Origin of the sequence: Streptomyces sp. GB4-14, from assembly GCF_022696125.1 — a bacterium.
Taxonomy (GTDB): Bacteria; Actinomycetota; Actinomycetes; order Streptomycetales; family Streptomycetaceae; genus Streptomyces; species Streptomyces werraensis.
In genome coordinates this window covers 5,776,776-6,217,504 of the sequence record NZ_RZHO01000002.1, presented here as the reverse complement: position 1 = coordinate 6,217,504, position 440,729 = coordinate 5,776,776, and the positions used below count along the sequence as shown (strand labels likewise).

Here is a 440,729-nt window from a genome sequence, read left to right as displayed (position 1 = left end):
CGGGGACCGGGAGAAGAGCCTCGCTTCGGGCGCCAGCGACTACGTCACCAAGCCGGTCGACAGCCATGAGCTGATCGCCTGCGTGCGCCGCTGGCTGCCGGCATGAGCATCCAGGGGCACGTCGGCGAGCCGGCGCCCGACGAGATGGAGCTGCGGCATCCGTCGGCCGGTCCGGCCGGGGTCGCCGCCGACTCCCCCGTCGGCCGGCTCGCGGCGACGGTGGACCGGCTGAGCCGTGAGGTGCGGGCCGCGCAGGCGGAGGCCGAGGGGCGGGCGCTGATCGAGCTCGCCAAGGGCATCCTCGTGGAGCGCCTCGGCTGCGGTCCTGCGCAGGCGGCGCGGCAGCTCGCCGAGCTGACCGAGCAGGCCGGGACGACTCAGCTGGAGTTCGCCGTCGAGGTGATCAACCAGGCCGCCCGGGACCGGATGTCCGAGGTGACGCACGCCTTCCTGGCCGCCACCCGGGCGACCGGCGAGGCGGAGGCGGACCCGGCGGCCGTACGGCTGCGGGCGGCCGAGAGCGGGGCGCTCGCAGCCGACGACACCCAGGCCGTGGCCGAGTCGCTGCTGGAGCAGGCGCTGCGCCCGCTGGGCGCGGTGGCCGTGGCGATCTGGGCGGCGGGCGCCGACGGGTCGCTGACGCTGGCCGGCAGTGCCGGCTTCTCCCCCGCCGAGGCGGCGCGCTGGCACTACGTCCCGCCGGACGTGGCGACGGTCGCGCGGTGCGGTCTGGCCGAGCGCGAGGGACTGTGGATCGAGTCGCTGGCCGAGCGGGGGCTGCCCAGTGTGGGCAGGCACCACCACCCGGACGGCGGCCGGGCGGCCGTGCCCGCCGGCACCGGCGGGCGGGTGTACGGCGTGCTGGAGATCGTCTGGCCCTTTCCGCTGCCCCCGCAGCGGCCGCAGATCGTGCGGCAGGTGGAGGCCCTGGCGGAGCTGTGCGCGCACACGCTGGAGACGTACACGGCGCCCGACGGGCCCACCCGTCCGCAGCGGGTGCCGCCGGACGCGGCCGAGCTGATGGACCTGGCCGACGGGCTGTACGACCCGGCCCTGGTGCTGGTACCGCACCTGGACGAGTCGGGGAATCTGCTCGACTTCCGCATCCAGCACGTCAACAGCCGCTTCCTGGACCCGGCGGGCCGGCCGCGCGGCATGGTCAGCGGGGCCCTGCTGCTGGAGGCGTACCCGATGGCCGCCGGGGAGAGCGAGCTGTTCCAGCGGATCGAGCGGGTGTACGCCACGGGTGAGCCGTTCCGCGCCCGGCGCATGCATCTGACCGCGCTGGTGGACCAGGTGCCGCTGTCGGCGGTCGCGGACATCAGCGTCAGCCGGCACGGCGCGGGGATCCTGTTCATCTGGCGGATCGAGGACGAGACGGCGCGGCTGGCGAGCCTGCTGCAGCACGCGCAGCGCCTCGGCCGGATCGGCGGGTTCGAGGAGAACCTGCTGACCGGCGAGATCACCTGGAACGACCAGCTGTTCGACCTGTACGGGCGTCCGGAGACCAGTCCCCCGGTGCCGCTGGAGGACCTCCCGGCGCACGCGCACCCGGACGACGCGGTCGCCATCGGCCGTTTCCTGCGCACGCTGCTGCACCACCGGCGCCCGGCCTCGGCCGCGTTCCGGCTGCAGCGGCCCGACGGGGTGACCCGGCACATCCGGGTGGTCGCCGAGCCGGTGCTGGACACCGACGGGCGGCTGCTCACCGTGCGAGGCGCCTACCAGGACATCTCGTCGCAGCACTGGACCGAGGTGGCGCTGGCGGCGACCCGTGACCAGCTCGCGCACACCGAGCAGCAGGCGAGCGAGCGGGACCGGCTGGCCCTGCAGCTGCAGCGCGCGATCATGCCGCCGACGCAGGCGCCGCTGCAGATGCCCGACCTGGACGTGGCCGTGCGCTACCGGCCCGCCGAGGCGGAGCAGCTGGTGGGCGGCGACTGGTACGACGCGGTGGTGCTGCCGTCGCGTCTGGTGCTGCTGTGCGTGGGCGACGTCGCCGGTCACGGCATCGAGGCGGCGACCAGCATGGTCGTGCTGCGCAACGCGCTGCGCGGGCTGGCCGTCACCGGCGCGGGTCCCGGGCAGCTGCTGTCGTGGCTGAACATGGTGACGCACCATCTGACCGGCGGGGTCACGGCCACGGCGGTCTGCGGCCTGTACGACCCGGCCACCCGCACCCTGCGGTGGGCGCGGGCGGGTCATCTGCCGCCGGTGCTGGTGCGCGGCTCCGAGGCGTCCCCGCTGCCCCCGGTGAGCGGTCTGCTGCTGGGCGCCGTCCCCGAGGCGCGCTACGAGGAGGGCGAGGTGCAGCTCGCCGCGGACGACAACCTGCTGATGTACACGGACGGGCTGATCGAGCGCCGGGACCGCTCGGTGGAGGAGTCGCTGACGCACCTCCTCACCACCGCGGCCACGGTCCCGGGCACGCTCGACCAGCGGCTCGACCGCCTGCTCACGTACAGCAGGTCGGACACCGACGACGACACCTGCATCGTGGGGATCAGAGTGGGTTAGATCACCCCGACGGCCGATCGGGCGGGGGCAGGCATGAGGAGGCGATTCGGGGGTACGCGCGGCTGCGCGACGAAGAGCTTGATCACCTTGGAAGAGTTTGATCACCTTGTTGGAGGTACTCGTGCCCATTGCCCAGGACCCGTTGTCCGTCGAGGTGACACTTCCTCGTGAGGACGTGGCCCTCGTCACCGTCGAGGGCTACTTGGACGTCGACACGGCGACCGAGTTCCAGCACCATCTGGCGAACCAGCTGCACCACGGCCGCCGGCACTTCCTGCTGGACCTGTCGGCGGTCCCGTTCATGGACTCCTCAGGCATGAACATCATCCTGCGCGTCTACCAGGAGGCGCGGGAGCTGCCGGGGAGCGTGCACATCATCTCGCCCACCCCCGCGGTGCGCCGGATTCTCGACCTGACGGGCGTCAGCATCACCGTGCCCGTGTCGGAGAGCGTCGACGAGGCGCTGGAGCGTGTCGACCGGTCCCGGCCGGCCCCGGCCGAGCCCGAGGTCTGAGCGGGACCACCCCGCCCGCCCGGCCCCGTCGCGGGTCCGGGCGCTTTGTACGACGAGGAGGAGAGCAGACAGGTGCCGGAGCACGAAGCGGACGCGACCCACTCGACCCCTGCCCGGGAGGTCGGGGAGTTCCTGCGGCGGCGACGGGAGCAGGTGGCCCAGCGATGGGCCGACGAGCCCCTGTTCCGTACGGTGTTCACCGTCTCCCGCGACGAGGCGGTGGACGCGGGCCGGACGATCGTGGACGCGCTGGCCCAGGTGGCCGACGCGCAGCGGATCGAGGACCCGGACGCCGCGGGGTTCACCGGGGTCCGCGAGCAGCTCGCCCGGATGGGGGCGGCCCGCTCCCGCGCGGGGCTGTCCACCACCCAGGTCTCCAGCGAGCTGGCCGCGCTGCTGCCGCCGGTGGAGAACCTCCTGGTGGCCGACCTGGAGCAGGAGGACCCCGAGCGGCGGCGGGAGTGCGCCACCGCGCTGAGCGTGCTGATGGGCACGCTGCGGCTGGTCACCATGCAGACCGCACTCAGCGAGAACCAGGCCCTGATCGACCGGCAGCGGCTACAGCTGCTGGAGGTGGCGACACCCGTGATCAAGCTCTGGGACGGGATCGTGGCGGTCCCGCTGATCGGAACGCTGGACAGCGCCCGCAGCCAGGTGGTGATGGAGACGCTGCTGGACGCGGTCGTCGACCAGCACGCCCGGTTCGCGATCCTCGACATCACCGGCGTGCCGACGGTCGACTCGCTGGTCGCGCAGCACCTGATGAAGACGGTCGCCGCCGCCCGGCTGATGGGCGCCGAGTGCGTCGTCTCCGGCATCCGCCCGGCGATCGCGCAGACCATAGTCCACCTCGGCCTCGACCTCGGCACGGTCAAGACCCGCGCGAGCCTCGCCGACGCGCTCGGGTACTGCCTGAACGAGCTCGGCGCGAACATCGTGAACGCCCCGGCCGAGGGCGCGGTCCGGCGGTGAGCGAGCACTTCGCCCGCCCGGTCGCGGGCCATGTGCCGGTGCTGCGGCTCGGGGACGTGCTGCTCGTCACCCTGCAGGGCGACCTGCACGACGGCATGGCGTCCCAGCTCCAGCAGGACCTGGCCGAGACGATCGTCGCCAGCCGGGTCACGGGGGTGGTGATCGACATCTCCGGGGTGGAGATCGTCGACTCCTTCCTCGGCCGGGTGCTGGCCGAGACGGCGGCGCAGACGGAGCTGCTGGCCGCGCGGACCGTGGTCGCGGGCATGCGGCCCGCGGTCGCCATCACGCTGGTGGAGCTGGGCCTGACGTTCCCGGAACTGCGTACGGCTCTGAACACGGAGGCGGCTCTGGCGATGCTGGCGCAGCCCGTCGTGGCGAACCGGCCCGGTGGCGAGGGGAGACCGTGATGGACACCGCCGCGGACGTGGAGGCGCGGCTGCCCATCCGGTCGGACATGGACCTCGCGTGGGTGCGTCAGCACGTGCGGCAGGCCGCCACCCGGGTCGGGTTCGGTCTGGTGGACCAGACGAAGCTGGTGACGGCCGCCAGCGAGCTGGCCCGCAACACGCTGGTGCACGGCGGGGGCGGCGTGCTGGAGACGACGCGGGTCACCGCCGCCGACGGCACGGCCGGGCTCCGGCTGACCTTCTCCGACAAGGGCCCCGGGATCCCGGATCTCGAGCGGGCCCTCAGCGACGGCTACACCTCCGGCGACGGACTGGGCATGGGGCTGGGCGGGTCGCGGCGTCTGGTGCACGACTTCGAGGTGGACAGCACCCCGGGGGCGGGCACCACCGTGCGGGTGACCTCCTGGGTGTCCCGGCCGGTCCGGCCGCGCGGGGGTGCGTGATGCCGCGCGTGTGGCACGTGCCGGTGCACGACGCGACCCGGGTGCGCGACGTCCGGGTGGCGGCGGAGGAGGCCGCGGCCCATGCCGGGCTGGACGAGCAGCGTCGGGCGGCGTGCGCGCTGGTGGCCACCGAGCTGGCGACCAACCTGCTGAAGCACGCGCAGGCGGGCGAGGTGGTCGTCGACGTCGTCGACCCTGCCGTGCTGCCGGAGGGGCGGCCGGGACGGGCCGTGCAGATCACCGCCCTCGACCACGGGCCGGGCATCGCCGACGTGGCCGGCGCGTTCGAGGACGGGTTCACCACCGGCGGCTCGCTCGGGGCGGGTCTGGGGACGTGCCGGCGGATCGCCGACGCGTTCGGCCTGCACAGCGAGGTGGGCCGGGGCACGGTCGCGGTGGCCCGGGTCGGTCCCGCCACCGCCGGGCCCGTCCCCGGGGAGGACCCTGTGCGCTCTCTCGGCGTGCACGCGGGCGGCGTCAACGTGCCGTTCGCGGGCGCGGAGCTGTCCGGGGACGCCTGGTCCTGGGTGCGGTCGGGCGACCGGGTGACGCTGATGCTGGCGGACGGTCTCGGCCACGGCGCCGAGGCCGCCCGCGCCTCGGACGCCGCCGTCGAGGAGCTGCGCCACTGCGCCCGGCTGCCGCCCGCCGAGGTGCTTCAGCGGCTGCACACCGCGCTGTCCGGGACCCGCGGCGCGGCCGTCGCCGCGGCCCAGCTCGACACCTGGACCGGGCGGCTGCGCTTCGCGGGCATCGGCAACGTGACCGCGCGGCTGCGGGACGGCGGGCGCTGGCGGACGCTGCTGTCCCGTCCCGGGATCGTCGGCGCGCACCGGCCGCGCACGGTGCGCGAGGACGAGGCGGACTGGACCCCCGAGAGCCTGCTGATCCTCCACACGGACGGGCTGTCGTCGCGCTGGACGCCGCCCGCCGGCACCGGCGTTCCCCCGGCCGACCCGGCCGTGACGGCGGCCGTGGCGGTCCGCGACGCGGGCAGCGCGGCACGTCCGGTGCGGGACGACACCGCCGTGGCCGTGCTCGCCAACGTCCCGGAGGCTTCCTCATGACGCGTGCCTGGCGCATCGCGACCGTCACCGACGCGGCCCGCGCCCGGATCGCCGTGGCGCGGCTGGCCGCCGCGTGCGGGGTGCCCACCGTGGAGCGGACCCGGCTGGCCGTGTCCCTCAGCGGGCAGCTGCGGCAGTGCCTCACCAAGGGCGGCACATGGCTGCTCACCCTGGAAGGCACCGGGGGCGCCGACGGCGGTCCCGGGGAGCTGCACGTGGTGGTCGTCCCCGCCCCGGACGGCGCCGCCGGGGAGCGCACCCCGTGGACGACGGGCGTGCCCTGCCCCGAGCCCGGCCGGCTGTCCGATCCGTGCCCGGTGCCGGAGGAGGCGGACGCGCTGTCCGAAGGGCTGCTCGGGGCCGACGAGGACACGTCGGTGGTGCTGGAGGAGCTGGCCGAGCAGGAGGGTCTGGTCGCCTTCCACCGGGAGGAGCTGCACCAGACCAACCAGGGCGTCCTGGCGCTGCACGCCGAGCTGGACGCGGCGGGCAGGGCACAGCGGGAGGCGTTCGCCGCGGAGCGCCGGGCGCGCACCGAGGCGGAGAACGCGCGGCGGCGGCTCACGTTCCTCGCGGACGCCAGCGCGGTGCTGACCGCGTCGCTGAACCACGACGAGATCCTGCGCCGCCTGCCGGAGCTGCTGGTGCCGCGGTACGCCGACGGCGTCGACGTCTGGCTGTTCGACGACGAGGACGGCCGGCCGCTGCCCGCCGACCACCCGGCCGCGGCGGTGCAGGCGGCCCGCACCGGCCGCCCGCAGTACGCCGCCGACCACCCGGGCCACCTGCCGGGCGTGGAGGACCGGCCGCCGTCGGCGCTGGCCCCCGACCGGCCGCTGCTGTGCGTGCCGCTGCTGACGCCGCGCCGGGCGCCGCTGGGCGTGCTGACGCTGTCGCCCCAGGGCGAGCGGTGGGACCCGGACGACGCCGTGATGCTGATCGAGCTGGCCAGGCGGGCCGGTATCGCCCTGGACAACGCCCGCCGCTTCGAGCACAACCGGGACATCGCGGAGACGCTGCAGCGCGCCCTGCTGACGGAGCTGCCGTCGGCCCCGGGCGTGGGGCTGGCCGCGCGCTATCTGCCGGCCACGCACGGTCTGAACATCGGCGGCGACTGGTACGACGCGTTCCGGCAGCGGGACGGCAGCCTGGTCACCGTCATCGGCGACGTGACCGGGCACGGGCTGCACGCGGCGGTGATGATGAGCCAGCTCCGCACCGCGCTGCGCGCCTACGCCGTGGACGGCGACAGCCCCGGACGGTTGCTCACCCGGCTGCACGGCTATCTGCGCCAGCTCCAGCCGGACCTGTTCGCGACGGCCGTCATCGCCCGCTTCCACCCGGACGACCACACGCTCACCTGGGCCGCGGCGGGCCATCCGCCGCCGGTGCTGCGGATGCCGGACGGCGAGGTGCGCACGCTGGACGCCAAGCCGGGCGCGATGCTGGGCATCCCGCTGAGCCAGGACATCCCCGACCACACCGAGCGGCTGGCGCCCGGCTCGACGCTGGCCCTCTACACCGACGGTCTGGTGGAGCGGCGCTCCCGGGGCATCGACCCGGGCATCGAGCGCCTCGGCGCGGCTCTCGCCTCCTTCGACCGCGAAGAGCTGGACAGCGATCTGGAGGACGCGGCGGACCGCGTTCTGCAGCCCCTCCTCAGCGACTCCGAGCGCGACGACGACGTCTGTCTGCTGCTCTGCCACCTGCGCGGCTGAGGCCGCGCCGGGTCCCCCGCCCCGACGGTTCCCGGTGCGCTCCGGGACCGGGGCGGGCATCGTGGAGCTGAACAGGGGCACGCGTCAGGCATCGACGTTCCAGGCGGACCGCCTGAAGCCGCACGAAGGGATGGACATCGTGACACGACCCAGGATCCTCGTGGTGGGCGCCGGCTTCGCCGGTGTGGAGTGCGTGCGACGGCTGGAGCGCAGGCTCACTCCCGGCGAGGCGGAGCTGACGCTGGTGACGCCGATGTCCTACCAGCTGTATCTGCCCCTGCTCCCCCAGGTCGCCTCCGGGGTGCTCACCCCCCAGTCGATCGCGATCTCCCTGCGGCGCAGCGAGAAGTACCGGACCCGGATCATCCCGGGCGGCGCGATCGGCGTGGACCTGCGGGCCAAGGTGTGCGTCATCCGGACGATCGCCGGGGACATCGTCGACGAGCCGTACGACTACATCGTGCTGGCGCCCGGCAGCGTCACCCGTACCTTCGACATCCCGGGCCTCACCGACCACGCCTTCGGGCTGAAGTCGCTGGCCGAGGCCGCCTACCTGCGCGACCACGTGATCTCCCAGCTCGACCTGGCGGACGCCTGCACCGACCCGGCGGAGCGCGCCTCGCGGCTGCAGTTCGTGGTGGTCGGCGGCGGCTACGCGGGCACCGAGACCGCGGCCTGCCTGCAGCGGCTGACACACGCCGCCGTCAAGCGCTACCCGCGCCTCGACCCGGGCCTGATCAAGTGGCATCTGATCGACATCGCGCCCAAGCTGATGCCCGAACTGGGCGAGAAGCTGGGCCGCAGCGCGCAGGAGATCCTCACCCGGCGCGGCATCGAGATCTCGCTGGGCGTGTCCATCGCCAAGGCGGGCGCCGAGGAGGTCACCTTCACCGACGGCCGGGTGGTGCCGACGCGCACGCTGATCTGGACCGCCGGGGTGGTGGCCAGCCCGCTGATCGGCACGCTCGACGCGGAGACGGTGCGGGGCCGGCTCGCGGTGAACGCGGACATGCGGCTGCCGGGGCACGACGGAGTGTTCGCGCTCGGCGACTCGGCCGCGGTTCCGGACCTGGCCAAGGGCGACGACGCGGTGTGCCCGCCGACCGCGCAGCACGCGCTGCGGCAGGGCCGGCACGTCGCGGAGAACGTCATCGCCGCCCTGCGGGGCCGGCCGACCCGGCCGTACGTGCACCAGGACCTGGGTCTCGTGGTGGACCTCGGCGGCACCGACGCGGTGTCCAAGCCGCTCGGCTACGAGCTGCACGGCCTGCCCGCCCAGGCGGTGGCCCGCGGCTACCACTGGTCGGCGCTGCGCACCGGGGTGGCCAAGACCCGCGTGATGACCAACTGGCTGCTGAACGCGGTCGCCGGTGACGACTTCGTGCGCACCGGTTTCCAGGCGCACCGGCCGGGCAACCTGCGCGACTTCGAGTATCTGGACGCCTACCTGACACCGGAGCAGGTGCGGGCGCACGTCGAGGAAGCGGGCCGGGCGGCTCGGTGACCCGGCGCACGGAGGCCGGAACGACGGACGAAGCGGTGACCACGGGGGAGCGTGCGCGGGCGTGAAGGCGGCGGGACGCCGGTCGGGCACACGGCTGCGCGATCACCTGGCGGCGTCCGACCCCGGGCTGCTGCGGCTGACCGCGGGGCTGCGCACGGTGGGGGCCATCGCCCTCACCCTGGCCGTGCTGGCCCCGGCCGGCGCGGACATCACCCATCTGGTGGCGGGTGCGATGGCGTCGATGGCCGCCACCTTCTCGATCCGGGAGCGGCGGCGCGGGGCGCAGGCGGTGACGCTGGCGCTGGGGCTGCCGGTGGCGCTGGTGTCGGTGTCGCTGGGCGCGCTGCTCAGCGAGCGGGTGGTGGTGGGCGACGTCTTCTCCGTCGCCTTGGTCTTCTGCGCGGTGTACGGCCGCCGGTTCGGCGACCGCGGGACGACGCTGGGGCTGATCGGCTTCCAGATGTACTTCGTGTCCCTGTTCGTGGGCGCGACGCCCGATCGGCTTCCGGCGTGGTGGGCGGTCGTGGCGGTCGGGTTCGCGTGCAGCGCCCTGGTGCGGTTCGCCGTCGTGCCGGTGACGCCGGCCGGGCTGCTGGTGCGGCTGCGGGAGGCGTTCCGGGTGCGGCTGGCGCGGCTGGTGTCCGCGCAGATCGCGCTGCTGGACGCGGGGCCCGACGAGGCCGACAAGGCGCTGGAGGAGCTGCGCGAGCGGACCGCCCGGCTGCACGAGACGGCGCTGATGATCCAGAGCCGGCTGGAGGAGGGCACCCCCGACGAGCCGACCGCGCGCCTGGTGCAGCGGCGCGTCGCCGACGCGGAGATCGCCGCCGAGCGGCTGGGACTGCTGTTGCTGTCCGCCCGCAGCGCGGAGCGGGCGGACACCCTGACGCTGCATCTGCCGGGCGCCCCCGCGCCGGAGGTGGGGCGGCTGCCCGGCCCGGAGGAGGCGACCGCGCTGCTCCGCCGCGACCTGCGGGCGCTGCGCGCGCTGGTGCTGCGGACCGGGACGGCGGGGGCGGGCGTGGCCCAGGTGCGGAACCGGCTGCTCGGCTACCGGGACGAGGAGAACCTCCCGGCCGCCTCCGCGCCGGTACGGGACGTGTTCCGCGGCATCGGCGAGGCGGCCCGCGCGGTGATGGGCCTGCGGATCGCCCTGGACGGCCCGCAGGACGAGTCGGACGACAGTCCCGCGACGGCCAGGTCCCGGGAGGAGCTGGACGCCGAGGACGCCGCCATCGACGCCGAGGAGGCGGAGGAGTCCGAGGAGCCGAAAGGGCTGCGGCGGCCCACCACGCGCGCCGCCGTGCAGGTGTCCGTCGGCTCGACGCTGGCCATCGTCGGCGGGGAGCTGCTGTCCACGGACCGCTGGTACTGGGCGGTGCTGACCTGCTGGATCGTCTTCATCAACACCGCGTCCACCGGGGAGATCCTGGTCAAGGGCTACCGGCGGCTGCTCGGCACCGTCTTCGGCGTGGTCGCCGGGATCCTGCTGGCCGGCCTGGTCGGCGGGAACACCGTGGCGGCGTTCGTGCTGGTGCTGCTGCTGATCTTCGCCATGTTCTACACGGCGCCGTTGTCGTACACCCTGATGTCGTTCTTCGTCACGGCGATGCTGGGGCTGCTGTACACCCTGCTGCACACCTACAGCTGGGAGGTGCTGGTGCTGCGGGTGGAGGAGACGGCGCTGGGCGCGGTGTGCGGGGTGGTGGCGGCGGCGCTGGTGCTGCCGGTGCGGACGGACCGGCGCACCAACGAGCTGCTGGTGACGGTGCTCGAACGGCTGTCGGACGTGACGGACGCGGCCGTGACGCAGCTCAGCGGCGGGCCCGCGGACGAGCTGCTGGACAAGGCGCGGGAGCTGGACCAGGCGCTGGGCGACCTGCGGTCGGCCACCAAGCCGCTGACGCACCCGGTCACCCCGCTGCGCACCCGGCGCACCACCGCGCGGTACGTGGTGGCCCTGCTGGAGACCTGCGCCTACCACGCGCGCTCGCTGGCGGCGACGGCGGAACTGCTGCCCACCCACCCGTCCATCGCGGCGGACCCCCGCCTCCGGGGCGCGGCGGGCCGCACGGTCCGCAACATCGGCACGATCGCCGCCCGTGTGGCCGACGGCGAGGTCACGGCCCCCGTCGAGACGGGCGCGAGCATCGCATCGCTGCTGGCAGGCGACGACGCGTCGCGCTACGGCCGCATCACCGGCCGGGTCCTCCGCCACCTGGAGCGCCTGGACGAGGCGGTGGTGGGTCTGGCGCGGCCCTTGGACGTCCCGGTGAGGGCACCGGAGCGCTGAGCCTGCGCGCGCCGTACCGGCCCGAAGAGACGGTGGTGCGGCCGCGGAGGTATCGGGAGGGCGGACAGCCGGCTCGGGTGGCGGCTTCGGCACGACCATGGCTGCGGCCTGACCCGCGGCGTGCTCGGCCGGGGTGCCTTGTGCCGTGACGGCGGTGTCGGCCCACCGCGTGCCTGGCCGCAGCGGTCCGGTGCCGTGACGGAGACGTCCTGGGGCGGGCGGAGCCCGCCACCGCCTGGCTGAGCCGCTCCGGGCCGGAGCGCCGGAGTCTGTCGGGAGGCGACGCGCACGCCGGTGCCGCCTCCGGTTGGCGGTCGCGCCCGAGCCCCGTGCCCGCCGACGGCCGGGCACCGTGAGCTGCGAGCACCGTGCCGAAGCGGACCGCCCCGCCGGCCGGGGCGTCGGGCCGGTCGACGGGAGCGCGCCGGGCGGGCGCACTGCGCGGACGGGCTCACCCCCCGCACGCAGCCGCGCTCCCGCGGGCGCCGGGCCGCGGGTCCGTGGCACCGGGCCCCGGCGCCGGGGCACGGGGCCGGCCGCGAGGCGGTGCGCGTACGGCGCCGGGGCCCCGGATCCGAAGATCCGGGGCCCCGGCGGTGAGGGGGAGGGAGGTGGTTCAGAAGTCCGTGGGGAGGCCGCTGGCCTCGGCGATGCCTCGCAGCTCCTCGTTCTGGCGGTGGCGGTCGCGGATGATGCCGGCGATCTCGCCCAGCCGGGAGGGATCCGCCGCGGTCTCCGCGTCGGTGACCACCCGCACCGGCCCGGTGTCGTCGTCGACGTCGAGCTCGACCACCTCGTTGTCCAGGCGGCCGGTGACCGCCGTGGCGATGACCAGGGCGGCCTCGTCGCGGACCTCCTGGGGGAGTTCCTCGTCCCCGCCGTCCAGCGCGAGGTCGAGGCCCGACAGACGGTGCTCGTCGATGGCCTCGAGGACCGGCTCCACCACACGGAGCAGAAGCCGGTAGTCCTCCGTGTCCATCCGCACCCGCAGCAGGTCGAGATACACGTCCACGGGGCGGTTCTCCGGGGTGAACTCGGATTCGCTCATGGGCCTCGGGTTCCCTTCCTGCGTCGGGTCACACGGCGGCCGGTGCGGCCGCCGCGGCGGTGTCGCGTCCGTCCTGCGCCAGCCAGGCGCGGGCCGTGGCGAGCGCCCTGCCCACGTCCCGGGTACCGGTCGACACGCACAGGGTGTAGGCCAGGTCGGCGATCCGCGACTCGGGAGCGGCCGCCGGGGCCGCTGTCAGGGTCTCGTACTCGTCGACGAGACGGCGCAGCACGGTGGGGTCGGGCTTGAGCATGGGACTCGCTTTCCTGGCGGACGGTGCGGGCGGTGCGGGGCGGAGAGGGTTCAGGCGGTGGGCCGGCCGCCGCCGCGGGCGGAGCGCTGCCCGAGCACGTCGGCGCGCACACGGGCACAGCTGCGGCTGATCAGGCGGGAGACGTGCATCTGGGAGATGCCCAGCCGGTCGGCGATACGGCTCTGGGTCATGTCCTCGAAGAAGCGCATGTAGAGGATGGCGCGCTCCCGCTCCGGCAGGCGCCGCAGCCCCTCCTTGGCCGATTCGCGGTCGACCACCACGTCGTAGGAGGAGTCGGAGGCGCCGAGGGTGTCGGCGAGGCTGTAGCCGTCGTCGTCGGTGGAGAGTTCGGCGTCCAGGGACAGGGTGCTGAAGCTCTCCAGCGCCTCCATGCCCGCGGACACCTCCTCCTCGGTCAGCCCGGTGTGGGCGGCGATGTCCGCCACGGACGGCTCGGGGCTGCCGGGGTTCTGGGTGAGCTCGCGGCGGGCGACGCGCACCTTGTTGCGCAGTTCCTGGATCCGGCGGGGCACGCGCAGCGCCCACATCCGGTCCCGGAAGTGGCGCTTGACCTCGCCGGTGATGGTGGGGACGGCGTAGCTCTCGAAGGCCCCTCGGCTCGGGTCGAACCGGTCGATGGCCTTGACCAGGCCGAGGGCCGCGACCTGGCGCAGGTCCTCGATGGACTCGCCGCGGTCGCGGAAGCGGCCGGCGATCCGGTGGGCCATGGGCAGCCAGGCGGTGACGAGCTCGTCCCGGACGGCGTCCCGCTCGGGCCCGTCCTCGAGGGCCGCCAGCCGTGAGAAGAGCGTCGTGGTGTCGGGGGCGTCGTCGTGCCGCCGGCGGGTCGCGGCGGGGGTCGTTCCGGAGGAGCCGGGACGTGGTGCGGACGTGTCAATGAGCATGCGGTTCAGCTCCCGAACGGTGGTTTCAGGGATCTACCGCGGGGTGGTCGTCACGGGGACGCACGGAGGGGTCCCGGTGCGGTCGTACCACTCCCGCCGGTGCGCCTCCGGTCCGAAGCACGAACCTCCGATTGCCCCCGGCCCGGTAGAACAAACTCCACTTCTTCGCGGAAATTGCCGCGGACCTCCGCCGGGGGCCCGGAAGGGCGCCCGGGCCGCCTCAGACCAGGGAGACGAGGGCGGTGATCCGCTTGCCGCCGGCGGGCAGGTCGGACACCCGGACGTCGCGGGCCAGCCGGCACACGATGGGCCAGCCATGGCCGCCGGGGCGGCGCCGGCCCTCCCCGTCGACGGCCGGCACGGCGACGGGGAGGGCGTCGCTGCGGTCGCTGACGGACAACGTGACGCCGGGGCCGTCGACGTCGACCTCGAAGCCGGTGACTCCCCCGCCGTGCAGGATGGCGTTGGTGGTGAGCTCGGAGGCGACGAGCAGGGCGTCTGCCAGCGCCTCGGCGTCACACGGGGTACGGGTGGCCAGACAGCGTTCGGCCACCGCCCGCAGCACGGCCTCGCGCACCTCGGCGGGCCGGGACGGGCACGGCTGCCCGGCGGGCCGGTCGCCGGGCGTGTGGACAACGGGTTCGGTGAGGTGCTCCTCGCTCATGTGGCGACTCCTCGGGTCGGTGACAGCGCCAGGCGGTTTCGCCTCGGATCTCCCTTTTCGGCTCACCTGTCACGGTTCGGGCAAACCTCCCGGGCCGTTTCCCGCCCGCCCCGTGACCGCACGCCCACAGCGGGTACCCGGGCCGCATGACGGATGTGGTGGACTCGGACGAACTGCTGCGGCGGATCCAGCGGGCGCGGGCCTGTGCGGCCCAGGAGGAACGGGCCTGGCGAGCCCGGGGCGAACGGCTGGGCCGGGAGGGCCCGAAGGACCCCGCCGAGGCGCGGGACGCCGAGATCCGCACGGTGGCCTACGGCGTGGTGCTGCGGGTGCTGGACGAGATCCTGACGCCGGGCAAGCACGCGACGCCCGGCGACACGGCCGTGAAGGGCTCGGCGGATTGACGCCGGAGGAGCCGGGAACCCGACGGCGCATGACTGCCGATCACCACCGGGCACCGGTTCTGGAAGCGCTGGAGGAGTACCACCGCAACGGACGGCTGGGGTTCACGCCCCCGGGCCACAAGCAGGCGCGGGGAGCGGATCCGGCGGTGCGCGAGTTGCTCGGGGACGCGGTCTTCCTGGGTGACGTGCTGGCGACGGGCGGGCTGGACGACCGGCTCACCCGTGGCCGGGTGCTGCAGTCGGCGCAGGAGCTGATGGCCGACGCGGTGCACGCCGATCACACCTTCTTCAGCACGTGCGGCAGCTCGCTGTCGGTGAAGGCGGCGATGCTGTCGGTCGCGGGACCGCACGAGAAGCTGCTGATCGGCCGGGACGCCCACAAGTCGGTGGTCTCCGGACTGATCCTGTCCGGCATCGAGCCGGTGTGGGTGGAGCCGCGGTGGGACGCCGAACGGCATCTGGCGCATCCCCCGTCGGCCGCGGAGTTCGAGGACGCCTTCGAGGCGCATCCGGACGCGCGCGGCGCCCTGGTGACCAGTCCGACGCCGTACGGTGCGGCGGCGGCGCTGCGGGACATCGTCGAGGTGTGCCACCGGCGCGGGCGCCCGCTGATCGTGGACGAGGCGTGGGGCGCGCATCTGCCCTTCCACCCGGATCTGCCGTCGTGGGCGATGGACGCGGGCGCGGACATCTGTGTGACCAGCATCCACAAGATGGGCAGCGGGCTGGAGCAGGGCTCGGTGTTCCACCTCCAGGGGGACCTGGTGCCGCCGGCGCTGCTCGGCATGCGCGCCGACCTGCTGGGCACCACCAGCCCCTCGGTGCTGATCTACGCGGGCCTGGACGGCTGGCGGCGGCAGATGGCGCTGCGCGGCGAGGAGCTGATGGGGTCGGCCCTGGCGCTGGCGGGCGAGGTACGGGCGGCCGTCGAGGAGATCGACGGCATGCGGGTGGACGGCCGGGACGACTACTGCGGGCCGGGTCTCGCGGACGACTTCGACCCGCTGCCGTGCGTGATCGATCTGAGCGGACTGGGCGTCACGGGCTACCGGGCGGCGGACTGGCTGCGCGAGCACCGGGCGGTGGACGCGCATCTGGTCGACCACCGGCGCATCGGCGCGCAGATCACCCACGCCGACGACCGCGGGACCGCCGGCGCGCTGCTGTCGGCGCTGCGGGACCTGGGGCGGGCGGCGCCCGGGCTGCGCGGCGGCCCTCAGGTCGCGGTGCCGGAGCCGGACGAGCTGCGGATGGAGCAGGCGGTGCTGCCGAGGGACGCGTTCTTCGGCCCGGCCGAGGACGTGCCGGCGGAGAAGGCCGCCGGGCGGATCGCGGCGGAGATGATCACGCCGTACCCGCCGGGGATCCCCGCGGTGCTGCCGGGCGAGCGGCTGACCGAGCCGGTGCTGCGCTATCTGCGGACGGGCCTGGAGGCGGGAATGTATCTGCCGGATCCGTCGGACCCGGAGCTGGAGACGGTGCGGGTCGTCGCGTAGACCCCCGATTACGCGAACCCCAGGGGAATGGTTTATCGTTCACTCATACGTGGTGACGGAGTCGACAGGACTCCTCCGGACACCACCGCTTACGGCCCTGGCTGGCTTCCCCCGTCCAGCCAGGGCTTTTTCATGCCCTGCCACGGGCCGGCCGCAGCTTTCCGGCCCCGTTCCCTCCGCCGAGGTGCCCCGAACGGCGGCAGCGGCTGAAATGAGTAGGGAGGGGAAGCACCCGGACCGCATCCCGGCGAGGAGCACCGTCCCATGACCAAAGCGATCAAACTCCTGACCGCCCTCCCCCACCACCAGCGCGACCGCCTGATGACGCTGGCCCGTGAGGTGTACTTCCCGGAGGACACCCGCATCTTCGAGTCCGGAGGGCACGCCGACCGCTTCTGGGTCATACGCTCCGGCGCCGTCTCCCTGGACCAGCGCCTGAACGAGGTGCAGCGGACCAGCGTCGCCGGGCTGGGCGCGGGCGACCTGCTGGGCTGGTCCTGGCTGTTCCCCCCGTACGAATGGGACTTCGGGGCGCTGGCGTTCACCCCGGTGCGGGCCTACGAGTTCGACGCGGCGACCGTGCTGAAGCTGTGCGAGGCGGACACCGCCCTCGGGCTGTCGCTGGTCCGCTGTGTCGCCGAGGTCCTCGCGCACCGGCTGGAGATGACCCGCGGCCAGCTGATGGAGCAGTACGCGATGCGACGCGGCTTCGTGCTGTAGGGCGCTGTCAGACCCGGTAGCGGCGCAGTGCCGGCATGGCCGCGGCGAGCGCCAGCATCACCACCACGACCAGGATCCCGCCGCCCGTGACGGCGGTGCGGGGGCCGAAGGCGGATCCGGCGGTGCCGTGCAGGACGTCCGCGAGGCGGGGGCCTCCGGCCACGACGACGGTGAAGACGCCCTGCATGCGGCCGCGCATCTCGTCGGTCGCGGCGGACAGCAGGATCGCCCCGCGGAACACCATCGACACCATGTCGGCGACCCCGGCGAGAGCGAGGAAGGCGACCGCGAGCCACAGGCTGCCGCTGAGCCCGGCCCCGGCGACGGCCAGGCCCCACACCACGACCGAACCGATCACCATCCAGCCGTGCCGCCGCGCCCGGGAGAAGGTGCCGGAGAACAGCCCGCCCAGCACCGCGCCGATCGGGATCGCGGCGAACAGCAGGCCCAGCGCGAAGCCCTGCCCGTAGGAGGCGTAGGTCTCGGAGGCGAGCTGCGGGAACAGGGCGCGGGGCATGCCGAGGACCATGGCGACGATGTCGGCGAGGAACGACAGCAGCAGGACGGCGTGCCCCGAGATGTAGCGGAAGCCCTCCAGGACGCCGCGCAGGCCGGCGCTCCCGGCCTTGGCGGCGGTGAGCGGCGGCAGGGCGGGCAGCCGGTACACCGCCCACACGGTGACGCACAGCGCGAGGGCGTCGATCAGATACAGCTCGGCCAGCCCGATCACGGGGATGAGGGCGCCGGCGAGCAGCGGCCCGGCGATCTGCCCGGTCTGCATCACGGTGGAGCCGAGCGCGTTGGCGGCGGGCAGTTCGTCCGCGGGGACCAGGCGGGCGATGGAGGCGCTGCGGGCGGGCGCGTTCAGCCCCCAGAAGGCCTGCTGCAGGGCGAGCAGCAGCATCAGCGTCCAGACGGACTCCAGGCCGACGAAGGCCTGGACCCAGAACAGCAGCGAGGTGATGGCGATACCGGTGTTGGTGAGCAGCAGCAGCTTGCGGCGGTCCATGCTGTCGGCGATCGCGCCGCCCCACAGGGCGAACACGATCAGCGGCAGCAGCCCGGCGAGGCTCGCGGTGCCGACCCAGGCGGAGGAGCCGGTGATGTCGTAGATCTGCTTGGGCACCGCGACGGCGGTGAGCTGGCTGCCGACCGCGGTGACCACGGTGGAGGCCCACAGGCGGCGGTAGGCGGGGCGGCGCAGCGGACGGGTGTCCATGGCGAAGCGGCGCCATCCGCGCGGCCCGCCGCCCTCCCGCTCCACGTCGGGTGTCCGGGGCTCGGTACTGCTCTCGCTCGTGTCCACGACCGTCCTGGTTGGTGCGTACATCCACTTGGTCGGGACTCACTATGGCAGGCCGCCGGGACGGCGCGTCCTCAGGCTCCCGCGATGAGCGCCACACCGAGGACGATCATGGTGGCGGCCACCAGGGCGTCCAGCACCCGCCAGGCGGCCGGGCGGGCCAGGTAGCGGCCCAGCAGCCGCGCTCCGAAGCCGAGCGCGGCGAACCAGCAGAGGCTGGCCAGTGCGGCCCCGGCACCGAAGGCCCAGCGCGCCGGCCCGTGGTCGGCGGCGACCGAGCCGACGAGGAACACCGTGTCCAGGTAGACGTGCGGGTTGAGCCAGGTCAGGGCCAGGCACGTGAGCACGGCCCGGCGCCGCGATCCGGCCCCCGCCCCGCCTTCCACCTCAAGACCCGTGGAGGCCGGGCGCGCCACTCTGCGCGCCGCCAGGGCGCCGTAGCAGAGGAGGAAGACGCCCCCGATCCAGCCCACCACTGTCAGCGCCGCGGGCCACGCCACCACGACCGCGCCGACGCCGCCGACGCCCAGGGCGATGAGGACCGCGTCGGACAGGGCGCAGATGCCGACGACGGCGAGCACGGCGTCCTTGCGGATCCCCTGGCGCAGCACGAAGGCGTTCTGCGCGCCGATGGCGACGATCAGGGACAGTCCGGTGCCGAAACCGGCGAAGGCGGGGGCGAAAGCGCTGGTCATGGCGTTGACGTTAGGCCGGACCCCCTGTTCAGTACAGCTAATGATTCTTACGTACCCTTAGCCAGCGTGATGGAGGACCTTCCGCTGGACCAGGTACGGACGCTGCTCGCGGTGGTCGACGAGGGGACGTTCGACGCGGCGGCCGCCGCGCTGCACGTGACGCCCTCGGCGGTCAGCCAGCGGGTCAAGGCGCTGGAGCAGCGCACCGGGAGGGTGCTGCTGCTGCGCACCCGCCCGGTGCGGCCCACCGAGTCCGGCGAGGTGCTGGTGCGCCTGGCCAGGCAGGTGGCCCGGCTGGAGCGGGACGCGTACGCGGAGCTGGGGCTGAGCGGCGCCGGTGAACCCACGCGGGTGTCGATCGCGGTCAACGCGGACTCGCTCGCCACCTGGTTCCTGGACGCCCTGGTCCGGCTGCCCGCCCGGTCCCGGCTCTGCTTCGAGCTGCGCCGGGAGGACGAGTCGCACACGGCGACGCTGCTCCGCGAGGGCACGGTGATGGCCGCAGTGACCTCCTCCCCCGACCCGGTGCCGGGCTGCTCGGTACGCCGCCTGGGGACGATGCGCTATCTGCCGGTGGCGCGCCCGGAGTTCGCCGCGGAGCTGCTGACGGAGCCGCTGGAGGAGTCGGTGGCGGCGGCCCCGGTGGTGGTCTTCGACCGGCGGGACGACTTCCAGGACGGCTTCGTGCGCCGGCTCACCGGGGACCGCACGGGGGCGAGCGCCTTGCGTCACTACGTGCCGACGTCGGAGGGGTTCGCCGAGGCGGTGGCGGCGGGGCTCGGCTGGGGCATGGTGCCGGAGGCACAGGCGGTGCCGCTGCTGCGGGCGGGACGGGTCGTGGTGTTCGCACTGGGAAGGGAGGCCGACGCGCCCCTGTACTGGCAGCAGTGGAAGCTGGACTCCCCCGCCCTCGCGGCGGTCGCCGACGCGGTCACCGAGACGGCGGCCCGGGCTCTGCACCCCTGACCGCGAGGTCCGCCAGTTCCCGCTCCGCGCTCGACAGCAGCATGTCCAGCACCGTCGGATAGGCGCTCTCGACCATGCGGGCGGCGAGCAGGGGGGCGGTCTCGGCGATGCGCGGATGGGTGGCGGCGGGCAGCCGGGCGTAGGTCGAGCGCCACATGTCCTCGTCGGCCCGCCGCGCCGCGTCGGGCAGCGCCAGGGAGGCGGCGTCGAGCGCGGCGAACGCCAGCGTGGTGTCGATGAACGCCTGGTAGACGCGGACCGTGTCGGCGGGCGGGAAGCCTGCGGTGCGCAGCACGTCCAGCACCGCCTCGTCGGCGGCCAGTTCGGCGGCCCGGCCGGAGACCCGGCTCGCGGTGAGGACGGCCGCCTGAGGGTGGGAGACGTAGGCGGCGTGGATGCGCAGACCGAGGGTGCGCAGGTCGTCGCGCCAGCGGCCGGTGCGGAGCCAGCCCTCCAGCGCCTGGCCGATCAGCGCGTCGCCGATGGCGAGGGTCAGGTCGTCCATGCCGCGGAAGTACCGGTAGAGCGTGCTCGGGTCGCAGTCGAGGGCGAGCCCGAGGCGGCGGGCGGTGAGGCCCGCGCTGCCGTGCTCCCGGAGCAGCCGCAGCGCGGTCTCCACGATCAGCCGCTCCGACAGCACGACCCCGCCCCTGGTAGGCCTGCGGCGCCTCCGCCGCTCCTCGGGCACCACACGCTTGGCCATGTCCCCGCTCCTCCTGCCCTTCGCCCTTATGCCAACGCCATTGACCTTACGTCCCGGTCCGGCGTTTCATCACGTCAGGGGCCCCGCAGAACATTCCGGATCCTGACGGATCCATGAGGACGAAAGGGAGTGCTCCGTCATGCGTGTACTGCTGGTGGGAGCGGGCGGTGTGGGGACCGCCGTCACCCGGATCGCGGCCCGGCGGCCGTTCTTCGAGCTGATGGTGGTGGCCGACTACGACCCCGTCCGGGCCGAGGCGGCGGTGGCGGCGCTCGGCGCGGACGGCGACCGGTTCCGTGCCGAGCGGGTCGACGCCGGCGACGAGGCACAGGTGACGGCGCTGCTGCGGCGGCACGGCTGCGACGTGCTGCTGAACGCCACCGACCCGCGTTTCGTCATGCCGCTGTTCCGCGCGGCGCGGGCGGGCGGCGCCGCCTATCTCGACATGGCGATGTCCCTGTCCCGCCCGCACGGCGAGCGGCCGTACGAGGAGTGCGGGGTGAAGCTGGGCGACGAGCAGTTCGCGCAGGCCGCCGAATGGGAGGAGGCCGGACTGCTGGCGCTGGTCGGCATGGGCGTGGAGCCGGGTCTGTCGGACGTGTTCGCCCGGTACGCGGCCGACGAACTCTTCGACGAGATCGAGGAGATCGGCGTCCGCGACGGCGCGAACCTCACGGTGGACGGCTACGACTTCGCGCCGTCGTTCAGCATCTGGACCACCATCGAGGAGTGCCTCAACCCGCCCGTGGTGTACGAGAAGGACCGCGGCTGGTTCACCACCGAACCCTTCAGCGAGCCCGAGGTGTTCGACTTCCCCGAGGGCATCGGCCCGGTGGAGTGCGTGAACGTGGAGCACGAGGAGGTGCTGCTGGTGCCCCGCTGGGTGGACGCCCGCCGGGTCACCTTCAAGTACGGCCTGGGCCGCGAGTTCACCGACACCCTCCGCACGCTGCACCTGCTGGGCCTGGACCGCACCGAGCCGGTCACCGTGCCGGGCCCCGACGGGCCCGTGGAGGTGTCCCCGCGGGACGTCGTCGCGGCCTGCCTGCCCGACCCGGCGACCCTCGGTGACCGGATGCGCGGCAAGACCTGCGCGGGCACCTGGGTGCGCGGCACCAAGGACGGGGCGCCTCGCGAGGTGTACCTGTACCACGTGGTCGACAACCGGTGGTCTATGGGCGAGTACGGCTGCCAGGCGGTGGTGTGGCAGACGGCTGTCAACCCGGTCGTCGCGCTGGAGCTGCTGGCGGCAGGCGTCTGGTCCGGGACGGGCGTACTGGGGCCGGAGGCGTTCCCGGCCGGTCCGTTCCTGGACCTGCTCACCGAGTACGGCTCGCCGTGGGGGCTGCGCGAGCAGTGACCGTCTCCACGCGGATCGCGCTGTTTCACCATGACTTGACAGGTCACCCGAAAGGAAGCAAGGCACCCGAAAGGGTGCGCACCGACTTCGGACGCAGGTGACTTTCGATGGACAACTGGCGGCACAGCGCGGCCTGCCGGACCGAGGACCCCGAGCTGTTCTTCCCGATCGGCACCTCCGGGCCGGCCCTGCTGCAGACCGAGCAGGCCAAGGCGGTCTGCCGACGCTGCCCCGTGCGGGAGCAGTGCCTGGAGTGGGCCCTGGAGACCGGGCAGTCCATCGGCGTGTGGGGCGGCACGAGCGAGACGGAACGCCGCGCGCTCAAGCGGCGCATCGCGGCCCGCCGTTCGTCGGGCAGGGCCTGACGTCCCGGCGGGCGGTGCGGGCGTGACGGCAGGGGCGTGACCCCGCGGATCGCGAGCGACCCGCCCGGCGGTCAGCGGGTGGTACGGCGCAGTGGCCCCCAGGGATTCTCCTGGCGGGCCACTTCCCTGTGCGCCTCCTCGATGACCTGGTCGGCGAGCCGGCAGAGCGGGCGCACCTCGGTGACCAGCGGCTCGTTGTCCGGGCCGCGCCCCGCCTCACGCCCCTTGAGCACCCAGGGCCGGATGTCCGCGCCCTTCTCGCGCGGCAGGTGCTCGTAGTCGTACAGCCGGCGCGCCACCCACAGGGCCGGGGAGCGGTCCTGCCACCACTCCTCCACTTCGAGCGGGTTCGCGGACAGGCCGGGCATGGCCACGCCGGTGAGGTCGTCGATGCTGGACACCGCGTGCAGGTCGATCGCCGGTCCCCTGGACCAGCGGACGTACAGTCCCCGCTCGCGCTCCACCAGCGCGGTGAGCTCGGCGAGCGAGCCGACGACCGGCAGGTCGTCCGTGGCCTCCATCCGTCACCTCCGACATCACGTTCCCAGGCGGACGGAGTACCCGGTCCCCGGGGGACGATTCAGCCGTCCCGCTCGTCGTGCCCGGTCCCGGGCGTCGCAGTAGGCTCGCACCGATTCCGGCGGAAGGGGCCTCACCATGAGCGTGCGCGTGCGGCGCGTGTACGAACCGCCCGAGCCCGACGACGGGGTGCGCGTCCTCGTCGACCGGCTGTGGCCGCGCGGTCTGGCGAAGGACGCGGCGCACATCGACGAGTGGCCGAAGGGGCTGACCCCGTCCACGGAGCTGCGCCGCTGGTACCACGCGGACGAGGGCGCCTTCGAGGAGTTCCGCGAGCGCTACGAGGCGGAACTGACCGCCCCGGAGGCGGCGGAACTGCTGGAGCGGGTGCGGGAGCTGGCCGGCAGGGGCACGGTGACCCTGCTGACCGCCTCCAGGCAGCCGGAACTCAGTCACGCGGAGGTGCTGGCCCGGCTGCTCTCAGAGTGACGGGACGGACCGGCCGCCTCTACGCCGTCTGCGCGGCCGCCGCCCGGCCCGCCGCGCGGCCCGAGAAGAGGCAGCCGCCGAGGAAGGTTCCCTCGAGCGCGTTGTAGCCGTGGACGCCTCCGCCGCCGAAGCCCGCGACCTCGCCGGCCGCGTACAGCCCCTCCACAGGGCTGCCGTCGGCGCCCAGCGCGCGGGAGTCCAGGTCGGTCTGGATGCCGCCGAGCGTCTTGCGGGTGAGGATGTGCAGCTTGACGCCGATCAGCGGGCCCGCCGCCGGGTCGAGGATGCGGTGCGGGGCGGCGACCCGGCCGAGACGGTCGCCGATGTAACGGCGGGCGTTGCGGATGCCCTGCACCTGGGCGTCCTTGCTGTAGCTGTTGGCCATCTGCAGGTCGCGCGCCTCGATCTGGCGCCGGACGAGTGCCGCGTCGAGCAGCGGCTCGTCGGTGAGGGCGTTCATCTTCCCGACGAGTTCCTCGACGGTGCCGGCGGTGACGAAGTCCGCGCCGTTGCGCAGGAAGGCGTCCACCGGACCGGGCGCGCCCTTGCCGAGGACACGTTCGCGCAGGAATCCGGCCCGGTCCTTGGCGGTGATGTCGGGGTTCTGCTCGGAGCCGGAGAGCGCGAACTCCTTCTCGACGATCTTCTGGGTCAGGACGAACCAGGAGTGGTCGTACGGGGCGATGTCCTCGGTGGTGCGCAGGTGCTTGAGCGTGCCCAGGGTGTCGTAGCCGGGCAGGCACGGCTCGGGCAGCCGGCGGCCGAGCGCGTCGAACCACATCGAGGACGGTCCGGGCAGGATGCGGATGCCGTGGCCCGGCCAGACCGGGTCCCAGTTCTGGATGCCCTCGGTGTAGTGCCACATGCGGTCCCGGTTGACCAGGCGCACGCCCGCGCGGGCGCTGATGTCGAGCATCCGTCCGTCGACGTAGGCGGGGACGCCGGTGACCATCTCGCGCGGCGGGGTGCCCAGCCGCTCCGGCCAGTACTTCCGGACGATGTCGTGGTCGGCGCCGATGCCGCCGCTGGTGACGATCACGGCCTGGGCGGTGAGTTCGAACGCCCCGATCACCTCGCGGCTGGAGGCGACCCCGCGCGGCGCGTCGTCCTCGGCCAGCACCGTGCCGCGCACCCCGCGCGCGCCGCCGTCCTCGACGACCAGCTCGTCGACCCGGTGGCGGTGGTGGAAGGTGAGCAGTCCGTCACGCGCCGCCTCACGGGCGTACCGCACGAAGGGGGCGACGACGCCGGTGCCGGTGCCCCAGGCGATGTGGAAGCGGGGCACGGAGTTGCCGTGGCCGCCGGCGCGCAGGTCGCCGCGCTCGGCCCAGCCGACGGTGGGCAGGAAGGTGATGCCGTGGCCGTCCAGCCAGGAGCGCTTCTCCCCCGCCGCCCACTCGACGTAGGCGCGCGCCCAGCGCTGCGCCCAGGAGTCCTCGTCGTCGGTCCGGTCGAAGGCGGCGCTGCCCTGCCAGTCGTGCCAGGCCAGCTCGAAGGAGTCCTTGATGCCGAGGCGGCGCTGCTCGGGCGACCCCACCAGGAACAGCCCGCCGAACGACCAGTAGGCCTGGCCGCCGAGGCTGGCGGCGTTCTCCTGGTCGACGAGGGCGACCCTGCGCCCCTTGCGGGTCAGTTCATGGGCCGCGACGAGGCCCGCGAGGCCCGCTCCGACGACGATGACGTCGGCATCCATGGCGACCGTCCCTTCCTTCTGGCGTCCGGAGGCTGTCATCGGGGGCTTCGCCCGGTGAGCAGCGCGGTGAGCAGTTGTCTCAGCCAGGCCCGGGCGCGTTCGACGTCCCGGTCCAGCAGCAGTTGGGCGGTCACGCCGTCGTAGGCGGCGACCACGGCGTGCGCGGCGCCCTCGGCGTCGCCGAGCACGGCGGGCAGCGCGGTGTGGCCGCGCGCCCGCTCCAGACGGTCGGCGACGGCCCGCCGCAGCCGGGCCCGGTGGTCGAGGAGCGTGTGCGCCACGCGGGGGTCGCGGGCGGCGTGCACCAGGAAGTCGGTCTTCACCAGGAGCCAGTCGCGGTCCAGCAGCAGCACCTCGGAGACCCGGTCGACGGCGGCGGCCACGTCGAGGTCGGGCCCGTCGGACGCGAGGGCGCCGGTCACCTGCTCGGCGATCAGGTCGGCGCGCTGGGCGTAGAGCGCGAAGAACAGCTCGTCCAGGCCGGCGAAGTTGGAGTAGAAGGCGCCTCGGGTGTACCCGGCGGCCTCGCAGATCTCCTCGATGGAGGCGTGCCCGAAGCCCTTGGCGGCGAAGACGGTGAAGGCGGCGTCCAGCAGGTGGGCGCGGGTGCGCAGCCGGCGCGCGGTGATGCGCCCGGTCCCGGTGTCCGCCATGCGGTGTCCCCTCCCCGCCGTCCGATACGGGAACGTATCCGATACACCGGTGTATCGAACAGCCCCCGGAGCAGGGCGGTCTCCGGACGGAGATCGTTCTAGAACGTATTTTCGATTAGGAGTACGCTGGTCGCCATGAGCACGCACCACCTCCCGGCACTCCAGGGCTCGCTCTTCGACCAGGACGACGAGCTGCGGCTCGGTCCCCTCGGCGGCGTGCGCCGCACCGAACTCGGCCGCGGCGCCTGGATCGACCTGCTCCCCGGCTGGCTGCACGGCTCCGACGCGCTCTTCGACCACCTGGCCGCCGAGGCCCCCTGGCGGGCCGAGCGGCGTCAGATGTACGACCAGGTCGTCTCCGTGCCGCGGCTCCTGGCGTACTACGGCGTCGGCGCCCCGCTCCCCCATCCGGTCCTCACCGAGGCCCGCGACGCGCTCAGCGCCCACTACGCCGAGGAGCTCGGCGAGCCGTTCGCCACGGCCGGGCTCTGCTACTACCGGGACGGCCGGGACAGCGTCGCCTGGCACGGCGACCGGATCGGCCGGGGCGCCCGCGAGGACACCATGGTCGCCATCCTGTCCGTGGGCGCGCCCCGCGACCTGCTGCTGCGGCCCGTCGGCGGCGGCGAGACCGTGCGCCGGCCGCTGGGCCACGGCGACCTGGTGGTGATGGGCGGATCCTGCCAGCGCACCTGGGAGCACTGCGTGCCCAAGAGCACCAGGGCCGCAGGGCCGCGCATCAGCGTCCAGTTCCGTCCGCGCGGGGTGAACTGACCCGCCCCTCTTCGGGAACCGCGGCGGAAGCCTGTCCTCCCCCGCCGGGCCTCCCCCACACTGGGTCCACCCGGGCGGGGAGGGGCGATGGGCGCGGACACGGGACCGCCGGGCGCGGGGTCCGGCCGGCGCGGCGAACTGGACGTGCTGCGCGCCCTCGTCGTGGTCGGGCTGGTCTTCTTCCACAGCGCCCTGGTGTTCTCGCCCGACGACGACTTCTATGTGAAGAACGCGACGACGACGGACGCCGTCACCGTGCTCGCCGGGTTCGGCGTGGTGTGGGCGATGCCCATGCTGTTCCTCGTCGCCGGGCTCGGCGCCCGGCACTCGGTCCGCCGCCGGGGTCCCGCCCGGTTCGCCCGGGAGCGGCTGCTGCGCCTGGGCGTCCCCCTGGTGTTCGGCACGGTCGTGCTGTGCCCGCTCCCCCAGTGGCTGCGGCTGCGCGCCGCCGACCCCGCGTACGACGAGCCGTACCCGGCCTTCTGGGGCGGTTCCTGACCGTGCGGCCGGACCCGGCGGATTCCCGTTCGTCCTGGAGGGCGAGCACTTCGAGACCGGCCATCTGTGGTTCGTCGTGCTGCTGCTCACCTTCTGTTTGATCCTCGCGCCTTTCGCCGCCTTCCCGACGGACCGGGCCGGCCGTGTGGCCGGGGCGGTGGGGCGCCGGCCCGTGCTGCTCCTGCTGCCCGCGCTGCCGCTCGCCGCCGTGAACGCGCTGCTCGGCATGGAGGAGGACTACGCGGGCTGGAACCGCTGGGCCTACCTGCTGTTCTTCGCGTACGGCTTCCTCCTCGCGGACGACGAGCGGGTGCGCGTGCCGACGCGCCGCGCGGCCGTGCGGGTGGGCGTGCTCGGGGTGGTGCTGTTCGCCGCGACCGCGCCCGGCTTCGTCGCGGGCGAGGACCCGTTCACCGCGGGGACCCCCGCCGCGCTGGCCACACGCGCGCTGTTCGGCGTGGCCGGGTGGTGCTGGGTGCTGGCGATCCTCGGTCTGCTGGACCGTCCGGCAGGCGTCCCGCGCCCCGCCCGCCCGGGGCGGACGTCGCCGTTCCTGGCGTACCTGGCCGTGGCCGCCCTGCCGTTGTACGTCCTGCACCAGCCGGTGGTGGTCGCCTACGCCTACGGCGTCGTCGGCCGGTCCGCCCCGGCCGGTGCGAAGTACGCGGTGATCGTGGCGGCCTCGCTGGTGACGGTGGTGCTGCTGTACGAACTCGGGGTGCGGCGGTGGGCGGTGACGCGGTGGCTGTTCGGGATGCGTCCGGCAGCGCGTCCGAAGGGCGGACCACCGTCCGCGCCCGCACCCTGATCTGCTTTCCTGTGCTCGTTCGACGGACATGGGGCGAAACACACGAGGCGGCCATGAGGGCAACGGTGCGGCAGGTGGCGGACGGCACCTTTCTGGTGCACGGCACGAACACGAACTGGGTGATCCTCACCGAGGGGGACGCCGTCACCCTGATCGACACCGGCTACCCCGGCGACCGCGAGGGTCTGCTCGGCTCGCTCGCGGAGGTGGGCGCCGCGCCGGAGGCGGTGGCGGCCGTGCTGATCACGCACGCGCACAACGACCACCTGGGCTCCGCCGAGTTCCTGAGCGCGGCCTACGGCACTTCCGTGTACACGCACAAGGAGGAGGTGCCGCACGCCCGGCGGGACTTCCTGCACCAGGTGACCGTGGCGCGGGTGCTGCGCAACGGCTGGCGACCCGGCGTGCTGCCGTGGGCCGCGCACGCCCTGCGCGCCGGAGGCACGGCGAACGTGGCGGTCACCTCGCCCCAGCCGTTCCCGGTGTCCGGCGGGGGTGAGGCGCTCGACCTGCCGGGCCGGCCGGTGCCCGTCCACACCCCCGGCCACACCGCCGGGCACTGCGCCTTCCACCTGCCGCACGTCGGGGCGGTGGTGTCCGGCGACGCCCTGGTCAGCGGGCACCCCGTCTCCCGCGTCCAGGGCCCGCAGATGCTGACCGACATGTTCCACCGTGAACGCGCCACCGCCGTGCGGTCGCTGGACTCGCTGGCGGAGCTGGACGGCGACCTGCTGCTGCCCGGACACGGCCCGCTCCACCGGGGCCCTGTGCGGGACGCCGCCCTGCTCGCCAGGGAGCGCGCGCAATAGGCTGAGGTGACGATCACCGTCGGGACGATCACCTTCGAGACGAGGACACCGCCGCCATGGCACTGCAGATCAACGCCACCAACCCGGAGCATCCCGCGCTCCTGTTGGAACTGCCGTGGCACCTGCCGCTGGAGGAGTGGCCCGACAAGTACCTGGTGCCGCTGCCGCGCGGCATCTCCCGGCACGTCGTGCGTTACGCCCGCGCCGGCGACGAGGTGATCGCGGTGAAGGAGCTCGCCCGGCGTCCCGCGCTGCGCGAGTACGAGCTGCTGCGCGACCTGGACCGGCTCGGCATCCCCGCGGTGGACCCGCTCGCCGTGGTGACCGGCCGCACCGGCCCGGACGGGGAGCCACTGGAGTGCGTGCTGATCACCCGGCACCTCGGCGGCTCCATGCCGTACCGGTCGATGTTCGAGACGACGATGCGGCCTGCCACCATGCACCGGCTGATGGACGCGCTCGCCGTGCTGCTGGTACGGCTGCACCTGGCCGGCTTCGCCTGGGGCGACTGCTCGCTGTCCAACACGCTGTTCCGGCGCGACGCCGGCGCCTTCGCCGCCTATCTGGTGGACGCCGAGACCGGCGATCTGCACCCCGAACTGACGCGCGGCCAGCGGGAGTACGACCTGGACCTGGCGCGGGTCAACATCAGCGGCGAGCTGCTCGACCTGGAGGCGTCCGGCGCGCTGCACCCCTCCGTCGACCCGATCGACTTCGGCACCGAGATCTGCGCCCGCTACCAGGAACTGTGGAAGGAGCTGACCCGCACCTCGGTGTACCCGGCCGGCAAGCACCACTACATCGAGCGCCGCATCCGCCGTCTGAACGAACTCGGCTTCGACGTGGCCGAGATGCAGATCGAGCACGCCTCCAACGGCGACTCGGTGACCTTCGTGCCGAAGGTCGTGGACGCCGGGCACCACCAGCGCCAGCTGCTGCGGCTGACCGGTCTGGACACCGAGGAGAACCAGGCCAGGCGGCTGCTGAACGACCTGGAGAGCTGGATGGCCACCCAGGACGACTACGCCCCGGGGGATCCCCTCGGCGCCCGTCCGGAGGTGCTCGCCCACCGCTGGGTGCGCGAGGTGTTCCGGCCCACGGTGCGGTCCGTGCCGCCCGAGCTGCGCGGGCAGATGGACCCCGCGCAGATCTACCACGAGCTGCTGGAGCACCGCTGGTACCTGTCCGAGCGGGCCCAGCACGACATCGGTCTGGAGACCGCCGTCGAGGACTACATCCAGCGTGTGCTGCCGAAGCGGCGGGAGCCGCTGCGGTCCGCGGAGGAGTAGCCGGGCCCGCCCCGGGTCAGGCGGGCGGGACGACCGCCACCGGGCAGTCCGCGTGGTGCAGCACGCCGCCCGCCACCGAGCCGATCCGGGCGCCCACTGCGGAGCGGCGGGCGCGGCGGCCGACGACCATCAGCTGGGCCGTGCCCGACACCGACAGCAGCACCTGTCCGGCGCTGCCCATCTCCACGTGCTCCACGACGTGCACGTCCGGGTAGCGCTCCCGCCACGGCGCGAGCGCCGCCGCCAGCTTCTTCCGCTCGAACGGCTCGAGACCGCCGGCCTCGTCGAGGAGCTGGAGGGAGGAGGGGCTGTAGGAGAACACCGGCGGCAGGGTCCAGGCGCGCACGGCCCGCACGGTCGCGCCGCGCCGGGCGGCGGTCGCGAAGGCGAAACCGAGCGCGGCGGCGCCGTCCTCAGGGTCTCCCTCCTGGCCGACCACGATCTCGTGGCCGGCCACCTCGTCGGAGGCCTTGTCGCCGGCCCGGACGAACACCACAGGGCGCCGGGCGTCCACGATCACCTGCTGGCCGACCGAGCCCACCAGGAAGCCCATGAGCCGCCCGTGACCGCGCGAGCCCAGCACCAGCATCTCGGCGCCGGCCGCGGCGGCGGTCAGGGTCTCCACCGCGTCGCCCTCCAGCACGTCCGTGGTGACGTCCAGGCCGCCGTGGCGTTCCCGGACGGCGCGCACCGCCTCCTCGGCGGCCTCCCGCGCCCACTGTTCCTGGGCGGCCCTGTCCTCGGTCTCCAGCGCGTCGTGCGCCTCGAACCGCCAGGCGTGCACCACCCTGAGCGGCAGGTCCCGGCGGACCGCCTCCCTGGCCGCCCAGGCCAGCGCCGCGAGGCTCTCCTCGCTGCCGTCGATCCCTGCCGTGATCGGCCGCGTCATGCCGTTCCTCCCGGAGTCGTGTTCCTGCGCGGACCAGTCTTCCCTACCGGGCCACCGTCCCCGCACCGCGGTCGCCTCGTACGAGCACCGCACGCCCGCCTTCCCGCGCCCGCCCCGCGTACGCCCGCGCGCCCGGCGGCGACCGCACATACGATGGGCTCGGGCCGGTGCGGAGGCCGCGACGATCTCGGCCCGCCGCGCCGGGGAATCGACCACGCTGTGGGGGACGCATGGCACAGCCCGCCGACACCGCCCGGACCGTCATCATGACCGTGGACGACGACCCGGGCGTCTCCCGTGCCGTGGCCCGGGACCTCAGGCGGCGCTACGGGGCGTCGTACCGGATCGTGCGCGCCGAGTCCGGCGAGTCCGCGCTGGAGGCGCTGCGCGAGCTGAAGCTGCGCGGCGACCTGGTGGCGGTGATCCTCGCCGACTACCGGATGCCGCGGATGAACGGCATCGAGTTCCTGGAGCGCGCCATGGACGTGCATCCGGGGGCCCGCCGGGTGCTGCTCACCGCGTACGCGGACACCGGCGCGGCCATCGACGCGATCAACGTGGTGGACCTCGACCACTATCTCCTCAAGCCGTGGGACCCGCCGGAGGAGAAGCTGTACCCGGTGGTGGACGACCTGCTGGAGGCGTGGAAGCGCAGCGACCACCGGCCGGTGCCGAGCACCAAGGTGGTCGGGCACCGCTGGTCGGCGCGCTCCTCCGACGTTAGGGAGTTCCTGGCCCGCAACCAGGTGCCCTACCGCTGGTACTCCTCCGACGAGCCCGAGGGACGGCGGCTGCTGGCCGCGGCGGACGAGGACGGGATGCGGCTGCCGCTGGTGGTCACCCCGGACGGGACGCCGCTGGTCGAGCCGGAACCCGCCGACCTCGCCGCCCACGTGGGTCTCGCCACCACGCCGACGGCCGACTTCTACGACCTGGTGGTGATCGGCGGCGGCCCGGCGGGGCTCGGCGCGGCCGTGTACGGGGCGTCGGAGGGTCTGCGCACGGTGCTGGTGGAGCGGTCGGCGACCGGCGGGCAGGCCGGGCAGAGCTCGCGGATCGAGAACTACCTGGGCTTCCCCGACGGGGTGTCCGGGGCGCAGCTCACCGACCGGGCGCGACGGCAGGCCACCCGCTTCGGCGCGGAGATCCTCACCGCGCGGGAGGTGACCGGCCTCGACGTGGGCGGCGCGGCCCGGGTGGTGCGGTTCTCCGACGGGTCGCAGGTCGCCGCGCACAGCGTGATCCTGGCGACCGGTGTGTCCTACCGGCGGCTCGCGGCGCCGGGCTGCGAGGAACTGGGCGGCTGCGGCGTCTACTACGGCTCCTCGCTGACCGAGGCGCCCGCCTGCCAGGGCCAGGACGTGTACATCGTGGGCGGCGCCAACTCGGCCGGGCAGGCGGCGATGTACCTGTCCCGGTTCGCCAAGCAGGTGACGCTGCTGGTGCGCGGCCCGGACCTGTCCGCGTCCATGTCGTACTACCTGATCGAGCAGATCGGCCAGGTGCCGAACATCGCGGTGCGGTGCGGCACCGTCGTCGAGGAGGCCCACGGCGACGGCCATCTGGAGCGGATGACGCTGCGCGAGACGGTCAGCGGGCAGACCGACGTGGTGGACGCGCAGTGGCTGTTCGTGTTCATCGGGGCCGCCCCGCTGACCGACTGGCTGGACGGCACCGTGCTGCGCGACGAGCGTGGCTTCATCCTGGCCGGGCCCGACCTGACCGCCGACGGACGCCCGCCGGCCGGCTGGGAGCTGGACCGGCCTCCGTACCACCTGGAGACCAGCGTCCCCGGCGTGTTCGTCGCGGGCGACGCGCGCGCGGAGTCGGCCAAGCGGGTCGCCTCCGCCGTCGGAGAGGGAGCCATGGCCGTGATGCTCGTCCACCGTTACCTGGAGCAGTCGTGAGCGCGCAGCGAGTGGAGTGCCTGCCGGACGAGATCGGCTCGCTGTTCCTGTTCGAGAAGCTCACCCCCGAGCAGCTCGGGCGGCTGTGCGAGGCCGGCCGGGTGGAGCGGTACGAACCCGGCACCGTCTACGCCGAGGGCGACCCGGCCACCTGCTTCTACGTGATGGTGGAGGGCACGGTCGTGCTGTCCCGGCGGGTCGGCGGGGACGACGTGGAGGTCACCCGCACCTCGCAGCGCGGGGTGTACGCGGGGGCGATGCAGGCGTACCTCGGGGACCGGGTGCCGCAGGTCTACAACAACTCGCTGCGGGTGACGGAGCCGACGCGGTTCTTCGTGCTGCCGGCGGACACGTTCGCGGACATCATGCACGACTGGTTCCCGATGGCGGTGCATCTGCTGGAGGGGCTGTTCTTCGGGGCGAAGAGCGCGCAGCAGGCGATCGGCCAGCGGGAGCGGCTGCTGGCCCTGGGCTCGCTGTCCGCGGGGCTCACGCACGAGCTCAACAACCCCGCCGCGGCGGCCGTGCGGGCGACGGCGTCGCTGCGGGAGCGGGTGGGCAAGATGCGCCGCAAGCTGCGCGTGATCTCCGAGGGCGCCTACGACCGGGAGACGCTGGCGGGGCTGATCGAGATCCAGGAGCGCACGGCCGAGCGGGTCGCCAAGGCTCCGGTGCTCAGCCCGCTGGAGGCGTCCGACCGGGAGGACCTCCTGTCCGACTGGCTGGACGACCACGGCGTGACCGACGGCTGGCGGATCGCCCCCACGTTCGTGCAGGCCGGACTGGACACGGACTGGCTGGAGCAGGTGGCCGCGGCCGTGGACGAGGAGACGCTGCCCAGCGCGGTCGGCTGGCTCAACTACACCGTGGAGACCGAGCTGCTCATGGACGAGATCCAGGACAGCGCGGCCCGCATCTCCCACCTGGTCGACGCCGCCAAGCAGTACTCGCAGCTCGACCGCGCCCCGTTCCAGGTCGCCGACGTGCATGAACTCCTCGACAGCACCCTGCTGATGCTGTCCGGGAAACTGGGCAGGGGCATCCGCGTGGTCAAGGAGTACGACCGCACCCTGCCCCGCGTCCCGGCGTACCCGGCGGAGCTGAACCAGGTGTGGACCAACCTCGTGGACAACGCGGTCGCGGCGATGCGCGAGGCGGACGGGGAGGGCACGCTGACCGTGCGCACGGCGCGGGAGAACGACCGGCTGCTGGTGGAGTTCGGCGACACCGGCCCCGGCATCCCGGCGGAGATCCGCGACCGCGTGTTCGACCCGTTCTTCACCACCAAACCCGTGGGCGAGGGCACCGGACTGGGCCTGGACATCTCCTGGCGGATCGTGGTCAACAAGCACCACGGCAGCCTCCGGTTCGAGTCCGAGCCGGGCGACACCCGCTTCCAGGTGCTCCTGCCCCTCACCGCCCCCGCCCCCGACGACCCCCCACAGGAGGAGTCCGCATGACCACCGAACACGCCATCGACCCCAGTGTGCCTCCCTCGGGCGCGGGCTGCGCCGAGTGCGACGCCGCCGGCGGCTGGTGGTTCCATCTGCGCCGGTGCGCGCAGTGCGGCCACGTCGGCTGCTGCGACAGCTCGCCGGGACAGCACGCCACCGCCCACTTCCGGGCCACCGGGCACCCGGTGGTGAGCAGTTACGAACCGGGCGAGGACTGGTTCTGGAACTACGCCACCAACGAGTTGTACGAGTCGGGGCCGTCGCTGGCGCCGCCGGTGAGCCACCCGGCCGAGCAGCCCGCCCCCGGGCCCGCGGAGCGGGTGCCCGCCGACTGGACGCGGGCCCTGCACCGCTGAGCCGCGACGCCCCGCCGCCCCGGGAACCCGCGGGCGCCGCCCGTCGTTGTCCGGACACCCCCATACATGTCGGACGACGGCGAACAGGGCGGTGCCATGAGCGAGTTGGTCCCCGGCGGCAACATCCCGCTACCGGGCGGTGCGGTGACCGTCCGGGTGCCCGGGCCGTTCGACGTGTCCGCGCTGATCACGGACGACGCCCGGAAGGTGTCCGGGGACGCCGACTTCGTCTTCTACAACCAGCCCTCCGCCCCCGGCGCGCGGCTCGGCGGCGACACGCTCGTCGTCGACCCGGCGGCGCTGCGCGCGGGCGCCACCCGGGTGACGGTCGCCGTCAGTCCCGAGGAGCCCGGCACCCCGCTCAGCGCGCTGCCCGCCCCCGTCCTGGAGGTCACCGGCCCCGGAAGTCGCGCCCTGGCCCGTTTCCGCCCGCCGCGCCCCGACCGGGAGACGGTGCTGCTGCTCGCGGAGATCTACCGGCGCGGCGACGGCTGGAAGCTGCGCGCGCTCGGACAGGGGTACGCGGACGGACTGGCCGGTCTCGCCCGGGACTTCGGCGTCGACGTGGAGGACGACGAAGGCGCGGTGTCCACCCGTACCGCCCCGGTCGTCACCGGCAGGGCGCCGGTGAGCCCCGCCACGGTGGCCCGGGCCGCCCCGCGCGCACACCCGTCCGTCCCGCCCCGCCCCGCGGCCCCGCCGTCCGCCGGGGACGGCTTTCTGGCCCTGGTCAACTCCGCGCGACGGGCCGCCGGTTCGCCGCCGGTGTCGCACGACGGGCGGCTGGCCGAGGCGGCCCGGCAGCACGCGCGGGCGATGGCGCGCGGCGGGCGTCTCGGCGTGGAGGGGCCGGACGGCGTGCCGGTGTACCGGCGCGTGGTGGCCGCCGGGTACCCGTACCTCACCGTCGGCGAGCACCTGGTGTCCGGGCCGCTGTCCGTGGACCGGTTCGTGGGCCACTGCCTGCGGCACGAGGCGGCCCGCCGCACGGTGTGCGACCCGGCGTTCACGCACGCCGCGGTCGCCTCCTGCGAGGGCGCCGGGGACACGTACTGGACGGCGCTGTGGGCGTGTCCGCTCACCCCGGAGGGCCTGGACCGCACGGCGGCGGAGGTCGTCGAGCTGACCAACCGGGAGCGCGCGCGGGCCGGTCTTCCGCCGCTGTCCCGCGATCCGCTGCTCACCACGGCCGCGCAGGCGCACAGCGCCGACATGGTGGCGCGGGACTTCTACGCCCACACGGCGCCCGACGGCAGCCGGCCCTGGGACCGGGCCGCCGCCGCGGGCTCCCGGTGCCGCACGGTCGGCGAGAACATCGCGTGCGGGCAGCGGTCGGCCGCGGAGGTGGTGCGCGGCTGGATGAACAGCCCGGGGCACCGGGCGAACATCCTCAAGCCGGAGTTCACGCGGATCGGCGTCGGCTTCGCGGGCGGCGGCCGGGCGGGCACGTACTGGACGCAGTTGTTCGGCGGTTGAGCGCGCGGCCGGATCCGTGCCGTGTCGGACGCGCCGGGTTCTGGCCGGGGCGCCGGGGGCCGGGCGAGGATGGCCCGCATGAAGGGTGACCTGTTTTCCAGTGAGCACATGGTGCAGCCGGCCACGGCCCCGGGCATGACGGTGGAGAACGCCAAGTGCCTGCGCTACACCGTCGACGGCGAGATGCTCGCCCGCCAGGGCGCGATGGTCGCCTACCGCGGCAACCTCCGGTTCGAGCGCAAGGGTCAGGGCGTGGGCGGCATGCTCAAGCGCGCGGTGACCGGCGAGGGGCTGCCGCTGATGGCCGTGCTCGGGCAGGGCGAGGCCTGGTTCGCGCAGGAGGCGCAGAACTGCTTCGTGGTCGAGATCGGCCCCGGTGACGAGTTCACCGTCAACGGCCGCAACGTGCTGTGCTTCGACGCCACGCTGTCCTACCGCATCTCCACCGTGAAGGGCGCCGGCATCACCGGCGGCGGCCTGTTCAACAGCGTCTTCACCGGGCACGGCAAGCTGGGCCTGGTCTGCGAGGGCAGCCCGCTGGTGATCCCGGTGACGCCGCAGAGCCCGGTGTACGTGGACACCGACGCGATCGTCGGCTGGACGGCGGGCCTGTCCACCTCGCTGCACCGCTCGCAGTCTCTGGGTTCGATGCTGCGCGGCGGCTCGGGCGAGGCCGTGCAGCTGGTGCTCCAGGGGCAGGGGCATGTCGTGGTGCGGCCCAGCGAGGCGCCGCAGCACAAGGCGCAGCAGCGCTGATTGAACGACGTTGACCACGGCGGGCCGCCGGGTGAGGCTGTGCACGGCGCGGATCACGCCCCCGCGCCGGAAAGGTGACAGTCGTGATCGAGATCGCCGACATCGAGACCGCCGCGGAGCGGATCGCCGGACACGTGGTGCGCACCCCGACCGTGCCGAGCCCCGGCCTTTCTGCACTTCTCGGGGTGCCGGTGACGGCCAAGCTGGAGCTGCTCCAGCACACCGGGTCGTTCAAGGTGCGCGGTGCGGCGGCGAAGCTGCTGGCGCTGAGCGAGGCGGAACGGGCCGCCGGGGTGGTCGCGGTGAGCGGCGGCAACCACGGCATCGCGCTGGCGGTGACGGCCGCCTCGCTGGATGTGAAGGCAACCGTCGTGATGCCGCGTTCGGCGCCCGTGCGGGCCGTGGAGATCGCGCAGGCGTCGGGCGCCACGGTGCGGGTCACGGACGACATGGCCGGGGCGTTCGCCCTCACCGCCGAGCTGCGGCAGGAGGGCCTGACCCTGGTGCACCCCTTCGACGACCCGGTGGTGGTCGCCGGTCAGGGCACCGTGGGGCTGGAGTTCGCCGAGGACGCCGGTGAGCTGACCGACGTGCTGGTGAGCATCGGCGGCGGGGGCCTGATCGCCGGGGTCGCGGCGGCGCTGCGCGCCCGGCGGCCGGGGGTGCGGGTGTGGGGCGTGGAGACCGAGGGGGCGCAGGCGATGTCCGAGGCGCTGGCGGCGGGCGGCCCGGTGCCGGTCACCCTCTCCTCGATCGTCTCCACACTCAGCGCGCCCGCCGTGTCGCAGCTGACGTACGACCATGTCGTGGAGCTGGTCACGGAGGTGCTGGTGGTGCCGGACCGGGAGGCGGTGCAGGGCTCGCTGGACCTGGCGGACCACGCCAAGGTCTGGGCGGAGCCGGCCGCGGGCTGTCTGCTGCCGGCCGCCCGCCGGGTGCTGGAGCGGGTCGGCGACGACGCCCGCCTGGGTCTTGTGGTGTGCGGCGGGAACGCCACCACCACCGACATGATGGCGTGGACGGATCACTTCTCCCTGCGCTGAACCCGGCGGACCGCGCAAGGCGTCGCGCCCGGCCGTTGAACGCTCCGGCCCCTCTCCTCCGTATCAGGGGGGACGGAAGTCAGCGGTTCGACGAGGGATCACCGGACGAGGGATCACCAATGGGCTGGGCGCACGCCTCCACCGACCGGCCGGTCGCCGGCCGCTACCGGCTGGTCGAGATCACGCACCGTGAGGCCAACCGGGTCAGCTGGTACGCCGACGACCTGCGAACCGGCCGGCCCTGTCTGGCCACCCGCATCGAGCTGCCGGCGGACGCCGCGGAGGGCGTCCGCCGCGCGCCCTCCCGGATCCTGCGGGCCACCGAGAACGTGGCCCGGCTCTGCCCCGACCGCATCGCGGACGTCGTCGACGCGGTCGCCGAGGGCGGCTGCCTGTGGACGGTCACCACCTGGATCGACGGCACCCCGCTGGACGAAGTCCTGCTCCAGCAGGGCAGGTTCGCGCCCGCGCGGGCGGCGCGCGTCGCCCTGGACCTGCTCGACGTGCTGGACGCGGCACACCCGGAGGCCGTCACCCACGGCGAGCTCAGCCCCGGACAGCTCCACCTGCGCGAGACCGGCCCGGTGATCGTCACCGGCTACGGGGTGGCCGGGACGACGTCGGCGCCCCGGCTCACCGCGCCGTCGTACGCGGCGCCGGAGCAGGCGCGGAACGAGCAGGTCGGCCCGGCCGCCGACCTGTGGGCGCTGGGGGCGATCCTCTACACGATGCTGGAGGGACGCCCGCCGTTCCGTGACCGGGGCAGGCCGGCGGCCACACTGCGCGGGGTGGACCGGCTGCCGCTGCGCCCGCCTGTGCGCTGCGGGCCGCTCACCGAGGTCGTCACGGGGCTGCTGCGCAAGGAGCCCCGTGAGCGCCCGGGCCGCCAGGTGGTGCGGGACGTGCTCACCCAGGTGCTGCGGGAGGCCCCCGGCGTCGGCCCCGGGCCGGCGGAGGCGTACACGACGGCGGGGCGGGAGCGGAAGCGGAAGGGGGTGCTCGTCGGTGCGCCCCTCGCGGTGGTCACGGTGGCGGCGGCCGTGATCGCGGCGGCGACAGGGCTGCCCGGCGGCGACGACCGGGCCGACGGCGGCCCCGCCGCCTCGGTGTCCGCGCCGGCCGGAGGGACCGGGGCGCGGGACACCGCCCCGCGGGTCCCGCCGTCGGCCGGCGCCGCTTCCCCGTCGTCCACCGCTCCCTCCCCGCCGCCCTCCCCGTCCGGGTCCGCCTCGCCGTCCCCGCCGGACCGCGACGCCCTGCCCGCGGGCTTCCGCACCTACCGCGCCCCGGAGGGGTTCTCCGTCGCGCTGCCCCAGGGCTGGGAACGGCAGCGGACGTCCCGCGCCGGGGAGCTGTCCTACCGCGTCACCTTCGGCGCCGACGACGACCCGCGCACCCTCGCCGTCACCTACAGCGAGCGCGTCGGCCCGGACCCGGTCGCCGTGTGGCGGGACACCGTGGAGCCGGGCCTCGCGAGCGCCGGCGTCTATCAGCGGATCGGCGCCATCGAGCCCACGACGTACCAGGGCCGTGAGGCCGCCGACATGCAGTGGATCACCAAGGACGACGGCGCCCGGGTACGCACCTTCGGCCGCGGCCTCCTGCTGGGCGACGGCCGTGGCTTCTCCCTGCGCTGGACCACCCCGGCCGCCGACTGGGCGAGCGCCGGCAGCCAGGAGGCCCTGCGCACGGTCCTGCGGACCTTCCGGCCCGGTACGGCGAGCTAGCCCCGCGGGGCCCGCAGCGCGCGCAGCGGCCAGGGGACCAGCGGTGTGGTGAGCCAGTGGGCGCGGAAGACGCGGTCGGTCAGGGAGCAGGTGACGCGCAGCCGGTGCGGGGTCTCCAGGAAGGCGATGTCGACGGTGAGCGTGTCGGGGCCGTGCCAGCCGCCGGTGACCGCGACGGGCACCGCGCCCTCGGTGACGGTCCAGTCCGTGCCGGACCAGCGGGCCGCCAGCCGGTGGCCGTCCTCGTCGAGGCTCAGCGTCCAGCCGCCGTCGTCCGCCGTGAGCTCGGCGGCGGTCAGTTTCGGCTGCTCGGCGCAGAGCCCGCCCTCCGGGGTGAAGGCCGCCCCGGCCCAGCCGTCGGTCGCCGGCGCGGGGGTGCCGTCCGTCGCGGGCAGGGCCAGGCGCTCCAGACGCTCGCGCCGGGCCGTGTCCTCCGCGTCGCGCCCGGACGGCGGGGCGTCGCCGAAGGCCGGCAGCAGGTGCCGCCACACCAGTTCGAGGTAGCGCTGCATCTCCACGGTGGCGGACGTCGCGGCGATCACCGCGTCGTGCTCGGGCAGCACCAGGCAGAACTGTCCGTAGGCGCCGTCGCCGCGGTAGCCGTGCCGGCCCCGCCAGAACTGGTAGCCGTAGCCCTGGTCCCAGTCGGGGCGGTCGTCTCCGCCCATGGCCCCGGCGGTGCCGATGTGGGCGCGGGTGGCGCGCTCGACCCATCCCTCCGGCAGCAGCCGCTCGCCCTGCCAGACGCCGTCGTTCAGATACAGCAGACCGAACTTCGCTATCGCGTCGGTGGTGGTGTGCAGCCCGGCGAAGCCGATCTCGCGTCCGGCGCGGTCGCGGGACCACAGCGTCTCGCCGATGCCCAGCGGGTCGAACAGCCGCGGCCGCAGATACTCCACGAGCGTCTGCCCGGTGACCCGCTGCACGATCGCGGCGAGGGTGTACGTGCAGGGCTGGTTGTAGGTGAACAGGGTGCCCGGGTCGCGCTGCGGCGGCTGGAGCAGGAAGCCGCGCACCGGTTCGGCCGGGTCGGCGCCGAACGCCTCGTCGACGGTCTCGTGGTCGTGTCCGCTGGCCATGGACGCCACGTGGCGCACCAGCATCGCCCGGCTGCGCGGGTCGGTGATGTCGGCGTCGATCTCCGGGAAGTACGACAGCACGGGGGCGTCGAAGTCGATCAGCCCCTCCGCCTCGGCGAGCCCGGCCGCGGTCGAGGTGAAGCTCTTGCTGAGCGAGTACAGCAGATGAGGGCGTTCGGCGGTCCAGGGAGCCCACGAGCCGGAGGCGACGACCCTGCCGTGGCGCACGATCGTCACTCCGTGCGGTTCGATGTCCGGGTCGGCCTCGAGCGCGTCGAGGAAGGCGTGGACGCCGGACGCGTCGACGCCCTGGGTCGCGGGGGCTGCGGTCGGGAGGGCTCGGTGGGTCATGGGGGCATCCTGCCCGGGGCACCGGCGGGTGATCCACCGTTTTCGCCGGTCGCCGCGGGGGACCCGGACGCCATGGTGCAAATCGGGTACACGATGATGACCGAGCAGGCGGGCCCGCGTGAGCTGGTGGAGCACGTGGTGCGCGCCGAGAAGGCGGGCTTCGACTTCTCGGTGACCTCGGACCACTACTTCCCCTGGCTGGCCGAGCAGGGTCACTCGCCGTACGCGTGGAGCGTGCTGGGCGCGGCCGCGCAGGCCACCTCACGGATCCCGCTGATGACGTACGTGACGTGTCCGACGAAGCGGTACCACCCGGCGGTGGTGGCGCAGAAGGCGGCGACGATGCAGCTGCTGTCGGGCGGCCGGTTCCGGCTGGGGCTGGGGTCCGGCGAGAACCTCAACGAGCACGTGGTGGGCGGCGGCTGGCCGCCGGTGGACGTACGCCACGAGATGCTCGAGGAGGCGGTGGAGATCATCCGCGCGCTGTTCGAGGGCGGGCATGTGAACTACCGGGGCGAGCACTTCGACGTGGAGTCGGCCAAGCTGTGGGACCTGCCGGACCAGCCGCCGCCGATCGGGATCGCGGTCTCGGGCAAGCGGTCGTGCGCCCTCGCCGGGCACCACGCCGACCTGATGATCGCCACCGAGCCGAAGCCGCAGTTGCTGGAGATGTTCGACGAGCACGGCGGCGAGGGAAAGCCGCGCGTGGGCCAGCTGCCGGTGAGCTACGACCCGGACCGGGACACCGCCGTGGAGCGGGCGCACGCCCAGTTCCGCTGGTTCGGCAACGGCTGGAAGGTGAACGCCGAGCTGCCGCACCCGGACTCCTTCGCGTCGGCGTCCCAGTTCGTGCGGCCCGACGACGTCGCCTCCTCGATCCCCTGCGGCAGCGACCCGGACGACTTCGTCGAGGCGGTCCGCCCGTACGCCGAGGCGGGATTCACGGAGATCGCCCTGGTGCAGATCGGCGGGGAGTCGCAGCCGGCGTACCTGGACTGGGCGGAGCGGACGCTGCTGCCGGCGCTGCGGAAGGCCTTCGGCTGACGGTCCGTGCGTGAGGTGTGACGGATTCACCCGGAGAGCTGAGCATCTTGCCGGGATCCGGGGTACTAGAGGGCTCTACGTCGGTACGTCCCGGAGGCGCCTGGTGAACTCGTTCGTGCACAAGACCCTGGTGGTGGAGCTCCAGGCGGGCGACACGGAGCGTTTTCCCGTGCTCGCCCACCTGAGCTACGACCCGTCGGACCCGTTCGCCGTCACGGCCGTCTTCACCCTCGACGGCCGGGTGCTGGCGCGCTGGCAGCTGGACCGGGAGATGGTCACCGCCGGTCTGAGCCGTCCGGTCGGCACAGGCGACGTGCGGCTGAGTCCGCAGGCCCGAGGTGTGGGACGGGAGCTGCGGATGGAGTTCCTGGGCGAGGCGCGCGCCGACGGCGGCAGGCACCACGCGGTGGTGTTCGCCTGGGCGGAGGCCGTCGGGGAATTCCTGACCGAGACCCACCGGCTGGTGCCGCCGGGGTGCGAGGAGGTCCGCGTGGACGACTTCCTCGCTGACGTCCTCGCCAACAGCTGAACCCTCGTGAGCCCTCGCGGTCAGCGCGTGGTGTGGCGGTAGCGCGCCCACATCGGCAGCCCGAACCAGCACAGCAGGTACCAGCACACCACCCCGGCCACCAGGTACGGCACGAAGTCGTCGTGGCTGGCCACCCGCAGGATGAGCAGCAGCGAGGAGCTGGTGGTGACCAGCAGCAGCGCCAGTCCCAGCAGGGTGAGCCGTGATGCCCACCGCACCGCCTGCGGTTTGATGCGCCGTCCGCTGACGAGCCGGTGCAGCGACACCGGGCCGATCAGCGCGCCGGTCGCGCAGGCGCCCATCACCACCGTGACGATGTAGATGGTCTTGTCGGTGCCGGACAGGTCCTCGTAGGTCGGGGTGAACACGACCGTCAGCAGAAAACCGAACAGGATCTGCACGCCCATCTGGGCCACACGGACCTCCTGGATGAGCTCGGTCCACATCCGGTCCGCTCTCTCCTCCTCGGTCTCGTTGCGCCCCCGGCGCCTGCTCCCGCCCTGCTCCGTGTCCGGCACGGTGCCTCCTTCGATCGGGTCTCCCCCTCCGGTTTCCCCGAAAGGGAGCCTCCTCCCACCGCCGGTTTGGCGGGGCGGGGCACGGTTACACGGTCGGCGACACGACCAGGCCGGACGAAAGTGGGACACATGTCGGACACCCAGCTCACCGTGACACTCAGCGGCGGGGACGCCGACGACGCCCGGGCGGTCGTCGGCGCGCTGGAAGGCACGTTCGGACCGCCGCAGGAGCGGCCCTCGGACACGGACGCGACCGTCCGCATGGCGACGTTCGGCGGCGAGGGCGAAGGCACGGGCACGGCGGAGGACGGTCACCGGCCCTTGTCGGAGCCGGTGACCGTCACCGTGCAGGGCACCCCGGAGGCGGTGCGCCGGGCGAGCGACGCGCTGTCGCGGGTTTTCACCGCCCGCGACGAGGGCGCCGCCGCCGGCGACCAGGAGCAGGAGCGTCAGCTCGTGCTGGAGTCCTGACGCTCCTCCGTCACCAGCGGCTCTCCACCTGCTCGCGGATCCGCCGGTCGTAGAGGTCGGTGATCGCGGCGAGGGTGGAGTCGGACAGCTCGGGCAGCCGGGCCGCGGCCGCGTTGGCGCGGGCCTGCTCGGGCGAGCGGGCGCCGGGAATGACGGTGGTGACGCCGGGCTGCCGGACGATCCAGCGCAGCGCGAGCTGGGCCGGGGTGTATCCCTCGGGGGCCAGCGCCGCGAACTCGGCGGCGGCCTCGACGCCGGTCGCCCAGTCCACGCCGGAGAAGGTCTCGCCCTGGTCGAAGGCCTCGCCGTGCCGGTTGAAGGTGCGGTGGTCGTTCTCCGGGAAGACGGTGTCCTTGGTGTACTTGCCGGACAGCAGGCCGGAGGCGAGCGGGACACGGGCGATGACGCCGACGCCGGCCTCGCGCGCGGCGGGGAGCACCTCGCGCAGCGGCTTCATGCGGAACGGGTTGAGGATGATCTGCACGCTGGCCACATTCGGGCGGGCGATGGCGGTCAGGGCCTCGGCACAGGTCTCCACGCTCACGCCGTAGGCGGCGATCCGCTCCTCCTCGACAAGGGTGTCGAGGGCGTCGAAGACCTCGTCGGTGGAGTAGACGGGGGTGGGCGGGCAGTGCAGCTGCACCAGATCGATGCGGTCGACGCCCAGGTTGCGCCGGGAGCGGTCGTTCCAGGCGCGGAAGTTGTCCAGGACGTAGTTCTCGGGGATCTGGTCGACACGGCGGCCCATCTTGGTGGCGACCAGCACGTGCAGGTCGGGCCGTCCGCTGAGGAACGACGCGATGGTCTGCTCGCTGCGTCCGTCGCCGTAGACGTCGGCGGTGTCGAAGAAGGTGACGCCCGACTCGGCGGCGGCCTCCAGCACCGCGAGGGCTTCCTTGTCGTCGACGTCGCCCCAGTCGGCGCCGAGCTGCCATGTGCCGAGACCGATCACGGATGCGTGCTGTCCCGACCTGTCGAAAGTGCGCTCTTCCATGCCGGTCAGTCTGTCATCCGTCCCGGCCGGGCGGCCGGTGGCTCCCCCGCGCGGACGACCCGCTCAGGCGCCGACGGCCGTCCGGCACTCGGGGTGGCCCCACCCCTTGTCGTTCTTGGCGATGGGCTCACCCGCCGCGTACGGCCGTCCGCACGGGCAGCGGCCGGGGAACTTCGCCTTGATGGTGCGGGAGGAACCTCCCGGCTTGCGGGCGGGCCTGGCGCCGCCCGAGGCGCGGCGGGAGGAGCCGCCGGAGGACGGGCGCGGCACGGACGGCGGCGGCTCGGGCGAGCCCTGTGCGCTGCCCGCGTCCTGCTGGGCGGAGGCCGCCTGGCTGGCGGCACGGTCGGCGAAGTCGTTGAGCCGGTCGCCGTCGACCTGGTGGGCGGGCACGTAGCGGAACTCGACGGAGCGGTCCTGGAGCAGGCCGTCGATGCGGACGACGAGCTCCTGGTTGGCGACGGGCTTCCCGGCGGCGGTGCGCCAGCCGTTGCGCTTCCAGCCGGGCAGCCAGGTGGTGACGGCCTTCATGGCGTACTGCGAGTCCATCCGCACCTCGAGCGGCACACCGGGGTCGGTGGCGGCGAGGAGCCGCTCCAGGGCGGTGAGTTCGGCGACGTTGTTGGTGGCGGTGCCGAGGGCGCCGGCCTCCCAGCGGTCCGGGGTCCCGGAGCCGTCCGCGATCACCCAGGCCCAGCCGGCCGGTCCGGGGTTTCCCTTCGAGGCCCCGTCGCAGGCGGCCACCACACGTTCACGCATGCGACCGATCATGCCATGGCCGGGCAGGTGCCCCGGTTCCGCTCAGCCGACGGGTCGGGTGCCCGGCATCTCGCCCTTGGTGGTGGTGAGGTCGATGACCGAGAAGTCGGCGCCCTGCGGGTCGCTGACAGCCGCGAAGCGTCCGAACGGCGAGTCCGTCGGCCCGAACCGCAGCACCCCGCCGCGTTCGGTCGCCCGGGCCACGGCCGCGTCGCAGTCGTCCACGGCGAAGTACACGTTGATGTAGGGGGGCGTCTCGGGCGGGAAGTCGTCGGTCATCCGCATCCGGCCGAGGACGGGGCGCTCCTCAAGGACGTGGACGCGGAAGTCCGTCTCGCCCTCGAGCTGCTCGGACCGGTAGGGGAAGACGGCCGGGAAGAACGCGTCGGACTTCTCCGGTTCGCGGGTGCAGACCTCCGCCCAGCAGTACGCGCCCGGTGTCCCCGTCGCCTGGAAGCCCTCGTGGGTGCCGGCCTGCCACACCCCGAAGACTGCCCCGCCGGGGTCGCGGGCGAGGCACATCGTGCCGTAGTCGGCGACCTGCACGGGCTCCATCAGCAGTTCGCCGCCGTGCTCGCGGATGCGGGCGGCGGTGGCGGAGGCGTCCCGGGCGGCGAGGTAGAGGCACCACTGGGAGGTGCCCTCCTGGCCCGGCATGGGCGGCACGACGGCGGCCACCGCCTTGCCGTCGGCGTACGCCTGTGTGTAGCCGCCCTGCTCGGGCGACGTCTCGCCGAAGGTCCAGCCGAGGACGTGGCCGTAGAAGTCCTTGGCCACGTCCAGGTCGTCGAACACGGCGTCGGCCCAGCAGGGGGTTCCTTCGGGTGGTGCGGCCATGGCTGCGGCCCTCCGCGTCACGGGTGGTCTTCGGTCTTCCGACTCACGCTAGCCACGCCCGGGCGGGCACGCGCGCCGGAGGAGCGCCCCCAGGGGCGGGGGGAACTGCGGTGAACGGGGGTCCGGGGGCGGAGCCCCCGAGACCGGGGGCCCGCAGGCCGGGGCGTCAGGCCCCGCCCGCGTACGCCTTCTCCAGCTCCGCGAGGTCCAGCTTGCCCATCGTCATCATGGACTTCAGCGCGCGGTCGGCCTTCTCCCGGTCCGGGTCGCCGATCATCTGCGTGAGCCGCTTGGCGTTGACCTGCCAGGAGACTCCGTAGCGGTCCTTGAGCCAGCCGCAGGGGCCGTGCTCGCCGCCGCCCTCGACCAGCTTCTCCCAGTAGTGGTCGATCTCCGCCTGGTCGTCGCAGTCGAGCTGGAAGGAGATCGCCTCGTTGAAGGTGAACTCCGGTCCGCCGTTGAGGGCGACGAACTTCTGGCCGTTGGCCGTGAACTCCACGGTGAGCACGGAGCCCGCCTCGCCGGGGGTGGCGCCGGTGTTGCGGACGACCTCGCCGAGCTCGGAGTTGCCGAAGACGGAGACGTAGAACCGCGCCGCCTCCTCGGCCTGGCCGTCGAACCACAGGCAGGTGGTGAATCCGTCGGTGTCCATGAGTACCTCCCAGGTGTGGCGCCCCTCGTCGGAACGCGGTCACCGGTGCAGACCGGCCGCGGCGGCGGAACTCATCGGTGGGCCGGCACATCCGCCGTTCAGGGCCCGTCCGAGGCCGCTCTGCCCTGGGCGAATCTGCCGCGGGCAGAGATTTCCACGGCGGCGGCCCCGGCACGCCGACAGTGGACGCACACGGCCGTCCGGCCGTGCTCCGACCAGTGATCCACGGGAGCGTCCATGTCACCACTCACCGCCGGCCCGCGGCCGGTCCCGCCCCGGGCGGAGGACGGCGACACGCCGCCGAGCCGCTTCGACGACCACCTCGCCGCCCAGTTGCTCGCCCAGCGGATCGTGGTGCTCGGCACCCAGGTCGACGAGGTGTCCGCGAACCGGGTGTGCGCCCAGCTGCTGCTCCTGTCCGCCGAGGACCCGCGCACCGACATCAGCCTGTACATCAACAGCCCGGGCGGCTCGGTGCACGCCGGACTCGCCATCTACGACACGATGCGGCTGATCCCCAACGACGTCGCCACCCTGGCCATGGGCTTCGCGGCCAGCATGGGACAGTTCCTGCTCTGCGTCGGCACGCCCGGCAAGCGCTTCGCCCTGCCGAACGCGCGGATCATGATGCACCAGCCGTCGGGCGGCATCGGCGGGAGTGCCGCCGACATCGAGATCCAGGCGGAGAACCTGGAGTTCACCAAGCGGACCATCGAGCGGATCACCGCCGAGCACACGGGCCAGACCCCGGAGACCATCTCCCGGGACGGCGACCGGGACCGCTGGTTCACGGCCGAACAGGCCCGCGCGTACGGAATGGTCGACCGGGTGCTGGACTCGCTGGACGACGTCCGTCCGGCGGCCGCACGACCGAGGATGGGGCTGCACTGATGGGGACGTACACGATTCCGAACGTCGTCGAGCGCACCGCGCGCGGCGAGCGGTCCTACGACGTGTTCAGCCGGCTGCTGGCCGAGCGGATCGTCTTCCTGGGCACGGAGATCGACGACGGCGTGGCCAACGTGGTCGTCGCGCAGCTGCTGCACCTGGAGTCGGAGGCCCCGGAGAGGGAGATCGCGGTGTACCTCAACTCCCCCGGCGGCTCGTACACCTCACTCATGGCGATCTACGACACCATGACGTTCGTACAGGCCCCGATCTCCACGTTCTGCGTCGGGCAGGCGGCGTCCACGGCGGCCGTGCTGCTGGCCGGCGGGGATCCCGGGAGGCGGTTCGTGCTGGAGCACGCGCGGGTGCTGCTCGGCCAGCCGGCCTCCGGCGGGATGCAGGGCACGGCGTCGGACCTGGCGCTGCGTGCGAAGGAGATGACCCGGATCCGGGCGCAGGTCGAGGAGGTGCTGGCCCGGCACACGCACCACGACGTGGCGACCCTGCGCGCGGACATGGACCGCGACAAGGTGTTCACCGCGCAGGAGGCCGTGGCGTACGGCCTGGCCGACGAGGTGCTGACCCGGCGGCCCGCTCCGGTCTGAGCGGCCGCCGGGCCGTGGGGTGCCTGCCGCTCAGGCTGCCAGGCAGAGCCCGTCGTGCGCGGAGCCGTTCCGCACGGAGCCGTTCCGCACGGAGCGGGCGGGGACGGCGGACCGGCGCGACGTGACCCGGACCAGCTCGGCGTGCGTACGGGCGAGCAGATCGCCGAGGCCCAGGCCGAGCGCGCCGGCGGCGGCCGCGAGGACCTCCGAGGAGGCCTCCTTGCGGCCGCGCTCGACCTCCGACAGGTAGGGCATGGAGATCCGCGCCGCGTCGGCGACGTCCTTGAGGGTCCGCTCCTGGGCCTGCCGCTCCCTGCGCAGCACGTCGCCGACGAGGTGCCGCCACAGCGGCTCTCTGGGCGCGGCGGCGGGCGGGGCCGGCGGGCCCGGGGCGGCAGGGCCGGGTCGCAGGGGAATGACGCGGGCTTCGTTCGGCGCGTGATCGGTCACGTCCTCAGCCTAGGAATCCCGCTCCCTCGGGCAAGGGAGCGGGATTCCGCCCTGAGTGAAGCCGGAAAGCGGACGAATTCCCTCCGCCCCGATGGTGCCGCGCCGCACCGGCGGCCGTACCATCGGACGACAGGCGTGACGGCCGGTGCGGACCGCGTCTCCCCCGAGCGGTCCGGCGCTTTCCGCCACGGAGGAAATGGACGGGCATAGGTCCGCGGAACCGGGGTAGTCGGGTGCTCCAGTCCCGTGGCAGCCATGACGTTGGTGGGGAGAGGGCAATGAGGACCGCCGTGATCCGGTCGCAGGAGCGGACCGTCGACGGGCGCATCAGGGCCGGCGCCGGCAGCGAGGACCTTCGCGATCCCGCCGACCCCTGCGCGGTCGCGCCCCGCGACGCCCGCGAGCTCTCCCGGCAGTTCTTCCGCCGCCTCGCGGAACTGGAGGAAGGCAGCCGCGAGTACCAGTACGCGCGGAACACCCTCATCGAGATGAACATGTCCCTCGTGCGCTTCGCGGCCGGGCGGTTCCGCGGCCGGGGCGACGACATGGACGACGTCGTGCAGACCGGCATGATCGGCCTGATCAAGGCCATCGACCGCTTCGAGCTGTCCCGCGAGGTCGAGTTCACCTCCTTCGCGCTGCCGTACATCGTCGGCGAGATCAAGCGCTTCTTCCGTGACACCACCTGGGCCGTGCACGTGCCGCGGCGGCTCCAGGAGCTGCGCGTGGAGCTGGCCAAGGCGCGGGAGGAACTGTCGAGCCGGCTGGACCGCGAGCCCACCGTCGCGGAGCTGGCGACCCTGATGAACATCAGCGAGCAGCAGGTCGTCGAGGGCCAGATCGCCGCGAACGGCTACAACTCGTCCTCCCTGGACGCCGCGCTCACCGGTGACGGCCCGGAGCACGGCGAGGCCGTCCTCGCCGACTTCATCGGCGTCGAGGAGGAGCGGCTGGCCCTGGTGGAGGACTTCCACGCGCTGGCCCCGCTGATGGCGGAGCTGAGCGACCGGGACCGCGAGATCCTGCACATGCGGTTCGTCGAGGAGGCCACGCAGGCGGAGATCGGCGAGCGGCTGGGCTGCTCGCAGATGCACGTGTCCCGGCTGATCAAGCGGATCATCACCCGGCTGCGGACGGGCATGCTCGGCGAGCTGGGCTGCGCCTGAGGACCGCCCTGACAACACACGGAAGGCGCCCCTGACGGTTCCGGCCGGTCCAGGGGCGCTGCTGTGGACAGCGGGCGCGTGGTGTCCGTCGTTCAGCCGCCGGTGAGGTCGATCACCGCGCGGACGCGTTTGCCGACCGGTACGCGCTCCACGCCGACGTCCCGCGCCAGCGCGCGCACGATCTCCAAGCCGTGGCGTCCGACCCGCTGCGGGTCGCGCGGGAACACGCGGGGCAGGGTGCCGTTGCTGTCGTAGACGGCCACCGTGACGGTGGTGTCCGTGCCCTCCAGCTCCAGGATGTACGGCCCGTCGCTGTGCCGGTCGGCGTTGGTGACCAGCTCGCTCACCACCAGCAGCACGGCTCCTTCCGCCTTGGCGTCGATCGTGGCGCACCACTCGGTCCTCAGCTGCTCGAGGAACTGCGCCGCGAAATGCCGCGACTCGGCGATGCAGCCCGGCTCGCCGGTGAAGTGTGCCGCCCGCCGCAGCGGTTCCACGGGCACGTCGAAACCAGTCGGTATCACTACCCCGTCCAAGCGATAGGTCATGCGTTTCCCTCTGCGACGCCGGGTCGGCCGGACGATCCGCACCGGTCCTGGTACCCCGAGTCGGCCGGGGCAGTCCCACTGATCGGTGTTCGGCTTCCCCGAAGGGCGTCTCGGTATGCCTGAGCAGGTGAAATGGGCGTTGGAACCCTGCGACGGGCACCGGACTCCGCGCCCGGCGAGGTGCCGCCGCGCCCGCGCGGACGGACCTCGTCGGCGGGCGGGCGCGACAGACGCTGCTTAGCGTGCAACCGTGAGCGCACACTCCCCTTCTCCTCCGCGGTCCCCTCTCCACGGCTGGGTTCCGGCGCTGGTCGCGGTGGTCGGCTCGCTGACCGCGATGGCCGTGGTGGCGGCGCTGGGGGTCTGGGCGGCCGGGGCCGCCGACCTTCCGGAGGGCGCCTTCGGGCCGGTGCTCGCCGCCGTCCTGGTGCTCGCCGTCGGCGGCACGGTACGGCTCTCCGGGGACGCCGGCGGCCTGGCCGGGAGCGAGGGCGGCCTGACGGTGATCCCGCTGACCGTCACCCTCACCGGGGCGCTGCTGCTCGGCTGGTGCTTCCTGCGTCCGCTGCACCGCCGCACGGTGGTGGGGGCGCCCGGGCTGGCGGGGTGGGCGGCGCGGATCGCCGTGCTGTGGCTGCTCGCCGTCCTCGGTCTGGCCCTGGCCGCCCGGCGCACGTTCGAGGTGTCCCTCGGGGACGACCTGCTCGGCGACCTGGGCGAGCTGTTCGGGGTGACGCCGACGGTCGGGTTCGCGGCGGACGTGCTGCCGACCGTGCTGATCGGCCTGGTGTGGCTGGCGGGCGTGCTGGTGGTGGCGATCCTGGTGTCGCGCGGTGCGCCGCTGCCTCCGGAGCTGATGCGGTTCCAGGCGGGGGCGCGGCCCGCGGCGCGTGCGACGCTGGGGCTGCTGCTCGCCGCCGTGGCCGTGGCCCTGATCGTCGGGCTGGTGGTGGCCGCCACGAGGGGTCACGCGGCCGAGACGTTCGCCGTGATCCTGCTGGGGCTGCCGAACGTGGCCTGGCTGGGGCTGACCGTGGGGCTGGGGGCGACCTGGGAGGGCAGGGTGGAGGGGCCGTTCGGGCTGCCCATGCCGCGGGTGCTGGACGAGGTGCTGCGCACCCCGGACGTCTCGGAGCTGAACCTGGGCTCGCTCGTCGACCGGGACGGCGGCCGCTGGTGGTGGCTGCTGGTGGGAGCGGCGGTGCTGGTGGCGGGCGCGGCCTGCGTCATGGCGGCCTCCTCTCCCGCACGGGTGCCGCCCTGGCAGCACGCCCTGCGGCTGGCGGTGGCGCTTGCGCTGGCGGTGCTGACGGTCGGACCGACGGCCCGGGTCTCCGCGCGGATCGGCCTGTCGGTGCTCGGCATCGGCGATCTGGGCGAGGGGCTGACGGGGCAGGTGCTGCTGGAGCCCCGGTTGTGGGGCGCGCTGGGGCTGGCCCTGCTGTGGGGCCTGGTGGCGGGGTTCACGGGCGCGTGGGCCGTACGGGGTCTGCGGCGGCGGAGACGCTGAGGGGCGGTCCGTTCTCAGGCGACCGGGACGCCGAGGACCCGGGCGGCCCGCTGCATCCGCAGGGCGTCGACGGACTCGGCGAGGAGTTCGTACTCCGTGGTGTCGTCGCCGGTGGCGACCCGCACCATCCGTCCGGCGGCGAGCGCCTCGGCCACTTGCTCCTGCCTGTCGACGTCACGGCACCAGGTGCGCAGCACGGTGGGCACGTCGGTCACGTCGTCGGCGACGGGGACGAGCGCGCCCGGGGGTAAGTGCTCGGATCCGGGCTGCGGGTCGAGGCGCTCGGCGATCCACAGGGCGCGGTCGCGCAGCCACCACAGGGCGAGCGCGAGGGTCGGGGCCCGGTAGGTGCCCAGCGGCACCCCGATGCGCCGGCCGTCGCAGATCCCGTACGCCGTGACGTGGCACAGGAATTCGTCGTGCACGTTCCCTCCCCCGCTGCGTGCTCGCCCGCCGGTTCCGGGCCGGCTGCCCGCTCCGTGGCTCGCGTGCTGTGCGTGAGGGCGCCGTTGCTCGGTGTGAAGCGCTCTCGTTGTCGAGTATGTTCACCTCTGAATCACTGTCACCATGTGTTTCCGGCCAGTCTCCTGGCATATGCAGGTCCCGTCCTGGCCGAAACGGCACGGGTGGGCGCATCGGCCGAGGTGACCGGCCCTCCCGGAGACGAACGCACCGGCCGCCGCCCCCGGGGCGGGGGTGACGGCCGGTGACGGATGCCGCCTACTGCTTGACGATCGCGTCGATCCGCGCCAGCTCCTCCTCGGAGAAGTCGAGGTTGCGGGTGGCCGCGACACTGTCCTCCAGTTGCCGCGGGCTGCTGGCGCCGACCAGGGCGGAGGTGAGGCGGCCGCCGCGCAGGACCCAGGACAGGGCCATCTGCGCCAGGCTCTGCCCTCGGGCGGAGGCGATGTCGGCCAGCGCGCGCAGCCGGCCCACCAGTTCCTCGGTGAGGGCGTCCGTGTCGAGGAACGGGCTGTCGCTCGCGGCGCGGGAGTCCTCGGGGATGCCGTCCAGGTAGCGGGAGGTGAGCAGGCCCTGCTCCAGCGGGGAGTAGGCGATGGAGCCGACCTGGAGCTCGTCGAGGGCGTCCATGAGACCCTCGTCCTCCGGGCGGCGGTCGAGCATCGAGTAGCGCGGCTGGTTGATCAGCAGCGGGGTGCCCAGCTCGCCCAGGATGCGGGCGGCCTCACGGGTCTGCTCGGCGTTGTAGTTGGAGACGCCGACGTAGAGCGCCTTGCCCTGCTGCACCGCGGTGTGCAGGGCGCCCATCGTCTCCTCGAGCGGGGTGTCCGGGTCGAAGCGGTGCGAGTAGAAGATGTCGACGTGGTCGAGGCCCATCCGGCTCAGACTCTGGTCCAGCGAGGACAGCAGGTACTTGCGCGAGCCCCATTCGCCGTACGGGCCCGGCCACATCAGGTAGCCGGCCTTGGTGGAGATCACCAGCTCGTCCCGGTACCGCGCGAAGTCGGCCTTCAGCGCCTCGCCGAGGACGGACTCGGCGGCGCCGGGCGGCGGGCCGTAGTTGTTGGCGAGGTCGAAGTGGGTGACACCCAGGTCGAAGGCGCGGCGAAGGATGGCCCGCTGGGTCTCGGCCGGTCGGTCGGGACCGAAGTTGTGCCACAGGCCGAGCGAGAGCGCGGGGAGCTTCAGGCCGCTGCGTCCGGTGCGCCGGTAGGGCATGTCCGCGTAACGGTCGGGGTGTGCGGTGTACAACGCGACTCCAGGGGGTTGGCACACGTCTTGACGTTCGTCGTGGCGGTTCGTCGGACCGCCCGTCCACTCTGTCGTGACCTGCGGGGAGTGGTCCAACAGAAGAATCCGATGAGATTCAGCGGCTACGCTTCTCAATCATGGAACTGCGCCATCTCCAGCACTTCGTGGCCGTCGCCGAGGACCAGCACTTCACCCGTGCGGCGGAACGGCTGATGGTTTCCCAGTCGGGCCTGTCGGCGTCCATCCGGGCGCTGGAGCGCGAGCTGCAGACGCCGCTGTTCGTGCGGACCACCCGCAGGGTGACGCTCACCGAGGCGGGGCGGGCGCTGCTCGCGGAGGCCGAACGCATCCTGGCACAGGTGCGGGCCGCGCACGAGGCGGTGGCCGCGGTGCAGGGGGTGCTGCGCGGCACCCTCGCGGTGGGGACGGAGCAGTGCATCGCCGGGGTGCATGTGGCGGAGCTGCTCGCCGCGTTCCGGCGGCGCCACCCGGCCGTGGAGATACGGCTGCGGCAGTGGGGCTCGGCCGCGCTCGCCGAGGAGGTCGCGGCCGGGCGGCTGGACCTCGCCTTCGCCTACCGCGTCGACGCCGACCCGGACCAGCTGCGCGCCGTGCCGCTGACCTGCGAGCCGATGACGGTGCTGTGCCACTCCGACCACCGGCTCGCCCGCGCCGGGGCTCCCGTCACCCCGCGGGACCTGGCCGACGAGGTGTTCGTCGACTTCCACCCCGACTGGGGGCCGCGCCGCGCCACCGACGCGGCGTTCGCGGTCGCGGGCGTCCGGCGCACGGTGGCGCTGGAGGTGAACGACGTGCACAGCCTGCTCGACCTGGTCGACGAGAACCTCGGCGTGGCGGTGGTGCCGAGCCACTTCCGCCACAAGCGCCCCTCGCTCACCGCGCTGCCGCTGAAGGACACCGGCGAGGCGGTGTACGAGACGGTGGCGCTGGTGCCGTCGCCGCGTGCCACGAGTCCGGCGGCGCGCGCGCTGATGGAGCTGCTGGACACCGGGGCGCGTGACGCCGGAAGCTGAGCGAGTCTGGAGGCATGCATGCCAAGGACATCCTCATCGACGGCTACGGCCGCGTCCGGGAAGAGGTGCACGCCGCCGTCGGGGGACTCGGCCCCGACGAGCTCGCCGCCCGGCCCACGCCGGAGGCCAACAGCATCGCGTGGCTGGTGTGGCACCTCACCCGGGTCCAGGACGACCACATCGCGGACGCCTTCGGCCTGGAGCAGGTGTGGCTCGCCGACGGCTGGGAGAAGCGGTTCGGGCTCGGCCTGCCGCGCGGTGCGACCGGGTTCGGGCACACCCCGGCGCAGGTGGCCAAGGTGCGCGTGGACTCCCCCGACCTGCTGACCGGCTATCACGACGCCGTCCACGCGCAGACCCTCGCCGCCCTGCGGACGCTCACCGCGAAAGACCTGGAACGGGTCGTCGACGAGAACTGGGACCCGCCGGTCACCCTGGGAGTGCGGCTGGTCAGCGTCCTGTCCGACGACCTCCAGCACGTCGGACAGGCCGCCTACGCCCGCGGGCTGCTTCAGAGCACCGCGTCGTAACCCGGCAGGACGACGTCCCGGATCAGCGCGACCCGCTCGTCGTACGGCAGGAACGCGCTCTTCACGGCGTTCAGGGTGACCGCGCGCAGGTCCGCGGCGGTCCAGCCGGCCTCCTCCACCAGCAGGGACATCTCGCGGGTCATGGTGGTGCCGGAGACCAGACGGTTGTCGGTGTTGACGGTGACGCGGAAACCGAGTTCCTTCAGCGGGGTGATCGGGTGCTCGGCGATCGAGGTCGCGGCGCCGGTCTGCAGGTTGGAGGTGGGACACATCTCCAGGGCGATGCGGCGGTCGCGGACCCAGGAGGCCAGCCGGCCGAGCTTGCCGCCCGCGAGGTCGGGGATGTCCTCGGTGAGGCGCACGCCGTGCCCGATGCGCTGGGCGCCGCACACCTGGACGGCCTGGTGGATGCTGGGCAGCCCGTGGGCCTCGCCCGCGTGGATGGTGAACGGCACGTTCTCGCGGCGCAGGTGCTCGAAGGCGGCGAGGTGGTCGGCGGGCGGGAAGCCGTCCTCGGCGCCGGCGATGTCGAAGCCGACGACGCCCGCGTCGCGGAAGGCGACGGCCAGGTCGGCGGCCTCGCGGACCCGGTCGAACATCCGCATGCCGCACAGCAGGGTGCCGACCCGGACGGGCGTCCCGGCGGCTGCGGCCTTGGCCATGCCGGCGGCCAGACCTTCCTGGACGGTCTCCACGACCTCGGCCATGGTGAGCCCGCCACGGGTGTTCAGCTCGGGGGCGTAGCGCACCTCGCCGTAGACGACGCCGTCGGCGGCGAGGTCGAGGACGTACTCCTCGGCGGTGCGCAGCAGGCCCTCGCGGGTCTGCATCACGGCGAGGGTGTGCTCGAAGGTGGCGATGTAGCGCACCAGGTCGCCGGAGTTGGCGGCCTCCACGTACCAGGCGGCGAGCTCGTCCGGGTCGGTGGTGGGCAGGGTGTGGCCGACGGCCTCGGCCAGCTCCACGACCGTGGCCGGGCGCAGGCCGCCGTCGAGGTGGTCGTGCAGGACCGCCTTGGGGAGGCGGCGGATCGTGGCGGCGTCTATGCGCGTAGATGACATGGCTGGAGGTTCCTCGGCAGGTCGTTCGGCGATGGTGCGGCTGGATCAGGAGGCGGCGGGCTGGAGCAGGTCCCAGCGGTTGCCGTAGAGGTCCTGGAAGACGGCGACCGAGCCGTACGGCTCGTGGCGCGGCTCCTCCAGGAAGGTCACCCCGGCGGCGGTCATGCGGGCGTGGTCGCGGGCGAAGTCGTCGGTGTGCAGGAAGAAGCCCACGCGTCCGCCGGTCTGGTCACCCACCCGGGCCCGCTGCTCGACCCCGGCGGCGCGGGCCAGCAGCAGGGCGGCGCCGGAGTGCCCGGCGCCTGGCTCGACGACGACCCATCGGCCGCCGTCCGGCCGGGGCTCGTCCTCGGCGAGCCGGAAGCCGAGGGCCTCGGTGTAGAAGCGGATCGCCTCGTCGTAGTCGTGGACGACGAGGGTGACCAGGGCAATGCGTCTCATCGTCACCTCTCGCAGGGGTTGACCGGAGAGGTTATACGTAAAACTGCCGGGAACGCCAGTCCCGCCCCGGCGGCCGGTCCGGGGCGGGACCGTGTGATCCCCTACGGGTAGGTGTAGCTGTTCAACGCGTCGACGGCGGACGTGGGATTGCCCAGGTCGTAGCGGTCGACGGCGAGGTAGGTGGGCTTCTTGCGGGCGGCCGGCTGGCAGAACCGGCGGGCACGGTCGGCGAGCTTGGCGTTGTCGGTGGTGGCGGTGGAGGCGACGGCGGCGTCCCGGAAGTGGTTCATGACGAAGAGGGGCCGGAAGCCCGGCTCGGTGCGGGTGAGCGGGATGGTGGTGTTCGCGTCGTACCAGCGGCTGTAGCAGGACCAGTCGGAGGAGCCGATGCCCGGCCCCATGGACCAGTGGTTCTCGACGGTCCACTCGCGCTGGTACATCACGCCGAAGGTGTCCCGGGTCAGCCCGGCCGAGCGGTCCGCGTCCTTGCTGTGGTCGGTGAAGATCAGCAACTGGTGTCCGGCGGCCGCCAGTTCGCCCATCGCGGGCCAGCCGTTCTCCCGCACCCCGGTGCGGTCGGGGCGGTAGAGCACGTCCGACAGCCCCTGCACGCGGTCCAGTTCCGCGCGCAGCACGCCCGGGTCGACGTAGTCCTCCAGGAAGACGGTGACGAACTCGCCGGGGTGGGCGCGCAGGAAGTCGGTGATCCGCTGGAGGTCGACCCACAGGGCGACGGGTCTGCGCACCAGCGTGCAGCTGTTGTGGCAGAGGATGGCCCCGTCGGGCGTCTGGTGGATGTCCAGCATGAACCCGCGGACACCGTCACGGAGTTGTTGTTCGATGCCCCGGCTCTGGTTGGGGAAGAGGTCGACGAAGGGCGGGGCGAAACCGCCGTCGACGCCGTTCGCGTAGGCGTTGTGTGCGGTGAGGAACGTGACCTGGTCGAGGGTGCGTCGATCCGGGGGCGGCATCGGGCCGCCGGGCGCTTCGACCGGGGTGAGGTACCAGGCGGCGAGGTCGCCGCCGCTGCCGACGGCCAGCGATGCGGGGTGGGTGGCGCCGGCGGGCTTGGGCGCGACGGCGAGGCGCCGGTCGGTGCCGGGGGCGGCGAGCGCGTACCGGTCGGCTCCGAGCGGGGTGATCTGCCAGCGCGCCTCGGCGGACGCGCAGGAGACGGTGTGGGCCTGGTCGCCCGCCCGTCCGAGGCAGACGCCGGGGCTGTCGGTGTTCTCCAGCAGGTGCCCGTCGCCGTCGGGGCGCAGGGTCCACTGCTGGCGGTCCTCGTCGCCGCGCGGGCGGTGCTGTTCGACCGTCCCTGAGGCGTCGGCGGCGTTGAGGCCGGTGACGGCGGACTGGACGTAGTACGTGCCGGACGGCGGCACGGCGCCGGCGCCCGCGGCGGGCGCGGGTGTCACGGCCGCCGCGGCGAGCGCGGCGGCCGTGACGGCGGTGGCGAGCAGGGCGTGGGGGGTGCGCATGCGTTTCCCTTCGTCCGTCAGGGGCGGCCGTGACTCCGGGGCGGCCCGGAGTCACGGTCAGGTGCATGACACCACGCCACGCCGTCCGCGTCAGCAGTACAGGTTGCCGCCGGGGGTGGTCCCGAGGATCTGGGTGAACTGCTGGTACTTCGTCACCCGGCTCTGGACCTGCGCCGGGTTCCTGCCGTCGCACTCCAGGGAGCCGTTGATGCTGCGGATCGTCTGGCCGAAGCCGGCCCCGTTCACCATGGCGGCGTGCGGGGTCATGCTGCCCGGGCCGGACTGGGTGTTCCAGTACCAGAGGGCGGTCTTCCAGGCCACGGCCGCGTCGTTCTGCACCAGCCAGGGGTTGTTGAGCAGGTCGATGCCCAACGCGTCACCGGCGGCCTTGTAGTTGAAGTTCCAGCTCAGCTGGATGGGGCCGCGCCCGTAGTAGGCGGCCTGACCGGCCGGGCAGCCGTACGGCTGGCTCCAGTCGCAGTAGTGCGGGTAGTTGGCCTGGTTCTGCTCCACCACGTGCACCAGGCCGCCGGTCTCGTGGCTGACGTTGGCGAGGAAGGCGGCGGCCTCCTGCTTCTTCACCGTGTCGCTGCCGGTGTTGGCGAAGCCGGGGTAGGCGCTGAGCGCGGCGGTGAGGCCGCTGTACGTGTAGAACGGGTTCCGGTTCGGGAACATCTGGTTGAACTGCGCCTCGGTCACGACGAAGTTCCCGACGGGCGTCCCGGGCCCGTTGTCACAGGCATAGGGCTCCCAGTACCAGGTGCTGATGGTCGGGTCGTAGCCCGGGTTGGCATGCTCGGCGATGTACGCCTTGCCGTCGGTGTAGCGGACGATCGCGCCGGCCTCGTACCACTGTCCGGCGACCCAAGCGGGGTAGCCGGCACACGCGGCCGCGGTGGCGGCCGAGGCGGTCGTGGCCGCGGCGGGGAGCAGCATGGGCGCGCTCCCGGCGAGGACGAGGGCGGCGGTCACGGCGGCGATACGGCGTCTCGACAAGGGATCAACTCCTTCGCGGAACACGGCCGCTCCCCCGACGAGGACATGCCGGGGCGAGACCTCGCCCGCACGCGCCGGCGGGGCCGGTCACGGCGTGGGGGCGGCCGTGGTGGGGGGTGTGGAGCACACTCAAGCGCTTTGGTCTGTACCAGTCAAGGGTCTGGACCAGTCACAGTGGCGCGTACATGTCGTTGCACCCGAGGACCTCGCCTCCACGGACAATCTCGCGGGCCGTCCCCGACTACACATAAGGAGTGAATAAGCGCACAATGGTGCTTACGCGGCGCTTACCGCATACCGCACCCAGACGCGGTCAGGCCTGCTAGTCAAAGGAGACGACCATGGCCAACGTCTCACACCAACGTGGAGATCTTTCCAGCCATCCGGACGCACCGGAGATGCGGGCACGCTACGAACGCGTCCTCGGCAGCCGTGACGTTGCCTTCGTGGACGGTCCGGTGTTCCTGCTCGGCCTCTACTGCGCGGTGTCACCGTGGATCCTCCACTACACGTCGAGTCAGCCGCCGCTCGTGACGCACAACCTGATCGTCGGCATCGCGATCGGTCTGCTGGCCCTCGGGTTCACGGCGGCCCCCTCGCGCATGTACGGCCTCAGCGGAGCCATGTGCGCGCTGGGCATCTGGATGATCATCTCTCCATGGGTCGTGGGCACCGACCCCGACGCCGGGGTGATCTGGAACAACGTCGTCATCGGCGCTCTCACCGTGATCCTGGGCACCGCCTGCGCCGCAACGGCGGCCAGGGCAGCATCCAAATCGTCGTAGGAGCCCACGACGGCTCCCCCTCCCCCGACCGGTCCGCGTAGCCTCGCGGGCCGGCCCCTTCTCTGCGACTGCCGCCTCGTCATCGGCATCGTCATCGGCGTCCTGGGCCGCCTGGTCGTCCCGGGCCGTCAGCGCATCGGCATCCTGTGGACGATCCTCGTCGGCATCGCCGCCGCCCTCATCGGTTCGGCCCTCGCGTCCGCCTTCGGCGTGGCGGACACCAAGGGCGTGGACTGGGTGGAGTGGCTGATTCAGATCGCCCTCGCGGCGGTGGGCGTGGCGGCCCTGGACCGGGCCAAGCTGAACCGCTGAGACGCGGGTCCTCCGCGTGGGAGCGGTGGCCGTCCCACGGGTGGTGACATCTCACGCCCGGTGGGACGGCCACCGTTCCCGTGCGTCCTGCCCTACGACGCCGCGGTCCACCGGGCCGGCTCGTACACGTACGGTGTCGTCACCGTCAGGGGTGTGAAGCCCATGCGTCGCAGGATCGGGCGGCTGAGGGAGGACGCGTCCACGTGGAGGATGCGGTAGCCGCGGGCCGCCGCGATGCGGGCCCTGTGGGTGATCAGGGCGCGGTAGATGCCGCGGCCCCGCCACTCCGGTACCGTGCCGCCGCCCCACAGGCCCGCGAAGCCCGTGCCGGGGGTCAGTTCCATACGCGCCGCGCTGACCGGGACGTCCCCGGCGAGGGCGAGGACGGCGACCACCGTGTCCGGGGTGGTCGTCAGCGCGTCGAGGAGCTGGCGCCGGAGGCGGGACGCGTCGTCCCCGAAGGCGCGTTCGTGCACCTCGGCGACCTGGCCGGCGCCGGCCCCGTCCGTCACCGGGACGACGCGTATGCCGTCCGGGACGGTCGTGGTCAGGGCGAGCGCGCCGGTCTCCGCCGCCATCAGCGTCTCGTCCGGCCCGGGGGTGAAGCCGGCCGCGAGGAGACGGCTGCCCAGGTCCGCCGGCTCGTCATGGGCGTACAGCTTCCACTCGAAGGGCAGGTGCCGGGACGTGTAGTGCGCGATCTGGTCCGCGATCGCCGCATCCGCCTCCTCCGCCGAGGCGAAGCCGGACCAGACGACTCCGTTCCAGCCGTGGGCGGGGGCCGTACGGCGTACCACCTTGCCTACGCGTTCGACCGCGTCGTCGGGGCCCTCGGGGCGGGCGTCGCGGCGCATCTCGCGGTCGTAGAGGGTGAGCAGGGCTGCCGGTGCGGTGGTGGAGGGCATGACGGGAGTGCATCATCCGCCGTCGGCGGGAGCAACGGGATTAGGGTGTCCGGCGATCATGCCGGCGGAGAGACGGGACGACGACCATGGCTGTGCGGGACGACGAACTGCCCCACCTGCGGCGCTGCGTGGAGCTTGCCGCCGAGGCGCTGGAGGCGGGCGACGAGCCGTTCGGGTCGGTGCTGGTGTCCGGGGACGGCACCGTGCTCGCCGAGGACCACAACCGGGTGGCCTCCGGCGACCGCACCAGGCATCCCGAGTTCGAGCTGGCGCGCTGGGCGGCCGCGCACATGACGCCCGAGGAGCGGGCCGCCGCCACCGTCCACACCTCGGGCGAGCACTGCCCGATGTGCGCCGCCGCCCACGCCTGGGTGGGCCTGGGACGCATCGTGTACGTGGCCTCGTCCGAGCAGCTGACGTCCTGGCTGGCGGAGCTGGGCGTGCCCGAGCCGCCCGTGCGGCCGCTGCCGGTCTCCGCGATCGCCCCGGGCGTGACCGTGGACGGGCCTGTGCCCGAACTGACCGAGGACATCGCCGCCTTGCACCGGCGGTTCCACCGGCAGAGCCACTGACGCGGCGTGCCCCCGGGTCCGGCCGGCGCGGCGGGCCCGGGGGCGGCGGAGCGTTTCCGCGAGGGCGGTCAGAGGCCCGTGCGGAGCCGGGCGCGGCGGTACAGGGCGACTCCGCCCAGGAACATCGCGGCGCCGGTGGCGAGCACCGGGACCGTGTGGTCGGCGCCGGTCTCGGCGAGCGCGACCTGTTCGGCGGGGGCCGCCTCCTGCGGCGCCGGGGCGGGCAGGGTACGGGCCGGCACGGTCCGCTCGGGCGCGGGCTCCGGGCGCTCACCGGAATCGTTGACGGAGCTGTTGTCCGTCGACGGGTTGCCGATGCCGACCACGTTCACGCTGTTCCCCGTCACGTTGACCGGCGCGTGCACCGGGAGCTGCACGCCGTTGCCGGACAGCAGCCCCGGCGAGCCGTACGCGTCGCTCTCGGCGGACGCGGCGGACGCGCCGGACGCGCCCTTCGAGGTGCCGGACGCCGCCTCGTGCCGCACGTCCTCGTTGACGCAGGTGTTGCCCGCGGCGGGGTTGAGGAGGCCCACCACGTTCACCGTGTTCCCGCACACGTTCACCGGGACGTGCACCGGGAGTTGAACGCTGTTCCCGGACGCCGCTCCGGGCGACCCGGCCGCGACGCCCTCCGCCCCGGAATCGGCGTACGCCGGCATCGCCACGGCCATCGCGCCGGACGCGGCGGCGACGGCGATCACACCGTTTCGGGTAACCCTTCGCATAGGTTCCCTGCCCTTCCAGACTTGGTCGCGAGCGTTCGCCCGCCACCGGATAGAACGCGGACGTGGCATCCGGGTTATGGCTCCTCCGTATGCCGCAGCCGGTTCACCCCATAGGGGGTCCCGGGGTTCGAACCCCCGGCAAAGTACGTCGAACTCCCGGCGCCCGAACGCGCGGACGCGGCCCGCCGCCTGCGTCGCACGGCCGACGGGCGGGGGCGGCGGAGCCCGCTTATGGTGGGCGGGGGCGCCGGCCGGGCGCCTTGGGAGGCTGCGATGCTGGGCGAGCTGTCCGAGCGACTCAGGGGCGGTCACCACGCGAACGCGCTGCCGTCCTCCTTCCGGCGCGGCGCCGCGGCCGGAGCGGTCGGGCTGGTCCTGCTGGCGACGGGCCTGACGGCCACCGCGCGCGACGAACCCGATCTGGGGCGGTTCTACGACCAGAGGATCGAGTGGGCGGCCTGCGAGGGCACGGAGCTGCCGGAGGACCTCCAGTGCGGGACGGTCACCGTGCCGCTCGACTACGCCGACCCCGGCAGGGGCACCCTGGAGCTCGCGCTCGCCCGCTACCGCGCGTCCTCCGACGACCCGCGCGGCTCGGTGGTGCTGAACTTCGGCGGTCCCGGCGGCTCCGGGGTGCAGGGTCTGGCGTACGGCCGCAAGGACTTCCTCGGTCTGACCGACGACTACGACGTGGTGTCGTTCGACCCGCGGGGCGTGGGCCGCTCCTCCCCCGTGAGCTGCGGGGCCGACGCCACGAGCCGTGCGCTGGAGGCCACCGGCGGCGAGGAGACGGGCGATCCGCGTGACGCGCTGCGGCAGTTGCGCGAGGTGGCGGCCGAGTGCGAGAAGCACTCCGGTCCGGTCCTCGCCCACATGGGCACCGTGGACGTGGCCCGCGACCTGGACGTGATGCGTCAGGCGCTGGGCGACAGGAAGCTCAACTACCTCGGCTTCTCCTACGGGACCCGGCTCGGCGCGGTGTACGCGGCCCGGTTTCCCGACAAGGTGGGCCGGATGGCGCTGGACGGCGTGGACACGCTGACCGAGCCGCTGGCCGAGCAGGGCCTCGCCGGCGCGCGGGGGCAGCAGACGGCGCTGGAGAACTTCCTCACCTGGTGCACCGAGGAGCTCGCCTGCCCGTTCGGGCAGGACGCGCGCACCGCCCGCGAGCAGGTCGTGGACCTGGTGCGCTCCCTGGACGACACCCCGGTGCCGACCGACTTCGGCTACGAGTTCACCGGCCAGGACCTGGCCGCCGCCATCGCGCAGGGCCTCTACACCAAGGAGATGTGGCCCGTGCTGCAGCGGGCGCTCGCCCAGCTGATGGAGGACGGCGACACCAGCGGCGTGGAGGCCCTCGCGTCGGGCGGGATGGCCCCCGCGTCCGCACCGTCCCCGGCCTCCGCCCCGGCGCGCGGCGACGAGCCTCTCGCGGACGAGGAGGACGTGCCGCTGGACAACCTCCCCGCGGCGCTGATGGCGGTGAACTGCGCCGACGACCCCGACCGTCCGGACGAGGACCAACTCGCCGAACAGCTCGCCCGCTTGCGCGCCGCCTACGAGAAGGCCTCGCCGGTGTTCGGGCCGTACCGGCTGGCGCAGGTGGTGCTGTGCCACGGCCGTCCGAAGGGGACCGACTACATCCGGGAAAAGGTCAAGGACCTGGACACCCCGCGGATCCTGCTGGTCGGCACCCGCGGCGACCCCGCCACCCCGTACCGGTGGACGGAGCAGACGGCGAAGCGGCTGGGCCCGTCGGCCGTGGTGCTGGACAACCGCAACGAGGGCCACACGGGCTACGGTTCGTCCGAGTGCGTCCACCGCAAGGTCGACGACTTCCTGCTCTACGGCTCCCTCCCGCCGAGCGGCAGTTCCTGCGGCGCGGAGGACGAGGACCGGATCTGACGCGGGCCCGTCCCGTCAGCCGGAGGCGTCCTCGGGACCGTCCTCCCCGTCCGCGTCCCCGCCGGGCCGCAGCGACCGGGCGGCCTCCCCCGCGTCCGGCACGGACACCGCGAGCCGCACGAACGGCGCCGGGGGCCGAAGGTCCAGGACCACCACCGGGACGCCCGCCCGTACGGCGACGAAGTCGCGGCCCAGCACGTGCTCACGCTCCCCCACGCAGAACCGCCCCGGCCGGCAGCGCCCGGCCACCGGCGTGCCGCGCATCGCGCGCCACCAGTCCGGTTCCACCCCGGTCGCCGCGACCCACGCCTTAGGCACCCGTACCGCGCGGCGGCGGGCGAGCAGCGCCTCCCACCACGCCAGCCGGACGACGACGGTCCCCCCGTCCGCGTCCCGCTCCACGACCAAGCGCGCCATCGGCGGTCACCTCCCCCACCAGCGTGCACCCGCGGCCCGCCGGACCGCCGCGCAGGCGGCGGGCGCTTTGCCCCGAATGCCCTACCGCGGATTCCGCCCTATGGTGCTGTCATGGAGCACGATCTGAGTCCCTCCGCCCTCGCCGAACTCCGTCGGCCGCGCCCCTACCCGGCGGTGTCGGTGCTGACGCCGACCAACCGCCGCGACCCGCTGAGCACCGAGGACGCGGTGCGGCTGCGCACCATGGTGGCCGAGGCGAAGAAGAAGCTGGAGTCCGATCCCGCGGTCTCCCGGGACCGGCGCGCCGACGTGGCCGCCCAGCTGGACCGGGCCCTGGCCGAGGTCGATCTCGCGCACGCCGAGGACGGCCTGGCCATCTTCGCCGCCCCGGGTGAGCACCAGGTGTGGTCGCTGGCGCGCAGCGTCCCGGAGCGCGTGGTGCTCTCGGACACCTTCCTGACCCGCAACCTGGTCTCCGCGCAGACGGCGGAGCGCCCGTTCTGGGTGCTGTCCGCCGCCGCCGACCGGGTCACGCTGTGGAGCGGCGGTCCGGACCGGGTCGTCGAGGAGCGCACGGGCGGGTTCCCCCTGATCCGCGAGGAGCCGAACTTCGACCCCGAGCGGCAGATGCGGGCCGGCGACCCGCCCAGCAACTACCGGGACGAGGACACCCGCCGCTTCCTGAAGGAGGCGGCCACCACGCTGAACTCCCTGATGCGCGCCCACCCCAGGCCCCTGTACATCACCGGCGAGCCGGCGGCGCTGTCGCTGCTGTGCGAGTTCGGCGGCGCGTGCAAGGACGCCGTGCAGGTGCCGCGCGGGGGACTGGCGCACGGGACGCCGGAGACGGTGTGGCAGGCGGTGCGGCCGGTGCTCGAGGAGGAGGACCGCAAGCGGGCCGAGGAGGTGGCGCGGGAGCTGGACTCCGCCCGCAGCCGCAAGGAGTTCGCGGCGGGCGTCGACGAGCTGTGGCAGAGCGCCCGCGAGGGGAGGATCCGGCTGCTGGCCGTCGAGGAGAACTACCGGATCACGGTCCGCGACGACGGCGAGCATCTGATCGTCGCCGAGGACGGCGACCTCGACGCCCGCGAGGACATCGTGGACGAGATCGTCGAGCAGTGCCTGGAGACCGGCGCCGAGGTGCGGTTCGTGCCGGACGGCGCGCTCGAGGACGCACAGGGCATGGCGGCGGTGCTGCGCTACTGACGGACGGTGGCGGGACGCGGAGCGGTCGGTGCGTCCCGCTGTCGAACTCACACCCGAACATCGAACGCGTGAGTGGGTCGCCCAGGAATGCCTGACACCCCGTCAGTTCACTTGCGTACCATGGAAGTTGGAGCGTCCGGCGAACACCACGTGACTACCTCGCGGTAACTCCGTGAAGACGGTGGCATATGCCAGCGGCACCACCTTATCGTGTGTTGCCGAATCACTTACAGGCAGTGGCGGGCTGTGCAACAGTCGTAACGGTCCCTCCGCCCGTCCGAAGGCCGTACCGTCCCGCATCGGAGTGCGTCATGCCGTCCCCTCTCTCCGCGGACCGCCCCGCCGCCCGGCCGCCGGGAGGCGGCCCGGTTGACGCGCTCATCTCGCAGACCCGGCGGCTCAAGGGCGAGGTGGACGCCGTCCGCCGCGACACTCCGACCGATGCGGGGGACCCCCGGGAGCGCTGGCGTCGCGCGCTGTACGACCTGGCGATGCACCAGCTCGACGACCTCGACGAGCACCTGGCGCAGCTGCGGGACGACCCGCCGCCCGCGCCCGGCGCGTCCGCGGCGTCCGCCGAGGAGTCACCCGCGCCGCCGGCCCCGCCCCGCGCCTCCCTGCTCAGCCGGGTCGGCAGCGCCGAGTGGGACCTCCTCACGGACGAGGTGAGCTGGTCCGGCGAGCTGTACCGCATTCTCGGCCGCGACCCCGCCGCTCCCCCGCTCACCCTCGACGAGCTGCCCTCCCTCGTGTGCGACGAGGACCGGCCCCGGCTGACCGAGATGGTCACCGGATGCCTGGTCGACGGCCGCCCCATCGACGGGGAGTTCCGCGTGGTGCACGCGGCCGACGACATACGGACCGTGCACATGATGGGCGAACCGGTGCTCGGCGCCGACGGCAGCACCGTCTCCATGTGGGCGGTCCTGCGCGACGTCAGCGAACTGCGCCGCTGCCGACGGGCGGTGAGCGAGACCCGTGACTCGCTGCACCGGCACCGGCACGCCGCCGCGCGCAGCGAGCACCGGCTCGCGGTCGAACTGCAGGAGGCCGTGCTTCCGGCGTGGCACGGCTCCCTGCGGTTCCCGCGGCGCGGCCCGCGCGCCCTGGACGTGGCCGCCGCCCAACTGCCGCCCTCCGCACATGCGTCGGTCGGCGGTGACTGGTACGACGCCCTGGAACTGCCCGACGACGCCACCCTGCTCGGCGTCGGCGAGCTCACCGGACACGGCGTGGGCGCCGCGTCCGGCGTGGCCATGATGCTCGGCGCGTTACGGGGCATGGCGCTGGCCGGCACCGCGCCAGGCCTTCTGCTGGACTGTCTCGACCGGCTGCTGGACACGACCGCCCAGCCGGCCCTGGCCGGCGCCGTCTGCCTGCGCTACCGGCACGACACCCGCACCGCGGTGTGGGCACAGGCCGGCCACCCCGCCCCGCTGCTCTACCGCGGCCGGGCGGGGCGTGCCCTCGACGCGCCGCAAGGGGCGCTGCTGGGCGCCGCCCCGGGCTCCGCGCACGGGCAGGCCGAGGAGACCCTCGAGGTCGGCGACCTGCTCCTGCTGCACACCGACGGCCTCGTGCCAGGGCACACCGGGACGGCCGCCGTCCACCGGCTCCTCGCCCTGGCGCCCCGCTTCGCCGGGGGCCGTTCCGCCCAGGACTGCGTCCAGGAGGTCGTACGGGAGTTCGGTGAAGGGGAGCGTGCGGAGCGCGCGTGCGTGCTGGTGGCGCGCGTCGCCTCCTGACGGGGGCGCACGCGTGACAAGTGACCCGTGACCAGGGTTGCGTGGCCCCTCAGGCCTTCGCGGTCCCGCCCTTGCTCCGCGGCTTGGGCAGCGCCAGCTCGATCTCCTCCCGCAGCTCCTGGATCCTCGGGTACGAGGAGTACTCGGCGGTCAGCCGGTACATCTGGCGCAGCCGGTCCCAGGTGCGGCGCGAGGAGTTCTGGCCCATCGACACCAGGGCGAGCCGCGCGAAGCGGTCGGCCTGTTCGGGGTCGTCGGCGATGAAGCACGCGGAAGCCATCGACAGGAAGTCGAAGATCTTCGACCGCTGCTGGGCGTCCACCCGCAGCGCCAGCGCCTTGTCCGCGTAGTGCTGGGCGTGGACGGCCGCGCCCGGCTCGAACTCGGCGAGCGTGCGGTAGGCGAGGGCCTGCATGCCGTACAGGTCCGCCTCGTTGAACAGCTGCATCCAGTTCGGCGGCGGCACGTCCCCCTTGTCGGAGACGAACAGGTCCTCGGCCCGGCCCAGGGTGCGGCGCATCGCCTGGCCCTTGCCCATGGACGCCTGCGCCCACGCCTCGATGGTGTGGAACATGGCGCGGGTGCGCGGCAGCACCTGCTCTCCCGAACCGGACTGGGCGAGCTTCATCAGGTCCAGCGCCTCGTCGGGGCGGCCCAGGTGCACCATCTGGCGGGCCGCGCGGGACAGCGCCTCGCCGGCGCGCGGGCGGTCGCCGCCCTCCCGTGCCGCGTGGGCGGCGATGACGAAGTACTTCTGCGCCGTCGGTTCCATGCCGACGTCGTGCGACATCCAGCCGGCGAGGACGGCCAGGTTGGCGGCGACGCCCCACAGGCGCCGCTGGAGATGGGGCGGGTGGTGGTAGGCGAGCATGCCGCCCACCTCGTTGAGCTGCCCCACGACCGCCTTGCGCTGGAGTCCGCCGCCGCGGGCGGCGTCCCAGGCGCGGAACACCTCCACGGAGCGTTCCAGTTCCTCGATCTCCTGCGACCCGATGGGGGCCGCCTCGTAGCGGTCGAACCCGGCGGGTTCGGCGTGCAGGGGATCGTGCAGGCGGGGGGCGTCTGCGGTCAGGGCCGGATCGGTGTGCAGCCAGTCGTGCATGGCGCTGCTGAGTGCGGAGCCCGCGGTGAGGGCGGCGCCCGCACCCACCAGGCCGCGTCGGTTGAGCATGAGGTCCATTCCCGTGAATTCGGTGAGGACCTCGGCCGTCCGCTCGGGCGCCCACGGCATTCCGTCGGGATGTTCCGCACTCCCGGCGCGTGGCCGTTTCCCCGTACGCCCGTGCCGTACCAGACCGAGATCCTCGATGGTCACGACACGGCCGAGACGCTCGGTGAACAGAGCCGCCAGCACCCGCGGCACCGGATCGCGCGGGATCTCTCCCATGTCGATCCACCGCCGCACCCGGGAGGTGTCCGTCGCCAGCTGCGGATGGCCCATGGCCGCCGCCTGCCGGTTCACCAGCCTCGCGAGTTCGCCCTTGGACCAGCCGGCCAGGCCGAACAGGTCCGAGAGCCGGGTGTTGGGTTGTCCGCTCACGTCAAGCCCCCAGGTTCTCGGCTGAGTTGACAGTAGCCCGGTGGGCAGTGCCGGGCGACTATTCGCCAGGGTTCGCCAGGGTCCGCCAGATGGTGTGCCAGGGGCCCTCGGGTGTCGAGTAGGAACGCGCCACCACGACCCCGTCGCCGCAGGGGCATTCCCCCAGGGTGCGGCCGGGCGGAGGGGTTGGGTGGTGCGCTGACGTCGCAGGCACACGAAGGGATCTGTATCACCCATGTACGCAGCATCGTCCTCCGTGTCCGCCCCGCCCCGGCCGCTGCGTCCGCGTCCGTCGGACAGCGGCCCCTACCTCGCCCCCGCGCGCCCGGCGAACCCCGTGCTCGGCGCGGGCAACGCACGGCGCCTCGCGGGACCGGGCACCCAGCCGCTCAGCGGAAGGCTCGACCTGTCGGGCGCACAGGGCGCGCAACTGCGCACGGCGCTCGCGTCGGTGCACCGCATCTGTCCGGAGTTCGCGCCGGTCCAGGTGCTGCGCCGCACCGGCCGGTCGGTCCTCCTGGTCGGCACGACGGGCCGCAGCACGGCGGTCGCCAAGTGCTTACTGGACCACTCCCCCGCGTGGAGCGAGCGGATCCGGCACGAAATAGCGGCATACCGCTCGTTCGTCCGGCAGCGTCCGCCCGTACGGGCGCCCCGGCTGATCGCAGCGGACCCGGACAACTGCACGCTGGTCATCGAGCGTCTGCCCGGACGGGTGGCGGCGCTCCAGCGGCACCCGGTGGAGGCGCCGCCCCGGGCGGACATCAGGGCGGCACTCGGCGCGATCTGCCGGCTCAACTCCTGGCGGCCGCCCGCCGGGACGTTCGACGCACCGCTGGACTACGCGGCCCGCATCAACCGGTACCACGAGCTGGGTCTGCTCACCGACCGGGACCTCGGGGACCTGCAGAAGCTGCTGCACGGCATCGCCCTGGCGACGGGGCGGCAGGGCATGGGTCAGTTCTGCCACGGCGACGCGCTGCTGTCCAACATCCTCATCTCACCGGCCGGTCCGGTGCTGGTGGACTGGGAGCACGCGGGCTGGTACCTGCCGGGCTACGACCTGGCGACCCTGTGGTCCGTGCTCGGGGACGCTCCGGCGGCCCGGCGTCAGATCAGCCAGATCGCCCAGTCGGCGGGCCCCGCCTCGCGCGACGCGTTCCTGGTGAACCTGATGCTCGTGCTGACCCGGGAGATCCGCACCTACGAGACGGCCGTGCAGCGTTCGATGCAGGAGTCGGCGCCGGCGTCCGCGGGGGGCCAGCCGGGTGGCACGCCGTCCGGTGAGGAGCAGCGGCTGCTGCTGCGCCGGCTGCACGACGACTGCCAGATGGCCCGGAAGGCCGTGCGCGCCGCGGTCGGCACCCGCTGAGCCGCGTGGCGCGACCGTCCCGCCGACACTCCCGTACGACTGCCCGCGGGCGACGACCGCCGCGGGCAGTCGGGTGTCTTCGGCTGTTCGGCCGTCCCGGGGCGGTCGGACCGTCCGCGGCCAGGGACGGTATACGGCCATCGCGGGAGGCCCGGCGGGAGGCGCCACCGGTGTAGACCTCTGACGCGCCGCAGGTCCGCCGGGGCCCGCCGCGAAATCGCGCCACACCCCGATTGACAAGGGAATTCACCCCCTCCTGGGCATGATTGACGGATCATCGGCCTGCCGGTACCACTGACGGGTCGCACGACCGTCCCCAGGAGGCTGCATTGCGAGATCTCGCCACCGAGCCCGGCCGTGCGGCCGGGCCGTCCCGACGCGCCGTCCGGGGCGCCCTCGGCGCCCTGGCCGCTGCCGCGTTGACGCTGCCCCTGCTGGGCGCGGCGCCCGCCCCGGCCCCGCAGGCCTCCGCCCGGCTGCAACAGGCGTTCGCCTCCGCGGCGGCCGCGTACGACGTCCCGCAGAGCGTGCTGCTGGGCGTCTCCTACCTCCAGTCCCGCTGGGACGCGCACGGCGGCGCGCCGAGCGTCACCGGCGGCTACGGGCCCATGCACCTGACCGACGCCCGGACCGCGCTCGCCTCCGCCGGGCATCACGCGAGCGGCAGCGAGGACCCGCGCGGCGACGACGCCCGTCCCGCGCTGCGCCCCTCGGAGCCGGCCCCGGACACCGCCGGACTGCCGGACCGGCTCACCACCCTGCCGAGAGCCGCCCGGCTGACCGGCCTGGACGCCCGGACGCTGCGCGAGGACCCCGCGGCGAACGTGGCGGGCGGCGCCGCCCTGCTGGCCGAGGCGCAGCGCCGGCTGGGCGCGCCGGCCAGCGACGACCCGGCCGACTGGTACGGGGCGGTGGCGCTGTTCTCCGGCGCCGACGACCGCGCCTCGGCGACGGCGTACGCGAACGAGGTGTTCGCGGTGATCCGGGACGGCGAGGAGCGGGTCACGGACGCCGGGCAGCGGGTCGCCCTGGACGCGAGCCCGGATCTGGCGCCCGACCCCTCGGCGCTGGAGCGCGCCGGGCTCCGCAAGGGGTCCGCGGCCGGCACGGAGTGTCCGCGGACGGTGTCCTGCGAGTGGATCCCGGCGCCGTACGAGGAGTTCGGCGACGGCGACTACGGCAACCACGACCTGGGGAACCGGCCGGCCTCGCAGCGGATCCGGTACATCGTCGTGCACGACACGGAGGGCGCCTGGGAGGGCGTCCTCGACATGGTCCAGGACCCGACGTACGTGTCGTGGCAGTACAGCCTGCGCTCCACCGACGGGCACATCGCCCAGCACGTGAAGGCGAAGGACGTCGCCTGGCACGCGGGCAACTGGTACGTCAACGCGGCGTCGATCGGCCTGGAGCACGAGGGCTTCCTCACCGACCCGGACGCCTGGTACACGGAGGCCATGTACCGGTCCTCGGCCCGGCTGGTGAAATACCTGGCCGACAAGCACGGCATCCCGCTGGACCGGCAGCACATCCTCGGCCACGACACGGTGCCGGGCACCACCACGGCCACCATTCCGGGCATGCACACCGACCCCGGCCCGTACTGGGACTGGCGGCACTACTTCGAGCTGCTCGGCGCCCCGCTCAAGGCCACGGGAGCGAAGAACTCCGGCACCGTCACGATCCGGCCCGACTACGACACCCACCGGCCGGTGTTCACCGGCTGCGAGACCGCCGGGGAGCCCTGCGCCCCGCACGGGTCGAGCGCGGTGCGGCTGTACTCGGACCACGACGTGAACTCCCCGCTGATCAAGGACATCGGCCTCGGCTCCACGCCCACCACCGGGGTGAACGACCTGTCCTCACGGGTCTCCACGGGCCAGCAGTACGCGGTGGCGGACCGCTGGGGCGACTGGACGGCGATCTGGTACCTCGGCCAGAAGGCCTGGTTCCACAACCCGGCGGAGAAGCCCACCGCCGTGCCCGCCAAGGCCAAGGTGATCACCCCGCGCGAGGGCCTGGACTCCGTCCCGGTGTACGGGCGCGCGTACCCGGAGGCGGCGGCCTACCCGGAGGGGGTGCCGGCGCAGACGGTCTCCCCGCTGCCGTACAAGGTGCTCGCCGGGCAGCGGTACGTGACCGGCGGCAAGGTGCCGGGCGAGTACTACTACGCGGTGACCTTCGACCCGGCCTCGCACCGGGTGGTGCGCGGCGAGGACCAGTACTACGAGATCCAGTTCGGCCACCGGGTCGGCTTCGTGCGGGCGGCGGACGTGACGGTGGCGCCGTCGTGACGCGGTAGCGCGCACCACACGCCGGGCGCCCCCGGACCTGCGCGGTCCGGGGGCGCCCGTCGTCGTCCGTGAGCGAGGGTCAGCCCTGCTGGAACAGCTCCGCCGGCAGCGGCTTGAGGAGGGCGTACAGGTCGTCGGTGATCGGGCGGTCCCAGGCGGCGATGGTCACCAGGACGTTGTCGCTGCGGTCGAACTGCACGCAGGAGATCCGGCTCTCGGAGAGTTTGACGCGGCGCACGATCAGCAGGTTGTCGCCCTGCATCACGGGCACGTCCTCCGTGCTGACGACCGTGACCTCCTCGTCGTTCTCCAGCGCCAGCAGCAGCTGACCGACCTCGAAGGGCACCTCGCCCTCGGGGACGTCGCGCGCCGGGGAGCCCTCGGGGAGGTTGCCGATGATCATCGCGGGACCGCGGCCGCCGAACAGGTCGTAGCGCAGGAAGACGCCCTGGCAGCTTCCGTCGGGGGCGGGCAGCAGACCCGCGCCCAGGTTGCCGGGCCAGTCGCCCGGGTCCATGGCCAGTACGTCGAAATCGGGCCCGGCGGGTGTGGCACTACGGCGGCGGAGGAACGACATGCCGCCATGGTACGTGGCCGAAGCGCGGTTCGGACGGTCGGGCGGGAGCCCCGTGACCCCCTCCGGAGACCCGGCCGGGCGGCTGGCCGTTCACTCCTCCGTGGGTGCGGGCGGGACGACCGCGACCGGGCTGTGCGCGTGGAGCAGGACCGCCTGGGTGACCGAGCCCATCATGCGGGCGGGCGCGAACAGCCGGCGGCGGTGGCGGCCCACCACGACCAGTGAGGCGTCCCGGGACTCGCCGACAAGGTGACCGGCCGCGTCCCCGGGCGACACGACGACCTCGGCGGCGACCGACGGGTGCCGCTCCCGGCAGGGGGCGAGCAGGCCCTCGGCGAGGACACGCGTCTCGTGCTCCACGGCCTCCTGGTCGACCTGCGCGGGCGCCACCTCGCCGGGCAGCAGCATCGCCTGCAGCGGCCACGGGTAGGCGGTGACGACCCGCAGTCCGGTGCGGCGCAGGGCTGCCTCCGTGAAGGCGAACTCCAGCGTCGCCGTGTCGGGGCTGTCGGCGCTCGTCCCGACGACCACGGGGCCGTCCCGGTGCACCGGCGCCTCCTCCCGCTCCTCGCCGCCGCGTCCCGGCCGGGGCACCACGACCACCGGGCACCCGGCGTCCCGGGCGGCGGCCAGGGAGTTCGAGCCGAGCAGCAGGCTGGTGAAGCCTCCACGGCCCCGCGAGCCCAGTACCAGCAGCCGGGCCTCCGTGCCGGTCTCGGGCAGCAGTGCGCCCGGCACGCCCTCGGTGACGACGTACTCGACCGACGGCGTGCCGCCCAGTTCGTCCACCCGGGCGCGGGCCTGCGCGAGCACCGGGTCCTGGTCCGCGCCGACCGGCGCGGTCTCCTGCGCGTCCTGCCGGGTGCGGGGCGGGTCCGCGCGGACGTGCAGGACGCGCAGGGTGGCCCTGTGCCGCCGGGCGGCGTCCAGGGCCCACTCCAGGGCGCGCAGTCCGTCCGTGGATCCGTCCACCGCGGCGACCACCGGCTGGTCGTCCATGTGCCTCGCCTCCGGATACGGCATCGGGTCCACGCCGTTCCCTCGCGGTCCGGCGCGGCTCTCTGCTGATCACGTGTCCGGAAAAGCGCGCGGCACACATCGCCGGGGCGGGTCAGGTCAGGTCGAAGTCGCCCTCCCGCGCGCCGGACACGAAGGCGCCCCACTCCGCGGGGGTGAAGATCAGGGAGGGGCTCTCCGGCCGGCCGCTGTTGCGCATGGCGATGAAGCCCTCCACGAAGGCGATCTGGACATCGCCCAGACCCTTGCTGCCGGACTGCCACTGTGCGTTGCTGAGGTCCAGCTCGGGCTTGTCCCAGCCCGTGAGCGGGCGCCGCTGGGTGGTGCTCTCGGCCACGTCCGTGCTCCTCCCTGTTGCCGTCGGCGGCCAGCCTAGCGACGGGTTTGTCCTGCGGACAGGTCGCGGGAGGGGGATGTGGCCCGGGGGTCCTCGGCCGCATCGCCGGGTGCGGGCCGGTGGGGGCTTGTCGTGCGATTTCCCGCGCCCCTGAGAGGGTCGCGGCCGCCGCGCGCCTGACACCGTCCCGTCGGGAAAAGTGCAGGCCCGGCTCTTGCACCGGACGGCGGTCGGCTGCGTTACTGGGGCCGACGCACACGACCGAATGATCGGTCGTCCGGAATGGGATGGTGAAGGGAAGGTCCTGATGACTCAGGCGGCGGACCTGCTGGACCCGGCGGAGCGGCTCGATCTCGACGGGCTGCGGGCCCTCCAGCTGGAGCGGCTGCGGAACTCCTTGCGGCACGCGTACGAGCACGTGCCGTTCTACCGGGAGTCCTTCGACAAGGCGGGCGTCCACCCGGACGACTGCCGCTCGCTGTCCGACCTGTCCCGCTTCCCCTTCACCACCAAGGCGGACCTGCGGGCGAACTACCCGTACGGGATGTTCGCCGTCCCGCAGGAGCGGATCCGCCGGCTGCACGCCTCCAGCGGCACCACCGGGCGCCCCACGGTCGTGGGCTACACGGAGAACGACCTGTCCATGTGGGCCGACATGGTCGCGCGGTCGCTGCGCGCGGCGGGCGGCAGGCCAGGCGACATCGCGCACGTCGCGTACGGGTACGGCCTGTTCACGGGCGGGCTGGGCGCGCACTACGGTGCCGAGCGGCTCGGCTGCACGGTGATCCCCGCCTCCGGCGGAATGACGTCTCGCCAGGTCACGCTGATCCAGGACCTCAAGCCGTCGATCATCATGGTGACCCCGTCCTACATGCTCACCCTGCTCGACGAGTTCGAGCGGCAGGGCGTCGACCCGCGCTCCACGTCTCTGCGGGTGGGCGTCTTCGGGGCCGAGCCGTGGACCCAGGACATGCGACGGGAGATCGAGGAGCGGTTCGCGATCGACGCGGTGGACATATACGGGCTGTCCGAGGTGATCGGCCCGGGCGTCGCTCAGGAGTGCGTGGAGACCAAGGACGGGCTGCACATCTGGGAGGACCACTTCTTCCCCGAGGTCGTCGACCCGGTCACCGGTGAGGCGCTGCCCGAGGGCGAGCAGGGCGAGCTGGTGTTCACCTCGCTCACCAAGGAGGCCATGCCGGTCGTCCGTTACCGGACGCGGGACCTGACCCGGCTGCTGCCGGGCACGGCGCGGGTGTTCCGGCGCATGGAGAAGGTGACCGGGCGCAGCGACGACATGGTGATCCTGCGCGGGGTGAACCTCTTCCCCACGCAGATCGAGGAGATCGTGCTGCGCACCCCGGGTGTGGCGCCGCACTTCCAGCTGCGGCTGACGACGAGCGGTCGTATGGACGCGCTGACGGTGCGCGCGGAGGCCCGTCCGGATGCGGACGCGGCGACCCGTGAGGCGGCGGCCCGGTCGATCGTGCAGGCGGTGAAGGACGGCATCGGCGTCTCGGTCGAGGCGGAGATCGTCGACCCCGAGTCGCTGGAGCGGTCGGTGGGGAAGATCCGGCGCATCGTGGACCTGCGCGAGCGGCGCGGCTGAGGCCTCACCCGGAGGCCGGGGGTGAACCCGTCCGGCAGGGCGAGCTGTTCGACGATCGGCCGGTTCAGGGCCGGCTGGAGCAGCGTGACGGCCGTGGCGTCGCCGGGGAGGGTGTCGTGCCTCTGTCCACAGCCATTGACATCCGGCACCCCTGACAGGAAAGTTTCATCCGGCGCGGTGGTCCCCGGAAGTTACTTTCAGAGGGCTCGGGGACGGGACCTGGACTCGGGAGGGCGGGCGGATGGCGGACGCGAGAGGGATCAGCAGGCGTCGAATGGGCCTGGGGGCCGTCGCTTTGGGGGGCGGGCTGGCGTTCGCGTCTCTGCCCGCGGATCCGGCCGCCGCGGCGGCCCCGACCCGCGGGGACGGCCGTCCCGCGCTGCGGCACGGGTCCGCGCCGGAGGCCGGGCTGCTGCCCGGGCCGCTGAAGCAACTCGTCGCCGACGCAGAGGCGTTCCTCCAGCCGTCACCGCGACACCCCTGGTACGCGGGAGCCGTCCTGCTCGCCGGACGGGGTCGCACGGTGGCGCTGCACAAGCCCATCGGCATGGCCGTGCGCTACCAGGCGTACGACGAGGAGACCGACACCGGCGTCGAGTTCCCGCCGGACCGGCAGATCCCGATGGCCGAGGACACCGTCTTCGACCTGGCGTCGGTGTCGAAGCTGTTCACCTCGATCCTCGCGGTGCAGCAGATCGAGCGGGGCCGCATCGAGCTGGAGGCGCCGGTCGCCTCGTACCTGCCGGACTTCGGCCGGGCGGGCAAACAGGACGTGACGATACGCCACCTCCTCACGCACACGTCCGGGTTCCGCGCGTGGATCCCGCTGTACACGGCGCCGACGTACGAGGAGAAGGTGCAGCGTGTCTACGACGAGGCGCTCGCCGGCCCGCCGGGCACCGCGTACCTGTACTCCGACCTGAACCTGATCTCGCTCCAGCTGGTGCTGGAGCACGTCACCGGGCGGCGGCTGGACGTGCTGCTCCGCGAGGAGATCACCGAGCCGCTCGGCATGCGCCGTACCCGCTACAACCCTCCGGCGTCATGGAAGCCGAAGATCGCGGCCACCGAGGACGCCCGCCGGCCGTGGTCCGGGCTGGACCGGGGGCTGGTGTGGGGCGAGGTGCACGACGAGAACGCGTACAGCCTCGGCGGGGTCGCGGGCCACGCGGGTGTGTTCTCCGACGCGTGGGACCTGGCGGTCCTCGCGCGGACGCTGCTCGACGGCGGTGTGTGCGGGCGGAAGCGGATCCTGCGGCCGGAGTCGGTGGAGCTTATGTTCACCGACTTCAACACCGCGTTCCCGGGCGACGAGCACGGACTGGGCTTCGAGCTCTACCAGCACTGGTACATGGGCGCGATGGCCACGCCGCGCACGGCCGGGCACACCGGGTTCACCGGCACCGCGCTGGTGCTCGACCCGACCACCGACTCGTTCCTCGTCGTCCTCGGCAACTCGGTGCATCCGGTGCGCAGCTGGCGGTCCGGCTCGGCGCCCCGGGTGGCCGCCGCCAACCAGCTGGCCCGCGCGGTGCCGGTCCGCCCGGCCCGGGGACGCACGGCGTGGTTCTCCGGGATGGCGAGCGCGGCCACGGCGACCCTCGCGCTGCCGGCGCTGGACACCTCGTCCGGCGTGGCCCGGCTGAGCTGCGCGCTGTGGTGGGACACCGAGCCGAAGGCAGACGTCCTGGTGCTCGAGTCCTCGGCGGACGGCGGGACGACCTGGGAGCCGGTGCCGTTCACCACGCGGCGGCCCGGCGGCACTGCTGAAGCGCACCCGACGGGCACGGCCACCGGCTGGTCGGGCCGCGTCTGGCACGACCTGACCGCCGAGCTGCCGGCCGCTCCCGGCCTGGTCGTGCGCTGGCGGTACACCACGGACCGGCTGTACGTCGGGCGCGGCGCCTATGTCGACGGGCTGCGTGTCGAGAAGGGCCGCCGGCGGCTCTTCGACGAGGCCCGCCCCGCCGACGCGGCCCGGCTCCGGGCGGAGGGCTGGAGCCGGGAGACCGGCTGAGCTTGCCCCTGCCCGGCCGGGGCGTCCCCCGCGGAACTGTCCCGTCCGCCCCGGCCTGATCGTCCCGTGGCGGACGCGGCACCCTGCCGGCACCCGGCTCGGAGCCCGGACGCCGGAGCCCGCCCGGGTCCGGCACCCCCGCCGTGACCGCCGCCCGGCTCGCGGGAAGACGGTGGAGACCGGCCGGGCCGTCAGGCCCGGCCGGTCTCCAGGACGGCCATCGCCGCGTTGTGTCCCGGCACCCCGCTGACCCCGCCGCCGCGCACCGCTCCCGCGCCGCAGAGCAGCACGTTGGCGTGGGACGTCTCCACGCCCCAGCGGCCGGTGCCGTCCTGGGCGTGGGGCCAGGACAGGTCACGGTGGAAGATGTTGCCGCCGGGCAGCCCCAGATCGCGTTCCAGGTCGAGCGGCGACTTGGCCTCGATGCACGGGCGGCCGTCGGCGTCCGTGGCGAGGCAGTCGGCGATCGGCTCGGCCAGATGGGCGTCGAGCTGGGCGATCGTCGCCTTCAGCAGCTCCTCACGCACCGCGTCGTTGTCCCGTTCGAACAGCCGCGCGGGCGTGTGCAGTCCGAACAGGGTGAGGGTCTGGTAGCCCTGTGCCGCGAGCTCGGGCCCGAGGATGGACGGGTCGGTGAGTGAATGGCAGTAGATCTCCGAGGGCGGGGCGTCGGGCAGCCGGCCCGCGTCGGCCTGGGCGTGCGCGGTGGCGAGCTGCTGGTACCCCTCGGCGATGTGGAAGGTGCCGGCGAAGGCCTCGCGCGGGTCGACGGAGCTGTCGCGCAGCCTGGGAAGCCGCTTGAGCAGCATGTTCACCTTGAGCTGGGCGCCCTCGGCGTGCGGCGGAGGCGTGTCGCCGGTGAGCCGCGCCAGCTCCTCCGGTGAGGCGTTGACCAGGACGTGTCCCGCGGTGACGACGCCCTCGCCGTCGGCCGTGCGGTGGGTGACCTCGGCGGTGTGCCCGTCGGTCTCGATGCGGACGGCCTCGTGGCCCGTGGCGATGACGGCGCCGGCCTTCCGGGCGGCGTCCGCGAGGGCGTCGGTGACCGCGCCCATACCGCCGACGGGGACGTCCCAGGCGCCGGTGCCGCCGCCGATGACGTGATACAGGAAGCAGCGGTTCTGCTTCAGGGACGGGTCGTGGGCGTCGGCGAAGGTGCCGATGAGGGCGTCGGTGAGGACGACGCCGCGCACCAGGTCGTCGGAGAAGCGGTCCTCGACGGCGATGCCCAGGGGCTCCTCGAAGAGGATCCGCCAGGCCTCCTCGTCGTCCACCGTGCGGCGCAGCTCCTCGCGGGTGGGCAGCGGCTCGGTGAGGGTCGGGAAGACCCGGCGGGCGACCCGGCCGGTCAGGTCGTAGAAGCTCTGCCAGGCCCGGTACTCGCGGTCGGAGCCGGTGAGCCGGACGAACGCCTCGCGGGTGCGCTCCTCGCCGCCGCCGACGAGGAGACCGGTGGGCCGGCCGTCGCGCTCGGTGGGCGTGTAGGAGGAGATGGTGCGGGTGCCGAGCCGGACGTCGAGCCCCAGGTCGGTGAGGATCTTCCGGGGCAGCAGGCTGACCAGGTACGAGTAGCGGGACAGGCGGGCGTCGACACCGGCGAAGGGCCGGGTGGAGATCGCCGCGCCGCCGGTGTGGTCCAGCCTCTCCAGCACCAGCACGGAGCGCCCGGCACGGGCGAGATAGGCGGCGGCGGTGAGACCGTTGTGGCCTCCGCCGACGATGACGACGTCGTACGTCCGGGACTCCTGGGCTGCGGTCATGCCTCTTCGTAACACGTGGTGATCGTGCGCGGCCAGAGGGGACAGGAGGTGGGAACGGGAGGACCGGCAGGGAAACGGACTACGCGCCTCCGACCAGGCCGTGTCCGCGCAGCGACGCCACCCGCCCGTACAGGTCCGCCGCCTCCTTCAGATGCCCGAGACGCTCCAGGCAGTGGGCCTCGTCCTCGCGGGCGGCGAGGGTCTCGGAGTGGTCCGCGCCGAGGATCCGCTCCCGGGCGTCGGCCACCCGCCGGTACTCGGTGAGCGCATGCGCCCAGTCGCCCAGCCAGCCCAGCGCGACGGCGACCTCCCGGCGGCTGACCAGGGTGTCCGGGTGCTCGGCGCCGAGCACCCGCTCGCGCAGGGCGGCCACCTCGCGGGACTCGGCGAGTGCGTCCGTCCACCGGCCCAGCCGGCCGAGGCCGACGCCGGCGCCGTGCCGGGCGCGCAGCGTCTCGGGGTGGTGGGGGCCGTGCACCCGGGTGCGGTCCACGACGAGGCGGCGGTACACGTCGAGGGCCTGCCCGACGCGGCCGAGACGGCCGAGTCCGACGCCCACCTCGTGCCGGGCGGCGAGGGTGTCGGGGTGGTCCGGGCCGAGGACGCGGGTGCGGACCACGGCCACGACGCGGTAGGTCTCCAGGGCCTCCTTCCAGCGGCCCAGGCGGCCGAGGACGTAGGCGACCTCGCAGCGGGTGACGAGGGTGTCGGGGTGCTCGGGCCCGAGCACGCGGGCGCGCGCCTCGGCCACCTCGCACGCCGTGGTGTGGGCCTCCTCCAGGCGGCCGAGCCTGCTGAGGTTGAAGGCGAGGTTGTGGCGGCAGCGCAGGGTGTCGGGGTGGTCGGGGCCCATGGTCCGCTCGCGGGCCTCCAGCACCGACAGGTACACGCGGTGGGCGTCGGCCGGGCGGCCGAGCTGGGCGAGGACGTACCCCATCTCCTGGCGCGCGGCGAGAGTGTCGGGGTGGTCGGGTCCGAGGACGCGGATACGGGACTCGGCGACGTTCTTGTAGGCGCGCAGGGCGTCGGCGGGCCGGCCGGTGCGGCTGAGGGTGAACGCCACCTCGTAGCGGCCGGCGAGGGTGTCCGGGTGGTCCGGGCCGAGGAGGCGCTCGCGTTCGGCGGCGACCTCGCCGTGCAGTTCTCCGGCCTCCTCCCAGCGGCCGAGGCGGCCCAGGCGGAGGGCGGCGTGGTGGCGCTCGGCCAGGGCGGTGAGCACCGTCGGCGAGGGGGCGGGCCGGGGACCGCCGGGGGAGGCGGGCGGCGCGGCTCCGGCGACGCGGGCGGCGTTCACGCCGCGCGTCCAGGACGGCAGCCGCTCGGGGCGTCCCGCCGCGCCGTCCGTACGTCCCGAGGAGGGCCCGCCCGCGGGGCCGGGGAGCGCCGGGCGTCCGGCCGGGTCCGGCGCCGAGCGCAACTCCGCGAGACGCCCGGCGACTTCGAGGGCGTTGTCGGGCCGGTCGGCCGGGTCCTTGGCCAGCAGGTCGAGGATGACGCGGTCCAGCCGCCCGGGCAGTTCCGCGCGGTGGCGGCGCGGCGGCCGGGGCGGGGTGTCGCGGTGGCCGACGAGGACCGCCCAGGCGTCGTCCAGGTCGAACGGAGGCACGCCGGTGGCGATCTCGTAGAGCACACATCCGAAGGAGTACAGGTCGCTGCGCCGGTCGACCTCCTGCCCGGCGATCTGCTCCGGCGACATGTAGTGCGGGGTGCCCATGGCGACGCCGGTGCCGGTGAGCCGGGAGGCGAAGCCCATGTCGTGCCCGAGGCGGGCGATGCCGAAGTCGCAGATCTTCACCGTGCCGTCGTCGAGCCGCACGATGTTGGCGGGCTTCAGGTCACGGTGCACGACGCCCTGGTCGTGCGTGTGGGCGAGGGCGGCGGCGACCTGCGCGGCCACCTCCACCACCTCGTCGACGGGCAGCGGCTGGTGCTTGTTGTCCTCCAGCAGCCGGCTGAGGTCACGGCCCTGGAGGAGCTCCATCACCAGGTAGAGCACGCCGCCCGACTCACCGAAGTCGTGCACCACGGTGATCCCGCGGTGCTGCAGCGAGGCCGCCACCCGCGCCTCCCGGCGGAACCGCTCGCGCAGCACGCCCACGAAGGAGGGGTCCCGCTGCGAGCCGAGCGGGTCGAGGCACTTCACCGCGACCTGCCGGCCGAGCGACTCGTCCCGCGCCCGCCAGACCTCCCCCATGCCGCCGCGTCCGATGCGGTCCAGCAGCCGGTACCGGCCGCCGATCAGCCTTGTGCCGTCCCCCATGTCCTACGCCGCCCCCGTCGTAGTCCGTCCGGCCTCCCCCTGTCTCGTCCAGTATGGCGACAACTCGCCCGAGTTTGTACGGGGCCGGGGGCGGCGGGGGTGCGGTGGAGCGGTGGGTCAGTCGAGGGTGTCGAGGAATTCGGTGCAGGCCCGGGCGCAGGCGCGGCAGGCCTCGGCCGTGCGATCGGCGCCGGGGTGTCCGTCGAAGACCTGGGCGCTCTCCAGGCACACCTGGCGGCACCACTCGACCTGCATCCGGATGGTGGCCTCGTCGGCCTGGTTCTGCTCGGACAGCACCCGGCAGGTCGCGTCGCAGACCTCCGCGCACATGATGCCCTTGCGTCGTACGAGTTCCTGGTTCTCGGCGCCGTCGGGGTCCACGAGGCCGGCCCGTGTCGCGCAGGCCCGGGCGCACTCGGTGCAGGCCTGGGCGCAGGCGAACCGGTCCTCCAGGAACCGGAACAGCTCCTCCTGCGATGTCGTCGTCACACCGCGCGGGTTGCCGCCGCGCGGGGCTCCAAACCCGGTCCGCCCCGTCGCCGCGACGGGTCCGCGGCGTCCCGGGGGCGGGTCCGGCGGGGGCGGCCTGGTTCGGGGCGAGGTCCCGGGGTACCCGCGAGGACATGATGAACGCGATGGAGACAGCCGACCTGGCGGCGGGACGCGGTGCCCTGGGCGCCGGACTGGTGGTGGCCGGGATCGTGGTCCTGGCCCTGCTCATCGGCATGTTCCTGCTCGGCAGCCGCAAGGTACGCGACAACGACTCACGCCGGCCCCGGCCCGACGAGCAGCCCCGGATGCCCGAGGGCGGCCCCGTTCGCGAGGTGCAGGAGCACCGGGAGCCGGAGGAGATGCCCCGGACCGACGAGCGGCTGACCCCGCACGAGCTGAAGGGCCACGGCAACGCCGGCACCCGCACCGGCTCCGCCGAGGGGCGCCCCCGCTGGGACGAGGGCGGCAGCGGCGGCTTCGGCAGCGGCGGGCCCGGCGCCCACTGACCCTGGAACGGCCCCGGCGATCGCCGGGGCCGCTTTCGTGTCACCGGACCGTCGTCGCGTCAGGCGGTCCCGCCCCGGACGGCCGGCCCGTTCGGGACGAACCCGAGGTCGACCGGGGTGGCCGGAGCGCCCGACCTCCGCGCCTCGGCCAGCAGTTCCGGCAGTTGCGGCGGCCACAACGGCTCGTGATCAGCCGCCAGTTCGGCCGGCGACCACCAGCGCCACCGCTCGATCCCGTCCTCCGCGTGCGCGGCCGTGAGGTCCCCGGCCGGTTCCCGGCCCGGGGCGTACGCGAGGTGGATGTGTTCGTGCCGGCGGACCGGTACCCCGGCACGGGTGAAGTCGTGCTCCCACAGACAGAGCACTCCGTCCGCGATCACGAGGTCGGTCCACCCGGTCTCCTCCCGCACCTCCCGCTCGGCTGCCTCCCGCGGTGACTCGCCCGGTTCCATGCCGCCGCCGGGCATCGCCCAGTGCACGCCGACCTCCGGGTTGTCGTAGCGGAACAGGAAGACGGATCCGGCGGGGTCCAGCACCGCGACGCGTGCTGCTCGTCCGGGTATGCGCATGGGATCAGCCTGACAGTGCCTCCGGGCACTGTCGTTCGTGTTTTCCGGACGTGAGGCGGGTCACAGCGCTTTGCTGCATCGTTTCCCCCTCCCCAGTGCCTTCTTCCAGATGCAAGGGCTTGTACGGACACGGGGCGGTAAGGGATGCAGCGGTTTCGGGCCGACGGCTTCGACGAGTTCGCGGCCGCCCGCTGGTCGGCGCTGCTGCATGTCGCGCGTCTGCTCACCGGCGGGGACCGCCAGCGCGCCGAGGACCTGGTGCAGGAGTCCCTGGTGAAGCTGTGGTTCGCCTGGCCGAAGGTCGCCGAGCAGGCGCCGGAGGCGTACGTCCGTCAGGTGCTGGTGCGGCTTGCCGCCCGCTCGGCCCGCCGGCGCTGGTGGGGTGAACGCCCGGTGGGCGAGCTGCCCGACCGGCCCGGACCGGGCGACGTGTCCGCGGCCGTCGCCGAGCGCTCGCGCCTCGAGGCGGCGCTGGCTCTGCTGACGCCCCGTCAGCGGGCGGCCGTGGTGCTGCGGTACTACGAGGACCTGCCCGAGGGCCAGGTCGCCCAGGCCCTCGGCTGCCCCGTGGGGACCGCCCGCTCCCACGCGTCGCGCGGGGTGGCGCGGCTGCGCGACATCCTGTCCGACTCCGCACGGCCCGTGAAGTGAGGGGAGCAGCGATGGACGACTTCGAGCGCGAGCTGACACGCATGATGCGCGAGGGCCGGGCGCACACCCCCTTCGACCCGGGCCGCCGCGCGCGCCTGTACGAGGGCATCCGGGCCCGCCGCCGGACGCGGGTGCTGATGCGTGCGGGCGGTTCCGCCCTGGCGGTGGCCGGGCTGAGCGTCGGTCTGGCGTTCCTGCCCCACCTCGGGTCCGGGCCCGCGCCGGCCGACCTGCCGCTGCCCGCGACCGGGTCGACGGCTCCCCCGCGCCCGGGCGGACCCACCGGGACCGCGTCCGGCCCGGCGGAGCCGAGCACGTCGGCGCCGCCGGCCCGGAGCACGGTGTCCGGCACGCCGGGCGACTCCACGACGACGGAACCGGCCACGACGGACCCCAGCTCGACGGACTCCGGATCCGTCTCCCCGGAGACGACGGAGTCGGGAACCTCCGAACCCGGCTTCGGCGGCACCCCGACCTACCCGCCGCGGAGCGGGTGACGCCACAGAGCCGGCTCCAGGCCCGCCTCCGCGATCCCCCGCCTCCCGCACCTCGGACCACCCGACGGGCCTGTTTGGCATGTCCATACCAATAAACCGACCCCGCTGTCACCCTCCGACCCCAGGCGTACGCCGGAAAGGGACCCGTCATGAGAACCGCCCGGCGGCCCGCACCGCCCCTCGATCCCCGGCTCCCCCGCCCCGAGCCCGTCCTGGAGGTGGTCGTGCCCGTCCACAACGAGGAGCACGACCTCGAACCCTGCGTCCGGCGGCTCCACGCGCACCTCGCGGAGACCTTCCCGTACCCGTTCCGGATCACGGTCGCCGACAACGCCAGCACCGACCGGACCCCGTGGATCGCCGCCCGCCTGGCCGGTGAGCTCCCCGGCACCCAGTGGGTGCGGCTGGAGGAGAAGGGACGCGGACGCGCCCTGCACACCGCCTGGTCCCGCTCCCCCGCCGCCGTGCTGGCGTATCTCGACGTCGACCTGTCCACCGACCTCGCGGCGCTGCTGCCACTGGTCGCCCCGCTGATCTCCGGCCACTCGGACCTCGCGATCGGCACGCGTCTCGCGCGGGGCTCCCGGGTGGTGCGCGGGCCGAAGCGGGAGATCATCTCCCGCTGCTACAACGGGCTGCTGCGCGGCACGCTCTCCGTCGGGTTCACCGACGCTCAGTGCGGCTTCAAGGCGGTCCGCGCGGAGGTGGCCGCACGGCTGCTGCCGCTGGTGCAGGACCGGGAGTGGTTCTTCGACACGGAGCTGCTGGTGATCGCCGAGCGGGCGGGGCTGCGCATCCACGAGGTGCCGGTGGACTGGGTGGACGACCCCGACAGCCGGGTGGACCTGCTCCCCACGGCGCTCGCGGACCTGCGCGGCATGGCCCGGCTGGGGCGGGCGCTGGCCCGCGGGCAGCTGCCGCTGGCCGCGCTGGGCGGCGCCGGCACGACGGCCGGCTCCCCCGTGCTCCCGCCCCCCGGCCGGCTCGCCCAGCCGCTCCGCTTCGCCGCCGTGGGCGCCGCCGCCACGCTGCTGCACCTCGCCCTGTACGTCCTGCTGCGGCCGGTCGCCGGAGCCCAGACGGGCAACACGCTCGCCCTGCTCCTGTGCACCGTTCTCAACACCGCCGCGAACCGGCGGTTCACCTTCGGCGTGCGCGGACGCGCCGGGCTGCCGGCCCATCACCTCGGCGGGCTGACGGCTCTCCTGGCCGGTCTCGCCGTCACCGGCGGCGCGCTGGCCGCCTTGCACCACGCGGTCCCCGGCGCGGGACCCGGGACCGAGCTGCCGGTGCTGGTCGCCGCCGATCTCGCCGCTGCCGTGCTCCGCTTCCGCCTGCTGCGCGCCTGGATCCTCCCCACCCACCGCTCCCGCCGTACGACAGGGCCCCCCGCCTCATGAGCAGCACGACCACCCGCCTCCCCGGACCGGCGGTGGCTCCTCCCGCCACGCCCGGCGACCCCGCGCCCGGCAGTCCCGCGCCCGGCCCGCTCGAACGGCTGCGCCGCCTCGCCGTCCGCATCGGGCCCGTCCTCGCCGTGTACGGGGTGCTCAAGCTGGCGGGATTCACCGTGTTCCTGGTGCTGCTGGACTCGGCCGGCGACTTCCGGGACAAGCACCCCCGGTTCGGCGGCGGCGCACACCCGTGGGACGTGCTGGGGAGCTGGGACGGCTGGTGGTACCAGCAGATCGCCCTGCACGGCTACGACCCCGCCCTGAAGCCGGTCCCCGGGGCGAGCGGGATGATCACGCTGGAGGGCAACTCGGCGGCGTTCTTCCCGCTGTACCCGGCGCTGATGCGGCTGGTCTCGGAGGTCACCGGACTCGGCCCGTACGGCGCCGGGATGGCCGTGTCCGTGGTGTGCTCGTTCGTCGCCGCGCTCGGCATCCACGCCGTGACCGCGCGTCTCGGCGGGCGCCGGGCCGGGCTGGTCGCCGTCGGTCTGTGGGCGGTGTGGCCGGGGTCGGGCACGGAGTGGGCGGTGTACTCCGAGTCGCTGTACACGGCGCTGGCCGCCTGGGCGTGCTGGGCCGTGACGACTCGCCGCTGGGCGGCCGCCGGGGTGCTGGTCTTCGCCGCGGGGCTGACCCGGCCGACGGCGGTCGCCCTGGTCGCGGCGCTGGCCGTCGCGGGGGCGGTCGCGGTGGTCCGGCGGCGGGAGGACTGGCGGCAGCCGCTGGCCGCCGTGGTGATCGCGCCGATGGGCGTGGCCGGCTATCTGGCCTGGGTGGGGTACCGGATGGGCGACTGGGGCGGCTACACCAAGCTCCAGGAGGGCGCCTGGGGTCACACCTTCGACTACGGACGGCACAGCCTCGACGTGCTGACCTCCGTACCGGTCGGCCACTTCGACTATCTGTTCGCCATGCCGATGGAGGACACGATCGGCGTCGGGGTGGTGCTGCTGGTGCCGGTGCTGACCGTGCTGCTGGTGCGGCTGCGTCCGCCGTCCGTGCTGGTCGTGTACACGGTGCTGTCATACCTGACGGTGATGGGCACGCAGCAGTACTTCGGCAACGTCTCACGGTATCTGCTGCCGCTGTTCCCGCTCTTCGTGCCGCCCGCCCTGGCCATGCGGCGGCTGAGCGGGCCCGCGCTGGCCGCGGTGCTGGGCACGGCGGCGGTGGCGTCGGGGTCGTACGCGGGGTACGTGCTGTTCGAGCTGGGCGTGCCGTAGGCCGGGGCGGGGCGGGGCGGGCCGTGGACCGCCGGGTGGGCGGCGGCCCCGCGCAGTACGCTGAGGGCAGCCGGCCACCGGGAGCTTTCCATGTGGGGACGCAGGAAGCGCGCACGTCGATCCGTCGCCGCCGTACCGGAGTTGTGCGATCTCTGCGCGAGGACGTTCGCTCCCGAGGAGGCGGTGTGCGGTCATGTGGCCGACTCCTCGGCCGTGCACCCCGACGACCCGCTGCACGACGGGCTGCGCCGCGTCACCGCGTGCTGCGAGGCGCACCTGGAACTGATCCGCGCCGGCTACCGCCAGCGGCCCTTCGTCCAGGAGGAGCTCTGGGCGGGCAAGATCGGCCGTGTCCTGACGTCCGGCCGCCCGGTCCTCACGATGACGGAGCTGGCGTGCCGTACGGGCCTGGACGAGCCCGACATCCGCCGCGCGATCGCCTGGCACAACGAGCGGCGGCGGCGCACGGACGGGTGACGGTCCGCGGCACATGACCGCGGCCCCGGCCGGACAGGTGTCCGGCCGGGGCCGCGGGGTGTCGTCGGGACCGGGTGTCAGGCCGTGGCGGGGGCCGCCGGGCCGACCAGTTCCGTCAGGACGTCCTCCATCGTCACGAAGCCGATGACCTTGCCGTTCTCGCCGACGGCCGCGGCGAGATGGCTGCCCTCCGCGCGGAGCGCGGTGAGCGTGTCGTCGAGCGGGGTGTCGATGCGGACCCGGGTGACCTTGTGCAGCGCGGTGCGCGGGAACGGGCGGTCCCGTTCGGTCACGCCGAGGGTGTCCTTGATGTGCAGGTAGCCCAGGAGCGCGCCGTCGGGGCCGGTGACCGGGAAGCGGGACAGGCCCGCCTCGGCGGCCACGCGTTCCAGCCGCGCGGGGGTGACCGTGTGGTCGACGGCGTGCATCCTCCGGGCCGGGACGAGGATCTCGCCGACCGGGCGGGTGCCCAGCTCCAGAGCGTCCCGCAGCCGCTCCCCGTCCGCCGGGGTGAGCAGTCCGGCCTCGCTGGAGTCGACGACCATCCGGGCGAGCTGGTCGTCGGTGAACACCGACTCCACCTCGTCCTTCGGCTCGACCCGCAGCAGCCGCAGCAGGACGTTGGCGAAGGCGTTGATGCCGAACACGAAGGGCCGCAGGGCCCGGGTCAGCCACACCAGCGGCGGTCCCAGCAGCAGCGCGCTGGGCACGGGAGCGGCGAGCGCGACGTTCTTCGGCACCATCTCGCCGATCAGCATGTGCAGATACGTGGCGAGGGTCAGGGCGATCACGAACGCGATCGGGTGGACCAGCGCGTCCGGGACGTTGACCGCCTCGAACGGCGGCTCCAGCAGATGCGCGATGGCCGGTTCGGCGACCGCGCCGAGCACCAGCGAGGACACCGTGATGCCGAGCTGGGCGGTGGCCATCATCGCGGACAGGTGTTCCAGCGCCCACAGCGTCATCTTCGCGCGCTTCTCGCCCGCGAGGGCGCGCGGCTCGATCTGGCTGCGGCGCACCGAGATCAGGGCGAACTCGGCGCCCACGAAGAACGCGTTGGTCAGCAGGGTGAGGACGCCGATGGCGAGCTGCAGGACGGTCATCGGGCCTCCTCCATGACCTCGTCGCGTACGGGGGCCGGAGCGGTGACGCGTATGCGGTCGGCACGGTGGTGCTCGACCTCCAGCACGTCGAGCCGCCAGCCGTCGAGGTCCACGAAGTCGCCCTTGACGGGGATCCGGGCCAGGCGGGTGGCGATCAGTCCGGCGACCGTCTCGTACGGGCCGTCCGGGGCGGTGAGGCCCAGGGCGGTGAGCCGGTCGAGCCGGAGGCCGCCGTCGGCCTCCCACACCTCGCGGCCGTCGCCGGCGGAGGGCGCGGGGGCCAGTTCGGGCACCTCGACGGGGTCGTGCTCGTCGCGGACCTCGCCGACGACCTCCTCGACGATGTCCTCCACCGTGGCGACGCCCGCCGTGCCGCCGTACTCGTCGATGACGACGGCCATGGCGCGGTGGGCGCGCATGCGCTCCAGCAGCCGGTCGGCGGGGAGGCTGTCGGGGACCAGCAGCGGCGGCGTGGTCAGCTCGGTGACGGGCGTGGCGGCGCGCCGCTCCGGTTCCAGGGCGAGCACGTCCCGGATGTGGACGGTGCCGACGACCTCGTCGAGGCTGTCGCGGTACACCGGGAAGCGGGACAGCCCGGTGGCGTGACTGAGCGCGGCGGCGTCGGCGGCGGTGGCGTGCACCTCCAGGGCGCGGACGTCGACGCGCGGGGTCATCACGTTCTCGGCGGTCAGCTCGCTCAGGTGCAGGGTGCGCACGAACAGTTCCGCGGAGTCCGCCTCCAGGGCGCCCTCGGCGGCGGAGTGCCGGGCGAGCGCGCTCAGCTCCTCGGCGGTGCGGGCGGACGCCAGCTCCTCCGCGGGCTCGAGGCCGAAACGGCGCACGAAGCGGTTCGCGGTGCCGTTGAGGTGGTTGATGAACGGGCCGAACGCGGCCGTGAAGGCGCGCTGCGGTCCGGCGACGACCTTGGCGACCGCCGCGGGGCGCGAGATGGCCCAGTTCTTCGGGACCAGCTCGCCGATCACCATCAGCACCACCGTGGACAGGGCGACGCCGAGCAGCGTCGCCACGGCCGGGGCGGCGGAGCCGAGGCCGGCCGCCCGCAGCGGGCCGCGCAGCAGGGCGGCGAGGGACGGCTCGGCGAGCATGCCGATCACCAGGGAGGTGACGGTGATGCCGAGCTGGGCGCCGGACAGCTGGACCGTCAGGCGGCGCACGGCGGCCAGCGCACCGGCCGCGCCGCGCTCACCCGCGTCGGCGGCGCGCTCGAGTTCGGCGCGCTCGACGGTGGTGAGGGAGAATTCGGCCGCGACGAACACCGCGCAGGCCAGCGTCAGCAGCAGGGCGAGCAGGAGCAGCAGGACCTCGGTCACCGTGCCACCCCCGCTCCCTGACCGGCCGCATGACGCGGACTGCGGGTGGTGGCACGGCTACTACTGGGAGGATCACCCATCGGGGGACCGTCGCTCCTTTTCGAACAGTACGAAGATGTGTGGAAGCAGAATGGACTGCTTCCACGCAACTGTAAAGGACCCGCAAAACATTCCGCTCGCGCATGCCGTCCTGTGCGGGGGTGCGCGGCCGGGTCAGCCGTCCCAGGTCCAGTCGGCGACCTCGGGCAGGTCGGTGCCGTGCTCGCGGATCCAGTCGTGGTGGCGCAGGCGGACGTCCTCCATCCGCTGCCGTACCGCGGCGGCCCGTACCGCGAGGCCCGGGACGCGGTCGATGACGTCCATCACCAGCCGGTAGCGGTCCAGGTCGTTGCGGACCACCATGTCGAACGGCGTGGTCGTGGTGCCGATCTCCTTGTACCCGCGCACGTGCAGGTGGTGGTGTCCCGTGCGGCTGTAGGCGAGCCGGTGGATCAGCCACGGATAGCCGTGGTACGCGAAGATCACCGGCTTGTCCGCGGTGAACAGCCCGTCGTACTCGAAGTCGGACATGCCGTGCGGGTGCTCCGCGCGGGGCAGCAGACGGGCGATGTCGACGACGTTGACGACCCGCACGGCCAGCTCGGGCAGGTGCCGGCGCAGCAGCTGCGCGGCCGCCATGACCTCCTGCGTGGGGACGTCGCCCGCGCAGGCCAGCACCACGTCGGGCTCGCGGTCGCCGGTCTCGGTGCCCGCCCAGTCCCAGATGCCGGCGCCGCGCGCGCAGTGCGTCCGCGCGTCCTCCATGGACAGCCAGTCGAAGCAGGGCTGCTTGCCGGCCACGATCACATTGACGTAGTCGCGGCTGCGCAGGCAGTGGTCGGCCACCGACAGCAGGGTGTTGGCGTCCGGCGGCAGGTAGACCCGTACGGCCTCCGGGCTCTTGTTGAGGATGTGGTCGACGAAGCCGGGGTCCTGATGGGAGAAGCCGTTGTGGTCCTGGCGCCAGACGTGCGAGGTCAGCAGGTAGTTGAGGGAGGCGATGGGGGCGCGCCAGGGCAGGCGGCGGGTGACGCGCAGCCACTTGATGTGCTGGTTGACCATCGAGTCGACGATGTGCACGAACGCCTCGTAGCACGAGAACAGGCCGTGCCGGCCGGTGAGGAGGTAGCCCTCCAGCCAGCCCTGGCAGGTGTGCTCGGAGAGGATCTCCATCACCCGGCCGTGCCGGTCGAGGTCCTCGTCCACGTCGTACGTGCCCGCCTGCCATGCCTTGCCGCTCGCCTCGTACACGGCCTGGAGGCGGTTGGAGGCGGTCTCGTCGGGCCCGACCAGCCGGAAGTCGCGGCGGTCCGCGGTGGCCCGCATGACGTCCTGGAGGAGGTCGCCGAGGACGCGGGTCGGCTCGTGCATCGTCGCGCCCGGCTTGTCGACGGGGACGGCGTGCCGTTCCAGCGGCGGCATCGGCAGCTCGCGCAGCATCAGCCCGCCGTTGGCGTACGGGGTGGAGCCGAGGCGGCGGGCGCCGGCGGGGACGCAGGCCAGGACGTCGGCGCGGGGTCGGCCGTCCTCGTCGAACAGCTCCTGAGGCCGGTACGACCGCAGCCACGCCTCCAGCTGCCGAAGATGGCCGGGGTTGTCGCGGACGCCGGGCAGCGGCACCTGATGGGAGCGCCAGGTGTCCTCGACGGGCCGCCCGTCGACCTCGGCGGGTCCCGTCCAGCCCTTCGGGGTGCGCAACACGATCATCGGCCAGCGGGGACGTTCGGTCGCGCCGTCCTCGCGGGCCGCGCGCTGGATGGCGGCGATCCGGTCGAGGGCGGTGTCCATGGCCCGCGCCATCGCCTGGTGCACGGCGGCGGGATCGTCGCCGATCACGTGCAGGGGGTCATGACCGTAGCCCCTGAGCAGCGCGTCCAGCTCGTCGTCGGGGATGCGGGCCAGCACGGCCGGGTTGGCGATCTTGTAGCCGTTGAGGTGGAGGATCGGCAGGACGGCGCCGTCGTGGACGGGGTCGAGGAACTTGTTGGAGTGCCAGGAGGTCGCCAGCGGCCCGGTCTCCGCCTCGCCGTCGCCGACCACGCAGGCCACCACCAGGTCCGGGTGGTCCAGGGCGGCGCCGTACGCGTGCGACAGGGAGTAGCCCAGCTCACCGCCCTCGTGGATGGAGCCGGGCGTCTCGGGGGCGACGTGGCTGGGGACACCGCCGGGGAACGAGAACTGCTTGAACAGCCGCGCCATCCCCGCCGCGTCCCGCGTGATGTCGGGATACGTCTCCGTGTACGACCCCTCCAGCCACGACCCGGCGACCACGGCCGGCCCTCCGTGCCCGGGACCCCATACGCACAGGGCGTCCAGGTCACGGGCCCGGATCACCCGGTTGAGGTGGGTGTAGACGAGGTTCAGACCGGGTGAGGTGCCCCAGTGGCCGAGCAGCCGCGGCTTCACGTGCTCCGGCCGCAGCGGCTCGGTGAGCAGGGGGTTCGCCATGAGGTAGATCTGGCCGACGGCCAGGTAGTTCGCGGCGCGCCAGTGCGCGTCCAGCGTCCTCAGCTCGTCTCCGCCGAGCGGATCGGAAGCCTGGTGCGTGTCGACGGACATCGTGGTGTCCTTCCACGTCGGGGGGGTTCGGGCGGCGTGCGGGTGGGCGGAGGTGCGTACCCTCCTCACCTTCCCCGGGAGACGGGGGTCCCGACAGGGCCACGTGGGCCATTGTGGGGGCGGGTGGGGCGCGGCGCGGGGCCGTGCGCGACGGCGGCGGCCCCGCCCTCACGCCTCCGCCACGAACGGCTGCTCCGTCCAGATGATCTTGCCGGTCGCCGTGTGGCGGGTCCCCCACCTGTGGGCCAGCTGGGCCACGATCATCAGGCCGCGCCCGCCCTCGTCCGTGGTGCGGGCGTGGCGTGGGCGGGGTGACGTCCCGCTGCCGTCGGCGACCTCGCAGATCAGGGCGCGGTCGCGGATCAGCCGTAGGGAGACCGGCCCGGAGGCGTGCCGGATCGCGTTGGTGACGAGTTCGCTGACGATGAGTTCCGTGGTGAACGCCAGGTCGTCCAGACCCCACTCCGACAGCTGCCCCACCGCGGCCGTGCGGGCGGTGCCGACGGCCGCCGGGTCGCTGGGCAGGTCCCAGGACGCGACCCGGTCCGCCGGCAGCGACCGGGTGCGGGCGAGCAGCAGTGCCGCGTCGTCCGGCGGCGGCCCGGTGAGCAGGGTGTCGACCACGCCCCGCCCGATCTTCCGCAGGGTGGGGCGGGGCACGGCGAGGGCGGCGCCCAGCCGGGCGATCCCGTCGTCGATGTCCCGGTCCGGGGTCTCGACGAGTCCGTCGGTGTAGAACGCCAGCAGGCTGCCCTCGGCCAGCTCCCGCTCGTACGACTCGAAGGTCAGGTAGCCGAGTCCCAGCGGCGGCCCGGCCGGCAGGTCCATGACCTCGGCCGTGCCGTCCGGGGTGACGAGGACGGGCGGGAGATGGCCGGCGCGGGCCATCGAGCACCGCCCGCTGACCGGGTCGTACACGGCGTACAGGCACGTCGCGCCGAGGAAGGCGGCGCCCGCGGCGGCGGGTTCCTGGTCGTCGTGGGCGCCCATCAGCCCGATGACCAGGTCGTCGAGGTGGGCGAGGAGTTCGTCGGGCGGCATGTCGAGGTTGGCGAGGGTACGCACGGCGGTGCGCAGGCGTCCCATGGTCGCGGCGGCGTCCATGCCGTGGCCGACGACGTCGCCGACGACGAGGGCGACGCGGGCGCCGGACAGCGGGATGACGTCGAACCAGTCGCCGCCGACGCCGTTCGGGGCGTCGGCCGGCTGGTACCAGGACGCCACGTCCACCGCGGAGCCGCCGGTGAGCGCCTGCGGCAGCAGTGCCTGCTGCATGGCGCGGGCGGCGGTCCGCTCGCGGGTGTAGCGCCGGGCGTTGTCCACGGCCACCGCGGCGCGGGAGACGATCTCCTCGGCGAGCCGTACGTCGTCGTCGCCGAAGGGGCCGGACCGTTCGGTGCGGGCGAAGGTGGCCACGCCGAGGGTGACGCCCCGGGCCCGGACGGGCACGACCATGAGGGAGGTGTAGCCGTACTTGAGGATGGACGCGCCGATCGAGGGGTCCTCGGTGACCCAGGGGCTGGTCTCGCGGTCGAGGGTGCGTTCGACGAGGGTGCGGCTCTCCAGGAGGCAGCGCGTGACGGGCGAGGAGGGGGCGCGCCGGACGGCCTCCCCGAGGACGAGGCTGCCGCCGCAGCCTCCCTCCCGCGCGGACGCCTGCCCGGCGCGGCGGATGACCGGGGACAGGCCGACGGGTCCGGGCGCCGGTTCCTCGCCGCGCATCACCGTGTCCAGCAGGTCCACGGCGACGAAGTCGGCCACGGTGGGCACGGCCTCGTCGGCGAGTTCCTGCGCGGTGCGGGGGACGTCGAGGGTGCTGCCGATGCGGGCGCCGACGTCGTTCAGCAGGGCGAGTCTGCTCTGCGCCCGCCACCGTTCGGTGACGTCGACGACCATGTACAGGACGCCGACGACGGTGTCGTGCCGGTCGGTCACGCCGAAGAACGAGACGGAGACCGCGCGGGCGTCCCTGGGTTCCTCCTCCTCGCTGCGGAACTCCCAGTCCATGACGGGCTCGCCGGTCTCCAGCACGCGCCGCATCTGCTCCTCGAAGCGCCGGTACTGGGGGGTCGGCTTCAGCTCGGTGAGGCGCCGTCCGATGCGCCGCTCCAGGGGGATCAGCCGGGCGAGCGGTTCGTTCACCCACACGTACCGCAGGTCCGTGTCGAGCATCGCCAGGCCGACGGGCGCGCGGGTGAGGAAGGGGGTGAGCACCACGGAGCTGGTGCCGCCGCCGGGCATCCGCCAGAAGGCACGTTTCGGCGGCCGGCCGACGTACCGTCCGAAGACGAGCGCGGCGACCGTGGCGGCGAGGACGCCCGGGACCATCTCGTAGACGCCGGTCTCCAGCGGGCCGAGCAGCGGGTTGACCGAGTCCCACGCCAGGACCGTGCCGGCGCCGGCGACCATGCCGGCCATGGCGCCGGCCGAGGTCATGCGGGGCCAGTACAGCGAGAGCAGCACGACCGGTCCGAACGCGGCGCCGAACCCGGCCCAGGCCTGGGCGACGATGCTCAGCAGCCCGCCGCCTCTGAGGGCGATCACGTACGCCACCACGATGACCAGGACGACGGTGGCGCGCCCCACCCAGACCAGCATGCGGTCGGGGGCTCCGCGGTGGAGGAACGCCCGGTAGAAATCCTCCGTGAGGGCCACGGAGGACACCAGCAACTGGCTGTCCGCGGTGGACACGACGGCGGCCAGCACCGCGACCAGCATGATCCCGGCGACCCACGGGTCGAGCAGCAGGCGGCTGAGCGCGATGTAGACGGTGTCGGGCGAGGACAGCGCCGGGGTCAGCTCGCCGATGCCGGTGAGGCCCACGAGGGTGGCGCCGGTGAGGACGAGGACCACCCAGCCCGTGCCGATGCGGCGGGCCGCGGGGACGTCCCGGGTGCTGCGGATGCTCATGAAGCGGGCCAGGATGTGCGGCTGGCCGAAGTAGCCGAGCCCCCAGGCGAGCAGCGAGATGATCGCCACCATCCCGAGCGGCCCCTCGGCCGTCCAGGACCCTGCCGAGTACGCGACGCGGGAGCTGAACTCGCGCAGCGCGGGCTGTCTGCCGTCGAGGACCTCGCCGAGCTCCCCGAAGCCGCCGAGGCGCGCGATCGCCACGGCGGGCAGCACGACCAGGCCGAGCAGCATCAGCGAGGCCTGCAGCACGTGCGTGAGGCTCACCGCGAGGAAGCCGCCCAGGCACGAGTAGATGACGATCAGCAGCCCGGTGAGGGTGACGCCGACGGTGAAGCGCAGGTCGAAGACGGTCTGGAACAGCAGCCCGCCCGCCACCAGGCCGCTGGCGACGTACACGGTGAAGAAGACGAGGGTGACCGCGGCGGAGACCAGCCGCAGCATGCGGGTGCGGTCCTCGAACCGCTCCTCCAGATAGCCGGACAGGGTCACCGCGTTCCCCGCGCGCTCGGTGTAGGTGCGCAGACGTGGCGCGACGAACAGCCAGTTCAGGTACGTCCCCACGGCCAGCCCGACGGGAAGCCACACGGAGCCGAGCCCGGCCGCGTAGACGGCGCCGGGGAGGGCCAGGAACAGCCAGCCGGACATGTCGCTGGCCCCGGCGGACAGCGCGGCGACCCAGGGGCCGAAGCGGCGGCCGCCGAGGGCGAAGTCCTCGAAGGTGTGCGTGCGCGTGTAGGCCCGGATCCCCGTCCCGATCAGGGCGAGCACGTACAGGACGAACGTGACGACGATCGGCGCGCTCAGCTGGAACATGTGGTCCTCGCCCGGAAGTCCCGCGATGCGCGGCACACCCTCGGTCCGGCGGGCAAAACATGACTTCGGCGCCAAATCTACTCAGGTCACGCCACTCCAACCAGGGGAACGCCTGCGCCGGGCCCTCCGGCCGTGCGGTCGCGGGGACCTTCCGCCCCCCTCGGCCGTACGGCGGAGGGCCCGTGCGGGGGGCGCCGGGCCGGGGGCGGGTGGCAGGAGATGCACGGGGTGACGGCACGAGAAGGTGTGGAGGCACGGTGGCCGGAGTGGTGGTCGTCGGAGTGGACGGGCCGGCGTCGTGGTGGAGCCGAGGGTGATGCACGCCCCCACCCGCGAGGCCCTCATCGAGGCCGGCCAGGGCGCCCAGCCGGCGGTGGCGGGCGCGCGGGGGCGCGGCGGCTTCACGGGTCTGCTGCTGGGGTCGGTCAGCCAGGCGCTGCTGCATCACGCGCCGTCACCGGTGGCGGTGGTGCGGGGTGGCCTGCCGTCCGGCCTTCCCGTGTGACGCGACAGACCCGGGGCGCCTCATGGGCGCCCCGGGCCTGTCGGGCCGACGTCCCTGCGCCGGAAGTAAGGCGCGGGAGCGTCAGTTGCCCCGCAGCGTGGCGAGGGCACCCTCGAGGTCCGTCCCGCGCGGGCGGTTGTGGGGCAGCTTGCCGAGGACGACGGCCATGCCGCAGGTGTCGGTGAGGGCGGAGAAGACCAGCCCGCCCGCGATGCCCGCGGAGAGGAGCTGGAACGCCGGGTGCACCAGCAGGCCGAGCACCAGGCCGAGGAGCACCAGGGTGCCGGCGGTGAAGCGCACCTGTCGCTCCATGCCCCACACCGCGCGGGTGTCGCAGGCCACGGGGCGCTCAAGGTCCCGGCCCTCGGACGCCCAGGCGTCGGTGCCGCCGGCCAGGGTGGCGGCGGGCACGCCCTCCGCGGCGAGGATCCCGGACGCCTTCTCCGAGCGCGCCCCGGAGGCGCACACGACGAGGAGGTCGCCGCGCTCCGCCGCCTGCCGGATCTCCGGCAGGGCGCGCCTGACCCGGTCCAGGGGGACGTTCACCGCGCCGGGCAGGTGCCCGGTGGCGTACTCGGCGGGGGTGCGGACGTCGATGACGGTGAAGCCGTCCAGCCGTGCGGCGGCCTGGGCGACGGTGAGGGTGTCCGGAGTGAGGGGGGTGGTCATGGCGGGTGTGTGATCCTTCTCTGTCGGCGATCGCCCGGGGGTGGCGGTCGGTCGACGGGACGGCGGAAGCGGACGTAGAGTACCCCACGGGGTATTTCGTCAGGGAGTGGACGTGGACTTGGATCTCGCGGGCGCGGAGCTGAAATCCGTGCTGAACAGGCTGCGCAGGGCGCAGGGGCAGATCTCCGGCGTGATCCGGATGATCGAGGAGGGGCGCGACTGCGAGGACGTGATCACCCAGCTCGCTGCGGCCTCCCGCGCCCTGGACCGCGCCGGTTTCGCGATCATCGCCACGGGCCTGCAGAAGTGCGTGGCGGACATCGAGTCCGGCCGCGCGAACGGGGAGAACGGCGAGAGCGCCGAGCAGATGCGGGCCCGCCTGGAGAAGCTGTTCCTGTCACTGGCGTGACACCTCCGAGCCGGCGGCTCGCGCACGGCGGGCCGGCTTCGCGGAGGTTCGGCACGGCACGCCGCCGGAGAGTTCCGAGGCGACCGCCGGCCGTCCGACGCGCCGAGGTACGAAAGCCTCCGCGCACGCCCGGCGGCCTCACGGCGTCACCGCGCAGGCCCGGCACCGTGCGCCACGGGAAGCGGACAGCCACCGGCCTCCCGACGAACCGAGCACGGCGGCCGAAGGGCCCGGCGACAGCCCGGTCCAGCCCGCGCAGCACGTCGGCACGCAGAGACAGCGCCGTCAGGGGCCGCTGACGCCCAGGAAACCGTTCCTCGCGTGCGTCGGGCGGCCTCACGGCGTCACCGCGCAGGCCCGGCACCGTGCGCCACGGGAAGCGGACAGCCACCGGCCTCCCGACGAACCGAGCACGGCGGCCGAAGGGCCCGGCGACAGCCCGGTCCAGCCCGCGCAGCACGTCGGCACGCAGAGACAGCGCCGTCAGGGGCCGCTGACGCCCAGGAAACCGTTCCTCGCGTGCGTCCGGCGGCCTCACGGCGTCACCGCGCAGGCCCGGCGCCGCGCGGCGACGGAGCCGGTGGCGCCCGTGAGACCGCTCCGCGCGCGCGGCGCGCCGCCTCACTGCGTCACCGCGTCGGCCAGCATGACCGCGGCCACCGCCAGCAGCGTCACCGCGAAGGTCCGACGCAGCGCACTGCCTGAGAGCCTCGCCGACAGGCGTCGGCCGTCCAGCGCACCGAGCACGGCCGCCCCCGTGAAGGGCCCGACGACGGCCCAGTCCAGCCCCTCCGGCGTGCCGGTGCCGACGCGCAGGAGCAGTGCGGCGAGGGCGTTGACGGTGATGACGAGCAGGCTGGTGCCGACCGCCTCCCGCATCCGCAGGCCGACGCCGTGCACCAGCGCCGGTACGGCGAGGAAGCCGCCGCCTACGCCAAGGACGCCGGTGACCGCGCCGAGCCCCGCTCCCGCGCCGGCCGCCCGGCCCGGCCGCGGGGGCCCGGCGGCCGGCGCGTCGGGCGGGGAGCCGCGGAGCATGCGGAGCGCGGCGACGGCCGCCACAAGGGCGAAGCCGGCCGTCAGCGCGGCCTCGGGCAGCCGGCCGGAGAGGCCGCCGCCCAGCATGGCGGGTCCGATGCCGACGGCCGCGAAGAGCAGCCCGGTACGCAGCCGTACGTGTCCGTCGCGGCTGTGCGCGAGCAGCGCGGTGAACGAGGTGACGGCCACGATCAGCAGGCTCGCGGTGGTGGCCGCGGCCGGGGAGAGACCGAGCAGGTAAATCAGGGCGGGGACGGCGAGGATGCTGCCGCCGCCACCCAGGGCGCCGAGCGCGAGGCCGGTCAGGGCCCCGGCGGCCAGGGCGAGGAGGAGCAGGCTCACGAGACGCAGCCGTTCCCGCCGTGCGCGTCGACGACCGGCGGTCCGGCGTCCGCCCGGTCCCGCATGCCGCCGGTCGCGTCCGCGGCGTCGGCGCCGCGCTCCGCGAGCAGGGCTGCGGCCTGACGTGACCGCTCGTGGAGTTCACGGACGTCGGGCAGGACGGCGCCGGCGGGCGTGCCGGCCGCGTCCGTGTGTCCGGTGCGTGCGGCCGCGTCGGTGACGCCGAGGCGTCCCGGGGCGTACCGCTGATGTGGTGCGTCGGCCATGTCGTCTCTCATACGTGCGTACACCGGTCCCTCGTCGGGGAGGCTCCGGCTCCTCAGGACGTGCGGACGGTGAGCCCGGCCTCGCCGGCACGGTCGAAGGGGTCGTCCACCGCGACGACGTCACGGCCGGACGCGTCCAGCAGGGAGGCGGCGACGGCGGCGCGCATTCCGCTGCCGCAGTGCACCCACACCTGCCCGTCGGGCACCTCGCGCAGCCGGCCGCGCAGTTCGTGGACCGGGATGTGGACGGACCCGTCGACGTGACCGCGCGCCCGCTCGGAGGCGCGCCGCACGTCGAGCACCACGATCCCCTCGGCCGGGTGGCGCCGCGCCAGGTCGGCGAAGGTCGCGCGGGGGAAGGAGGCGGGGGTCTCGCCGGGGCGCAGCCAGTCGGCGGGGCCGCCGACGGCCGCGGCGGCGGGCCGGTCGATGCCGACCCGGGCCAGCTCCCGCTGCGCGTCCGCGAGCTGGGCGGGCGTCCCGGCGAGCAGGGTGACCGGCTTGCCCCAGGGGATCAGCCAGGCGAGATAGGTGGCGAGGTGTCCCTCAGCCTCGACGTTGTACGAGCCCGTCACATGGCCGGCGGCGAAGGCGACACGGTTGCGCAGGTCGACGACCCACTCCCCCTCAGCGAGCCGCGCGGCGATCGCGTCCGGGTCGGCGACGGCCGGCGGGGTCAGGTCGAGGGGCGCGGGGCCGGCGGCGTTGAGCGGGCCCATGTGCGCGTAGTAGGCGGGGACGTCGTCCAGTCCGGCCAGCAGACCGGCGACGAACGTGTCGGCGTCCGGGGCGGTGAGCGCCTCGTTGGACGCCTTCTCCTTGCCGATCGTGGTGCTGCCGCCTTCCTGCTGCGAGGACGAGCAGAAGCTGCCGAAGCCGTGGGTGGGCAGCACGGCCGTCTCGTCGGGGAGTTCGCCCGCGAGACGGTGGGCGGAGGCGTGCTGGGCGCGGGCGAGCCGTTCGGTCAGCCGGGGCTCGACCAGGTCGGGGCGTCCGACGGTGCCGATCAGCAGGGAGCCCCCGGTGAACACCGCGACGGCGGCGCCGTTGTCCTCCAGCGCGTACGCGGTGTGGTGCGGGGTGTGTCCGGGGGTGGCGAGCGCGCGCAGGACCAGGCCCGCGTCCTCGTCCACGGCCGTGCGGTCGCCGTCACGCACGGGGACACGCGGGAAGGAGACCCGCGCGTCGGCGGGTACCAGATAGGACGCGCCGGTGATCCGGGCGAGTTCGAGTCCGCCGGTGACGTAGTCGTTGTGCACGTGGGTCTCGGCGACGTACGCGATGCGCACCCCGCGCCGGGCGGCCGCGGCGATCACCCGGTCGATGTCGCGCGGCGGGTCGACCGCCACGGCCGTACGTGCGCCGCCGGCCAGGTAGCCGCGGTTGCCGAGTCCCGGCACCTCGATGGTGTCCACGAAGAACACGTGTCTCTCCTTCCCATGGTGAATTACCCCCTGGGGTATACCCTCACGGTAGCACGAGGTACCCCCAGGGGTATTTCGACGGGTCGGAGTGGGCGCGGCCGCGCCGCCCGGAGCTCAGCCGTGCGGGACGACGGCCAGCGGGCAGCCGGCCTGCTGGATCACGGCGTGGGTGACGGGGCCGGTGCGGGGCAGCGCGGGCCGGCCGGGCACCCGGCGCCCGACCACCAGCAGCCGCGCGCCGGAGGCCGCCTTCAGCAGGACGTCCGCGGGCTTGCCCTCGGCCACCGTCTCCAGCACCTCGACGTCGGGGTGCTTCTCCCGCCGGACCTGGAGCACGGCGGACAGGAAACGCAGCCACTCCTCGGCCCGCTCCTGATCACCGGCCGGACCGCCGCCGGACGCGCCCAGGGTGAGCCGGTCGGGCGCGCGCCAGGCGTGCACGGCGCGCAGCCGTGCGCGGCGCCGGCGGGCCGCCTCGAAGCCGTACGCGATCACCTCGTCGCAAGGTTCGATGACGTCCACCCCGAGCACGACGTCCCGTCGCCCGTCGCCGCCCGCCTCCGTCTCCTCCCCCGCCGCGTCCGTCCGTACGAGCACGACGGGGCGGGTGGCCCGCGCGACGACACCGAGCGAGACGGAACCGGCGAGCAGACCGGCGACCCGGCCGAGCCCCCGCGAGCCGAGCACCAGCGGATCGGCGTCCTCCGCGGCCTGCGCGAGGGCGGCCGCAGCGGGCCCCTCGGCCTGGACCTCGTCCACAGGTACCTCCGGCCGGACGGCGTGGACGCGCTCCGCCGCCCTGGCCAGGACCCGCAGCGCCAGGCGCTGCCCGGCGGAGCGGGCGGTGTCCGTCCCGCCGTGCCCCGGATACCGGCCCCGTACGTGCAGCAGCCGCAGGCCGGCTCCGCGGCGCGCGGCCTCGCGGGCGGCCCACTCGGCGGCCGCGAGGCTCTCGGCGGAACCGTCGACACCGACGACTACCGGCGACTCCATGACATGCACCTTTCGCTCGGAGCGTTCCCCCGCCGACGCCCAGCGTCGCCGGGGGCGGTGGCGGCCGGGGAGGGGCTACCGGGTCCCCGCGCGGGTCCGACAGGCCCGGCTCGGGCGGGACGAGCCCGAGGGGGGACGCCCCGCACATCCGGGCCGTTCGGCCCTGCTCCCCGCGCCCCTGAGGCCCCCGGATCCCCGTGGCGGCCGCCGGGCTGAAACAACCGCCTCCCGGCGAGGGCCCGTCCCGGCCGGCGGCGCCCCGGCTCGGCCAGGAGGTTCAGCGATGAAGATGACCACGGAGGTGGCCACCCCGCCGCGCACGGCACTCCGCTCAGGGACGTGGCCCGCTCGCTCGGGGAGCACCACGTCGACGGCCTGCCGGTGACGAACGGGGAGGACCGGGTCATCGGCGTGGTCTTCACGTCGGACCTGGCAGACACCCGTCCGCGCGTGGTGGGGCCGGGCGGCACGCCAGGCTCCTGCTGGGTCCGTCCTGTCAGCAGGATGCCCGGCGTTCACCGGGCCCGCACCGCGGGCGACGTGATGGCCGCCCCCGCGGTCACCATGGGAGCGCGCGGCTGCCGGTGGTGGACGAGGAGGATCGGCTCGTCGGCATCGTCACGCGCGGTGACCTGCCACAGGTCGTGCTGCGCGGCGACGGCGGCATCGAGCGCACGGTGCGCAGGGACGCCCTCGGGACGACGCACCGGCCGCCGCCGCGGGCGCTCGCCGTGGCGGTCTAGGACGGCGTGGTGCCCCTCACCGGACGGCTGGAGCGGCGCACCGACGTCGACATGGCGGTGCGGGCGGCGAGCCGGGTCGACGGAGTGGTCGCGGTGGTCGACCAGTTGTCGTACGCCGGGACGTGACAGACGCCGGGGGTACCCGGGTCCCACGGTACGTTCCCGGGACCTTCGGCCCCGTGCCTCGTGTCCGCCGGAGTCGGACGGTGGAGATGAAGCGACCGGCACGTCCGGGCCGCCCCGGCCGAGGAGGCAGTCATGTCGCACACCTTGGAATGGAAGACCCGTCTCCACCTCTTCGAGGAGGACGGGACGACGAAGGCGCACGCCACCCTCGACACCGGGACGACGACCCTCACCGGTCACGGCGCCGCCCACCGGAACCCGGCGGACCCGGACGTCCCGGAGATCGGCGACGAGCTGGCCGCCGGCCGCGCCCTGCGCGACCTGGGCCAACAGCTCCTCGACATCGCGCAGCGCGACGTCGAGGGCGTGGGCGCGCGAAGCGGCCCGGGAACCGGCCCGGTTCTGGGCTGGTCCCTCTAGTCGGGCCGCGCCCGAACCGACACCCGGGACCGCAGCCGGGAGCCGAACCTCGCCGAGGAGCAGCGGCACCAGCATCTGCGGCAGGAGCGCCCCCGCTGCTGGGCGACGCCGATGCCCGCGATCACCGACACGGACCCGTACACGGGGCGGCGGCCACAGCGGTGCGGACGGTCCGCCTCCGGTCCCGCTGCACCGCCACGGTGCAGGGCGCCACCATGCACGCCGCTCCGGTGGCTATCGGGGCAGGGAGTCTGTCCGCCGCCATGCGTACGACCGCGGGAGCGGCCGCCGTGGCGGGGGGCCGTCGGTGAAACCCGGCGACGCCCTCTTGGAACGCTCATGCGAAGGGCAGATCCTGAGCTGTGGCCGTATCGCGGCCGAGATCGTCCGGCTCGTCGGACGCCGTCTCACGTGCTCTCTCCGGGCGCAAGGCCGATACTGCCCCTGTGGGGTTCCTACCGGTACACAGTCGCCCCGCGACAGCTCAGCAGCACCGACAGCACGGACGACGGCTCGGCCACCGCCCGGCCGGCACCACAGGTTCGACGGCTCACCTGCTCAGCCCTAGGAGGTACCCATGAAGATGCTGATCAACGTTCCGGAAACCGTGGTGGCGGACGCGCTGCGCGGTATGGCGGCGGCCCATCCCGAGCTGACGGTGGACGTGGAGAACCGGGTGGTGGTCCGCAAGGACGCGCCGGTCGCGGGGAAGGTCGGCCTGGTGTCCGGCGGAGGCTCCGGGCACGAGCCGCTGCACGGCGGGTTCGTGGGCCCCGGCATGCTGTCCGCGGCCTGTCCCGGCGAGGTGTTCACCTCTCCCGTGCCCGACCAGATGGTGCGGGCCGCGGCGGCCGTGGACAGCGGCGCCGGGGTGCTGTTCATCGTGAAGAACTACACCGGCGACGTGCTCAACTTCGACATGGCGGCCGAGCTCGCCGAGGACGAGGGCGTGCAGGTTGCGAAGGTGCTGGTCAACGATGACGTGGCGGTGACCGACAGCCTGTACACGGCGGGGCGCCGGGGCACCGGGGCGACGCTGTTCGTGGAGAAGATCGCGGGCGCGGCGGCCGAGGAGGGCCAGCCGCTGGAGCGGGTGACCGCGCTCGCCAAGCAGGTGAACGAGAACTCCCGCAGCTTCGGTGTGGCGCTCAGCGCGGTCACCACGCCCGCCAAGGGCTCGCCGACGTTCGACCTGCCGGCCGGCGAGCTGGAGCTGGGCATCGGCATCCACGGCGAGCCGGGCCGCGAGCGGCGTCCGATGATGACGTCCGGCGAGATCGCCGACTTCGCCGTCGGCGCGATTCTCGACGACCTCACCCCGCGCAACCCGGTACTGGTGCTGGTCAACGGCATGGGCGCCACTCCGCTGCTGGAGCTGTACGGCTTCAACGCCGAGGTGCAGCGGGTGCTCGCCGAGCGCGGCGTCCCGGTGGCCCGGGTCCTCGTCGGCAACTACGTCACGTCCCTGGACATGGCGGGTGCCTCCGTCACCCTCTGCCAGGTCGACGAGGAGCTGCTGCGCCTGTACGACGCGCCGGTGAGTACGCCCGGGCTGCGCTGGGGTATGTGATCCACTCCGGGACAGATCGACACCGGGGCCGGCGCCCCGGTCACCTACCACGCGAGGAGTTCCCGTGCTGGACGCCGACTTCTTCCGCCGTTGGATGACGGTCACCGCCGCTTCCGTGGACAGCGAGGCGGAACGGCTCACCGCCCTCGACTCGGAGATCGGCGACGCCGATCACGGCAGCAATCTGCAGCGCGGATTCCGGGCGGTGAAGGACGCGCTGGACAAGGAGCCGCCCGCCACGCCCGGCGCGGTGCTCACCCAGGCGGGACGCCTGCTGGTGTCCACGGTGGGCGGTGCGTCCGGTCCGCTGTACGGGACGTTGCTGCGCCGCGCCGGGAAGACGCTCGGCGAGGCCGCCGAGGTGGACCGCCAGCAGCTGGCCGAGGCGCTGCGGGCCGGGGTGGACGCCGTGATGAAGCTGGGCGGGGCGGCGCCGGGCGACAAGACGATGATCGACGCGCTGCTCCCCGCGGTGGACGCGCTCGGCGAGTCGTTCGCGGCGGCGCGGGACGCGGCGCGGGACGGCGCGGTCGCGACGACGCCGATGCTCGCCCGCAAGGGCAGGGCGAGCTATCTCGGCGACCGCAGCATCGGGCACCAGGACCCCGGCGCCACCTCGGCTGCGCTGCTGGTCGCCGCCCTGCTGGAGGCCGAGCCCGGGGACGCGGAGGCGGGCGGCGGTGAGTGAGATGAGCGGCGAGAAGCTGGTCGGGATCGTCCTGGTGTCGCACAGCGCGGCGGTCGCGGCCTCCGTGGCGGAGCTGGCGCAGGGGCTCTCCGGCTCGGGTGCGTCGGTGCCGGTCGCCCCCGCGGGCGGCACCGGGAGCGGCGAGCTCGGCACCAGCGCGGAGCTGATCGCCGCGGCGGCGGCGTCCGTGGACCGGGGCGCGGGCGTCGCGGTGCTCACCGACCTGGGCAGCGCGGTGCTCACCGTGAAGGCGCTGCTGGCCGAGGGCGACGAACTCCCGGAGCACACGCAGCTGGTGGACGCCCCGTTCCTGGAGGGCGCGGTGGCCGCGGTGGTCACCGCCTCCACGGGCGCGGACCTCGCGGCGGTGGCGGCGGCGGCCTCGGAGGCGTACGGCTACCGGAAGGTGTGAGGACGGCGGGACAGCGTGCCGCCGGTCAGTCCGCGGAGTCGACGAACTCCCGTGCCAGCCGCTCCCCTTGGGTTTCCGCGGCCTCCCGGTCCTCCAGCGGGGCGACCCGGCTGTCCTTGAACACGATGTACGTCACCCCGGAGGGGGTGCCGCCGGAGCGCGGGTCCGGGTCGATGCCCAGGGACTTGGCCGCCGCGTAGGACGCCTCGCCGATGATGTCGGCCGGGCCGGTGTCGCCGACGACCGCGTAGCTGACGCGGTCGCGGTAGACGACGGCCGCGACCGATCCGCCGCGCACGCCGTGTTCGCGGTAGTCCCAGACGGAGCTGGGCGCGGGGACCACGACGTAGGGCAGCTTCTCGGAGCTGAGCGCACGGCCGTCGGACTGCGCGAACGCGGTGGAGGAGGAGAAGTTCGGGTCGGTGGCGGCGTTGCAGTGGCGGCCCGGGCGGCCGTCGCAGTCGATGTCCATGTCCGCCTTCCAGTACACCGCCTCGCGCGTGCCGCACACCGGGACGGTGGCCGCGCGGCCGCGGTCCTTGCGGTAGCGGCCCTTCGAGACGGAGGTACAGCCGCTCACCCTGGCCAGCAGGTCGGCCGCGGTGACGGGGGCCGGGGTCGCGGGGGCGGAGGGCTCGGAGCCCGACGGGGAGGGGCCTGAGTCCGTGGGGACGGGGGTTGCGGTGCCCGTGGTCGTCGCCGCGTCGGATGCCGTGGCGTCCGAGGTCGCGGTGTCCGGGGTACCGGAGCCGCCCGCCCCGGGTGCCCCCGGTCGCCCGGTCGCGGAACCGTCAGGGCCCGTGCCCGGCGTCAGCACCTCCCGCGCGCCGTCCCGGGCGACCGGCCCGATGCGGCCCCGGTGGGGTGCGGCGACGTGCGCCAGGGCGGTGGGGCGGGCGGCGGCCGCGGGGCCCGCGGCCTCGCGCCGCACCTCGGCCCTGGACGGACGGAGGTGGACCGACTCCGCGGCGGAGGACGCCGAGGGGGCCAGCAGTGCCACGCCGGCCACGGCGACGGTGAGCGTCTGGACACGGGACACGGTCGGATGAGCCTCTCGTCGGGAACAGGGACGCACACCCAGTGCACTTTGCCCCATTTCGTCCCGGCGCGAGAGAGGTGACCACCCCGAAAGGGGCCGGACGGGGCATCCGGGAACCGACGGAGGCGGAGGGTGCCGGAGACCCGGGCGCGCGTCTGCCCGGGCCGTCCAGCCACCCGTGACGGCGCGGGATCAGCGACGACAGCGGTCCGCGCCTCGAGCCCGAACACCCCGTCCTGCAGGGGCGGTTCGGCCCGTTCCGCATTCAGGATACGTAACCCGCCGCCGCGGTCGACCCGCACCACCCTCTTGAGGTGAGCGCGTCAGAGGGCTCATATTGGTACGGACCTTTGAACGGACCGGTCCTTCATGGACCTCCAGGAGGCGAAGTCGTGCGTGGCGTTACCCCAACCGCGTCATCGCGCCGCCTGCTCGCGCTCTGCGCGGTCGTGCTGCTGGCCGTCTCCTGCCGCTGGGGCGGCCAGGACGACACCGGCGGCGAACGGCCGCCCGGGGCGCCGACGGGCGTCACCGCCCAGGCGGGCAGCTCCACCAGCGTCCACGTCATGTGGAACCGCGCCGCCCCGTCGGGATCCGACGTGACCGGCTACGAGGTGTACCGGGGGCGCACCAAGGTCCAGCGGGTGCCCGCTTCGACGCACATGGTGGACGTCACCAGGCTCCGCCCCGCCACCACCTACGTCTTCACGGTGCGCGCCCGTGACGCGGACGGGCGGCTCGGCCCGCCCAGCCGCGAGGTGCGGGCCACGACCCCAGCGGCGGCCCGGGCGGACACCGCGCCGCCCACCGCACCCGGGCGCCTGGAGGGACGCGCGGCCGGCAGCCGGGCGGCCCAGCTCTCCTGGACCGCGGCGCGGGACGACCGCGATGTGGTGTCGTACGACATCTACCAAGGCGAGTCGAAGATCCACAGTGTGGGCGGGAACCAGACGGCCGCCGTGGTCACGGGGCTGCGGCCCGGCACCCGCTACGTCTTCACGGTGCGCGCCCGGGACGCGGCGGACAACCTCTCGCCGCCCGCCCCCGCCGTCCGCCTCACCACCGCCGAGGGCGCGGAGGGCGGCGCCACGGCCACCGCACCCACCGACTTCCGCGCGGCGACGCGGCGTTCGGGCGAGGCGTACGACATCGTGCTCTCCTGGACGCCGCCGCGCGTCGACGGAACGGTCACCGAGTACGAGGTCCGGCTGGACGGACGGCCCGTCACCTCGCTGGTGTACGGCGGCGAGGCGCCCCGGGACCGTGCCACGTACCGCTTCTACGCGGGCGAGGAGGCGGGGGTCACGCACCGGGTGCGGATCAGGGCGCTGCTGCCGGACGGCACCTGGGGCGCCTTCTCGGCCGAGCGGACGGTGACGACGGGCGCCGGCGGCTGACGCCGGCACAGCCCCCGCTGAGCCGCCCGGAGGACCCCGTCACCTGCACGGATGCGGCCGGAGTGCGCGAGGGGCGGGCTGCCCGTTGGCTGGCGTCGTGGCGGCACGGGCGCTCCCCGACCTCGGCGGCGCAAGGGATGTACCGCCGGCCGTGCCGCCGGAAGGCAGTCCACATGAGCATCTCGAAGCCTTTGCTCCGCCTCGGACCGACCGTGGCAGCCGCCGCCGCGCTCGCCCTGATGCCGGCCGGACCGGCGGCCGCGGACGGAATCTCCGTCAGCACCACCGGGAACACGGTCTCGGTGAGCACCACCGCGTGCACCCAGATCAACGGCCACTGGGGCACCGCCTCACTGCTCGGCAGCGGTCAGGCGAACTTCTCGCAGGGCCGCCAGGTGGCGCTGTCCGGGACGTCCGCGGGCCAGTCCGCGGCCTGGTCCAACGTCAGCGCGGGCACATACACGGTGATCGTGGTGTGCTCGGGCGGCAGCACCGCGGGCACCCAGTCCGTGGTCGTGTCCCCGGCGCCCAGCCCCTCGGTCTCCCCCACGGCGTCGCCGTCCCGCGGTGTGATGGGCGGCGTCGGCGGCGGTTCGAAGGACTACGGCACCGTCACGGCGGTGGCGGGCGGCGCGCTGGTCGGCGCCGGCGTCCTCGGCACCGTGCTGTACCTGCGCCGCCGCAACACGGCCCGCCCGACCCACCTCTAGACCCGGCGCCGGCCGCCCACGTCCGAAGCGCTCCGGTCGGGCGACCGGCGTCGACCCTCCCCGCGCCCCTGCAGGGGCGCGGGGAACGGCGCGCCAAGCCCACCAACCGGCCCGCACGCACGCGACTACCCCTGCCGCCCCCGCACATCCAACTCGGCGAACTCCGCCAACGCGTGATCGAGCCACTGCGTCCAGAACGTCTCCAGATCGATCCCGGCCCGCAGCACAAGGTGGCGCAGCCGATCCTCCGCCCCGCCCCTCCCGGGAGGGAAATCCCTCCGCTCGATCTCCCGGTACGTCTCCAACTGCCGTGCGTGCAGCTCCCGGTGACGCCGGAGATCCTCTTCCAGCCCCTCCGTCCCCACCACGGCAGCGGCCCGCAGCCGCAGCAGCAGAGCGTCCCGGTGCGGCTTGGGGTCCTGGGACGCGGCCGTCCAGCGGGCCAGCTCCTCCCGCCCCGCCGGCAGCACCTCGTACGCCTTCTTCTGCCCGCGTGCGGGCTGCTCCGAGGGGAGGGCCCGGATCAGGCCCTCCCCCTCCAGCTTCCCCAGCTCCCGGTAGATCTGCTGATGCGTCGCGGACCAGAAGTAGCCGATCGACCGGTCGAAGCGGCGGGTCAGCTCCAGCCCCGACGACGGCTTCTCGAGCAGGGCGGTGAGGATCGCGTGCGGGAGTGACATGCGCTCATCCTAGGGACGGGTCGGCGCGCCCCTAGAGCGCCGCCGCGAGCTCGGTGCCCTGCTTGATGGCGCGCTTGGCGTCCAGTTCGGCGGCCACGTCGGCGCCGCCGATGAGGTGGACGGGGCTGCCCGCCGCGACCAGCTCCTCGTAGAGGTCCCGGCGCGGCTCCTGGCCGGTGCACAGCACGATGGTGTCGACCTCGAGGACGGTGCTCTCCTCGCCGACGGTGACGTGCAGCCCGGCGTCGTCGATCCGGTCGTAGCGCACGCCGGGGACCATGGTGACGCCGCGGTGCCGGAGCTCCGTGCGGTGGATCCAGCCGGTGGTCTTGCCGAGCCCCGCGCCGACCTTGGAGGTCTTGCGCTGGAGCAGGTGGACGGTGCGCGGCGGGGCGGGCCGCTCGGGGGCGGCGAGACCGCCGGGCGCGCGGTAGTCGAGGTCGACGCCCCACAGGCGGAAGTACGTCTCGGGGTCCTCGTGCGCCTTGTCGCCGCCGTCGGTGAGGTACTCGGCCACGTCGAAGCCGATGCCGCCGGCGCCGAGGATCGCGACGCGGTCCCCGACGGGCGCGCCGTCCCGCAGCACGTCGAGGTAGCCGACGACGCTCGGGTGGTCGACGCCGGGGATGTCGGGGACGCGGGGGGTGACGCCGGTGGCGACGACGACCTCGTCGTAGCCGGTGACGTCGTCGGCGGTGACCCGGGTGTCGAGGCGGACGTCGACGGCGAGGTCGGCGAGGCGGGTGCGGAAGTAACGCAGCGTCTCGTCGAACTCCTGCTTGCCGGGGACCTTGCGGGCGACGTTGAGCTGACCTCCGATCTCGCTCGCGGCGTCGAACAGCGTGACGTCGTGGCCGCGTTCGGCGGCGGAGACCGCGCAGGCGAGTCCGGCCGGTCCGGCGCCGACGACGGCGACGCGCTTGCGGCGGCGGGTCGGGGAGAGCACCAGCTCGGTCTCGTGGCAGGCGCGCGGGTTGACCAGGCAGGAGGTGATCTGGCCGCTGAAGGTGTGGTCCAGGCAGGCCTGGTTGCAGCCGATGCAGGTGTTGATGGCCTCGGGGCGGCCGTCGGCGGCCTTGGCGACGAAGTCGGGGTCGGCGAGCATCGGGCGGGCCATGGACACCATGTCCGCGGTGCCGTCGGCGAGCAGCTGCTCGGCCAGCTCCGGGGTGTTGATGCGGTTGGTGGTGACCAGCGGGACGGACACCTCGCCCATGAGCCGCTTGGTGACCCAGGTGTAGGCGCCGCGCGGGACGGAGGTGGCGATGGTGGGGATGCGGGCCTCGTGCCAGCCGATGCCGGTGTTGATGATCGTGGCGCCGGCCGCCTCGATCGCCCTGGCGAGGGTGACGACCTCCTCCAGGGTGGAGCCGCCGGGCACCAGGTCGAGCATGGAGAGCCGGTAGATCAGGATGAAGTCGTCGCCGACCGCCTCGCGGACGCGGCGGACGATCTCGACCGGGAAGCGCATGCGGTTCTCGTAGGAGCCGCCCCAGCGGTCGGTGCGGTGGTTGGTCCGGCCGGCGATGAACTCGTTGATGAGGTAGCCCTCGGAGCCCATGATCTCGACGCCGTCGTAGCCGGCCTGCCGGGCGAGGCGGGCGGCGCGCGCGTAGTCGTCGATGGTCCGCTCGACGTCGGCGTCGGTCAGCTCGCGCGGCACGAAGGGGCTGATCGGCGCCTGGACGGGGCTGGGGGCGACCAGGTCCCGGTGGTATGCGTAACGGCCGAAGTGGAGGATCTGCAGGGCGATGCGGCCGCCCTCGCGGTGGACGGCCGCGGTGACGACCCGGTGCTGCTCGGCCTCCTCGTCGCAGGTGAGCTTGGCGCCGCCCTCGTAGGGGCGCCCCTCGTCGTTGGGGGCGATGCCGCCGGTGACGATGAGGCCGACGCCGCCGCGGGCGCGCGCGGCGTAGAACTCGGCCATGCGGGAGAAGCCGCCCTCGGCCTCCTCGAGACCGATGTGCATGGACCCCATGAGGACCCGGTTGGGCAGCGTGGTGAAGCCCAGGTCCAAGGGGCTCAGCAGGTGGGGGTAACGGCTCATCGGGCCCTCCGTGCGCGGTGTGGTGCCTGTAGTTGTAGGGCACGCGCACCGGCTTATGCAACTAGTTGCACAATGGAGGTGACGGAGGGCACAGCGTCCCGGCCGGGCTTACGGGTCGGCTCTCACCTGCTCTCGAGGCGGACGTGCAGTTCGCGCTCCTGGTCGCCGGAGACCTTGCTCAGTTCCCTCACCCGGAACAGGTCGTCCAGCGTGGTGCGGAACCGGTCGATCGCCCAGTAGCCGCCGTGCACGTCGGCGTCGACCGAGGAGGACAGCCGCGCGGGGCGGGCCTGGCCTTCGTGCGCTTCGGCCACGTCGAACGTGCCGAGCCAGACCGTGGGCCGTGTCTCGTGCAGTTCCTCGGGCACGTCGTCGGCGCACCGGTCCGACGAGAAGCAGGCGCACAGGGTGTCGAAGACGATCCGGGCGTCGTCCTTGCTGCATCCGCTGATCTCGACCGACACGGATTCCGGGTGCGTGGGCTCGCTGACCATCGTGATCACTCCTCTCGTGGTCGCACCGCCGTCCCCGCCCTACCTCAGCAAAGCACCGCACACCGGAACGCACTACCCGCGCGCTCCTCCCACGATGACGCGGGCGCGGTCACCGGCCAGGATGGGGGGAGAGCAGGAACGGGACGACAGGAGCGGCGGAAAATCGCCCTCGCGCGCGGTACAACAAAGGGACGGCGGCGCGGCGACGGCGTGCCGCGGACTCGGCGAAGGCGGGGCGTGGGATGAGCGCAGCGTGGTCACTCCCGGCCGGCGGGGACGGTCCGGCGCGTCCCAGCGGGCTGCTCGACGTCCTGCGCGTGGCCTCGGTCGTCCTGGACGCCGAGGGGCGGATCGTGCTGTGGAGCCCCCAGGCGGAGGAGCTGTTCGGCTACACCGCCCAGGAGGCGCTGGGCCGGTACGCCGCCCGGATCATGGTGCACGAGGAGCACCTCGACCTGGTGAAGAAGCTCTTCGCCGAGGTCATGCGCACCGGGCGGAGCTGGGCGGGGGCCTTCCCGATCCGGCGCAAGGACGGCGGGACCCGGCTGGTGGAGTTCCGCAACATGCGGCTGCTGGACGACCGGGGACAGGTGTACGCCCTCGGTCTCGCGGTCGACCAGTCGACGGTGCGGCGGCTGGAGCAGGACGTGGCGCTGTCCACCCGGATCGTCGCTCAGTCCCCCATCGGCCTCGCCGTGCTGGACGCGGAACTGCGGTACGTGTCGGTGAACCCGGCGCTGGAGCAGATGAACGGCCTGTCGGCCGACGAGCACCTGGGCCGCACGATGCGGGAGGTGCTGCCGCTGGTGGACGCGGCCGCCATCGAGGAGGCGGCCCGGGAGGTGCTGCGGACCGGGCGGCCGGTGGTCGACCGGTCGATGACCGGCCGCACTCCGGCCGACCCCGACGCCGAACACGCCTGGACCGTGTCCCTGTACCGGCTGGAGAACACCCTCGGCACGGTCCTGGGCGTGGCCGTGTCGGTGGTCGACATCACCGACCAGTACCGTGCGAACGCCGAAGCGGAGACCGCGCGCCGCAGGATCGCGCTGATCGCCGACGCCTCCGCACGGATCGGCACCACGCTGGACCTGGACCGCACGGCCGGCGAACTCGCCGACGTGGCCGTCCCCGAACTGGCCGACGCGGCCGCGGTGGACCTGCTCGACGCGGTCGTACGGGGCCGCCGCACCGTCCTCGGCCCGGCCGAGCCGGCGCTGATGCGGGCGCTGGCGGTGCGCTGGGTCGACGCGTCCGACGCGGTGCCGGCGGCCGACCCGCCGGGCGAGGTGATCCGGTACGCGCCGGACCGGCTGATCACCGAGTGCGTGCGCACGGGGCTGCCGGTGATGGTGCCGCAGGTGAAGGACGAGGACCTGCTGCGGATCGCCCGCTCCTCCGAGGCCGCCGAGATACTCGCCCGGGCGGGCGTCCACTCGTACCTGGCCGTGCCGCTGATCGCGCGCGGGGAGGTGCTGGGCGCGCTCGACCTGATCCGTACGCGCAACCCCCGGCCGTTCGACGAGGACGACCTGCTGCTCGCCCGGGAGCTGGCCTCGCGGGCGGCCGTGCAGATCGACAACGCGCGCTGGTACCAGAACGCCCGCGACACCGCGCTCACGCTGCAGCGCAGCCTGCTGCCCAGCCATCCGTCCGTGACGGGCGGACTCGAGGTCGCCTCCCGCTACCAGCCGGCGGGCGCCACCAGCGAGGTCGGCGGCGACTGGTTCGACGTGATCCCGCTGGACGACGACCGTACGGCGCTCGTCGTGGGCGATGTGATGGGCAGCGGCGTCCCGGCCGCCGCCACCATGGGCCGGCTGCGGACCGCCACCCACACGCTGGCGTCCCTCGGGCTCGACCCGGCGGTGCTGCTGGAGCACCTGAACCGGATCACCATGGAACTGGACGAGGCGATCGCCACCTGCGTCTACGCCGTCCACGACCGGCGCGAGCGGCGCTGCGTCATCTCCAACGCCGGTCACCTCCCCCCGGCCCGCATCCGCGCCGGCGGGACGCCCGAACTGCTGGACCTGCCCACGGGCGTGCCGCTGGGCGTGGGCGGGGTCGCCTTCTCCACGACCACGATCGACCTGGAGCCGGGCGACCGTCTCGTCTTCTACACCGACGGCCTTGTGGAGACCCGCCGCGATCCCCTGGACGCCCGCCTGGACCGCCTCCTCACCCTCCTCGACACCCCCGCCCGCTCCCTGGACGAGGTCTGCGAACTCCTCCTCCGCACCCTGCACGAGCCGGACAACTTCGACGACGTCGCCCTGCTGATCGCCCGGGTGACGGCACCCGGGGACTGAGAACGAGGGCGCCGCGCCCCCGGAGGGCCGCCTGCGACGGTGCTCCGGCGCGCGGGACGCCGAGGGCGGGGCCCCTCGCCCCTCTCCGGCCACGAGTGCCGAGCCGCGCCCCGCCGACAGCGGCCGGTCCGAGCCCCGGCCCAAGGCCGGACGTGCCCGTGAGGAGGTCCACGACCACGACCCCGGGGACGTGCTCGGCACGGCCGGTGCGGCGCGCACGACGCGGACGGGCGCTCCGCTCGTCGGGTGAACCCGCCGCGCGGGGGCGGCGGGGCGCCTTCCACGGCGACCGACCGTGAGTCGACCTCGGCCGCACAACCGCCTGCCGCACACCCGCCGAACCGCTTCCCGCACGAGGGCGGGCGCGCCGTCGGCGGTGGGGCGCGCACGACGCGGACGGGCGGTCCCGCCCTTCCCGGGAGGGCCCCCACCGCTGGCGGCGCGCGGCTCAGGGGCCGTCCCGAGGCCGGCGCCGGGGCGCGTCAGCGGGCGCCCCCCTCACGGCCGTCTGCCGATCACCACCCGCGCCGGGCGCTCCTCGCAGACCGCCAGGTGGGCGTCGAGGCCCGACTCGGTGAAGGCGGACAGGGCCCCTGGGGCCTGGTGCGGGCTCGTTTCGATCAGGAGGCGGCCGCCCGGGGCCAGCCACGTCGGGGCCTCCGCGGCGACCCGGCGGAGGACGTCGAGGCCGTCCGCGCCGCCGTCGAGGGCGACGCGGGGCTCGTGGTCGCGGGCCTCGGCCGGGAGGAGGGCGATCTCGTCGCTGGGCACGTACGGGACGTTGGCGGCGAGGACGTCCACGCGGCCCCGCAGCCGCGCGGGCAGCGCGTCGAACAGGTCGCCCTGGTGGACGTGTCCGCCGAGCGCCGCGACGTTGCGGCGGGCGCAGCGCACGGCGGCCGGGTCGATGTCGGCGGCGTGCAGGTCCACCGCGCCGAGCGCGGCCGCCAGGGCCGCGCCGACCGCGCCCGAGCCGCAGCACAGGTCCACGACGACGGAGGCGCCGGGCGCGAGGGCGAGCGCCTGCTCGACGAGGAATTCGGTGCGCCGGCGCGGGACGAACACGCCCGGTTCCACGAGGATCCGTCGGCCGCCGAACTCGGCCCAGCCGACGACGAGTTCGAGGGGCAGTCCGGCGGCGCGGCGGGTGACCATCCCGTCGACGGCACCGGGGTCGCCGTCCGCCGCGGCGAGGATCATGTCGGCCTCGTCCTCGGCGAAGACGCAGCCCGCCGCGCGCAGCGTGGCCGCGACCGCGTCACGGGACGGGAGGGCGGCAGACGAGGGGTGAGGGTCGGAACGGTGGGGCAAGAGCCTGGCCTTTCGGGAGCCGAAGGGCGCTCTCGGGGTCACCCGCTCCGGGTGGACCGTGTCGCTTCGAGGTGAGAGCACCCGACCTGACAAGCGGTAATGGGTCTCACCTCCTCGGTGGACGGCCGGGTCGGTCCGCGGCCGGACGGCCACCCTACCCGACGATCACCACAGTGGTGCGGCGCCCGCACTGCTTCCTGCCGTGTGCCTGGCGCCCCACCGCCCCGTGCCGTGCGGGCGGCGGACACCACGTACCGTGGAGTGCGGTAACCGCCAGCACCACCCGCAACGGAAAACGCCGATCACGTGAACATCACCCGAGGCTTCACCGGCCGCCCCCGCGTGCACCATCCCGGGCTGCCGCCCGGGCAGTACGACGCGCGGGACGAATGGCCCGTCCTGTCCGCCGAGGTCACCCCCGACCTGGCGCCCGAGGACTGGACCTTCCGGATCGACGGCCTGGTGGCCGAGCCCCGCACCTGGGACTGGGAGCAGGCCCACGCGCTGCCCGCCGACGCGTACGAGGGCGACATCCACTGTGTGACGGGCTGGTCGAAGTTCGGGGTGCGGTTCGGAGGCGTCTCGCTGGACGCCTTCCTGGACCGGGCCGGGCCCCTGCCGTCGGCCACGCACGTGGTGGCGTACGCGCACACCGGGTACACCACGAACCTCCCCCTCGCCGACGTGACCGGCGGTCGCGCCTGGATCGTCTGGGAGTACGGCGGCGAGCCGCTGCCCGCCGAGCACGGCGGCCCTGCGCGGCTGATCGTGCCGCACCTGTACTTCTGGAAGAGCGCCAAGTGGATCGCGGGGCTGCGGCTGCTGGACCACGACGAGCCGGGCTTCTGGGAGGGCAACGGCTATCACGCGCGGGGCAACCCGTGGGAGGAGCAGCGGTACTCCGGTGACTGAGCAGATGACGCGGCCGGCGGCGCCGACCACACGGTTCGCCGTGCCCGCCCGCATCGGCGTGAGCGAGCAGACCGCGTCGGTGTGGCGGACGGCCACGCTGACGGAGATCCGCCGGGAGACGCCCCGCGTGTCGACCTTCCGGTTCGCGGTGCCCGGCTGGCCGGGGCATCTGCCCGGCCAGCACCTGATGGTGCGGCTGGTCGCGGAAGACGGGTACACGGCCCAGCGCCACTACTCGATCGCCTCGGCGCCGGACGACTCCGGGCACATCGAGCTGACCCTCGACCATGTGCGGGACGGCGAGGTCTCCGGCTGGTTCCACTCGGTGGCCCGCCCCGGCGACCGGATCGAGATGCGCGGCCCGCTCAGCGGTTTCTTCGCCTGGCCGGGCGACCGGCCAGCGCTGCTGCTGGGCGCCGGCTCGGGCGTGGTCCCGCTGATGTCGATGGTGCGGCACCACCGCGCCCGCGGCCTGACCCTGCCCCTGCGCCTGCTGGTGTCGGCGCGCAGCCCTGAGGACCTGATCTACGCGGACGAGTACGGGCCGGAGACCACACCGGTGTTCACCCGGAGCGCCCCGGAGGGCACGACCGTCGGACGTATGGCAGCCGCACATGTGACGCCGATCCTGGCCGAGCAGCCGCCCGGTGGGTGGGAGGCCTATGTGTGCGGCTCCAATTCCTTCGCCGAGCACGCCTCCAGGCTGCTGGTGGCCGCGGGTCAGCCGGTGGAGCGCATCCGCATCGAGCGCTTCGGCTGACCCGGCCTCACCTGCCGTACGGGGGGGACCCGCGGACGGCGTCGTTTCGCGCGCCCGCCGCCGGGGCACCCGCCCTTGACCTGTTCCGCGCGTGCCGTGGGACGCGTCCCGGAGCCGCTGGGTCCGCCGCCCCGCTCGGTCCGTCACCCCTGCGGCCGCGGTGCGCGGTGAGGGGAGGCGAGAGATGCGAACGCGGGTGCTGTCCCGGCGGCGGCGCGGCCCGCTGTGCCGCCGGTCGGACGTCGTCGAGGCGTGGACGGCGGTGGCCGTGGCCGTGCTGCTGTGTCTGACGGTGCCGTCGACGGGCGTGCTCACGGCCCGGTGGGCGTACGAGGACGCGCGGGTGGCCGCCGACGAGCAGCGGGCCGATCGCCACCGGGTGCGCGCGGAGGTTCTGGAGCGCCCTTCGAGGACACACCCACCGTCCGAGTCCGGGTCGGAGCGCCGGCGCGCCTCCCGGGCGACCGTCCGCTGGACGGACCCGGACGGGGGCACGCGCACGGCCCTGGTGCGGGTTCCCGCCCATGTCCGCCCCGGCGACCCGGTGCACGTCTGGCTGGACTCCCGGGGCCGCGAGGTGCTGCCCCCGGTCGACGACGCGTCGGTGTGGCAGTACGGGGTCGGCATGGGCACCCTGGCCGCCGGGAGCACGGCGGCCCTCCTGCTGCTGGCGCACCGCCCTGTGCGGCGGGTGATGCTGCGCCGCCGGCTGGAGGAGTGGGAGCGGGACTGGGCCCGTACCGGTCCGCTGTGGACCCACCGCGGCGTCTGAGCCACCGTCCGACCCCTCGCGGAGCAACCGCTTTCCACGCCGCTCACCAGCGTCTCCTCCCCCGCACCCTGGCGGGCCGCCGCATGATCCACGTACCGTGTCCTCGCTTCGCACGGTCCCTTCACGAAGGCGGTCCCAGATGGCCCTGTTCGACCTCTCCCTCGACAAGCTGCGCGCGTACCGCAGCGCGTCCACGGAGCCCGAGGACTTCGACGCGTTCTGGTCCGCGACGCTCGAGGAGGCGCGCCGGTTCGACCTGGACGCGCGGTTCGAGCCGGTCGACACGGGGCTGACGACCGTGGAGGTCTTCGACGTGACGTTCGCCGGATTCGGCGGCCATCCCGTCAAGGGCTGGCTGACCCTGCCCGCCGGCGCCGACGAACCGCTGCCGCTGGTGGTGGAGTTCGTCGGGTACGGCGGCGGCCGGGGGCTGCCGCACGAGCACCTGCTGTGGGCGTCCACCGGCCGGGCGCACTTCGTGATGGACACCCGCGGACAGGGCAGCGCGTGGGGCGGGGGCGGCGGCACCGAGGACCCGGTGGGCTCCGGTCCGGCGTTCCCCGGCTACATGACGCGCGGCATCGACGCACCGGAGAACTACTACTACCGCCGGGTGTTCACGGACGCGGTGCGCGCGGTGGAGGCGGCGCGGTCGCACCCGCTGACCGACGCGAGCCGTACCGTGGCCATGGGCGGGAGCCAGGGCGGCGGCATCACGATCGCGGTGGGCGGCCTGGTGCCGGACCTGGCGGGCGTCGCGCCGGACGTGCCGTTCCTGTGCGACTTCCCGCGCGCGACGACGCTCACCGACCGCAACCCGTACCGGGAGATCGGCAGCTTCCTCAAGACCCACCGCGGCCGTGCGGCGGACGTGCGGCGCACGCTGTCGTACTTCGACGGCGTGCACTTCGCCGCCCGCGGCACCGCGCCCGCGCTGTTCTCCGCGGCGCTGGAGGACCAGACCTGCCCGCCCTCCACGGTGTTCGCCGCCTTCAACGCCTGGGCGCACGAGGACAAGACGATCGAGGTGTACGACTTCAACGACCACGAGGGCGGCGGCCCCTACCAGGAGGCGGCACAGCTGCGCTGGATGCGCGACCGCGTCTGACGGACCGCACGGTTCCGGCCGAACTCCCGGACCGGCCTTCCCTGATGGTGTAGACCAATGCTAGATGTGGTGGCTCAACGAGCCCGCACGGCCACGGAACGTCACCAACAGGAGGGCGCGGCATGGCCCGCACCACCCCGCACCAGCATGTCCACACCCGCCGGACCCTCACCGACGGGGAGCCGCTCTATCGGAGAGTCGCCTCCGAACTGCTCGGCGAACTGCGCACCGGCACCGTCCCGCCCGGCGAACGACTGCCCGGCGAGCGCCAGTTGGCCGAGCACTTCGGGGTCAGCCGGGAGACCGTCCGGCAGGCGTTGCAGTTGCTGCGGCGGGAGGGGCTGGTCGCCACCGACCGGCGGGGCAGCCATGCCGCGCTGCCGGGCGCCCCGGTGGAGGCGCCGGCCGCCGCCGGTTTCCCGCTCGGCGCGCGACAGCCGGGGCGGGACCCGGTGGCACGGGCCACCGTCGCCTGGGAGGCTCCGCCTCCGGGCCACGCCGAGCCACTCGGGCTCGCGCCCGGCCGGCCCACGCTCGTGCACCGGTACTGGTCCGCGTCGCCCGGGGGACGGGAGCAGCGCACGGCGGTGACATCGTTTTCCGCGGTGGCGCTCGCGGAGGTGGAGGAGCTGGCCCGCTACCGCGACCGGGCCGACGGCACCGGCGCCGCCGAACTGCGCCGGACCTACGACTGGATGCGCCGGGCGGGCCTGTCGCTGCACCATCGCGACACGATCACCCGCATCGAGGGCACGCCGTCGGTGCGGGTCACCCGGCGGGTGCACGACCAGCACGCCCGGCCGCTGGAGCTGACGGAACTGGTGATGGACGCCCAGCAGGACGTGCTGGTCTACGAGTTCATGGTGCCGGCGGCGGTCTGAGGGGTCATCGGCTCACGCACCACGCGGGCCTGCCGGGCGGCGGCGAGCAGCCGGCGGTCCGCCGACCACACGGCGCTGTCGTCGACCGCCCAGCCGCCGCCCGCGTGGTCGGTCCGGATGCGGACCAGGTTCCAGCCGTGGGCGGCGCCGTCGTCGAGGGCGTCGGTGAAGTGCACGGTCATCTCGGCGGTCGGGACCGGGCGCGGGGTGTGCCAGCGGGCGTAGAGGGCGGGCGGCAGGACGTCCGCGAGTGTGGCGACGGCCGCCGCGTCCACCGGCCGCCCGTCCCGGAAGCGTACCCACGCGACGAGCACGGCCCGGGGTCCGCCGGCCAGCGGGAGGTCGGCGGTGGCGGGGCGTATCTCCAGCTGGCGGGCGAAGAGCGCGAGGTCGGCGGGGAGTTCGACGGGGACGCAGTCGTCCGGTCCCGGCACCTCGGGGGCGGTGAGGCCGGCGTGCGCGGGGCCGAGGCGGCCGTGTCCGAACAGCGCGGAGCCGAGGACGACCGGCTCACCGTCCTGGTGCCCGGTGAAGAAGCAGTGGGCGGTGCGCCGGCCGGTCGCGGGCGCGGTCCCCGAGAAGCGCAGCGGGCCGGTCCCGACCGGGGACAGATAGTGCGTGGTCAGCGAGCGCACCGGCCGGTCCCCGCCGGCGAACGAGTCGCGTACGGCGGTCAGCGCCGCGCCGGCGACCCAGCCGCCGTGCATGCCCTCCCAGGACCACCAGCGGGGGTCGATCTGCGTCGCGTCATAGGCAGTCGTCGTCACGCGAGCCACTCTAGGCGGGTAAGTTGGAAAATCCAACGGATTCCCGCCGGAGAGTTCGAAGAACAGACTCAGGGTGTATCTGCCGGCCGTCCTTCCCCCTTCTCGGCCATGATCAGCCGCACCCTCGGGCTGCCGTCCCGTCTGCGCCCGAACTCGGGAAGGGCCAGGAACTCCACGCGGAATCCCGCGCGCTCCAGTCCGTGCCACAGATCACCGAAGCGCACGGCGCGGTAGTACATGACGAACGGCGGGCGCCAGAGCGCGTTGCGCACCCGCATGACGGCGTCGAACCCGAGCAGCATCACGTGGGCGGGGGAGCCGGGCCGGGGCGGCGCGACGACCGGGAGGACGAAGCGGCCGCCGGGCCGCAGCACCTTGTGCACCTGTGTGAACAGTCCCGGCAGCTCGGACGGCAGGAAGTGCCCGAGCGCCCCGAAGCTGACCACGAGGTCGAACTCCGGACCGAACGGCAGCACCCGCGCGTCCGCCCGCACCCAGGACACGTCGGGTCCCTCGGGCCGCCTGCGCGAGCGGGCGACCTCCAGCATGCCGGCGCTGAAGTCCACACCGGTGACGGCGTCCCCGCACACCTGACGCAGTACGTCGACGCCCGCGCCGGTGCCGCAGCACAGGTCGAGCCCGGTGCCGTAGGGGCCGGACTCCAGCAGCACGGCGACGGTGGCGTCCAGCACGGAGTCGGGGGTGCGGAAGGGGGTGTGGTCGAACTTCGGGGCGAGGAGGTCGTAACCGCGCTCGACGGACGACAGCGCCTGGACGGCCAGTTCGCTCAGTCGGGGGCCTTCGGGGCTGAACATCCGCCCAGCCTAGAGCGCGGCGTCCGAAGCCGCCCCGGGACGTTCGCGCACCGGGGTCGAACCGGTCCGCCGGGCCGCCGCAAGCCGGGAGGAGCATGCGAGTGTTCGCGCGCGGCTCCCGGCCCGGGCAGCACGGTGATCGGGACACCCCTTCCTACGTTTGCGGTATGACGATCGGATTTGCTTCGCGGGCTGCCGTGTCGGGGTGCGTGCTCTGTGCGGCAGGCCTGCTGGCACTCGCGCCCGCCGCGGCGACCACCGGACCCGGCGTCGATCCCGGGCCGCGGACGACGGACGCGCCCGCGTCCCTGCTGTACCGGCCCGGCACGCACGTCCGTCCGCGCGCGGGGGCGCCCGAGGTCCCGGACCTGTCCGCCCGCTCCTGGCTGGTCGCCGACGCGGACACCGGCGCGGTGCTCGCGGCCCACGACGCACACCGCAGGCTGCCTCCCGCCAGCACCCTCAAGACGCTGTTCGCGCTGACCGTGATGCCGGCCCTGCCGTCCGGCATCCGGCACCGCGTCGACCCGGAGGAACTGGAGGGCATCGGGCCGGGGAGCAGTCTCGTCGGAGTCGCCGAGAACCGGACGTACCGCGTCTCCGACCTGTGGAACGGGGTCTTCCTCAACTCCGGCAACGACGCCGTGCACGTCCTGGCGGCCCTCAACGGCGGCTGGCGGGCCACGGCCGAGCGGATGGAGGAGAAGGCACGGGCCCTGGGCGCCCGCGACACCCGGGTGAAGTCGCCCGACGGCTACGACGCGCCGGGGCAGGTGTCCTCGGCGTTCGACCTGGCCGTGTTCGGCCGGACGGGGCTGCGCAGCCCCGAGTTCGCGGAGTACTGCGCGCGGGCGGAGGCGAGCTTCCCGGCCCGTGACGGCGGCAGCTACCCGATCCTCAACACCAACCGGCTGCTCACGGGGGCGGACGGGGTCGCCCCGTACCGAGGGCTGATCGGGGTGAAGAACGGCTACACCAGCCACGCGGGCAACACCCTGGTCGCGGCCGCCCGCCGCGACGGCCGGACCCTGGTGGCGACGGTGATGAACCCCCGCTCGGACCACGGACACGCGGTCTACGAGGAGGCGCGGGCGCTCCTCGACTGGGGCTTCGAGGCAGCCGGCCGAGTGCATCCGGTCGGCTCCCTGGACGCCCTGCGCAGCGCCCCGCCGGGCGGCCCGGAGGCGGACGCGGTGGCGGTGCCGGCGTCCCGCGGGGACGACACGGACGACCGTCGGGTGTGGTGGACGGTCACCGGGGCGGGCCTGCTGGGCGGAGCGGGGGTGGCGGTGTACCTGCGGCTCAGGTGGGGGCCGGTACCGAAGGACTGACAGTCGGCACCGGCCGGTTGCTGCCGGAGAGCCCGGCCGGAGGTCACCCCGGCCTCAGACGCTCACCGCCTCCGCCGCGGCCCCCAGCCCCGCCACCGGCCGTACCCCGCCCACCGGGCGGCCTCCGCCCAGGACCGTCTCGCCCGCGAACGCGGTGAGCAGGGCCGGGTCCACGCCCGCGCGGGTGAGGGCCGCCGCGGTGACCGGGACGCGGGCGCGGCCGGCGCCGTCGGCGATCTTCACGGCGACGGCGCGGCCGTCCGGCAGCGCGGCGACCTGGACGCCCTCGAAGCCGTCCTTGGCGAGCAGCCCCGGCACCGCGCGCATCAGCGCGGCCACGTCGCGGCCCGCCCCGGACGCCATCTCGGCGTGGGTGCGCATCGCGTCGGCGACCCGGCCCTCGGGGGTGCCGGGCGCGCCGCCGGCGATCCGGGCGACGGCGCGGGCCAGGCCCTCCAGCGACACCGCGAACAGGGGTGCGCCGCAGCCGTCCACGGTGACCGTGGCGACGCGTCGCCCGGTGAGGTCCTCGACGGTCTCGGCGACCGCCTGCTGAAGGGGGTGGGCCGGGTCGAGGTAGTCGTCGAGCGACCAGCCGTTCAGCTTCGCCGTGTACAGCATCGCGGCGTGCTTGCCGGAGCAGTTCTGGGCCAGCCGGGAGGGTCCGCGGCCCGCGCGCACCCAGGTGTCCCGGACGGCGGGGTCGAAGGGGAGGTCGGGGACGTTGCGCAGGTCACCTTCGGTGAGGCCCGCCCGCTCGAGGATGCGGCGCGCGCCGTCCAGGTGGCGTTCTTCGCCGGAGTGGCTGGCTGCCGCGAGGGACAGCAGGTCGCCGTCGAGAGGGAGGCCGGCGCGGACCATGGCCACGGCCTGGACGGGCTTGAGCGCGGAGCGCGGGTAGAACGCCGCATCGGGATCGCCGAGACGGAAACCGACGGTGCCGTCGGCGTCGAGGACGACCACGGAGCCGTAGTGGACACCTTCGACGACCCCGCCGCGTACGAGGTGGGCGACGGGGGCGTGGCGGGGTGCGCGGACCGGGGGTGCGGCCGCGGGGAGACTGCTGTGCATCACACTGCCTGCGGGTTGTCGTGGCGGGCCGGCGCGGGGGTGGTGCGCGGACCCGGTGTGCGCGCGGAGCGCACGATGTCGGTGAGGGTGGTCTCGACACGGTCGAGGTGGTGGGTCATGGCGCGCACGGCGTCCTGTTCGCAGCCGGCGGCCAGGGCATCGACGAGGGCCCGGTGCTCGCGGTCGGAGTGGGCGCGGCGGCCGCCGAGTTCGTTCAGGAAGGCGGACTGGCGGGCCAGCGCGTCCCGGATCTCCTCGATGACCCGCCGGAAGACGGGGTTCTGGGCCGCCTCGGCCACGGCGAGGTGGAACAGGGTGTCCATGGCCGCCCAGGCGATGGTGTCGGTCTCCCGTTCCATCCGCGCCAGCAGCCCCCGCAGCCGGTCCAGGTCCTCCGGGGTGCGGCGGCGGGCCGCGTACCCCGCGACCGGGATCTCGACGTGCCTGCGCACCTCCATGAGGTGTCCGGCCGTGTAGTCGCCGAAGGTGGGCTCCTGCACGGCGTCGGCGACCACGAAGGTGCCCTTGCCGGTGCGCGAGACGGTCAGGCCCATGGTCCGGAGTGCCCGAAGCGCCTCGCGCAGCACCGGGCGGGACACTTCGAGTTCCCGGCAGAGCTCCGCCTCGGAGGGAAGCTTGTCGCCGATCGCGTAGTCGCCGCGTTCGATGGCGTCGCGGAGGTGGGCGAGCACCGCCTCCGTCGCGCTGACGCGCCGCGGTCCCGCACCACCTGTCTGGCTGTCTGACAGGTTCACGGGCCGATCGTGCGGGCCGTGCGCGCGGACTGTCAAGCGGGCCCGGGTCCGGGGTGGTGCCGGCCACACCCCCGCCCTGGGGCCACCACCCCTTTCCGCGTGGGGGTGACCGTCCCTCCGCATGCGGGTGCCACCGCCATTCTTCGCCGCGGAAATCACCCCCCATACTGAGCGCATGGCATATTCGACGGCGTTGGCCGGCATCCATTCCCCCGACGAGGAAGAGAAGCAGACAAACCCTCGGGGCGACGGAGGAAAGAGAGAACGGGAGAAAAGCCCCGGAAGAGGGAGTGATTTCTCCGAGTTGTCCCGGCGAATAGCCGATGCGGGCCTGCTGCGCCGCCGCCCGCTGTACTACACGGTGCGTTTCACCGCCGTGGGTCTGGCGCTCGGCGGAGGCGTGGCCGCGTTCCTGCTCCTGGGCGACAGCTGGAGCCAGCTGTTCGTCGCCGCCGCGCTGGCCGTCGTGTTCGGGCAGCTCGGGCTGGCCGCGCACGATCTGGCGCACCGCCAGGTGTTCTCCCGCCGACGCTCCAGCGAGACCGGCGGTCTCCTGGTGGCGAACGTGCTGCTCGGCATGAGCTACGGCTGGTGGATGAACAAGCACACCCGCCACCACGCGAACCCGAATCACGAGAACAAGGACCCGGACGTCGCACCCGACATCATCGTCTGGTCACGCCGTCAGGCACGACAGGCCAAGGGTCCCGCCCGGTTCATCGGGAGACACCAGGCGGCGCTCTTCTTCCCGCTGCTGACCCTTGAGGGCCTCAATCTGAGTTTCAGCAGTTTCCGGGCGCTGCGGAGCCCGTCGATGAAACGGCCCGTTCTGGAAGGCGCCCTCCTCGTCGCGCATTTCGCCGTCTATTTCGGCGGGCTTTTCACACTTCTCTCCCCCGGCAAGGCGCTCGCGTTCATCGCCGTCCATCAAGGGCTGTTCGGCCTGTACCTCGGTTCCGTGTTCGCCCCGAACCACAAGGGCATGCCGATGGTCGAGGAGGGGACCGAGCTGGACTTCCTGCGGCGTCAGGTGCTGACCTCCCGCAACGTCGACGGCGGTGCGCTGACCGACGTGTTCATGGGCGGCCTCAACTACCAGATCGAGCACCACCTCTTCCCGAGCATGCCGACGCCGGCCCTGGCGAAGGCCCAGGTGATCACCGAGCGGTACTGCGCCGAGCTGGGCATCCCGTACTGCCGGTCGGGTCTCGTCGCCTCGCACCGCACGGCGCTGCGCCATCTGCGGGAGGTGGGCGCGCCCCTGCGCGAGGCCGGGCGGTGACCCTACGGCCACACCGCCCCGGCCAGGGCAGCGCCCGCGAAGGCGGCGCCCAGGCCGGCCGCCGTGCTCACCAGGACGTTGGCAGCCGCGTACCGCAGGGAGCCGCTCTCCGCCAGGCGGAGGGTCTCGTAGGAGAAGGTCGAGTAGGTGGTGAGGGCGCCGCACAGGCCGGTGCCGAGCAGCAGCTGGAGCTCGGATCCCGCGACGCCCGCGGCCGCCGCACCGGTGAGCAGGCCCAGGACCAGACTGCCGGCGACGTTGACGGTGAACGTCCCCCAGGGGAGATCGGAGCCGGTCCGGGCCTGCGCGGCCCGGTCGGTGAGATACCGCAACGGCGCCCCGACCATCGCGCCGAGCACCACGTACAACCAGGTCACCCCCGGTCCTCCCGCACGGCGTCGTCGCCGCTCCCGGGCCGGGGGACGATCTCGCACCGTTCGAGGAACACGAGCCCTTCCGGGACGAGCGCGTCGACCTCCGGCAGGAAGGCCCGCACCCGCTCCTCGGTGTCGACGACGACGACCGCCACCGGCAGGTCCTCGCTCAGCGACAGCAGCCGGGAGGTGTGCACGAGCGACGAGGCGCCGAAGCCCTCGATACCGCGGAACACACTGGCTCCGGCGAGGCCGGCCGCGTGCGCCCGGTGGACGATCTCCGAGTAGAGCGGCCGGTGGCGGCAGGTGTCGCACTCGCCGACGAGCACGGTGAGACGCAGCGCACCGGTGGTCGGAGCGGTCATGGCTGCCTCCTGATCAGTGCCCGGCGGGTGGCCGCGGTGGCCGCCCAGACGGCGGTCAGGGCCAGGACAGGGGTGGCGGCCAGGTAGAGGAGCGCGGTGCCGTGGCGGCCGGCCTCGAACAGGCCGCGGACGTCCACCGCGTACGTCGAGAAGGTCGTGAAACCGCCGAGGACGCCGGTGCCGAAGAACGGGCGGAGGAGGCGATGGGCGGTGCGCGCCTCGGCGACGATCACCATGAACGCGCCGATCACGGCACAGCCGAGGACGTTGACCCACAGGACCGTCCACGGGAAGGAACCCGCCGGGGTCGGCCACCACACGACGGCCGCGTACCGGGCCGCGGCTCCTACTCCGCCGCCCGCCGCGACCGCCGCGACGACGGGTGCCTGGGCCCGTACGGCGGAGCGGCCCCGGGGTCGCCCCGTGTCCACGGCGGTCACGGTCGTATGTCTCCTGTTCGCACGGGATCAGCGTAGTTCAGCAGGGGTCACCAGCCCTTCTCGAACAGCTGGGTCACCTCGGCGAGGCGGATCTCGTCGCGGTGGTAGCGGGGGCCGCCGTCCTGGCCGGTGGGGTGGAGCAGACCGAGGGCGGTGAGCAGGCGGAGGTGGGCCAGGGCGGCCGGGCGTGGCACGCCGAGGCGGGCGGCGACGTCGTCCGCGGTGAGGCCGCGTCCGGCGGTGTCCGGTTCGGCCAGCCAGGCGAGGATGCGCAGTCGTGTCCCGTCGGCGGGAGTCCTCAGCATGTCGTCCACCTACCTCCGCGCCGGGCTTCCTCGTCTCCGGCGCCCTCCCACTGTGCCGCGCCCGGGGTCCCCGTGTCCCGCACTGCGGGCAGCTTGTCCGGAGTCAACGCCCGTGCTGGGCAAGGACGTTGAACGGGCAACGGTGACCGGGGGTCCGCCCCCGGTCACCGTGCCGGTGTCAGCGGCGGCGGAACCGCTCCACGGCGGGCAGTGCGCGGTCGTCGTGGTCGAACAGCGCCTGGTTCTCCCAGCCGTTGCCGAAGGACGGGTCGGCCGGGTCCCGGCCGTTGCCGTCACCGGCGCGGGCTGTTCATTGAATTTCGAACAAATGTTACGGTTCCCGTATGGCAGGGACGACCGACGAGGCACGGCTCGAGGAACGGTGGCGCGACATCCTCGCCGTGCACGCCCGCACCCAGGGCGAGATCGACCGCGCCCTGCACCCCTACGGTCTGGGCGCCTCCGACTTCGAGGTGCTCGACCTGCTCGCGACCGCCACTCCCCCGAGCGGCGAGCAGTGCCGGGTGCAGAACCTGGTCGGCCGGCTGCATCTGAGCCAGAGCGCGCTGTCGCGGCTGATCGCCCGCCTGGAGAAGAACGGCCTGGTCGAGCGCAGCACGTGCCCGACGGACCGGCGCGGCGTGTACGTGCAGCTCACCGCGCGCGGCCGCGAGCTGCACGCCGAGACCCTTCCGGTGCAGCGCGCCGCGCTGGCCCGGGCGCTCGGGGACTGAGCCGGGCCCTTCGGCCCAGGACGGCCGCTTGACCTCGAGCGCGCTTGAGGAAGCAGTCTGCCGTCATGGACACCGACGAGATGCGACGGCAGGTGCGGGCACTGACCGACCGCGCCGCCGTCACCGACCTGATCAGCCGCTATCTGCGTTCCCTGGACGAGGGGGTCCTCGACGACGAGTGGGCGCGGGCCTTCCACACCGAGGACGTGGTCGCGGAGATGCCCATCGGCACCGTCCGCGGGCGCGACGCGGTGCTGGACCGGGTCCGGCGCGGGATGGCGCTGTTCGACCGGACCGTGCACCTGAGCACCAACGACGTCGTGGAGATCGACGGCGACCGGGCCACCGTGCGGGGCGCCCAGCTGAGCACCCACGTGCTCGCGGACGGCTCGCAGGAGGTGTTCGTCTCCGCCGGGCACACCGAGACCGAACTGGTCAGGACGGACGAGGGCTGGCGGATCTCCGCGACGGCCCTGCGGGTGGTGTGGACCCGCGGCACCCCTCCGCGCCTGCCGGACGACTTGGCCGCGGCCTCACCCACGGGGTGAACGGGAGCGAGCCCCGGCCCTGACGGACCGGGGCTCGCTCGCGACGTGTCCGCTACGGGCGGGCCAGCAAGGTGCGGACCCCCTCCGAGGTCAGGGTCAGCCGGTGCTCGGAGCTGCCGTCGATGGTGAGGGACAGGTCGTCGGCCGGCCACTGCGCGGCGAGGGCACCCAGCGGGACCAGGCGGTAGCGGGAGACGAACGGGAGCAACCCGGCCATCTCCAGCTCGGAGGTGAACACGGGCACCACCTGGGTGCCTCCCGGCTGCTCCAGCACGGGCAGCGCGACGGCGCCGGGGTCGGCGGCCTCCTCGTCGCCCGCGTCGTCGGGGACGGGGATCAGCACGTCGCTGTTGGCCAGGGCGTCCAGCGCGGCCGTGTCCTCGGTGTTCTCCGACAGTGCGTCCAGGGCCCGCTGCGCGGGCGTGGGGGCGTTGTTCTCGTGCGCGGGTGTTTCCATGACGAATTCCCTGGTAGCGGCGGTTGTCGGCCCGCCCGGAGCCCGCTCGGGCCCGGGCACAGTAGGGGACGCGTACCCGTTCGCATGTCGCGCAACCCTGCGATCCACCAGCCCTCCCGCGAGGCCCTGCGGACCCCTTCGCGCGCCAGGGGCGGGCCCCCTCCGACCCCTCCGAGCGAGATGGCTATCATATGAGCACCCTCTAGCTCGAAAGATGGATGCTGTGACTGTCAACGAAGACTCGTTCACCAACTGGAAACACCGCGAGGAGATCGCGGAGTCGATGATCCCGATCATCGGGAAGCTGCACCGGGAGCGGGACGTCACCGTCCTGCTGCACAGCCGCTCCCTGGTGAACAAGTCGGTGGTCAGCATCCTCAAGACGCACCGCTTCGCCCGGCAGATCGCCGGCGAGGAGCTCTCGGTCACCGAGACCCTGCCGTTCCTCCAGGCGCTCACCACGCTGGACCTCGGCCCCTCGCAGATCGACATCGGCCTGCTCGCGGAGGCCTACCGCGCGGACGACCAGGGCAAGTCCGTCGCCGAGTTCACCGCCGAGGCCGTCGCCGGCGCCACCGGCGCGAACAAGATCGAGCGCCGTGAGGCGCGCGACGTCGTCCTCTACGGCTTCGGCCGCATCGGCCGCCTCCTCGCCCGTCTGCTGATCGAGAAGTCCGGCTCCGGCAACGGCCTGCGGCTGCGCGCGATCGTCGTGCGCCGGGGTGGCGAGCAGGACATCGTCAAGCGCGCCTCGCTGCTGCGCCGCGACTCGGTGCACGGCCAGTTCCAGGGCACGATCACCGTCGACGAGGCGAACAGCACCATCGTCGCCAACGGCAACGTCATCAAGGTCGTCTACGCCAACGACCCGACCGAGATCGACTACACCGCGTACGGCATCCACAACGCCATCCTGATCGACAACACCGGCAAGTGGCGTGACCGCGAGGGTCTTTCACAGCACCTGCGCCCCGGCGTCGACAAGGTGGTGCTGACCGCGCCCGGCAAGGGCGACGTCCCCAACATCGTGCACGGGGTCAACCACGACACCCTCAAGCCGGACGAGCGGATCCTGTCCTGCGCGTCCTGCACCACCAACGCGATCGTGCCGCCGCTGAAGGCGATGGCGGACGAGTACGGCGTGCTGCGCGGCCACGTGGAGACCGTCCACTCGTTCACCAACGACCAGAACCTGCTGGACAACTACCACAAGTCAGAGCGCCGCGGCCGGTCCGCGCCGCTCAACATGGTGATCACCGAGACCGGCGCCGCGTCGGCCGTCGCCAAGGCGCTGCCCGACCTGAAGGCCCCCATCACCGGCAGCTCCATCCGCGTGCCCGTGCCGGACGTGTCGATCGCGATCCTCAACCTCCAGCTGGGCCGCGCCACCGACCGCGAGGAGGTCCTCGACTACCTGCGCAACGTGTCGCTGACCTCCCCGCTGAAGCGCCAGATCGACTTCATCAGCGCGCCCGACGCGGTCTCCAGCGACTTCGTCGGCTCGCGGCACGCGTCGATCGTCGACGCCGGCGCCCTGAAGGTCGACGGCGACAACGCGATCCTCTACCTCTGGTACGACAACGAGTTCGGCTACTCCTGCCAGGTCGTCCGCGTCGTCCAGTACGTGTCCGGCGTGGAGTACCCGACGTACCCGGCCCCCGCGGTCTGAGTCACGCGCGACGGGCGGGGCGGGGCCGGCGAGTTGTCCGGCCCCGCCCCGGTCTGCCCGGCCGACCGGCGGTAAGGGCCAGATCGATAACGATCACCCCGTACCGGTTGAACGGGCCGATCCGCTTCCTAGTCTTCGCACATGCCCCTCTTCAGTACGCGCCCCAGCCGACGCCCTCGTATCTCCCGCTCCCTCGGCGACACCCAGCTGGCCAAAGTCCTGGGCAAGTTGAGCAAGCGGGGCAGCGGGAAGGCCGCGGACGCGGAACTGATCGCCGAGCTGCTGGAGGAGACCGGGGACGACTGGGACCTCCGCGGCCACCGGGTGTCCGTGCTGGCCGGGGCCGCCTCCGGCACCGGCATCGCCGAGACCTGGCTGGAGCGCGACCCGGACGACGTGGACGCGCTGGTGTTCCACTCCTGGACCACCCTGGTGCGCGCCCTGGAGGAACGGCGCCTCGACGACACCGACGCGCTGATCACCCGGTGCCACCGGGCCGCCGAGCTGTCGCCCGACGATCCCCTGCCGTGGGTGGTCCTGCTCGGCTCCGCGCGCGTCGTGCGCTTCGGCCACAAGGACGTCGACGCCCTGTGGCGGCAGGCCACCGCCCGCGACCCCTGGAACCGCGAGGCGTTCCTGCAGATGCTCGCCCTGCTGTCGCCCGAGGAGGGCGGTTCCAGCGCCTCGGTGCTGGACTTCGTCGACGCGGTCCGCACCCGCATCCCGGCCAACGCCCCCTGCGCCGCCGTCGAACTCACCGCCGCCGTACGGCAGTACCAGGGGCTGCTCGCGCAGGGCGGGATGCGGGCGATGACCGCGGGCCAGCTCTTCGAGAGCGGACATCTGGCGGCGGCGCTGCACCAGGCCGCCGCACTGTGGCCGAAGCCGGGGTTCTTCCAGCACGCGGCGGCGCCGGCCGACCTCAACGTCCTGGCGTACGCGCTGTGCGCGGCCGGGCGCGCGGCGGACGCCCACCCGGTGTTCCAGGCGCTCCAGGGCATGGTCACCCCGTGGCCCTGGGACGTCGACGGGCCTGCGGTCCAGCGTTACGAGCAGCACCTGGCCAAATCCGAGCGCGGCCGCCAGGGCGGAATCGGCGGCGGGTGACCCGCACCGCCCCGGCGGCCGCGCCCGCTCAGACGCGCGACAGCAGGGCGGCCACCGCGTCCCGCAGCGCGCCGGCCGGGTTCGCGGGCCGCCCGTCGTGGCGCCATGCGACGAAACCGTCCGGCCGCACCAGCACCGCACCGTCCGGTGTGACCCCGTGGGTCTCCGCCCAGTCGGCGCCGGACTCGGGCACCAGGTCGGCGCCCTCGCCCACCCCGTAGGCGTCCAGCGGCGCCGGGAGCCCGGCCGCCACCTCGGCGGCCGCGGCGAGCCACGGGCTGTGCGGGGACGCGAGCAGGACGAGGGAGCGCTCGTAGAGGTCGAGCGTGGAGATGCGGGCGCCGGCCCGGTCCAGCCACAGGTGCGGTGCGCGGCTGCCGGGCTCGCCGGTCAGCGTGAGGGCGTCCGGCACCACCGGCGTCGCCGGGTCCGCGCCCAGCACCGCGCCGCGCGGGTAACGGTAGCCGAGGGCCACATTGAGGATGCCGCGCTTGCGGCCGACGAGCGCCGCGGCCTCGGCGTCGGGCGTGTAGCCGGGGTGGCTGTGCTCCACCGAGCGGGACGAGGCGCGGGCGCTGGTCGCCTCGGCCACGGGCCGGCGCTCGGCGTCGTAGCTGTCGAGCAGACCGGGGCCGGCCCAGCCGCCCAGTACGGCGGCCAGTTTCCAGGCGAGGTTGTGGGCGTCCTGGATGCCGGTGTTGGAGCCGAACGCGCCGGTGGGCGACATCTCGTGCGCCGAGTCGCCGGCCAGGAACACCCGCCCGTCGGCGTACCGCTCGGCGACCCGCTCGGCCGCGTGCCAGGCCGCCCGGCCGGTGATGGTGACGTCCAGGTCCGGCACACCCACCGCCCGCCGGATGTGCTCGGAGCACCGCTCGTCGGTGAACTCCTCGAGCGTCTCGCCGTTCTCGGGGTGCCAGGGGGCGTGGAACACCCAGTGCTCGCGGTTGTCCACCGGCAGCAGCGCCCCGTCGGCGTCGGGTCCGGTGAGGTAGCAGACGATGAACCGGCGGTCGCCGACCACGCCGGCGAGGCGGCGCGAGGAGAAGGTGACGCTGACGTTGTGGAACAGGTCGCCGGGGCCGTTGTGGCCGATGCCGAGCCGCTCGCGGACGGGGCTGCGGGGGCCGTCCGCGGCGACCAGGTAGTCCGCCCTGATCGTCGTGTGCTCACCGGTCTCCCGGCTCTTGACCAGCGCCGTCACCCCGTCGCCGTCCTGGTCGAACGACATCATCTCGGTGTTGTAGCGCAGGTCGCCGCCCAGTTCGCGGGCGCTGCGCAGCAGCACCGGCTCCAGGTCGTTCTGGCTGCACAGGCACCAGGCGGCGGGGCTGAAGCGGGCCAGGCCGCCGCCGGGGTCGATCTCCCGGAACAGCCACTCCCCCGCGTCTCCCACGAGGCTCGGCGTCTGCAGGATGCCGTGGTTGTCCTGCAGGACCGACGCGGCCTCGATGATGCGCTCCTGCACGCCGGCGGTGCGGAACAGCTCCATCGTGCGCACGTTGTTGCCCCGCCCGCGCGGATGCATCGAGGTGCCCGCGTGCCGCTCGACGAGCGTGTGCGGCACGCCGAGCCGCCCCAGGAACAGGGACATCGACAAGCCCACCAGGGAGCCCCCGACGATGAGGACGGGCGTGCGGTGGACCGCCTCGCCGGTCGTGCCCGATCGGTTCATTGCAACGCCTCCAGCGTTCGCCCGGGTCGTGGTTGAGGAACGGGACGCTGATGTCATCCCCGGTACCGGGCCCTTCGCGTCCGTGCGGCACCCGGATGGCGCGCGGTTCACCCGCCTGCGCCGTGTCGCTCGCGCGCTCCCGGCGCCGCCCCGACCATCGACACATGGCGACCCCCTGCCCATCGGACACGGCGGTCGTTCCTGACCTTCCGTGAAGAGCTTCCGGAAGAAGCCCCGCCGCAGGGGTTTCCCCAACAAGAGGAGAGGTGCGCCGGATGACCATGTCGGGACGCATATCGCAGTCGGCCTTCGACGGCTCAAGGCTGCGGGTGATCCTGCTGCTCGACCTGTACGAGGGGGCGCAGGAGCAGTTCCTCGAGGCGTACGAGCACATGCGGAACAAGGTCGCGTCCGTGCCCGGTCACATCAGCGACCAGCTGTGCCAGTCGATCGAGAATCCGTCGCAGTGGCTGATCACCAGCGAGTGGGAGAGCGCCCCGCCGTTCCTCGCGTGGGTGAACAGCGAGGAGCACGTGGAAACCGTCCGGCCGATGCACAGCTGCGTGCGGGACACCCGGTCGATGCGCTACAGCGTGGTGCGCGAGACCTTCCCCGAGCAGCCCTTGACCCCCGGCACGGCCGCCGCCGGCCTCCAGTCGGCGGTGCGGGTCGGCGACGGCGTGGCGCGCCACGCCCTCACGTTCACCGTCAAGCCGGGCTCCGAGTCCAAGGTGGCGGAGCTGCTGGCCGGGTACGAGTCGCCCAAGGCCCAGGTCGACGACACCACGCGGCTGCGCCGCACCTCGCTGTTCATGCACGGCAACCGGGTCGTGCGGGCCGTGGAGGTGGAGGGCGACCTGCTCGCCGCGCTGCGCCACGTGGCGCGCCAGCCGGAGGTGCGGGCGGTCGAGGAGGCCATCAACCCCTATCTGGAGCAGGACCGGGACCTGACCGACCCCGAGTCCGCGCGGCTGTTCTTCACCCGGGCCGCGCTGCCCGCCGTGCACCATGTGACGGTCGGCAAGCCGGAGCCCGAGGGGCTGCGGCGGCACGCGCTGTACTACCCGGCCGTGCGGGGCCACGGCATGGACCTGGCCCGGTTCCTCGCCCACCAGGACGAGGCCGCGGCGGGCGACCCGGACAGCCCGGTGTACGCGAGCACCGTGTTCCAGCGGGACGACATCGTGGTGCGTCTCGTCGACGTCACCGGCGACCTCGACCTGGACCCGCCCGCCGCGCTGGGCATCAAGGGCCCGGGCAAGGCCGCGGAGCTCCGGCGGCTCCTGGACGGCGCCGCGATCGGCGTCGAGGGCGACCTGGACTCGGAGCGCACCCTCAACCGGCTGCTGTCGCACGCCGACATGCTGCCCGTCACCGACCGCAGCGCGGCGGCTTCCTGACGGTCGACCACGGTGACGTCCGCGGCCGTCGCGCCGGGGACGTCACCGGAACATCCGGAGGTATCAACCATGTCCAAGCAGCATCCACGCATCGTGGACCTGAGCGAGACGGAACCCAACCGCAGGCGCGGGGGCGACCTCAGGACCCTGCTCACCCCGGCCACCGTGGGCTCCACGAGCGGCTTCATGGGACTGGCCGTCATCAAGCCCGGTGAGCGGATCGCCGAGCACTACCACCCGTACTCCGAGGAGTTCGTGTACGTCGTCAACGGCTCGCTGGAGGTGGATCTGGACGGTGAGCCGTTCGCGCTCCGCGCGGAGCAGGGGCTGATGATCCCGATCGACATGCGGCACCGCTTCCGCAACGTCGGCGACGAGGAGGCCCGCATGGTGTTCCACCTGGGTCCCCTCGCGCCCCACCCGAGCCTCGGGCACGTCGACACGGAGGAGACCGAAAGCGCCGAGTCAGGGCCGCAGTTGACGGTGGGCGGGCCGGAGACGGGCCGTCCGGCCGAGCCGAGCGAGGCCATAAAATGACCCGGCGGGTGGCCGTCACCGGTATAGGTGTGGTCGCTCCCGGCGGCATCGGGGCGACGGCGTTCTGGGACCTCCTGGCCGCAGGCCGCACCGCGACCCGCGGCATCACGCTGTTCGACCCGGCGGGCCTGCGCTCGCGCATCGCCGCCGAGTGCGACTTCGACCCGTTCGAGCACGGCCTGGACGCGGACCTGTGCCAGCACGCCGACCGCTACATCCAGTTCGCCGTGGTCGCGGCCCGGGAGGCGGTCCGGCAGTCCGGGCTCGACACCGGGTCCCTGGACCCGTGGCGCACCGCGGTGTCGCTGGGCAGCGCGGTCGGCGGGACCACCCGGCTGGAACACGACTACGTGCTGGTCAGCGAGAGCGGCCGGCGCTGGGACGTGGACCACACCAAGGCGGACCCGAAGCTGCATCTGGCGTTCTCGCCGAGCACCCTCGCCTCCACGGTGGCCGAGCAGTTCGGCGCCCGGGGCCCGGTGCAGACGGTGTCCACCGGCTGCACCTCCGGGCTCGACGCGGTCGGCTACGCCTTCCACACCGTCGCCGAGGGCCGGGCGGACGTCTGCATCGCGGGGGCGTCGGACTCGCCGATCTCCCCGATCACGATGGCCTGCTTCGACGCCATCAAGGCGACGTCCCCCAACAACGACGACCCCGAGCACGCGTCGCGGCCGTTCGACGCGCGCCGCGACGGGTTCGTGATGGGCGAGGGCGCGGCGGTGCTGGTGCTGGAGGACTACGAGCACGCGAGGGCGCGTGGCGCGGACATCCTCTGCGAGATCAGCGGCTACGCCACCTACGGCAACGCCTACCACATGACGGGCCTGACCAGTGAGGGCCTGGAGATGGCCCGCGCCATCGAGAGCACCCTCGACCAGGCCCGGCTCGATCCGACCCGGATCGACTACGTCAACGCGCACGGTTCCGGCACACGGCAGAACGACCGGCACGAGACGGCCGCGGTGAAGCGGTCGCTGGGGGCGCACGCGTACGAGACGCCCATGAGCTCCATCAAGTCGATGGTGGGGCACTCGCTCGGCGCCATCGGCGCGATCGAGGTGGTGGCGTGCGTGCTCGCGCTGCGTCATCAGGTCGTGCCGCCGACGGCGAACTACGAGACCCCCGACCCGGAGTGCGACCTGGACTACGTGCCGCGCACCGCCCGCCCGCGGAAGCTGGAGCACGTGCTCTCCGTCGGCAGCGGGTTCGGCGGTTTCCAGTCCGCGGTGCTGCTGTCCGGTGCGGGCGGGAGGACACGATGAGCAAACGGCGTTCCGGGCGAGCGGCCGTCACCGGCATCGGTGTGGTCGCACCCAACGGACTGAGCACCGACGCCTACTGGAAGTCGGTGAGAGAAGGACTCGGCGTGCTGGACCTGATCACCCGCGAAGGGTGCGGGCATCTGCCGCTGCGGGTGGCGGGCGAGGTGCGGTCCTTCGACCCGGCGGCCCTCGTCGAGGACCGTTTCCTGGTGCAGACCGACCGGTTCAGCCATTTCGCGATGGCCGCGGCGGCGCTCGCCCTCGACGACGCCGGGCTGGGCGGCGAGCCCGCCGACCCCTACTCGGTCGGCGTGGTCACCGCGGCCGGCTCCGGCGGCGGCGAGTTCGGCCAGCGCGAGCTGCAGAAACTGTGGGGCCAGGGCTCGAAGTTCGTCGGCCCGTACCAGTCGATCGCCTGGTTCTACGCGGCGAGCACCGGCCAGATCTCCATCCGCGGCGGCCTCAAGGGGCCGTGCGGGGTGGTGGCGAGCGACGAGGCGGGCGGTCTGGACTCCCTCGCGCACGCGGCCCGGGCGGTGCGGCGCGGCACCGACGTCATGGTCGTGGGGGCGGCGGAGGCGCCGCTGGCCCCGTACTCGATGGTGTGCCAGCTCGGCTACCCCGAGCTCAGCACCCTCGACGACCCCGACCGCGCCTACCGTCCCTTCACCGAGAAGGCGTGCGGATTCGTGCCGGCCGAGGGCGGTGCCCTGCTCGTCGTCGAGGACGAGGAGCAGGCCCGTGAGCGCGGGGTGCCCGTACGGGGTGTCGTGGCCGGTCACGCGGCCACGTTCACCGGTACGTCCCGCTGGGCGGAGTCCCGGGAGGGCCTCGCGCACGCGATCACCGGCGCCCTCGACGAGGCGGGCGCCGCACCGGAGGAGATCGACGTCGTGTTCGCCGACGCCCTGGGCGTGCCCGAGGCGGACCGCGCGGAGGCGCTGGCGATCGCCGACGCCCTCGGCGCGCACGGCACCCGGGTGCCGGTGACGGCCCCCAAGACCGGCTTCGGCCGGGCGTACTGCGGTGCGCCCGTGCTGGACACGGTGGCGGCGCTGCTGGCCATGGAGCACGGCCTGGTGCCGCCCACGCCCAACGTGTTCGACGTCTGCCACGACATCGATCTGGTGACCTCGCACGCTCGCCCCGCCGAGCTGCGCACCGCCCTCGTCCTCAGCCGGGGACTGATGGGCTCCAACGCGGCGCTGGTCGTGCGCCGCGGTGACGATTCCGCCCGGTGATCCGGGCGGGGAAGGAGCAGTCACCCATGATCACCACCGAAGTGACCTTCGACGAACTGGCCGCTCTGATGAAGCAGGCGGCCGGCATCACCGTCGATCCCAAGGAACTCAAGGACGCCGCGGAGTCCCCCTTCGACTCCTTCGGTCTCGACTCGCTCGGCCTGCTCGGCATCGTCGGCGAGCTGGAGAACCGGTACGGCGCGTCCCTGCCGCCCGACTCGGAGCGGTGCAGGACGCCCCGGGAGTTCCTCGACCTCGTCAACAGCACCCTCACGGCTGGAGCCTGAAAGTGGCCGGACACACCGAGAACAGCATCACCATCGACGCTCCCTTCGACCTCGTCTGGGAGATGACGAACGACCTCGAGAACTGGCCGCGGCTGTTCAGCGAGTACGCGTCGGTGGACATCCTCTCCCGGGAGGGCGACACGACGACGTTCCGGCTGACCATGCACCCGGACGAGAACGGCAAGGTGTGGAGCTGGGTGTCGGAGCGCACCCCGGACCGCCGGAAGCGGATCGTGCGCGCCCGCCGCGTGGAGACCGGTCCGTTCGCCCACATGGACATCCTGTGGGAGTACGAGGAGGTGCCGGGCGGGATCGAGATGCGCTGGACGCAGGACTTCGCGATGAAGCCCGACGCGCCCGTCGACGACGAGTGGATGACGGACAACATCAACCGCAACTCCCGCACCCAGATGGCGCTCATCCGGGACAGGATCGAGCAGGCCGCCCGCGAGAACGAGACGGCGTCCGTCGCCTCCTCGCGCTGAGCACCGGTCCCGCCGGGGACCCGGAAGGAATCCCATGCACCACGCCCTGATCGTCGCCCGGATGAAGCCCGGTTCGGCGCCGGACATCGCCGACGTGTTCGCCGCGTCGGACCGGGGGGAACTCCCCCACCTGGTCGGCGTCGGCCGGCGCAGTCTCTTCCAGTTCGGGGACGACGTGTACCTGCACCTCATCGAGTCGGAGCAGGATCCGGCGCCCGCCATCGCGAAGGTGGCCTCGCACCCCGAGTTCCGCCGCATCAGCCAGGAGCTCGAGGCGTACGTCAGCCCGTACGACCCGGCCACCTGGCGCAGCCCGAAGGACGCCATGGCGCGGTGCTTCTACCGCTGGGAGCGCGGCGCCGGCTCCTGAGCCGCCGCACACGGCACCACCCCGAGGCCGCCGGTTCCGCGTCAGTCGCGGAGCCGGCGGCCTCGGGGTTGCGCGGCCTTACGCGGGATCAGCCGGGGACGGTGCACTCGAAGGCGTGCAGGTACGCGTTGACCGGGCGGATCTCGCCGATGACCAGGCCCGCGTCGGTGAGCCGGTCCGTCATGCTCTGGCGGGTGTGCTTGGCGCCCCCGACGTTCAGGAGCAGCAACAGGTCCATGGCGGTGGTGAAGCGCATCGACGGAGTGTCGTCGACCAGGTTCTCGATGACCACGACCCGGGCGTGGGGACGCGCCGAGCGGCGGATGGCGGCGAGCACCCGGCGGGTGCTGTCGTCGTCCCACTCCAGCACATTCTTGATGATGTACACGTCGGCCTCGACGGGCACGTCGTCGCGGCAGTCGCCGGCCACGATGCGGGCCCGGTCGGCGAGCGCGCCGCCGTCGCGCAGCCGGGGGTCGGCGTTCTCCACGACGCCCGGCAGGTCGAGCAGGGTGCCGTGGAGGTGGGGGTGCTTCTCCAGGAGGCTGGCCAGCACGTGCCCCTGACCGCCGCCGATGTCCACCACGGAGTCGGCGTCGCCCAGGTCGAGCAGCTTGGCGACGTCCCGCGCGGACTGCTCGCTGGAGGTGGTCATGGCCCGGTTGAAGACGTGGGCGGACTCGGGCGCCGACTCGTTGAGATAGGTGAAGAACTCCTCGTCGTACACCGCCTCGAAGACGTTGCCGCCGGTGCGCACCGCCTCGTCCAGCCGCGGCCAGACGTGCCAGGTCCAGGGCTCGGTGCACCACAGGGCGATGTAGCGCAGGCTGTGCGGGTCGTCCTCGCGCAGCAGCCGGGACATGTCGGTGTGCTGGAAGGTGCCGTCGGGGTTCTCGGCGAAGACGCCCTGGCACGACAGCGCGCGCAGCAGCCGCCGCAGGGTGTGCGGCTGGGTCTTCACCGCCGTCGCCAGGTCGTCGACGGTCATGGGGCTGTCGTCCAGCGCGTCGGGCACGCCCAGGCGGACGGCCGCGCGAACGGCGGCCGCGCAGGCCGCCCCGAATACGAGCTCCCTCAGCCGCATGGGCGGCGGGGGAGCCGGATCAACGGTGGTCATCCGTTGCCTCGCTTCTGCTGTTGTGCCGTGGGTGGGGGTGGAGGTCTGACGGGTCAGCACATTCCGGCGGGCTCGGAGAGCGTGCAGGTGTTGCGGCTGAAGGTGTTCGTCTTGGCGGTGTCGCGGTTGGCGAGGTCGGCGGGGCTGTTGCCGGTCACCAGGTTGTCGCGGATTTCGTTGCGCTCGCTCGGCGTGCCGACGAGGCTCTTGAACAGCACGATGCCGCCGGACAGCGGGGAGGCGCCCTTGTTGTTCTCGACCCGGTTGAACGTCACCCGGGTCTCCTCGACGCCGGTGAGGACGATGCCGGAGCCTTGGAGGAAGGGCAGCCGGGGAGTCTTGGCGCAGTACTTGTTGTTGCCGTGGATGTTGTTCCAGGACACGCTGAGGTGGCCGGCGCGGGGCTTGACCTCGTCGCCGACGACGAACACCGCGGCGCAGTTGCCGGTGGCCTCGTTGTGGTCGACGCTGAGGTTCCGCAGCCGCCGTACGGTGACGCCGACCCGGTTCTCCGCCGTCTCGTTGTGGCGGACGACCGTCTTCTTCGCGTCGCGCGCGCCTTCCTCGGTGTCGACGGTGTTGGCCACGAACAGCCCGGCGTCGCCGTTCTTGCGGGTGACGTTGTGGCTGATCACGCTGCGCGTGGAGCGTTCGGTGGCGATGCCCCACTGGCCGTTCTTCTCGGAGGTCACGTACCGCACCTTGAGGTTCTCGGTGCCGGTCGCCCACACGCCGTTCTTCGCGAACCCGCGCACCGTCAGGGACCGTACGGAGACGTTCTTCACCGGCTTCTTGTCGGTGCCGGTGACGCAGACGCCGTTGCCGGCCTTGGCGCAGGCGGACTTGCCCGCCTTGGCTGCCGGCTTCAGGACGGTGCGGCCCGCGGCGTCGCCGCGCAGGGTGATGCCGGACCTGGTGATGTCGACGCTCTGCCTGTAGGTGCCGGCGGCCAGGAGGACGGTGTCGCCCGCCTTGGCCGCGTTCACGGCCTTCTGGATGGACTGCCCCGGCTGTACGCGGTGCACGGCTGTCTGATGGGCCGACGGGGCGGCACCGATCCCCGCGGCCACGACGGCGGTGGTGCACGCGAGATACACGATGTGACGTTTGTTCATGGAGCCGAAGCTATGAGCGGGCGTGGTGCCCCGCCACCGGTGATCACCCAGCCGGGCGCGGTGCCGTCGGCGGGGGTGGGTCGCCGCGTCACGGCGCGGGTCCCGGAGCTCGGGAAGGGCGCCGGAAACCGGCCGGCCCGTGGGTGGCGACGGTGGCCGGCTCCCGGAGGCCGGCCGCCACGGCGACGGTGACCGCCCGGCCGTGGCCACGGCCGCCCTCCCCCGATGACGCACCGTCACACCGCGGCCCGGGGGCCGGACGGCACATCTCGCCGGGCGGAACACGCGGACGCCGGCCGGCTGCAGCTCCCCCGTGATGCCGCTCGGCTGCTCCACGGCACGGGTGCCGCCGGCCGGTCCGCGGCTGACCCACCCGACGGACTTGTTGTTCCACTCGGCGCGCACGTGGTCGAGGGCGTTCTTCAGGGCGCCCGTCACGGAGCGGTTGTACTCGGACGACGACGGACCCGTCCTGGGCCGCGGTCTTCCCGGCCCAGGGTCCGGCGCGCGGCCGGGCGTCCTTGTCCGGTCACCCGCACGCCGTGGTGGCGTCCGCCGCCGTGTGTGCCACGCCGGACGACTGGGGCGACGGGGCAGGCCGAAGGGCCGCTGCCGGCGCGCGTCGGGCGGGCGGCGCGGGAGCCGGCCCGGGAGACGGGTCGGCGGGAGGGTGAGGCCGCTCCGCCGTTCGAGTGGTGACCGGCAGACCCGCGCTGTAGCGTCGGAACGGCCGGCCACGGCCTCGCACCGCCCGCCGACCGGTGGTCCGTGGCGGCTGTCCCCTCGGCGGGGAGGTCTCCATGCAACTCGAAGGATCCGTGGCGTTCGTGAAGGGCGCCGACCGAGCACTCGGGGAGCGGTTCGTACGCGCCCGGGAGTCGTTCCGGCGGGAGTTCGAGACGCACGTGGTGGGGACGCCCGCGATGAGCCGGGCCTTGCGTGCCCTGTCCGGCGAGGGCCGTCCGCAGGGCGTTGGTGACCGGCCACTCGGCCGGCCTCGCCGCGGCGTACCCCGCGCTGACCGGGATGGACACCCAGGACAGCACGGAGAGGACGTCGACGACGGCGCCGCCGCCGTTACGTCCGAGCGGAAGTGCTGGGCGACGACGTCAGCCGGCGGGTCCAGGCGGCCCTGCCGGAAGGGCCCACCGCGCTGTACCCCGGTTGCCCGGCGGGCCGTCCCTTGTCCGATGCGGGACCGTGCCGCCGCCCGGGTCCGTGACCGGGCCGTCCCGTGCACCGACGCCGGAGGCACCCATGGTGAGCGACGTCTCTCTCCCCCGTGACCTGGCGGGCCGGACCGTGGTGGTGATCGGCGCGAGTTCCGGCATCGGACTCGCGACCGCACGTCAGGTACGGCGGCACGGCGGCCGGGTGGTGATGGCCGGACGCGACCGGCAACGGCTGGACCGGGCGGCTGCGGAGGTCGGGGCGGAGCGGACGGCGACCGTCGACGCCGCCGACCCCGGCGCCCTGCGGCGGTTCTTCGCGGACCTGCCCGGCCCGGTCGACCATGTCGTCTCGACCGCCGGAGCCCCCTGGTACATGCCGCTGGCCGAGATGGACGTCGACGAGGCGCGTGCCGTCTTCGGGCAGCGCCTCGCCCTCACCCTCGGCGTCGCCAAGTACGGCGCCGCCGTGGTCCGTGACGCGGGGACGCTGGTGTTCGTCGGCGGCACCGGTGGCCGCCGCCCCGCCGTCGGCGGGGCCGTGACGTCGGCCCTCACCGCCGCGCTGCCCGCCCTGACCGCCGCTCTGGCGCTCGAGCTGGCACCGGTGCGCGTGAACCTCGTCGCGCCGGGCTTCGTCGACACGCCCCTGTCCGCGTCGCTGCTGGGCGACCGGCTCGAGGAGCGGCGGGAGCAGCTGCGCGCCTCCCTGCCGATCAGGCGGGTGGTCGGCCCGGACGACGTGGCCGCGCTGGCCGTGCACCTGATGTGCAACGAGGCCGTCACGGGTGCCACGTACGACATCGACGGCGGGCAGCAGCTGGTGCCCCCGTGAGCACACGCCCGCTCCGCCGGGAGACGGCGTGACCGACGCAGAACAGGAAGGATCCACCATGGACATGAGGCTCGAAGTAGCAGTGGTTCCGGTGTCCGACGTCGACCGTGCGAAGGGCTTCTACGAAGGTCTGGGCTGGCGGCTCGACGCCGACTTCACCGCCGACGACGGTCTGCGCGTGGTGCAGGTGACACCACCGGGGTCCGCCTGCTCGGTGATCTTCGGTGACCAGGTCAGCGAGGCCGCACCGGGGTCCGCCGAGGGGCTGCACCTCGTCGTGCGGGACATCGAGGCCGCCCGTGAGGAGCTGGCGCGCAAGGGCGTCACTGTGAGTGAGGTGTTCCACGACGCCGGAGGGGTCTTCCATCACGCGGGCGTGAAGGCACGGTTGTCGGGGCGGGACCCCGAGGGGCGCAGCTACAGCTCGTTCCTGTCCTTCGACGACCCGGACGGCAACGGCTGGATCGTGCAGGAGATCACGGAGCGCCTGCCCGGCCGCTGATCCACGGCACACCCGAGAGCGCCGGCTCCCCTGGCCCGCCCCTCGTGTCGAAGTAAGGCGAGCGCGACAGCGGCGTGCTGATCAACGTCGCCTCCGGGGCGGGGACGATCGATGACGCGGCGTAGCGGCCGCACCACGGCCTCCTCGTCCGGGGTGAGCGGCTCGGGACGTTGCTCGGCGGGGTCCTTCCGCGCGACGCGTGACACGGCGCCCTGCCACGTACCGCGCCGAACCGGGCCGGGAGCGGCCGGACGGCACGCCCCCGCACACCGGGCGATGTCGTACCCGAAGGAGGACACTGGGAGGACATCGCCCAGTCGACCAGCCGACGACTACGGGAGCGGGCATGAACGGCACTTCCCAGGCCTACGACGTGGTGGTTCTCGGTGCGGGACCGACGGGGGAGAACCTCGCCGAACGCACCCGCGCCGCCGGACTCACCACGGTCGTCGTGGAGAACGAACTGCTCGGCGGCGAATGCTCGTTCTGGGCGTGCGAGCCGAGCAAGGCGCTGCTGCGCCCCGTGCTGGCGCGCGCCGACGCCCGGCGCGTCCCGGGGCTCCGGCGGGCGGTCGAGGGCCCGCTGGACGTGCCCGCCGTCTTCGAGCACCGCGACACCATGGCCGCGCACTGGCAGGACGAGGACCAGGTGGAGTGGCTCGACTCCGTCTCCGTGGACCTGGTGCGCGGGCACGGCCGGCTGAACGGCCCCCGCCAGGTCGTCGTGGACACGCCGGACGGGGAGACCGTACGGCTGACCGCCCGGCACGCCGTCGCGGTGTGCACGGGCACGGTCACCGCCTTCCCCGACCTGCCGGGACTCGGCGACGTGCGTCCGTGGACCAACCGGCAGGCGACGGCCGCCCGAAGCGTGCCGGAACGCCTCGCGGTGGTGGGCGGCGGGGTGGTGGCCGTGGAGATGGCCACGGCGTTCCAGGCGCTCGGCTCCCGGGTGACGATGCTGGTGCGCGGCGGACTGCTGGGCCGGATGGAGCCGTTCGCCGGGGAGATGGTCGCTGACGCGCTGCGCGAGGCCGGGGTGGACGTGCGGTTCGGCAGGTCGGTGGCCGCGGTGGAGCGCGAGGACGGCGGGGAAGGGCCCGTGCGGATCACGACGGACGACGGGGACAGCGTGGTCGCGGACGAGATCCTGTTCGCCACCGGCCGTGCTCCGCACACCGGCGACATCGGCCTGGAGACCGTCGGTCTCGACCCGGGCGACTGGCTGCCGGTCGACGACTCCTTCCGCGTGCCCGAGATCACCGAGGGCTGGCTGTACGCGGTCGGGGACGTCAACCACCGCGCCCTGATGACCCATCAGGGCAAGTACCAGGCGCGGATCGCGGGCGCCGTGATCGGGGCGCGCGCCAAGGGAGAGCCGCTCGACGACGGCAGGTGGGGACGGCACGCCCCGACCGCCGACGGCGCCGCCGTGCCGCAGGTCGTCTTCACCGAGCCGGAGGTGGCGTCGGTGGGTCCGACCGCGCGGGAGGCCGAACGGGCGGGCCTGAAGGCCGACGTCGTGGACTACGACATCGGGAAGGTCGCCGGGGCGGTGCAGTACGCGCAGGGGTACCGGGGCCGGGCGCGGGTGATCGTCGACAGCGAGCGGCGGAACGTCGTCGGGGCGACCTTCGTGGGCCCGGGCGTCCAGGAGCTGCTGTACTCGGCGACCGTCGCCGTCACCAGCGAGGTGCCGGTGGACCGGCTGTGGCACGCCGTCCCGGCGTTCCCCACGATCAGCGAGGTGTGGCTGCGCATCCTGGAGACCTACCGGGACAGCGACGGCTCTGCGGCCTGACGGCCGCGGGAGTCAGCTCGGGGTGAGCACCATGCGGAAGCGGGCGCTGCCGTCCATCATCTTCCGATAGGCGGTGTTCGCCTCGTCGAGCGGCAACACCTCCGTCATGGGGCGGATGCCGTGCCGGGCGGCGAAGGTCATGGTGTCCTGCACGTCCTGGGCGGTCCCGGAGGGGTGGCCGCGGACCAGCCGCCCCTTGAGGATCAGCTGAAGAGGGCTGATCGGCATCGGGTCGGGGGTCGCCCCGACGACGACGAGCTCACCGCGCGGGGTGAGTCCGTCCACCGTGGAGGCCATGGCTTCGGAGTTGCCGGCGGTGGCCAGCACCACCTTCGCGCCGCCGAGCGCCTGGAGGGCCTCCGCGACGGGGCCCGCCGTGCTGTCGACGTAGTGGTGGGCGCCCAGTTCCTTGGCGAAGTCGGCCTTGTCCGCGCCGCGCGCGATCGCGACCGTCTCGTATCCCATGGCCGCCGCGAACCGCACGGCCAGATGCCCGAGGCCGCCGATGCCCTGGATCGCCACCAGGTCGTCCGGCCGCGCGCCGCTGCGTCGCAGCCCGTTGTACACCGTGACGCCCGCGCAGGCCATGGGTCCCGCGTCGGCGGCGGAGAGCGCGTCGGGGATGCGGGCCAGGGCGTCGACGGGCGCGACGATCGCCTCGGCGAAACCGCCGTCGTAGGCGTAGCCGGGAATCTTGAGGTTGTCGCAGACGATGAAGTCGCCCCGACGGCACGGGACGCAGTGCAGGCAGCTGCCGCCGAACCAGCCGACGGTGACACGGTCGCCCACCTGCCAGCCCATCTCGTCGGCGCCGTCGCCGAGTTCGTCGATGCGGCCGGCCGCCTCGTGCCCCGGCACCAGCGGGAAGGGCACGCCGGGCATCCCGGCCGAGACGAACATGGCGTCGCTGCGGCAGACCCCGCAGGCCTCCACGGCGATGCGCACGTGACGCGGGCCCGGCCGGGGCACCTCGCGTTCCACGATCTCGAACGACCCGTTGGGAGCGGGAACTTGGGCGACTCGGTACGTGTTCATGATGTCACTCCGGGGCCGGCGGCGACCGTGAGGGGGGTGCGGTCCGCGCGCCGCGCTGGGTCGGGACGGACAGAAGCCGGGTGAGGGACGGGACGTTCACCCGGGGCGGGATGTCGCCCGGTTTCACCTCCTCCCGCGTCGCACGCGAGAGTGTCCATCCCATCACCGGTGCACGGGCGCGGCAACACGGGACGGCCGCACCGCGGCGGGCGGGCGACGGTCGGTCGCCGCGCCGGACGGTCAGTCACCGCCGGACGGTCAGTAGCCGCGCCAGATGTTGTCGAAGGCCTCGGCCTCGATGGTGCGGCGCTGCCGCTCACCGGCCAGTTCCGTGACCGCCTGGAGCACCGCCGCCAGCACCGTGGTCCGCTCGTCGTCGAGCCCGTCGGACGTCTCACCGCCCTGCGCGGTCAGTCCGGCGGCGGCCGCGAGGGCGCCGAGCACGGGCTCGCCCGACGAGCGGCGCTCCCCCGCCGCCCGGATCGCCGACGGGTCGGCCGGTGCGGTGTGCTGTCGCCGCAGCGGGTTGTGGCGGCGCCGCTCGGGCTCCACGAGCCCTTCCTCCTCCAGGACGGTCCGGTAGCGCCCGGCGAGGTCGCGGCCCCGGCGCCAGAGCCAGTCGTCCACGGTCTCGCCCGGTCCGCCGTCCGCCAGCCACTGCGCGGCCTCGGACAGCAGGCGGTCGCCGGCCGGCGCGGGCCCGGCGGGGACCAGGAGGGTGCCGTCGAGGGTGAGGGCCTCGGCGTCGAGGAGGTCGATCAGCTCCGCCCCCGCGAGGGCGAGCGACAGGTCACCCTGCTCCACCACAGTCGTGTCCCGCGGGTCGGCGGCGACGAGGGCCAGGTCACGTGCTGTGGTCATGGTCAACTCCGGTGCGGGCGGGAGGCCGTCACCTCCACGGTCGCACACCCCGGCCCGCCCGGCTCGTCCCGCCGCTTCCCCGTTCCGGAGCTGTGAAGCTCCCCCGGACGACCCATGCCGGTCTACACCTGCACCTCTGTCCAGGGCTCCCAGCCGTCCTCGTCGACAGGCCGGCCAGGCAGTACCGGCGGCCGCGGGCGCACCCGGACGATCCCGGCTTCACGGCCGTCGCCCGCGCCGCCTGTCCCTGCCGCCGCACCTCACCTACGACCCGGTGAGGGGCTACTCGCTGTTCGCCACGCGCACGGAGCTGTCGGGCGGGGGAGACGAGCTGCTGGAACCGGCGAGGACGAACCTGCACGAACTGCCACTGCTGCGCCGAGGGGTGCTCATGCGGCGAGCGTCTCGTCCTCCCGGCGGAGGCCGTCGCGGCCGGCCGTGTACTGGTCGAGCAGGGCGTCGGCCGCGCGCAGGGCCTGCTCGGCGGTGCGGGAGCCGGTGATCACGCACAGCGTGTAGGTGGCGTCCTCGAGTGCACGGCTGGTGCGGCCGGTGGGCAGCACGTCGTGCTCGATCCGCGCCTGCGCGAACCGTGCCAGCACCGCCCGAAGCTCCTTCTCCGCCGGCATGATCATGATCGCTTCGTCTCCCCTCGTGAGTGGGCCCCCGGTGGGGCGCCAGGCTTCCGGTTGCCCCGTGGGGAGAGGTCCATGCCTGTCGGGCAGTCAGTGGCGTCGGTGGATGTCAGTGGCGGGTGACAGCATCGGCGCATGGTGACGGAGAACACGGCCACGGGGACCACGGACTTCGACTGGCGGACCTTCCTGCTGCGCTGGAGCGGCGAGTGGGCGGACGCCCTCCCCGACGACGAGGCGCGGGACGCGGACGACGAGGCGGCACGGCGGTCACGGTGGCTGGGCTTCCCGCCCGCGTCCGAGGAGCGGATCGCGGCGATGGAAAAGCGTCTGGGCCGCCGCATGCCGCCGTCGTACCGCTCGTTCCTCAGGGTCACCGACGGCTGGCGGCACGCGGGCGGCTTCGTGTGGCTGCTGGCCGGGACGGCGGACGCGCGCTGGCACGACAACGCGTCCGGACTGGCTGACCTGTACGAGGAGTACCTGGAGGAGGACGCCGAACCGGAGGAACGGCGGGAGGCGGGTGTCTGGCGGCGCGGCCTCCAGCTCGACGTGGAGTCCGACGCCACGTACGTCCTGCTGGACCCGGAGGACGTGGACGAGGACGGCGAATGGGCCGTCTGGACGTGGGCGAGCTGGCGCGCCGACGCACCGGAGCGGCACCGCGACTTCCGGGCGTTCATGGAGGCGATGTTCCGCGAGTTCCACAGCCTTCGCGCCCACCGCACCGACGGTGGACCGGAGTTCGTCAACGCCACGACGCGGGAGCTGGACGCCCGGGTGGAGGAGGCCCGTCGGGACGCCCTGCGCGGCGACTGGGAAACGGCGCTGAAGAAGCTGGACGAGGCCAAGGGGTACGGCAGACCGCGGGCCGCCGGCCTGGGCGACCAGATCCGCCGCATGCTCGGTCTCACGTACATGGTGTATTTCCCGGGGCTGGTGACCGACCCGAGGTACGCCTCCGAACTCCTGCCGCCCCTCGTCGCCGCCCACGCGGGTCGCTCCCACGACGACAGCGTCCTGACCTACCACCTGCGGGGTTCCGACGAGGCCCTGATGTCCCGGGCCAGGGCGACGCTGGACCAGGTCCGCGCCGGCACGTACCGGTACACGGCCCCCGGCCCCTTCGGCGAAGCGGCCGACCGGGCACGCGAACTGGCCCGCCGGGGCGACACCGACCAGGCATGGCGCGCCCTGATCGACGCCCTGCCCCTGTGGCAGCCCCTGGGCCCGGATCACATAGCCCCCCTCGGCTGGCTGGCCGACCCGCTCCTCGGCCCCTTGCTCACTCCGGAGCGGAGCCGCGAGCTGCTGTCCACGCCCAGAGGCGGAGAGTCCGGCAAGGCGCCGTCCCGGGCTCCCGACCTGGACCCGCCCGGCCTGGACTGGCTCGCGGACCCGGACCGTGGCACCGGACGCAGGGGCTACCGCTTCGTCCTGGTGGAAGGGGTGGCGCCGGAGGACCTGCCCGGGCGTCTGGGCGACGGGGACGCGCAGGATGCGGGGCTCGGCACGCCCGTGACCATCTCGGAGGCACGGCATCAGCAGTTGCGCGGCACGGGAGGGGTGTGGTCCTCCAGCTCCTCGGACCAGCCCGTCATGGCGGTCGGCCGGGCCGGCGCCGGCTGGAGCTTCGCCTTCGACGGGGACCCGGACCCGTTCACCCCGGAGCGTTTCGTCTCCCCTGCCGCAGCCGCCGCCGCGGCCACCCGCGCGGTGGTGGTGTGGGCCGACCTGTCGGGCCGGCGCGACGAGCCGTTCTTCCACCTCTCCGTGGCGCGCGACGGCGTCGAGGAGTACGCGTTCACCTACGCGGAGGGCGAACTCCGGCGTACCGGTGACGTCCCGCCGGCTCTGGACCCGGACCGCTTCCTCGCCGGCCCCGCGGCCGTCGCCGAGGCGGAACGCCCGCTCCTGCGCGCCGTGGCGGAGCACTTCGGCGTCCGCCTCCCCCGCCACGCCCTCCTGAACGGCCGCCTCCCCACTGTCGTCAGCCGCTCCTGGACGCGGCCGCCCGAGGACGGAGAGGCGCTGTTCGTGTGGACGCGTGTGGGGTGAGGACGTCCTCGGCGGGGCGCGCTCCTCGCTGCCCCGCCGACGGTCATGGCGTGCGGTCGTCCCCGCCCGTCCCGTCCTCATCGTCCGCAGGGGCCTCGACGCCCTCCAGGGGTTTGCCCGCCGTCGTGCCGCGGCCGGTCTGGTAGCCCTCCTTGGCGCTCGCGGTGCCCGGGACCGTCCGCTCCTGCGCTTGCTTCTCCCCGCCTGAGTGGGCGCCGGGCTCCTCGTCGTCACGGGCCCGGCCGTGGCGGTCGGCGTTCTGGTCCTGCTGCCCCGTCATGTGCGTTCCTCCCGTCGCATCGGCGCCCCGCCGGGTTCCCTGGGACGAACAGCGCGAAACGCCCACCGCAGCATGGTGCCCGCGGGGATACTCGGCAGCCGAACTATGGTGTCCCGCCATATGTGCGCCTGACCTGGCGATTCCTACGGTGTGGCGACACGCAAACGTCCCCGCAAGCCAGGAAGTGGTGCCGATGTCGTCGCCCTCTGCCGCTCCACCAGCACCGAACAACCTCAAGCGCATCGTCGCCGCGTCCCTCATCGGCACCACCATCGAGTGGTACGACTTCTTCCTCTACGGGTCGGCCGCCGCGCTCGTCTTCAACGAACTGTTCTTCCCGGACTCCGATCCACTGGTCGGCACGCTCCTGTCCTTCCTGACGTACGCCGTCGGGTTCGCCGCGCGGCCCATCGGCGCGCTGGTGTTCGGGCACTACGGCGACCGGCTCGGGCGCAAGAAGCTGCTGGTGCTCAGCCTGCTGATGATGGGCGGGGCGACCTTCGCCATCGGACTGATGCCCACGCACGCCACCATCGGCAGCATGGCGCCGATCCTGCTGACCGTGCTGCGGCTGGTGCAGGGCTTCGCGCTCGGCGGTGAGTGGGGCGGCGCCGTGCTGCTGGTGTCGGAGCACGGTGACGCGCGCCGGCGCGGGTTCTGGGCGTCGTGGCCGCAGACCGGCGCACCGGCCGGACAGCTGCTGGCGACCGGTGTGCTGGCGCTGCTGACCGCCGTGCTGTCGGAGTCGGCGTTCGGCTCCTGGGGCTGGCGGGTCCCCTTCCTGCTGTCCGGTGTGCTGGTGATCGTCGGTCTGTGGATCCGGCTCTCCGTCGACGAGTCGCCGGTGTTCAAGGAGGCGCTGAAGCGTGCCGAGGCGCGCAAGGCGGACGCCCCCGCCGAGCGCATGCCGCTGGTCGCCGTGCTCAAGCACCACTGGCGTGACGTGCTGGTGGCGATGGGCGCGCGGATGGCGGAGAACATCAGCTACTACGTGATCACCGCGTTCATCCTGGTGTACGCCACCACCTCGGCCGGGGTGTCCAGGCAGACCGCCCTCAACGCCGTGCTCATCGCCTCCGCGCTGCACTTCGCGGTGATCCCCGCGTGGGGCGCCCTCTCCGACCGGTGGGGCCGGCGCCCCGTGTACCTCATCGGCGCGGTCGGCGTGGGCCTGTGGATGTTCCCCTTCTTCGCGCTCATCGACACCGGCGGCTTCGGCGCCCTGCTGCTCGCGGTGACCGTGGGTCTCGTCATGCACGGGGCGATGTACGCGCCGCAGGCCGCCTTCTTCTCCGAGATGTTCGCGACCCGTATGCGCTACTCCGGCGCCTCCATCGGCGCCCAGTTCGCCTCGGTCGCCGCCGGCGCTCCCGCCCCGCTCATCGCCACCGCGCTGCTGTCGGACTACGGCACCTCCACGCCGATCGCCCTCTACGTCATCGCCGCGAGCCTTCTCACGGTCGTCGCGATCCTGGCGGCCAAGGAGACCCGGCACCGGGATCTCGCCGACGTGTCCCCCGGGACGGAGGACGGGACGGGCACCCCCGTCACGACCGGGAGGACGGAGGACGCGCGCGCCCTCTGAGTCCCGCCCGGACAGCCCCGACCCCCGTGTCCGCCCCCGGCGGCGCGGGGGTCAGTGCCGTGCGGGCGGCGGCTGCGTGACCCCGGACAGACGGTGCAGGCGCAGGGCCAGCTGTATCTCCAGGGCGCGCTCGGGGCTCTGCCAGTCGTCGCCGAGGAGCCGGCCGACACGGTCGAGGCGCTGCGCGACCGTGTTGACGTGGACGTGGAGGTCGTCCTTCGTGCGGGCCGGGCTCATCCCGCACGCGAAATAGGCGTCCAGCGTGCGCAGCAGCTCCGTGCCGCGCCGTTCGTCGTACGCCACGACCCGGCCGATGGTGCGGTCGACGAAACCGGCGATGTCCCGCTCCCCCGCGAGCAGCAGCCCGAGGAAGCCGAAGTCCTCGGCGGCGGAGCCGTCGCCCGCGCGGCCGAGCAGCCGCAGGGTGTCGAGGCAACGCCGGGCCTCCGCGTACGCCGAGGCGACCGTGTCCGGGCGGGCGAGGAGCCGGCCGACCGGGGCGGACGCACCGACCGTGACCGGTTCGTGGACGGCGGTGCCCAGCTCGCGGGCGGTTCGACGGGCCAGACCGGTGGCGGTGTCGCCGGGGGCGAGCGGCAGCAGCAGGACCGTGCCGCCGTCGCGGGCGGCGGCGAGGCCGTGCCGGGTCGCGGCGAGGTGGGAGGCGGCGGCCCACAGGCGTCTGCGGGCGTCGGCCTCCTGGTCGGCGTCGGCGGCGCCGCCCTCCAGCCGGGCGGCGAGCAGCGCGTGCGTGGCGTCGAGGTCGGCGTGCAGCCGGGTGGCGCGATCCCTCAGCAGGCGGGGGTCACGGTCGCGGGCGTCGAGCAGGTCGTCGAGCAGCTCACCTCGGACGCGCTGCTCGGCCTCGGCGGCGGAGCGGCGGGCGAGCAGCAGCAGCGAGGTGACCATGGCGGCGCGCTCCAGGGTGCGCTGGTCGACGGGGTCGAGGCCCGGGTGGCCGCGCAGCACGAGCGCGCCGAGCAGTTCGTCCCCGGCGGCGACGGCGGCGATCCAGTCCTCACCGTGCCGCACGGCGTGGCCCTCGGCGCGGGAGGACTCCAGGGCGCGGGCCGGCGCGGCCGGGGCCTCGGTGAACTCGACGGTGCCGTCCAGCACCTCGGAGACGGCGGCCGCCACGTCGTGCACCCCACCGCCGCGCAGGACCAGCTCCGCGAGCCGGTCGTGGACGTCGGAGGCGCGCTCGATGACGGCACTGCGGTCCTGGATGATCTCGTTGGCCCGCTCGAGACCGCTGAGGGCCTCGCGGGTCTCGGCGAGCAGGTTGGCCGTGTCGATGGCGGCTGCGGCGAGCGCCGCGAAGGAGCCGAGCAGGGCGATCTGCTCCCGCTCGAACACCCGGGAGCGGCGGTCGGCGGCGAACAGCACCCCGATGACGTGGTCCCCGAGCGTCAGGGGCACCCCGAGGATCGCGACGAGTCCCTCGTCCCGCACCCCGCTGTCGATGGAGTGGGTGTGCTGGAAGCGGTCGTCGCGGAAGTAGTCGTCCGTGACGTACGGCCGGGCGGTCTGGGCGACGAGGCCGCCGAGCCCTTCCCCCATGCCAAGGCGCAGCTGCTGGAAGCGGGCCGCCACCGAGCCCTCGGTGACCCGCATGTAGGTGTCGCCCCGTTCCGGGTCGTTGAGGCTGAGGTAGGCGACGTCGGTGCCGAGCAGGGAGCGGGCGCGCTGCACGATCGCGCGCAGCACGGCGTCCAGGTCCCGCAGCCCGGCGAGGTCGTGGGCGGTCTCGAACAGGGCGGACAGCTCGGCCTCCCGGCGGCGGCGACCCTCGATCTCGGACCGCACGCGCAGGGCGAGCAGCTTGGCCCGCTCCAGGGCCGCGACCCGCTCGGCGGGGTGGCCCTCGGCGCGGGCGAGCAGCACCGGCTGCTCGTACGCCTCGGCGGGGGCGCCGCGGGCGAGCAGCTCCAGGAACGGCGCCTCCGCGCCGTCGGCGACGGGCCGGCCGGCGTCGGGGCGGGTCCGGCCCGCAGCGGCGGCGAAGGCGGACCGTTCGGCGGACTGCAGGTGATCGCGGGGCATGGGTCTCAGGATTCCTCATCCGGCGGCCGCCCCGTCAGCCCTGTGGAAAACTCCGCCGGCCGACGGCCGGCCGCGGTCGGTGTCAGGTCTAGTGGGCGGTCCAGCCGCCGTCCAGGATCAGCGAGGTGCCGGTGACGAAGGACGCCTGCGGGCCGCACAGGTAGGCCACCGCCTGGGCGACCTCCTCCGGTTCGATCAGACGCTTGAGCGCGCTGTCCTGGAGCAGCACCTCGGCCACGACGCGTTCCTCGGGGATGCCGTGGGCGCGGGCCTGGTCGGCGATCTGCTTCTCGACCAGTGCGGTACGCACATAGCCGGGGTTCACACAGTTGGAGGTGACGCCGTGGGACGCGCCCTCCAGGGCGGTGGTCTTGGACAGCCCTTCCAGGCCGTGCTTGGCGGCCACGTACGCGGACTTGTAGGCCGAGGCGCGCAGGCCGTGCACGGAGGAGATGTTGACGACGCGGCCCCAGCCCTGCCCGTACATGTGCGGCAGGGCGCCCCGGATGAGGCGGAAGGGGGCCTCCAGCATCACGGTGAGCACCGTGTGGAAGACGTCCGGCGGGAACTCCTCGATGGGCCGCACCAGCTGGAGTCCCGCGTTGTTGACCAGGACGTCCGTCCCGGCGGCTGCGTCCTCGGCGGCGTCCAGGTCGGTGAGGTCCAGGACGTGCGGTTCGACGGAGCCGCCCAGGTCGGCGGCTGCCGCGGCGAGCGCCTCCAGCCCTTCGGCGTCCCGGTCGACGGCTCTGACCTTGGCGCCGGCGGCCGCGAGGCGCAGCACGCAGGCGCGGCCGATGCCTCCGGCGGCGCCGGTGACGAGCGCGGTGCGGCCGCCGAGGTCGAGGGGGGTGTCGTGGGGAGCCGGGAGGGCACTGGGCGCGGTCATGGGGTTGACCCTAGGCAGCACGCCCCGGTCGACCCATGTGGCCGCGCCCCACAGTTCAGCCGCTTCTAGTGGGGTCGAGCCATGTGGGTGCGGGCTCGAACCAGGTGGGTGCGTCGGTGAGGGCCTGCTTGATGCGGAAGCTCGCGAAGTCGTTCAGCTCGGGCAGCGCGTCCACCGCGAACCAGGCGACGTCCAGCGACTCGTCGTCGTTCACCCGCGCCTCGCCGCCGACGGCACGGCAGCGGAAGGTGATGTCCATGTACTGGCAGACGTCGCCGTTGCCGTACGTCACCGGCTGGAGGGACTGGACCAGCACCACCCGTTCCACGACGCAGCGCACGGCGGTCTCCTCCTCGACCTCCCGCACCGCGCAGGCCGCGGGCTGCTCCCCCGGGTCGGGGATACCGCCGATCACCGACCACGTGCGGGTGTCCGCCCGGCGGTTGAGCAGCACACGGCCCTCGTCGTCGAAGACGAGGGCCGTGACGCCGGGCAGCCACAGCAGCTGATGGCCCGCCGAGGCGCGCAGGGTGCGGATGAAGTCAGGAGTAGCCATGCCCCGACCCTAACCGGCGCGCGAGGGCGCCTCCGGGCACGTCGGAAGGCGTTCCCCTACTGCTCGCCGGTCCGCCGGGCGCGTGCCGCGGCGGCCACGCCCCAGCCGAGGCCGCCCGCGGCGAGGAGGACGAGGAGGCCCTCGGGGAGGGTGCCGAGGCGGGTGGCGGGGGTCTGCGAGGTGCGCAGTGGCACCTCCTGCACCAGGTGGTCGGCGACGAACATGCCGGTCCTCTGCGTGATCTGCCCGTCCGGCATGATGACGGCGCTGACGCCGCTGGTGACCGGCACGGTGACCGCGCGGCTGTGCTCGACGGCGCGGACCCGGGACATGGCGAGCTGCTGGTAGGTCATCTCGCTGCGCCCGAAGGTGGCGTTGTTGCTCGGCACGGAGATCATCTTCGCGCCGTCGGTGACGGTGTCGCGCACGGCCCAGTCGAAGGCGGCCTCGTAGCAGGTGACCAGGCCGACGGCGGCGCCGTCCCGGTCGAACACGCCCGGCTCGGAGCCGCGGCTGAAGTCCTGGCGGACCATGGAGGTCCACTCCTCGTTGATCGCGCCGACCAGGGAGCGCAGCGGGAGGTACTCGCCGAACGGCTGGATCTGCCGCTTGTCGTAGATGTCGACGGGGCCCTTCACCGGGTCCCAGAGGATCTGCTCGTTGAGCAGCTTCCCGTCCCGGGAGACCACCGCGCCGACCGAGATCGGCGCGCCGACGGCCTTCGCGGCGCGGTCGACGACCTCGCGGGCGTCGTCGTTGGCGAAGGGGTCGATGTCGGAGGAGTTCTCCGGCCACAGCACGATGTCCGGCCGCTCGACGCGGCCCGCCGCGACCTCGGCGGCCAGCCGCTCCGTCTCGCGCGCGTGGTAGTCGAGGACGGCCCGCCGCTGGGAGTTGAAGTCGAGGCCGAGTCGGGGCACGTTGCCCTGGATCACCGCGACGGTGACCGTGCCGCTCTCGGCCTTGTCGCCGACCAGGCTGCGCGCGGCGAAGGCCCCGGCCACCGGCACGGCGACACTCAGCACGCCGACGACCACGGCGGCCTTGTGCAGGGTGCCGGTGCGCCGCGCCTTCACGGCCGGCCGCACCACCTCGTACAGGCCGAAGCCGCACAGCACCACGGCGAAGCCGAGCACCGGGGTGCCGCCGAGCGCGGCGAGCGGCAGGAACACCCCGTCCGCCTGACCGAAGGCGATCTTGCCCCAGGGGAAGCCGCTGAACGGCACGCGCGCGCGTGCCGCCTCGCCGGCGATCCACAGCGCCGCCGCCCACACCGGCCATCCGGGCAGCCGGGACACCACGGTGATCCCCGCGCCGACCAGCGCGACGTACACCGCCTCGATCACCACCAGCGCGAGCCACGGGCCGGGGCCGACCTCCACGCCGGTCCACACCAGCAGCGGCAGCAGGAAGCCTAGGCCGAAGAGATAGCCGAGTCCCAGGCCCGCCTTCCAGCTCCGGCCGCGCAGCACCCAGCCGAGGAGGGCGAAGGCGGGAACGGCCAGCCACCACAGGGTGCGCGGCGGGAAGCTGACGTAGAGGAGGAGGCCCGCGAGCGCGGCGGCGCCGGCCGGCAGGAGGCGCGCGCGCCACTTCCGCCAGGCCGAGGGCGTGGTCCGCGGCGGCATGGGGTCCGACGCGCCGACGGAGGTTGCGGTGACGGTCACCCGGGGAGTCTACGGCGCGTGACCTGGGACCGGACAGCACGGTCGAACGGCGCCGGTGGGCGGGACGGTGCGCGGTCCCGGTGCCCGTCACCGTTTTCCCGGGAGTCGTCACCAGGCGTCCCCGAACGGGCCACCAGCCGTTACCGTGTGCCGGTGCCTTGTCCGCGCGGCCCGACGGGGGGTCCGCGGGCGGGGACCGTCACAGGGGACGGGGCACGACGTGGGCGGGGTGCGGGGTGGGTTCAGGTACGACGGACAGGGCGTCGGCCGGTGCGGACGCGGAGGGCGGAAGACGGACGGGGCCGGACGCGGCGGGTGTGGTGGTGCTGGGCGCGTGCGCGGCCTGGCCCCTGATCACCGCTGCGGCCCGTGACGGTCGTCCGGAGGGGATGCTGCTCGCGGTGCTGGCCGTGGCCGCGGGGTACGCGGCGGGCCGCGTCGGCGGGGCGCTGCTGCCGGTGGCCGCGCCCTGCGCGGGCGCGCTGGCCGGGATCGCGCTCACGGCATGGGTCCCGCATCTGGCGCCGGGGCCGCAGATCACCGCTCCGCTCGGGCACGCCGGGGCGACGACCGCCATGGTGATCCTGTCGGCGGGGGCCGCCTGCTGCGCGGCCTGGGGAGCGTCCGGGTCCGCGGTCCGGTCGGCGATGCGGCTGCTCGCGGCGGGTATCGCGGTGACGGCTGCGGTGCTCGGCTCGGTGACGGGATGCGTGGCCGCGACGGTGGTGCTGGCGGGCTCGCTGGCCACCGGCCGGGTACGACGCCGTGGCGCCGCCCTCGCAGGGCTCGGGCTGATCGCCGCCGGGGTGGCCGGGCTGACCTGGGCCGTCGCCGCGAGCGCGGTGCCGGAAGGCTTCGTCGCGTCGCTCGAAGGGCGGCTCACACCTCACCGGGTGGCGTTGTGGCATGACGCGCTCGACCTGGCCCGTACGCACGCGGGCCTGGGCGTCGGACCGGGACGCTTCGGCGAGCTGAGCACGGCGTCCCTCGGTTCGCCGCTGAACGACGGCAAGCCGCACTCCGCTCCGCTCCAGCTCGCGGCGGAACAGGGCGTCGTCGGGGTGCTGCTGCTCGCGGCGGGGTTCGGCTGGCTGCTGTACGCCCTCTGGCGCAGCCCGCGTCCGACGCCGGTGGTGCTGACGGCGGCCGCCGCGCTGACCGCGCTGTCGGCCGTCGCGACGGTGGGCAACGCGCTCAGCTTCACGGCGGTCGCGGTCGGCACGGGTTACCTCGCGGGCCTCGCCACGTCCCGCCCCTTCGCCCTGGACACGGCCCGCCGCGCGGGAGAGGTGCGGGGAGGGACCGTTCGGTGAGGACCTGCTCGTGACTCCCTCACGAGCAGCACGGTGGTCGGCGGCGACGTCTCCCACGGCCGTTGCCCCGGAGACGGGGGCCGGGCACACGTCCCTGACGGCCGCCCCGCCCGCGGCCAGCGGCCACCGTGCCGCCGTCACGTGAACGTGCGCCACATCTGACGGGCGGCCGTCCCGTACCCGGCCTCGACCGCGCCCGGCGGCCGGTCCCTGCGGCAGGCACACCTCCGCGGGGCGCACGCCGTCCCGCCCTGCACGGTGCCCGGGACACGCGGACGGCGATCGGCGCCGCGTCTCGGCCCCAGGGCCGCCCAGCCGTGCGCGCCGGAAGCGCGGCGGCTCAGACCTTGTCCGGCCTCCTCAGCCGTAGCCGGTCGCGGATGACGCGGACCGCCGCTTCCGCGTCGTCCACCGTCACGGTGAAGGTGTGGCCGTCGGCGAGACGGAGGACCACGCCCTCGCCGCGGCGGACGACGACCGCCGTGCCCATCTCGGGGCGCCAGCGGTAGCCCCAGCCGCCCCAGTGGCGGGGCGTGACGTGCGGGGCGAAGTCGGCGCCGGCGACGTGGGACAGCGGGATGCGTCGGCGCGGCACGCCGATGTGACCGCAGCGCACCTCGAGGTGGTCCTCGTCGACCCGCAGCGCGACGTGCACGAAGGCGAGGGTGCCGAACAGCACCAGGAGTCCGGCCGCGATGCAGCCGACGACGGCCATGGCGAGCGGCGCGCCCCCTGACGTCCACGCGGAGTCGACGGCCAGGGCGATGCCGAGCGCCATGCAGGCAGCGCCGATCAGCGCCAGCAGCCACTGGAAGCGGGCGGTGGCGCGACCGGTCCAGACCTCGGAGTACGGGCCGTGCTCACCTGAGCGGTGGTCCCTCATGCCTCGAGGTTACTCAGGATCCGCTCCGTCGGTACCGCGTCGCGGGGCGTTACTGAGCCGTCCGGGCGGGGACGGCCGCCTGGAGCAGTCCGCCCTCCGGATAGGTGAGGGCGGCCTCGGGCAGCGTGCCCGGACGGCCGCTGAGCAGCACGGTCAGCGTGCCGGTCGCGGGGGCGTCGGGGGCGGGCTGCTCGCCGAGCCGCCGCAGGGCCTGCGCGGCCACCGCGCCGGCGGAACCGTGCAGGGCGAGCGGCTGCGGTCCGGGGCTCGGCACGGCGGCCCGGATGCGGTCGGCGACCAGCTCGTAGTGGGTGCAGCCGAGGACGACCGTGGTCACGTCGTCCGGGGTGAGCGCGGCGGCCGCCGCGACGGCTTCGTCGATCGCCGTGTCGTCCGCGCGCTCAACGGCTTCGGCAAGGCCCCAGCAGGGCACCTCGGCGACGGTGACGCCCGCGGCGAACCGCTTGATCAGGTCGCTCTGGTAGGGGCTGCCCGTGGTGGCGGGGGTCGCCCAGATGGCGAGCGGGCCGCCGCCGGCCGCGGCCGGCTTGATGGCGGGGACGGTGCCGACGACCGGCAGGTCGGGCTCGTGGCGGGCGCGCAGGGCGGTGAGGGCGTGCACGGTGGCGGTGTTGCAGCCGACGATCAGGGCGTCGGGCCGGTGCACGGCGGCCGCCTCGGCGACGGCCAGGGCCCGCCGGGTGAGGTCGGCGGGCGTCCTCGGTCCCCAGGGCATGCCGTCGGGGTCGAGGGAGAGCACCAGATCGGCGTCGGGGCGCAGTCGCCGTACCGCGGCGGTGGCCGCCAGCAGTCCGATTCCGGAGTCCATGAGCGCGATCTTCACCCGGCCACGATAGACGATGAGCCGCTGCGGGGCCGTGCCGTGGGGCAGACTGCGCACGTGAGCGCCGTCGTGTGGAGTGCCGCCGTGTCCCTCGCCGCCTGGCTGTGGCTGCTGCTGTTCCAGGGGTGGTTCTGGCGCACGGACGTACGGCTTCCGGCGTCGCGCGATCCGGACGGGTGGCCGGACGTGTGCGCGGTGGTGCCCGCGCGGGACGAGGCGGCCGTGCTGCCCGCGAGCCTGCCGTCGCTGCTCGCCCAGGACTATCCGGGCCGCGCGGAGGTCCTCCTGGTCGACGACGGCAGCACGGACGGCACCGGGGACCTCGCCCGGGAGCTGGCGCGGCGGCGGGGCGGGCTTCCGCTCACCGTGGTGACGCCCGGCGAACCGCCGTCCGGGTGGACCGGCAAGCTGTGGGCGGTGCGGCACGGCATGGAGCTGGCCCGCTCCCGGGACCCGGAGTACCTGCTGCTGACGGACGCCGACATCGCGCACGCCCCGGACAGTCTGCGGCGACTGGTGTCGGCGGCCCGGACCGGCGGGTTCGACCTCGTGTCGCAGATGGCGCGGCTGCGGGTGGAGAGCCTGTGGGAGCGGCTGGTGGTGCCGGCGTTCGTGTACTTCTTCGCGCAGCTCTACCCGTTCCGCCGGATCGCCCGGCCGGGTTCGCGGACGGCCGCCGCGGCCGGCGGCTGTGTGCTGCTGCGCGCCGGCGCCGCCGAGCGGGCGCGGATCCCGGACGCCGTACGGCACGCCGTGATCGACGACGTGGCCGTGGCCCGCGCGGTCAAGCGGAGCGGCGGGCGCGTCTGGCTGGGCCTCGCGGACGGCGTGGACAGCGTGCGCCCCTATCCACGGTTGCGTGACCTGTGGCGCATGGTGTCGCGGAGCGCGTACGCGCAGCTGCGGCACAGCCCGCTGCTGCTGGTGGGGACGGTGGCCGGTCTGGTGCTGGTGTACCTGGTGCCGCCGGCCGCGGTGGCCGTGGGCGCGGCGGCGGGGAGCGTGCCGTGCGCACTGCCGGGTGGGGCGGCGTGGCTGGTGATGACGGGGACGTACGTCCCGATGCTGCGGTACTACCGGCAGCCGCTGTGGCTCGCGCCGCTGCTGCCGGTGACCGCGTTCCTCTATCTGCTGATGACGGTGGACTCGGCGGTGCAGCACCGCCGTGGGCGTGGCGCCGCCTGGAAGGGCCGCACCTACGCCCGTCCGGAGGCCGCCGCCGAAGAAGCCTGACCGGACGTCACTTGCGGCCTGGCGTCCAGTTCATGCCCCAGCCGTAGGCGTGGTCGACGGTGCGCTGCGGACTGACGCCGCGCTCAGGGACGAGGTAGCGGGCCTCGCGCTGGACGACCAGGTCGCCGCCGTTGTTGGTGATGAGCGCGAGCGCGCACACCGTGGAGGGGACGGTGCACTCGTCGAGTGAGAAGTCGATGGGCGCGCCGTGCTGCGGGCGGAGGGTGACCGTGGCGTGCAGGTCGGCGAAGGAGCGGGCGCCCTCGTAGACGGTGACGAAGACGAGGATGCGCCGGAACTGGTGCTTGTGGTCGAGGTTGACGGTGAGGTTCTCGCCGCGCGCCGAGGCGCCGGTGCGGTCGTCGCCGTCGAGGTGGATGAACGGCGGTTGGTGCAGCGAGCCGAAGGCGTTGCCGAGGGCCTGGACGACGCCCTTCCTGCCGTCGGTGAGCTCCCACAGGGCGCACAGGTCGAGGTCGAGGTCGGCGTGCATGGCGACCGGGCGGCCCAGCTTGGCGGCCCAGCCGGAGAACTGCTTGCGCACCTCCCAGTTGAGGTTGACGTGGAGGGAGCCCGAGGTGCCGCCCTGCTTGGTCAGCGACACGGAGGGCGCCGCCTTGGTGAGCGTCACCTTGGTGAGCCGGACGGGCGCCGGGGGAGCCACGGGCGGAGGCGGAGGCTGCGGCACGGTGACGGGAGGCGCGACCGGCGGGGCGGCCTGGGCCGGAGCCGCCACGGGCGCCACGGGCGCGGCGGGCGCGGCGGGCGGTACGGCGTGCTGCGGTTCGTCCACGGTGATGCCGTAGTCGGTGGCGAGGCCCTCGAGCCCGCTGCTGTAGCCCTGTCCGACGGCGCGGAACTTCCAGGCTCCCTGGCGGCGGTAGAACTCGCCGAGCACGAAGGCGGTCTCGGTGGTGGTGCCGGTGCTGTCGAAACGGGCGGCCACGGTGCCGTTCGCCGCGTCCTTCACCTCGATGGAGAGGTCCGGGACCTGTCCGAAGGTGCCGCCGTCGCTGGAGGCGGCCAGGATGACGGTCTCGACGCCGGGCTCGACGCGCGTGAGGTCGACGAGCAGGGTGTCGGTGACCCGGCCCCCGTCCTGCCGCTTGCCCTCGTGGCGTACGGCGCCGGAGGCGTGGGCGGGCTGGTTGTAGAAGACGAAGTCGGCGTCGGAGCGGACCTTGCCGCCGGACAGCAGCAGCGCCGAGGCGTCCGCGTCGGGCACGCCGGGGCCGAAGCGCCAGCCCACGTCGACCCGCAGTGCCGTGGCCGGCACCGGTGTGTTCGATCCCTTCGACATGGACATGTCCCGCCCCCATCACAGGTCGCCGCGCCGGGCGAAGCCCCGGCGTCCGTCGGTGTGCGTCCGCCCAACCTAATCCCCCACGCGAGGGGCGCCCACGCCCGCGGGCGCTAACCCCTCGCCGGCCACCCCCTGAGACCGCCGGTAACCCCCTTGGAACTCGGCCTTTACACGAAATCCGCGCGACAGTACGCCCGTTTTCCATAAGTTCGCTCGCATTGGGGATCGCCAGTCACCCAGGGCGCGGAAAACAACCCTCTTATCGGTCTCCCCAACCAGCACATCGTGGGCTTAACTTATGTGCCATGACCTCCCCCCGCTCCATGTATGGCGGCGGCTACTCCTCCGCTGCCTTCCCGGACACCCCGATCTACGACTCGCTCGTGGCCGAGCGGGGCACCCCGCAGATCGCCCCGATCCGGGTCCCCGCCGCGTACGAGGCGCCGGCCAGTCACCTGCCCGCGCTCCCCTCGGCGTTGCCGGCCCTGCCGGCGGCACCGTCCCAGCCGTCCTACGGCTACCCCCAGCCCGCCGCGCCGCAGCCCGCCCCGCTCCAGCAGGCGCACACGGCGTACATCCCGCAGCAGGCCACCGCGCCGCGCGGCTACCCCGGCCCCCAGCCGCAGCCGCCGCGCCAGCCGCAGCCCGCCGGGTACGAGGCGATGCGTCCCGCGGCCGCCCCGCGGCCGGCGCCCGCGCCGTACCAGGACCCCTACAACAACCAGCAGTACCGGGGGTACTGAGCGGGCCGAGCCGTGCCGAAAGGGCCCGGTGCCGTCGCCCGGTGATGGCACGATGGGCCCATGGGGAACGCTCGTGTGCGCTCGATCCACGTTCATCCGGTCAAGGCCTTCCGGAGCCTGCCGCTCCGGGAGGTTGTCGTGGAGCGCTGGGGTCCGGCCGGTGACCGGCGCTGGACGCTGATCGACGACGGGGGAAAGGTCGTCACGCAGCGCCGCCACCCACGCCTCGCCCTCGCCGCCGCCGAGCCGCTGCCCGGCGGCGGCGTCGTGCTGTCCGCGCCCGGCCGCGACCCGGTCACCGTGCCCGTGCCGGCGCCCGGCACGACCGTCCCGGCGGACGTCTTCGGCGACAAGGTGGAGGTCGTCCCCGCCGAGGACCCGGCCGTGCACGAGTGGTGCAGCGACTTCCTGGACACACCGGTGCGGCTCGTGCACCTCGACGACCCGGCCGTACGGCGGCCGGTCGACCCCGCGTACGCGCTGCCCGGCGAGACGGTCACGTTCGCCGACGGATACCCGCTGCTGCTCACCGCGACCGCCTCCCTGGACCGGCTCAACTCCCTTGTCGCGCAGGGCGAGCACGCGCATGAGGGCCCGCTGCCGATGAGCCGCTTCCGGCCCAACGTGGTGGTCGAGGGGACGGAGGCGTGGGCGGAGGACGGCTGGAAGCGCGTCACCATCGGCGAGATGACGTTCCGGGTCCCCAAGCCGAGCGGACGGTGCGTGGTCACCACCACCGACCAGGACACCGCCCGCCGCGGACGCGAACCGCTGCACACCCTGGGCCGCCACCGGTCCGCCGGCGGCCGGCTCCTCTTCGGCGTGAACCTGGTGCCCGTCTCCCCCGGCACCCTCCGCGTCGGCGACCCGCTGGAGGTCGTGGCCTGACGCGCGCGGTCGCGCGACGTGGGAACCCGGGTCCGTTCCGGCGCGTTGGGCAGCGTGAGGGATCGGTGAGGGAACCGGGGAGGGGGTGCGTGCCGTGCGGGCGGTCAGCGGACTCTGGCGCTGGCGGCGCAACCCGCTGCGCCGCGCCACCGACCTCGCGGAAGCCTGGCTGGCGCTCGCCGCGCTCCTGCTGGCCACGCTCGCCGCGCCGCTGATCGGCGTTCTGGCCGGAAGCGCCGCGCACGCGTCGCTGCAGCGGTCGGTCCGTGCCCAGCAGCAGTCCCGCCACCTGGTCACGGCCACGGTGGTGCGCGAGCTGGACCCTGCCCCGGCGGCCACGGACCCGGAGCTGCTGGGCGGGGACCCGGGTTCCCGCGTCCTGGCCCGCTGGACCGCCCCGGACGGATCCGGACGGCGGGAGGCCGTGCAGGCGCGACTGCCGGATCCCCGGCCGGGCGACACGTTCCGCATTTGGACCGACGGGCGCGGGGACCGGGTCGCGCGCCCGCTGGAGCAGGGCGCCGCCACGGCCCACGCGGTGCTCGCGGGCGCGGGGGCCGCGCTGCTGGCCGCCGGACTGTTCGAAGGCGGCCGGCGCCTGGTGCTGCGCCGGATGCTCCGCGGCCGGTACGCCCGCTGGGACCGGGAGTGGGGCCGCGTGGGCCCGGACTGGGGCAGGGCGGGCGCCGGCAGCTGACGGCGTTCCGCCTCTGGTCAACTCGCCGCCCCCGCGCACGCTACGGTGGTCCGGCCGAACCGATCGGCGAAGACTCGGACGGGAACGGTCCACAGGTACGACGAGGTGGGGGCACGGCAACACCATGGCACAGGGCACGGTCCAGGTGACGCACACCGGCACATCGAGGTGGCGCCGCCGCACGGGTGAGTACCCATCGCTCGCCGCCGCCCTGGAGGCCGCGGGCGAGGGCGACGTGCTCACCGTCGCTCCCGGCACCTACCGGGAGAACCTCGTCGTACGGCGGGCGGTGACCCTGCGCGGGCCCGAGGGGTCGCCCGGCTCGGTGCGCATCGCGCCGCCGGACGGGGTGCCGCTCACCGTGCGCGCCTCCGCCGTGGTGCTGGACCTGCACGTGGAGGGACAGGACGCCACCGCCCCGGCCGTGCTGGTGGAGGAGGGCACCCCCGAGCTGCGGGACATCCGCGTGGTCAGCCGGTCCGCGGCCGGCATCGAGGTGCGCGGCGCCGCCCGGCCCACGGTGCGCCGGTGCACGGTCGACAATCCGGCGGGCGCCGGCATCGCCGTGGTCGACGGCGGGGGCGGGGTCTTCGAGGAGTGCGAGGTGGTCGCCGCCGGGCAGGCGGGCGTCGCCGTGCGCGGCGGGGGCCACCCCCGGCTGGAGCGCTGCAAGGTGCACCACGCCTCCGGTTCCGGCCTGACCGCGACCGGGGAGAACTCGGCGCTGGAGGCCGTCGGCTGCGAGGTGTACGAGGTGCGCGGCAGCGGGGTGCAGGTGACCGGCCGTGCCACCGCCCACCTCACCGACTGCGACGTGCACCGCACCACCGGGGACGGCGTCACGCTCGACACGGACGCCGTGCTGACGCTGGCCGACTGCCGCATCCACGACATCCCGGAGAACGCGGTCGACCTGCGCTCCCGCTCGGTGCTCACCCTGACCCGCACCACGGTGCGGCAGTTCGGCCGCAACGGTCTGTCGGTGTGGGACCCGGGGACGCGGGTGGACGCCAACCAGTGCGAGATCTTCGACAGCACCGGCGACTACCCGGCGGTGTGGGTCAGCGACGGCGCGACCGCCGTCCTGGACTCCTGCCGGGTGCACGACGTGCCGGACGCGCTGTTCGTGCTGGACCGCGGCTCGCGGGCGGACGTCGTCGACAGCGACCTCTCCCAGGTGCGCAACACGGCGGTGTCGGTGAGCGACGGCGCGACCGCCCAGCTCGACGACTGCCGCATCCGGGAGGCGGCGACGGGCGCCTGGTTCCGTGACCACGGCAGTGGCGGCACCCTGAACAACTGCTCCCTGGACGGCACCCAGACCGGGGTCATCGTCACCAAGGGCGCCGACCCCACCGTCGAGCGCTGCACGGTCGACTCCCCCGCCGAGGCGGGCGTGTACGTGTCCGCGGGCGGCCGCGGCACCTTCGAGCACTGCCGGGTCACCGGCAGCGGCGGCTACGGCTTCCACGTCATCGACGGCAGCCGCACGACGCTGCGCAAATGCCGCACCGAGCGCTGCGCGCGCGGGGGTTACGAGTTCGCCGAGGGCGCCGACGGCACGTCCGGCTCGGGCGGGCCGGTCGTCGAGGACTGCACGAGCGACGAGTCCGGCACTCTGCGCGCCGAACCGCCCGCGCCCGAAGCGGCGGTGCAGACCACCGGCCACACCACGGGGCTGCTGGGCACGGTTCCCGCCCCTGCCGGGGCCGTTGCGCCGCCCGCCCCCGCCGCCGTGCCGGAACCGCGGCGCGAGACACGCACCTCCAAGGACGTCCTCGGCGAACTCGACGCCCTGGTCGGCCTGGAGAGCGTCAAGCGCGAGGTGCGGGCCCTCACCGACATGATCGAGGTGGGCCGGCGCCGGCAGCGGGCCGGGCTGAAGGCCGCGTCCGTCAAGCGGCACCTGGTGTTCACCGGCTCCCCCGGCACCGGCAAGACCACGGTGGCGCGTCTGTACGGCGAGATCCTCGCCTCGCTCGGGGTGCTGGAGCAGGGCCACCTGGTCGAGGTGTCCAGGGTGGACCTGGTCGGCGAGCACATCGGCTCGACGGCCATCCGCACCCAGGAGGCGTTCGAGAAGGCGCGCGGCGGGGTGCTGTTCATCGACGAGGCGTACGCGCTGTCGCCGGAGGACGCGGGCCGCGACTTCGGCAAGGAGGCCATCGACACGCTGGTGAAGCTGATGGAGGACCAGCGGGACGCGGTGGTGGTCATCGTGGCCGGTTACACGGCCGAGATGGAGCGCTTCCTGTCGGTCAACCCCGGTGTGGCGTCCCGCTTCTCGCGGACGATCACGTTCGGCGACTACGGCCCCGAGGAGCTGCTGCGGATCGTGGAGCAGCAGGCCGAGGAGCACGAGTACCGGCTGGCGCCCGGTGCCGCTGAGGCGCTGCTGAAGTACTTCACCGACATCCCCAAGGGGCCCGCGTTCGGCAACGGGCGCACGGCGCGGCAGACGTTCGAGGCGATGGTGGAGCGGCACGCGAGCCGGGTCGCCCAGCTCGACGAGCCCACCACCGACGACCTGACGCTGCTGTACGCGGAGGACCTGCCCGCGCTGCCCTGAGCGCGGGCCGACGGGTCGTCAGGCCGCCGGCCCGGGTCTCCCGGTGCTGCGGGGAGCGGGCACCTCGGGACGCAGCCGGGTGAGCAGGCGCCGGCGTTCCTCCGCGAACTCGGGGTCGGCCCGGTAGTCGGAGTGGCCGAGGATCGGCGCGGGCAGCGGGTGTTCCGCGGTGCGGCCGTAGGCGAGGGGATCCTTCAGCGGCGGGCGGTCCACGTCGGGTCCGCCGTCGCCGGGCAGCCGCACGGGACCGCCGATGGGGTCGGTGCGCCGGTACAGGTTGCGCCAGCAGACGACGTCCCGGTGCAGGGCGTCCAGGGCGTCCGGGCCGAAGTGGGCGGGGAACCAGCGGCCGTACAGCCGCTCCAGCGGGGAGCCGTAGGTCAGGAGGGCGACGCGTCTGCGGGCGGACGGCGGGAGCTGCCAGGCCGCGGCGGCGGCGAGCACGCTGCCCTGGGAGTGCCCGGAGAGCACCAGCCGTCCTCCGGTGGCACGGGTCCAGGTGGCGATGCGCCAGGTCAGGTCGGGCACCGCGCGCTCGGCGTAGCAGGGCGGCGCGAAGGGGTGCGCGGCGCGCGGCCAGAAGGTGCCGACGTCCCACAGGATCCCTATGGTGCGGCGGGCCGAGGCGTCCTTGTAGGCACGGCGGCCCCAGGTGACGAGGAGGACGAAGCCGAGGCCGATCAGCCAGGAGCCGAGGGCCTGCGCGGTCTGCGCGGCGCCGTGCACGACGGGGTGGGCGCCGCGCGCCGCCTCGTCCGGAGTCTCCCCGGTGGCCGTCGCGCCGGCCAGGGCCGCGGCGCCGAGGAGCAGGGTGGCGGCGGAGGTGACGGCGAGGATGCGCGGTCCCCGGTCGGTGAGGGCGGCCATGGCGCGTACGGAGGCGATCCGGCGGGTGCGTCCGGGGTCGCCCGGCTCTCCGGCGTACTCCTCCTCCACGGCGGCGCGTTCGGCACGGGCGAGGTGCCAGGCGCGGCGGGCGAGCCAGCAGCACATGGCGAGGAGCAGCAGGAGCAGCAGGGGGATGACGGACGCCTGCCAGGTGAGCAGCACCGGCGGCCCCGGGATGGAGGCGCGGGTGCCGTCCAGCCAGTCGGACACCCGCTGCGAGACCCCGCCGGACATCACGCCGCCGAGCGCGCAGGCGAGCATGGCGACCGCGGGTCCGGCCAGTCCGCGCAGCGCGGCGCGCCGGTCGGGGTCGGTGCGGTGCAGGGCGTGGGAGACGCAGGCGAGCACGATCACCAGCAGGCCCTGCGCGAAGGTGAGGGCGCCGAAGGTGAGGTTGCCGGGCAGCCTGCCCGCCGACTCCCAGCCCGGCCGCTCCCAGCCGGCGTAGAGGGTGCTGAGGGCGAGCAGGGCGAGGGCGGCGAGGGGCAGCCCTCGCACCAGTGGGCGGTCCGCGTCGCCGTCGAGGCGGTGTTCGCTGCGGCCGCGGCGGCAGACCACCCACACCACCGTGCCCGCCCCGCCGGCCAGGGCGGCCTCCAGCAGCACACCCAGGACGGCGAGGACGGCGGGGCCGCCCGGCTCGCGGTCGTACCGTGCGGCGGCGGAGCCCACGGCCGCGGCGACCGTCAGCAGCGCGGCGGCGGTGTGGGCGGCGCGCAGCCGGGCGCCCAGGCGGCGGCCGTACCAGAAGCCGGGGCGGTTCAGGGCGGTCGGGCCGGTGTCCTCCTCGGCCTCCGAGCCGCCGAGCGGCTGCTGCGACTCGTAGGCGCTCCAGGTGCGCAGGGACAGGAACCACAGCAGTCCGGTGAGGGCGGCGGGCACCAGGGCGGCCAGGGCGAGCCGGCGGCCGGGCGCGCCCCACCAGCCCTCGCCGGGTGACAGGAAGCCGAGCCAGGAGTGCCGGCCGGCGCAGGCGGGCGTGCCCGCGCACTGCCAGGCGGTGAGGTCGAGGGCGACCTCGCAGGCGGCGGCGACGAGCAGCACCGTCAGGCTGAGGCCGGTCAGCCGCACCAGCAGCCCGTACAGCCGGACCGTGCGGCGGCGGCCGTGGGCGCCGGGGCGCATCCAGTGGGCCAGGTTGACCACCATGAACGGCAGGAGCAGCAGCCACAGGGCGCGGGTTCCGTTGCCGGAGGTGAGGTTGCACCAGACGTACGCCTCGGGGACGGGCCCGTCGCGGCGGGCGCCGGTGTCCCGCTCGGCGTCGGCGTCGTCGGCGCGGCGGAACAGGGCGGCGACGTCGTCGCCGGTGACGCGGACCGTGCGCGGGTCGTCGAGCATCTGCTCCGGGGTGGTGCCGCCGACCCCGTGGACCAGGAGTTCCAGCGCGGCCTGGGACCCGGCGGGCCCCTCGCCCGCCGGTGCTCCGCCGTCCTCGGCCGGTCTGTGCTGCTGCGCGTTCTCCACCGTGCGGTCTCCCCTGACGCCCCGTCGGTTCCGTCCGTGCGGGACAGCATCCTCCGCCCCAGGACCGTGTGTGTCCGTCGTCACTCAATCTCCCCGATCCGTGTGATCCGCACGCACCGCACGGGCACCCGGAACCGCCATGTACGCGACGAGCAACCGGTGGCGCCGCCCGGGGTCCGGCATGGGAGGATGGGACGTCCGCGCACCGGTGCCCGGGAGAACGGGGCCCAGGCCGTGGACGCGCGGACGTGTGTCGGACTGCTGTGCGGCGAAAGGACCGGAGCGTACGTGAGCGAGAATCAGAACCTGCTCGCCGAGCAGCGGCGCACCCTGATCCTCGACGAGGTCCGGCGGCGGGGCGGGGTCCGGGTCAACGAGCTGACCCGCAGGCTCGGTGTGTCGGACATGACGGTCCGCCGCGACCTCGACGCACTGGCCCGGCAGGGCGTTCTGGAGAAGGTGCACGGCGGTGCGGTGCCGGTGGTCGAGGCGAGCACGCACGAGCCGGGGTTCGAGGCCAAGTCGGGTCTGGAGCTGACCGCCAAGGAGGACATCGCGCGCGCGGCGGCCGAGCTGGTCCCGCCGGGCGGGGCGATCGCGCTGTCCGGCGGCACGACGACGTTCGCGCTCGCGCACCGGCTGACCGACGTTCCCGACCTCACGGTGGTCACCAACTCGGTGCGGGTGGCGGACGTCTTCCACGCGGCGCAGCGCTCGTCGGGCAGCCGGCAGGGCGCGGCAACGGTCGTCCTGACGGGCGGGGTGCGCACCCCGTCCGACTCGCTGGTGGGGCCGGTCGCCGACCAGGCGATCGCGGCGCTCCACTTCGACCTGCTGTTCCTCGGGGTGCACGGCATATCGGTGGAGGCGGGACTGTCGACGCCGAACCTGGCGGAGGCGGAGACCAACCGGCGGCTGGTGCAGTCGGCCCGCCGCGTGATCGTGGTCGCCGACCACACCAAGTGGGGCACCGTCGGCCTGAGTTCGTTCGCCTCGCTGGAGCAGGTGGACACCCTGGTGACGGACTCCGGGCTGTCCGCAGAGGCCCGCGCGGAGGTGTCCGAGCATCTGCGGCGACTGGTGGTGGCCGGCGAGCCCGAGCAGTCCGAGGACGAGCCGGCTCCGACCGCCGACGTCTGAGCGGGGCGCGGCTCCCCGTACCGTCCGTGACCCGGAACAGCGTGACCTTCCAGGGAGTTGAGCCCATGCCCCACCGTCTGCGCCCCGTGGGGCGGGAGTTCGCCTCGGTCGCCCCCGTGCGCCTGGTCTTCGAGCGGGAGATCTCGGCCGCTCCCCCGGCGGTGTTCGACGCGCTGGCACGGGACGTCACCGGCTGGACGGCGTGGTTTCGTGTGGTCACCCTGGCCCGTCCGCTGGACGGCGGCGCGGGCCGGGAGATCCGGCTCGTGGGCGCGGCCCGGTTCCGCGAGACGGTCCTCGCGGCCGAGGACCCGGAGGTGTACGCCTACCGCGTCGACGTCACCAATGTGCCGGGCGCCCGGGCGATGGCCGAGGAGTGGCGGCTGGGGCCGGCCGGGACGGGCACACGGGTGCGCTGGACGATGGCCGTGGACGGCGTCACGCCGTTCCGCCTGGCGATGAAGGCGGCCCGCCCGGGTCTCGCGGCGGGCTTCCGCGACGCCATGACCTCACTGGACCGCCGGCTCGCGGGGTGACCCTTCGGGCCAGACCCCCGTGCTCAGCAGAAGGTCGATGGCCTCCGCGTACGGCGTCACGTCCAAGCCCTGTTCGGCCAGCCAGGCGTCCGAGTAGTACTTGTCCAGGTAGCGGTCGCCCGGGTCGCACAGCAGCGTGACCACGCTGCCTCGCCTGCCCTCCGCGGCCATCTCCGCCACGATCTTCAGCGCGCTCCACAGCCCGGTGCCGGTCGAGCCGCCCGCCTTGCGGCCGATGACCCGCTCCAGAGCCCGTACGGCGGCGACGGCGGCCGCGTCGGGCACCTTCATCATCCTGTCGACGGCGCCGGGCACGAAGCTCGGCTCCATCCGGGGGCGTCCGATGCCCTCGATGCGGGAAGCGCTGTCGCAGGAGACGTCCGGGTCGCCGGTCGTCCAGCCCTGGAAGAAGCAGGAGTTCTCCGGGTCGGCGACGCAGATGCGGGTGTCGTACTGCATGTAGTGCACGTAGCGGGCGAGGGTGGCGGAGGTGCCGCCGGTGCCGGCGGTGGCGACGATCCACTCCGGCTGCGGAAACCGCTCCCTCCGCAGCTGACGGAAGATCGACTCGGCGATGTTGTTGTTGCCGCGCCAGTCCGTGGCCCGCTCCGCGTAGGTGAACTGGTCCATGTAGTGGCCGCCGGTCTCCGCCGCCAGGGCGGCGGACGCCTCGTACATGGTGCGGGGGTCGTCCACGAAGTGACACCGTCCGCCGTGGAACTCGATCAGGCGGCACTTCTCGGCGCTCGTCGTACGCGGCATGACGGCGATGAAGGGCACGCCGATCAGCTTCGCGAAGTACGCCTCGGACACGGCGGTCGAGCCGCTGGACGCCTCGATCACCGGGCGGCCCGGACGGATCCAGCCGTTGCACAGGCCGTAGAGGAACAGCGAGCGGGCCAGCCGGTGCTTGAGACTGCCGGTGGGGTGGGTCGACTCGTCCTTCAGGTAGAGGTCGATGCCCCACCGCTCGGGCAGCGGGAAGAGCAGCAGATGCGTGTCGGCCGAGCGGTTGGCGTCGGCCTGCACCCGGCGCACGGCTTCTTTCAGCCAGGCGCGGTAGGCGGGGTCGCTGCGGTCGACGTCGAGAGTGGCGCCGGTCGGGGTCTGTTGGGGAGTGCTCACGACTGGGCTCCTTACACTGAGCGCCGACGGCGTCCAGCGCGGCCGACACACCGATCATAAGCACCGTTCGCACCACCTCTCACCTGCATAAACACATCTTTGGCGGCCTGAAAGGCAGTGCTGGGGCGATGGGGGCGCGCGGGTGGGGGCGCATTGGCGCGAGTGCCCCCCGCGCTCCGGCCGGCGGGGGCTCGGGCTCTGGTGCTCGGCGGCGCGTGCGGGCAGACTGCACCGGCGGGAGCAGGGGCACACTTGGTTCTGGACAGTGGCCGGCCCGCGCAGCGCGGTCCGGCACACCGACGCGCACAGAGGGGGCGGGTGGCAATGGCGGAGCCGGAGTTCAAGGCCACGGGCGTGCGGATCGGCCGGCGGCTGCGGTCGCTCACCCGGGCCGGACAGGTCCGGATCAGCGACGGACGGCTGGAGTTGCTCACCAGCTACGGCACCGAGATCGACAGCGCGCCGGTGCAGGCCGTGCGCGCCACGCGGCCCTGGTTCGCGTCCGACGGCCGGGCGCTGGCCGACCTCAACGGCAACCGGTACCTGCTGACCCTCGGGGACCACGACCCGGCGCCCGGGGAGCCCGGCCCGCCCGCGGCCCGCCGATTCATCGAGGCCGTCCGCCGGGCGGCGGGGCGTGGCGCCTGAGATGTCCGCGAGTTGCGCCGTATCCATCACTGGGTCACGCTGTTCTCACGTCACTCTGGGTTTACCGGCGATAACGCTGCGAACCAGCCCGCCGGCCACGACAGCAGGCGGCAGCGTCACGCAGGCACCCTGCTGGATCCGTACTCCGTGTTCTTCCGGACCTCACGTCGGGGAGTCGCAGCCGTGATCAGTCACCCAAGCAGGCACTGCACGGTGGAGCTCCAAGCCCTGCCGTCGCGGATCGGCCAGGTCCGCAGAATCGTCTCTGCGCAGTTGCGCTACTGGCACATGGATTCCCTGATAGACCGGGCCTCGCTCGGTGTGACGGAGCTGTTGTCCAACGTCCACCGGCATGCCCGGCCCGACAAGACGTGCACCGTGGAGATCGAACTGCTCCTCGACCGGCTGAAGGTGTCGGTGCACGACCACGATCCGCGGCTGCCGGTCGTCGCGGACGCCGGACCGCTCGCCACCTGTGGCCGCGGTCTGGCGATGGTGGCCGCCATGAGCGAGAGCTGGGGTGTGCTGCCGGACGACGCGGGCAAGGTCGTGTGGTTCACCCTGCCGACGCCCGCGGCCGCCGAACCGGCCGCCTGGGAGCGGCGCCCGCACCTCACGGCCGCGGCACCCGACCGGCCACGGTTCACGGAGGTCGCACTCGTCGACCACGTGGCCGAGGCCCACCGGCCCGAGCCCGCCCCCGCCCGGTCCGCCGTCCCCGGCTGACCGGGCGGTGACACGACGGGGCGTCGCCGACCGCCGCGGTGTCCGGCGGATCTCACGTCCGCCGGACACCGCAGCCCGGCCGGCTGCCCGAGACGACGGCCGAGGTGACCGCTACCGGATGTAGACGAGGCCGTCCGTGGTGACGGTGGGCCGGCCGCTGGTGCCGACGACCACGATCTTCACGGTGTGCTTGGCGTTGGCCGACCAGGTCTTCGTCCAGATCGCCTGGCGGTAGCTGGTGGCCGCCGACCTCAGGTCCACCGTGGCGGCCTTCACGCCGTCGACGTACACGTACGCCTGCCCCGAACTCGACGCCCGGGAGACCACCCAGGCCGCCGAGCGGCCGGTGAACGTCCAGCTCAGGCTCGCGCCCTTGGAGGCACTGGAGTACGACCTGCCGCCCAGGTAGCTGGTGGAGCTGCGGGTGCTCCAGGTGCCCGTGCGGACCGCCGCACTCTCCTGGAGGATCACCGGGGTGTAGGTGGCCGCCGCGTCGCGGTGGTTGCCGGCGTAGTCGTACGCCCGCATCGACCAGGTGGACGCCGTGCCCGGCTTCGCGGTGCGGTTGGACAGGTAGGCGGCCGCGCTGAACGTGGCGGTCGACGGGGTCAGCAGCTGCACCTGGCGCAGGGCCTGGTCGTCGGTCGCCTTCCAGCGCAGGGTGAGCGGGACGGACCCGGTGCTGACGGTGCCGGCACGGAGGCCGAGCGTCGGCGCGGCGGTGAACACCGGCGCGGTCGTCTCCGCCACGACGGTCAGCGCGTCCGTGGTCGTGACGGCGCCGGACTGGTGCGTGGCGCGCACGCTCACGGTGTGGCTGCCGGGGGTGAGGGTGATCCGCTTGGCGTAGCCCGCGCCCGAGGTGCCGGCGACGGACCGGCCGTCCACGAGCACGTCGTACCTCTTGATCAGCGCGGCCGGCGTGGTGGCCGACCAGCGCACCACCGGCGTGCCCTTGGTGTAGTACGTCGAGCCCTTGGCGGCCGCGTCGGTGAGGGACACGATCCGCAGCCCGTCGACCGGGCCCGCCGCCCAGGTGCGGACGGTCGGCAGCTGGGCGTAGAGGGCGTCGCCCGGGCACTGGGTGAGGAAGCCGTCGCGGTGCCCGGACACCCGCCGGAAGGTGTACTGCTCGCCCGCGGTGAACTGGGTGCCGAAGTAGTTGCGCTGGGTCGCGCCGGCGGTGAGCTGCACGGTGCCGGCCGGGTCCGCGCCGTACTGGCCGAGCTTCCAGGCCGTCACGCGCGCCACGGACGCCAGGGCGGCGGTGGAGGCGGCGCCGCTGACGTGCGAGCCGAGGACGGCGATGCCGGCGGACTCACGGTTGAAGCCGTAGGTGTGGGCGCCGAGCACGGGCCGGTCGATGCCGCCCTTGCGGCCCTCGAAGACCGTGCCGCACTTGTCGACGAGGAAGTTGTAGCCGATGTCGTTCCAGCGCTCGACCTTGGTGTGGTACGCGTAGATGCCCCGCACGATCGCCGGCGACTCCGCGCAGTCGTAGTCGTTGGCGCCGTCGGTGTGGTGCACGAACACCGCCTTCACCTCGGCGTTGTACTCCGACGGGTCGGGGCTCTGCGACTCGTCCGCGCCCCAGTCGGCACGCGAGGTGACGGGCGGCTGCGGCACCGTGGACGGCGGCGCGGTGGGCTCGGGCGACGGGGACGGGGACGGCGACTCGTCCATGGCGAACGCGGCCGGCTCGGGAGCGTCGAGGCGGGTCTCGGCCTCGGTGACCACGCCCGGGTCGACCAGGTTCACCTCGAGGCCCTTGGGCAGCGCGGCGGTGGTGCCGTCCTCATGGACGACGCGGGCCTCCACACCGTCGGAGGGCCCGACCCACAGCGGCTGGGACGCGCCGCGCATGCCGGCCTCGACCTCCTCCGGAGGGGCCGCGTTCAGCTCAAGCGACTGCCAGGCGCCCCACTCACCGGACTCCAGGCCTCGGGTGCGCACCTGCGCGGTGCCCTCCAGCGGCTTCAGCGCCCCGCTCCAGGAGACGCCGACCAGGGAGAACTGCTCGGTCTCCGTGCGGGGCAGCTTGCGCTCACCGGCCGCGGTGCCTTTCAGGGCCAGGCCGTAGACCTCGACCGGCCGCCGTTCCTGCCCGGGTGCGCCGGAATCCGACGGGCTGGCCGTGGCATACGTGACGACGCCCCCTCCCCCGATCAGCACGGCGCCGAGCGTCAGCCACGCCCGGCGTCTCATGCTCAACGGTCTGTACGCGTGCGACACGGCACGACGCCGGCTGCGACGGCTCAAAGAGATCCCCACCCTGAGAAGCGGCCCGGACGGGCCCACGGAAGACACGGCCGCCGCACGGGACTCGTCCGTCCCGTGCGACGCCTCATCTCTTCAGCGCTGTCCGCGCCCCTGCCGTCACAGGGTGGGGCGGTGATGTCGATCACCTCGGCGGGCGGGAGACGTCCGTGTCAGTCGCGTCGCCCGAACTGCTCCTCCAGGACGGACAGCCGACGCCAGTACTCGTCCTCGTCGATCTCGCCGGAGGCGAAGCGGCGGCCGAGGACGGCGAGCGGCGAGTCGTCGCGGGCGGCGGGTCCGTGCGGGCCGCGGCGGCCGCGCCACCCCGTGCGGCGCAGCAGGGTGATGCCGAACCCCACGACCAGGGCCCAGAACAGGGGGAACAGCAGGATCCACGGGCCGGGCCCGCCGTCACCGAAGTGCGCCAGGGTCTGCATGATCGTTCAACTCCTCGGGTGCGGTGTCCCGTCGCCCCTCGGCGACACTTCGAGACTCGCTCCGGGAGGGTGGCCCGGTCGTCGTGCGGGCGGCGGCAGCCGGCGTACCACCCGGGGAGTACGCGGGCGCTACGCGGCTGCCTCCTCGACCTCTCGGGCAGCCGACCGCCGGTTCAGCCGCTCTGGTCGCTGTCCTTCATCGCGCCCCAGCCGTGCCACCGCTCGACCTCGACCCAGGCGCTGACGCGGCGGCGCTCACGGTCGGGGTACGCGTCGCCGCCGTAGTGGCGGGAGAGCCGGTCGATGTCCGCGAGGCCCTCGTCGTCGCGCATCTCGGCGACGCGGCCGATCAGGGTGACGTGCGTGTACCAGTTGTCGGCGTCGAGGACGGTGAGGGTGACGCGCGGGTCGTGGCGGAGGTGGCGCAGACGGACCCGGCCCTCGTCCAGGTTGATCAGGACGCGGCCGTCCTCCCAGAGGTACCAGGTGGGGGTGGAGACGGGCGAGCCGTCGGAGCGGAGGGTGGCCATCACGCACGGGTTGGGCTTGCGCAGCAGCGCCTGAGCCTCCGGCGGCAGTGGGGGCTTGGACACGTGAACTCCTCGCTGAACGGGGGAGAATGAGGGAGTGGGTGGAGGTGGTCAGGTGGCGGACGCGGGCCCGTCGTCGAAGCTCGCGTAGTAGGCGGCGGCCATGTCCTCGTCGCCGTGGCCCTGGGCCGCGGCCCGCTCCAGACGGCGGGCGCTCGCGGCGGCGACGTCGAGGCGGGCGCCGTGGCGCTGACCGGCCCGCACGATGAGCCCGGCGTCCTTGGCGGCGGTCCTGACCGCGAACTGGGCCGGGGACAGCCGCTCCTCGAGGATCAGCTGGGCCTTGGCGTGCAGATAGCCCATGTCGAGCGGTCCGCCGGCGATGAGGCCGAAGAAGTCCGCCGGCCGGACGTCCAGGGCGCGGGCCAGTGCCAGGGTCTCGCCCGCTGCGGCGGTTGCCGCGAGCACCCAGCTGTTGGCGACGAGCTTCAGCCGGGTGGCGGACGCCTCCGCGCCGTCCTCGCCGGTCCACACGGTGCGGGCGCCGACCGCGTCGAACACCGCCGTCACCGCGTCCCGGCCCTCGCCGGGGCCGGCGGCGAGCACCGTGAGCTGCCCTTCCTCGGCGGGCTTGCGGGTGCCGAGGACGGGGGAGTCGTAGAAGCGCAGGCCGTGGTCGCGGGCGAACGCGGCCATCCCGGCGACGTCCTCGATGCCGCTGGTGGTGCACTGCGCCCAGACGGCTCCGCGCGGCAGGGCCGGGGCGGCGGCGCGCATCGTCTCCAGGGTGACGGGGCCGTCGTACAGCATGGTGAGGACCACGTCGGCGGACCCGACCGCCTCGGCGGGGGTGCCGGCGACGTGGGCGCCGTCGGCGGCCAGCGGGTCGGCCTTGGCACGGGTGCGGTTCCACACGCGGACGGTGTGCCCCGCCCTCAGGAGGTTGCGGGCCATCGCGGCACCCATGATGCCGGTGCCCAGGACGCTGACGGTGAGCGTGTCGGTCATACGGTCGGCCTTCTGTCGAGCGGTCGTCGTCCTTACGCCAGTGCCCCCAGAGGATCGTCCAGCACCGGCTGCCAGGCCAGCTCCGCCGCGCCGACCAGACTGTTGTGGTCCAGCGTGCAGGCGAGGATCGGCACCCCGCCACTGCGGCCCCACAGGCTGCGGTCCGCGACGACGGCCCGCAGCCGGTCGGGGTCGGCCTCCAGGAGGGTGCGGTGCAGCCCGCCGAGGATGATCCGGTCGGGGTTGAGGATGTTGACCAGCCCGGCCAGTCCGAGGCCGAGCCGGTCGATGAGCTGTTCGGTGGCGGTGCGGACCCGCGGGTCGTCGTACTGGCCGCGGATCAGGTCGTCGGCCTGTCTCAGCAACGACATCTCGGGGCCCGGGTCGCGGCCGGCCGCGGTGAGCAGGGCCAGCGGGTCCGCCTCGACGTCGAGACAGCCCCGGCTGCCGCAGTGGCAGGGCCGGCCGTCGGGGTTGACCGCGAGGTGCCCGACCTCCAGGGCGAGACCCGAACTGCCGGTGTGCAGACGGCCGTCGAGGACCAGCGCGCCGCCGACGCCGCGGTGGCCTGTGGCCACGCACAGCAGGTCGCGGGAGCCCCGCCCGGCGCCGTGCCGGTGTTCGGCGAGCGCGGCGAGGTTGACGTCGTTGGCGGCGAACGCGGGCCCGTCGAGGCCGGCGGCGCGCACCTGCCCCGCGAAGATCTCCCGCACCGGGGCGCCGGCGGGCCAGGCCAGGTGCAGCGGGTTGAGCGCCAGCCCTTCCGGTTCGGCGACCGCCGACGGCACGGCGAGCCCTGCGCCCACGCACCGTCGTCCGGTCTCCCGCAGCAGTTCCGCGCCGGCCGCGACGACGGAACCGAGCACCTTCGCCGGATCGGGGTCGACGACCTCGCGGCCGTGTGCGGTGGCGACGATCCGGCCGCCGAGGCCGACCAGGGCGGCGCGGAAGCCGTCGGCGTGAATCTGCGCGGCGAGCGCCACGGGCCCGTCCTCGGCGACGGACAGCCGGTGCGAGGGGCGTCCCTGGGAGCCGGCGGCCGCGCCGGGCCGGGCGTCCACGCGGATCAGTCCGAGCGCCTCCAGTTCGGCGGCCACCGCTCCGGCCGTGGCGCGGGTGACGCCGAGCTCCGCGGTGAGTACGGCGCGGGTCGGGGCGCGTCCGGTGTGCACCAGCTCCAGCGCGGGTCCGAGCGCCCCGCGTCCCCGGTCGAGCCGCGTCCTCGAGGTGGTCCCTTCCCCCGCCGGCCGGGGGTCCGCCTTCCCGCTCATGGGGGCGAGTCTCCCATGATCCGCAACGCCGGCGGACGACAGGCCGCTCACGTGCGGAACCCGGCCGGGGTGCGCGGGGCGTACGGGGTGTGTGCCCCGGCGTCCGCGCCCGTGCGCCGCGCCGGGACGGTCCGGGGCTCGGCTAGCCTGGCAGCACGATGAACGACCGTATGACGACCCCCTGGGGCGAGCCGGTGCTGTCCCGCTTCCCCGAGGACCCGCGGGACAGGCTGCGCGCCTGGGACGCCTCCGACGAGTATCTCCTCAGGCATCTCGCCGAGCGGCAGCCGCCGTTGTCCGGGACGGTCGTGGTGGCCGGTGACCGGTGGGGGGCGCTGGTCACGGCGCTCGCCGCGCACCGGCCGACGCAGATCACCGACTCCTGGCTGGGGCAGGAGGCCACCCGCGCCAACCTCGCCCGCAACGGCGTCGAGCCGGGCACGGTCCGGCTGCTGACCACGCAGGACGCGCCGCCGGAGCGGACCGACGTGCTGCTGGTGCGGGTGCCGAAGAGCCTGGCGCTGCTGGAGGACCAGCTGCTGCGGCTGGCGCCGTCGGTGCACGCGGACACGGTCGTGGTCGGCACGGGCATGGTGAAGGAGATCCACACCTCGACGCTGAGGCTGTTCGAGCGGATCCTCGGCCCGACCCGCACCTCCCTGGCGGAGAAGAAGGCCCGCCTGATCTTCTGCACGCCGGATCCGTCCCTGGTCCGCCCGCCGAATCCGTGGCCGTACCGCTACACGCTGCCCGGGGACGTCGGCGCGGTGTCGGGCCGCCCGGTCGTCAACCACGCCGGGGTGTTCTGCGCGGACCGGCTCGACATCGGCACCCGCTTCTTCCTGCGCCATCTGCCCGCCGGGCGGGACGGCGGCCGGGTGGTGGACCTGGGCTGCGGCAACGGCGTCGTGGGGACGTCGATGGCGCTGGCCGACCCGAAGGCCGAGGTGCTGTTCGTGGACGAGTCCTTCCAGGCGGTGGCGTCGGCGCAGGACACCTACCGGGCGAACGACGTGAGCGGGCACGCCGAGTTCCGGGTCGGCGACGGTCTGACGGGCGTCCCGTCCGGCAGCGTCGACCTGGTCCTCACCAACCCGCCCTTCCACTCCCACCAGGCGACCACCGACGCCACGGCCTGGCGCATGTTCACCGGCGCCCGCCGCACCCTGCGCCCGGGCGGCGAGCTGTGGGTGGTCGGCAACCGGCACCTGGGTCACCACGTGAAGCTGCGCCGTCTGTTCGGCAACAGCGAGGTGGTGGCGTCGGACCCGAAGTTCGTGATCCTCAAGGCCGTACGCCGGTAGGCGTTCCCTCGCCCGCCGGAAGGCCGGCGCCGCCCCTCCTGCCTAAGCTGGCAGGAGGACACGCGCCGGCCGAGGAGGCTGCGATGGACGGGACGACGAACCGGCCGGGCGACGGATCCGGCGACCGGCGGTACATGCCCATCGCCGACCACGGGCTGATCGGCGACCTGCGCAGCGTGGCGCTGGTGGCGACGGACGGCACCATCGACTGGTACTGCGCGCCGCGCTTCGACGCGCCCAGCGTGTTCGCCGCGCTGCTGGACGCCGACCGGGGCGGCTGCTTCGAGCTGGCGGCGGCCGTGCCGGCCCGCACCAAGCAGTTCTACTTCCCCGACACGAACGTGCTGATCACCCGGTACTTCACCGAGGACGGCGTCGGTGAGGTGCAGGACTTCATGCCCGTGTCCGGCGAGTCCGTGGAGGCGGGCCGGCACCGGCTGATCCGGCGGGTGCTGTGCGTACGGGGATCGCTGCCGTTCCGCGCGCGGGTGGCGCCGCGCTTCGGCTACGCGGCGCTGCCGCACACGCTGCGGATCATGGAGGACGTGGCCGTCTTCGAGTCCGAGGCGCTGGACCTGGCGCTCACGGCCACCGTCCCGCTGGAGCAGGACGGACCCGACGTGCGGTCCGAGTTCAAGCTGGCCGAGGGCGAGACGGCCGTGTTCGCGCTGGACCAGGTCGGCGGGGAGCTGGCGCCGCGGGGGTGCGCGCACGAGGAGGCGGAGCAGGAGTTCGCCGCGACGGTGCGCTACTGGCGGGACTGGCTGTCCGCGTCCCGCTACCGGGGCCGCTGGCGGGAGATGGTGCACCGCTCGGCGCTCACGCTGAAGCTGCTGACGTACGCGCCCACCGGGGCGATCGTCGCCGCTCCCACGACGAGCCTGCCGGAGGAGTTCGGCGGCGAACGCAACTGGGACTACCGGTACATGTGGGTGCGCGACGCGGCGTTCTGCGTGTACGCCATGCTGCGGCTGGGCTTCACCGAGGAGGCGGAGGCGTTCATGGCGTTCGTCTCCCGGCACATCAGCCCCGGCGACGGCAAACCGTCGGGCCCGCTCCAGATCATGTACGGCATCGACGGCCGCACCGACCTGCCCGAACAGACTCTGGACCACCTGGAGGGCCACCGCGGCTCACGTCCGGTCCGGGTCGGCAACGCGGCGGCCGACCAGCTCCAACTGGACGTGTACGGCGCGCTGATCGACTCGATCTACCTGTACGACAAGTGGGCCGAGCCGATCTCCAGCGAGCAGTGGGACCATGTGACGGCGCTGGTCGAGTGGGTGTGCGCGAACTGGGACCAGCCCGACGAGGGCATCTGGGAGACGCGGGGCGGCCGGCAGAGCTTCCTGTACTCGCGGCTGATGTGCTGGGTGGCGATCGAGCGCGGCGTCCGCATGGCCCGCCGCCGCGGCCTGCCCTCGGACCTGCCCCGCTGGATGGAGTGCAGGGACGCGATCTACCGGCGGATCATGACCGAGTGCTGGTCGGAGGAGCTGAGGGCGTTCGTCCAGCACGAGGGGGGCGGGGTGCTGGACGCGGCGCTGCTGATGATGCCGATGGCGAAGTTCATCGCGCCGAAGGACCCCAAGTGGCTGTCCACGCTGGACTGTCTGACCCGTGAGCTGGTCTCCGACTCGCTGGTCTACCGCTACGACCCGAACGTGAGCCCGGACGGCCTGCACGGCGAGGAGGGCACGTTCTCCATCTGCTCGTTCTGGTACGTGGAGGCCCTCACCCGCGCCGGCCGCCTGGACGAGGCCCGCCTGGCCTTCGAGAAGATGCTCACCTACGGCAACCACCTCGGCCTCTACGCCGAGGAGATCGGCCACACCGGCCAGCAACAGGGGAACTTCCCCCAGGCCTTCACCCACCTCGCGCTGATCAGCGCGGCGTACAACCTGGACCGGGCGCTGGGCTGACCCTCAGTGGCCGTGACCGCCGGAGTGGCCGGGCGACTCCGTGCGGCCCGGTGAAGCGGGCTCCTCCGGCGCGGCCTTACCGGCCTCCACGGTGAAGGCGGCCGTGCGGACGACTCCGTCGTGCTTGAAATCCAGGAACAGGCGGTAGCTTCCGCTGCTGGGGGCCGTGGCGGTGAAGGAGACGTGCGGGCCCGGCCTGGTCGTGCCGTCGCCCGGTTCGCCCTCGGGGTGGACGTGCAGATAGGCGAGGTCTCCGGCGCGCAGGGCGACCAGGTGGCCGTAGGCGCCCAGGTAGGGCTGGAGATCGGTGACCGGGTCGCCGTCGCGCGTGACGGTCAGGCGCAGCTCGCTCGCCCGGCCGGGCGTCAGGGTCCCGGTCAGCTTCACGTCGTAGCCGTCGACGCGGGCCGTGGTGGAGGGCGGCGGGAGCTCGCGGGGGCTGTAGGGGCCGGAGGCGGCCAGGTCCGCGCCGAGGGTGAGGTTCTCCGCCCCCGGCCGGTCCGGGGTGAAGTCGGCGAACACCCGGTAGCCGCCGGCGCGGGGCAGGTCGACGGGCGTGCTCCAGGTGCCGTCGGGGGCGCGCTCGGGGTGGAGGTGACGGTACGTCACCAGGTCGCGGGAGGCCACGATGAGGTGAAGCTCCTTGTCGTGTTCCCGCCGGTACTCGTCGACGGAGCGTCCGTCCGCGTCCCGCACGGTGAACCGCAGTTCGGCCCGCTCGCCCGCGGACACCGCCGGGGTGTCCAGGTCGAGGGTGTAGCCGCCTTCGGAGATCTGCAGCCCGCCGGGCGGGTGCGCGGCGGTCCCGCCGTGTTCGCTCTCCGCCGCTTCCGACGGATGCCGCTCCTCGTGGGCGGGCCGGCGTTCCGCGACGACCGGGTCGAAGGTCTGGCCGACCCCGTAGGCGGTGCCGAAGGCGCCGGCCAGCGCGGCGGCGAACGCGGTGATCCTCAGTCCGGTCTTCATGGCCGTCTCTCCCCTGGAAACAGCGGCCCGCCATCCATCACGAGCCGATCGACACAGCTCACCATACCCCTGGGGGGTACTAAGTCAAGTCGCCGAGCACCTTGCGTCGCGTACCCCCTGGGGGTATACATGCTTCCCTCGAGTGATACCCCCGCCCCGTATCCGCAAGGAGTCAGCGATGACCGTCCGTACGACCGGCGCCGATGCCGAGGTGGAACTCTCCGTAGGAGGGATGACCTGCGCCTCGTGCGCCGCGCGGATCGAGAGGAAGCTCAACCGGATGGAGGGCGTCACCGCCACGGTGAACTACGCCACCGAGAAGGCCCGGATCAGCTACGGCGCCGGCGTGACCGTCCCCGACCTGATCGCCACGGTCGAGGCCACCGGCTACAGCGCCAGAGAACCCTCCCCGCCCGGCGCCGACGAACGGCAGCCGCCGGAGCCGGACGAACTCCGCCCCCTGCGCGACCGCTTGATCACGGCGATCCTGCTGTCGGCCCCCGTCGTCGCGATGGCGATGGTCCCGGCCCTGCAGTTCGAGTACTGGCAGTGGCTGTCCCTGACCCTCGCCGCGCCCGTCGTCACCTACGCGGCCTGGCCGTTCCACCGCGCGGCCCTCACCAACGCCCGCCACGGCGCGGCCACGATGGACACGCTGGTCTCCGTCGGCACGACCGCCGCGTTCCTGTGGTCCGTCTGGGCCCTGTTCCTCGGCACCGCGGGCACTCCGGGCATGACGCACCCCTTCGAGTTCACGGTGTCCCGCTCGGACGGCGCCGGGAACCTCTACCTGGAGGCGGCGGCCGGGGTCACGACGTTCATCCTGGCCGGCCGCTACTTCGAGGCCCGCGCCAAGCGCCGGGCCGGAGCCGCCCTGCGCGCGCTGCTGGAGCTGGGAGCGAAGGAGGTCACGGTCCTCCTCCCCGACGGCGGCGAGGAGACCCGCCCCGTGACGCGTCTGACGGCCGGCGACCACTTCCTGGTCCGCCCCGGGGAGAAGATCGCTACCGACGGCACGGTCGTGGAAGGCTCCTCCGCGGTCGACGCGTCGATGCTGACGGGCGAGTCGGTCCCGGTCGAGGTCACCGCGGGGGACCCGGTCACGGGTGCCACGGTCAACGCCGGCGGCCGTCTCGTCGTGCGGGCCACCCGGGTCGGAGCGGACACCCAACTGGCGCGCATGGCACGGCTGGTGGAGGACGCGCAGAACGGCAAGGCGTCCGCCCAGCGGCTCGCCGACCGCGTGTCCGCCGTCTTCGTCCCCGTGGTCGTCGCCCTCGCCCTGGCCACCCTGGGCTTCTGGATCGGCAACGGCGCGGGCACCACGGCCGCCTTCACCGCCGCCGTGGCGGTCCTGATCATCGCCTGCCCCTGCGCCCTCGGCCTCGCCACCCCGACCGCGCTGATGGTCGGCACCGGCCGGGGTGCCCAGCTCGGCATCCTGATCAAGGGACCGGAGGTCCTGGAGTCCACCCGTCGTGTCGACACGGTGGTCCTGGACAAGACCGGCACCGTCACCACCGGCAGGATGAGCCTGGTGGCCGTCCACTCCCCCGGCGCCGACGAGACGGACGTGCTGCGCCTGGCCGGCGCCCTGGAACACGCCTCGGAACACCCGATCGCCCGAGCCGTGGCGGACGCGGCCCTGGCCGAACTCGGCACGCTGCCCACCCCTGAGGACTTCACGGCCGTCCCGGGCCTGGGGGTCCAAGGCGTGGTCGAGGGCCACGCGGTCCTGGTGGGCCGCCCCCGCCTGATGACGGACTGGTCCCTCCCCCTGCCCGCGCCCCTCGCGCGCACCCTCGACGCAGCCGAGGCGACGGGCCGCACGGCGGTCCTGGTCGCCTGGGACGGCGAGGTCCGGGCGGTCCTGGAGATCGCCGACACGGTCAAGGAGACGAGCCCGGAGGCGGTCCGCCGCCTGCGCGCACTGGGTCTGCGCCCCATGCTCCTGACGGGGGACAACGAGGCGGTGGCGCACTCGGTGGCCCGCGAGGTGGGCATCGCCTCCGACGACGTGATCGCGGAGGTGCTGCCGCAGGACAAGGTGGACGTCGTCAAGCGTCTGCAGTCGCAGGGCCGCTCCGTCGCCATGGTCGGCGACGGCGTCAACGACGCGGCGGGCCTGGCCCAGGCCGACCTGGGCCTGGCGATGGGCACCGGCACGGACGCGGCGATCGAGGCGGGCGACCTCACGCTGGTCCGCGGCGACCTGCGGGCCGCGGCGGACGCCGTCCGGCTCGCTCGCCGCACCCTGGGCACGATCAGGTCCAACCTGTTCTGGGCGTTCGCCTACAACGTCGCCGCCCTGCCCCTCGCGGCGTCCGGTCTGCTGAACCCCATGATCGCGGGGGCGGCCATGGCGTTCTCCTCGGTGTTCGTGGTGGGCAACTCCCTGCGGCTGCGGACGTTCCGGGCGGCCTGAAGGGGGTACGTGCGGGGCGGGCGGGCCCGTCGCATGGATCATGCGTACCGTGGGCACCTGGACGATGTCACCGCGGGAGGGACAGATGAGCGAGCGCACCACACCCGTACCGCCCGCCGACGGACTGCGCAGGATCGCCTCCGAGGTGCTGAGCGACCTCAGAGCGGTGGACGGCGCGCTGTACGCGGCGGTCGCCGCGACACCCACGCCGACGCTCGACCGCGCGCTGCGCAAGCTCTCCCACGCGGCCGACCATTCCAAGATCTCGTTCGCCATCGCCGGGGCGCTGGCCCTGGCCGGCTCCCGCCCGCGCAGGGCGGCGCTCGCCGGGGTCGGCGCCGTAGCGGTGGCGTCCGCCTCGGCCAACCTGCTCGGCAAGCGGCTGGTCCGCCGGGAGCGTCCCGACCGGGAGGCGGCACGGGTGACGGTGGACCGGCACGTGCCGATGCCGATGTCGGCGTCCTTCCCGTCCGGCCACACGGCGTCGGCGGTCGCCTTCGCGACGGCGGTGGGCACGGTGCTGCCCGCGGCGTCCGTGCCGTTGGGGGCGTTGGCGGGGGCGGTGGGGTACTCCCGCATCCATACGGGCGTGCACTACCCGGGGGATGTGGCGGCGGGGGCGGTGCTGGGGGTGGCGTCGGCCGCGACGGCCCTGGCGGTCGCCTCGGCGCGCCTCCCGGCGTCGTATCCGCGAGGGCTGCGGCGCCCGCGGTAGGCGGTGCGGGTGTCAGGGAACGGTCGGCCCGGCCCCGCTCCCAGCGCCAGATCGCGTGGAGGCGGTGGTCGTCCTGAGACCGGCAGGGACGGCGCCGAAACGGGCGAGGTACTCGTCCGGCGTCACCACGGCACACCCGCCAAGAACTCCTCCGCCCGCTCCCTGTCCCACGCCCCGTCCGCGACGACCACCCGGTACCGGTACGCGAACGACTCCCCCGCCGGCAGCCCGAACTCCTCGAAGAACGCCCACGAGAACGCCACCGACGGAATCGGTTCCGACCGGACGAACCAGTGCGACGGATGCACGGCCCGCCCACCCCCACCCCCGCCCGCGTCCAGATTCTCCGGCGCATGCGCGAACACCACCGTCGACGCCCCGTCGACGGCGTCCCGTTCGGCCGTGAACCCCAGCCACGGCCCCTGCGTCCCCATGAACCGCTCCCCCGGACCACCCCCCTCCACCCCCGGCGCGAACACCGTCCCCCCGGTGAAGTCCCGCGGCCCCCGCCACTGCAGCCCCGTGTACCCGGCCATCTCCCGCCCGGCCGTGGTCGGCGACCCGAAGCGCAACTCCTCGCCCCGCACGTTGGTCAGCCGTATCGACCAGTCCAGCACCCACGCGCCCCGCACCACATCCACGGAGTGGACGCTCAGCCCCCGCTCCTCACGCGCCCACTCCGCGCCCCCGTTCTCCACCCAGGTGAGCTCCTCCACGCAGGCGAACCGCTCCTCGTCCACCACGAACGACGGGAACCCCTCGTGCCGCATCCACCCGATCCGCTCCGGCAACGGCAGATAACCCCGCCCGTGCACATACGAGTCGCCGCCCCAGAAGTTCTGCTCGGACAGATGGCTGGCCGTCATCTGCATCCCCTTGTGCCACCGGTGGTCGCTCGGCCGGTACCCGGTCACCACCCTCCCCCCGAGCGTCCGCACCGGATGCGCATACGGCTTGCGCGACTCGAACGCCACCGGGTCGGGCCGGTACACGTACCGCAGAATCTCGACGTCCCCCACGCTCACGCCCACGGCGTCCCCGTGCGCGTGCACCACCCGCAGCGTCACGCCCGCCCCACCCCGCTCCAGGTCTCCCCGACCCCACCGTGCATGGCCCCGTAAAAGGGATCGCCAGGACGGATCTCCCCGGCCCGGACCGCCCGCCCCGTGAACGCGGCCTTGTACAACGCGGCAGCGAACTCCAGCGTGCTCCGCGCCTCCCGCCCGCTTCCCGGCGGCCGCACCCCGGCGTCCCACGCGTCCAGCACGAACCCCAGCTGCGCGGTGTGCGAACTGGGGACGTCCTCCCCCGCCTCGCGCCACGCGGCCGCCCGCTCCTGCGGCACATGCGGAGCGGGCGTGTACACCCAGTCGTCATTCGTGTGCCCGTACAGATGCGTCAGCTCAACCGTCGCGTCCGCACAGTCCACCCGTACCCGGCTCACTTCGTCCGGCGACAGCACACTGTTCACCACGGTCGCCAACGCCCCGCCCGCGAACCGCACCAACGCCGTCGACACGTCCTCGCTCTCCGTGTCGTGCACCAGCCGCGCCGCCATCGCCTGCACCTCCTCCCACTCCCCCAGCAGGTGCAGCAGCAGGTCGTACTGATGGATCCCGTGCCCCGTCGTCGGCCCGCCGCCCTCGGTGGCCCACCGTCCGCGCCAGGGCACGGAGTAGTACCCGGCGTCCCGGTGCCAGGTGGTCTGGCAGTGGGCGACCAGCGGCGCGCCCAGCTCCCCGCCCCGTATCAACTCCCGTGCGCGCACGGCGCCACTGCCGTACCGGTGCTGGAAGATCACCGAGGCGTACGCCCCGGACGCGGCCTCCGCCGCCGCGATCTCGTCGTACTCGGCGAGCGAGAGACACAGCGGCTTCTCGCACAGCACCCAGGCCCCGGCCTTCAGCGCGGCGACGGTCTGCTCGCGGTGCAGGGACGGCGGCGTGCCGATGAGCACCAGATCGGGCCGTACGGCGTCGAGCATCGCCTCGGTCGTCGAGAAGCCCGTCACCCCCTCCCCGGCCTCCGTGCGGAAGGTGTCCAGCCGACCGGGGTCGACATCGACCGCGGCGACGAGTTCGACACGGTCGGTGTGCGCCCGCAGCGCGGGCAGATGCCCTCCGCTGACGATGGCACCCGTGCCGACGACAGCCGCACGACGGCGGCCGGGGGACGAGGTCATGCGGCGCTCCTCGGAGAGCAACAGGCCATTCGGTGGACGCGGTCGGCACAGAAAGCGCTTTCCCTACGCGTCACCGACCCTAGGCCCGCCCATCCCCGGAGACAACCCCTCGCCCGGCCCCCACGAATCGGTACCGCCGCTCGGGCCGCCCGGTCGCCCCGTACCGCAACGACACCTCGGCCGCCCCGACGGTGTGGAAGTACTCCAGGTACCGCCGCGCACTCACCCGCGAGACACCGGTCAGCCGCGCGCACTCGCTCGCCGACAGGCTCCCCTCCGCCTCCCGCAGCGTCCGCTCCACCAGCCCGGCGGTCTCCGCGCTCATCCCCTTGGGCAGTCTGCGCGGCAGGGACGGCACGGACGGTACGGGCATCGCCGCCCCCGCCAGCACCCGGTCGACGTCCGCCTGCCCGCGCACCACGGTGTCCCGCAGCATTCCCCGCTGCACCGCGTACCGCTCCAGCCGCCCCCGCAGATCCTCGAAGTCGAAAGGCTTGAGCAGATAGTCGACGACACCGCGCCGCACGGCGCCGCGCACCGCGTCCGCCTCGCGTGCGGCGCTGACGACCATGACGTCGCAGTCGTGCCCGGCGGTGCGCAGCCGGGGGATGACGTCGAGGCCGAACACGTCGGGCAGATACAGATCGAGCAGCACCAGATCGGGACGGAGTTCGTCGACGGCGCTCAGGGCCTGCTCACCGCTGCCGGCGACCCCGACCACCCGGAAGGAGTCGACGCGTTCGACGTACGCCCGGTGCACGCGCGCCACCCGGAAGTCGTCGTCCACCACCAGTACCCCGATGGCCTCGCCGGCCCCGCTCACGTCCTCCCCGTCCCACATGCGCCCCATCATCCCCCCGGCCCCCGACCCCGCACAGGGCCGGCGACAGACCTGCACCAGGAGCGACCGCCGCGCTGACACAACGACCACAACCTCCATTGCTTCCGTAACCGCGACAGCCCGCCCCCGCCCCGGCACGATGTGGCCCGCGTCACCCGCCCCCCTCCACGGGTGACGCACCCCTGCACCTACGCACAACCCACTCGAACCACCCGACCCGCACAACCCGACCGACAGGTGGTGGCACCCGTGCGCCTGCGCACACCCCTCGCCCTGCTCGGCGCCGCTCTGCTCGTCCTCGTGGGCCCCCCGCTGCTCACGACCGGCAGTGGCGCCGAGAGCGGCACCCACATCCCGGGCCTGCGCCTCATGGTTCCCAACACGCCCGGCGGCGGCTACGACATCACCGCCCGCACGGCCGCCAAGAACGCCGAGGACGCCGGACTGACCGGCTCCGTCGAGGTGTTCAACCTGCCCGGCGCCGGGGGCACGGTCGGCCTCACCCGCCTGGTGAACGAGCGCGGCAACGGCAAGCTGGCCATGTCGATGGGGCTCGGCGTCGTCGGCGCCGTCCGCTCCAACCACGCGCCCCGCACCCTTGCCGACACCACGCCGATCGCCCGGCTCACCGAGGAGCAGGACGTGGTGGTGGTCGCCAAGGACTCCCCGTACCGGACCATCGACGACCTCGTCACCGCCTGGAAGGCCGCCCCGGGCCGGCTTCCCGTGGGCGGCGGTTCGTCCCCCGGCGGCCCCGACCACCTCGCTCCGATGCTGATGGCGCGGGCCGTGGGGATCGCCCCGAAGGACGTCAACTACATCCCGTTCGACGGCGGCGGAGAACTGCTCGCCTCGATCCTCGGCAGCAAGGTCGCCTTCGGCGTCTCCGGGGTCGGCGAGTACCGGGACCAGATCGAGGCGGGCGAGCTGCGGCTGCTGGCGGTGACGGGCCCCGAGCGCGTGCCGGGCCTCGACGCGCCCACGCTCAAGGAGTCCGGCTACGACGTGGAGTTCACGAACTGGCGGGGTGTCGTCGCCCCGCCCGGCCTCACGGACGCCGAACGCGGGAAACTCGTCCGGCTGTTGGAGGCGCTGCACGACTCGAAGGAGTGGCAGGCGTCCATGAAGCGCAACGGCTGGGACGACGCGTTCCTGACCGGCGACGAGTTCGGCGCGTTCCTGGCCGCCGAGGACGAGCGCGTGGTGTCGGTACTGAAGGAGCTCGGCCTGTGACCACTCCCCCCACCCCGGCGTCCGAGCCCGGGGCCCAGCCGTCTCCGTCCCCCGCGCCGGGGACGAGGCCCACCACCCCCCGAACCCCTCGCACCGCCCGCTCCTGGCTGCGCGACCACTCCGAACTGGGCGTCGGCGCCCTCCTCCTCGCGCTCGGCGTGCTGGTCCTCACCGACGCCCTCACCATGGACGTCGACATCACCCAGCGCGGCCCGGTCGGGCCGAAGACCGTGCCCGTCGTGGTCGGCATCGGCCTGCTGCTCGTCGCCGTCCTCCTCACCGTCGACGTGCTGCGCGGCGGCCGGGGCCAGGCCGAGACCGGGGAGGACGTCGACCTCGGTGAACCGGCCGACTGGCGCACGGTCCTGCTGCTGTCCGGCGTGTTCCTGGGCTCCGCCGTCCTGATCGACCCGCTCGGCTTCCCCGCCGCGGGCGCCCTGCTGTTCTGGGGCGCCGCGTACGCGCTCGGCAGCCGCCGCGTGGACCGCGACCCGCTGATCGCGGCGGTGCTCTCGCTGGCCACCTACGCCCTGTTCGACAAGCTGCTCGGAGTGCCGCTGCCCGGCGGTCCGCTGATGGGAGTGCTGTGACATGAACGCCCTCGACTCCCTGCTGGACGGCTTCGGGACGGCCCTCACCCCGCTCAATCTCCTGTGGGCCGCGGTGGGTGTGCTGCTCGGTACGGCGATCGGTGTGCTGCCGGGCATCGGCCCGGCGATGGCGGTGGCCCTGCTGCTGCCGGTGACGTACGGGCTCGACCCGACCGGCGCGTTCATCATGTTCGCCGGCATCTACTACGGCGCGATGTTCGGCGGCTCCACGACCTCGATCCTGCTGAACACGCCCGGCGAGAGCGCCGCCGTGGTCGCCGCGATGGAGGGCAACCCGATGGCGAAGTCGGGGCGCGGCGCGCAGGCCCTCGCGGCCGCCGCCGTCGGCCACTTCGCGGGCGGCATGGTGGGCACGCTGCTGCTGGTCGCGCTCGCGCCGACGGTCGCCGACCTGGCGGTGGACATCGGCGCGCCGGACTACTTCGCCATCATGGTGCTGGCGTTCATCGCCGTGACGTCCGTCCTCGGCTCGTCGAGGATCCGGGGCCTGGCCTCGCTGCTGATCGGCCTGACGATCGGTCTGATCGGCCTGGACCAGATGACCGGGCAGCAGCGGCTGACCTTCGGCTCGCTGCATCTCGCCGACGGCGTGGACGTGGTGATCGTCGCGGTGGGCCTGTTCGCGATCGGTGAGGCGCTGTGGGTGGCCGCCCATCTGCGGCGCCGGCCGCCGGAGCCGATTCCGGTGGGCCGGCCGTGGCTGGGCCGCGCCGATCTGCGGCGCACCTGGAAGTCCTGGGCGCGCGGCCCGTTCATCGGCTTCCCCTTCGGCGCGATCCCGGCGGGCGGCGCGGAGATCCCGACGTTCCTGTCGTACGTGACGGAGAAGCGGCTGTCGAAGCACAAGGACGAGTGGGGCAAGGGCGCCATCGAGGGTGTGGCGGGCCCCGAGTCGGCGGCGTCCGCCTCGGCGGCTGGCACGCTGGTGTCGATGCTGACGCTGGGTCTGCCGACCACCGCGGTCGCGGCGGTGATGCTGGCCGCGTTCCAGCAGTACGGCATCCAGCCGGGCCCGCTGCTCTTCGAGCGGGAGCCCGACCTGGTGTGGGGCCTGATCGCCTCGCTGTTCGTCGGGATGGTGCTGCTGCTCGCCCTGAACCTGCCGCTCGCGCCGCTGTGGGCGAAGCTGCTGCGCGTCCCGCGGCCGTACCTGTACGCCGGGATCATGTTCTTCGCGGCGGTGGGCGCGTACGCGGTCGGCGGCGAGGTGATCGACCTGGTGCTGCTGCTGGTCATCGGCCTGATCGGGTTCGGTATGCGGCGCTACGGACTTCCCGTGCTGCCCGCCGTCATCGGCGTCATCCTCGGCCCGGCCGCCGAGCAGCAGCTGCGCCGCGCGCTGCAGATCAGCGACGGCAGTGTCACCGGTCTGGTGAACACGCCGTTCTCGGTGACCGTGTACGCGGTCGTGGTGCTCCTGCTCGCCTGGCCGCTGCTCCGCAAGGCGCTGCCGCGCCGTACGACCACGCCGGCCGGGGCGCCCGAGGCATCCGAGGCGCCCGAGACGCCGGGGCCCCGTGCGCCGTCCGACCGGGGCGTCTGAGGCCCGAGGCGTCGAACGGCGGTCGAACTCCCCCGCGTCGGGCCGGGGCGCCCCACGGCGTCCCGGCCCGACGTCTCCTCGTCCCCACAGGTCGCGGGACCGATCCCCGCCTCATCTCTTGACGCGTAACCGACAACGGTGGCTTCATGTCCCGCATGGGAGCGCTCCCACCTCCGTTCCGGGAAGGGGACACCATGCGCCACACCCGACGTCCGCGCTTACCAGGCTCACGCATCCGCTCGTCACTCGGCCTGCCGGCCGCCCTGCTCCTGTCGCTCGGCCTGCTCGCCCCGGCCGCGACGGCGGCATCCCCGCCGGACACGACGACGGCCGCCGACCCCGTGCGGATCATGCCGCTCGGCGACTCCATCACCGGCTCGCCCGGCTGCTGGCGCGCCTTGCTGTGGAACCGGCTCCAGGACGCCGGCCACACCGGCATCGACTTCGTCGGCACGCTGCCCCCGCAGGGCTGCGGGGTCACGCACGACGGCGACAACGAGGGCCACGGCGGCGAATTGGTCACCGATGCCGCGAGCCGGAACCTGCTGCCCGCCCGGCTGGCCGCCACCCGGCCGGACATCGTTGTCATGCACTTCGGCACGAACGACGTCTGGAGCGACGTCGCGCCCGACCGCATCCTCGCCGCCTACGACACACTGCTCGCGCAGATGCGGGAGTCCAACCCGGACATGCGCGTCCTGGTCGCCCAACTGATCCCCATGGGCCCCGCCACCTGCGCCGGGTGCGGCCGGCGGGTGGTCGAACTCAACGCCCGTATACCCGCCTGGGCCGCCGGTGCGAGCACCGACCGCTCCCCCGTGGTCGTCGTGGACCAGTGGACGGGCTTCGACACCGCCGCCGACACCTACGACGGCGTGCACCCCGACGCGGACGGGGACGAGAAGATCGCCGCCCGTTGGTTCCCCGCCCTCGCCGCGCAGGTGGAGAACACCCCGGGCGGCCCCGGGGACCCCGGCGACCCCGTTGTCACCTGCACCGCGTCCTTCCGCTCCGTCTCCGTCCGGCAGGGCGGCCACCGGGCCGAGGTGACCGTGCGGAACACCTCCGCCGTCCCCGTCCGCGGCTGGACGGTGACGCTGCGGCCGGCCGACGGCGCCCGGGTCACCCAGGTGTGGAACGGCGTCCTGACGACGGCGGCCGACGGCGTGGCCACCGTCTCCGACGCGGGCTGGAACGGCTCCCTCGCCCCTGGTGCGAGCACGGCGTTCGGGCTGATCGCCACCACGACCGCGGGGTCGGCCGCCCCCGCCGCCACCACCGACTGCGCGGCCGCGCCCGGCGCCTGACGCCGAACGTCCTCCGGCACGGAAACGACCTCACTCACCCTTCTCCTGGAGCCGCCATGAGAACCACCCCTCACACCGCTCCTCGGGCCGCCGCCCTCCTCGCGGCGCTCGCGGGTCTGCTCCTGACGCTGCTCGCCCCGACCGCCCCCGCCCACGCGGCGCCCACCGGGTTCCGGGTGCAGAACGGACGGCTCCTCGAGGCGTCGGGCAACGACTTCGTGATGCGCGGCGTCAACCACGCCCACACCTGGTACGCCGACCGCCTCGACTCGCTGGACCACATCAAGGCCAAGGGCGCCAACACCGTGCGCGTGGTGCTGTCCAGCGGCGACCGGTGGACCCGCAACGACACCGCCGACGTGGCGAACGTCGTCACCCAGTGCAAGCGCAACCGGCTGATCTGCGTCCTGGAGGTGCACGACACCACCGGCTACGGCGAGCAGAGCGGAGCGGTGACGCTGTCCCGCGCCGCCGACTACTGGATCGAGGTGCGCGACGCGCTCGTCGGCCAGGAGGACCACGTCGTCGTCAACATCGGCAACGAGCCGCACGGCAACACCGGCTACACGCGCTGGACCGACGACACCAAGGCGGCGATCCAGAAGCTGCGGGCCGCCGGATTCGACCACACGCTGATGGTCGACGCTCCCAACTGGGGCCAGGACTGGGCGTTCACCATGCGCGACAACGCGGCCTCCGTGTTCGCTGCGGACCCGGACGCCAACACGGTGTTCTCCATCCACATGTACGGCGTCTTCGACACCGCCGCCGAGGTGAGCGACTACCTGAACCGGTTCGTCGCCGCGAGACTCCCCGTCGTGGTGGGCGAGTTCGGGCACGACCACTCCGACGGCAACCCGGACGAGGACGCCATCCTGTCGGTCACCCGGCAGCTCGGCATCGGCTACCTGGGCTGGTCGTGGAGCGGCAACGGCGGCGGGGTCGAGTACCTGGACATGGTCGAGAACTTCGACCCGGACCGGATGACCAGCTGGGGGCAGCGCCTCTTCGACGGCCCGGACGGGATAGCGGCCACGTCCGAGGAGGCCGCGGTCTACCGGAGCGGCCCGGGCGAGGACACCACGGCGCCGACCGCTCCGGGCGCTCCGGCGGCCTCCGCGGTGACGTCCTCCTCCGTGACCCTGACCTGGGGCGCGGCCACCGACGCGGTCGGCGTGACCGGCTACGACGTCGTGCGGGTCGCCGGCGGCCCGGAGACCGTCGTCGCCTCGGCCTTCGGCACCACGGCCACGGTGACCGGTCTCGCGGCGCACACGTCGTACACCTTCGCGGTGTACGCGCGGGACGCGGCCGGGAACCGTTCGGCGCGTTCCGCGACGGTGACCGTCACCACGGCGTCGGGTCCGGCGGCCGGGTCCTGCGCGGTCGCCTACCGGGTGACGGGTGAGTGGCCCGGGGGCTTCCAGGGCGAGGTCGTCGTGCGGAACACCGGGAGCACGGCGGTCGTCGGGTGGACGCTGCGCTGGGCCTTCCCGGCGGGCCAGCGGATCACCAGTCTGTGGGGCGGGACGGTGACGCAGAGCGGTGCGGAGGTGAGCGTCGCGGCGGCCCCGTACACCGCGACGATCCCGCCGTCCGGTTCGGTGTCGCTGGGCTTCACGGGCTCGCGTTCGGGGACCAACACCAGCCCGACGGCGTTCCTGCTCAACGGCGCGGAGTGCTCCGCGGCGTGACGGAGCCGGCTGCCCGGAGGGGTCCCTCCCCCTTCCGGGCAGCCGTTCGTCGTGGGTCTCAGGTGCGGACGAGGCGGGCGAAGACCACCAGGTTCTCGGTGTAGTCCTTGGCGGCGTGGTCGTAGGCGCCGGCGCAGGTGATGAGCCGCACCTGCGCGTTGGGGGTGTCGGCGTACACGCGCTCGTCGGGGAAGGCGTCCTTGTCGAAGGACTCCGCCTCGTCGACGACGAACGTGGCACGGGTGCCGTCGGCGCGCCGCACCTGGAAGCGGTCGCCCTTGTCGAGTTCGCCGAGGCGCGCGAAGACGGCCGCGGAGGTCTTGGTGTCCACGTGCCCGGCGATGATCGCCGTGCCCGGCTCGCCCGGGGAAACGCCCTTGGCGTACCAGCCGACGAGGTTGGTGTCGTTCGGCGGGGGCGCTTCGAGCTGGCCCTGACTGTTGAGGTCGAGTGCCGTGAAGGGGGCGTTCACGCCGATGGACGGGATGACCAGCCTCGTCGGCGCGGAGCGCGGCAGGTGTGTGCCGGGGGGCCGTTCGGCGGGGGACGCCGATGCGGCGGACCCGCCCTCGGCCGGTCCGGTGGACACGTCGGCCGAGGGCGCCGCGGCGACCGTGCGGGAGGCGTGCGGTCCGTGGGCGTCGTCGGGCGGGTCCTCCCCGCCGCCCATCAGCGTGGTGGCCAGCAGCAGACCGGCCCCGCCCCAGAAGACCGCGGTCATGACGGAGCGCACTCGGCGCCTCGTCGGGGACGCCTGGTCGGGTTCGGCGGGAGTGGGGGCACTGACCGGCATCGGGGAACCACCTCGTTCGGGCACGGCGGAGGGCATGTCGGGGAGGGAGGACTCGGGAGGGGGCGGACGGGGCCGTCGTGACGCGCGGGGCGCCGGGGACGGCCCCGGCCGCTATGACCCCGGGCACGGCTCAGGCCATGTTCCCGGAGACCTTCTTACGGCGCAGTGCGTAGGCGCCGGTGCCGAGGACCGCGAGCGCGGCCAGGCCGCCCACCGTGACACCGGGCTCCGAGGCGAGACCGCCACCGCCGGTGTGCACGCCGCCGTGCGGCTTCTCGTGCTTCCACTCCTTGTCCTGCTTGCCGCTCCAGGACTCCTCGCTCTCCGAGTCGCCCTTCTCCTTGTAGGTCTCGGGGTCGTACTTCGGGTCCTTGGCGGTGCCCCAGTCGTCGCCGGTCACCGCGGACAGGGCGCCGCCGCCCGCGTGGACACCGCCGTGCGGCTTGTCGTACTTGTCACCCTCGTCGTGCTTGCTCTCCTTGTCGTACTCCTTGCTGTAGGAAGACTTGTCGTGTCCGCTGTCGCCGTCGTGGTCGGCGTAGGCCGCGGGGGCGGCGACGGCGAGAGCCGCCGTGGCCGTCGCGGCGGCGAGCACCATGCGGGCAGAGCGCATCTGAGAGTCCTTCCACTGGAGGCCGGGCAGCTGACTCCGCGTCAGCACAACGGGTCCCGGGCTCCGGCCTGATCCACGCTCAGTCATGTCGCGCGGCCCCACCATCCGGGAGGATCACACGGGTTAACGCCCCCACCCCTCCGGCGGTGCTCACGCTCACTTCCGCCGTGTCCCGCGACCTCTTGCCGCCGGATCGGAACGCCGCCTAGCCTGCTTTTGTGCCGCTGATAAACAAAACCCGTGCGCACAGTGCCGTGCCGGGTACCGACCTCGTCCGACTCCGACTCGCCCTGACCGCCTTCTTCGCCCTGGACGGCTTCGTCTTCGCCGGCTGGGTCGTCCGCATCCCCGCCATCAAGGAACAGACCGGGGCGTCAGCGAGCGCCCTGGGGCTCGCGCTGCTCGGCGTCTCCGCGGGCGCCGTGATCACCATGACGCTGACCGGCCGGCTGTGCCGCCGGTACGGCAGCCACCTGGTCACCGTCGTCTGCGCGGTGCTCCTCAGCGTCAGCGTGGCCCTGCCGCCGCTGACCCACTCCGCGCTCACGCTGGGCGCCGTGCTGCTGGTGTTCGGCGCGGCGTACGGCGGGATCAACGTCGCCTTCAACAGTGCCGCCGTCGACCTGGTGGCGGCGCTGCGGCGGCCGGTCATGCCCAGCTTCCACGCGGCGTTCAGCCTCGGCGGCATGATCGGCGCGGGGCTGGGCGCCCTGGTCGCCGGCTCCCTGTCCCCGGTCCGGCATCTCACGGGGCTCGCCGTGATCGCGCTGCTGGTGACGGCGGTCGCGGGGCGGGCGCTGATGCGGTGCGAGCCGCTGACCCCGGCGGACGGGGGACGGCCCGCCAAGGGCTCCGCGCCCCGGCGCGACCGGCGCACCCGCGCCCTGGTGACCGTCTTCGGGCTGATCGCGCTGTGCACCGCCTACGGCGAGGGCGCGCTGGCCGACTGGGGAGCGCTCCATCTGGAGCAGGACCTGGACGCCTCGCCGGGCGCGGCGGCGGTCGGGTACCTGTGTTTCGCGCTCGCCATGACGATCGGCCGGCTGAGCGGCACCACACTGCTGGAACGGCTGGGCCGGACCCGCACGATCCTGGTGGGCGGCTCCACGGCCGCGGCCGGCATGCTCGCCGGCGCGCTTGCGCCGTATCTGTGGGCGGCTCTGCTCGGGTACGCCGTCACCGGGCTGGGGCTAGCCAACCTCTTCCCCGTGGCCGTGGAGCGGGCGGGCGCGCTGGCGGGCCCGAGCGGCGTGGCGACAGCCTCCACGCTGGGCTACGGCGGGATGCTGCTCGGCCCGCCCGCGATCGGGTTCATGGCCGACTGGTACAGCCTCCCGGCCGCCCTGACCAGCGTGGCGGTGCTGGCCGCGGTGGCCACCGCCATCGGCTTCACGACCCGGAACGTACGGACGGACTGAGCGCCCGGCGGGGATCACCGGGCGGCGCCGGGGTACCCGGTCGTCGGTGTCCGCCGGCCCTCCGCCCGGCGGACGCCGCAAGCGACCACCGCGCGGATCCGGGAGAGAACGTGAGCGAGCAGCAGAACCCCGTCGACCAGCACCCCACCCCCGACTTCCCCTCCCAGGACCAGCCGCACCCGGGCTGGACCGGCCCCATGGACCCGCCGCCGGACCACGGTGAGGACTCCTACCGGGGCAGCGGCCGCCTCACCGGCCGTACGGCCGTGATCACGGGCGGGGACTCCGGCATCGGCCGCGCGGTCGCCCTGGCGTTCGCCCGCGAGGGGGCCGACGTGGTCTTCACGTATCTGGACAGCGAGAAGAACGAGGCGGCCGAGACCGCACGCTGGGTGGAGGAGGCCGGGCGGCGTGCCGTGGCCGTGTCCTGCGACATCCGGGAGGAGGAGAACTGCCGGGCGCTGATCGACCGGGCGGTCTCCGAGTTCGGCGGCATCGACATCCTGGTGAACAACGCCGCGTACCAGATGTCGCAGCCGGACGGCATCGAGGCGATCACCACCGAGCAGTTCGACCGGGTGCTGCGCACCAACCTGTACGGCATGTTCTGGCTGTGCAAGTTCGCCGTCCCGCACATGAACGAGGGCGGCAGCATCATCAACTCGGCGTCCGTGCAGGCGTACAAGCCGAGTCCGCATCTGCTGGACTACGCGACCACCAAGGGCGCCATCGTCACCTTCACACAGGGGCTGGCGCAGATGCTGATCGAGCGGGGCATCCGGGTCAACGCGGTGGCGCCGGGCCCGGTGTGGACGCCGCTGATCCCGGCGACGATGCCCGACACGGCGGAGTTCGGCAAGCAGGCTCCGATCGGGCGTCCGGCCCAGCCGGCCGAGATGGCCCCGGCGTACGTTTTCCTCGCCTCTCAGGAGGCGTCGTACATCACCGCCGAGATCGTGAACGCGACGGGCGGGACGCCGCTGCCCTAGGGCGCCGGGAAAAGCACCGACCGCACCGGCCCTCCGTGGGGCAGACTCCCGGCCATGGACACTGCCTGGTACCTGGAGATCCTTGAGCACGAGGGCCGGTCGCTGGCCGACGCGGCGGAGCAGGCGGGGCCCGGAGCCCCCGTCCCCGCCTGCCCGGACTGGCGGGTGCGGGACCTGCTGCGGCACACCGGCGTGGTGCACCGGTGGGCGGCGGGCTTCGTCGCCGACGCGTGCCCGGCGCCCCGCCCGATGGAGGAGCACCCGGACCTGGACGGTCCGGAGCTGGTCGCCTGGTACCGCGCCTGCCACGGCGCGCTGCTCGACACGCTCCGCAAGGCGAAGCCCGAGGTGGAGTGCTGGACCTTCCTGCCCGGCGCCGAGTCCGCGCTCGGCTTCTGGGCCCGCCGCCAGGCCCACGAGACGGCCGTGCACCGCTGGGACGCGCAGGCCGCGCGCGGCGGCGACCCGACGCCCGTCGCCACGGACTTCGCGGTGGACGGCGTCGACGAACTGCTGCGCGGCTTTCACGCCCGCCGCAGGAGCCGCGTCCGCACCCCGGAGCCGCGCGTGCTCCGGATACGCGCGACGGACGCGGACGCGGTGTGGACGGTACGGCTGTCGCAGGAGCCGCCGGTGACGACGCGGGACGCGGCCGGGGACGCGGAGTGCGAGGTGTCCGGTCCGGCCGCCGAGCTGTACCTGTCGCTGTGGAACCGGCTCCCCGTGCCGAAAGTGACGGGCGACGCGGCACTCGCGGAACTCTGGCGCCAGACGTCCGCGATCGTCTGAGGCCCGGTGCTTGCCCGCCGGCCGCCCGTCTGTTTCACTCCCGGCATGCGTGAGCAGGGGGGAACGGGAACGGGCGGCCGGCGCGGTCAGGCCGAGCGGGACGCGATCACCGTGGAGATCGGGTACGCGTTGTGCAGCGCGGCCTTCGCCGCGGCCGTGGTGTTCGGCGCGGTGGCGGGTCCGGCGCTGCTGTTCGCGCTGCCGGGGGCGGTGGACACGGTGCTGGTGCGCGGGGCCGGTGTGCTCGCGGGGGTGCTGTTCGCCGTCCGTACCGTGTCCGTCCTGGTGCGGTACCGGCGGGCGGCTCAGCCGAGCCAGCCCGGTCGCACGAGCCCGGACTCGTAGGCCAGGACGACCAGTTGGGCGCGGTCGCGGGCGCCCAGCTTGACCATGGTGCGGCTGACGTGGGTCTTGGCGGTGAGCGGGCTCACCACCAGGCGGCGGGCGATCTCCTCGTTGGTCAGGCCGAGTCCGACCAGCGCCATCACCTCCCGTTCCCGCTCGGTCAGCTCCGACAGGGCGCCCGCGGCGGCCGGTTCCTTGGAGCGGGCGGCGAACTCGGCGATCAGCCGGCGCGTCACACCCGGCGAGAGCAGTGCGTCGCCGTCGACCACGGCCCGTACCGCGCGCAGCAGTTCCTCGGGCTCGGTGTCCTTCACCAGGAAGCCGGAGGCGCCCGAGCGGATCGCCTCGAAGACGTACTCGTCCAGTTCGAAGGTGGTGAGCATGACCACCTTCACGTCGGCCAGGCCGGGGTCCCCGGTGACGCGGCGGGTCGCGGCGAGGCCGTCGAGTCCGGGCATGCGGATGTCCATCAGCACGACGTCGGGCCGCAGCTCGCGGATCAGGCGCAGCGCCTCCTCGCCGTCGGCCGCCTCCCCCGCCACCTCGATGTCCGGCTGTGCGTCGAGCAGGGCGCGGAAGCCGGCCCTGACCAGTGACTGGTCGTCGGCGAGCACCACACGGATCACCGGTCCTCCTCGCTCTCGATCGGCAGGACGGCGAACACGCGGAACCCTCCGTCCGGGCGGGTGCCCGCCTCGATGGTGCCACCGAGCGCGGCGGCCCTCTCCCGCATCCCGGCGAGCCCGTTGCCGGTGCCGCCCGCGTCGGCGCCGGTGGCGGGACCGTCGTCGTCGACCAGCAGCCGCAGCCGCCCGTCGCGCCGTTCGATGTGCACGCGCGCCTCACGGGCCCCGGAGTGCCGTACGACGTTGGTGAGGGCCTCCTGGACGATGCGGAAGGCGGCCAGGTCGGCGCCGGGCGGCAGCCGGGGCGGCTCGCCCTCGACCGTGACGGTCAGTCCCGCGCTCGCGGCCTGTTCCACCAGTTCGGGCAGCCGGTCGAGGCCGGGCGCGGGGGCGCGCGGAGCGGCGCCGGGGGCGCGCAGGGTGTCGAGCACCTGGCGTACCTCGCCGAGCGCCTCCTTGCTCTTGGCCTTGATGGTGGTGAGCGCGGTGCGCGCCTGCTCGGGGTCGCGGTCCAGCAGGGCGAGTCCGACGCCGGCCTGCACGTTGATGACGGAGATGCTGTGCGCGAGCACGTCGTGCAGTTCACGGGCGATGCGCAGCCGCTCCTCGTCGGCGCGCCGCCGCTCCGCGCGTGCCCGCTCGGCCCGCTCGCGCGCCCACTGTTCACGGCGGACGCGGGCCAGTTCGGACACGGCGAGGAGCGCCACCACCCAGGTGGCGACGACGATCTCCTCGGTCCAGGGGGCCGCCTCGTCGCCTGACGGGGGCAGCCACCGGTACAGGACGTGGACGGTCAGCAGATGCCCGGCCCACAGCGTTCCCGTCGCCGCCCAGGCCGCGTACCGCCGCCCCGAGACGACGGCGGTGAAACCGGCCACCGCGACGGTCAGAAGGACCGGCCCGTACGGATATCCGGCCCCCAGGTACAGCAGGACGGCGGCCACCGTGCCCCACAGCACGGCGACGGGATGCCGCCACCGCCACAGCAGCACCACGCCCGACAGGAGCAGCAGCACCCGGCCCGGCGGGTCGAGGGCGACCCGTTCGCCCGCCTGGGCGTGGTCGGCGAAGCCGGAGCCGATCAGCACGAAGGCGGTGAACAGCACGGTGGAGGGCCACGGCCACCGGGCGCGGCCGGCCGACTCCAGATCCTCGTTCCGCTCGGCGGCGCGGCGGCTCCAGCCGGGCGGGCCGTGCCGCCACCACCGGGGCGGCCCGCCGGGGCGCCACCGCTCCGGCGGGCCGGTGCCGGGCCCACGCTGCTCGTCCATGTCCGCCACGCTAGACGCAGCGCCCGCCCGGCGGCGTCGGCCGGACGGCGTGATCACACGTACTCCCGGGGAAGTACGCCCGGGCGGGGTGCGGGGACGGGGAGGGGCCGAGCGGGGCTCGGGGACGGGGAGGGGCCGGGGCAGCAGGCCGACCGCGGGACGCACGGCGGAGGAGGCGCCGACGAGCCGCGGGCCGACCACGCGGACCCAACCGAGCGGCGTGAAGCCCAGGAGACCCAGGGTCGCGGGCGGCACCGATCGGCCCGAAGCCCAGGAGACGCCGGGCCGCAGACCGACCGCAGGGTGCGAAGCCCACAACGCGCCGACGAACCGCAGACCGACCACCCGGGCCGAACCGCGCGGCGCGAAGCCCAGGAGACGCCGGGCCGCAGACCGACCGCGCGGCCCGGAGCCTACGAAGCGTCGGCGGGCCGCAGACCGACCGTGCGGGCGAGACCGGCGACCGTGTGACGGAAGAACGCGTCCCGCTCCTCCACGATCCGGGTGAACTGGCCGAACACCTCGAAGCCGATCAGGCCGAGCAGCTGCGCCCAGACGGCCACGCAGGCCGGCGCCACCGCGGGCGGCAGGTCCGGGACGAAGTCCGCCGCCATGCGCGCGGCCTCCGCCTCCAGGTCCGCCGGAACCGCCGGGACGTCCAGCTCCCCGGCACGGTGGGCGTCACGGACGACGTCGATGAGGGCGAAGCCGACGCGTGAGGCGGCCGGGACGGTGGTCGCGGGCGCGGCGTACCCGGGCACCGGGGAGCCGTAGATCAGCGCGTACTCGTGCGGGTGGGCCAGCGCCCAGCCGCGGATGGCCTCGCACACGGCCGTCCAGCGCTCCCCCGGGGCGGCGCCGGCGGACCCCTTCAGGGCCGCTTCCGCCCTCTCGCCGAGGGAGTCGTAGGCGTCGATGATGAGAGCGGTCAGCAGGTCGTCCCGGCTGGGAAAGTAGCGGTAGATCGCGGAGGAGGCCATGCCGAGCGTTCTGGCCACGGCCCGCAGGGACAGCTCGGCGGCGCCCTGCTCGGCGAGCCGCTGTCGCGCCTCCTCCTTGATGGCCGCGGTGATCTCGATCCTCGCCCGTGCGCGGGCGCCGTGCGGTGTGCTCGTCATGCACGACAGTGTTCCATGAGAACAGAGCAGTGCACACAAACGAGAGCACTGCTCTTGCATCGCCACGCCGAACCGGGCACACTGAAGTCGAAGCGAGAGCAGTGCTCACAAAACAGAGCGGCGCTCTCCCCCATGCCCTCCCGGAGGTCCCGATGTCGTCGTCCACGCCGTACTACTTCACCGCCGGTCCCGTCGCCGCCCGCTTCAACCGGATCGTCGGCCGGCTCGCCCGGCACGGCATCAGCCTGGCCGGCACCGCCGAGCTGTCCGTCCGCGGCCGCAAGAGCGGGCAGATGCAGCGTCTCCCGGTCAACCCGCACACCTTCGAGGGGCAGCAGTACCTGGTCTCGGCGCGCGGGCACTCCCAGTGGGTGCGCAACATGCGGGCCGCCGGCGGCGGTGAGCTGCGCGTGGGCCGCAAGGTGCGCACCTTCACGGCGGTGGAGATCCCCGACGGGGAGAAGCTGCCGCTGCTGCGCGCCTACCTGGAGAAGTGGGGCTGGGAGGTCAACCAGTACTTCAAGGGGGTCACCGCCAAGTCCTCCGACGAGGAGATCCTGGCGGCGGCCCCCGACCACCCGGTCTTCCGGATCACCGTCCGCGGCTGACCTCGGTCACTGTCCGGCGCCGGCCTCGCCGCCGCTCGCGCTTCGCCGGTCCAGTGCCATCAGCGCGCGGTGGGCCATGGGATGGGTGCGCACCAGTTCGCCGAGCGTCGTCGCGCCCCGGGTGATGTCCTTGAACGCCTTCCACGCCGGGCGGAAGCCGGTCAGCACCGCGTGGAAGACACCCGGACGCTGCTCGAACGCCGCCAGCATGCGCTTGCCGACGCTCATCTCGACGCCGAGGCCCGCCTTCACGGCGAACGCGTAGTTGAGGGCCTGGCGGCGGGCGTCCACGGCGTCGTGCGCCTCGGCGATGCGCACCGCCCACTCCCCCGCCAGCCGGCCGGAGCGCAGCGCGAAGGAGATGCCCTCGCGGGTCCACGGCTCCAGCAGCCCGGCCGCGTCACCGCAGACCAGCACCCGGCCGCGGGACAGCGGCGAGTCGTCGGTCCGGCAGCGGGTCAGATGCCCGGAGGAGATGGCCGGTTCGAAGCCCGCGAGACCCAGACGGGCGATGAAGTCCTCCAAGTAGCGCTTGGTGGCGGCGCCTTCACCGCGCCGCGAGATGACCCCCACGGTGAGGGTGTCGCCCTTGGGGAAGACCCAGCCGTAACTGCCCGGCATGGGGCCCCAGTCGATGAGCACCCGGCCCTTCCAGTCCTCGGCGACCGTCTCCGGCACCGGGATCTCCGCCTCCAGACCCAGGTCGACCTGGTCCAGCTTGACCCCGACGTGCGCCCCTATGCGGCCGGCGCTGCCGTCGGCGCCGACCACGGCCCGCGCGAGCACCGTCTCGCCGCCCTGCAGGACGACGGCGACCGTGCGCCGGTCCGGCACGGCCGAGCCGTGCTGTTCCACCCGCTGCACGGCGACGCCCGTGCGCAGTTCGGCCCCGGCCTTCTGGGCGTGCTCGACGAGCTGCTGGTCGAACTCCGGCCGGTTGATGAGCCCGAAGAGCATCTGCCGGGAGCGGCGGGTGCGGGCGAAACGGCCGTTGCTGGAGAACGTCACCGCGTGCACCCGGTCCTTGAACGGCAGTTCGAAGCCGGGCGGCAGGGCGTCGCGCGACGGGCCGATGATGCCGCCGCCGCAGGTCTTGTAGCGGGGCAGCTCCGCCTTCTCCAGCAGCAGCACGCGCCGCCCCGCGACCGCCGCCGCGTAGGCCGCCGACGCCCCCGCGGGTCCCGCGCCCACCACGACGACGTCCCACACCTGCCGCACGTCGTCCGCCGAAGAGTTGTCGCTGCTCACGATGGTCCGCTGCTCCGATCACGCCGCCTGCCGCTGCTGTCCTCCCGCATCCTACGGCGGCGGTCGTGACGGTCCGCTGTGGGAGGATCGGCGGCGTGAGTGGCCCTTACATGGGTCACTCACGCTCACCACACGATCATCGCGTACCGAGAAGTACGCACTTGCACAACGTCGCACCTACAAGGAGCGTGCCCATGTCGTCGAATCCGGTCGCCGTGACCGTCGCCTCACTGATGCCCAGGGCGAAGGAGGAGCTCACCGAGCTGGTGGCCTTCAAGTCGGTGGCGGACTTCGACCAGTTCCCCCGCGAGGAGAGCGAAGGCGCCGCCCGCTGGATCGCCGCCGCGCTCACCGCCGAGGGCTTCCAGGACGTCGCCCTGCTCGACACCCCGGACGGCACCCAGTCGGTCTACGGCTACCTGCCGGGCCCCGAAGGCGCGAAGACCGTGCTGCTGTACGCGCACTACGACGTGCAGCCGCCGCTGGACGAGGCCGGCTGGACCACGCCGCCGTTCGAGCTGACCGAGCGCGACGGCCGCTGGTACGGGCGCGGCGCCGCCGACTGCAAGGGCGGCGTCATCATGCACCTGCTGGCGCTGCGCGCCCTGAAGGCGAACGGCGGCGTGCCGGTCAACGTCAAGATCGTCGTGGAGGGCTCGGAGGAGCAGGGCACCGGCGGCCTGGAGCGGTACGCCGAGGAGCACCCGGACCTGCTCACCGCCGACACGATCGTCATCGGCGACGCGGGCAACTTCCGCGCCGGTTTGCCGACCGTCACCACCACGCTGCGCGGCATGACGCTGGTGCGGGTGCGGATCGACACCCTCGAGGGCAACCTGCACTCCGGGCAGTTCGGCGGGGCCGCGCCCGACGCGCTCGCCGCGCTGGTGCGGGTGCTGGACTCGCTGCGGGCCGAGGACGGCAGCACGACCGTCGACGGGCTGACCGGCGACAGCGCGTGGCAGGGCATTCAGTACGAGGAGGTGCAGTTCCGCAAGGACGCCAAGGTGCTGGACGGCGTCGGGCTGATCGGCTCCGGCACGGTCGCCGACCGCATCTGGGCCCGCCCCGCGGTCACCGTGCTCGGCATCGACTGCCCGCCGGTGGTCGGCGCCACGCCGTCCGTGCAGGCGAGCGCGCGGGCGCTGGTCAGCCTGCGGGTGCCGCCGGGCGTCGACGCGGCGAAGGCGACCGAACTGCTGCGCGCGCACGTGGAGTCGCACACGCCGTGGGGCGCGCGCGTCACCACCGAGCAGATCGGCCAGGGCCAGGCGTTCCGCGCCGACCCGGCCAGCCCGGCGTACCAGGCCATGGCGGACGCGATGGCGGTCGCGTACCCGGGCCAGGAGATGCAGTACGCCGGCCAGGGCGGCTCCATCCCGCTGTGCAACACGCTCGCCGCCCTCTACCCGAAGGCGGAGATCCTGCTGATCGGCCTGAGCGAGCCGGAGGCGCAGATCCACGCGGTGAACGAGAGCGTGTCGCCGGACGAACTGGAGCGGCTGTCGGTCGCGGAGGCGCTGTTCCTGCGGAACTACGCGGGTGGGGCGGCCTGATCGGCGCGCCTCGTCGAGGGCAGAGCCTCCGCTCGGGTGGGCGGGGGCTCTGCCCTGCGGGCGCGTGGACGTCGGGGTGGCGCGGCGCGGCCGCACCGGCGCCTGCGCGGCCTTCTGGACGCACCGTGGGGGCGACGGTCCCCCGGGACCGTCACTCCACCTCACGTGGACGCGACGCGCTTAAGCACCGGCGACGCGGGCGGCAGCCCCGTCCGCCCGGCCACGGCGACGACGCCGACACGGCACGGGTCGGAGCCGCACCGTGGAGGCGACAGCCCCCAGGACCGCCGGTCCACCCTGCCGGCGCGACGCGCCTCAGCCACGGCGACGACGTTGCTCACGCGTCCCGCCGGTCCTAGGCGCACCGTAGGGGACTTCCGGTCCGAAGACCGCACGTCCCCTCACCCCACCGGCACCCCGCCCTCCAGGTACATCGCCCGGCCGCGTTCACGGGCGCGCAGCGCGCGCCGTAGGCGTTCGTAGCGGACGGGTGGCAGCAGGTGTGCCGCCTCCGCCTCGGAGGCGAAGCGCCAGGCGCGCAGTTCGGGGCCGGGCAGCAGCATGCGGCCGGCGTCCTCGGAGTCGAGGCGGCCGCCGTCGAACAGCAGCCGGAGACCGCCGAAGGCGGGCGGCGCGGGCGGCTCCCAGTCGACGACGAGGAGGGCCGGGACGTCGTCGAGCCGTATGCCGGTCTCCTCCGCGACCTCCCGCATACCGGCCCGCGCCGGGGCCTCACCGCGTTCGACGACCCCGCCGGGGAACTCCCAGCCGGCCTTGTAGGTCGGGTCGACGAGCAGCACCCGGTCCTGCTCGTCGAAGAGCAGCACCCCCGCGGCGACGGTCTCCGCCGTGGGCTCGGGCGTCTGCACGATGTCGCAGGCGGGCACCTCCCCGCTGCCGACCGCCTCGGCGATACGGCGGGCGGTGTCGCGCGGAGTGAGGCAGCCGCTGTCGATCGGATAGGCGTCGGCGGTGAGCCAGGCGGCGAGCGCCGCCTTGAAGGGCTCGATGTGGTCGTACGACCACTGCCGGACCCGTGTCTCGCCGTCGGGGAGGTCCTCCGGGACCTCCCGGCCGGCTATCCGCTCCCGCAGGATCGTTTCGGCCGGGGCGAGCAGGACATGGCGGACCGGTATGCGCCGGGCGGCGAGGCCGCCGAAGATCTCGTCGCGGTACTCCTGGCGCAGCAGGGTCATGGGGACCACCAGGGTCCCGCCGAGCTCGGCGAGCATCGCGGCCGCGGTGTCGATCACGAGGCGTCGCCAGATCGGGAGGTCCTGGAAGTCGCCGACCCCGGCTAGGTGCTTGGGCGGGAGCAGCCGGTCCAGTGCTCCGCCGATGACCTCGGGGTCGAAGAGCGTGCTGTTCGGGATCAGCTCGATCAGTTCGCGCGCGGTGGAGGTCTTCCCCGCACCGTACGCCCCGTTGATCCAGACGATCACGGTTCCCCCTCTTCTGTTGGCCCCCTGAGGCTTGCCCGTTCCACCCTGCCACGGAAACCAGATCAAGTTGAGAACGCGTGACGGCGGCGCCGGCGCCCCGAAGCGGAGGGGTGCCGGCGCCGCCGTCGACGCCGCGTGGGGCCCGTCAGGCCTTGCCGTCCCGGTCGATGTCCAGCTCCAGTGTGTTGTCCTCCGCGACCGTGCGGTCGAGGGAGCCGAGCGTGTCGTCGACGTCGAGCGCACCGAGGGCGGGGGTGTCGGGGAGCGCGTGCGACGGGGTGACGGCCGCGACGACGAAACCGGTGGCGAGGGAGGCGATGGCGAGCATGCTGCGCTTCTTCATGCCCGGCTCAACTGCGGGACAGGCCGTTCGGTCACGCCCCGCTTCCCCCGCGTTCTCGGACTGGTCTCCGGCCGGGCTCGGTCACGCCCGCCGCCCCTCACACCCCCGCCACCGCCGCATCCGTGCGCCCCATCAGCGCCGCCGCTGCCGCCCCCACCAGACCCGCGTCCGTGCCCGTCCGGGCCGGGACCACCGTGAGGCGTTGGACGAAGGACAGGGTGGCGTACTCGGTCAGCGCCTTCCGCAGCGGAGCGAAGAGCACCTCGCCCGCCTTGCCCACGCCTCCGCCGATCACCGCGATGTCGATCTCGACGAGGGTCGCCGTGGCCGCGATGCCCGCGGCGAGGGCGCGGGCCGCGCGCTCGAAGGAGGCCACGGCGACCGGGTCGCCGGCGCGGGCCGCGGCGGCGACCGCGGCGGCGGAGGTGTCGCCGTCCGGGGCGGGCCGCCAGCCGTTCTCCAGCGCGCGCCGCGCGATGTTGGGACCGCTCGCGATCCGCTCCACGCAGCCGCGCGCCCCGCACGGGCACGGGTCGCCGTCGAGGTCCACGCTGATGTGGCCGATGTGTCCGGCGTTGCCCGTGGGCCCGGGGTGCAGCCGTCCGCCGAGCACCAGGCCGCCGCCGACGCCCGTGGAGACGACCATGCACAGCGCGTTGTCGTGGCCGCGGGCGGCGCCCTGCCAGTGTTCGGCGGCCGTGATGGCGACCCCGTCGCCGATCAGCTCGACCGGCAGCCCGCCGGCCGCGTCCCGCACCTTGGCGACCAGCGGATAGTCGCGCCAGCCGGGCACGTTGACGGGGCTCACCGTGCCGGCGGAGGCGTCGACGGGGCCCGCGCTGCCGATGCCGACCGCGCCCGCGCGCTCCCAGAGGGGAGACGCGGCGAGGTCGGCGATCACCGCTCCGACGGCTGCCATGACGGTGTCGCCGTCCTCCCGCGCGGGGGTCGGCCGGTGGGCGCGGGCCAGGATCCGGCCCTCACGGTCCACCAGCGCGCCGGCGATCTTGGTGCCGCCGATGTCGAGCGCAGCCACGAGGTCGGTGTGCATCAGAGTCGGATCTCCCCGTCAACCGTCGGAAACCATCAGAGAACACGCTGGGAACGGCCATGCGCGACCAGGAGGCAACACATGGAGCACGGCCAACGGCCCGGTCGAGCGGTGAGGTGCGGGCCGGAGTGTGCGTCGGACAGTGTCTCCCGACGCTGACAACGTTGTCCAGGCTCTATGCTCGACGCCACATCCTCATACAAGCCCATGGACTCACGCATCCCCGTGGCCGACAGGACAGGACACCTCGTGCCGGAGACGACCCGCCGCACCGACCGCTTCCCAGGGACCCGATACGGCAACCGTCCGACGATGAAGGACGTGGCCGCCCGCGCCGGGGTGGGCCTGAAGACGGTTTCCCGTGTGGTGAACGGCGAGCCGGGCGTGACGCCGGAGACCGAGCGGCGGGTGCAGGAGGCGATCGAGGCGCTCGGCTTCCGCCGCAACGACAGCGCGCGGGTGCTGCGCAAGGGCCGTACCGCCAGCATCGGCCTGGTCCTGGAGGACCTCGCGGACCCGTTCTACGGCCCGCTGAGCCGGGCCGTGGAGGAGGTGGCCCGCGCGCACGGCGCGCTGCTGATCAACGGGTCGAGCGCGGAGGACGCCGACCGTGAGCAGGAGCTGGTGCTGGCGCTGTGCGCCCGCCGGGTGGACGGCCTGGTGGTGATCCCGGCCGGCGACGACCACCGCTATCTGGAGCCGGAGATCAAGGCCGGCGTCGCCACGGTGTTCGTGGACCGTCCGGCGGGGCACATCGACGCGGACGTGGTGGTGTCGGACAACTTCGGCGGCGCGCGCGACGGCGTGCGCCATCTGATCGCGCACGGGCACCGCAGGATCGGCTTCATCGGCGACATGCCCCGCATCCACACGGCGGCCGAGCGGCTGCGCGGCTACCGAACCGCCATGGAGGACGCGGGGATACCGGTGGCGGACGCGTGGATGTCGCTGGGCGTCACGGACCCCGAGCGGGTGCGCAGGGCGGCGCAGGAGATGCTTTCCGGGCCCGAGCCGGTCACCGCGATCTTCACCGGCAACAACCGGGTGACGGTCACGGTGATCCGGGTGCTGGCCGAGCACGCCCGCCAGGTCGCCCTCGTCGGCTTCGACGACATCGAGCTGGCCGATCTGCTGCAGCCCGGCGTCACGGTCGTCGCGCAGGACGCCGCCGCCCTCGGCCGGACCGCCGCCGAGCGGCTCTTCCGCCAGCTGGACGGCACGCTGATCGCCCCGGAGCGCATCGAACTGCCGACCCGCCTGATCACCCGCGGCTCGGGCGAGCTGCCCCCGGCGGACTGAGCGGGAGCGGTGCCGATGGAGGACCGTACGCTGGCGGCGCTGGGGCTGGACATGGTGCCGCGCGAGCGTCCGCTGGACTATCCGGGCGCCTGGCCGCGCGGGTCGGGACTGCTCGTCGGGGACCGGCTGCTGCCGCTGGAGCGGTGGGCGTACGAGGACCGGGTGCCGGTGATCTCGATCGGCTCCAACGCCTGCCCCGGGCAACTGCGCGACAAGCTGGCCGGATCGGGGATCACCACCCCGCTGCCCATGGTGCGGGCCCGGGTGACGGGCGTCGGCATCGGCGTCTCGGCGCACGTGAGCCGCCCCGGTTACGTGTCCAACGCGCCGGTGGCGACCACGGGCCGGGTGAGCGAGCTGTTCGTGCTCTGGCTGGACCCCCGGCAGCTCACGGTGATCGACGCGAGCGAGGGCGTTCCGCTGCCGCACGGCAACTTCCGCCGCGCGTGGCTGCCCGCGCCGGACGTGCGCGTCGAACTCCCCGACGGCAGCACGCTCCCCGGCGCGTACGCCTACGTCAACCGCCGGGGCGTCCTCCACGACGGCACCGGCGCCCCGCGCACCCACCCGGGCCAGCGACGCCTCCTGACCGATCTCCTGGCCACACTCCCCCGCCTGCGGGACCTGTTCGGCACCACACCGGAGGAGTTCGCCGCCCGTGCGTCCGCGGACCGTGAACTGTGCGAGAAGGGGGCACGGGTGTTCGCGGCGGAGGGGCTGGTGACGGCCGGCGGGCTGGAGATGTACATGACCACGGACGGGGCCCGCGCCCCGTCCCGGAGGTAGCGCGCCTGCGTCTGCGCGGGGCGCCCCGCGCCCGCGCCCATGGCCGGTCGACGCCACGCGGCCGACAGCATGCGCCCCGGTCCGGGTGGCCACGGGCCGGGGCGAGGCCGGCCCCCACGGCAGTCGTCGGGGTCCGTGCCGCTGAGGCCGAGGCGGTGCACCCGGGTGCGAGACGGTTGTCGAGGGTCGCGGGCGGCGCGACCGGTCCGTCCGCAGACGGTGAACCGGTACGGGCCCGTCCGCGGGCTGATCCGTCGACGGCCGCGCCTGCCGACGCGACGGCCGGTCACGGACGGGAGGGCCGCGGCCCGGCGGTGCCCGTGCGGTGCGCGTGACGCCTGCACGCTGGCCGGAACCGGGCCGGAGCAGGCGTTCCGGCGGCTCACCTCACCAGGCGGCCAAGGCGCCGGCGAAGCCGGAGCGCTACGCCGAGTTCGTCGCCGGTTCCGCGGACGCGTGGTCGGGTTCGTAGCGGAGCAGGTCGCCCGGCTGGCACTCCAGCACCTCGCACAGCGCGGCGAGCGTCGTGAACCGGACCGCCTTCGCGCGGCCGTTCTTCAGGACGGCCAGGTTCGCCGGGGTGATGCCGACGCGTTCGGCGAGTTCGCCCACGGACATCTTGCGCCGGGCGAGCATCACGTCGATGTCGACGGCGATCGGCATCAGATCACCTCGGCCAGCTCGGCCCGCATCCGCGACGCCTCCAGCTCCCGCGCCACGGCCTGGGCCAGCAGCATCCGCAGGACGAGGACGACGAGCGCGATGCCCGCGATCGCCAGGCCGACCCCGCCGACCAGCAGCACGACGCCGGGCGCCACGGCCTCCCCGGGCGCCAGCAGCGCGCCGAGCGTGAAGACCAGCAGGGCCGCGGCGACGAACGCGCCGATCACGATGTGGACGTAGCGGAAGGCGGCGTAGGAGAAGACCGTGCCGCGGCGTGCCATCGTCACCAGCCGCCAGACGCAGATCAGCACCGTCTGGGCGGCCAGCACGATGAGCACGACGACGGCCAGGAGCGGGGTCCGCACGTAGGCGTACCGCTCGTCCAGCCCGTCCAGATCGCTCGCCAGCAGCGGCACCATCAGCGTCTGCACCGCCAGCGAGCCCGCCAGCAGCGTCGCGATCACCGCGCGCAGCGCGAGCACGGTTACCTGCCCCATCGCCACTCCTTCACTTGAAGCACGATGGGAATCTATCGATTTTCGATAGGCTACGCAATCCCGGGCTGCCGACCCCTCACTGCGCCGGGACCGTCAGGCCTCCGCGCCGGGGTGAGGCGAAAGCCTCCAGCCCGGCGCGGTCCAGACCGCTCTCGCCCGTCACCTCCGCCTCGTCCAGGGCGCCGCAGTCCAGCCCCCGCAGCAGATGTCCCGCCAGAGCCTTGGCGGTGGCCGGCTCGTCCATCACGTCGCCGCCGGACCGTTCGGCGTACCGCCGGAGACGGGCGGCGGCCGTCGCGAAGCCCTCGCGGTAGAAGGCGAAGACGGCGGCGTAACGGGTGGGAAGGTGGCCGGGGTGCATGTCCCAGCCCTGGTAGTAGGCGCGGGCGAGGGCGCGGCGGACGAGGCCGTGGTGCAGCCGCCAGGCGTCGTGGACCTGGGCGGTGGGACCGACCGGGAGCACGTTGGTCGAGCCGTCCGAGAGCCGTACGCCGGTGCCTGCGGCAGCGACCTGCATGACGGCCTTGGCGTGGTCGGCGGCGGGGTGGTCGGAGGACTGGTACGGGGCCGGGACGCCGAGGCAGGCGCTGTAGTCGAAGGTGCCGTAGTGCAGCCCGGTGGCGCGGCCGTCGGCGGCCTGGATCATGCGGGCGACCGCGGCGGTGCCGTCGGCGGCCAGGACGGACTGGCTGGTCTCGATCTGGATCTCGAAGCCGATGCGGCCGGGTTCGAGGCCCCAGGTCTTCTCGAAGGCGTCCAGCAGCCGGGCCATGGCGGCGACCTGCTCGGCGTAGGTGACCTTGGGGAGGGTGAGGACGAGGCCGTCGGGCAGTCCGCCGGCCCGCATCAGACCGGTGAGGAAGATGTCGAGGGTGCGGATGCCGCGGTCGCGGACGGCCGCCTCCATGCACTTCATGCGGATGCCGGTCCAGGGAGCCGCGGTGGCCGGCGTTCCGTGCGCGGCGGCCTCGGAGACCAGCCGGGCGGCGCGGGCGGCGGTCTCGTCCTCCTCGGCGTCGGGGCGGTGGCCGTAGCCGTCCTCGAAGTCGACGCGCAGATCCTCGACCGGTTCGCGCTCCAGCTTGGCGCGGACCCGGGCGTACACGTCCTCGGCGAGGGGGCCGTCCATCCCGAGGACGGCGCCGAAGGACGCGGCGTCGGGAGCGTGTTCGTCCAGTGCCGCGAGTGCCTGGTCGCCCCAGGCGCGCACGGTGTCCGCGGTGAACCGGTCGCCGGGGACGTACACGGTGTGGACGGGCTGACGGGTGCCGGGGTCGCCGGGGTACAGGCGCTCCAGTGCGGCGTCGACCGGTGCGAGGGACGCGCCGATCTCCTCGGCGACGGCGCCCGTGAGACTCGTCGGCACCCGCTCCTGCTGCCCTTGGCCCATGCCACCCTCCCAGATGTCCGCGATCCGGTAACCGGCGCCGCGTTTCCGCGATGCGAATTCAACAATTCGTTGAAGGACGGTATCCGTCGGTCTCCGTGCCGGTCAACACCGTCCTACGGGCCGGTCCGCCCCGCCACCGCGCCCTGAGGAACACGACGAGGCCCCCGCGACCGGTGCGGTCGCGGGGGCCTCGGACGGTTCCGGGGGTGATCAGCCCTTGCGGGCCTTGATCTCCTCGGTCAGCTGCGGGACGACGTCGAACAGGTCGCCGACGACGCCGAAGTCGACCAGCTCGAAGATCGGGGCCTCGGCGTCCTTGTTGACGGCCACGATGGTCTTCGAGGTCTGCATGCCCGCGCGGTGCTGGATCGCGCCGGAGATGCCGTTGGCGATGTACAGCTGCGGCGAGACCGACTTGCCGGTCTGGCCGACCTGGTTGGTGTGCGGGTACCAGCCGGCGTCGACGGCGGCACGCGAGGCGCCGACGGCCGCACCGAGCGAGTCGGCGAGGGCCTCGATGATCGAGAAGTTCTCCGCGCCGTTGACACCGCGGCCGCCGGAGACGACGATCGCGGCCTCGGTGAGCTCCGGACGGCCGGTGGACTCACGCGGCGTGCGGCCGGTGACCTTGGTGCCGGTCGCCTGCTCGGAGAAGGTGACGCTCAGGGACTCGACCGCGCCGGCGGCCGGGGCGGCCTCCACGGCGGCCGAGTTCGGCTTCACCGTGATGACCGGGGTGCCCTTGGAGACGCGGGACTTGGTGGTGTAGCTGGCGGCGAACACCGACTGGGTGGCCACCGGGCCCTCGTCGCCGGCCTCGAGGTCGACGGCGTCGGTGATGACGCCCGATCCGAGGCGCAGCGCCAGACGGGCGGCGATCTCCTTGCCCTCGGCGGAGGACGGGACCAGCACGGCGGCCGGGGACACCGCGGCGACCGCGGCCTGGAGGGCGTCCACCTTCGGCACGACCAGGTAGTCGGCGTACTCGGCGGCCTCGTGGGTGAGGACCTTCACCGCGCCGTGCTCGGCGAGCGCGGCGACGGTGTCGCCGGCGCCGGCTCCCAGCGCCACGGCGACCGGCTCGCCGATGCGGCGGGCGAGGGTCAGCAGCTCCAGGGTCGGCTTGCGGACGGCGCCGTCCACGTGGTCGACGTAGACGAGAACTTCAGCCATGGGACTTCTTCTCTCCTGCTTGCGAAGTATGAGGGGCGGGAAGCGAGCCGTGCCTTGCGGCTCAGATGAACTTCTGGCTCGCGAGGAACTCGGCGAGCTGCTTGCCGCCCTCGCCCTCGTCCTTGACGATCGTGCCCGCGGTACGGGCCGGGCGCTCGGACGCCGACTCCACCGTGGTGTAGGCGTTCTCCAGGCCGACCTCGTCCGCGTCGATGTCGAGGTCGGAGAGGTCCCAGGACTCCACCGGCTTCTTCTTGGCCGCCATGATGCCCTTGAAGGACGGGTAGCGGGCCTCGCCCGACTGGTCGGTGACCGACACGACCGCGGGGAGGGACGCCTCGAGCTGCTCGGAGGCGGCGTCGCCGTCGCGGCGGCCGGTGACCTTGCCGTCCTCGACGTTCACCTCGGACAGGAGCGTCACCTGCGGCACGCCGAGGCGCTCCGCGAGCAGCGCCGGGACGACGCCCATGGTGCCGTCGGTGGAGGCCATGCCGGAGACGACCAGGTCGTAACCCGCCTTCTCGACGGCCTTGGCCAGCACCAGGGAGGTGCCGATGGCGTCCGTGCCGTGCAGGTCGTCGTCCTCGACGTGGATGGCCTTGTCGGCGCCCATGGACAGCGCCTTGCGCAGCGCGTCCTTGGCGTCCTCGGGACCCACGGTCAGGACGGTGACCTCCACGTCGTCGTCCGAGTTCTCCGCGATCTGCAGCGCCTGCTCGACCGCGTACTCGTCCAGCTCGGAGAGCAGACCGTCCACGTCGTCACGGTCGACGGTCAGGTCATCGGCGAAGTGCCGGTCGCCAGTGGCGTCGGGCACGTACTTCACAGTGACAACGATCCTCAAGCTCACGCCGGCTCTCCTACTGCATCGTCATTTCTGGCTGCCTGCCTGCAGGCAGCATAGGCGCCTCAAGCGGGCGGTCCCGGTCGGGGCGACCCACGCTCCGATCGAAATATTACTCGTCAGTACACTCAGTTCCTGCCCGCTAAGCAAGCGCTTTGAACTGTGACCTTCGCAACGCAGCGTAACCGGAACTCCTCCGGCCCGCGACCGCCGTCCCTCACACCTCAGTCGGGCAGCCCGCTGAAGCGTCCCTGGTGGTAGACGAGAGGGCGGCCATGTCCTGTGGGGTCGCCGAGCAGCACCTCGGCCACCACGATCCGGTGGTCGCCCGCGGGCACCCGCGCCGTCACCCGGCACACCATCCACGCGGGCACGCCGTCCAGCACCGGCACTCCCTCCGGCCCCTCCCGCCACGCCGTGCCCGGACCGAAGCGGTCGGCTCCACGGCGCGCGAAGGTCGCGGCGAGATCCTGCTGGTGCTCGCCCAGCAGATGCACGCCGACATGGTCGGTCTCCGCCATGACGGGCCAGCTGGAACCGCCCGTGGACACGCCGAACGACAGCATCGGCGGCTCCGCGGACACGGAGGCGAGGGAGGTGGCGGTGAAGCCGACCGGACCGGAACGGCCGCGCGCCGTGACCACCGCGACCCCCGCCGGGTGCCGGCGGAAGACGGAGCGCAGCAGGTCGGGCGAGGCGGGCCGGGCGGCGCCGAGGTCGGACGTTGCCGTCATGAAACAGTCCTTCTGGGAGGGGTCACGAGCGGGTGCGCGGCTGCTCACCGGCCCGGCCGCGACGCACGCGGGACGCGGGCGTCACGGCCGGGAGGGGGCCGGGTACCCGACGGCGGCAAGGGAGACCCGACGACCCCGACGACTTGGTGTCAGGCTGACGACAACGAGCGCGGAGCGTCAAGTGGGCCGCCGTCGATGGGAGATGTCTCACCATGATCGCAACGGCCGTCACAGCGCCGCGCCCAGGGCGGCGATCACGTCCGCCTTGCGCGGCTGTCCGGCCGCGCGCCGCACGACCCGGCCCTCCGCGTCGAGGACCAGCACGGTCGGGGTGCGCTCGACGCCCAGCCGCCGTACGAGGTCCAGGCGGGCCTCGGCGTCGATCTCGACGTGGGCCACGCCCGGGACCATGGCCGCGACCTCGCCCAGCACCCGGCGGGTGGCCCGGCACGGCGCGCAGAAGGCGCTGGAGAACTGCACCAGTGTGGCGCGCTCGCCCATCTCCGCGCCGAGTTCGGCCGCGAGACCGGACCGCGCTCCGCCGTCGCCGCCGGACCGTCCCGTGTCGTCACTGCCTCGCACTCGCCGCTCCCGCCCTGGATGTCACGTCCAACCGGCTCCAGCGTCCCAGGGGCCGCGAACATTCCCGCCCGCACCGCAAAACCCGAGGTCGACCGGCGGAACGTGACGAGAATCTCCGCCGAGGACCGGTGCCGGGACTGGTTCACCGGCCGTTCTTGGGGCAGCATCACCGACAGGCCGTAAACCTACGGCTGCGTAACTTCGACTGGGAGACCCCCTTCCCAGGCAGAGAAGGAAGGGTTCCGACCCGCCCATGGCAGAACTTGTCTACCGGCCCGTGATCGGCTTCGCCCGCACCCTGTTCAAGGCGTGGGATCTCAAGATCGATTGCCAGGGTTCGGAGAACATCCCGCGCTCGGGCGGCGCCGTGCTGGTGAGCAACCACATCAGCTATCTCGACTTCGTGTTCAACGGACTGGCGGCGCTGCCGCAGAAGCGGCTCGTCCGCTTCATGGCCAAGGAGTCGGTGTTCCGGCACCGCGTCTCCGGCCCGCTGATGCGCGGCATGAAACACATCCCGGTGGACCGCACGCAGGGCGAGGCCGCGTACGAACACGCGCTGCGTTCGCTGCGGGCCGGTGAGATCGTGGGCGTCTTCCCCGAGGCGACGATCTCGCAGTCGTTCACGCTGAAGAGCTTCAAGTCCGGTGCCGCGCGCATGGCCCAGGAGGCGGGCGTCCCGCTGATCCCGATGGCGGTGTGGGGCACGCAGCGGCTGTGGACCAAGGGCCACCCGCGCAACTTCAAGCGCAGCCACATCCCGATCACCATCCGGGTGGGCGAGGCGATCGAGGCGTCCAAGGACAAGTACGCGGGCGCGATCACCCGTCAGCTGCGCGAGCGGGTGCAGGAGTTGCTGGAGGCTGCGCAGCGGGCGTACCCGGTGCGGCCGAGGAGCCCGGAGGACACCTGGTGGATGCCGGCCCACCTCGGCGGCACGGCCCCCACCCCGGAGCAGGTGCGCGAGGCGGAGGCCCGCTGAGTCCTCTCCTCCCGGGTCCCGGGCGGCCGTGCCGAGCGCGCGCCCGGGACCTGCTGCGCTCCCGCGGCGCGACGCGTAGGCTTCCGGCCGTGCGTTGACCTTCCCGGCGGCGGCCCCGAGCCGCCGCACACGGTGCGGGGCACCCCTGCTCGGGGGCGGCCCCGGTCGGTATGTCCGCCCGCACCCCTGAAGGTCCGCACATGACCACCCACCCGCAGCTGTCCTACGACGAGTTCGTCGCGCTCGCCACTGCCGATCCGGCGGTCGTCGGCCTCGTCCTCAAGGGCTCCCGGGCCCATGACGGCATGGCCACCCGCCGCTCCGACCACGACGTGTACGTGGTCCTCGCCGACGGCGCCGCCACCGGCCTCGCCCGGTTCACGGGCCACCGCAGCCCGGAGCTGGACCTCGTCGTCCTCCCCCTCGACGCGTTCCGCGCGGCAGGGGGCCACGAACGCTACGCCCTGGCCCGTGCCCGCGTCGTGCTCGACCGGCTGGACGGGGGCATCGCCCGCGTCCTCGCCGACAAGGCCCGGCTGGACGCCGACGAGGCGTTCACACGGGCCGGCGACCTGCTCGACGCCTACGCCAACTCCCTCTACCGCTCGGTCAAGAACGCCCGGGACGGTCAGCCGCTCGCCGCACGCCTCGACGCGGCCGACAGCGCCGGCTTCCTGCTGGAGCTGCTGTTCACGCTGGACCGCCGGCCCCGCCCCTACAACAAGTACCTGCGCTGGGAGCTGGACCGGTACCCGCTGCCCGGCTGGGACACGGGCGGCCTGCTGGGCGCCGTGGACCGGATCTCGGCCACGGGCGACGTCCCCGCGCAGCAGCGTCTGTTCGCCCGGGTCGAGGCGGCGGTGCGGGGGGCCGGGCTCGGCGCGGTCCTCGACGCGTGGGGGGACGATCTCGCCCTCATGCGTCCGGGACGACGGTGACCCTCGCACCCGGGCCGGACGTCAGAGCGCGGTCGGGAGCGTCCGCCACAGGTGCGCCCGGTCGGCGGCGTTCCGGAGGGCGCGCAGGACGGCCGGGTGCGGTGCGGCGTACAGGACCGGGTGGTCCGTCTCGCCCTTCGACGGGTCGGGGGTGAAGGCCAGGCGCTCGCCGCCGAGGGAGAACCGCGCGTCCACGCCGGGCTTGTTGCCACGCGGGTCCTGCCGGTGCCACGCGCCGTGGAAGCGCACGGCGACCAGTCCGTGCACCACGCCGAGGTGCTGGTAGCAGAGCGCGGCCGGGATGTCCTCGGCGCGCAGCAGCGCGGCCAGGGCGTGGGCCTTGGCGTAGCAGATGCCGGTGCCCTGCTCCAGCACGTCGGAGGCGCGCCAGGTCACGCGTGGGTCGTCGGCGTCCTGCGAGTGGGTGACGCGGTCGCGTACGTACTCGAAGGCCGCCTGCGCATACTCATACGAGGCATGAACATCGGCGGCCAGGCATGCGGACACCTCCCGGACCTTCGGATGGTGGTGGTCGATCGCCTCGTCGGCGACCAAGTAGGCGGAGAGGTCCGGGTTTTCCTGGATCAGCTGCATGGCGCCGGAGCATAGGTAGGCGACCGACCGAGAGTCAATGACTTTTCGGTCGATCGCATACCTATGCATGACGTCGGAATCGACGGGTCAGCGGGCCATCTCCTCCTTGAGGGCGGCCACGAACCGGTCCACGTCGTCCTCGGTGGTGTCGAAGGCGCACATCCAGCGGACGTCGCCCGCGGCCTCGTCCCAGAAGTAGAAGCGGAACCGCTTCTGCAGCCGCTCGCTCACGTCGTGCGGGAGCCGCGCGAACACGGCGTTGGCCTGCACCGGGTAGAGGATCTCCACACCGTGCACAGCGCGCACGCCCTCGGCGAGACGCTGGGCCATCTCGTTGGCGTGCCGGGCGTTGCGCAGCCACAGGTCCCGCGCGAGCAGGGCCTCCAGCTGCACGGACACGAAGCGCATCTTGGAGGCGAGCTGCATGGACAGCTTGCGCAGGTGCTTCATGTGCTTGATGCCGTCCGGGTCCAGCACCACGACCGCCTCGCCGAAGAGCGCGCCGTTCTTGGTGCCGCCCAGCGAGAGCAGGTCGACGCCCACCGCGTTGGTGAACGTGCGCAGCGGCACGTCCAGCGTGGCGGCGGCGTTGGCCAGCCGGGAGCCGTCCACGTGCACCTTCATGCCGTGCGCGTGGGCGTGCTCGCAGATCGCGCGGATCTCGTCCGGGGTGTACACCGTGCCCAGCTCGGTGGCCTGGGCTATGGAGACGACCTGGGGCATGGCGCGGTGCTCGTCGTCCCAGCCGTAGGCCTGCCGGTCGATGAGCTCCGGGGTGAGCTTGCCGTCCGGGGTGGGCACGGTGAGCAGCTTGATGCCGCCGACCCGCTCCGGCGCGCCGCCCTCGTCCACGTTGATGTGGGCGCTCTCCGCGCAGATCACCGCGCCCCAGCGGTCGGTGACGGCCTGGAGCGCCACGACGTTGGCCCCGGTGCCGTTGAAGACCGGGAAGGCCTCGGCGGTGGGCCCGAAGTGGCTGCGGATCACCTGCTGGAGGTTCTCCGTGTACGCGTCCTCGCCGTAGGCGACCTGGTGCCCGCCGTTGGCCAGGGCCAGGGCGGCGAGCACCTCCGGGTGTGCCCCGGCGTAGTTGTCACTGGCGAAACCGCGGACGTCGGGGTCGTGATGACGACGCGCGTCGGTCCTCGGGGGGTTCACGGCTTCTCGGTCAGCCACAGACGGTTTCCGTTCACTTCCGCGGCGGGCTTGTCCCAGACCCCGACGATGGCCTCGGCCAGGTCCTTGACGTCCGTGAAGCCCGCGAACTTCGCGTTGGGGCGGTCGGCGCGCATCGCGTCGTGCACCAACGCCTTCACCACCAGGATGGCAGCAGCCGAGGTGGGCCCCTGCTCGCCCCCGGCCTTGCGGAAGTAGTCGGCCATGGCCAGCGTCCACGCCTCGGCGGCGGCCTTGCCAGCCGCGTACGCTGCGTTGCCGGCGGTCGGCCTCGTCGCGCCGGCGGCGCTGATCAGGACGTACCGGCCGCGGTCGCTGCGCTGGAGCGCCTCGTGGAAGGCGAGACTGGTGTGCTGCACGGTGCGCACCAGCAGCATCTCCAGGAAGTCCCAGTCGTCCAGGCTGGTCTTGGTGAACGTCTCGCTGCCGCGCCAGCCGCCGACGAGGTGCACCAGTCCGTCGACGCGGCCGAACTCCTTCTCGGTGCGGTTGGCCCAGTCGCGGGTCGATTCCAGGTCGAGCAGGTCGACCGTCTCGCCGGTGACGGTCGCGCCTCCGTGCGCGTACCGCGCGGCGTCCACGGCCGCCGCCAGCCGCTCCGGGTCGTTGTCCGAGCCGACGACGGTCGCTCCCGCCTCGGCCAGCCTGAGCAGGGCCGCGCGTCCCGCGGGCCCGCCCGCGCCGGCCACCGCGATCACCGCGCCTTCGAGCGCCCCGTTCCCCATGGTTCTCGCCTCCTGAGCAGTGTTGTGGACGAGATCGCTCACGCGGCGACCTGCTCGGCGCCGTCCGCCGTGATGCCCTTGGTCGAGGCGATCACGTTCTTGAGCTTCTTGGACAGGGCCTCATAGAACATGCTCAGCGGAAACTCGTCCGGAAGCACGTCATCGACGAGCTTGCGCGGCGGCAGCGACAGGTCGAGGGCCTCGGGGCCCTTGGCCCACTTGGAGCCGGGGTGCGGGGAGAGGTACCGGGAGACCAGCTCGTAGCCGGCGAACCAGTGGACGAGCTTGGGGCGGTCGATGCCGTCGCGGTAGAGCTTCTCGATCTCCGCGCACAGCTCGTTGGTGACCTGCGGGGCGCGCTCCCAGTCGATGGAGAGCTTGTTGTCGGTCCAGCGGACGACGTCGTGCTTGTGCAGGTAGGCGAAGAGCAGCTGGCCGCCGAGGCCGTCGTAGTTGCGGACCCGCTCGCCGGTCACCGGGAAGCGGAACATGCGGTCGAAGATGACCGCGATCTGCACGTCACGCGCCTGCGGCACGCCCTCGCCGGCGAGCTTCACGGCCTCCTTGAAGGCGGTGAGGTCGCAGCGCAGCTCCTCCAGGCCGTACATCCAGAACGGCTGGCGCTGCTTGATCATGAACGGGTCGAACGGCAGGTCGCCGTGGCTGTGCGTGCGGTCGTGGATCATGTCCCACAGCACGAAGGCCTCTTCGCAGCGCTTCTGGTCGTGGACCATGGCGGCGACGTCCGCGGGCAGCTCGAGGCCCAGGATGTCGACGGCGGCCTCGGTGACCCGGCGGAAGCGGGCGGCCTCGCGGTCGCAGAAGATGGCGCCCCAGGTGAAGCGCTCGGGGGCCTCGCGCACGGCGATGGTCTCGGGGAAGAGGACCGCGGAGTTGGTGTCGTAGCCCGCGGTGAAGTCCTCGAAGGTGATGCCGCAGAAGAGCGGGTTGTCGTAGCGGGTGCGCTCCAGCTCGGCCAGCCAGTCGGGCCAGACCATGCGGAACACGACCGCCTCGAGGTTGCGGTCCGGGTTGCCGTTCTGCGTGTACATCGGGAAGACGACCAGGTGCTGCAGGCCGTCCTCGCGGTGCGCGGCGGGCTGGAAGGCCAGCAGCGAGTCGAGGAAGTCGGGCACCTCGAAGCCGCCCTCGGCCCAGCGGGCCAGGTCCTTGCCCAGGGCCTCGTGGTACGCGCGGTCGTGCGGGAGCAGCGGGGACAGCTCCTCGACCGCGCCGATCACGGTGCGCACGGCGTGCTCCGCGTCGGCACGGGACGGAGCACCCTCGGCCTCGAAGTCGATCGAGCCGTCCTTGGACTGCCAGGGCCGGATCCGCTCCACGGCATCCTTGAGCACGGGCCATGCCGGGTGCTCCACCACCCTGGTCATCGAAGGAATCCGCTCCCCCGAACCCTGCTGCACAAGAATTTCCGTCATGTCCCATCCTCCACAGGAGAACCTTGCGTACGCCTGACCGTATACACAGGGGGTTCCTCCCAGCAAGGGGCACCTCAGCAAATTATCCTGCCTTACCCGGGGCATCGCCGCATTTTTTCCTGCGAGTTACCCCGTCCGGCGGCGCTCCATGCGTTACGGATTCAGCCTCTGGACGCCGCGGGCAGAGGCGATACGGTCCCAGAGGGCCGTAGGGACGCGGCCCCCCGCCGCCGTCGACGGAAGCAGGTCGGATCTTGAACTTCCTCACCATCGGTCACCGCGGAGTCATGGGCGTCGAGCCCGAGAACACCCTTCGGTCCTTCGTCGCCGCCCAGGAGGCCGGGCTCGACGTCATCGAACTGGATCTGCATCTGAGCAAGGACGGCGCGCTCGTGGTGATGCACGACGCGCGCGTGGACCGCACCACGGACGGCACGGGCGCCATCGCCGACAAGACCCTCGACGAACTGCGCGTCCTGGACGCCGGGCGCGGCGAGCGCGTCCCCCTGTTCACGGAGGTGCTGGACGCGGTCCGGACGCCGCTCCAGGCGGAGATCAAGGACGTCCGCGCGGCCCAGGCACTGGCCGAGGTGATGAACGACCGCGGGCTGGCCGACCGTGTGGAGGTCGCGTCCTTCCACGACGAGGCGATCGCCGAGATCCGGCGGCTGGTGCCCGGCGTGCGCACGGCGCTCGTGGCAGGCCGCTACGGCACCGACGTGGTGGACCGGGCGGTCGCCGTCGGCGCCTCGCGGCTGTGCCTCGACATCCGCCGGATCACCCTGGAGGTCGTGGAGCACGCCCGCAAGGCGGACCTGTCGGTGTTCGGCTGGGTGGTCAACACCCAGGACCACCTGCGGCTGGTGCGGGCGCTGGAGCTGGACGGGGCGACCACCGACTACCCGGAGATCAAGCGCACCGGCCGCTTCACGGCGTGAGCGGCCGGACGCCGTACGACGGTCAGGCCAGCTCCTTGACCAGCAGCTCGAACTCCAGATCGTCGCGCTGCGGGATGCCGAAGCGCTCGTCGCCGTACGGGAACGGCGTCGTCCGTCCCGTACGGCGGTAGCCGCGCCGCTCGTACCAGGCGATCAGGTCCTCGCGCACGGTGATCACCGTCATGTGCATCTCGGTCACGCCCCAGCCCTCGCGTGCCTGCCGCTCCGCCTCCGCGAGGACGGTGCGGCCGAGCCCCGCGCCCTGGAGGGCGGGGCTGACCGCGAACATCCCGAAGTAGGCGTGTTCACCGCGGTGTTCGAGCTGGCAGCAGGCCACGGTCCTGCCCTCGCGCTCCACGGTGAGCAGCCGGCTGTCCGGCGCCTCGACGACCGCGAGCACACCCTCGCGGTCGGTCCGCTGCCCGTGCAGGATGTCCGCCTCGGTGGTCCATCCCGTGCGGCTGGACTCCCCCCGGTAGGCCGACTCGATCAGCTCGACGAGGGCGTCCACGTCGGCGTCGGTGGCATCACGGAAGGTCAGTGCGGTGTCGGCGGCGGTTCCCATGGCGCGGTTCCTCGATTCGTGCGGGTCTCTTTCGACGTGGCCGGGACGGGCCGAGATTAACGCGCGGTTCCTGGTCCCAGGAGGGCCGGTCCACTCTCCGGACGGCGGGGCCCGCCCCGTCCCTCTACGCTCGGCCGCATGGTCCACGTACTCAGCAGCCGTGTCCTGCTCCGCCCCTCCGACCCCGAGCGCTCCCGCGACTTCTACGGCCGCCGCCTCGGCCTCGCCGTCCACCGCGAGTTCGGCACCGGCCCGGAGCGCGGCACGGTCTACTTCCTCGGCGGCGGCTTCCTGGAACTCTCGGGCCGCGCGGAGGCGTCCCCGGCGGGCTCGCCCGATGTACGGCTGTGGCTCCAGGTGGAGGACGCGGAGGCGGCACGGGAGGAGCTCACCGCGCGGGGCGTGGAGATCGTCCGTCCGCCGGTGAAGGAGCCGTGGGGTCTGATCGAGATGTGGATCGAGGACCCGGACGGGACGCCGATCGTGCTGGTGGAGGTGCCGAAGGAGCACCCGCTGCGGTACCGGCCGGGGATCTGATTCAGCCCGCCCGGTGTTTGAGCACGAGGCCCGCCAGGGCCGAGGGGCGGGCCGGGGCGCGGCCCCCGGGACCATCACCCCTACGCCCGGCCCCCGGGACGATCACCCCTACGCCCGCAGCGCGCCGAGGCGCCCCTCCAACTGCGCCAGCAACCCCCCGAGCAGACCGGCCAGGTCCCCCAGCTCGACCGGGCCGAGCCCGGACAACACCGCGTTCTCGTAGGCCAGCTGCGACGGCAGAATGCCGTCCACCAGCTCCCGCCCCGCGTCGGTGAGCCGCACGTGCGCCACCCTCCGGTCCCGGGTGTCACCCCGGCGCTCGACCAGCCCCCGCTCCGTGAGCTGCTTCAGCCGTTTGGTGACGGCGGCGCCGGAGGAGAACGTCTCGCGGGCCAGCTCGCTGGGCGTCAGCTCGTGCCCCGTGCGGCGCAACGCGCCGAGCAGGTCGAACTCCGGGCGGGTGAGCCCGGCCCGCCGCAGCGGGGCGTCCTCGGCCTGCTGGAAGAGGGCCGCGCAGCGGTTGATGCGGCCTATGACCTCCATGGGGCCGGTGTCGAGGTCGGGGTGGACCGCCCGCCACTGCCGGACGACCTCGGCGACGGTGTCGCGCCCGGAGACGGGCGTGTCCGCGGTGCTCGAGGTGTCCGGCGTGCCGATGACACCGTCGCCGGCCGATGGCCCTTGGGTCGCCGTCATGGCGATGCGCCCTCCGTGTGCGTGTACGTGCTGGTGGTGCCGGGGCCCGGGAGGAGTCCCTGGCGTCGTACCGTCGCCGCGAGCGTACGGTGTGCCGCCTGCTCGGCGAGCACCACCCGTTCCTGGGGCAGCGCGCGCTGCCACCATTCTCCGGCCGCGGCGTCGGCGGTCGCGCGCAGGTCGACCACGGCGGCGGCGAGTGCGCGGCGGGCGGCCTCCAGGGCGGCGGGCGTGGCCGCGGGGTCGGCCGCGAGGCGGGCGGCGCGCTCGCGGGCGTGGTCCACGGCGGTGAGCGCCCGCTCGACGCGCCGGCCGGCCCGCCGGTCGGTGACGGCGACGGCGGCGACGAAGCCGACCAGGGCGCCGACCAGCGTGTCCACGACCCGGTCGGTGACCAGCTCGCCGGTGGGCTGGTAGCCGGGCAGCTCGGTGACGAGCAGCGCCAGCGGGGTCACGCAGACGCTTCCGAGCCAGTAGTTGCGGCCGATGAGCGCCTCGGCGCCGAAGTTGCAGGCGAGGATGCACAGCACGAGGGCGAGCGGGCCGAGCTGGGCGACGGGGGTGACGGCCCCGAAGAGCAGCACGCCGACGAGGTTGCCGACGACGCGCTGCACGGCCCTGCTCCAGGTGAGTGTGATGTTGGCCTGGTAGAGGGAGGCGGCGGTGACGAGCGCCCAGTAGGGACGGTCGGCGCCGAGGGCGAGGGAGACGTAGCCGGCGAGGGCGCAGCCGAGGGCGCTACGGACGGCGACGGGGGCGAGCGGCCCGAGCCGGCTCCACAGCGGACGCGGTGCGACAGCCCGCTCGGCGGCCACCCCGACGAGTTCGTCCCGCTCGCCGAGCGGGCCGCCGTCCTGGCGCGGGCCGTCACCGTCGAGGCGCGCGCCGCTGTCCGTCCCACGCGGGCCGCCGTCGTCCCGGTGCGGGCCGTCGCCGTCCCGACGCGGATCCCCCGTGCGTGGGATCCGGCCCGTGCCACGCACCGCGCGGGCCCAGGCGCGCAGCCGGGCGGGGTCGGCGTCGGCCGCGGCCGCGAGGGCGACCTCGGCTCGGACGACGAGCCGCTCGAGGGCACGGCGGGCCGTGGAGGGGCGGTCCCCTGCCGCGAGGAGGGTCTGCCAGGCCGCGTGCACGGCGGCGTACGCGGCGGACCTGGCCCCGGCGCCCTCCTCGTCGCCGCGCGCCGTCTCGGCGTACGCGGCGGCCGCGTCAAGCGCCTGGGCGGTGGCCCGCCGCTCCGGGCCGTGCGGGCGGAGCGGGGCGGGAGCCATGCCCACCAGCCAGGCCCATGCCCCGGCCGCCGCGGCGAGCGCGAGATGGCCGGGGACCTGGCCGAGGGTCTGCGGAACGAAGAGCGCGGCGGAGCTGACGAAGGTGAGGATGACATGCGCGGGCGGCCCGACCCGCGTGGCGTCGCACATCACCTTCTGCACGGCGGCCAGCAGGGCGCCGACGGTGACCAGGACGACGGCGTTCCGGGTCAGGGACGCGGCGAGCAGGGCCACGGCGAGCCCTCCGAGCATGCCGAGGACCACCCACGCGAGCACCTTGGCGCGGGCCGCGTACGGGCGGTTGTGCGCGTACAGGGCGCACAGCGACCCCGCCATCGTGTACGCGGCGAGGTCGAGCCGGCCGAGCACCACCAGGAGCAGGCTGGGCGGGGCGACGGCCGCGACCACGCTGAGTGCGGGCTTGAACCAGACGTCGGAGGGTCGCCCGAGGCGCAGGGCGCCGAGGACAGGGAGGCGCCGGACGCGCGTGGGGGTGGCACTGCTCATGAGAAACAAGGTTAACAGGTATTTTACCTGTGAATGATTTCCCGTGTTTCGCCCGCGTGATTCGCCCGCGCCCCCCGGGAGCCCCCCGCGTACCCCCTCGCGCTCGCGTACACGCCGTCGGGCACGGGCATCCCCTGACCGTCCGGTGGAGCGGTACGAGGGGGGTTCGCGTGCACGGACCGGGATCGTCCGGCTGGTTGCTGGTCGCGCTCTGCGCAGTGACCGCCGCCTATTGCCTGCTGCGGATGCGCAGCAGCGTGGAGGAGCAGCGCCGGGCGGCGGGCGGCGAGGCGCTGATGGGGTTCGGAATGGCGGCGATGGCCGTACCGGCGACGGTGTTCACTCCACCGGCGTGGGCGTGGCCGCTGTGGGCGGCGGTGTTCGGGGCGGCGGGGCTGCATGCGCTGTGGGCGGCCCGAGCCTCCGCGCGCCATCTGCACCATGTGGTGGGCGCGGGCGCGATGGTCCATATGGCGGTGGCCATGGCGGCCGCCCCTCAGGGGGCGCATCACGGCGGTGGGGGCACACCGGCGCTGACCGTCGTCCTGCTGCTGTACTTCACGGCGTACGTGCTGGTGACGGGCGCGCGGCTGGTGCCGGTGGCCGCCGTGGCGGGCGGGCCGGGCACCGGGCCCGGCACCGGGTGGGGCGACCGTCCAGAACTGGCGCGAGCCTGTCGTCTGTCGATGGGGATCGCGATGGTGGCGATGCTGTTGACGATGTGAGGCGCGCGAGGGCGGTGACCCGAGGGCGGGCGAGGGGCCGTTCGGCCGTCGGGGCGGGACCGTTGTCTGCGTCACTTCGGGCCGCGGGCCCGTATCCAGGGGGCGTCCGCGCTTCTAGGCTGCTGCCATGATCCTCCCCGCGGTCCTGCTGCTGCTCGGTGCGCTGACCGCCGTCGTGGGTCCCCGGCTGCTCGCGCGGGCGGACTGGCCGGACCGTGAACCGGTGGTGGCCCTGTGGGCCTGGCAGTGCGTGATCGCGGCGGTGCTGCTGTGCTGCGCCCTGTCGATGACGTTCAGCGCGGCGGCGGCCTGGCGGGCGGTCGGCGGGCATGTGTTCACCGGCGCGCCGGTGGCGGTCGTGGAGGCGTACACGCTGGGCACGGCGGGCCTGTGGGCGCGTGTCACCGCCGTGGTGCTGGCGTGCGGCGGGCTGTGGAGCGGCGCGATGCTGGTCCGGGAGATCGCGCGGGCCCGCGCCCGGCGCCGGGCGCGCCGCGCGGAACTGCGGCGCCGTGCCCCGCTGCTGCCCGGCGAGGAGCCGGGCTCCGACCGGCTCGTGGTCCTGGAGGGCGGGCGTCCGGACGCCTGGTGCCTGCCCGGCTCCCCGCCCCAACTGGTGGTGACGACAGCCGCGTTGCAGCGTCTGAAGGGACGGCAGCTGGACGCCGTGCTGGCCCACGAGCGCGGTCACGCGCGCGCCCGGCACGACTGGCTGCTGCACTGCTCGTCGGCGCTGGCGGACGGCTTCCCGCAGGTGCCGGTGTTCTCCGCGTTCCGGGACGAGATGCACCGGCTGGTGGAACTCGCCGCGGACGACACGGCGTCCCGGCGGTTCGGCCGGCTCACCACGGCTCTCGCCCTGGTCGAACTGAACGAGGACCGCGGGGTGTTCGGCCCCTGCCCCACCGCACAGGCACACGTCCCGGCCCGGGTGCACCGACTGCTCACCCCCGGCGACCGCCTTCCCCCGAGCCGCCGGCTGCGCCTGACCGCGGCCGCCTCGCTGGTGCCGGCACTTCCCGTCCTCGTGGCGTTCCTGCCGGGCTTGCGGGCACTGGGATAAGCCCGCACACCCGGCACGCCGACCCGGGTACGCGCTTGTCGAACGCGCGGCGTTCCCCCCGGAACCGCAGGCCCTCGGGCAAGCCGCCCCACGATCCGCCACCGCCGCACCCGCCACTGAGTTCCGGCGACCGACCGACCGCGAGCCGCCGGCCACGGCTGACCGCACCCGCGTCACCGGCACCGGAGCTCGCCGCCGTCCCCGTGGCGTTGCTGCTCGAATTGCGGGCATTGGGGTAGCGACGGCCCCGACGAGGCAGGACCGGGTGTGCCGGGTCCTGGCCCGGGTGCACCTCGGTCGGCGAGGATCACCCCATGCGCACCCCCCACGCCCCCGCACCGCCCGCACCCCCCGGACGCCGCACGCCCGCCCGCTCGGCGCTGGCGCCGGCCGTCCTGCTCGGCGCCGCCTCCGCGCTGCTGCTGACGCTGGTCGCCGTCGAGTGGCGGCCGCTGCTCGACCTGGACGGCGGCATCTCCCGCACCACGCACCGCTGGGCGGTGGCGGAGGACGGGCTGACGCAGGCGGCCCGCGTGCTGACGGACTGGGTATGGGACCCCTGGACGATGCGTCTGCTGTGCGCGGTGGCCGTGGTCCTGATGCTCCGGCGTCCGGCCGCCCGGTGGACGGCGGGATGGCTGGTCGTGGTGGTGGCGCTGGCCACAGCCGTGCAGCAGGGGCTCAAGGCGGCGCTCGGGCGGGAGCGGCCGGTGTGGTCCGACCCGGTGGACACGGCGCACTACGCCGCTTTCCCCTCGGGGCACGCGATGACCGCGACGGTCGTGCTGGGGCTGTTGCTGTGGCTGCTGCGCCGCCACGGCGTGGGCCCCGTCCTGTGGCGTACGGCGCTGGTGGTGGCGGTGATCTCGGTGGCCGGCGTCGGTCTCACCCGCGTCTGGCTCGGCGTGCACTGGCCGACGGACGTGCTGGGCGGCTGGCTGTTCGGCGCGCTGACGGTGGTCGCGGCGATCATGGTGCACCGGCGGCTGCGCCCCGCGGACGGAGTCGCGGCGCCGGGCCGGTCCGGCGCCGCGCGCCCGCCGTCGCCCTCGCCCGAACCGCTCACCTCGGACGATCCCCCGCGTCGCCCGAGGTGAACGGCAGCCCGAAGAGGACCCGCCAGGGGCCCTTCCAGGTGCGCTGAGTATAGTTGGCTGGCAGCCAGTCAACGCAGGAGTCCAGCATGTCCCCGCGCAGCGCCCTGGTCAATGAAGAGTTGCGTCGGCGTTCCAAGGAGCGGCTGCTGCACGCGGCCGTCGAGCTGGTCGACGAGCGCGGGTACGAGGCGACCACACTGGCCGACATCGCCGACCGGGCCGGTTCCGCGCGGGGTCTGGTGTCGTACTACTTCCCGGGGAAACGCCAGCTCGTGCAGTCGGCCGTGCACCGGCTGATGCACCGCACCCTGGAGGAGGCGCTGGAGCGGGAGCCGCGCACCGACGACGGGAGGGAGCGGATGGCGCGGGCCATCGACGCGATCCTGGGCCTGGCGCGGGACCGGCCGGTGCTGATGCGCCAGCACATGGCGGGGCTGCTGCAGGCGGAAGGATTCCTGCCGTGTCCCGAGCAGCGGCGGCTGGCGGAGCTGCTGAGCGACACCGTCACCCGGCACGGCTCGCGGGACGTCGGGGCCGACTACCCGATGCTGCGGGCACTGCTGATGGGCGCCGTCTACGCGGCGGTGATGCCGGGGGCGCCGATGTCCGTGCCGGTGCTGCGCGCCGAACTGTTCAAGCGCTACCGGCTGGACTGGGAGATGGGTGTCCCGCCGGACCCCGAGGGGGCCGGCGGGACGAAGGAGAAGGACCGGACGGACATGGCCCGGTTCTTCGCGACGGACCCGGGGACTCAGTCGAAGTAGTCCGGCTGCGTCTGCACGTTGAGCTCCTGCATACGGACCCAGCGGGCCGCGTCCGTGCGCTTGTCGTCGATCTTCAGGACGTCGAAGCCCTTGGCGATGTCGTTCGAGTAGATGTAGCCGTTGTAGTAGTACGCCGACCAGGAGCCACCGGTGAGGAGCTGGTCCGTGGACAGCGGGCCGCGCTCGAAGTAGGCGATCTCCTTCGGCTTGGACGAGTTGGTGAAGTCCCACACCGAGATGCCGCCCTGGTACCAGGCCTGGACCATCAGGTCACGGCCGCGGACCGGGATCAGCGAGCCGTTGTGCGCCACGCAGTTCTCGGTGTCCGCCTGGTGGCGGGGGATCTTGTAGTAGCTGCGGAAGACCAGCTTGCTGCGGTCGCCCTTGCCGACGATGTCGTAGATGCCGTCCGCGCCGCGGTTGGGACCGATCTCCGCGTTGCAGGTGGCCGCGCCGCCGCCGCCCAGCTCGTCGGTGAAGACGACCTTGTCGGCCCTCTGGTTGAACGTCGCCGAGTGCCAGAACGCGAAGTTGACGTTGTCCTGGACCCGGTCGATCACCTTCGGGCGCTCGGGGTCCTTGATGGAGAACAGGATGCCGTCACCCATGCAGGCACCCGCGGCCAGGTCCTTCGAGGGCAGCACGGTGATGTCGTGGCAGCCGGTGGTCTTGGAGACGCCCGGGTTGGTGGGCGCGCCCGGGTTGCCGCCGCCGTCCGGGCCCTCACCCGGGAACAGCACGGGGAACCCGACCACGGCGGCCTTGTGCGGGGCCTTGCGCGGGACCTTGATCACGGAGATGCCGTCGTGCGGCGGCCGGCAGTCCGGGTAGGCCGCGTTGGGCGAGTAGGAGGAGACGTAGACGTACACGTTCCTGCGGTCGGGAACCAGCGTGTGGGTGTGCGAGCCGCAGGCGGTCTCGACGGCCGCGACGTAGCGCGGATTGCGCTTGTCGCTGATGTCGAAGACCTTCATGCCCTCCCAGGAGGACTTCTCGGTGGCGGGCTGCGTGGTGCTGTTGCAGCTGCTGTCGCTGCGCGAGGAGTCCGTGGACAGGAAGAGCAGGTCGCCGGAGACGGAGATGTCGTTCTGCGACCCGGGGCACAGCACCTGAGCCACCGTTCTGGGCTTCTCCGGGTTGCTGATGTCGAAGATGCGGAAGCCGTCGTAGTTGCCGGCGAAGGCGTACTTCCCCTGGAAGGCGAGGTCCGAGTTGGTGCCGGACAGCACGTCCTTGGGGATGCTGGCCACGTGCTCGATGTTGGCGGAGTGGACGATCTCGTCCTGGCCGGGTATCTCACCGCTCTTGATGGCGGCGCGGGCCTCGGCCTGGTCGCTGCGGGACACTTCCTTCGCGGCGGTGGGCGAGTCCCCCGGGTCCGGGATCGCCGCGGCGGGCGCGGCGGTGAGCAGCGCGGCCAGCAGGCCGCCCGCTGCCGCGGCAACTCCCAGCCGTCTCCGCCGGGTTCGGGAAACGCTCAACAGGATCACTGTTTTCCTCCCTGGTTCCGTTCACGTCGGAACGGTGTGGCACCGGCAGTATCGTCTTCGGCATGCACATACCAACAGGGGCTCCACACCATCGCAACAAAGTTTTTTGATCGAAGTTGCGCGGAAGCGTGCTAGGACGGTCATCGACACTCACGAGGTGTTCCGTACCACCGCCGAGCGGGAATACCGCCAGTCACAGGAGGTCCTTGTGCACAACCGCCGCGTGCCACGCCTGTCCGCCGTCGCCGCCGGGCTGTCCGCGCTGGCCGTACTCGGGCTCGTGGGCTGCGACTCCGGCGACGACGCCAAGCCGGCCCGCGGCGGCGGCCCTTCGGTGATCGCGCCCGGTGCGCCCGGGGAGGAGAACCGCACACTGTCGGCCGAGGAGGCCGAGCAGGAGCGCAAGGAGGACGACTCCCCCAACGCCGCGGACGTGTCGTACGCGCGCATGATGATCCAGCACCACGCGCAGGCGCTGGAGATGACGGGACTGGTGCCGGGCCGCGCCGAGTCGCCGAAGGTGGTCAAGCTGGCCCAGCGCATCGCCGCCGCGCAGAAGCCCGAGATCGGCGCGATGAAGGGGTGGCTGCGCACGCACGGCAAGTCCGAGGAGGACGCCGGTCACGGGCACGACCACGCGACGATGCCCGGCATGGCGACCGAGGCGCAGCTGAGGCAGTTGCGGGCGGCCGAGGGCAAGGCGTTCGACCAGCTGTTCCTGACGCTGATGATCACGCACCATCAGGGCGCGGTCACCATGGCCACCGATGTGAAGGGCCAGGGGAACAACATCCAGATCGAGGAGATGGCGGACGACGTGGTCGCGCAGCAGACCAGTGAGATCAACCGGATGCGCGACCTGCTGTGACGTTCTGCCGGGGCGGCGGTCCGGTCAGGGGCGGGACGGTCGGCGGCGGGCGTGGCGTGGGGAGAGCAGCCCCGCGTCGCGTGTCCGCCCGATGAGGCGGAGGGCCCCGCGCCGGCTGTAGCCGGTCTGGTCCATCACGGCGAGCACCGGGTCGGCGCCCCGTTCCTGCGCGGCCCGGTACGCCCGGGCCACGACCGGCCACTGGGTCCCCCCTCCCCGGGGCTCCTCCCGGTGGTGCGTGCCGCCGGTCTCCTCCCCCGGTTCGGGCTCGGCGCCGCAGGCCCGCGCCAGCGGACCCTCGATCCAGTCGGCGAACACGGCCAGGTCCTCCAGCGCGAGCGCGGGGCGAGCCTGGACGTCCTCCACACAGACCCAGCCCTCGCCCACGGACGCCAGCGCCTCGATCGTGGCCCCGTCGCGGAAGGCCAGCCGCACATGGAGCCACCGGGTGGAGCGCTCGCCCTCCCGCACCTCCCACGCGGGCCACACGGACACCGCACCCTCCGCCGGAGAGCGATCGGAAAGTTGAAGAAAAGATGCCTCGAGCACACAGGCAACGTAACGGGGTGATCAGTCTCCCTCCGTAGAACACGCACCCCGGACGGCGGACGGCACCCTGTCAGCGGAGTGCGGGCAGTGCCATGCTGGGAGACGCCGGCGGTCCCCCGCCGGTGCCCCTCGGGGTGAGGAGTTCCCCGTGCTGCGTGTCGCCGTCGTCGGAAGCGGACCCAGCGGGTGCTACACCGCCCAGCATCTCGTCCAGCTCGATCCCGGAGCGCGCGTCGACGTCCTCGACCGCCTGCCCTGCCCCTACGGCCTGGTCCGCTACGGCGTGGCCCCGGACCACGAGAAGATCAAGTCCCTGCAGGGCAGCCTGCGCACGGTGCTGGAGCACGAGCGGGTGCGGTTCCTCGGCGCGGTGCCGGTCGGGCCGGACGGAGTGCCGGCGGCCCGGCTGCGGGAGCTGTACCACGCGGTGGTGTACTGCGTGGGCGCCGCCACGGACCGGCGTCTGGGCGTGCCGGGCGAGGACCTTCCGGGCAGCTGGTCGGCGACCGAGTTCGTGTCCTGGTACAGCGCGCACCCCGACGCCGGCGACGCCGGGTTCCTGCGCGGGGCGCGGTCGGCGGTGGTGGTGGGCCTGGGGAACGTCGCCGTGGACGTCACGCGCATGCTGGCGCGCGGGGCGGGCGAACTGCGCCCGACCGACATGCCTCACGCGGCGCTGACCGCCCTCGCGGCGAGTGACGTCACGGTGATCCACATGGTCGGCCGGCGTGGCCCCTCGCAGGCCCGCTTCACCACCAAGGAGCTGCGCGAGCTGGGCACCCTGCCGGACACCGCCGTCCACGTCGACGCGGCCGAGGCGGCGCTCGACCCGGCGTTCGCGGACCCGTCCGGCCTGCCTCCACCCCGGCGCCGCAACGTCGAGGTGCTGCGCGGCTGGACGGCGCCGCCGCGACCGGACGCCCGGCGCCTGATCCGTCTGCGGTTCTTCCTCCGCCCGGTCGAACTGCTCGCCGTCGACGGCCGGGTGGGCGCCGTGCGCTTCGAACGGACGGCGCCGGACGGCGGGGGCGGGGTCACCGGGACAGGCCGCTTCCAGGACGTCGAGGGGCAGCTGGTGCTCCGCTCGGTCGGGTACCGGGGGGTGCCTCTGGAGGGGCTGCCGTTCGACGCGGCGACGGGGACGGTGCCGCATCTCGCCGGACGGGTGCTGCGCGGGGGCGCCGTCGCCCGGGGCGAGTACGTCGCGGGCTGGATCAAGCGGGGCCCGACGGGCGTCATCGGCACCAACCGCTCCTGCGCCAAGGAGACGGTGACGTCCCTGCTCCAGGACGCCCCGTGCCTCACCGCCCGCGCCCTCCCCGACGACCCGCTGCCGGCCCTGCGCGCGGAAGGTGTGAATCCGGTCCCCTGGCAGGGCTGGGAGTCCATAGAACGCGCGGAGTCCCGCCTGGGCGCCTCCCTCGGCCGGGGCGTCGTGAAGCTCCCGGACTGGGAGTCACTGCTGAGCGCGGCGCGGGGAGGGGACGGCGCGGCTCCCCGGCCGTAGCAGCGCCTGCCGCGTCACGGACGCGGACGCCGGCCGCCGTCAGGCCCGCGCGTCCCGTGCCGCCTGGCGGCGTGCCGCGGTGAGCAGGGCGTCGAGGAGGCCTGGGAACAGGGCTTCCAGGTCCTCGCGGCGCAGGCCGTTCATCTTGGCGGTGCCCTCGTAGACCTGCTGGATCACGCCGCTCTCACGCAGCACGCGGAAGTGGTGCGTGGTGGTGGACTTGGTGACCGGGAGGTCGAAGCGGGAGCAGGACAACGCGGCCTCGGCGTCCGCGAGTTCGCTGACGATGCGCATCCGGACGGGGTCGGACAGGGCGTGCAGCACTGAGTCCAGCCGGATCTCCTCCCGCACGGGGTGCGGCAGGACGCGGGGGCTGGGAGGGGCGGTCGTCACGGCGGCTCCATGGTGCTCCGGGAATCCTCATTGTACGAGAACCTTCGTAGTTTGACGCCTCCCGTACTACGACGGCTATCGTACGAGTTGCATCCCGCCGTCCCCTTCCGAACGGAGCCCATCGTGAGCACGCTCTTCGAGCCGTACACCCTGCGCGCCCTGACGATCCCCAACCGCGTGTGGATGGCGCCGATGTGCCAGTACTCGGCCGCGCCGGACGGACCGGAGGCCGGCGTGCCGCACGACTGGCACTTCGCGCACTACGCCGCCCGCGCCACCGGCGGCACGGGGCTGATCGTCGTCGAGGCCACGGCGGTGTCGCCGGAGGGCCGCATCTCGCCGTACGACCTCGGCATCTGGAACGACACCCAGGTCGAGGCGTTCCGCCGGATCACCCGCTTCCTCGCCGCACAGGGCACCGTGCCTGCCGTTCAACTCGCGCACGCCGGGCGCAAGGCGGCGACCGACCAGCCCTGGAAGGGCGGCGCGCCGCTCGGCCCCGAGGAGCACGCCTGGCAGCCGGTCGCACCCAGCGCGGTCCCGTTCAGCGAGCGCCACCAGGTGCCGGAGGAGCTGAGCACCGAGGAGATCCGGGAGATCGTCGGCCAGTTCCGCGCGGCCGCCCGCCGCGCCCTCGCCGCCGGTTTCGAGATCGCCGAGATCCACGGCGCCCACGGCTACCTGATCAACGAGTTCCTTTCCCCGCACTCCAACCACCGCACGGACGCCTACGGCGGTTCGTACGAGAACCGCACCCGGTTCGCGTTCGAGGTGGTGGACGCCGTGCGCGAGGAGTGGTCGGACGACAAGCCGCTGTTCTTCCGCATCTCCGCCACGGACTGGCTGGACGCGGACGGCTGGACTCCGGACGACACCGTCCGTCTCGCCGCAGACCTGCACGCCCGGGGCATCGACCTGCTCGACGTCTCCACCGGCGGCAACTCCCCAGGCGTGCGCATCCCGACCGGCCCCGGCTACCAGGTGCCGTTCGCCGCGCGGGTGCGGCAGGAGACGCCGATGCCGGTCGCGGCCGTGGGGCTGATCACGGACGCCGGGCAGGCGGAGAAGATTCTCGCCAACGGCGAGGCGGACGCCGTGCTGCTGGGCCGTGAACTGCTGCGCAACCCCTCCTGGGCCCGCCAGGCCGCCCGCGAGCTGGACGCGCGGGTGCGCGTGCCGGACCAGTACCACCTCTCCGTCTGACCTGCTCACCCCTCCCCGCGTCGCGCCGGCGGCCCGGAACCCTTCGCGGGGTTCCGGGCCGCCGGCGCCTGTCGTTCCTTGACGTTCCTGGCCGAATACGGACCGCGCGAGGCGTTGACCAGAAAGCGCTTTCCCTCTACGTTCCGTTCATCGACGTGACCGGGCCGTGACTGTTGAACGGATTCGCCGTGCACGTCGTACAGACACAAGAACGTCGTTCATCCACATGGCTCAGCACACCCCCACATCACAACAGAAGGAACGACATGACATCCGCGACACGACCGCGCACCCCACGGCGCGCACTCACGGGCACGCTCGCCACCCTCGGCCTCTCGGTTGGCATGGTCCTGACCACGGCCGCTCCGTCCGCGCAGGCCGCCACGTGGCCGGCCCCCAACGGCAGCCAGGGCGTCTCCTCCACCATCTCCGTGTCCGGCACCAAGGACTACGGGATGAAGCGCCTCTACGGCACCGGTGACCTGGGCTCCGGCGGCCAGGACGAGGACCAGGGCCCGATCCTGAAGCTGGCCGACGGCGCGGTCCTCAAGAACGTGATCCTCGGCGCCCCCGCCGCGGACGGCATCCACTGCGAGGGCTCCTGCACGCTGCAGAACGTCTGGTGGGAGGACGTCGGCGAGGACGCGGCCACCTTCAAGGGCAAGTCGTCCGGGGCGGTCTACACCGTGAGCGGCGGCGGCGCGAAGGAGGCCGGCGACAAGGTCTTCCAGTTCAACGGCGCGGGCACGCTGAACGTGTCCAACTTCGCCGTCCAGAACTTCGGCACCTTCGTCCGCTCCTGCGGCAACTGCTCCACGCAGTACAAGCGGACGATCAACCTCAACTCCATCGAGGTGACCTGGAAGGGCGGTCGTATCGCCGGCATCAACACCAACTACGGCGACAGCGCGACCCTGCGGAACATCACGATCGTCGGCGACAGCAGCAAGAAGATCGTGCCGTGCCAGAAGTACATCGGCAACAACACCGGCAAGGAGCCGAGCAGCAACGGCTCCGGGCCCGACGGCACGTACTGCAAGTACAGCTCGTCCGACATCACCTACCGGTAGCCCCCCCACGGGCGGCGGCCGTAGGGGATTCCCTACGGCCGCCGGTCCTCGTCGCGTGCGCTCGCGTGCGGCCCGCCCCCGCCCACCAGCGAGCGCACCTCGCCCTGCAACTCCTGTCGGTAGTCCGCGTAGGCGGCCCGCAGTGCGTCGCCCGGCCAGCAGGCGGGGAGCAGGGCGGGCGGCAGCACGGGGTCGGCGAGCAGATGGCGTACCACGGCGGCGAAGAGGGTCAGCCGCTCGGCCGGACGCCCGGTGCGTGCCACCTGCCCGAGCAGGGTGCGGGCCTCGCCCGACCAGGCGTCCAACGGCCAAAGGAGCGCAGCGAGTTCGGCGGCGGGCCGCGCGGGGCGGGTCACCGCGCGTTCGGCCACCTCGTCGAGGGCGGCGGGCAGCGGGCGTTCCAGGTTGGCCGGGCGCAGCCACACCCCCTCGCGCAGCTCGGCGAGGCGCAGTCCGGCCAGCCGGGTGCGCAGCTCCGCCCGTTCGGCCGGGCCGCGTCCGGTCGCGGTGACGACGATCAGCTCCCAGTCCCCGTCCCACGCGCGGGTGCGCGGCCGCACGGACTCGTCCTGGCGGCGCCGGCGCTCCAGCAGCCGGTCGCTGAGGCGGTAGCCGGTGTCCGTGCGGCGCAGGTCCCCGGCGGCCACCATCCTGCTCAGCGCCGCCCGCAGTGTCGACCCGCCGAGGTCGAAGCTTTCCACCAGCCGTCCGAGCTCCCGCGCCGGCAGCTCCGGCGGGTGCGCGCCCAGCAGCAGGCTCAGGACGACCGACCGCGCGGACAGCGGACGCAGCCGCGGCCCGTCCGGTGCCGGCTCCGCCGGGTCGTCGCTCCGCATGAGCCGTACTTTAGGCCCCCGACCGGCCCGGTTCCCTCCAGGTGATCCCGAACGGCACCCGCACCGTCCCACATCGCTTCCGCACGGCCCTCTATTAGTCTATTTGGACTGGTAGAGTTCGACCATGCCTCGCCGTGCTCTCGACAATCCGATCGTCCTGCCCGTCCTGGGCCTGCTGCTCGAACAGCCGACCCACCCGCACCAGATGCTCACCGAGCTGCGCAGACGCAGCGACGCGCACGCCGCCGCGATCACGCGCGGCACCCTCTACAACACCGTCGCCACGCTGACCGAGGCCGGCTGGCTCGCCCCCCTGGAGCGGCAGCGGTCGGGCAACCGCCCGGAGCGGACCGTCTACGCGCTCACGGACGCGGGGCGCCAGGAACTCGTGCGCCGGCTGGACTCCCAGATCCACACGCCGAAGAGGGAGTTCTCCCAGTTCCTGGGCGCGGTCGCCTATCTCGGCGCCCTCGGTCGCGACGGCGCGGTCGAGGCACTGACCGAGCGCGGGCGGCGACTGCGGCAGCGCACGGCGGAGGACGAGCGGCGACTCGATGAGGCCCTGGCGGCGGGCGTTCCGCGCATGCATGTCATCGAGGCCGAGTACGCGCTGAGCCTCGCGCGCGCCGAGATCGCGTGGGTCGACTCGGTGACCGAGGAGCTGAGGAGCGGGGCGTTGACGTGGCCCACCGGGGCCGCGCGTGAGCGGGAGGGGGAGGACGCGTGACGTCGCATCGACTGCTGTTCGGCGTGTATCCGGGCGGGGCCGGCGGTGACGACTCGGGAGGGCTCGCGAGCGGGCCGCCCGACGACCCGGACCGTGTGACGGAGGCCCTGGACCGCCTTCAGGGAAGGCCGGACCGCCCGTTCCTGGTGCGCGCCTACACCGCGTTCGACGACACCACCCGCCTCGGCGGGCCGCACGCGACGGCGGCGCCCGAGGACGCGGCGCGGTACGCCGTACGGGGCCGCCGCCTGGACCTGGTGGCGCAGTACCAGTCCGCCGCGGGGGACGTCGACGGCTACTGCCGGTTCGTGCGCGAACTGGTCGAGCAGTACGGCGCGGTGACGAGCACCCTCCAGGTGACGGAGGAACCCAACGACACGGGCAATCCGGTCCTCGACGGTTACTACCCGTCGGTGCGGGAGGCGATCGTTCGCGGGGTCTCCGCCGCCAAGGAGCGCGCACGGGAACTCGGGTACGACGAGCTGCGCGTGGGGTTCAACACCACCCCGCTGTTCGGGCCGTCGGAATCCTTCATCGCGGAGCTGGCCGCGCTGGGCGGCCCGGCCTTCGCCGCCGACCTGGACTACGTGGGCCTGGACTTCTTCCCCGACGTCTTCCGACCCGTCGCCGCGTCCGACCTCGCGTCCGCCGTCGCGGGGCTGCTGCGTCACCACCGCGACGCCGTGCTGGCGCCCGCCGGGCTCGGACACCTGCCGCTGCACATCACCGAGCACGGCTGGCCCACCGGCGGGGAACGCCCTCCGCACCGGCAGGCCGAAGTCGTGGACACGGTGGTGCGGACCGTCGCCTCACTGGCGGAGGAGTCACGGCTGAGCGGTTACACGCACTTCGCACTGCGGGACGCCGACAGTTCACAGCCGGGGCTGTTCCACCGCTTCGGGCTCACCACGGACGACTACACGCCGAAGCCCGCCTTCGAGACGTACAGGGCGCTGATCGACCGGCACGGCTGAACGCGCGCGCGGCATGTTGCACTATTGCTGCGCCCGCAGAGATGGTGCAACACTCAGTCATGGCCATCACGCGCGCCGCCGAGCTGCGGCAGACCCCGTACGGACCCGGCGCCCTCGGCGGCTCCACCCACGACGTCACCAACCAGCCCCCTCACCCCGCCCCGTACGACGCCTCGGACGACGTCGCCCTGCTCGAAGGGGTGCGGCGGGAGGGCGCCGGCTGGGCGGAGGAGGACCTGCGGCGGCTGGGACGGCTGGCGGGCAGTGAAGAGGCGCAGGAGTGGGCCGACCAGGCCAACCGTCACGAGCCCGAACTGCGCACCCACGACCGGTACGGGCACCGCGTCGACGAGGTCGACTTCCACCCGAGCTGGCACCATCTGATGCGCACCGCCGTCGCCGAGGGGCTGGCCGGCACGCCCTGGGCGGACGACCGCCCCGGAGCGCACGTCGCGCGCACCGCCGGCGGACTCGTCTGGGGCCACACCGACGCCGGACACGGCTGCCCCACGTCCATGACGTACGCGGCGATCCCCGCCCTGCGCAAGCAGCCCGAACTGGCGAAGACCTACGAGCCGTTGCTGACCAGCCGTGAGTACGACCCCGGGCTGCGCGTGCCGACGGAGAAGCGCGGGCTGCTGGTCGGCATGGGAATGACCGAGAAGCAGGGCGGCTCCGACGTCCGCACCAACACCACCGCCGCGACGCCGACCGCCGAGCCCGGCGTGTACACCCTGCGCGGCCACAAGTGGTTCACCTCGGCGCCGATGTGCGACGTGTTCCTGGTACTGGCGCAGGCGCCGGGCGGGCTGTCCTGCTTCCTCGTGCCCCGGGTGCTGCCCGACGGCACCCGCAACACCTTCCGCATCCAGCGCCTCAAGGAGAAGCTGGGCAACCGCTCCAACGCCTCCTCCGAGCCGGAGTTCGACGGGACGGTGGCCTGGCTGGTCGGGCCCGAGGGGCAGGGCGTGAAGACCATCATCGAGATGGTCAACTGCACGCGCCTCGACTGCGTGATGATGTCGGCGGCCCTGATGCGCAAGACGCTCGTCGAGGCCGGCCATCACGCCCGGCATCGCAGCGCCTTCGGGGCGCGGCTGGTGGACCAGCCGCTGATGCGCAACGTGCTGGCCGACCTCGCGCTGGAGTCCGAGGCCGCCACGACGCTCACCCTGCGGCTGGCGGGCGCCGCGGACCGCGCGGTGCGCGGGGACGCGGGGGAGGCCGCGTTCCGGCGGATCGCCACGGCCGTCGGCAAGTACTGGGTCACCAAGCGGGGCCCGGCCTTCACCGCCGAGGCGCTGGAGTGCCTGGGCGGCAACGGGTACGTCGAGGACTCGGGGATGCCCCGCCACTACCGGGAGGCCCCGCTGCTCTCCATCTGGGAGGGCTCGGGCAACGTCAACGCCCTCGACGTGCTGCGGGCGCTCGGCCGCGACCCGGCGACCGCACAGGCGCTGTTCGACGAGCTGTCGCTGACGCGCGGCGCGGACGCCCGGCTGGACGCGGCCGTGGCCGGGCTCAAGGACCAGCTGGCCGAGGGGTCGCAGGTGACGGCCCGGCGACTGGTGGAGCGGATGGCGCTGACGCTGCAGGCGTCCCTGCTGGTGCGGCACGCTCCGGCCGCGGTCGCCGACGCGTTCTGTGCGACGCGGCTCGGCGGCGACTGGGGACACGCCTTCGGGACGTTGCCGGCGGGGGCAGGGCTGGACGCGATTCTGGAGCGGGCGCTGCCCGGGCGGGAGTGAGGCGGGACCCGGGCCCGGCGCGGGTGGAGCACGGGCCCGGGCGCGGGTGAGGCCGAGGCTCTCGCCGAGCGGGCGGACGGTCGGCAGACGTTCGTCAGGTCGTCGGCCCCGGGCCCGCCGCACCGCCGTGACCTGCGGTCATGCGTCGTCCGCCAGTCACTGTCAGTGGTGGGGTGCACACTGACCGGTGTCCTGATCGAGGACGTCGAAGGCGATGTCACGGAGGTGATCGGCATGACCGAGGTACTGCTCGCCGTGGGCACCCGCAAGGGTCTGTTCATCGGACGCCGGCGAGGCGGCTCCTGGGAGTTCGACGAGTCCCCCTACTTCAAGGCGCAGGCCGTGTACTCGGTCGCGATCGATACCCGGGGGCAGCGCCCTCGGCTGCTGGCCGGCGGGGACAGCGCGCACTGGGGGCCTTCGGTGTTCCACTCCGACGACCTGGGCCGCACCTGGACCGAACCGGCCCGGCCCGCCGTCAAGTTCCCGCCCGACACCGGAGCTTCGCTGGAGCGGGTGTGGCAGCTGCACCCGGCCGCGGCCGAACCGGACGTGGTGTACGCGGGCACGGAGCCGGCCGCGCTGTACCGCTCGGAGGACCGCGGGGAGTCCTTCGAGCTGGTCAGGCCGTTGTGGGAGCATCCCACGCGCTCCACATGGGTGCCCGGCGGCGGCGGTGAGGGGCTGCACACCGTGCTGACCGACGCGCGCGACCCGCGGGCGGTCACGGTGGCCGTCTCCACCGCGGGCGTGTTCCGCACCCTGGACGGCGGCGCCAGCTGGGAGCCGTCCAACCGCGGGGTGTCCGCGGTGTTCCTGCCGGACCCCGACCCGGAGTTCGGACAGTGCGTCCACAAGGTCGCCCGGGACGCCGCGGACCCGGACCGGCTGTATCTGCAGAACCACTGGGGGGTCTACCGCAGCGACGACGCGGGCGCGCGGTGGACGGACATCGGCGAAGGGCTGCCCTCGACCTTCGGGTTCGCGATGGTGACGCATCCCCACCGCGGCGACACGGCGTACGTGTTCCCCATCAACGCCGACTCCGACCGGGTCCCGGCAGACCGGCGATGTCGCGTCTACCGGACCGGGGACGCGGGACGCAGCTGGGAGCCGCTGTCGGCGGGGCTGCCGCAGGAGGACCACTACGGCACGGTGCTGCGGGACGCGATGTGCAGCGACGACGCCGACCCCGCGGGCGTCTACTTCGGCAACCGCAACGGCGAGGTGTACGCGTCCGCGAACGAGGGGGACAACTGGGAGCAGTTGGCCGCGCATCTGCCGGACGTGCTGTGCGTGCGGGCGGCGGTCGTCGGATGACGGCCGTGCGGATCCCGCCGGGCCCGGGCCATGGGTTGATGGCCGCCGTCGGCGCGGCAGTAGGGTGACGCCCGTGGCACCACGACCCTTGAACGAGATCGTCGAAGCGGGCTGGGCGCAGGCCCTCGAACCGGTGGCGGGGAAGATCGCCGCGATGGGGGACTTCCTCCGCGCGGAGATCGCCGCGGGACGCACCTACCTCCCGGCGGGGGCGAACGTCCTGCGGGCCTTCCAGCAACCCTTCGACGAGGTACGCGTCCTGATCGTCGGGCAGGACCCGTACCCCACGCCGGGGCATGCGGTGGGCCTGAGCTTCTCCGTCGCCCCCGACGTGCGCCCGCTGCCCGGCAGCCTGATCAACATCTACCGCGAGCTGCACAGCGACCTGGGCCTGCCCCAGCCGTCGAACGGCGACCTGACCCCGTGGACCGAGCAGGGCGTGCTGCTGCTCAACAGGGCGCTGACGACCGCCCCGCGCAAGCCGGGCGCCCACCGCGGCAAGGGCTGGGAGGAGGTGACCGAGCAGGCGATACGCGCGCTGGCCGCGCGCGGCAAGCCACTGGTCTCCATCCTGTGGGGGCGGGACGCCCGCAACTGCCGTCCGATGCTGGGTGATCTGCCCGCCGTGGAGTCGGCGCACCCGTCACCGATGTCCGCGGACCGCGGGTTCTTCGGCTCGCGTCCGTTCAGCCGGGCCAACGACCTGCTGATCCGTCAGGGCGGGCAGCCGGTGGACTGGCGCCTGCCGTGACCGGAGCCGGCTACCTCGCCGTGGACTCCGGCGGCTCGGGACTGCGGGCCGTCGTCGGGGCGCCCGGGCGCGGTCCGCTGGCCCGGGCCTCCTCGGACGTGCCGGTGCGCACGGGCGCGCGGGGGATCGACCCGGTGCACTTCCTGGAGCAACTGGTGCCGCTGGCGCGGGCGTTGTGCGCCGAGGCGGGGCTGGAGCGACTGGACACGGCCGCGATCGGCGCGGCGGGGATGGCCAGCCTGGGGGACGCCCTGCGTGCGGAGCTGCCGGACGGGCTGGCGCGGGAACTGGGCGTCGGGCGGACGGCGTTGGCGGCCGACGCGGTCACGGCGTACGTGGGCGCGCTCGGGCCTCGTCCCGGCGCGGTGATCGCGGCTGGCACGGGCCTCATCGCGATCGGCACGGATCTGGCCGGCTGGCGGCGGGCGGACGGCTGGGGGCATCTGCTCGGCGACTGCGGCGGCGGCGCGTGGATCGGGCGGGCCGGGCTGGAGGCCGCGCTGCGCGCGCACGACGGGCGGGACAGGGGTTCCGCGCGGCTGCTGGCGGACGCGGAGGAGATGTTCGGTCCGGTGACCCGGCTGCCGGGGCTGGTGTATCCGCGCGCCGACCGGGCGGCGGTACTCGCCTCGTTCGCTCCGCGCGTGGGCGCGTGCGCGGAGGACGGGGACCCCGTGGCCGTGGACATCGTGCGGGCTGCGGCCCGGCACATGGCCGACTCGGCGGCCGCGGTGTGCCCGGCGGAGGGCGCACCGGCGGTCGCCTGCACCGGCGGGCTGTTCGGGCTCGGCGCGGTGCTGCTGACACCGCTGGACGAGCGGCTGGCGGAGCTGCTGCCGGACGCCCGGCGGGTGCCCGCCGAGGGCGGTCCGCTCGACGGGGCGGTGCGGCTCGCGGAGGACCTTTCCGCTGGTCCGCTCGCTCTTCCGAGTGACGCGAGAATGCTGTGCGTGACGAGCACGGAGGGAACGGACATCACCCTCACGGCCGACACCCGTACGTAACTCATCCGACAAAACCGGACGGATACCGCTCACCTGCACCCTCCCCGAACAGGAGACCCCCGAAAGCCACTAACATGCGGCAGCATGAGCACCCCCACTGGGCCCGCGTCCGGCCTGCCCGTACGAATGCCGCGCCCCCGCCAGCCCGGACGGCACCGCCGTCCCGAACCCCTGGTGGCTCCCGAGGACGCGCCCGCGCTCGTCCTCGCCGTGCCGGGTACGCCCAGTAGTGCCACCCGCTCGCTCGCCGACGAGGTCGTGAGCATCGCACGGTCCGAGCTGCCCGGTCTCGACGCCCGGATCGGCCACCTCGACGGAGGCGACGAGAAGTTCCCCTCGCTGACCTCCGTCCTCGCGCACGCGGCCGAGGAGCGCACCGCCCGCTACGAGCAGGCGCGTGCCGCCGGTTCCGACGTCAAGGAGCCCGACGGCCCCGTCGCCGTCGTCGTGCCGCTGCTCGCCGGCCCGGACAGCGCGCTGCTGCGCCAGGTCCGCCAGGCCGTCATGGACAGCCGCGTCGCCGCCGAGCTGACCGACGTCCTCGGCCCGCACCCGCTGCTCGCCGAGGCGCTGCACGTGCGGCTCTCCGAGGCCGGCCTGGCCCGGGCCGACCGCGCCCGCCTCTTCACCGTGGCGACCGCCGCGGACGGCATCATCCTGGCCTCCGTGGGTGGCGACGAGGCGGTGCAGGCGGCCGGCATCACCGGCATGTTGCTCGCCGCGCGCCTCGCCGTGCCGGTGATGGCGGCGGCCCTCGACCAGGAGGGCTCCATCGCCTCCGTGGCGGAGCAGTTGCGCAACGCCGGTTCGCAGCAGCTGGCGCTGGCGCCGTACCTGATCGGCCCGGAGATCGACGCCTCGCTCGTCGAGGAGGCCGCGAAGGAGGCGGACTGCCCGGCGTCCGAGCCGCTCGGCCCCTACCCGGCGATCGGCAAGCTGGCCCTGGCCAAGTACACGACCGCTCTGGGGATCGCCCCTCAGCAGCCCCAGAGCACCCCGGTCCGCTGACGCGGCCGCCTCTACCGCAGGACGCCTGAAGGGCCCGCTCCGATCACCGGAGCGGGCCCTTTGGCGTGGGGTGGGGCCTGCCTGGACGGGCTTGACGGGGTGCCGCCGTCCCGGCCGGGCTCACCCGGCCCGAGCGGCGAGCCGGCAGCACGTGCCGGCATCCGCTGCGGGCGTCGGCGAACCCGCGCCGACGCCTGCGGCACCGCCGCACGAGAGGCGCCTCGCGACCCGAGCCGCCCGGCCGCCGCCCGGCCGCCGCCCGGCCGCCGCCCGGCCGCCGGGCGGCAGCCGCAAGCCTCACGCTCCCACCAAGGGCGAGCCCGACGGTGTCCGCAGCGGGGTGGACAGTTCCGCGAGGGTGCGTTCCAGGCTGTGGAGGTGGGCCAGGGCCGGTTCCGTTGTGGAGGGGGCCGTGCGCGGCTCGATGTCACGGCCCGTCGTGAGGGCCTCGACCGCCGCCTCGACGCGCCAGCAGGCCGCGGCCAGGCGGGCGTCGTGGGAGGCCTCCGGGTCGGCGGCGACGGCGACCAGGCCGCGGATCTCTCGGGCGCAGTCGTCGAGCAGGGCGAGCACCTGGCGGGCCCGCCGCTTACGGCCGAGCATCGGGTTCAGCGGGTGGACGAGTGGCGCCACGGAGAGGCGTACGCGGGCGAGGAGCCGCTCCAGTTCCGCGACCGTGGGCGCCGGGTCGGCGTCCGGGTCACCGGCCAGCCGTGCGGCCGTCTGCGCCGTGCAGGCGTGCACACAGCGCAGCGCCCGCTGGATCCAGGCGTCGGTGACGCTGTGCGTGGACACGGGCAGTACGAAGACCACCGCCAGCGCAGCGCCGAGCGCCCCGACGCCGGTCTCCGCCATGCGCAGGGCCAGCAGGGACGGGGTGAGCACGCCCAGCAGGCCGTACAGCATGGCGGCGAGGACCGTCACCCAGAGCATCATCCAGGTGTACGAGAGGGCTGCCGTGTAGAAGATGCCGAAGACGGAGACGGCGACGACCAGCACGGTGAGCGCCGCGTCGCCGTGCGCGGGGACGGCGACGAACAGGGCGAGACCGGCGCCGATGACCGTGCCCAGCACGCGGCGGAAGCCCCGCACCAAGGTCTCGCCGCGCGAGGTGGTGTTGACGAACGCCCACCACGTCGCGCCGACGGCCCAGTACCAGCGTTCCCCGGACACCAGCTGCCCCACGAGCAGGGCGAACCCGGCGCCGGCCGTCGCCTGGACGGCCTGGCGGGTGGTGATACGGGCGAGCCCGGTGCCGCCGGGCGGTGCGGGCACGGCCGCCGGGGGCAGCCGCCGCTCGTAGCACCACAGGCCGAAGCGCACCACGCCCGCGGTCGCGACGGACAGCAGCACGGAGGCGGACAGCTCGGCGAGCTGGCCGGTGCGGGCGTGCAGGAACTGCGCCGCGAAGAAGAGCATGAAGGCGAAGATGCCGAGGGCGTGTCCGCGCGGCCCCCAGCGCCTGGCGTACACGCCGAGCCCGACCACGGCGAGGAAGGCGGCGTCCCGGGCCACGGCATGGTCCTGCAGCGCCGCGGCGGCGGACAGCACGGGCAGGCCGGCGGCGGGCAGGAGGGCCGTGGTGACGGCCTGCCCGCGGACGGTGGCGTCGGTGACGGTGAACAGGGCGAGGAGCGCGGCGAGTCCGCCGGTGATCGTGCCGGTGAGGGAGTGCCCGGCGAGCCCGCAGGCGACGACGGCCAGCCCGATACCGAGCACGGCCCGCGTCGCGAACCGCAGCCGGATCCGTCCCGGATCCGGAGCCATGAACACCTTCTTCAGCACCTACCGCCCCCTGGCATCTCGTACGACATGTGTCGTGGCATGAGAAAGGCGCCGCGGGTTCCGCAGCGCCATCGACACACCCATATCAGCATCTCTGCCGCCAGTGGCTCAACTGAGCCTCGCAGGACTGAGCCATTGGTACAGTCATGACGGCATCCCTTGGGCCATCGCCGTGCCAATGGCCGACTCCGGAGCGACGACCTCGTGGCCGTGGACGAACTCGACACCCGCATCCTGCGGCTGCTGCTCGAACAGCCGCGCACCTCCGTGCGTGAGTACGCGCGGATCCTCGGCGTCGCGCGCGGCACGCTCCAGGCGCGGCTCGACCGCATGGAGCGCGAGGGTGTGATCACCGGCATCGGCCCCGCCCTGTCCCCCGCCGCGCTGGGCCACCCGGTGCTTGCGTTCGTGCACATCGAGGTCACCCAGGGGCACCTGGACGAGGTGGGGGACGCGCTGGCGGCGGTGCCCGAAATCGTGGAGGCGTTCTCCATCACCGGCGGCGGCGACCTTCTGACCCGGGTGGTGGCCCGGGACAACGCCCATCTCGAGGACGTGATCCAGAAGCTGATCGGGATGCCGGGCGTGGTCCGCACCCGGACCGAGGTGGCGCTGCGTGAGCGGGTGCCGCACCGGCTGCTGCCACTGGTGGAGTCGATCGGCCGGTCGGCGCGGGACTAGCCCCCTGCCATGCTGGAGGCATGAGCGCACTCGGCACCCTTTCGGTCGTCTTCGATCTCGACGGAACACTCGTGGACAGCGAGCCGAACTACTACGAGGCGGGGCGCCGCACCCTCGTCGAGTACGGCGTCCCGGACTTCTCCTGGACGGAGCACGAGCGCTACGTCGGTATCAGCACCCGTGAGACGGTCGCCGACTGGCGCCGCCGGTACGGCCTGTCCGCCTCGGTGGACGAGCTGGTCGCGGTCAAGAACCGCCACTACCTGGAGCTGGCTCGGACGAAGACGACGGTGTTCCCCGAGATGCGCGCCTTCGTGGAGCGGCTGGCGGACGAGGGCGTCCCGATGGCCGTGGCGTCGGGGTCCTCGGCGGAGGCGATCGACGCGATCCTGACCGGCACCGGTCTGGACGCGCATCCGCGTACCGTCGTGTCGGCCGACGAGGTGGCCCACGGCAAGCCGGCCCCGGACGTGTTCCTGGAGGCGGCGCGGCGGCTCGGCGCGGACCCGGCGGACTGCGTGGTGGTCGAGGACGCGGCGCCGGGTGCGGCCGCCGCGCACGCGGCCGGGATGCGCTGCATCGCCGTCCCCTACGTCGCCGCGCAGGCCGACGCACCGGAGTTCTCGACGGCGGGCCTGCTGCTGCGCGGCGGCCAGCCGGAGTTCACGGCGCGGGCGGCCTGGGAGTGGCTGGCCGGGACCGGAGCCGGCACCGCCCGCCGGAGCTGACCTGCGCCGGCTCGGAGCCGCCGGACGCGTGCCCGGGGCCCGTTCCCGGAACAGCCGAAAATTCTTTCCCGAGCGGTGATTGTTACGCGCTCCGCGTCCGTACTTCCTGGTGTTGGGCCGTTCTCAACCCAGGAGGCACGATGCGCATCTCGCGCAGCACGGCAGGAACCGCGTTCGTGGGCGGAGCCATGATCCTCACCCTCACCGCGCTGGCCTATCCCACCATGCTGGGCGTACAGACCACTTCCACCAAGGCGGACCGGGTGGTCGCCAACACCAACTACGGCCCGCTGACCGAGGCGGACCGCGACTTCGTGGTGAAGGTGCGCGCGGCCGGACTGTGGGAGCACCCCTTGGGGCTGCTGGCGATGGAGCGGGGTACGACGCCCGAGATGAAGGAGGCGGGCGAGCACCTGGTCGTCGGCCACGGGCGGCTGGACGCCAGCTGCCGCAGGATCTCCCTGGAACTCGGCATCACGCTGCCGAACCAGGCGTCACCGCAGCAGCAGGGCTTCGTGGAGACCGTCAAGGCCACGAGCGGCAAGGAGTTCGACTCCACGGCGGTGAACATCATGCGGGTGACCCACGGGCAGATCTTCCCCGCCATCGCCAACATCCGGGCGAACACCCGCAACACGCTGATCCGGCAGCTCGCGGACCAGGCCAACGACACCGTGCTCGACCACATCACGGTGCTGGAGAAGACGGGCCTGGTCAATCACGAGCAGGTCAACTTCCAGCAGACCAGCCCGCCGAAGCTGCCGCGGGAGCAGGTGACGCCGCCGGCGCCGCAGGCGGGCGCGCCGGTGCTCGTGCTGCCGATCCCGAAGGAGCTGGAGGACCTCAACACGGTCTCCCCGGCGCCGTCGCCCTCGGGAACGGTGCGCTGACGCGTCCGCGGCCCGCGGTCAGGACCTGCGGCGGGGCTTGCCCCGCCGCGGGTTCTTCGCCGTTCCGCCGCCGGCGCCTCCGCCGGTGCCCCGTCGGCCACGGCCCGAGGCCCCCGCCGACGGCTGCCGACGGCGTGCGGCGTCGCCCTGGGCGGACCGGTTCCTCCCCTGCTTCGCCTGCTGCTCCTGCGCGGGCTGCGGGCGGCGGCCGCGTGTGCTGTTGACGGTCCTGCCGCGCACGATGCCGATGAAGTCCTCGACCAGGTCCGTGGTCGCCGCCTCCGGCCAGGCCAGGCCGACGCTCGAGGCGGGCGCGTCCTCCAGCGGGCGGTGGGTGAGGTCCTTGCGGTGGTGCAGCCGGGCCAGTGACAGGGGCACCACGAGCACACCGATCCCGGCGGCGACCAGCTCGACCGCGTCGGCGGTGGTGGCGGGCCGTTCCAGCGCGGGGCGGCCCGGCAGGGTCTCCCAGTCGAGCACGTCGTCGAGGGGGTGCAGCACGATGTCGTCCGCCAGGTCCTCGACGGTGACCGAGTCGGCGGCGGTGACCAGGTGGTCCTTGGGGACCACGACGACGGTCTGCTCGGTGTAGAGGGGGATGGCGCTGAGCACCGACCGGTCGACGGGGAGCCGGACGAGACCCGCGTCGGCCTCGCCGTCCAGCAGCATCCCGTGCGCCGGCTGTGCGGGCGCCTGGGTGAGGTTCAGCGGGACGTCGGGCTGCCGCTCGTTCCAGACGCGCACCCACTTGTCGGGCATCACACCGGGGACGTACACGAGGCGGAACGAGAGGGACACTTCCGGGCCGGTCACCTGGCCAGGTTACCGGCCGTGGTCGGCGGCCGTGCACACGCTCGATACCCTGGACGCCATGACGCAGCACCAGAGCACCCAGACGATGAAGCCCGCGACCGCGGCGAAGAAACTGGGTGTGTACCTCGAGGCCACCCCCGCCGAGTTCCGGGAGGGCGTGGTCTCGCGCGCGGAACTGAACGCGCTCCAGGCCGATCCCCCGCAGTGGCTGCGGGACCTGCGGCGCGACGGCCCGCACCCCCGCCCGGTGGTCGCGGCCAAGCTGGGCGTCTCGATCTCCGGTCTGGCCCGCGGCGGCGTGACCGAGCCGCTCACCACCGAGCAGATCGAGGCGCTGAAGCAGGAGCGCCCCGAGTGGCTGGAGCGGGAGCGCGCCACCCAGGCCGGGGTCCGCAAGGAGGCGGCCCGGTTGAAGCAGCGTGAACGCGAGAGCGCGGAGAACACCGAGAGCGAGAGCGGCGACTGAGGTCCCCTCCCGACCTTCCAGACATCCCCGGCCGGGTCCCGGTCCGGGGGTGTTCTGCTTCCGATTCCCGGCATGCCAGGAATCGGGCGTCGTCCCACCCCTTCCGGAGAGCAGATATATGCACCACCATGTGGCGCTATCGCACGCGCCCGTGGCGGCGCGCCCGACCGCGCCCGGGGTGGGACATGCACGACACCAGGTGGAAGCAGGCCGTCGAGTGGCTGGCCGCGGCGGCCACGGACCCGCAGGAGTGCAAGCGCCAGTGGGACCGCGGCCAGGGCACGGCCCTGCTCGCGGCCGGGCGGTACTGGGACGTGCTGAGCGTGCCCGACCGCCTCGGGCTGCTGGCCCTGGACCTGCTGTGGAGCGACCCGCTGGAGATGCCCGGGCCGACCCTGGTGGACGTCACGGCACACCGGGTGGGCTTCTTCCTGCCGCCCGACCCGGACAGCGAGTGGGTGGGCTTCGGGGTGCGGCACGTGGGACGCGGGTCGTGGATCGCGGTGCCGCCGCCGTACCGGCCCTCAGGGCGGCTGGAGTGGCTGGTCCCCCCGGACGGCACCGGCACGCTGCACGCGGCGGAGCCACTGGAACGGGCGCTGCGGCGGGCCACCGGCACACTGGCGGTGCTGACGCCGGTCAGTGCGGAGCCGGAGGGTCCGGACTGCTGGTGACCTGCGGCTCCGGCGCCTGTCCCGGTGCGGCCGCCTGGTGCGCCGCCGCCTCGTAGGACGCCGTCCCGGGCGTCCTACCGAAGGACGTCCCCTCCGGCATACCCCGGGAGGGCCTCCCCGCGGGCGCCTCGCCGGAGGAGGGCCTCCCCTCCCCCACGTCCTCGGGCGCCACCCCGCACGGCACGGTCTCGCGCGTATCCCCGGAAGGGCTCCCCTCGGACACTTCCCCGGACGTCTCGTCGGACGTCCCCTCCGAGGGCTCACCGGAGGGCGCGGCCCCGGGCGTCTCCTGGGAGAGCCTCCCCTCCGACACCTCCTCGGGCGCCTCGCCCGACGTCTCTTCCGAGGAATCACGCAAGGGCATGGTTTGGGACGTCTCCTCGCAGGTCACTCCCGAGGACGTCCCTTCGGGCGTTCTCCGGGAGGGCGGCTCCCCGGACAGGTCCTCCGAGGTCTCGCCGGACGCCCGTTCCGGCACCTCCGGTGCCAGCAAGGGGACGGGGACGCGGAACGGTACCGCAGGCGTCGGGCCGCGGTCGCCCACGGTCACCACGGCGAAGGACGCCCACAGCCCCTCCCGGTGCCCCGGGACGGTCTGCCCCTTCGCCCGCCACTCCGCGACCAGTTCCGCGTAGATCGGTGTATTCGCCACATGGCCGCCGGTCAGTTGCGCGTACGGCCGGCTCACGGCGCCGTGCCCGAGAAGGCGCCGCGCCGTCCCAGTGCTGTCCATGCCGGAGCAACGCCCCGCCGTGCGCCGGTGGTACGCCGTGGGCTCCACCTCCGCCCGCGGGGGTGACATCGTCACCCGGTCGGCCGTACGCGTCGGGGAGGCGGGGTTTGACCCTCGACCTGGTCGAGGCGGCAGGGTCCGAGGTGTGGAGAGCGAGATGCGCAGCATTGGTGAGATGGCCCGCGAGAGCGGGCTGGGCGTCAGCGCCCTGCGGTTCTACGACCGTGCCGGGGTCCTGGTCCCCGACCAGGTCGACCCGGTCACGGGCTACCGCTGGTACGCGCCGGGGCAGCTCGGTGAGGCCCGGGTGCTGGCCCGGCTGCGCCGTGCGGGCATGCCACTGGCGGACGTCCGGCTGGTGCTGGCGGGCTGGACGGCCGCCGACGCCGATCTCGTACGCCGGCTTCTGGAGGCGCATCTGCGCCGGCTGGAGGAGGGGCTGTCGGGCGCCCGCGTCGAGTTCTCCGCGCTTCGTGACCTGCTCGACGACAGGGAGAACTTCCTCATGACCTCACCCCTCACCTCCGCTCGGCTGTCCGTGTCCGGTCCCGGTCTGGCCGCCGCGCTGGACGCGGTCCGCTTCGCGGCCGGGACCGGCCCGGAACTGCCGGTGCTGGCCGGCGTCCATCTCGACGCCGAGGGCGACGCGCTGCACGTCGTGGCGACCGACCGCTACCGGATGGCGGTGGCACGCACCCCGGCCGGCGGACACGGGGGCGGCCGGGTGCGGGCGACCGTGCCGTTGCCGCTCGTCGACGCGATGCGGGCGCTGCTGGACGGCGAGGACGAGGTGGGCCTCGCCGTGGACGACGGGCGCGTGACCCTGGAGGCCGGTGACCGGCAGACGGGCGGCCGGTGTCTGGAGCAGGACTTCCCGGACTACCGGCGTCTGGTGCGGCTGCCTGCCGGACGCCGTGCCGAAGTGGACGTACCCGCGTTCACGGAGGCGGTGCGCACGGGTCCGGTGCGACTGCACGAGGACGGCGGCGCGAAGTACGGGCTGACGGTCCTCGAGGTGTCGGAGGACGGCCGGGTCGGGCCGGTGCCGGAGGGCTCCGACGGCCCGGACGTCGTCGCGGTGAACCGGGCGTTCCTGCTGGACGCGCTCGCCGCGGCGGCCGACGACCGGCTCGTCCTCGAGTTCGGCGCCCCGACCGCCCCGCTCGCGATCCGCCGGCCCCACGACGAGCACACGTTCTCGCTGCTGATGCCGGTGCGACTGTCCGACTGAGGCACGGTCCGGCCCCCTGAACGCACGACGGCCCGGGCGGCTCCCTCGCCGGGGGCTGTCCGGGCCGTACGTGAGACGGCGGGGGTCAGCGGTCGCGGCCGCTGTCCTCCATCGGCTCCAGCGTCTCCGCGGCGGGCGTGCCGCGCTGGGTCGGCAGGGTGTCGGGGGCGGGCGTGCGGCGTCCTGCCAGGCGCATGGCGATCGGCTCGGTGTAGCGGGCGGTGAGCGGGCCGAGGATCACCAGGACCAGGACGTACGCGGTGGCCAGCGGGCCGAGCTCGGGCTCGATTCCGGCGGTGACGGCGAGTCCGGCGATGACGATGGAGAACTCGCCGCGCGCCACCAGGGTGCCGCCCGCGCGCCAGCGGCCCTTGACGGAGATGCCGGCCCGGCGGGCCGCCCACCAGCCGGTGGCGATCTTCGTCAGGGCCGTCACGACGGCCAGGCCCAGCGCCGGGAGGATGACCGGCGGGATGGACTGCGGGTCGGTGTGCAGGCCGAAGAAGACGAAGAACACCGCGGCGAACAGGTCGCGCAGCGGGGCGAGCAGGTTGTGCGCGCCCTCCGCCACCTCACCGGACAGGGCGATGCCGACGAGGAACGCGCCGACGGCGGCCGACACCTGGAGCTGCTGTGCGATGCCCGCGACCAGCAGGGTCAGGCCGAGCACGACGAGCAGCAGCTTCTCCGGGTCGTCACTGGAGACGAAGCGGGAGATCACGCGGCCGTAGCGGACGGCGACGAAGAGCACGAGGCCGGCGACGCCCAGCGCGATGGCGAGGGTGACGCTGCCCGCGGCGAGGCTGACGCCGGCCAGCAGGGCGGTGATGATCGGCAGGTAGACGGCCATCGCCAGGTCCTCGAGCACGAGGATGCTGAGGATGACCGGGGTTTCTCTGTTGCCGAGCCGGCCGAGGTCCCCGAGGACCTTGGCGATGACGCCGGAGGAGGAGATCCAGGTGACGCCCGCGAGCACCACGGCGGCGACCGGGCCCCAGCCCATGAGCAGGGCGAGGGCGGCGCCGGGCAGGGCGTTGAGCGTCATGTCGACGAGGCCGGCCGGGTACTGCGTCTTGAGGTTGGAGACGAGGTCGCTGGCCGTGTACTCGAGGCCGAGCATGAGGAGCAGCAGGATGACGCCGATCTCGGCGCCGATCGCGACGAACTCCTCACTGGCGCCGAGCGGCAGCAGGCCGCCCTCGCCGAAGGCGAGGCCGGCCAGCAGGTAGAGGGGGATGGGCGAGAACTGGAGGCGTCCGGCGAGGCGGCCGAGCAGGCCGAGGCCGAGGATGATCGCGCCGAACTCGATGAGGAAGATCGCGGAAGAGTGCACGCGCTCACTCCCGCCCGAGGATCTCGGCGGCGGCGTCGATGCCCTCGCGGGTGCCGATGACGATCAGCGTGTCCCCGCCGGCGAGCCGGAAGTCCGGCGCGGGCGACGGGATCGCCTCCGCGCGGCGGAGGACGGCCACGATGGACGCGCCCGTGTCGGTGCGCATCCGGGTCTCGCCGAGCAGCCGCCCGTTCCAGTGGGAGACCGAGGACAGTTCGATGCGCTCGGCGACCAGGCCGAGGTCGGTGGTGTGCAGCAGGTTGGGGCTGTGGTGGGCCGGCATCAGCGCGTCGATGAGCGCGGCCGACTCGGCGACGCTGAGCCGCAGGGAGCGGGCGCAGGCGTCCGGGTCGTCGGAGCGGTAGACGTTCACCGTCCGGGCGCCGTCGCGGTGCGCGATGACGGACAAGTGCTCGTGCTCACGCGTGGTGAGGTCGTATTTCACACCGATGCCCGGCAACGGTGTCGCGCTCATCCGTGGAGCAGGCACAGCCCGTCCCCTTCCCGTCTTCTTCTCAAGTCGTCCGGCGTGCGGGGCTGAACGGACCGGCGCACGGCACCGGGGGGCAACCCTCACCGCCGTAATGGTGCCATCCCGCCATTCGGCCGGAACATGGGTGTTGTCACGGATGGACAGGTTCCAAGGCCGCCGCGAGGATCTCCGAGGCCGACGTGTCGCCGCAGGTCAGCGGGGCGCGCCGGACAAAGCGCAGGAATGGGGCGCTTAGTGGTCCGCCCGTGTGGGTACTCGGTGGCACCTTCCGGGGACGGGAGTGTGTGGTGGACGACACGGTGATCGTCGGAGTGGACGGCTCCTCCTCCAGCCTCGCCGCCGCCGACGTGGCGGCCGAGGAGGCGCGGCTGCGCGGGGCCCGGCTGCGCATCGTGCACGCGTTCGCCCGGCCCTCCGATCTGGATCCGATGATCCACGGGGTGCTGGCAGAGACGGAGCAGCGGATCCACGAGCGCGTCCCCGGACTGGAGATCACCCGCACCGTGGTGTCCGGCGACGCCCTGACGGTGCTGCGCACCGAGTCGCGGCACGCGGTGCTGACCGTGCTGGGGCGGCGCGGCCGGAGCCGCTTCGGCGACCTGCTGCTGGGCTCGACGACCATGCAGCTGGCGGCACACGGGCACGGTCCTCTGATGGTGCTGCGCGGGCGGCCCGACCCGCAGGGTCCCGTCCTGCTGGCCACGGACGGCTCGCCCGCCTCGAACGCCGCCGCGTCCTTCGCGTTCACGGAGGCCGGACTGCGCGGGGCGGCGCTGACGGCCATGCACGTCTGGAACACCTGGAGCGAGGCCACGCCGTACGAGGAACCGGGCGACCCGCTGAGCGTGGTGGTGGACCTCGGCCGGCTCGAGCTGCGTCACCGGCGGCTGCTGGAGGACGCGATGAAGCCCTGGAGGGCCGCGCACCCCGAGGTCGTCGTCACGCCGCGCCTCGAACGGGGCCGTGTCCGCCAGCAGTTGCTGGAGGCGACGCGCGGGGCGCAACTGGTGGTGGCCGGGGCACGCGGCCACGGCGGGGTGGCCGGGATGCTGCTCGGCTCGGTCAGCCAGGCCCTGCTGCACCACGCGGAGTGTCCGGTGGCGGTGGTCCGGGCGGCGAGCTGAGGACGCCGTCCCGGTCCGGCCTCTCCCAGGGACTCACGACCACCGTGCGCATGCCGCGGCGAGGCGTGGGTCGGCGCGCACCCAGACCTCGCCCTCGGCCGCCTCGGGCGGGGCGTCGGCCCGTTCGAGTCCGAGGAACTCGATCATCCTGAGCAGTACGGCTCGTTCGGCTCGATCGTCGTCGGCCCCCTGCGAGTCGAAGAAGACGTAGCACTGGTCACTCGGGTCCACGCAGCCCGAGTCCGCCCAGATCCGCGCGACCTCGTCCAGCGCCGCCGCTTCCGTCGTGATCGCGGCGGCGCGTGCGGCACCGCGCGTCTCCGGCGGCTGGTCCAGGTCGGCCAGGTCGGAGAACCACTGTCCGAAGCGGTCGAGGCCGGCGCAGCCGTTCTCGAAGAACAGCATCGCGCCCGGCAGGTAGCGGTTGGCCCTGCCGGCCCGGAGGTATTCCGGCCGGGGCCGGTCCGCGTCCCTGATCCGCGCGATCAGACCGTGCCCGGGCATGATTACCAGACTCTGCCCCGCCGCCTCGTCCCTGATGGCGCAGGTGTCGGCTTCTCGACCGCGGAAGAACGCGGAGAACGCCACGTAGGCCTCCTGCGGATCGCCCACGGAGACCTGGTGCTCCGTGCCGTCAGCGACAGCGAAGACGAACTGCTTCGGTCCGGGGTGGTAGGGGCGAGCCATGTGCGTCCTTCGTTCGGGTGTGGAAGTTCTGCCGGCGCGACGGCCACCGGGTCACCCCAGGAAGCTCAGCCGCACCTTGCGGTCCGGGTTGTCGCGGTTGGTGTCGACCAGGCAGACCGACTGCCAGGTGCCCAGCTCCAGGCGGCCGTTGATCACGGGGAGCGTCGCGTGCGGCGGGACGAAGGCGGGGAGGACGTGGTCGCGGCCGTGGCCGGGGCTGCCGTGGCGGTGCTGCCAGCGGTCGTCGGCGGGGAGCAGGGTGTGCAGCGCCGACAGCAGGTCGTCGTCGCTGCCGGCGCCGGTCTCGATGACGGCGATGCCGGCCGTGGCGTGCGGTACGAACACGTTGAGCAGGCCGTCCCGGCCGGAGGCGGCGTCCCGCAGGAAGGCCTCGCAGTCGCCGGTGATGTCGACGACCCGCTCGGCGGAGCCGGTGGTGAGGGTCAGGACTCGGGTGGTGAAGGCGTCGGACATACGCCCATCCTGACGCACGCGGCGTGCTTTCCCGTGCCTGCCTGCGGCGCGCGTCCGGGAAGATCCACCGCACCCGGGGTGTTGGTGGAGGCGTGAACAATGTGCGCGAGGTCGAGGTGGTCGTCGTCGGCGCCGGGCAGGCCGGGCTGTCGAGCGCCTATCACCTGCGGCGGACCGGGTCCGTGCCGGACCGCGACTTCGTGGTGCTGGACCACTCCCCCGCTCCCGGCGGCGCCTGGCAGTTCCGCTGGCCCTCGCTGACGTACGGCAAGGTGCACGGGATGCACGCGCTGCCCGGGATGGAGCTGACGGACGCCGACCCGCTGCGGCCCTCCTCCGAGGTGATCGGCGCGTACTTCGACCGCTACGAGCGGACGTTCGACCTGCGGGTGCGCCGTCCGGTGGACGTGCACGCGGTCCGGGAGGGGTCCGGCGGGCGGCTGCTGGTGGAGACCTCGCACGGCACCTGGGCGACCCGCGCGCTGATCAACGCGACCGGCACCTGGGACCGGCCCTTCTGGCCCCGCTACCCCGGCCAGGAGACGTTCCGCGGACGGCAGTTGCACACCGCGCGGTACCCGGGCCCCGAGGCGTTCGCGGGGCTTCGGGTGGTCGTGGTGGGCGGCGGAGCGTCGGGCACCCAGCACCTGCTGGAGATCGCGCCGTACGCCGCGGCCACCACCTGGGTGACCCGCCGGCCGCCCGTCTGGCGGGAGGAGCCCTTCGACGAGAACGCGGGCCGTGAGGCCGTCGCCCTCGTCGAGGAGCGTGTGAGGCGGGGACTGCCTCCGCGCAGCGTCGTCTCCGTCACCGGGCTGCCGCTGAACGACGCGGTCCGGCGAGGGCTCGCGGACGGTGTCCTCGACCGGCAGCCGATGTTCGACCGGATCGAGCCCGAGGGTGTGGTGTGGGACGACGGGCGCCGGGTCGCAGCGGACGTGATCCTGTGGGCGACCGGCTTCCGGCCCGTCATCGACCATCTCGCGCCGCTGCGGCTGCGGGAGCCGGGCGGCGGGATCCGCGTGGAGGGCACCCGGGCGGTCGCCGACCCGCGGATCCACCTGGTCGGCTACGGCCCATCGGCGAGCACGATCGGCGCCAACCGGGCCGGACGGGCCGCGGTGCGGGACATCAGGCGGCTGCTGGCCGAGGAGCCCGCCGCGGCCTGAACGGTGGTCATGTCGCGGACGGCCGCGCCGACTTCTCCGCAGCCTTCTTCCGTTCCGCCTCCGCCTCCGCCACGTTGCGCTGGTGCTCGGCGAGGTCCGCGGTGAAACGGGTCTCCCCCGGCCGGACCGTGACGAAGTACAGCCAGTCGCCCGGGGTGGGGGTGATGGCGGCGCGCACGGCGTCCTCGCCGGGATTGTCGATCGGCGTCGGCGGCAGCCCCATGCGCCGGTACGAGTTGTACGGGCTGTCGACCTCGGTGTCGGCGGGGGTGGCGCGCGCCTTGCTGCGGTTGAGGGCGTAGTCGACGGTGGAGTCCATCTGCAGCGGCATGCCGCGCTCCAGCCGGTTGAAGATCACCCGGGCCACCTTGCCCATGTCGGCCTTGGTGGCCGCCTCTGCCTGCACGATGCTGGCGACGGTGACCGCCTGGTAGACGTTCATCGCGTTGCGCTGCGCGCCGGCGGCGACGGGGGCGCCGTTGAACTTCTTGTTGGCCGTGTCGACCATGCGGGCCAGCAGCTTCTGCGGGGTGGCGTTCTCCGGGAGCGGATACGTGTCCGGGAAGAGGTAGCCCTCGGGGTTGCCCTCGGCCTCGGTCGGCAGCTTCAGGTCGGCCTTCGCGAGGGACTTCCTGGTGGTGCCCGCGGGCAGGTCGAGGGTCTTGTCGATGGCGGCGTAGACCTGGCTCGCCCGCCATCCCGCGGGGACGACGAGGGCCTCGGGCCGGGGCTCCTCCTCGTCGGCCATGATCAGCAGCGGCACCGCCACGGCGGTGCCGGCCACGACGGCCCCGAGCGTCGCCAGGGCGAAACGGCCGCGGCGCGTCAGTCGGATCGAGTTCCGTGACGGAGTGTTCGTCTGCATGCGGGCACGGTAACGTGCATACCGCCGCAAACCCGGCATATTTTCAGCTTGTCGGCTCCAGTCGGGCGTCCCGTCGCACGAGGGCCGCATACCGCCCTTCGCGCTCCAGCAGCTCCTCGTGGGTCCCGCGCTCCACCACGCGGCCGGAATCCAGGACCACGATCTGGTCGGCTCCGCGGACGGTGGACAGCCGGTGGGCGATGGTGATAGTGGTGCGGTCCGCCGACAGCGCGTCGATCGCGGCCTGCACCGCCGCCTCGGTACGGGTGTCCAGCGCGCTGGTCGCCTCGTCGAGAACGAGCACCGGGGGGTCGCGCAGAATGGTCCGGGCGATCGCCAGTCGCTGCTTCTCGCCGCCGGAGAAGCGATGGCCGCGTTCGCCGACGACGGTGTCGTAGCCGTCCGGCAGGGCCGCGATGTGGTCGTGGATCTGGGCGGCCTTCGCCGCGGCGTGCAGTTCCTCGTCGGTGGCGTCGGGCTTGGCGAAGCGCAGGTTGTCGGCGACCGACGCGTGGAAGAGGTACGTCTCCTGGGAGACGACGCCCACCGCGCGGGCCAGGGTGTCGAAGTCGAGGTCGCGCACGTCCACCCCGTCGAGGGTGACCCGCCCGCCCGTGACGTCGTACAGCCGCGGCACCAGGTGGCCGAGCGTGGACTTGCCGGCGCCGGTCGGGCCGACGACGGCGAGGCTGCCGCCCGGCGGGACGGCTATGTCGATGCCGTCGAGGACCGGACCTCCCTTGCCGTCGTAGCCGAACGAGACGTCCTCGAAGCGGACCTCGCCCTTCACCCGTTCCAGGCGCACCGGGTCCTCGCGCTCGGTGATGTCGATCGGCAGGTCGAGATACTCGAAGATGCGCTGGAAGAGGGCGAGCGAGGTCTGGATCTGGACGCCGGTGGACAGCAGGCTGACCGCCGGGCGGAACAGGCCCTGCTGGAGCGAGACGAACGCGACGATGGTGCCGATCGACACCCCGGGGCCGCCCGAATGCAGGGCGAGGCCGGCCGTCCAGTAGATGACCGCGGGCATGGCGGCCATGACGATCGTGATGACCGCCATCCGCCAGCGGCCCGCCATGTTCGACCGCACCTCCAGGTCGACCAGCCGCTCGGACTCGTCGGCGAAGGCGGCGGTCAGCGAGTCGGAGCGGCCCATCGTGCGGCCGAGCAGGATGCCGCTGACCGACAGCGACTCGGTGACCGTGGCCGCCATCGCGGCCATCTGCTTCTGGCGCCGGGTGGTGATCTTCTTGCGCTCGTTGCCGACGCGGCGGCTGATCCACACGAAGACCGGCAGCAGCGCCAGCGACACGGCCGTCAGGCGCCAGTCGAGCGCGAGCATCGCCACGATCGTCGCGACCACGCTGGTGAGGTTTGAGACCAGCGAGGTCGCCGTGGAGGTGACGGTGGCCTGCATGCCGCCGATGTCGTTGGCGATGCGGGACTGCACCTCGCCGGTGCGGGTGCGGGTGAAGAAGGCGAGCGACATGCGCTGCAGACGCCCGTAGACGGCGGTGCGCAGATCGTGCATGACGCGCTGGCCCACGGTCGTGGAGATCAGGGTCTGCAGCACGCCGAAGACGCTGGTGAGCACGGCGCTGAGGATCATGCCGAGTGCCAGCAGGCTGAGCAGGCCGGTGCGGCCCTCGGGGAGCGCGACGTCGAGGATGGCCTTCAGCAGGAACGGCGAGGCGACCGAGACGAGCGAGGACGCCCCGACGAGGAGTCCTACGACGGCGAGGCGGCCCCGGTAGGGACGGAAGAGGCGCAGGATGCGCCGCACCTGCCGGGGTTCCTGCTCGGCTCCGGCGGGCGGCGTCCATGCGGGTGCGTGGTCGGGGTGCATGGTCTCCTTCGGGGTGCGGCTCTCGATGAACGATATTCATTGTTACCTGCACTCACAATGAACGCCATCCTGATAATGTTCCCGCATGACCGCCCCCGACCCCGACGGCCTGCTGGCCGAGCAGCTGCTCCGGCTCACCCGCCGGGTGCACCGCATCCAGAAGCGCCATCTGGAGCGGCGCGAACTCGGCATCACTCCTGCCCAGTCCCGGCTGCTGCGCACCCTCGCGCACTACTCCTCGCCGCCCCGTATGGCCGACCTCGCGGAGCGGCTGGAGGTGGTGCCCCGCGCGGTGACCACGCTGGTCGACGGGCTGGAGGCGCACGGCAAGGTGCGCAGGGTCCCGGATCCGGCCAACCGACGGGTGATCCGCATCGAGCTGACCGACGAAGGCCGCGAGACGCTCCGCGAACTGCGGGCGGCGCGGCGGGCGGCGGCGTCGGAGATCCTCGCCCCGCTGGGCGAACGGGAGCGGGAGCAGCTCGGTGAGCTGCTGAACACCCTGGTCGACGGTCCGCAGGTGCCGCCCTGCGAGGAGGGGGCGACCGGGCGGGCGCGCGACGGCGAGGGCTGACACCGGCCCCGGACACATGCGTCCGGGACACGGGCCGTGGCCGGGAAAAACCGGTTGCCCGGGGATGCGTCACGGAGCCAACCTGTCACGGTTTGCTGCCGCCGTCCGAGGGCGTCGCGGCCCCTGCTCCGAGCCACTGGGACATCATGCAGATTCACGACCTTCCGTACCCCGATCCGGGCGTGCCCGACGCCCGCTCGGGTCCTCGATTCCTGTGGTGGCTCTTCCGCAACCAGCTGGGCGGACAGCTGAAGTCACTGGCCTGGGGCCTGCTGCACTTCGTGTCCGTGGCCTCGCTGCCGTTCTGCGTCGGTGTCGCCGTCCAGGCCGCGGTCGACCGCTCCGGCGGGCGGCTCGCCCTGGCGGGCGGGCTGATGGCGCTGGCAGGCGCGGGCGTCGCGGTCGGCGACACCTTCCTGCACCGCGCCGCCGTCACCAACTGGATCACCGCGGCCGCCCGGGTGCAGCAGCTGCTGGGCCGCAAGGCCGCCGTGCTGGGCTCCGTGCTGACCCGGCGGGTGGCCGCGGGCGAGGTCGTCGCCGTCTCCACCGGTGACGTGGAAAAGATCGGCTGGTTCGTGGAGGCACTGTCACGCTTCACCGCCGCCGCGGTCACCATCGTCGCCGTCACCGTCGGCCTCCTCGTCTACCAGCCCGCTCTGGGTGCCGTCGTCGCCGTGGGACTGCCCGTGCTGGCACTCGCGGTGCTGCCGCTGCTGCCCCCGGCCACCCGGCGCGCGGACGTCCAGCGGGAGAAGGCCGGACGGGCCACCGAGCTGGCCTCGGACACCGTCGCGGGACTGCGGGTGCTGCGCGGCATCGGCGGCGAGGACCTGTTCCTCGACCGCTACCGGCGCGCCTCGCAGGAGGTGCGCCACGCGGCCGTGCGCAGCGCCCGCATGTGGTCGCTGATCGCGGCCGTCCAGGTGCTGCTGCCGGGCCTGCTGCTGATCACGGTGGTCTGGTACGGCGTCCGTCTGGCCCGCGACGGCCGGATCGACGTCGGTGAACTGGTCACCGTCTACAGCTCGGTGATGCTCCTTACGTTTCCTCTGCGCCATTTCGAGGAGATCGCGATGGCCTACTCCTTCTCGCGCCCCTCGGCCAGGCGGGCCGCGCGGGTGCTGGCGCTGGAGCGGGCCACGGACACCGACGGCACGCGTGCCGCCGAGACCCCGGCCGGCGACCTGTACGACCCGGAGACGGGGCTGTGCGCCCCGTCCGGGCTGCTCACCGCCGTGGTGTGCGGGGACCCGGACGCGGCGGGACGGCTGGCCGAACGGCTCGGCGGGCACGCCGCGCAGGACGGCACCTCGGTGCTGCTCGGCGGGGTGCCCCTCGACGAACTGCCGCTGGACAGCGCCCGTACGGCCGTGCTGGTGCAGGACAAGGACCCGGTGCTGCTCTCCGGCACGCTGCGGGAGCTGCTGGACGTGCCCGCGTCCGGCGCGGTGGACCCGGGGGCGGCGCTGGAGGCCGCGCAGTGCCAGGACGTGCTGGCCGCGCTGGTGCAGGGGTCGCTGGGCGCCGAGGACCCGATGGACGCCCGCATCACCGAACGCGGGCGGTCGCTGTCGGGCGGGCAGCGCCAGCGGCTCGCGCTCGCCCGGTCGCTGGTCACGGACCCGGAGGTGCTGGTGCTGGACGAACCGACCTCGGCCGTCGACTCGCACACCGAGGCGCGCATCGCCCAAGGCGTGCGCAGCCTGCGGTCCGGGCGGACCACGGTGGTGTTCACCTCGTCCCCGCTGCTGCTGGACCGCGCCGACCGGGTGGTGTTCCTGCACGAGGGCACGGTCGTCGCGGTGGGCGGTCACCGGGAGCTGGTGCGCACCGAGCCCCGCTACCGGGCCGTGGTGACCCGCGAGACCGAGGAGGAGACGGCGCCGGCCGTCGCGCTCCGCGCCGACGACGGCGCGCGGCCCACGGGTGAGGTCCCGGACGGCCTGGAGGAACTGGAAGAGCTCGAAGAGATCGAGGAGAAGGCATGATCGGCGTCGCGCCACCGGCCTACGACCCGGCGGCCCCGACAGCGGCCAGCACGCTGCCGGTGGGCGCGCCCGCGACCGTACGCGCGTACGTGGCCGAGCTGCTCCGCCGGCACCGGCGGGCCTTCCTCCTGCTGGTCGCCGTCAACACGGTGGCGGTGATCGCCTCGATGGTGGGCCCGTACCTGCTGGGCGGGCTCGTGGAGCGGGTGTCGTCCGGGGATCGGGAGCTGCACCTGGAACTCACGGCGGCCCTGTTCGTGGCCGCGCTGGTGGTCCAGGCCGGGTTCGTGCGGCAGGTACGGCTGCGCGGCGCGATGCTCGGCGAGCGGATGCTGGCGGACCTGCGTGAGGACTTCCTGGTGCGGTCGGTGGGACTGCCGCCGGGCGTGCTGGAACGGGCCGGCACCGGTGACCTGCTGTCCCGCATCACCACCGACATCGACCGGCTCGGCAACGCCATGCGCGAGGCCGTGCCCCAGCTGGCGATCGGCGCGGTGTGGGCGGCCCTGCTGCTCGGCGGACTGGTCGTCACCGCGCCGGAGCTGGCGCCGGCGGTGCTGGTCGCGGTGCCGCTGCTGGTGGCCGGGTGCCGCTGGTACTTCCGGCGGGCGCCGCGCGCGTACCGCTCGGAGGCGGCCGGATACGCGGCGGTGGCCGCCGCGCTCACCGAGACCGTGGACGCCGGGCGGACGGTGGAGGCACACCGCCTCGGCCCGCGCCGCGTGGCGCTGACGGACCAGCGGGTCCGGGAGTGGACGGCCTGGGAGCGCTACACGCTGTGGCTGCGCTCGGTGCTGTTCCCCGTGATCAACATGACCCACGTCACGGTCCTCGGCTCCGTTCTGATGATCGGCGGGGTGTTCGTGCTGCGGGGGTGGATCGGCGTCGGCCAGCTCACCACGGCCGCGCTGATCGCGCAGATGCTGGTGGACCCGGTCGGGCTGATCCTGCGCTGGTACGACGAGCTGCAGGTCGCGCAGGTGTCGCTGGCCCGGCTGGTCGGCGTGCGGGACATCGAGCCCGACGCCGGGGACCCCGACGTGACGCCCGAGGGGCGGCGGGTGCGGGCGGACACTGTGCGCTTCGGCTACCTGGAGGGCGTGGACGTCCTGCGCAAGGTGTCCCTCGAGGTGCCGCCGGGGACCCGGATGGCCCTGGTCGGCCCCTCGGGTGCGGGCAAGTCCACGCTGGGCCGGCTGCTCGCGGGGATCTACGCGCCCCGGGAGGGACGCGTCACCCTCGGCGACGCGGAACTGTCCCGCATGACCGCGGAACGGGTCCGCTCCCACGTCGCCCTCGTCAACCAGGAGCACCACGTCTTCGTCGGCTCCCTCCGCGACAACCTGCGGCTCGCCCGCACCGACGCGGAGGACGCCGAGCTGTGGGCGGCGCTCGGCGCGGTCGACGCGGACGCATGGGCGCGTGCGCTGGAGGACGGTCTTGACACGGAGGTCGGCTCGGGCGGGTTCGCGCTCACCCCGGCGCAGGCGCAGCAGATCGCGCTGGCCCGGCTGGTGCTGGCCGATCCGCACACGCTGGTTCTCGACGAGGCGACCTCGCTGCTCGACCCGCGCGCGGCACGTCACCTGGAGCGGTCCTTGGCCCGCGTCCTCGACGGCCGCACCGTCGTCGCCATCGCCCACCGCCTGCACACCGCTCACGACGCGGACGTCATCGCGGTCGTCGAGAACGGCCGCATCAGCGAACTGGGCAGCCACGAGGAGCTGGTCGCGGCGGACGGGGCGTACGCGGCACTGTGGCGCAGCTGGCACGGCTGACCGGGGCTCGCGCCCCGGGACTTCACTGGGACGCGAGGTCTTCCGGAACGCGAGCTGTCGCAGGTCGCGCGGGGTGTCCTGAGCCGCGGAGTGTCCTGAGCCTCACAGTGTCCTGAGCCGCTAAGTGTCCTGGTCCGCGGTGCGTCCTGAGCCGCGGAGTGTCCACAGGGCAGGGTGATGGCCCAGGACCCCCGGGGCGGGGTGTCCCGCGACCTGGGCCGCCCCCCTCTGGGGCCGATGCCCCGCTGCGCCTTCGCACGACGGTGCGGCGCCACCCGGCCGGCCGGGTGGGCACCCACCCCTCGCGTGACACGTGAACCGGCTGCCCGCACTCCGCCCGGCAAGCACCGTGTGCCTCCCGGCCGTGCTCCGGGCCGGAGGCGGCGGCGCCCGGGACAGCGGGCCGGCGTCCGTCGGTCACCGCGTGTGGCGTTGCGGGGTCGGGAGATCCGGTGGAAGGCTGGAAGCAGGCATCGGCTGCGGGAGCGTCGGAGGCCCGGTGATCGGGTCCTGGCGGGTCCGGTGCCCGTGGAGACGGCCCGGTGCGGGCCACGGCGGGCGACGCGGCCCGCCCCACCCCCTGGAGGTGTCCGTGAACAGCGGTGACGGTTGGGGAGACGACGTCTACCAGCCCGACGCGTCCGAGATCCAGGACGACGCCGGACTGCTGGACGCCGAGGACACGCTGGAGACCGACGGTGTCGACGATCCCCTCGACCGGGGCTGGTCCCCTCCCGAGCGGCCCTGGGCCGTGGAGCATTACGGCGTGACCGCCGCCGAGCAGCACGACGGCGAGACCCTGGACCAGCGGCTGGCCGAGGAGCTGCCGGATCTGCCCGTGCCGGACGGCGACGGCGTCGGTGATTCCACCGGCACGGACGGGGAACTCCTGGACAACGAGGTCGGCGCGGCACGCTCCGGCAGGCTCGTCGCCCCCGACGAAGGGGCGCACGAGGACGAGGAGGAGGCGCTGGTCGCCCATGACGTAGGCATCGACGGCGCCGCCGCCTCCGCCGAGGAGGCCGCCGTGCACATCGTCGACGAGGACAGCCTGCCCGGCTGACCCCGCCGTTTCCGGCCACGGACGCGGAACCCAGCCGCCCGAGGAGCACCCATGCAGAAGGACAAGCACCCCGACTACCACCCGGTCGTCTTCCGCGACCGGGCCGCCGGTTACGCCTTCCTCACCCGGTCGACGGCGTCGAGCCAGCAGACCATCGAGTGGGACGACGGCGAGACCTACCCGGTGGTGGACGTGGAGATCTCCTCGGAGAGCCACCCGTTCTACACGGGCAAGGCCAGGACCGTGGACACCGAGGGCCGCGTCGCCCGCTTCCAGCGCCGTTACGGCGGCGAGGGTGGCGAGAGCAGCAGCTGACCCGGCGCCTATATGACGTTGAGCGCGGCCGCGCAGCCCACCCCGCCCAGCAGCATGAACGCCGGCATCAGCACCTTCAGCTCCACCCAGCTGCCGGCGCGGAACCGCAGCGCCTTCGGCGGGCCGATCGGGTACCAGCGTTTGCGGCCCACGGGTATGGGCCACAGGATCGGGCAGCCGGAGACGGTCAGCGCATCCCCGATGTCGTGCACGATCGCGCCGAGCACGATGGGCAGGCCGAGCCACAGATATTCCTGACCGGGCTCGGTGAACAGCCACCTCGCGCCGTTGCCGGGCTCGTCGAGGATGCCCGCGATGATCCAGGCGCTGGTCGCCGCCAGCAGCCACACCAGCACGTCGCTGCCGGAGCCGCGGGTCGCCCGCCACAGCAGGCCCTCGATGGCCAGCACCATGTGCACGAAGAGGATGGAGAGGACCGCCCAGCGGCCGCCGGTGATCGCCAGGACCGAGGTGCCGCCGCCGATCAGGACCGCCCACAGCCAGGTGTGGGTGAGGGTGCGGTGGCCGCCGGAGCGACGGGGGTCGGCCGGTTTCTTCGTCGCTTTGTAGACCGCGTACGACAGCTTGTCGACGATCTCGCACAGCCAGCGGGACACGGGGCCGAAGGAACGTGAGATGGTGGCGGCCTTGTGGTCCAGGTCCGGGGCGAGCGCGGCCCCGGCGCAGATCAGCGCACCTGCCAGCAGCACCGGCCAGGGCATCGGGCGCCCGGCCGCGGCCGTCGCCGCCCCGACCCCGAGCCAGGCCGCGGCGCCCGACAGTGAGTGTGCTGGTCCCATCATGGCCTGTGCCCGCCCCATTCCTCTTTCGCCGCCGCCCGGTTGACGGGGGGCGCTGACGCTGCGCCGGCGACACAGCGTAGCGGTAGTGATCTTCGAGCCGACAGCCGATTCCCGCATCGGGTGTCCGGGCAGGCAAGATGGGGTGGTGACCCTCATCGATCAGCTCCCGCCGACCGCCGACCCCGACGCCCTGTACGAAGCCTTCGAGTCGTGGGCGCAGGAGCGCGGTCTCACTCTCTATCCCCACCAGGAGGAGGCGCTGATCGAGGTGGTGTCGGGGGCGAACGTGATCGTCTCGACGCCCACCGGCTCCGGCAAGAGCATGATCGCCGCGGGTGCCCACTTCGCGGCGCTGGCGCGGGACGAGGTCACCTTCTACACGGCACCCATCAAGGCGCTCGTCTCGGAGAAGTTCTTCGAGCTGTGCAAGATCTTCGGCACCGAGAACGTCGGCATGCTCACCGGCGACGCGTCCGTGAACGCCGACGCCCCGGTGATCTGCTGCACCGCCGAGGTGCTCGCCTCGATCGCCCTGCGCGACGGCAAGGACGCCGACGTCGGCCAGGTCGTGATGGACGAGTTCCACTTCTACGCGGAGCCGGACCGTGGCTGGGCCTGGCAGATCCCGCTGCTCGAGCTGCCGCAGGCGCAGTTCGTGCTGATGTCGGCGACGCTCGGCGACGTCTCCTTCTTCGAGAAGGACCTCACCCGTCGTACCGATCGGCCCACCGCCGTGGTCCGCTCGGCGACCCGGCCGGTCCCGCTGTCGTACGAGTACCGGTACACGCCGCTCACCGAGACGCTGACCGATCTCCTCGAGGCCCGGCAGGCGCCGGTGTACATCGTGCACTTCACGCAGGCGCAGGCGGTGGAGCGGGCCCAGGCGCTGATGAGCATCAACATGTGCACGCGCGAGGAGAAGGACAAGATCGCCGACCTGATCGGCAACTTCCGATTCACCACCAAGTTCGGCCGCAACCTGTCCCGTTACGTGCGGCACGGCATCGGCGTGCACCACGCCGGCATGCTGCCCAAGTACCGGCGCCTGGTGGAGAAGCTGGCGCAGGCCGGTCTGCTGAAGGTCATCTGCGGCACCGACACCCTCGGTGTGGGCGTCAACGTGCCCATCCGCACGGTGCTGTTCACCGCGCTCACCAAGTACGACGGCAACCGGGTCCGCACGCTGCGGGCGCGCGAGTTCCACCAGATCGCTGGGCGCGCCGGGCGGGCCGGTTTCGACACCGAGGGCTTCGTGGTGGCCCAGGCGCCGGAGCACGTCATCGAGAACGAGAAGGCGCTGGCGAAGGCGGGCGACGATCCGAAGAAGCGCCGCAAGGTGGTGCGCAAGAAGGCACCCGAGGGGTTCGTCGCGTGGAGCGAGCAGACCTTCGAGAAGCTCATCGGGTCCGAGCCGGAGCCGCTGACCTCCCGCTTCCGCGTCACCCACACCATGCTGCTGTCGGTCATCGCCCGGCCCGGCAACGCCTTCGAGGCGATGCGCCGCCTGCTGGAGGACAACCACGAGCCGCGCAAACAGCAGCTCCGCCACATCCGCCGGGCGATCGCGATCTACCGGTCGCTGCTGGACGGCGGCATCGTCGAGAAGCTCGACGAGCCGGACGCGGAGGGGCGCATCGTGCGTCTCACCGTGGATCTGCAGCAGGACTTCGCGCTCAACCAGCCGCTGTCCACGTTCGCGCTGGCCGCCTTCGAGCTGCTGGACCCCGAATCGCCGTCGTACGCGCTCGACATGGTGTCCGTGGTGGAGTCCACGCTGGACGACCCGCGGCAGATCCTCGCCGCCCAGCAGAACAAGGCGCGCGGTGAGGCGGTAGCCGCGATGAAGGCCGACGGGGTGGAGTACGAGGAGCGCATGGAGCGCCTCCAGGACATCACCTACCCGAAGCCGCTGGAGGAGCTGCTCTTCCACGCGTACAACACGTACCGCAAGTCCCACCCGTGGGTCGGCGACCATCCGCTGTCGCCCAAGTCCGTGGTCCGGGACATGTACGAGCGGGCGCTGTCCTTCACGGAGCTGGTGTCCCACTACGAACTGGCCCGCACCGAGGGCATCGTGCTGCGCTACCTCGCGAGCGCCTACAAGGCGCTGGAGCACACCGTCCCCGACGACCTGAAGTCGGAGGACCTGGAGGACCTGATCGCCTGGCTGGGCGAGACGGTGCGCCAGGTCGACTCCAGCCTGCTGGACGAGTGGGAGCAGCTGGCGAACCCGGAGGAGATGACCGCCGAGGAGGCCCAGGAGAAGGCCGACCAGGTCAAGCCGGTCACCGCGAACGCCCGCGCCTTCCGGGTGCTCGTCCGCAACGCCATGTTCCGGCGCGTGGAACTCGCCGCCCTCGACCAGGTGGACGCGCTGGGCGAGATGGACGGCGAGTACGGCTGGGACGCCGACGCGTGGGGCGAGGCGATGGACAAGTACTGGGACGAGTACGAGGAGCTCGGCACCGGTCCTGACGCCCGCGGTCCCAAGTTGCTCATCATCGACGAGCAGCCGGAGAACGGGCTGTGGCGGGTCCGCCAGATCTTCGACGACCCGAACGACGACCACGACTGGGGCATCAGCGCCGAGGTCGATCTGACGGCCTCCGACGCGGAGGGCCGTGCCGTCGTGCGGGTCACCGACGTCGGCCAGCTGTGAGCACAGGAGAGACGCACCCATGACGAACCCGGCCGAGAGCCTCGTCGATCTGCTCGACCTGGAGCAGATCGAGGTCGACATCTTCCGCGGCCGCAGCCCGCAGGAGTCGCTGCAACGGGTCTTCGGCGGGCAGGTCGCCGGCCAGGCGCTGGTCGCCGCGGGCCGCACCACGGAGGGCGACCGCCCGGTGCACTCGCTGCACGCGTACTTCCTGCGCCCGGGCCGGCCCGGGGTGCCGATCGTGTACCAGGTGGAACGTGTGCGGGACGGCAGGTCGTTCACGACCCGCCGGGTCACCGCCGTGCAGCAGGGCCGCACGATCTTCAATCTGACCGCCTCCTTCCACAAGCCTGAACAGGGGAGCTTCGAGCACCAGTTGCCGCCGGCCCGCGAGGTGCCGGACCCCGAGTCGCTGCCGACGGTCGCGGAGGAGATCCGGGAACATCTGGGCGCGCTGCCGGAGCAGTTGGAGCGGATGGCGCGCCGCCAGCCCTTCGACATCCGCTACGTCGACCGGCTGCGCTGGAAGCCGGACGAGATCGAGGGCGCTCAGCCGCGCAGCGCGGTGTGGATGCGCGCGGTCGGACCGCTCGGCGACGACCCGCTGGTGCACACCTGCGCGCTGACCTACGCCAGCGACATGACGCTCCTGGACGCGGTGCGGATCCCGGTGGAGCCGCTGTGGGGTCCGCGCGGGTTCGACATGGCGTCGCTGGACCACGCGATGTGGTTCCACCGGCCGTTCCGTGCGGACGAGTGGTTCCTGTACGACCAGGAGTCCCCCATCGCCACGGGCGGTCGCGGGCTGGCCCGCGGCCGGATCTACGACCGGGAGGGGCGCATGCTGGTCTCGGTCGTGCAGGAGGGGCTCTTCCGGGCGCTGTAGATGCGCGGACGGCGCTAGGGGCAGGGGATGCTCCGGCGGCTCCGGGCACCCGCAGCACCGGTGTCCCGCCCGCGCACGGGCGTTGGACGGCGCCGCGCGCCGCTAGGGCCTTCCGTTCGCATCATCCCGGCGTCGCCGGACTCGTCGCTGCTCGGGAGGTCCGGTGGCGCCAGCGGGCCAGCAGGCCTCGGCGTCCGGCGCGGTCGGCGGCGGCCGGGGTGTCCCGGCGGGCCGAGGCGGCGGGCCGCGCCGGCGGGGGCGCGAGCACCGGCCGGCGGGACGCGGGTGGCTCGGACGCGGGCGCCGTCCGGCACGACACGGACGGCCGGGGCGCCGGGCGGTGGGCCCTGGCCTCGTCCACCAGGCGGGTCAGGTCGGCCCGCAGCCAGGCGATCTCGTCGTCGTCGCGGGCTGTCATGAGGTCCGCCGCGATCCGCGCCCCCGGCGACTCGGGGTTCGCGCCGCCGGGCGGACGGCGGCGGAACCCGTTGAGATGCGACCGGTCGTAGGGGTCCCGCACCAGTTCTGCCACGTGCAGCGGGTCGAGGAACGACGCGACCGCGCCCGCACGCGCCCAGGGGTCCTCGGCCTCCCTGAGCAGGAAACCGAGGTGCCTGCTGCGCCAGTTGCGGGGCCGCAGGTCGGTCCCGGAGTCCAGCAGGCCCCGCAGCCCCTCGGGCATGCGCCCGGTCAGCAGCGCCGCGTGCTTCTCGTCGTCGCCGAACAGCCGCAGTTCGTCCGCCAGATACAGCCAGACCACGGCACGGTAGCGGTTCAGGTGGAACGCCACCGGAACCAGCAGGCCGAGCCTCGCCAGCCGGGTGAAGCGTGCCTTCGCCACTCCCAGCAGGTCGGCGCCCTCCGCGGTCCCCACGGCGTGCACGCTGCGGCGCAGCGCCTCGGGGAAGTCCGGTCCGGCCCGCAGCCGTTCGATCTCCGCCCGCGCGACCCGCCGCTCCCCCGGCACCCTTCCGGGCCGCGTGCGGATGCGGCCGAGTCGCACGGCCAAGTCGAACTCGGTGCGCCGCAGGCCCAGTTCCCGTGCCGCGCGGCCGGTCGTGACCCAGGGGTCGTCCTCGGCCACGGCAGGGCCGGCACCCGTGTCGAGAGCCGTGACCGTGCGCTGCGTGGTGGTCGTCGTCCGTCGGGACATGCTCGTCTCCCCCGTGGGTTCGAAGGGCCGGCGCCGGTTGCGCCCGCTCCGGGAAAGACGGTAGCCGTTCCGTCACACAGCGTGTGCAGCCTGTGGACAACTGCCGCCGCACCTGTCACCAGCATGATGATTTCGCAGGTCAGACGCCCCCGCCCGGTTCCGGTCGGTGCCGGGTGTCGACGTCCAGATGCTCGCCGACCCGGTTGACGAGCAACGTCATCTCGTAGGCGATGTGCCCGATGTCGGCCTCGGCGCCGCTGAGGACGCACAGACAGCTCCCGGAGCCGGCGGCGGTCACGAAGAGGACCGCCTCGTCGAACTCCACCATCGTCTGCCGCACCCCGCCCGCGCCGAAGTGCCGCCCCGAGCCCTTGGCGAGGCTGTGCAGCCCGGACGAGACGGCGGCCAGATGCTCGGCGTCCTCGCGGCGCAGGCCCGTGCTCGCCCCCGTCACCAGGCCGTCGTTCGAGAGGATCAGCGCGTGCCGTACGTGTTCGACGCGCTGGGTCAGGTCGTCCAGCAGCCAGTCGAGTCCCTGGTTCCGCCCCATGTCGTGTTTCCCCCTGTTGTCCCCGTGTGCCCCGTGTGTCGTCCCTCCGGTCGGGAGGGTCCCTGCGCCAGCCTTCCCCACGACCGGGCGGCGGGCAAGGAAGATGGGAGCCATGGGACAGAAGATGACCGAGGAAGAGTGGCGGAAGTTCGTCTCGCACGGCACCCGCACCGGGAAACTGGCCACCGTCCGCGCCGACGGCCGTCCGCACCTGGCGCCGATCTGGTTCGTGCTCGACGGGGACGACCTGGTGTTCAACACCGGCGCGGCGACCGTGAAGGGGCGCAACCTGGCCCGTGACGGGCGGATCGCCCTCTGCGTGGACGACGACCGCCCGCCCTTCGCATACGTGATCCTGGAGGGCCGGGCGCGTCTCTCGGAGGAGCCCGGGGAGCTGCGGCACTGGGCCGCACGGATCGGCGCGCGGTACATGGGCGAGGACCGCGCGGAGGAGTTCGGCGCCCGCAACGGTGTGCCGGGCGAGCTGCTGGTCAGGGTGCGGATCGACAAGGTGCTGGCCGAAAAGGGCGTGGCGGACTGACACCGGGCGGGGTCCGGGACAAGGCGCCGGGCGGACCGGCGGACGCCGCGGTCATCCCACCGAGTCGAGCAGCCGGGCGGTGTGCATGCGCCCGGCGTACTCGACGAGCTGGATGAGCACCTCCTTGCCCGAGTCGCGCTCGCGGGCGTCGCACAGCACCACGGGCGTGCCCGGGTCGAGGTCGAGCGCGCGGCACACGTCGTGCGCGTCGTGCCGCCTGGCCCCGGAGAAGCAGTTGACGGCGACGACGAAGGGGATCTTCCGGTGCTCGAAGTAGTCGACCGCCGGGAAGCAGTCCTCCAGCCGCCGGGTGTCCGCGAGCACGACCGCGCCGAGCGCGCCCTGCGCCAGTTCGTCCCACAGGAACCAGAAGCGGTCCTGGCCCGGGGTGCCGAAGAGGTACAGGGAGAGCCCGGAGCGGATGGTGATGCGGCCGAAGTCCATGGCGACGGTCGTGGTGACCTTGTGGTCGACGCCGTCGGTGTCGTCCACCGTCCGTCCGGCCTCGCTGAGCATCTCCTCGGTGCGCAGCGGCCGGATCTCGCTGACCGCGCCCACCAGCGTGGTCTTCCCCACGCCGAAACCGCCGGCGACCAGGATCTTCAGCGCCAGAGCCGTCGTCTCGCCGGCGGGGGCGTCGGGGTGTTCGGAGACCATCGTTCGCTCTTTCCGTGAGGGTGTTTCAGACGCTGTTCCGTGAAGGTGGGTGCCGCCGCTGCGCGGCCGGCACGGCACCGGCGCCCGCTACAGCGCCCGGAGCCCCGCGATGACCTCGCGGAGCACCCGCTCGTCGGGCAGCTGGGCGGGCGGTACGGGTCTGCTGACGGTGACCCGGCCGCGTTCCAGCAGGTCGCCGAGGAGGACCCGGACCACACCGACGGGCAGGTCGGCGCCGGCCGCGAGTTCGGCGACGGACTGGGTCTCCGGGCGGCACAGGTCGATCAGCGCGCGGTGCTCGGGGCCGAGCGCGGGGTCGTCCCCGGCGGGCGCGGCGGGGTCCAGGCCGACCAGGGCGATCAGGTCGAAGCGCACACCGGACGGGCCGGGTGCGGTGCGCCCGCCGGTCACGGCGTACGGCCGGACCAGCGGGCCGGCCTCGTGGTCGTACCACTGGCTGCCCGGTTCACGCGAGGCGCCGGTCGTGTCGTCGGTCATCTGCTCGGACCGCTTTCCCGTCTCATCCGGCCGGCGGCCGTGCGGCGACGCGCGGCGCGGTGTCCAGGTGCTCGCCCACACGCCGGACGAGCCGGGCCATCTCGTACGCCACGAGGCCGATGTCGGCGGTGACGGAGGTGAGCACCGCCAGGCAGGAGCCCTCCCCCGCGGCGGCCACGAACAGGAAGCCGTCGTCCATCTCGACCATGGTCTGGCGTACGCCGCCGGCCCCGAAGTGCCGTCCGGCGCCCTTGGCGAGGCTGTGGAACCCGGAGGCGACGGCCGCCAGGTGCTCGGAGTCCTCACGGCCGAGGCCCCCGGAGGCACCCATGGCGAGTCCGTCGCCGGACAGCACCACGGCGTGCCGTACGTCGGTGACGCGGAGCACCAGGTCGTCGAGCAGCCAGTCGAGTTCGCCGGAGCGCCGGCCTGCGCCGGTGCGCGGTTCCTGGATCATGCGGGGTCTCCTTCGGTGCTGGGCCGCGCCGTGCCGCGGGAGGCGCCGGGCGGCCGGCCGCCGCCGCGCGTCCAGCCGTCGCGGTAGGCCGTCATGCGGTCCCGTACGAGTTCGGGGGTGCGGTCGTCGTCTCCGCCGTCGCCCCGTGCGGGTCCGGGTGTGTCCGGCCGGCCGTCGCGGAGCTGGGGCGCCAGGCTGGCCTGGCGTACCCGGCGGGGCAGGTCGCAGGAGCCGGCCGGCTCCTCCGTGCGGTGCAGGCGCAAGGTGGCGGCTCCCTGGGGGCTCTGGGGCTCGACGCCCGGATCGGCGCGTGGCACGGCGTGCGCCACGCGGCTGGGTTCCGGCGGCGGGTCGGTTACGGGGGCCACCAGGGCGCGCCGGATGTCGGGGGCGGCGACCGCCCTGGGCCGTGGCGGGACGTGGGCGGTCCCGGCGTGCGGTGGGCGGGCGGGTTCGCGCGGCTCCGGGCTCTCCTCGGCGGAGGCCTCGGCCGGCGTGCCGGGAGGTCTCTGCTCGGCGCGGTCGTCGAGCAGTGCGGTGGGGAGGAGGACGACCGCGGTGGTGCCGCCGTAGGGCGAGGTCTTGAGGTGCACCTTGACGGCGTGGCGGGCGGCGAGCCGGCTGACCACGAACAGGCCGAGCCGGTCGCTGTCGAACAGGTCGAGCGCCTCGGACTCGGTGATGCGGCGGTTGGCCTCGGCGAGGGCCTCCTTGCCCATGCCGAGGCCGCGGTCCTCGACCTCGACGGCGTAGCCGTTGCCGACGGGTTCGCCGGTGACGCGCACCCGGGTGTGGGGCGGGGAGAACTGCGCCGCGTTCTCGATGATCTCGGCGAGGAGGTGGGTGAGGTCGGCGACGGCAGCGCCCGCGACGGACGTCTCGGCGAGCTGCCGCACCTCCACGCGCGCGTAGTCCTCCACCTCGGAGACGGCCGCGCGCACCACGTCGGTCAGCGGCACGGGCTTGCGCCAGGCGCGGCCCGGGGCGGCGCCGGAGAGGATGATGAGGCTTTCCGCGTGGCGGCGCATGCGGGTGGTGAGATGGTCGAGGCGGAAGAGGTCGCTCAGCTCGTCCGGGTCGTCGGAGCGGCGTTCCATGCTGTCGAGCAGGCTGAGCTGACGGTGCACCAGGACCTGACTGCGGCGGGCGAGGTTGACGAAGACGCCGCTGATCCCGCCGGCCAGTTCGGCGCGTTCCACGGCGGCGCGCAGGGCGGCCCGGTGGACGGTGTTGAGGGCCTGGGCGACCTGACCGGTCTCGTCCTGGGCGGGTGGTCCGTGCGGGGCCTCCGCCCGGATGTCGATCTCCCCGCCTCCGCGCAGTCTCCGCATGGCCTCGGGGAGTTTGCGGTGGGCGATCTCGAGGGCGTCGTCGCGCAGGCCGACCAGTTCGATCACCAGGCCGCGTCCGATGCGGACCGAGATGACGAGTGAGGCCGCGGCGGCGAGGAGGCCGAAGAGCACGGCGGCGCCGGCCGGTCCGAGCAGTCCCCGCTCGACGGGGTCGGCGCGTCCGGCGACCGACGCCGCCGCGTGCCGCTCGACGGTCCGCAGTTCGTCCCTCACGCGCGCGTGCGCGGCGTCCCAGGTGGCGCGGGGGACGGCTTCGGCCGCCCGGGCCCCGGGGCCGGCGGTGAGGATCTTGTCCTCCGCCGTGTAGAGGACGGCGTAGGCGCGGCTGCCGGCGAGCGTGCTCCAGGCGGGCCGGGCCGCTCCGGGCAGGTCGGCCGCGGCGGAGGCGGTGAGGGTGCGGCGCAGTTCGACCGCCCCGGTGAACAGGCGCAGGCGGTCCCCGCCGAGGCTGCCGTGCAGCCGGGCCGCGGCGAGGACCGCGTCCTCCTGGGCGAGGGCCTCGCCCGCACGGGAGAACTCGAGCAGGACGCGCGCGTCGGCGCCGAGTTCGGCGTCCTGGACGCCGGTGAGGGCGCCGCCCACGCGGAAGGCCCCGTCGATGGCGGCGGTGTACCGCTCGTACGTCCGTGCCCAGCCCGCGCGGCCTTCACGGACGTCGGCGCGCAGCGGACGCAGCCGTTCGGCGGCGGTGACGAAGGCGTCGAGCCGCTCGGCGACCGCGCGGGGCAGCGCCTGCCCGTCGGCGACGGTGCGGTCGTCGCCGAGCCGCAGACGGGTGACGGCGCGGTCGGTGCGCTGCGCCAGACGGGTGAACTCCGCTTCTCCGACGGCCGCCGTGTCGGACGCGCGGCGCACGGCGGCGGCGCGCTCGGCCTGGAGGGCGGTGACGGCCTGGGCGACAGGGGTGCGGACTGCGGAGTCGGCACGCTGCACCTGGCGGAGCCGGGAGACGTCCTGGGCGGTGGTCACGGTGGCGTACCCCCACAGGGCGAGCAGGGAGACGACCGGCACCATCAGCAGGCAGATGATCCTGGCGCGGACGGTCCGGGGACCGGCCGGGCCGCGCAGACGCGGTGCGCCCGCACCGCCCGGGCCCTCCGGGGGCATCGGTCCCTCGTCGGCGGGCGGTCCCGCGTGGGCGCGCCGGCCGCGGACGGGAGGCGGGGACGGCGCCTCGGCGCGGGCACTCGGCTTCCTCCGGGGTGTGCGCATGTACTCCTCGCTCGTTGGCGGGCGGGCGGCGGCGGTCAGTGGGCGGGGCGTCCGGCCGGCCGCCGGGCGGAGGCGGACGCGCCGCGTTCCCCGGCCGCCGGGGACAGCGCCACGAAGGCGGACGTGATGAAGAGGTAGGCGCCGAGGCCGACGGCGAGCGGGAAGACGAACGACATGGCGCTCGCTCCGGGCAGCGGCTCACCGGACGGCGTGACCCGCACGCTGACCGCGTACATGCCCGTGTAGTGCATGCTGCTGACGGCCGCGCCCATGATCAGGGAGGCGACGGTGACGGCGGCCGGGGAGCGGATGGCGAGGGCCGCCCACAGCGCGGCCGTGGCGGCCACGACGGCGATGAGGACGGAGAGCGCCACCCGCACCGGGTCGTAGCTCACCTCGCCGTGCAGCCGGACCGCCGCCATGCCCAGGTAGTGCATACCGGCGACGCCGAACCCGGTGGTGAGCCCGCCGAGCAACAGGGCCTGGACCCGCCCGGGGTGACGGCCGACGGCGAACACCCCCGCGCAGACGAACAGCATGGCGGCCACCAGGCTCAGCAGGGTGAGCGGCACGTCGTAGCGGATGTCGGTGCCGCTCACGCCGAAGCCGAGCATGGCCGTGAAGTGCATGGTCCAGATGCCGGTGGCGATCGCGGAGGCGGCGGTGAGCAGCCAGTTGCGCCGCAGGCGGCCGGTGGCGGCGAGCGCGCGGACGGTGCAGCGCAGCCCGAGAGCGGCGCCGGCGCATGCCATCGCGTACGACAGCACGGGGGTGAGCCACCCGAGGGTGGCGTGGTCCAGGTGTCCCATGACCCGGGGACGCTAGGGGGCGCAGGAGCGCGGAGGGGGCGCGTTTCGAAAGCGGCGCAAAGTTGACGCACCGGTGGCGTGGTGCGACCGCATCGCGCTCGAACGTGCGCGCCCGGTGTCGTCGGTTCCGGTGAGGGATCATGCGGTGCATGAGCGACGACCACACACATGTGCAGGAGTTCTTCGGCGCCCGTGCCGCCGACTGGGACCGCCGGTTCCCCGACGACGGCCCCGCCTACGCCGCCGCGGCGGCCGAGCTCGGGCTGCGCGAGGGCGGCCGGGTGCTGGACGCGGGCTGCGGCACCGGGCGGGCGCTGCCCGCGCTGCGCGCGGTGGTGGGACCGTCCGGGGTGGTGCTGGGCGCGGACCTGACGCCCGGGATGCTGCGGGAGGCCGCACGGGCCGGGCGGGACCGGGACGGGACGCTGCTGCTGACGGACGTGGCGGCGCTGCCGTTGCGCTCGTCCTCGCTGGACGCCGTGTTCGCGGCCGGGCTGATCGCGCATCTGCCGCGGCCGGCCGAGAACCTGCGGGAGATCCGGCGCGTGGTGCGGCCGGGCGGGGTGCTCGCCCTGTTCCACCCGATCGGACGGGCCGCCCTCGCCGCACGCCAGGGGCGCGAGCTCACCCCGGACGACCTGCGCGCCGAGCCGAACCTGCGGGCGCTGCTCACCGGCGCGGGCTGGCGCTTGACGTCGTACGTCGACGAGGACACGCGGTTCCTGGCGCTGGCGGTGCGGGACGCCTGAGGCGTGTTCGGCGCCGGCGGGGCTTTCGTGCGGGGTTCGCGAACGTGCCCGCGCACGGGGTCGATTCGCCCCGTCCGGCCGGAAACCTGCAGGCCCGGGCGCGGGTGCGGGGTCGTGACAACGGGCGCGGGGTCGGCATAGGGTGCGCGCCGACGGACGAACCGATGGGGAGGCTGGGATGGCCGGGACGGACCAGGAAGCCGTCGCCGCCGACGACGACGCGCTCTACGTGCTGACGGCGGCGCTGCTGACGCCCGCGAAGTTCCCCAGCGTGCTGGGCGACGACTACCCCGAGGCGTGCGCGGCGCTCGGCCTTCCGCCCGTGGCCGACGGCTACGGGCTGGTGCTCGGCCAGGACGGTGAAGGCGCCCGGTGGACCGTGGTCGTCGACGACGTCTCGCTGGTCGCGGTCGCGATCGCGTCCTGGGACTGCGGGATGGAGCACGACCTGTCGCCGGACGAGCGCACGGTCGTCGCCGCGCTGCCCGGCTGGCCCCTCGCGGTGGCCGTGGCGGCGCCGAACGTGCCCGCGCCGCACGATCCCTCCCCCGACGTGGCGGACATGCCGCCGCTGACGCCGCCGGACGCGGAGGTGTGGGGGCCGGCCCAGCGGCGTCTGGGAGCCGACGAGATCGCGCTGCAGTGGGCGACGTGGCGGGAACAGGTGGACGACTCGGCGTTCCCCACTCCGGACTCGGCGGCGTCGGACGCCGGCGAGGACGGGGGCGGAGGCGAGAGCGGAGCCGCCCCGACGGGCGGGCACGGCGGGATCCGCCGTGTGCTGGCCGAGGCGCGCGCCTACATCGACACGCCGCCGCCGCTGGGGCGGGTGCGGTCGTCCTTCGCACCGGGCGGTGCGCGGACGCTGCGCGCGGACGGGCCCGGATGGTCGCTGGTCGCGCGGACCGACGACATCGCCTTCGTCCTGCTCGACGACGAACCCGGCGAGGTGCTTCCGGTCGGGCGGGGGCCGGAACTGCCGGGGCTGCTGAAGGCTCTGGACGAGATGGCCGTACGGCCGCTGTGAGTGCCGCTTGACGTGCGCGGCACCGGGGTGCGGACGGGCACGCCCTACGGCCGTTCCGAGCGGGAGTGTCCGAGGCACACGGCGGGACGCGCACCCCGGCCCGCGCCTCGGGCGCCCGGTGTCTCGGGCGCCCGATCCTCCGTCGGCGCGTCAGTGCGCACTCCGCCTCAGCGGCCCAGCTCCTTGCGGGTGGTCCGCCGCAGGCGTTGCCTCTGGGACGGGTCCAGGGCGAGGTAGGCGGCTGCCGGGACTCCCAGGATGATCAGGAGCGCGGCCCACCAGGGCAGCCAGATGAGCAGGATGAGCCCGGCCGCGACACCCCCCGCGGCGATCTTCGCGTTCTTCGACATGTGCGTCGCCTCCTTCGCGGCCATTGCCGCTCTCTGACGTGAAAACGGGTCCGCGTCGGCGGCGGTTCCTGGCCGCCACCCTGAGACGTCCCTGAGATGCGCCCCCTAAGGTCTCGCGGCGGCCGACGGCCTCCTTCCCACCATGGTGACGCACCTCACAGCACAGGGGTACCCGCGGGACGCGTCCGACGTCAGGGGGCGTCCACGCCGTCCAGCCCCGGCAGCAGCGATTCCAGTCCGCTGGGCAGCGCGGTGGGCAGACCGCTCGGGAAGTCGCTGGGCAGCGCGGTCGGGAAGCCGGAGGGCAGCTCCGTGGGGAAGTCCGAGGGCAGCAGCCCGGTCGGGAAGTCCGAGGGCAGCAGCCCGGTCGGGAACTCCGACGGAAGGTCCAGTGACGGGCCGCCGGTGGCGGTCTCCGTGGGCTCCGTGTCCGGACCGTCCTCGTCCGACGTGACGAGCACGGCGATGGCGACCACCAGGGCGGCCGCGATCACGGCGAGCAACAGGATCAGCAGGCGGCGCCGTCCGGGGCCGCCTCCCGGCCCGCCTCGGCCTCCGCCGTCGTCGGGCGGGCCGGGCGAGGACCCGTCGCCGTAGGAGAGCGGGCCGAAGCCTCCGCCGTGCGGCGGGGGTGCGTCGTCCGGCGGGCCGGGCGGCTGCTGGGGCGGTACGGGTGGCGTGGCCATGGACACATCGTCGCCGCGGGTCCCCGACCGCGCGAGAAGACGGCGGTGAAACCGCCCGCCAGTCGTGGCACCCGCACCCGGAACACCGCGCTCCCCGCGCAGAGCGCACACCCGGCGCGCGGGTGCTTGTGGCACCCCGCTCCCCGGATCCGCCCAGGCCGGGTGCGGGTCGTCGTGGGCTGCTCGCGCGGTTCCCCGCGCCCCTGGAGGTGCTGCGGTGGACGCGCCCGGAAGGGGCGCGGGGGACTGCGCGCCAAGCCCTCACCGCGCCGCGGACCGCATGACCGGGGAACCCCTCCGTCCGCGACAACGGCCGGGGCCCGCCCTCAAGGAAGCGGGCCCCGTCGAGAACCTAGCCCCGCGCGCCCAGCAGGTGGTCCATCGCCAGCTGGTCCAGCCGCTCGAAGGCCATGCCACGGGCCGCCGCCGCGTCCGGGTCGAAGTCCTCGAAGGCCGAGCGGTCGGCGAGCAGGGCCTGGAGGCCGTCGCCCGCCGTCGGCTGGGCGAGCTCGTCCAGCCGGGCCGCGCGCAGCGCCTCCTGCACCTCCGGGTCCGCACGGAAGGCGGCCGCGCGCTCCTTGAGGATCAGGTAGTTGCGCATGCAGCCGGCCGCGGAGGCCCAGACGCCGTCGAAGTCCTCGGTCCGCGGCGGCTTGAAGTCGAAGTGGCGCGGGCCCTCGTAGCCGGCCGACTCCAGCAGGTCCACCAGCCAGAACGCGGCGCGCAGGTCGCCCGCGCCGAAGCGGAGGTCCTGGTCGTACTTGATGCCGGACTGGCCGTTGAGGTCGATGTGGAACAGCTTGCCCGCCCACAGGGCCTGGGCGATGCCGTGCGGGAAGTTGAGCCCGGCCATCTGCTCGTGGCCGACCTCCGGGTTGACGCCGTACAGCTCCGGGCGCTCGAGGCGCTCGATGAAGGCGAGGGCGTGGCCGATGGTCGGCAGGAGGATGTCGCCGCGGGGCTCGTTCGGCTTGGGCTCGATGGCGAAGCGGATGTCGTAGCCCTGGGAGGTGACGTACTCGCCGAGGAGGTCGAAGGCCTCCTTCATGCGGTCGAGGGCGACCCGGACGTCCTTGGCGGCGCCGGACTCGGCGCCCTCGCGGCCGCCCCAGGCGACGTAGGTCTGCGCGCCGAGCTCGACCGCGAGGTCGATGTTGCGGATGGTCTTGCGCAGCGCGTAACGGCGCACGTCACGGTCGTTCGCGGTGAAGCCGCCGTCCTTGAACACCGGGTGGGTGAACAGGTTGGTGGTCGCCATCGGGACCTTCATGCCGGTCTCGTCCAGCGCCTGGCGGAACCGCTTGATGTGCTCGGCGCGCTCGCTGTCGCTCGCGCCGAAGGGGATGAGGTCGTCGTCGTGGAACGTCACGCCGTGGGCGCCGAGCTCGGCGAGGCGGCGGACGGACTCGGCCGGGTCGAGGGCGCCGCGGGTGGCGTCGCCGAAGGGGTCCCGTCCCTGCCAGCCGACGGTCCACAGGCCGAACGTGAACTTGTCCTCGGGGGTGGGCTGGTAGCTCATGCCGCGGCTCCTTGCTCGCTGAGACTATTTCGTCATGGCGGTTTACAAATTAGTATGCAGGAACATTTCTGGGAAGAGACACACCCCGCCGGGGCGCGGAAGAGGGAGAGACCGATGTCAGCAGCCGAGGGTCCGCTCGTCGTCGGCGTGGACACATCCACCCAGTCCACCAAGGCCCTGGTCGTCGACGTGGCGACCGGCAGGGTCGTCGCGAGCGGCCAGGCGCCGCACACGGTGACCTCGGGCGCGGGACGGGAGAGCGATCCGCGTCAGTGGTGGGACGCCCTGACCGAGGCGCTGCGGCAGTGCGGCGAGGCGGCGCACGAGGCCGCGGCCGTGTCGATAGGCGGGCAGCAGCACGGTCTGGTCACGCTGGACGAGCACGGCGAGCCGGTCCGCCCTGCGCTGCTGTGGAACGACGTGCGGTCCGCCCCGCAGGCGCGCCGGCTGGTGGAGGAACTGGGCGGCGCGAAGGCGTGGGCCGACCGGACCGGCAGCCTGCCCACCGCGTCCTTCACGGTCACCAAGTGGGCCTGGCTGGCGGAGCACGAGCCGGACGCGGTGCGCGCCACGAAGGCGGTGCGGCTCCCCCACGACTACCTGACCGAGCGGCTCACCGGCCAGGGCACCACCGACCGCGGAGACGCCTCGGGCACCGGCTGGTGGGCGTCCGCGACGGAGGCGTACGACGAGGAGATCCTGGCGCACGTGGGGCTCGACCCGGCGCTGCTGCCGCGTGTGGTGCGGCCGGGCGAGGTGGCCGGCACCGTGCGCGACGGGCACGGCCTGCCGTTCTCCAGGGGGACGCTCGTGGCGGGCGGTACGGGCGACAACGCCGCCGCCGCGCTGGGCCTCGGGGTGCGCCCCGGCACGCCGGTGATGAGCCTCGGCACCTCGGGCACCGTGTACGCGGTGTCGGAGCACCGGCCCGCCGACCCGACCGGCACCGTGGCCGGCTTCGCCGACGCGCGCGGCGACTGGCTGCCGCTGGCCTGCACCCTCAACTGCACGCTCGCCGTGGACCGGGTCGCCGCCCTGCTGGGCCTGGACCGTGAGGCCGTCGAGCCGGGCCGCGGCCTCACCCTGCTGCCGTTCCTGGACGGCGAGCGCACCCCCAACCTCCCCCATTCCTCGGGTCTGCTGCACGGTCTGCGGCACGACACCACCGGCGGCCAGCTGCTCCAGGCCGCCTACGACGGCGCCGTCTACTCCCTGCTGGCCGCGCTCGACCTGGTTCTCGACGAGGACGCCGACCCGTCGACGCCGCTGCTGCTGATCGGCGGCGGCGCGCGCGGCACGGCCTGGCAGCAGACCGTACGGCGGCTTTCCGGGCGGCCGGTGCAGGTGCCCGAGGCGAAGGAGCTGGTCGCGCTCGGCGCGGCGGCCCAGGCGGCCGGGCTGCTCACCGGGGAGGACCCGGCCGCGGTCGCCCGCCGCTGGGGCACGGCGCAGGGGCCGGTGCTGGACGCGGTGGAGCGGGACGAGGAGACCCTGTCCCGGCTGGCCGGGGTACTCTCCGACGCGGCCCCGCTGCTGGAGCGCGCCCCGGGCAACGGCTGACGACGCCCCGGCGGGCGCCGCCCCACGGCGGCCCCGAGACGGCCGCCGTGGACGTCCGCCGGGCGCGGACGGACCCGAACCGAGGATTGACGGAGGAATGAGCGCACCGCTGCACAAGGCCCGCCCGGCGGGTCAGGGTCGCGTCCTGCCCGACACCCAGCAGGGCATGCGCCGCCGCAACCTGTCGCGGGTGATGCACACCGTCCGGGACGAGGGGCCGCTGTCCCGGGCCGCCGTCGCCTCCCGCATCGGGCTGACCCGCGCGGCGGTGTCCACGCTGGTCGACGAACTCATCCGCACGGGGCTGCTGGAGGAGCTCGGCCCGGAGCGGCCCGGACGGGTCGGCCGGCCCGGTTCGGCCCTCGCGGTCAGCGGACGGGGTCCCGCCGGGATCGGCGCGGAGGTGGGGGTCGACCACCTCGCGGTGTGCGCGGTCGATCTGCGCGGTGAGGTCCGGGCGCGGGCGGTGCGGCATGGGGCGAACCGGGACCGCTCCCCCGGGCCCGTGCTCGGCGAACTCACCGGGCTGATCCACCGGGTGGTGGCCGAGGCGGAAGGTGTGGGCCTGTGGCCGGCCGGGCTCGCGGTCGCCGTGCCCGGCCTGGTGGCGCGCGACGCCCGCACCGTCGTCCGCGCCCCGAACCTCGGCTGGCTGGACACGGACCTCGGCCCTCTGCTCCCCGAGAAGCTGCCCCTGACCGTGGCCAACGAGGCCAACTTCGGCGCGCTCGCCGAACTGTGGCTCGGCGAGGACACCCCGCGCGACTTCCTGCACGTCTCGGCCGAGATCGGCATCGGTGCGGCGGTCGTCGTCGACGGGCGGGTACTGCACGGCAACCGGGGATTCGCGGGCGAACTGGGCCACGTCCCGGTGTGGCCCGACGGCCCGTCGTGCGCCTGCGGGGGCCGGGGCTGCCTGGAGCAGTACGCGGGCGAGGAGGCGGTGCTGCGTGCGGCCGGCCTCGAACCCGGCGAGGACCGCGTCGGCCTGCTCGCGGGCCGAGCGGAACAGGGCGACGCCGCGGTACGACGCGCCCTGCACGACGCGGGCACGGCGCTGGGCATCGCCCTGACGGGGGCGGTCAACCTCCTGGACCCCGAGAACGTGGTGCTGGGCGGCGCGCTGTCGGGGCTCTCCCCCTGGCTGCTGCCGTCGCTCCGCTCGGAGCTGGCCCGACGCACGGCGGGCCCGCCCTGCCCGGTCTCCGTCTCCGCCCTGGGCCCGCAAGGACCGCTGCTGGGCGCGGCCCACTCGGTGGTGCGGGGCGTCCTGGACGACCCGGCGGCGGTGGCCGAACGGACCTGACCCCTGTGGGGGTGTGCCCTCCCACGACCGACCGCGACCGGCGCACGACAGCACTGCACCCCTCGGACCCACCGGTGACCGCCGACCGCGGCCCCGCACCGCCCTCGAACGGCCCCGGCGCCCTCACCCCGCCGACGGGCCGTCAGGACCACCCCGGTCCGGCCGTGAGGGCGCAGGCCCTCACGGCCGCAGGCTGCTGACGATGTCCGCCGTGGCCGTCAGGCCGCTGTGGATCGTGGGCGCGATGCTCGTGCTGGCCAGATAGAAGCCCAGCAGCAGGCAGACCAGGGCATGGGAGATCTTCAGCCCGCCGTTGCGCAGGAAGATCACCGCCAGGATCGAGAGCAGCAGCACCACTGAGATGGAAATGGCCATCGTCAACCTCCTCCGCCGCACCTTTTCGCGGCGTTCGGCCGCAAGTGTGGCGTAGCGGAGGGTTCGTCCGGGCGGCTGACCTGTCCGCCGAACGTGTGGTGTCACACCGTCCGGTGGGCGTCGAGGAAGGCTTCCAGGCCGGCGAGGTCGTCGGTGTTGAGGTGGTCGACGTCCGCGGCGACCAGTTCGCCCCACAGCGCGTCCCGCGCGGGACCGGGCGCGTCCGGGGTGGCCCAGAACCGCACCCGCTGCCCGCGCGCGTGGGCCGTGCCCACCAGCGTGCGCAGTTTCCGGCGTTCCGCCTCGGGGAACGCGCCGACACCCTGCCAGGTGAAGTTCAGCGCCCAGTTGTCGCTGATCAGCGGCGCGAACGAGGCCGGCGCCGGGCCGCCGAGGTCGGTCAGCCGGCCGTCGTAGAAGGCGTGACGGACCCGCTGGGCCTCCATGGGCGCGCGGGCGGCGCGGTCGCCCGAGATCACTGCGGTGACCGGACCGGGGAACACCCTGCCGTGGGCGTACGTCGTGAACAGGCCCTTGTAGCGGCGCAGTCGGCGGTCGAGTTCCGCGTACGTGGACGCTCCCTCCGTCTTGAGGTCGATCAGCAGCTGGAACGAGCCGCGGTCGCCGCGGTACACCGTGCCGCGGTTGGCGCGGACGCGGGCGGCGAGCGGGTCCAGGTACAGCGACTCCAGGGTGCGGGCGGGGTCGAGGTCCTCGGGGTCGTGGGCGACCAGCAGTTGTCCGCCGACCAGGTAGATGTCCGCCTCGACGCTGCCGAAGCGGTGGTCGAGGGCGTCGAGCAGGGGGCGGGGGTGCTCGTAGTCGTTGTGGGCGTGCGCGCGCCACAACGGGCGCGGGCGGTGCGGATGGTGGCCGGCGAGGGCCTGCGCCGCGGGGAGGGCGAGGGGGCTCGCGAGGGCGACGCCGAGGGTGGTGAGGGCTCTGCGACGGGTGGTGAGGGCCATGCGCTGCCTCCCTGAGGTGCCGTACGGGGTCCTGGCGAGTATGGGGTCCCGTGGCACTCAAGGAGCAGGGGTGTGCGATGAGTTGGCCGGTTCGCCGTCGGCCGTTCACCCGCGGGCGGCGGCCCGCCACCCCGGAAGAGGGAGGACGGGCCGCCGGCTGAGCACCGGTCAGGGCGCCCGCAGATCGACCAGCTCCGCCAGCGCCTCCCGGTGGGCTCCCGCCGTGCCGTAGGCGATCGAGTCGGCCTTGGCTCGCTTGAGGCGCAGATGCACCGGGTGTTCCCAGGTCATGCCGATGCCGCCGTGCAGTTGCAGGGCCTCCTCGGCGGCGCGGACGGCGACGGGGGCCGCGTAGGCCTGCGCGACGGCGACCGACACGTCCGTGTCCTCGCCGGTCGCGAGGGCGTCGGCGGCGGCCCGCGCGGCGGCGCGCAGGCTGACGACCTCCAGCCACAACTGGGCGAGCCGGTGTTTGAGCGCCTGGAACCCGCCGACGGGGCGGTTGAACTGCTTGCGGTCCTTCAGGTACCGCACGGTTTCGGCCAAGGCCCACTCGGCGGCGCCGAGTTGCTCCGAGGCGAGGAGTCCCGCCCCGGCGCGCAGGGCGCGCCGTACGGCGGGCCCCGCGTCGCCGACACGGCGGCCCGGGGCGGCGTCGAGGGTGACGCGGGCGAGGGGGCGGGTGAGGTCGAGGGACGTCTGCGGGGTGACGGTGACCGCGTCGGCCGTCACCGCGTACAGCCCGCCGTCGTCCGCCGGCACCAGCAGCACGTCGGCGACGGCGGCGTCCGCGATGCCCGTCAACTCGCCGTGCAGAACGCTGCCGTCCGCTCGCACGGTGGCGTACGCGGCGCCGGGGGCGGTGTGCAGGCCGACGGCGAGCGCGCCGATCACGCGTCCGGACGCCAGGCCGTCGAGCAGGTCACCGCCGTCCGCGCAGGCCAGCAGTGCCTCGGTGGCGACCACGGAGCTCGTCAGGTAGGGCACGGGGGCGACCGCGCGGCCCAGCTCCTCCAGGACGACGGCGGCCTCGCGGTGGGTCGCGCCCTGGCCGCCCCGGTCCTCGGGGACCAGCAGCCCGGCGAGGCCCATGCCGTCGGCGAGGGTCTTCCACAGGGCCGGGTCGTGCGGGGCGTCCGACTCGGCGCGGGCGAGCACGGACGCCGTGTCGCAGTGGTCGGTGAGCAGGTCCCGGACGGCGGCGCGGAGCGCCTCTTCCTCCTCCGAGTACAGAAGATCGCTCATCGGGCGAGGTCCTTCCAGGCGACGTCCTTGTCGGTGCGCGGTTCGGCGGGCAGGCCCAGGACGCGTTCGGCGACGATGTTCAGCAGGACCTCGCTGGTCCCGCCCTCGATGCTGTTGCCCTTGGAGCGCAGATAGCGGTAGCCGGCGTCACGGCCGGTGAAGTCAACCAGCTCGGGGCGGCGCATGGTCCAGTCGTCGTACAACAGCCCTTCTTCGCCGCGCAGTTCCACCTCCAGGCCGCTGATCTCCTGGTTGAGGCGGGCGAAGGCGAGCTTCATGCCGGCGCCCTCGGGGCCGGGCTGTCCGGCGACGAGCTGCTGGCGGAGGCGTTCGCCGGTGAGCCGGGCGACCTCCGCCTCGACCCACAGCCTCAGCAGCCGTTGGTGCAGGTCATGGGTGCGCAGTTCGGGGCGTTCGCGCCAGGTCTTCGCGACCGGGCCGATCATGCCGCCCTCGCGGGGCAGGCGCATGCCGCCGATGGCGACGCGTTCGTTGTTCAGGGTGGTCTGGGCGACCCGCCAGCCGTCGCCGACCTCGCCGAGACGGCGGCTGTCGGGGATGCGGACGTCGGTGAGGAACACCTCGTTGAACTCGGCCTCGCCGGTGATCTGGCGCAGCGGCCGCACCTCGACGCCGGGGTCGGTCATGTCGCACACGAAGTAGGTGATGCCCCGGTGCTTGGGCACGTCCGGGTCGGTGCGGGCGATGAGGATGGCCCAGCGGGCGAGATGGGCGCTGGACGTCCACACCTTCTGTCCGTTGACCACCCAGTCGTCGCCCTCGCGGACGGCGCGTGTGCCGAGCGCGGCCAGGTCGGAGCCGGCGCCGGGCTCGCTGAACAGCTGGCACCAGACCTCCTCCCCGGTCCACAGCGGCTTCAGGAAGCGCGCCTTCTGCTCGTCGGTGCCGTACTGGAGGATCGTCGGGGCGGCCATGCCCAGGCCGATGCCGATGCGGCGCGGGTCGTTGTCGGGGGCGCCCGCGGCCTCCAGTTCGGTGTCGACGACGGCCTGGAGGGAGCGCGGCAGGCCGAGCCCGCCGAGTCCTTCGGGGAAGTGCACCCAGGCGAGTCCGGCGTCGAAGCGGGCGCGCAGGAAGTCCAGGCGCTCCGTCTCGGCGGGCGGGTGCGCGGCCAGCAACTCCCGGGTGCGGCGGCGCAGTTCGTCGGCGTCGGTCATGCGGCGGCTCCGTTCTCCAGGGACGGCAGCACGGTGACGCGGCCGGTGGTGACGCCGTCGGCGACCCGCTGCACGGCGTCGGCGGCCCCGGCGAGCGGGACGCGCTCGCTCACCAGCGGCTTGATCGCGCCCCGGGCGGCCAGCTCGGTGAGCTGTTCGTGGCAGTGCTGGACCAGCTTGGGGTTCTTCGTGTTGTAGAGGCCCCAGTGCAGGCCGAGGATCGCGTAGTTCTTGATCAGGGCGTGGTTGAGGCCGGGGCTCGGGATGGTGCCGCTCGCGAAGCCGACGATCACGATGCGGCCCTCGAAGGCGACGGTCTTGGCGGACTGGGTGTACGCCTCCCCGCCGACGGGGTCGAAGACCACATCGGCGCCGCGTCCGCCGGTGGCCTCCTTGACCGCGGCGACGACGTCCTGTTCGCGCCGGTCGATCACCACGTCGCAGCCCAGGTCGCGGGCGACGGCTGCCTTGTCGGCGCCGCCCGCCACGCCGATGACGGTGGCGCCGGCCGCCTTGCCGAGCTGCACGGCGGCGCTGCCCACGCCGCCCGCCGCGGCGTGCACGAGCAGGGTCTCGCCGGCCTCCAGACGGGCCCGCCGGTGCAGGGCGAACCAGGCCGTCTGGTAGCCGATGTGCAGGGCGGCGGCCTCGGCGTCGTCCAGCGCGTCCGGCGCGGGCAGCAGCGCGGCGGCGTCCGCGACGGCGTACTCGGCGAAACCGCCGTACGGCAGGGCCGGGTTGGCGATCACGCGGCGGCCGTCCTCGGTCTCGCCGCAGATCTCCACGCCCGGGGTGAACGGCAGCGGCGGCCGCACCTGGTACTGGCCCCGGCACATCAGGGCGTCCGGGAAGTTGATGTTGGCGGCGCGCACCCGGAGCAGCACCTGCCCCTCTCCGGGGGCCGGCCGTCCGACGTCCGCGAGGCGCATCACCTCGCCCGGCTCGCCGAGTTCGTGCACTTGCCATGCCTGCATGCGGGGCCTCCACGGGACGGTGAACGTCGTCTTCGCTGACCGGGTCCCCGCATACTAAGCGGTCGCTTGCCTCAAGGGAACCGTCCCGCGTCACCCGGACCGCGTCTCACCCCCTCTTCGGCCGCGCCCGCACATGCATCCGCTCCCCCTGCGGCCCGAAGAGGCTGAGGAACTCCACCGGCCCCTCCCCCGTCGACCCGAACCAGTGCGGTACGCGCGTGTCGAACTCGGCCGCCTCCCCCGCCGCCAGCACCACGTCGTGCTCGCCGAGCACCAGCCGCAGCTTCCCGGAGAGCACGTACAGCCACTCGTAACCCTCGTGTGTGCGCGGTTCCGGCTCCAGCTTCCGCTTCGGTTCGAGCACCTTGTACGCCTGGAGCCCGCCCGGCTGCCGGGTGAGCGGCCAGTGGGTGCGCCCGCCGTGCACGATCGGCCGGGAGCGCACCCGCGGATCGCCCACCGGGGGCGCGCCGACCAGCTCGTCCAGCGACACCTGATGGGCCTGCGCGATGGGCAGCAGCAGGTCCAGGCCGGGTTTGCGCTGCCCGGACTCCAGCCGGGACAGGGTGCTGACGGAGATGCCGGTCGCCTCCGCCAGCGCCGCGAGCGTCACCTCCCGCTCCTTCCGGATCCGGCGCAGCCGGGGGCCCACTTCCGCGAGAACGTCGTCCGTCACCATGGGGACATTGCAGGTTCGGCAAACTTGTTTGTCAATCCGCGGGTGCAGGAGCGACCGTCGGCGGTGGAGGTGGTCACGATGACCGAGCAGGACCTGAACGACGGCCGCTACGACGTGGTCGTGGTCGGCGGTGGAGCCGCGGGGCTGTCCGCCGCGCTGGTGCTGGGGCGGGCCCGGCACCGCACGCTGGTGGTCGACGCGGGCGAGCCGCGCAACGCGCCGTCGGCGCACATGCAGGGCTATCTGAGCCGGGACGGGATGCCCCCGGCGGAGTTCCTGGCGCTCGGCCGGGAGGAGATCGCGCGCTACGGCGTGGAGCTGGTCCGGGACCGGGTGACGGACGTGGCCCGGGGGGAGGACTTCACGCTGACGCTGGAGCGGGGCGGCGGGGTGCGCGCCCGGCGGATCGTCGTGGCGACGGGGCTGAAGGACGAGATGCCGGACGTCCCCGGGGTCGCCGAGCGGTTCGGGCGGGACGTGCTGCACTGCCCGTTCTGCCACGGCTGGGAGGTGCGGGACGAGCCCTTCGGGGTGCTGGCGTCGAGTCCGGCGGGCGTCCACCAGGCGCTGATGGTGTCCCGGTGGTCGAAGGACGTCACGTTCTTCCTGCACCGGGTCGCCGAGGAGGAGCTGTCCGACCTGGACCTGCGCCGGCTGGCCGCGGCGGGCGTGGACGTGGTGCCGGGCGAGGTCGCCGGCCTGGTCGTCGAGGACGACCGGCTGACCGGCGTACGGACGGCCGACGGGACCGTGCACTCCCGGTCGGTGGTGTTCGTCGCGCCGCGCCCGGTGCCGCAGACGGGCCTGCTGGAGCGGCTGGGCGCGGAGATGGACGAGACCCCGTTCGGGACGTACCCGGTGGTCGACCCGAACGGACTGACCAGCGTGCCGGGCGTGTGGGCGGCGGGCAACGCGATCGGGTTCACCGAGCAGGTGGTGCACGCGGCGAGCGGCGGCTACCGCGCGGCGACGGCGATCGTCGGTGACCTGCGGATGGCGGACCTGGACGCGGCGCTCGGCGCCTGACCACCCGCTCCGGCGCCTGCCCGCCCGGCCCGGCAGGGAAGCCGGACCGGCCCGGGACGCATCCGGAGGTGTGGAAGGCACACCTTCGTAGCACGATGACTGCATGTTGCTGTCCCGGCTGGCCCAGGTGTCCCAGGAGGTGGCCGCCACCTCGGCGCGGTCGCGGAAGACCGCACTGCTCGCCGAGCTGTTCCGGGAGGCCGGGCCGGACGACGTCCCGGTCGTCATCCCGTACCTGGCGGGCCGGCTTCCGCAGGGGCGGATCGGGGTCGGCTGGAAGGTGCTGAGCAGTCCGGTGCCGCCCGCGGCCGAACCGTCCCTGACGGTGCGCGAGGTGGACGCGCTGCTCACCCGGCTCGCGAAGGTCTCGGGTCCGGGTTCGCAGGCCGAGCGGGCACGGCTGGTCGGCGAGCTGCTCGGCGCGTCCACCGAGGCGGAGCAGCGCTTCCTGCGGGGGCTGCTGACCAGCGAGGTGCGCCAGGGGGCCCTGGACGCGGTGGCGGTGGAAGGGCTGGCCCAGGCGACCGGCGCCGCCTCGGCCGCCGTACGGCGGGCGGTGATGCTCGCCGGATCGCTCCAGCCGGTCGCCGGGGCGCTGCTGGCGGACGGTCCTGAAGCGCTGGAGCGGTTCCGGCTGACCGTCGGGCGTCCGGTGCAGCCGATGCTGGCGCACAGCGCCTCCTCGGTCGCGGAGGCGGTCGACAAGCTGGGCGTCTGCGCGGTCGAGGAGAAGCTCGACGGCATCCGGGTCCAGGTGCACCGCGACGGGGACACCGTGCGGGTGCACACCCGCACCCTGGACGACATCACGGACCGGCTGCCCGAGGTGACCCGGGCGGCGCGAGAGCTGGAGGTGCGGCGGTTCATCCTCGACGGCGAGGTGATCTCCTTCGACGACGCGGGGCGGCCTCGGTCCTTCCAGGAGACGGCCGGGCGGGTCGGGTCCCGGGTGGACGTGGCGACGGCCGCCCGGGAGACGCCGGTCTCCCCCGTGTTCTTCGACGCGCTGTCGGTGGACGGCCGGGACCTGCTGGACCTGCCGTTCGCCGAGCGGCACGCCGAGCTGGCCCGGCTGGTGCCGGAGCCGATGCGGGTGCGGCGCACGCTGGTGGACGGCCCCGGCGACCTGGAGGCGGCGGAACGGTTCCTCGCCGAGACGCTGGAGCGCGGACACGAGGGCGTCGTGGTGAAGGGCCTGCAGGCCCCGTACAGCGCGGGGCGGCGCGGCGCGTCCTGGCTGAAGGTCAAGCCGGTGCACACGCTGGACCTGGTGGTACTGGCCGCCGAGTGGGGCCACGGTCGGCGCACCGGCAAGCTCTCCAACCTGCACCTGGGCGCGCGCACCCCCGACGGCGGTTTCGCGATGCTCGGCAAGACCTTCAAGGGCATGACCGACGCCGTGCTGGAGTGGCAGACGAAGCGGCTGCGGGAGATCGCCGTCGACGAGAGCGGCTACACGGTGACCGTGCGCCCCGAACTCGTCGTGGAGATCGCCTACGACGGCCTGCAGCGCTCCAGCCGCTACCCGGCCGGCGTCACGCTGCGCTTCGCCCGGGTGATCCGCTACCGCGAGGACAAGCGCCCGGAGGAGGCGGACACCGTCGAGACCGTGCTGGCCGCGCACCCGGAGGTGCGGCCGTGACGAACGCCCGCAGCGCGGGCCTGCTGCTGTTCCGGCGCACCGGCGAGGGCGTCGAGGTGCTGCTCGGCCACATGGGCGGCCCGTTCTTCGCACGCCGGGACGCCGGGGCGTGGACGGTGCCGAAGGGCGAGTACGACCCCGACGAGCCCGCCTGGGACGCGGCGCGCCGCGAGTTCCAGGAGGAGCTGGGGCTGCCCCCGCCGGAGGGTGAGGCGGTGCCGCTCGGGGAGGTCCGCCAGTCGGGCGGCAAGGTGGTCACCGCATGGGCGGTGGAGGCCGACCTGGACCCGTCGTCGGTGGTCCCCGGCACGTTCACGACGGAGTGGCCGCCCAGGTCGGGGCGGACCCAGGAGTTCCCGGAGCTGGACCGGGTCGCCTGGTTCCCGCTGGAGCGGGCCCGCGAGCTGATCGTGTCGGCACAGGCCGCGTTTCTGGACCGCCTGGCGGAGCACTCGCTCTGAGAGGCCCTCCCGCGTTGCGCGGCCCATCGGCGCGCGGGAAGGTCGTCAGAGCACAGCCCGTCCCATGGAGGCCAGTGATGCACATCGCCACGGTGAATCCGGCGAACGGCGAGACCGTCAAGACGTACCACCCCATGGACGAGGACGAGCTGGAACGCCGGCTCCAGCTCGCGGAGGCCACCTTCCGCACGTACCGGACGACGACCTTCGAGGAGCGGTCCCGGCTGATGCACCACGCCGCCGAGATCCTCGACGAGGACCAGGACGCCGTCGGCAAGGTGATCACCACGGAGATGGGCAAGCCGATCGCGCAGGCCCGCGCGGAGGCCGCGAAGTGCGCCAAGGCGATGCACTGGTACGCCGACCACGCGGCCGGGCTGCTCGCCGACGAGGAACCCGACGCGTCCGACGTGAAGGACTCCGGGGCCTCCCGGGTCCTGGTGCGGTACCGGCCGCTGGGTCCGGTGCTCGCGGTGATGCCGTGGAACTTCCCGCTGTGGCAGGTGGTGCGGTTCGCCGCCCCCGCCCTGATGGCGGGCAACGTCGGACTGCTGAAGCACGCCTCGAACGTGCCGCAGACCGCCCTGTACCTGGAGGACCTGTTCCACCGCGCGGGCTTCACCGAGGGCTGCTTCCAGACCCTGCTGATCGGCTCCGCCGCCGTCGACGACCTGCTGCGGGACGAGCGGATCAAGGCGGCCACCCTCACCGGCAGCGAGCCGGCCGGGCGGGCGGTCGCCTCGACGTCCGGCGAGATGGTCAAGAAGACGGTGCTGGAGCTGGGCGGCAGCGACCCGTTCGTGGTGATGCCCTCGGCCGACCTGGACCGGGCCGCCGAGGTCGCGGTGACCGCGCGGGTGCAGAACGCCGGGCAGTCCTGCATCGCCGCCAAGCGGTTCATCGTCCACGCGGACGTCTACGACGCGTTCACCGAGCGGTTCGTGGCGGGCATGAAGGCACTGAAGGTCGGCGACCCGATGGACGAGGACACGGACGTCGGGCCGCTCTCCAGCGAACAGGGCCGCCAGGACCTGGAGGAGCTGGTCGACGATGCCGTACGGGCCGGCGCGACGGTGCTGTGCGGTGGCGAACGCCCGGACGGGCCGGGCTGGTTCTACCCGCCGACCGTGCTGGCCGGGATCGACCGGGAGATGCGCATCCACCGCGAGGAGGCCTTCGGCCCGGTCGCCACGCTCTACCGGGCGGACGATCTGGACGAAGCGGTGCTCATCGCCAACGACACGCCGTTCGGGCTGAGTTCCAACGTCTGGACGCGCGACGAGGCGGAGATCGACCGGTTCGTCCGGGATCTGGAGGCGGGCAGCGTGTACGTCAACGGCATGACGGCCTCCCATCCGGCGTTCCCCTTCGGCGGGGTCAAGCGGTCCGGCTACGGACGTGAGCTGTCCGGGCACGGAATCCGCGAGTTCTGCAACATCACCACGGTTTGGCACGGCGCGTGACGCCCGCACGGTTACGATCCCGACTGTGAACCGCGAAGTGACACTGCCTCTGATCGTCGACGACCGCGGCACCCTCCAGGTGGCGGCCGCCGACGTCAGCAAGCTGCTGCGCACGGTGGGCGGCCGGTGGGTCCGGCTCGTCGAGGCCGGCGAGGGCGGGCTCGACGAGGACACGGTCGCCGCGCTGACGATCGAACTCGCGAAGCTCGCCGACCGCATCGACGTGGCGTGCATCGCGCACAGCAGCGGCACCACCCCGTAGGGCGTCAGGCCGGCCGCTCCAGAGTCCGCCAGAACAGCGCCTCGAAGCTCTGCAGCAGGTGCCCGTAGGCGCGGGCGCGGCTCTCGTCCAGGCGGCCGGCGTCCAGGGCGGCCTGCACGGCACGCTCGGCGGTACGGTCCAGGTGCTCGGCCGGTCCGGCGAAGAAGTCGAAGAAGGAGCAGGCCTCGTCGTCGAAGCCGTAGTGGGTGCGCAGGGCCTCGGCGATGGTGGCGCAGTAGCCGCCCCAGGCGGAGAAGTTGGCGGTGACGGCGAGGACGGCGTCGGCCGGGGCGGCGTTGAGGGCAAGCCAGGCGACGTAGGCCGGGTAGGCCTGGCAGCCGGGCAGCGGGGTGTAGGCGGCGGCGCGGGTCTCGTCGACGCCGCAGGCCTCGGCGAAGGCGGGCAGCCGCTGCTGGGCGAGCGCCTCACCCTCGGCCAGGGCGGTGAAGTACGCGTCGGCCTCCGGTTCGGCCGAGGACCTCACGGCCAGCTGGAGGAAGGCGCGGCGGTCCGCGGGGATGACCCGCATCTGTTCCAGCGCGAGCACCGCCAGCACCCCGCGGTCCGCCTCCCCCGCCGCGATCAGCGGCACGAGGGGGTTGGAGCGCGGGTCGGGGGCGAGCTCCGCGGTGATCGTCCGCAGCAGGTCCCGGGCCGTGCGTGTCATCGCGTCCTCCGAGGCGTCGGTCACCCCCGAGGTTGGCCCGGACGCCGTGCGGGGGCAACCCGGCGGACCGGATCGCCCCCGCACGGGCGGGTCAGCGGATGGACATGCCGGAGAGGGTGCGGGCGATGACCAGGCGCTGGATCTCGCTGGTGCCCTCGAAGATGGTGTAGATCGCGGCGTCGCGGTGCATGCGCTCGACCGGGTACTCACGGGTGTAGCCGTTGCCGCCGAGGATCTGGATGGCCTGGGCGGTGACCTTCTTGGCGGTCTCGCTGGCGAACAGCTTCGACATCGAGCCCTCGGCCGCGGTGAACGGCTTGCCGTTGACCGCCATCCAGGAGGCGCGCCACACCAGCAGGCGGGCGGCGTCGATCTGGGTGCGCATGTCGGCGAGCTGGAAGGCGACGCCCTGGTTGTCGATGATCGGGCGGCCGAACTGCTCGCGCGTCCTGGCGTAGTCGAGGGCGACCTCGTAGGCGGCGCGGGCGGTGCCCACGGCCATGGCGCCGACGGCCGGGCGGGAGGCCTCGAAGGTGGCCATGGCGGCGTTCTTCACGCGCTCGCCGCCCTTCCTGGCCTTCTCCCGGGCGCGGGCGAGACGCTCGTCCAGCTTCTCCTTGCCGCCGAGCAGGCAGGAGCCGGGGACGCGCACGTTGTCGAGGACGACCTCGGCGGTGTGCGAGGCGCGGATGCCGTGCTTCTGGAACTTCTGGCCCTGGGACAGGCCCGGGGTGTTCGGCGGGACGATGAAGGACGCGTGGCCCTTGGAGCCGAGCTCGGGGTCGACGACCGCGACCACCACGTGGACGTTGGCGATGCCGCCGTTGGTCGCCCAGGTCTTGGTGCCGTTGATGACCCACTCGTCCTTGGCCTCGTCGTACACCGCGCGGGTGCGCATCGACGACACGTCGGAGCCGGCGTCGGGCTCGGAGGAGCAGAAGGCCGCGACCTTCACGTCGTTCACGTCGCCGTACATCTGGGGGATCCAGGTGCCGATCTGCTCCTCGGTGCCGTTGGCGAGGACGCCGACGGCGGCGAGGCCGGTGCCGACGATCGACAGCGCGATGCCCGCGTCGCCCCAGAACAGCTCCTCCATCGCCATGGGGATGCCGAGACCGGTTGCGTCGAAGTACTGCTGGGCGTAGAAGTCCAGGGAGTAGATGCCGACCTTGGCCGCCTCCTGGATCACCGGCCAGGGAGTCTCCTCACGCTCGTCCCATTCGGCGGCGGCGGGGCGGATGACGTCGGCGGCGAAGCCGTGCAGCCAGTCCCGCACCTCCTTCTGTTCGTCGTTGAGCTCCATGGTGAACTCGGCCATGACCCCTCCAGCGGCGGCGCACGTGCATGTTACTTGCGGTAACCCCAGTCTGTTACCGGCAAGTAGGAAAAGTCAACTCCCCAGGCAGGTCGCCATCCCGTTCGATGTCGGGGCCCTGATCAGTGTTAGTTTGCGCAGGCGTCACCGATTCAGCACGGGTGGGGAGAGCTCATGGACACCACACAGCGGACCGAGCAGCAGCGGTCCGCCGACCGACGCCGGCGCGAGCTGCTGGAGGCCGCCGACCGGGTGGTGCTGCGCGACGGCCCCGGGGCCTCGATGAACGCCATCGCCGCGGAGGCCGGCATCACCAAGCCCATCCTCTACCGGCACTTCGGCGACAAGGGAGGACTCTACGCCGCCCTCGCCAAGCGCCACACCGACGCCCTGCTGGACTCGCTGCGGGCCGCGCTGGACGCTCCCGCGGAGCGGCGTGAGCGGGTCGAGGCCACGCTGGACACCTACCTGGCGGCGATCGAGGCGCGCCCCCAGGTCTACCGCTTCCTGATGCACCCGGCGGAGGGGTCGCCGAGCGAGCAGGGCTTCGACGTGGGCAAGCACTCGGCGCCGCTGCTGCGCCGGATGGGCGAGGAGCTGGCCCAGGTGATCGGGGAACGCCTCGACCTCGGCCCCGGCAGCCACCAGCTGGCCCGGGTGTGGGGCCACGGAATCGTCGGCATGATGCACGCCGCCGGCGACTGGTGGCTGGGCGAACGCCCCTGCTCCCGCGCCGAGTTGGTACGCAGCCTGGCCGACCTGCTGTGGGGCAGGCTGGCCGCGGCCGGCGACAAGGTGGGCGGCCCGGGCTTCTGACCCCGGACCGGCGCCCGGCTCAGGACGGGTGGCGCCAGGGGGCGCGCGCGACCTGGCGCATCAGCTTGCGGTGACGGCGGCCGTCGAGACGGTCGGCGTAGACCGTGCCGTCCAGATGGTCGCTCTCGTGCTGGAGACAGCGGGCGAAGAACCCGGTGCCGTGCACGGTGACCGGCTCCCCGGTCACCGTGAAGCCCTCCACCACCGCGTGGTCGTACCGCTCCGTACCCGCCTCCAGGCCGGGCAGCGACAGACAGCCCTCGGGCCCCCGCACCACCACCCCGTCCGTCACCACCGGCCGCGGGTTCACCACGTGCCCGAGGTGCCGGACGTCCTCGTCGTCGGGGCAGTCGAAGACGAACACCCGCAGCGGCACGCCGATCTGGTTCGCGGCCAGACCCACTCCCCGGGCCGCGTACATGGTCGCGAACAAGTCCTCCACCAGATCCGACAGTTCCGGACCGAAGTCGGTGACCTCCCCGCACGGCGTGTGCAGGACGGGGTCTCCGAGCAGGGTGAGGGGCCGTACGCGTCCGTGGACGCCGGGGAGTGAGCCGTGTCGCATGGCCGCAAGGGTACGGTCCTAGCATCACCGCCCCGTCCCACGATGGAGCCGCGGTACTGGAGGGCGAATGGATCTCGATAGGCTGAGCCCACACCACGTGGCCGTCAGGCACAGACGCGGCGCGTACGCAAGGAGGATCGAGAACTGATGGCAGGCAACTCGGACCCGCTCACGCCGCGGGCCAAGCTGGCCGTGACCGCGGGCAAGGCGGTCGCAGCGGCATCCCGCGCCGCAGGGCGCGGCAGCGGTTCGGTGATCGGCGGCCGGGTGGCCCTGAAACTCGACCCCGACCTTCTCCACCGGCTCGCCGCGCACCTCGACGTGACCCTTGTCTCGGCGACCAACGGCAAGACCACCACCACCCGGCTCATCGCCGAGGCGCTCAAGGCGGCCGGCCCGGTCGTCTCCAACGCGCTCGGCGCCAACATGCCGGCCGGCATCACCTCGGCGCTCGCGGCCGGCGAGGACGCCCGCTACGGCGTCATCGAGGTCGACGAGAAGTACCTGGTGGGCGTCGCGCAGGCCACCGAGCCCAAGTGCATCGCGCTGCTCAACCTCTCCCGCGACCAGCTCGACCGCGCGGCGGAGACCCGCATGCTCGCGGAAGCCTGGCGCGAGGGCCTGGCCGGCTCCAAGGCCGTGATCGTGGCCAACGCCGACGACCCGCTGGTGGTGTGGGCCGCGTCGTCCTCCCCCAACGTGATCTGGGTGGCCGCCGGCCAGATGTGGAAGGACGACGCCTGGTCCTGCCCGTCCTGCGGCGGTGTGATGCAGCGCCCCGGCGACGACTGGTTCTGCGGCGAGTGCGGCTTCCGCCGCCCCACCCCGAGCTGGGCGCTCTCCGGCGACCACGTGCTCGACCCGCACGGCTCCGCCTGGCCGATCCACCTCCAGCTGCCGGGCCGGGCCAACAAGGCCAACGCCGCGTCCTCCGCCGCCGTCGCCGCCGTCTTCGGCGTGCCGCCGCAGGTGGCCCTGGAGCGCATGTACCAGGTGCAGGCCGTGGCCGGCCGCTACGACGTCGTCCAGTTCCAGGGCCGTGACCTGCGGCTGCTGCTCGCGAAGAACCCCGCGGGCTGGCTGGAGACGTTCTCGCTGATCGACCCGCCGCCGACCCCGGTGATCCTGTCGGTGAACGCGCGCTCCGCCGACGGCACCGACACCTCCTGGCTGTGGGACGTCGACTACACCCGGCTCACCGGTCACCCGATCTGCGTCATCGGCGACCGGAAGCTGGACCTGGCGGTGCGCCTCGAGGTCGCCAACCAGCAGTTCCAGGTGTGCGAGAACCTCGACCAGGCGGTCCAGCTGTCGCCGCCCGGCCGGATCGAGGTCATCGCCAACTACACCGCGTTCCAGGACCTGCGCCGCCGCGTCGGCAACTGACCACGACACCTCAGGGGACTTGAAGTGAGCGACAACCAGCTGCGGGTCGTCTGGATCTACCCGGACCTGCTCAGCACCTACGGCGACCAGGGCAACGTCCTCGTCGTCGAGCGCCGGGCGCGGCAGCGCGGCCTGGACGTGGCGCGGCTCGACGTGCGCAGCGACCAGCCGATCCCGACCTCCGGCGACATCTACCTGATCGGCGGCGGCGAGGACCGCCCGCAGCGGCTGGCAGCCGAGCGGCTGCGCCGCGACGGCGGGCTGCACCGCGCCGTGGGGAACGGCGCGATCGTCTTCTCCGTCTGCGCCGGCTACCAGATCCTCGGCCACGAGTTCATCAACGACCTCGGCCAGCGCGAGCCCGGCCTCGGCCTGCTCGACGTGGTGTCGGTGCGCGGCGAGGGCGCGCGCTGCGTGGGCGACGTCCTCGCGGACATCAACCCCCAGCTGGGCCTGCCCCCGCTCACCGGGTTCGAGAACCACCAGGGCATCACCCACCTGGGCCCCACGGCACGCCCGTTCGCGCAGGTGCGCTTCGGCAACGGCAACGGCACCGGGGACGGCACCGAGGGCGCGTACAACGACACCGTGTTCGGCACGTACATGCACGGTCCGGTGCTCGCGCGCAACCCGCAGATCGCGGACCTTCTGCTGAAGCTGGCACTGGACGTCAACGCGCTGCCGCCGACCGACGACCGCTGGTACGAGGCCCTGCGCAACGAGCGCATCGCCGCCGCCCAGCAGCCCGCGTAAGCGCGGGAACGACGCCGCGGAGGAGGCGTCCTGGGGCCCGACACGGCCCGTCTGACGCCTCCTCCGCACAGGTGAGCGGCGTCGTCCAGCAGGCGGACGCGAGATGCGGCACCTCCCCCCGAAACGGCTAGGGTGGCGGGGATCGAGCCGGACAGCGCGGTCCGGTCCCGGCCCACTTCGAGAAGGTTGTTTCGGGCTATGCGCATTGGTGTCCTCACGTCCGGCGGCGACTGCCCCGGCCTGAACGCCGTCATCCGGTCCGTCGTGCACCGTGCCGTCGTCGACCACGGCGACGAGGTCATCGGCTTCCGCGACGGGTGGAAGGGCCTCCTGGAATGCGACTACCTCAAGCTCGACCTCGACGCGGTGGGCGGCATCCTCGCCCGCGGCGGCACCATCCTCGGCTCCTCCCGGGTGCGTCCCGAGCATCTGCGGGACGGTGTGGAGCGGGCCCGGGGCCATGTCGAGGAGCTCGGTCTCGACGCGATCATCCCCATCGGCGGTGAGGGCACCCTCAAGGCGGCCCGGCTGCTGTCCGACAACGGTCTGCCGATAGTCGGCGTGCCGAAGACCATCGACAACGACATCGCCGTCACCGACGTGACCTTCGGGTTCGACACGGCAGTCGGCGTGGCCACCGAGGCGCTGGACCGGCTGAAGACCACCGCCGAGTCGCACCAGCGGGTGCTGATCGTGGAGGTCATGGGCCGCCACACCGGCTGGATCGCGCTGCACTCCGGCATGGCGGCCGGCGCGCACGCCATCGTGGTGCCCGAGCGGCCCTTCGACATCGACGAGCTGACCGCGAAGGTCGGCGAGCGGTTCTCGGCCGGGAAGCGGTTCGCCATCGTCGTCGCGGCGGAGGGGGCCAAGCCGAAGGCCGGGACCATGGACTTCGACGAGGGCGGCAAGGACGTCTACGGCCACGAGCGGTTCGCGGGCATCGCCCGGCAGCTCTCCCTGGAGCTGGAGGAGCGGCTCGGCAAGGAGGCCCGCCCGGTGATCCTCGGTCACGTCCAGCGCGGCGGCACGCCCACCGCGTACGACAGGGTGCTGGCCACCCGGTTCGGCTGGCACGCGGTGGAGGCCGTGCACCGCGGCGACTTCGGGCAGATGACGGCGCTGCGCGGCACCGACATCGTGATGGTGTCGCTGGCGGAGGCCGTCGAGACGCTGAAGACGGTGCCCGAGGACCGGTACGCCGAGGCGGAGTGCGTGCTCTGACCCCGCTGCCGGCGCCCGGCGCGTGGGACAGGCGCGTGTGAGACCGGCTGCACAGAACCGCCCCCGGTGACGGACGTCGCCGGGGGCGGTTCTAGTCTGGTGCGGACCGATTGCGTACAACCTGGACGAAAATGGAGCCGGCGGATGGATCACAGCGGGCACGGCATGACCATGGATCTGCCGCCGTTCACGCTGGGGCGAGGGCTCGCCTGGTCGGCGGACCCGTTCTTCCTCGTCGCCTGCCTGCTGGCGCTCGCGCTGTACGGCTGGGGCGTGGTCCGGCTGGTCCGGCGCGGTGACAAGTGGCCGGTGGGGCGGACCGTGTCGTTCGTCGCCGGTGTGCTGAGCATCGGTCTGGTGATGTGCACCGCGCTGAACGACTACGGCATGGTGATGTTCAGCGTGCACATGGTGCAGCACATGGTCATCAGCATGGTGTCGCCGATCCTGATCCTGCTCGGCGCCCCGATCACCCTGGCGCTGCGGGCGCTGCCCCCGGCGTCCGTGCGGGGCACCAAGGGGCCGCGGGAGCTGCTGCTGATGCTGCTGCACAGCCGCTACATGCGGGTCGTGACCCACCCGCTGTTCACCATCCCGATCTTCATCGCCAGCCTGTACGCCCTGTACTTCACCCCGCTGTTCGACTTCCTGATGGGGTCGGCGGTCGGGCACGCGGCGATGATGGTGCACTTCCTCGCCGTGGGCCTGGTGTTCTTCTGGCCCATCATGGGCGTGGACCCGGGTCCGCACCGGCCGGGTCACCTGATGCGGATGCTGGAGCTGTTCGCGGGCATGCCGTTCCACGCGTTCTTCGGCATCGCGCTGATGATGGCCTCCACCCCCATGGTCACCACCTTCCAGGACCCGCCCGCGTCGCTGGGCATCGACGCCCTGTCCGACCAGAACGCGGCCGGCGGCATCGCCTGGGCGTTCAGCGAGGTCCCGTCGGTCCTGGTGCTGATCGCGCTGCTGTTCCAGTGGTACGCCTCGGACCAGCGGCAGGCACGCCGCAAGGACCGCGCCGCCGACCGGGACGGCGACAAGGAGCTGGAGGCGTACAACGCCTACCTGGCCTCCCTCAACGCGCGCGGCAACTAGGTTCCGTCCCGCACCGCCCTGCTTTCCCGGAACCGGGGCACCATGGAGGGAACGGACCTGGAGGAGGGTGTCGCGATGCCCGGTACCACGAACGGTTCCACCTCGACGAAGACCATGGGCGTGCTGACCGTCGGCGGCCTGGTCGCCGTGACGGCGTACACGGTGGCGCTCGGCAGCAACGGCTGGCTGTGGTTCGGCTGGGTCGTCCTGGGCCTGCTCACTCTCGGGATGGTCGCCGCCGGCAACGGCTGACCGGCACGCACGAGGGCGGCTCACCGTGGGGTGAGCCGCCCCGCCAGATGGACGCCCGGCTGGTACTTCGGCAGCCGGACGGTGATCTTCATGCCCGCGCCCGCGGCCGTCTCGATGACGAGGCCGTGGTCGTCGCCGTAGACCTGGCGGAGCCGGTCGTCGACGTTGGACAGGCCGATGCCGCCGGTGGGGCTGACCTCCCGGGCCAGGATGCGGCGCAGCAGGTCGGGGTCCATGCCCGCCCCGTCGTCCTCGATGACCACGAGCGCCTCGGCCCCCGCGTCCTGCGCGGTGATCTGGATGTGGCACTTGTCGGCCTTGCCCTCCAGGCCGTGCTTGACGGCGTTCTCCACCAGCGGCTGGAGGCACAGGAAGGGCAGCGCGACGGGCAGCACCTCCGGGGCGATCTGGAGGGTGACGGAGAGCCGGTCGCCGAAGCGCGCCCGTACCAGCGCCAGGTAGTGGTCGATGGCGTGCAGCTCGTCGGCGAGGGTGGTGAAGTCGCCGTGCCGGCGGAACGAGTAGCGGGTGAAGTCGGCGAACTCCAGCAGCAGCTCACGGGCGCGTTCGGGGTCGGTGCGCACGAAGGACGCGATCACCGCGAGCGAGTTGAAGATGAAGTGCGGGGAGATCTGCGCGCGCAGGGCGCGGATCTCCGCCTCGATCAGCCGGGTGCGGGACTGGTCCAGGTCGGCCAGCTCCAGCTGGACCGAGACCCAGCGGGCGACCTCCCCCGCGGCCCTGACCAGCACCGCCGACTCGCGGGGCGCACAGGCGACGAGCGCGCCGTGCACCCGGTCGTCGACGGTGAGCGGGGCGACCACCGCCCAGCGGACGGTGCAGTCGGGGGTGTCGCAGGTCAGCGGGAACGCCTCGCCGCGGCCGGTGTCCAGGGGGCCGGTGAGACGCTCCATGATCTCGGTGCGGTGGTGGGCGCCGACGCCGTCCCACACGAGCACCTGCTCGCGGTCGGTGAGGCAGAGGGCGTCGGTGCCGAGCAGGGAGCGCAGCTTGCGCGCCGACTTGCGGGCGGTCTCCTCGGTGAGGCCCGCCCGCAGCGGGGGCGTGGCCAGCGAGGCGGTGTGCAGGGTCTCGAAGGTGGCGTGCTCGACGGGGGTGCCCAGTCCGGCGAGGCCGGCGGGCCGTGCCGTGCGCCGGCCCAGCCAGAACCCGGCGGCCAGCAGGGGCAGCACGGCGACGAGCAGACCGGCGAGGAAACCGCTCATGCGGACACCTCCGTGCGCAGCTCTTCCGGCAGATGGAAGCGGGCCAGGACCGCGGCCGTGCCGGGCGGCACCCGGCCGGGTGTGGCGAGCGAGACCAGCACCATGGTGAGGAAGCCGAGCGGCACCGACCAGAGGGCGGGCCAGGCGAGCAGCGCGTGCCAGGGTCCGGCGCCCGGGTAGCCGGCCATGGTGGCGGCCACGGCGAGGAACGCGGAGCCGCCGCCGACGAGCATCCCGGCGGCGGCCCCCGGCGGGGTGAGCCGCCGCCACCAGATCCCGAGCACCAGCAGCGGGCAGAACGAGGACGCGGACACGGCGAAGGCGAGGCCCACGGCGTCGGCCACCGGCAGCCCGCCGACCAGGATGCTCGCGGCCAGGGGCACGGCCATGGCGAGCACGGTGCCGAGGCGGAAGTGGCGTACGCCGCGCGAGGGCAGCACGTCCTGGGTGAGCACCCCGGCCACGGCCATGGTGAGCCCGGAGGCGGTGGACAGGAACGCGGCGAACGCTCCCCCGGCGACCAGCGCCCCCAGCAGGTCTCCGCCGGTCCCGCCGATCATCCGGCCGGGCAGCAGCAGGACGGCGGCGTCCGCGTCCCCGGTGATCGTGAGGTCGGGGGCGTAGAGGCGGCCGAGGGCGCCGTAGACGGGGGGCAGCAGGTAGAAGGCGCCGATCAGGCCGAGGACGGCGACGGTGGTGCGGCGGGCGGCGACACCGTGCGGACTGGTGTAGAAGCGCACCACCACGTGCGGCAGGCCCATGGTGCCGAAGAAGGTGGCCAGGATCAGCCCGTACGTGGCGTACAGCGGGCGTTCCGCGCGGCTCTCGGCGCGCGACGGGGACAGGGCGTCGTCGGCCCCGTCCCCGGTGACGGGCACCTTGGAGCCCTCGGCGAAGGTGAGGCGGGTGCCGCCGTCGACGCGGTGCGTGCCCGCGGGCAGGCTGACCTCGGTCCCGGCGTGCTCCCGGCCGTCGACGGCGCCGTCCACGGTGACGGTGAGCGGGGCGGTCAGGCGCAGGTCGACGGTGTCGTCGACGCGCACCACGCGCTGTTCGCGGAACTCGGCGGGCTCGTCGAAGGCGTGGCTGGGCGCGCCGTCGCGCTGCCAGGCGAGCACCAGGAAGAGGGCGGGCACCAGCAGGGCGGTCAGTTTCAGCCAGTACTGGAACGCCTGGACGAACGTGATGCTGCGCATGCCGCCGGCGGCCACTATCACCGTGACGACGACGGCGACGATCACCGCGCCGAGCCAGTCGGGCGCGCCGGTGAGCACGGTGAGGGTGAGTCCGGCGCCCTGCAGCTGGGGCAGCAGGTACAGCCAGCCGACGCCGACGACGAGGGTGCCGGCGAGCCGCCGAACCACGTGCGAGGAGAGCCGGGCCTCGGCGAAGTCGGGCAGCGTGTAGGCGCCGGAGCGGCGCAGGGGCGCGGCGACGAAGAGCAGCAGCACCAGGTAGCCGGCGGTGTAGCCGACCGGGTACCAGAGCATGTCAGGACCCTGGACCAGGACGAGTCCGGCGATGCCCAGGAAGGAGGCGGCGGAGAGGTACTCGCCGCTGATGGCCGCCGCGTTGAGCCGCGGGCCGACGGTACGCGAGGCGACGTAGAAGTCGGAGGTGGTGCGGGATATGCGCAGGCCGAACGCGCCGACGAGGACGGTCGCGACGGCGACCAGCGCGACGGCGGTGACGGCGTAGGCGGTGTTCACGGTGGTGCCGGTCCTCTGGTCTCAGCGGTCCTCGACGAGCCGCACGAAGTCGCGTTCGTTGCGTTCGGCGCGGCGCACGTACCAGCGGGCGAGCAGGACCAGCGGGGGGTAGAGCCCGAAGCCGAGGACCGCCCACTCCAGGCGGCGGGCGTCCGGGGCGGCGGCGAAGACCAGCGGCAGCGGGCCGATGAGCAGGGCGAGGACGGCGAACACGGTGAGTCCGGCGCGCAGCTGGATGCGCATCAGGGTGCGGACGTAGGTGTGGCCGAGGGTGGTCTGCTCGTCGATCTCGGTGCGGGGGCGGTAGTAGCCGGAGGTGCGGCCGGCGCGGCGGGGCGGGCCGGTGACGACCACCCGGCGCTCGGCGGGTTCCTGGGGCATGTGCGGCTCTCCCCCTGCCTAACCGGTGGTCCGGCGCATCAGCAGGTCCCGCAGCTCGCGGGCGTGACGCCTGCTGACCTGGAGTTCCTCGGAGCCGACCAGGACGCTGACGGTGCCCGCGTCCAGGCGCAGCTCGCCGATGTGGCGCAGGGCGACCAGGTGGCGGCGGTGGATGCGGACGAAGCCGCGGGAGCGCCAGCGCTCCTCCAGGGTGGACAGCGGGATGCGCACGAGGTGGCTGCCGCGGTCGGTGTGCAGGCGGGCGTAGTCGCCCTGGGCCTCGACGTGGGTGATGTCGTCGACTGCGACGAAGCGGGTGACGCCGCCCAGCTCGACGGTTATGTGGTCGGGGTCGGGCTCGTGCACGGGGATGCGCGGTGCGGGTCCCTGCGGGGTGGTCCCGCGCTGGGCGGAGGCCCGCCGTACGGCTTCGGCGAGGCGTTCCTTGCGGACGGGCTTGAGCACGTAGTCGACGGCCTTGAGGTCGAAGGCCTGGACGGCGAAGTCCTCGTGGGCGGTGACGAACACGACGAGCGGCGGCCGGGCGAATCCGGTGAGCAGCCGGGCGAGGTCGAGTCCGTCGAGGCCGGGCATCTGGATGTCGAGGAAGACGACGTCGATGGCGTCGGGCCCGTCGGGTCCCGACTCCAGGGCGCGGTTGATGCGGCGCAGGGCCTCGGTCGCGTCACCGGCGCCTTCCGCGCTCCCGATGCGCGGGTCGGCGTTCAGCAGGTACAGCAGCTCCTCGAGCGAGGGGCGTTCGTCGTCGACGGCGAGGGCGCGCAGCATGAACGTGGAGTGTAGGCGGGATCTCCGGGTCCGGACTACGCGCCGGACAAGGGCGTTTCACCCGGTTCCGCGCCGGTCCTCCTCCGGGGCTCACCCGGGGTGACCCTGAGGCCGCCGTCGATACAGTGCCCGCATGAACAGCAGGCCCACGCCGTTCGACGAACTCGACCGGAAGATCGTCACCGCTCTGATGGCGAACGCCAGGACGTCCTTCGCGGAGATCGGCGCCTCCGTCGGGCTGTCCGCGACGGCCGTCAAGCGCCGGGTGGACCGGCTGCGGGAGACGGGGGTGATCACCGGGTTCACCGCGACCGTGCGGCCGTCCGCGCTGGGCTGGCGCACCGAGGCGTACGTGGAGGTGTACTGCGAGGGTGCGGCGCCGCCGCGGCGGCTGGCGGAGGTGGTGCGCAACCATCCGGAGATCGCGGCGGCCATGACGGTGACCGGGGGCGCGGACGCGCTGCTGCACGTGCGGGCGCGGGACGTGGAGCACTTCGAGGAGGTGCTGGAGCGGATCCGCCAGGAGCCCTTCATCCGGAAGACGATCAGCGTGATGGTGCTGTCGCACCTGCTGCCCGACAGTCCTGAGGCAGGAGTGACGCAGCCCGCCCCGGACGACGCACCGGACGTGCGCTGAGGCCGGGAAAGACGCAGTGATCCTGCGTGCACACGCAGGATCCGTCGCTTGTCGGCCGTGCGGCCGCGTTCCTACCGTGGAGTCACCCCTAGTCGACACCGTGTGAAGCGGAGGAACCCCTTCGTGCCCGAATCACGTGTGGCGCGCCCACGGCGATATCTCGTCTGCGAACCCAGATTCTTCGCCGTGCGGTACGCGATCAATCCCTGGATGCGTCCGGACCGACCCGTCGACGTCTCACTCGCCCGGCGGCAGTGGCTGTCGCTGGTCGACGCCTACCGCCGCCACGGCCATACCGTGGAGACCGTGGAACCGCTGCCCGGTCTGCCCGACATGGTGTTCGCCGCGAACGCGGCGGTCGTCGTGGACGGGCGTGTGTTCGGCTCGCAGTTCCACGCGCCGGAACGGCGTCCGGAGTCGGCGCCGTACGCGGCCTGGTTCAAGGCGCACGGCTTCGACGTCCAGCACCCGGAGTCGGTGTGCGAGGGCGAGGGCGACCTGGTGCCCGCCGGACGCTGGATCCTCGCGGGGACCGGCTTCCGCACGACGCCGGAGGCGCACCGGGAGGCCCAGGAGTTCTTCGGGGTGCCGGTGATCGGCCTGACCCTGGTGGACCCGTACTTCTACCACCTGGACACGGCGCTGTTCGTGCTGGACGAGGAGAACGTCGCGTACTACCCGGAGGCGTTCTCGCCGGGCAGCCGTGAGGTGCTGGAGCGGCTGTACCCGGACGCGGTCCTCGCCACCCGGGACGACGCCATGGCGTTCGGCCTGAACTCCGTCTCGGACGGCCGTCATGTGTTCATCCCGCCGGAGGCGACGGCCCTCGCCGACCGGCTCGCCGACCGCGGTTACGTCCCCGTCCCCGTCGGCCTGTCCGAGTTCCACAAGGCGGGCGGGGGCATCAAGTGCTGCACTCAGGAGATCCGCCCATGACCTCTGCCCCCCGTACGCGTTCGTCCGCCGAGCTGATCGCGGCGGAGGAGCCGGTCCTCGCGCACAACTACCATCCGCTGCCCGTGGTCGTCGCCCGCGCGGAGGGCGCCTGGGTGGAGGACGTCGAGGGCCGCACGTACCTGGACATGCTGGCCGGCTACTCGGCGCTGAACTTCGGCCACCGGCACCCGGCGCTGATCGAGGCGGCGCACCGCCAGCTGGACCGGCTCACGCTGACCTCGCGCGCCTTCCACAACGACCGGCTGGCGGAGTTCGCGGAGCGCCTGGCCGCGCTGACCGGCCTGGACATGGTGCTGCCGATGAACACCGGCGCGGAGGCGGTGGAGAGCGGCATCAAGGTGGCCCGCAAGTGGGCCTACGACGTGAAGGGCGTCCCCGCCGACCGGGCGACGGTCGTGGTGGCGGCGGACAACTTCCACGGCCGGACGACGACGATCGTCAGCTTCTCCACGGACGAGACGGCCCGCGCGGGGTTCGGCCCCTTCACGCCGGGGTTCCGGGTGGTGCCGTACAACGACCTCGCGGCCCTGGAGGAGGCGGTCGACGAGACGACGGCGGCGGTGCTGATCGAGCCGATCCAGGGCGAGGCGGGCGTGGTGATCCCGGACGACGGCTATCTGGCCGGGGTGCGGGAGCTGACCCGGCGCGCCGGGTGCCTTTTCGTCGCGGACGAGATCCAGTCGGGGCTCGGCCGCACCGGGCGCACGCTGGCCGTGGAGCACGAGTCGGTCCTGCCGGACGTGGTGCTGCTGGGCAAGGCGCTGGGCGGCGGCATCGTCCCGGTGTCGGCGGTGGCGGCCCGGCGCGAGGTGCTCCAGGTGCTCCACCCGGGTGAACACGGGTCGACGTTCGGCGGGAACCCGCTGGCGGCCGCCGTGGGCACGGCCGTGGTGGAGCTGCTGGAGACGGGCGAGTTCCAGCGGCGCGCGGCCGAGCTGGGCGTGGTGCTGCGGGAGGGTCTGGAGGCGCTGGTCGGCAAGGGCGTCACCGGCTTCCGCAGCCGCGGCCTGTGGGCGGGCGTGGACGTCGACCCGGCCCTCGGCACCGGCCGGGAGGTCAGCGAGCGTCTGATGCGTGAGGGCATCCTCGTCAAGGACACGCACGGCTCGACCGTCCGGCTGGCCCCCCCGCTGACCGTCACCGCGGACGAGTTGCGGGAGGCGCTGCGCACGCTGGAGAAGGTGCTCAGCCGCCAGGTCTGACCGCCTGCCCGCCGCCCCCGCCGGACCTTCCCGGCGGGGGCGGCGGCGTGTCCGGGGAGCGTCGGACGAAGGGCGCGGGGCACCGGTGGCCGACCTCCGGGAAGCCCCCGGCCGGTCATCGGGGTCAAGATGGGGACTAGCGGGGACGAAGGTGACAGAAGACTCTCAGCGACAGAGAGGCCGTCCGTGGGCCGACACAAGGAGCAGGGAGGAGCCCGGCAGGGGTTCGACGTGGCCGACGCCGCGCCGCTGCTGCTGGACCCGCACGGTCTGGTGTCGGGCTGGACGGCGCACGCGGAGCGGCTGCTGGGCCACGGCGCGGCGGAGGCGGTGGGCCGGAAGTTCGCCGATCTGCTGGAGGCCGGGGACGCCGAGCGGATGGAGGACCTGCTTCACCGGTGCCGCGCCGGCGGCGACTGGACGGGACTGATGACGGCCCTCCACCGGGACGGGCACCCGGTGCCGGTGTCGGTGCGGGTCGCCCCGGCCACGGCGCCGCAGGGCCGCCCGGCGGTGCTGGTGCTGCTGTCGGAACTGGGGGACGGCGCGCGGGGCTGGGACATGAGCCGCGGCGTGCTGGAACAGATCGTCGTCGGCAATCCCATCGGCATCGCCATCGTGGACCCGGAGCTGCGCTACGTCTGGTCCAACGCGGCCCTGGAGCGGTGGGGCGGCGGCCCGGGCCGGAGCCGTCTGGGCCTGCGGGTCGCCGCCGTCCAGCCGGGCATGGACAGCGAGGCCGTCGAGGAGCGGATGCGGCACGTGCTGGAGACCGGCGAGCAGGTGGTCGGCTACGAGTACGTCGGCCGGGTGCGCTCGGCCCCGCTGCGGGAGACCGCGCACATGCTGTCGTTCACCCGCATCGAGGACGACCGGGGCGACCCGATGGGCGTGTACTACACCGTCGTGGACGTCACCGACCGGCACCGCGCCCGGCAGCGCCTCGCCCTTCTCGACCGGGCCGGCCAGTACATCGGCCGCACCCTCGACGTGATGACCACCGCGCAGGAACTGGCGGACGTCGCCGTGCCCGGCCTCGCCGACTTCGTCACCGTGGATCTGCTGGAGACGGTGCTGCGGGGAGCCGAGCCGGTCCCGGAGCCGCTCGCCGGGTCCGAGCGGGTGCCGCTGCGCCGCGCGGGCCACCGGTCCCTGTACGAGGATCTGCCGCGGACGGCCGTGGACAGCGGTGCGGTCGTCTCCTACCTGACGGACTCCCCGCCCGTACGGTGCCTGACCACGGGGGAGTCCTGGCGGCAGGAGCAGCTCGACCCGCTGGCCGTGGAGTGGGCCGCCGGCGCGCCGGACGCCCGGGAGTCCACGTTCCTGGAGCTGGGCCTGCAGAGCGTGATGATCGTCCCGATCCGGGCGCGCGGCGTCACCCTGGGCCTCACCACGTTCTTCCGCCGCCGTCAGAGCCCCTTCGACCCGGACGACCTGCACCTGGCCGAGGACCTGGTCTCGCGCGCCGCCGTGTGCGTGGACAACGCCCGCCGCTACACCCGCGAGCGGGACGCCGCGCTGGTGCTCCAGCGCAGCCTGCTGCCGCGCCGGCTGCCCGACCAGGACGCCGTCGAGGTGGCCGCCTGCTACCGTCCGGCCGACGAGCTGACCGGTCTGGGCGGCGACTGGTACGACGTGATCCCGCTGGCCGCCGCCCGGGTCGCGCTGGTGGTCGGCGAGGTGCCCGGCCACGGCATCGACGCCGCCGCGGCCATGGGGCGGCTGCGCACGGCGGTCCGCACGCTGGCCGCGATCGACCTGCCGCCCGAGGAGGTGCTGGCGCACCTGGACGACCTGGCCAGCCGCTCGGCCCGGGACGACGGCGACGGCGACGGGGAGGGGGACGACGGGGGCGGCGGGGGCGGCCGGGGCAGCTCCGTCGGCTCCGCCTGCGTGTACGTGGTGTACGACCCGGCGGACGGGCGCTGCACGATGGCCGCCGCGGGCCATCCCGCGCCGGCGGTGGTGGCGCCGGACGGCACGGTCGGCTTCGTGGACCTGCCGCAGGGGCCGCCGCTCGGGGTGGGCGGTCCGCCGTTCGAGGCGGTGGAGGTGTCCCTGGCCGAGGGCAGCACGCTGGTGCTGCACACGGACGGGCTGCTGGCCTACGGGGGCGACGGCGTGGAGGAGTCAGGACGGGAGCGGCTGCGGCGGGCCCTGGAGGGCATGGCGCGCGAGCTGCGGCCCAGCTGCCGGGCGGTGGTCGACGCGCTGGTCCCGGCCCGCCCGGAGGACGACGTGGCGCTGCTGATGGCGCGGACCAGGCGGCTCGCGTCGGAGCAGATCGCGGCGTGGGAGCTGTCGCCGGACCCGGCGGTGGTGGCGGACGCCCGCAGAACGGCCCAGGACCAGCTGTCCCGCTGGGGTCTCGACGAGGAGGTGAAGTTCACCACGGAGCTGCTGGTGAGCGAGCTGGTGACGAACGCGATCCGGCACGCCTCCGGGCGGGTGAGGCTACGGCTGATCCTGGAACGGACGCTGGTGTGCGAGGTGCTCGACGGCGGCGCGAGCGCCCCGCATCTGCGGCATCCGCGCGCGATGGACGAGGGCGGCCGGGGGCTGCTGCTGGTGTCGCAGCTGGCGGAGCGCTGGGGCACGCGGTTCGTGCCCGACGGAAAGATCATCTGGGCGGAGCAGCCGCTGACCACTCCCCCGGAGTGAGGCGGGGCCATGGCGGGCACGACGATCGACTTCGAGGCGGTGTACCGGGCGCTGCCGGGCATGGTGGCGCTGCTGACCCCTGACCTGGTGTTCGCCGACGTCAACGAGGCGTACGTGCGCGGCATCGGACGTTCGCGCGAGTCCCTGCTGGGCCGCTACGTGTTCGACGTGTTCCCGGAGTCGGTCAACGCCCCCGCCTCGCACCACTCGCACCAGCTGCGGGCCTCGCTGCTGCGGGTGCTGGCCACCGGAGAGCGCGACTCGATGGCCCTGCAGCGCTACGACGTCGAGTCCCCCGAGCACTCGGGCGACTGGCACGAGCACTACTGGTCGCCGGTGAACAGCCCGGTCCTCGGCCCTGACGGGCGGGTGCGGCTGATCGTGCACCGGGTCGAGGAGGTCACCGAGTTCGTGCGGGCCCGGGGGCTCGGCGGCGACGCGGCGGGACGGGTGCTGGAGGCCGAGCTGTACACGCGCGCCAGGGAGCTGCAGGAGCTCAACAACCGGCTGCGCGAGGCGCACGCCCGGGAGCGTGAGGTGGCCCTGGTGCTGCAGAAGGCGATGCTGCCGGCGCGCCGGCAGGTGGGCCATCGCCGGGCCGCGGTGCGCTACCGGCCGGCGGTGGGCGCGCTCAACGTGTGCGGGGACTGGTACGACCTGGTGGACCTGGTGGGCGGCCACCGCATCGGCGTGTCGGTGGGCGACGTGGTGGGTCACGGTCTGGAGGCGGCCGGGGTCATGGGCCAGCTGCGCAGCGCGCTGAGCGCCGCGTCCCGGGTGGCGGACGGGCCGGCCCAGGCGCTGAACGTGCTGGGCCGGTACGCGAACGTGGTGGACGGCGCGGAGTCGGCGACGGTCGTGACGACGTTCATCGACTTCGACCGGCAGGGCATCACCTACAGCAGCGCCGGCCATCCGCCGCCGGTGCTGCTGCACGACGACGGCCGGGTGGAGTTCCTGGACCGGGCGACGGACCCGCCGCTGGACGCCCGTCCGGATCCGCGGCCGCGGCCGGAGGCGTCGACGGTCTTCTCGCCGGGGGCGACTCTGGTGCTCTACACCGACGGGCTGATCGAACGGCGGCGGGAGGACATCGACGCCGGGCTGCACCGGCTGGCGGAGTCCCTGCGCCGGCACCGCACGCTGGACCCGGAGCCGCTGGCGGACACGGTGCTGCGGGAACTGCTGCCGCCGGGCGGCGCCACGGACGACACGGCACTGGTCGTCGTGCGGCTGTGACGGGCCCCGTCGTCAGGCGCCGGCGCGTTCGCGGTCGAGACGGGTGGTGCGCTCCACGTTGGCGCGGTCCTCGGGGTCGTCGCTGGGCCGGCCCGCGAACCAGGCGTCGAGGATCTCCTGGAGCAGCGGGACGGAGGTGAGCCGCAGGCCGATCGCCAGCACGTTGGCGTCGTTCCAGCGGCGGGCGCCGTCGGCGGTGTACGCGTCGGTGCACAGGGCTGCCCGGACCCCGGGCACCTTGTTGGCGGCGATCGAGGCGCCGGTCCCGGTCCAGCAGCACACCACCGCCTGGTCCGCCCTCCCGTCGGCGACGTCGCGGGCGGCGGCCTCGGAGCAGACGGCCCACTGCGGGTCGTCCCCGGGGCTCAGGGCGCCGTAGGCGCGCACCTCGTGGCCGCGCTCACGCAAGGCGTCGACCAGGGCGCGGGCGACGGGTTCGTCCATGTCGGACGAGACGGAGATCCGCATACCGTCGAGCGTACCGGCCGGTGCGCGGGAAGCGGTCGCCCGGCATGCGGGCGGCTGTCCGGTGAGGTGGGTTCCGGTTCGCGTCGAACCTGGTGCCCGGGCCCGTCACCCGGTCCTAGACTGGCAGTTCACGACGTGCCGGATGACCTGCTGGAACGCGGCGATCCCGTCGTTTCCCAGAGTCGAGGAGCGTGCTTTTGTTCTACTACCTGCTCAAATACGTGCTGTTGGGCCCGCTGCTCAGACTGGTCTTCCGGCCCCGGATCGAGGGCCTGAAGCATGTCCCGTCCTCCGGCGCCGCGATCGTGGCGGGGAACCATCTGTCGTTCTCGGACCACTTCCTGATGCCGGCCGTGCTGAAGCGCCGCATCACCTTCCTCGCCAAGGCCGAGTACTTCACCGGCCCGGGCCTGAAGGGGCGGCTGACGGCGTTCTTCTTCCACAGCGCCGGCCAGATCCCCGTCGACCGCTCCGGCAAGGAGGCCGGGCAGGCGGCGATCCGCGAGGGGCTCGGGGTGCTGAGCAAGGGCGAACTGCTCGGCATCTACCCGGAGGGCACCCGCTCGCACGACGGCCGCCTCTACAAGGGCAAGGTCGGCGTGGCGGTGATGGCCCTCAAGGCGGGCGTGCCGGTGGTGCCCTGCGCGATGATCGGCACGTTCGAGGCGCAGCCGCCCGGCCGGAAGATCCCCCGCGTCCACCCGGTGGTGATCCGCTTCGGCGAGCCGCTGGACTTCTCGCGCTACCAGGGCATGGAGAACGAGAAGGCGGTCCTGCGGGCCGTCACCGACGAGATCATGTACGCCATCCTCTCCCTCTCCGAGCAGGAGTACGTCGACGAGTACGCGGCCGACGTGAAGGCCGCGGAGGAGAAGCGCAAGGCGGAGGAGAAGCGGCGGGCGCCGCGCATGCCGCTGCGGTGAGCACCGCGCAGCACGGGTGAGGGGCGGCCGGGGTGTTCCGGCCGCCCCTCACCGGCGTGCGGTTACGGCTTCGGCGTGGCGTGCGGGGCGCAGGTCACGTCGGAGCGGTCGAGCTTCCCGGTGAGCAGGTATGTGTCGACCCGGTCGTTGACGCAGGGGTTGACCAGCCCGGTGACCCCGTGGGAGCCGGCGTCCCGCTCGGTGATCAGGCGGGAACCCTTGAACCGCTTGTGCAGCTCGACGGCACCGCCGTACGGGGTGGCCGCGTCCCGCTCGGACTGGACGATCAGCACGGGCGGCAGGCCCTTGCCGGTCCTCACGTCGACCGGGGTGCGCTGGGGGACCGGCCAGGTGGCGCAGGGCAGGTTCATCCAGGTGTTGGCCCAGGTCAGGAACGGGTGGTCGCGGTGCAGCCGGGTGGTGTCGCGGTCCCAGGTGCGCCAGTCGGTGGGCCACTTGGCGTCGGTGCACTCGACCGCGTTGTAGACGGCGTTGCCGTTCTCCGCGGCCGCGTTGCCCGCCGTGTCGGACAGGTCAGGGGCGGCGGCGTCGACCAGCGCCTGGGTGTTCCCGGCGGCGGCCTGGCTGAACACCTCGGCGACCGGGGCCCACGCGGAGTCGTAGTACGGGGCGCTCTGGAAGAAGCCGATCAGCTCGGCGGGCCCGACGACGCCGCCGAACGGCTGCTTCGCGGCGGCGGCGCGCAGCTTCAGCCACTGCTCCTGGACGGCGGCGCGGGTGGTGCCGAGGCGGTAGGCGGCGTCGTTCTTCGCGACCCAGTCCTGCCAGTCCTGCCAGCGGGTCTCGAAGGCGACGTTCTGGTCCAGGTTGGCCTGGTACCAGATCTTCCGACGGGACGGGTTGACCACGCTGTCCACGACCATGCGGCGCACGTGGTCCGGGAACAGGGTGGCGTAGACGGCGCCGAGGTAGGTGCCGTAGGAGACGCCCAGGTAGTTGAGCTTCTTCTCGCCGAGCGCCGCGCGGATGACGTCGAGGTCGCGGGCGGTGTTGGGCGTGGTCATGTGGGGCAGCATGGTGCCGCTGCGCTCGAGGCAGCCCTCGGCGTACTCACGGGCGAGCTTGCGCTGCGCCCGCTTGTCGGCCTCGGTCCGGGGCACCGGGTCGGCCTTGGGCGCCTTCACGAACTCCTGCGGGTCGCCGCAGGAGATGGGCGCGGACCTGCCCACGCCGCGCGGGTCGAAGCCGACGAAGTCGTACGCCTTGGCCGTGTTGGCCCAGACGGGGTTCTTCGAGGTGACCCGGGTCGGGAAGCGCAGGCCGGAGCCGCCGGGGCCGCCCGGGTTGTACAGCAGCGCGCCCTGCCGTTCCGCCCGCGTGCCGGTGTTGGTGACGCGGTCGACGGCGAGCTTGATCTGCTTGCCGTTCGGCTTGGCGTAGTCCAGCGGCACGGAGACCCAGCCGCACTGGACGGGCCGGGGCAGGTTCCAGTCGGCGGGGCAGTCCTGCCAGTCGATGCCGGTCCTGGCGGCCCGGGCGGCGGCGACGGCCACGCCCTGCGCCTCTCGGTCCTTGCCGAGGCGGGTGTCCGCCGTCGCGCTCGCGGTGGGCGCCGCCACGGCGCCGGCTATGAGTGCGGACGTGACGAGCACGCCGGCCGAACCGAGCGCCGCCACCCGCCTCTTCCGTCTGCTGTCCCTCAAGGGGGCCTCCCCGTACATGGTTTCGATGGGTACGGGGGAGGATCCTCGTCTCCCGGAGGTCACGGGCGACAGAGGGGATGCGTCTTCTTTGCCAATCCGATAAGCGGACATGGTCGTGGCGTCATGCGGACGCCGGGGACCCGGGGGTGAAGAAGGCGGGCGCCCGGTTCAGCAGCCCGCGCAGCTCGAGTGCGTCCGCCGCCACGGCGCCGACCAGGACGGCCGGCCCGGTCAGCGGGAGGACGGCGAGGCCGTCGGCGGGCACGCCGGGCTCGACGGGCTTCTCCGTGAACTCCGGGTCGCAGACGACGAGCTGCCCGACGGCACGGTGTCCGCCCAGCACGGCGGGGCCGTCCCAGCCACCGCCCGCGCCGGGTCCGCAGTCGAGCTCCTGGTCGAGGACGGGGCGTCCGTCGACGCGCACGGTGAGCCGGGAGGTGAGCCGTCCGGAGTCCTCCCCGGTCCGTCCCAGCACGAGCTCTTCGCGGAGGACCAGCCGGGCTCCGGGAGCGAGGTCGACGTGGGTGTGCACGGCCAGCTCGCTGCCCGTGACGGAGATCAACGGCTCGGGCAGCCAGTGCAGTTCGCCCCCGGCGGCGACGGTGATCCGCACGTCCTGGCGCGCCTGTCCCCCGTGCTGGCCCGGCAGGGCGAGCGTGGCGGCGGCCGAGCCGACCCGCAGCCGGGCGTCCGGTCCGACGTCGGCCCGGACGGTGAAGTGGTCCCCACCGTGCGGGCCGCTCATCGCGCCGACGAGCGTGACGTGGGCGGCGGCACCGCTTCCCCGTGTGCGCCGCAGGGCGAGCGGGCCCCGGCTCTCCAGCACGGGCAGGGCGGTGCCGCCCCGGCCGTCCGCGCGGGCGCGGATCTCCGCCTCCGCCAGGACGCCCGCGGTGTTCACGCCGCCCACGCGGCGAGCCGCTGCCGCACCCAGGACGCCACCTCGGCGACCCCCTCGTCCTCGCGCAGCGACTGGAACACCACGGGCAGGCCGGCGCGTTGCGCCTTGGCGTCGGCCGCCATCCGGCCGAGGTCCGAGCCGGTGTACGGCGCGAGGTCGGTCTTGTTCACGACCAGCAGGTCGGCGGTGGACACGCCGGGGCCGCCCTTGCGCGGGACGTCGTCCCCGCCGGCCACGTCGATCACGAAGATCTGCGCGTCGACCAGCCCTTTGGAGAAGGTCGCGGTGAGGTTGTCCCCGCCGGACTCGACCAGGACGAGGTCGAGCGGGCCGACGGAGTCCTCCAGGTCCTCCACCGCCTCGAGGTTGGCGGAGATGTCGTCGCGGATCGCGGTGTGCGGGCAGGCGCCGGTCTCCACGGCGGTGATCCGCTCGGGAGGCAGCACGGCCTCCCGGAGCAGGTACTCGGCGTCCTCGCGGGTGTAGATGTCGTTGGTCACGACGGCCAGGGACACCTCGTCCCGCAGCGCCCGGCAGAGCGCGGCGACGGTCGCGGTCTTCCCGGACCCGACGGGCCCGCCGAGCCCGATCCGCAGGGCACGGCGCGTTCCGTCCGGACGCCGGGCGTCGGCGCCGAGGACGGCGGGCCCGGGGTGGGGGTCGATGTGGTCACGATGCATGGGGCGCCTCCGGGGGTCGCGGTGTGTCGGGGTCGATGCGTGGACGGAGTGGACGGACGGGCGCCCGTGAGGCGGGCGGGCGGCGGGAGTCGCCGCTGAGGGCCTGGGGTGCACGCAGTGAGCCGGGGGGCCGCGGCGACGTGGACACCCCGAGCGGGAGTCAGGACGTCGCCCCGTGTGGCGGTCATGACGCGAACAGTCGCCCCGTGCGGGCCGCGTGGGCTTCGGCGAAGAGTTCCAGCAGGGGCGCCGACGCCGCGGGGAGGGCGTCGGCGCCTTCCTCCGCGACCCGGTGGGCTGCCCGTACCGCCGCCTCCGCCACACGGTCCGCCTCCGGTGCCAGGCGGGCGAGGACCGCCGTGGCGTCGAACGGGTCGAGGCCGAGCAGCCGTACCGTCGCCGTCGCGGGTCCGCCGACGCTCTCGTACAGCGCGCAGTGCGCCGCGTCCTGAGGGCCGAGTCCGGCCGCCCGCGCGGCCACCCCCAGCACCACCGGCTGGTGCGCGCCCTTGGGGAACCGTCGTGCCAGGGCGTCGAGTTCGACGCCGGGCCAGGTGGCGCGGGCGGCGCGCAGCAGCTGGCGGCCCAGCTTGCGGGCCGCCGCGCGCAGTGCGGGCGAGGGCGTGCGGGCGTCGGCGGCCGCGTCCAGGGCCGCCGGGTCCACCCCCAGCGCGGCGGACGCGGCCAGCGCGGCCGACACCAGCCCCGTGGTGTGCAGCCGCCCCCGGCAGAAGTCCTCCAGGCTCGCCGCACCGGTGATCCGCCCGGCGTGGACGGCGGCCTCCGCCCCGCCGGAGTGGGCGTGCCCGCCGGCGGGGAACCGTCCGTCGGCCAGGACGAGCAGGGCTGCCCTGGACATCAGAAGAGGAAGTAGCGCTGGGCGAGCGGGAGTTCCTCCGCCGGGGTCGCCTCGACCAGTTCCCCGTCGATGCGCACGGCGAAGCTGTCGGGGTCGATCCGCACGTCCGGCAGGGTGTCGTTCTCCCGCATGTCCGCCTTGGTCACCGCGCGCGTGGAGTCGATGACCGCCCATCGTTTGCCGAGACCCAGCCGGTCGGGCAGACCCGCGTCGAGGGCGGCCTGGGCGACGAAGTTGACCGAGTTGGCCGCGGGCGCCCGACCGATCGCCCCGAACATGGGCCGGGGCAGCACGGGTTGCGGGGTCGGGATGGACGCGTTGGCGTCCCCCATCTGCGCGTAGGCGATCTGACCGCCCTTCAGCACGAGTTGGGGCTTGACCCCGAAGAACTGCGGCTCCCACAGCACCAGATCGGCCAGCTTGCCGCTCTCCACGGAGCCGATCTCGCCCGCCATGCCCTGAGCGATCGCCGGGTTGATGGTGTATTTGGCGACATAGCGACGGACCCGGTGGTTGTCGGCCCGCCCGTCGCCGGGGAGCGTGCCCCGCCTCCGCTTCATCACATGGGCGGTCTGCCAGGTCCGCATGATCACCTCGCCGACGCGTCCCATCGCCTGGGAGTCGGAGGAGATGACGGAGATGGCCCCGAGGTCGTGCAGCACGTCCTCCGCGCCGATGGTGGACGGCCGGATCCGCGACTCGGCGAAGGCGAGGTCCTCGGGGACGGCGGGGTTGAGGTGGTGGCACACCATCAGCATGTCGAGGTGCTCCTCGACGGTGTTGACGGTGAACGGGCGGGTCGGGTTGGTGGAGCTGGGCAGCACGTGCGGCTGGGAGACGACGGTCATGATGTCCGGCGCGTGGCCGCCGCCCGCGCCCTCGGTGTGGTACGCGTGGATGCCGCGCCCGGCGATCGCGGCGAGCGTGTCGCCCACGAAACCGGCCTCGTTGAGGGTGTCGGTGTGGATGGCGACCTGCACGCCGGTCCGGTCGGCCGCGGTGAGCGCGGCGTCGATGACGGCCGGGGTGGACCCCCAGTCCTCGTGCAGTTTCAGCCCGACGGCGCCGCCCCGGATCTGTGACAACAGGGCTTCCTGCGACACGGTGTTGCCCTTGCCGAGCAGCCCGACGTTCAGCGGGTACGCCTCCATCGCCTCCAGCATCCGCGCCAGATGCCAGGGGCCGGGTGTGACGGTGGTCGCCTTGGAGCCCTCGGCGGGTCCGGTGCCGCCGCCGACGAGCGTGGTGATGCCGGAGGCCAGCGCCTCGTCGGCGATCTGCGGGCAGATGAAGTGGACGTGCGCGTCGATCGCCCCGGCGGTCAGGATGCGTCCGTTGCCCGCGACGATCTCGGTCTCGGGTCCGATCACCAGGTCGGGGTGGACCCCGTCCATGGTGTCGGGGTTGCCGGCCTTCCCGATGCCGGTGATCCGGCCGTCGCGGATGCCGACGTCGGCCTTGACGACGCCCCAGTGGTCGACGACGACCGCGCCGGTGATCACCGTGTCGGGGGCTCCGTCGGCGCGGGTGAGGGTGGCCTGGCCCATCGACTCGCGGATGACCTTGCCGCCGCCGAACACCGCTTCGTCACCGGCGCGTCCGGGGCCGCCCGAGCGGTCCTCCTCGATCTCGATCAGCAGATCCGTGTCGGCGAGCCGGATCCGGTCGCCGGTGGTCGGCCCGAACAGGTCGGCGTACGCCTCGCGGGAGATCTCAGGCATCGAGCGCGCCTCCCGTCTCCCCGCGCAGCCCGGGCACGGTCCGCGTCCCGGCCAGCGGCACCAGTTCCACCTCGACGGGGATGCCGGGCTCGAACCGTACGGCGGTGCCGGCGGGGACGTCGAGCCGCCTGCCGCGGGCCGCGGCACGGTCGAACTCCAGGCCGGGGTTGGCCTCGGCGAAGTGGTAGTGCGAGCCGACCTGCACGGGCCGGTCGGCCGCGTTGAGGACGGTCAGGCGGGTGGTCCCGCGGCCCTCGTTGTAGACGATCGGGCCTTCGGCGAACAGGATCTCTCCGGGTGTCACGGCGCTCCTCCCGTCAGACGATGGGGTCGTGGACGGTGACGAGCTTGGTGCCGTCCGGGAAGGTGGCCTCCACCTGCACGTCGGGGATCATCTCGGGGACCCCCTCCATGACGTCGTCCCTGGTCAGCACCTTCCGCCCGGACGCCATCAGTTCGGCGACGGTACGGCCGTCGCGGGCGCCCTCGAGGATGTGGGAGGTGAGGAGCGCGACCGCTTCGGGATGGTTGAGCTTGAGCCCGCGCTCGCGGCGCTTCGCCGCCACGTCGGCCGCCACATGGATGAGCAGCCTTTCCTGCTCGTGCGGGGTCAGTTGCACGGCATCCACCTCACCGTCCTCGCTCCGGGCCGTGCGGGGCCCGGTGGCCGCGGCCACGGGAAGGATCCCCGGTGGCGTGGACCCGGAGGCTAGCCGGGCGGCGTTTCGAGGACGTTAACCGCGCGGCGCCCCACCCGGCCGTCCGTGCCGGCCGCGGCCGGTCCGGCTCGGGCGCACTATGTGTCCCGGCCGGTGGCCATCAGGGCGCGTGTGCCGTCGGCGAGCACCTGTGGCGGGATGTCGCCGAACAGGGCCATCTGGGCGGCGAATCCCTGCACGAGCGCGATCATCGCGCGGGCCATCGCGTCCACGTCGGCGTCCTCGGGCAGCAGTCCGGCGTCCTTGTAGCTCTGCGCCACGCCGCCCCATGCCGTGCGGATCTTGGCGTAGCCGTCGGCCAGCACGGCCGTCAGCGCCGGGGTGCGGGTGGACTCGGTCCACACCTGGATCATCAGCCGCGGGAACAGCCACTCCCCCGTGTCCAGGGTCGCCGGCCGCAGCTCCCGCATCGTCGCCAGGGCGCGCGGGACCAGCACGTCGGGGGTGGGCGGCGAGCTCTCCCGGGCCGCCTGCTCCAGGGTGCCGCGCACCGTTTCGAGCACCTCGGCGGCGATGGCCGCGATCAGCTCCTCCTTGCCGCTGAAGTACCGGTAGACGGCGCCGGCGGAGAGGTCCACCTCCTTCAGCACATCCTGCATCGACGTGGCGTGGAAGCCGTTGCGGGCGAAGCAGACCGCGGCGCCGTCGAGGATCTGCCGGCGGCGGGCGTCGAGGTGTTCCTGGGATACGCGAGCCATGCGGCCAACCTAAAACGAACATTCCTTCTTGACAAGGGAACGAGATGGCGGGACGGTGTGGACATCACCAAAACGAACGATCCTTCTTTTTACAGGAGCTCCCGATGTCTCCCACGTCCCTGCCGACGCACCGGCGGATCGCCGCCGTCCTGGTGCTGGTCCCGACCCTGGTGGCGCTGGCCCTGTGGGCCTTCGCCTGGCCCGCGGCGCGCACGGCGCCGCGCGACCTGCCGCTCGGCGTGGCCGGCCCGCCGGCCGCCACGGCGCCGGTCGCGCAGCAACTGGAGCAGCGGAAGGGCGCATTCGACCTCCATCGGTACGCCGACGAGGCCGAGGCGCGGGACGCGATCGAGGACCGTGAGGTGTACGGGGCGGTGGTGGTCACCCCGCAGGGTCCGAAGCTGCTGACCGCGTCCGCCGCGAGCCCGGCGGTGGCGCAACTGCTCCAGCAGGCGGTCGCGCATCAGGCCGCCTCCTCCGGCCAGGAGATCCCCACGGAGGACGTGGTGCCGGCCGCGGCGAGCGATCCGCGTGGGGCGGTACTGAACACGAGCGTGCTGCCGCTGGTGCTGGCCGGGATCGGCGCGGGGGTGGCGGTGACGCTGCTCGGGCTGCCGGGGCTTGTCGCGGTGGGCGCGCTGACCGGGTCGGCGACGCTGGTCGGCGTGGTCGCCGCCGGTCTCTCGCAGAGCTGGCTGGACGCGCTGCCGGGCGACTGGTGGGCGGTGGCGGGCACGTTCGCCCTGGTGGCTCTGGCGGTGAGCGGAGCGGTCGCGGGTCTCGCGGCCCTGCTGGGACGGCCCGGCCTCGGGCTGGGCGCCCTGCTGATGATGCTGATCGGCAACCCGTTCTCGGCAGCCGCCTCCGCCCCGGAGATGCTGCCCGAGCCGGCCGGGGTGATCGGCCAGTGGCTGCCGCCGGGGGCAGGGGTGTCGCTCCTGCGGTCGGTCGCGTTCTTCGACGGGGCGTCGGCGGTGGGGGCCGCGATGACGCTGACGTGGTGGGCGGTGCTGGGGATGGCGGCGGTGCTGGTGGGTCACGCGGTGCGGGGACGCACGGCGCCGGCCGCCGACGCGGCGGAGCGCGAACCGGCGCTGGCGGGCTGACGCGCCCGCCCCTTGTGCGACCGCGCACCCCCGCTGTAGCGGACGGGGGTGCGCGGTTCGGCATCCGCGGGCGCCCGCATCGAGGGAACGTCGGCCGGTCGCGGGCCTCTCCGCCGGGCCCGGGGCGACATGGGCCGCGCCCCGGGCGGTCGCGGGCAGTCGCGCCGCCGGGCCGGCTCGGGTGGGCGTGACCGGGGAGAGACGGCCCGACGGGCCGCACACATGGCCGCAGCCAGGCGGGCAGGCGAGGTGCCGGCGGTCAGGAACCGGCCGCGCCCCGGTGTTCCGCCGCGATGCCGAAGCGGCCGTGTTCGCGAGGGGCGGACGCCACCTCGCGTACGCCTGCCACCGTGCTGATCACCGGCTCCTCCCCCACCCCCGGCGTGTCCTTGAGCTCATCCAGTCGTCGCAGGTCATCGGCGGAGACGAGGGCGACGAGCGGCTTCCCGTGCCGGGTCACGACGACCCGCTCACCGCCGTACACCACGCGGTTGATCAGGTCGGCGAGCTCGGCCCTGGCCTGGGTCACCGGAATCTCGTAAGCCATGAGGCCATCATAACGTCACGTACGTCCTGTACATTTTTTACAGACAACGAGACAGGAGGGCATCATGACGCGACCGACCGCCCGCCACGTCCTGCCCGAGTTCACCGAGAGCACGGTCTCGGGGCACCGGACCACCGACCCCTACGCCCGGCTGCTGGAGGAGCGGATCGTCGTCCTGGGCACGCGGATCGACGAGACCGCGGTGAACGACGTGACGGCGCAGCTCATGTACCTCGAGCACCACGCCCCTGACCGCGACATCTCGCTGTACCTGAACTCCCCCGGCGGCCCGTTCCACGCCATGTCCGCCCTGCACGACGCCCTGACGTACGTCACCTGCGACGTCGAGACGGTCTGCCTGGGCCGCGCGGAGCGGACGGCCGCGCTGCTGCTGGCCGCCGGCACCCCGGGCAAGCGGTACGTCCTCCCCGGCTCCCGGCTGGTGCTCCGTCAGCCCGCCCTCCCCGGGCCGGTGGAGGGCAGCGCCGACGACCTGGCGATCCAGGCCGGCGAGCTGGCACGGATCAGGGCCCGCACGGAGGAGATGCTGGCCCGGCACACCGGCCGGCCCGTGGACCGGGTGCGGGCGGACCTGGAACGGGACCTGGTCCTGGACGCGCGGGCCGCCGTGGAGTACGGCCTCGCCGACCGGATCGTGCCGCACCACCGGGGCCCCCGTACCGCGAACGGCGCGAGGTGAGGCGAGGATGCTGCCCGAACTGCCGCCGCTGCCCGCGCTGACCCGGGCGGAGGCCGAACTGATCGACCGCTACCTGGAGGTCGTCGACCTGCTCGGCCGGGTCAACCCGGCCCAGGGCGGCGACACCTACCGGAGCCTGCGCGCCGCCCAGGCGCTGGCCGGCAAGGCGGTCGCGCTGCGCGACGCGCTGACCCTGATGCACCGGCGGGGCGAGAGCGAGCTGCACGCCGAGACGCTGGCGCGCGCCCTGCGGGTGCTGGACGGCGAGCGGCGCACGGCGAGGGTCATGCTGCCGCCGCAGACGGGACGTTGACGGGAGCGGGCCCGGAGCGAGGGGCCCGCTCGACGGCACACCCCGCGACGAGTTGAAACGGACCGAACGGCGTACCCCCGTCCGGCGTAGACGAACCTCCTTTTTTGAGGCCGTCGAACTTGCGCACCCGCCCCCGCCGAGGGGCGGAATTGACCATTCCAGCCCTGGTCCTGGCCTCACACGCCTTCTTGACGGCGACTCGAACGGACAACTGTCCACCCGAACGGGTGAGTGGTGAGTAACAACACAAACCCCCCGTTCCGTTGGGAATTCGATCGCCTCATGGGTCAAGATCCCTGACTGACGACAAGACCCCGCCGCCGCGGCGGGGCGATCCGGGCGGACGCCGAGTCCTGCCGCCGCCCGGATGACCGGTCGACAGGAGTGGATCGGCAGGAGTGGAGGACCCAAGCACGACGGGTCGCCGGTACGCGCACGGTGCGCGTCCCGAGCAGCCCTTGGGGTGAAGCCGCGTCAGCGGCCGGGCTACTTCGCCAGCCCGAATCCGACAGGTCATCCTTCACAGGCGGCTGACGAAGGGTTGCGCATGAGTGCGCTCAATCGTGTCCCGTCTCTCATGGCCCGGGCCGGCACGGCCTCGGCCCTCACCCTCGCCGCCGTCGGCGGCTCGATCGTGGTACCGGGAGCGGCCGGGGAGGCCGCCGCGGCGACCGTGGGCACCAAGGCCCTGAAGGTCGCGGCGTCCAAGAAGGGGGCGCCGTACCAGTGGGGGGCGACCGGGCCGAACCGGTTCGACTGCTCGGGCCTGACGCTGTACTCGTTCAAGAAGGCGGGGAAGAAGCTCCCCCGCACGGCCGCCCAGCAGTACAACAAGACGCGCCACATCTCCAAGAGCAGCCGCAAGGTCGGGGATCTGGTGTTCTTCCACTCGGGCAGCTACGTGTACCACGTCGGGATCTACGCGGGTAAGAACAAGATCTGGCACGCCCCGAAGACCGGGGACGTGGTGCGGCTGCAGAAGATCTGGACCAAGAGCGTCTGGTACGGCCGGGTGAAGTGACGGGCGGAGGCGGCGGCGCCCGCGGGAGCGCCGCCGCCGGGCCGCGACCGGCCGCACGGGCCCAGAGTCCGCGCGGCGTCCCGCAGGGGCCCGGCGGGGCCGTCCTCGGGACGGCGACCGTCCCGGGCCCCTCACGCCGTCCGCCGCGGACTCACATGCCTGACGGACCGTTCCGCGACGTCACGGCTCCTGCTGCGCCGCCGCGACCACCGTCTCCGTGGGCTGGACGGTGGCGGCGCCCGGCCACGGGAGTTCGACGGCGACCGTCTTGCCGCCCTCCCGGGTGGGGCGGATCCTCAGCCGGCCGCCGCACTCCGCGGTGAGCCAGCGGATGATGACCAGGCCGCGCCCGTTGTCCTGCTGGACCGCCGCGGGGAGCCGCTTGGGGAACCGGGGGTGACTGTCCGTCACTCCGATGTGCACCCGCTCGTCGCGGACCAGGACGACGTCCACCGTGAACGTGGGCGACTGGCCGAAGGTGTGCTGCACCGCGTTGGTCGCCAGCTCGGAGACGATCAGCCGCACGGTGTCGCAGAGCTCGGCGTCCGGTGGCAGCCCCCATTCCGCCAGCGCACCGGCCACATGGGCCCGCGCGGCGGAGACCGAGGCGGGATCGCTCGGCAGAGTGACGGATGCTTCCAGATGGTCTGCCATGGCGACGTCGTCCCTTTCCCACGGGACCGCAGTCCGACACGGAGCGGTTGGTTCGAGTACGGTCCCGCACTGGTGCTTCGCCGCCAGAGTGCCATCACCGCAGGGTGCTGCGTGGCGATCCACCAAGATATGCATATATCTGTCGCTCAAAGCGGTGAACTCTGCGACGGGAGACCGTATCCGGGCGGCCCGGAAGGAGTAAGGAGAAGCCCATGCAGAACGGTCCCGCGGTGCGCCGCAGGAAACTGGGCGCCGAACTGCGCGCGCTGCGCACCGCGGCCGGACTCACGAGCGGCGACGCGGCCCGGCTGGCGGGCTGGCACCAGTCGAAGGTGAGCCGGATCGAGACGGGCACGAGCGGGGCGAAACCGGCCGACGTACGGTTACTCCTCGACGTCTACGGCGTGGACGACCCGCAGTTGCGGGAGTTGCTGCTGGTGCTGTCGGGAACCGGCGACGGTGACGGGCGGCACCACTGGTGGCACGCGTACCGGGGCGTGCTGCCCCCGACGTACCGGGACTTCATCAGTCTGGAGTCGCAGGCGAGCGCGATGCGCACCCTGGAGACCACCGTGGTCCCGGGACTGCTGCAGACGCCCGAGTACGCGCGGGCGGTGACGGAGGCCGCCCTGGAGGGCGAGTCGGAGGAGCGGCTCGACGCCCTCGTGGAGGTGCGGCTGGCCCGGCAGGACGTGCTGCGCGCCGAGCCGCCGCTGGAGCTGTGGGCGGTGCTGGACGAGGCCGTGCTCCGCCGTGAGGTGGGCGGTCCCGAGGTGATGTCGCGTCAGCTGTACCGGCTGGTCGAGGCGTCCCGGCTGCCCCAAGTGCGGTTGCAGGTCCTGCCGTTCAGTGCGGGCGCGCACATCGGCGTAACGGGTCCCTTCGTCATCTTTTCATTTCCGCGCACTTCTGACCTGGATGTGGTGGTGCACGACCACTTGACGACTAGTCACTACCTGGAGCGGAAAGAAGACCTCCGGGCGTACTCGGAGGCCTTCGAGGCCCTGGCGAGCCACGCCCTCACTCCCGAGGAATCGTCGGAATTCATCGCCGGCGCAGCGGCCGGCGCGTAAGGAGGCAAGATGCCCGCACCGCCTCGGACCATCCCTTCCAGCCTCGTCCTGCACGATGTGCGGTGGCTGCGCAGCAGCTACAGCACGGGGGCGAACAACTGCGTGGAGACGGCCCGGCCGGCCGCCGGCCCGTCGGCCGGACTGCTCGCCGTGCGCGACAGCAAGGCACCGGAGGGGCCCGCGCTGCTCTTCTCGCGCGACGCCTGGGCCCGCTTCGTGACGGCGGTCCACTGATCCGGCGTCCCGGTCCCTGAACGGGATGCGTCCCGGCATCCCGCCGACCGTCCGTTCCCCGCGCGACGCACGGCCGTGCCCCGCCGACTCATGGCCGCGTTTCGCCGATCACCCGTACAGCACGTTCGATCTCCGCCCCGGACAGGTCCGCCCGGGCGGTCAGTCTGAGCCGTGAGATGCCGTCGGGCACGGAAGGAGGACGGAAGCAGCCCACGGACAGACCGGCCGTCCGGCAGTCGGCCGCCCAACGCACGGCCTGCTCCGGGGAAGGAGCGCGCACGGAGACGACCGCTGCGTCCGGACGCACCGCTTCCAGACCCGCGGCCGTCAGCCGGGCGTGCAGGTCGCGCGCGACCTCGGCCGCGCGCGCCGCACGCCCGGGTTCGCGCCGCAGCAGCCGCAGCGCCGCCAGGGCCGCGCCCGCCGCCGCCGGGGCCAGACCGGTGTCGAAGATGAACGTCCGCGCCGCATTGACCAGATGGCCGATCACCCGCGCCGGCCCCAGCACCGCGCCGCCCTGGCTGCCGAGCGACTTGGACAGCGTCACCGTCACCACGACGTCGTCTGCGCCCGCGAGGCCCGCCGCGTTCGCGGCGCCCCGGCCGCCGTCGCCCAGCACACCGAGCCCGTGCGCGTCGTCGAGCACCAGACCCGCGCCGTGCTCCCGGCACGCCTCGGCCAGCGCGGCCAGCGGTGCCGCGTCCCCGTCCACGGAGAACACCGTGTCCGACACCGCCACCGCGGGACCCTCGTGGCCGTCCAGCGCCTTGCGCACGGCGTCCGGGTCGCGGTGCGCCACCACCTGGGTCGTGCCCCGGGCCAGCCGGCAGCCGTCGATCAGCGAGGCGTGGTTGCCCGCGTCGGAGACGACCAGCGCACCGTGCGGGGCGAGGGCGGTGACGGCGGCGAGGTTGGCCGCGTAGCCGGAGGAGAAGACCAGGGCAGCCTCGAAGCCGCAGAACCCGGCCAGTTCGCGTTCGAGTTCGGTGTGGAGCTCGGTGGTGCCGGTGACCAGCCGGGAGCCGGTCGCGCCGCCGCCCCAGGTACGGGCCGCCCGCGCGGCCCCCTCGACGACCTCTCGATGGCGGGCGAGGCCCAGGTAGTCGTTGCTCGCCAGGTCCAGGAGCGGCGTGTCGGCCGGCCGGGGGCGCAGGGTGCGGACGAGCCCGGCCCTGCGGCGCAGTTCCGCCTGCTCGTCGATCCAGCCGAACGCCATGGGTCCTCCGCGGATTTTGTAGGCAGTGCACAGACATTAGCGGCAGGCCGCCCGGGCCACGGTGTGGTGATACCCACACCGCCGGACGGCTCTGTTGTCCGAAGTCTCCTTGGCCCGGACGGGTCCCGTAGGACAGGATCGGCTCCCATGGACCTGCTGAACACGCTGGTGGACAAGGGGCTTCGGCGCGAGACGCCGACACGGGCCGAGGCGCTGGCCGTCCTCGCGACGACCGACGACGAGCTGCTCGACGTGGTGGCGGCGGCCGGGAAGGTGCGCAGGCACTGGTTCGGCCGCCGGGTGAAACTCAACTATCTGGTGAACCTGAAGTCCGGGCTGTGCCCGGAGGACTGCTCCTACTGCTCCCAGCGACTGGGCTCGAAGGCCGACATCCTCAAGTACACGTGGCTGAAGCCGGACGAGGCGTCCCGGGCCGCCGCCGCGGGACTGGCCGGGGGCGCGAAGCGGGTGTGCCTGGTGGCGAGCGGACGCGGCCCGACGGACCGGGACGTGGACCGGGTGTCCGACACCATCAAGGCGATCAAGGAGCAGAACGAGGACGTCGAGGTGTGCGCCTGTCTGGGTCTGCTCTCCGACGGCCAGGCGGAGCGGCTGCGCGAGGCGGGCGCGGACGCCTACAACCACAACCTCAACACGTCCGAGTCGACGTACGGCGAGATCACGACCACGCACACCTACGCCGACCGGGTCGACACGGTGCGCAAGGCGCACGCGGCCGGCCTGTCCGCCTGTTCCGGGCTGATCGCGGGCATGGGCGAGACCGACGAGGACCTGGTCGACGTGGTGTTCTCGCTGCGCGAGCTGGACCCGGACTCGGTGCCGGTCAACTTCCTGATCCCGTTCGAGGGCACCCCGCTCGCCAAGGAGTGGAACCTGACGCCGCAGCGCTGCCTGCGCATCCTGGCGATGGTGCGGTTCGTCTGCCCGGACGTCGAGGTGCGGATCGCGGGCGGCCGTGAGGTGCACCTGCGCACGATGCAGCCGCTCGCGCTGCACCTGGCCAACTCCATCTTCCTGGGCGACTACCTCACCAGCGAGGGCCAGGCCGGCAAGGCGGACCTCGAGATGATCGCGGACGCCGGCTTCGAGGTGGAGGGCGCCGGGGAGGTCACCCTGCCCGAGCACCGGACGGGCGGCGGCTGCGGCTCCCACGCGGGCGGCGGGGCCTGCGGGTCCCACGACGGCGGCGAAGCCGGCTGCGGGGCCCACGAAGGCGGCGGCTGCGGCTCGCACCAGGGCGGCGGTGTCTGCGGATCGGCCCCCGCCGCGGCGCCCGCCCCCGCCGCCTCCGCCGACGAGCCGCGTCCCGGCCTGGTGGCCGTGCGCCGCCGGGGCGCCGGAACGGATCTCGCGCCCAATGCCTGAGCCCGACGCGTCCGTCGCCGCGCTGCTGGAGCTCGACCGGCGGCATGTGTGGCATCCGTACGGGCCCATGCCGGGGCGTCAGGAACCGCTCGTCGTCGCGTCGGCGAGCGGGGTCCGGCTGACCCTCGCCGACGGGTCGGGCGAACTGGTCGACGGCATGTCGTCCTGGTGGTCGGCGATCCACGGCTACAACCACCCGGTGCTCAACGAGGCCGCGCGCGACCAGCTGGGCCGGATGAGCCACGTGATGTTCGGCGGGCTCACGCACGAGCCCGCCGTACGGCTGGCGAAGCTCCTTGTCGACATCTCGCCGGACGGTCTGGAGCATGTGTTCCTGGCCGACTCGGGGTCGGTGTCGGTCGAGGTCGCGGTCAAGATGTGCCTGCAGTACTGGCGTTCGCTGGGCCGGCCGGAGAAGCGCAGGCTGCTGACCTGGCGGGGCGGCTACCACGGCGACACCTGGCACCCGATGTCGGTGTGCGACCCCGAGGGCGGGATGCACGACCTGTGGTCCGGTGTGCTGCCCCGCCAGGTCTTCGCCGACGCCCCGCCCGGCCCGTACGAGGAGACGTACGCGGACCATCTGCGGGAGCTGATCGGGCGGCACGCGCATGAACTGGCCGCGGTGATCGTGGAGCCGGTGGTGCAGGGCGCGGGCGGGATGCGGTTCCACTCCCCCGCGTATCTGCGGGTGCTGCGGGAGGCGTGCGACGCGCACGGCGTGCTGCTGGTCCTCGACGAGATCGCGACCGGGTTCGGGCGCACGGGGGCGCTGTTCGCGGCGGAGCACGCGGCGGTGTCGCCGGACGTGATGTGCGTGGGCAAGGCCCTGACCGGCGGTTACCTCACGATGGCGGCGACGCTGTGCTCCTCGCGGGTGGCCGAGGGCATCTCGCGCGGCGAGGTGCCGGTGCTGGCGCACGGCCCGACGTTCATGGGCAACCCCCTGGCGGCGGCCGTGGCCTGTGCCTCCGTGGAGCTGCTGCTCGGGCAGGACTGGCGCGCCGAGGTCAAACGGATCGAGTCCGGGCTGCGGGAGGGCCTGGCCGGGGCGGCCGAGCTGCCCGGGGTGCGGGAGGTACGCGTACTGGGCGCCATCGGGGTCGTCCAGCTGGACCACGACGTCGACATGGCCGCGGCCACCCGGGCGGCCGTGCGGGAGGGCGTGTGGCTGCGCCCGTTCCGCGACCTGGTGTACACGATGCCGCCGTACGTCACGGGCGACGCGGACGTCGCGCGGATCACCCGCGCCGTGTGCGCGGCGGCGAAGGAGGGATGACATGCCGGTGCTGGTGATGACGGGCACGAACACCGAGGTCGGCAAGACGGTGGTGACGGCCGCGGTCGCCGCGACGGCGCTTGCGGGCGGCCGTTCGGTGGCGGTGCTCAAGGCCGCCCAGACGGGGGTCGGCCCCGACGAGCCGGGAGACGCGGCGGAGGTCGTGCGGCTCGCCGGGGCGGTCACGTCGGCCGAACTGGCCCGCTACCCGGAGCCGCTGGCCCCGGCCACGGCGGCCCGCCGGGCCGGGCGGACGCCCGTGCATCCGCACGAGATCGCCGAGCGGGCCGCCAAGCTGGCCACCGAGCACGACCTGGTGCTGGTGGAGGGCGCGGGCGGCCTGCTGGTGCGCTTCGACGCGGCCGGCGGGACGCTGGCGGACGCGGCGGAGCTGCTGCGCGCACCGGTCGTCGTGGTCGCCTCCGCCGGGCTCGGCACCCTCAACGCCACGGAGCTGACGGTCCGGGAGCTGCGCGGGCGGGGTCTCGACCCGTTGGGCGTGGTGATCGGGAGCTGGCCCGCGGACCCCGGGCTCGCGGAACGCTGCAACCTGCTGGACCTGCCGGACGTCACCGGGGTGCCGCTGCTGGGCGCCGTTCCCGAGGGCGCGGGGCGGCTGGACCCGCCCGCCTTCCGGGCCGCCGCCCCGCGGTGGCTGGCGCCCCGGCTGGAGGGCGTCTGGGACGCGGAGGCCTTCCACACACGCGAGGCGCCCTCCCGCGCACGGTGATTCGCCGGGCCGGCCCCTGGGGAGAATCGCCGTAGACCCGACCCGGGGAGGTCCCCATGCAGGTGCGGTCCGCCCGCTCCGCCCAGGCGGTGCGGGACCCTGTGCACCACCCGGTCTTCGCCCGCTGGTACGCCCGTTTCAGCGTCGCCGCCGAGAGCCGCGCGGGGATGGCGGACGTACGGCGCAGGCTGCTCGGCGGTCTGTCCGGGCGGGTGATCGAGATCGGCGCGGGCAACGGCCTGAACTTCGCCCACTACCCGGGCACGGTCTCGGAGGTCGTCGCCATGGAGCCGGAGCGTGCGCTGCGCGCGCTGGCCGTGGAGGCGGCGCTGCGGGCGGAGGTGCCCGTGGACGTGGCGCCCGGGGTGGCGGAGGCGCTGCCCGTGAAGAGCGAGGCGTTCGACGCGGCGGTGCTGTCGCTGGTGCTGTGCAGCGTGCGGGACGTGCCGCGGGCGCTCGCGGAGGTGCGGCGGGTGCTGCGGCCCGGCGGCGAGGTGCGGTTCTTCGAGCACGGCGCGGGCGGCGGGCGGGTCATGCACGCCACCCAGCGGGCGCTGGACCGGACACTGTGGCCGCCGCTCGCGGGCGGCTGCCACCTGTCCCGGGATCCGGTCGCGGCGCTGCGGGAGGCGGGTTTCGAGCTGGGCCCCTACCGGCGCACGACGATCCCCGCGAACGGGCCCGCGCTGCCGCAGTCGTTCTGCGTCATCGGCACCGCGTGGCGGCCTCTCGCCGACGCGGGGGCCGACCGCGGGTGATCAGGCGCACCAGCGGCGCAGTTCGGCCGCGATGGCGTCGATGTCCGCGTCGCCCTTCTTGACCAGGCGGGCCAGGTCGCGCACCTGCTCGGGCGAGGTGACGACCTTCAGGCCGCCGGCGACCAGGTAGGCGTACGCGACGGCGGAGGCGAACAGCGCGTTGGAGCGCTCCAGGGCGGGGACGTGGATCAGCAGCTGGAGCAGGGCTGCGGCGCGGCTGTGCGGTGTGTCGTAGACGGGTACGCCGAATATCTCGGCGTCGTGCCGGGCGACGGCGGCGATCAGGGCGCCCCAGTCGGTGACCTGGGGGTCGCCGGGGGTCTGCTGCTCGGCGAGCATGAGCAGCCAGGCGAGATCGATGCGTACGTGGTCCAAGGGTCAGCGGCGGCCTTCTCGTGTGCCCTCGCGGTCCCGGCCGAACTCCTCGGCGAAGACGCTCTCGTACTGCTTCATGAAGTCGGCGGCGGCCTCGACGAAGGCGCGTCCTGCCTCGCCGGTGTCCTGCCGGACGAGTTCCTCGATGTAGCGGTTGACACTGATGCCTCGCGCCAGGGCACGCTCCCGGGCCGCGCGGGCGGTGCCCTCGTCCACGCGCACGTTCAGCTGGGTCTTCGCCATACCTCGACGCTAGCGCCGGGATGCTAGCGACGGCAAGGGGGGGACGGGATCGCGAGCTTATGTGCCCCTTACATCGGTGTTCCGCATCCGGCACTCCCGGGGGATGTTCCGCGCGGACCGGGCCGCCTTACCCTCGGCGCGACATGCTCGGCCCGGCTGTTCACCGGAGGAGGCGGCCTTGTCCACACCCGCTGAGGAGCACGCCCGGGGCCTCGCGCCCGCCGACGGCACCGCGGCCCGCGCCCGCGGGCTGACGAAGGCGTACGGCTCCGGCGAGACGGCGGTGATCGCCCTGGACTCGGTGGACGTGGACATCGCGCGCGGGCGCTTCACCGCGGTGATGGGGCCGTCGGGCTCCGGCAAGTCCACACTGATGCACTGCCTGGCCGGGCTCGACACCGTCTCCGCCGGTCAGGTCTGGCTCGGCGACACGGAGATCACCGGGCTGAAGGACCGTGAGCTGACCCGGCTGCGGCGGGACCGCGTCGGGTTCATGTTCCAGTCGTTCAACCTCATCCCCACGCTGAACGCGCGCGAGAACATCACCCTGCCCATGGACATCGCCGGGCAGAAGCCCGACGAGGCGTGGCTGGACCAGGTCATCGACACGCTGGGCCTGCGGGACCGTCTGAAGCACCGGCCCGCACAGCTGTCGGGCGGCCAGCAGCAGCGGGTCGCCTGCGCGCGGGCCCTGGCCTCCCGGCCCGAGCTGATCTTCGCCGACGAGCCGACCGGCAACCTCGACTCGCGCGCCGGACTCGAGGTGCTGGGCTTCCTCCGGGAGGCGGTGGACCGGCTGGGCCAGACGGTGGTCATGGTCACCCACGACCCCGGCGCCGCGGCCCACTCCGACCTGGTCCTCTTCCTGGCGGACGGCCGCATCGTGGACGAGATGCACCGCCCTACGGCGGAGTCGGTCCTGGAACGGATGAAGCGGTTCGACGTGGTACGGGGCGCGGCGGTCCCGGACGGAGCGGTGCCGCCGGGCGGTGGCGCACCGAGCGCCGCTCCTGCCGCCGGGGGAACCCCGCAGACCCCACCGGACGGCGGGACACCGCACCCCACAGCGCCGGACGGCGAGGGACAGACCGCGCCCCCGGACGCGAGGAAGCCGGGCGCCGCGCCCTCGGATGCCGAGCAGGCCGCCACACCGAAGGACGCCGGACGACCGGACGCCCCACCGCAGGACGGCGGGCGCCAGGGCGCTCCGCACGTGGCCGGCGGAGAGCCGAGCGGTGCGCCGCAAGGCGACGGGGCGCCGGGGGCCACGCCCCCTGGCGGCGGGACGACAAGCGGGCGGACGCGCCCCGCGTCGCCCGGCCGTGGCGCACCCGGCGCCGTCCCGCCCCGCGCCGGGGAGCCGGACGGCACGCAGCCCGGCGGGGAGGGCTGACGGCGTGCTCAAGGCGACCCTGCGGAGTTTCCTCGCGCACAAAGGGCGGCTGCTCCTGTCCGCCCTCGCCGTCGTGCTGTCCGTCGCGTTCGTCGCGGGCAGTCTGATCTTCTCCGACACCGTCAGCCGTACCTTCGACCGGCTGTTCGCCTCCAGTTCCGCCGATGTGACGGTGCAGCCGCGGGAGGATCTGGAGGCCGCGGTGCCGACCGGGGCCGTGGCGACGGTGCCCGCGGGGCTGGCCCGGCAACTCGCCGGTGTCGAGGGCGTGGCGTCGGCCCACCCGGACGTCGAGGTGGAGAACGTCACCGTCGTCGACGACCGCAACGAGTCGGTGGGCCCCACGACCGGCGCGCCGACCCTCGCCGTGGACTGGCACGTCACCGAGCGGAGCGTGGTGGAGCTGACCTCCGGCCGCACCCCGCGCGGGGACGGCGAGGCCGTGCTGGACGCGGACACCGCGGACGCGAAGGACGTGGAGATCGGCGACACGCTGACCGTGCAGGCGCAGCCGGGTTCGTTCCGCGTCGAGGTGGTCGGGATCGCCACCTTCACCACCACCAACCCGGGCGCGGCCCTGGTGTTCCTGGACCCGCAGGCGGCGGCCACCCGTCTGCTGGGCGGGGCGGACCGGGCCACCAGCGTCTCCGTGGAGGCGGCGCCGGGCATGCCCGACGCGGAGCTGAAGCGGCGGATCACCGCCGCACTCGGCGTCGGCGCCTACGAGATCAGGACGGCTGACGAGCAGGCCGAGACGGCCTCCGAGGAGCTGGGCGCGTTCCTCGACGTCATCAAGTACGCGATGCTGGGATTCGCCGGGATCGCCGTGCTCGTGGGCGTGTTCCTGATCGTCAACACCTTCTCGATGCTCATCGCCCAGCGCACCCGCGAGCTGGGCCTGCTGCGGGCGCTCGGCGCGGACCGGCGGCAGGTGCGGCGGTCGGTGCTGACGGAGGCGGTGCTGCTCGGGCTGGCCGGCTCGACGGTCGGTCTGGCGGCCGGGGTGGGGCTGGCCTTCGGCCTGATCCGGCTGATGAGCGCCTTCGGAATGAACCTCAGGACCACGGAGATGGTGGTCGGCTGGGCCACGCCCGTCTCCGCGTACGTGGTGGGCGTGGGGGTCACCTTCGTCGCCGCGTACCTCCCGGCCCGTCGTGCGGCGGCCGTCTCCCCGATGGCCGCGCTGGCCGACGCCGAGGTCGCCGGGGCCGGCCGGCCGCTGCGGGCCCGCGCGGTGGCCGGAGGCGTCGTCGGCGCGCTGGGCGCGGCGGCGCTGCTGGGCTGTGTGCTGTCCGGTGACACGGGGACGGCGGCGTCCCTGCTGGGGCTCGGAGTCGTGCTCACGCTGGTCGCCACCGTCGTGGCGGGCCCGCTGCTGGTGCGGCCGGTGATCCGGGTGCTGGGCGCGGCGTTCCCCGCGCTGTTCGGCGCGGTGGGCCGGATGAGCCGGCGCAACGCCCTGCGCAACCCGCGCCGTACCGGGGCCACGGCCGCCGCGCTGATGGTGGGGCTGGCCCTGGTGGGCGGTCTGTCGGTGGCCAGCGCGTCGATGTCCCGGTCCTTCGACGATCAGATCGACAAGACGCTCGGCGCGGACTTCGTGATCCAGAACGCGGGCTTCATGCCGTTCCCGCCGGAGGTCACGGACCGGGTGCGGGACACCGAGGGCGTGGGTCTGGTCGTACGGCAGCGGTTCGCGCCGGTGGCGGTGCGGCTGCCGGACGGCGAACGGGTCGAGACCACTGCCGCCGGGTACGACGACGGCGTCGACGACGTCGCCCGGGTGACGTACGCCGAAGGCGGTACGGAGGCCGCGCTGGCCGACGGCGGGATGGCCATGGACGCGGGGTTCGCGGCCGAGCACCGGGTGAGCCGGGGCGACCGGGTGCCGGTGGAGTTCCCCGGCGGCCGCACCGCCGAGTTCACGGTGGCCGCCCTGACCGACATGGAGGGCGGCGAGGGCTTCGGGATGCGCGGCGGGCTGTTCTTCGGCATGGCGGCCGTGGAGGAGTACGTGCCGGGCGGCCAGGACTCCGCGCTGTACGTCAACGCGGCGGCCGGCACCTCCCCGGACGAGCTGCGCGACCGGCTGGAGGCGACGCTCGACCCGTATCCGCAGGTGCAGGCGCGCGACCAGGCCGACTACAAGGAGCTGGTGCACGGGCAGATCGCCGTGCTGCTGTACCTGGTGTACGCCCTGCTGGGGCTGGCGATCGTGATCGCGGTGCTGGGCGTGGTCAACACGCTCGCGCTGTCGGTGGTGGAGCGCACCCGGGAGATCGGGCTGCTGCGGGCGATCGGGCTGGGCCGGCGGCAGCTGCGGCGCATGATCCGGCTGGAGTCCGTGGTGATCGCGGTGTTCGGCGCGGTGCTCGGGCTGGCGCTGGGGCTGGTGTGGGGCGTGTGCATCCAGCAGGTGCTGGCGCTGGAGGGCATGACAGCCTTCGCCGTGCCCTGGGGCACCGTGGTGGCGGTGGTCGTCGGGTCGGCGGTGGTGGGTGTGGCGGCGGCGCTGCTGCCGGCCCTGCGGGCATCGCGGATGAACGTCCTGGAGGCCATCGCCCACGAGTGAGCATCGCTGCGCGCCGTGGTCCGCATGGTGGAATTCCGTGATCACACCGCCACGGCCCTGCTGGGATCGGCCGCATGAGTGACATCACGAACGCACCGCGGATCCGGGCCGCGGGCCCCGACGACCTCGACGCCGTGCTGGCCTTCTGGAAGACGGCCGCCGAGGGCACCAGCATCAGCGACGACCGGGACGGCGTGGAGCGGCTGGTCGCCCGCGACCCCGAGGCGCTGATCCTCGCCGAGCGGGACGGGGCGCTGGTCGGCACGGTGATCGCGGGCTTCGACGGCTGGCGGTGCCATCTGTACCGCCTGGCGGTGCACCCGGACCACCGTCGCCAGGGCATCGCGACGGCGCTGCTGGCCGCCGCGGAGGAGCGGTTCACGGCGCTCGGCGGGCGCCGCGCGGACGCGATGGTGCTGCAGCGCAACGAGACCGCCCATCATGCGTGGGGCGCGGCGGGGTATGCGCCGGAGGAACGCTGGCGACGCTGGGTGAAGCCCCTCACCGGGTGATCCACGGCCCGTCGGCCGGTCCCTGCCCGTCCTCCCCCCGGTGAGGGCCGCCCGGCCCTCCGTGAAAGGTCGTGTCACCGCCCGTGGGCCCGCCTCCGGTTGCCGCCGACACCGCGCGTCCGACCCCGTCCTGTCCGACGATGGGACGGAGGTGACGCGATGACCGAAGTGCTCCTCCTGCTGGCGGCGATCCTGCTCTCGCTCCTGTGCGGGGCGTTCGTGGCGGCAGAGTTCTCCCTCACCACGGTCGAGCGGGCCGAGCTGGAGCGGGCGGTGGAGCGCGGCGAGCGGGGCGCCGCCGGCGCGCTCAAGGCCGTCCGCAGCCTGACCTTCCAGCTCTCCGGGGCCCAGCTCGGCATCACCGTCACCAACCTGGTGGTCGGCATGCTCGCCGAGCCGTCGATCGCCGCGCTGATCAGAGGCCCGCTGCGGGACCTCGGCGCCTCGGAGTCGCTGGCCCGCTCGCTGGCCCTGGTGATCGGCACCGGCCTGTCGACGGTGTTCCTGATGGTGGTCGGCGAGCTGGTGCCGAAGAACTGGGCGATCTCCTCGCCGCTGACGGTCGCCAAAGGGGTGGGCAACGCGCAGCGCTGGTTCAGCACCGCGTTCCGCCCGTTCATCACCCATCTGAACAACTCGGCCAACCGGATGGTGCGCCGGATCGGGCTGGAGCCGGCCGAGGAGCTGGAGTCCGCGCGCAGCCCCCAGGAGCTGGCCGCGCTGGCCCGGCACTCCGCCAGGAAGGGCGCCCTGGAGCCGGACACCGCCGAGCTGTTCGTCCGCACGCTGAACCTCGCCGATCTGACGGCGGAGAACGTGATGACGCCCCGCGTCCAGGTCATCGCCCTGGAGGAGAGGGCGACCTGCGAGGACGTGGCCAACGCCACCCGGGCGACCGGGCTGTCCCGGTTCCCCGTGTACCGCGAGACGCTGGACCGGGTGGTCGGCACGGCTCATGTGAAGGACGTGCTCGCGCTGCCCGCCGAACGCAGGCCGGAGGTGCCCGTGTCGGAGCTGATGCGCGAACCGCTGCTGGTGCCGGGCTCGCTCACCGTCGACCGGCTGCTGGACCGGCTGTCCGGCCGCCGCACCATGGCCGTGGTCATCGACGAGTACGGCGGCACGGCGGGCGTGGCCACCCTTGAGGACATCGTGGAGGAGGTGGTCGGCGAGGTCCGCGACGAGCACGACCCGCACGAGACGCCCGACCTGGCCCGGGCCGGCACCGACGAGACGGGCCACGCGCTGTTCTCCGCCGACGGTTCCGCGCGTCTGGACCAGCTGGCCCGGGTGGGGCTGCGCGCCCCGGAGGGACCGTACGAAACCCTGGCCGGGCTGGTGGCCGCCGAGCTGGGCCGGATTCCGGAGACGGGGGACGCCGTCGAGGTGGCAGGCTGGCGTCTTGAGGTCGCGGACGCCTTGGGCCGCCGCGCGGCGCGCGTGCTGCTGCGGGCGCCCCTCGACGAGGGGAAGCCGGACGGCGACGGGGCCGCGTCCGCCGACACCCATGACGACCCGGGGGCCCGCCGATGACCGCCGTGCAACTGCTGATCGGCCTGGCCACGCTGGTCGCCAACGCCTTCTTCGTCGGCGCGGAGTTCGCCCTGATCTCGGTGCGCCGCAGCCAGATCGAGCCGTACGCGGACGAGGGCGACCGGCGCGCCAAGCGGGTGCTGTGGGGGCTCGAGCACGTGTCCGCGCTGCTGGCGGCGGCGCAGCTGGGCATCACGCTGAGCACCCTGGTCCTCGGCATCGTCGCCGAGCCGGCCATCGCGCATCTGCTGGAGCCGGTGTTCCACGCGGTGGGCGTCCCCGAGGGCGCCGGGCACGCGGTGTCGTTCGTGATCGCGCTGACCCTGGCCACGTATCTGCACATGCTGCTCGGCGAGATGGTGCCGAAGAACATCGCGCTCGCCGAGCCGGTGCGCAGCGCGCTGCTGCTGGGCCCGCCGCTGGTGGCGCTGTCCCGTGCGCTGCGCCCGGTGATCTTCACGATCAACGCCTTCGCCAACACGGTGCTGCGGCTGTTGCGGGTGGAGACGCGGGACGAGGTCGCCGCGTCCTTCTCGGACGCCGAGCTGGCGCAGATCGTGAGGGACTCCGGCGAGGCGGGTCTGATCGACGACCGGGCCCGTGAGCGGCTGAACGACGCGCTGGAGCTGGGCCGGCGTCCGGTGCGGGACGTGGTGCTGCCGCTGGAGCGGGTGGTCCACGCGCGCGTGGGCGTCACGCCGGAGGAGCTGGAGCGGCTGTCCGCGGAGTCCGGCTTCTCGCGGTTCCCGGTGGTGGACGAGCAGCGGCGGATCGTCGGGTATCTGCACGTCAAGGACGCCTTGGACGCCTCGCCGCGGGACATGCCGTTCCGGCTGCGGGACATGCGGCCGATCGCGCGGGTCCGGGAGAGCACTCCGCTGGACGACGTGCTCACCGCGATGCGGCGCAGCCGTACGCACCTGGCGGCCGTGATCGGCGCGGACGGGCGGATGGCGGGGCTGGTGACGATGGAGGACGTGCTGCGGGAGCTGTTCGGGCAGCGCACCTGACCGGCTGCTCCCGCCCGGGGGAGGTGACCGACCGGCGGGTATGTGCCAGGGGCTACCATTTCTGTCGCCATGCAGACGAACCCCACCCCCAGCGCCCCCGCCCACACCAGCCTCGTGGCCCTGGGCGACTCCTTCACCGAAGGCATGTCGGACCTGCTGCCCGACGGCACCTACCGCGGCTGGGCCGACCTGCTCGCGGCCCGGATGGCCTCGGTCACGCCCGGCTTCCGCTACGCCAACCTCGCGGTGCGCGGCAAGCTGATCCAGCAGATCGTCGACGAGCAGGTCGGCCGCGCGGCGGCCATGGGCGCCGACGTGATCACCCTGGTCGGCGGTCTGAACGACACCCTCCGCCCCAAGTGCGACATGGGCCGGGTGAGGGACCTGCTGACCGAGGCCGTGGAGCGGCTGGCCCCGCACTGCAAGCAACTCGTGCTGATGCGCAGCCCGGGCCGTCAGGGACCGGTGCTGGAACGCTTCCGCCCCCGCATGGAGGCGCTGTTCACGTGCGTCGACGAGCTCGCCGCCCGGCACGACGCGGTGGTGGTCGACCTGTACGGGGCGCCCGCGCTCGGCGACCCCCGGCTGTGGGACGTGGACCGGCTGCACCTCACCGGCGAGGGGCACCGCAGGGTCGCGGAGGCGGTGTGGCAGGCGCTCGGCCACCCGGCGGAGGACCCCGAGTGGCATCTGCCTCCGGAGGCGACGCTGCCGCCGCACTGGGTGGCGCGCCGGGTCGAGGACGTGCGGTTCGCCCGCCGGCACCTGCTGCCGTGGATCGGCCGCCGGCTCACCGGGCGCTCCTCGGGGGACGGCCTGCCGCCCAAGCGCCCCGAGCTGCTGCCGTACGAGACGGCGTAGCGGTCCTCTCGTACGTTCCTCCAGGTCACCCCGCGGCGCGGGCCTGCACGAATCGCCAGTAGACTCCCTGTACGTGACTGCTGCGCCCGCCAAGCCCCGTATCCCGAACGTCCTCGCCGGACGCTACGCCTCCGCCGAGCTCGCCACGCTCTGGTCGCCCGAGCAGAAGGTGAGGCTCGAGCGGCGGCTCTGGCTCGCCGTGCTGAAGGCCCAGAAGGACCTCGGGATCGAGGTGCCCGACACGGCGATCGCCGACTACGAGCGGGTCCTCGACACCGTGGACCTGGCCTCGATCGCCGAGCGCGAGAAGGTCACCCGCCACGACGTGAAGGCGCGGATCGAGGAGTTCAACGACCTCGCCGGGCACGAGCACGTGCACAAGGGCATGACCTCCCGCGATCTCACCGAGAACGTCGAGCAGCTGCAGATCCGGCTCTCGCTGGAGCTGATGCGCGACCGCACGGTGGCCGTGCTGGCGCGCCTCGGCAAGCTGGCCGGGGAGTACGGCGAGCTGGTGATGGCCGGCCGTTCGCACAACGTGGCCGCGCAGGCCACCACCCTCGGCAAGCGCTTCGCGACCGCCGCCGACGAGCTGCTGGTGGCGTACGGGCGGCTGGAGGAGCTGCTGGGCCGGTACCCGCTGCGCGGCATCAAGGGCCCGGTCGGCACCGCGCAGGACATGCTGGACCTGCTCGGCGGGGACGCCGCCAAGCTGGCCGAGCTGGAGAACCGGATCGCCGGCCACCTGGGCTTCTCCCAGGCGTTCACCTCCGTCGGCCAGGTCTACCCGCGCTCCCTGGACTACGACGTCGTCACCGCGCTGGTGCAGCTGGCCGCGGCGCCGTCCTCGCTGGCGAAGACGATCCGGCTGATGGCCGGGCACGAGCTGGTCACCGAGGGCTTCAAGCCGGGGCAGGTCGGCTCGTCCGCGATGCCGCACAAGATGAACACGCGCTCCTGCGAGCGGGTCAACGGCCTGATGGTCATCCTGCGCGGCTACGCGTCGATGACGGGCGAGCTGGCGGGCGACCAGTGGAACGAGGGAGACGTGTCCTGCTCGGTGGTGCGCCGGGTCGCGCTGCCGGACGCGTTCTTCGCGCTCGACGGGCTGCTGGAGACGTTCCTGACCGTGCTCGACGAGTTCGGCGCCTTCCCGGCCGTCGTGGCCCGGGAGCTGGACCGCTACCTGCCGTTCCTCGCCACCACCAAGGTGCTGATGGGCGCGGTGCGCGCGGGCGTCGGCCGTGAGGTCGCCCACGAGGCGATCAAGGAGAACGCCGTCGCCACCGCGCTCGCCATGCGGGAGCAGGGCGCCGAGCGCAACGACCTGCTCGACAAGCTCGCCGGCGACGAGCGGCTGCCGCTGGGCCGCGCGGAGCTGGAGGCGCTGATGGCGGACAAGCTGTCCTTCACCGGCGCCGCGAGCGACCAGGTGACCTCCGTGGTCGGCCGGATCGACGAGATCGTGAAGCAGCACCCGGAGGCCGCCGGCTACATCCCCGGGGCGATCCTCTGAGCCGCTTCACCCAGGAGGAACTCGAGGCCGCCCGCGACCGTCTGGTGCCGGACGTGGTCGCGGACGGTCTGCGGGTGCTGTTCTGCGGCATCAACCCGGGCCTGATGACGGCCGCCACGGGCCACCACTTCGCGCGCCCCGGCAACCGCTTCTGGCCCGCCCTGCACCGCTCCGGCTTCACCCCGCGCCTGCTGCCGCCGTCGGAGCAGCGGGAGCTGCTGTCGTACGGGCTCGGTATCACCAACGTGGTGGCGCGGGCGACCGCGCGGGCCGACGAGCTGACGGCCGAGGAGTACCGGGAGGGCGGGCGTGAGCTCGCCGTGAAGGTGGCCCGGCTGCGTCCGCGCTGGCTGGCCGTGCTGGGGGTGACCGCGTACCGGGCGGCGTTCGACGACCGCAACGCCAAGGTGGGGCCGCAGGTGCGGACCATCGGCGAGTCCCGGGTGTGGGTGCTGCCCAATCCCAGCGGGCTGAACGCGCACTGGACGCCGGCGACGCTCGCCGAGGAGTTCGCGCGGCTGCGGGAGGCGGCGGAGCAGGGGTGACGCGTCCCTGAGGATCTGTGTCTCCTCAAGGCGGCGCGGTCTCCGTGACCACGGCCAGGAGCTGCACGGAGCCGCCCGGGTCCCGGTCGGCGAGCGCGACCACGACCCAGCGGCCGGTGCCCCGCACCTCCCACAGCCAGGCCACGCCCGCGTGGTGACTCAGCCAGCCCCACGGCTCGGGTACGTCCTCCCGCTCCGTGCGCAGCTCCACCGTCTGCAGGTTGTACGGATCGGAGTCGCCCCAGCGGGAGGCGAGCAGTTCGTACACCGCGTCGCGGTCCTTCTCGAACTGCTCCACCGTCACCGCCCAGCCGGCCGGGTCCAGGTCCGGGCGGTCGCCGGACTCCAGCACGGCGACATGGTGGCCCGGTCCCGAGAAGCCGACGTCCGACGGACCGTGCTCCGCCGGGAAGGGCCGGAAGCACAGCTCGTCGATGAGGGCGATGTGCCGGGCGAGGTTCATGGCTCCAGTAAACCCGCAGCCACTGACAGTTGGCGGCGGGTCAACCGGCCACCCTTCAGGCGTCCTGACGGCGCAGCCGCCACCCGCCCGCCAGCAGGGCCGCGGCCGTCCAGCACGCGGTGACGGCAAGTCCCGTCCACGGGCCGAGCGTTCCGTCGGGCACGCTGCGCAGCACCGTCTGCCCCGCGCGGTCCGGCATGAAGTCGGCGACCGTCCCGAGCGCGTCGCCGATCACGAACGACACGATCAGGACGAACGGGATCAGCACCGACAGGGTGGCCACCCCGCTGCGCAGCAGCGTGGCGAGTCCGGCCGCGAACAGCGCCATGAGCGTGAGGTAGACGGCGCCGCCGACCACACCGCGCACCTGGTCGGCGGTGGTCAGGCCGTCGGCCGCGTCGCCGAGTCCGGCCAGGCCGGCGAGGAGCGCGGCCAGGGACGTCACCAGGGCCACCACCAGGACGACGGCGGCGATCGCGGCCGCCTTGGCGGCGAACCACAGCCCGCGACGCGGGACCGCCGTCAGCGACAGCCGCACGGCGGCGCCCTCGCGGTACTCGGCGGACACGGCCAGGGAGCCGAAGGTGATGGCGGCGATCTGGCCGAGTGCGGTGCCGGACAGGGCCGCGAACAGCGGGTCGGCGCCCTGGTCCTCGGGGTCCAGGCCCGCGAGCGCGGAGAAGGCGGTGGTCACCGCGAACAGCACGAGCAGGGTGGCGAGCAGCGGGCGGACGGTGCGGATCTTCAGCCACTCGGAGCGGAACACGGGGGCGAACGGCACGGTCAGGCCTCCTGCTGCTGGGGGGTGAACTCGGTCTCGGCGGCGGTCAGATCCAGGTAGGCCTGCTCCAGGGTGCCCTCGTCGGCGGCGAGTTCGAGGAGCGGTACCCCGTCGGCCGAGGCGAGGCGCCCGATGTCGTCCACGCGCGCGTCGGGCACGGTCCAGTGGCCGTCGGGGTGGCGCACCGCCTGGTGGCCGTGGCGGGCCAGGACGTTCTCCAGCGCGTCCGGGTCGGAGGTGCGGACCCGGACGGCGGGCCGTACGCGCGCGTCGATGAACTCCCGCAGGGGGGTGTCGGCCAGCAGCCTGCCCCGGCCCAGGACGACCAGGTGGTCGGCGAACGAGGCGGTCTCGTTCATCAGATGACTGGACACCAGCACGGTCCGCCCCTCGTCCGCGAGCCGCCGCAGCAGTCCGCGGATCCACACGATGCCCTCCGGGTCGAGGCCGTTGGACGGCTCGTCGAGCATCACCACCTCCGGGTCGCCGAGCAGCGCGGCGGCGATGCCGAGCCGCTGCCGCATGCCGAGCGAGTACGTCCGCACCCGGCGGCGGGCCGCAGGGGCCAGCCCGGTCTCCTCGAGCACCTCGTCCACCCGGCGGTCCGGGATGCGGTGCGTCGCCGCCAGGACGCGCAGGTGGTCGCGGCCGGTGCGGGAGCCGAGGGCGGCGCCGGCGTCGAGCAACGCGCCCACCGTGCGCAGGGGTTCGCGCAGGGCCGCGTACGGCCGCCCGTCGAGGCCGGCCGAGCCGGAGGTGGGGTGGTCCAGGCCGAGTACCAGGCGCAGGGTGGTGGACTTGCCGGCGCCGTTGGGGCCGAGGAAGCCGGTGACGCGGCCGGGCGGCACGGTGAAGGTGAGGTCGTCGACGGCTCGTCGGGCGCCGTACTCCTTGGTGAGGTCGCGGACGTCGATGCTGGTCATGGCGTCAGCGTGGTGGGCCGGCCCTGCGCGGGGCCTCCCCCGTGCGTGGAGATCGTCTCCCCCGTGCGGGGGAGCCCGTTGCCGGCTCCGGGTGTCACGATGACGGAATGGTTCGGCTGCTGCGCCCGCTGGTCCGCGGGAGGACGTACACACGGCTGCTGCACATGTGGGTGCCGGTGGCAGCGGTCAGCGTGTGGTGGTGGGTGGCGCCTGGGCTGCCCTGGGTGCCGCTGGTCGTGCTGGTGCCGGTGGGGCTGTTGCCGGGGGCGCGCGTGGCCGAGGTGATGCAGGCCCGGCTGCTGCTCACCCCGGACGAGGCGGATCCGGACTTCGCCACGCGTCCGGCCACGGCCTGGCCGGACCGCTGGCGGACCGTGCTGTGGCTGGTGTTCCGCATGCTGCTCGGCGGTGTCGTCGCCTGGGGGACGGTGTGGCTGCCGATCGTCGCGTACGCACTGGCCGCGCGGACGGTGGGGCACGAGACCGAGGACCTGCCGCAGGTGTCGGGCCCGCCGGACTGGGTGTTCGGCCTGCTCGTCCCGCTGCCGCTCGTCGCGCTGTACGCGCTCGTGGCCGGCGGCGGCGCGGTCCTCACCGCCGTCGCCCGGCGGCTGCTGGGCCCGTCGGTCGCCGAGCGTCTCGCGGCCGTCGAGGAGCGCACCGAGCAGCTGCTCGAGCGCACCCGGATCGCGCGCGAGCTGCACGACTCCATCGGGCACGCGCTGACCGTGGCGGTCGTGCAGGCCGGAGCCGCCCGAGCGGCGAACAGCCCGGAGTTCACCGAGCGCGCCCTCGCGGCCATCGAGGACACCGGCCGGGCCGCCCTGGAGGACCTGGAGCGGGTGCTCGGCGTGCTGCGCGAGTCGGAGCGGCCGGCGAGTGCCCGGCCGACGCTCGCCGACGCCGACCGGCTGCTGGAGTCCGCGCGCGCCTCGGGGGCGACGGTCGACGCCGAGGTCACCGGGCCGTTGGAGACCCTGCCCGGCCCCCTCTCCCGCGAGGGCTACCGCATCCTCCAGGAGGCGCTGACCAACGTGCTGCGGCACGCGGGCGCGGTGCCCGCCCGGGTCCGGGTGTCCACCGGGGACGGCCTGCTGATGCTGGAGGTGCGCAATCCGCTGCCGGACGACCGGCCCGCCGCGGGCCGTGGCAGCGGCCTGCGCGGCATACGCGAGCGGGCGGCGCTGCTCGGCGGGCGGGCGCACACCGGCCCGGACGGGAACGGCGACTGGCAGGTGCGGGTCGAACTGCCCCTGGGCTGATCTACGCTGGCCGCATGCCGGTCAGAGTGCTCCTCGTCGACGACGAACCCCTGGTGCGCGCGGGGCTCAGGGCCGTGCTGGAGGCGCAGCCGGACATCGAGGTCGCCGGGGAGGCGGCCGACGGAGCGGCGGTGATCCCGCTGGTACGGCGGCTGCGACCGGACGTGGTCGCCATGGACGTACGGATGCCGTTGCTGGACGGCATCGAGGCGACGCGCGCGCTGCTGCGGACGGTGCCGGACCCGCCGAAGATCCTCGTGGTGACGACGTTCGAGAACGACGAGTACGTGTACGAGGCGCTGCGTGCCGGGGCGGACGGGTTCCTGCTGAAGCGGGCCCGGCCGGCGGAGATCGTGCACGCGGTGCGGCTGATCGCCGAGGGCGAGTCGCTGCTGTTCCCCGCCTCGGTACGGCAGCTGGCGGCGGAGTACGGCGAGGGCGGCGGGAACCGCGCGGCCCGTGCCGCGCTGGAGCGCGCCCGGCTCACCGAACGGGAGGGCGAGGTGCTGCGGCTGATGGCGCGTGGCCTGTCGAACGCGGAGATCGCCACGCGTCTCGTGGTCGGCACGGAGACGGTGAAGTCGCATGTGAGCGCCGTGCTGGCGAAGCTGGGCGCGCGGGACCGGACGCAGGCGGTGATCACGGCGTACGAGTCGGGGTTCGTGGCGCCGGGCTGAGCGGGCCGTGTGAAAGGGGAGGCGGGGGGCGCCCGCCCGGTGGTCGCCGGGGTGCGCCGTGCCGAGTACGATCCGCCCAACACGCGCACGAGCTGGGAGGACGGACGGTGGGTCGGCTGACCGGCGGGGATCCCTCGCTGCTGCGGAGGATCAACTCCGCGGTGGTGCTGCACGCGTTGCGGGCCACGGACTGCGCGACGCTGACCGAGGTGACCCGGGTGACGGGGCTGTCCCGGCCGACCGTCGAGGGCGTCGTGGAGGGTCTGATCGAGGCGGGCCTGGTCGTCGAGGCGGCGGCCGACGAGGGCGCCGCACGCCGTCAGGGCCGCCCGGCGCGGCGGTTCCGCTTCCGGGCGGAGGCGGGTCATCTGCTGGGCCTGGAGATCGGTGTGCACCGGGTGGCCGCGCTGCTGGCCGACCTCGACGGCCGGGTGATCGGCGCACAGGTGCGGGACGTGGACGAGACGGTCGACGCCGACGAGCGTCTCGACCGGCTGCGGACGGCCGTCGCGGAGCTGCTGCGGCGGGCCGGAGTGCCGCGCGGCTCGCTGCGGGCGGTCGGTGTGGGCACCCCCGGCATCGTCGACGCGGACGGGACGGTGCGGCTGGGCACGGCGCTGCCCGGCTGGACGGGGTTGAGCCTCGGCGAGCGGCTGAGCCGTTCCTTCACGTGTCCGGTGCTGGTGGAGAACGACGCCAACGCGGCGGTGGTGGCGGAGCACTGGAAGGGCTCGGCGAAGGGCCGCGACGACGTGGTGTTCGTGCTGGCCGGGCTGAGCCCGGGGGCGGGTTCGCTGATCGGCGGGCGGCTGCACCGGGGGTACGGCGGCGCGGCCGGCGAGATCGGGGCGCTGCATCTGCTGGGGCGTGAGGCGACGCCGGAGACGCTGCTGTCGACCACGGACGAGCCGCTGCATCCGCTGGACGAGCGAGCCGTGGCCCAGGTGTTCGCGCAGGCGCGTAAGGGCGACCAGCGGGCGCTGGCGGCGATGGACCGGTTCATCCAGCGGCTGGTCCACGACGTGGCGGCGCTGGTGCTGGCGCTCGACCCGGAGCTGGTCGTGATCGGGGGCTGGGCGGCCGGTCTTGACGGGGTGCTGGAGCCGCTGCGCCGCGAGCTGGCCCGCTACTGCCTGCGCCCGCCTGAGGTCACCCTGTCCCTGCTGGGAGAGGCGGCGGTGGCGACGGGCGCGGTGCGGCTGGCGCTCGACCATGTCGAGGAGCAGCTTTTCGCCGTGGAGGGCACGGTGACGGCCCGGCGCTGACGTACGCGCGCGCCGTGGGGCGGGGCCCCACGGCGCGTCGACGGTGCGTCAGTGAACCTCGCCTGTCAGGACGCCTGGCGCTCCGGGCCGTGGTGTATCTCGACCCCGCCGGAGTCGCCGAAGGTCAGGCGGCAGGTGTCCGCGCGGTAGGTGGCCACCGAGAGGGCGGCGGTGCGTCCGCGGGCGATGTAGCGGGTGGTGACGACGAGGACGGGGGCGCCGGGCAGGCGGTCCAGTTCCCTCGCCTCGTCCGCGCCGGCCGAGCCGAGCTCCACCGCGTTCTCCTGGCGCTCCAGTTCCAGGCGCTGCAGTTCACGCAGCACCGCGCGGGCGCGCGCCGCGCCGGACGGGGCGTCGATGCCGGAGAGGTCGGGCACCGAGGCGGCCGGGATGTACAGCAGCTCGGACGCGACGGGCTGGCCACGGGAGACGCGGGAGCGGCGCACGATGTGCACGGCTTCGTCGCCGCCGGTCACCAGGGGCTCGGCGAGCGCGGCGGGCGGCACCTCGAGCCGGCAGTCCACGGCGTGCCACGCGTCGTCCGGGCCGCCGGGCCAGGCGTGCTGCTCGCTGCCGACGGAGACGCCCATGCGCGGCGGGGCGACGGTGGTGCCCACCCCCCTGCGGCGCTGCAGCCGGCCTTCCAGCTCGAGCTGTTCGAGGGCCTGCCGGAGCGTGGCGCGCGCGACGCCGAAGCGCGCGGCCAGGTCACGCTCGTTGGGCAGGATCTCGCCCACGGAGAACTCCGAGTCCAGCGCCTCGGTGAGCACGGTCTTCAGATGCCAGTACTTCGGTTCCGGCACCGATTCCAGCTGCGTGGTCCCCACCCTGTCCTCCACGATCGCCGTGTCCGGCGGCGTTTTAGCGCCCTTGTTTATTAAAGGTTGTTTCACTTCTCTGCGACCATAGGGCGGCCACCGGACTTGGTCAATACCAATCGGCAGCGCACGGGAGGCCCCCGGCGCGCGGTGCGCCGGGGGGGCCTGCGGGAACGGGCGGAACGCGCCTACGGGAGCGCGGTGAGGGCGGCCAGCTTGTCGGGGTTGCGGACCACGTAGACGGTGCGGATCCGGTCGCCGTCGGCGTCGATCTGCACGACCGTGTCCGGCTTCCCGCCGGACAGGACGAGCACCGCGGGACCGCCGTTGAGCTCGAGCACGCGGACGGACACGTCCGGCAGCCCCTTGCCGGCCACGCCGACGAAGAAGCGGCCCACGTGGTCGGCGCCGTCCAGCACCCGCAGCGGGGCGCGCGCCTTGCCGCCGCTGTCGCCGACGAGCCGGACGTCCGGGGCGAGCAGCTCCATGAGGCCCGCCAGGTCTCCCCCGGCTGCCGCGTCCAGGAAGCGTTCGGTGAGGACGCGGCGGCGGGCGGGGTCGACGTCGTAGCGGGGGCGCCTGTCGTCGACATGGCGGCGGGCGCGGGCGCCGAGCTGGCGCACGGCCGCCTCGCCGCGGTCGAGCAGGGCCGCGATGTCGGCGTACGGGTAGCCGAACGCCTCCCTCAGTACGAACACCGCGCGCTCCAGCGGGGAGAGCGTCTCCATGACGACGAGCACCGCGAGGGACACGGAGTCGGCGAGCACGGCCCGCTCGGCGGTGTCCGTCACGGTGTCACCGAAGTGGGTGACGTACGGCTCGGGGAGCCAGGGGCCCACGTAGGTCTCGCCGCGCGCCTTGATCTGCCGGAGCCGGTCGACGGCGAGGCGGGTGGTGATCCGCACGAGGAAGCCGCGTGGTTCGCGGACCTCGGTCCTGTCGTCGGCGGACCAGCGCAGCCAGGCGTCCTGGACGACGTCCTCGGCGTCGGCCACACGGCCCAGCATGCGGTAGGCGATGCCCATGAGGACGGGGCGGTGTTCCTCGAAGACGTCGGTCGCGGTGTCGGCGGTCACCCGGCCATCCCAGCGGAATGGTGCCGAGGTGTCCAGGCAGGACGGGCTACCCGTCGGTAGCAATTGCTGACAAGCTGTCTACGCCGTCCTGCGCGACGTTCCTTTCCACGAGTCCGAACGAGGAGCTCCTCATGTCCGCGACCGTCACCTACCAGCTCCCCTCTCCCCGAGGCCCGCAGTCCGTGACCCTGTCCTACGCGCGCGTAGGACGCGGCGAACCGCTGCTTCTGCTGCACGGCATCGGGCACCACCGGCAGGCCTGGGACCCGGTCGTGGACATCCTGGCCACCGAGCGCGAGGTGATCGCCGTGGACCTGCCCGGCTTCGGCGCCTCGCCCGCCCTGCCCGACGGCCTCGACCACGATCTGCCCACCGTCACCGCCGCGCTGCGCGGCCTGTGCGAGGCGCTGGAGCTGGACCGGCCGCACGTCGCCGGCAACTCCCTGGGCGGGCTGCTCGCCCTGGAGATGGGGCGGGCCCGGCTGGTGCGGTCGGTGACGGCGCTGTCCCCGGCCGGGTTCTGGACGCAGGCCGAGCGGCGGTACGCGTTCACCGTGCTGTCCGCCATGCGGGGGATCGCGGAGCGGATGCCGGTGCGGGTGGTCGAAGGGCTGGCCCGGTCGGCGGTCGGGCGGACCGTGCTGACCAGCACGATCTACGCCCGGCCCGGGCGACGGGCGCCGGAGGCGGTGGTCGCCGAGACGCGGGCGCTGGCCGAGGCGACCGGGTTCGCGCGGACGCTGCGGGCGGGCGGGTCCGTGCAGTTCACGGAGGACGTGCGGGGCGTTCCGGTGACGGTCGCGTGGGGGGCGCGGGACCGGCTGCTGATCCCCCGGCAGGGAGTACGGGCGAAGCAGATCATTCCGCGGGCGCGGCTGGTCCGGCTGCCGGGATGCGGGCACGTGCCGATGAATGACGATCCGGCGTTGGTGGCCCGGGTCCTGCTGGACGGGAGTCGCTAGGTCCCCGGTTCACGGTGGACCGGTGAGGGCTTGTCGCACAGTTCCCCGCGCCCCTGGGGCGTGTTGTTCATCCGGCGTTTCCATGGTCGGCGTAGGTGTGGGGTGCCCACCTGCCGACCTACGTAAGGCGTACTCATGGCACACCGTCTGCTGCCCGGCCGTCGCTCCCTGCTGAAGGGGTCCCTTGCCGTCTCGGCGGGGCTGGCCCTGCCCGCGTTCACCCGGTCGGGGCGGCCCAGCGCCGAGTGGGGCGTCCAGGCCGGTGACGTCACCCGTGACTCCGCGCTGGTGTGGGTCCGGTCGGACCGGCCGGCGCGGATGATCGTCGAGACCTCGGCGACGGAGTCGTTCCGCACCGTCCGCCGGGTGCGGGGGCCGTTGATCGGTCCCGGTACCGACTTCACCGGAACCGCCCGGCTGCGCGGGCTGCCGCCGGGCGAGCAGGTCCACTACCGGGTGCTGCTCGCCGACCCCGACGATCCGCGCCGTACGAGCGCGCCGGTCGCGGGAACCTTCCGCACGGTGCCGGACCGGCGGCGGGACGGGGTGCGGTTCGTGTGGTCGGGCGACCTGGCCGGGCAGGGCTGGGGCATCAACCCGGCGTTCGGCGGCTACCGGATCTTCGACGCGATGGCCCGGCTGGACCCGGACTTCTTCCTGTTCAGCGGGGACACCGTCTACGCCGACGGGCCCGTCGCGGCGACCGCCGAACTGCCGGACGGCAGCCTCTGGCGGAATGTCACCACCGAGGAGAAGTCCAAGGTCGCTGAGACCCTCGCGGAGTTCCGCGGCAACTTCCGATACAACCTGCTGGACGAGAACCTGCGCCGGTTCAACGCCCGTGTGCCGTCGATCGTCCAGTGGGACGACCACGAGGTGCGCAACAACTGGTACCCGGGACAGCGGATCGCGGACACCGACACCCGGTACACGGAGAAGAGCGTCGACGTGCTCGCGGCCCGCGCCCGGCGGGCGTTCGGCGAGTACTTCCCCGTGCCGACGCTGCGGCCCGGCGCCCGGGAGGGGCGCGTCCACCGCGTGCTGCGGCAGGGCCCGCTGCTGGACGTGTTCGTGCTGGACATGCGGACGTACCGGAACGCCAACTCGCCCGGCGACCAGACCGTCGACCCGCAGGGCATCCTCGGCCGGGAGCAACTGGACTGGCTGAAGCGGGAACTGGCGCGGTCGCGGGCGGTGTGGAAGGTGATCGCCGCCGACATGCCGGTCGGCCTGGTCGTGCCCGACACCACCGAGGGGCGCCCGCACGTCGAGGCGGTGGCGCAGGGCGACCCGGGGGCGCCGCTGGGGCGGGAGCTGCAGATCGCGGAGCTGCTGCGGTTCGTCAAGCACCGGAGGATCACCGGGACGGTGTGGCTGACGGCCGACGTGCACCACACCTCCGCGCAGCACTACCGGCCCGAGCGGGCCGCGTTCGGCGATTTCGAGCCGTTCTGGGAATTCGTCTCCGGGCCGCTCAACGCGGGCGCGTTCCCGGCCACGGCGCTGGACGGGACGTTCGGTCCCGAGCGGGTGTTCGTGAAGGCGCCCGACACCGCCAACGTCTCCCCCGCCGGCGGGTACCAGTTCTTCGGCGAGGTGGACATCGACGGCGGCAGCGGTGAACTCTCCGTGCGGCTGCGGGAGATGGACGGCACGGTGCTGTTCAGGAAGACGCTGCAGCCGGGCCTCGTCGGCCAGTAACGCAGTATTTCGGACAGAAGCGGGCTTTACTCGTCAGTCACAGTGCGTTTGTGATCACGAAACACGGTTCCTTCACAGTGGCTGTATGAGTCGAGACATGTGTGACGTGACGAACGACCGTGACGGAGGGCGCACGTCCCGCCGCTGGAACCCGCTAGCCCGTGCCGCACGCTGCGGGGAGGCGCTGCACGCATGGCGGACACGGCGCCACGGCCACGCGCCGCCGGCGCACGATACCGGCGGCGCTCCCCCGTCACCCGAGCCGGCGGCGGTCGAGAGCGTGCTGTGGCGGATGCGGACGACGGTGCGGGACGAGCCGGGCGCGCTGGCCGCCCTGTGCACGGCGCTGGCCGAGCGGCGGGTCGACATCCTGAGCCTGCAGACGCACCCGCTGGGCGCGCACACCGTCGACGAGTTCCTGTTGCGCGTCCCGGCCGGTACGGATCTCGCCGCGGCGGTCGCGGCGGGCGGCGGCACGGACACCTGGGCCGAGCGGGCCGACGCCCACGACCTGGTGGACGGCCCGACCCGGATGCTGGGGCTGGCCGCCCGCACCGCGACCGACGCGGCCGAACTACCCTTGGTACTGCGCCAGTTGCTGGGCCGCTGCACGATCCGCTCCCAGCCCGCCACGGCGTTCGGCGGCGGGGCGGCGGCCGTGCCCCCCGAGGGCGTCCTCGAGAACACCGTGATCCGGCTGCGCGACCCGGAGGGCGGCGTCCTCACGGTCGAGCGGCCGTATCTGCCCTTCACCCCCACGGAGTTCGCCCGTGCCCGGGCGCTGGTGGAGCTGGACGCCCGGCTCGGTCCGCGGATGCCGCGCGGCCGTGACGTGCTGACGCTGTCCGAGGGCGGTCACGTCTCCCTGCGCCGCGCGGACACCGCCGACCTGGACGCCGCGCGGGCGATGCACGAGCGGTGCTCCGCCGAGACGCTGCGCCGTCGGTACCACGGGCCGGTAGGCGACGCGAGCCGCTACCTGAACCACCTGCTCAGCCCGCGCTTCGGCCGCACGCTCGCCGCGCAGACCCCCTCGGGAGACGTCGTCGCCCTCGGCCACCTGCTGTGGGACGGCGACGAGACCGAGGTCGCGCTGATCGTCGAGGACGCCTGGCAGCGACGGGGCATCGGCGCGGAACTGCTGTCCCGGCTGGTGGGCATGGCGGTCGAGGCGGGCTGCGCCCATGTCTACGCCGTGACGCAGACGTCCAACACGGGCATGGTCGCCGCGATGCGCGGCCTTGGCCTCCCCCTGGACTACCAGATCGAGGAGGGCACCCTCGTCATCACCGCCCGGCTGACCCCCGCCCCGTCGGCCCGCACCCCGGAGGCCGGCGAGAGGGCCGCCCGCCCCTGACCCGCCCCTGACCCGCCGACGGTATTCGGCCCGGCACACCGTGGCGTGCCGGGCCGTCCCCCGTTCATGGACCGTCCGTCAGCCCTGAGCCATGGCCTCCGACCGGGCCGGGCGCGCGGACGGCCTTCCCAGGGCCTGGTCGAGGTCGGACCAGAGGTCCTCCACGTCCTCCAGGCCGACCGAGAGGCGCAGCAGGCGGTCCGAGACGCCCGCGTCCCTGCGGTCGTCGGCGTCGACGATGCGGTGACTGATGGACGCCGGGTGCTGGATGAGGGAGTCCACGCTGCCGAGGCTCACCGCCGGGGTGATCAGCCGGACGCCCGCGATCACCTCGTGCGGGTCGCCGTGCACCTCGAAGGCGACCATCGCGCCGCCGATGCGCGGGTAGTGCACCCGGGCCACGCGCGGGTCCGCGGCGAGGCGGGCCGCGAGTTCGGCGGCGTTCGAGGAGGCGGCCCGTACCCGGACCGGCAGCGTCGACAGACCGCGCAGCAGCAGATAGCCGGCCAGCGGGTGCAGCACCCCGCCGGTGGCGAACCGCACCTGCCGCAGCCGTCCGGCGAACTCCTCGTCGCAGGCGACCACTCCGGCCAGCACGTCGCCGTGCCCGCCGAGGTACTTGGTGGCGCTGTGCAGCACCAGCCGCGCCCCCTGCTCGGCGGGACGCTGGAGCACCGGCGTGGCGAAGGTGTTGTCGACGAGCAGCGGCACGGAGCCGCAGGCGTGGGCGACGGCCCGCAGGTCGATCTCGGCGAGCGTCGGGTTGGCGGGCGACTCCACCAGCACCAGGCCCGTGTCCGGGCGGAGCGCGTCCGCGACGCCGGCCGGGTCGGTCCAGGTGACCTCGGAGCCGAGCAGCCCGGCGGTCAGCAGATGGTCGCTGCACCCGTACAGCGGGCGTACGGCGACGACGTGCCGCAGGCCCATCGAGGCGCGCACCAGCAGGACGGCGCTGAGCGCGGCCATGCCGCTGGCGAAGGCGACCGCGGACTCGGTGCCCTCCAGACGGGCGAGGGCGGTCTCGAAGCGGGCGACGGTGGGGTTGCCGAGCCGTCCGTAGACCGGCGGGCCGTCGGGCTCGGCGCCGGTGGTGGCGAAGGCGTCGATGCGGGCGGCCTCGGCCCGGCTGTCGTAGGAGGGGTAGGTGGTGGACAGGTCGATCGGCGGGGCGTGCAGTCCGAGTCCGGCGAGATCGTCCCGGCCGGCGTGCACGGCCTCGGTGGCGAGTGCTCTGGTGGTGCGTCGCGTGTCCATGCCGTTGTCCATGGCGCCCAGGGTGAACACCGCCCGGTTCTGCGCGGCCGGATCCCGTGCTACGTTCGGCCGATGGCCGAATCTGTCGTACTGGACCCGGTGGACCTCCATCTGCTGCGGCTGTTGCAGAACGACGCCCGGACCACCTACCGGGACCTCGCCGCGCAGGTCGGGGTCGCGCCGTCGACCTGCCTGGACCGGGTGACCCGCCTGCGCCGCTCGGGCGTGATCCTCGGGCACCGCCTCCAGCTGGACCCCGCCAAGCTCGGCCGGGGTCTGCAGGCGTTGCTGTCGGTGCAGGTGAGACCGCACCGGCGGGAGCTGGTGGGGCCGTTCGTGGAGCGGATCAGGGCGCTGCCGGAGTCGCTGACGGTGTTCCATCTGACCGGCCCGGACGACTATCTGGTGCATGTCGCGGTCGCCGACATGGCGGATCTGCAGCGGCTGGTGCTGGACGAGTTCACCGCCCGTCGGGAGGTGGCGCGGGTGGAGACGCGGCTGATCTTCCAGCAGTGGGACTGCGGTCCGGTCATGCCGCCTTCGCCCTCGGCTCAATCCGCGTGACGTGCGGCGGACGCCGTACCAGGATGGTCCGCATGTCACCAACCAACAGCGCGCTTCCCCGTCAGGTCGCCGACGCCTACGTCGACGAGCTCATCGCCCTCGATCCGATCACCGGGACGTACCTCGGCGTCAAGGAGAGTTCCTCCCGGCTGCCCGATCTCTCGCCCGCCGGTCAGGAGGCGGTCGCCGGCCTGCTCCGGGCGACCCTCGCGCGGCTCGACCAGGCCGAGCGGCTGCCCGGTGCGGACAGCGACGCCGAGCGCCGCTGCGCCCGGCTGCTGCGGGAGCGGCTCACGGCCGAACTGGCCGTGCACGAGGCCGACGAGCACCTGCGCGCGGTGGGCAACCTGGGCACGGTGGCGCACGCGGTGCGCGAGGTGTTCACGGTGACACCGGCGGAGACCGAGGAGGACTGGCGGGCGATCGCGGAGCGGCTGCGCGCGGTCCCGGCCGCCCTGGCCGGCTACCGGGAGTCGCTTGCGCTGGGCCTGGAGCGCAAGCTGTACGCGGCGTCGCGGCCCACGGAGACGTTCGTCGGGCAGCTCGGCGAGTGGGCGGACACCGGCGAGGGCCGCGGCTGGTTCGAGGACTTCGCCGCCGCCGGTCCGCACGCGCTGCGCGCGGAGCTGGACGAGGCCGCCCGCGCGGCGACCGCGGCCGTGGCGGAGCTGAGGGACTGGGTGCGGGACGTGTACGCCCCTGCGGTCGAGGGCGCGCCGAACACGGTGGGCCGCGAGCGCTACGCCCGCTGGTCGCGCTACTACAACGGCACCGACCTGGACCTGGACGAGGCGTACGCGTACGGCTGGTCCGAGTACTTCCGGCTGCTGGGCGAGATGAAGAAGGAGGCCGAGAAGGTCCTCCCGGGGGCCGGGACCCCGTGGGTGGCACTGGCCCATCTCGACGAGCACGGCCGGCACATCGAGGGCGTGGACGAGGTCCGGGACTGGCTGCAGGGGCTGATGGACCAGGCGATCGACGCCCTGGACGGCACCCACTTCGACCTGGCCGAGCGGGTGCGCAAGGTGGAGTCGCGGATCGCCCCGGCGGGCAGCGCGGCGGCGCCGTACTACACGCCGCCGTCGGAGGACTTCTCCCGGCCGGGCTGCACCTGGCTGCCCACGATGGGCATGACCCGCTTCCCGGTGTACGACCTGGTGTCCACCTGGTACCACGAGGGCGTCCCCGGCCACCATCTCCAGCTGGCGCAGTGGGTGCACGTGGCGGAGAGCCTCTCCCGCTACCAGGCCACCGTCGGCATGGTCAGCGCCAACTGCGAGGGCTGGGCGCTGTACGCGGAGCGGCTGATGGACGAGCTGGGCTTCCTCACGGACGCGGAACAGCGGCTCGGGTACCTGGACGCGCAGATGATGCGGGCGACCCGGGTGATCGTCGACATCGGCATGCACCTGGAGCTCGAGATCCCCGCGGACTCGCCGTTCCACCCGGGTGAGCGGTGGACGCCGGAGCTGGCGCAGGAGTTCTTCGGCGCGCACAGCAGCCGCCCGGCGGACTTCGTGGAGAGCGAGCTGACCCGCTATCTGACGATCCCGGGCCAGGCCATCGGCTACAAGCTGGGCGAGCGGGCCTGGCTGCTGGGCCGGGAGAAGGCCCGCGAGCGGCACGGCGACGCCTTCGACCTCAAGGCGTGGCACATGGCCGCGCTGTCCCAGGGGTCCCTGGGACTGGACGACCTGGTGGACGAACTGGCGGCGCTGTAGCGCGGTTTCGGCCGGTTCAGCGCCGGAAGCCGCCCTCGGAGTCGATGACCTGACCGGTGATCCAGCCCGCCTCGTCGGTGGCCAGCCACGCGAGGAGGCGGGCCGGGTCGTCGGGCATGCCCCAGCGCCCGGCGGGGAAGCGGGCGGCGATCGCGTCGTAGACCTCGCCGGTCAGGTAGTCGGTGTCGACGGGGCCTGGGTTGACGGTGTTCACGGTGACCGCGTGATCGGCCAGCGCGGTCGCCAGGGAGCGGGTGATCGAGGCCAGGGCGCCCTTCTGGAGGGCGTAGGCGATCTCGCCGGGCATGCCGCCGGCGATGTCCTGCCCGGACGTCATCATCAGCACGCGTCCGCCCGGGGTGCCCGGCGGGAGGGCGGCGCGGTGCCGGGCGTGGGCCTGGACGAGCAGCAGCACGGACCGGGCGTCGACGGCCCAGTGCGCGTCGAGCATGGCCGCGTCGACGGTGTCGAGGTCGCCGTCGGAGCCGCTCAGGGCGTGGTTGGCGACAAGGATGTCCAGGCGTCCGCCGAGCGCCTCGACGGCGCGGGCGTGCAGGGCGGCGGGTTCGGCCGGGTCGCCGAGGTCGCCGGGGCCGGCGAGCACGCGCGCGCCGGGGTCGCCGAGCGCCTCGCGTACGGAGGCGACGACGTCCTCGATCCGGTCGGCGCCCCAGGGCATGGCGTCGTCGTGCGGCACATGGTGGTGCAGATAGACGCTCGCGCCGTACGCGGCGAGCCTGCGGGCCACGGCGTGGCCGATGCCGCCGCGCCGGCTAGCCCCGGTGACCAGGGCGGTGCGGCCGCGCAGCGGCAAGGGATCGCGGCGGAGTTCCTCGGGCGGGGGCGGGGGAAGCTTCGGCATGATCCCCATGATGGGGCGCGCGTCCGGCCCGGGCACGCGATTAAGCGGCGCCCTCCGGTCAGGCCAGGGGCCGGAGCTGCACCAGGACCAGCCAGGTCTCCGGGCCGGGGCTGACCCGCGCGGCGCGCACGGCGTAGCGGCCGGGGCCGAGGGCGAGGCGGGCGTGGCCGGTGCCCTCGGCCTGGGCGCCGGGCCAGGCCGCGTCGAACAGGACGACCGGGCCGGGCACCTGCCAGTGCGTATCCTGCTGCCACTGCGCGCCGGCGAGCGCGGCGGGGACGCTCGCCAGCAGGTCGCCCTCCGCGTGTCCGGCGACCCAGCGGACGAGGACGGAGTGCTCGGGGAGGTAGGCGGTCGCGGCCGGTTCGTCGCCCAGGACGAGGGCCGCGGCGTCACCGACCGGGAGCAGCCCGACGAGCCCGTCGACCTCGCACGCCCGGTCGTAGTCCGAGGCGAACTCCTCGCCGTCGGCCCCCGTCCAGAACGGCAGCACCGTCTCCGGCACCGCGACGAGCGGCCCGCCGCCCGACTCCACCCACTCGACCGTCCCCGGCTCCGCGCATCGCTCCATGGCGGAGAAACCTATCGGCTCGACTCCCGTGCCGGACGGGCGGGTTCAGCATCCGCAGGCGTCGGCGTCCACGACGGTGGTCAGCGGGTCGGCGGCCCGCCGCTCACCGCCCCGCGAGGTCTCGTAGGCGTAGCCCTCGCGCACCCAGTACTCGAAACCGCCGAGCATCTCCTTGACGCGGTAGCCGAGTTCGGCGAGGGCCAGCGCGGCGCGCGCGGCCCCGTCGCAGCCGGGCCCCCAGCAGTACGTCACCACCGGCACCGCCGGGTCGAGGAGGTCCGCGGCCCGCTCGGCGATCCGCGCGGTGGGCAGGTGCAGGGCGCCGGGCACATGGCCCTGGTCCCAGGCGTCGGCGGAGCGGGAGTCCAGCAGGACGAAGCCGGGGTCGCCCCCCGACGCGAGCGCGGCGGCCACGTCGGAGACGTCGGTGTACAGGGCGAGGCTCGCACGGAAGTGCTGCGCGGCCTCGGCCGGGGAGGCGGGGGCGACCCGCAGGACGGAGTTCACGGTGGTCGTCGTCATGACAGGAAAACTACGGGCGGGAACAGCGGTCCTGAAGGGACGAATCCCGGTGCGGGTCTTGCTCCGCCGGGGATTCCCCTGCTATTTCTCGGCGATGACCGAGTATTCCCCGGACGCCACCGACTGGCGCATCCTCGACGTCCTCCAGCGGGACGGACGCGCCAGCTACGCCGAACTCGCCCGCGCCGTGTCGATGTCCGCGAGCGCGGTCACCGAACGGGTGCGGCGGCTGGAGGAGGCCGGGATCATCCGGGGCTACGCGGCGGTGGTGGACCCGGAGCGGATCGGGCTGCCGGTCCTGGCGTTCGTCCGGCTGCGCTACCCGACCGGCAACTACAAGCCGTTCCACGACCTCGTCGCCGCCACACCGGAGATCCTCGAGGCGCACCACGTGACGGGTGACGACTGCTTCGTCCTGAAGGTCGCCGCGCGGTCGATGCGGCACCTGGAGGAGGTGTCGGGACGGGTCGGCGCGCTCGGTTCGGTGACCACCAGCGTGGTGTACTCCTCGCCGCTGCCGCGCCGTCCCGTGGGGAGGTGACCGGGCAGCCCCGTCACGTCCCGCGGTGCCGCAGCCGGGACCCCGAGCGGTCCTTGACGACCTCCAGCTGGGCGTGTATGCGGCGGCGCAGGTCGGGGACATGGCTGACGATGCCGACGCTGCGGTCGCGTTCGCGCAGCGAGTCGAGGACGTCGAGCACCTCGTCGAGGGTCTGGTCGTCGAGGCTGCCGAAGCCCTCGTCGATGAAGAGCGTGTCCAGCCGCACCCCGCCCGCCTCGTCGGTCACCACGTCGGCGAGGCCGAGCGCGAGAGCGAGGGACGCGAAGAAGGTCTCGCCGCCGGAGAGGGTGGCGGTGTCGCGCTCCCGGCCGGTCCAGGCGTCCACGACGTGCAGCCCGAGGCCGCTGCGGCCGCGGCCGGTGCGGTCGTCGGAGTGGACGAGGGTGTAGCGGCCGGACGACATGCGGCGCAGCCGGACGGTCGCGGCGGCGGCGACCTGCTCCAGGCGCGCGGCGAGCACGTACGACTCCAGGCGCATCCGGCGTTCGTTCTCCGCCGAGGTGCCGGCGGTGAGGGCGGCCATGCGGGCCACCCGGTCGTACTCCTCGCGCAGCGGTCCCAGCCGGCGCACGGAGGCGGCGGCCCGGGCGGAGAGCCGGTCGAGCTCGGCGCAGCGGCGGGCGGCGGCGTCGCGCGCGGAGGCGGCCTCGCGGACGGCGCGGTCCGCCTCCTCCGCGGCGCGCTGGGCGGCGGCGAGGTCGACGGCGGGCTGCTGGGCGGCGGCCACGGTCTCGGGCTCGGCGAGGACGGCGCGTACGGCCGCCTCCTCGTCGTACCAGGCGTCCAGCCGGCGCTGCAACTGCCGGTGGGCGTCGTCGTCGAGGAGGGCGTCGGCCGCGGCCCGCGGGGTGTCGAAGCCGGCGCGGAAGGCGGCGTCGGCCAGGCGGGCGTCGGCGTCCTTGAGCCGCCGGGCGGTCTCCTCCGCGGTGCGGGCGGCGTCGGCGGCGTCGGTGAGCAGCGCCGCCTCGCGTTCGAGCTGCCCGGCGCGCGCGGCGACACTGGGGGCGTCTCCCCGCGCCTGCGCCAACTCCTGCTCCAGGGAAGCCCGTTCGAGTTCGAGGCGCTCCCGGTGGCCGACGCGGGCGGCGGCGCGGACGGCCGCGTCGCGCTGGGCGGCGGTGCGCAGTTCGTGTTCGCGTTCGGCGGCGCGCAGCTCCTCCTGGGCGGCGTGCAGCGCGGAGGCGGCCTCCCGTGCGCGGGCGTGCTCCCGCTCCGCCTCGTCGAGTTCACGGGCGAGCTGCTCCGCCGGGGTGTCCCCGGCGCCCGCGCCGGCGGCGGCCAGCTCCTCCCGTACGGCGGCGAGCCGCCGGTCCGCCTCGGCGCGCCGGTCCTCGGCGCGCTGGTAACCGGCGAGGGCGCGTTCCTCGGTCTCGCGGTCGACGTGTCCGGCGACCTTGCGGGCCGGGGCGGGGTGCTCGGTGGCACCGCAGACCGCGCAGGGGGCGCCGTCCGTGAGGCCGGCGGCGAGCTCGGCGGCGATGCCGCCCAGCCGCTGCTCCTTGAGGTCGAGCCAGTGCTGCCGTGCGGCGAGGGCCTGTTCGCGGGCGGTGTCGGCCTGCTCGGCGGCGGCCTCGGCGTCCCGGGTGAGCCGGTCGCGGGTGCGGGCGGCCTCCAGCCGGTGACGGGCGGTGTCGCGCCGTGCCGCGAGCTCCCCGGCGCGGGTCGCGGCATGCTGGGCGGTCGCGATGCGGTCCTGGAGGGCGGTGCGGGTGGTCTCCCAGTCGGCGAGCCAGGCCTCGGCGTCCTCGCGGACCTCCTCGTCGGCCCGCTCCTGGCGGTCCAGGCCGGCCCGTTCGTCGAGGAGTTCGGTGAGGCGGCGCTCCGCCCGGCGGGCCGACTCGAGGCCGCCCAGTTCCTCGGCGGCGCGGCGGGCCGCCGCGGCCAGCCCGTCCGGTCCGGCGTCCGCGAGGGACGCGGGGAGGAGGGCGCGGGCGCGCTGCTCCGCGGCGGCCGCGCGGCGGTGCTCGGTGTCGGCGGAGTCCCGCAGCTCCAGGGCGGGGGCGACCGTCTCGGCCTTGCGGGCCCGGTCCATGCGGGCCTGGTCCTCGTCGTGGGCGCCGGACCGCTCCCGCAGCCGCTCCGCCCGCTCCCGGGCCTCGGCGAACCGGCGTTGCAGCCGGTGCCGTTCACGCGCCTCGTCCAGGGCGCGGCCCGCCTCGGCGCGGACGGTCTCGGCGGTGGCGAGGCGGCAGTGTGCGGCGGTGAGCTGTTCGCGTGCGGTGCTGCGGGCGACTGCGGCCGCGGTCAGCACGGCGTCCGCCAGGCCGGGCTCCCCCGGCGACAGCTCGGGCAGCTCCATGGCGCCGCCCGCCGCCTGCTGCATGCGGTGCGCGTCGGCGAGCAGCTCGGCGTCGCCGTCGCGCACGCGGGCCTCGGCGGCGCGGCGGCAGTCGGCGAGGCGCTTCTCCACCTCGGCGAAGCGACGGGTGTCGAAGAGGCGGCCCAGCAGCTTGCCGCGGGCCTCGGCGTCGGCGCGCAGGAAGCGCGCGAAGTCGCCCTGCGGGAGCAGCACGACCTGGCAGAACTGCTCGCGGCTCATGCCGAGCAGCTGGGTGATCTCCTCGCCGATCTCCTGGTGCGAGCGGCTGAGGTCCCTCCACGCGCCGGTGGCGGCGTCGCGCTCCCGCAGCCAGGTCTGCGCCTTGTCGGTGGTGGTGCCCACGCCGCGCTTCTTCGGGCGCTCCCACGGTGGCTGCCGGGTGATCTCCAGGCGGCGTCCGGCGACGGTGAGTTCGAGGGTGACGGAGGTGCGGGTGGCGGGCGCGGCGTGGTCGCTGCGCAGGGTGGTGCCCTGTCCGCCCTGGCGGGCGCCGGGGACGGAGCCGTAGAGGGCGTAGCAGACGGCGTCCAGGACGGAGGTCTTGCCGGCGCCGGTGGGTCCGTGCAGCAGGAACAGTCCGGCGGCGGACAGGGCGTCGAAGTCGACGCTCTGGGTGGTGCCGAACGGCCCGAAGGCGGTGATGTCCAGGCGGTGCAGTCTCATCGGGCCACCTCCCGCACGGCCTCGTCGGTACGGACGGCGTCGAAGGCGTCCCGCAGCACGGTGCGCTCGTGCGCGTCGGGTCCGGTGCCGCGCACATGGGCGACGAAGTCCTCGGCGATCTGCTGGTCGTCGCGCCCGGCGAGGCGGCGGGCGTAGGACACGTCGGGGTCGTCCGGCGGCCGGTCCGGGTCGAAGACGAGGGCGAGCGTGTGCGGGAAGCGCTCGGCGAGCCGGGCCATGGGGTCGGCGGGACGGACCGGGTCGGTGAGGGTCGCCTCGACCCACGCCTCCTCGTGCGGCGCGAGCGCGGGGTCGGCGAGCAGCTCCTCGAGGGTGCCGCGGATGCGGGCGAGGGGCCGCGGCACGGGGCAGTCGACGCGCTCGGCGGTGACGCTCCCGTCGGCGGCCAGGTCGACCAGCCACATGGACTTGCGGTGCCCGGCCTCGGAGAAGGAGTACGGCAGCGGGGAGCCGGAGTAGCGGACGCGGTCGGTGAGGGTCTGACAGCCGTGCAGATGGCCGAGCGCCACGTAGTCGACGCCGTCGAACAGGGCGGCGGGCACGGAGGCGACACCGCCGACCGCGATGTCCCGTTCGCTGTCGCTCGGTTCGCCGCCGGTGACGAAGGCGTGGGCGAGGACGACGGAGCGGGTGCCGGCCGGGCGGGCGGCGAGATCGGCTCGCACGCGGTCCATGGCGGCGGCGAGCACCGTCTCGTGCCCGGCCCGCTCCACGCCGAACTCGTCCCGCACGAGGGCGGGCTCCAGGTAGGGCAGGCCGTAGAAGGCGACGTCGCCGTGCGCGTCGGGCAGCAGGACGGGGGTGCCGCACGCGGAGGGTTCGGTGCGCAGGTGGATGCCGGCGCGGCCCATGAGTCCCGCGCCGACGCCGAGGCGGCGGGCCGAGTCGTGGTTCCCGGAGATCATCACCGTGGGCACGCCGAGGTCGGCGAGCCGGTGCAGGGCGTCGTCGAACAGCTCGACCGCGGAGAGCGGCGGCACGGCCCGGTCGTACACGTCCCCCGACACCACCACCGCGTCCACCTCGCGCTCGCGCACGGTGGCAACGAGGTGGCCGATGAACTCGGCCTGGGCGCCGAGCATGCCGACCCGGTGGAAGGACCGGCCGAGGTGCCAGTCGGACGTGTGCAGGAATCTCATGGTCCCGGCAGCGTATCGGGCGCCTCCGACAGCGCGGGCGGTTGCTCCCGTATCACCCGTCACGTCCGGGCTGCATACCTCCCGTTATCGCCCGAAGAGGGGTGAAACGGTCGGGGTGTCAGGCGTCCCCGTAGGCCTCCCCGCCCAGTTCGAGGCGGGCGGTGCCGGAGGTGGCGTCGGCGAGCCAGGCGCGGAAGGCGTCCACGTCGGCGTCGGGGAGGCCGATCTCGATGGTGACCTCCTCGCCGTAGCGCACGTCGCGCACCTCGCGGCCGGTGGAACGCAGGTCGTTCTGCACCTTGCCGGCCCGCTGGTGGTCGACGGTCACGGTGGCCAGCCGGAAGCGGCGCCGCGTGAGGGTGCCGAGCGCGTCCAGGGCCTCGCCGACCGCGCCGCCGTAGGCGCGGATGAGGCCGCCCGCGCCGAGTTTCACACCGCCGAAGTACCGGGTGACGACGGCGACGACGTAGCGCATGTCGCGGCGCAGCAGCATCTGCAGCATGGGGACGCCGGCGGTGCCGCCGGGCTCCCCGTCGTCGCTGGCCTTCTGGACGGAGGCGTCCGCGCCGATGACGTACGCCCAGCAGTTGTGGGTGGCGTCGGCGTGCTCCTTGCGGACGGCGGCGATGAAGTCCTGCGCCTCCCGCTCGGTGGCCGCCGGGGCGAGGGCGCACAGGAAGCGGGAGCGGTTGATCTCGGTCTCGTGCACACCCGCGCGGGCCACGGTGCGGTACTCGTCCTGCATCCGGCCAGCCTATGCGGCGGGCGTCAGCGCCTGCCGCGCGGGACGGCGACCGAGGTGAGCAGGGCGCCGCCGGGAACCAGGTCGCGCCATGTGGCGCCGCGCCAGTCGAGCACGGCGACGGCGGAGGTCGGGAACTTGGCGCGCACCCGGTCCAGGAGGTCGTCGAGGCCGTCGTCGGCGAGGGCGAGCACCAGGTCCTCCAGACCCGGGTTGTGGCCGACGAGCAGCAGCGTCTCGACCTCGGCGGGCGTCTCGCGGATCACCTCCAGCAGGGCGGGGACGTCCGCGTGGTAGAGACGCGCGTCGAGCCGGACCGGCGGGGGCGTGCCCCACTGGGCGGCGGCCAGCTCCCAGGTGCGGCGGGCGCGTACGGCGGTGGAGCACAGGGCGAGCCCGGGCAGGCAGTCCATGTCGGCGAGGGCCCGTCCGGCGGCGGGCGCGTCCCGGCGGCCGCGCGAGGCGAGCGGACGCTCGTGGTCGGCGACGCCTTCGGGACGGGCGGACTTGGCGTGCCGCAGCACCACCAGCCGGCGCAGGGGGCCGGACGCCGCGCGCTCGATCATGCGGGGTTTCCGAGGTCGCGGGCGAGGTCGAGGCCGAGCAGCCGGTCGGCGTAGGCGTACGTCTCGAAGCGGGCGCCGTCCGGAAAGCCGGGGTCGCCCTCCACCGCGCGGAGCGCACCGAGCACGGCGGCGGTGTCCAGGTCGTCCTCCCACGCGGCGCGCAGGCCGGCGCGCACCTCGTCGGGCACGGGGCGTGAGGGCCGCCGCGCCCAGTCGGCGACCGCGTTCCGCCAGCCGTGGAGGGTGTCTCCTGCCCGCTCCAGCGCGTCGGCGTCGATCACCGCGGGCACGTTCCTCGGGTGTGTGAGCAGCGCGAGGCGCAGGGCGGCCTGGTCGGCTTCGTCCGGAGCGCCGGGGGCGGACCAGGTCACGGGGGCGACGGCGACCCGTACGCCGTCGGGCTCGCCGCCACCCTCGTCGACGACGTGGAGCACCTGGGCCTCGCCCAGCCCGGCGGCGCCCTCGCCGTGCTCGAAGGGCCGGATCCCGAGCGCGTCGGCCGCCGCGCGCAGTTCCGCGTGCCGCTCCTCGGCGGCGAGCAGCGCCCACACCGGGGTGCCGCCGAGTTCGAGGGCGCGCACGAGCAGGTCGGCGGCCAGCAGCACACGCAGGCCGGTGGGGTCGAGCCCCCGTGGGTGGGCCTCGACACGGGTCAGGCCCCGCCGGGCGGGGGCGGCGTCCACGAGCTCGCCGGTTCGGGCGTCGGTGATGCGCAGCACGAGGCGAGCGTAGGCGCGCGAGCGGGCGCACGCAGGTATCTCGCACGCTTTTCGCGCCGTCACTTGCGCGGCGCCACTCGTGGAGGCGCGCGGGGCACCTCGTGGGAGGAGCGTGAGGCCCCTCGTGGCAGGCGCGCGGCGCCGGGAATCACCGCGCCGTGCGCCTGGTTGACGGGCACGTCAGCTCAATCATGCTTCGAATTTCGGGAGGCCGACGGTGTACGGCGACGACGCAACGGTCCGCAAGATCCTCACCGAGTCCGGTGACACCTGGGCCGTGGTCGGCCTGTCCTCCAACCGGCAGCGCGCCGCGTACGGGGTCGCGCAGGTGCTCCAGCGGTTCGGCAAGCGGGTGGTGCCGGTGCACCCCAAGGCGGAGACGGTGCACGGGGAGCAGGGGTACGCCTCGCTCGCGGACATCCCCTTCGACGTGGACGTGGTGGACGTGTTCGTCAACGGCGACCTGGCGGGCGCGGTCGCGGACGAGGCGGTGGCCAAGGGCGCCAAGGCCGTGTGGTTCCAGCTCGGGGTGGTCGACGAGGAGGCGTACGCGCGTACACGTGCGGCGGGTGTGGACATGGTGATGGACCGCTGCCCCGCCATCGAGATCCCGCGGCTCGCCTGAGAGGTCCGCTCGTCGGGCCCGCCGGTTCCGGGCGGCGGGGTGACGCCATAATGGCGCGATGACCGAGACGCCTGCCTCCCCCAACTCCCCTGCTCCGCAACGGTTTCCGGTTGTCGTGGTGGGCGCGGGGCCCGCCGGGCTCACCGTGGGGTGCGTGCTGCGGGCGGCCGGGGTGGACTGCCTGGTGCTGGAGAGCGGGACGCGGGAGTTCGTCGAGCAACGGCCGCGGGCCGGGGTGATCGAGGAACCGGTGGTGCGCGGCCTGGAGCGGCGGGGTCTCGCCGGGAACCTGCTGGAGCGGGCCCGACGGGACACCGCCTGCGAGTTCCGCTTCGACGGCGGGCGCCACCTTTTCGACTACCACGAGCTGACGGGCGGCCACCACTGGGTGTATCCCCAGCAGTTCCTGGTCACGGACCTGGTGCGGGAGTACGCGGACGTGCGCGGCGGGGCCGCGCGGTTCGGGGTGCGGGACGTGCGGGTGCACGGCGTGGACGGGGACCGGCCGTCGGTGTCGTACGTCTGTCCGGAGAGCGGCCGCCGGGAGGTCGTCGTGTGCGACTTCGTCGCGGGGTGCGACGGCGCGCGCGGGGTGACCAGGGCGGCCGTCGCCGGGCGGGCCGGGGTGGCGCGGCACGACTACGGCATCGGCTGGCTGGCGCTGCTCGCCCAGGCGCCGCCGTCCGCGGACCGCGTGCTGTTCGGCTGCCATCCGGACGGGTTCGCCGGGCAGATGCCCCGCAGTCCCGAGGTGACCCGCTACTACCTCCAGTGCCCGCCCGGCGACGCCCCGGAGAACTGGCCGCACGAGCGGGTGTGGGCGGAGCTGCGCCGCCGGCTGGGCGCGGCCGGCGCGGAGCCGCTGACCGAGGGTCCGCTGATCGAGAAGCGCGTGCTGGACATGCACGACTATGTCACCGAGCCGATGACCTTCGGCCGCCTCTGCCTCGCCGGGGACGCGGCGCACCTGGTCGCGCCGATCGCCGCCAAGGGCCTCAACCTGGCCCTGCACGACGCGTTCGCGCTGGGCGACGCCCTCGTCGCACTGCTGCTGAGGGGCGACGAGGCCGGGCTGGCCGGCTACTCGCAGGCGCGCCTGCGGCAGGTGTGGGACTACCAGGAGTTCTCCCAGTGGCTGTCCGAGCTGTACCACGGCGGTGCGACGGGCGACCCCTTCCGCGCGGGCACCGCGCTCGCGCGGCTGCGCCGTCTGTTCAGCTCGCCGGCCGCCGCGGCGGCCTTCGCCGAGCGGTACCTGGGCACGGCCGCGCGGTACTGACGCCCGCGCGGCCCGCCCGGCTGGTTCGGCCGGTTCGGCCCGCTCAGGCGGCGGGCTTGCCGAGGCCCTCCAGCACGACCGCGCCCGGCAGTTCGGCGAACGCCTTGCCCGGCACCAGCAGCTTTCCGCGCCGCCGCCCGCTGCCGACCAGCACGTACGGCAGGTCCACGACGGCCGCGTCCACCAGCACGGGCCAGCCCTCGGGCAGCCCGACGGGGGTGATGCCTCCGTACTCCATGCCGGTCTCCTCCGTCGCCGTGTCCATCGGCGCGAAGGACGCCTTGCGTACGCCTAGATGGCGGCGCACCACCCCGTTCACGTCGGCCCGGGTGGTGGACAGTACGACGCACGCGGCGAGCGTGGTCTCCCCGCCGCGCTTGCCCGCCACCACCACGCAGTTCGCCGACCGCTCCAGCAGGTCGCTGCCGTAGTGCTCGACGAAGACGGCGGTGTCGGCCCACTGCGGGTCCGTCTCGACGTAGAGGATCCGGTCGGCGGGGACGCTGCCGCTCCAGGCGCGGACCGCGGCGGCGACGGGGGCGGTCAGCTCGTCGAGGCAGTCGGGGGCGGGGACGGCCTGGCCGAAGTTTCCGATGGGTGCGCGCATGACGGCACGGTAACAGCGGGCGGGGCGGTGTCCGGAGCCCGTCTCACTGCGCGGGCGGCACCGACACGGTCATGATCATCTCCATCGGCCCGTCGCCCGCGTTGCCGTACGTGTGGGGGGCGTTGGCCTCGAAGGAGGCGCTGGCGCCGGCCGGCACCCGGTGCTCCTCCCCGTCGACGGTGAGGGTCAGCTCCCCGGCCGTGACGTGGACGAGTTCGACCGTGCCCTCGGGGTGCGGGTCGGAGTCACTGCTCTCCCCCGGCATCAGCCGCCACTCCCACATCTCGAGCGGGCCGAGCGCCTCGGTGCCGGTCAGCAGCCGGCTGTAACTGCCGCGTTCGGTGTGCCACAGGCGGACCGTGCGGTCGGCGGGGACGATCCGGACGTTCGGTCCCCGCTCGTAGTCGAGCAGCGTGGGCACGCTGACGCCGAGCGCGTCGCCGATCTTGACGATCGTGCCGATGCTCGGGTTGGTGCGGGCCTGCTCGATCTGGATGAGCATGCCGCGGCTGACGCCCGCCCGGGCCGCGAGCATGTCCAGGGTGAAGCCGCGCTCGGTGCGCCAGCGCTTGACGTTGCGCGCCAGGGACCGGGTCAGCAGGTCGAGGTCCGCCACGTTCCGTCCGTTTCGACTGTCCGGATGATGCACCCGGTGGTTCACCGCACTGTACTGCGAGGCCGTGCGGGTACGGCGCGGACGTCAGGCGCCGGGCTCCGACCCGGCCAGCCGCGCGGCGCCGTGCGCGTCCAGCCCGGCCTCGTCCAGCTCCGCGAGGCGGGCCACGCTCTCCTCGTCGAGCCGCGACAGCGCCCGCAGCTGGTCGGGCGTGACGTCGTCGGGGAGCGGCACGGGCGGCGGGGTGCGCAGCGGCGGCTGCCAGCCCTCGTCGGGCGTCCAGCGGCGTACGACCCGGGCGGGCGCGCCCGCGACCACGCAGTGGTCCGGCACCTCGCCCCGGACGACCGCGCCCGCGGCCACCACCACGTTCTTCCCGACGCGCGCGCCCGGCAGGATCACCGCGCCGGTGCCGATCCAGCAGCCGGGGCCGATCTCCACCGGCTCCATCCGCGGCCACTGCTTGCCGATGGGCTCGTGCGGGTCGTCGTAGGAGTGGTTGGTGGAGGTGACGTAGACGTACGGGCCGAAATAGCAGTCGCTGCCGATGGTCACGGTGGTGTCGGCGATGACATGGCTGCCGCGGCCGAGCACGACGCCGTCGCCGATGCGCAGGATCGGCTCGGGGCCGAGGTCGAGGCCGGGCATCAGTCCCGCGGTGAGGGTGACCTGCTCGCCGACGATGCAGTGGGAGCCGATGCGGATCCAGGGCTCGCCGAAGACCGTGCCGAGCGGGAAGGCGAGTCTGGTACCTGTTCCCATCGCGCCGAAGCGGAAGCGGCCGGGCTGTTCGGCGGTCACCGAGCCCGTGCGCTGCACCCAGGCCCAGCCCGCGTGGACCGCGCGCTGGGCGAGGCGGCGCGGCCAGGACGAGAACGTGTTCTTGCGCTTCGGCACCCGCTCACCGTAGTCCGCGGGCGCGACGGGTACGGGCCGGCGCCCCTGTGATCTTCACCCCACCGGGTGGCGTACCGTTCCCCCGACGTCCGACTAGGAGGCGAGATGACGCACCAGGCTCTGATCACCGGCATCGGCGGCAGGGAGCCGCGGATCGACGAGGGGGCGTTCGTGGCGCCCACGGCGAGCGTGATCGGCGACGTGACGCTGCACGCCGGGGCGAGCGTCTGGTACGGCGCGGTACTGCGGGGCGACGTGGAGTCGATCACCGTGGGCGCGAGCAGCAACGTGCAGGACAACTGCACCCTGCACGCCGACCCCGGGTTCCCGGTGAGCGTGGGCGAGCGGGTGTCCGTCGGGCACAACGCGGTCGTGCACGGGGCGACCGTGGAGGACGACTGCCTGATCGGCATGGGCGCGACGGTGCTGAACGGCGCGGTGATCGGCGCGGGCTCCTTGGTCGCCGCGCAGGCCCTTGTCCCCCAGGGCATGCGGGTCCCGCCGGGTTCCCTGGTCGCGGGCGTCCCGGCGAAGGTGCGGCGGGAGCTGACGCAGGAGGAGCGGGAGGGGCTGACCCTCAACGGGACGATGTACGCGGAACTGGCGAAGGCGCATCGGGATCAGCACGAGGGCTGAGAGACGGGCGCATGAGGGTGTCCGTCGCACCGGCGCCCTTGTGGGTGCCGGCCGGGCAGCCGACCCAGGGGCGCGGGGAACCGCGCGAACGGCCCTCACCGGCCCCCACCCGGCGCTCGGCCGCAAGGGCGTACGTCAGTCGCCGACCGGCGCCGGAGCCGGCGTCGGTTCCGCGGCGGCCGCCGTCCTCTTCGCCTTGCGCTTCAGCACCAGCATCGACGTCACGCCGATCAGCACCGCCAGCACCAGCCCCAGCCAGGAGAACCGCTTCAGCCAGGACTCCGCGACGATCCCCACGTAATAGATGACCGCCGTCGTGCCGCCCGCCCACACGATGCCGCCGAGGACGTTGGCGATCAGGAACTTCCAGTACGGCATGCGCAGCACACCCGCGAGCGGGCCCGCGAAGATGCGCAGCAGGGCGACGAAGCGGCCGAAGAACACCGCCCACATGCCCCACTTCTGGAAGGACCGCTCGGCGGTCGCGATGTGCGCCTCGCCGAAGTGGCGGGGGAACTTGCCGCCCAGCCAGGCCAGCAGCGGACGTCCGCCCTTGCGGCCGATGGCGTAGCCGATCGAGTCGCCGATGATCGCGCCGGCGGTGGCGCAGACGCCGAGGATCACCGGGTCGATGTCACCGTGCTGGGAGGCCAGCAGCGCCGAGGAGACCAGGATGATCTCGCCGGGCAGCGGGATGCCCAGGCTCTCCAGCCCGATGACGATTCCCACCAGCGCGTACACGGCGACCGCGGGTACGGTCTCGAGCCATTCCTGGACGTGCAACGCCTCTTCCTCCGGTCCGCCGATGCCGTGTGTCCGTGCGTGTGCGTGCCGCCCGGTCGAGGGGGGCACGGTCGGGAAGCCTACCGGGTCGGGGTAAGCCGTCCGGTCAGGGCCGTTCGCCGCGCCACCCGGGCCGGTCGGCCCATGCGCGCGGCGGCGGACGGGCGGACTCTGGAAGCAGCCGGCGGAGATGCCGACGACGCCCCGCACTTCGTATCCGGGAGGCCCGCCATGTTCGCTCCCCCGTCCCCCAGCCTGCCGCGTGCCCTGCCCGCAGAGCACCGGGAGCGGCTCATGGCCGCCGCGCGCGAGGTGTCCTTCCCGCAAGGGACCCGGCTGTTCGAGGAGGGCGGCCGGGCGGACCGGTTCTGGGTGATCAGGACCGGCACCGTGGAGCTGGACATGCGGGTGCCGGGCCGCCGGCCCCTCGTCATCGAGCGGCTCGGGCACAACGAGTTGGTCGGCTGGTCGTGGCTGTTCCGTCCGCACGTCTGGCACCTGGGCGCAGAGGCGGCCACCCCGGTGCGGGCGTACGAGTTCGATGCCGCGTCCGTCCTCGCCCTGTGCGACGGGGACGCGGAGCTGGGCCGTGAGGTGACCCGCTGGGTGGGCGAGGTGGTGGCCCACCGGCTGCACTCGGCCCGGATCCGGCTGCTCGACCTGTTCGGCCCGTACGGCGCCGGCGCGGCTGTGTGAGGGAGGCCGCCCGCGCCGCAGGGGGCTCACCGGTCCGTCCGTGGGACCGGTGAGCTCCTGCCTCGCGTCGGGGCCCGCGGTCCGTGGACCCGCTTGCTACGTCCCCGTCAAAGGGCAGTGACCGAATCGTGTCGGGGCGCGGCTAGGGTGGCTGCCCATGTGGCCAGGACAGCAGCCGCCCGGGGGCGAGCAGAACCCGCAGTCGAACAATCCGTACCAGCAGCCGGGGTACCAGCAGCCGAATCCGTACCAGCAACCCGGCTACCAGCAGCCGAACCCGTACCAGCAGCAGCCGCAGTGGGGCCAGCCGTCCACCGTGGGCATGCCGCAGCCGGGGGACGGCGGCGGTGGCGGCAACCGTACGAAGCTGGTGGCGATCATCGCGGCGACGGCGGTGGTCGTGGCCGCGGGCGTGACCGGTTTCCTGGTGCTCGGCGGCGACAAGGACGACGAGGCGGACGGCAAGAAGCCCGCGAGGCCGAGCGCGACCGCGTCCAAGGACGCCTCCGCCGAGCCGGCCCCCTCGGCCTCGGGGGGCAACCCGCGCGGCGGCGAGGGCGAGAAGGCGACGATCCCGGGCTGGCAGGTCGTCGTGAACACCCGTTTCGGCACCAAGTTCGACGTCCCGGGTGACTGGGAGATCGAGTCGCCGGGCACCTCCGTGGGCTTCGAATGGGAGGAGAAGGACGGTGAGATGGGCCGCACCACCGTCACCGCCCCCGCCTACCTGAAGTCCAAGTGGTGCACCGAGGACGAGAACAAGGACGGCCGCACCGAGGACACCGCGCTCGCCACCGCCGGCACCCGCGGCGAGAACGGCGCGAAGGACACCAAGGAGGCGGCCGAGACCCGTGTGCCGTGGTGGATCTTCGGCGGTTACACGCAGCCCGACAAGAAGAGCGTGAAGTACGACGCGCCGAAGCCGTACACCACGAAGTCCGGGATCACCGGGCATGTGGCCACGGCGCACTCGGAGGGCACGCCGCAGAAGGGCAAGTGCGACAGCGAGGGCAAGGCGATCACGTTCGCCTTCAAGAACGGCGCGGGCGACTTCGTCACCTGGAACCTGTACGGCGCGGCGGGCGTGAAGGACGAGATCCCCGAGGCGACCGTGCAGAAGATCCTCAGCACGGTCCGGCTGACCGAGGAACCGCCGACGGAGTCGTGACGGTCCGGGCCCGCGCGTGTGCGGGCCCGGTACCCATTTGGCAAGTCGGCCTTCTCCCGGCGATAGTCACCGGGTGCCGACCTCCGCCGCCCGCCGCCGCCCCGCCTGGGCCGGCCGCAACTACACGCTGCTGACCGCCTCCGCCGTGGTGACCAACCTGGGCAGCCACGGCGCGCTGATCGCCGCCGCGTTCGCCGTGCTGGGCGCGGGCGGCGACGGCGGGGACGTGGGCCTGGTGGCCGCCGCCCGCACCCTGCCGCTCGTGCTGTTCCTGCTGATCGGCGGCGCCGTCGCCGACCGGCTGCCGCGGCACCGGGTGATGGTCGCGGCCAACGCCGTGAACTGCGCCTCACAGGCCGCGTTCGCCGTCCTGGTCCTCGCGGGTGAGCCGCAGCTGTGGCAGATGATGGTGCTCAGCGGGCTCGGCGGCGCCGGGCAGGCGTTCTTCAACCCCGCCGCCGAGGGCATGCTGCTGTCCTCCGTCGACGGCGAACAGGCCGGCCGCGCGTTCGCCGTGTTCCGTATGGCGATGCACGGGGCGACCCTGGGCGGCGCCGCGCTGGGCGGGGCGATGGTCGCCGCGATCGGGCCCGGCTGGGTGCTGGCGGTGGACGCGGCGGCCTTCGCCGTCGCGGCGGTGCTGCGGGCGTTCCTCGACGTGAAGCACATACCGCCGCGCGTGCCGGGCGGCGGTGTGCTCGCCGACCTGCGGGACGGCTGGCGGGAGTTCACCGGCCGGCCGTGGCTGTGGGGCATCGTCGTGCAGTTCTCCGTCGCCAACGCGGTCGTCGGCGCGGCCGACGCGGTCTACGGTCCCCTCGTCGCCCGCGACCATCTGGGCGGGCCGGCTCCCTGGGGCGTCGCGCTGGCCTTCTTCGGCGGCGGCACGGTGGCGGGCGCGCTGCTGATGACGCGCTGGCAGCCGCGCCGTCTGCTGCTGGTGGGCACCCTGTGCGTGTTCCCGCTGGCCCTGCCGTCCGCGGCGCTCGCGGTGCCCGTGCCGGTGGCGGTGCTGTGCGCGGTGATGTTCCTGACGGGGCTGTCCGTGGAGGTGTTCGGCGTCTCCTGGATGACCGCACTGCACCAGGAGATACCGGAGGAGAAGCTGTCGCGGGTGTCCGCGTACGACTGGTTCGGGTCGGTCGCGCTCGTCCCGGCGGCGATGGCCCTCGCGGGGCCGACGGAGACGGCGTTCGGCCGGCCGGAGGCGCTGTGGGGCTGCGCGGCGCTGGTCGTCGTGGTCACGGCGGCGGTCCTGACGGTCCCGGACGTACGCAACCTGCGCCGCCGCACGAAGCAGGTCGCGTGCGCCTTGCCGGGCGCGCAGGAGGAGGTCGGGGACGGTACGGCCGTCGGGTAGCCGTGGCTCGGTGGGGGCCGTTCGCGACCAGCCGCCGTCGCCCTCAAGGGGCCGCGGGGAGTCGCCCCCTAACCGATCGCGAACGCCCCCGACGGCGGCAGCGGTGACGGCACCGCCGTCGCCTCGTGCACGGGGGACGCGTCCCCCACCAGGCGCCGCAGGGACTCCCCGTGCTCCACCCGCGCCGGGAACGGATCCCCCGCGACCGCCCGGGCCAACGCCGATACGTCCAGCGCACGGTCGGAGGCCGCGAGCACCATGTTGCCGAAGCGGCGGCCGCGCAGAACCGCGGGTTCGGCGACGAGCACGGGTTCCGCGAACCGCCTCCCCACCGTCGCCACCTGCGACCGCACGAACGCGAACGGCGCCGCGTCCGCCAGGTTGGCGAGGTACACCCCGCCGCCCCGCAGCACCCGCGCGACCTCGTCCACGTAGCCGACGGTGGTCAGATGCGCCGGCACCTGCGACCCCCCGAACACGTCCGCGACCACGACATCCGCGCTGTCGTCGGGCGCCGCCTCCAGCCACGTACGCGCGTCCGCCGTGTGCACGGCGACACCGGCCCCCGCCGGCAACGGCAGATACTCGGCGACCAGCGCGGCCAGCCCCGCGTCGGCCTCCACCACGTCCTGACGTGACCCCGGCCGGCTGACGGCCAGATACCGCGGCAACGTCATCGCCCCGCCCCCGAGATGCACCACGTCCAGCGGGGCCCCGGGCTCGCCGGCCACGTCGAGCACGTGCCCCAGCCGCCGCGCGTACTCGAACTCCAGGTGCGTCGGCTCGTCCAGGTCGACGTAGGACTGCGGGGCGCCGTCGACGGTCAGCAGCCAGGCCCGTGCCCGGTCGATGTCGGGCATCAGCTTGGCGGTGCCGTGGTCGACGGCGCGGGACACGGGGAGGGACTCGTTCACCGTCCCATTGTGCCGCCGCGCCGCCGCCCGGCCGCGTCAGAGGTTCACACGACCTCCGTCACCGTCCCGGCCCCGACCGTGCGCCCGCCCTCGCGGACGGCGAAGCCGAGCCCCGGCTCGAGGGGCACGTCACGCCCCAGCTCCACGGTGACGGTCACCGTGTCCCCGGGCCGCGCCACCGCCGCCTCGCCGAGGTCGACGTTCCCGACGACGTCCGCGGTGCGGATGTAGAACTGCGGCCGGTAGCCGGTCGACAGCGGTGTCGTCCGGCCGCCCTCACGGGCGGACAGGACGTACAGCCGCGCCGTGAACCGCCGGCTGGGCGTCACGCTGCCCGGCGCGGCCACCACGTGTCCGCGCCGCACCGCGTCGCGCGGCACCCCGCGCAGCAGCAGCGCCACGTTGTCGCCGGCCTGCGCCTCCTCCATGGGCTTGCCGAAGGTCTCCAGACCGGTCACGACGGTCTCGGTGTCCGCGCCGAGGACCTGCACCTTGTCGCCGACCCGGACGGTGCCGCGCTCCACCGCGCCGGTGACGACGGTGCCGCGGCCGGTGATGGTGAGCACGTTCTCCACGGGCAGCAGGAACGGCGCGTCCAGATACCGCTCCGGCACGGGCACATAGGTGTCGACCGCGTCGAGCAGCGCCTCGATCGACGCGGTCCACCGCGGGTCGCCCTCCAGCGCCCTGAGCCCGGACACCCGGACGACGGGCGCCGCGTCACCGCCGTAGCCGTGCGCGGTGAGCAGCTCGCGGACCTCCAGCTCGACCAGGTCGGTCAGCTCCTCGTCGCCCGCGTCGGCCTTGTTGAGCGCGACGACGATGTGGTCGACGCCCACCTGCCGGGCGAGCAGCACGTGCTCGGCGGTCTGCGGCATGATCCCGTCCAGCGCGGAGACGACGAGGATCGCCCCGTCGAGCTGGGCGGCGCCGGTGACCATGTTCTTCACGTAGTCGGCGTGGCCGGGCATGTCGACGTGCGCGTAGTGCCGGGTGCCGGTCTCGTACTCGACGTGCGCGATGTTGATGGTGATGCCGCGGGCGGCCTCCTCCGGGGCCCGGTCGATGCGGTCGAACGGCACGAAGGTGCCGGCGCCCCGCTCGGCGAGGACCTTGGTGATGGCGGCGGTCAGGGTGGTCTTGCCGTGGTCGACGTGGCCCATCGTGCCGATGTTGAGGTGCGGTTTGGTGCGGATGTACGCCGTCTTGGACATGGCGGTACCTGGAAGCCTCTCAGGTGATGACGCGTCAGGCCCCGGGCGCGGCGGATCGGCGCGCGGCCGGGACGGGGACCCCGGGAAACCGGCCGACCCTCCCCCTGCGGGGTCCGCCGGGCGATCCGGGGAGGGTCAGCTTCGGGCGCCGTCGACTGCGGCGGCGAGGACGGTGACGGCAGCCTTCGGGGCATCCGCGACGGCGGATGCTGCGAGAAGGAAGGCGTACCGGAACATGACGACGATCCTTGCCGACGCAGCGCCCCGCGTCGACCCATTTTTCCGCGAAGCGGAAGTCCGCCCTACGCTTCGGCGGCTCCCACCGCTCACGCCCCGATGTTCTTCAGCGCCTCCCGCACCGACAGCGGCGCGAACCGGTCGCCCTCCCGCGCGACGAAGTCCCGTACCGCGTCCGGGTCGGTCTTGGCGTACTCGCGCAGGGCCCAGCCGATGGCCTTGCGGACGAAGAAGTCGGGGTGGCCGGACTGGCGCAGACAGTAGTCGAAGAGGCGCCCGGTGTCGGTGCGCTCCTTGTAGCGGAGCTGGTGCAGCAGCGCGGTGCGTACGAGCCACATGTCGTCGTCGGCGCTCCACCGGTCCATCTCGGCGGTGAGCGTGGCGTCGGCGGCGACCAGCGCACCGACGACGTGCGCGGCGAGCAGGTCGACGGTGTCCCACCAGGGCACGGTGGTGACGAGGTGCCGGGTGACGGGCAGGAAGCCGGAGGAGCACCTCCGTACGTGCCGGCGCAGGTGGTCGACGGCGAAGTAGTGGTACTCCCGCTCGGGCAGCTCCCAGCAGCGCAGCGCGATCGCCGTGCAGTCGGCCTCGGACGGGCGGGGCAGTCCGGCCTCGACGGTGCGGGACAGGGCGCGGCGCACCGGCGTCTTCAGTCCCAGGAAGGGCGCGACGTCCTTCATGTACGCCCGCATGGCGTCGGCCGCGACCGGATCGGCGGCGGACGCGTACGCCGCGACGAGCCGCTCCAGCACCGTGTCGGCCAGCGTGCTGTCCGGCACCCGCGGCGGTGCCGGACCGTCTTCTGTGACGCGCATGAGACGAACACTACGGCGATCTCGCACATATGTCGGTTAGTGTCACCGGATGCTCGATGCCACCAACCGCTCTGGGGGCACCGCCACGGCCCGCCCCCGGGCCGGCTCGTCCGACCTCGCGGTCGCCGTCCCCACGGCCGCTCCCGTTCTCGCGCCCGCTCCCGGCTTCGCCGGCCGGTGCGCGAGAGTCCTGCTGTCGCCGTGGTCCCGGCTGTCCCTGCTGGTGGTGCTGCTCGCCTCGGCGGCGGCGGCCATGGTGGTGCTGGAGCCGCATCATCTGCTGACGGACGGCCTGCCGGCCCGGCTCGGCGGTGTCGTGGGCGTCGTCGCCTACGCGGTGGCGTACGGGGCGTGCACGGTGGCGTTCGTGCCGCGTCCGCTGCTGAATCTGGCCGCGGGGGCGCTGTTCGGCTCGCAGTTCGGTCTGGTCGCGGCGCTGGGCGGGACGGTGCTGGGCGCCGGTCTCGCGTTCTGCCTGGGCCGGGTGCTCGGCCAGGAGGCGCTGCGTCCGCTGCTGCGCGGGCGCTGGCTGAAGGCCGCGGACCACCAGCTCAGCCGGCACGGTTTCCGGTCGATGCTGGCGGCGCGGCTGTTCCCCGGCATTCCGTTCGCCGCCGCCAACTACTGCGCCTCGGTATCCCGGATGGGCCTGCTGCCGTTCCTGCTGGCGACGGCGCTCGGTTCGATCCCGAACACCGCCGCCTACGTGGTGGCGGGCGCCCGCGCCTCCACCCCGACGTCCCCGGCCTTCCTGATCGCACTGGCGTGCATCGCCGTGCCGGGTCTCGCCGGGGCGGTCGTGGCGTGGCGCAAGCGGCACCGGCTGCGGGGCCGGTAGGAGGGCCACCGGGGCCGTCCGGCCCCGCGGTCCGTCAGACCCGTTCCAGGATCATCGCGTTGGCGAGTCCGCCGGCCTCGCACATGGTCTGCAGGGCGTAGCGCGCGCCGCGCTCCCGCATGGCGTGGACCAGGGTGGTCGTCAGGCGGGTGCCGCTCGCGCCGAGCGGGTGGCCGATGGCGATGGCGCCGCCGTGCACGTTGACCTTGGCGAGGTCGGCGCCGGTCTCCTGCTGCCAGGCGAGGACCACGCTGGAGAACGCCTCGTTGACCTCGAACAGGTCGATGTCGTCGAGCGAGAGTCCGGCCCGGCGCAGCACCTTCTCGGTGGCCGGGACGACGCCGGTCAGCATCAGCAGCGGGTCGGAGCCGGTGACGGCGAAGCTGTGCAGCCGTGCGAGGGGGCGCAGGCCGAGCCGGGCCGCCGTCTCCCCGGCCATGACGAGGACGGCGGACGCGCCGTCGTTGACGGGGCTGGCGTTGCCGGCGGTCACGTTCCACTCGATCTGCGGGAAGCGCTCGGCGACGTGCGGGTCGTGGTAGGCGGGCCGGAGGCCGGCCAGGACCTCGGTGCTGGTGTCCGGGCGCACGCACTCGTCGCGGGTGACGCCCTCCAGCGGCGCCACCTCGGCGTCGAACAGTCCCGCGTCCCAGGCCGCGGCGGCCCGGCGGTGCGAGGTCACGGCGAAGGAGTCCATCTGCTCGCGGGTGACCGACCACTTGGCGGCGATGAGTTCGGCGCTGATGCCCTGCGGGACGAGCCCCTCCGGGTAGCGGGCGGCGATCCCCGGACCGAACGGGTCCTTGCCCTCGGGCACGTTGGACCACATGGGCACCCGGCTCATGGACTCCACACCACAGGCGACGGCGATGTCGTACGCCCCGGAGATGACGCCCTGGGCGGCGAAGTGCACGGCCTGCTGGGAGGAGCCGCACTGGCGGTCCACGGTGGTGGCGGGCACGGACTCGGGCAGTCCGGCGGAGAGGGCGGCGTAGCGGGTCGTGTTCATGGCCTGCTCGCCGACCTGGTCGACGGCGCCGCCGATGACGTCGTCGATCAGCTCCGGGTCGACGCCCGAGCGTTCGACGAGGGTGCGCAGGGTGTGGGCGAGCAGTTCCACGGGGTGGACGTGGGCGAGGGCGCCGTTGGGCTTGCCCTTCCCGACGGGTGTACGTACGGCTTCCACGATGACTGCGTCACGCATGGTGCGGGCCTCCTTGGCCGGACCGGTTCAGGACGGGATGCCACCGGGGCGTTGCTACCGGTGAGTAGGAAATCCGAACTCACCATAACGCCGCGCGTTGGAAAATCAAACCCACAGGGGGCCGTGCCCGTAGACTGGCCCCATGGCCGCCTCAAAAGACCCGCGCCCCTGCTCGATCGCCGACGCCCTCGCCCTCGTCGGCGAGAAGTACTCCCTGCTCGTGCTGCGCGAGGTGTGCCTCGGCAACGGCCGCTTCGACCAACTCGTGCGCAACATCGGCGCGCCGCGCGACATCCTGGCCGCACGGCTGCGCCGGCTGGTCGACGCCGGGATCCTGACCAAGCGTCCGTACAGCGAGCGCCCGCAGCGCTTCGAGTACCGGCCCACCCAGGCGGGTCTCGAACTGGAGCCCGTGCTGTGGACCCTGAAGGAGTGGGGCGACCGGCATCTGCGGGCCGACAGCGGCACGCCGATGATGCTGGAGCACCACTGCGGCAACGAGTTCGTGCCGGTCGTCACCTGCCGGGCCTGCGGCGAGGAGGCGCGGCACCGGGAGCTGACCGCGCACCCCCGGGTCCCGGGCTGGACGGTGGGCGGTCCGGCGGCCGCCTGAGCGTCACCCGTACGGACGCGGCGGGTCATCGCACCTTCGCCGGGGCTTCATCTCCGGGCGCTACAGTTCGCCTCCGGCGCGCCCGATGATCGACCGCACCGCAGCCGGCGGTGGGGGTGTGCCCTTCGACCTTTCCGCGATCGGCACTTGGACTTCGCTGCCCCATGTCTTGGTTCGAATCCCTGATCCTCGGCCTCGTCCAGGGTCTGACCGAGTTCCTGCCCGTCTCCTCCAGCGCGCACCTGCGGCTGACCGCGGCCTTCTCCGGCTGGGAGGACCCCGGAGCCGCCTTCACCGCGATCACGCAGATCGGCACGGAGACCGCGGTGCTGATCTACTTCCGCAAGGACATCGGGCGCATCCTGTCCGCGTGGTCCCGCTCGCTCACCGACAAGGAGATGCGCCGGGACCAGGACGCGCGCATGGGCTGGCTGGTCATCGTCGGCTCGATCCCGATCGGCGTGCTCGGGGTGACGCTCAAGGACCAGATCGAGGGCCCCTTCCGCGATCTGCGGCTCACGGCGGCGATGCTGATCGGCATGGGCGTCGTCCTGGGCGTCGCCGACCGGCTCGCGGCGCGCGCGGAGAACGGCGGACGGCACCGGGTGGCAGCGCCCCGCAAGGAGCTGGGCGACCTGACGGTCCGGGACGGCCTGATCTACGGGTTGTGCCAGGCGATGGCCCTGATCCCGGGCGTCTCCCGCTCCGGGGCCACCATCAGCGGCGGCCTGTTCATGGGCTACCGGCGCGAGGCCGCTGCCCGTTACTCGTTCCTGCTGGCCATCCCCGCCGTGCTGGCGTCCGGCCTGTTCGAGCTGAAGGACGCGGCGGACGGCGGACACGTCTCCTGGGGTCCGACGCTGTTCGCCACGGTGATCGCGTTCGCCACCGGGTACGCGGTGATCGCCTGGTTCATGAAGTTCATCTCGACCAAGAGCTTCATGCCGTTCGTCTGGTACCGGGTCGCGCTCGGCCTGGTGGTGTTTCTGCTGGTCAGCGCGGGTGTTCTGAGCCCTCACGCGGGCGAGTCGGCCGGTTAGACGTACAGGTTCATGCGTGTTCCGGTCAGCTGAACTGCGTGGGATATCGCGTAATAGTTCGCAGAAACGCGTAGTCAGTCGCGGCAATCTGGGGCCGGATTCTCCCATCCATCTCCCAGCTACCTCGTATTGAATGAGTGGAGCCACCCTCCAGGCCGCTACTTGGGAGGTAGGTCCTGCAGCCCGGAGGGTGGCACCACAAACCAGCGGCCGACGCCGGCCTGACCGCTGGTCGCTTTCCTGTGCGCCGCGCCGAGGCGGCTTTGCTGCGGCACTCGCCCTGTGGTCCTGTCCTCCTGTTGCCCGGTTCGCCCTGGGCCCTGCATCTCCGGGAGCCGGTTCACTCGAAGGGGTGAACACGTGTTCGATTCGTGGACACTACAGGGAGCCCTGCGGCGTATGCCAGTGCCACAGGGCAACCGAAGATTCATGATCGAAAAGTGCCTCAAATCTGCTGCTGACTTATGATCATGATCCGTAAACGGTTGGTCGAGTGCCAGCCGAACTGCCCGAGTGGGTCCCCGCGGCCCGCCGCGCGGTCGGCGACCGCATCCGCGTGCGACGCATCCACCAGAACATGACGCAGGAGTCCCTCGCCCACGCCGCCGGCATCGACCGGTCGACGATCCAGCGCATGGAAGGGGGGCACGAGATGAAGCTCAGCCACCTGCTCCTCGTGGCGCACGTTCTGCGGGTACACGTCACCGACCTCCTGCACGGCTGATTCACACCGCTGCGGCCGATTCCTGACCGGAGTTATAGACCGAAATTCAACAGGAGGTTGATCCGGATGGGAAGTGGATGACAGCACCCATTTCACGAACGCCCCTTAACTGGCAGTACAACCTCTGGCCTGCGTTTTCCTGTCAGACAACGACACCGGGGCGATCACTGCCCTGGAGGTAAAGCCGTCCGGCTCGAGGCGGTCCCCCACACCTTCCGCATGGACTCTTCGGCGACCCGGCGCCAGGTGCGGTACAGCTCCCCAGCCGGCGGGCACGGGCTGCCGTCGACGCGGCGGCAGGTGCCGCACAGGTAGAGGGTGTGCTCGACGTAGGCCCGCCAGGCCTCTTGCATGGGGCTGAGGCGCACGCTGGGCGGAACCCCAGTCTGCCGTCTACCCGATGCGGGCTCGGGGCTCTTAGGCTCGTCCACGTCGACGCTCCGATCGTCGGCTCGCCTCCGGGGTGGCGGCCCACGCTCCCCGGGGGCTCTCGCATGTAATTGCACGATACCCCTGCGGGATAGGCGGTATAGGTCGTATGGGTCGTCTGATCTCGCGTACTCCGATAGGCCCGCCTAGCGTCACGGATCATGAGATGGGAGCCGGAGATTCCGAGGTGGCGGCAGGTGTACGCCGTGATGTCGGAGCGCATCCTCGACGGCACCTACCCGCCAGGCGGCCGGCTCCCCTCCGCGATGGCAGTGTGCGACGAGTTCGGCATCAGCCAGGTCACCGCGAAACGCGTGCTGAAGGAGCTGCGCGCGGCGGGCCTGGCGGAGATGCAGCCGGGCATCGGCACGTTCGTGACGGAGTTGCCGCAGCCGCCCGCCGGGAAGTCGTAGCCCGTGTCCGAGGGGGCTCCTAGACTGGTCGGCATGTCCCCCGAGTCTCTGTCTCGCGGCCCGTTGCGGTCTGCTGAGGAGCTGAACGCGGCGATTCGCGCCCTGTTCCCTCACAGGGATGCGCGGCTGTCGGATGAGCAGCGGGCGGAGTACCGGGCGCTGCTGGCGGAGCTGGAGCAGGTCGAGCGCGGGGACGTGACGACCGCGGCGTAGGCTCCCGGTCGTGAGCGACTTCGACTTCCCTGATGACCTGCTGGCGGCTGAGCGTGAGGCGTGGGCGGCGATCCAGGCTGGCGCGTTGACGCCGGAGCTGGCGGGCGCGGTGCAGGACCGGCTGACCGCCTACGCGACCGAGGCCGGGGTTGACCGGTACAAGGCGGAGATGGCGCTCAAGCGGGCCGTGCGGCACCCGGAGGGTTAGGGGACCGGAAGGCAGGGGGGAACACGAGCCCTCGATATGTGTCACCTTCTCGGCATGACCGATCTACCGAACTCGTGCCGCCGCTCGGAAGTGCGGGCACTACCCCGTCCTCGCTGCGAACACTGCGGCCGCACCATGCGCCTGCTCACCGCCAACGCTGCCGGCCTGTACGACGACGACCCAGATCCGCTCGTCACCATCCGGCCCGAGTGCTCCACTCTCGGCTGTCGAGGGAATGGGCCCGGCCTCTGACAGCAGCGGCCCCGCCTGCGTGACCAGACGGGGCGTTCTCAGCACTGCGCCAGCATGGGCTGATAGTCCGGCCAGTTTACGAGGGGCCGCTGACAGCGCCGGGGCGTCGCGTCGACAGCACGTACAGGCCGGGCCGCTGCCCCGCGGCGCGCGGGCCGGGCAGGGGCGGGGTGTCGCGCGGGCGACGGCGGAGGATCTGTCGCAGGGCGCGGTCGCGGGACGGGTACGGGCGGACGCTCATGCCGGCAGCCTGCCAGACGATCACGGCCTGGCCGGCCACTCCGTCAACGTCTCGCCGGTCTCCTCGTCCGCCAGGGTGATGTGGGTGCCGGGCCGTCCGTACTGGCCGACGAGTCCGGCGAACTGGCGTCGGGCGACCGGCTCGGCGTTCCACCAGCCGTGGAGTGCGGGCCGGCCGTCGAGGACGAGGGTGACGCGGTAGCGGCCGGGGGTCATGCGAGTCGGATCCCGCGCGCCGTGCCGGGCTCGCGGACGATGGCGCCCTTCGCTTCGAGCTCGCGCAGCTGGTAATGGACCGACGACGGGCGCATGCCGACGGCGGCGGCGAGTTCGGCCACGGTGGGGGCGTCGCCCTCGATGGCAATGGCCCGCCGGATGTGGCGGAGGATCTCCTCCTGCCGGTCGGTGAGGTGCTCCACCTTGTGGTTGGCCATGCCCCCAGTAGAAACCTTGTTCGAATTTTGGCGCAAACTGATCTCGTGACCGACCTGCCGCCCGACCTGCCGCGACTCCGCACCCTGGAGACGTGGCTCGCCCTCACCCTCGACGAGGTGCGGCGCGCCATCGCGGCGGCCGAGCAGCGGGAGGCGGAGCATCAGCGTGGCATCGAGCGGCGGCCACCCGCGCCGGACTGGCTCCTCGAGATGGGCCTCAACCGCGACGCACCCCCAGTGCAGGTACACGTCGGCGGCTGCTGGAACGCGGGCAAGCGAGTCCGGGGCATCGGTCGGGACGAAGCCTTGCGTGCGCTCGCCGACGGGGTGAAAGCCTGCGGAGCCTGCCGGCCCGACTCGGAGCTCGGCTTCCTGGAGGGCTAGCCGTCCACCAGCGGCAACTGCTCCGGACTCACATCGTCCCGTACCCGCAGGTAGCGCACCGGATGCCGCCACCGGCCCGCGTCCACCGCGGTGTCCCCAGTGAACTCGACCACGACGTCGGGCACGACCGGCCGGTGGTCGATCGTCTCCTTGCTCCCCCACCCTGCGGAGAAGCGGCGGCCCTGCCACGGGTGCATCTCGTCACCCCAGTACAGGCGCGCCCCGACCTCCCGGCTCGCCGTCCGCGACAGCGGCGCCGTCCGGGCCACGAACCGCAGCCGACCGTCGCTGTCGTAGCGGCCGAGAAGCAGTGTCGAGGGGGCGGTCACCCGGCCGGTCACCGAGCCGACGACCGCCTCCGCCGACGCCCGGGCACGCACCTTGAGCCAGCCACGGCGGCCCGGCTGGTAGGTCTGGGCGAGCCCTTTCACGACGACGCCCTCGATGCCGACGGCGCCCCAGGCGGGGTCGAGCCAGTCGGATGCGGTGGTCCGGTCGGTGGTGGCCGGGCAGAGCGCGAACGGCGGGCCCAGGATCCCGTCCGCGAAGAGGCCCTCGAGCAGGGCGCGGCGGGCTTGGTAGGGCTGGTCGAGGAGTGGCCCGTCGGCGGTGTCGAGGACGTCGAACACGATCAGGTGCGCGGATGCTGTGCGGGCAGCATTGCGGGCGGTCGCGCCGCGGTAGCGGGAGCGGCGCTGCAGCTCCCCGAAGTCGAGATGTCCCTCGGCAGCGACGACCAGCTCACCGTCGAGGACCAAGGGCGGCAGCACCCGTGCAGCGGCGCCGATCTCCGGGAAGGCGGGGCCAAGGTCGGAGCCGTTGCGAGACTGCAGGACCGCGCGGTCGCGACCGGCGAAGAGGATCGCCCGATAGCCGTCCGGCTTCTGCTCGAAGGCAAGGCCGCCAGGCAAGGCGCTGTCGCGCGGCAGCGTGGGGCGGGCCTCGGCCAGCATCGGCTGGAGCGGTGGGGTGAGCGCCACAAGATCAGATGTAGGGGGTGCGGGCGGCGGGCGCACGTCGAGTGCGGCGGCCGGGCAAGCAGAAGGCCCGCCACGACGGGGGTTGCGTGGCGGGCCTACCGGCAGTCTGGCACGTCAGTCGAACCGGTATCCGATGAACACGTAGTTCCAGAGGGGCCCATCATCAGCGGTCGATGGCCGTGGGGTGTAGACGGCGACGCGGCCGTCCGGCAGCGAGTGGTGGACGCTGTCGGGTGGCGTCGTGGGGTCGCCGGTGATGTGCGGGATTGTGCGCCCGTCGAGCGGGCCGCCCTGTAGCCCGATCTCATAGGTGTCGAACGCGGGGACGTCCATCAGTTCTCCTGCCTGGTGTGCGGTCGAACCCCAACCGCGATAGGCCCCGCGCCTGCCACCTAGGTAGGGCACGATCAGCGCTCTGTCTTAGGCACCTTCCCCCTGGCCCTTCTCCAGCCGCTCCCCCAGCCGGGCGGCGAGGGCGTAGGCGGGGTGGTTGTCGAGTTGTCGGCGGCGTCGGTTGTACCGCTGGGTGGTGCGCGGGTCGGAGTGGGAGACGGCGTCTTGGACGTCCTGCAACGGCACCCCGTTGGCGAGGTTGTCGGTGATGAACTGGTGCCGCAGGGTGTGGGGCTTGATGGACGCGGCTTGTGGGATGCCGGCGCGGCGGGCGAGGACGCGGAGGTGCTTCCACACTTCGGGCTGCGACCAGCGGCGGCCGGAGTCCGTCACGAAGAGGGGCCCGTCAGTGCGGTCGCCGAGGTAGTCGAGGAGCGCGTCGAGGGCAAGCGGCGGCACGGGCGCGGGCCGGCGCTTGCCACCCTTCTGGGTGAGGGGCAGGGTGCGGTGCCCTCGGTCGTAGCCGAGCTGGTCGGCGTTGAGGGAGAGGAGTTCGTCGACGCGGGCGCCGGTGAGGTAGAGGAGCATGACGAGGGCGTAGGAGCGGGGCGCCCAGTCGCGCGCGGTTTCGATGAGCCGCATCGTCTCGGCTTCGGTCATGCCTTCGGTGGGGCTGTAGTCGGGGTCGACGTAGGGCCGGTTGACGGCGGCGAATGGGTCGGTGTCGACGGCTTGGAGGCGGGCGGCGTAGGTGTAGAAGCTCCCGGCGGCGGCGAGGGCTTGGGCCTGGGTGGTCTCGGCGGGTGGCTTGCCGTTGCGGGTGGGCGTCTTGGCGAGGTGCTTGGCGTAGGCGTCGGCGAGCGGCAGCTTCGCCTGGAGCGGGTGGATGCCGGCGCTGCGGGCGTACTCCTCCCACGCCTTGAAGGTGCGGACGTAGGCCCGCCGGGTGTGGCGGGACTTTTGGCGGGCGATCCATCCTCCGGCGATGGTGGGTAGCGGGTCGCGGTCGCAATAGATGCCCGCGAGGTGGTCGGTGAGTGCACGGGCTTCGTCAGGCCAGTCGTCGCGGGGGTCGTGCCGGTCGGTCGACAGCTCCGCCGACGGGCGCGGGACGAGAGGGGTCACTCGCCCTCCTGATCGCTCCGCCAGTTATCGCACGCCTGGCAGTGCTCGTCGTCGGATTGGTTCTCGGTGCCGCACAACTCGCACGTCCAACGGGTCCGGGTTTCCACGGCGATCCTCCTTGTGTTGGATAACTGTCATTATCAACCATAGACTTGAGCCGCGTCAGCCGTTCCGAGCAAGCAAAAACCCCGCCCTCAGAGAGAGCGGGGTGGGTTGCGCGGGCCCCGAGAGACCTTGACCGTCGAGCGGTTCCGGCGTGCGCGCCCTGCCGTGCTCCTAGGGTACGGCGTGCGCACGCGATATGGCATGTTATCGAGAGTCGGTAGTCGCACGGCGTGCGCGCGGCGCGATGGCGCCGAGCACCTCAACTAGGGTCCAGCCCATGAACACTTACTCAGGACCAGCCGTCCTGCTCGTCGAAGACGGCAGCAAGTTCGACACCGAGGCGGAGCTCAGCAAGGACGCATCCGGCAGCTGGAGCGGGACACTCACCCTCCGCGACGCCACGCTGTTCCGCACCCTGCTCAACGTGACCGACGGTCATCTGCTCGTCAACGGCCAGCCGGGCGAGTTCATCCGCCCGGACACCTCGGACTGGGTTGCCAACCTGGACGGGCCGCGCGTGATGCGCATCCTCGGCAGCGGTCCAGCACCGTTCTGACGCAACGTGCGCCCGCCTCCACCTTCACCGAGGTGGGCGCATGCGTCGAACGGGGCACGTCTAAGCGGAACGCTATGCGCTACCTCTGAGGAGAGGCCCTGCTGACAGACGACCGCCGCTCGGGCAAACTCGCCGCGTCGTCTCGACCAGGGGGTTACATGGCAGAGCTGAGCTACGAGAAGTTGCAGGCGCGCGCCATCCACAGTGCGGAGCACGCCTACCAAGCAGCGGTCAACAACAGGCCGGACGCCGCGGGCGCGCTCCAGGCGCAAGCGCAAGTTGAGGCCCTCCTCGCCGTGGGTGCGGCGATGAAGGAACTGACGCGCGCGCTCCGGGCTGGCAAGTAGCGGACACAGTGAAGCGCCCCCGCTCCCCCACCGCGTCAGCGGCGAGGAAGCGGGGGCGTTCGTCATGCCGGTTCGTCCGGCAGGGGTCCGAGGGGTGGGTCGTACACCGGTTCCTGGAAGGGCTGCGTGGACGGCGCCGGGGCGGGGACGGGCTGGGGTTCCTCGTAGCCGAGGCGGACGAGGGTGCCCATGTCGGCGGCCGTATCGTCCCGCCGCGGGTGGCTCGGTATCGGGGTGGGCATCTCACACTCCAGTTCGGTTGTACTCGTCGATCCGGGCCGGCGGGGCGGGGGGTTCGATGCCGTGGCTGCGCATCTGGCTCGTCAGCTCCCCGACGTACACGGCGAACGACCGCACCAGCGAGCGCAGCCCTTTGACTTCCTCGCGCGTGGCTGTGAGCTCGGTGCGGAGCTCGGTCTTGATGGCCTCGAACGCTGCCCTGTCTTCCGCCCGCTGATTCGGTTCGGCCGCTGCTTGCGCGGCGGCCTGGTTGGCCCGGGCGGTGGCCTGTGCGGCCCTGGTCGTGGCTCGGGCGGTGAACGTGACGCCGATGAGCGTCAGGACCGATCCGACCACGGTGACGATGGCTGCGGCGTTCATGCGGCCTTGCCTCTCCGGGCAGGCCTTGGCACGCGGGGGACCGAATACTCGGGAACCGTGGCCGCCCACAGGATGACCCCCACGTGGGAGGTGAGGTACCAGAGTGCGACGAACCCGCCGCGGGAGTATTCGCCGGTGATGACGGCGTGCGTGTAGGCGAGTGCCCACACCGTGGGGGGAAGTATGGCGGCAGCGAACCCGAACCAGTCTCGTCCGACGCGCACGAACGCAGAGCCGAAGGTGATGAGCCCGCAGATGATCCACAGCCAGGACCAGTGCCGCAGGTCGCAGAGCTGCGTCAGGAGTTTCAGGCCGCGGTCGCCGGGCGGGGCGACGAGGAACGAGATGCCCCAGCAGGTCTTGCCGACGCCGAGGATCGCGAGGAAGCAGCCGCGGCGGCCCAGGGCCTTGTAGATGCGCCGGGCCGCACGGCAGGGCATCAGACCGCCCGGGGAGGTTCGGCCGTGGCGGGCGTGGACGGGCTGGACGGCGACACCTGGCCACGGGTCAGCAGGGCGAGCCCGGCGAGGACGACCGCGTTGATGGCGCCGATCTTCTCGGCGGACAGTTCCAAGCCGTAGGCGGCGAGGAGCGCGGCGACGGCGGCGACGAGGCCGGTGAACGCGGACGGCGCGATGGGGCGGGTGACGGCGGCGGTGGCCGCGGCGAACACGGCGCTGATGACGGCGACGATGGCGCCGGCCTGCTCGGCGGACAGGCCGAACCCGAACGTGACGAGCAGGGACAGGCCGGCGGACACCGACGCGATGATGAGAGCGGGCTCTCTGCCGAAGATCTTCATGAGTGGGTTCCTTGTCGGGTGTCGGCCGTCAGGCCTGGTCGGTGAGTGCGTCGGCGATGGCCTTCTCGACGGCGGCCACGACTCGGTCGGTGTCGATGTCGGACCCGGCGAGCTGGGCCAGCTTGTTGACGGTGGCCGTGAGGGCGGCGACCTGCGTGGTCAGCGTGTTCACCTTGGCTTCGGTGGTGCGCAGGTAGGCGTAGGCGTCGCGCTTCTCGCCGCGCCCCTTGTAGGCCCAGAGGTCGTAGGGGGTGGGCATGTCGTCCTCCTTGGGGGGTTGGGCCTGCTGGCCCTTGGCGATGGCGATGACACGGGCGAAGTTCATCGAGCCCGGGTCGCCGTGGTCGTTCTCCGGCACGTGCTGGTGGCCGCACCAGCCCTTGAAGGAGCGCCAGGCGCTCATGGACATGCGGGCCGGGCTCGCGCCGTAGGACGCCGGGGTGACGCCCGGGCGGCGGGAGTCCTTGCCGTAGGCCAGCCAGTCCTTCACGCAGGTAAGGGGGATGCCGTGGTGCTGGTTGAGCCAGCGGACCAGCCACGCCACCTCGGCGAGCGCCCACTCGGGGGCGGTCGGCCAGTGGATGTAGTCGACGCCGGCCCTCTTCCCGGCCCACGTCTTGGCGTACTTGTCGTCGCAGGTGCCGACCAGTTCGATCTGGAAGGCGTTCGCGGTGTTCGTCTCGACGCCGCCGAGCTTGTTCGCGAGAGCGCGCGCGGACTCGTCGACGTCGTAGTGCTGGTACCAGCGGATCGTGCGGTCCTTCATGTTGGGCACGCCCGTCACGGTCGGTGCCATGGCGCCGCCGTTGTACGAGGGCAGGGACATGCCCTCGGTGGTGTGGACGACGCCGCAGTTGACCTCCATGCTCGAGCCGCTGTAGCGGCCGTTGCCGTAGAAGTACGCCTGCGACGCACCGGGGATCTTCTGTGGTCCGGTCTTGGTCATGGAGCCTCCAGGAATGAAGAACGCCCCGGCCGAAGGCGCGGGGCGTGCGGGGGCGGGGTGGGTCAGGAGGCGGCTTCGTAGCAGACCGTGATCCAGACGCGGTCGCCGGCGGCGAAGGTCTGGGGGTTGCCGTTGGCGAGGCCGGCCGCGGCGTTCGTGGCGCCGACGTAGCCGCCGATGTCGGTGCCGGACGCCGCGAGGTAGGCGACACCGGTGCTGTAGCCCGCGCTCGCGTCACCGATGAAGATCGTGCCGACCGTGTCCTGCGCGGACGCGGCGGGGGTGGGCAGCGCAAACCGCCACAGGCCGGTGCCGTAGGTGGTCGTCGAGCCCATCGTCAACTTGATCGACACCAGGACCGTGCGGCCGTACTTCATGTACCGGCCGGTCAGGACAGCGTTGCCCAGGGACGGGTTTGTGGTAGACGCGGTCCACGTCGGGGTGTACGCCGTCCACGCCGCGAACATGCTGTTGAACTGGTCGCGGATCTCTTGGTTCATCGTCGCGGCGGACACGACCTCGCCGACGATCCAGGTCCTGGGGGTGAACGTCACTTCTTCCCTCCCTGCATCGGGTCCGGCGTGGCCGGCGGCTCCGGGCGGAACGGCCATGCCGGGTCGTCCGGGTGCCACCAGTTCCGCATCCCGGGCTTCAGCCCCATCAGGCTCTCCTCGACGGCGGCCACGTCCTCGGGGAAGATCAGCCCGCACCAGCCCCAGCCGCATTCGGTGCAGGCGTAGCGCGGGTCGGCCGGGGAGACCGCGGCCGCCGACCCGCAGCTGGAGCAGTCGGCGATCCAGCGGTTCTGGTTGATGCGCGCGTAGTAGGACTCGTCGACGGTCTCCTCGGGCGGGAACACGCGGCGGCCCATGCGGGTCTCGTACCAGCGCCACACCAGCTCCGCCGGGGGAACGTCGGCCCACGCGTCGCGCGGCTGGGACGGCGGCGGGGTGTAGATGGTCTCCGCGCGCAGCACGGCGATCGGCACGGCAGTCCCTCTTTCAGTAGGCGAGTCGGGTGGTGGAGTCGAGGACGGAGTAGACGGGGTCGTCGAGGACCCACACGGAGTCGTTGATCGTGGCCGAGGTGTGGAACTGGATGACGTGCGACCGCTCCTTGATGGTCTCCGTGTAGCCCTCGACTGTGACGCGCACGGACGCGGCGGGCGCCTGCGCGGGCAGGTTCGTCACGGAGAAGTAGGAGCTGATGTCGGCGTCGAGGATGTCCAGGTAGCTGGGCATCGTGTACGCCTCGATCGGCACCTCGCGCAGCTCGGGGACCGGGTCGGCGTAGCGGGACACCCGCCAGTACGCCGCGTCCAGGACGCTGTTGTCGCTGGTCTTGAGGATGTTCAGGGACTCCTCGTACTCGCCGAACGCCAGGATCGACGAGGGCGCGGTGACGCGCTGGGTGGCGCCGCCGGGGCGCACTGCGTCGACGCTGTTGCACAGCTTCTGGTCGTCGTCGGCCAGCTGCACGCGGCTGGTCTCCAGGTCCGCGTAGTCGATGGTGAATACCTCGGACAGCGGGTCGGGGTTGTAGCGCACGTCCCGGGACTGGTAGGCGAGGCCGTACCAGTCCCGCTCGGCGTACAGCCGCCCGGACTCGGTGCTCTCCACCTCGCGCATGCGGGCCACGACGGAGCTGCCGCCGGGTCCCTGTGAGGCGATCGGGTCGTGGGTGGATCCCCAGATGGTCACCGACGGCAGGCCGGCGTAGGTGGCCAGGCGTGCGATGCGCACGTCGGCGTCCTCGCCCGCGTAGCCGGTCATGCCTGCCTGGTAGTGGGTGGCGGCGGTGGGCCCGGCCGACGTCGACGTCGTCGCGTAGACGGCGGCGTGCGCGATCGACCCGGACCACAGGCGGCTGTTGCGGTAGCCGCCGATGTGCAGGACCCGCTCGTAGAAGCTTCTGGGGACGGCGAGGGTGGAGTCGACGAGCGTGCCGTCGATCCACACCTTCCCTTCCCGCTGGTCGTAGACGACGTGGTGCCAGTTGCCGTCCGCGAGGGTCGTCGGCCCGGACACCGTCTCGACGTTGAGGGCGCCGCCACCGGACGTCCACTCGATCTGGAGGCCGCCGCCCGCGCTGATGGACAGCAGGTGCTGGGCGACGAGATCGGTGGAGTGCACGCCCATGATGCAGCGGCCCGTCGTCGTGGTCTTGAACCACGCCTCGACGCACAGGTACTGCACGAAGGTCGGCTCGAACTGCGGGCCAAGGTCGGCCGTCAGCCACTTCCCGGCGGTCGCCGACGAGGGGGTGAAGACGGGCGCCTGCTCGCTGGTTTCCGGCGGTCCGTCTTCACCGGCCATCGTGAGGGTGCCGCCGACGCCGACCTGCGAGACGGACAGCGACGGGGCCCCGTTGCCCGAGACGTCGCCCGCGGAGGCGGACTCGGCGGGCTCGGACAGCGGGTAGTACACCAGCGGCGCCTGGGCGAGGATCTCCTGCCCGAGCATCGACCGCAGCGGCGGCAACCGGTTCAGGCGTTTGAACAGGTCAGTGGCCGTGATGGTGACGGTGGAGACGAGGCCTTCCCAGTCGACGGGGAACTGGTTGACCATGCCGTAGAAGCGGGGCCTCACGATCGCCCCGGCGAGGTCGAACTCGACGTAGTCGCCCACGCCGCCGGTGCGGTTGCCGATCAGCTCCACGGTGACGGTCTGCGAGGTCACCCACGCCGGGGTGGCCAGCGTGCGGCGTACCGTCCAGATGAAGCCGTCCGAGCTGGTCTCCCAGTACAGGGTGCCGCCGGCCTCGCGGATCCGCAGCCAGGCGTGGCTGATCGGGCTGTAGGTGAGGGACACCCCGGACGCGTCGAAGTAGGAGGTCTCGGAGACGCAGCGCAGCGTGCCCGCGACCGGGTTGTAGGTGAAGCCGACGCGGGTGCCGGCGGTGGTGGAGTTCACCATGACGCTGGCCAGCGCTTCGCTGGAGCCGCCCGCCGCCGGGGGTGTGGCCAGCTTCACGGAGAAGTGCGACCCGGTCAGCTTCCACTGGCGGGCTGTCTGGTAGGCGGCGAACGCGCCCGGGAGGACGGGTACCCGGGCGCGTCCGCCTGTCTCGGTGGCGCCGCCGTAGCTGGCGGGCCAGAGAGTGCTGGAGATGCGGTCGTCGTCGAAGTCGTCGGCGAGCATCTCCAGCGGGTACGGCGCCGTCCCGGTCCGCGGCGGGATGACCGCGACGGCGATACGGATGGGCGCGTTGCGCCGCACGTAGGGGTAGTACGGGGAGGACGGGTTGCCGGGGGTGAACCGGCCGTCCTCGTTGTTCAGGCGCAGGGTGGCCGTCCCCGGCTGCGTCTCGGACAGCTCGTCCGAAGCACCCCGGGTGATGGACATCCCCTGCTGGCCGACGTCGACGTAGCGGCTGATGTCCGTCCACGTGATGGTTGACGGGGCCTGGACCAGCCCGCCCCATCCCATCTCGACCAGCAGCGCCATGTGACTACCCCACCTTCAACTCGAAGTTCTGACCGAACAGCCGTTTCAGTTCCAGCAGCTCCCGGCGGATCTCCCGCGCAGTGGCCACCGGGTCGCGGGCGTCGGTCACGCTGATCTGCACCTGCATCACCGACGTCCCGCCGCCGACGACGGCGGGCCGGCCCATCACCGGCGAGGCGGCGGCCTTCCCGGCCATCCGCCCGGCGACCGTCTGCATGGCCTTGTCGACGTAGGGCAGGCCCTGGAGGACGCCCTCGGCGACACCGCGGACGGTCATGACGCCGTCCGGCATCATCTCCCTGGCCGGACTCTTGATCCCGAGGGCCTTCTTCAGCGCCGTCTGCATCGCCTTGGCGATCTTGACCATGGTGGCTTCGATGGCCTTCTGCTGTGACGCGAGGCCGGTCAGGAATCCCTTGCCGGCGTTCTTGCCCGCGTCGTACAGGTGATCGGCGCTGAACCGCCCCAGGTACCGGGTCGACTCGATGACCCCGTCCTGAAGCTTGTTGATCTCGTTGAACGTCTTCTTGTCCGCCCCGGCCAGCGCGGACGCGTAGGCGTACCCCGCCTCCGGGCCCATCTCCAGGATCTGCCGGATCAGGCCTTTGTTCAGGCCGCGTTTGGCCAGCTCACCGACGTACCGGGTGAACTGCTTGATCTTCGCCAGTTTCGACGCGAGCGCGCCCTTGATGCCGCCGGCGGTGACGTCCTCGGCCTCCATGCCGAGGCTGCCCAGGGCCGCGTCCCCGCGGGCCTTGTTGGCGACGTCGACGACGAACTGCTTCGCCTCTGCGATCTTCGCTGCGACCGCGTCCCGCTTCGCCGCCGCAGCCAGCAGCGCACGCGTCTGCCGGGTCACGTAGGCGATGAGCACGGATTCCTTGCGCCCCGAAAACGCGGTGCGGATGTCGGTGGCCAGGTCCTTGGCCACCGCCCGGATGCGGTCCCTCGACCCGGTCAGGCCGATGATCAGGCCCTTACCTATGTCCGCGGCCAGCGCCTTCGTCTTCTTCGACGGAGAACGGATCTCCAGCTCGTCCCGGATGCCCTGCGTGACCGCAGCCGCCATGACCCGCGCCGCCGCGTACACACCGCTCGACGACTGGAGGCCGCCGACCAGGCCGTCCGTGGCAGCCCTCGCCGCCGACACCGTGCCCTTCATCAAGGACCGCGTGGTCGTCGCGTCGAACACCCGCGCAGCCTCGCCGAACATGACCAGCTCGGGGCCGTTCTCACCGACCACCGCGACTTCGCCGGCCTCCGGCGTACCACCCGAGGCGTAGTGCCCCGGGCGCAGCTTGTTCAGGTTCCGGGTCTCACCCGTGGCGCCCTGCACCTTGTAGTGCGTGACGATGTAGGTGGTGGCCGTCTTCCCGTTGATGCCGTCGAGCTGCCGACGGGCCGCCGCGATCTGCCGGGTGAGCTGGTCGATCGTCGCGCGGACCTGCGCCTTACGCGAGTCGGGCACCTTGGCCAGCTTGGACTTGGCCGCGGCGAGCTTCCGCTCCAGGTCCTCCATGTCGCCCTTGAGTCGGGCGGTCTTGTCGGGGACCTTCAGCAGCTGGTTCGCCAGCCGCTGCGCCTCCGCCGTGTTCAGGCCCATCTCCTTGGCGTAGGCCACGAGCCTGGACCGGCCACGGTCGTAGATGCGGTTGGTGGCTTCCCAGCTGGCGTTGTTCGCCACCGACTTCGCTGCCGCGTCCTCGGTCGCAGCAGCCAGTTGGGACAGGGCGTCCCGGTTCGCGCGGCCCTTCTCCGTGTGGACGTCGAGGGTGGCGCCGTTGTCCTTCAGCGCCTTGGCGACGTTGTCGATCGCCGCCTCGAACTTTGTCTCCGCGTCGAACGCGTTACGGCTCGCCTCGGACAGGGCCTGAATCGACTGGCGCAGCCCGTCCGCGGACAGCTTCTGCGCGTTGAGCTTCTCCTGCACGGCCTGTGCCTGCTGGCCGAAGATGCCCTGTGAAGCTGCCGCCAGCTCCGACTCGAACTTAGCGTTGGCGACTGCCGCCTTGTAGTCGTTCAGCTGGGACGTGAACTCTTTGGTGTCCCGGCCGCCCTTGCCGTACTCCGCCGTCAGCCGCTTCAGCGCGGCCGCTGCCAGGTCGGACTGCCCGCTGGACACCAGGTTCGCCAGCGCCTTGTCGACGGCGTCCAGGTTCTCCTTGGCTTCCTTCACCGGCGTGGAGTCCCAGCCCGTCCAGCCGACGAGGAACTGCTGCACCTTGTCCGCGGTCGACGGGTCGGTCAGCGCACGGACCTTGCCGTGCAGACCGTCCAGGTCCTTACCGAACGCCTTCGACGCCTCGCCCGTGACACGGCCGGTGGCACCCAGCTGCCGCAGGCTGCCTGTCAGCTTGTCCACGTCAGGCGGCGCGTGCCCGCTCCGCTCGGCCAGCTCGGACAGGGCGATGACCAGCAGGCCGATACCCGTGCCCGCCAGGGCGAGCTTCGCCGTCCGGGACAGGGCGGCGATCGCAGCCCGCACCGCGGCCAGACGTCCCGGCGTGGCGGCCGCCGCGGTGTTCATCGCAACGAGCTGCGTTCCGAACCCAGCCAGCGCCGTCCGGGCAGCGGCCATGCCCAGCGCCGCCACCTTCACCAGCTTCATCGCCAGGGCGAGCTGGAGGAACAGCGCGATAGCACCAGGTGGCACCGCCGACACCAGACGTGCGATGACGTCGACGACCTGGAGCATGCTGACGCCCAGGTCACTGCCGGCCCTCAGCACGTTCACGAGGGTGGTGGCCAGGCTCGTCAGGACGCTGGCGACGAGCGGGCCCTGTGCCCGCGCGTACTCCATGAAGTCCTTGACCGGGCCGCCGACCTGCCCGTCGGAGACGCGCATCAGGTGCACGATCTCGTCGTTGACCTTGCGCAGCGTCTTGTCGGCGAACGCGGAGAACTTGCTGTTGAGGGCGTCGAAGCCGGGCGACGCCATCTGCCCGCCGACGTTCGTCAGGAACCGGTCGAACTCGGACGACGCGGACTTCACCAGGCCGGTCGTCTTGGGCAGCAGCGCGTTGGTGAGCTGCATGCCCTTGATGACCGGGGCCATGGTGTCGCCGGACAGGGAGTCGGACCACTCGGTGAAGTTGTCCTTGAGCACGCTGAAGTTGGCTGCCGCCTCACGCGTGGCGGGCGGCAGCTCCTCCATGACCCGGGCGTACTCGGCCTGCGCCTTGATGGCTTCGTCCGACCGGGCGCCGCTCTTGGCGACCGCGTCCTCGTAGGCCTTCTGCGCTTCGCTCGCTTCGCCCAGCGCCTTGATCTGCGGGATCATCGCTGCGGTCATGGCGCCCAGCGCCACGGCCACGGTGCCCGCCCCGGCGGCGATCGGCGCCAGCGACGCCGCGGCCGGGATCGCGGCGGGCCACAGCATCTTCGTGACCTTGCCAAGCTCCTCCACAGCCTTCGCGCCGGCGTCGCTGTCCCGGCGCAGCCCGGCCAGGTTCGAGGCGCTGGTACGGCCGAGGCGGCGCATCTCCCGGTCCGCCTCGATCGTGGCGACCGTGATGCGCCGGCCCATCCGCCGCGCCGCATCCCCGATGTCGTCGAAGACGTCGCTCAGCTCATCCCGGCCCGTCAGGGTGAACAGCATGGAGGGCACTACCGGTCACCGCCTTCCGCCTGCGCTGCTTGGTAGCCGTCGATCCAGACGATGAGGTTGTAGAAGTCGATGACGGTCAGGTCGTCGACATCTCGGGGTGGGATGTGGAGGAGGTGGGCGAAGAGTGCGAGGTAGTTGTCTCGGGCCCGTTCGACGTCGGGCTCGGGCTCGGGTCCGGCGTCCCGGGCACGTCCTGCGCCTCCGGCTCCGGGGCGGGGGCCGGGTCTTTTGGGGCTCGGGTCCGGGCCAGGACCAGCTCACGCGCGTGGTCCGGGTCGACGGCCACGGACGGCAGCCGGTCCAGGATGATCTGTTCAATCTGCTCCATGGACAGCTCACCGTCGGAGCTGACGGCGGCGAGGGCGTTGTCGAGCCAGGCCGCGATCTCCTTGCTGTCCATGCGGGTGGTCATCTCGGTGATGCCGGGGTCGAACTCCCCGAACCTCAGCGACGGCTGAGACCGCTTCTTCAGCACCCACACGATGCCGCGCATGGCGTCGAGGTCGTCGCGCTCCAGGCCTTCCAGGATCTCCTGCCACTTCATGTCCACCGTGCGCTGCACGATCGACGCCTCCGACACGCGCAGGGTCGACGCGTCGTAGTGCTCGGGCTCGCCGCCGGCCGGGGTGTAAACGACGATCACGGGTTGCTCCTATTCGAGGCGGCGGCGCACGTCGTCGACGACGCGCGCGACTTCGCGGGTGATGCGCGGCTGGTGCGCGCGCACGGTCTTGTCCCACCACAGAGGGGTGGCGTTCTGCTGCGTCCAGCGGCTCTTGTTGCCGAACACGGGGTGCCGCAGGCGGCCTTCGTTCAGGCGGTTGACGACCCCGACGGGAATGTCATCGGGGAGGCGAGCCCTGTCGAGCCACACCTTCGCGCCGGGGTTGCCGCCGGTGCGGACGCTGATCCGAATGGCCTGCGCGATCGAAGCGCGCAGGGGCCGAGTCGTGGGCGAGGGGCCGCCGCGCTTGCCCGCCTTGCGGCCCTGCGAGCTGATGCGCAGGGACCGGATGCTGGACTGGAGGTCGTCGCGCAGCGGCTCCGCGGCCCGGCGGATACGGCGCTGCATGGAGCTGCGGATGTTCTCGTGACCGGCCCGGCGCAGCCGGAGCTGAAGTTCGAGCAGCTGGCCGGTGCCGATCACGCGGATGTTCTGCGGCACCGTCAGCTCACAGCGTCGCGTCGGTGGAGATGTACTCGATCTTCACCGGGTTGGTGCCGTCGTACAGGGCGGTGAAGTTGAAGGTGGGCTTGACCACGCCGAAGCCGTCCACGACGGGCGGGCCCTCGTCGAGCTTCACCGCGGGCAGGGTGATGCGGAACGTCTCGTCGTAGCTGGGGGCGATGTTCGCCCCGACGAACTCCCACACCAGGGACGTCGAGCCGTCCGAGGTGTGCAGGTCGTCCAGGATGGTGGAGACGTAGTCGGTCTCCAGGTTCCCGGTGACCTTCACCTGGTCGTTCTCGATCGGCTCCGACTTCAAGGCGCTCTGGTTAGCGTAGAACCGCTCGACGTCTTGCGGCCGCTCCACCTTGACGCTGACCTTGCGGATGCCGTCGAGGGCGGTCTCCGTCCCGAATGTGCCGGCCTTCAGCGCCATCTGCCCGAAGTGGAACGGCGACATGTTGGCGTAGCTGGCGGCGGCGAGGGTCTGGCCCTCGTCGCAGTCCTTGCCGTCGATCTCGAACGTGCCGGTGAGCATCTCGCCCACACCGCACGCGAACTCCCCGCTGATGACCTTGCAGCCCACGAACGTCTTGTCCGTGACCGTTCCGGTCGTGAGCGGGACGCCCTTCTGGATCGTCAGGCTTTTGCCCGCCACGGACGCCAGCGTGTGCGTCTGCAGGTACGCCGGTCCGGCCCCCTGCTGCACCGGCGTGACCGTGGTCCCCATCAGGGCCTGGAGCAGCAGCCCCATCCCCTTGTTGGTGACCTCCAGGTCCAGGCTGCCGGACACCTCCCGGCGGGTCACCACGCGGCGCGAGGACAGCGCCATCAGCCGTCCGGCCGCGATGCCCGCGGACTGCGCCGTGGTCTTCTTGAGAGCGAGGCTCTCCTTGGTGAACTCGATGAACTTGGCCGGCGCGACGAACGTGCCGTAGGTCGTCTCGGCGGCGATGCCCAGCTGGGCGCCGAGCCCGGATCCGATCGCCATGGATCAGCCCTCCTTCTGCGGCTTGGCGGCCGCCTTCCGCAGCGGCAGGGGCACCGCCTCTTCCTCCTGCTGCCTCGGCTCCTCGACGGCCTCCCAGTTCACGGGCTGGCAGACGTAACCGGCGAACCGGTCGTCGGGCACCTCGATCACTTCGTCGGGCTCGACGGCCCGGCCCAGCTCGGGGACGGTGACCGGCTCGGGCCCCAGGTAGCGCACACGCGCCATGGCGTACTCCTTCGATGGATGGATCAGATACGGGCCTGGCAGGTCACCGTGAACGTCACGCCCGCGAGGCTGCCCTCTGCCTGGACCTGCTGCAGGTCCCCGGTGGTCAGGTGCGCCCAGAGCACAGTGCCGTTCAGCGTCGGAGCCTCAGGTGCCTCATTGCTCGCGCGTAGCGCCTGCTCGATCTCACCGACCAGGGCGAACACTTCGTCACGGCGGGCCTTCATGTCCTTGTCGCCCGCGCGGGCTTCGGCGTAGCCGGAGATGTCGAACGCCTCGTCACGGGTGCGGGCGCCGGCACCGTTGAACTGCTGCTGTAGCGCCACGGCCGAGTCGGCCCCGGGCGCCCACCCGATGTGGATGCGGCGCAGCTCGGTGGCGTTCACGGAGGCGGGGCCGTCCACGATCGCCACGCCATCGAGGGCGGGACGGGCCCGCAGGATGACGAGCAGCTGGTCGATGGCCGCGGGGACTCTGGACGTCAGCAACTACGCCACCCCCGGCGGCAGCTTGAACGGTTCCAAGAGCTGGAGCACACGGTTGGGTATCGCGTAGCCGAAGCCGGGGATCGGGTCCGTCACGGACCAGTCGTCGGCCGCGGCGACCGGGACCCGGGACGCCCCGTACTGGGTGCGCCACAGGTGCTGCAGCAGGATCAGCGCGGCCAGCTTCACGGTGGGCGGGACCTCGGCCCGGCCTGCGGTGTACGTCACCGTGTAGGGGCCGGCGGGGAAACTCCCGCCGTCCGCCCGGCTGATGACCCCGGCTGGGCCGTCCAGGCTCAGCTGGGCGGCCGGGTAGGACACAGGCGCCGTAACGGGCCCGCTGAGCGACGTCACAGACAGCAGCGGCGGATGCAGCACCACCAGCGCCGGACCTCCGCCGCTGATCGTGTCGGTGATCTCCCGCTGCTCGACGACCCCCACGTAGCCCTCGATGACCGCGCCCAGGCTGTCGATGTACAGCTGCAGCTCGACGTCCTCACTGGTCGAGGAGATGTCGAGCTGCCGCTTGGCCTCTTCCAGCGTCACCAGCGCCATGCCCGCTCCCCTCCTACGACGTGCCGCGCGGAGCGGCCTTACGGCGGGCAGGGCGGCGCTTGGCCGTCTCGACGGCGGACGGCTGCTCGGGCGTCTCCAGCGGCTCGCTGCGGACCAGCTCGGCGCGCACGCCGTCCGCCCACGCGGCGGCCTCGGCGCCGGGGAGGTCGATCTCCTCCCCGGCGCGCCACGAGAACCCCTCGCCCGCAACGCTGGTCAGCATGCGGATCCTGGGCATCAGTCGCCGAGCCCCCGGTGCAGCTCCTCGACTTCACGCTCGGCCTTGGCCTCGGCGTCCGCCTTGGCCTTGTCGTGCGCGTCCTTCAGCGCCTGAACCTCGGCGTCCCGCTCGGTCGAGCCGGTGCCGTCGTCGGCCGGGCCCGCGGTCACGCCGCGCGCGGCGACGTCGACGGCGGACACCGCCTGGACGGCGAGCTGCTCCTTGGCTGCACGGATGGCCGTCTCCTTGTCCCCGATGAATTCGGGGGCGATCTGGTCCATGGAGCCGTCGGCACGGCGGGAGGGCATGACGATCCGGTCGTGGTCGCCGTGCTGTGCCGCAGCGGCCGTGGGCTTGTTCTGGACGACCCCGCTGTCCGGGGTCTCCTTCTTCGGGCTGGTCGCCATGAGGGCGTCCTTTCCTGTGAGTGGTCCGGATGGACGGGGGCGGATCAGGTGGCGGAGTTGCGATAGGCGCGCACGGCAGCGGTGTCCTGCGGGGTGCCGTCGGCCCGGGCGAACGCGAGGAAGCCCACCTGCAGGAAGTCCGCGTACCGCTCGGACAGACGCAGCGTCTGCACGTCCTGCACGTCGCGGATGAGGTAGCCCGCGTAGAAGTCGCCGAAGAGGATGCTCTTGGCGTTGGCCGCCATCGCGGGCATGTCCTGATTGACGACATAGCCGTAGCCGAGCACCTGGTCCGGCACCCCGGCCTGGACGGACGGCTGCCACAACGGCCGGTCCTGGCCGTCCTTCAGCTTGCGCACCGCGCCCAGCGTGCCGTCGGCGAGCATGAACTGCACCCTGCCGCTGTTGCGGTAGGCCGGGTCCACGGAGTGCACCAGGTCGATCAGATCGTCGTAAGTGACCGACGTGGTCTGACCGGTGGCGCCGGTCTTCCCGACGACTGCGTTGGTCTGCACGCCCTCCGGCTGGGCGGTACCCGTGCCGGTGGTGAAGTGCTGGTTCTGGATGCGGCCGATGCGCTCACCGAGCTTGCGCGCGAGCCAGTCCTCGAAGTCAAGCACGGAGTCCTGCAGCAGCTGCAGAGACACCCTCACCAGCTTCGACGTGTACATGAACGCGCCGACATCCTGCTGGCCGAGGGTGACGTCCTGCTCGGTGACCTGAGTGTTCTCGGCGAGGATCGCCCCGACGTTGCCGGTGTCGTCGTTCGTCGGCCACGGCAGCGTCTGGCCGGACTCGGTCGTGATGACCTCCGAGACCTGACGCATGGCTCCGTAGAACTTCATCGTCTCGACCATCTTGGCGCGGAACGCGGGCGGCACCACGTAGCCGCCGGCGGCACCGGTCGCGACTCCCTGGGCGCGCAGTTCCTTGCCGTCCACCCAGCCGGTGCGCAGCACGGTGCGCTCCTCGGAGGTCAGATCCTGCGTGCCGTCGCGCAGCCAGGATCGCCAGGCGTTGCTGTACGCCTCGACACCATCCGCGCCGCCGTGACGCTCGCGCGCCTCCTCCTCTTCCTTGGTGTCGCCGCGGCCGTCGACGACCTGGGTGTAGTCGACGGATGCCAGCCGCTGGTGACGCTCCTCTCGCTCGATGTCCGCGGACAGGCGCTCGACATCGGCGAGTGCCGCGTCCCAGGCTTGGCGGTCCTCGGCGGACATCTCCTCCTCGGAGGAGGCCCGGTTCTGGAACTCCTGGGCCTTGTCCCAGGCGGTGGCCCGCTTGTCGAGCAGGCTCTGCAGGGTGGGCATTGTGCCTCCAGCACGAATAGCCCCATGCCGTGTCGGCAGGGGCTGGGGGTGGATGTGTGAGAGCGGCTACCGCGCCAGGCGATAGCGGGCGGCGAGCGCCTTCATGCGCATCGCCTGACGGCCCCCAGTGGTCTCTCCCGGCTGGGTTGCGTCACTGCCCCGAGTGGCCGCCTTGGCGGCCGGCTCGCGGCGGAAGTCGTTGAGCTCCGGGCGCAGGGCGGCCCGGCGGTCGAAGGCGTCGTCGTCGCCGCGGGCGGCGAGCGCCACCCCGACCGAGCGCAGCGCGGCGTCCGTGCCCTCGTAGGCGGGGAACGTGACCGCGGAGACCTCGAACAGCTGCACTTCGCGGATGATGCGCAGCTCGGCTTCCATGTCGCCCTCGGACGTCTGGACGCTCACGGTCTCCCAGTCGTCCTTGACGGTGCGGAACCCGAAGCTCATCCCGGTGATGTTCTTGTTCTCTAGGTTCACGACGAGGTCCCCGACGTAGGACAGGCGGGTGTCGAGGTCGGCGTCGACGGCCAGGCCGACGGCGTCCTGCGTCAGGCGGAGCGATCCGGCCGAGACGCGGGAGACGACCAGGCGGGTGTCGTGGTCGACAAGGAACCGGGCGTCCCCCTCGGACAGGGTCTTGGTGAACGCGCCCGGCGCGATCTCCTCGTAGAACCCCCAGGTCAGGGGGTTACCGATGGCGGTTCGTTGGCCGAACACGGCGGCGTGGCCGTCGAAGCCGCGCATGCCCTGGTCGTCTCCGGCCGCGCGCAACTGCACCCCGGCCGTAGCCAGGGTGAGGTCGCGGCGCTCCTCATGATGCGTCATCGTCGTCGCCCTCCTCGGCGGCCGGGCTGCTGCCCTGGTCTGTGGGGTCCGACCCCAGTGGGGCCATGGACATCGGCTGCAGGTACGTGTCCCCGTCCGGACCGATCGGCGGCATGTCCTCCAGGCCGCGGATGTCGTTCGCCGACATGGCGCCCACGTCTCGCATCGCCCGGTAGAAGAGCGCGCGCGCTGCGGAGTCGCCGCGCAGCAGGCCCTCGAGGGAGTACTTCGCGTAGACCGTCTTGCCGAGCAGTTCCTTCGTGACCCGCTGCTCGGTCGGCACCAGCCACGCCGGCCCCAGGTCGAACGTGACCCACCCTTGGGCCTGCTGCTCCAGCCCGGTGCCCCACGATGTCGACTTTTCAGTGCTCATCAGCAGGAACGGCGGGACGCCGAAGAGGCGCGCCAGCTCCGTCACCTGCCACTGCCGAGACTCCAGGAACTGGGCGTCCTTGTACGGCATCGTCACGGGCGAGAACGAGGCGCCGGAGTCCAGCACGGCCACGTCGTGGCTGTTGTTGACGCCGGACAGCTTGGCCTTCCACTGGGCCTTCAACTGGGCCGCCTGCTCGGCGTTCAGCCGCTGCTCGGTCTGCAGCACACCCGAGATCATGTTGCCGCTGCCGAACAGACGAGCCGCGGACTTCTCAGCAGCCAGCGCCAAGCCGATGCCCTGGGCCGCCGCCCGGATCGGGGAACAGCCAGTCACTCCGTCATAGCCCAGGCCCGGCAGGTGCAGGATGTCCCTGCTCGTCCGTCGGTGCAGCGTGCCGTCGTCGCCTCGAACCCAGAACCACTTGCCGCTCGGGTTGTCCTCGCTCGGGGTGTCCCGCTCGACCCGCACGCGGTCCGGCCGGATCGGCCAGAGCTGCGCAACCTGGCCGGCCCCGTTCCTCAGCTTCTGCACGTAGGCGTTCCCCCACAGCAGCCGATGGACATAGGTCAGTCGCCACAGCTCGACCGGCGTCAGCTCAGGGTGCGGATCTGACAGCAGCGGGGAAGCCACCGTGTCCCGGGTCCCAGCACGGTAGGCGTGCAGCGGCAGTGCGGCCGCCACGTTCGCCGTGACGGATACCGCCCGCCACACTCCGGGAACGCCCAGCGCACTCGTCTCGGTGACCACCACCCCGGCGTCTCCGGGCACACCGCCTAGAACCTCCAGCAGGGAGGAGGACGTCAGGGGCACCGCAGGGTTCTCCACAGACCGGCGTTCGAACAGACCGAACAGGCCCATCAGCGCGCCTCCTTACGAGGTGTCGGAGGCGGCCCGGCCGTGGCCCGCTCCAGCGCCACAACGCCCGCCAGACCGCCCAGGATCAGCGCGGCGGGCACGTACACCAGGGCGACGCCAACGAGGGCCGTGAGCGCGGCCAGGATCTCCAGCAGGTACAGCACGGTCTTCACCACAGGTTCGGCGCTCCCTCGTCCTCGACGTCCACGCCGAGCCCCCACTTGGCGAGCGTCGCCGCCACCAGCGGGCTGATGTCCACGGACACGATCCGCCGCGCCCACGCCCACGCGTCCCCGAGCGGACGCTGCTGTGCGCCCGCCAGGGCCGCCGCCAGCGGCGCCTGGTCCAGGTGCGACAGCGTCTGCTCGGCGACCGCGTCGTAGAACTGGCCGCAGGCCGCCGCCACCTCGCGGCCCTTCGGCTGGATGACCTCGACGCCGAGTGCTTCCTCCAGGTCGGCGATGAGCGACCCGGCCGGCCCCGCCCCGTCGACGACCCAGCAGCGCGGCTGCCATCGCTCGTGCAGCTCCTTGGCCCGCTCCACGATCCAGCCCGTACCGGGCCGGTGGTCGACGACCTCGACGTGCGTGCCGCCCCGCCACTCCCCGGCCACGGCGATGGCCGCGTGGGACCGCTCGGGGGTCATGTCGATGGCGAACGCCACCGGGTCCGACGGCGCGGACTCTGCCGCCGCCAGGGCCCGCCAGGCGTCCTCCCCGATGACCTGCCAGGTGTCGGCCACGTCGGTCGGGTAGTCGCCCACGCCGAGCCGCTCGCGGGCGTAGCCGTCCTTGCTGAGGGTGGCCCGCTCGTTGGCGACCTTCTCCAGCGTCAGCCGGTAGCCGACCGCGGGGTTGGACTTCAGCACCGCCTCGTCGGAGGTGGGGTCGTCGTGCGCGGTGCAGTCGGCCGGGCACTCGTCGACGTGCAGGTCAGCGGACCACTCGAAGTAGGCGAGCGACGGGTCCGGCTGCCCGGCCTCCAGGGCGGCCAGCGCGCGGCGCCGCAGGCGGCCGAGCTGCACGGACAGGGGGCCGATGCCGGCGCTTCCCAGGTACCAGATCTGCGGATTCTCGACGGCCGCCATCGTGGGCAGCAGCGCGTCCATCGCGTCGTCGCCCAGGATCATGTCCTCGTCGAGGATGTTGCAGTCGCCGGTGAAGCCGCGGCCGGAGCCCTTCGAGCGGGCGATGAACCGCAGGATCTGCCCCGAGTGCAGCTCGATCGATTCCTCACCGACCGTGTACCGGTAGGCTTTCACGCGTTTGTGCAGGTCAGGGCATCCCCGGATGAGACGCTCGATCCGTTTGAACGCGGCCTTCGCCGTCTTGAACTCGTGGGCGCTGTGCAGGATCAGCTGCTCGCCGCCGACGAACAAGCCCCACAACTCCCGGGCCTCGATGATGCCCCCCTTGCCGTTCTGCCGGGGGACGTTCACGCAGACCTCGAACGCCGACCAGGAGCCGTCCGGCTTCTCGCCCATCCCCAGCCGGAGGACGTGCTGCTGCCAAGGGTCGAGGACCAGCCCGGCGCGGGCGGCGAGGTCGATGGCCTCTTGGCCGGCGGAGGACACGGACGGGGGGACGGTCTCGATGGGCGGCTGCTGCCAGCCGTGCACGCGGTCTCCGTCAGCCACCGGCGGCCTTCCGGGCTGCGGCACGGCGCTTCTCTCGGTGAGCAGCGATGTCATCGACGGCGTCTCCCTTCGATGCGACCGGTGCGAGGCGGCGAAGGTCGGCCATGACCGCGCGGAGTTCGCGAGCGGCGACGGCCTTGGCGGTCGGAGCTTCGGCCTCCTCGACGGACCGGGCGAGGCTGGTGGCGAGTTCAGCGAGACCGGGCGAGACGGACTCGACGGCGAGCTGTTCGATCTCCGCGTTGATCGCGTCGGTGACCGCCCCCATGATCACCACCCCCGTCACACACAGTGACATCACTCAGAGTGACGGCCACTAAAACAGCCGAACCGAGTTCACGCGAATTAGATCTTGAAAAATCGCCGCGCAAAAAATCGGGCGACAAGGGCGTTTGGGTCGCCCGGGATCGGCCTGAACTTCGAACCCACCCTCCCCCGCCGACCAGCCCCAAGCTGCGGTTCGGCGGGGCCGGCGGGCCCTCGGTGCGCCAGGTCGTCACGTCTGGTGACGTCAGGTCACCATGCCCGGGAGGTCTGCGGCATCGCCTCGCGCGGGGCGTTGCGCCGGTTGTTGTACCAGCGGGCCGCTACTCTCCGCATGGCTGTGTCCCGCATCGCTTCGATGCGTTGCATGACGATCGCTTCGCCTGGGTCGACAACCACGACGCGAGCCTTGAGGCGTTTGTATTTCGCCATGTGCTTCGCGCTCGGCATCGTGTGGATCAGGTAGACGTCCAGCTGGTCGAGGAGCTGGAACGCCTCGTCCATGGCGGCGTAGCGGGCGCGGTGGGCGACCCGCAGGTGCAGCGGGTGCTGGTTCCACTGCGGTGCGCCGGGCCCGGTGAGGGCGGACGTGATGCGGTCCAGGTCGATGACTACGTCGGTGGCCTTGGCGTGCGCCTCGATCCAGGACGACTTGCCTGCGGCTGGCGGGCCGGTGACCACGTAGAGCACGCACGGTCACCACCTTCGGGATGCGCGCTGTGGTGCCGTCTTCGGCTGGGTGGTGGTGCGGTTGCCGCGGCTGCTGTTGCAGCGGCGGTGTGCGGCGCGGGCGTTCTCCTTGGCCAGGAGCAGGTCGGGCCGCTTGGACACCGGCTCCAGGTGGTCCAGGGTGAAGGACAGCGGGTGCCGCGGGTCGAGGTCGTAGCCGATGTCCCGGCCGCAGAGCCAGCAGGGGAGGCGCTGGGCGCGGAGCCAGTCGACGAGGCGGCGGTAGGGGCGCCCGTTGCGGGGGTTGCCGGCCACGGGCGCCTCCTCCCTACAGGTCGTCGCCGAGGACCTCGCGGCGGGCCGCTGCGGCCTTGCGGTTGAGGGCCCCGGTCATGCGGAACAGGGCGACAGTCAGGGCGAGGAAGCCGAGGATCAGGAGCCACAGGGTGACGGTGCTGACGACGTCGATGTCGGCGGTAGCTCTGGCGATCATCAGCAGGATGAAGTTGCCACAGGCCCAGGCGAGCCAGATGCGGAGCTTCTCGACGCGCACGGCGGTCTGTATGTCTCGGTAGTTGCTCACGGTGCCCCCAGGGTGTGCTGATGCTGGCGGGCCCATCATCGGCTCTGTGCGGGCGTCACGGGCTGCGTGTGACCGTGCCGTGACCCGCACAGGGTAGAAGCCCCGCCGCCGGCGGCGGGGGGCGCACCGGCGGCGGGCCTCAGGGGCGGCGACCGGTTCCGCCCCGGTCTTAAGCGGCGCGGGCTCCAGCGGGCAACGGGGGCGGCTTGCCCGGTTCGAGGAGTTCGCGCGTGTACTCGTCGCGGCGGGCTTTGGGCAGGTCGAACACGCGGTAGCCGGCGGTCTTGCCCTTGCCGGTCTTGCTGATGCGGCCTTCGGAGGCCCAGCGCCAGATGGTGCCGACGGGGACGCCCGCGTAGTAGGCGGCGTCCGCGGCGGAGACGTAGCCGGGGAGCATGTGCACCTCCCCCGGAAATGTCTCAGGGCCGTCGCGCGCGCGACGGCCCTGGGGACACGTGTATCAGATTGATCGCAGTTTGCTTCGGTCCTGGTCAGAATGTCAAGTGACGGCCGGGACTGGTGCGTCGGAGGGTCAGCCGAGGCTGGCGGCGAATTCCCCGTTTTCGGCTTCCTCGGCGGACACCTGGACGGTGCCGCGGTGGGCGACCTCGACCTTGTAGAACTTCTCGCCCTTGGGGACGTCTTCGACGGCGACGTCGAAGGTGCAGGTGCCGAGGGCCTTCTCGCCGTTGGTGAGGTGGCCGGTGGCGACAACGTCTCCGGCGGCTCCGTAAACGGTGACGCTGGTGCCTTCTTGGATGTCGTCGTAGCCGCTGTCGTAGCGGCCGCCGCAGCTGTCGCCGATGTCGACGGCGTCTTCCATGAGGGCGAACGTCCCTTCGAGGGTGAAGGTGTCGGGTTCGCTGCTGCTGTTGGCGGTGATGGCCCAGGCGCCGCCGACGATGCCCGCCCCGAGGACGAGGCCTAGAATTCCGGCGGTGAGCGGGCTGAGCTTCTTCTTGGCCGGCACCGGGCTGGCGGGCGGCTGTTCGGGCAGCGGCGGGACTGCGGGCTGCTCGGGCGTGGTGTTCGTGTTCGTCATGGTCCCCCCAGGGATGTGCAGGAACGGGATAGTACTGCCGGATGATGTTGGTAGGTGAGGGCCTTGCGGCCTGTCTCTGATTTGTGACCGGTGGTCAGAGTCCTCGGCTGTCGGCGAGGGCCGCGGCCCGGTCGAGGTAGAGCAGGGCGAGTCGTGGACTGGCTTGCCGGTCATTCCAGGACGGGATGGTGTCGGCGTCGGCGAAGTCCCGCCGGATGGCGTCGAGGAGGACGGTGCAGGCGTCGTCGGCCTGGCCGCGGGTGGCGGCTTCGGCGCGGATGGCGCCGAGGAGGCAGGCGGCGCCTTGCTCGTCGCGGAGTTGCCCGGTGCACCAGCCACCGGTCTCCAGCCGGACGCGCGCCCGGTGAAGGGTGGCGGCGATGGGCGTGCTGTACGGGCACGGCAAGGGCGCCGGGTGGACGACGGGCGGGGCGGTGACGGCGGGGATGGGGTCGGCTGCGGGCAGGTGCGCGGTGTCGACTTCGAACGCGATGTTGGCGAGGGCGAGCCGTTCGTCCATGAGGGCGCCCACCATGGCGAGCCGCGCGTCCAGGTCGAGTTCGACCGGGGTGCGGGTCTCGGTCGTGGTGGGCGCCGTGTTCATGCTGCCGCCTTGGGCGGGGTGCCGCGGCCCTTGCATTCGCCGCAGACGACGATGAGCTGCTGGCCGCCGAACGCGCTGTAGATCTTGCCGTTGCCTGCGCACTGCCAGCACAGGCCCTTGGCGATGGCCTTGCCGACGGGCATGGGCTTGTTCTGCTTGATCCATTCCTCGTCGGTCTTGCCGCTGTTGGTGACAGCCTTGGAGACGGCGGCGGGCTTGGCGGCCGGCTGGGTGGCGGCGTTCTCGTTGGCCTGGGCGTACCAGGCTCCGCCGACGGTCTTGCCGCCGTGCTTCTGCCGTTCGTGGGTGCGCAGCGCCTTGGTGGCTTCCTTGGCGTCGCGGTAGCGGGGCTTGGTCTTCTTGCCGCAGGGGCAGGCCCAGCCGATGAGGCCGGTGTTCTTGTCGGCGCCGCGGGCGGCCCGGTTGATCTCCCAGCGGGAGACCTTGGTCTTGGTGGGGGGTGCGGGGCAGGGCTTGGAGCCGGTGAACTCGCCGTTCTTGCCCTTGGTGAAGATCTGGCCGTTGCCGCCGCACTTGGGGCAGCCCTGGTGGGTGGCGCGGAGGATGGCGGCGTCCTTGCGGGAGCGGACGACGTCTTGGTGATCGGCGAAGCGGGTGACGACGCGGAGGGCCATCCAGGCGCCGAGTCGGGCGTGGAGGGGGCCGCGGCGGGGAACTTTGATGCGTCGGGCTTGGGCGTGGGCGCGGCCGGCGGGTGCGGTGGTGGTGCGGCGGCGCGCGGTGGCCCTTTTGCGGGCGGTGGACTTCTTCGCGGCCATGTTGCGGCTCCTCGGTCGGTGATCGGTTTGTAGTGGTTTGTGCGGTGCTCAAGGGGTGCTCACTGGTGCTCCGATGCTGGTCAGAGCTGCTCAAGGGGGTGCTCACCCCTCTGCTCACGATCTTGTTGAGCAGTTGCGTGAGCAGGGGGTTGAGCGGCTGTGACCTGCGGTTGAGCAGCGTTGAGCACCCGTTGAGCAGGGGACTTTTCAGGTCAATACGGTCAGCGCTTCGAACTTGAATCCGCGCGGGTTGCTCTCGCCATTGAGGTAGCCGAGCGTCACCGGGGACCCGGCGCCTGCGTCCTTGAGGAGCTTCCGCAGCTCGGCCGCCGTCAGCCCGCCGTAGGTGTCCGGGTCGTGCTCGGCGAGGGCTTCGGCGAGCGTCTCGGTCTTCATCCGGTCGACCTCGCGGTCGGCCATCACGGTGATGGCGTCGACGACGATCTGCCGGTCCCCGGGGATCGGCCCGCGCGCCGTGCCGCCATCGGCGAGGTGGAGCAGCCCGGCCGCGGCGAGGGTGTCGCGGTCGAACCACGGCCGGCCTGCCTCCGCACGGTCGGCGACGGCCTGCTTGATGGACTCGCTGGAGTGCTCGTTCCACCCGTACAGCAGCGGTCGGTCGAGGCCGGGACCCTTGATGTACGACTGGCCGGCGTCGTTCTTGATCTGCCGGTTCTGGGCGGGGACGAGCCGGTCGGGGCGGTAGCCCTTGGCGGCGGCGCCCTGCCCGAACACGATGCGGATGTCGTCCCACCGGGACGCCAGCATGATCTGCAGGGTGAAGGAGTCGGCGATCGCGTCGCCCATGGCGTCGGATGTGGCGTCCTGGCCGGCGGCGATCGGGTAGATGCCGGACTGCTTGCCCAGGCGGAGCAGCTCGATGAAGAGCTCCTTGCCGCGGGGGCTGAGGTAGATGAACTCGTCGACGAGCGGGAAGATCGCGGGGCGCTCCTTGGTGGCGATCCACGTATCGCCCATGTTGAGCCGGTTGCGGACGATCTGACGGCCCTTCGCCATCTTCACCAGGTGCTCCAGCCATTCCTCGCACGCCTTGGTGCCGCGGATGGGCGGGACTGCCATGGCGCCGTCGAACTCGCGCAGCCCGTCCTTGACCGGGTCGAGGTCGAGGGCGATGGCGTTGTAGCAGGCGGTGATGACCTCGGCGAGGTCGCGGAGCACGCCGGTGGACTTGGCGGCGCCGGACACGCCGATGACGAGGATCCGCAGCCCTTCGAGGACGAGGTCGAGGGGGCTGCCGTCCATGCAGCGGCCGAAGTTGTGCGGCTGGGTGATGTCGAGGCTGTTCGGGGCGTGCACCGTGGGCTTGGGCATGTCGTCGAACGGGTTGCCGGTGACGAGCCGCAGGACGATGTGGGCGGACTGCTGCGGGTCGGGGTCGATGAGGGTGCCGCCGGCCTTGATGTTGAAGTGGGCGTCGAGCTGGTCGGCGGCGGCGTTGACCTTGCCGGGGGTGGAGCCCTTGAGGACGACGTCGACCTCCCAGAACTTGCCGTGGAAGCCGAGCGCCCGGACGCTGCGGGTGGCGATGCCTTCCCAGGCGAGGGCGCGGGACACGCACTCCTCGACCTGGTCGTGGCTGGTGCACACGGCGAGCGGGAACGGCTCGTCGCTGTTGGGGTCGTCCTGTTCGGCGACGATCTGCTCGGGGGCGATGCCGGGGTTGTTGGTGCGGTAGCGGCCGTAGAAGGTGACCGCGGCAGCAGCGACGGCGGCGGTGAGGGTTGGCGGGATCTTCCACGACCAGTCGAGGGCGGTCATCCCGGCGAACTTCACGAGCGCCCACCAGCCGGCCAGGTTGAGGCCGGCGGTGAGGCCTGCGGCGTAGCCGAGGAACCGCCAGCGGCGGCGGCGCACGATGTCGACCTTGTTCCAGTCGCCGGCCTTGTTCATGCCGCCGAGGACTTCCTGGAGGTCGTGGGCGCGGACGTACCGCCAACCGAGGACCGCGGTGGCGCGGGCGCCGGTGAAGAACCAGCGGGCGGTCAGCCCGCACGCCCGGCCGGTGCGGGCGGCGACGACCATCGCTGCAGTCCCGGTCTTCGAGAGGACGGGTAGCCGGGGCTCGTAGGGGACGACGATACCGGGGGCGATGTCGTCGACGTCCTCACCGGACAGGTCGTCGGGCACGTACAGTTCGCCGGGGATGACCTTCGACAGGTCCCAGTCGGCGGGGAACTCGGGGTGCTGGTCGAGGCTCATGACGGGTCCTTCTTGGCGGTCTGCTCGAGAGCTGCCTGCTTGCGGGCAACGGGGTGGATGGGAGCGGTCTGGCCAGGCCGACGGACGGGGGGCGTGCCGCCGTTGTGGCGGCGTCCATCGGGGGCGTCAGGGCCCTTCTTGGCGCGGGGACCCTTTTGGGATTCGACCAGCGAAAAGTCACCAATTATCGGAACCTCGGTGGCGGCCTTCACGCGGGCCTGCTGGGCGCGTGCCTGGGCCTGGATGTCGAGGGTGATACCGACCGTCTTGCAGCCCGTCACGAGGTGCCAGGCCTCGCCCCAGATCTGCTCGGTGACGACTGCGGCGCCGCGGGCGGAGCGGAGCGCGTCGGCGACCTCCCACACCTTCGGATGGTGCTTCTTGCGGTCCTCGTCGCGGCGCTGCTGCTCCTCCTTCGCACGCGACTCGGCAAGCTGCTTGGCCGCGGCGGCGGCGTGCTCGGCGTCCCGCTTATCGCGCTGCGCCTTCTCCCGCGCCCTCTTCTCCTCGGCGGCCTTCCGCTCGGCCGCGCGCCTCTCCCGCCAGGACGGGATGCCGTCGGCCTTCTGCGCGATGCCGTGCTCGTAGGCCATGAGGACGATCGGCCCACCGAGGGAGGCGATGGCGCCGATGAGGCCGGCGTTGAGCCCGATCGCCGGGTCGGTGAGCCCGTGCCACAGGTTGATCCCGGCGGCGATGAGCGCGCCAGCCATGATGCCGATCCGGTACGGCAGGACGTCCCGCCGGTGGGCGACCGCCCAGGCGGCGCCGCAGGCGAGGACGAGGGCGAGCCCTTCGAGGAGCGCCGGGGCGGCGATCATGAACGGGCGCTTCTCATCCCAGAACGCGAGGAACTGCACGGGGGCGGCGATGATCAGCCCGACGAGGTAGATGCCGCGGGCGCCCCACTTCCACAGGTTCTCGCTGCGCTTCTGCTCGGCGGCCCGCTCTGCCTCGGCGGCCTCCTGCTCGGCCTGGACCTGCTGGGCCTTCTCCTCTTCGGCCTTGGCCTTGGCGGTCTCGGCGGCCTTCTTCGCCAGGTGCGCCTGATGGTCGGCGCGCTCCTTCTCCAACCGCATGGCGGCCCGCTCGTTGGCGATGCGCTCCTTCTCGGCCTTTTCGGCGGCGAGGATCTTCTCGGCTTCAGCCTTGCCTTCGGCTTCGATGCGGAGGGCGTCGGCTTCGGCGGCGGCACGGGTCCGGATCGCCTCCGCCTTGGCCAGCGCGACGGCGTCGAAGCCAGGCTCGGCCACGGCGTGGCCGTTGGCCTTCTCGATCGACGTGGCGGTCACGGTGGATCAGTCCTTCCGGGCAGTTGAAGTGGCGTGGGTGTGGAGGTAGTCGGTGATCTCTCGGATCAGGTCGTCGCCGTCGTCGCCGGGCGGGTCGTCCGGCTCCGGGCCATCGCCGTCATCGGGGCCGTCGCCGCAGAACTCGCAGACGAGGTCGGCCCAGATCAGGCCGCGGCCCCACAGGGTGTGGATGACCGCCCCGGCGCAGCCGACGAGGCTGGGCGGGCCGAGGACGATCAGCGCCGCGTAGGCGGCGATCGTGGTGAATGAGTGGCCGACGATCAGGTCAGCGAGCAGGGTGACGGTCAACAGCGCGGCGCTGCCGTGCGCGTGGGCCCGGTTCAGGAGCACCTGCCGCGGATGGCGGGGCAGGTCGCGCCACAGGGCGATCCAGTCGGCGATCGGTCGAGGCAGGTGGTTCATCGGGTGCTCCCTGCGGGCGTAGTACGGGCGCGGTGGAACTCGCGGACGAATTCGTCGGTGAGGCCGGAGCCGACGGCGGCGCCGACCGGGCCGATCCCGGTGACGCTGGCGGCCCACAACTCCAGCCAGGCGGCGCGGGTGGCGAGGTAGTTGGTGACGGGCCGGGCGCAGCGCACGGTCAGGACGACGGCGCCAAGTGCGGCCATGACGAGCAGGGCGAGCGTCTTGAGCGCCCACCGGGCAGCCCAGCGGGCGGCCCGGTTGAGCCGGCCAGGCTTGGCGGTGATCAGATACGGGCGCATGGAGACCTCTCCAGGGGTCGGGCGGATTCGGTGGTCGGTGGTGGTGCCCCGGCCTGCCTTCGCGGCGTAGGCCCTGGATCGACCAGACCGGGGCTGGGAGTCAGCGCTGGACGACGGGCTTGTCCAGATCGCGGTGCATGACGGCGGCGGCGACGTCCTCGTCGGCGAGGGCGGTCCGGATCGCTTCGGCTACGACTGCGGCCCGGTGCCTGCCGCCGGCGCAGCCGACCGCCACGTCCACGGCCTGACCGCCAGCCGGACCGCGCCGGTAGGCCACGACCGCATCGGAGATCGCCTCGACCAGTGCGGGGATGCCGGGCGTACCGATGACGGCCTGACGGACCTCCCTGTCGTGGGCGGTCATGTGGCGTAGTTCCGGGGAGACGTGCGGGTCCCGGAAGTGGTGGCGCAGGTCGAAGGTCAGGTGCGCGGCCGGCGCGGCTTCGTGGAGGTAGCCGAACGACGTGATGCGGACGGGGGCGGTCACTTGGCGTCCCGGTTGTATCCGTCCAGCGCCGAGTCCAGGCGGGCCTCGGCGCGGGCGACGAACTTCGGGTCGCCGGACTGGCGGGCCTCCTTGACGACCTTGCTGCGGGTGGCGATGCGGGACTCCCACTCGCCCTTGCTGGCGGGGAGGTCGTCGACGTTGTTCGTCTTCTTGAACAGGGCCATGGTCGGTTCCTCTCGAAGGGGTGATCAGGTGGGTGGTGCGTGCCCCGGGCCGGATTCGATCCGGCAGCGTCGCGCCGGGTCCGGGGCGGGTGGTTCAGTCCTCGTAGAGCGCGCAGGCGCGCCGCCAGACGGGCTGCTGCCGGAGCTTGCGGTCGAGCTCGGCGTTGACCGCCCGCGCCTCCTGCGAGTCGCACCCGTTCTTGCCGTCCGGGTCGGGGCGGGCGGCCATCAGGCGCTTGATCTCGGCACGGTCCTTCTTCCAGCCCATGGCGGGCTCCTCTCGGTTGGTGTTCAGGTGGGTGGTGGGTGGGTCAGGCGGCGGCCGGGTAGCGGTCGAAGCCGCGCAGCTCGTCGACGAGCTCGGGGTCGAGGCCGGCCGCGTAGTCGAGGACCGCGGCCATGCGGGCCGGGTCGCTGGACTGGCGGGCCTCGGCGTACTCGGCGAACACCTCGCTGATCGACAGCGTGAGCGCCTCGTCGACGGTGATCGCAGAGCGGAAGCGGGCGCCCAGGTCGGAGTTGGCGTGGTCGGCGGAGAACAGGAACGGAGACATGGCGGTGCCCTTTCGGGTGCGGTGGGAGGGGGTTGGTGGCCGCGGGCGGCGGGCCGGAGGGGAGCCGGGAACGTCCGCCGCCCGCAGCGGTAGAGGGGGGGTGCTAGCGAGGTCGGTTGCTGGACTGCTTGTTCAGCTCGCGCACCCGGTCGCTTAGGGCCTTGCGCTCGGCGTCCGTCACGACGCCTCCTCGACGAGCCGCAGGCGCTTCCGGCCCGGCAGGGCGGCGGCCGACACGAACCGGTGATCGAGCAGCTGCCGCGTCACGGGGTCGACGATGTTCACGAGCACCGCCGGCATCTCCCCGTCCCAGACGGGCAGAGAGGCGGCGATCTCGTCGGCCGTCGCCTTCAGCAGCTCCAGCCGCTCTCGCTCGGCGGACATCAGGCGCCGCCGATCAGGTCGAGGCGGCTGGCGGCGGCGAGGGTGTCGCGGGCGCCGTCCTTCAGCTCCTCGGCGTGCGCCAGGCTGTCCGCGTCCAGGTCCGACATCTGACCGGACTCGGCGAGCGCGGCCAGCTGCACCGCGTGCACGGCGGCCGTCTCGTACACGGACACGGCCTGCACGACCGGGAACGCGGCGTGAAGGCGGGCCAGCGCCGACGACGCGGTGGCGGGAAGCGGGGCGATGCCCTCGCGGTCGGCGCTCGTGGGCGCCTGTACGATCTCGGTAGCCACAGGGTCTCCTCTACAGAACCTGTTGGTTAGGCCCTGGCCAGGGAGTGGAGTCCCTGAGCTGGGGCCGTCTTTGTTTGTGTGCACCGGTGGAGCGGTGCGTGAGGCTTCGGGCGGTGGAGCGCCCTTGGCTTCAACACCATATTGAACGTCACCTGAGGGTGTGTCAACACCGTATTGAGAAGTGGCGCTTTCATCTCTACGCTGAGTCCATGACAGATGCGTTCACAGATCCCCTGGAGGACACAGTCGCCGGCGTCGCAGCCATTACGGACCCCGAGCAGCGAGTGCGGGCCGCCATCGAGTCGCGGCAGCGAATCGCCAAAGCAGATCGGGACCTGTACGCCATCGAGCGCGCCGGGATCCAGGAGCTCAAGCACGGACGCACCTGGGCCGAGGTAGGCCGGCTGTTCGGACGCAGCCACGCCTGGGCCGAGGCCATCGCCACAGGGCGAAGCGCGAAACGGAGGAAGTCGGAGCATGCCGACGAGTCAACGCCTCCCGCGCGCGCGGCAGAAGGACACCGCCCTGACACGACAGCGACATAGCGAGCCCAGCTAGACACCGGGGCGACACCAGGTCGCCACGGCCACGCCAGACCCGAGCGCAGCGAGCACGGGAGCCCCCACAGTGGACATCGGTACATGGACCGGCCGGACGGCGTGCCTCCTGCAGGAGGCCATGCGGATGACGAACGAGGCGTTCGCCGAGCGCCTCGGGATCTCCCCGCGCACCGTCAGCCGCTGGCACAGCTCGCCCGGCATGGTCCACCGCACGGAGGTTCAGCAGATCCTCGACACGGCATACGAGCAGGCGGGTGAGGCGGTGCAGCGACGGTTCGCTCTCCTGCTACGCCCGCCGGCGCCGCGCATGGAGGCGCAGGCGCTGCGGGTAGCGATCGCCGTGGTGCTGCGCGGGGAGGAGGTGTTGCTGGTGTGCAGGCGTGGGGACGGGGAGCTGCGCTGGCAGTTCCCGGCTGGGATGGTGAAGCCGGGCGCCGACCCGGCGACGGTGGCGGTGCAGGAGACCCACGGGGAGACGGGGGTCCACTGCACGGTCCGCGAGCAGCTGGGCGAGCGCGTCCACCCCGTGACCGGCGTCGTCGCCACGTACTTCCTGGCGGACCATCTGGCCGGCGACCCGGCGAACCTCGACCCGCTGGAGAACGTCGACGTGACCTGGGTGCCCCGCGCCGCCCTGACCCGCTTCATCCCGACCCAGCAGATCTTCCCGCCCGTCCTGGACGCTTTGGAGGCGACCGCATGACCGAGACGACCACCGAGAAGCCCGGCATCTCCGCCGCCATCATCGTCGCCGACGGCAAGGTGTTGATGGTGCGGCGCCGCGTGTCGGAGGGCGAGCTGATGTGGCAGTTCCCGGCCGGGCAGATCGAGGACGGGGAGGCCGCGGAGGAGGCGGCGGTGCGGGAGACGGCCGAGGAGACCGGCCTGGTCGTCGCGGTGACGAAGCTGCTCGGGGAGCGGGTGCATCCGAAGACGGGCCGGCTGATGTCGTACACGGCGTGCGAGCCGCTGCAGGGTGAGGCGCGGGTCGCGGACGAGGAGGAGCTCGACGCGGTCGCCTGGGTCGCCCACTCGGAGATTAAGGAGTACGTGCCCTACGGGCTGTTCGGTCCGGTGCAGGAGTACCTGGACGAAGTCCTGCCACACTGAGCTACTTTCGGCCAACCATTCGATCTTCCAGGGCGCCCGCCATGTGGTGCGCGAGACGAAATCCTCGAGGAACTTCTACTTTCCCCGGGAAAAGTAGAAGAGACCGGATTTCACTCCTCCACTCGGCCCCATCGAGCCCCTTCCAGATCCTTGCCATGCCCCGGGCGACGACTCGCTCCTACGCAGGTCGTTGACTAAGTTCGTGGCCCGCAGGAACCGCGTAAGCGAACGGCCGGGCGGTCATCACCCGCCCGGCCGGTTCGACCAGCGAGTCATCACCTCGCTGATCTGTAGCCCATCCCTCGCCAGAGAGAAGGTCTGTCATGAGCGTAGCGCAGGCGCCCCCCGTGGACTTGCTGGATAGCCCACTCCCCCACCTCCTCGCCGCCTACGGCGTCGACCTGGAGGACTCCGCGATCACCGACGCCGGCTTCTTCGGCGCGTTCGTGGTGCTGCGGGACGGCTCGCGGCTCCTGTCGATGCCGGTCGGCCGTTCGGAGTTCGAGCGGGACACGGCAGCACGGATGCTGCTGGCGGAGGGTCTCGGGCTGACGGCTCCGCCGGTGCCGGCGCCGCTCAAGGTGTCGCGCGTCTGACAGCATGACGGAGCGCCCCCAGCCGATGCGGCTGGGGGCGTTCTGCGTGTGCGCCCGCTTCGCGCCCTTGTGCCGCCTTCGCGCGCCGTCGACCGTTGTTGTCGTCGATTGTCGGTGCACTGGCAGGGGGCTGGAGTGCGACGCAAGTTGGACGACATGGCGGGCCGGCTACTGCTCGCGTTGGCGGGGGTGCTGCATCGGGGGGTTGCGAGCAAGCAGGCGGTGAAGAGCTGGAAGCTGCGCCGGAATGAGGTGTTGCGGGCAGCGCACCGTCGGGGCGTTCCGGTGGAGGTGCTGGCGGCACGGCTGGGGCTGACGCAGTCGTGGGTGCGGTACGTGATCCGCAATCCGAGGAAGGCGGCGCTTGAAGAGGCAGCCTGACGGCGCTAATGCCTCCGCCCGGCGATCCGGGCGGAGGCCTCGGCTATGCGGTGCCTTGCCATTCCTTCAGGACTTGCACGGCGGCCCAATAGTCAGCTCCGGGCTCCGGGTCAGGTTGGCCTGGGCGAGCCCAGGCCTTCTGCTCCTTCAATGAAGCCTCTCGCTCCCGGATGAAGGTCGCGAGGAGAGTTTCGATGGCCTTGCTGTCTCGGGGTGAGTCGCGCATGATGCGTTCGAGACTGTAGATGGCACCGAGTCGCTCCGTGTCGCTGGAACTGGCCAAGAGCTTCACTGCGGCCACGTACTGCTCCGTTACGCGGGCTTCGCGCTCGGCCTGGGCGGATTCCCGGTCTTTCTGCTGCTGGTATTCGAACTGGTCCTGCGCGTGCTTGAACTGCTGTTGGGCGAGTTCGAATTGCTGCTGCGTGTGGTCGAATTGCGCCCGCGCGAGCTTGTGGTTCCGATGGGTGTAGTACACCCCGAGCGCCGCCAGGACTCCGGCCCCGACGGCGACGACCATGGTGCGGAAGCCGGTGATTACGACGCCGTCGGCCGGCTGGAGATTTCGCTTTCGGATGTGGTTGCCGTCGAAGAGCCAGGGCCCCTTCCAGAGCAGGATGCCGTAGCCGAGGATCAGAGCTAGGGCGGCGATCACTGCGCCGACCCTCTTCAACCACTTCATGGCGGGCATCTTGGCCTAGCCAGATGCCCGCCATGCCGGGGAGTCGCGAGATCAGAGCTGTTCTTGAGGTTCGCTCACGCCACCCGCCGTTCGGCGAGGGGCAGCCGGAGCGCCTCCGAGTGCCCGTACTGCGTCGAGCAGGCGGGGCAGCGGATGCCGGCGGTGTCGAGGGTGACGCGGAGGGTGTGCCCACAGGAGCACTGGACGCCTATCCGCCGGGGCGGCTTCTCGCCGGTGATGATGCGCCGGGCCTGGCCGGTGATCTGGCGGAGTTCGTCGGCGAGTTCCCGGACGGCGGGGTGTTCGTCGCAGATGATCGTCAGGTTGGCGGCGAGGACCCGGCACCCCCAGTCGACGATGGCTTGGACGGACTGGTAGTCGGGCACGTCCCAACTCTCCCGTTCGCAGAAGTCGCGCGCCCACCCGCCGACGACGCCTTCGATGCCGCCGCGGGCGCGGAGGTCGAGGGCGTCGGTGTTGCAGGGCAGGGGTGCGGTGCGGGTGGTGGTGCGTCCGTCGCTGCCGCGGCGGCTGGGGATGAGGGCCGTCTGGAGCTGCCGGTAGAGGCCGGGCAGGTCGCGGAGTGCTTGGGCGATGCGGTCGCGGCAGCCGCGGTGTACGCGGTCGCGGGAGGGCTGGTCGCATACGGCGCAGGGCTCGAGCGGGCTTGCGTCGTCGTACATCACGGCGGCTCCTTGTGCGGTGGTGCGGTGGGTTGGGCGGTGTGGCTATTCGCCGTGCTTCTGGAGGGGCCAGCGCCGGTCGGCTTCGGCGCATTCGGCGACGGTCGGGCCAGCGTTGTGGGCGGGCGGGTCGAGGCCGTCAGCGCCCGCCTGAACGCCGTTCTCGGTCTCCGACAGACATGGAGCCGTCGAACCCCCTTCCGGGCGCTCCTGCGGGCTCTCAGTAGCGTTCTGGTCGGTCATGCGGCTGCCTCCTCGGTATGGGTGGTGGCGATGGCGGTGAGGTCGGCCAGGGTGATGTGGCCGTGGTAGATCGCGAGGACGACAGCGTGGGTGCGGTCGCGCGCGCCGAGCTGCCGGTACGTCTCGCTGAGGTGTCGGTTGACGGTGACGGGGTGGATGCCGAGCCGGGCGGCGATACCTGTGTTGGTGTGGCCGCCCGCGGCGAGGAGCAGCGTTTGCCGCTGTCGGACGGTCAGCCCTCTCACGGCCGGCCTCCCTGCCGCGGGAGCCGCCCGCCGACACCGCGCTTGATGCGCCCGTCGGGGGTGAGCTTGCCGTCGGCGGTGGCGAGCATCCGCACCGCCCGGTCGAGGACCCCCTCCGGCAACTCGCCGGGGTAGCAGCGGCGGAGGACGTCGGTCGCCCACTCGGACAGGGCGGGGCGCATGCGGGCCGGGCGGGTCATCGGGTTCCACCGCCGAGCAGCTTTTGGGCCTGGCCGTGGGGGCATCGGCCGATGTCGGACCGCCACGAGTGGGTGGTGCAGACGAGGCCGTCCCAGCGGCACGGCTCCGGGCTCGCGAGGAGCGGCAGCAGCTCGAGGGCGGTCGCCTCCTGCCGCGCCCCAGCAGCGGGCGCCGGGTCGTGGGACTCATCGGCGGCGCAGGCGACACACCCGGGCGGGCACGCCCGCTGGTTGGTGGCGGGCGCCTGCCCAGCAGACGACACAGCGGGCTCCGGCAGCTCGCCCCGATACCGGCGCATCATCTGCACGTTCCGGACGCCGGCCAGCAGTTCGGCCCACCAGTCGGACCAAGACTTTCGGCCCTGGTGGACCACAGTCGCGCCGTGGTCGACGGGCCAGCCGAGTGCCTGGTGCAGGTCGAGAGCCATCCACGCCTGTACGCCGCGGACCTGCTGCTCGGCGGTGAGCTGCGGCTCGTCGGCTTCGGGGTCAGGCTGCTCCTCGAAGCGTCCGCAGCCACAGGAGCCGACGATGCAGCCGACGTGCCGATGCCAGTTCAGGGTGTGAGGGCATACGGCGCACGGCGTGGCGAGCAGGGCGGCGAGAGGCGCCGGGACTTGCGGCTGCCCAGCAGACGACACGGCGCGCGCCACGACCGCAGCCACGGCCGCGATGTTCCGCGGGTCGTCCACGACGACGGCGGGCGCGTGCTCGGTACGGCAGTGCTCCCACACGGCGGCGGCCATGGCCTCCATGAGCGGGTCGCCATCGACCCACACGGCGGTCTCCAGCAGCTCGCGGGAGGTGGCTCGGAGGCCGAGGTAGGCGCGGAAGTTGTCGACGGCTTGGCGGTCGCCGTCGGTGAGCTGGGCGCGGGGGTCGTTGCCGCAGCGGCGGGGCTGGTTCACGGTGTTCCTCCGGTGGTGTGGGACGGTGGGTGCAGACCCGGGGCGCGGTTCGGACGCGCCCCGGGTCGCGGCAGTCACGAGGCGGGCGTCTCACGCTGCTGCGCCATGCGGAGGGCGTCAGCGACGGTGAAGCCGTTCACGGTGACCTTGGGCGCGGCCTCCTTCGCCAGCCGCAGCGCGGTGTCGAGGTCGAACCGGTGCGCGTCCAGCCAGTCGTCCTCGCGCTCGGAGGGCCGCATCTCGTAGTCCCAGGTGCCGTCTGCGGCGAGGCACTGGGAGTGCCGCTTAACGGCCCACAAGCCGCGGCCCCGGTACTCGACCGCGATCTCGAAGACGTGGCTGTCGATGCCGTCCTCGGGCGAGCAGTTGACGGTGTAGCGGGTGACCTGGACGGTCGGCTCCGGGATGCTGGTCGGCGGGACGTTGTGGCTGAGCTGTTGGCGGATCTCGCGCATCGTCATCGCGCGGCCGGGCTGGTCGGGTGTGGTGGTCATGGGGTGGCCTTTCGGTCGGGCCGGACGTCGCCGGCAGGGGTGGTGGGTCAGGCGGCGGCAGCGAGGTCGGCGGGCGCCTCGTGCCGGGACAGTTCCTCGCCGGTGATGGCCTCGACGAGCGCGCAGACGAGGACTTCGGCGGCGTTCGGGGTGACGGCGTTGCCGTACTGGCGGACCTTCTCCCGCTTGTTGCCGAGGACCACGTACTCGTCCGCGAACGACATGGCCCGGCCGATCTCGTGCGGTTCGAGCATCCGGAACAGCACGTCGTCGATGTCGACCTCGCCGCGGACGAGCGCGTACCGGTCCCGGGTCGTCAGCGCGCCGATCGGGTCGTTCACGGACCGCGGGGCCCCGTTGCCGTAGTAGGGCACGAGCATGTGCTCCCACGTGAGCAGCGACTGGTGGCCGGCCGTCGTCATGGTGCGGAACGGCTCAGTCGGCGAGGTGCAGTGCTCGCCCCCGTCGCCCTTGGAGCCGTTGTTCCGCATGACCATGGCGGGCATGACGAGGCCGTGGTGGTTGCCGGACGCCGTAACGGTGGCGAGCGACTCGGTGACCGGCCGGGCGACGCTCCCGCCGCCGCGGAGTTCGGCGATGAACGGCAGCCAGGCGAGGCCGGTCTCGTTGCGGGTCGTCATGGTGCGCAGCGGGGCGTTGGCGCTGAGGGCTTCCTTCCCGTCGCGGCCCTCGACCGGGACCATCAGCGGGGGAATCGCCAGCGCCTTCGTCATGGTCGTCGTCTGCGTCGTGAGCGGCGCGTCGACGGGCCACGTCCGGACCCCGGGCCGGCGCTCGAACGTGTTGCCCGCCGCCTCCAGGGTGATCGGCTGGGCGAACTTCTTCAGCCCGGCCTCGATCCGCTTCAGGGTCTTCTCCGCGAGCGGCTTGGTCCGGTCGCCGATCCGCTGCCCGGGGATGGACCAGTCGATCGCGACGGCGGCCGGCAGCGCCTCCGGCTCGACGACCTGGTTGCGGCACGAGGTGTTCGGGCACCGGTACACGTACTGCTGCCGGTAGCGGCCCATGTCCCGCTTCGGGTCCTTGAACACCTGCATCGCCTGCACGAACCGGTCGCAGCCCGAGCACCAAGCGCGCGGCCGCAGCCACTTGTCCCAGTCCGGGGTGCGGCCCAGCGACTCGTGCCAGTAGCCCACGTACAGGCGGTCCCTCGACTGCGGGGCGGCGTGCACCGACCGCGGGTTCGCGTGCATCGAGTTCAGCGCGATGACCCGCGTCCGGTAGCCCAGCTTGTGGATCTCCCCGATCCACCGGTCCCACTGGTCCCAGGCGCGGACATCGACGACGTTCTCGACGATCCCCGCCTTGACCAGCCCGCCGCGCTCCTGCACGCCGCGCAGGTACAGCGGCACCTCCTCCATCAGCGCCCGGGACTCCTCCTCGGCAGACGGCTCGTCGTCCTCGTCAGCGGCGGCGAGCAGGTCGAGGAGGCTGCCCTGCATGGCGCTGACGAAGTCCCGCTTCTTGCCCTTCGCCACCGACCAGTTCGTGCACTCCGGGGACGCCCAGAAGATGTCGGTGACGGGCCAGTCCCACACGGGGGCTTTGCGGATGTCGCCCTGGTAGTGGCTGGTGGTGGGGAAGTTCGCGGCGTGGGACTCGATGGCGAGCTTCCAGTGGTTCGCGGCTCGCTCGACGCGGACCCCGGGCACTGCGTGGACACCCTGGGAGGAGCCGCCGGCCCCGCAGAACCAGTCCATGAGGGTGAGCTCGTCGTCGTGGCGGTACATCAGGCGGCACTTCCTTTCGAGAGTTGGTGAGGGGTGGGGAGTTCCTGCCGGGGCATCAAGCGGCGGCCTTTCGGCGGCGGATGTTGTGGCCGGTGACGCAGTGCGGCCGGTCGGCCGGGTCGTCGATGTCGTTCCAGGCCGCGGAGGTGACCCACTGCTTGGCTCGGGCGGACCTCCGGGCCACATCGGACGGGCCGAGGCGCATGGAGTAGGCGCGGTAGACGCGGTCGATGGCGTCGAAACGGTCGCGGCCCACGGTCTTGGTGCGGCCGCTGCAGATGTCGCGGAGTCCGGTCTCGGAAATGCCGGCGCGTTCGGCGATCCACCGCAGGGTCCAGCCCATCGCCGACAGGGCGCGCACGCGGCGCATGGCGCCGAGCGCGGGACGCAGCGACGGGGCGTCTTCGGGACGCAGCTTCAGCAGCGCGGCGGCCGTGGTGGCGCGGACCGTGCGCAGGTCGGAGTCGAGGACGTTGTAGACCGTCTTGCGGCTGATCTGGGCAGCGTCGGCGATCTCGGAGCGGTCCCATCCGGCGTCGAGCAGTTGGTAGACGTGCCCGGCGACCGGTGTGCGGTCGACGAAGGCGGGGATGCCGCGGAGGCGGCGCAGGGCCTGCTCCTTGGACTTGCGGAACGCTGCGGCGCGGCACAGGTCGCAGCGGCAGGGCTGCCACCGGTTGTGGCGGCGGGGTCCCTGGTAGCGGCCGAAGGTGCCGTGGGGCGGGATGCGATCGGTCATGGTCGGGGTCTCCTCAGAAGAGCCGGTCGGGTTCGGTTGCGGTGCGGTGGTCGGCGGGTGCCGGTTTCCGTGTGCAGTGGTGGTCGGCGACGACGAGGTCCCGGCAGCGGCCGGAGCGGATGTGTTCAGGGCTGCGGCGGATGAGCCGGGGCGGCAATGCGGGGTGGATGCGGAGGCAGTAGGTGGTGCGGCCTTGGAGGCGGGCGGTGAGTTCTTCCTGGGGTGTGAGGGCTTTGGGGTCGGCTCGGGTGTCGAGGGCTGCGACGTGTCCGACGAGGGCTCGCAGGACGGGCTGGCGGCAGCGCGGGCAGAGTTGGGTGCGGGCCCGGTCGGTGAGGGGCGCCGAGAGGTCGAGCCACGGAGGAGGCTTCTTAGTCACGGGTTGTCACCTTCCGTGATGAAGCGTTCCGCGATGTGGACAGTGCCCGATCGGTCACTGTCGAGATGCGGGCGTTGACCTGCGGCGATGCGGTGAACAGTGACCGCAGTGACCGTTGTTTGCATATGAGCCGCAACGCGCATGCGCATGTGCGCGCGTGAGGGTGGAACACAGGGATATCGGTCACTGCGGTCACTGTCTGGCGACCACTGCAGGTCAGAAGCCATACCAGGCAGTGACCGATGGGGTTTTCCGTCGGGCACTGGACGGTCACTGCGGTCACTGTCACCGGTCCTCCTCGTCGTCGATGTCGTTGGCGACGAGGGCAACGCCGACGTACAGCCGGCGGCCGTTGCTGCGCTTCTGGTCGATGCCGAACCGTGTGCGCAACTCCCGGCCGAGCACCTGCGGCTTGAGGGGGATCTCGCCCTCGGCGCGACACCAGTCCTCGTAGGCGTTGCGCAGCTTGGACGTGACGGTGGTGACGTGCGGGCTTCTGCTGACGTGGCAGCAGTCCTCCATGAAGCGGGCGAGGGCGTCCTCTTCCTCGGCGTAGGACTCGGTGAACGCCATGACCGCGGACGGCTCGCGCAGCTTGGCGGCGAACGCGTCGACGGCGCCGCGGATCATCCAGGCGAGGATCGCCGGGCCCTCTTCGTCGGCGAGGATGCGGGCCAGCCCGTCGATCTTCTTCTCTTCGGGGACGGTGCGCGTGAACGGCACCAGGCGCAGGCGCCGCCAGAACGAGTCGCCGCCGGCCTTCACGGCGGGCAGGTGGTTGCCCATCAGCCACAGGTGGTGGGTGGGTTCGAACGTGAAGTGATCCTGGCGCATGAAGCGTGCGGTGAGCGCGTCGCCGCCGGTGAGGAGCTTCATCTTCGCTTCGTCGAAGCGGGCGTCCTGGTTGACCTCGGAGACGACGACGAGGCGCAGGCCGGCGAGGCGGGCGACTTCGGTCTCGTGCTGCTGCTGACCGACCATGAGGAAGGTGTTGGGGGCGGTGGCCGCGTAGTCGCCGAGGAGGATCCGCAGGACGTCGAGGAAGACGGTCTTGCCGTTGCCGCCGGGGCCGTGGAGGAACGGCAGGACGTGGAAGCGGGTGTCGCCGCTGGCGGAGTAGCCGGCGAGGCGCTGCACGAAGGCGGCGAGGTCGGTGTCTTCGCCGAAGGTGTCGGCGAGGAATGTCCGCCAGCGGGGGGCGTCGGCTTCGAAGTCGGGGGCGACGGTGGTGGAGCGGGTGTGGAGGGCGGCCGGGTCGGCGGGGTGCACTTCGCCGGTGATTAGGTCGACGATTCCGCCTGGGGTGTTGAGGTGCGTGGCGGTGGCGTCGAGATGGGCGGCGGGTGCGACGACGCGCTGGTCGGATCGGGCGAGTTGGACAGCGGAGTTGAGGGCGGAGCGGCTGAGGCTGCTGTTCTTGTGCTTGTGGGCGCGCTTCTGGTCGGCTTCGTCGGTGAAGACGTAGGGGTCGAGGGCGCGGATCATTTCGCGGGCGCGTTCGATGGCGAGGCCGCCTTCGTCCCAGGCCCAGCGGTGGTTGTCCCAGGTGAGCCACATGTCGCGCTGCGGCACGTACCGCATCTGTCCGCCGTAGATGTCGACGAAGAGGAGGGCGTTGCCGTCGTCGGTGTACGACTCCGGCCATGCGCTGTTGGGGACCGCGGCGCGCGGCGTGGTGTCGATGTCGAGGGCGTTGGCGCCGTCGACGGGCGGCATGCCGGTCATGGGCTGGGTGAAGCCGTTGACGACACGCAACTGCGGCCGGCCTGCTGGGGCGGCGGGGGCGGTCCCGTATCCCTGGCGGCGGAGTTCTTTGGCGGCGGCGGAGTGATCGCCGCCGTGCTCGAGGAGCGCGTAGGCGCCGAACTTGGTGTAGGGGCGCTCGGCTTCGAACTCGGTGGAGGTGGTGAAGACGTAGAGGCGGTCGCGGTCGTCGGCGTGGCCGGTGGTGGCGGACGGTCCGGGGTCGGTCTTTCCGGGCCGCTGCCAGTAGCGGGTGTGGCCGTGCTGGCCGAGGAGCCGCCAGCCGTGCGGGGTGAGGATGTCGGCCCAGTCGGTGCGCTGCTCGTAGTCGTCGCCGGGCTTGACGCCGCCCAGGTCCGTGGCCGGTTCGGTGTGGGCGGGCGCGGCCGGTTCGGGGGCGGACGGCATCTGGTCGAGCATGCGGGCGACGGAGAAGATCGCGTCGCGTTCGGCTGCGGTGATCGTGGCGACGGTCTTGGGATGGCCGGCGAGGAGCTGCCAGGGCTGGCCGCTGGGGTGGACGGGACCGTGGGAGGGGGCGGTGATGACGAAGCCGCCTTCGCCGCGGGTTTCGACGAGCACCTTGACCTTCTCGCCGGGCTTGGCCGCGGTCTCGTCGTCGGTGGCGGGGCGCCGGGCGAGCTTGGTGTTGCCGAGGACGTCGCCGCCGGTGACGCGGTAGATGAGGTGGTATCCGCCGGACGGGGTGGCTTCGCAGTAGCCGTCCTTGATGCGCTGCCATACGTCGCCGAGGCCGGACGCTTCGGCGATCTCGTCGAACTCCTCGTGGCGTCCTTCGGCGACGGCTCGGCCTTCGAACTCGAGCATCTCCAGGCCTCCGGAGACGGAGCCGAGGATGATGCCGATGCCGGGGTGTCCGCTGTCGAACCAGGCGCGGACGATGTCTTCGGTGGGGCGCTTCGTCTGGTATTGCTTCCAGGCCCCGTCCGGCCGCTTGGTGCCGTCGATGGCAGCCCGGACGACGCTGGCACCGGCCTGGTGCCAGGCGAGGGCCGCCTCGAGGGTGCTGATGTCGGGGCTCACGTGGTCTCCTTGGCGAATCTGAAGCGGTAAGCGGGGGCTTCGCGCCCGCCCCGGGCGTTGCACCTGGGGCGCCGGCTGGTTCCGGGCGGGCGATCTGTGGTGCGGGGTGAGTCAGAACGGCGGCTGGTTGCCGGTGGCCGGCTGGGCGGCGGGCGGCGTCTGCCCGTTCTGCACCTGCGCGAGGAGCGCCTGGACGGCCGGGTCGGCGAGGTCGACGCCGCTGGCGATCTCGCCGGTGGCCGTGTTCACGGGCGGCTGCGCGGCCGGCGCGGGGGCCGGTGCGGGCTGCGGCGCGGGGGCGGCCTGGGTGAAGGTCGGCTTGTGGGCGTTGACCCACGCCTCGGCCTTCTTGTCGTCGACGCCTTCGTTGAACGGCTGCAGCGCCCAGGCCTGGAAGCCGGCCTTGGTGGGGACCTGGCCGATGCGGCCGAGGATGAGCGTGGCGCCGGGGGTGAGCCGGGAGACGATCGCCTTGTGGGTGACGTTGACGTGCTCGCGCAGCTGGTTGTCGCCGTCGAGGTCGACGATGTCGACGTCGGCCTGGTCGATCTCCTCGTTGCGGAGGGTGTCGAACTTCTTGCCGATGCCGTGGACGACGGTGATGAGCACAAGGTGGCCGTTGTGCTCGGCGGGCTTGAAGAAGCCGCCGAACGCAGACTCGGTGGGCTGGTTGAACATGGTTCTCCTCGGTGGGTGTGCGTTGTCCCGTGCGGCTGTGGTGCCGGGCGGGGCTGTGCGTCCTGTCCGCGGGCGCGGTCAGGAGGTCTTGGGGACCCCGGGGCAGCCCTGGCTGAGGTCGGTGCTGCCGGGCTTGTGCCAGGGGCAGAAGATGCACTTGGCCTTGGGGTCGGTGGGGAACATCGCCCAGCGCTCGGGGTTCTTCTCCGGGTCGAGCTTCAGGACGAGTTCGCGTATTGCGTCCAGGCGGGCGAGGGCCTGTTCGGCGACGTCGCGGCGGTAGTCGTCGACCCACACGTAGGGCTCGAGGACGTGATGCCTGGGGAGGAAGACGATGGCTACGCGCTGCGGCTTCTCTCCTGCGTTCTCCATGCCGAGCCCGTAGAGGTTGGCCTGGATGCGGTACTGGTCGCCGGGGCCCTGGCTGCGGTACTTCCGCAGCGACGACACGCCGGTGATCTTCCAGTCATAGACGGTGCCGGTGGCGCGGTCGTACAGGTCGGCGGAGCCGGCGATGGTGGAGTCGTAGGTGTAGCCCTGCCGGACGGTGACCCGCTTCTCGACGAGGTACCTCTCCCCGTTGGGGTCGCGCTTCTCAAAGAGCTCGGCCATCCACGCGTGGACGGCGGTGCCCTGGATGCTGGCCCACGGGTCGCGGTCGGCGCCGGGGACCTCGGGCCAGTCGCTCGCTTTGTAGGCGAGGGCGCGGCTGCAGGGGTTGCCGACCTCGGAGGGGCCGATGCGGCGCTGCCGGGAGCGGGGGGCGTTGTTGGCGGTGTCGATGACGAGCTGGCGGATCATTGTGGCGATGGCGGCTCCGGCGCCGGTCTCGTGTTCGGTGACGGTGCCGGCGGGCTGGGTGAAGGTCACGCCGCCTCCTTGGTTGCGGTGGTGTGGGGGCAGATGCCGACGAGGGCTTTCGCGGTGAGGGCGGTGATGTCGTTGCCGGTGGCGCGCTCGTGGTGACCGCAGCCGCACAGCCAGTCGGCAACGGGCGTCTGGCCGCGGTCGAGGCTGCGGATGTCGAGGCCGGGGCGGATGCCGGTGACGAGGGCGGGCTGCTCGCTCACGCGGCCTCACCGCCCTCGGCGATGGCGCACTCGGGGCCGCACAGTTCGTGGTCGCCCTCGGCGTGGGAGTCCTCACGCTCATGTCGGGTGCAGGGCTCGCCCGTTCCGTCGGCGTCGCACTCGGGGACGCTGCACGGCGTCCGCGCGGGGCGCGTCTCGGCGGCCGGAGCGGGGAGGCCCTGCTGCTCGCGCAGCAGCGCGGCGAACTGCTGCCCGGACATCGTCACGAACCAGCGGCCGGGGTCCGTCGTGCCGCGCCGCTTGTGCCACACCACGCCGAGCGTGGCGCGGTCGTTGTCGCGCTCGGTCTCGGCTTCGGCGACCCAGGCAGGGAGTTCCTGCCGGGCGCAGTTCTTGACCTCAATGACGACGCCGGGGATGCCGGCGATGTCGCCGCGATCCTTGGCGCCGCCCAGGGTGCGGCGTTCGGCCTGGCTGAAGCCGGAGGTGCGCAGGAAGTCGACGACTGCGCTTTCGGCTGCGGTGCCTTTCCTCTTGGAGGCGCTCACTGGTCTTTCTCCTTGACGAGTTGGGCGAGGGCGGCGTCGAAGTCGGTGTGGGCGGCGATGTCCCGGGCGGTGCGTTCATGGCGTCGGCGCCGGATGCCGTCGGTGATGTGGGCGGCCGTGTAGGCGATGAGGCTGAGGGCGCCGCCGATGAGGAAGAACAGGGCTGCGTAGGCGAGGTAGATGAGCGCCCCGTGGCCGATGGCGGTCATGCGGCTCCGATCCAGGTGACGAGACGGGAGCTGCGCGATGCGGTGCGGCGGGACTTGGTGGCGGCGACTTCGCGGATGACTCCGCGGCGGGCGGCGTAGGCGAAGCGGGGGCCCCACTGGTGGTGGTTGGTCGGCTCGGTGACGAGGCCTTCGCGGACGAGGTCGGATGCCTGGAAGGGGATGCGGCGGCGGGCCATCTCTGCGATGGCGTCGTCGCATTCGGCTTTCCAGTCGCCGCTGGTGGCCTGGTCGGCGTCGGCCATGCCCTGCTCTTTGAGGCGGTCTCCGGGCGCGGGGGCGATGCGGGCGGTCATGCGGCCACCTCGCCGGCGGCGATGTCCTTCAGGACGTCGATGCCGTTGTCGGCGTACTGGGCGAGGAGGACGGCGCCCGCGTAGTCGGGGAACGCGGCGGTCAGCTTGGCCTTGTGGACCATGTCGGCGCGGGCGATGAGGCTGATGAGGTCCTGGTGCCAGTCGCCGGCGGGGATGCCGCGGTGGCCGAAGTGGAAGAGGACGTGCGCGGCGACGTCGGCCGGGATGCTGGGGCTGCTGGTGTTCATGGCTTCTGCTTTCGGGTGTGGTGGTGGGTGGGCCAGTGCCCCGGCGGGGGTGTTCGGGGCGCTGGCCCTGGGTGGCGGCGTGGAGTGGGGGCCTCGACACACCGCCGGTCTTGGGTTGTGCGCCGCCCGGCCGGCCGGTGTCATCCGGCCTGGGCGGCGGGTCAGGCGGCCGGGATGGGCTGGGTGTCGTCGTCGGGTCCGATCCGGCCGGGGTCGGTGACGGGGCCGAGGCGGCCTGCGGCGGCGGCCTCCCACAGGGGGCTGACGTCGATGGGGCCGGTCGCCTGGTCCTCGATGGCGCTGGTGTCGCGCACCATCGGCGGCACGTTGATCGCGTTGGCGTTGGCTTCGGCGGCGAGCTGGGCGGCGAAGCGCTTCTGCAGGGCGAGCGCCGTGTCGCGCCAGTAGTCGCGTTCCTCGGTGAGATCGTCGATGTCGGCGAGCTGCTTGACGACGAGTTCCTCGGCTTCGCCCTGTTTCTTGTGGGCGTCGGCGAGGTCGTTGCGCAGGAGTGCGATCTCGTCGCCGGCGGCGTACATGAAGTTGACGGCCTTCGCCAGGTCGCGCCGGAGTTCCTCGACCTTGTCGGCGGCGCGTCGGCGGCCGGTGCCCTTGGGAAGCAGGTTGAAGGCCATTACTTCTCCTGTGCGGTGTCGTTGCCGAGGAATGCGTCGTCGATGTCGATGAGTCCGGCCTCGATGGAGGCGATGAGGTCGGGGTTGGTGATCCAGCGGGGTACGGGCCGGCGGGTTATGCCGAGGCCCGACAGGAGGCCGGGCACTATGACCGGGGCTGCGTCTGCCGGGGTGGGCGGCAGGTCGAGGGAGGCGGTCACAGGTCGTCCTCCTCGGCGACCAGCCGGCCGAGCATCCGCCACAGGGGGCGCTCGTCGGGTCGTTGTGCGGCCCGCTCGGCGATCCAGTCGGCGGGCTCGCGACGGGCGGCGCCGGGGTGCTGGCGCAGCCACTGCCGGCGCTGCTCGTAGTGGGCATGCACGCGGGCGATGCGGTCGAGGTAATCGCTCGGCGTCCACGGCTTGGGGCCGCGGGCCCGGCGGGCGAACTCGGCTTCGACGGCGGCGAGGGCGTCCTGCTCCAGGTCGGCCAGCGGGCGGGGCTCGGCAGCGGTCGCCATCACGACACCGCCTCCGATCCCTCAGCCGCCTGGTCGGCGCGCTTCTCCAGGCGTTCGGCCGCGTCCTCCAAGGCGTGCGAGTAGCCGTTGAGGTACTCCCGCGAGTACTCGCCATCTGACGGACGCCCGTCCATCTCCTCGACGGTCTTCGCCGCCTCGGAGAAGACGCTGGAGCGGAAAGCGCGGGGCTGAGCGAATGGGTCGTCCGCCTGCGGCATCGCCTGGTGGTAGAGCCACTGAGCACCCAAGGCGTCGGCGCCGGGGTCGTCCGAGTCGAAGATGAACGACGACAGCGACCGGCCAGCAGCCGCCAAGGCGTTCTCCAGCTCGGCGGCGCGGGCCCGGAGCGCTTCCGTCTCCCGCTTCACCGTGCGGGTCTCGTTCTCCGCCCGGAGCCGAGCCTCGAACGCCTCCGTGACCTTGTCGTGCAGCTGCTCGTTCGTCGCGAAGACGTTGTTCCGCTGGTCCCGGAAGGCGTCCCGCTCGGCGCGGACCGCGGCCAGCTCGGCGAGCAGGGCGGGCACGTCCTCGCGGGCGTGGATGATGAACAACCAGTCCGAGTCCGTGAAGTCCTCGAACTCGTTCCGCCGCTCGTCGTTGGCGTAGACCGCGCTCGCGTAGGTGCCGTGGCCGCACAGACCGTCCGAACAATCGCACTGCTCCATCTCGACCAGCCACGGTCCGGGGGTCGCGGCGTCGGTGCGCTGCTCGATCTCGGCTTCGCGTGCGGGTGTCAGGCGCTCGTTCACAGCGCACCCCCGAGTTCCTCGAACCGGGCGGCGCGGGCCTTGCGGTCCTGCTCGGCCTCCCACCAGCCGTAGATCAGCGCGTCCAGCGCCTCGGCCTTCAGGTCGTCGTGCAGGGAGTCGAACGCCAGCCGGCCAACGTCGAGGACGTCGTAGCCGTGCGGGTGCTCGATCCGCATGATGTCCTCGGCCTCAGCCCAGACGGCCTGCCACGCGGACGGCAGACGCACGTCGCTGGCGCGGAGGAGGAGTTCGAAGCGGGTCAGGTCGCTCATCAGGCACCGCCGTTGCGGAGGTCGTCGCCGAGGGCAGCGGCGTGGATGCGACCGACGTCGACCGTGTCGTCGCCAGCACGGACTACCGAGTCGCAGATGTCCAGCACGCGGCCGAGGCGGCCCGCAGTGTCGGTCGTGCGCTCGAAGTGGTCGAGGATTGCTTCAGCCTC

The 440,729-nt window shown here is 73.3% G+C and carries 466 protein-coding genes and 3 pseudogenes (2 of these 469 cut by a window edge); 219 read left to right on the top strand and 250 right to left on the bottom strand.

Going from position 1 to position 440,729, the window contains the following annotated elements; genetic code table 11:
- The 10 genes from ELQ39_RS29995 to ELQ39_RS29950 form a co-directional block, all read left to right on the top strand.
- Positions 1-106 carry the end of a HAMP domain-containing protein gene (locus ELQ39_RS29995; protein WP_242595024.1) on the top strand. It extends 3,899 nt beyond the left edge of the window, so the window shows 106 of its 4,005 coding nt (coding positions 3,900-4,005); the start codon falls outside the window, past its left edge; the stop codon is at positions 104-106.
- Complete coding sequence (locus ELQ39_RS29990; protein ID WP_391673463.1) at positions 103-2,517, top strand: SpoIIE family protein phosphatase; 2,415 nt, start codon at positions 103-105, stop codon at positions 2,515-2,517. Before ELQ39_RS29995 ends, ELQ39_RS29990 begins: the two co-directional genes overlap by 4 nt.
- A gap of 121 nt (positions 2,518-2,638) precedes the next feature.
- Positions 2,639-3,031: an STAS domain-containing protein gene (locus ELQ39_RS29985; protein WP_242595022.1), complete on the top strand. Its 393-nt coding sequence runs from the start codon at positions 2,639-2,641 to the stop codon at positions 3,029-3,031.
- Between the two features lie 72 nt (positions 3,032-3,103).
- Positions 3,104-4,003: an STAS domain-containing protein gene (locus tag ELQ39_RS29980; RefSeq protein ID WP_225628472.1), complete on the top strand. Its 900-nt coding sequence runs from the start codon at positions 3,104-3,106 to the stop codon at positions 4,001-4,003.
- Positions 4,000-4,413: an STAS domain-containing protein gene (locus ELQ39_RS29975; protein ID WP_190003944.1), complete on the top strand. Its 414-nt coding sequence runs from the start codon at positions 4,000-4,002 to the stop codon at positions 4,411-4,413. The genes ELQ39_RS29980 and ELQ39_RS29975 overlap by 4 nt, the downstream gene beginning before the upstream one ends.
- Positions 4,413-4,856 carry an anti-sigma regulatory factor gene (locus tag ELQ39_RS29970; protein WP_190003943.1) on the top strand — a complete coding sequence of 148 codons (444 nt, stop codon included), beginning with the start codon at positions 4,413-4,415 and terminating at the stop codon, positions 4,854-4,856. The genes ELQ39_RS29975 and ELQ39_RS29970 overlap by 1 nt, the downstream gene beginning before the upstream one ends.
- Positions 4,856-5,923: a SpoIIE family protein phosphatase gene (locus ELQ39_RS29965; protein WP_242595020.1), complete on the top strand. Its 1,068-nt coding sequence runs from the start codon at positions 4,856-4,858 to the stop codon at positions 5,921-5,923. Before ELQ39_RS29970 ends, ELQ39_RS29965 begins: the two co-directional genes overlap by 1 nt.
- The gene (locus ELQ39_RS29960; RefSeq protein ID WP_190003941.1) at positions 5,920-7,641 is read left to right on the top strand and encodes a PP2C family protein-serine/threonine phosphatase; all 1,722 of its coding nucleotides are present in this window, start codon (positions 5,920-5,922) and stop codon (positions 7,639-7,641) included. Before ELQ39_RS29965 ends, ELQ39_RS29960 begins: the two co-directional genes overlap by 4 nt.
- Positions 7,642-7,771: 130 nt before the next feature.
- Entirely contained in the window at positions 7,772-9,145 is a 1,374-nt protein-coding gene (locus ELQ39_RS29955) for an FAD-dependent oxidoreductase (protein ID WP_190003978.1), read from the top strand.
- Between the two features lie 61 nt (positions 9,146-9,206).
- Positions 9,207-11,438 (top strand): FUSC family protein, encoded by a 2,232-nt coding sequence (locus ELQ39_RS29950; RefSeq protein ID WP_242595018.1) that lies wholly within the window; start codon positions 9,207-9,209, stop codon positions 11,436-11,438.
- Between the two features lie 616 nt (positions 11,439-12,054).
- Here the strand turns inward: ELQ39_RS29950 and ELQ39_RS29945 are convergent.
- From ELQ39_RS29945 to ELQ39_RS29930, 4 genes are all read right to left on the bottom strand, one after another.
- On the bottom strand, positions 12,055-12,486 hold the full coding sequence (locus ELQ39_RS29945; RefSeq protein ID WP_190003939.1) for a hypothetical protein: 432 nt from the start codon (positions 12,484-12,486) through the stop codon (positions 12,055-12,057).
- Positions 12,487-12,514: 28 nt separating this feature from the next.
- Positions 12,515-12,739, bottom strand: coding sequence for a DUF5133 domain-containing protein (locus ELQ39_RS29940; protein ID WP_242595016.1), 225 nt, complete (start codon positions 12,737-12,739; stop codon positions 12,515-12,517).
- Between the two features lie 50 nt (positions 12,740-12,789).
- Positions 12,790-13,644, bottom strand: coding sequence for a SigB/SigF/SigG family RNA polymerase sigma factor (locus ELQ39_RS29935; RefSeq protein WP_190003937.1), 855 nt, complete (start codon positions 13,642-13,644; stop codon positions 12,790-12,792).
- 220 nt (positions 13,645-13,864) lie between these two features.
- Complete coding sequence (locus ELQ39_RS29930) at positions 13,865-14,308, bottom strand: ATP-binding protein (protein WP_242595014.1); 444 nt, start codon at positions 14,306-14,308, stop codon at positions 13,865-13,867.
- A gap of 146 nt (positions 14,309-14,454) precedes the next feature.
- On the opposite strand from ELQ39_RS29930, the gene ELQ39_RS29925 reads away from it, so the two are divergent.
- The 3 genes from ELQ39_RS29925 (at position 14,455) to ELQ39_RS29915 (ending at position 16,928) form a co-directional block, all read left to right on the top strand.
- Positions 14,455-14,712, top strand: coding sequence for a hypothetical protein (locus ELQ39_RS29925; RefSeq protein WP_225628167.1), 258 nt, complete (start codon positions 14,455-14,457; stop codon positions 14,710-14,712).
- Between the two features lie 29 nt (positions 14,713-14,741).
- On the top strand, positions 14,742-16,208 hold the full coding sequence (locus tag ELQ39_RS29920) for an aminotransferase class I/II-fold pyridoxal phosphate-dependent enzyme (protein ID WP_242595012.1): 1,467 nt from the start codon (positions 14,742-14,744) through the stop codon (positions 16,206-16,208).
- 264 nt (positions 16,209-16,472) lie between these two features.
- Entirely contained in the window at positions 16,473-16,928 is a 456-nt protein-coding gene (locus ELQ39_RS29915; protein WP_190003933.1) for a cyclic nucleotide-binding domain-containing protein, read from the top strand.
- Between the two features lie 7 nt (positions 16,929-16,935).
- Here ELQ39_RS29915 and ELQ39_RS29910 read toward each other — a convergent pair whose 3' ends face one another.
- On the bottom strand, positions 16,936-18,234 hold the full coding sequence (locus tag ELQ39_RS29910; RefSeq protein WP_242595010.1) for an MFS transporter: 1,299 nt from the start codon (positions 18,232-18,234) through the stop codon (positions 16,936-16,938).
- 71 nt (positions 18,235-18,305) lie between these two features.
- Positions 18,306-18,926 carry a LysE/ArgO family amino acid transporter gene (locus ELQ39_RS29905; protein ID WP_242595008.1) on the bottom strand — a complete coding sequence of 207 codons (621 nt, stop codon included), beginning with the start codon at positions 18,924-18,926 and terminating at the stop codon, positions 18,306-18,308.
- 69 nt (positions 18,927-18,995) lie between these two features.
- On the opposite strand from ELQ39_RS29905, the gene ELQ39_RS29900 reads away from it, so the two are divergent.
- Positions 18,996-19,892, top strand: a complete 897-nt coding sequence (locus tag ELQ39_RS29900) for a LysR family transcriptional regulator ArgP (protein WP_242595681.1) — start codon at positions 18,996-18,998, stop codon at positions 19,890-19,892.
- Here the strand turns inward: ELQ39_RS29900 and ELQ39_RS29895 are convergent.
- Positions 19,858-20,595, bottom strand: a complete 738-nt coding sequence (locus ELQ39_RS29895; RefSeq protein ID WP_242595006.1) for a TetR/AcrR family transcriptional regulator — start codon at positions 20,593-20,595, stop codon at positions 19,858-19,860. The genes ELQ39_RS29900 and ELQ39_RS29895 overlap by 35 nt on opposite strands.
- A 139-nt stretch (positions 20,596-20,734) precedes the next feature.
- Here ELQ39_RS29895 and ELQ39_RS29890 point away from each other — a divergent pair, with 139 nt between their 5' ends.
- Together ELQ39_RS29890 and ELQ39_RS29885 are read left to right on the top strand one after the other, a co-directional pair.
- Positions 20,735-21,955 carry a saccharopine dehydrogenase family protein gene (locus ELQ39_RS29890; RefSeq protein WP_190003929.1) on the top strand — a complete coding sequence of 407 codons (1,221 nt, stop codon included), beginning with the start codon at positions 20,735-20,737 and terminating at the stop codon, positions 21,953-21,955.
- A 107-nt stretch (positions 21,956-22,062) separates the two neighbouring features.
- The gene (locus ELQ39_RS29885; protein WP_189901913.1) at positions 22,063-22,320 is read left to right on the top strand and encodes a WhiB family transcriptional regulator; all 258 of its coding nucleotides are present in this window, start codon (positions 22,063-22,065) and stop codon (positions 22,318-22,320) included.
- A 71-nt stretch (positions 22,321-22,391) separates the two neighbouring features.
- Here the strand turns inward: ELQ39_RS29885 and ELQ39_RS29880 are convergent, their stop codons facing one another.
- On the bottom strand, positions 22,392-22,841 hold the full coding sequence (locus ELQ39_RS29880) for a DUF6098 family protein (protein ID WP_242595004.1): 450 nt from the start codon (positions 22,839-22,841) through the stop codon (positions 22,392-22,394).
- A 136-nt stretch (positions 22,842-22,977) separates the two neighbouring features.
- On the opposite strand from ELQ39_RS29880, the gene ELQ39_RS29875 reads away from it, so the two are divergent.
- Positions 22,978-23,328, top strand: coding sequence for a DUF488 domain-containing protein (locus ELQ39_RS29875; protein ID WP_242595002.1), 351 nt, complete (start codon positions 22,978-22,980; stop codon positions 23,326-23,328).
- 19 nt (positions 23,329-23,347) lie between these two features.
- On the opposite strand, the gene ELQ39_RS29870 is transcribed toward ELQ39_RS29875, so the two are convergent.
- Both ELQ39_RS29870 and ELQ39_RS29865 read right to left on the bottom strand, forming a co-directional pair.
- The gene (locus ELQ39_RS29870; RefSeq protein ID WP_242595680.1) at positions 23,348-25,021 is read right to left on the bottom strand and encodes an FAD-binding dehydrogenase; all 1,674 of its coding nucleotides are present in this window, start codon (positions 25,019-25,021) and stop codon (positions 23,348-23,350) included.
- A gap of 35 nt (positions 25,022-25,056) precedes the next feature.
- The gene (locus ELQ39_RS29865; protein WP_190003926.1) at positions 25,057-25,674 is read right to left on the bottom strand and encodes a TetR/AcrR family transcriptional regulator; all 618 of its coding nucleotides are present in this window, start codon (positions 25,672-25,674) and stop codon (positions 25,057-25,059) included.
- 135 nt (positions 25,675-25,809) lie between these two features.
- Here ELQ39_RS29865 and ELQ39_RS29860 point away from each other — a divergent pair, with 135 nt between their 5' ends.
- From ELQ39_RS29860 to ELQ39_RS29845, 5 genes are all read left to right on the top strand, one after another.
- On the top strand, positions 25,810-26,448 hold the full coding sequence (locus ELQ39_RS29860) for an alpha-ketoglutarate-dependent dioxygenase AlkB (protein WP_242595000.1): 639 nt from the start codon (positions 25,810-25,812) through the stop codon (positions 26,446-26,448).
- An 87-nt stretch (positions 26,449-26,535) separates the two neighbouring features.
- Positions 26,536-26,946, top strand: a complete 411-nt coding sequence (locus ELQ39_RS32480) for an acyltransferase family protein (protein WP_277994750.1) — start codon at positions 26,536-26,538, stop codon at positions 26,944-26,946.
- A 76-nt stretch (positions 26,947-27,022) separates the two neighbouring features.
- Positions 27,023-27,754, top strand: coding sequence for an acyltransferase family protein (locus ELQ39_RS32475; protein WP_337663027.1), 732 nt, complete (start codon positions 27,023-27,025; stop codon positions 27,752-27,754).
- Between the two features lie 53 nt (positions 27,755-27,807).
- A complete protein-coding gene (locus ELQ39_RS29850) occupies positions 27,808-28,563 on the top strand; it encodes an MBL fold metallo-hydrolase (protein WP_225640534.1) in 756 nt (251 codons plus the stop codon).
- Between the two features lie 56 nt (positions 28,564-28,619).
- On the top strand, positions 28,620-29,852 hold the full coding sequence (locus ELQ39_RS29845) for a DUF4032 domain-containing protein (RefSeq protein WP_242594998.1): 1,233 nt from the start codon (positions 28,620-28,622) through the stop codon (positions 29,850-29,852).
- Between the two features lie 16 nt (positions 29,853-29,868).
- Here the strand turns inward: ELQ39_RS29845 and ELQ39_RS29840 are convergent, their stop codons facing one another.
- Positions 29,869-30,741, bottom strand: a complete 873-nt coding sequence (locus ELQ39_RS29840; RefSeq protein WP_242594996.1) for a universal stress protein — start codon at positions 30,739-30,741, stop codon at positions 29,869-29,871.
- Positions 30,742-30,971: 230 nt separating this feature from the next.
- On the opposite strand from ELQ39_RS29840, the gene ELQ39_RS29835 reads away from it, so the two are divergent.
- From ELQ39_RS29835 to ELQ39_RS29805, 7 genes are all read left to right on the top strand, one after another.
- On the top strand, positions 30,972-32,648 hold the full coding sequence (locus ELQ39_RS29835; RefSeq protein ID WP_242594994.1) for an FAD-dependent oxidoreductase: 1,677 nt from the start codon (positions 30,972-30,974) through the stop codon (positions 32,646-32,648).
- A complete protein-coding gene (locus ELQ39_RS29830) occupies positions 32,645-34,108 on the top strand; it encodes an ATP-binding protein (RefSeq protein ID WP_225628179.1) in 1,464 nt (487 codons plus the stop codon). Before ELQ39_RS29835 ends, ELQ39_RS29830 begins: the two co-directional genes overlap by 4 nt.
- Positions 34,105-34,458 carry a UBP-type zinc finger domain-containing protein gene (locus ELQ39_RS29825; protein ID WP_242594992.1) on the top strand — a complete coding sequence of 118 codons (354 nt, stop codon included), beginning with the start codon at positions 34,105-34,107 and terminating at the stop codon, positions 34,456-34,458. The genes ELQ39_RS29830 and ELQ39_RS29825 overlap by 4 nt, the downstream gene beginning before the upstream one ends.
- A 96-nt stretch (positions 34,459-34,554) precedes the next feature.
- Positions 34,555-35,934 carry a CAP domain-containing protein gene (locus tag ELQ39_RS29820; RefSeq protein WP_242594990.1) on the top strand — a complete coding sequence of 460 codons (1,380 nt, stop codon included), beginning with the start codon at positions 34,555-34,557 and terminating at the stop codon, positions 35,932-35,934.
- A 78-nt stretch (positions 35,935-36,012) separates the two neighbouring features.
- Positions 36,013-36,690, top strand: coding sequence for an AIM24 family protein (locus ELQ39_RS29815; protein ID WP_190003916.1), 678 nt, complete (start codon positions 36,013-36,015; stop codon positions 36,688-36,690).
- An 83-nt stretch (positions 36,691-36,773) separates the two neighbouring features.
- Positions 36,774-37,733 carry a threonine/serine dehydratase gene (locus ELQ39_RS29810; protein WP_242594988.1) on the top strand — a complete coding sequence of 320 codons (960 nt, stop codon included), beginning with the start codon at positions 36,774-36,776 and terminating at the stop codon, positions 37,731-37,733.
- 119 nt (positions 37,734-37,852) lie between these two features.
- Positions 37,853-39,460: a serine/threonine-protein kinase gene (locus ELQ39_RS29805; RefSeq protein ID WP_242594986.1), complete on the top strand. Its 1,608-nt coding sequence runs from the start codon at positions 37,853-37,855 to the stop codon at positions 39,458-39,460.
- On the opposite strand, the gene ELQ39_RS29800 is transcribed toward ELQ39_RS29805, so the two are convergent.
- Positions 39,457-40,890, bottom strand: a complete 1,434-nt coding sequence (locus ELQ39_RS29800; protein WP_242594984.1) for a serine hydrolase domain-containing protein — start codon at positions 40,888-40,890, stop codon at positions 39,457-39,459. The genes ELQ39_RS29805 and ELQ39_RS29800 overlap by 4 nt on opposite strands.
- 72 nt (positions 40,891-40,962) lie before the next feature.
- On the opposite strand from ELQ39_RS29800, the gene ELQ39_RS29795 reads away from it, so the two are divergent.
- Together ELQ39_RS29795 and ELQ39_RS29790 are read left to right on the top strand one after the other, a co-directional pair.
- Complete coding sequence (locus ELQ39_RS29795) at positions 40,963-41,934, top strand: LLM class F420-dependent oxidoreductase (RefSeq protein WP_242594982.1); 972 nt, start codon at positions 40,963-40,965, stop codon at positions 41,932-41,934.
- A gap of 103 nt (positions 41,935-42,037) precedes the next feature.
- Positions 42,038-42,463: an SsgA family sporulation/cell division regulator gene (locus tag ELQ39_RS29790; protein WP_242594981.1), complete on the top strand. Its 426-nt coding sequence runs from the start codon at positions 42,038-42,040 to the stop codon at positions 42,461-42,463.
- Positions 42,464-42,483: 20 nt separating this feature from the next.
- Here ELQ39_RS29790 and ELQ39_RS29785 read toward each other — a convergent pair whose 3' ends face one another.
- Complete coding sequence (locus ELQ39_RS29785) at positions 42,484-42,981, bottom strand: DUF6328 family protein (RefSeq protein WP_190003910.1); 498 nt, start codon at positions 42,979-42,981, stop codon at positions 42,484-42,486.
- Between the two features lie 129 nt (positions 42,982-43,110).
- Here ELQ39_RS29785 and ELQ39_RS29780 point away from each other — a divergent pair, with 129 nt between their 5' ends.
- The gene (locus ELQ39_RS29780) at positions 43,111-43,452 is read left to right on the top strand and encodes a hypothetical protein (RefSeq protein WP_242594979.1); all 342 of its coding nucleotides are present in this window, start codon (positions 43,111-43,113) and stop codon (positions 43,450-43,452) included.
- Positions 43,453-43,462: 10 nt separating this feature from the next.
- On the opposite strand, the gene ELQ39_RS29775 is transcribed toward ELQ39_RS29780, so the two are convergent.
- The 4 genes from ELQ39_RS29775 to ELQ39_RS29760 form a co-directional block, all read right to left on the bottom strand.
- The gene (locus tag ELQ39_RS29775; protein WP_225640543.1) at positions 43,463-44,446 is read right to left on the bottom strand and encodes an aldo/keto reductase; all 984 of its coding nucleotides are present in this window, start codon (positions 44,444-44,446) and stop codon (positions 43,463-43,465) included.
- 63 nt (positions 44,447-44,509) lie between these two features.
- Positions 44,510-45,217 carry a ribonuclease H family protein gene (locus ELQ39_RS29770; RefSeq protein ID WP_242594977.1) on the bottom strand — a complete coding sequence of 236 codons (708 nt, stop codon included), beginning with the start codon at positions 45,215-45,217 and terminating at the stop codon, positions 44,510-44,512.
- Positions 45,218-45,247: 30 nt separating this feature from the next.
- Complete coding sequence (locus ELQ39_RS29765) at positions 45,248-46,042, bottom strand: VOC family protein (RefSeq protein ID WP_242594975.1); 795 nt, start codon at positions 46,040-46,042, stop codon at positions 45,248-45,250.
- Positions 46,043-46,208: 166 nt separating this feature from the next.
- The gene (locus tag ELQ39_RS29760) at positions 46,209-46,694 is read right to left on the bottom strand and encodes a VOC family protein (protein WP_242594973.1); all 486 of its coding nucleotides are present in this window, start codon (positions 46,692-46,694) and stop codon (positions 46,209-46,211) included.
- 237 nt (positions 46,695-46,931) lie between these two features.
- Here ELQ39_RS29760 and ELQ39_RS29755 point away from each other — a divergent pair, with 237 nt between their 5' ends.
- Together ELQ39_RS29755 and ELQ39_RS29750 are read left to right on the top strand one after the other, a co-directional pair.
- Positions 46,932-47,585: an ATP-dependent Clp protease proteolytic subunit gene (locus ELQ39_RS29755; protein ID WP_242594971.1), complete on the top strand. Its 654-nt coding sequence runs from the start codon at positions 46,932-46,934 to the stop codon at positions 47,583-47,585.
- Positions 47,585-48,187, top strand: coding sequence for a ClpP family protease (locus ELQ39_RS29750; RefSeq protein WP_242594969.1), 603 nt, complete (start codon positions 47,585-47,587; stop codon positions 48,185-48,187). The genes ELQ39_RS29755 and ELQ39_RS29750 overlap by 1 nt, the downstream gene beginning before the upstream one ends.
- A 30-nt stretch (positions 48,188-48,217) precedes the next feature.
- On the opposite strand, the gene ELQ39_RS29745 is transcribed toward ELQ39_RS29750, so the two are convergent.
- Entirely contained in the window at positions 48,218-48,637 is a 420-nt protein-coding gene (locus ELQ39_RS29745) for a helix-turn-helix domain-containing protein (protein ID WP_337662528.1), read from the bottom strand.
- Between the two features lie 278 nt (positions 48,638-48,915).
- Between ELQ39_RS29745 and ELQ39_RS29740 the strand changes: the two genes are divergently transcribed.
- Positions 48,916-49,803 carry a SigB/SigF/SigG family RNA polymerase sigma factor gene (locus ELQ39_RS29740; protein WP_242594967.1) on the top strand — a complete coding sequence of 296 codons (888 nt, stop codon included), beginning with the start codon at positions 48,916-48,918 and terminating at the stop codon, positions 49,801-49,803.
- A 92-nt stretch (positions 49,804-49,895) separates the two neighbouring features.
- On the opposite strand, the gene ELQ39_RS29735 is transcribed toward ELQ39_RS29740, so the two are convergent.
- Positions 49,896-50,351, bottom strand: coding sequence for an ATP-binding protein (locus tag ELQ39_RS29735; protein ID WP_242594965.1), 456 nt, complete (start codon positions 50,349-50,351; stop codon positions 49,896-49,898).
- A 250-nt stretch (positions 50,352-50,601) separates the two neighbouring features.
- Between ELQ39_RS29735 and ELQ39_RS29730 the strand changes: the two genes are divergently transcribed.
- Positions 50,602-51,861 (top strand): streptophobe family protein, encoded by a 1,260-nt coding sequence (locus ELQ39_RS29730; RefSeq protein ID WP_337663026.1) that lies wholly within the window; start codon positions 50,602-50,604, stop codon positions 51,859-51,861.
- Between the two features lie 14 nt (positions 51,862-51,875).
- Here the strand turns inward: ELQ39_RS29730 and ELQ39_RS29725 are convergent, their stop codons facing one another.
- Both ELQ39_RS29725 and mgrA read right to left on the bottom strand, forming a co-directional pair.
- Entirely contained in the window at positions 51,876-52,286 is a 411-nt protein-coding gene (locus ELQ39_RS29725) for a hypothetical protein (RefSeq protein WP_242594963.1), read from the bottom strand.
- A gap of 295 nt (positions 52,287-52,581) precedes the next feature.
- The gene (gene mgrA / locus ELQ39_RS29720; protein ID WP_190003897.1) at positions 52,582-53,574 is read right to left on the bottom strand and encodes an L-glyceraldehyde 3-phosphate reductase; all 993 of its coding nucleotides are present in this window, start codon (positions 53,572-53,574) and stop codon (positions 52,582-52,584) included.
- Between the two features lie 137 nt (positions 53,575-53,711).
- On the opposite strand from mgrA, the gene ELQ39_RS29715 reads away from it, so the two are divergent.
- On the top strand, positions 53,712-54,608 hold the full coding sequence (locus ELQ39_RS29715; RefSeq protein ID WP_242594960.1) for a LysR substrate-binding domain-containing protein: 897 nt from the start codon (positions 53,712-53,714) through the stop codon (positions 54,606-54,608).
- A 14-nt stretch (positions 54,609-54,622) separates the two neighbouring features.
- Positions 54,623-55,138, top strand: coding sequence for a mycothiol transferase (locus ELQ39_RS29710; RefSeq protein ID WP_190003895.1), 516 nt, complete (start codon positions 54,623-54,625; stop codon positions 55,136-55,138).
- Here ELQ39_RS29710 and ELQ39_RS29705 read toward each other — a convergent pair.
- The 4 genes from ELQ39_RS29705 to ELQ39_RS29690 form a co-directional block, all read right to left on the bottom strand.
- Positions 55,120-56,199, bottom strand: coding sequence for an adenosine deaminase (locus ELQ39_RS29705; protein WP_242594959.1), 1,080 nt, complete (start codon positions 56,197-56,199; stop codon positions 55,120-55,122). The genes ELQ39_RS29710 and ELQ39_RS29705 overlap by 19 nt on opposite strands.
- A gap of 45 nt (positions 56,200-56,244) precedes the next feature.
- Positions 56,245-56,640: a VOC family protein gene (locus tag ELQ39_RS29700; RefSeq protein ID WP_225628196.1), complete on the bottom strand. Its 396-nt coding sequence runs from the start codon at positions 56,638-56,640 to the stop codon at positions 56,245-56,247.
- Between the two features lie 101 nt (positions 56,641-56,741).
- Positions 56,742-58,118, bottom strand: coding sequence for a phospholipase (locus tag ELQ39_RS29695; RefSeq protein WP_242594958.1), 1,377 nt, complete (start codon positions 58,116-58,118; stop codon positions 56,742-56,744).
- A gap of 90 nt (positions 58,119-58,208) precedes the next feature.
- Positions 58,209-59,114: a glycoside hydrolase family 19 protein gene (locus ELQ39_RS29690; protein WP_225628198.1), complete on the bottom strand. Its 906-nt coding sequence runs from the start codon at positions 59,112-59,114 to the stop codon at positions 58,209-58,211.
- A gap of 341 nt (positions 59,115-59,455) precedes the next feature.
- Between ELQ39_RS29690 and ELQ39_RS29685 the strand changes: the two genes are divergently transcribed.
- Positions 59,456-59,899, top strand: coding sequence for an SPW repeat protein (locus ELQ39_RS29685; RefSeq protein WP_190003890.1), 444 nt, complete (start codon positions 59,456-59,458; stop codon positions 59,897-59,899).
- A gap of 81 nt (positions 59,900-59,980) precedes the next feature.
- Positions 59,981-60,211, top strand: coding sequence for a GlsB/YeaQ/YmgE family stress response membrane protein (locus ELQ39_RS29680; RefSeq protein ID WP_242595677.1), 231 nt, complete (start codon positions 59,981-59,983; stop codon positions 60,209-60,211).
- 92 nt (positions 60,212-60,303) lie between these two features.
- On the opposite strand, the gene ELQ39_RS29675 is transcribed toward ELQ39_RS29680, so the two are convergent.
- Positions 60,304-61,116 carry a GNAT family N-acetyltransferase gene (locus ELQ39_RS29675; protein WP_242594957.1) on the bottom strand — a complete coding sequence of 271 codons (813 nt, stop codon included), beginning with the start codon at positions 61,114-61,116 and terminating at the stop codon, positions 60,304-60,306.
- 86 nt (positions 61,117-61,202) lie between these two features.
- On the opposite strand from ELQ39_RS29675, the gene ELQ39_RS29670 reads away from it, so the two are divergent.
- Positions 61,203-61,688 carry a nucleoside deaminase gene (locus ELQ39_RS29670; protein ID WP_242594956.1) on the top strand — a complete coding sequence of 162 codons (486 nt, stop codon included), beginning with the start codon at positions 61,203-61,205 and terminating at the stop codon, positions 61,686-61,688.
- A 68-nt stretch (positions 61,689-61,756) separates the two neighbouring features.
- Here the strand turns inward: ELQ39_RS29670 and ELQ39_RS29665 are convergent, their stop codons facing one another.
- The gene (locus tag ELQ39_RS29665) at positions 61,757-62,389 is read right to left on the bottom strand and encodes a chaplin (protein WP_242594955.1); all 633 of its coding nucleotides are present in this window, start codon (positions 62,387-62,389) and stop codon (positions 61,757-61,759) included.
- Between the two features lie 297 nt (positions 62,390-62,686).
- Between ELQ39_RS29665 and ELQ39_RS29660 the strand changes: the two genes are divergently transcribed.
- The gene (locus tag ELQ39_RS29660) at positions 62,687-64,318 is read left to right on the top strand and encodes an alpha/beta hydrolase (protein ID WP_242594954.1); all 1,632 of its coding nucleotides are present in this window, start codon (positions 62,687-62,689) and stop codon (positions 64,316-64,318) included.
- A gap of 15 nt (positions 64,319-64,333) precedes the next feature.
- On the opposite strand, the gene ELQ39_RS29655 is transcribed toward ELQ39_RS29660, so the two are convergent.
- Positions 64,334-64,735 carry a hypothetical protein gene (locus tag ELQ39_RS29655; RefSeq protein WP_190003884.1) on the bottom strand — a complete coding sequence of 134 codons (402 nt, stop codon included), beginning with the start codon at positions 64,733-64,735 and terminating at the stop codon, positions 64,334-64,336.
- Positions 64,736-64,846: 111 nt separating this feature from the next.
- Between ELQ39_RS29655 and ELQ39_RS29650 the strand changes: the two genes are divergently transcribed.
- Both ELQ39_RS29650 and ELQ39_RS29645 read left to right on the top strand, forming a co-directional pair.
- Positions 64,847-65,941 carry a baeRF3 domain-containing protein gene (locus ELQ39_RS29650; RefSeq protein WP_242594953.1) on the top strand — a complete coding sequence of 365 codons (1,095 nt, stop codon included), beginning with the start codon at positions 64,847-64,849 and terminating at the stop codon, positions 65,939-65,941.
- Positions 65,942-66,252: 311 nt separating this feature from the next.
- Positions 66,253-67,686, top strand: coding sequence for a PP2C family protein-serine/threonine phosphatase (locus ELQ39_RS29645; protein WP_242594952.1), 1,434 nt, complete (start codon positions 66,253-66,255; stop codon positions 67,684-67,686).
- A 49-nt stretch (positions 67,687-67,735) separates the two neighbouring features.
- Here the strand turns inward: ELQ39_RS29645 and ELQ39_RS29640 are convergent, their stop codons facing one another.
- Positions 67,736-69,226: a DNA-binding protein NsdB gene (locus tag ELQ39_RS29640; RefSeq protein WP_242594951.1), complete on the bottom strand. Its 1,491-nt coding sequence runs from the start codon at positions 69,224-69,226 to the stop codon at positions 67,736-67,738.
- 235 nt (positions 69,227-69,461) lie between these two features.
- Here ELQ39_RS29640 and ELQ39_RS29635 point away from each other — a divergent pair, with 235 nt between their 5' ends.
- A complete protein-coding gene (locus ELQ39_RS29635; protein ID WP_242594950.1) occupies positions 69,462-70,598 on the top strand; it encodes an aminoglycoside phosphotransferase family protein in 1,137 nt (378 codons plus the stop codon).
- A 329-nt stretch (positions 70,599-70,927) separates the two neighbouring features.
- Entirely contained in the window at positions 70,928-72,892 is a 1,965-nt protein-coding gene (locus ELQ39_RS29630; protein WP_242594949.1) for an N-acetylmuramoyl-L-alanine amidase, read from the top strand.
- A gap of 79 nt (positions 72,893-72,971) precedes the next feature.
- On the opposite strand, the gene ELQ39_RS29625 is transcribed toward ELQ39_RS29630, so the two are convergent.
- The 3 genes from ELQ39_RS29625 to ELQ39_RS29615 all read right to left on the bottom strand — a co-directional run bounded on the left by ELQ39_RS29625 (position 72,972) and on the right by ELQ39_RS29615 (position 74,823).
- Positions 72,972-73,469, bottom strand: a complete 498-nt coding sequence (locus tag ELQ39_RS29625) for a hypothetical protein (RefSeq protein ID WP_190003878.1) — start codon at positions 73,467-73,469, stop codon at positions 72,972-72,974.
- A 90-nt stretch (positions 73,470-73,559) separates the two neighbouring features.
- A complete protein-coding gene (locus tag ELQ39_RS29620; RefSeq protein ID WP_242594948.1) occupies positions 73,560-74,468 on the bottom strand; it encodes a universal stress protein in 909 nt (302 codons plus the stop codon).
- Positions 74,469-74,580: 112 nt separating this feature from the next.
- Complete coding sequence (locus ELQ39_RS29615; RefSeq protein WP_048456556.1) at positions 74,581-74,823, bottom strand: DUF397 domain-containing protein; 243 nt, start codon at positions 74,821-74,823, stop codon at positions 74,581-74,583.
- Between the two features lie 307 nt (positions 74,824-75,130).
- Between ELQ39_RS29615 and paaK the strand changes: the two genes are divergently transcribed.
- Both paaK and ELQ39_RS29605 read left to right on the top strand, forming a co-directional pair.
- The gene (paaK, locus tag ELQ39_RS29610; protein ID WP_242594947.1) at positions 75,131-76,432 is read left to right on the top strand and encodes a phenylacetate--CoA ligase PaaK; all 1,302 of its coding nucleotides are present in this window, start codon (positions 75,131-75,133) and stop codon (positions 76,430-76,432) included.
- 274 nt (positions 76,433-76,706) lie between these two features.
- A complete protein-coding gene (locus tag ELQ39_RS29605) occupies positions 76,707-78,449 on the top strand; it encodes a serine hydrolase (protein WP_400005040.1) in 1,743 nt (580 codons plus the stop codon).
- 191 nt (positions 78,450-78,640) lie between these two features.
- Here the strand turns inward: ELQ39_RS29605 and ELQ39_RS29600 are convergent, their stop codons facing one another.
- The 3 genes from ELQ39_RS29600 to ELQ39_RS29590 all read right to left on the bottom strand — a co-directional run bounded on the left by ELQ39_RS29600 (position 78,641) and on the right by ELQ39_RS29590 (position 82,958).
- Positions 78,641-80,245 carry a phytoene desaturase family protein gene (locus ELQ39_RS29600; protein WP_277995410.1) on the bottom strand — a complete coding sequence of 535 codons (1,605 nt, stop codon included), beginning with the start codon at positions 80,243-80,245 and terminating at the stop codon, positions 78,641-78,643.
- A gap of 43 nt (positions 80,246-80,288) precedes the next feature.
- Complete coding sequence (locus ELQ39_RS29595) at positions 80,289-82,469, bottom strand: serine/threonine-protein kinase (protein ID WP_242594943.1); 2,181 nt, start codon at positions 82,467-82,469, stop codon at positions 80,289-80,291.
- Between the two features lie 117 nt (positions 82,470-82,586).
- Positions 82,587-82,958 (bottom strand): ferredoxin, encoded by a 372-nt coding sequence (locus tag ELQ39_RS29590; protein ID WP_190003872.1) that lies wholly within the window; start codon positions 82,956-82,958, stop codon positions 82,587-82,589.
- A 146-nt stretch (positions 82,959-83,104) separates the two neighbouring features.
- Between ELQ39_RS29590 and ELQ39_RS29585 the strand changes: the two genes are divergently transcribed.
- The gene (locus ELQ39_RS29585) at positions 83,105-83,467 is read left to right on the top strand and encodes a DUF6479 family protein (RefSeq protein WP_242594942.1); all 363 of its coding nucleotides are present in this window, start codon (positions 83,105-83,107) and stop codon (positions 83,465-83,467) included.
- Positions 83,468-83,526: 59 nt separating this feature from the next.
- On the opposite strand, the gene ELQ39_RS29580 is transcribed toward ELQ39_RS29585, so the two are convergent.
- Positions 83,527-84,036 carry an NUDIX domain-containing protein gene (locus tag ELQ39_RS29580; RefSeq protein WP_242594941.1) on the bottom strand — a complete coding sequence of 170 codons (510 nt, stop codon included), beginning with the start codon at positions 84,034-84,036 and terminating at the stop codon, positions 83,527-83,529.
- 144 nt (positions 84,037-84,180) lie between these two features.
- On the opposite strand from ELQ39_RS29580, the gene ELQ39_RS29575 reads away from it, so the two are divergent.
- The 5 genes from ELQ39_RS29575 to ELQ39_RS29555 all read left to right on the top strand — a co-directional run bounded on the left by ELQ39_RS29575 (position 84,181) and on the right by ELQ39_RS29555 (position 88,338).
- Positions 84,181-84,687 (top strand): SigE family RNA polymerase sigma factor, encoded by a 507-nt coding sequence (locus tag ELQ39_RS29575; protein WP_190003869.1) that lies wholly within the window; start codon positions 84,181-84,183, stop codon positions 84,685-84,687.
- An 11-nt stretch (positions 84,688-84,698) separates the two neighbouring features.
- On the top strand, positions 84,699-85,184 hold the full coding sequence (locus ELQ39_RS29570; RefSeq protein WP_225628213.1) for a cellulase: 486 nt from the start codon (positions 84,699-84,701) through the stop codon (positions 85,182-85,184).
- A gap of 149 nt (positions 85,185-85,333) precedes the next feature.
- Positions 85,334-86,584 carry a glycosyltransferase gene (locus tag ELQ39_RS29565; RefSeq protein WP_242594940.1) on the top strand — a complete coding sequence of 417 codons (1,251 nt, stop codon included), beginning with the start codon at positions 85,334-85,336 and terminating at the stop codon, positions 86,582-86,584.
- Positions 86,581-87,861: a glycosyltransferase family 39 protein gene (locus ELQ39_RS29560; RefSeq protein WP_242594939.1), complete on the top strand. Its 1,281-nt coding sequence runs from the start codon at positions 86,581-86,583 to the stop codon at positions 87,859-87,861. The genes ELQ39_RS29565 and ELQ39_RS29560 overlap by 4 nt, the downstream gene beginning before the upstream one ends.
- Before the next feature lie 90 nt (positions 87,862-87,951).
- Entirely contained in the window at positions 87,952-88,338 is a 387-nt protein-coding gene (locus ELQ39_RS29555) for a hypothetical protein (RefSeq protein ID WP_242594938.1), read from the top strand.
- Between the two features lie 77 nt (positions 88,339-88,415).
- On the opposite strand, the gene ELQ39_RS29550 is transcribed toward ELQ39_RS29555, so the two are convergent.
- The 4 genes from ELQ39_RS29550 to putP all read right to left on the bottom strand — a co-directional run bounded on the left by ELQ39_RS29550 (position 88,416) and on the right by putP (position 97,096).
- Complete coding sequence (locus ELQ39_RS29550) at positions 88,416-89,441, bottom strand: hemolysin family protein (protein ID WP_225628216.1); 1,026 nt, start codon at positions 89,439-89,441, stop codon at positions 88,416-88,418.
- Positions 89,438-90,772, bottom strand: coding sequence for a hemolysin family protein (locus ELQ39_RS29545; protein ID WP_242594937.1), 1,335 nt, complete (start codon positions 90,770-90,772; stop codon positions 89,438-89,440). The genes ELQ39_RS29550 and ELQ39_RS29545 overlap by 4 nt, the downstream gene beginning before the upstream one ends.
- Before the next feature lie 213 nt (positions 90,773-90,985).
- The gene (locus ELQ39_RS29540; RefSeq protein WP_242594936.1) at positions 90,986-93,370 is read right to left on the bottom strand and encodes a phosphoketolase family protein; all 2,385 of its coding nucleotides are present in this window, start codon (positions 93,368-93,370) and stop codon (positions 90,986-90,988) included.
- A gap of 168 nt (positions 93,371-93,538) precedes the next feature.
- Complete coding sequence (gene putP, locus ELQ39_RS29535) at positions 93,539-97,096, bottom strand: sodium/proline symporter PutP (protein ID WP_242594934.1); 3,558 nt, start codon at positions 97,094-97,096, stop codon at positions 93,539-93,541.
- 271 nt (positions 97,097-97,367) lie between these two features.
- Here putP and ELQ39_RS29530 point away from each other — a divergent pair.
- A pseudogene (locus tag ELQ39_RS29530) lies at positions 97,368-97,601 on the top strand (universal stress protein); the annotation flags it as partial.
- An 81-nt stretch (positions 97,602-97,682) separates the two neighbouring features.
- Here the strand turns inward: ELQ39_RS29530 and ELQ39_RS29525 are convergent.
- Positions 97,683-98,270: a rhodanese-like domain-containing protein gene (locus ELQ39_RS29525; protein WP_190003861.1), complete on the bottom strand. Its 588-nt coding sequence runs from the start codon at positions 98,268-98,270 to the stop codon at positions 97,683-97,685.
- Between the two features lie 112 nt (positions 98,271-98,382).
- Between ELQ39_RS29525 and ELQ39_RS29520 the strand changes: the two genes are divergently transcribed.
- A complete protein-coding gene (locus ELQ39_RS29520; protein WP_033277052.1) occupies positions 98,383-98,679 on the top strand; it encodes a metal-sensitive transcriptional regulator in 297 nt (98 codons plus the stop codon).
- 621 nt (positions 98,680-99,300) lie between these two features.
- Here the strand turns inward: ELQ39_RS29520 and ELQ39_RS29515 are convergent.
- The 4 genes from ELQ39_RS29515 to ELQ39_RS29500 all read right to left on the bottom strand — a co-directional run bounded on the left by ELQ39_RS29515 (position 99,301) and on the right by ELQ39_RS29500 (position 102,742).
- A complete protein-coding gene (locus ELQ39_RS29515) occupies positions 99,301-100,059 on the bottom strand; it encodes a sulfite exporter TauE/SafE family protein (protein WP_242594932.1) in 759 nt (252 codons plus the stop codon).
- Complete coding sequence (locus ELQ39_RS29510; RefSeq protein WP_242594930.1) at positions 100,056-100,325, bottom strand: hypothetical protein; 270 nt, start codon at positions 100,323-100,325, stop codon at positions 100,056-100,058. The genes ELQ39_RS29515 and ELQ39_RS29510 overlap by 4 nt, the downstream gene beginning before the upstream one ends.
- Positions 100,326-100,378: 53 nt before the next feature.
- Positions 100,379-101,749 (bottom strand): rhodanese-like domain-containing protein, encoded by a 1,371-nt coding sequence (locus ELQ39_RS29505; RefSeq protein ID WP_242594928.1) that lies wholly within the window; start codon positions 101,747-101,749, stop codon positions 100,379-100,381.
- A 114-nt stretch (positions 101,750-101,863) separates the two neighbouring features.
- The gene (locus ELQ39_RS29500; protein ID WP_242594926.1) at positions 101,864-102,742 is read right to left on the bottom strand and encodes a universal stress protein; all 879 of its coding nucleotides are present in this window, start codon (positions 102,740-102,742) and stop codon (positions 101,864-101,866) included.
- Between the two features lie 587 nt (positions 102,743-103,329).
- Between ELQ39_RS29500 and ELQ39_RS29495 the strand changes: the two genes are divergently transcribed.
- The 6 genes from ELQ39_RS29495 (at position 103,330) to ELQ39_RS29470 (ending at position 106,701) form a co-directional block, all read left to right on the top strand.
- Complete coding sequence (locus tag ELQ39_RS29495; RefSeq protein WP_242594924.1) at positions 103,330-103,485, top strand: hypothetical protein; 156 nt, start codon at positions 103,330-103,332, stop codon at positions 103,483-103,485.
- 9 nt (positions 103,486-103,494) lie between these two features.
- The gene (locus ELQ39_RS32600) at positions 103,495-103,611 is read left to right on the top strand and encodes a BON domain-containing protein (RefSeq protein ID WP_242594921.1); all 117 of its coding nucleotides are present in this window, start codon (positions 103,495-103,497) and stop codon (positions 103,609-103,611) included.
- A gap of 132 nt (positions 103,612-103,743) precedes the next feature.
- Positions 103,744-104,031: a DUF1876 domain-containing protein gene (locus ELQ39_RS29485; RefSeq protein WP_242594919.1), complete on the top strand. Its 288-nt coding sequence runs from the start codon at positions 103,744-103,746 to the stop codon at positions 104,029-104,031.
- 577 nt (positions 104,032-104,608) lie between these two features.
- Positions 104,609-105,601: a dihydroxyacetone kinase subunit DhaK gene (gene dhaK / locus ELQ39_RS29480; RefSeq protein ID WP_225629313.1), complete on the top strand. Its 993-nt coding sequence runs from the start codon at positions 104,609-104,611 to the stop codon at positions 105,599-105,601.
- 64 nt (positions 105,602-105,665) lie between these two features.
- Entirely contained in the window at positions 105,666-106,289 is a 624-nt protein-coding gene (dhaL, locus tag ELQ39_RS29475) for a dihydroxyacetone kinase subunit DhaL (protein WP_190003853.1), read from the top strand.
- Position 106,290: 1 nt separating this feature from the next.
- Positions 106,291-106,701, top strand: coding sequence for a PTS fructose transporter subunit IIA (locus ELQ39_RS29470; protein ID WP_190003973.1), 411 nt, complete (start codon positions 106,291-106,293; stop codon positions 106,699-106,701).
- A 25-nt stretch (positions 106,702-106,726) separates the two neighbouring features.
- Here the strand turns inward: ELQ39_RS29470 and ELQ39_RS29465 are convergent, their stop codons facing one another.
- Positions 106,727-107,551, bottom strand: coding sequence for a glycoside hydrolase family 75 protein (locus ELQ39_RS29465; RefSeq protein WP_391691464.1), 825 nt, complete (start codon positions 107,549-107,551; stop codon positions 106,727-106,729).
- A gap of 581 nt (positions 107,552-108,132) precedes the next feature.
- On the opposite strand from ELQ39_RS29465, the gene ELQ39_RS29460 reads away from it, so the two are divergent.
- Together ELQ39_RS29460 and ELQ39_RS29455 are read left to right on the top strand one after the other, a co-directional pair.
- The gene (locus ELQ39_RS29460; RefSeq protein ID WP_242594915.1) at positions 108,133-109,137 is read left to right on the top strand and encodes a fibronectin type III domain-containing protein; all 1,005 of its coding nucleotides are present in this window, start codon (positions 108,133-108,135) and stop codon (positions 109,135-109,137) included.
- Between the two features lie 173 nt (positions 109,138-109,310).
- Positions 109,311-109,847, top strand: coding sequence for a hypothetical protein (locus tag ELQ39_RS29455; RefSeq protein WP_190003850.1), 537 nt, complete (start codon positions 109,311-109,313; stop codon positions 109,845-109,847).
- 125 nt (positions 109,848-109,972) lie between these two features.
- Here ELQ39_RS29455 and ELQ39_RS29450 read toward each other — a convergent pair whose 3' ends face one another.
- From ELQ39_RS29450 to ELQ39_RS29440, 3 genes are all read right to left on the bottom strand, one after another.
- A complete protein-coding gene (locus ELQ39_RS29450; protein ID WP_190003849.1) occupies positions 109,973-110,527 on the bottom strand; it encodes a PadR family transcriptional regulator in 555 nt (184 codons plus the stop codon).
- 31 nt (positions 110,528-110,558) lie between these two features.
- Positions 110,559-112,574: an FAD-dependent oxidoreductase gene (locus ELQ39_RS29445; RefSeq protein WP_242594914.1), complete on the bottom strand. Its 2,016-nt coding sequence runs from the start codon at positions 112,572-112,574 to the stop codon at positions 110,559-110,561.
- Positions 112,575-112,696: 122 nt separating this feature from the next.
- The gene (locus tag ELQ39_RS29440) at positions 112,697-113,068 is read right to left on the bottom strand and encodes a hypothetical protein (protein WP_225640832.1); all 372 of its coding nucleotides are present in this window, start codon (positions 113,066-113,068) and stop codon (positions 112,697-112,699) included.
- 242 nt (positions 113,069-113,310) lie between these two features.
- Between ELQ39_RS29440 and ELQ39_RS29435 the strand changes: the two genes are divergently transcribed.
- Positions 113,311-115,380, top strand: a complete 2,070-nt coding sequence (locus ELQ39_RS29435) for a SpoIIE family protein phosphatase (protein ID WP_242594912.1) — start codon at positions 113,311-113,313, stop codon at positions 115,378-115,380.
- A 498-nt stretch (positions 115,381-115,878) separates the two neighbouring features.
- On the opposite strand, the gene ELQ39_RS29430 is transcribed toward ELQ39_RS29435, so the two are convergent.
- Complete coding sequence (locus tag ELQ39_RS29430) at positions 115,879-116,691, bottom strand: putative protein N(5)-glutamine methyltransferase (protein ID WP_242594910.1); 813 nt, start codon at positions 116,689-116,691, stop codon at positions 115,879-115,881.
- Between the two features lie 306 nt (positions 116,692-116,997).
- Here ELQ39_RS29430 and ELQ39_RS29425 point away from each other — a divergent pair, with 306 nt between their 5' ends.
- The 5 genes from ELQ39_RS29425 (at position 116,998) to ELQ39_RS29405 (ending at position 121,124) form a co-directional block, all read left to right on the top strand.
- Entirely contained in the window at positions 116,998-117,603 is a 606-nt protein-coding gene (locus ELQ39_RS29425; protein ID WP_242594907.1) for a sulfite oxidase-like oxidoreductase, read from the top strand.
- A gap of 4 nt (positions 117,604-117,607) precedes the next feature.
- Positions 117,608-118,363, top strand: coding sequence for a ferredoxin reductase (locus ELQ39_RS29420; RefSeq protein ID WP_242595676.1), 756 nt, complete (start codon positions 117,608-117,610; stop codon positions 118,361-118,363).
- 184 nt (positions 118,364-118,547) lie between these two features.
- On the top strand, positions 118,548-119,135 hold the full coding sequence (locus tag ELQ39_RS29415) for an Rv1733c family protein (RefSeq protein ID WP_242594905.1): 588 nt from the start codon (positions 118,548-118,550) through the stop codon (positions 119,133-119,135).
- Between the two features lie 139 nt (positions 119,136-119,274).
- Positions 119,275-120,243 carry an acetylxylan esterase gene (locus ELQ39_RS29410; RefSeq protein WP_242594903.1) on the top strand — a complete coding sequence of 323 codons (969 nt, stop codon included), beginning with the start codon at positions 119,275-119,277 and terminating at the stop codon, positions 120,241-120,243.
- Between the two features lie 122 nt (positions 120,244-120,365).
- On the top strand, positions 120,366-121,124 hold the full coding sequence (locus ELQ39_RS29405; protein WP_242594901.1) for a GntR family transcriptional regulator: 759 nt from the start codon (positions 120,366-120,368) through the stop codon (positions 121,122-121,124).
- Here the strand turns inward: ELQ39_RS29405 and ELQ39_RS29400 are convergent.
- Both ELQ39_RS29400 and ELQ39_RS29395 read right to left on the bottom strand, forming a co-directional pair.
- Positions 121,094-121,891, bottom strand: a complete 798-nt coding sequence (locus tag ELQ39_RS29400; protein ID WP_242594899.1) for an acyl-CoA thioesterase — start codon at positions 121,889-121,891, stop codon at positions 121,094-121,096. The two genes, ELQ39_RS29405 and ELQ39_RS29400, sit on opposite strands and share 31 nt — an antisense overlap.
- Before the next feature lie 68 nt (positions 121,892-121,959).
- On the bottom strand, positions 121,960-122,706 hold the full coding sequence (locus tag ELQ39_RS29395; RefSeq protein ID WP_242594897.1) for a class I SAM-dependent methyltransferase: 747 nt from the start codon (positions 122,704-122,706) through the stop codon (positions 121,960-121,962).
- A gap of 167 nt (positions 122,707-122,873) precedes the next feature.
- Here ELQ39_RS29395 and ELQ39_RS29390 point away from each other — a divergent pair, with 167 nt between their 5' ends.
- Complete coding sequence (locus ELQ39_RS29390; protein ID WP_190003839.1) at positions 122,874-124,037, top strand: serine hydrolase; 1,164 nt, start codon at positions 122,874-122,876, stop codon at positions 124,035-124,037.
- 54 nt (positions 124,038-124,091) lie between these two features.
- Here the strand turns inward: ELQ39_RS29390 and ELQ39_RS29385 are convergent, their stop codons facing one another.
- Both ELQ39_RS29385 and ELQ39_RS29380 read right to left on the bottom strand, forming a co-directional pair.
- Complete coding sequence (locus tag ELQ39_RS29385) at positions 124,092-125,108, bottom strand: asparaginase (protein ID WP_242594895.1); 1,017 nt, start codon at positions 125,106-125,108, stop codon at positions 124,092-124,094.
- Positions 125,108-125,863 carry a FadR/GntR family transcriptional regulator gene (locus ELQ39_RS29380; protein ID WP_242594893.1) on the bottom strand — a complete coding sequence of 252 codons (756 nt, stop codon included), beginning with the start codon at positions 125,861-125,863 and terminating at the stop codon, positions 125,108-125,110. Before ELQ39_RS29380 ends, ELQ39_RS29385 begins: the two co-directional genes overlap by 1 nt.
- Before the next feature lie 175 nt (positions 125,864-126,038).
- Between ELQ39_RS29380 and ELQ39_RS29375 the strand changes: the two genes are divergently transcribed.
- Entirely contained in the window at positions 126,039-127,145 is a 1,107-nt protein-coding gene (locus ELQ39_RS29375; protein ID WP_242595675.1) for a fatty acid desaturase family protein, read from the top strand.
- Positions 127,146-127,147: 2 nt separating this feature from the next.
- Here the strand turns inward: ELQ39_RS29375 and crcB (ELQ39_RS29370) are convergent, their stop codons facing one another.
- Genes crcB (ELQ39_RS29370) through ELQ39_RS29355 form a run of 4 tightly spaced genes read right to left on the bottom strand, consistent with a single transcriptional unit; the run spans position 127,148 to position 128,629 of the window.
- Positions 127,148-127,522, bottom strand: coding sequence for a fluoride efflux transporter CrcB (gene crcB, locus ELQ39_RS29370; protein WP_190003835.1), 375 nt, complete (start codon positions 127,520-127,522; stop codon positions 127,148-127,150).
- On the bottom strand, positions 127,519-127,884 hold the full coding sequence (locus ELQ39_RS29365; RefSeq protein WP_225626376.1) for a DUF190 domain-containing protein: 366 nt from the start codon (positions 127,882-127,884) through the stop codon (positions 127,519-127,521). Before ELQ39_RS29365 ends, crcB (ELQ39_RS29370) begins: the two co-directional genes overlap by 4 nt.
- On the bottom strand, positions 127,881-128,324 hold the full coding sequence (gene crcB / locus ELQ39_RS29360) for a fluoride efflux transporter CrcB (protein ID WP_190003833.1): 444 nt from the start codon (positions 128,322-128,324) through the stop codon (positions 127,881-127,883). Before crcB (ELQ39_RS29360) ends, ELQ39_RS29365 begins: the two co-directional genes overlap by 4 nt.
- A gap of 47 nt (positions 128,325-128,371) precedes the next feature.
- On the bottom strand, positions 128,372-128,629 hold the full coding sequence (locus ELQ39_RS29355) for a helix-turn-helix domain-containing protein (protein WP_277994746.1): 258 nt from the start codon (positions 128,627-128,629) through the stop codon (positions 128,372-128,374).
- Between the two features lie 344 nt (positions 128,630-128,973).
- Here ELQ39_RS29355 and ELQ39_RS29345 point away from each other — a divergent pair, with 344 nt between their 5' ends.
- Both ELQ39_RS29345 and ELQ39_RS29340 read left to right on the top strand, forming a co-directional pair.
- A complete protein-coding gene (locus ELQ39_RS29345) occupies positions 128,974-129,363 on the top strand; it encodes a MarR family winged helix-turn-helix transcriptional regulator (RefSeq protein ID WP_190003831.1) in 390 nt (129 codons plus the stop codon).
- Between the two features lie 65 nt (positions 129,364-129,428).
- Positions 129,429-129,911, top strand: coding sequence for a nuclear transport factor 2 family protein (locus ELQ39_RS29340; RefSeq protein ID WP_242594889.1), 483 nt, complete (start codon positions 129,429-129,431; stop codon positions 129,909-129,911).
- 52 nt (positions 129,912-129,963) lie between these two features.
- Here ELQ39_RS29340 and ELQ39_RS29335 read toward each other — a convergent pair whose 3' ends face one another.
- On the bottom strand, positions 129,964-130,368 hold the full coding sequence (locus ELQ39_RS29335) for an SseB family protein (RefSeq protein WP_006134511.1): 405 nt from the start codon (positions 130,366-130,368) through the stop codon (positions 129,964-129,966).
- A 223-nt stretch (positions 130,369-130,591) separates the two neighbouring features.
- Here ELQ39_RS29335 and ELQ39_RS29330 point away from each other — a divergent pair, with 223 nt between their 5' ends.
- Both ELQ39_RS29330 and ELQ39_RS29325 read left to right on the top strand, forming a co-directional pair.
- The gene (locus ELQ39_RS29330; RefSeq protein WP_242594887.1) at positions 130,592-132,037 is read left to right on the top strand and encodes a glyceraldehyde-3-phosphate dehydrogenase; all 1,446 of its coding nucleotides are present in this window, start codon (positions 130,592-130,594) and stop codon (positions 132,035-132,037) included.
- Positions 132,038-132,178: 141 nt separating this feature from the next.
- Positions 132,179-133,144: a hypothetical protein gene (locus ELQ39_RS29325; RefSeq protein ID WP_242594885.1), complete on the top strand. Its 966-nt coding sequence runs from the start codon at positions 132,179-132,181 to the stop codon at positions 133,142-133,144.
- A gap of 28 nt (positions 133,145-133,172) precedes the next feature.
- On the opposite strand, the gene ELQ39_RS29320 is transcribed toward ELQ39_RS29325, so the two are convergent.
- Positions 133,173-134,819, bottom strand: coding sequence for an FAD-dependent oxidoreductase (locus ELQ39_RS29320; protein ID WP_242594882.1), 1,647 nt, complete (start codon positions 134,817-134,819; stop codon positions 133,173-133,175).
- Between the two features lie 275 nt (positions 134,820-135,094).
- Between ELQ39_RS29320 and ELQ39_RS29315 the strand changes: the two genes are divergently transcribed.
- From ELQ39_RS29315 to ELQ39_RS29285, 7 genes are all read left to right on the top strand, one after another.
- Complete coding sequence (locus ELQ39_RS29315; RefSeq protein WP_242594880.1) at positions 135,095-136,219, top strand: SchA/CurD-like domain-containing protein; 1,125 nt, start codon at positions 135,095-135,097, stop codon at positions 136,217-136,219.
- A gap of 69 nt (positions 136,220-136,288) precedes the next feature.
- The gene (locus ELQ39_RS29310; RefSeq protein WP_242594879.1) at positions 136,289-136,756 is read left to right on the top strand and encodes a cupin domain-containing protein; all 468 of its coding nucleotides are present in this window, start codon (positions 136,289-136,291) and stop codon (positions 136,754-136,756) included.
- Positions 136,753-138,021, top strand: a complete 1,269-nt coding sequence (locus tag ELQ39_RS29305) for a beta-ketoacyl-[acyl-carrier-protein] synthase family protein (protein ID WP_242594878.1) — start codon at positions 136,753-136,755, stop codon at positions 138,019-138,021. Before ELQ39_RS29310 ends, ELQ39_RS29305 begins: the two co-directional genes overlap by 4 nt.
- Complete coding sequence (locus ELQ39_RS29300) at positions 138,018-139,262, top strand: ketosynthase chain-length factor (RefSeq protein WP_242594877.1); 1,245 nt, start codon at positions 138,018-138,020, stop codon at positions 139,260-139,262. Before ELQ39_RS29305 ends, ELQ39_RS29300 begins: the two co-directional genes overlap by 4 nt.
- A 26-nt stretch (positions 139,263-139,288) precedes the next feature.
- The gene (locus ELQ39_RS29295; protein WP_093547852.1) at positions 139,289-139,549 is read left to right on the top strand and encodes an acyl carrier protein; all 261 of its coding nucleotides are present in this window, start codon (positions 139,289-139,291) and stop codon (positions 139,547-139,549) included.
- Between the two features lie 2 nt (positions 139,550-139,551).
- Complete coding sequence (locus ELQ39_RS29290) at positions 139,552-140,034, top strand: SRPBCC family protein (RefSeq protein ID WP_225626365.1); 483 nt, start codon at positions 139,552-139,554, stop codon at positions 140,032-140,034.
- A 34-nt stretch (positions 140,035-140,068) separates the two neighbouring features.
- A complete protein-coding gene (locus ELQ39_RS29285) occupies positions 140,069-140,404 on the top strand; it encodes a TcmI family type II polyketide cyclase (protein WP_190003820.1) in 336 nt (111 codons plus the stop codon).
- Between the two features lie 88 nt (positions 140,405-140,492).
- On the opposite strand, the gene ELQ39_RS29280 is transcribed toward ELQ39_RS29285, so the two are convergent.
- The 3 genes and pseudogenes from ELQ39_RS29280 to ELQ39_RS32745 form a co-directional block, all read right to left on the bottom strand.
- Positions 140,493-141,521 carry a methyltransferase gene (locus ELQ39_RS29280; protein ID WP_242594876.1) on the bottom strand — a complete coding sequence of 343 codons (1,029 nt, stop codon included), beginning with the start codon at positions 141,519-141,521 and terminating at the stop codon, positions 140,493-140,495.
- A gap of 53 nt (positions 141,522-141,574) precedes the next feature.
- Complete coding sequence (locus ELQ39_RS29275) at positions 141,575-142,636, bottom strand: right-handed parallel beta-helix repeat-containing protein (protein WP_242594875.1); 1,062 nt, start codon at positions 142,634-142,636, stop codon at positions 141,575-141,577.
- Positions 142,637-142,975: 339 nt separating this feature from the next.
- Positions 142,976-143,374 (bottom strand): annotated as a pseudogene (locus ELQ39_RS32745) (NADPH-dependent FMN reductase); the annotation flags it as partial.
- A gap of 519 nt (positions 143,375-143,893) precedes the next feature.
- Between ELQ39_RS32745 and ELQ39_RS29270 the strand changes: the two are divergent.
- From ELQ39_RS29270 to ELQ39_RS29260, 3 genes are all read left to right on the top strand, one after another.
- Positions 143,894-144,640 carry an SDR family oxidoreductase gene (locus ELQ39_RS29270; RefSeq protein WP_242594874.1) on the top strand — a complete coding sequence of 249 codons (747 nt, stop codon included), beginning with the start codon at positions 143,894-143,896 and terminating at the stop codon, positions 144,638-144,640.
- Positions 144,641-144,698: 58 nt separating this feature from the next.
- The gene (locus ELQ39_RS29265; protein WP_190003970.1) at positions 144,699-145,142 is read left to right on the top strand and encodes a VOC family protein; all 444 of its coding nucleotides are present in this window, start codon (positions 144,699-144,701) and stop codon (positions 145,140-145,142) included.
- Positions 145,143-145,488: 346 nt separating this feature from the next.
- Entirely contained in the window at positions 145,489-146,943 is a 1,455-nt protein-coding gene (locus ELQ39_RS29260; RefSeq protein WP_242594873.1) for a dihydrolipoyl dehydrogenase family protein, read from the top strand.
- Between the two features lie 12 nt (positions 146,944-146,955).
- Here the strand turns inward: ELQ39_RS29260 and ELQ39_RS29255 are convergent, their stop codons facing one another.
- From ELQ39_RS29255 to ELQ39_RS29245, 3 genes are all read right to left on the bottom strand, one after another.
- On the bottom strand, positions 146,956-147,978 hold the full coding sequence (locus ELQ39_RS29255; RefSeq protein WP_225640731.1) for an alcohol dehydrogenase: 1,023 nt from the start codon (positions 147,976-147,978) through the stop codon (positions 146,956-146,958).
- A 258-nt stretch (positions 147,979-148,236) separates the two neighbouring features.
- Entirely contained in the window at positions 148,237-148,839 is a 603-nt protein-coding gene (locus tag ELQ39_RS29250) for a GOLPH3/VPS74 family protein (protein WP_242594871.1), read from the bottom strand.
- A 389-nt stretch (positions 148,840-149,228) separates the two neighbouring features.
- Positions 149,229-149,474 (bottom strand): DUF5133 domain-containing protein, encoded by a 246-nt coding sequence (locus tag ELQ39_RS29245; RefSeq protein WP_190003813.1) that lies wholly within the window; start codon positions 149,472-149,474, stop codon positions 149,229-149,231.
- 135 nt (positions 149,475-149,609) lie between these two features.
- Between ELQ39_RS29245 and ELQ39_RS29240 the strand changes: the two genes are divergently transcribed.
- A complete protein-coding gene (locus ELQ39_RS29240; protein WP_242594869.1) occupies positions 149,610-151,532 on the top strand; it encodes an SMI1/KNR4 family protein in 1,923 nt (640 codons plus the stop codon).
- A gap of 43 nt (positions 151,533-151,575) precedes the next feature.
- Here ELQ39_RS29240 and ELQ39_RS29235 read toward each other — a convergent pair whose 3' ends face one another.
- A complete protein-coding gene (locus ELQ39_RS29235) occupies positions 151,576-151,812 on the bottom strand; it encodes a hypothetical protein (RefSeq protein WP_242594867.1) in 237 nt (78 codons plus the stop codon).
- 193 nt (positions 151,813-152,005) lie between these two features.
- Between ELQ39_RS29235 and ELQ39_RS29230 the strand changes: the two genes are divergently transcribed.
- Entirely contained in the window at positions 152,006-153,397 is a 1,392-nt protein-coding gene (locus ELQ39_RS29230; protein ID WP_190003810.1) for an MFS transporter, read from the top strand.
- 51 nt (positions 153,398-153,448) lie between these two features.
- On the opposite strand, the gene ELQ39_RS29225 is transcribed toward ELQ39_RS29230, so the two are convergent.
- The 4 genes from ELQ39_RS29225 to lnt all read right to left on the bottom strand — a co-directional run bounded on the left by ELQ39_RS29225 (position 153,449) and on the right by lnt (position 158,552).
- Positions 153,449-155,440, bottom strand: coding sequence for a helix-turn-helix domain-containing protein (locus ELQ39_RS29225; RefSeq protein ID WP_242594865.1), 1,992 nt, complete (start codon positions 155,438-155,440; stop codon positions 153,449-153,451).
- Positions 155,441-155,528: 88 nt separating this feature from the next.
- Positions 155,529-156,329 (bottom strand): 3-hydroxybutyrate dehydrogenase, encoded by an 801-nt coding sequence (locus ELQ39_RS29220; protein WP_242594863.1) that lies wholly within the window; start codon positions 156,327-156,329, stop codon positions 155,529-155,531.
- A gap of 55 nt (positions 156,330-156,384) precedes the next feature.
- On the bottom strand, positions 156,385-156,885 hold the full coding sequence (locus ELQ39_RS29215) for an NUDIX hydrolase (protein WP_242594861.1): 501 nt from the start codon (positions 156,883-156,885) through the stop codon (positions 156,385-156,387).
- A 56-nt stretch (positions 156,886-156,941) separates the two neighbouring features.
- Entirely contained in the window at positions 156,942-158,552 is a 1,611-nt protein-coding gene (gene lnt / locus ELQ39_RS29210) for an apolipoprotein N-acyltransferase (RefSeq protein WP_242594859.1), read from the bottom strand.
- Positions 158,553-158,869: 317 nt separating this feature from the next.
- On the opposite strand from lnt, the gene ELQ39_RS29205 reads away from it, so the two are divergent.
- Positions 158,870-159,865, top strand: coding sequence for an O-antigen ligase family protein (locus ELQ39_RS29205; RefSeq protein ID WP_242595674.1), 996 nt, complete (start codon positions 158,870-158,872; stop codon positions 159,863-159,865).
- Positions 159,866-160,205: 340 nt separating this feature from the next.
- Here the strand turns inward: ELQ39_RS29205 and ELQ39_RS29200 are convergent, their stop codons facing one another.
- Positions 160,206-160,748 carry a hypothetical protein gene (locus ELQ39_RS29200; RefSeq protein WP_190003805.1) on the bottom strand — a complete coding sequence of 181 codons (543 nt, stop codon included), beginning with the start codon at positions 160,746-160,748 and terminating at the stop codon, positions 160,206-160,208.
- 49 nt (positions 160,749-160,797) lie between these two features.
- Positions 160,798-161,592: a glutamate racemase gene (locus ELQ39_RS29195; protein ID WP_242595673.1), complete on the bottom strand. Its 795-nt coding sequence runs from the start codon at positions 161,590-161,592 to the stop codon at positions 160,798-160,800.
- 39 nt (positions 161,593-161,631) lie between these two features.
- Here ELQ39_RS29195 and ELQ39_RS29190 point away from each other — a divergent pair, with 39 nt between their 5' ends.
- The gene (locus ELQ39_RS29190) at positions 161,632-162,825 is read left to right on the top strand and encodes a glycosyltransferase (RefSeq protein ID WP_242594857.1); all 1,194 of its coding nucleotides are present in this window, start codon (positions 161,632-161,634) and stop codon (positions 162,823-162,825) included.
- 7 nt (positions 162,826-162,832) lie between these two features.
- Here the strand turns inward: ELQ39_RS29190 and ELQ39_RS29185 are convergent, their stop codons facing one another.
- Positions 162,833-164,125 carry a TerD family protein gene (locus tag ELQ39_RS29185; protein WP_242594855.1) on the bottom strand — a complete coding sequence of 431 codons (1,293 nt, stop codon included), beginning with the start codon at positions 164,123-164,125 and terminating at the stop codon, positions 162,833-162,835.
- Between the two features lie 308 nt (positions 164,126-164,433).
- Here ELQ39_RS29185 and ELQ39_RS29180 point away from each other — a divergent pair, with 308 nt between their 5' ends.
- The 4 genes from ELQ39_RS29180 to ELQ39_RS29165 all read left to right on the top strand — a co-directional run bounded on the left by ELQ39_RS29180 (position 164,434) and on the right by ELQ39_RS29165 (position 169,025).
- Positions 164,434-164,871 carry a DUF6643 family protein gene (locus tag ELQ39_RS29180; protein ID WP_189905799.1) on the top strand — a complete coding sequence of 146 codons (438 nt, stop codon included), beginning with the start codon at positions 164,434-164,436 and terminating at the stop codon, positions 164,869-164,871.
- 60 nt (positions 164,872-164,931) lie between these two features.
- A complete protein-coding gene (locus tag ELQ39_RS29175) occupies positions 164,932-165,759 on the top strand; it encodes an MOSC domain-containing protein (protein ID WP_242594852.1) in 828 nt (275 codons plus the stop codon).
- Between the two features lie 85 nt (positions 165,760-165,844).
- Positions 165,845-166,456: an Rv1733c family protein gene (locus ELQ39_RS29170; protein WP_225626351.1), complete on the top strand. Its 612-nt coding sequence runs from the start codon at positions 165,845-165,847 to the stop codon at positions 166,454-166,456.
- A gap of 124 nt (positions 166,457-166,580) precedes the next feature.
- Entirely contained in the window at positions 166,581-169,025 is a 2,445-nt protein-coding gene (locus ELQ39_RS29165) for a right-handed parallel beta-helix repeat-containing protein (protein WP_242594851.1), read from the top strand.
- 18 nt (positions 169,026-169,043) lie between these two features.
- On the opposite strand, the gene ELQ39_RS29160 is transcribed toward ELQ39_RS29165, so the two are convergent.
- On the bottom strand, positions 169,044-171,380 hold the full coding sequence (locus ELQ39_RS29160) for a hypothetical protein (RefSeq protein WP_399877794.1): 2,337 nt from the start codon (positions 171,378-171,380) through the stop codon (positions 169,044-169,046).
- Between the two features lie 288 nt (positions 171,381-171,668).
- Here ELQ39_RS29160 and ELQ39_RS29155 point away from each other — a divergent pair, with 288 nt between their 5' ends.
- Together ELQ39_RS29155 and ELQ39_RS29150 are read left to right on the top strand one after the other, a co-directional pair.
- The gene (locus ELQ39_RS29155; protein WP_190003797.1) at positions 171,669-172,520 is read left to right on the top strand and encodes a DeoR family transcriptional regulator; all 852 of its coding nucleotides are present in this window, start codon (positions 171,669-171,671) and stop codon (positions 172,518-172,520) included.
- Between the two features lie 65 nt (positions 172,521-172,585).
- Positions 172,586-173,056, top strand: a complete 471-nt coding sequence (locus ELQ39_RS29150) for an SRPBCC family protein (RefSeq protein WP_242594850.1) — start codon at positions 172,586-172,588, stop codon at positions 173,054-173,056.
- Here the strand turns inward: ELQ39_RS29150 and ELQ39_RS29145 are convergent.
- Positions 173,030-174,181: a PLP-dependent cysteine synthase family protein gene (locus tag ELQ39_RS29145; RefSeq protein WP_190003795.1), complete on the bottom strand. Its 1,152-nt coding sequence runs from the start codon at positions 174,179-174,181 to the stop codon at positions 173,030-173,032. The two genes, ELQ39_RS29150 and ELQ39_RS29145, sit on opposite strands and share 27 nt — an antisense overlap.
- A 324-nt stretch (positions 174,182-174,505) precedes the next feature.
- Between ELQ39_RS29145 and ELQ39_RS29140 the strand changes: the two genes are divergently transcribed.
- Together ELQ39_RS29140 and ELQ39_RS29135 are read left to right on the top strand one after the other, a co-directional pair.
- Entirely contained in the window at positions 174,506-174,829 is a 324-nt protein-coding gene (locus ELQ39_RS29140) for a hypothetical protein (protein WP_190003794.1), read from the top strand.
- Between the two features lie 183 nt (positions 174,830-175,012).
- Complete coding sequence (locus ELQ39_RS29135; protein ID WP_225626348.1) at positions 175,013-175,555, top strand: ATP-binding protein; 543 nt, start codon at positions 175,013-175,015, stop codon at positions 175,553-175,555.
- Positions 175,556-175,666: 111 nt separating this feature from the next.
- Here the strand turns inward: ELQ39_RS29135 and ELQ39_RS29130 are convergent, their stop codons facing one another.
- The 5 genes from ELQ39_RS29130 to ELQ39_RS29110 form a co-directional block, all read right to left on the bottom strand.
- Positions 175,667-177,760: a peptidoglycan recognition protein family protein gene (locus tag ELQ39_RS29130; RefSeq protein ID WP_242594849.1), complete on the bottom strand. Its 2,094-nt coding sequence runs from the start codon at positions 177,758-177,760 to the stop codon at positions 175,667-175,669.
- 224 nt (positions 177,761-177,984) lie between these two features.
- Entirely contained in the window at positions 177,985-178,251 is a 267-nt protein-coding gene (locus tag ELQ39_RS29125; RefSeq protein ID WP_006136463.1) for an SHOCT domain-containing protein, read from the bottom strand.
- A 173-nt stretch (positions 178,252-178,424) separates the two neighbouring features.
- Entirely contained in the window at positions 178,425-178,844 is a 420-nt protein-coding gene (locus ELQ39_RS29120; protein ID WP_190003790.1) for a PPOX class F420-dependent oxidoreductase, read from the bottom strand.
- A 48-nt stretch (positions 178,845-178,892) separates the two neighbouring features.
- The gene (locus ELQ39_RS29115) at positions 178,893-179,789 is read right to left on the bottom strand and encodes an NAD(P)-dependent oxidoreductase (protein ID WP_242594848.1); all 897 of its coding nucleotides are present in this window, start codon (positions 179,787-179,789) and stop codon (positions 178,893-178,895) included.
- A gap of 32 nt (positions 179,790-179,821) precedes the next feature.
- Complete coding sequence (locus ELQ39_RS29110; protein WP_242594847.1) at positions 179,822-181,060, bottom strand: ROK family protein; 1,239 nt, start codon at positions 181,058-181,060, stop codon at positions 179,822-179,824.
- 170 nt (positions 181,061-181,230) lie between these two features.
- Here ELQ39_RS29110 and ELQ39_RS29105 point away from each other — a divergent pair, with 170 nt between their 5' ends.
- Together ELQ39_RS29105 and ELQ39_RS29100 are read left to right on the top strand one after the other, a co-directional pair.
- Positions 181,231-182,364 carry a methyltransferase gene (locus tag ELQ39_RS29105; RefSeq protein ID WP_242595671.1) on the top strand — a complete coding sequence of 378 codons (1,134 nt, stop codon included), beginning with the start codon at positions 181,231-181,233 and terminating at the stop codon, positions 182,362-182,364.
- An 83-nt stretch (positions 182,365-182,447) separates the two neighbouring features.
- Positions 182,448-184,286 (top strand): glycoside hydrolase family 15 protein, encoded by a 1,839-nt coding sequence (locus ELQ39_RS29100; protein WP_225626344.1) that lies wholly within the window; start codon positions 182,448-182,450, stop codon positions 184,284-184,286.
- 3 nt (positions 184,287-184,289) lie between these two features.
- Here the strand turns inward: ELQ39_RS29100 and ELQ39_RS29095 are convergent, their stop codons facing one another.
- Positions 184,290-185,252: a DUF748 domain-containing protein gene (locus tag ELQ39_RS29095; protein ID WP_242594846.1), complete on the bottom strand. Its 963-nt coding sequence runs from the start codon at positions 185,250-185,252 to the stop codon at positions 184,290-184,292.
- 178 nt (positions 185,253-185,430) lie between these two features.
- On the opposite strand from ELQ39_RS29095, the gene ELQ39_RS29090 reads away from it, so the two are divergent.
- A complete protein-coding gene (locus ELQ39_RS29090; protein ID WP_242594845.1) occupies positions 185,431-187,677 on the top strand; it encodes a heavy metal translocating P-type ATPase in 2,247 nt (748 codons plus the stop codon).
- A gap of 85 nt (positions 187,678-187,762) precedes the next feature.
- Positions 187,763-188,392, top strand: a complete 630-nt coding sequence (locus ELQ39_RS29085; RefSeq protein ID WP_190003784.1) for a phosphatase PAP2 family protein — start codon at positions 187,763-187,765, stop codon at positions 188,390-188,392.
- A 122-nt stretch (positions 188,393-188,514) separates the two neighbouring features.
- Here ELQ39_RS29085 and ELQ39_RS29080 read toward each other — a convergent pair whose 3' ends face one another.
- From ELQ39_RS29080 to ELQ39_RS29070, 3 genes are all read right to left on the bottom strand, one after another.
- Positions 188,515-189,459, bottom strand: a complete 945-nt coding sequence (locus tag ELQ39_RS29080; protein ID WP_242594844.1) for a PmoA family protein — start codon at positions 189,457-189,459, stop codon at positions 188,515-188,517.
- On the bottom strand, positions 189,456-190,574 hold the full coding sequence (locus ELQ39_RS29075) for a Gfo/Idh/MocA family protein (RefSeq protein ID WP_242594842.1): 1,119 nt from the start codon (positions 190,572-190,574) through the stop codon (positions 189,456-189,458). The genes ELQ39_RS29080 and ELQ39_RS29075 overlap by 4 nt, the downstream gene beginning before the upstream one ends.
- A 79-nt stretch (positions 190,575-190,653) precedes the next feature.
- Complete coding sequence (locus ELQ39_RS29070) at positions 190,654-191,415, bottom strand: response regulator (RefSeq protein WP_190003782.1); 762 nt, start codon at positions 191,413-191,415, stop codon at positions 190,654-190,656.
- A 249-nt stretch (positions 191,416-191,664) separates the two neighbouring features.
- Between ELQ39_RS29070 and ELQ39_RS29065 the strand changes: the two genes are divergently transcribed.
- The 5 genes from ELQ39_RS29065 to ELQ39_RS29045 all read left to right on the top strand — a co-directional run bounded on the left by ELQ39_RS29065 (position 191,665) and on the right by ELQ39_RS29045 (position 197,803).
- The gene (locus ELQ39_RS29065; RefSeq protein WP_190003967.1) at positions 191,665-192,648 is read left to right on the top strand and encodes a Bug family tripartite tricarboxylate transporter substrate binding protein; all 984 of its coding nucleotides are present in this window, start codon (positions 191,665-191,667) and stop codon (positions 192,646-192,648) included.
- Between the two features lie 107 nt (positions 192,649-192,755).
- Positions 192,756-193,238, top strand: a complete 483-nt coding sequence (locus tag ELQ39_RS29060; RefSeq protein ID WP_242595670.1) for a tripartite tricarboxylate transporter TctB family protein — start codon at positions 192,756-192,758, stop codon at positions 193,236-193,238.
- A gap of 1 nt (position 193,239) precedes the next feature.
- Positions 193,240-194,802 (top strand): tripartite tricarboxylate transporter permease, encoded by a 1,563-nt coding sequence (locus ELQ39_RS29055; RefSeq protein ID WP_242594840.1) that lies wholly within the window; start codon positions 193,240-193,242, stop codon positions 194,800-194,802.
- Positions 194,803-194,996: 194 nt separating this feature from the next.
- Positions 194,997-196,109 (top strand): GDSL-type esterase/lipase family protein, encoded by a 1,113-nt coding sequence (locus tag ELQ39_RS29050; protein ID WP_242594838.1) that lies wholly within the window; start codon positions 194,997-194,999, stop codon positions 196,107-196,109.
- Between the two features lie 56 nt (positions 196,110-196,165).
- A complete protein-coding gene (locus ELQ39_RS29045) occupies positions 196,166-197,803 on the top strand; it encodes a cellulase family glycosylhydrolase (protein WP_242594837.1) in 1,638 nt (545 codons plus the stop codon).
- A 58-nt stretch (positions 197,804-197,861) separates the two neighbouring features.
- Here the strand turns inward: ELQ39_RS29045 and ELQ39_RS29040 are convergent, their stop codons facing one another.
- Both ELQ39_RS29040 and ELQ39_RS29035 read right to left on the bottom strand, forming a co-directional pair.
- Complete coding sequence (locus tag ELQ39_RS29040; protein WP_242594836.1) at positions 197,862-198,596, bottom strand: class F sortase; 735 nt, start codon at positions 198,594-198,596, stop codon at positions 197,862-197,864.
- A gap of 130 nt (positions 198,597-198,726) precedes the next feature.
- Positions 198,727-199,209 (bottom strand): hypothetical protein, encoded by a 483-nt coding sequence (locus ELQ39_RS29035; protein WP_242594835.1) that lies wholly within the window; start codon positions 199,207-199,209, stop codon positions 198,727-198,729.
- A gap of 254 nt (positions 199,210-199,463) precedes the next feature.
- Between ELQ39_RS29035 and ELQ39_RS29030 the strand changes: the two genes are divergently transcribed.
- The 4 genes from ELQ39_RS29030 to ELQ39_RS29015 all read left to right on the top strand — a co-directional run bounded on the left by ELQ39_RS29030 (position 199,464) and on the right by ELQ39_RS29015 (position 202,750).
- Complete coding sequence (locus ELQ39_RS29030) at positions 199,464-200,627, top strand: MFS transporter (protein WP_242594834.1); 1,164 nt, start codon at positions 199,464-199,466, stop codon at positions 200,625-200,627.
- 110 nt (positions 200,628-200,737) lie between these two features.
- Positions 200,738-201,616: an SDR family oxidoreductase gene (locus tag ELQ39_RS29025; protein ID WP_190003775.1), complete on the top strand. Its 879-nt coding sequence runs from the start codon at positions 200,738-200,740 to the stop codon at positions 201,614-201,616.
- A 54-nt stretch (positions 201,617-201,670) separates the two neighbouring features.
- Positions 201,671-202,405: a maleylpyruvate isomerase family mycothiol-dependent enzyme gene (locus ELQ39_RS29020; protein ID WP_242594833.1), complete on the top strand. Its 735-nt coding sequence runs from the start codon at positions 201,671-201,673 to the stop codon at positions 202,403-202,405.
- Between the two features lie 45 nt (positions 202,406-202,450).
- Complete coding sequence (locus ELQ39_RS29015; RefSeq protein WP_242594832.1) at positions 202,451-202,750, top strand: DUF6332 family protein; 300 nt, start codon at positions 202,451-202,453, stop codon at positions 202,748-202,750.
- Here the strand turns inward: ELQ39_RS29015 and ELQ39_RS29010 are convergent.
- The 3 genes from ELQ39_RS29010 to ELQ39_RS29000 all read right to left on the bottom strand — a co-directional run bounded on the left by ELQ39_RS29010 (position 202,711) and on the right by ELQ39_RS29000 (position 205,765).
- Positions 202,711-203,376 (bottom strand): response regulator, encoded by a 666-nt coding sequence (locus tag ELQ39_RS29010; protein WP_242594831.1) that lies wholly within the window; start codon positions 203,374-203,376, stop codon positions 202,711-202,713. The genes ELQ39_RS29015 and ELQ39_RS29010 overlap by 40 nt on opposite strands.
- Positions 203,373-204,647, bottom strand: a complete 1,275-nt coding sequence (locus tag ELQ39_RS29005; RefSeq protein WP_242594830.1) for a sensor histidine kinase — start codon at positions 204,645-204,647, stop codon at positions 203,373-203,375. Before ELQ39_RS29005 ends, ELQ39_RS29010 begins: the two co-directional genes overlap by 4 nt.
- 413 nt (positions 204,648-205,060) lie before the next feature.
- A complete protein-coding gene (locus tag ELQ39_RS29000; protein WP_242594828.1) occupies positions 205,061-205,765 on the bottom strand; it encodes a TetR/AcrR family transcriptional regulator in 705 nt (234 codons plus the stop codon).
- 152 nt (positions 205,766-205,917) lie between these two features.
- Here ELQ39_RS29000 and ELQ39_RS28995 point away from each other — a divergent pair, with 152 nt between their 5' ends.
- Positions 205,918-206,373, top strand: a complete 456-nt coding sequence (locus ELQ39_RS28995) for a nitroreductase family deazaflavin-dependent oxidoreductase (protein WP_225640759.1) — start codon at positions 205,918-205,920, stop codon at positions 206,371-206,373.
- 6 nt (positions 206,374-206,379) lie between these two features.
- On the opposite strand, the gene ELQ39_RS28990 is transcribed toward ELQ39_RS28995, so the two are convergent.
- A complete protein-coding gene (locus ELQ39_RS28990; protein WP_242594826.1) occupies positions 206,380-207,621 on the bottom strand; it encodes a geranylgeranyl reductase family protein in 1,242 nt (413 codons plus the stop codon).
- 194 nt (positions 207,622-207,815) lie between these two features.
- Here ELQ39_RS28990 and ELQ39_RS28985 point away from each other — a divergent pair, with 194 nt between their 5' ends.
- A complete protein-coding gene (locus ELQ39_RS28985) occupies positions 207,816-209,177 on the top strand; it encodes a dipeptidase (RefSeq protein WP_242594824.1) in 1,362 nt (453 codons plus the stop codon).
- A gap of 401 nt (positions 209,178-209,578) precedes the next feature.
- Here ELQ39_RS28985 and ELQ39_RS28980 read toward each other — a convergent pair whose 3' ends face one another.
- From ELQ39_RS28980 to ELQ39_RS28970, 3 genes are all read right to left on the bottom strand, one after another.
- Entirely contained in the window at positions 209,579-210,619 is a 1,041-nt protein-coding gene (locus ELQ39_RS28980; RefSeq protein WP_190003766.1) for an NUDIX hydrolase, read from the bottom strand.
- A gap of 145 nt (positions 210,620-210,764) precedes the next feature.
- The gene (locus ELQ39_RS28975; protein ID WP_190003765.1) at positions 210,765-210,962 is read right to left on the bottom strand and encodes a hypothetical protein; all 198 of its coding nucleotides are present in this window, start codon (positions 210,960-210,962) and stop codon (positions 210,765-210,767) included.
- Between the two features lie 97 nt (positions 210,963-211,059).
- Positions 211,060-212,013 carry an ROK family protein gene (locus ELQ39_RS28970; RefSeq protein ID WP_190003764.1) on the bottom strand — a complete coding sequence of 318 codons (954 nt, stop codon included), beginning with the start codon at positions 212,011-212,013 and terminating at the stop codon, positions 211,060-211,062.
- A gap of 207 nt (positions 212,014-212,220) precedes the next feature.
- Here ELQ39_RS28970 and ELQ39_RS28965 point away from each other — a divergent pair, with 207 nt between their 5' ends.
- The gene (locus ELQ39_RS28965; protein WP_242594822.1) at positions 212,221-213,312 is read left to right on the top strand and encodes a LacI family DNA-binding transcriptional regulator; all 1,092 of its coding nucleotides are present in this window, start codon (positions 212,221-212,223) and stop codon (positions 213,310-213,312) included.
- A 15-nt stretch (positions 213,313-213,327) separates the two neighbouring features.
- A complete protein-coding gene (locus ELQ39_RS28960) occupies positions 213,328-214,098 on the top strand; it encodes a hypothetical protein (protein WP_242594820.1) in 771 nt (256 codons plus the stop codon).
- A 423-nt stretch (positions 214,099-214,521) separates the two neighbouring features.
- Here the strand turns inward: ELQ39_RS28960 and ELQ39_RS28955 are convergent, their stop codons facing one another.
- From ELQ39_RS28955 to ELQ39_RS28925, 7 genes are all read right to left on the bottom strand, one after another.
- Positions 214,522-214,761, bottom strand: coding sequence for a helix-turn-helix domain-containing protein (locus tag ELQ39_RS28955; RefSeq protein ID WP_225626325.1), 240 nt, complete (start codon positions 214,759-214,761; stop codon positions 214,522-214,524).
- Positions 214,761-215,258: a DUF2975 domain-containing protein gene (locus ELQ39_RS28950; RefSeq protein ID WP_190003760.1), complete on the bottom strand. Its 498-nt coding sequence runs from the start codon at positions 215,256-215,258 to the stop codon at positions 214,761-214,763. The genes ELQ39_RS28955 and ELQ39_RS28950 overlap by 1 nt, the downstream gene beginning before the upstream one ends.
- A 76-nt stretch (positions 215,259-215,334) precedes the next feature.
- Positions 215,335-216,648: a DUF6986 family protein gene (locus ELQ39_RS28945; protein WP_242594819.1), complete on the bottom strand. Its 1,314-nt coding sequence runs from the start codon at positions 216,646-216,648 to the stop codon at positions 215,335-215,337.
- 210 nt (positions 216,649-216,858) lie between these two features.
- Entirely contained in the window at positions 216,859-217,821 is a 963-nt protein-coding gene (locus ELQ39_RS28940) for an electron transfer flavoprotein subunit alpha/FixB family protein (RefSeq protein ID WP_190003758.1), read from the bottom strand.
- A gap of 61 nt (positions 217,822-217,882) precedes the next feature.
- A complete protein-coding gene (locus tag ELQ39_RS28935; RefSeq protein ID WP_093765563.1) occupies positions 217,883-218,671 on the bottom strand; it encodes an electron transfer flavoprotein subunit beta/FixA family protein in 789 nt (262 codons plus the stop codon).
- A gap of 218 nt (positions 218,672-218,889) precedes the next feature.
- Entirely contained in the window at positions 218,890-219,399 is a 510-nt protein-coding gene (locus tag ELQ39_RS28930) for a flavin reductase family protein (protein WP_190003757.1), read from the bottom strand.
- 228 nt (positions 219,400-219,627) lie between these two features.
- Positions 219,628-219,981 (bottom strand): TlpA family protein disulfide reductase, encoded by a 354-nt coding sequence (locus tag ELQ39_RS28925; protein ID WP_391668103.1) that lies wholly within the window; start codon positions 219,979-219,981, stop codon positions 219,628-219,630.
- A 253-nt stretch (positions 219,982-220,234) separates the two neighbouring features.
- Between ELQ39_RS28925 and ELQ39_RS28920 the strand changes: the two genes are divergently transcribed.
- Together ELQ39_RS28920 and ELQ39_RS28915 are read left to right on the top strand one after the other, a co-directional pair.
- Positions 220,235-220,963: a lysophospholipid acyltransferase family protein gene (locus ELQ39_RS28920; RefSeq protein ID WP_242594818.1), complete on the top strand. Its 729-nt coding sequence runs from the start codon at positions 220,235-220,237 to the stop codon at positions 220,961-220,963.
- Between the two features lie 200 nt (positions 220,964-221,163).
- Positions 221,164-221,901, top strand: coding sequence for a hypothetical protein (locus ELQ39_RS28915; RefSeq protein WP_242594817.1), 738 nt, complete (start codon positions 221,164-221,166; stop codon positions 221,899-221,901).
- Between the two features lie 21 nt (positions 221,902-221,922).
- Here ELQ39_RS28915 and ELQ39_RS28910 read toward each other — a convergent pair whose 3' ends face one another.
- From ELQ39_RS28910 to ELQ39_RS28895, 4 genes are all read right to left on the bottom strand, one after another.
- A complete protein-coding gene (locus ELQ39_RS28910) occupies positions 221,923-222,495 on the bottom strand; it encodes a transglutaminase domain-containing protein (RefSeq protein ID WP_242594816.1) in 573 nt (190 codons plus the stop codon).
- 87 nt (positions 222,496-222,582) lie between these two features.
- Positions 222,583-223,653, bottom strand: coding sequence for a threonine aldolase family protein (locus ELQ39_RS28905; protein WP_190003752.1), 1,071 nt, complete (start codon positions 223,651-223,653; stop codon positions 222,583-222,585).
- Complete coding sequence (locus tag ELQ39_RS28900) at positions 223,650-224,396, bottom strand: SDR family NAD(P)-dependent oxidoreductase (RefSeq protein ID WP_225626321.1); 747 nt, start codon at positions 224,394-224,396, stop codon at positions 223,650-223,652. Before ELQ39_RS28900 ends, ELQ39_RS28905 begins: the two co-directional genes overlap by 4 nt.
- A 38-nt stretch (positions 224,397-224,434) precedes the next feature.
- A complete protein-coding gene (locus tag ELQ39_RS28895; protein ID WP_225640764.1) occupies positions 224,435-225,832 on the bottom strand; it encodes a DUF6421 family protein in 1,398 nt (465 codons plus the stop codon).
- 254 nt (positions 225,833-226,086) lie between these two features.
- Between ELQ39_RS28895 and ELQ39_RS28890 the strand changes: the two genes are divergently transcribed.
- On the top strand, positions 226,087-226,770 hold the full coding sequence (locus ELQ39_RS28890) for a glycerophosphodiester phosphodiesterase (protein ID WP_242594814.1): 684 nt from the start codon (positions 226,087-226,089) through the stop codon (positions 226,768-226,770).
- Between the two features lie 22 nt (positions 226,771-226,792).
- Here ELQ39_RS28890 and ELQ39_RS28885 read toward each other — a convergent pair whose 3' ends face one another.
- On the bottom strand, positions 226,793-227,335 hold the full coding sequence (locus ELQ39_RS28885) for a GNAT family N-acetyltransferase (protein ID WP_225640765.1): 543 nt from the start codon (positions 227,333-227,335) through the stop codon (positions 226,793-226,795).
- 138 nt (positions 227,336-227,473) lie between these two features.
- Here ELQ39_RS28885 and ELQ39_RS28880 point away from each other — a divergent pair, with 138 nt between their 5' ends.
- Entirely contained in the window at positions 227,474-227,872 is a 399-nt protein-coding gene (locus ELQ39_RS28880) for a VOC family protein (RefSeq protein ID WP_225626318.1), read from the top strand.
- A 108-nt stretch (positions 227,873-227,980) separates the two neighbouring features.
- Here the strand turns inward: ELQ39_RS28880 and ELQ39_RS28875 are convergent, their stop codons facing one another.
- Positions 227,981-228,568, bottom strand: a complete 588-nt coding sequence (locus tag ELQ39_RS28875; RefSeq protein ID WP_190003747.1) for a MarR family winged helix-turn-helix transcriptional regulator — start codon at positions 228,566-228,568, stop codon at positions 227,981-227,983.
- Positions 228,565-230,346, bottom strand: coding sequence for an FUSC family protein (locus tag ELQ39_RS28870; RefSeq protein WP_242594812.1), 1,782 nt, complete (start codon positions 230,344-230,346; stop codon positions 228,565-228,567). Before ELQ39_RS28870 ends, ELQ39_RS28875 begins: the two co-directional genes overlap by 4 nt.
- A gap of 170 nt (positions 230,347-230,516) precedes the next feature.
- On the opposite strand from ELQ39_RS28870, the gene ELQ39_RS28865 reads away from it, so the two are divergent.
- The 4 genes from ELQ39_RS28865 to ELQ39_RS28850 all read left to right on the top strand — a co-directional run bounded on the left by ELQ39_RS28865 (position 230,517) and on the right by ELQ39_RS28850 (position 233,995).
- Complete coding sequence (locus ELQ39_RS28865) at positions 230,517-231,071, top strand: DUF5134 domain-containing protein (RefSeq protein ID WP_242594810.1); 555 nt, start codon at positions 230,517-230,519, stop codon at positions 231,069-231,071.
- A 127-nt stretch (positions 231,072-231,198) separates the two neighbouring features.
- The gene (locus ELQ39_RS28860; RefSeq protein ID WP_242594807.1) at positions 231,199-232,134 is read left to right on the top strand and encodes a M56 family metallopeptidase; all 936 of its coding nucleotides are present in this window, start codon (positions 231,199-231,201) and stop codon (positions 232,132-232,134) included.
- 314 nt (positions 232,135-232,448) lie between these two features.
- On the top strand, positions 232,449-233,231 hold the full coding sequence (locus tag ELQ39_RS28855; RefSeq protein WP_242594804.1) for a phosphatase PAP2 family protein: 783 nt from the start codon (positions 232,449-232,451) through the stop codon (positions 233,229-233,231).
- An 86-nt stretch (positions 233,232-233,317) separates the two neighbouring features.
- Positions 233,318-233,995: a TetR/AcrR family transcriptional regulator gene (locus ELQ39_RS28850; RefSeq protein WP_242594802.1), complete on the top strand. Its 678-nt coding sequence runs from the start codon at positions 233,318-233,320 to the stop codon at positions 233,993-233,995.
- Here ELQ39_RS28850 and ELQ39_RS28845 read toward each other — a convergent pair.
- Positions 233,983-235,485: an LVIVD repeat-containing protein gene (locus ELQ39_RS28845; protein WP_242594800.1), complete on the bottom strand. Its 1,503-nt coding sequence runs from the start codon at positions 235,483-235,485 to the stop codon at positions 233,983-233,985. The two genes, ELQ39_RS28850 and ELQ39_RS28845, sit on opposite strands and share 13 nt — an antisense overlap.
- 208 nt (positions 235,486-235,693) lie before the next feature.
- On the opposite strand from ELQ39_RS28845, the gene ELQ39_RS28840 reads away from it, so the two are divergent.
- Positions 235,694-236,353, top strand: a complete 660-nt coding sequence (locus ELQ39_RS28840) for a DUF305 domain-containing protein (RefSeq protein ID WP_242595669.1) — start codon at positions 235,694-235,696, stop codon at positions 236,351-236,353.
- A 24-nt stretch (positions 236,354-236,377) separates the two neighbouring features.
- Here the strand turns inward: ELQ39_RS28840 and ELQ39_RS28835 are convergent, their stop codons facing one another.
- Entirely contained in the window at positions 236,378-236,848 is a 471-nt protein-coding gene (locus ELQ39_RS28835; protein ID WP_242594799.1) for a DUF6214 family protein, read from the bottom strand.
- Positions 236,849-237,050: 202 nt separating this feature from the next.
- Between ELQ39_RS28835 and ELQ39_RS28830 the strand changes: the two genes are divergently transcribed.
- On the top strand, positions 237,051-238,409 hold the full coding sequence (locus ELQ39_RS28830) for an FAD-dependent oxidoreductase (RefSeq protein WP_242594798.1): 1,359 nt from the start codon (positions 237,051-237,053) through the stop codon (positions 238,407-238,409).
- 39 nt (positions 238,410-238,448) lie between these two features.
- On the opposite strand, the gene ELQ39_RS28825 is transcribed toward ELQ39_RS28830, so the two are convergent.
- A complete protein-coding gene (locus ELQ39_RS28825) occupies positions 238,449-238,802 on the bottom strand; it encodes an ArsR/SmtB family transcription factor (protein ID WP_242594797.1) in 354 nt (117 codons plus the stop codon).
- A 123-nt stretch (positions 238,803-238,925) separates the two neighbouring features.
- Between ELQ39_RS28825 and ELQ39_RS28820 the strand changes: the two genes are divergently transcribed.
- Entirely contained in the window at positions 238,926-240,005 is a 1,080-nt protein-coding gene (locus ELQ39_RS28820; protein WP_242594796.1) for an NADH:flavin oxidoreductase/NADH oxidase, read from the top strand.
- A gap of 266 nt (positions 240,006-240,271) precedes the next feature.
- A complete protein-coding gene (locus ELQ39_RS28815) occupies positions 240,272-241,075 on the top strand; it encodes a pectate lyase (protein ID WP_242594795.1) in 804 nt (267 codons plus the stop codon).
- Positions 241,076-241,107: 32 nt separating this feature from the next.
- Here the strand turns inward: ELQ39_RS28815 and ELQ39_RS28810 are convergent, their stop codons facing one another.
- Positions 241,108-241,911: a PaaX family transcriptional regulator C-terminal domain-containing protein gene (locus tag ELQ39_RS28810; RefSeq protein ID WP_242594794.1), complete on the bottom strand. Its 804-nt coding sequence runs from the start codon at positions 241,909-241,911 to the stop codon at positions 241,108-241,110.
- A gap of 124 nt (positions 241,912-242,035) precedes the next feature.
- Between ELQ39_RS28810 and ELQ39_RS28805 the strand changes: the two genes are divergently transcribed.
- The 7 genes from ELQ39_RS28805 to ELQ39_RS28775 all read left to right on the top strand — a co-directional run bounded on the left by ELQ39_RS28805 (position 242,036) and on the right by ELQ39_RS28775 (position 249,443).
- Positions 242,036-242,638: a PadR family transcriptional regulator gene (locus ELQ39_RS28805; protein ID WP_242594793.1), complete on the top strand. Its 603-nt coding sequence runs from the start codon at positions 242,036-242,038 to the stop codon at positions 242,636-242,638.
- Positions 242,635-243,612: a hypothetical protein gene (locus ELQ39_RS28800; RefSeq protein WP_242594791.1), complete on the top strand. Its 978-nt coding sequence runs from the start codon at positions 242,635-242,637 to the stop codon at positions 243,610-243,612. Before ELQ39_RS28805 ends, ELQ39_RS28800 begins: the two co-directional genes overlap by 4 nt.
- Positions 243,613-243,671: 59 nt before the next feature.
- Positions 243,672-245,360: an acyl-CoA dehydrogenase family protein gene (locus ELQ39_RS28795; RefSeq protein ID WP_242594789.1), complete on the top strand. Its 1,689-nt coding sequence runs from the start codon at positions 243,672-243,674 to the stop codon at positions 245,358-245,360.
- A gap of 165 nt (positions 245,361-245,525) precedes the next feature.
- Entirely contained in the window at positions 245,526-246,680 is a 1,155-nt protein-coding gene (locus ELQ39_RS28790; RefSeq protein ID WP_443334353.1) for a WD40/YVTN/BNR-like repeat-containing protein, read from the top strand.
- A 73-nt stretch (positions 246,681-246,753) separates the two neighbouring features.
- Positions 246,754-247,431, top strand: coding sequence for a uracil-DNA glycosylase (locus ELQ39_RS28785; protein WP_242594785.1), 678 nt, complete (start codon positions 246,754-246,756; stop codon positions 247,429-247,431).
- The gene (locus ELQ39_RS28780) at positions 247,428-248,435 is read left to right on the top strand and encodes an N-acetylglucosamine kinase (RefSeq protein ID WP_242594784.1); all 1,008 of its coding nucleotides are present in this window, start codon (positions 247,428-247,430) and stop codon (positions 248,433-248,435) included. Before ELQ39_RS28785 ends, ELQ39_RS28780 begins: the two co-directional genes overlap by 4 nt.
- 84 nt (positions 248,436-248,519) lie before the next feature.
- Positions 248,520-249,443 carry a sirohydrochlorin chelatase gene (locus ELQ39_RS28775; RefSeq protein WP_242594782.1) on the top strand — a complete coding sequence of 308 codons (924 nt, stop codon included), beginning with the start codon at positions 248,520-248,522 and terminating at the stop codon, positions 249,441-249,443.
- 297 nt (positions 249,444-249,740) lie between these two features.
- Here the strand turns inward: ELQ39_RS28775 and ELQ39_RS28770 are convergent, their stop codons facing one another.
- The gene (locus ELQ39_RS28770) at positions 249,741-251,228 is read right to left on the bottom strand and encodes an FUSC family protein (protein ID WP_225640781.1); all 1,488 of its coding nucleotides are present in this window, start codon (positions 251,226-251,228) and stop codon (positions 249,741-249,743) included.
- 204 nt (positions 251,229-251,432) lie between these two features.
- Between ELQ39_RS28770 and ELQ39_RS28765 the strand changes: the two genes are divergently transcribed.
- The 3 genes from ELQ39_RS28765 to ELQ39_RS28755 all read left to right on the top strand — a co-directional run bounded on the left by ELQ39_RS28765 (position 251,433) and on the right by ELQ39_RS28755 (position 253,527).
- Complete coding sequence (locus tag ELQ39_RS28765) at positions 251,433-251,909, top strand: Lrp/AsnC family transcriptional regulator (RefSeq protein WP_190003727.1); 477 nt, start codon at positions 251,433-251,435, stop codon at positions 251,907-251,909.
- A 20-nt stretch (positions 251,910-251,929) separates the two neighbouring features.
- The gene (locus ELQ39_RS28760; protein WP_242594779.1) at positions 251,930-252,637 is read left to right on the top strand and encodes an HAD family hydrolase; all 708 of its coding nucleotides are present in this window, start codon (positions 251,930-251,932) and stop codon (positions 252,635-252,637) included.
- Between the two features lie 140 nt (positions 252,638-252,777).
- Positions 252,778-253,527 (top strand): DUF4142 domain-containing protein, encoded by a 750-nt coding sequence (locus ELQ39_RS28755; RefSeq protein WP_242594778.1) that lies wholly within the window; start codon positions 252,778-252,780, stop codon positions 253,525-253,527.
- 18 nt (positions 253,528-253,545) lie between these two features.
- Here the strand turns inward: ELQ39_RS28755 and ELQ39_RS28750 are convergent, their stop codons facing one another.
- Positions 253,546-254,340: a LysR family transcriptional regulator substrate-binding protein gene (locus ELQ39_RS28750; RefSeq protein ID WP_242594776.1), complete on the bottom strand. Its 795-nt coding sequence runs from the start codon at positions 254,338-254,340 to the stop codon at positions 253,546-253,548.
- A gap of 58 nt (positions 254,341-254,398) precedes the next feature.
- Here ELQ39_RS28750 and ELQ39_RS28745 point away from each other — a divergent pair, with 58 nt between their 5' ends.
- From ELQ39_RS28745 to ELQ39_RS28735, 3 genes are all read left to right on the top strand, one after another.
- Positions 254,399-254,806: a DUF5997 family protein gene (locus tag ELQ39_RS28745; RefSeq protein ID WP_242594774.1), complete on the top strand. Its 408-nt coding sequence runs from the start codon at positions 254,399-254,401 to the stop codon at positions 254,804-254,806.
- Between the two features lie 185 nt (positions 254,807-254,991).
- A complete protein-coding gene (locus ELQ39_RS28740; protein ID WP_242594772.1) occupies positions 254,992-255,480 on the top strand; it encodes a hypothetical protein in 489 nt (162 codons plus the stop codon).
- An 890-nt stretch (positions 255,481-256,370) separates the two neighbouring features.
- Positions 256,371-257,444: a DNA polymerase III subunit beta family protein gene (locus ELQ39_RS28735; protein WP_242594770.1), complete on the top strand. Its 1,074-nt coding sequence runs from the start codon at positions 256,371-256,373 to the stop codon at positions 257,442-257,444.
- Positions 257,445-257,529: 85 nt separating this feature from the next.
- On the opposite strand, the gene ELQ39_RS28730 is transcribed toward ELQ39_RS28735, so the two are convergent.
- Both ELQ39_RS28730 and ELQ39_RS28725 read right to left on the bottom strand, forming a co-directional pair.
- Positions 257,530-258,777: a cation:proton antiporter gene (locus ELQ39_RS28730; RefSeq protein ID WP_242594768.1), complete on the bottom strand. Its 1,248-nt coding sequence runs from the start codon at positions 258,775-258,777 to the stop codon at positions 257,530-257,532.
- Positions 258,778-258,781: 4 nt separating this feature from the next.
- Positions 258,782-259,252 (bottom strand): cation:proton antiporter regulatory subunit, encoded by a 471-nt coding sequence (locus tag ELQ39_RS28725; RefSeq protein ID WP_006135137.1) that lies wholly within the window; start codon positions 259,250-259,252, stop codon positions 258,782-258,784.
- A gap of 305 nt (positions 259,253-259,557) precedes the next feature.
- Between ELQ39_RS28725 and ELQ39_RS28720 the strand changes: the two genes are divergently transcribed.
- A complete protein-coding gene (locus ELQ39_RS28720; protein ID WP_242594766.1) occupies positions 259,558-260,394 on the top strand; it encodes a universal stress protein in 837 nt (278 codons plus the stop codon).
- 33 nt (positions 260,395-260,427) lie between these two features.
- Here ELQ39_RS28720 and ELQ39_RS28715 read toward each other — a convergent pair whose 3' ends face one another.
- Both ELQ39_RS28715 and ELQ39_RS28710 read right to left on the bottom strand, forming a co-directional pair.
- Positions 260,428-261,081, bottom strand: a complete 654-nt coding sequence (locus tag ELQ39_RS28715) for a hypothetical protein (protein ID WP_242594764.1) — start codon at positions 261,079-261,081, stop codon at positions 260,428-260,430.
- 51 nt (positions 261,082-261,132) lie between these two features.
- Positions 261,133-261,555, bottom strand: a complete 423-nt coding sequence (locus ELQ39_RS28710; RefSeq protein ID WP_190003717.1) for a secondary thiamine-phosphate synthase enzyme YjbQ — start codon at positions 261,553-261,555, stop codon at positions 261,133-261,135.
- A 92-nt stretch (positions 261,556-261,647) separates the two neighbouring features.
- On the opposite strand from ELQ39_RS28710, the gene ELQ39_RS28705 reads away from it, so the two are divergent.
- Positions 261,648-262,724, top strand: coding sequence for an NAD(P)-binding domain-containing protein (locus ELQ39_RS28705; protein ID WP_242594762.1), 1,077 nt, complete (start codon positions 261,648-261,650; stop codon positions 262,722-262,724).
- A 7-nt stretch (positions 262,725-262,731) separates the two neighbouring features.
- Here ELQ39_RS28705 and mltG read toward each other — a convergent pair whose 3' ends face one another.
- Positions 262,732-263,589 (bottom strand): endolytic transglycosylase MltG, encoded by an 858-nt coding sequence (gene mltG / locus ELQ39_RS28700; RefSeq protein WP_242594760.1) that lies wholly within the window; start codon positions 263,587-263,589, stop codon positions 262,732-262,734.
- A 43-nt stretch (positions 263,590-263,632) separates the two neighbouring features.
- Entirely contained in the window at positions 263,633-265,435 is a 1,803-nt protein-coding gene (locus ELQ39_RS28695) for an ABC transporter ATP-binding protein (RefSeq protein WP_242594757.1), read from the bottom strand.
- An 85-nt stretch (positions 265,436-265,520) separates the two neighbouring features.
- On the opposite strand from ELQ39_RS28695, the gene ELQ39_RS28690 reads away from it, so the two are divergent.
- The 5 genes from ELQ39_RS28690 to ELQ39_RS28670 all read left to right on the top strand — a co-directional run bounded on the left by ELQ39_RS28690 (position 265,521) and on the right by ELQ39_RS28670 (position 271,156).
- On the top strand, positions 265,521-266,009 hold the full coding sequence (locus tag ELQ39_RS28690) for a MarR family winged helix-turn-helix transcriptional regulator (protein ID WP_242594756.1): 489 nt from the start codon (positions 265,521-265,523) through the stop codon (positions 266,007-266,009).
- A 146-nt stretch (positions 266,010-266,155) separates the two neighbouring features.
- Positions 266,156-268,000: an ABC transporter ATP-binding protein gene (locus ELQ39_RS28685; RefSeq protein ID WP_242594754.1), complete on the top strand. Its 1,845-nt coding sequence runs from the start codon at positions 266,156-266,158 to the stop codon at positions 267,998-268,000.
- The gene (locus ELQ39_RS28680; protein ID WP_242594752.1) at positions 267,997-269,778 is read left to right on the top strand and encodes an ABC transporter ATP-binding protein; all 1,782 of its coding nucleotides are present in this window, start codon (positions 267,997-267,999) and stop codon (positions 269,776-269,778) included. Before ELQ39_RS28685 ends, ELQ39_RS28680 begins: the two co-directional genes overlap by 4 nt.
- 592 nt (positions 269,779-270,370) lie before the next feature.
- The gene (locus ELQ39_RS28675; protein WP_190003710.1) at positions 270,371-270,841 is read left to right on the top strand and encodes a DUF5709 domain-containing protein; all 471 of its coding nucleotides are present in this window, start codon (positions 270,371-270,373) and stop codon (positions 270,839-270,841) included.
- A 51-nt stretch (positions 270,842-270,892) separates the two neighbouring features.
- Entirely contained in the window at positions 270,893-271,156 is a 264-nt protein-coding gene (locus ELQ39_RS28670; RefSeq protein ID WP_242594750.1) for a type B 50S ribosomal protein L31, read from the top strand.
- An 8-nt stretch (positions 271,157-271,164) separates the two neighbouring features.
- On the opposite strand, the gene ELQ39_RS28665 is transcribed toward ELQ39_RS28670, so the two are convergent.
- Positions 271,165-271,959: a metal-dependent hydrolase gene (locus ELQ39_RS28665; protein ID WP_242594749.1), complete on the bottom strand. Its 795-nt coding sequence runs from the start codon at positions 271,957-271,959 to the stop codon at positions 271,165-271,167.
- Between the two features lie 145 nt (positions 271,960-272,104).
- On the opposite strand from ELQ39_RS28665, the gene ELQ39_RS28660 reads away from it, so the two are divergent.
- Positions 272,105-274,618: a DEAD/DEAH box helicase gene (locus ELQ39_RS28660; RefSeq protein ID WP_225626290.1), complete on the top strand. Its 2,514-nt coding sequence runs from the start codon at positions 272,105-272,107 to the stop codon at positions 274,616-274,618.
- 19 nt (positions 274,619-274,637) lie between these two features.
- A complete protein-coding gene (locus ELQ39_RS28655) occupies positions 274,638-275,504 on the top strand; it encodes an acyl-CoA thioesterase (RefSeq protein ID WP_190003706.1) in 867 nt (288 codons plus the stop codon).
- Positions 275,505-275,625: 121 nt separating this feature from the next.
- Here ELQ39_RS28655 and ELQ39_RS28650 read toward each other — a convergent pair whose 3' ends face one another.
- Positions 275,626-276,657: a DUF6397 family protein gene (locus ELQ39_RS28650; RefSeq protein WP_242594748.1), complete on the bottom strand. Its 1,032-nt coding sequence runs from the start codon at positions 276,655-276,657 to the stop codon at positions 275,626-275,628.
- Positions 276,658-276,796: 139 nt separating this feature from the next.
- Positions 276,797-277,207, bottom strand: a complete 411-nt coding sequence (locus ELQ39_RS28645; protein ID WP_242594747.1) for a roadblock/LC7 domain-containing protein — start codon at positions 277,205-277,207, stop codon at positions 276,797-276,799.
- Between the two features lie 112 nt (positions 277,208-277,319).
- On the opposite strand from ELQ39_RS28645, the gene ELQ39_RS28640 reads away from it, so the two are divergent.
- Positions 277,320-277,748, top strand: coding sequence for a PPOX class F420-dependent oxidoreductase (locus tag ELQ39_RS28640; protein ID WP_242594746.1), 429 nt, complete (start codon positions 277,320-277,322; stop codon positions 277,746-277,748).
- A 51-nt stretch (positions 277,749-277,799) separates the two neighbouring features.
- Here ELQ39_RS28640 and ELQ39_RS28635 read toward each other — a convergent pair whose 3' ends face one another.
- The 5 genes from ELQ39_RS28635 to ELQ39_RS28615 all read right to left on the bottom strand — a co-directional run bounded on the left by ELQ39_RS28635 (position 277,800) and on the right by ELQ39_RS28615 (position 282,733).
- A complete protein-coding gene (locus ELQ39_RS28635; RefSeq protein WP_242594745.1) occupies positions 277,800-278,405 on the bottom strand; it encodes a GTP-binding protein in 606 nt (201 codons plus the stop codon).
- A gap of 87 nt (positions 278,406-278,492) precedes the next feature.
- Entirely contained in the window at positions 278,493-278,903 is a 411-nt protein-coding gene (locus tag ELQ39_RS28630) for a DUF742 domain-containing protein (RefSeq protein ID WP_242594744.1), read from the bottom strand.
- Between the two features lie 22 nt (positions 278,904-278,925).
- Positions 278,926-279,360, bottom strand: coding sequence for a roadblock/LC7 domain-containing protein (locus tag ELQ39_RS28625; protein ID WP_190003700.1), 435 nt, complete (start codon positions 279,358-279,360; stop codon positions 278,926-278,928).
- Positions 279,357-281,924, bottom strand: coding sequence for a sensor histidine kinase (locus ELQ39_RS28620; RefSeq protein WP_242594743.1), 2,568 nt, complete (start codon positions 281,922-281,924; stop codon positions 279,357-279,359). The genes ELQ39_RS28625 and ELQ39_RS28620 overlap by 4 nt, the downstream gene beginning before the upstream one ends.
- Before the next feature lie 35 nt (positions 281,925-281,959).
- A complete protein-coding gene (locus tag ELQ39_RS28615) occupies positions 281,960-282,733 on the bottom strand; it encodes an MHYT domain-containing protein (RefSeq protein WP_225626284.1) in 774 nt (257 codons plus the stop codon).
- A gap of 149 nt (positions 282,734-282,882) precedes the next feature.
- Between ELQ39_RS28615 and ELQ39_RS28610 the strand changes: the two genes are divergently transcribed.
- Both ELQ39_RS28610 and ELQ39_RS28605 read left to right on the top strand, forming a co-directional pair.
- On the top strand, positions 282,883-283,482 hold the full coding sequence (locus ELQ39_RS28610; RefSeq protein ID WP_225626283.1) for a class I SAM-dependent methyltransferase: 600 nt from the start codon (positions 282,883-282,885) through the stop codon (positions 283,480-283,482).
- 178 nt (positions 283,483-283,660) lie between these two features.
- Positions 283,661-284,509, top strand: a complete 849-nt coding sequence (locus ELQ39_RS28605; RefSeq protein ID WP_242594740.1) for a hypothetical protein — start codon at positions 283,661-283,663, stop codon at positions 284,507-284,509.
- 167 nt (positions 284,510-284,676) lie between these two features.
- Here the strand turns inward: ELQ39_RS28605 and ELQ39_RS28600 are convergent, their stop codons facing one another.
- The 3 genes from ELQ39_RS28600 to xylA form a co-directional block, all read right to left on the bottom strand.
- Positions 284,677-284,859: a hypothetical protein gene (locus tag ELQ39_RS28600; protein ID WP_093552045.1), complete on the bottom strand. Its 183-nt coding sequence runs from the start codon at positions 284,857-284,859 to the stop codon at positions 284,677-284,679.
- 191 nt (positions 284,860-285,050) lie between these two features.
- Positions 285,051-285,545: a hypothetical protein gene (locus ELQ39_RS28595; protein ID WP_242594739.1), complete on the bottom strand. Its 495-nt coding sequence runs from the start codon at positions 285,543-285,545 to the stop codon at positions 285,051-285,053.
- A 352-nt stretch (positions 285,546-285,897) separates the two neighbouring features.
- A complete protein-coding gene (xylA, locus tag ELQ39_RS28590; RefSeq protein ID WP_048456374.1) occupies positions 285,898-287,064 on the bottom strand; it encodes a xylose isomerase in 1,167 nt (388 codons plus the stop codon).
- 114 nt (positions 287,065-287,178) lie between these two features.
- On the opposite strand from xylA, the gene xylB reads away from it, so the two are divergent.
- A complete protein-coding gene (xylB, locus tag ELQ39_RS28585; protein ID WP_242594737.1) occupies positions 287,179-288,624 on the top strand; it encodes a xylulokinase in 1,446 nt (481 codons plus the stop codon).
- Between the two features lie 97 nt (positions 288,625-288,721).
- On the top strand, positions 288,722-289,930 hold the full coding sequence (locus ELQ39_RS28580) for an ROK family transcriptional regulator (RefSeq protein ID WP_190003693.1): 1,209 nt from the start codon (positions 288,722-288,724) through the stop codon (positions 289,928-289,930).
- A gap of 180 nt (positions 289,931-290,110) precedes the next feature.
- Here the strand turns inward: ELQ39_RS28580 and ELQ39_RS28575 are convergent, their stop codons facing one another.
- From ELQ39_RS28575 to ELQ39_RS28550, 6 genes are all read right to left on the bottom strand, one after another.
- A complete protein-coding gene (locus ELQ39_RS28575; protein ID WP_189904856.1) occupies positions 290,111-290,305 on the bottom strand; it encodes a hypothetical protein in 195 nt (64 codons plus the stop codon).
- 101 nt (positions 290,306-290,406) lie between these two features.
- A complete protein-coding gene (locus ELQ39_RS28570; protein ID WP_242594736.1) occupies positions 290,407-291,270 on the bottom strand; it encodes a phosphatidylinositol-specific phospholipase C/glycerophosphodiester phosphodiesterase family protein in 864 nt (287 codons plus the stop codon).
- A gap of 168 nt (positions 291,271-291,438) precedes the next feature.
- Positions 291,439-292,515, bottom strand: a complete 1,077-nt coding sequence (locus ELQ39_RS28565; protein WP_242594735.1) for an acyl-CoA dehydrogenase family protein — start codon at positions 292,513-292,515, stop codon at positions 291,439-291,441.
- Positions 292,512-293,693: an acyl-CoA dehydrogenase family protein gene (locus ELQ39_RS28560; protein WP_242594734.1), complete on the bottom strand. Its 1,182-nt coding sequence runs from the start codon at positions 293,691-293,693 to the stop codon at positions 292,512-292,514. The genes ELQ39_RS28565 and ELQ39_RS28560 overlap by 4 nt, the downstream gene beginning before the upstream one ends.
- Complete coding sequence (locus tag ELQ39_RS28555; protein WP_190003689.1) at positions 293,690-294,667, bottom strand: NADPH:quinone oxidoreductase family protein; 978 nt, start codon at positions 294,665-294,667, stop codon at positions 293,690-293,692. Before ELQ39_RS28555 ends, ELQ39_RS28560 begins: the two co-directional genes overlap by 4 nt.
- 106 nt (positions 294,668-294,773) lie before the next feature.
- The gene (locus ELQ39_RS28550) at positions 294,774-295,346 is read right to left on the bottom strand and encodes a helix-turn-helix domain-containing protein (protein ID WP_190003688.1); all 573 of its coding nucleotides are present in this window, start codon (positions 295,344-295,346) and stop codon (positions 294,774-294,776) included.
- A gap of 78 nt (positions 295,347-295,424) precedes the next feature.
- Between ELQ39_RS28550 and ELQ39_RS28545 the strand changes: the two genes are divergently transcribed.
- The 5 genes from ELQ39_RS28545 (at position 295,425) to ELQ39_RS28525 (ending at position 300,200) form a co-directional block, all read left to right on the top strand.
- The gene (locus ELQ39_RS28545) at positions 295,425-296,372 is read left to right on the top strand and encodes an FAD-dependent oxidoreductase (RefSeq protein WP_190003687.1); all 948 of its coding nucleotides are present in this window, start codon (positions 295,425-295,427) and stop codon (positions 296,370-296,372) included.
- A 103-nt stretch (positions 296,373-296,475) separates the two neighbouring features.
- Positions 296,476-298,014, top strand: coding sequence for an ATP-dependent DNA ligase (locus tag ELQ39_RS28540; protein WP_242594733.1), 1,539 nt, complete (start codon positions 296,476-296,478; stop codon positions 298,012-298,014).
- Complete coding sequence (locus ELQ39_RS28535) at positions 298,011-298,475, top strand: NUDIX domain-containing protein (protein ID WP_242594732.1); 465 nt, start codon at positions 298,011-298,013, stop codon at positions 298,473-298,475. The genes ELQ39_RS28540 and ELQ39_RS28535 overlap by 4 nt, the downstream gene beginning before the upstream one ends.
- A 77-nt stretch (positions 298,476-298,552) precedes the next feature.
- The gene (locus ELQ39_RS28530; RefSeq protein WP_190003684.1) at positions 298,553-299,938 is read left to right on the top strand and encodes an NADP-dependent succinic semialdehyde dehydrogenase; all 1,386 of its coding nucleotides are present in this window, start codon (positions 298,553-298,555) and stop codon (positions 299,936-299,938) included.
- 25 nt (positions 299,939-299,963) lie between these two features.
- On the top strand, positions 299,964-300,200 hold the full coding sequence (locus ELQ39_RS28525; RefSeq protein WP_006135192.1) for a DUF6213 family protein: 237 nt from the start codon (positions 299,964-299,966) through the stop codon (positions 300,198-300,200).
- Between the two features lie 4 nt (positions 300,201-300,204).
- Here ELQ39_RS28525 and ELQ39_RS28520 read toward each other — a convergent pair whose 3' ends face one another.
- Together ELQ39_RS28520 and ELQ39_RS28515 are read right to left on the bottom strand one after the other, a co-directional pair.
- A complete protein-coding gene (locus ELQ39_RS28520) occupies positions 300,205-300,867 on the bottom strand; it encodes a transcriptional regulator (protein ID WP_242594731.1) in 663 nt (220 codons plus the stop codon).
- A gap of 91 nt (positions 300,868-300,958) precedes the next feature.
- Complete coding sequence (locus tag ELQ39_RS28515; protein ID WP_190003682.1) at positions 300,959-302,185, bottom strand: acyl-CoA dehydrogenase family protein; 1,227 nt, start codon at positions 302,183-302,185, stop codon at positions 300,959-300,961.
- 171 nt (positions 302,186-302,356) lie between these two features.
- Between ELQ39_RS28515 and ELQ39_RS28510 the strand changes: the two genes are divergently transcribed.
- Entirely contained in the window at positions 302,357-302,998 is a 642-nt protein-coding gene (locus tag ELQ39_RS28510) for a TetR family transcriptional regulator (protein WP_225626271.1), read from the top strand.
- A gap of 19 nt (positions 302,999-303,017) precedes the next feature.
- Here the strand turns inward: ELQ39_RS28510 and def are convergent, their stop codons facing one another.
- A complete protein-coding gene (gene def / locus ELQ39_RS28505) occupies positions 303,018-303,563 on the bottom strand; it encodes a peptide deformylase (protein ID WP_190003680.1) in 546 nt (181 codons plus the stop codon).
- A 147-nt stretch (positions 303,564-303,710) separates the two neighbouring features.
- Between def and ELQ39_RS28500 the strand changes: the two genes are divergently transcribed.
- The 5 genes from ELQ39_RS28500 to ELQ39_RS28480 all read left to right on the top strand — a co-directional run bounded on the left by ELQ39_RS28500 (position 303,711) and on the right by ELQ39_RS28480 (position 308,276).
- Entirely contained in the window at positions 303,711-304,949 is a 1,239-nt protein-coding gene (locus ELQ39_RS28500) for a Mur ligase family protein (RefSeq protein WP_190003679.1), read from the top strand.
- A gap of 24 nt (positions 304,950-304,973) precedes the next feature.
- Complete coding sequence (locus ELQ39_RS28495) at positions 304,974-305,702, top strand: type 1 glutamine amidotransferase (RefSeq protein WP_190003678.1); 729 nt, start codon at positions 304,974-304,976, stop codon at positions 305,700-305,702.
- A 198-nt stretch (positions 305,703-305,900) separates the two neighbouring features.
- Positions 305,901-306,926: a 6-phosphofructokinase gene (locus tag ELQ39_RS28490; protein ID WP_033277193.1), complete on the top strand. Its 1,026-nt coding sequence runs from the start codon at positions 305,901-305,903 to the stop codon at positions 306,924-306,926.
- A 144-nt stretch (positions 306,927-307,070) separates the two neighbouring features.
- Positions 307,071-308,024: a cytochrome c oxidase assembly protein gene (locus tag ELQ39_RS28485; RefSeq protein WP_225626270.1), complete on the top strand. Its 954-nt coding sequence runs from the start codon at positions 307,071-307,073 to the stop codon at positions 308,022-308,024.
- Between the two features lie 75 nt (positions 308,025-308,099).
- Positions 308,100-308,276 (top strand): hypothetical protein, encoded by a 177-nt coding sequence (locus ELQ39_RS28480; RefSeq protein WP_190003676.1) that lies wholly within the window; start codon positions 308,100-308,102, stop codon positions 308,274-308,276.
- A gap of 20 nt (positions 308,277-308,296) precedes the next feature.
- Here the strand turns inward: ELQ39_RS28480 and ELQ39_RS28475 are convergent, their stop codons facing one another.
- Genes ELQ39_RS28475 through ELQ39_RS28460 form a run of 4 tightly spaced genes read right to left on the bottom strand, consistent with a single transcriptional unit; the run spans position 308,297 to position 312,381 of the window.
- Complete coding sequence (locus ELQ39_RS28475; protein WP_190003675.1) at positions 308,297-309,502, bottom strand: sensor histidine kinase; 1,206 nt, start codon at positions 309,500-309,502, stop codon at positions 308,297-308,299.
- The gene (locus tag ELQ39_RS28470) at positions 309,499-311,211 is read right to left on the bottom strand and encodes a sodium/solute symporter (protein ID WP_225640811.1); all 1,713 of its coding nucleotides are present in this window, start codon (positions 311,209-311,211) and stop codon (positions 309,499-309,501) included. Before ELQ39_RS28470 ends, ELQ39_RS28475 begins: the two co-directional genes overlap by 4 nt.
- Positions 311,212-311,232: 21 nt before the next feature.
- Positions 311,233-311,592: a hypothetical protein gene (locus ELQ39_RS28465; protein ID WP_190003673.1), complete on the bottom strand. Its 360-nt coding sequence runs from the start codon at positions 311,590-311,592 to the stop codon at positions 311,233-311,235.
- 18 nt (positions 311,593-311,610) lie between these two features.
- Entirely contained in the window at positions 311,611-312,381 is a 771-nt protein-coding gene (locus ELQ39_RS28460; protein WP_242594730.1) for a LytR/AlgR family response regulator transcription factor, read from the bottom strand.
- A gap of 133 nt (positions 312,382-312,514) precedes the next feature.
- On the opposite strand from ELQ39_RS28460, the gene ELQ39_RS28455 reads away from it, so the two are divergent.
- The 5 genes from ELQ39_RS28455 to ELQ39_RS28435 all read left to right on the top strand — a co-directional run bounded on the left by ELQ39_RS28455 (position 312,515) and on the right by ELQ39_RS28435 (position 319,080).
- Positions 312,515-313,018 carry an Lrp/AsnC family transcriptional regulator gene (locus ELQ39_RS28455; RefSeq protein WP_024884926.1) on the top strand — a complete coding sequence of 168 codons (504 nt, stop codon included), beginning with the start codon at positions 312,515-312,517 and terminating at the stop codon, positions 313,016-313,018.
- A 123-nt stretch (positions 313,019-313,141) separates the two neighbouring features.
- A complete protein-coding gene (ddaH, locus tag ELQ39_RS28450) occupies positions 313,142-313,954 on the top strand; it encodes a dimethylargininase (RefSeq protein WP_242594728.1) in 813 nt (270 codons plus the stop codon).
- Positions 313,951-315,177, top strand: coding sequence for an ornithine--oxo-acid transaminase (rocD, locus tag ELQ39_RS28445; protein WP_242594726.1), 1,227 nt, complete (start codon positions 313,951-313,953; stop codon positions 315,175-315,177). The genes ddaH and rocD overlap by 4 nt, the downstream gene beginning before the upstream one ends.
- Positions 315,178-315,363: 186 nt before the next feature.
- Positions 315,364-317,841 (top strand): SpoIIE family protein phosphatase, encoded by a 2,478-nt coding sequence (locus ELQ39_RS28440; protein ID WP_242594724.1) that lies wholly within the window; start codon positions 315,364-315,366, stop codon positions 317,839-317,841.
- Positions 317,842-317,850: 9 nt separating this feature from the next.
- Positions 317,851-319,080 carry a PP2C family protein-serine/threonine phosphatase gene (locus tag ELQ39_RS28435; RefSeq protein WP_190003668.1) on the top strand — a complete coding sequence of 410 codons (1,230 nt, stop codon included), beginning with the start codon at positions 317,851-317,853 and terminating at the stop codon, positions 319,078-319,080.
- A gap of 12 nt (positions 319,081-319,092) precedes the next feature.
- On the opposite strand, the gene ELQ39_RS28430 is transcribed toward ELQ39_RS28435, so the two are convergent.
- Positions 319,093-319,548, bottom strand: a complete 456-nt coding sequence (locus ELQ39_RS28430) for an RpiB/LacA/LacB family sugar-phosphate isomerase (RefSeq protein ID WP_225626265.1) — start codon at positions 319,546-319,548, stop codon at positions 319,093-319,095.
- A gap of 197 nt (positions 319,549-319,745) precedes the next feature.
- On the opposite strand from ELQ39_RS28430, the gene ELQ39_RS28425 reads away from it, so the two are divergent.
- Positions 319,746-320,471: a lysophospholipid acyltransferase family protein gene (locus ELQ39_RS28425; RefSeq protein ID WP_190003961.1), complete on the top strand. Its 726-nt coding sequence runs from the start codon at positions 319,746-319,748 to the stop codon at positions 320,469-320,471.
- 62 nt (positions 320,472-320,533) lie between these two features.
- Here the strand turns inward: ELQ39_RS28425 and ELQ39_RS28420 are convergent, their stop codons facing one another.
- The 8 genes from ELQ39_RS28420 to ELQ39_RS28385 all read right to left on the bottom strand — a co-directional run bounded on the left by ELQ39_RS28420 (position 320,534) and on the right by ELQ39_RS28385 (position 327,713).
- On the bottom strand, positions 320,534-322,153 hold the full coding sequence (locus ELQ39_RS28420; protein WP_399703044.1) for an alpha/beta hydrolase: 1,620 nt from the start codon (positions 322,151-322,153) through the stop codon (positions 320,534-320,536).
- A gap of 103 nt (positions 322,154-322,256) precedes the next feature.
- Complete coding sequence (locus ELQ39_RS28415) at positions 322,257-323,045, bottom strand: urease accessory protein UreD (RefSeq protein WP_242594720.1); 789 nt, start codon at positions 323,043-323,045, stop codon at positions 322,257-322,259.
- Positions 323,033-323,716 (bottom strand): urease accessory protein UreG, encoded by a 684-nt coding sequence (ureG, locus tag ELQ39_RS28410; RefSeq protein WP_242594718.1) that lies wholly within the window; start codon positions 323,714-323,716, stop codon positions 323,033-323,035. Before ureG ends, ELQ39_RS28415 begins: the two co-directional genes overlap by 13 nt.
- 184 nt (positions 323,717-323,900) lie before the next feature.
- Entirely contained in the window at positions 323,901-324,575 is a 675-nt protein-coding gene (locus tag ELQ39_RS28405; RefSeq protein WP_242594716.1) for an urease accessory protein UreF, read from the bottom strand.
- Complete coding sequence (locus tag ELQ39_RS28400; RefSeq protein ID WP_242594715.1) at positions 324,575-326,296, bottom strand: urease subunit alpha; 1,722 nt, start codon at positions 326,294-326,296, stop codon at positions 324,575-324,577. The genes ELQ39_RS28405 and ELQ39_RS28400 overlap by 1 nt, the downstream gene beginning before the upstream one ends.
- The gene (locus ELQ39_RS28395; RefSeq protein WP_190003661.1) at positions 326,289-326,600 is read right to left on the bottom strand and encodes an urease subunit beta; all 312 of its coding nucleotides are present in this window, start codon (positions 326,598-326,600) and stop codon (positions 326,289-326,291) included. The genes ELQ39_RS28400 and ELQ39_RS28395 overlap by 8 nt, the downstream gene beginning before the upstream one ends.
- A gap of 13 nt (positions 326,601-326,613) precedes the next feature.
- On the bottom strand, positions 326,614-326,916 hold the full coding sequence (locus ELQ39_RS28390) for an urease subunit gamma (RefSeq protein WP_225626380.1): 303 nt from the start codon (positions 326,914-326,916) through the stop codon (positions 326,614-326,616).
- Positions 326,917-327,092: 176 nt separating this feature from the next.
- On the bottom strand, positions 327,093-327,713 hold the full coding sequence (locus ELQ39_RS28385; RefSeq protein WP_190003659.1) for a TetR/AcrR family transcriptional regulator: 621 nt from the start codon (positions 327,711-327,713) through the stop codon (positions 327,093-327,095).
- Positions 327,714-327,817: 104 nt separating this feature from the next.
- On the opposite strand from ELQ39_RS28385, the gene ELQ39_RS28380 reads away from it, so the two are divergent.
- Positions 327,818-328,819, top strand: coding sequence for an ABC transporter permease (locus ELQ39_RS28380; protein WP_242594714.1), 1,002 nt, complete (start codon positions 327,818-327,820; stop codon positions 328,817-328,819).
- A 259-nt stretch (positions 328,820-329,078) separates the two neighbouring features.
- Here ELQ39_RS28380 and ELQ39_RS28375 read toward each other — a convergent pair whose 3' ends face one another.
- Positions 329,079-329,366, bottom strand: a complete 288-nt coding sequence (locus ELQ39_RS28375) for a type II toxin-antitoxin system Phd/YefM family antitoxin (protein WP_242594713.1) — start codon at positions 329,364-329,366, stop codon at positions 329,079-329,081.
- A gap of 64 nt (positions 329,367-329,430) precedes the next feature.
- Here ELQ39_RS28375 and ELQ39_RS28370 point away from each other — a divergent pair, with 64 nt between their 5' ends.
- From ELQ39_RS28370 to ELQ39_RS28360, 3 genes are all read left to right on the top strand, one after another.
- Complete coding sequence (locus tag ELQ39_RS28370) at positions 329,431-330,066, top strand: ATP-dependent Clp protease proteolytic subunit (protein ID WP_242594712.1); 636 nt, start codon at positions 329,431-329,433, stop codon at positions 330,064-330,066.
- A gap of 7 nt (positions 330,067-330,073) precedes the next feature.
- Positions 330,074-330,379, top strand: a complete 306-nt coding sequence (locus tag ELQ39_RS28365; RefSeq protein ID WP_190003655.1) for a hypothetical protein — start codon at positions 330,074-330,076, stop codon at positions 330,377-330,379.
- Positions 330,380-330,926: 547 nt separating this feature from the next.
- On the top strand, positions 330,927-331,400 hold the full coding sequence (locus ELQ39_RS28360; protein WP_190003654.1) for a C40 family peptidase: 474 nt from the start codon (positions 330,927-330,929) through the stop codon (positions 331,398-331,400).
- Positions 331,401-331,580: 180 nt separating this feature from the next.
- On the opposite strand, the gene ELQ39_RS28355 is transcribed toward ELQ39_RS28360, so the two are convergent.
- Positions 331,581-332,054 (bottom strand): ATP-binding protein, encoded by a 474-nt coding sequence (locus tag ELQ39_RS28355; RefSeq protein ID WP_190003653.1) that lies wholly within the window; start codon positions 332,052-332,054, stop codon positions 331,581-331,583.
- Between the two features lie 212 nt (positions 332,055-332,266).
- Between ELQ39_RS28355 and ELQ39_RS28350 the strand changes: the two genes are divergently transcribed.
- The gene (locus ELQ39_RS28350) at positions 332,267-333,127 is read left to right on the top strand and encodes a helix-turn-helix domain-containing protein (protein ID WP_190003652.1); all 861 of its coding nucleotides are present in this window, start codon (positions 332,267-332,269) and stop codon (positions 333,125-333,127) included.
- A gap of 9 nt (positions 333,128-333,136) precedes the next feature.
- Positions 333,137-333,361, top strand: coding sequence for a DUF397 domain-containing protein (locus ELQ39_RS28345; protein ID WP_225626259.1), 225 nt, complete (start codon positions 333,137-333,139; stop codon positions 333,359-333,361).
- Positions 333,362-333,449: 88 nt separating this feature from the next.
- Here the strand turns inward: ELQ39_RS28345 and ELQ39_RS28340 are convergent, their stop codons facing one another.
- On the bottom strand, positions 333,450-334,577 hold the full coding sequence (locus ELQ39_RS28340) for an 8-amino-7-oxononanoate synthase (protein WP_242594711.1): 1,128 nt from the start codon (positions 334,575-334,577) through the stop codon (positions 333,450-333,452).
- Between the two features lie 147 nt (positions 334,578-334,724).
- Here ELQ39_RS28340 and bioB point away from each other — a divergent pair, with 147 nt between their 5' ends.
- The 4 genes from bioB to ELQ39_RS28320 are packed head-to-tail and all read left to right on the top strand — an operon-like array spanning position 334,725 to position 338,730.
- On the top strand, positions 334,725-335,963 hold the full coding sequence (gene bioB, locus ELQ39_RS28335) for a biotin synthase BioB (protein ID WP_225640819.1): 1,239 nt from the start codon (positions 334,725-334,727) through the stop codon (positions 335,961-335,963).
- The gene (locus tag ELQ39_RS28330; RefSeq protein WP_242594710.1) at positions 335,956-337,242 is read left to right on the top strand and encodes an adenosylmethionine--8-amino-7-oxononanoate transaminase; all 1,287 of its coding nucleotides are present in this window, start codon (positions 335,956-335,958) and stop codon (positions 337,240-337,242) included. The genes bioB and ELQ39_RS28330 overlap by 8 nt, the downstream gene beginning before the upstream one ends.
- A 1-nt stretch (position 337,243) precedes the next feature.
- Positions 337,244-337,972, top strand: coding sequence for a dethiobiotin synthase (gene bioD, locus ELQ39_RS28325; RefSeq protein WP_225626256.1), 729 nt, complete (start codon positions 337,244-337,246; stop codon positions 337,970-337,972).
- 56 nt (positions 337,973-338,028) lie between these two features.
- On the top strand, positions 338,029-338,730 hold the full coding sequence (locus ELQ39_RS28320; protein ID WP_242594709.1) for a class I SAM-dependent methyltransferase: 702 nt from the start codon (positions 338,029-338,031) through the stop codon (positions 338,728-338,730).
- Here ELQ39_RS28320 and ELQ39_RS28315 read toward each other — a convergent pair whose 3' ends face one another.
- Positions 338,731-339,105 (bottom strand): fic family toxin-antitoxin system, toxin component, encoded by a 375-nt coding sequence (locus ELQ39_RS28315; RefSeq protein ID WP_190003645.1) that lies wholly within the window; start codon positions 339,103-339,105, stop codon positions 338,731-338,733. It lies immediately after the preceding gene.
- Positions 339,106-339,108: 3 nt separating this feature from the next.
- Positions 339,109-339,348, bottom strand: a complete 240-nt coding sequence (locus tag ELQ39_RS28310; RefSeq protein ID WP_019524761.1) for a hypothetical protein — start codon at positions 339,346-339,348, stop codon at positions 339,109-339,111.
- A gap of 178 nt (positions 339,349-339,526) precedes the next feature.
- Here ELQ39_RS28310 and ELQ39_RS28305 point away from each other — a divergent pair.
- The 8 genes and pseudogenes from ELQ39_RS28305 to mug form a co-directional block, all read left to right on the top strand.
- Positions 339,527-340,369, top strand: a pseudogene (locus ELQ39_RS28305) (ABC transporter ATP-binding protein); the annotation flags it as partial.
- A gap of 376 nt (positions 340,370-340,745) precedes the next feature.
- Positions 340,746-343,313 carry an ABC transporter permease gene (locus ELQ39_RS28300; RefSeq protein WP_242594707.1) on the top strand — a complete coding sequence of 856 codons (2,568 nt, stop codon included), beginning with the start codon at positions 340,746-340,748 and terminating at the stop codon, positions 343,311-343,313.
- 74 nt (positions 343,314-343,387) lie between these two features.
- Positions 343,388-343,825, top strand: a complete 438-nt coding sequence (locus ELQ39_RS28295; RefSeq protein ID WP_190003642.1) for a GNAT family N-acetyltransferase — start codon at positions 343,388-343,390, stop codon at positions 343,823-343,825.
- 159 nt (positions 343,826-343,984) lie between these two features.
- Entirely contained in the window at positions 343,985-345,358 is a 1,374-nt protein-coding gene (locus tag ELQ39_RS28290; RefSeq protein ID WP_242594705.1) for a hemolysin family protein, read from the top strand.
- Entirely contained in the window at positions 345,355-346,368 is a 1,014-nt protein-coding gene (locus tag ELQ39_RS28285) for a hemolysin family protein (protein ID WP_225626252.1), read from the top strand. The genes ELQ39_RS28290 and ELQ39_RS28285 overlap by 4 nt, the downstream gene beginning before the upstream one ends.
- A 69-nt stretch (positions 346,369-346,437) precedes the next feature.
- Complete coding sequence (locus tag ELQ39_RS28280; protein WP_242594703.1) at positions 346,438-347,229, top strand: SGNH/GDSL hydrolase family protein; 792 nt, start codon at positions 346,438-346,440, stop codon at positions 347,227-347,229.
- A 73-nt stretch (positions 347,230-347,302) separates the two neighbouring features.
- The gene (gene purB / locus ELQ39_RS28275) at positions 347,303-348,745 is read left to right on the top strand and encodes an adenylosuccinate lyase (RefSeq protein WP_242594701.1); all 1,443 of its coding nucleotides are present in this window, start codon (positions 347,303-347,305) and stop codon (positions 348,743-348,745) included.
- 44 nt (positions 348,746-348,789) lie between these two features.
- Positions 348,790-349,290 (top strand): G/U mismatch-specific DNA glycosylase, encoded by a 501-nt coding sequence (mug, locus tag ELQ39_RS28270; protein ID WP_225626251.1) that lies wholly within the window; start codon positions 348,790-348,792, stop codon positions 349,288-349,290.
- Positions 349,291-349,315: 25 nt separating this feature from the next.
- On the opposite strand, the gene ELQ39_RS28265 is transcribed toward mug, so the two are convergent.
- Genes ELQ39_RS28265 through ELQ39_RS28255 form a run of 3 tightly spaced genes read right to left on the bottom strand, consistent with a single transcriptional unit; the run spans position 349,316 to position 351,457 of the window.
- Positions 349,316-349,753, bottom strand: coding sequence for a hypothetical protein (locus tag ELQ39_RS28265; protein WP_242594699.1), 438 nt, complete (start codon positions 349,751-349,753; stop codon positions 349,316-349,318).
- A gap of 55 nt (positions 349,754-349,808) precedes the next feature.
- Entirely contained in the window at positions 349,809-350,534 is a 726-nt protein-coding gene (locus tag ELQ39_RS28260; protein ID WP_242594697.1) for an ABC transporter permease, read from the bottom strand.
- 2 nt (positions 350,535-350,536) lie between these two features.
- Entirely contained in the window at positions 350,537-351,457 is a 921-nt protein-coding gene (locus ELQ39_RS28255) for an ABC transporter ATP-binding protein (RefSeq protein WP_242594695.1), read from the bottom strand.
- A gap of 107 nt (positions 351,458-351,564) precedes the next feature.
- Here ELQ39_RS28255 and ELQ39_RS28250 point away from each other — a divergent pair, with 107 nt between their 5' ends.
- The 3 genes from ELQ39_RS28250 (at position 351,565) to ELQ39_RS28240 (ending at position 354,661) form a co-directional block, all read left to right on the top strand.
- On the top strand, positions 351,565-352,719 hold the full coding sequence (locus tag ELQ39_RS28250) for a sensor histidine kinase (protein WP_242594694.1): 1,155 nt from the start codon (positions 351,565-351,567) through the stop codon (positions 352,717-352,719).
- 14 nt (positions 352,720-352,733) lie between these two features.
- Positions 352,734-353,396 (top strand): response regulator transcription factor, encoded by a 663-nt coding sequence (locus ELQ39_RS28245; protein ID WP_242594692.1) that lies wholly within the window; start codon positions 352,734-352,736, stop codon positions 353,394-353,396.
- A gap of 107 nt (positions 353,397-353,503) precedes the next feature.
- Positions 353,504-354,661, top strand: coding sequence for an ROK family transcriptional regulator (locus ELQ39_RS28240; RefSeq protein WP_242594690.1), 1,158 nt, complete (start codon positions 353,504-353,506; stop codon positions 354,659-354,661).
- 65 nt (positions 354,662-354,726) lie between these two features.
- On the opposite strand, the gene ELQ39_RS28235 is transcribed toward ELQ39_RS28240, so the two are convergent.
- Positions 354,727-355,488 (bottom strand): GntR family transcriptional regulator, encoded by a 762-nt coding sequence (locus ELQ39_RS28235; RefSeq protein WP_190003630.1) that lies wholly within the window; start codon positions 355,486-355,488, stop codon positions 354,727-354,729.
- Between the two features lie 179 nt (positions 355,489-355,667).
- Positions 355,668-356,555, bottom strand: a complete 888-nt coding sequence (locus tag ELQ39_RS28230) for an RNA polymerase sigma-70 factor (RefSeq protein ID WP_190003629.1) — start codon at positions 356,553-356,555, stop codon at positions 355,668-355,670.
- A 131-nt stretch (positions 356,556-356,686) separates the two neighbouring features.
- On the opposite strand from ELQ39_RS28230, the gene ELQ39_RS28225 reads away from it, so the two are divergent.
- From ELQ39_RS28225 to ELQ39_RS28215, 3 genes are all read left to right on the top strand, one after another.
- On the top strand, positions 356,687-357,517 hold the full coding sequence (locus ELQ39_RS28225) for an alpha/beta fold hydrolase (protein WP_190003628.1): 831 nt from the start codon (positions 356,687-356,689) through the stop codon (positions 357,515-357,517).
- A gap of 135 nt (positions 357,518-357,652) precedes the next feature.
- Positions 357,653-359,218, top strand: a complete 1,566-nt coding sequence (locus ELQ39_RS28220; RefSeq protein WP_242594688.1) for an alkaline phosphatase D family protein — start codon at positions 357,653-357,655, stop codon at positions 359,216-359,218.
- A gap of 85 nt (positions 359,219-359,303) precedes the next feature.
- Positions 359,304-360,575, top strand: a complete 1,272-nt coding sequence (locus ELQ39_RS28215; protein ID WP_443334352.1) for a GNAT family N-acetyltransferase — start codon at positions 359,304-359,306, stop codon at positions 360,573-360,575.
- A gap of 78 nt (positions 360,576-360,653) precedes the next feature.
- Here the strand turns inward: ELQ39_RS28215 and ELQ39_RS28210 are convergent, their stop codons facing one another.
- On the bottom strand, positions 360,654-361,841 hold the full coding sequence (locus tag ELQ39_RS28210) for a trans-sulfuration enzyme family protein (protein WP_242594686.1): 1,188 nt from the start codon (positions 361,839-361,841) through the stop codon (positions 360,654-360,656).
- Positions 361,842-361,901: 60 nt separating this feature from the next.
- Here ELQ39_RS28210 and ELQ39_RS28205 point away from each other — a divergent pair, with 60 nt between their 5' ends.
- Complete coding sequence (locus ELQ39_RS28205; protein ID WP_006135263.1) at positions 361,902-362,393, top strand: Lrp/AsnC family transcriptional regulator; 492 nt, start codon at positions 361,902-361,904, stop codon at positions 362,391-362,393.
- 32 nt (positions 362,394-362,425) lie between these two features.
- Positions 362,426-364,114: a DUF885 domain-containing protein gene (locus ELQ39_RS28200; RefSeq protein ID WP_242594684.1), complete on the top strand. Its 1,689-nt coding sequence runs from the start codon at positions 362,426-362,428 to the stop codon at positions 364,112-364,114.
- Between the two features lie 16 nt (positions 364,115-364,130).
- On the opposite strand, the gene ELQ39_RS28195 is transcribed toward ELQ39_RS28200, so the two are convergent.
- Genes ELQ39_RS28195 through ELQ39_RS28185 form a run of 3 tightly spaced genes read right to left on the bottom strand, consistent with a single transcriptional unit; the run spans position 364,131 to position 366,069 of the window.
- Entirely contained in the window at positions 364,131-364,976 is an 846-nt protein-coding gene (locus tag ELQ39_RS28195) for an SDR family oxidoreductase (protein WP_225626244.1), read from the bottom strand.
- A gap of 58 nt (positions 364,977-365,034) precedes the next feature.
- Entirely contained in the window at positions 365,035-365,547 is a 513-nt protein-coding gene (locus ELQ39_RS28190) for an immunity 21 family protein (protein WP_242594682.1), read from the bottom strand.
- A 45-nt stretch (positions 365,548-365,592) separates the two neighbouring features.
- A complete protein-coding gene (locus tag ELQ39_RS28185) occupies positions 365,593-366,069 on the bottom strand; it encodes a rhodanese-like domain-containing protein (protein WP_242594681.1) in 477 nt (158 codons plus the stop codon).
- A gap of 94 nt (positions 366,070-366,163) precedes the next feature.
- On the opposite strand from ELQ39_RS28185, the gene ELQ39_RS28180 reads away from it, so the two are divergent.
- Positions 366,164-366,610, top strand: a complete 447-nt coding sequence (locus ELQ39_RS28180) for a winged helix-turn-helix transcriptional regulator (RefSeq protein ID WP_190003620.1) — start codon at positions 366,164-366,166, stop codon at positions 366,608-366,610.
- A 13-nt stretch (positions 366,611-366,623) separates the two neighbouring features.
- Here ELQ39_RS28180 and ELQ39_RS28175 read toward each other — a convergent pair whose 3' ends face one another.
- The 5 genes from ELQ39_RS28175 to ELQ39_RS28155 form a co-directional block, all read right to left on the bottom strand.
- Positions 366,624-369,614 (bottom strand): AAA family ATPase, encoded by a 2,991-nt coding sequence (locus ELQ39_RS28175; protein WP_242594680.1) that lies wholly within the window; start codon positions 369,612-369,614, stop codon positions 366,624-366,626.
- The gene (locus ELQ39_RS28170; RefSeq protein WP_242594679.1) at positions 369,611-370,774 is read right to left on the bottom strand and encodes an exonuclease SbcCD subunit D; all 1,164 of its coding nucleotides are present in this window, start codon (positions 370,772-370,774) and stop codon (positions 369,611-369,613) included. Before ELQ39_RS28170 ends, ELQ39_RS28175 begins: the two co-directional genes overlap by 4 nt.
- Before the next feature lie 118 nt (positions 370,775-370,892).
- Entirely contained in the window at positions 370,893-371,519 is a 627-nt protein-coding gene (locus ELQ39_RS28165; RefSeq protein WP_225644875.1) for a YigZ family protein, read from the bottom strand.
- A 23-nt stretch (positions 371,520-371,542) separates the two neighbouring features.
- Positions 371,543-372,082 carry a SixA phosphatase family protein gene (locus ELQ39_RS28160; RefSeq protein WP_242594678.1) on the bottom strand — a complete coding sequence of 180 codons (540 nt, stop codon included), beginning with the start codon at positions 372,080-372,082 and terminating at the stop codon, positions 371,543-371,545.
- Positions 372,079-372,801: a hypothetical protein gene (locus ELQ39_RS28155; protein ID WP_242594677.1), complete on the bottom strand. Its 723-nt coding sequence runs from the start codon at positions 372,799-372,801 to the stop codon at positions 372,079-372,081. The genes ELQ39_RS28160 and ELQ39_RS28155 overlap by 4 nt, the downstream gene beginning before the upstream one ends.
- A 217-nt stretch (positions 372,802-373,018) precedes the next feature.
- Between ELQ39_RS28155 and ELQ39_RS28150 the strand changes: the two genes are divergently transcribed.
- Together ELQ39_RS28150 and ELQ39_RS28145 are read left to right on the top strand one after the other, a co-directional pair.
- Positions 373,019-373,426, top strand: coding sequence for a CoA-binding protein (locus ELQ39_RS28150; RefSeq protein ID WP_190003960.1), 408 nt, complete (start codon positions 373,019-373,021; stop codon positions 373,424-373,426).
- Positions 373,427-373,484: 58 nt separating this feature from the next.
- On the top strand, positions 373,485-374,705 hold the full coding sequence (locus tag ELQ39_RS28145) for a 4-hydroxybenzoate 3-monooxygenase (protein ID WP_242594676.1): 1,221 nt from the start codon (positions 373,485-373,487) through the stop codon (positions 374,703-374,705).
- Between the two features lie 43 nt (positions 374,706-374,748).
- On the opposite strand, the gene ELQ39_RS28140 is transcribed toward ELQ39_RS28145, so the two are convergent.
- The 3 genes from ELQ39_RS28140 to ELQ39_RS28130 form a co-directional block, all read right to left on the bottom strand.
- Entirely contained in the window at positions 374,749-375,312 is a 564-nt protein-coding gene (locus tag ELQ39_RS28140) for a YbaK/EbsC family protein (RefSeq protein WP_242594675.1), read from the bottom strand.
- 43 nt (positions 375,313-375,355) lie between these two features.
- Positions 375,356-375,928, bottom strand: coding sequence for a helix-turn-helix domain-containing protein (locus tag ELQ39_RS28135; protein ID WP_190003612.1), 573 nt, complete (start codon positions 375,926-375,928; stop codon positions 375,356-375,358).
- 84 nt (positions 375,929-376,012) lie between these two features.
- Positions 376,013-376,825 carry an acyltransferase gene (locus ELQ39_RS28130; RefSeq protein WP_242594673.1) on the bottom strand — a complete coding sequence of 271 codons (813 nt, stop codon included), beginning with the start codon at positions 376,823-376,825 and terminating at the stop codon, positions 376,013-376,015.
- 105 nt (positions 376,826-376,930) lie between these two features.
- Between ELQ39_RS28130 and ELQ39_RS28125 the strand changes: the two genes are divergently transcribed.
- Positions 376,931-377,461 carry a gamma carbonic anhydrase family protein gene (locus tag ELQ39_RS28125; protein WP_242594671.1) on the top strand — a complete coding sequence of 177 codons (531 nt, stop codon included), beginning with the start codon at positions 376,931-376,933 and terminating at the stop codon, positions 377,459-377,461.
- 135 nt (positions 377,462-377,596) lie between these two features.
- Here the strand turns inward: ELQ39_RS28125 and ELQ39_RS28120 are convergent, their stop codons facing one another.
- Complete coding sequence (locus ELQ39_RS28120) at positions 377,597-378,244, bottom strand: DedA family protein (protein WP_190003609.1); 648 nt, start codon at positions 378,242-378,244, stop codon at positions 377,597-377,599.
- Positions 378,245-378,475: 231 nt separating this feature from the next.
- Between ELQ39_RS28120 and ELQ39_RS28115 the strand changes: the two genes are divergently transcribed.
- The 3 genes from ELQ39_RS28115 (at position 378,476) to ELQ39_RS28105 (ending at position 381,468) form a co-directional block, all read left to right on the top strand.
- Positions 378,476-378,940 carry a cyclic nucleotide-binding domain-containing protein gene (locus ELQ39_RS28115; protein WP_225644868.1) on the top strand — a complete coding sequence of 155 codons (465 nt, stop codon included), beginning with the start codon at positions 378,476-378,478 and terminating at the stop codon, positions 378,938-378,940.
- Between the two features lie 157 nt (positions 378,941-379,097).
- On the top strand, positions 379,098-380,108 hold the full coding sequence (locus ELQ39_RS28110; RefSeq protein WP_190003607.1) for a hypothetical protein: 1,011 nt from the start codon (positions 379,098-379,100) through the stop codon (positions 380,106-380,108).
- Between the two features lie 73 nt (positions 380,109-380,181).
- On the top strand, positions 380,182-381,468 hold the full coding sequence (locus ELQ39_RS28105) for an MFS transporter (RefSeq protein WP_242594669.1): 1,287 nt from the start codon (positions 380,182-380,184) through the stop codon (positions 381,466-381,468).
- 68 nt (positions 381,469-381,536) lie between these two features.
- Here ELQ39_RS28105 and ELQ39_RS28100 read toward each other — a convergent pair whose 3' ends face one another.
- From ELQ39_RS28100 to ELQ39_RS28090, 3 genes are all read right to left on the bottom strand, one after another.
- A complete protein-coding gene (locus ELQ39_RS28100) occupies positions 381,537-382,382 on the bottom strand; it encodes a spermidine synthase (RefSeq protein WP_242594667.1) in 846 nt (281 codons plus the stop codon).
- A 44-nt stretch (positions 382,383-382,426) separates the two neighbouring features.
- Complete coding sequence (gene tuf, locus ELQ39_RS28095; RefSeq protein ID WP_190003604.1) at positions 382,427-383,596, bottom strand: elongation factor Tu; 1,170 nt, start codon at positions 383,594-383,596, stop codon at positions 382,427-382,429.
- Positions 383,597-383,922: 326 nt separating this feature from the next.
- Positions 383,923-384,651: a DNA alkylation repair protein gene (locus ELQ39_RS28090; RefSeq protein ID WP_242594665.1), complete on the bottom strand. Its 729-nt coding sequence runs from the start codon at positions 384,649-384,651 to the stop codon at positions 383,923-383,925.
- Positions 384,652-384,700: 49 nt separating this feature from the next.
- Here ELQ39_RS28090 and ELQ39_RS28085 point away from each other — a divergent pair, with 49 nt between their 5' ends.
- On the top strand, positions 384,701-385,489 hold the full coding sequence (locus tag ELQ39_RS28085; RefSeq protein WP_190003602.1) for a TVP38/TMEM64 family protein: 789 nt from the start codon (positions 384,701-384,703) through the stop codon (positions 385,487-385,489).
- Positions 385,490-385,523: 34 nt separating this feature from the next.
- Here ELQ39_RS28085 and ELQ39_RS28080 read toward each other — a convergent pair whose 3' ends face one another.
- On the bottom strand, positions 385,524-386,693 hold the full coding sequence (locus ELQ39_RS28080) for a thiolase family protein (protein ID WP_242594663.1): 1,170 nt from the start codon (positions 386,691-386,693) through the stop codon (positions 385,524-385,526).
- Positions 386,694-386,835: 142 nt separating this feature from the next.
- Here ELQ39_RS28080 and ELQ39_RS28075 point away from each other — a divergent pair, with 142 nt between their 5' ends.
- From ELQ39_RS28075 to ELQ39_RS28050, 6 genes are all read left to right on the top strand, one after another.
- Positions 386,836-387,306 (top strand): winged helix-turn-helix transcriptional regulator, encoded by a 471-nt coding sequence (locus ELQ39_RS28075; protein WP_225629244.1) that lies wholly within the window; start codon positions 386,836-386,838, stop codon positions 387,304-387,306.
- A 164-nt stretch (positions 387,307-387,470) separates the two neighbouring features.
- On the top strand, positions 387,471-388,346 hold the full coding sequence (locus ELQ39_RS28070; protein ID WP_242594661.1) for an undecaprenyl-diphosphate phosphatase: 876 nt from the start codon (positions 387,471-387,473) through the stop codon (positions 388,344-388,346).
- Between the two features lie 493 nt (positions 388,347-388,839).
- Positions 388,840-389,070 (top strand): helix-turn-helix domain-containing protein, encoded by a 231-nt coding sequence (locus tag ELQ39_RS28065; RefSeq protein ID WP_242594658.1) that lies wholly within the window; start codon positions 388,840-388,842, stop codon positions 389,068-389,070.
- Positions 389,071-389,660: 590 nt separating this feature from the next.
- Positions 389,661-389,912 carry a winged helix-turn-helix domain-containing protein gene (locus ELQ39_RS28060; RefSeq protein ID WP_242594656.1) on the top strand — a complete coding sequence of 84 codons (252 nt, stop codon included), beginning with the start codon at positions 389,661-389,663 and terminating at the stop codon, positions 389,910-389,912.
- 33 nt (positions 389,913-389,945) lie between these two features.
- Complete coding sequence (locus ELQ39_RS28055) at positions 389,946-390,125, top strand: hypothetical protein (protein WP_242594654.1); 180 nt, start codon at positions 389,946-389,948, stop codon at positions 390,123-390,125.
- Between the two features lie 10 nt (positions 390,126-390,135).
- Positions 390,136-390,333, top strand: coding sequence for a hypothetical protein (locus ELQ39_RS28050; protein WP_242594652.1), 198 nt, complete (start codon positions 390,136-390,138; stop codon positions 390,331-390,333).
- A 328-nt stretch (positions 390,334-390,661) separates the two neighbouring features.
- Here ELQ39_RS28050 and ELQ39_RS28045 read toward each other — a convergent pair whose 3' ends face one another.
- Genes ELQ39_RS28045 through ELQ39_RS28035 form a run of 3 tightly spaced genes read right to left on the bottom strand, consistent with a single transcriptional unit; the run spans position 390,662 to position 391,259 of the window.
- Entirely contained in the window at positions 390,662-390,826 is a 165-nt protein-coding gene (locus ELQ39_RS28045) for a hypothetical protein (RefSeq protein ID WP_242594650.1), read from the bottom strand.
- A 20-nt stretch (positions 390,827-390,846) separates the two neighbouring features.
- On the bottom strand, positions 390,847-391,041 hold the full coding sequence (locus tag ELQ39_RS28040) for a hypothetical protein (RefSeq protein ID WP_242594648.1): 195 nt from the start codon (positions 391,039-391,041) through the stop codon (positions 390,847-390,849).
- The gene (locus tag ELQ39_RS28035; protein WP_242594646.1) at positions 391,038-391,259 is read right to left on the bottom strand and encodes a LexA family protein; all 222 of its coding nucleotides are present in this window, start codon (positions 391,257-391,259) and stop codon (positions 391,038-391,040) included. The genes ELQ39_RS28040 and ELQ39_RS28035 overlap by 4 nt, the downstream gene beginning before the upstream one ends.
- A gap of 45 nt (positions 391,260-391,304) precedes the next feature.
- Between ELQ39_RS28035 and ELQ39_RS28030 the strand changes: the two genes are divergently transcribed.
- Positions 391,305-391,643 (top strand): DUF6233 domain-containing protein, encoded by a 339-nt coding sequence (locus ELQ39_RS28030; RefSeq protein WP_242594644.1) that lies wholly within the window; start codon positions 391,305-391,307, stop codon positions 391,641-391,643.
- On the opposite strand, the gene ELQ39_RS28025 is transcribed toward ELQ39_RS28030, so the two are convergent.
- The 3 genes from ELQ39_RS28025 to ELQ39_RS28015 all read right to left on the bottom strand — a co-directional run bounded on the left by ELQ39_RS28025 (position 391,640) and on the right by ELQ39_RS28015 (position 394,081).
- Positions 391,640-392,623 carry an ATP-dependent DNA ligase gene (locus ELQ39_RS28025; RefSeq protein ID WP_242594642.1) on the bottom strand — a complete coding sequence of 328 codons (984 nt, stop codon included), beginning with the start codon at positions 392,621-392,623 and terminating at the stop codon, positions 391,640-391,642. The genes ELQ39_RS28030 and ELQ39_RS28025 overlap by 4 nt on opposite strands.
- 114 nt (positions 392,624-392,737) lie before the next feature.
- On the bottom strand, positions 392,738-392,956 hold the full coding sequence (locus ELQ39_RS28020) for a hypothetical protein (RefSeq protein WP_242594640.1): 219 nt from the start codon (positions 392,954-392,956) through the stop codon (positions 392,738-392,740).
- A gap of 87 nt (positions 392,957-393,043) precedes the next feature.
- Entirely contained in the window at positions 393,044-394,081 is a 1,038-nt protein-coding gene (locus ELQ39_RS28015) for a tyrosine-type recombinase/integrase (RefSeq protein ID WP_242594638.1), read from the bottom strand.
- Positions 394,082-394,463: 382 nt separating this feature from the next.
- Here ELQ39_RS28015 and ELQ39_RS28010 point away from each other — a divergent pair, with 382 nt between their 5' ends.
- Together ELQ39_RS28010 and ELQ39_RS28005 are read left to right on the top strand one after the other, a co-directional pair.
- Complete coding sequence (locus tag ELQ39_RS28010; protein WP_242594636.1) at positions 394,464-394,742, top strand: hypothetical protein; 279 nt, start codon at positions 394,464-394,466, stop codon at positions 394,740-394,742.
- Positions 394,743-394,900: 158 nt separating this feature from the next.
- The gene (locus ELQ39_RS28005; RefSeq protein ID WP_242594634.1) at positions 394,901-395,089 is read left to right on the top strand and encodes a hypothetical protein; all 189 of its coding nucleotides are present in this window, start codon (positions 394,901-394,903) and stop codon (positions 395,087-395,089) included.
- A 62-nt stretch (positions 395,090-395,151) separates the two neighbouring features.
- Here ELQ39_RS28005 and ELQ39_RS28000 read toward each other — a convergent pair whose 3' ends face one another.
- The 40 genes from ELQ39_RS28000 to ELQ39_RS27805 form a co-directional block, all read right to left on the bottom strand.
- Positions 395,152-395,331 carry a hypothetical protein gene (locus tag ELQ39_RS28000; protein WP_242594633.1) on the bottom strand — a complete coding sequence of 60 codons (180 nt, stop codon included), beginning with the start codon at positions 395,329-395,331 and terminating at the stop codon, positions 395,152-395,154.
- Position 395,332: 1 nt separating this feature from the next.
- The gene (locus ELQ39_RS27995) at positions 395,333-395,689 is read right to left on the bottom strand and encodes a hypothetical protein (protein WP_242594632.1); all 357 of its coding nucleotides are present in this window, start codon (positions 395,687-395,689) and stop codon (positions 395,333-395,335) included.
- Positions 395,686-396,129: a hypothetical protein gene (locus ELQ39_RS27990; RefSeq protein ID WP_242594631.1), complete on the bottom strand. Its 444-nt coding sequence runs from the start codon at positions 396,127-396,129 to the stop codon at positions 395,686-395,688. The genes ELQ39_RS27995 and ELQ39_RS27990 overlap by 4 nt, the downstream gene beginning before the upstream one ends.
- A complete protein-coding gene (locus ELQ39_RS27985) occupies positions 396,129-396,491 on the bottom strand; it encodes a hypothetical protein (protein WP_242594630.1) in 363 nt (120 codons plus the stop codon). Before ELQ39_RS27985 ends, ELQ39_RS27990 begins: the two co-directional genes overlap by 1 nt.
- Before the next feature lie 28 nt (positions 396,492-396,519).
- The gene (locus ELQ39_RS27980; protein WP_242594629.1) at positions 396,520-397,437 is read right to left on the bottom strand and encodes a hypothetical protein; all 918 of its coding nucleotides are present in this window, start codon (positions 397,435-397,437) and stop codon (positions 396,520-396,522) included.
- Positions 397,438-397,499: 62 nt separating this feature from the next.
- A complete protein-coding gene (locus ELQ39_RS27975; protein ID WP_242594628.1) occupies positions 397,500-397,991 on the bottom strand; it encodes a hypothetical protein in 492 nt (163 codons plus the stop codon).
- Positions 397,988-398,425, bottom strand: a complete 438-nt coding sequence (locus ELQ39_RS27970) for a hypothetical protein (RefSeq protein ID WP_242594627.1) — start codon at positions 398,423-398,425, stop codon at positions 397,988-397,990. Before ELQ39_RS27970 ends, ELQ39_RS27975 begins: the two co-directional genes overlap by 4 nt.
- A gap of 13 nt (positions 398,426-398,438) precedes the next feature.
- Positions 398,439-400,883 (bottom strand): LamG domain-containing protein, encoded by a 2,445-nt coding sequence (locus ELQ39_RS27965; protein ID WP_242594626.1) that lies wholly within the window; start codon positions 400,881-400,883, stop codon positions 398,439-398,441.
- 4 nt (positions 400,884-400,887) lie between these two features.
- The gene (locus ELQ39_RS27960) at positions 400,888-404,481 is read right to left on the bottom strand and encodes a hypothetical protein (protein ID WP_242594625.1); all 3,594 of its coding nucleotides are present in this window, start codon (positions 404,479-404,481) and stop codon (positions 400,888-400,890) included.
- 85 nt (positions 404,482-404,566) lie between these two features.
- Entirely contained in the window at positions 404,567-405,133 is a 567-nt protein-coding gene (locus ELQ39_RS27955) for a hypothetical protein (protein WP_242594624.1), read from the bottom strand.
- Between the two features lie 9 nt (positions 405,134-405,142).
- Positions 405,143-405,655: a hypothetical protein gene (locus ELQ39_RS27950; RefSeq protein ID WP_242594623.1), complete on the bottom strand. Its 513-nt coding sequence runs from the start codon at positions 405,653-405,655 to the stop codon at positions 405,143-405,145.
- 7 nt (positions 405,656-405,662) lie between these two features.
- Positions 405,663-406,649: a phage tail tube protein gene (locus tag ELQ39_RS27945; protein WP_242594622.1), complete on the bottom strand. Its 987-nt coding sequence runs from the start codon at positions 406,647-406,649 to the stop codon at positions 405,663-405,665.
- 3 nt (positions 406,650-406,652) lie between these two features.
- Positions 406,653-406,874: a hypothetical protein gene (locus tag ELQ39_RS27940; RefSeq protein WP_242594621.1), complete on the bottom strand. Its 222-nt coding sequence runs from the start codon at positions 406,872-406,874 to the stop codon at positions 406,653-406,655.
- Between the two features lie 23 nt (positions 406,875-406,897).
- A complete protein-coding gene (locus ELQ39_RS27935; protein WP_242594620.1) occupies positions 406,898-407,362 on the bottom strand; it encodes a hypothetical protein in 465 nt (154 codons plus the stop codon).
- Entirely contained in the window at positions 407,363-407,914 is a 552-nt protein-coding gene (locus ELQ39_RS27930; protein WP_242594619.1) for a head-tail connector protein, read from the bottom strand.
- A gap of 13 nt (positions 407,915-407,927) precedes the next feature.
- Positions 407,928-408,137, bottom strand: a complete 210-nt coding sequence (locus ELQ39_RS27925; protein ID WP_242594618.1) for a hypothetical protein — start codon at positions 408,135-408,137, stop codon at positions 407,928-407,930.
- 14 nt (positions 408,138-408,151) lie between these two features.
- Positions 408,152-408,541: a hypothetical protein gene (locus ELQ39_RS27920; protein ID WP_242594616.1), complete on the bottom strand. Its 390-nt coding sequence runs from the start codon at positions 408,539-408,541 to the stop codon at positions 408,152-408,154.
- A gap of 44 nt (positions 408,542-408,585) precedes the next feature.
- Positions 408,586-409,851 (bottom strand): phage major capsid protein, encoded by a 1,266-nt coding sequence (locus ELQ39_RS27915; protein WP_242594614.1) that lies wholly within the window; start codon positions 409,849-409,851, stop codon positions 408,586-408,588.
- A 66-nt stretch (positions 409,852-409,917) separates the two neighbouring features.
- The gene (locus ELQ39_RS27910) at positions 409,918-410,670 is read right to left on the bottom strand and encodes an HK97 family phage prohead protease (protein ID WP_242594612.1); all 753 of its coding nucleotides are present in this window, start codon (positions 410,668-410,670) and stop codon (positions 409,918-409,920) included.
- On the bottom strand, positions 410,657-411,904 hold the full coding sequence (locus ELQ39_RS27905; RefSeq protein WP_242594610.1) for a phage portal protein: 1,248 nt from the start codon (positions 411,902-411,904) through the stop codon (positions 410,657-410,659). The genes ELQ39_RS27910 and ELQ39_RS27905 overlap by 14 nt, the downstream gene beginning before the upstream one ends.
- A complete protein-coding gene (locus tag ELQ39_RS27900; protein ID WP_242594608.1) occupies positions 411,904-412,077 on the bottom strand; it encodes a hypothetical protein in 174 nt (57 codons plus the stop codon). Before ELQ39_RS27900 ends, ELQ39_RS27905 begins: the two co-directional genes overlap by 1 nt.
- Positions 412,071-413,537, bottom strand: a complete 1,467-nt coding sequence (locus tag ELQ39_RS27895; protein ID WP_242594607.1) for a terminase — start codon at positions 413,535-413,537, stop codon at positions 412,071-412,073. The genes ELQ39_RS27900 and ELQ39_RS27895 overlap by 7 nt, the downstream gene beginning before the upstream one ends.
- Complete coding sequence (locus ELQ39_RS27890) at positions 413,530-413,805, bottom strand: hypothetical protein (RefSeq protein ID WP_242594606.1); 276 nt, start codon at positions 413,803-413,805, stop codon at positions 413,530-413,532. Before ELQ39_RS27890 ends, ELQ39_RS27895 begins: the two co-directional genes overlap by 8 nt.
- A 248-nt stretch (positions 413,806-414,053) precedes the next feature.
- Complete coding sequence (locus ELQ39_RS27885) at positions 414,054-414,491, bottom strand: AAA family ATPase (RefSeq protein ID WP_242594605.1); 438 nt, start codon at positions 414,489-414,491, stop codon at positions 414,054-414,056.
- A gap of 6 nt (positions 414,492-414,497) precedes the next feature.
- Entirely contained in the window at positions 414,498-414,785 is a 288-nt protein-coding gene (locus tag ELQ39_RS27880; RefSeq protein WP_242594604.1) for an HNH endonuclease, read from the bottom strand.
- Positions 414,786-414,798: 13 nt separating this feature from the next.
- Positions 414,799-415,053: a hypothetical protein gene (locus ELQ39_RS27875; RefSeq protein WP_242594603.1), complete on the bottom strand. Its 255-nt coding sequence runs from the start codon at positions 415,051-415,053 to the stop codon at positions 414,799-414,801.
- A 169-nt stretch (positions 415,054-415,222) separates the two neighbouring features.
- Complete coding sequence (locus ELQ39_RS27870) at positions 415,223-415,450, bottom strand: helix-turn-helix domain-containing protein (protein ID WP_242594602.1); 228 nt, start codon at positions 415,448-415,450, stop codon at positions 415,223-415,225.
- A 135-nt stretch (positions 415,451-415,585) separates the two neighbouring features.
- Positions 415,586-416,095: a hypothetical protein gene (locus ELQ39_RS27865; RefSeq protein WP_242594600.1), complete on the bottom strand. Its 510-nt coding sequence runs from the start codon at positions 416,093-416,095 to the stop codon at positions 415,586-415,588.
- Positions 416,096-416,189: 94 nt separating this feature from the next.
- A complete protein-coding gene (locus ELQ39_RS27860; RefSeq protein WP_242594598.1) occupies positions 416,190-416,699 on the bottom strand; it encodes a DUF6197 family protein in 510 nt (169 codons plus the stop codon).
- Entirely contained in the window at positions 416,696-417,478 is a 783-nt protein-coding gene (locus ELQ39_RS27855) for a hypothetical protein (RefSeq protein WP_242594596.1), read from the bottom strand. The genes ELQ39_RS27860 and ELQ39_RS27855 overlap by 4 nt, the downstream gene beginning before the upstream one ends.
- Positions 417,479-417,685: 207 nt before the next feature.
- Entirely contained in the window at positions 417,686-419,698 is a 2,013-nt protein-coding gene (locus tag ELQ39_RS27850) for a hypothetical protein (protein WP_242594594.1), read from the bottom strand.
- Positions 419,695-420,990 carry a hypothetical protein gene (locus ELQ39_RS27845; protein ID WP_242594592.1) on the bottom strand — a complete coding sequence of 432 codons (1,296 nt, stop codon included), beginning with the start codon at positions 420,988-420,990 and terminating at the stop codon, positions 419,695-419,697. The genes ELQ39_RS27850 and ELQ39_RS27845 overlap by 4 nt, the downstream gene beginning before the upstream one ends.
- 6 nt (positions 420,991-420,996) lie before the next feature.
- Positions 420,997-421,413 (bottom strand): hypothetical protein, encoded by a 417-nt coding sequence (locus tag ELQ39_RS27840; protein ID WP_242594590.1) that lies wholly within the window; start codon positions 421,411-421,413, stop codon positions 420,997-420,999.
- On the bottom strand, positions 421,410-421,715 hold the full coding sequence (locus ELQ39_RS27835; RefSeq protein WP_242594588.1) for a hypothetical protein: 306 nt from the start codon (positions 421,713-421,715) through the stop codon (positions 421,410-421,412). The genes ELQ39_RS27840 and ELQ39_RS27835 overlap by 4 nt, the downstream gene beginning before the upstream one ends.
- Positions 421,716-421,815: 100 nt before the next feature.
- On the bottom strand, positions 421,816-422,202 hold the full coding sequence (locus ELQ39_RS27830; RefSeq protein ID WP_242594586.1) for a RapZ C-terminal domain-containing protein: 387 nt from the start codon (positions 422,200-422,202) through the stop codon (positions 421,816-421,818).
- Positions 422,199-422,387: a hypothetical protein gene (locus tag ELQ39_RS27825; RefSeq protein WP_242594584.1), complete on the bottom strand. Its 189-nt coding sequence runs from the start codon at positions 422,385-422,387 to the stop codon at positions 422,199-422,201. The genes ELQ39_RS27830 and ELQ39_RS27825 overlap by 4 nt, the downstream gene beginning before the upstream one ends.
- A gap of 94 nt (positions 422,388-422,481) precedes the next feature.
- Positions 422,482-422,655, bottom strand: coding sequence for a hypothetical protein (locus ELQ39_RS27820; RefSeq protein WP_242594582.1), 174 nt, complete (start codon positions 422,653-422,655; stop codon positions 422,482-422,484).
- 43 nt (positions 422,656-422,698) lie between these two features.
- Positions 422,699-422,941 (bottom strand): hypothetical protein, encoded by a 243-nt coding sequence (locus tag ELQ39_RS27815; protein WP_242594580.1) that lies wholly within the window; start codon positions 422,939-422,941, stop codon positions 422,699-422,701.
- Between the two features lie 177 nt (positions 422,942-423,118).
- Complete coding sequence (locus ELQ39_RS27810; RefSeq protein WP_242594578.1) at positions 423,119-423,325, bottom strand: hypothetical protein; 207 nt, start codon at positions 423,323-423,325, stop codon at positions 423,119-423,121.
- Entirely contained in the window at positions 423,325-423,618 is a 294-nt protein-coding gene (locus ELQ39_RS27805; protein WP_242594576.1) for a hypothetical protein, read from the bottom strand. Before ELQ39_RS27805 ends, ELQ39_RS27810 begins: the two co-directional genes overlap by 1 nt.
- Before the next feature lie 209 nt (positions 423,619-423,827).
- Between ELQ39_RS27805 and ELQ39_RS27800 the strand changes: the two genes are divergently transcribed.
- The 5 genes from ELQ39_RS27800 (at position 423,828) to ELQ39_RS27780 (ending at position 426,265) form a co-directional block, all read left to right on the top strand.
- Positions 423,828-424,163, top strand: a complete 336-nt coding sequence (locus ELQ39_RS27800) for a hypothetical protein (RefSeq protein ID WP_242594574.1) — start codon at positions 423,828-423,830, stop codon at positions 424,161-424,163.
- 133 nt (positions 424,164-424,296) lie between these two features.
- Positions 424,297-424,881: an NUDIX domain-containing protein gene (locus tag ELQ39_RS27795; RefSeq protein WP_277994738.1), complete on the top strand. Its 585-nt coding sequence runs from the start codon at positions 424,297-424,299 to the stop codon at positions 424,879-424,881.
- Positions 424,878-425,288: an NUDIX hydrolase gene (locus tag ELQ39_RS27790; protein ID WP_242594569.1), complete on the top strand. Its 411-nt coding sequence runs from the start codon at positions 424,878-424,880 to the stop codon at positions 425,286-425,288. The genes ELQ39_RS27795 and ELQ39_RS27790 overlap by 4 nt, the downstream gene beginning before the upstream one ends.
- Before the next feature lie 347 nt (positions 425,289-425,635).
- Positions 425,636-425,884 carry a hypothetical protein gene (locus ELQ39_RS27785; RefSeq protein ID WP_242594567.1) on the top strand — a complete coding sequence of 83 codons (249 nt, stop codon included), beginning with the start codon at positions 425,636-425,638 and terminating at the stop codon, positions 425,882-425,884.
- A gap of 135 nt (positions 425,885-426,019) precedes the next feature.
- Entirely contained in the window at positions 426,020-426,265 is a 246-nt protein-coding gene (locus tag ELQ39_RS27780; protein ID WP_242594564.1) for a hypothetical protein, read from the top strand.
- Positions 426,266-426,308: 43 nt separating this feature from the next.
- Here the strand turns inward: ELQ39_RS27780 and ELQ39_RS27775 are convergent, their stop codons facing one another.
- The 24 genes from ELQ39_RS27775 to ELQ39_RS27660 all read right to left on the bottom strand — a co-directional run.
- The gene (locus ELQ39_RS27775; RefSeq protein ID WP_242594562.1) at positions 426,309-426,947 is read right to left on the bottom strand and encodes a hypothetical protein; all 639 of its coding nucleotides are present in this window, start codon (positions 426,945-426,947) and stop codon (positions 426,309-426,311) included.
- A gap of 74 nt (positions 426,948-427,021) precedes the next feature.
- Complete coding sequence (locus tag ELQ39_RS27770) at positions 427,022-427,630, bottom strand: hypothetical protein (protein WP_242594560.1); 609 nt, start codon at positions 427,628-427,630, stop codon at positions 427,022-427,024.
- A 45-nt stretch (positions 427,631-427,675) separates the two neighbouring features.
- Positions 427,676-427,873, bottom strand: a complete 198-nt coding sequence (locus tag ELQ39_RS27765; protein WP_242594558.1) for a hypothetical protein — start codon at positions 427,871-427,873, stop codon at positions 427,676-427,678.
- Positions 427,870-428,118, bottom strand: coding sequence for a helix-turn-helix domain-containing protein (locus ELQ39_RS27760; protein WP_242594556.1), 249 nt, complete (start codon positions 428,116-428,118; stop codon positions 427,870-427,872). The genes ELQ39_RS27765 and ELQ39_RS27760 overlap by 4 nt, the downstream gene beginning before the upstream one ends.
- On the bottom strand, positions 428,115-428,318 hold the full coding sequence (locus ELQ39_RS27755) for a hypothetical protein (protein ID WP_242594555.1): 204 nt from the start codon (positions 428,316-428,318) through the stop codon (positions 428,115-428,117). Before ELQ39_RS27755 ends, ELQ39_RS27760 begins: the two co-directional genes overlap by 4 nt.
- The gene (locus ELQ39_RS27750; protein WP_242594554.1) at positions 428,315-429,226 is read right to left on the bottom strand and encodes a hypothetical protein; all 912 of its coding nucleotides are present in this window, start codon (positions 429,224-429,226) and stop codon (positions 428,315-428,317) included. Before ELQ39_RS27750 ends, ELQ39_RS27755 begins: the two co-directional genes overlap by 4 nt.
- Before the next feature lie 74 nt (positions 429,227-429,300).
- The gene (locus ELQ39_RS27745) at positions 429,301-429,720 is read right to left on the bottom strand and encodes a hypothetical protein (protein ID WP_242594553.1); all 420 of its coding nucleotides are present in this window, start codon (positions 429,718-429,720) and stop codon (positions 429,301-429,303) included.
- Between the two features lie 47 nt (positions 429,721-429,767).
- The gene (locus tag ELQ39_RS27740) at positions 429,768-431,471 is read right to left on the bottom strand and encodes a DNA cytosine methyltransferase (RefSeq protein WP_242594552.1); all 1,704 of its coding nucleotides are present in this window, start codon (positions 431,469-431,471) and stop codon (positions 429,768-429,770) included.
- Positions 431,472-431,526: 55 nt separating this feature from the next.
- Positions 431,527-432,210 (bottom strand): helix-turn-helix domain-containing protein, encoded by a 684-nt coding sequence (locus tag ELQ39_RS27735; protein WP_242594551.1) that lies wholly within the window; start codon positions 432,208-432,210, stop codon positions 431,527-431,529.
- Positions 432,211-432,223: 13 nt separating this feature from the next.
- Entirely contained in the window at positions 432,224-432,589 is a 366-nt protein-coding gene (locus ELQ39_RS27730) for a hypothetical protein (RefSeq protein WP_242594550.1), read from the bottom strand.
- A 285-nt stretch (positions 432,590-432,874) separates the two neighbouring features.
- Positions 432,875-435,376 (bottom strand): phage/plasmid primase, P4 family, encoded by a 2,502-nt coding sequence (locus ELQ39_RS32595; RefSeq protein WP_242594549.1) that lies wholly within the window; start codon positions 435,374-435,376, stop codon positions 432,875-432,877.
- Between the two features lie 111 nt (positions 435,377-435,487).
- Positions 435,488-436,054, bottom strand: coding sequence for a hypothetical protein (locus tag ELQ39_RS27720; protein WP_242594548.1), 567 nt, complete (start codon positions 436,052-436,054; stop codon positions 435,488-435,490).
- Between the two features lie 78 nt (positions 436,055-436,132).
- Positions 436,133-436,924 (bottom strand): hypothetical protein, encoded by a 792-nt coding sequence (locus ELQ39_RS27715; protein WP_242594546.1) that lies wholly within the window; start codon positions 436,922-436,924, stop codon positions 436,133-436,135.
- The gene (locus ELQ39_RS27710; RefSeq protein WP_242594544.1) at positions 436,921-437,124 is read right to left on the bottom strand and encodes a hypothetical protein; all 204 of its coding nucleotides are present in this window, start codon (positions 437,122-437,124) and stop codon (positions 436,921-436,923) included. The genes ELQ39_RS27715 and ELQ39_RS27710 overlap by 4 nt, the downstream gene beginning before the upstream one ends.
- The gene (locus tag ELQ39_RS27705; RefSeq protein ID WP_242594542.1) at positions 437,121-437,633 is read right to left on the bottom strand and encodes a hypothetical protein; all 513 of its coding nucleotides are present in this window, start codon (positions 437,631-437,633) and stop codon (positions 437,121-437,123) included. The genes ELQ39_RS27710 and ELQ39_RS27705 overlap by 4 nt, the downstream gene beginning before the upstream one ends.
- Positions 437,630-437,842, bottom strand: a complete 213-nt coding sequence (locus ELQ39_RS27700) for a hypothetical protein (protein ID WP_242594540.1) — start codon at positions 437,840-437,842, stop codon at positions 437,630-437,632. Before ELQ39_RS27700 ends, ELQ39_RS27705 begins: the two co-directional genes overlap by 4 nt.
- On the bottom strand, positions 437,839-438,156 hold the full coding sequence (locus tag ELQ39_RS27695) for a hypothetical protein (RefSeq protein WP_242594538.1): 318 nt from the start codon (positions 438,154-438,156) through the stop codon (positions 437,839-437,841). Before ELQ39_RS27695 ends, ELQ39_RS27700 begins: the two co-directional genes overlap by 4 nt.
- On the bottom strand, positions 438,153-438,404 hold the full coding sequence (locus tag ELQ39_RS27690) for a hypothetical protein (RefSeq protein WP_242594536.1): 252 nt from the start codon (positions 438,402-438,404) through the stop codon (positions 438,153-438,155). Before ELQ39_RS27690 ends, ELQ39_RS27695 begins: the two co-directional genes overlap by 4 nt.
- 161 nt (positions 438,405-438,565) lie before the next feature.
- Complete coding sequence (locus ELQ39_RS27685) at positions 438,566-439,039, bottom strand: hypothetical protein (protein ID WP_242594534.1); 474 nt, start codon at positions 439,037-439,039, stop codon at positions 438,566-438,568.
- Positions 439,039-439,239 carry a hypothetical protein gene (locus tag ELQ39_RS27680; protein ID WP_242594532.1) on the bottom strand — a complete coding sequence of 67 codons (201 nt, stop codon included), beginning with the start codon at positions 439,237-439,239 and terminating at the stop codon, positions 439,039-439,041. Before ELQ39_RS27680 ends, ELQ39_RS27685 begins: the two co-directional genes overlap by 1 nt.
- Complete coding sequence (locus ELQ39_RS27675) at positions 439,236-439,538, bottom strand: hypothetical protein (protein ID WP_242594530.1); 303 nt, start codon at positions 439,536-439,538, stop codon at positions 439,236-439,238. The genes ELQ39_RS27680 and ELQ39_RS27675 overlap by 4 nt, the downstream gene beginning before the upstream one ends.
- The gene (locus ELQ39_RS27670; RefSeq protein ID WP_242594528.1) at positions 439,538-440,287 is read right to left on the bottom strand and encodes a hypothetical protein; all 750 of its coding nucleotides are present in this window, start codon (positions 440,285-440,287) and stop codon (positions 439,538-439,540) included. The genes ELQ39_RS27675 and ELQ39_RS27670 overlap by 1 nt, the downstream gene beginning before the upstream one ends.
- Positions 440,284-440,559 carry a hypothetical protein gene (locus ELQ39_RS27665; RefSeq protein WP_242594526.1) on the bottom strand — a complete coding sequence of 92 codons (276 nt, stop codon included), beginning with the start codon at positions 440,557-440,559 and terminating at the stop codon, positions 440,284-440,286. Before ELQ39_RS27665 ends, ELQ39_RS27670 begins: the two co-directional genes overlap by 4 nt.
- Positions 440,559-440,729, bottom strand: partial view of a hypothetical protein gene (locus ELQ39_RS27660; RefSeq protein ID WP_242594524.1) — the 3' portion only. 120 nt of this gene lie beyond the right edge of the window; only the last 171 of its 291 coding nucleotides appear in the window; its start codon lies beyond the right edge, outside the window; it ends in the stop codon at positions 440,559-440,561. Before ELQ39_RS27660 ends, ELQ39_RS27665 begins: the two co-directional genes overlap by 1 nt.

Bases quoted from the DNA above. Each gene is read 5' to 3' on its own strand.
- ELQ39_RS29990 (WP_391673463.1), top strand. From the start codon at position 103: ATGAGCATCCAGGGGCACGTCGGCGAGCCGGCGCCCGACGAGATGGAG.
- ELQ39_RS29970 (WP_190003943.1), top strand. From the start codon at position 4,413: ATGGACACCGCCGCGGACGTGGAGGCGCGGCTGCCCATCCGGTCGGAC.
- ELQ39_RS29965 (WP_242595020.1), top strand. From the start codon at position 4,856: ATGCCGCGCGTGTGGCACGTGCCGGTGCACGACGCGACCCGGGTGCGC.
- ELQ39_RS29960 (WP_190003941.1), top strand. From the start codon at position 5,920: ATGACGCGTGCCTGGCGCATCGCGACCGTCACCGACGCGGCCCGCGCC.
- ELQ39_RS29955 (WP_190003978.1), top strand. From the start codon at position 7,772: ATGGACATCGTGACACGACCCAGGATCCTCGTGGTGGGCGCCGGCTTC.
- ELQ39_RS29945 (WP_190003939.1), bottom strand. From the start codon at position 12,486: ATGAGCGAATCCGAGTTCACCCCGGAGAACCGCCCCGTGGACGTGTAT.
- ELQ39_RS29940 (WP_242595016.1), bottom strand. From the start codon at position 12,739: ATGCTCAAGCCCGACCCCACCGTGCTGCGCCGTCTCGTCGACGAGTAC.
- ELQ39_RS29935 (WP_190003937.1), bottom strand. From the start codon at position 13,644: ATGCTCATTGACACGTCCGCACCACGTCCCGGCTCCTCCGGAACGACC.
- ELQ39_RS29930 (WP_242595014.1), bottom strand. From the start codon at position 14,308: ATGAGCGAGGAGCACCTCACCGAACCCGTTGTCCACACGCCCGGCGAC.
- ELQ39_RS29925 (WP_225628167.1), top strand. From the start codon at position 14,455: ATGACGGATGTGGTGGACTCGGACGAACTGCTGCGGCGGATCCAGCGG.
- ELQ39_RS29920 (WP_242595012.1), top strand. From the start codon at position 14,742: ATGACTGCCGATCACCACCGGGCACCGGTTCTGGAAGCGCTGGAGGAG.
- ELQ39_RS29915 (WP_190003933.1), top strand. From the start codon at position 16,473: ATGACCAAAGCGATCAAACTCCTGACCGCCCTCCCCCACCACCAGCGC.
- ELQ39_RS29905 (WP_242595008.1), bottom strand. From the start codon at position 18,926: ATGACCAGCGCTTTCGCCCCCGCCTTCGCCGGTTTCGGCACCGGACTG.
- ELQ39_RS29900 (WP_242595681.1), top strand. From the start codon at position 18,996: ATGGAGGACCTTCCGCTGGACCAGGTACGGACGCTGCTCGCGGTGGTC.
- ELQ39_RS29895 (WP_242595006.1), bottom strand. From the start codon at position 20,595: ATGGCCAAGCGTGTGGTGCCCGAGGAGCGGCGGAGGCGCCGCAGGCCT.
- ELQ39_RS29890 (WP_190003929.1), top strand. From the start codon at position 20,735: ATGCGTGTACTGCTGGTGGGAGCGGGCGGTGTGGGGACCGCCGTCACC.
- ELQ39_RS29885 (WP_189901913.1), top strand. From the start codon at position 22,063: ATGGACAACTGGCGGCACAGCGCGGCCTGCCGGACCGAGGACCCCGAG.
- ELQ39_RS29880 (WP_242595004.1), bottom strand. From the start codon at position 22,841: ATGGAGGCCACGGACGACCTGCCGGTCGTCGGCTCGCTCGCCGAGCTC.
- ELQ39_RS29875 (WP_242595002.1), top strand. From the start codon at position 22,978: ATGAGCGTGCGCGTGCGGCGCGTGTACGAACCGCCCGAGCCCGACGAC.
- ELQ39_RS29870 (WP_242595680.1), bottom strand. From the start codon at position 25,021: ATGGATGCCGACGTCATCGTCGTCGGAGCGGGCCTCGCGGGCCTCGTC.
- ELQ39_RS29865 (WP_190003926.1), bottom strand. From the start codon at position 25,674: ATGGCGGACACCGGGACCGGGCGCATCACCGCGCGCCGGCTGCGCACC.
- ELQ39_RS29860 (WP_242595000.1), top strand. From the start codon at position 25,810: ATGAGCACGCACCACCTCCCGGCACTCCAGGGCTCGCTCTTCGACCAG.
- ELQ39_RS32480 (WP_277994750.1), top strand. From the start codon at position 26,536: ATGGGCGCGGACACGGGACCGCCGGGCGCGGGGTCCGGCCGGCGCGGC.
- ELQ39_RS29850 (WP_225640534.1), top strand. From the start codon at position 27,808: ATGAGGGCAACGGTGCGGCAGGTGGCGGACGGCACCTTTCTGGTGCAC.
- ELQ39_RS29845 (WP_242594998.1), top strand. From the start codon at position 28,620: ATGGCACTGCAGATCAACGCCACCAACCCGGAGCATCCCGCGCTCCTG.
- ELQ39_RS29840 (WP_242594996.1), bottom strand. From the start codon at position 30,741: ATGACGCGGCCGATCACGGCAGGGATCGACGGCAGCGAGGAGAGCCTC.
- ELQ39_RS29835 (WP_242594994.1), top strand. From the start codon at position 30,972: ATGGCACAGCCCGCCGACACCGCCCGGACCGTCATCATGACCGTGGAC.
- ELQ39_RS29825 (WP_242594992.1), top strand. From the start codon at position 34,105: ATGACCACCGAACACGCCATCGACCCCAGTGTGCCTCCCTCGGGCGCG.
- ELQ39_RS29820 (WP_242594990.1), top strand. From the start codon at position 34,555: ATGAGCGAGTTGGTCCCCGGCGGCAACATCCCGCTACCGGGCGGTGCG.
- ELQ39_RS29815 (WP_190003916.1), top strand. From the start codon at position 36,013: ATGAAGGGTGACCTGTTTTCCAGTGAGCACATGGTGCAGCCGGCCACG.
- ELQ39_RS29805 (WP_242594986.1), top strand. From the start codon at position 37,853: ATGGGCTGGGCGCACGCCTCCACCGACCGGCCGGTCGCCGGCCGCTAC.
- ELQ39_RS29800 (WP_242594984.1), bottom strand. From the start codon at position 40,890: ATGACCCACCGAGCCCTCCCGACCGCAGCCCCCGCGACCCAGGGCGTC.
- ELQ39_RS29795 (WP_242594982.1), top strand. From the start codon at position 40,963: ATGGTGCAAATCGGGTACACGATGATGACCGAGCAGGCGGGCCCGCGT.
- ELQ39_RS29780 (WP_242594979.1), top strand. From the start codon at position 43,111: ATGTCGGACACCCAGCTCACCGTGACACTCAGCGGCGGGGACGCCGAC.
- ELQ39_RS29775 (WP_225640543.1), bottom strand. From the start codon at position 44,446: ATGGAAGAGCGCACTTTCGACAGGTCGGGACAGCACGCATCCGTGATC.
- ELQ39_RS29770 (WP_242594977.1), bottom strand. From the start codon at position 45,217: ATGATCGGTCGCATGCGTGAACGTGTGGTGGCCGCCTGCGACGGGGCC.
- ELQ39_RS29765 (WP_242594975.1), bottom strand. From the start codon at position 46,042: ATGGCCGCACCACCCGAAGGAACCCCCTGCTGGGCCGACGCCGTGTTC.
- ELQ39_RS29760 (WP_242594973.1), bottom strand. From the start codon at position 46,694: ATGGACACCGACGGATTCACCACCTGCCTGTGGTTCGACGGCCAGGCC.
- ELQ39_RS29755 (WP_242594971.1), top strand. From the start codon at position 46,932: ATGTCACCACTCACCGCCGGCCCGCGGCCGGTCCCGCCCCGGGCGGAG.
- ELQ39_RS29750 (WP_242594969.1), top strand. From the start codon at position 47,585: ATGGGGACGTACACGATTCCGAACGTCGTCGAGCGCACCGCGCGCGGC.
- ELQ39_RS29740 (WP_242594967.1), top strand. From the start codon at position 48,916: ATGAGGACCGCCGTGATCCGGTCGCAGGAGCGGACCGTCGACGGGCGC.
- ELQ39_RS29735 (WP_242594965.1), bottom strand. From the start codon at position 50,351: ATGACCTATCGCTTGGACGGGGTAGTGATACCGACTGGTTTCGACGTG.
- ELQ39_RS29715 (WP_242594960.1), top strand. From the start codon at position 53,712: ATGGAACTGCGCCATCTCCAGCACTTCGTGGCCGTCGCCGAGGACCAG.
- ELQ39_RS29710 (WP_190003895.1), top strand. From the start codon at position 54,623: ATGCATGCCAAGGACATCCTCATCGACGGCTACGGCCGCGTCCGGGAA.
- ELQ39_RS29705 (WP_242594959.1), bottom strand. From the start codon at position 56,199: ATGTCATCTACGCGCATAGACGCCGCCACGATCCGCCGCCTCCCCAAG.
- ELQ39_RS29700 (WP_225628196.1), bottom strand. From the start codon at position 56,640: ATGAGACGCATTGCCCTGGTCACCCTCGTCGTCCACGACTACGACGAG.
- ELQ39_RS29695 (WP_242594958.1), bottom strand. From the start codon at position 58,118: ATGCGCACCCCCCACGCCCTGCTCGCCACCGCCGTCACGGCCGCCGCG.
- ELQ39_RS29685 (WP_190003890.1), top strand. From the start codon at position 59,456: ATGGCCAACGTCTCACACCAACGTGGAGATCTTTCCAGCCATCCGGAC.
- ELQ39_RS29675 (WP_242594957.1), bottom strand. From the start codon at position 61,116: ATGCCCTCCACCACCGCACCGGCAGCCCTGCTCACCCTCTACGACCGC.
- ELQ39_RS29670 (WP_242594956.1), top strand. From the start codon at position 61,203: ATGGCTGTGCGGGACGACGAACTGCCCCACCTGCGGCGCTGCGTGGAG.
- ELQ39_RS29660 (WP_242594954.1), top strand. From the start codon at position 62,687: ATGCTGGGCGAGCTGTCCGAGCGACTCAGGGGCGGTCACCACGCGAAC.
- ELQ39_RS29655 (WP_190003884.1), bottom strand. From the start codon at position 64,735: ATGGCGCGCTTGGTCGTGGAGCGGGACGCGGACGGGGGGACCGTCGTC.
- ELQ39_RS29650 (WP_242594953.1), top strand. From the start codon at position 64,847: ATGGAGCACGATCTGAGTCCCTCCGCCCTCGCCGAACTCCGTCGGCCG.
- ELQ39_RS29645 (WP_242594952.1), top strand. From the start codon at position 66,253: ATGCCGTCCCCTCTCTCCGCGGACCGCCCCGCCGCCCGGCCGCCGGGA.
- ELQ39_RS29635 (WP_242594950.1), top strand. From the start codon at position 69,462: ATGTACGCAGCATCGTCCTCCGTGTCCGCCCCGCCCCGGCCGCTGCGT.
- ELQ39_RS29625 (WP_190003878.1), bottom strand. From the start codon at position 73,469: ATGTCGTTCCTCCGCCGCCGTAGTGCCACACCCGCCGGGCCCGATTTC.
- ELQ39_RS29620 (WP_242594948.1), bottom strand. From the start codon at position 74,468: ATGGACGACCAGCCGGTGGTCGCCGCGGTGGACGGATCCACGGACGGA.
- paaK (WP_242594947.1), top strand. From the start codon at position 75,131: ATGACTCAGGCGGCGGACCTGCTGGACCCGGCGGAGCGGCTCGATCTC.
- ELQ39_RS29605 (WP_400005040.1), top strand. From the start codon at position 76,707: ATGGGCCTGGGGGCCGTCGCTTTGGGGGGCGGGCTGGCGTTCGCGTCT.
- ELQ39_RS29595 (WP_242594943.1), bottom strand. From the start codon at position 82,469: ATGGGGGACGGCACAAGGCTGATCGGCGGCCGGTACCGGCTGCTGGAC.
- ELQ39_RS29585 (WP_242594942.1), top strand. From the start codon at position 83,105: ATGGAGACAGCCGACCTGGCGGCGGGACGCGGTGCCCTGGGCGCCGGA.
- ELQ39_RS29580 (WP_242594941.1), bottom strand. From the start codon at position 84,036: ATGCGCATACCCGGACGAGCAGCACGCGTCGCGGTGCTGGACCCCGCC.
- ELQ39_RS29575 (WP_190003869.1), top strand. From the start codon at position 84,181: ATGCAGCGGTTTCGGGCCGACGGCTTCGACGAGTTCGCGGCCGCCCGC.
- ELQ39_RS29570 (WP_225628213.1), top strand. From the start codon at position 84,699: ATGGACGACTTCGAGCGCGAGCTGACACGCATGATGCGCGAGGGCCGG.
- ELQ39_RS29565 (WP_242594940.1), top strand. From the start codon at position 85,334: ATGAGAACCGCCCGGCGGCCCGCACCGCCCCTCGATCCCCGGCTCCCC.
- ELQ39_RS29560 (WP_242594939.1), top strand. From the start codon at position 86,581: ATGAGCAGCACGACCACCCGCCTCCCCGGACCGGCGGTGGCTCCTCCC.
- ELQ39_RS29555 (WP_242594938.1), top strand. From the start codon at position 87,952: ATGTGGGGACGCAGGAAGCGCGCACGTCGATCCGTCGCCGCCGTACCG.
- ELQ39_RS29550 (WP_225628216.1), bottom strand. From the start codon at position 89,441: ATGACCGTCCTGCAGCTCGCCATCGGCGTCCTCACCCTGCTGACCAAC.
- ELQ39_RS29540 (WP_242594936.1), bottom strand. From the start codon at position 93,370: ATGTCCGTCGACACGCACCAGGCTTCCGATCCGCTCGGCGGAGACGAG.
- putP (WP_242594934.1), bottom strand. From the start codon at position 97,096: ATGTTCCAGCTGAGCGCGCCGATCGTCGTCACGTTCGTCCTGTACGTG.
- ELQ39_RS29525 (WP_190003861.1), bottom strand. From the start codon at position 98,270: ATGACCACCCCCCTCACTCCGGACACCCTCACCGTCGCCCAGGCCGCC.
- ELQ39_RS29510 (WP_242594930.1), bottom strand. From the start codon at position 100,325: ATGGCCGACGCACCACATCAGCGGTACGCCCCGGGACGCCTCGGCGTC.
- ELQ39_RS29500 (WP_242594926.1), bottom strand. From the start codon at position 102,742: ATGGAGTCGCCGGTAGTCGTCGGTGTCGACGGTTCCGCCGAGAGCCTC.
- ELQ39_RS29485 (WP_242594919.1), top strand. From the start codon at position 103,744: ATGTCGCACACCTTGGAATGGAAGACCCGTCTCCACCTCTTCGAGGAG.
- dhaK (WP_225629313.1), top strand. From the start codon at position 104,609: ATGAAGATGCTGATCAACGTTCCGGAAACCGTGGTGGCGGACGCGCTG.
- ELQ39_RS29470 (WP_190003973.1), top strand. From the start codon at position 106,291: ATGAGCGGCGAGAAGCTGGTCGGGATCGTCCTGGTGTCGCACAGCGCG.
- ELQ39_RS29455 (WP_190003850.1), top strand. From the start codon at position 109,311: ATGAGCATCTCGAAGCCTTTGCTCCGCCTCGGACCGACCGTGGCAGCC.
- ELQ39_RS29450 (WP_190003849.1), bottom strand. From the start codon at position 110,527: ATGTCACTCCCGCACGCGATCCTCACCGCCCTGCTCGAGAAGCCGTCG.
- ELQ39_RS29445 (WP_242594914.1), bottom strand. From the start codon at position 112,574: ATGAGCCGTTACCCCCACCTGCTGAGCCCCTTGGACCTGGGCTTCACC.
- ELQ39_RS29440 (WP_225640832.1), bottom strand. From the start codon at position 113,068: ATGGTCAGCGAGCCCACGCACCCGGAATCCGTGTCGGTCGAGATCAGC.
- ELQ39_RS29435 (WP_242594912.1), top strand. From the start codon at position 113,311: ATGAGCGCAGCGTGGTCACTCCCGGCCGGCGGGGACGGTCCGGCGCGT.
- ELQ39_RS29420 (WP_242595676.1), top strand. From the start codon at position 117,608: ATGACGCGGCCGGCGGCGCCGACCACACGGTTCGCCGTGCCCGCCCGC.
- ELQ39_RS29415 (WP_242594905.1), top strand. From the start codon at position 118,548: ATGCGAACGCGGGTGCTGTCCCGGCGGCGGCGCGGCCCGCTGTGCCGC.
- ELQ39_RS29410 (WP_242594903.1), top strand. From the start codon at position 119,275: ATGGCCCTGTTCGACCTCTCCCTCGACAAGCTGCGCGCGTACCGCAGC.
- ELQ39_RS29405 (WP_242594901.1), top strand. From the start codon at position 120,366: ATGGCCCGCACCACCCCGCACCAGCATGTCCACACCCGCCGGACCCTC.
- ELQ39_RS29395 (WP_242594897.1), bottom strand. From the start codon at position 122,706: ATGTTCAGCCCCGAAGGCCCCCGACTGAGCGAACTGGCCGTCCAGGCG.
- ELQ39_RS29390 (WP_190003839.1), top strand. From the start codon at position 122,874: ATGACGATCGGATTTGCTTCGCGGGCTGCCGTGTCGGGGTGCGTGCTC.
- ELQ39_RS29385 (WP_242594895.1), bottom strand. From the start codon at position 125,108: ATGCACAGCAGTCTCCCCGCGGCCGCACCCCCGGTCCGCGCACCCCGC.
- ELQ39_RS29375 (WP_242595675.1), top strand. From the start codon at position 126,039: ATGGCATATTCGACGGCGTTGGCCGGCATCCATTCCCCCGACGAGGAA.
- ELQ39_RS29365 (WP_225626376.1), bottom strand. From the start codon at position 127,884: ATGACCGCTCCGACCACCGGTGCGCTGCGTCTCACCGTGCTCGTCGGC.
- ELQ39_RS29355 (WP_277994746.1), bottom strand. From the start codon at position 128,629: ATGCTGAGGACTCCCGCCGACGGGACACGACTGCGCATCCTCGCCTGG.
- ELQ39_RS29345 (WP_190003831.1), top strand. From the start codon at position 128,974: ATGGCAGGGACGACCGACGAGGCACGGCTCGAGGAACGGTGGCGCGAC.
- ELQ39_RS29340 (WP_242594889.1), top strand. From the start codon at position 129,429: ATGGACACCGACGAGATGCGACGGCAGGTGCGGGCACTGACCGACCGC.
- ELQ39_RS29335 (WP_006134511.1), bottom strand. From the start codon at position 130,368: ATGGAAACACCCGCGCACGAGAACAACGCCCCCACGCCCGCGCAGCGG.
- ELQ39_RS29325 (WP_242594885.1), top strand. From the start codon at position 132,179: ATGCCCCTCTTCAGTACGCGCCCCAGCCGACGCCCTCGTATCTCCCGC.
- ELQ39_RS29320 (WP_242594882.1), bottom strand. From the start codon at position 134,819: ATGAACCGATCGGGCACGACCGGCGAGGCGGTCCACCGCACGCCCGTC.
- ELQ39_RS29315 (WP_242594880.1), top strand. From the start codon at position 135,095: ATGACCATGTCGGGACGCATATCGCAGTCGGCCTTCGACGGCTCAAGG.
- ELQ39_RS29310 (WP_242594879.1), top strand. From the start codon at position 136,289: ATGTCCAAGCAGCATCCACGCATCGTGGACCTGAGCGAGACGGAACCC.
- ELQ39_RS29305 (WP_242594878.1), top strand. From the start codon at position 136,753: ATGACCCGGCGGGTGGCCGTCACCGGTATAGGTGTGGTCGCTCCCGGC.
- ELQ39_RS29300 (WP_242594877.1), top strand. From the start codon at position 138,018: ATGAGCAAACGGCGTTCCGGGCGAGCGGCCGTCACCGGCATCGGTGTG.
- ELQ39_RS29295 (WP_093547852.1), top strand. From the start codon at position 139,289: ATGATCACCACCGAAGTGACCTTCGACGAACTGGCCGCTCTGATGAAG.
- ELQ39_RS29285 (WP_190003820.1), top strand. From the start codon at position 140,069: ATGCACCACGCCCTGATCGTCGCCCGGATGAAGCCCGGTTCGGCGCCG.
- ELQ39_RS29280 (WP_242594876.1), bottom strand. From the start codon at position 141,521: ATGACCACCGTTGATCCGGCTCCCCCGCCGCCCATGCGGCTGAGGGAG.
- ELQ39_RS29275 (WP_242594875.1), bottom strand. From the start codon at position 142,636: ATGAACAAACGTCACATCGTGTATCTCGCGTGCACCACCGCCGTCGTG.
- ELQ39_RS29270 (WP_242594874.1), top strand. From the start codon at position 143,894: ATGGTGAGCGACGTCTCTCTCCCCCGTGACCTGGCGGGCCGGACCGTG.
- ELQ39_RS29265 (WP_190003970.1), top strand. From the start codon at position 144,699: ATGGACATGAGGCTCGAAGTAGCAGTGGTTCCGGTGTCCGACGTCGAC.
- ELQ39_RS29260 (WP_242594873.1), top strand. From the start codon at position 145,489: ATGAACGGCACTTCCCAGGCCTACGACGTGGTGGTTCTCGGTGCGGGA.
- ELQ39_RS29255 (WP_225640731.1), bottom strand. From the start codon at position 147,978: ATGAACACGTACCGAGTCGCCCAAGTTCCCGCTCCCAACGGGTCGTTC.
- ELQ39_RS29250 (WP_242594871.1), bottom strand. From the start codon at position 148,839: ATGACCACAGCACGTGACCTGGCCCTCGTCGCCGCCGACCCGCGGGAC.
- ELQ39_RS29245 (WP_190003813.1), bottom strand. From the start codon at position 149,474: ATGATCATGCCGGCGGAGAAGGAGCTTCGGGCGGTGCTGGCACGGTTC.
- ELQ39_RS29240 (WP_242594869.1), top strand. From the start codon at position 149,610: ATGGTGACGGAGAACACGGCCACGGGGACCACGGACTTCGACTGGCGG.
- ELQ39_RS29235 (WP_242594867.1), bottom strand. From the start codon at position 151,812: ATGACGGGGCAGCAGGACCAGAACGCCGACCGCCACGGCCGGGCCCGT.
- ELQ39_RS29230 (WP_190003810.1), top strand. From the start codon at position 152,006: ATGTCGTCGCCCTCTGCCGCTCCACCAGCACCGAACAACCTCAAGCGC.
- ELQ39_RS29225 (WP_242594865.1), bottom strand. From the start codon at position 155,440: ATGCCCCGCGATCACCTGCAGTCCGCCGAACGGTCCGCCTTCGCCGCC.
- ELQ39_RS29220 (WP_242594863.1), bottom strand. From the start codon at position 156,329: ATGACCGCGCCCAGTGCCCTCCCGGCTCCCCACGACACCCCCCTCGAC.
- ELQ39_RS29215 (WP_242594861.1), bottom strand. From the start codon at position 156,885: ATGGCTACTCCTGACTTCATCCGCACCCTGCGCGCCTCGGCGGGCCAT.
- ELQ39_RS29200 (WP_190003805.1), bottom strand. From the start codon at position 160,748: ATGAGGGACCACCGCTCAGGTGAGCACGGCCCGTACTCCGAGGTCTGG.
- ELQ39_RS29185 (WP_242594855.1), bottom strand. From the start codon at position 164,125: ATGTCGAAGGGATCGAACACACCGGTGCCGGCCACGGCACTGCGGGTC.
- ELQ39_RS29180 (WP_189905799.1), top strand. From the start codon at position 164,434: ATGACCTCCCCCCGCTCCATGTATGGCGGCGGCTACTCCTCCGCTGCC.
- ELQ39_RS29175 (WP_242594852.1), top strand. From the start codon at position 164,932: ATGGGGAACGCTCGTGTGCGCTCGATCCACGTTCATCCGGTCAAGGCC.
- ELQ39_RS29165 (WP_242594851.1), top strand. From the start codon at position 166,581: ATGGCACAGGGCACGGTCCAGGTGACGCACACCGGCACATCGAGGTGG.
- ELQ39_RS29150 (WP_242594850.1), top strand. From the start codon at position 172,586: ATGCCCCACCGTCTGCGCCCCGTGGGGCGGGAGTTCGCCTCGGTCGCC.
- ELQ39_RS29140 (WP_190003794.1), top strand. From the start codon at position 174,506: ATGGCGGAGCCGGAGTTCAAGGCCACGGGCGTGCGGATCGGCCGGCGG.
- ELQ39_RS29130 (WP_242594849.1), bottom strand. From the start codon at position 177,760: ATGAGACGCCGGGCGTGGCTGACGCTCGGCGCCGTGCTGATCGGGGGA.
- ELQ39_RS29125 (WP_006136463.1), bottom strand. From the start codon at position 178,251: ATGCAGACCCTGGCGCACTTCGGTGACGGCGGGCCCGGCCCGTGGATC.
- ELQ39_RS29115 (WP_242594848.1), bottom strand. From the start codon at position 179,789: ATGACCGACACGCTCACCGTCAGCGTCCTGGGCACCGGCATCATGGGT.
- ELQ39_RS29110 (WP_242594847.1), bottom strand. From the start codon at position 181,060: ATGAGCGGGAAGGCGGACCCCCGGCCGGCGGGGGAAGGGACCACCTCG.
- ELQ39_RS29105 (WP_242595671.1), top strand. From the start codon at position 181,231: ATGACGACCCCCTGGGGCGAGCCGGTGCTGTCCCGCTTCCCCGAGGAC.
- ELQ39_RS29100 (WP_225626344.1), top strand. From the start codon at position 182,448: ATGGACGGGACGACGAACCGGCCGGGCGACGGATCCGGCGACCGGCGG.
- ELQ39_RS29095 (WP_242594846.1), bottom strand. From the start codon at position 185,252: ATGAAGACCGGACTGAGGATCACCGCGTTCGCCGCCGCGCTGGCCGGC.
- ELQ39_RS29090 (WP_242594845.1), top strand. From the start codon at position 185,431: ATGACCGTCCGTACGACCGGCGCCGATGCCGAGGTGGAACTCTCCGTA.
- ELQ39_RS29085 (WP_190003784.1), top strand. From the start codon at position 187,763: ATGAGCGAGCGCACCACACCCGTACCGCCCGCCGACGGACTGCGCAGG.
- ELQ39_RS29075 (WP_242594842.1), bottom strand. From the start codon at position 190,574: ATGACCTCGTCCCCCGGCCGCCGTCGTGCGGCTGTCGTCGGCACGGGT.
- ELQ39_RS29070 (WP_190003782.1), bottom strand. From the start codon at position 191,415: ATGTGGGACGGGGAGGACGTGAGCGGGGCCGGCGAGGCCATCGGGGTA.
- ELQ39_RS29055 (WP_242594840.1), top strand. From the start codon at position 193,240: ATGAACGCCCTCGACTCCCTGCTGGACGGCTTCGGGACGGCCCTCACC.
- ELQ39_RS29050 (WP_242594838.1), top strand. From the start codon at position 194,997: ATGCGCCACACCCGACGTCCGCGCTTACCAGGCTCACGCATCCGCTCG.
- ELQ39_RS29045 (WP_242594837.1), top strand. From the start codon at position 196,166: ATGAGAACCACCCCTCACACCGCTCCTCGGGCCGCCGCCCTCCTCGCG.
- ELQ39_RS29040 (WP_242594836.1), bottom strand. From the start codon at position 198,596: ATGCCGGTCAGTGCCCCCACTCCCGCCGAACCCGACCAGGCGTCCCCG.
- ELQ39_RS29035 (WP_242594835.1), bottom strand. From the start codon at position 199,209: ATGCGCTCTGCCCGCATGGTGCTCGCCGCCGCGACGGCCACGGCGGCT.
- ELQ39_RS29020 (WP_242594833.1), top strand. From the start codon at position 201,671: ATGGACACTGCCTGGTACCTGGAGATCCTTGAGCACGAGGGCCGGTCG.
- ELQ39_RS29015 (WP_242594832.1), top strand. From the start codon at position 202,451: ATGCGTGAGCAGGGGGGAACGGGAACGGGCGGCCGGCGCGGTCAGGCC.
- ELQ39_RS29005 (WP_242594830.1), bottom strand. From the start codon at position 204,647: ATGGACGAGCAGCGTGGGCCCGGCACCGGCCCGCCGGAGCGGTGGCGC.
- ELQ39_RS29000 (WP_242594828.1), bottom strand. From the start codon at position 205,765: ATGACGAGCACACCGCACGGCGCCCGCGCACGGGCGAGGATCGAGATC.
- ELQ39_RS28995 (WP_225640759.1), top strand. From the start codon at position 205,918: ATGTCGTCGTCCACGCCGTACTACTTCACCGCCGGTCCCGTCGCCGCC.
- ELQ39_RS28985 (WP_242594824.1), top strand. From the start codon at position 207,816: ATGTCGTCGAATCCGGTCGCCGTGACCGTCGCCTCACTGATGCCCAGG.
- ELQ39_RS28975 (WP_190003765.1), bottom strand. From the start codon at position 210,962: ATGAAGAAGCGCAGCATGCTCGCCATCGCCTCCCTCGCCACCGGTTTC.
- ELQ39_RS28970 (WP_190003764.1), bottom strand. From the start codon at position 212,013: ATGCACACCGACCTCGTGGCTGCGCTCGACATCGGCGGCACCAAGATC.
- ELQ39_RS28965 (WP_242594822.1), top strand. From the start codon at position 212,221: ATGGACTCACGCATCCCCGTGGCCGACAGGACAGGACACCTCGTGCCG.
- ELQ39_RS28960 (WP_242594820.1), top strand. From the start codon at position 213,328: ATGGAGGACCGTACGCTGGCGGCGCTGGGGCTGGACATGGTGCCGCGC.
- ELQ39_RS28955 (WP_225626325.1), bottom strand. From the start codon at position 214,761: ATGCCGATCGCCGTCGACATCGACGTGATGCTCGCCCGGCGCAAGATG.
- ELQ39_RS28950 (WP_190003760.1), bottom strand. From the start codon at position 215,258: ATGGGGCAGGTAACCGTGCTCGCGCTGCGCGCGGTGATCGCGACGCTG.
- ELQ39_RS28945 (WP_242594819.1), bottom strand. From the start codon at position 216,648: ATGGGCCAAGGGCAGCAGGAGCGGGTGCCGACGAGTCTCACGGGCGCC.
- ELQ39_RS28940 (WP_190003758.1), bottom strand. From the start codon at position 217,821: ATGGCTGAAGTTCTCGTCTACGTCGACCACGTGGACGGCGCCGTCCGC.
- ELQ39_RS28930 (WP_190003757.1), bottom strand. From the start codon at position 219,399: ATGACGGCAACGTCCGACCTCGGCGCCGCCCGGCCCGCCTCGCCCGAC.
- ELQ39_RS28920 (WP_242594818.1), top strand. From the start codon at position 220,235: ATGGCAGAACTTGTCTACCGGCCCGTGATCGGCTTCGCCCGCACCCTG.
- ELQ39_RS28915 (WP_242594817.1), top strand. From the start codon at position 221,164: ATGACCACCCACCCGCAGCTGTCCTACGACGAGTTCGTCGCGCTCGCC.
- ELQ39_RS28910 (WP_242594816.1), bottom strand. From the start codon at position 222,495: ATGCAGCTGATCCAGGAAAACCCGGACCTCTCCGCCTACTTGGTCGCC.
- ELQ39_RS28900 (WP_225626321.1), bottom strand. From the start codon at position 224,396: ATGGGGAACGGGGCGCTCGAAGGCGCGGTGATCGCGGTGGCCGGCGCG.
- ELQ39_RS28895 (WP_225640764.1), bottom strand. From the start codon at position 225,832: ATGACGGAAATTCTTGTGCAGCAGGGTTCGGGGGAGCGGATTCCTTCG.
- ELQ39_RS28885 (WP_225640765.1), bottom strand. From the start codon at position 227,335: ATGGGAACCGCCGCCGACACCGCACTGACCTTCCGTGATGCCACCGAC.
- ELQ39_RS28880 (WP_225626318.1), top strand. From the start codon at position 227,474: ATGGTCCACGTACTCAGCAGCCGTGTCCTGCTCCGCCCCTCCGACCCC.
- ELQ39_RS28875 (WP_190003747.1), bottom strand. From the start codon at position 228,568: ATGACGGCGACCCAAGGGCCATCGGCCGGCGACGGTGTCATCGGCACG.
- ELQ39_RS28870 (WP_242594812.1), bottom strand. From the start codon at position 230,346: ATGAGCAGTGCCACCCCCACGCGCGTCCGGCGCCTCCCTGTCCTCGGC.
- ELQ39_RS28860 (WP_242594807.1), top strand. From the start codon at position 231,199: ATGATCCTCCCCGCGGTCCTGCTGCTGCTCGGTGCGCTGACCGCCGTC.
- ELQ39_RS28855 (WP_242594804.1), top strand. From the start codon at position 232,449: ATGCGCACCCCCCACGCCCCCGCACCGCCCGCACCCCCCGGACGCCGC.
- ELQ39_RS28850 (WP_242594802.1), top strand. From the start codon at position 233,318: ATGTCCCCGCGCAGCGCCCTGGTCAATGAAGAGTTGCGTCGGCGTTCC.
- ELQ39_RS28815 (WP_242594795.1), top strand. From the start codon at position 240,272: ATGACATCCGCGACACGACCGCGCACCCCACGGCGCGCACTCACGGGC.
- ELQ39_RS28810 (WP_242594794.1), bottom strand. From the start codon at position 241,911: ATGCGGAGCGACGACCCGGCGGAGCCGGCACCGGACGGGCCGCGGCTG.
- ELQ39_RS28805 (WP_242594793.1), top strand. From the start codon at position 242,036: ATGCCTCGCCGTGCTCTCGACAATCCGATCGTCCTGCCCGTCCTGGGC.
- ELQ39_RS28795 (WP_242594789.1), top strand. From the start codon at position 243,672: ATGGCCATCACGCGCGCCGCCGAGCTGCGGCAGACCCCGTACGGACCC.
- ELQ39_RS28775 (WP_242594782.1), top strand. From the start codon at position 248,520: ATGAGCACCCCCACTGGGCCCGCGTCCGGCCTGCCCGTACGAATGCCG.
- ELQ39_RS28760 (WP_242594779.1), top strand. From the start codon at position 251,930: ATGAGCGCACTCGGCACCCTTTCGGTCGTCTTCGATCTCGACGGAACA.
- ELQ39_RS28755 (WP_242594778.1), top strand. From the start codon at position 252,778: ATGCGCATCTCGCGCAGCACGGCAGGAACCGCGTTCGTGGGCGGAGCC.
- ELQ39_RS28745 (WP_242594774.1), top strand. From the start codon at position 254,399: ATGACGCAGCACCAGAGCACCCAGACGATGAAGCCCGCGACCGCGGCG.
- ELQ39_RS28740 (WP_242594772.1), top strand. From the start codon at position 254,992: ATGCACGACACCAGGTGGAAGCAGGCCGTCGAGTGGCTGGCCGCGGCG.
- ELQ39_RS28735 (WP_242594770.1), top strand. From the start codon at position 256,371: ATGCGCAGCATTGGTGAGATGGCCCGCGAGAGCGGGCTGGGCGTCAGC.
- ELQ39_RS28725 (WP_006135137.1), bottom strand. From the start codon at position 259,252: ATGAGCGCGACACCGTTGCCGGGCATCGGTGTGAAATACGACCTCACC.
- ELQ39_RS28715 (WP_242594764.1), bottom strand. From the start codon at position 261,081: ATGGCTCGCCCCTACCACCCCGGACCGAAGCAGTTCGTCTTCGCTGTC.
- ELQ39_RS28710 (WP_190003717.1), bottom strand. From the start codon at position 261,555: ATGTCCGACGCCTTCACCACCCGAGTCCTGACCCTCACCACCGGCTCC.
- mltG (WP_242594760.1), bottom strand. From the start codon at position 263,589: ATGCAGACGAACACTCCGTCACGGAACTCGATCCGACTGACGCGCCGC.
- ELQ39_RS28695 (WP_242594757.1), bottom strand. From the start codon at position 265,435: ATGCACCCCGACCACGCACCCGCATGGACGCCGCCCGCCGGAGCCGAG.
- ELQ39_RS28690 (WP_242594756.1), top strand. From the start codon at position 265,521: ATGACCGCCCCCGACCCCGACGGCCTGCTGGCCGAGCAGCTGCTCCGG.
- ELQ39_RS28685 (WP_242594754.1), top strand. From the start codon at position 266,156: ATGCAGATTCACGACCTTCCGTACCCCGATCCGGGCGTGCCCGACGCC.
- ELQ39_RS28680 (WP_242594752.1), top strand. From the start codon at position 267,997: ATGATCGGCGTCGCGCCACCGGCCTACGACCCGGCGGCCCCGACAGCG.
- ELQ39_RS28670 (WP_242594750.1), top strand. From the start codon at position 270,893: ATGCAGAAGGACAAGCACCCCGACTACCACCCGGTCGTCTTCCGCGAC.
- ELQ39_RS28665 (WP_242594749.1), bottom strand. From the start codon at position 271,959: ATGATGGGACCAGCACACTCACTGTCGGGCGCCGCGGCCTGGCTCGGG.
- ELQ39_RS28655 (WP_190003706.1), top strand. From the start codon at position 274,638: ATGACGAACCCGGCCGAGAGCCTCGTCGATCTGCTCGACCTGGAGCAG.
- ELQ39_RS28650 (WP_242594748.1), bottom strand. From the start codon at position 276,657: ATGTCCCGACGGACGACGACCACCACGCAGCGCACGGTCACGGCTCTC.
- ELQ39_RS28645 (WP_242594747.1), bottom strand. From the start codon at position 277,207: ATGGGGCGGAACCAGGGACTCGACTGGCTGCTGGACGACCTGACCCAG.
- ELQ39_RS28640 (WP_242594746.1), top strand. From the start codon at position 277,320: ATGGGACAGAAGATGACCGAGGAAGAGTGGCGGAAGTTCGTCTCGCAC.
- ELQ39_RS28635 (WP_242594745.1), bottom strand. From the start codon at position 278,405: ATGGTCTCCGAACACCCCGACGCCCCCGCCGGCGAGACGACGGCTCTG.
- ELQ39_RS28630 (WP_242594744.1), bottom strand. From the start codon at position 278,903: ATGACCGACGACACGACCGGCGCCTCGCGTGAACCGGGCAGCCAGTGG.
- ELQ39_RS28625 (WP_190003700.1), bottom strand. From the start codon at position 279,360: ATGATCCAGGAACCGCGCACCGGCGCAGGCCGGCGCTCCGGCGAACTC.
- ELQ39_RS28620 (WP_242594743.1), bottom strand. From the start codon at position 281,924: ATGCGCACACCCCGGAGGAAGCCGAGTGCCCGCGCCGAGGCGCCGTCC.
- ELQ39_RS28615 (WP_225626284.1), bottom strand. From the start codon at position 282,733: ATGGGACACCTGGACCACGCCACCCTCGGGTGGCTCACCCCCGTGCTG.
- ELQ39_RS28610 (WP_225626283.1), top strand. From the start codon at position 282,883: ATGAGCGACGACCACACACATGTGCAGGAGTTCTTCGGCGCCCGTGCC.
- ELQ39_RS28605 (WP_242594740.1), top strand. From the start codon at position 283,661: ATGGCCGGGACGGACCAGGAAGCCGTCGCCGCCGACGACGACGCGCTC.
- ELQ39_RS28600 (WP_093552045.1), bottom strand. From the start codon at position 284,859: ATGTCGAAGAACGCGAAGATCGCCGCGGGGGGTGTCGCGGCCGGGCTC.
- ELQ39_RS28595 (WP_242594739.1), bottom strand. From the start codon at position 285,545: ATGGCCACGCCACCCGTACCGCCCCAGCAGCCGCCCGGCCCGCCGGAC.
- xylA (WP_048456374.1), bottom strand. From the start codon at position 287,064: ATGAGCTACCAGCCCACCCCCGAGGACAAGTTCACGTTCGGCCTGTGG.
- xylB (WP_242594737.1), top strand. From the start codon at position 287,179: ATGTCAGCAGCCGAGGGTCCGCTCGTCGTCGGCGTGGACACATCCACC.
- ELQ39_RS28580 (WP_190003693.1), top strand. From the start codon at position 288,722: ATGAGCGCACCGCTGCACAAGGCCCGCCCGGCGGGTCAGGGTCGCGTC.
- ELQ39_RS28575 (WP_189904856.1), bottom strand. From the start codon at position 290,305: ATGGCCATTTCCATCTCAGTGGTGCTGCTGCTCTCGATCCTGGCGGTG.
- ELQ39_RS28570 (WP_242594736.1), bottom strand. From the start codon at position 291,270: ATGGCCCTCACCACCCGTCGCAGAGCCCTCACCACCCTCGGCGTCGCC.
- ELQ39_RS28565 (WP_242594735.1), bottom strand. From the start codon at position 292,515: ATGAGCGATCTTCTGTACTCGGAGGAGGAAGAGGCGCTCCGCGCCGCC.
- ELQ39_RS28560 (WP_242594734.1), bottom strand. From the start codon at position 293,693: ATGACCGACGCCGACGAACTGCGCCGCCGCACCCGGGAGTTGCTGGCC.
- ELQ39_RS28555 (WP_190003689.1), bottom strand. From the start codon at position 294,667: ATGCAGGCATGGCAAGTGCACGAACTCGGCGAGCCGGGCGAGGTGATG.
- ELQ39_RS28550 (WP_190003688.1), bottom strand. From the start codon at position 295,346: ATGGTGACGGACGACGTTCTCGCGGAAGTGGGCCCCCGGCTGCGCCGG.
- ELQ39_RS28545 (WP_190003687.1), top strand. From the start codon at position 295,425: ATGACCGAGCAGGACCTGAACGACGGCCGCTACGACGTGGTCGTGGTC.
- ELQ39_RS28540 (WP_242594733.1), top strand. From the start codon at position 296,476: ATGTTGCTGTCCCGGCTGGCCCAGGTGTCCCAGGAGGTGGCCGCCACC.
- ELQ39_RS28530 (WP_190003684.1), top strand. From the start codon at position 298,553: ATGCACATCGCCACGGTGAATCCGGCGAACGGCGAGACCGTCAAGACG.
- ELQ39_RS28520 (WP_242594731.1), bottom strand. From the start codon at position 300,867: ATGACACGCACGGCCCGGGACCTGCTGCGGACGATCACCGCGGAGCTC.
- ELQ39_RS28515 (WP_190003682.1), bottom strand. From the start codon at position 302,185: ATGGCCGAGTTCACCATGGAGCTCAACGACGAACAGAAGGAGGTGCGG.
- ELQ39_RS28510 (WP_225626271.1), top strand. From the start codon at position 302,357: ATGGACACCACACAGCGGACCGAGCAGCAGCGGTCCGCCGACCGACGC.
- def (WP_190003680.1), bottom strand. From the start codon at position 303,563: ATGCGACACGGCTCACTCCCCGGCGTCCACGGACGCGTACGGCCCCTC.
- ELQ39_RS28500 (WP_190003679.1), top strand. From the start codon at position 303,711: ATGGCAGGCAACTCGGACCCGCTCACGCCGCGGGCCAAGCTGGCCGTG.
- ELQ39_RS28490 (WP_033277193.1), top strand. From the start codon at position 305,901: ATGCGCATTGGTGTCCTCACGTCCGGCGGCGACTGCCCCGGCCTGAAC.
- ELQ39_RS28485 (WP_225626270.1), top strand. From the start codon at position 307,071: ATGGATCACAGCGGGCACGGCATGACCATGGATCTGCCGCCGTTCACG.
- ELQ39_RS28480 (WP_190003676.1), top strand. From the start codon at position 308,100: ATGCCCGGTACCACGAACGGTTCCACCTCGACGAAGACCATGGGCGTG.
- ELQ39_RS28475 (WP_190003675.1), bottom strand. From the start codon at position 309,502: ATGAGCGGTTTCCTCGCCGGTCTGCTCGTCGCCGTGCTGCCCCTGCTG.
- ELQ39_RS28465 (WP_190003673.1), bottom strand. From the start codon at position 311,592: ATGCCCCAGGAACCCGCCGAGCGCCGGGTGGTCGTCACCGGCCCGCCC.
- ELQ39_RS28460 (WP_242594730.1), bottom strand. From the start codon at position 312,381: ATGCTGCGCGCCCTCGCCGTCGACGACGAACGCCCCTCGCTCGAGGAG.
- ELQ39_RS28455 (WP_024884926.1), top strand. From the start codon at position 312,515: ATGAACAGCAGGCCCACGCCGTTCGACGAACTCGACCGGAAGATCGTC.
- rocD (WP_242594726.1), top strand. From the start codon at position 313,951: ATGACCTCTGCCCCCCGTACGCGTTCGTCCGCCGAGCTGATCGCGGCG.
- ELQ39_RS28435 (WP_190003668.1), top strand. From the start codon at position 317,851: ATGGCGGGCACGACGATCGACTTCGAGGCGGTGTACCGGGCGCTGCCG.
- ELQ39_RS28430 (WP_225626265.1), bottom strand. From the start codon at position 319,548: ATGCGGATCTCCGTCTCGTCCGACATGGACGAACCCGTCGCCCGCGCC.
- ELQ39_RS28420 (WP_399703044.1), bottom strand. From the start codon at position 322,153: ATGTACGGGGAGGCCCCCTTGAGGGACAGCAGACGGAAGAGGCGGGTG.
- ureG (WP_242594718.1), bottom strand. From the start codon at position 323,716: ATGCATCGTGACCACATCGACCCCCACCCCGGGCCCGCCGTCCTCGGC.
- ELQ39_RS28405 (WP_242594716.1), bottom strand. From the start codon at position 324,575: ATGTCCAGGGCAGCCCTGCTCGTCCTGGCCGACGGACGGTTCCCCGCC.
- ELQ39_RS28400 (WP_242594715.1), bottom strand. From the start codon at position 326,296: ATGCCTGAGATCTCCCGCGAGGCGTACGCCGACCTGTTCGGGCCGACC.
- ELQ39_RS28385 (WP_190003659.1), bottom strand. From the start codon at position 327,713: ATGGCTCGCGTATCCCAGGAACACCTCGACGCCCGCCGCCGGCAGATC.
- ELQ39_RS28380 (WP_242594714.1), top strand. From the start codon at position 327,818: ATGTCTCCCACGTCCCTGCCGACGCACCGGCGGATCGCCGCCGTCCTG.
- ELQ39_RS28375 (WP_242594713.1), bottom strand. From the start codon at position 329,366: ATGGCTTACGAGATTCCGGTGACCCAGGCCAGGGCCGAGCTCGCCGAC.
- ELQ39_RS28370 (WP_242594712.1), top strand. From the start codon at position 329,431: ATGACGCGACCGACCGCCCGCCACGTCCTGCCCGAGTTCACCGAGAGC.
- ELQ39_RS28365 (WP_190003655.1), top strand. From the start codon at position 330,074: ATGCTGCCCGAACTGCCGCCGCTGCCCGCGCTGACCCGGGCGGAGGCC.
- ELQ39_RS28360 (WP_190003654.1), top strand. From the start codon at position 330,927: ATGAGTGCGCTCAATCGTGTCCCGTCTCTCATGGCCCGGGCCGGCACG.
- ELQ39_RS28355 (WP_190003653.1), bottom strand. From the start codon at position 332,054: ATGGCAGACCATCTGGAAGCATCCGTCACTCTGCCGAGCGATCCCGCC.
- ELQ39_RS28350 (WP_190003652.1), top strand. From the start codon at position 332,267: ATGCAGAACGGTCCCGCGGTGCGCCGCAGGAAACTGGGCGCCGAACTG.
- ELQ39_RS28345 (WP_225626259.1), top strand. From the start codon at position 333,137: ATGCCCGCACCGCCTCGGACCATCCCTTCCAGCCTCGTCCTGCACGAT.
- ELQ39_RS28340 (WP_242594711.1), bottom strand. From the start codon at position 334,577: ATGGCGTTCGGCTGGATCGACGAGCAGGCGGAACTGCGCCGCAGGGCC.
- bioB (WP_225640819.1), top strand. From the start codon at position 334,725: ATGGACCTGCTGAACACGCTGGTGGACAAGGGGCTTCGGCGCGAGACG.
- ELQ39_RS28330 (WP_242594710.1), top strand. From the start codon at position 335,956: ATGCCTGAGCCCGACGCGTCCGTCGCCGCGCTGCTGGAGCTCGACCGG.
- bioD (WP_225626256.1), top strand. From the start codon at position 337,244: ATGCCGGTGCTGGTGATGACGGGCACGAACACCGAGGTCGGCAAGACG.
- ELQ39_RS28320 (WP_242594709.1), top strand. From the start codon at position 338,029: ATGCAGGTGCGGTCCGCCCGCTCCGCCCAGGCGGTGCGGGACCCTGTG.
- ELQ39_RS28310 (WP_019524761.1), bottom strand. From the start codon at position 339,348: ATGGCGAAGACCCAGCTGAACGTGCGCGTGGACGAGGGCACCGCCCGC.
- ELQ39_RS28295 (WP_190003642.1), top strand. From the start codon at position 343,388: ATGAGTGACATCACGAACGCACCGCGGATCCGGGCCGCGGGCCCCGAC.
- ELQ39_RS28290 (WP_242594705.1), top strand. From the start codon at position 343,985: ATGACCGAAGTGCTCCTCCTGCTGGCGGCGATCCTGCTCTCGCTCCTG.
- ELQ39_RS28285 (WP_225626252.1), top strand. From the start codon at position 345,355: ATGACCGCCGTGCAACTGCTGATCGGCCTGGCCACGCTGGTCGCCAAC.
- ELQ39_RS28280 (WP_242594703.1), top strand. From the start codon at position 346,438: ATGCAGACGAACCCCACCCCCAGCGCCCCCGCCCACACCAGCCTCGTG.
- ELQ39_RS28265 (WP_242594699.1), bottom strand. From the start codon at position 349,753: ATGAACCTCGCCCGGCACATCGCCCTCATCGACGAGCTGTGCTTCCGG.
- ELQ39_RS28255 (WP_242594695.1), bottom strand. From the start codon at position 351,457: ATGACCAGCATCGACGTCCGCGACCTCACCAAGGAGTACGGCGCCCGA.
- ELQ39_RS28250 (WP_242594694.1), top strand. From the start codon at position 351,565: ATGGTTCGGCTGCTGCGCCCGCTGGTCCGCGGGAGGACGTACACACGG.
- ELQ39_RS28245 (WP_242594692.1), top strand. From the start codon at position 352,734: ATGCCGGTCAGAGTGCTCCTCGTCGACGACGAACCCCTGGTGCGCGCG.
- ELQ39_RS28225 (WP_190003628.1), top strand. From the start codon at position 356,687: ATGTCCGCGACCGTCACCTACCAGCTCCCCTCTCCCCGAGGCCCGCAG.
- ELQ39_RS28220 (WP_242594688.1), top strand. From the start codon at position 357,653: ATGGCACACCGTCTGCTGCCCGGCCGTCGCTCCCTGCTGAAGGGGTCC.
- ELQ39_RS28215 (WP_443334352.1), top strand. From the start codon at position 359,304: ATGAGTCGAGACATGTGTGACGTGACGAACGACCGTGACGGAGGGCGC.
- ELQ39_RS28210 (WP_242594686.1), bottom strand. From the start codon at position 361,841: ATGGACAACGGCATGGACACGCGACGCACCACCAGAGCACTCGCCACC.
- ELQ39_RS28205 (WP_006135263.1), top strand. From the start codon at position 361,902: ATGGCCGAATCTGTCGTACTGGACCCGGTGGACCTCCATCTGCTGCGG.
- ELQ39_RS28200 (WP_242594684.1), top strand. From the start codon at position 362,426: ATGTCACCAACCAACAGCGCGCTTCCCCGTCAGGTCGCCGACGCCTAC.
- ELQ39_RS28195 (WP_225626244.1), bottom strand. From the start codon at position 364,976: ATGCCGAAGCTTCCCCCGCCCCCGCCCGAGGAACTCCGCCGCGATCCC.
- ELQ39_RS28190 (WP_242594682.1), bottom strand. From the start codon at position 365,547: ATGGAGCGATGCGCGGAGCCGGGGACGGTCGAGTGGGTGGAGTCGGGC.
- ELQ39_RS28185 (WP_242594681.1), bottom strand. From the start codon at position 366,069: ATGACGACGACCACCGTGAACTCCGTCCTGCGGGTCGCCCCCGCCTCC.
- ELQ39_RS28180 (WP_190003620.1), top strand. From the start codon at position 366,164: ATGACCGAGTATTCCCCGGACGCCACCGACTGGCGCATCCTCGACGTC.
- ELQ39_RS28175 (WP_242594680.1), bottom strand. From the start codon at position 369,614: ATGAGACTGCACCGCCTGGACATCACCGCCTTCGGGCCGTTCGGCACC.
- ELQ39_RS28170 (WP_242594679.1), bottom strand. From the start codon at position 370,774: ATGAGATTCCTGCACACGTCCGACTGGCACCTCGGCCGGTCCTTCCAC.
- ELQ39_RS28165 (WP_225644875.1), bottom strand. From the start codon at position 371,519: ATGCAGGACGAGTACCGCACCGTGGCCCGCGCGGGTGTGCACGAGACC.
- ELQ39_RS28160 (WP_242594678.1), bottom strand. From the start codon at position 372,082: ATGATCGAGCGCGCGGCGTCCGGCCCCCTGCGCCGGCTGGTGGTGCTG.
- ELQ39_RS28145 (WP_242594676.1), top strand. From the start codon at position 373,485: ATGACCGAGACGCCTGCCTCCCCCAACTCCCCTGCTCCGCAACGGTTT.
- ELQ39_RS28140 (WP_242594675.1), bottom strand. From the start codon at position 375,312: ATGCGCGCACCCATCGGAAACTTCGGCCAGGCCGTCCCCGCCCCCGAC.
- ELQ39_RS28125 (WP_242594671.1), top strand. From the start codon at position 376,931: ATGACGCACCAGGCTCTGATCACCGGCATCGGCGGCAGGGAGCCGCGG.
- ELQ39_RS28115 (WP_225644868.1), top strand. From the start codon at position 378,476: ATGTTCGCTCCCCCGTCCCCCAGCCTGCCGCGTGCCCTGCCCGCAGAG.
- ELQ39_RS28110 (WP_190003607.1), top strand. From the start codon at position 379,098: ATGTGGCCAGGACAGCAGCCGCCCGGGGGCGAGCAGAACCCGCAGTCG.
- tuf (WP_190003604.1), bottom strand. From the start codon at position 383,596: ATGTCCAAGACGGCGTACATCCGCACCAAACCGCACCTCAACATCGGC.
- ELQ39_RS28090 (WP_242594665.1), bottom strand. From the start codon at position 384,651: ATGCGCGTCACAGAAGACGGTCCGGCACCGCCGCGGGTGCCGGACAGC.
- ELQ39_RS28085 (WP_190003602.1), top strand. From the start codon at position 384,701: ATGCTCGATGCCACCAACCGCTCTGGGGGCACCGCCACGGCCCGCCCC.
- ELQ39_RS28080 (WP_242594663.1), bottom strand. From the start codon at position 386,693: ATGCGTGACGCAGTCATCGTGGAAGCCGTACGTACACCCGTCGGGAAG.
- ELQ39_RS28075 (WP_225629244.1), top strand. From the start codon at position 386,836: ATGGCCGCCTCAAAAGACCCGCGCCCCTGCTCGATCGCCGACGCCCTC.
- ELQ39_RS28070 (WP_242594661.1), top strand. From the start codon at position 387,471: ATGTCTTGGTTCGAATCCCTGATCCTCGGCCTCGTCCAGGGTCTGACC.
- ELQ39_RS28060 (WP_242594656.1), top strand. From the start codon at position 389,661: ATGAGATGGGAGCCGGAGATTCCGAGGTGGCGGCAGGTGTACGCCGTG.
- ELQ39_RS28055 (WP_242594654.1), top strand. From the start codon at position 389,946: ATGTCCCCCGAGTCTCTGTCTCGCGGCCCGTTGCGGTCTGCTGAGGAG.
- ELQ39_RS28045 (WP_242594650.1), bottom strand. From the start codon at position 390,826: ATGAGCGTCCGCCCGTACCCGTCCCGCGACCGCGCCCTGCGACAGATC.
- ELQ39_RS28040 (WP_242594648.1), bottom strand. From the start codon at position 391,041: ATGACCCCCGGCCGCTACCGCGTCACCCTCGTCCTCGACGGCCGGCCC.
- ELQ39_RS28035 (WP_242594646.1), bottom strand. From the start codon at position 391,259: ATGGCCAACCACAAGGTGGAGCACCTCACCGACCGGCAGGAGGAGATC.
- ELQ39_RS28020 (WP_242594640.1), bottom strand. From the start codon at position 392,956: ATGGACGTCCCCGCGTTCGACACCTATGAGATCGGGCTACAGGGCGGC.
- ELQ39_RS28010 (WP_242594636.1), top strand. From the start codon at position 394,464: ATGAACACTTACTCAGGACCAGCCGTCCTGCTCGTCGAAGACGGCAGC.
- ELQ39_RS28005 (WP_242594634.1), top strand. From the start codon at position 394,901: ATGGCAGAGCTGAGCTACGAGAAGTTGCAGGCGCGCGCCATCCACAGT.
- ELQ39_RS28000 (WP_242594633.1), bottom strand. From the start codon at position 395,331: ATGCCCACCCCGATACCGAGCCACCCGCGGCGGGACGATACGGCCGCC.
- ELQ39_RS27995 (WP_242594632.1), bottom strand. From the start codon at position 395,689: ATGAACGCCGCAGCCATCGTCACCGTGGTCGGATCGGTCCTGACGCTC.
- ELQ39_RS27990 (WP_242594631.1), bottom strand. From the start codon at position 396,129: ATGCCCTGCCGTGCGGCCCGGCGCATCTACAAGGCCCTGGGCCGCCGC.
- ELQ39_RS27985 (WP_242594630.1), bottom strand. From the start codon at position 396,491: ATGAAGATCTTCGGCAGAGAGCCCGCTCTCATCATCGCGTCGGTGTCC.
- ELQ39_RS27980 (WP_242594629.1), bottom strand. From the start codon at position 397,437: ATGACCAAGACCGGACCACAGAAGATCCCCGGTGCGTCGCAGGCGTAC.
- ELQ39_RS27965 (WP_242594626.1), bottom strand. From the start codon at position 400,883: ATGGCGCTGCTGGTCGAGATGGGATGGGGCGGGCTGGTCCAGGCCCCG.
- ELQ39_RS27960 (WP_242594625.1), bottom strand. From the start codon at position 404,481: ATGCTGTTCACCCTGACGGGCCGGGATGAGCTGAGCGACGTCTTCGAC.
- ELQ39_RS27945 (WP_242594622.1), bottom strand. From the start codon at position 406,649: ATGGCGATCGGATCCGGGCTCGGCGCCCAGCTGGGCATCGCCGCCGAG.
- ELQ39_RS27940 (WP_242594621.1), bottom strand. From the start codon at position 406,874: ATGGCGCGTGTGCGCTACCTGGGGCCCGAGCCGGTCACCGTCCCCGAG.
- ELQ39_RS27930 (WP_242594619.1), bottom strand. From the start codon at position 407,914: ATGGCGCTGGTGACGCTGGAAGAGGCCAAGCGGCAGCTCGACATCTCC.
- ELQ39_RS27925 (WP_242594618.1), bottom strand. From the start codon at position 408,137: ATGCTGACCAGCGTTGCGGGCGAGGGGTTCTCGTGGCGCGCCGGGGAG.
- ELQ39_RS27920 (WP_242594616.1), bottom strand. From the start codon at position 408,541: ATGGCGACCAGCCCGAAGAAGGAGACCCCGGACAGCGGGGTCGTCCAG.
- ELQ39_RS27915 (WP_242594614.1), bottom strand. From the start codon at position 409,851: ATGCCCACCCTGCAGAGCCTGCTCGACAAGCGGGCCACCGCCTGGGAC.
- ELQ39_RS27910 (WP_242594612.1), bottom strand. From the start codon at position 410,670: ATGACGCATCATGAGGAGCGCCGCGACCTCACCCTGGCTACGGCCGGG.
- ELQ39_RS27905 (WP_242594610.1), bottom strand. From the start codon at position 411,904: ATGGGCCTGTTCGGTCTGTTCGAACGCCGGTCTGTGGAGAACCCTGCG.
- ELQ39_RS27890 (WP_242594606.1), bottom strand. From the start codon at position 413,805: ATGGGGGCGGTCACCGACGCGATCAACGCGGAGATCGAACAGCTCGCC.
- ELQ39_RS27870 (WP_242594602.1), bottom strand. From the start codon at position 415,450: ATGCTCCCCGGCTACGTCTCCGCCGCGGACGCCGCCTACTACGCGGGC.
- ELQ39_RS27865 (WP_242594600.1), bottom strand. From the start codon at position 416,095: ATGACGAACACGAACACCACGCCCGAGCAGCCCGCAGTCCCGCCGCTG.
- ELQ39_RS27860 (WP_242594598.1), bottom strand. From the start codon at position 416,699: ATGAACACGGCGCCCACCACGACCGAGACCCGCACCCCGGTCGAACTC.
- ELQ39_RS27855 (WP_242594596.1), bottom strand. From the start codon at position 417,478: ATGGCCGCGAAGAAGTCCACCGCCCGCAAAAGGGCCACCGCGCGCCGC.
- ELQ39_RS27850 (WP_242594594.1), bottom strand. From the start codon at position 419,698: ATGAGCCTCGACCAGCACCCCGAGTTCCCCGCCGACTGGGACCTGTCG.
- ELQ39_RS27840 (WP_242594590.1), bottom strand. From the start codon at position 421,413: ATGAACCACCTGCCTCGACCGATCGCCGACTGGATCGCCCTGTGGCGC.
- ELQ39_RS27835 (WP_242594588.1), bottom strand. From the start codon at position 421,715: ATGCGCCCGTATCTGATCACCGCCAAGCCTGGCCGGCTCAACCGGGCC.
- ELQ39_RS27825 (WP_242594584.1), bottom strand. From the start codon at position 422,387: ATGGCCCTGTTCAAGAAGACGAACAACGTCGACGACCTCCCCGCCAGC.
- ELQ39_RS27820 (WP_242594582.1), bottom strand. From the start codon at position 422,655: ATGGGCTGGAAGAAGGACCGTGCCGAGATCAAGCGCCTGATGGCCGCC.
- ELQ39_RS27815 (WP_242594580.1), bottom strand. From the start codon at position 422,941: ATGTCTCCGTTCCTGTTCTCCGCCGACCACGCCAACTCCGACCTGGGC.
- ELQ39_RS27810 (WP_242594578.1), bottom strand. From the start codon at position 423,325: ATGTCCGCCGAGCGAGAGCGGCTGGAGCTGCTGAAGGCGACGGCCGAC.
- ELQ39_RS27800 (WP_242594574.1), top strand. From the start codon at position 423,828: ATGACAGATGCGTTCACAGATCCCCTGGAGGACACAGTCGCCGGCGTC.
- ELQ39_RS27795 (WP_277994738.1), top strand. From the start codon at position 424,297: ATGCGGATGACGAACGAGGCGTTCGCCGAGCGCCTCGGGATCTCCCCG.
- ELQ39_RS27790 (WP_242594569.1), top strand. From the start codon at position 424,878: ATGACCGAGACGACCACCGAGAAGCCCGGCATCTCCGCCGCCATCATC.
- ELQ39_RS27775 (WP_242594562.1), bottom strand. From the start codon at position 426,947: ATGAAGTGGTTGAAGAGGGTCGGCGCAGTGATCGCCGCCCTAGCTCTG.
- ELQ39_RS27770 (WP_242594560.1), bottom strand. From the start codon at position 427,630: ATGTACGACGACGCAAGCCCGCTCGAGCCCTGCGCCGTATGCGACCAG.
- ELQ39_RS27765 (WP_242594558.1), bottom strand. From the start codon at position 427,873: ATGACCGACCAGAACGCTACTGAGAGCCCGCAGGAGCGCCCGGAAGGG.
- ELQ39_RS27755 (WP_242594555.1), bottom strand. From the start codon at position 428,318: ATGACCCGCCCGGCCCGCATGCGCCCCGCCCTGTCCGAGTGGGCGACC.
- ELQ39_RS27745 (WP_242594553.1), bottom strand. From the start codon at position 429,720: ATGACCACCACACCCGACCAGCCCGGCCGCGCGATGACGATGCGCGAG.
- ELQ39_RS27740 (WP_242594552.1), bottom strand. From the start codon at position 431,471: ATGTACCGCCACGACGACGAGCTCACCCTCATGGACTGGTTCTGCGGG.
- ELQ39_RS27735 (WP_242594551.1), bottom strand. From the start codon at position 432,210: ATGACCGATCGCATCCCGCCCCACGGCACCTTCGGCCGCTACCAGGGA.
- ELQ39_RS27720 (WP_242594548.1), bottom strand. From the start codon at position 436,054: ATGTTCAACCAGCCCACCGAGTCTGCGTTCGGCGGCTTCTTCAAGCCC.
- ELQ39_RS27700 (WP_242594540.1), bottom strand. From the start codon at position 437,842: ATGACCGCCATCGGCCACGGGGCGCTCATCTACCTCGCCTACGCAGCC.
- ELQ39_RS27695 (WP_242594538.1), bottom strand. From the start codon at position 438,156: ATGACCGCCCGCATCGCCCCCGCGCCCGGAGACCGCCTCAAAGAGCAG.
- ELQ39_RS27690 (WP_242594536.1), bottom strand. From the start codon at position 438,404: ATGAACACCAGCAGCCCCAGCATCCCGGCCGACGTCGCCGCGCACGTC.
- ELQ39_RS27685 (WP_242594534.1), bottom strand. From the start codon at position 439,039: ATGGCCTTCAACCTGCTTCCCAAGGGCACCGGCCGCCGACGCGCCGCC.
- ELQ39_RS27675 (WP_242594530.1), bottom strand. From the start codon at position 439,538: ATGGCGACCGCTGCCGAGCCCCGCCCGCTGGCCGACCTGGAGCAGGAC.
- ELQ39_RS27665 (WP_242594526.1), bottom strand. From the start codon at position 440,559: ATGAGCGACCTGACCCGCTTCGAACTCCTCCTCCGCGCCAGCGACGTG.